The organism is Sinomonas atrocyanea, from assembly GCF_001577305.1.
Classification (GTDB): Bacteria; Actinomycetota; Actinomycetes; order Actinomycetales; family Micrococcaceae; genus Sinomonas; species Sinomonas atrocyanea.
The window spans coordinates 1,863,222-2,323,145 of sequence record NZ_CP014518.1; the positions used below are offsets into that span (position 1 = coordinate 1,863,222).

A 459,924-nucleotide genomic window follows, 5' to 3' on the forward strand; every position below is an offset into this window, starting at 1 on the left:
ACACGTTCGTGAAGATCCTCCTGCGCGAGCTCACCGAGCAGCTGCAGTCCAAGGTCGAGGCGAGCGGCTCCGGCAACACCACGGACCGCTCCTACCTCGCCGAGGACGTGCGGCAGTCGCGGGACGTGCGGGTGGCCGTGAACCTGTGCTGGATGCCGATGACCGCCGAGAAGCTCGTCGCCGAGCTCCTGGGCCGGCGGAGCATCCTCGACGCAGTCGCGCACGAGTTCACCGAGGAGGAACGCGACCTCCTGCACCGCCCCGAGGACGCCCCCTGGACGGAGGCGGACGTGCCCCTGCTGGACGAGGCCGCCGAGCTGCTCGGCGAGCTCGACGCGGCCACGGGACACGAGGCGGCGCGCCGCGAGGCCGAGCGCCGCCGCGACCTCGAGAACGCCCAGCAGACCCTCAGGAACATCGACGCCGCCCTGCGCGAGCAGGGGATCGACGGCGTCGTCGAGGCCGAGGACCTCGTCGCGTTCCAGCAGGAGCCCGAGGTGCGCCTCACCGCCGCGGAGCGCGCGGTGGGGGACAGGACCTGGGCCTACGGGCACATCATCGTCGACGAGGCGCAGGAGCTCTCCTACATGCAGTGGCGCCTGCTGGTGCGCCGCTGCCCGCTCAAGTCGTTCACGATCGTCGGGGACATCGCCCAGACCTCCTCCGCAGCCGGGGCGTCCTCGTGGGGCCGCGCGCTCCGCCCGTTCTTCGGCGACCGGTGGACGCTCGAGGAGCTCACGGTCAACTACCGCACCCCGGCGCAGATCGCCGAGGCGGCCGCGCGCATGGCGGCGGCCGCGGGACTCGTGGTCTCGGCCCCCAAGGCCGTCCGGGAGGGACGCTGGGACCCGATCGTCGAGCGTGTGGACGCCGGCGCCGTCGTGCCGCGCCTTCTCGAGGTGCTCCCGGAGGAGCTCGAGGCGGCCGACGGCGGTCTGGTCGCCGTCATCGCCGAGGCACCGCTGCTCGGGGCGGCGCGCGAGGCCCTGCGGGAGGTGTACGGACCGCGGGTCGGCGGGGGAGCGGGCAGCTTCGAGCAGGACATCGTGGTGCTCGATCCGCGCGAGGCCAAGGGCCTCGAGTTCGACGCCGTCGTGGTCCTCGAGCCCTCGGCCCTGCTCGACCACGAGTACGGCAAAGTGGGCGACCTCTACGTGGCCATGACCCGCCCGACACAGCGGCTCCGGCTCATCTCGGAGGGGCCCCTCCCGGCCGGCATCGAGCAGGGGAAGCGCGGGCGTGGCTGATACCGTAGAGGCCGTGCCGCAGACAGCAATCCTCGACTCCCAGAAGAACGATCCGAGCTTCCCGAACATCTGGCAGGAGCTCGTGTGGCGTGGCCTCATCCACGTCTCGACCGACGAGGGCGAGCTCGAAGAGCTCCTCGCCGGGGAGCCGATCACCTACTACTGCGGCTTCGACCCCACGGCGCCGAGCCTCCACCTGGGCAATCTGGTCCAGCTGCTCGTCCTGCGCCGGCTGCAGCTGGCCGGGCACAAGCCGCTCGGCCTCGTCGGCGGGTCCACGGGTCTCATCGGAGATCCCCGGCCCACCGCGGAGCGGACGCTCAACACCAAGGACACCGTCGCGGAATGGGTCGGCTACCTCAAGGCGCAGGTGAGCCGCTTCCTCTCCTTCGAGGGGGAGAACGCTGCCCGGATCGTGAACAACCTCGACTGGACGGCGCCGCTCTCGGCCATCGACTTCCTGCGCGAGATCGGCAAGCACTTCCGCGTCGGCACGATGCTGCGCAAGGACGCGGTCGCCTCGCGGCTCAGCTCGGACGAGGGCATCTCCTACACGGAGTTCAGCTACCAGATCCTGCAGGGCATGGACTACCTGGAGCTCTACCGGCAGTACGGCTGCGTCCTCGAGACGGGCGGGTCCGACCAGTGGGGCAACCTCACGAGCGGCACCGAGCTGATCCGCAAGGTCGAGGGCAAGACGGTCCACGCCCTTGGCACCCCGCTGATCACGAACGCCGATGGCACCAAGTTCGGCAAGAGCGAGGGCAACGCCATCTGGCTCGATCCGGTCATGTGCTCGCCGTACACGTTCTACCAGTTCTGGCTCAACACCTCGGATGCGGACGTGGTCGACCGCCTCAAGGTCTTCACGTTCCTCACCCGCGTCGAGATCGAGCAGTTCGAGGCGTCGGTCGCCGAGCGGCCGTTCGCCCGCGAGGCCCAGCGGCGCCTCGCCTTCGAGGTCACCTCCCTCGTGCACGGAGTCGACGCGGCGGAGAAGGTCATCGCCGCCTCCGCGGCGCTCTTCGGCAACGGCGACCTCGGGGTCCTCGACGAGGGCACCCTCTCCGCGGCCACCGCTGAGCTGACGACGGCGGCGGTGACGGCCGAGCAGCTCGGGATCGTCGAGCTGCTGGTCGCCACCGGGCTTGCCGAGAGCAAGTCGGCAGCCCGGCGGACGGTCGGAGAGGGCGGCGCCTACGTGAACAACACCAAGATCACCGACCCCGACGCGACGGTCACTGTGGAGGATGCCCTGCACGGGCGCTACTTCCTCGTGCGGCGGGGCAAGAAGAACCTGGCCACCGCGGTCCTCGAGGGCTGAATCGCTCCTCGGCCGGCCTTGCCGTGTGGTCAAGGCGACACGCCCGGGCGGCACCCACGAGTTGCACCCGGACCGGGCGGCGGGTAATGTATTCCGAGTCGCCAACGCAGAGCGGAGGCGGAAAACCTCGATCTTCCCTTCGGGAAATGCTCGGAGTCCTGGCCCTTTCGGGGCCAGAACAGCCTGCAGCGCCTCGAAAAGGAAAACGGAAAGCCGATTTGAAAACGGCGGTCCGGATCGGGTAGGATTGAATCTTGTTGCCGCGGGGATGTGGCCGGTCCGGTTGGGCTGGTCGGAGTACCTGCGGGGGCGTGTTGTTTGAGAACTCAATAGTGTGCCAAGTTTGTTGATGCCATTTTTTATGGTTGTCAAATGTGCCTGTTGCTGTGCACCCCCGTGCATGGCAGTGGGTGTTTGATGCCGGATCATTTTCTGCTGGCCGGGTGTGCCTCATTTTCCTGGGGTTCCTGGTTGGCGTGTTCTTTGACGGAGAGTTTGATCCTGGCTCAGGATGAACGCTGGCGGCGTGCTTAACACATGCAAGTCGGACGATGAAGCCCTTCGGGGTGGATTAGTGGCGAACGGGTGAGTAACACGTGAGCAACCTGCCCTTGACTCTGGGATAAGCCTGGGAAACTGGGTCTAATACCGGATACAACCTCCTGCCGCATGGTGGGGGGTGGAAAGCCTTGTGCGGTCTTGGATGGGCTCGCGGCCTATCAGCTTGTTGGTGGGGTGATGGCCTACCAAGGCGACGACGGGTAGCCGGCCTGAGAGGGTGACCGGCCACACTGGGACTGAGACACGGCCCAGACTCCTACGGGAGGCAGCAGTGGGGAATATTGCACAATGGGCGGAAGCCTGATGCAGCGACGCCGCGTGGGGGATGACGGCCTTCGGGTTGTAAACCCCTTTCGGCAGGGAACAAGCCCCTTGGGGTGAGGGTACCTGCGGAAGAAGCGCCGGCTAACTACGTGCCAGCAGCCGCGGTAATACGTAGGGCGCGAGCGTTATCCGGAATTATTGGGCGTAAAGAGCTCGTAGGCGGTTTGTCGCGTCTGCTGTGAAAGCCCGGGGCTCAACCCCGGGTCTGCAGTGGGTACGGGCAGGCTGGAGTGCAGTAGGGGAGACTGGAATTCCTGGTGTAGCGGTGAAATGCGCAGATATCAGGAGGAACACCGATGGCGAAGGCAGGTCTCTGGGCTGTAACTGACGCTGAGGAGCGAAAGCATGGGGAGCGAACAGGATTAGATACCCTGGTAGTCCATGCCGTAAACGTTGGGCACTAGGTGTGGGGGCCATTCCACGGTTTCCGCGCCGCAGCTAACGCATTAAGTGCCCCGCCTGGGGAGTACGGCCGCAAGGCTAAAACTCAAAGGAATTGACGGGGGCCCGCACAAGCGGCGGAGCATGCGGATTAATTCGATGCAACGCGAAGAACCTTACCAAGGCTTGACATGTGCCGGACCGTCCCAGAGATGGGGCTTCCCTTCGGGGCCGGTTCACAGGTGGTGCATGGTTGTCGTCAGCTCGTGTCGTGAGATGTTGGGTTAAGTCCCGCAACGAGCGCAACCCTCGTTCCATGTTGCCAGCACTTCGGGTGGGGACTCATGGGAGACTGCCGGGGTCAACTCGGAGGAAGGTGGGGACGACGTCAAATCATCATGCCCCTTATGTCTTGGGCTTCACGCATGCTACAATGGCCGGTACAAAGGGTTGCGATACTGTGAGGTGGAGCCAATCCCAGAAAGCCGGTCTCAGTTCGGATTGGGGTCTGCAACTCGACCCCATGAAGTCGGAGTCGCTAGTAATCGCAGATCAGCAACGCTGCGGTGAATACGTTCCCGGGCCTTGTACACACCGCCCGTCAAGTCACGAAAGTCGGTAACACCCGAAGCCGGTGGCCCAACCCCTTGTGGGAGGGAGCCGTCGAAGGTGGGACTGGCGATTGGGACTAAGTCGTAACAAGGTAGCCGTACCGGAAGGTGCGGCTGGATCACCTCCTTTCTAAGGAGCAGCGCCCCTGCCGGGGGCGGCCCGCATGGGCCGTGCCGGTGCGGGGGGAGCAGCGGCCCGCTGCGGGAGCGTTCGTCTCCCGGCGGGTGCTCATGGGTGGAACATCGACGGATTCGTGGCCCGTGCCCCTGGTACGGCCTGTGGCCCCAGTACGCCCCCGCACTCCGGTGCGGGCGGTTGGAAAGGGTTCCGGGCCGGATTGTCCGGGGGGTGGGGTCCTTGGCACACTGTTGGGTCCTGGGGCAACACGCCCTGCGCCCCCGTTTTGCTCCTGTGCCCCCTGTGTGGGGGTGCGGGGTGTGTGGGGGTGCTGGTTCCCGCCTTCCCGTGCCGTGCGGCCCTGCCGCATGGGTGCAGGTTGTGGGGGTTGTTGTTTGAGAACTGTATAGTGGACGCGAGCATCTAGCAATTTCTTCCTGCCGCGCTGTGCCCTGCCCTGTGGGGTGGTGGTGTGGTCGTGGCGGGTCGAGTTTTCTTGTAGGTGTGTGCACGCACGTTGCGTGTGTGTGCGCCCTTTGTGGTTTCTTCTGTGTTGAAGTTTCCAAGGGCGCACGGTGGATGCCTTGGCATCGGGAGCCGATGAAGGACGTGGGAATCTGCGATAAGCCTGGGGGAGTCGATAACCGGACTGTGAGCCCAGGGTCTCCGAATGGGGGAACCCCGCCGCACTTGATGCGGTGACCCGCCGTTGAACGCATAGACGGTGTGGAGGGAACGCGGGGAAGTGAAACATCTCAGTACCCGCAGGAAGAGAAAACAACAGTGATTCCGTCAGTAGTGGCGAGCGAACGCGGATGTGGCCAAACCGTGCGCGTGTGATACCCGGCAGGGGTTGCGCGCAGGGGGTTGTGGGGCCTGGCTTCGATCATCTGCCGGTGGTCGGGGGCGAGTGCAGCAGTGTAGGCGAACGGTCTTGAAGGGCCGGCCGTAGAGGGTGTGAGTCCCGTAGCCGTAACGCTGGTCTGCCGTCCTTGCCGGTGTCCCCAAGTAGCACGGGGCCCGAGAAATCCCGTGCGAATCTGTCAGGACCACCTGATAAGCCTGAATACTACCCGATGACCGATAGCGGACAAGTACCGTGAGGGAAAGGTGAAAAGTACCCCGGGAGGGGAGTGAAACAGTACCTGAAATCGTGCGCCTACAAACCGTCAGAGCCGGCCCCGTTGGGGGTGCGGTGATGGCGTGCCTTTTGAAGAATGAGCCTGCGAGTCAGTGCCACGTCGCGAGGTTAACCCGTGTGGGGGAGCCGTAGCGAAAGCGAGTCTGAACAGGGCGTTCAGTGGCGTGGTCTGGACCCGAAGCGGAGTGATCTACCCATGGCCAGGTTGAAGCGACGGTAAGACGTCGTGGAGGACCGAACCCACTTCAGTTGAAAATGGAGGGGATGAGCTGTGGGTAGGGGTGAAAGGCCAATCAAACTCCGTGATAGCTGGTTCTCCCCGAAATGCATTTAGGTGCAGCGTTGCGTGTTTCTTGCCGGAGGTAGAGCTACTGGATGGCCGATGGGCCCCACAAGGTTACTGACGTCAGCCAAACTCCGAATGCCGGCAAGTGAGAGCGCAGCAGTGAGACTGCGGGGGATAAGCTTCGTAGTCGAGAGGGAAACAGCCCGGACCACCGGCTAAGGCCCCCAAGCGTGTGCTAAGTGGGAAAGGATGTGGAGTTGCCCAGACAACCAGGAGGTTGGCTTAGAAGCAGCCACCCTTGAAAGAGTGCGTAATAGCTCACTGGTCAAGTGATTCCGCGCCGACAATGTAGCGGGGCTCAAGCACACCGCCGAAGCCGTGGCAGTCCCACGTGCACCCTAGCCTTCGTGGTTCAGGGGTGGGGCTGGGTAGGGGAGCGTCGTGCGGGCAGTGAAGCCCCCGGGTGACCGAGGGGTGGAGGCCGCACGAGTGAGAATGCAGGCATGAGTAGCGAAAGACGGGTGGGAAACCCGTCCGCCGGATGATCAAGGGTTCCAGGGTCAAGCTCATCTGCCCTGGGTAAGTCGGGACCTAAGGCGAGGCCGACAGGCGTAGTCGATGGACAACGGGTCGATATTCCCGTACCGGCGAAGGACCGCCCATGCCGGACAGCCGATGCTGACCGCCCGGACCCCACACCCCATGCCTTCGGGCATGGACCGTGGGGCGAGCGCGGGGACCAGAGCTGCGAGGCAAGCGTATTAACAGGTGTGACGCAGGAAGGCAGCCCGGCCAGGCGATGGTTGACCTGGTCCAAGGATGTAGGGCGCGCGGTCGGCAAATCCGCCGCGCACAGGGCCTGAGATCCGACGGGACCCCCTCACGGGGGGATCGGGTGATCCTATGCTGCCGAGAAAAGCATCGACGCGAGGTCCCAGCCGCCCGTACCCCAAACCGACACAGGTGATCAGGTAGAGAATACCAAGGCGATCGAGAGAATCACGGTCAAGGAACTCGGCAAAATGCCCCCGTAACTTCGGGAGAAGGGGGACCCTGACCTTGAACAGGCCGCGCGCCTGGGAGGGGATATGGGTCGCAGAGACCAGGGGGAAGCGACTGTTTACTAAAAACACAGGTCCGTGCGAAGTCGCAAGACGATGTATACGGACTGACTCCTGCCCGGTGCTGGAAGGTTAAGAGGACCCGTCAGCCAGCAATGGCGAAGCGGAGAATTCAAGCCCCAGTAAACGGCGGTGGTAACTATAACCATCCTAAGGTAGCGAAATTCCTTGTCGGGTAAGTTCCGACCTGCACGAATGGAGTAACGACTTCCCCGCTGTCTCGACCGTGAACTCGGCGAAATTGCACTACGAGTAAAGATGCTCGTTACGCGCAGCAGGACGGAAAGACCCCGAGACCTTCACTACAGTTTGGTATTGGTGTTCGGAGCGGCTTGTGTAGGATAGGTGGGAGACTGTGAAGCGGGCACGCCAGTGCCGGTGGAGTCATCGTTGAAATACCACTCTGGTCGCTTTGGACACCTGAACCTCGGCCCGTGATCCGGGTCAGGGACAGTGCCTGACGGGTAGTTTAACTGGGGCGGTTGCCTCCCAAAGAGTAACGGAGGCGCCCAAAGGTCCCCTCAGCCTGGTCGGCAACCAGGTGGCGAGTGCAAGTGCACAAGGGGGCTTGACTGTGAGAGAGACATCTCGAGCAGGGACGAAAGTCGGGACTAGTGATCCGGCGGCACCTCGTGGAAGGGCCGTCGCTCAACGGATAAAAGGTACCTCGGGGATAACAGGCTGATCTTGCCCAAGAGTCCATATCGACGGCATGGTTTGGCACCTCGATGTCGGCTCGTCGCATCCTGGGGCTGGAGTAGGTCCCAAGGGTTGGGCTGTTCGCCCATTAAAGCGGTACGCGAGCTGGGTTTAGAACGTCGTGAGACAGTTCGGTCCCTATCCGCTGCGCGCGCAGGAGATCTGAGAAGGGCTGTCCTCAGTACGAGAGGACCGGGACGGACGAACCTCTGGTGTGCCAGTTGTACCGCCAGGTGCACGGCTGGTTGGCTACGTTCGGATGGGATAACCGCTGAAAGCATCTAAGCGGGAAGCCCGCTTCAAGATGAGATCTCCACGCCCGTCAAGGGCGAGAGGCCCCCAGCAGACCACTGGGTTGATAGGCCGGACGTGGAAACGAGGACTGAAGACTCGTGAAGCCGACCGGTACTAATAGGCCGACAACCTCAACACACCACACCCCCCACCACCGCAAGGAAAAAAAGGGGTGCGGTGGAACCACACAATGCTCCGCGTCCACCATACGGTCCCCAGACAACAAACCCCGCCCCCCACCAGGGGACAGGGCAGACACGGGACCGCCACAACCGAATACACATCACGGAAACCCGTGACCACAGACCACCCACCCACCCCACACAGGGGCCGGGAAGGGTAGAAGGGTTACGGCGGCCATAGCGTGGGGGAAACGCCCGGACCCATCCCGAACCCGGAAGCTAAGACCCACAGCGCCGATGGTACTGCACCCGCGAGGGTGTGGGAGAGTAGGACACCGCCGGACAACACCACACGGTCGAGCCCCCCAACCACCCGGTTGGGGGGCTCCCGCACTTAAACACACAAAAGAAGCCCCGGGACCGCGTCCCGGCTGGCAGCACCGTAGACTTGTTGATGGTTGCCAGACGTCATCGCACAGGTGAGCACTGGGCCGTCAAACCAATAGTGACGAGACGCGGCCTACAGGCCGTCGATCCAAGGAATACACGGAAAGAGGAGCCATCATGGCAGAGCAGAACGGGCGCGGCCCGGGCAGGGGGACTACAACGGTCCTCGCAGGGGCCAAGGCGACGGCGGAAGCTCTGACAGGCGGGGTGGCCCCTTCCGTGGTACGAGCAACTCGGGCGGACGCCCGCGCGGCTTCCGGGACCGGAACCGCGACAATCAGTTCGGTGAGCGCCGCTCGTACGGCGACCGCGACGAGCGGCAGTTCGGCCAGCGGGACGCGGGTGACCACCCGCAGCGCGACGACCGTGAGCGTCGTCCGTTCCAGAGTGATGACCGTGGTGAGCGTCGTCCGTTCGGTGATCGCCCGCAGCGTGATGACCGTGGTCCGCGTCAGTTCAACCGTGATGACCGTGGTGAGCGTCGTCCGTTCGGTGATCGCCCGCAGCGTGATGACCGTGGTCCGCGTCAGTTCAACCGCGATGACCGTGGTGAGCGTCGTCCTTTCCAGCGTGACGATCGTGGTGAGCGTCGTCCGTTCGGTGATCGCCCGCAGCGTGATGACCGTGGTCCGCGTCAGTTCAACCGTGACGACCGTGGTGAGCGTCGTCCTTTCCAGCGTGACGATCGTGGTGAGCGTCGTCCGTTCGGTGATCGCCCGCAGCGTGATGACCGTGGTCCGCGTCAGTTCAACCGTGACGATCGTGGTGAGCGTCGTCCTTTCCAGCGTGACGATCGTGGTGAGCGTCGTCCGTTCGGTGATCGCCCGCAGCGTGATGACCGTGGTCCGCGTCAGTTCAACCGCGATGACCGTGGTGAGCGTCGTCCGTTCGGTGATCGCCCGCAGCGTGATGACCGTGGTCCGCGTCAGTTCAACCGTGACGACCGTGGTGAGCGTCGTCCTTTCCAGCGTGACGATCGTGGTGAGCGTCGTCCGTTCGGTGATCGCCCGCAGCGTGATGACCGTGGTCCGCGTCCTTTCCAGCGTGACGATCGTGGTGAGCGTCGTCCTTTCCAGCGTGACGATCGTGGTGAGCGTCGTCCGTTCGGTGATCGCCCGCAGCGTGATGACCGTGGTCCGCGTCAGTTCAACCGTGACGACCGCGGCGAGCGCCGAGAAGAGCGTCCCCGCCCGCACAATGCCGGGGACCTGCGCGTCTCGAACCGGGCGGACCGCGAGCGGTCCCCGGAGATCGATCCGGACGTCACCGGGCGCGAGCTGGATCGGGGAACGCTCGGGCAGCTCCGTACCCTCGAGGGCAACAACAGCGATTGGGTCGCGAAGCACCTGGTGATGGCGGGCCGCCTGATCGAGGATGACCCCGAGGCCGCCTTCCAGCATGCCCTCGCCGCGAGCCGGCGCGGGGGCCGCATCGGCGCCGTGCGGGAGGCCGTCGGCATGACTGCCTACGCCGCGGGCCGCTACGACGACGCACTCCGCGAATTCCGCACGTTCCGCCGGATCACCGGCTCGAGCATCCACCTGGCCCACATGGCGGACTGCGAGCGTGGCCTCGGCCGTCCCGAGAAGGCGCTCGAGCTCGCCCACTCGGACGAGCGGAACATGCTCGACAACGCCAACAAGGCCGAGCTGGCGATCGTGGCCTCCGGGGCGCGGTCGGACATGGGCGACCACGAGGGCGCCGTCGCGGAGCTCGAGATCCCCCAGCTGGACATCAACCGGGCGTTCTCCTTCAGCCCGCGCCTCTTCGAGGCCTATGCCGACGCGCTCTCCGCCGCCGGACGCTCGTCGGAGGCCTCCAAGTGGTACCGCCAGATCGGTGTCGCGGAGAAGGCGCTCGGCGTGGGCGAGTTCGAGGAGCCCGAGATCGTCGATCTCGGCTGGGACGAGGCCGAGGAGCGCCGCGAGGCCGAGGAGCGCCGCGCCAAGGCGGCTGCCGCGTCTCCGCGCGACGACGCCGGCGAGGAGCGCGACGGCGGGACGGCGGAGGACGCCGGCCACGCGCCGTCGGACGAGGACGACGACGAGGAGACGGGTCTGGCGGAGGACGAGATCGGCATCCACGAGACCGACGACGCAGTCGAGCCCACCGAGGGCGCCCCCCTCGAGGCCGACGCCGCGGACGAGCAGGCGCCGGGCGGCGAGGAGCACCAGGCGTAGCATGGCCGAGCTCATCGAGGCGTTCGACGCCGTCCTGTCCGACCTCGACGGCGTCGTCTACGCCGGCCCGCACGCCATCCCGGGCGCCGTCGAGGCACTGCAGTCGCTCGCCCCGCGCGGGGTCCGCCTGGGCTACGTGACGAACAACGCTTCCCGCTCCCCGGCCGAGGTCGCCGCCCATCTCCGGGAGCTCGGCGCCCCAGCCGGGGACGACGACGTGGTGAGCTCGGCCCAGGCGGGTGCATCGCTGCTGGCGCAGCAGGTGCCCGCCGGGGCCCGGGTCCTGGTGACGGGGAGCGCCGCCCTGGCCCACGAGGTCGAGCTGCGCGGGCTGACGCCGGTGTGGTCGGCCGAGGAGGACCCTGCCGCCGTGATCCAGGGCTTCAGCCCGGACCTCGGCTGGCGGGACCTCGCCGAGGCCGCCTACGCCGTGGCAGCGGGTGCGGTGTGGATCGCGACCAACACGGACATGTCCATCCCGCAGGCACGCGGCATCGCGCCCGGCAACGGGACACTCGTCGCCGCGGTGCGCGCAGCTACCGGCCGTGAGCCGCTCGTCGCGGGCAAGCCGGAGGCGCCCCTGTTCCTCGCGGCGGCGGAGCGGCTCGGCTCGCGGCGTCCCGTCGTGGTGGGTGACCGGCTCGACACCGACATCCTGGGAGGGAACCGCGCGGGCTTCGCGACCGCGGTGGTGCTCACCGGCGTCGACACCGAGCAGTCCATCCTCGGGGCGCGCCACGCCGAGCGGCCCACCTACATCCTGCGGACGCTGGACGACCTGTTCCGCCCATACCCCGAGACCGTTGCCTCCGGGGGCGCCTGGCACGTCGGCACCTCGTCGGCGCGCACCAACGGCGAGGTGGTCGAGGTCTCCGGGTCCCGCGAGGACCTGGACGCCTGGCGCGCGGCCTGCGCCGCGTGGTGGGCTGCCCTGCCCGAGGCAGAGGAGCGGACGGCCCCGGAGCTGCGCTGGGCACACTGACGGCGCGGGGCCTGAGCCGAGCGGCCTCCGAGTCTCGCTAAGCTGGGACGCATGAGCGAGGATCCGCACACGGCCGCGGCGGCGGCGCTGCCAGAGGCCCATGCCGCCCTCGCGGCGCTGGATGCCGCAGCGGGCCGCCCGCTCGCCGACCAGGCCGACGCGTTCGACGCGTTCCACGCGGCCCTGTCGGAGATCCTCGACACGGAGCCGGCGGAGTAGCGGTGGCCCGACTCGACCTCGAACTCGTGCACCGCGGCCTGGCCCGCTCGCGCACCCACGCCGCGAAGCTGATCGCCAGCGGTGCGGTGCGCGTCGCGGGCGCCGCGGCCGGTCGGGCCTCCCAGCCCGTCGACGAGCAGGCGGACATCAGTGTCGACGAGACCGAGCACGACCGCTACGTGAGCCGGGCGGGGCACAAGCTCGCCGGCGCCCTGGCCGCGTTCGGCGGCATCGACCCGCGGGGCAAGCGGTGCCTCGACGCGGGCGCCTCGACGGGCGGCTTCACGGACGTGCTCCTGCAGTCCGGCGCGGCCGAGGTCGTGGCGGTCGACGTCGGCCACGGCCAGCTCGTCGACGCGCTCCGCCACGACGCGCGCGTCCGCGTCCACGAGGGCCTCAATGTCCGCGACCTGGGCCCGGAGCAGATCGGCGGGGCCGCCGCGCTCACCGTGGCGGACCTCTCCTTCATCTCCCTCACCCTCGTCGTCGGCGCCCTCGCCGCGTGCACCGAGGCGGGCGGCGACCTCCTGCTCATGGTCAAGCCCCAGTTCGAGGTGGGCCGCGAGCGGCTGGCGCGGACCGGCGTCGTCAGCTCCGACGGCGAACGACGCCGCGCGGTCACCGCCGTCGCGGAGGCCGCAGCCCGCGAGGGGCTGGCCCTGTGCGGCCTCGCCCGCAGCCCGCTGCCGGGCCAGGACGGCAACGTCGAGTACTTCCTCTGGCTCGCGCACGACGGCGACGCGCCGGCTGCCGGCCACCCAGCACCGCCCGGGCAGGAGCCTGCAGAGTGGGTCGCCGCCCACTGGCCTGCCACCGACCCCCAGGAGGCGCCCGCGTGACCCGCCGTATTCTGCTCCTTGCCCACCTGGGCCGCGAGGACTCGATGCTCGCCGCCCGCGAGGCCTCGGCCCAGCTGTACGGCTCGGGCCTGTCCCCGGTCATGCCCGCCGGGCAGCAGGCGCACCTCGAGGCCCGCTTCGACGGCCTCGACCACCCCACCGAGGTCCTCGGCGAGGAGGTCCGGCTCGAGGACGTCGAACTCGTCATGGTGCTCGGCGGGGACGGGACCATCCTGCGGGCGGCCGAGCTCGTCCGCCACGTCGACGTCCCGCTGCTCGGGGTCAACCTCGGCCACGTCGGGTTCCTGGCGGAGAGCGAGCGGGCCGACCTGGCCCAGACCGTCCAGTGGATCGCGTCCAAGAGCTACTCCGTCGAGGAGCGCATGACCATCGACGTGACCGTCTGGCACCACGGCACGAAGGTCGCGCACACGTGGGCCCTCAACGAGGCCGCCATCGAGAAGGCCAACCGGGAGCGCATGATCGAGGTCGTCACGGAGGTCGACGGCAAGCCGCTCACCTCGTACGGCTGCGACGGGATCGTCCTCGCGACACCGACGGGCAGCACGGCCTACGCGTTCTCCGCCGGCGGCCCCGTGGTCTGGCCCGAGGTCGAGGCCCTGCTCATCGCCCCGATCAGCGCCCACGCACTGTTCGCCAAGCCGCTCGTCGTCTCCCCGCGCTCGACCCTCGCGGTCGAGATCCTGGGCCGCACCGACGCGGCCGCGGTGCTGTGGTGCGACGGGCGCCGCTCGGTCGACCTGCCGCCGGGTTCCCGCGTCGAGGTGACGAAGTCGCCGCTGCCGGTCCGGCTCGCGAGGATCAGCACGACGCCGTTCTCGGCGCGCCTCGTGCGCAAGTTCGAACTGCCCATCCACGGCTGGCGGGGGCCGGCCCCCGGCGCCCCGCTCGCCGAGCCCGGGCCCATGGTCCCGGAGGTTCCGCCCGTGGCCTGGGCCCAGCGCGCCGCCGGGGACGTCGGCGCCATCGATCCAGCCAATGAGGAGCACGCATGATCGAGGAACTGAGAATCCGCGACCTGGGTGTCATCACGGACGCCGCCCTGCCGCTCGGACCCGGCCTGAGCGTCGTGACGGGCGAGACCGGCGCGGGCAAGACGATGGTGGTCACCGCCCTCGGGCTGCTGCTCGGCGGCCGCTCGGACGCCGGCGCCGTGCGCACGGGGGCGAAGTCCGCACTCGCGGAGGCGACCGTGAAGCTCGAGCCGGGCCACGCCGCCGTCGTCCGCGCCGAAGAGGCGGGAGCGGACGTCGAGGAGCACGACGGCGCCGCCGAGCTCCTGCTGGCACGCACCGTCGGCTCGGACGGCCGCAGCAGGGCCCACCTCGGCGGGCGTTCGGCGCCCGTGGGGGCCCTCGCCGAGGTCGGCTCCCAGCTCGTGGTCATCCACGGCCAGTCCGAGCAGCTGCGCCTGAAGGGGCCCGCCGCGCAGCGGCACGCGCTGGACACCTTCGCCGGCGCTCCGCTGGCCGAGGAGCGGGCCGCCTACGGTGCGCTCTACGCCTCGTGGACCGCTGCGCGGCGGGAGCTCGAGGAGCTGACCTCCTCCTCGCGCGAGCGGATCCGCGAGGCCGAGTCGCTGGGCGCGGCCCTCGCCGAGATCAGCGAGGTGGATCCCCAGCCGGGGGAGGACGCCGCGCTCAAGGCCGAGTCCGAGCGCCTCTCCAACGCCGAAGCCCTGCGCCTGGCCGCGCAGGAGGCCCACGAGGCCATCGTCGCCGAGGACTTCAGCGAGGTGCCCGACGCGACGACCCTCGTCGACGGCGCCCGCCGCGCGCTCGAGCACGTCGCGGAGCACGACGCCGCCCTCGGGGCCTCCGCGCAGAGGCTCGCCGATGTGGGGTACGCCCTGGCGGACATCGCCCAGGAGCTCGCCAGCTACGCCGCGTCCCTCGACACCGAGGGGCCCGGTCGCCTCGCCGAGGTCGAGGAGCGCAGGGCCGCCCTCGGCGGGCTGACCCGCAAGTACGCCCCCACGCTCGAGGAGGTCATCGCCTGGGCCGAGACGGGCCAGGCCCGCCTGTTCGAGCTCCAGGACGACGACGGGCGGATCGAGACGCTCACGGCGCAGATCGCCGACGACGAGGCCCGTCTGGTGGAGCTCGCCGGCCAGATGACGGCCCTCCGCCGGGCCGCGGCGGTGGAGCTCGCCGAGCGGGTCAGCGAGGAGCTGACGGCCCTCGCGATGCCGGACGCGTCCCTGCGGGTCGAGGTCGAGGAGACCGGGGAGCTCGGGCCGGACGGCGCGGACACGGTGGCGATCCTCCTGCAGCCGCACGCGGGCGCCCCTGCGCGCCCGCTGGGCAAGGGCGCCTCGGGCGGCGAGCTCTCGCGCGTCATGCTCGCGATCGAGGTGGTCCTGGCGGCAGTGGACCCGGTGCCCACCTTCGTCTTCGACGAGGTCGATTCCGGGGTGGGCGGCCGCGCCGCGGTCGAGATCGGGCGCAGGCTCGCCATGCTCGCCCGCCACGTCCAGGTGCTCGTCGTGACCCACCTGCCCCAGGTCGCCGCCTTCGCCGACCGGCACATCACGGTGATCAAGACCTCGCTCGCCTCGGGCCGCTCGGCGGACGGCGTCGCGGGGGTCACCTCGAGCGACGTCCGGGTCCTCGACGAGTCCGAGCGCGTCGTCGAGCTCGCGCGCATGCTGGCGGGCCAGGAGGACTCCGCCAGCGCCCGAGCGCACGCCCTCGAGCTCCTCGAGGACGCCCAGTCCTCGCGGGCGGCCGCCGCCGGCTGAGCCGCCGGCCCCGGGGACACGCGGGAGACACGCCCGCGGGCGGGAGGCTGGCCGCGGAATCGGTGATAAGCTCGAACTCCGTGGTGCAGCGAACTCATTCCCGTTTCTCAGACTCCGCCAAGACGACCAAGCAGATCTTCGTCACCGGTGGCGTGGCCTCCTCGCTCGGGAAAGGCCTGACGGCATCCAGCCTCGGCCACCTGCTGCGCGGCCGCGGCCTCTCGGTCACGATGCAGAAGCTCGATCCCTATCTCAATGTGGACCCGGGCACGATGAACCCCTTCCAGCACGGAGAGGTCTTCGTCACCGAGGACGGCGCGGAGACCGACCTCGACATCGGCCACTACGAGCGCTTCCTCGACGAGTCCCTCGACGGCTCGGCCAACGTGACCACCGGCCAGGTGTACTCGACCGTGATCGCCAAGGAGCGCCGCGGCGAGTACCTCGGCGACACCGTCCAGGTCATCCCGCACATCACCGATGAGATCAAGCGGCGCATGCGGCTGCCCTCCGAGGGCGAGAACGCCCCGGACGTGATCATCACCGAGATCGGCGGCACGGTGGGCGATATCGAGTCCCAGCCGTTCCTCGAGGCGGCCCGCCAGGTCCGCCAGGACGTGGGCCGGACGAACGTCTTCTTCGTGCACGTGTCCCTCGTGCCATACATCGGCCCGTCGCAGGAGCTCAAGACCAAGCCGACCCAGCACTCGGTCGCGGCGCTCCGCTCGATCGGCATCCAGCCGGAGGCCATTGTCATCCGCTCGGACCGCGCGATCCCGGACGCGATGCGGGACAAGATCGGCCGGATGTGCGACGTCGACACCGACGCCGTGATCAGCTGCCCCGATGCCCCGAGCATCTACGACATCCCGAAGGTGCTGCACGCCCAGGGCCTCGACTCGTACATCGTGCGGGCCCTCGACCTGCCGTTCAAGGACGTCGACTGGGCCAAGTGGGACCGGCTGCTCGAGGTGGTCCACCACCCCGCGCACCAGGTCGAGATCGCGCTCGTCGGCAAGTACATCGACCTCCCGGACGCCTACCTGTCCGTCACCGAGGCCCTGCGCGCCGGCGGCTTCGCCAACGATGCCAAGGTCAACATCCGCTGGGTCGCCTCGGACGAGTGCCAGACCCCGGCCGGGGCCAAGAAGGCCCTCGCCGGAGTGGACGCGATCCTCGTGCCCGGCGGCTTCGGCATCCGCGGCCTCGAGGGCAAGCTCGGCGCCCTGACCCTCGCCCGCCAGACCGGCCTGCCCACCCTGGGCCTGTGCCTGGGGCTGCAGTGCATGGTCATCGAGTACGCGCGCAACGTCGTGGGCCTCGAGGGCGCCTCGTCGAGCGAGTTCGAGCCCGATTCGAAGTACCCCGTGATCGCCACCATGGCCGAGCAGCTCGACATCGTCGAGGGCAAGGGCGACCTGGGCGGCACCATGCGCCTCGGCCTCTACGACGCGGTCCTCGACGAGGGCTCGGTCGTCGCGGAGACCTACGGGACCACGAAGGTCGCCGAGCGCCACCGCCACCGCTACGAGGTGAACAACGCCTACCGGGAGCAGATCGCTGCCAAGGGCCTCGTCTTCTCCGGGACCTCCCCGGACGGGAAGCTCGTCGAGTTCGTCGAGCTGCCCAAGGACGTGCACCCGTACTACGTGGCCACCCAGGCCCACCCCGAGCTCGGCTCGCGCCCCACGCGCCCGCACCCGCTGTTCGTGGGCCTCGTCAAGGCCGCCCTCGAGCGCCAGGCCGGCACCGCGGCCCCAAAGGGCCGCACCCAGGCCACCGCCGAGGCCCCCGCGGCCGCTGCGGGCAAGGGCAAGTAACGCCATGGGCACGCACGCGCCGGGAGCGCACGGCGATCCGACGTCCGGCCACCGCGCCTCGGGAGTCGAGGACGCCCTGAGTCCTCGGCGCGTGCTGTCCTCGGAGACTGTCTACCGCGGGCGCATCTGGGACGTCCGCAGCGACGCCTTCGAGCTCGCGGATGGCGCCGGCACACTCCAGCGGGACTACATCGACCACCCCGGGGCCGTGGCGATCCTGCCCATGGACGCCGAGGGCCGCATCCTGCTGCTGCGCCAGTACCGACACCCCGTCGGCATGGACCTGTGGGAGATCCCGGCCGGCCTGCTCGACGTCGAGGGCGAGCACGCGCTCGACGCGGCCGCGCGGGAGCTCGCCGAGGAGGCGGACCTGACGGCCTCCGAGTGGCACATCCTCGCCGAGTTCTTCACCTCCCCGGGGTCCTCGAGCGAGGCCATCCGGATCTTCCTCGCCCGGGGGCTGACGGAGATCCCGCACGCCGACCGGCACGAGCGCACCGACGAGGAGGCGGAGATCGAGTTCGTCTGGGTGGAGCTCGAGGACGCCGTGCAGGCCGTCCTCTCCGGCCGGCTCCACAACCCCAGTGCCGTCGTCGCGGTGCTCGCCGCGGATGCCGCGCGGCGCAGCGGGTATGCCTCGCTGCGTCCCGGGGACAGCCCGTGGCCGGCCCACCCGGCCCAGCGCTGAGCGGCGTGGCCGTGCAGGCTCCCGATCCCGCGCCTGCCGTCGCGGCAGGCGCCGCCGCCCCCGTACCTGCGCCGGTGGCAGATGTCCCCGCGGCGCTCGCACGCGCCGTCGAGGACTACCTGCGCCACCTCGCGGTCGAGCGCGGCCTCGCCGCGAACACCCTCGCGGCCTACCGGCGGGACCTCGCGCGCTACGGCGCCTATCTCGCGGGCGAGGGCGTCGTCTCGCCCCGCGGCATCGAGCGGCGCCACGTGGGCGGCTTCGCCCAGGCGCTGCGTGACGGGGCCGACGGCGGCAGCCCGCTGACCGCCCGATCCGCGGCGAGGACCGTGGTCGCGGTGCGCGGCCTGCACCGGTTCTGGGCCCTCGAGGGCACCACCGCGGACGACCCCGCCGCGGACGTCCACCCTCCGCTCGCCGGGCAGCGCCTGCCCAAGGCCATCACCGTGCACGAGGTCACCCGGATCCTCGAAGCGGCCTCGGCGGACACACCCTCCGGCCTGCGCGACCGGGCGCTCCTGGAGTTCCTGTACGCGACCGGTGCCCGCATCAGCGAGGCCGTCGGCCTCGATGTGGACGACCTGCGGCTCGAAGCGGCCGACGGCGGCCCGGCCGTGGTCCGGCTCTTCGGCAAGGGCTCCAAGGAGCGCCTCGTCCCGATCGGCTCCTACGCGGCCCGCGCGCTCGACGCCTACATCGTCCGCGGCCGCCCCGCCCTCGTGGCCAAGGGACGGGGCACGCCCGGCCTCTTCCTCAACGCCCGCGGCGGCAGGCTGAGCCGGCAGAGCGCCTGGACCATCCTCAAGGATGTCGCGGAGAAGGCCCGGATCGACCGCGACGTCTCCCCGCACACCCTCCGGCACTCCTTCGCCACCCATCTCCTCGAGGGCGGTGCGGACGTCCGCGTCGTCCAGGAGCTGCTGGGGCATGCCTCGGTGACGACCACGCAGGTGTACACCCTCGTCACCGCTGACACCCTGCGCGAGGTCTACGCGGCGGCGCACCCGAGGGCCCGCGGATGAGCGCCGGTGCCGGAACGCGCGGAGGTGCGCCCTGATGGGCGCGCCGGTGGCGCTGTGCTTCCTGCTGCGCGAGACGGCGGCGGGGCGGGAGGTCCTGCTCGGACGCAAGAAGCGCGGCTTCGGCCGGGGCAAGATCGTCGGCCTGGGCGGCCACATCGAACCGGGGGAGACCCCCGCGGAGGCCGCCGTGCGGGAGCTCGAGGAGGAGGCCGGCGTCGTGCTCGACGCCGCCGTGCTGGTGCCCGCCGGCACCGTCGACTTCCGGTTCCCCGCCCGGCCCGCATGGGACATGGCGTGCACCATGTTCACCGCGACCGTCTGGGACGGAGAGATCGGCGAGAGCGAGGAGATCGAGCCCTCGTGGTACCCGGTCGAGGCCCTGCCGGTCGAGGGCATGTGGCAGGACGCCGACCACTGGCTTCCCCTCGTCCTGGCGGGCACGGTCGCGGACTTCTACGTGGAAATGGCCGAGGACAACGAGACGGTGTTCCGTTTCGCTGTCCTCGGCCAGTGAGTCCGCGAAGGCCCTCCGAGACGGGGCCGCCCGGGCGGGTCAGTCCAGGTGGCGCTCGTCGGGGCCGTTGTAGGCCGAGAGCGGGCGGATGAGCGAGTTGCTCTCGAGCTGCTCCATCACGTGGGCGGTCCAGCCGACGATCCGGCTGGCCACGAACAGCGGCGTGAACGTGGGGATGTCGAAGCCCATGAGGTGGTAGGCCGGGCCGGTCGGGTAGTCGAGGTTCGGCTTGATGCCCTTCGCCTCGTCCATCGACTGCTCGAGCCCGTCGTACAGGCCCAGGATCTCCGGGCGGCCGTAGAAGGCGATGAGGTCGTCGAGCGCGGCCTTCATGGTGGGCACCCGCGAGTCGCCGTGCTTGTAGACGCGGTGGCCGAAACCCATGACCTTCTTCTTGGCGGCGAGGGCCTCGTCCATCCAGGCCTTCGCGCGGGTCTTGGCCTGCTCGTGGGTCTCGTCCGTCCGGATGCCGATCTCCTCGAACGTCTCCATGACGGCCTCGTTGGCCCCGCCGTGGAGCGGGCCCTTGAGGGCTCCGATCGCGGCGGTCACGGCCGAGTGGAGGTCGGAGAGGGTCGAGGTCACGACACGGGCGGTGAACGTCGAGGCGTTGAACGAGTGCTCGGCGTACAGGATCATCGAGACCTCGAACGCCCGCACCACCTCGGGGGCGGCCTCCTCGCCGAAGGTCATCCACAGGAAGTTCGCGGAATAGCCGAGGTCCTCGCGCGGCTCGACCAGCTCCTGGCCGCGGCGCCGCCGCTGGTCGTAGGCCACCACCGCGGGCATGGCCGCGAACAGCTCGACGGCCTTGGTCAGGTTCGCCTCACGGGAGGAGTCGCCGGCCCTGGGGTGGCGTGCACCCTGGATGCTCGCCGCGGTGCGGCACACGTCCATCGGGTGGCACGTGGCCGGCAGGTCGTCGATGAGCCGCTTCAGGAGCGGGTCGAGCGCCCGGCCCGACCGCTCGTGCGCCTCGAACTCGGCCAGCTGCTCGGGGGTGGGCAGCTCGCCGTGCCACAGCAGGTAGGCCACCTCCTCGAAGCTGCACCGGGCGGCGAGCTCCTGCACCGGGTAGCCCCGGTAGAGGAGCGAGTTGGTCTCAGGGTTCACCTTCGAGATGGCGGTGTAGTCCACCACCACGCCGGCAAGGCCCTTCTTGATCTCTTCGGTGTTGGGCACCTGTGTCATCGCAGGACTCCTTCGTCAATGGCCCCGTGGCCTCAGTATCGGCCGGGAACCTGAAAGTTGAACACGCCGGTGTCGAAACGGTTGTACGCCTCGTAGTCAACCAGCTCGTAGAGGCGGGAGCGAGTCAGCATGTTCGCGACCTGGGCCTCCTGGGTCCCGTCCGCGCGGATGCTCTCGAGGGTGCGTTCCGCGGCGCCCATGGCCATGCGCAGGAGGGTCACCGGGTAGATCACGAGGTTGATCCCGACGCCGGCGAGCTCCTCGGCCGTGAACAGCCGGCTCTTGCCGAACTCGGTCATGTTCGCCAGCACCGGCACGTCCACGGCGTCGCGGATCGCCCGGAACTCCTCGAGGCTGGCCATGGCCTCGGGGAAGATCGCGTCGGCTCCCGCCTCGACGAGGGCCTTCGCGCGCTCGACGGCGGCCTCCAGGCCCGCCGCCCCCTCGCCGGTGGCCCGGACATCGGTGCGGGCCATGATGAGGAAGTTCGGATCGCGGCGGGCGTCGGCCGCCGCCCTGACGCGCTGGAGCGCCGTGTCGAGGTCCACCACAGCCTTGCCGTCGAGGTGGCCGCAGCGCTTGGGGTTGACCTGGTCCTCGATGTGCATCCCGGCCAGGCCGGCGTTCTCGAGCTCCTGGACCGTCCGGGCCACGTTCATGGCCTCGCCGAATCCGGTGTCGGCGTCGACGATGGCGGGCAGGTCGGTCATCCGCGCGATCTGCCCGGCGCGGGTGGCCACCTCCGTGAGGGTGGTCAGCCCGATGTCCGGCAGGCCGAGGTCGTTGGCGAGGACCGCCCCGGAGATGTACACCCCCGGGAAGCCCTTCTCCTCGATGAGGCGCGCGGAGAGGGGGCTGAAGGCTCCCGGGAACTGCTGCAGCGTTCCCGAGCCGAGGATCTCGCGCAGCCTGACGCGCTTCTGCTCGGGGGTGGTGGTCGAGTACAGCATCAGAAGAGTCCCTTCGGGGCGGAGGCGAGATCGATCACGCCCTCCTTGGCGACGATGTTGAGCGCGTCCAGCTCCCCGGCGCCGAGCTGGGGGAGCCGCTGCACGGCGTCGAGGAAGCGCTCGATCTCCTCGGGGGCCACGGACTCGGCGGCGAGGGTCCGGAACTTGGCGATGTACTGCTCGCGGCCGAAGGGCCGCGCTCCGAGTGGATGGGCGTCCGCCACGGCGATCTCGTCCTCGATCACGGTCCCGTCCGTGAGCGTGATGACCACGGAGCCGCCGAAGGCCTTCTCCGCGATGTCGAGGGAGTGGTAGCGGCGCGTCCATTCCGGGTCCTCCTCCGTGGTGACCTTGTGCCACAGGGCCACCGTGTCGGGCCGGCCGGCGCGCTCGGGGGAGTAGGAGTCGACGTGGTGCCACGTGCCGTCCTGGAGGGCCACGGCGAAGATGTAGGGGATCGAGTGGTCCAGGGTCTCGCGGGACGCGGTCGGATCGTACTTCTGCGGGTCGTTCGCTCCGGAGCCGATGACGTAGTGGGTGTGGTGGCTGGTCCTGATGAGGATGCTGGCCACGTTCTGCGGGTCGGTCACCTCGGGGTGCTCGCGGTGCAGCTTCCGGGCCAGGTCGATCCAGGCCTGGGCCTGGTACTCGGCGGAGTGCTCCTTCGTGTAGGTGTCGAGGATGGCCCGCTTCGCCTCGCCCGGCGCGGGCAGCGGGACCTCGTAGGCCGCGTCGGGGCCGTCGAGCATCCACGCGATGACCCCGTCCTCGCCTTCGTAGATCGGCACCGGGGAGGTCTGCCCGCGCATGGCGCGGTCGACGGCCTCGACCGCCATCTTGCCGGCGAACGCGGGGGCGTGGGCCTTCCACGTGGAGATCTCGCCCTTGCGGGACTGCCGGGTCGCCGTGGTGGTGTGCAGCGCCTGGCCGACGGCCTGGAAGATGGTCTCGACGTCGAGCCCGAGCATCGTGCCGATCCCTGCGGCCGCGGAGGGACCGAGGTGGGCGACGTGGTCGATCTTGTGCTTGTGGAGGCTGATGGCCTTCACGAGGTCCACCTGGATCTCGTACCCGGTGGCGATGCCGCGGATCAGGTCCCGGCCGGTCGAGCCGACGTGCTGGGCCACCGCGAGGATCGGCGGGATGTTGTCGCCCGGGTGGGAGTACTCGGCCGCGAGGAACGTGTCGTGGTAGTCGAGCTCGCGCACGGCCACGCCGTTGGCCCAGGCGGCCCACTCCGGGGAGACCCGGTCGGTGATGCCGTAGAGGAGCGCGCCCTTCCCGCCGGACGACGGCGCGTGGGCCAGCGCCTGCGCCCGCGCGGCGACGATGGGGCCGCGGTTGAGCGAGGCGATCGCGACCGAGGCGTTGTCGATGATCCGGTTGACGATCATCTCGGTGACCTCGTCGGAGACCTCGACGGGGTCGGCAGCGACCGTGGCGATCTTGTGCGCGAGCTGGTCCTCGCGGGGGAGGTTCTCCTCGCTCTTGTAGACGCGGACCTTGTGCATCTCGACCATGGCAGACCTTCCGGTGGGGCTCAGGGGAGCGGGTGGGTGTTCTTGATGTGCTGCAGGCTGTTGCTGAGGTGGACGGCGGTGGCCGCCGCCGCGAGGTGGGCGTTGCCGTCGGCGATCGCCCCGGCGATGGCAGCGTGCTCGGAGGCTGCCTGCCTCAGGCGTGCGGCATCGTCCTTGGCCAGGCGCCGCACACGGGTGAGGTGGACGCGCAGGCCCTCGAGCGACTGGGTGAGGTAGGCATTGGCGATCGAGTCGTCGATCGCTGCATCGAGCTCTGCCGCGAGCGCGTAGTACTGGTGGCGCTGCGGGTCGTCGTCGTGCAGGAGGGTGGAGGCGGCGGCGAAGCGGTCGCGCAGCCCGGCGAACCGTGCGCGGTCCCCGCGCAGTGCTGCGAGCGCGGCCGCCTTCGCCTCGAGCGCCTCGCGCAGCTCGAACAGCTCGTCGATGTGGGCCAGGGAGATGTCGCTGACCACCACACCGCGCCCGCGCTGGGCCGAGGCGAGGCCCTCCGCGGTGAGGCGGGCCAGGGCCTCGCGCAGCGGGGTGCGCGAGACGCCGAGCCGCTCCGACTGCTCGACCTCGCCCAGCACGGTCCCGGGAGGCAGCCGCCATTCCACGATGTCCTCGCGCAGTGACGCGTAGGCGCGGTCGCTGGCCTTCACGGCTCTCCTCTCCAGACTCGTTCCCTCGTCCCTCAGTCGTTCTCTGTATACATTCGCAGGCCAGCAGGCCGAAATCAAGGCCGCTGCCCCGGATCCCAGCAGACAATGTATACAGAACCCTTGTCGTCCGCCCGGCTGCTGCCCTACGCTGAACCCCATCACGAGGAAGTGAGGAGTGCTGCCATGACCCAAGGGACAGTGACACAGGGGACGGGACCGTACGCCGAGGTCTACCGCCGGAGCCTGGCGGACCGCGAGGCCTTCTGGCTCGACGCCGCCAAGGCCGTCGACTGGGTGGAAGAGCCCACAGCAGCACTGGACGGCTCCGAGCCGCCGCTCTACCGGTGGTTTCCGGGCGGCACCCTCAACACCGCCTACAACGCCCTGGACCGCCACGTGGCCGGCGGCCGCGGCGACGCGGCCGCCCTGGTCTACGACTCCGCCGTGACCGGCACGAGGGCCACCTTGACCTATGCGCAGCTGACCGACCTCGTGGCGCGATTCGCCGGCGCCCTGGCCGCCCGCGGCGTCGGGACCGGGGACCGCGTCGTCATCTACATGCCCATGGTCCCGGAGGCCGTCGTCGCCATGCTCGCGTGTGCGCGGCTCGGAGCCGTCCACTCCGTGGTGTTCGGGGGATTCGCCCCGCGCGAGCTCGCCGCCAGGATCAGGGACGCGCGCCCCAGGCTCATCGTGACGGCCAGCGGCGGCATCGAGCCGAACCGCCGCGTCGAATACCTCCCGGCCGTCGCCGAGGCCCTGGGGATTGCGGAGCTGCCGGAGCTCCCCGTCCTCGTCAAGGTGCGCCCGGGGTTCGCGCACCAGCTCGAGGACTACCCCGGCTGGGAGGACTACGACGCCGCCCTCCGCTCCGCCGCGCCGGCAGCATGCGTGCCCGTCGCGGCCTCCCATCCGCTCTACGTGCTCTACACCTCCGGCACCACCGGCACCCCGAAGGGCGTCCAGCGGGACAATGGCGGCCATGCGGTCGCGCTCGCCTGGACCCTGAAGAACCTCTACGGAGTGGGGCCCGGAGAGGTCATGTGGACGGCCTCGGACGTCGGCTGGGTCGTGGGCCACTCCTACATCGTCTACGGGCCCCTCCTGGCCGGGGCCACGACGGTGCTGTACGAGGGCAAGCCCGTGGGCACCCCGGATGCCGGGGCGTTCTGGCGCGTCGTCGCGGACCATCGGGTCAAGGTCCTCTTCACGGCGCCCACCGCCCTGAGGGCCATCCGCCGCGCGGACCCGGAGGCCGAGCTGCTCGCCGGCTACGACATCTCCTCGCTCGAGCGCCTCTACGCCGCCGGCGAGCGCCTGGACCCCGAGACGTACCGCTGGGCCGGGGAGAAGCTGGAGGTCCCGGTGATCGACCACTGGTGGCAGACGGAGACCGGCTGGGCGATCTGCGGCAGCCCGCGCGGGCTCGAGGACCTCCCGCTCAAGGCGGGGTCGCCGTCGGTGCCGATGCCCGGCTACGACCTGGACATCCTCGATGGCGCCGGGGAGCCCGTCGCGTCCGGCGAGGAGGGCAACATCGTCCTGCGGCTGCCGCTCCCGCCCGGCACCCTCACCACGCTCTGGCACAACGACGAGCGCTACATCTCCTCCTACCTGAGCGCCTTCCCCGGCTGCTACGCGACGGGCGATTCCGGCTACCGCGACGCGGACGGGTACGTGTTCGTCATGGGCCGCACCGACGACATCATCAATGTGGCCGGCCACCGCCTCTCGACGGGGGCCATCGAGGCGGTGCTCGCGGGCCACCCGGCGGTTGCCGAGTGCGCCGTGATCGGCCTCAAGGACACGCTCAAGGGCCAGCGCGCGGTGGGCTACGTGGTGCTCAAGGCAGGCGCAGAGGTGTCCGAGGAAGCGCTCGCCTCCGAGCTCGTGGCGCTCGTGCGCTCGCAGATCGGCGCGGTGGCGGACTTCAAGCAGGCGCTCGTCGTCGACGCCCTGCCCAAGACGCGCTCGGGGAAGATCCTGCGCAAGACCATGCGGCAGATCGCCGACGGCGAGGCGTACACGGTGCCCTCCACGATCGAGGACCCGGAGGTGATCGAGCGCCTCGTCCCCGTCCTGCGCGGCGCGTGACCCCCCACGGTTACCCACGGGTAACATAGCGGCATGCACCTGCTCCTGCGAACCCTGATGCTCCTGGTCACCTCGCGCCGGCGGCCTCCGCTGAGCCTCTGGGGGACCTCGTCCCTGAAGCTGCGCGTCCTTCCCACCGACATCGACATCGCCCTGCACGTCAACAACGGGATGTACTTCTCGCTCATGGACCTCGGCAGGTTCGACCTCATGGTGCGGGCCGGGATGTGGGACCGCATGCGCGCCCGCGGCTGGAGCCCCGTGGTGAACCTCGAGACCATCACGTTCCGCAGGTCGCTGACGCTCTGGCAGGCCTACACCATCGAGACCAGGATCATCGCGTTCGACGAGAAGGCCATCTTCTTCGAGCAGCGCATGGTGGCCGGCGGCGAGATCTACGCCCGCGCCTACCTCGCCACGCGCCTGGTCTCGAAGTCCGGGCCGGTGGCCAACGAGGAGATCTTCGCCGAGACCGGCCGGCCGCCCGCAGACCTCGTGCTGCCCGAGTTCCTCCACCGCTGGCGCGAGGAGAACGCGCTGCCCAGCACGCGCCGCCCCGCACCGCACCTCTGGTAGGGCTAGCGTGGGGTGATGGACTTCACGACCCGGCCCGAGCTCGCCGGCACCTTCGGCATGGTCTCGGCGACCCACTGGATCGGCGCCCAGGCGGGCATGGCGATGCTCGAACGCGGGGGCAACGCGTTCGACGCCGCCGCTGCCGCCGGCTTCGCGCTCCAGGCCGCCGAGCCGCAGCAGAACGGCCCCGGCGGCGACATGACCCTCATCGTCGCCGAGCCCGGGCGGCCGCCCCGCGTCCTGAGCGCCCAGGGTCCCGCGCCCGCCGCGGCAACGCCCGCCGCGTTCCGGGCGCTCGGCCTCGGGCACGTGCCGGGCACCGGGCTCCTCGCCGCGGCCATCCCCGGCTCGACCCTCGGCTGGCTCACGCTCCTGGCCGACCATGGCACGCTCGCCCTCGCGGACGTCCTCGGGCCGGCGCTGGCCGTGGCCGAGGACGGTCTGCCCGTCACGGCCAGGCTCGCAGCAGTCCTCGAGCGCATGGCGCCGCACTTCCGCCAGCACTGGCCCTCCTCGGCCGCGGTGTACGCCCCCGGCGGGCAGCCGCCGGCCGCCGGCACCCTGCTGAGGAACCCGGCGCTCGCCCGCACGTGGCGCCGGCTCCTCGAGGCCGAGGCCGGGGCGGCCGCCCGCGGTGAGGGCCGCGCGGACGCGATCGGCGCCGTCGTGCGCGAATGGACGGCCGGATTCGTCGCCGAGGCGATCGACGCGTTCTGCCGCGTGCCGCAGCGGGACTCGAGCGGCGACGCCCACGCGGGCCTCATCACGGCGGCGGACCTGACCGCCTGGCGCCCGCACTACGAGCCCACGGTCTCGCTCGACTTCCGGGGCTGGACCGTGCACAAGTGCGGCTTCTTCAGCCAGGGGCCCGCCTTCCTGCAGCAGCTCGCCATCCTGGATGCCGTCCCCGGCTTCGGCGAGGGCGCGCTCGCCCCGGGCACCGAGGGGTACCTCCACACCGTCCTCGAGGCGACCAAGCTCGCGCTCGCGGACCGGGACGCGTGGTACGGCGACGGACCGGATGTGCCGGCGGACGAGCTCCTCTCGCCCGCGTACGCGGCCGCCCGTGCGGCGCTCATCGGCGAGACGGCCTCGCTCGAGCTGGTCCCCGGCTCGCCCGCCGGGAGAACGCCGCGCCTGCCCGATCTCGTGGTGCGGGGCGGCTTCGACGCGGCCGGCGTGAACGGGCTGGGGGAGCCCAACGCGGTGCGCGCGCTGCAGGAGGCCACTGCCGCGGGCGGCCTGCCAGCAGCGGACGGGAGGGCCCGGACCGACACTGTCCACATCGACGTCGTGGACCGGTGGGGGAACATGGTGTCGGCGACGCCGAGCGGCGGCTGGCTCTCGAGCTCGCCGGTCATCCCCGAGCTGGGCTTCCCGCTCGGCACCCGGCTCCAGATGGCCTGGCTCGAGGAGGGGCTGCCCAACACCCTGGCGCCGGGGCGCAGGCCCCGCACCACGCTCTCGCCCTCCCTCGCTGTGCGCGGCGGGGACGCGGTGCTCGCCTTCGGCTCGCCCGGCGGCGACCAGCAGGACCAGTGGCAGCCGCACTTCTTCCTCGACGTCGCCCTGCGGGGAGCCGGGCTGCAGGAGGCGATCGACGCCCCCGGCTTCCACTCCGTCCACTCGCCGTCGAGCTTCTACCCACATGAGCACCAGCCCGGCGTTGCCCTGCTCGAGGGACGGTTCGGCGCGGACGTCGTGGAAGGGCTGCGGCGGCGCGGCCACCGGGTGGGCGTGGCCGGGAACTGGGAGATCGGGCGGCTGTGCGCCGTGGCCCGGGACCCGGCCTCCGGCATCCTGCGTGCGGGGGCGAACCCGCGGGGAATGGCTGGCTACGCCGTCGGGCGCTGACGGCGCCTTGGGCCCGCGCTAGGCACCCATCTCGCGGAAGGCCGCGGCGAGCTGGGGGTAGCGGAAATCGAAGCCGGCGTCCTTGAGCACGCCGGGGACGGCCCGGACGCTGTCCAGGGCGAGGTCGGGATTGGTGCGCAGGACCCCGGCGGCAGCCCGCAGGAGTCCGGCCGGGGCCGGGATGCCCACGGGGACTCCCACGAACTCCCGGATGTGCGCCATGAGCTCGCGGTTCTGCACCGGCTGCGGCGACGTGGCGTTCACCACCCCGTCGGGCAGCTCCACCGCGGCCTCGCCCGCCGACGGGACGAGGCCGAGGGCCGCGCGCGCGACCCGCAGCCAGTCCGCGGCGTGGATCCAGCTGAACCACTGCTCGCCCGTGCCGAGGTGGCCTCCCGCCCCCAGCCGCGCGGGCCCGGTGAGGCGCGACAGGACCGCGGCGTCGCGGTCCAGCACCACCGCCGTGCGCAGCACCGTCGCGCGGGCGGCGGCGGAGGGATCGAACGCGGCCTCCCAGTCGCGCACCACCGCCGCGAGGCCCGGGGCGTCGGTCGGGGGAGCGGCCCGCTCGTCCATCGGCTCCTGCGAGTCGCCGTAGATGCCGACGGCGCTGAGCTGCACCCAGCGCTCGACCGGCCGGGCCCGCGTCCGGCTCGCCTCGACGAGGGCGCGCGTGGGCGCGACCCGGCTGTCGCGGAGCAGCGCGAGGTTCGCCTCGGTCGCGGGCCTGTCGAGGCTTGCGCCGCTGAGGTTGACGAGGGCGAGCCGCTGCACCGCGCCCAGCTCGGCACTCCAGGGGCCCTGGCTTCGCCCGTCCCAGAGGATCTGCCGGAAGGGCCCGGGGCGGGGGGACCGGGCGAGCAGCGCCACCTCGTGGCCCGAGCAGAGCAGGTCCGCCGCGAGCAGGGTGCCGAGGTACCCGCTGCCGCCGGCGAGGACCGTGAGCGCCGGGCGTGCCGCGGCGTCGTCCGCAGGATTCCCCGCGGGCGCGGCGAGTTGGTACAGGCGTGCGCACTGGGCCGCGAAGCCGCGCACGAGGGGCTCTCCGGCCGTGAGGCCGAACTGCTGCGCGAGCGGGCCGTCGATCACGACGCGCTGGGTGAAGAGCGTGCCGCCGTCGCGCTCCGTGAGGGCCCATTCGATCTCCTGGGCGCCCCCGGGCTGGGGCTGGCGGAGCACGAGCCGGCGGCCCGGCTCGACCTGCGTGACGGTGAACGCGGGAGCCGTGCGCCGGTGGAGCGCCCCGAGAAGCCGCTGCGCGGGCGCGTAGTGCCCCCGGGTCCCCTCGGTGAGCGCCGAGCCCAGCCCGGCCTCACCGACCGCAGGATTCCATTCCGGCCACCGCCGCACCTCGGAGAGCACCTCCCAGAGGGCGCCTGCCGGGAGGTTGAACCACTGGGATGCCGTGCGATGCCAGGTCATGGCCGCAGTCTACTGGCCGGTGTCCCCGCATCCGGCGGGCCCGGCGGCCTCGCCCTCGGCCGCGGCGATCGCCTCCGCGATCCGGTGGCACGCCTGCCCGAACACCGCCTGCTGCTCCGGGGTGAGGGGGTCGAAGACGATGCGCCGGACGAAGTCGACGTGGCCGGGCGCCGCGTCGACGATCGCCGCCCGGCCGGCCTCGGTGAGGGTCACATCCTGGCCGCGGGCGTCGTCCGCGGAACAGCTGCGGCGGATCAGTCCCTTGGCCTCCATCCGCCTCAGGATGTGCGAGAGCCGGCTGCGCTCCCAGCCGAGCTCCTGGGCGGCGGTCCCGGAGCGCAGCACCCCGTCGGGGCACTCCGAGAGGGTCGCGAGTACCGAGTACTCGGGTCCGGACAGCTGCGAGTCCCTCGTGAGCTGCCGGTCCACCGCGGGGGTGAGGCCCCACACGAGGCGGCGCAGGGCGAGCCAGACGTCCTTCTCTCGGTCATCGAGCCAGCGCGGCTCGGCGGTCGTGCGGGTGCTCACGGCATCTCCTCGGGTCCCCTTGATGCTTGACACATCAATTATGCGCGTGCTGTAGTTGAACCATCAACTTTGATTGATGCGTCAACAAGGAGAGCACATGAGCAGGATCGCCGTCATCACCGGAAGCACGCGCCCGGGCCGGAACAACCGCCAGGTCGCCGAGTGGGTGCTGGCCCGCGCCCAGGAGCGCCAGCCCGAGGTCGAGTTCGAGCTCGTGGACATCGCCGACTTCAACCTCCCGCTCCTCAACGAGGCGGTCCCGGCCGGGTACCAGCAGTACAGCAACGAGGCCACCAAGGAATTCTCGGCCCGCATCGACGAGTTCGACGGCTTCATCTTCGTCACGCCCGAGTACAACCACTCGGTGGCCCCGGCCCTGGCGAACGCGCTGTCCTACCTCAATGCCGAGTGGGCGAACAAGGCCGCGGGCATCGTCTCCTACGGCTCGGCGTTCGGCGTCCGCGCGGTCGAGCACCTGCGCGGCATCCTCTCCGAGCTCCAGGTCGCGCATGTGCAGAAGGCCGGCATGTTCTCGCTCTTCGGCGACTTCGAGAACTTCTCGGTGTTCGCGCCGACGGAGATGCAGGCGGCCTCGGTCGATCCCATGCTGGACCAGCTCGTGGTGTGGACCAGGGCGCTCGAGTCCGTCCGCGCGGGGGCCACCGCCCTCTGACGGACGGGGGTGGCGCCCCGGGGCGAACCCGGCAAGGATGGTCGGCAGTGGCCACACGGGCTGCACGGGAAGGGGAGTCCATGGAGATCGTGCTCACCGGAGGAAGCGGGAAGCTCGGGCGGGTGGTCCTAGCGCACCTGCGCGAGGCGGGCCACCGCGTGTGGAGCCTGGACGTGGCGGGGGAGCGGGACCCCGGGTTCATCCGCACCGACCTCACCGACTACGGCCAGGTGGTGGACGCCTTCCTCGGGGTCGACGACCGCCATGACGGCATCGACGCCGTCGTCCACCTCGGCGCCATCCCGGCGCCCGGACTCGTTCCGGACGCCGCGACGTTCCGGAACAACATGCTGGCCACGTACAACGTGTTCCAGGCCGCCCGGCGCGCGGGCGTAAAGCGGATCGCCTACGCCTCGAGCGAGACCGTGCTCGGGCTGCCCTTCGACACCCCGCCGCCCTACATCCCCGTCGACGAGGAGTACGCCGCGCGGCCCGAGAGCACCTACTCGCTCGTGAAGCACCTCGAGGAGCAGATGGCGATCCAGCTGTGCCGCTGGGACCCGGAACTGAGCATCAGCGCGTTCAGGTTCTCCAACGTCATGGTGCCCGAGGACTACGCCGCCTTCCCGTCGTTCGACGCGGACCCGACGCAGCGGAAGTGGAACCTGTGGGGGTACATCGACGCCCGGGACGGCGCCCAGGCCGTCGAGCGGGCCCTGGAGTCGGCCCGGCCCGGCTTCGAGGCCTACATCATCGCTGCGGCCGACACAGTCATGTCGCGCAGCTCCGCCTCGCTCGCCGCCGAGGTCTTCCCCGGGGTCGAGGTGCGGGAGGGCCTGAGCGAGCACGAGACCCTGCTCGGGATCGACAAGGCGCGCAGGCTGCTCGGCTACGATCCGCGCCACTCCTGGCGCGACCACGTCTAGGCCGGAGGAGGGCCCGGGCGGCCTCCGCCGATCCGGGTCCTGAGACGCCGAGAGGGCCGGCAGCGAGTCGCTGCCGGCCCTCTTCAGGCTTCATCGATCACCGGCGCCCCGTGCGGGGCGCCCGGGAATCAGAGCGGGCGGACCTTGGCGGCCTGCAGGCCCTTGGGGCCCTGCTGGGTCTCGAACTCGACCTTCTGGCCCTCGAGGAGCTCGCGGTAGCCGTTCGATTCGATGGCGCTGAAGTGAACGAACACATCAGCCGAGTTGTCGTCGGGAGCGATGAAGCCGAAGCCCTTTTCGCTGTTGAACCACTTCACGGTGCCAGTTGTCATGACTGCCCTTTCGGGGTCGGTGCAGGCCCCGGCGGTCGGGACCTGATATGCAGCGGTGTTCGTAAAACCGCTAGCACGCACCGCACCCCGCCTCCGGCGGAGGCAGGAGCCGTACAGGCACAACGTGAAACACAACGACTACAGGTACAACGGTACAGGAGCGGGGCCCTTGGGGCGAGTGTCCACGCGTGCGCGCGATCCGCGCCGGCGAGTCTGCGCCGCACGCGCGTCAGTCGATCCCGAGCTCGATGTCCGGGTTCTCCTCTTCCTCCGCGTCGAGCTCGATCATCCGGCGCGGATCGTGCAGCGGGTCGAGCTCGTCCATGGTCTCCGGATTGTCGCTGGAGCCCTCCGGAGCCTGGCTGTCCCGGCCGTCGAGGGGCTCGGTGAGGTCATCGTCCTCGGTGTTGCCGAAGTCGAGGCTGTGGGTCATCATCTGTCCTCTCGCTGTTCCTGCATCAAATCTAGGCCGCCCGCGGCGGTCGCGACAGGGTCCCGGGAAGGCGCCTTAGCCGTTCCAGCGGTACTCGTTCTCGGGACGACCGGGCGCCCCGTACCGGGCCGAGCGGGTGACCTCCTTCGTCTCCGCGAGGTGCTCGAGGTACCGGCGCGCCGTCACCCGGGAGACCCCCACCGCCTCCGTGACCTCGGAGGCGGAGACGGGCGCCGCCTTTGCACGGAGGAAGTCCCGGACCGCCTCGAGCGTCCCCGCCGAGAGGCCCTTGGGCAGGGGCCGGGCCACCGGGGCGCGGAGGGCGGCCAGGGCCTCGTCCACGGCGGCCTGCGAGGCCGGGCCCGCGCCGTCCGCGAGCGCCTCCCGGTAGGCGCGGTAGTGCTCGAGCCGCTCGGCGAACGCGGCGAAGGTGAACGGCTTGATGAGGTACTGCACGACGCCGACAGAGATCGCCCGCCGCACGACCGGCAGCTCGCGCACCGCCGTGATCGCGATGATGTCCACCGGATGGCCCGCGGCCCGCATGCGCCGGCCCACGTCCAGCCCGTGCAGGTCCGGCAGGTTCATGTCCAGCAGGACCAGGTCCACGGGCTCCCCGGCGGCCGCGAGCTCGCCGGCCAGGCGCAGCGCCGACGCGCCGTCGCGCGCCGTCCCGGCATGGACGAATCCGGGGACGCGCTCCACGTACGCGGCGTGCGCCGCCGCCGCGATCGGCTCGTCCTCGACCACGAGCACCCGGATCCCGGAGGTGGCCGACCCCCGTCCCTTCGCCGCGCTCACGGGGTGTCCCCCTTCCTCGGGATCTCCACCGTGAACACCGCCCCGGCTCCGCCGGTGACGGCCAGGGTGCCGCCGAGGCGTTCGACGGACCGCTTCACGAGGGCGAGGCCGAGCCCGCGGCCCTGGCCGGCATGCGGCTTGGTCGAGTACCCGTAGCGCAGGATCTTCTCCGCCTCGCCTCCGGGCACGCCCGGCCCCGAATCGGCGACCTCGATCACGAGGGAGGCCCCGTGCTCGGCGATCTCGAGGGAGACCCAGCGGGGGGCGTCCCCCGCCGCTGCGGCGTCGATCGCGTTGTCCACGAGGTTGCCGACGATGGTCACCAGGTCTGCCGCCGCGAGGCCCGCCCCGGCGAGGGACGCGGTGGCCTCCGCGTCGAGCCGGACCCCCCGTTCGTTGGCCTGGGCCGCCTTGCCCATGATGAGGGCGGCGAGGACCGGCTCGTCGATCGAGACGACGAGCTCATCGGCGAGGGACTGGCTCAGCTGCAGGTCCTCGGTCGCGAAGGCCAGGGCCCGGTCCGTCTGGCCCAGCTCGAGGAGCGAGACGATGGTGTGCAGCCGGTTGGCGTGCTCGTGCGTCTGGCTCCTGAGCGCGTCGGAGAGGGTGCGCATCGTCTCGAGCTCGTTCCCGAGGGCCTCGATCTCCGTCTGGTCCCGCAGGGTCGCCACCGAACCGAGGACGCGGCTGCGCCGGCCCTCCTGGGAGATAGCCGGCTCCTGGTTCACCACGAGGACCCGCTCGTCGGTCACGTGGATCTCGTCGCGGGCCGTCCGGCCGCTCGCGAGCAGCTCGCGCAGGCTGCCCGGGATGCCGAGCCGGCTCAGGGCCGGAGGCGCGGGGAGCGCACGGCGCGGGGCGCGGGGCCAGCGCGAGGTGCGGGGGCCGGCGCCGTCCGCCTCCTGTTCCTCCGGGAGGCCGAGGAGCCGGGAGGCCTGGTCGTTCCGGATCACCACGCGGCCTCTGGCGTCGACGAGGAGGACCCCCTCGCGGACCGAGTGCAGCACCGACTCGTAGTAGGCGAAGAGCTGGCCGAGCTGCTCGGGCCCGTAGCCGCGCGTCACCCGCTTGAGGTACCGGCCCACGCCGAGGGAGCCGAGGGAACCGAGGGCGAGCACGACGGCGGCGATCGCCAGGAGCGCGGGCAGCCGGCCGGCGACGGCGACCTCGATGGCGCTCACGGTCACGCCCGCCGCGACCATCCCGATGACCCTGCCGCCGTCTGTGATCGGGGCGATCGTGCGCACGGAGGGCCCCAGGGTCCCCTCGACCTCCTCGGTGAACGGGTGCCCCGCGAGCGCCTGGTCGATGCTCCCGATGTACTTGCCGCCGATCTGGGACGGGTCCGGGTGCGTCCACCGCGTCCGGTCCGGGGCCATGATCGTGATGAAGTCCAGGCCGGCATCGGCCATGACCCTCTTCGCGTACGGCTGCAGGACGGAGGAGGGGTTGACCTGTGCGGCACCGCGGGCCGCGTCCACCACGAAGGGGCTGTCGGCAAGGGCCGAGGCCACGGCCAGGGTGCGGCGCCCGGCCTGGTCGTGCGTCTGGTCCCGCGCGTCGACGTACATGGCCGTCCCCATGAAGCCCGTGAGCACGATGACGGCGAGCACGAGGGTCCAGAGCATCCGGGCGGCCAGGCTCAGCGGGCGCATCGGATTCCTCTCATCCTCCAGTGACCAATATGACCGCAACGGTGAGGTCTGTCACAGCGTCATCCACAGTGGGATGTGAACCGGCCCACCCCGGGCCCGAAGTCAAGGTATCAACGAAGGAGCTCTCCGTGGCAATGTCGCCAACGGCACCCGATGCGGCGCCCGTGAAGAAGAAGGTCGACCGCACCCATTGGCTCTACATCGCCGTCGTCATCGCCGTGGTCCTCGGCGTGGCGGTCGGCCTGATGTTCCCCGGCAAGGACGGGTTCGCGGCCAACCTCAAGCCCCTCGGCGACGGGTTCGTGGCCCTGATCAAGATGATGATCTCCCCGGTCATCTTCTGCACGATCGTCCTCGGCATCGGCTCGATCGCGAAGGCCAAGACGGTCGGGAAGGTCGGCGGCCTCGCGCTGCTGTACTTCATGGTCATGAGCACGTTCGCGCTCGGCATCGGCCTCGTGGTGGGCAACCTCGTCCACCCGGGTCAGGGCCTCAACCTCAAGGACGCGACCTACAAGGCGACGCAGTCCGCGGACACGACCGACTTCCTCCTCGGCATCATCCCCAAGTCCCTGCTCTCCTCGCTCACGGCAGGCGACGTCCTCCAGACGCTCTTCGTGGCCCTGCTCGTGGGCTTCGCGCTCCAGCGCATGGGCCGCACCGGCCGGCTGCTGCTCGACTTCATCGCGCAGGCCCAGGCCCTCGTGTTCCGGATCCTGATCATGATCATGTGGGTCGCGCCCATCGGCGCGTTCGGCGCGATCGCCGCCGTGGTCGGCGCGACGGGCTGGAAGGCCGTCCTCAGCCTCGCGACGCTCATGATCGCCTTCTACATCACGTGCATCCTGTTCATCGTGGTGGTCCTCGGCACGATCCTCAAGGTCGTCTCCGGCGTGAACATCTTCAAGCTCATGAAGTACCTCGGCCGCGAGTACCTCATCATCGTCTCGACGTCCTCCTCCGAGGCCGCCCTGCCGCGCCTCATCGCCAAGATGGAGCACCTCGGCGTGTCCAAGCCGGTGGTCGGCGTCACCGTGCCCACGGGCTACTCCTTCAACCTCGACGGCACGGCGATCTACCTGACGATGGCCTCCCTGTTCATCGCCAGCGCGATGGGCCAGCCGCTCGCCCTCGGGGAGCAGATCGGGCTGCTCGTGTTCATGATCATCGCCTCCAAGGGCGCAGCGGGCGTCTCCGGCGCCGGCCTCGCCACCCTCGCCGGCGGCCTCCAGGCCCACGCCCCGCAGCTCGTGGGCGGCGTGTCCTTCATCGTCGGCATCGACCGCTTCATGTCCGAGGCCCGCGCCCTGACCAACTTCACCGGCAACGCGGTGGCCACGGTCCTCATGGGGACGTGGACCAAGGAGATCGACGCCGCGCAGGTGACCGAGGTGCTCTCCGGCCGCAGCCCGTTCGACGAGACCACCATGATCGCCGACCACGGCCACGGCGACGGCGGCGAGCTCTCGGTCGGGGCCACCGGCGCCGGCGCCGAGGAGGAGCTCGTCCGCGCCTGATCTGCCGCCGCCGGACCCCGCGCACGACGCCGGGCGGGTCGCCTCCGCGAGGGGCCCCGCCCGGCGTCGTGCCCGCCTTCCGCGAGGCGAACCTTGAAGTTCAAGTTGAGGGTGAGGCGCGCCCGGGGGCCGATTGTCAAGGTCCGCACAATGCATGTCGCCCGTGTGTAGGCTGGTGAGCCAAGGACGCCGTAGGTACGCGAATCGCCGCCAACGAATCGAAAGTGTGGATGGACACGTGAGCACAGAGCAGAGCGCAGCGACTCTGGACGGCATCTCCGGCTCCCTCGAGGGAACGGAGGGCACGGTGGAGCTCGGACCCACGGGCCGGCCCCTGCACACGTTCCAGGTCCCCGCGCCGCTGAGTTCGCACGGGCCGGCCCGGATCATCGCGATGGTCAACCAGAAGGGCGGCGTGGGCAAGACGACGTCGACCATCAACCTGGCCGCCGCGCTCGCGGAGTACGGCCGGAAGGTCCTGCTCGTCGACTTCGATCCCCAGGGCGCCCTCTCCGCCGGGCTCGGCATCAACCCTCACGAGCTCGACACCACGGTGTACAACGTGATGATGGACCGCCACGTGGACGTCCGGCAGGCCATCCGCAGCACGGAGGAGCCCAACGTGGACCTCCTTCCGGCCAACATCGACCTCTCCGCCGCCGAGGTCCAGCTCGTCACCGAGGTGGCCCGGGAGCAGGTCCTCGCGAGCGCGCTGCGCAAGGTCGAGGACGAGTACGACGTCATCCTCATCGACTGCCAGCCCTCCCTCGGCCTCCTCACCGTCAACGCGCTCACTGCCGCGCACGGCGTGGTCATCCCGCTCATCTGCGAGTTCTTCGCGCTGCGCGCCGTGGCCCTGCTCGTCGAGACCATCGAGAAGGTCCAGGACCGCCTCAACCCGCGCCTCGTCGTGGACGGCGTGCTCGCCACGATGTACGACGCCCGCACCCTGCACAGCCGCGAGGTGCTCGCGCGCCTCGTCGAGGCCTTCGGCGACAAGGTCTTCGAGACCGTCATCAAGAGGACCATCAAGTTCGCCGACGCCACGGTGGCCGCGGAGCCGATCACCCGGTACGCGTCCAACCACCCGGGCGCCGAGGCGTACCGCAGCCTGGCCCGCGAGCTCGTGGCCCGCGGTGGAGCTCCCTGATCCCGAGCCGGCCGACGCCGCACCGGGTGCGGGCGGCTTCGAGGTCCGCCTCGAGAACTTCACCGGACCGTTCGACCTGCTGCTCGGGCTCATCGCCAAGCACCGCCTCGACATCACCGAGGTGGCCCTGGCGACCGTCACCGACGACTTCATCGCCTACACCCGGGCGCTCCAGGCGAAGGGCGAGGACTGGGCGCTCGACGAGGCCAGCGAGTTCCTCGTCATCGCCGCGACGCTGCTCGACCTCAAGGCCGCCCGGCTCCTGCCCCAGGGCGCGGTCGAGGACGAGGAGGACGTGGCCCGGCTCGAGGCCCGCGACCTCCTCTTCGCCCGCCTCCTGCAGTACCGCGCCTTCAAGGAGATCGCAGGGATCTTCGCCGCAACCCTCGACGCCGAGGCGCGCCGCTTCCCGCGCTCGGTGACCCTCGAGCCGGCCTTCGCCGCCCTGCTCCCCGAGCTCGTGTGGCGGCACACGCCGGAGCAGTTCGCCGCCCTCGCGGCGAAGGCCTTCGCGCCCAAGGAGGCCCCGCCCAGCGAGGTCGGGACGGAGCACCTGCACGCCCCGCCGGTGAGCGTGCGCGAGCAGGCCGAGCTGATCGGCCTGCGGCTGCAGGGCTCCGGCCCGCTGAGCTTCCGCGCCCTGACGGCGGATGCCGAGTCCCGGCTCGTCGTGGTGGCGCGGTTCCTGGCCCTGCTGGAGCTGTTCCGCGACCGGGCCGTGGCCTTCGAGCAGGCGGCGCCGCTCGCCGAGCTGAGCGTGCGCTGGACCGCCGGCGGGGACTGGAGCGCCGAACGGGTGAGCGAGGAGTACGAGGATGCCTCAGACAGGGAGGGACAGCATGCAGCCGGCTGACCCGGCGGTCCGCGCGGCGCTCGAGGCCGTGCTCATGGTTGTCGACGAGCCGATCAGCGCGGCCGAGCTCGCGGCCACCCTCGAGGTGCCCCAGCAGGACGCCGAGGACGCGCTCGAGGAGCTCGCCGCCGAGTACGCCCGGCAGGGGAGGGGCTTCGAACTCCGCGCGGTCGCCGGCGGGTGGCGGTTCTACTCGCGCCCCGAGTACGCGGACATCGTCTCCCGGTATGTGCTCGAGGGCCAGACCGCCCGCCTGACCCAGGCGGCGCTCGAGACCCTCGCCGTGATCGCCTACCGGCAGCCCGTGGGCCGCTCCCGCGTCGCGGCGATCCGCGGCGTCAACGTGGACTCGGTGGTGAAGACGCTCGTGACCCGCGGCCTCGTCGAGGAGGCCGGCACCGACCCCGAGTCGGGAGCGATCCTGTACCGGACGACGTCGTACTTCCTGGAGCGGCTCGGCATCGGCTCCGTCGCGGAGCTGCCCAAGCTCTCGCCGCACCTGCCCGGGCTCGACGAGCTGGGCGGGATCGACGCCCCCTTCTGAGCCCGGGAGGGCCGGGAGGGCCGGGAGGGCCGATCCGGTATCCTTGACGGGGGCATTCGCCCACTTTCTACCACCAACGCAGCCCCGGACGGGCTGCTTCATACTGCAGAGGCATTGGTTATGGCACAGGCGGGACGCCAGGGTTCACCACGCAACGGGGACAACCCCCGCAGGAACAGCGCGCGCGGCAGCGCGGCGCGCGGAGGCGCCAAGGGCGCCCCGAAGGGCGCGGCGCGCAAGCGCGGCGAGCGCCCCACCCCCAAGGGGACGGGGGCGGCGCCCTTCGCCAACGAACGCTTCGGCAGGAGGCTCGGCCCGGTGGACCGCGCCGGCCAGGGCGCGCCGCGCAGGTCGCCCTCGCCGCTGCCCGCCCACGAGCCGCGCACCCGGGCCCAGATGGCCGAGGAGGGCGTGCGCCTGCAGAAGGTCATGGCCAACGCGGGCGTCGCCTCGCGCCGGGTGTGCGAGGAGCTCATCGCGGAGGGCCGCGTCGAGGTCAACGGGCAGATCGTGACGGAGCTCGGCACCCGGGTCAACCCGGAGACGGACGTCATCCACGTGGACGGGGTCCGCGTGCAGACCGACGAGCACCTCGTCTACATGGCGTTCAACAAGCCCCGCGGCGTGGTCTCCACGATGGACGACCCCGAGGGCCGCCCGTGCATCACGGACTACCTGCGCCCGGGCTCGCCCGAGCGCCTCTTCCACGTGGGCCGGCTCGACACGAACACCGAGGGCCTGCTGCTGCTGACCAACGACGGCGAGCTCGCCAACCGCCTCACCCACCCCTCCTACGAGGTCCCCAAGACCTACGTCGTGCAGGTCCGCGGCCCCATGCCCCAGGGCATCGGCGCCCAGCTGCGCCGCGGCGTCGAGCTCGAGGACGGCCTCGCGAAGGTCGACTCGTTCCGGCTCGTGGACTCCACGCCCGGGTTCGTGCTGGTCGAGGTGGTCCTGCACTCGGGCAAGAACCGGATCGTCCGCCGCATGTTCGACGCCGTGGGCTTCCCGGTCCAGCGGCTCGTCCGGGCCAAGATCGGTCCGATCGGGCTGGGCGACCAGAAGCAGGGCACGATCCGCCGGCTCGGCAAGCAGGAGATCGGGCACCTCATGGCCTCTGTGGGCCTGTAGGGGGAGAGCATGTCCGCAACACACCTCCACGGCCCGGTCGTGGTCATCGGCACCGGGCTGCTCGGAACGAGCATCGGCCTCGGGCTCGAGCACCGCGGCGTCCCGGTCTTCCTCGAGGACACCTCGCCCACCAACCAGGCCGTCGCCGTCGACATCGGCGCGGGGCGGCCCATCGCGGAGTTCGAGGCGGACCGCGGGGCCCAGCCGGAGCTCGTGGTGGTGGCCACGCCGCCGGACGTGGCCGTCGACGTCGCCGCGGGCGCCCTCCAGCGGTGGCCGCGCGCCGTCGTCGTCGACATCGCGAGCGTCAAGGGCGCCATCGTGCGCGGGCTGCGGGAGCGCGGCTCGGACCTGGGCCGCTACGTCGGGACGCACCCCATGGCGGGCCGCGAGAAGTCCGGGCCCGTCGCGGCCAGGGGCGAGCTCTTCACGTCCATGCCCTGGGTCGTGTGCACGGCCCCCGAGTCCGATCCCGGCGCGGTCCGCCTCGCCAAGGCCCTCGGCTCGGACCTCGGCGGCATCGTCGTCGAGCTGGACGCCGACGAGCACGATGAGGCGGTCGCGCTCGTGAGCCACCTGCCCCAGGTCATGTCCTCCCTGCTGGCCTCGCGCCTGCAGGGCACCGACCTGCGGCTGCTGGCCCTCGCGGGCAACGGGCTGCGCGACACGACGCGCATCGCCGCGAGCGATCCGGGCCTCTGGGTGCAGATCCTCGGGGCGAATGCGTCCAAGATCGTCCAGCACCTGTACGGTGTGCGCGAGGACGTCGAACGCCTCATCCGCACCCTCGAGGCCCCCACGGCCCCGGGGGCGCGGCTCGACCTGGCCCAGCTCATGACCGAGGGCAATGCGGGCCAGGCGCGGATCCCGGGCAAGCACGGCGGGCCGCCGCAGGCGTTCGCATGGCTCACGGTCCTGGTCGACGACAGGCCCGGGCAGATCGCCAGGCTCCTCACGGAGATCGGCGAGATCGGGGTCAACCTCGAAGACCTGCGCCTCGACCACTCGTCGGGGCGGAACGTGGGCATGGTGGAGATCTCGGTGCTGCCGAGCAAGCACGACGCCCTGGTGGCGGAACTGGAGGAGCGCGGATGGCGGGTACTGCAATGAGCGAGCAGGAGACGGGGCAGGACGTGGCACGGTCCACGGAGCTCCATTCCCTCAGCACGGCGCAGGGCACTTCCGTGCGCTATATGCCCGCGCCCGGCGCCGAGCCGCTGCGGCTGGGGCGGCCTCTCGTCGTGGCGATCGACGGCCCGAGCGGCTCGGGGAAGTCGAGCGTCTCGAAGGAGGTGGCGCGCCGGCTCCGGCTCGCCTACCTCGACACCGGCGCCATGTACCGCGCGGTCGCGTGGGACTGCCTCGAGCGGGGCCTGGACCTCTCCGACGGCGCGCTCGTGGAGGCCGCGGCCCGCAGCCTCAACCTCGAGCTGAGCACGAGCCCCGCCACCGAGCGGGTCCGCGTGCGCGGCGTGGACGTGACCGCGGCGATCCGCGAGCCCCGCATCTCGGCCTCGGTGAGCGCCGTCGCGACGAATCTCGGCGTGCGGGACGAGCTCATCCGCCGCCAGCGCGCGATCATCGCGGCCCACGGCCGGCGCATGGTCGTCGAGGGCCGGGACATCACCACCGTGGTCGCGCGCGACGCCGAGGTGCGGCTCCTGCTCACCGCCTCCGAGGAGGCCCGGATGCGCCGCCGCGGGGCCCAGCTCGGGGGCACCCAGAACGCCGAGGAGCTGCATGAGCAGGTCGTCGCCCGGGATGCCAAGGACTCGGCGGTGGCCAGCTTCACCCAGGCCGCCGACGGCGTCTTCACCGTCGACTCCTCCGACCTCGACTTCGACCAGACCGTCGACGCCGTCCTCGGCGTCGTGCACGCGGCCGTGAGCCGCCCGGCCGGCGCGTGAGCCCGGCCCCCTGACACCCTTCAAGGAGACCCCCATGACCGATTCCCTGGACACCGGGACCGCCGGCGCCGCCGGGAACGACGAGTACGTGCCCGAGGGCGCCGACCAGGTCGCCGAGCATCTCGCGGCGATGGACGACGCCGAGGCGGACCAGCGCGCAGCGACCCTGCGCGCGGGCCTGGACGACTACGACCTGGACGAGGAGGACGCGCGCCTCCTCGCGGACCAGGGCGAGGACTGGGACGCGGACACCCCGACCCGGATGGACCCCGTCCTGGCGATCATCGGCCGCCCCAACGTGGGCAAGTCCACGCTCGTCAACCGCATCCTGGGCCGCCGCGAGGCGGTCGTCGAGGACGTCCCCGGCGTCACGCGCGACCGCGTCTCCTACCCCGCGGAGTGGACGGGACGGAAGTTCACCCTCGTGGACACGGGCGGCTGGGAGCGCGACGCCAAGGGCCTGCACGCGATGGTCGCCGAGCAGGCCGAGGTCGCGGTGAGCATGGCGGACGCCGTCCTGTTCGTCGTCGACGCCACGGTCGGGGCGACGGCCACCGACGAGGCCGTCATGCGCATGCTGCGCAAGTCCAAGAAGCCCGTGCTGCTCGTGGCGAACAAGGTGGACGACTTCGCCCAGGAGGCCGACGCCTCCATGCTGTGGGGGCTCGGATTCGGCCAGCCGTATCCCGTCTCGGCCCTTCACGGCCGCGGCGTGGCGGACCTGCTCGACGCCGCGCTCGAGGTCCTGCCCGAGTTCTCGGCGATCGCGGGCGTCGAGCGTTCGGGCGGCCCCCGGCGCGTCGCGCTCATCGGCCGGCCCAACGTGGGCAAGTCTTCGCTCCTGAACAAGCTCGCCGGTTCCGAGCGGTCCGTGGTGAACGAGCTCGCCGGCACCACCCGGGACCCGGTCGACGAGTACATCGAACTCGGCGGCCGGACGTGGCGCTTCGTGGACACCGCGGGCATCCGCCGCCGGCAGCACATGGCCCAGGGCGCCGAGTACTACGCGTCCCTGCGGACGCAGGCCGCGCTCGAGAAGGCGGAGGTCGCCGTCGTGCTCCTCGCCTCGGACGAGGTGCTCTCCGAGCAGGACGTGCGCATCCTCTCGCTCGCGATCGAGTCCGGGCGGGCCCTCGTCATCGCGTTCAACAAGTGGGACCTCATGGACGACGAGCGCCGCCGCTGGCTCGAGCGCGAGATCGAGAAGGACCTCGCCCACGTGGAGTGGGCGCCCCGCGTCAACCTCTCCGCGAAGACCGGCTGGCACCGCGACCGCCTCGTGCCCGCGCTCGACAAGGCCCTCGCCGGCTGGGACACCCGCATCCCGACCGGCCGGCTCAATGCGTTCCTCGGCGAGCTCGTCGCTGCCCACCCGCACCCGGTGCGCGGGGGCAAGCAGCCGCGCATCCTCTTCGGCACCCAGGCCCAGAGCCGGCCGCCGAAGTTCGTCCTCTTCACCACCGGGTTCCTCGACCCGGGCTACCGCCGCTTCATCACGCGCCGCCTGCGCGAGACGTTCGGCTTCGAGGGCACTCCGATCGAGATCAGCATGCGCGTGCGCGAGCGCCGCTCGAAGAAGAAGTAGGCCCCGCACGACGCCGGTGGGTTGCCCCCAGAGGGCGGCCCACCGGCGTCGTGCTTTCTCCGCCCATACCGTGTCCCGTGGCAGCCGCGGCGGAGGCGCGCCGGGCGCCGCTCGATTCGCGCCGATCGCCCCGTTCGGATATGCTGGAGCGGTTGCTTCGCCGGGCGTGAGAGCGTCAGGCGCGGGCGATGTTCGGGCTGTAGCGCAGCTTGGTAGCGCACTTGACTGGGGGTCAAGGGGTCGCAGGTTCAAATCCTGTCAGCCCGACCGGCAGGGACCCGATCCGCGGAAGCGGATCGGGTCCCTTTCTCGTTGGGCGCCGTCGGATCCGCCCGGGAGCGCCACGTTTCCGACCGTGGACAACGATCCGATCGCCGTGGCGCACATCCAGATCAACCTCTTCTGCGACGATGTGCCGGCCTGCCTCGGCTTCTACCGGTCCCTGGGCCTTCCCGAGGTGTTCCGCTTCCCGGCGAGCGGTGCCGTCGAGCACGCGGAGGTGGACGCGGCCGGCACGCGGCTGGGGCTCACGTCCGCCGCGGCTGCCAACCGGATCGCCGGCCTCGGAGTGGGCACGGGCGGCGGACGGTCTTCCGAGGTGGTGCTCTGGTCGCAGGACGTCGACGGGCTGTTCGCGCGCGCCGTCTCTGCGGGCGCGGCCGCCGTCGCCGGCCCCATGGACTCGCCGGACGGCCGGCTCCGGTACGCCTGGGTCCTGGACCCGGCCGGGCACCAGGTCAAGCTCGTCCAGGCGCGCTGAGGCCGGCGGCAGCGCGAGGGCGAGGAATACGCCTGCACCGGCCGGCAGTTGTCGCCCGTGTGAAGGCCTTCGGATTCCTCTCGTTCGGACACTACGCGCAGGTGCGCGGCTCGCAGACCGGCAGCGCGGCGGACATGATCCGCCAGGCCGTCGACCTGGGCGTGGGCGCGGACGAGCTCGGCGTCAACGGCGCCTACTTCCGCGTCCACCACTTCGCGCCGCAGCAGGCCGCACCCGTGCCGCTCCTCAGCGCGATCGCCGCCAGGACCGCGCGCATCGAGGTCGGCACCGGCGTGATCGACATGCGCTACGAGAACCCCCTGTACCTCGCCGAGGAGCTGGCCGCCCTCGACATCATCAGCGCCGGCCGGATCGCGATCGGCGTCAGCCGGGGCTCGCCTGAACCCGCCCTGCGCGGCTACGAGGCGTTCGGCTACACGGGGGCGCAGGATCCGCGGGGCGCCGACCTCGCCCGGGCCCACTTCGAGCTGTTCCTCAAGGCGATCGACGGCGAGGGCATCGCGCCGGCGGACCCGCGGCAGGCGCCGCCCGGGACCCTGCTCCCCGTCGAGCCGCACTCGCCGGGCCTGCGCGAGCGGATCTGGTGGGGGAGCGGCACCCGTGCCACGGCGGAATGGACCGGGAGGCTGGGGCTGAACCTCATGAGCTCGACCCTGCTCACCGAGGCCACGGGCGTGCCCTTCCACGAGCTCCAGCGGGACCAGATCGATGCCTACCGGGCCGCCTACAGGGAGGCGGGGCACACGCGTCCGCCGCGCGTCTCGGTCAGCCGCAGCATCTTCCCGATCGTGAACTCGAAGGACGCGATGTACTTCGGCCGGCGCACGGACTCCGACCAGATCGGCATCATCGACGGCTTCCAGTCCACCTTCGGCAAGACCTACGCGGCCGAGCCGGACGAGCTCGTCGAGCAGCTGCGGGCGGACTCGGCCGTCATGGCCGCCGACACCGTGATGCTGACCATCCCGAACCAGCTCGGGGCCGAGTACAACCTCCACATCCTGGAGGCCTTCGCGGAGCACGTGGCCCCGGAGCTCGGCTGGAAGCCCAACACGGAAGGCCCCGTCGCCGGCGATCCGGTCGGCTGAGCGCGCGTTCCGGCGCGTGTCGGTCCCTCATCGCTGGCCGTCCGGGCGCGCCCGGGCTAGCGTGTGCGGCATGGCAGACATCCTCCTGTTCCACCACGCGCTCGGCCTCACTCCCGGGGTGGCGTCCCTCGCGGACACCCTGATCCGCAACGGCCACACCGTGACGACGCCGGACCTGTTCGAGGGCAGGATGTTCGCGACGATCGACGAGGGGGTCGCGCACGCGCGCGAGATCGGCTTCGACGAGATCATGGCCCGCGGGGAGCGCGCGGCCTCGTCCCTGCCGCAGGACCTCGTCTACATGGGCCTCTCGCTCGGCGTGCTGCCCGCGCAGAAGCTCGCCCAGACCCGCGCGGGAGCGCGCGGCGCCGTCTTCTTCTACTCGTGCGTGCCGGCCGAGGAGTTCGGCGGCCCGTGGCCCGCCGGCGTCCCGCTCCAGGTCCACGGCGCCGAGCAGGACCCGATCTTCATGGAGGAGGGCGACGTCGACGCCGCCCGCGCGATCGTCGCCGGGGCACCGGACGCGGAGCTCTTCCTCTATCCGTCCACCGCCCACTACTTCGCGGACTCGACCCAGACGGGCTTCGACGCAGCCTCGGCCTCGCTCGCGGTGGACCGCGTCCTCGCCTTCCTCGAGCGGATCTGAGCCCTCGACAGGATCGGGGCCGCTGTCGGCGGCGGCGCCCGGCTACTTGAGGAACTTGGAGGTGCGGCGGTCGGCGAGCGGCTTCCCGCCCGTCTGGCAGGTGGGGCAGTACTGCAGGGCGCTGTCCGCGAACGAGACCTCCAGGATCGTGTCCCCGCACACCGGGCACGGCTCGCCCGCCCGGCGGTGCACGCGCATGATCCGGCGCTTCTCGTCCTTGAGCTCGTCGGGCGGATGGCCGCGGTCCTCCTCGATCGCCTCGGTGAGGACCCGGCGCATCGTCGTGTAGAGCCGCGCAGTCGCGTCGTCGTCGAGGGTCGAGGCGATCGCGAACGGCGAGATCTTCGCGGCGTGCAGGATCTCGTCGCTGTAGGCGTTGCCGATGCCCGCGATGATCTTCTGGTCCCGGAGCAGCCCCTTGACCTGCTTGCGGTGATGCAGGAGCTTCCGGAAGGCCTCGAGGGTGAAGTCCTCCGCGAGCGGCTCGGGGCCGAGGTCGGCGAGGGCGGGCACGTCCTCGAGCCGGCGGACGATGTGCACGGAGAGCCGCTTCCACGTCCCCGCCTCGGTCAGGTCGATCCCGGTCTCCTGCCCGTCGCGCACGAACCCGAACCGCGCCGCGACGTAGCCCTTTCCGCGGGGTGGCGCCGCCTTCGGCACCTCGTCGGTCACCCGCACCCACCCGCCCAGGGCGAGATGGACGACGACGGCGAGCGGGCCGGCGTCGACCGCGCCGCCGCCGGACCCTGCGTCCTCGGCCGGGAGCGGCTCGGTGACCAGGACGAGGAACTTGCCGCGGCGGCCCACAGAGTCGACCCGTCGTCCCACGAGAGCGGTGTACGGGGGATCGGCGGTCTTGAGCGCGTTGATGGCCCCGATCCGGACCTGCTCGATGACCGCTCCGGCCAGGCGCTGGTCGAGGTACTCGGCCAGCGCGGTGACCTCCGGCAGTTCCGGCATGGGACCCCTCCTGACCTGGCATGGACTGCTCGTGCTCCATCGTGGCAGGAAACGGCCCCCGGCGCAGCGGGCCGTGGCGAATCGGCGCGGTGTGCTTGTGCCTATACTTTCAGCGATACCGCACCCAGAGGCCTGCCGGGCATGCCCGCCGGCCTCGACGTCGACGAAAGGCGAGCCCCATGAGCAAGGTCCCCGCGGAGCTGTCCTACACGGCCGAGCACGAGTGGGTCTCGACTGAGCCCGGAGACGGCGTGGTGCGCATCGGCATCACCGACTTCGCCCAGGATGCCCTCGGCGACGTGGTCTACGTCCAGATGCCGGAGGTCGGCACGGAAGTGAGCGCCAACGGCGTCGTCGGCGAGGTCGAGTCGACCAAGAGCGTCAGCGACATCTACGCCCCCGTCGGCGGGACCGTCGTCGCGCGGAACGAGGCCCTGGACTCCGATCCGGCGCTCGTGAACTCCGACCCCTACGGCGAAGGCTGGCTGTTCGAGGTCCGCCTCGCCGACGACGCGCAGACGGAGAGCCTCCTCAGTGCCGCCGAGTACGAGCAGCAGGTAGGGTAGAAGTCTGATTCCGGGACTGTTCAGGAGGAACTGATGGTGAGCCACGAGCGCCGGGACGTCGGCGCCGACGAGGTGACGCAGCGTCAGGAATCGGCGTCCGAGACGACGTCGATCCACATGCCGCCGATCCATGCCGACACGACGATCGCACCTGCGCTGAGCGCCGAGGAGGCCAAGGCAGTCGCCGCGCTGCCCTACGGTTCGGCGCTGCTCATCGCGCATGCCGGGCCCAACTCGGGCGCACGGTTCCTGCTCGACTCGGATGTCACGACCGCGGGACGCCATCCGAACGCGGACATCTTCCTCGACGACGTGACCGTCTCGCGCCGCCACGCCGAGTTCAGGAGGGTGGGCCGCGGCTTCGAGGTGGTCGACGCCGGGAGCCTCAACGGAACCTACGTCAACCACGACCGGGTCGACCAGGTCGCGCTGCGCAACGGTTCGGAGGTGCAGATCGGCAAGTTCCGGCTCACCTTCTACCTCAGCCCCGCACAGAGCCCGGTGCGGCCTACCGCCTGAGAGGCGGATCCATGGCAGCTGCTCAGCCTGAGCGCAAGGGGGCCACGGCCCTGAACATCGGTGAGGTCCTGGCCACCCTGGCCGAGGACTTTCCCTCGATGACGGCCTCCAAGATCCGCTTCCTGGAGGACAAGGGGCTCATTGCGCCGCACCGCACGCCCTCGGGCTACCGGCAGTACAGCGACGGCGACGTGGAGCGTCTCCGCTTCATCCTGGCCCTCCAGCGCGACCAGTACCTGCCGCTGAAGGTCATCAAGGACTATCTCGATGCCGTCGACCGCGGCGAGCGGCCCGAGGCGCTTCCCGGCGGGGTGAGCATCGCCCCGCGCGCCGTCTCGGACGAGCTCAGTGCCCAGCTGGGCGGCGCGCGTCCGCGCTCCCTCGGCGAGGCGCAGCTGCGGGCGGAATCAGGGGCGAGCGCGGACCTCGTGGAGGCCATGGCCACGTTCGGGCTCATCACCGCCGAGGATGGCCGGTACGACGAGCACGATCTCGCCGTGGCCCGCTCCTGCGTCGCGCTCGCGGACCACGGCCTCGAGCCCCGGCACCTGCGGCCCTTCCAGACGACCGCGGAGCGCGAGGTGGCGCTGATCGAGCGCGCCGTGGCGCCGAGCGCGTCGCGGCGGGACTCCGCCTCCCGCGTGCGGGCCGCCGAGGAGGCGCGCGAGCTGGGTGAGCTGTTCCTGACCCTGCACCGTGCACTGGTCCACGGGCTGATCTCGAGGATGGATGGCTGATGATCGAGGTAGAAGTCGTAGGTGTCCGCATCGAGCTGCCCTCGAACCAGCCCCTGGTGCTCCTGAAGGAGGCCCACGGCGAGCGGCACCTGCCGATCTGGATCGGCACCGCGGAGGCCAGCGCCATCGCTCTGGCCCAGCAGCACGTCGTGCCGCCCCGGCCGCTGACCCACGACCTCCTCGTGAGCGTCGTGCACAGCCTGGGCCGGCAGATCGTCAGCGCGACCATCGTGGCGGTCGAGGACAGCGTCTTCTACGCTCAGCTCGGGTTCGACGACGGCACCACGGTGGAGTCGAGGGCCTCAGACGCCCTCGCCGTGGCCCTGCGGGTCAACTGCCGCATCTGGTGCGCGGACGCGGTCCTCGAGGAGGCCGGCGTCCAGCTGGCCGAGGGCAGCGACGGCACCGAGGAGGGTGCCAGCGCCGAGGAGGAGGAGACCGAGATGCGCCGCTTCCGCGAGTTCCTCGCGGACGTGGAGCCGGAGGACTTCGACGAGTGAGCGGCTCCGCCGTGCGCCACTCGCGCGGCGGAGCCCGACACGCCCCCACCGCCGGAGGCGATGTCTTTGATTTCGTTCCCCGACGGTTCTAACGTCGTTAGAGACAAGCTCCCATTGCTTCCCCGATGGCCACAGGCGACACTGGAAGGTGGACCCGAGTGTAATTACACGAGGGGCACTTTCGAGGCAGGCTGGCGGGGACTGCGATTCCCCCAGGGGAGCTGTGAAGGAGGGTTTAGTGAGTCCCAAGCGCGAGCACGGAGATCTCAGGCATATTTCCGGCACGGGCACCGAGGCGCCGACCGGCACTCAGGGCCTCCTCTTCGATGACGACCTCCCCGCACTGGACGAGGAGGCCGGCTACCGCGGGCCCACCGCGTGCAAGGCCGCCGGGATCACGTACCGCCAGCTCGACTACTGGGCCCGCACAGGCCTCGTCGAGCCCACCGTGCGCGGGGCAGCCGGCAGCGGCTCCCAGCGCCTCTACGGCTTCCGCGACATCCTCGTCCTCAAGGTGGTCAAGAGACTGCTCGACACCGGCGTGTCGCTCCAGCAGATCCGCAGCGCCGTCGGGCACCTGCGGGAGCGCGGCGTCGAAGACCTCGCACAGATCACGCTGATGAGCGACGGCGCGTCCGTGTACGAGTGCACCTCGGCCGATGAGGTCATCGACCTCGTCCAAGGAGGACAGGGCGTGTTCGGCATTGCAGTGGGACGCGTGTGGCGCGAGGTGGAGGGGAGCCTCGCCGAGCTTCCGAGCGAGCACGCCGCCGACCAGACGTTTCCCGGGGATGAGCTGAGCAAGCGCCGCGCCGCGCGCAGGACGGGCTGAGTCACCTCCTCCCCGCATCCCGACGTCGAGGGGCCGCCACCTACGGGTGGCGGCCCCTCGACGTCTCTGAGCGGGTGTCCCTGCCGCGGGCGGTCCTACCGTGCGACGCGGGGACGGAGCTCGCGCCCCTGCTTGACGACCGAGCCGAGCAGCTCGTCATACAGCGCGGCGGTACCGCGGGCGGCCTCCCCGGGCCAGTGGTGCACCGCATGGGCGGCGCCCTGGATCTGCTGCCAGTTGGCCACCTCGGGAATCTGGGGGTTCAGCAGGAGCGTGCCGAACATCTGCTTCATCTCCTCGAGCCGGTAGCTGTGCTCGGTCGAGGAGGGGCGGACCCGATTGGCGACGATCCCGGCGGGGGCGAGCTTGGGGGCGTACTCCTGCTTGAAGAGCTGGATGGCGCGCAGCGTGCGCTCGGTGCCGGCCACGGAGAACAGGCCGGGCTCGGCGACGAGGAGCACGCGGTTGCTCGCGGCCCAGGCCATGCGCGTGAGGCCGTTGAGCGAGGGCGGGCAGTCGATGAGCACGAGGCCGTAGCCCTCGAGGCCGTGGAGCACCGTGGTCAGCCGGCGGAGGTCCCGGCGCCCCAGGTCCGGCCGGTCGTAGATGCCGCTCAGCGAACCGCCGTAGGCCACGTTGAGCACCCGGTTCTGCTGGCCGTTCAGGGCTGCGGCGCGCCGCACCCACGGGCTCGCCACGACGTTGTCCTCGAGGAAGACCCGCTTGGGGGCCTTGAGCAGCCGCCCCACCTCGAGCTCGCGGTCGGGGTTCACACCGAGCGCGGTCGAGGCGTCAGCATGCGGGTCGAGGTCGACCACGAGGGTGGGGATCCCGGCCGCGAGGGCGGCCGACGCCAGCCCCGTTGTCACCGAGGTCTTCCCGACCCCGCCCTTCAGGCTGCTGATACTGACTACTTGCACGTGAGATCCACTATCTATCCGCTGGCCGACCGTTCCATCCTAAAGGGAAGCGGGCAGCCGCCCCGGCCACGCCACGGCCGGCGACCGCCCGCGCTCGCGCCGCGTCCACGTGGCGGGACGTTACATCCGTGATTCAAGACACAGCACATTGCCCTGCTACTTTGCTGGCATAGACACTAGGCACCACCTAGACAATCCTGCGTTGCGACAACAGGAGTCCCATGTTCTCCAAGATTCTGGTAGCGAACCGCGGTGAAATCGCCATCCGCGCGTTCCGTGCGAGCTACGAGCTCGGTGCCAAGACGGTGGCCGTGTTCCCCCACGAAGACCGCAACTCGATCCACCGGCAGAAGGCAGACGAGGCCTACCTCATCGGCGAGGAGGGCCATCCGGTCCGGGCCTACCTCGATGTGGACGAGATCGTCCGCGTCGCCAAGGAAGCCGGTGCAGATGCCATCTACCCCGGCTACGGCTTCCTCTCGGAGAACCCGGAGCTGGCGCGCGCGGCCGCGGCGGCGGGCATCACCTTCGTGGGCCCTCCCGCCGATGTGCTCGAGCTGGCCGGCCACAAGGTCCACGCCCTCCAGGCTGCACGCAAGGCGGGCATCCCGGTGCTCAAGTCCTCCGCGCCCAGCTCTGACGCCGACGAGCTGATCGCGGCCGCGGACGAGATCGGGTTCCCGATCTTCGTCAAGGCCGTGGCGGGCGGCGGCGGGCGCGGCATGCGCCGCGTGGACACGCGCGAGGCCCTTCCCGAGTCCCTCAGCGCGGCAATGCGCGAGGCGGACGCCGCGTTCGGCGATCCGACCGTGTTCCTCGAGCAGGCCGTCCTGCGCCCGCGCCACATCGAGGTCCAGGTCCTGGCCGACGGCGAGGGCAACGTGGTCCACCTCTTCGAGCGCGACTGCTCCCTGCAGCGCCGGCACCAGAAGGTCATCGAGATCGCGCCTGCCCCGCAGCTCGACGACTCGATCCGCCAGGCCCTCTACGCGGACGCCATCAAGTTCGCCAAGGCCCTCGGCTACGTCAACGCGGGCACCGTCGAGTTCCTCGTCGACACCGTCGGCGAGCGGGCCGGCCAGCACGTGTTCATCGAAATGAACCCGCGCATCCAGGTCGAGCACACCGTCACGGAGGAGGTCACCGACGTCGACCTCGTCCAGGCGCAGCTGCGCATCGCCTCGGGGGAGACGCTCGAGGACCTCGGGCTCACCCAGGACCGCATCCACCTCAAGGGTGCCGCGCTCCAGTGCCGCATCACCACCGAGGACCCGGCCAACGGCTTCCGCCCCGACGTCGGGAAGATCACCGGCTACCGCTCGGCGGGCGGCGCCGGGGTGCGGCTCGACGGCGGCACGATCTACCAGGGCGCAGAGATCAGCCCGCACTTCGACTCGATGCTCGTCAAGCTCACGTGCCGCGGCCGCGACTACGCGACCGCCGTGAAGCGTGCGCGCCGGGCCCTGGCCGAGTTCCGCATCCGCGGGGTCTCCACGAACATCCCGTTCCTGCAGGCCGTGCTCGACGACGAGGACTTCGTGGCCGGCAACGTCGCGACGTCGTTCATCGACGAGCGGCCCGAACTGCTCAAGGCCCGCTCCTCCGCGGACCGCGGCACGAAGCTGCTCACGTGGCTCGCGGACGTCACCGTCAACAAGCCCAACGGCGAGCTGAAGGTCCACGCGGCCCCGCAGGAGAAGCTGCCGAAGGTCGACCTGGCGGACGCTCCGGCCGGGTCCCGGCAGAAGCTGCTCGAGCTCGGTCCCGAAGGCTTCGCCAAGGCCCTGCGCGAGCAGAACGCGGTGGCGGTCACGGACACGACCTTCCGTGACGCGCACCAGTCGCTCCTCGCAACCCGCGTGCGCACCCGCGACCTCGTCGCGGCCGGCCCCGCGGTCTCGGTGCTCACCCCCGAGCTGCTCTCGGTCGAGGCCTGGGGCGGGGCGACGTACGACGTCGCACTCCGCTTCCTCGGCGAGGACCCGTGGCAGCGCCTGGCCGCCCTGCGCGAGGCGATCCCGAACATCTGCCTCCAGATGCTCCTGCGCGGCCGCAACACCGTGGGCTACACGCCGTACCCCGAGGAGGTGACGGCCGCCTTCGTGAAGGAGGCGGCGGCCACCGGGATCGACATCTTCCGCATCTTCGACGCGCTCAACGACGTGAACCAGATGGCGCCCGCCATCAAGGCCGTCCGTGAGACGGGCACCGCGGTGGCCGAGGTGGTCCTGTGCTACACCGGCGACCTCCTCGACCCGGCCGAGGACCTCTACACGCTCGACTACTACCTCGGGCTCGCGCAGAAGATCGTCGACGCCGGCGCCCACATCCTCGCGATCAAGGACATGGCCGGACTCCTGCGCCCGGCCGCCGCGGCCAAGCTCGTGCGCGCCCTGCGGGAGCGCTTCGACCTGCCCGTGCACCTCCACACCCATGACACCGCGGGCGGCCAGCTCGCGACGCTGCTCGCGGCGGTGGAGGCCGGGGTCGACGCGGTCGACGTCGCCTCGGCGTCCCTGGCCGGCACCACGAGCCAGGTTCCGGCCTCCGCCCTCGTGGCCGCGCTCGCGCACACGCCCCGGGACACGGGCATCTCGCTGGAGAAGGTCAGCGCGCTCGAGCCGTACTGGGAGGCTGTGCGCCGCGTGTACGCCCCCTTCGAGTCGGGCCTCCCGGGTCCGACCGGGCGCGTGTACCGCCACGAGATCCCGGGCGGCCAGCTCTCCAACCTGCGCCAGCAGGCCATGGCCCTCGGCCTGGCCGAGCGGTTCGAGGCGATCGAGGACATGTACGCGGCCGCGGACCGCATCCTCGGCCGGCTGGTCAAGGTCACGCCGTCCTCCAAGGTCGTCGGCGACCTCGCCCTCCACCTGGTCGGACTCGGCGCGGATCCCGAGGAGTTCCGCGAGAACCCGCAGAAGTTCGACATCCCGGAGTCGGTCATCGGCTTCCTCAGCGGCGAACTCGGCGACCCGCCCGGCGGCTGGCCCGAGCCGTTCCGCACCAAGGCGCTCCAGGGGCGGACGGTCAAGGTGCGCGAGGAGAAGCTCTCCGCGGAGGACTCAGCGGCGCTGCAGGGCGATTCGGCGACGCGCCGTGCCACGCTCAACCGGCTCCTCTTCCCCGGCCCGACGAAGGACTACCTCGCGAACCGGGAAGCCTACGGCAACCTCTCGGTGCTCGACACGCGTGACTACCTCTACGGCCTCCAGCGCGGCCACGAGCACGTGATCGAGCTCGAGAGGGGCGTGCGGCTGATCGCGCAGCTCGAGGCCATCTCGGAGCCCGACGAGAAGGGCATGCGCACCGTCATCGCGACGCTGAACGGCCAGTCGCGGCCGGTCTCGGTCCGCGACCGTGCCGTGCAGAGCAACGTCAAGCAGGCGGAGAAGGCGGACGCGACCAATCCCGGCCACGTCGCCGCCCCGTTCGCCGGCGCGGTGACCGTCACGGCCAGGGAAGGTGACCTCGTCCAGGCTGGCGACTCCGTCGCGACGATCGAGGCCATGAAGATGGAGGCCGCCATCACCTCGCCGGTAGCCGGCAAGGTGGCCCGCGTGGTGGTCTCCGGAGTCGAGCAGGTCCAGGGCGGAGACCTCCTGCTGGTGGTCGGCGCCGAGTAGCCGCTGCGCGCCCCGCGCGCCCGGCCCCGTGTGCCGCCGCCCCGTCGCTGCCCGCAGGGCCGTGGCGGGGCGGCGGCTAGACTGGGCGCGATCCAGGACGGCGGCGGTCCGTGCCGCCGCCGTCCGCACCCACCCACGAGGCGAACGGGAGCCATGAGCGACAGCACGCCGAAGCCCGCACCGCGGCGCAGTCCATCCCAGGACGAGCCGGATTCCACCCAGGACGCCCCGGCGGCCGAGGACGGCGCGGGGGAGGCCGCCGCCGACTCGCAGGCCCCCAGGCCCAGCGCCGAGAATGCCGCCGCCCGCGGCCCGCTCGGGATCCTCTCCGTGCCGCTCGATCTGGGCTCCGTGCCGCCGGCACCCTCCGCGCCCCCAGCGGGGTGGCTCTCGGGCGGCGCGGCGACGGCCCCGGCGCCCGCGCCCGACGACCCCGCCGCGGTCCCGGGCCAGTCAGCGGCCTCGGCCGAGGTCGGCTACCAGCCCCGCGGATCCGAGCCGCACGGCCAGGACAGTGCGCAGGCCGCCGGCGGCGAGGCCCCGGCGGTGAGCGAGCGCCGCACGCGGGCCGAGGGACCGGAGTCCGCCACCTCCCTGACCTCCGACCGCCTCGTGGCGAAGAGCCCTGCGGCCCCGGTGGGCGGCTGGCGGCGCTGGCTGTACTTCGCGACGTTCGGCTACGTCAACGTCGGGGACTCGGACGCCGTCCGGTCGCAGCGCGCGCTCGAGCACCGCATTGCGGTGCGGCTGGGGGAGAAGACGCGCTACGTGCCCGTCCTGTCCCGCAAGGGCGGCGTCGGCAAGACGACGGTGACGACGCTGCTGGGCATGGCGCTGGCGGACCTGCGCGAGGACCGTGTGATCGCGATGGACGCCAACCCCGACCGGGGCACCCTCTCGGACCGGAACCCCGGGCGCGCCTCCCATACCGCCCGCCAGCTGGTCAAGGACCGCTTCGAGGTGAACTCCTTCGCCCAGCTGTCCAATTACACCGCCCGCGAGGGGTCACGGCTCGACGTCCTCGCCTCGGATGCGGACCCCATGGTCGCCCACGCCTTCAACGACGCGGACTACCGGGCCGTGACGGACATTCTCGGACGCTACTACTCGATTGTCCTCACCGACTCCGGCACAGGGATGGTCCACTCCGTCATGCAGGGGACGCTGGAGAAGGCCGACGCCGTCGTCCTCGTCTCCGGCGGAAGCGTCGACGAGGCGCGGCTCGCCTCCGAGACGCTGTCCTGGCTCGAGGCGCACGGACGTGACGACCTGGTGCGCAAGGCGATCGTGGTGGTCAACGTGTCCGCCGGCAACGGCACGCGGGTGAACGTGGACGAGATCGAGGACCACTTCCGCACGCGTGTGGGCCACGTGGTCCGCATTCCGCACGACCGGCATCTGGCCGAGGGCTCCCAGATCGAGTTCGCCAAGCTCGGCGCCGCGACGCGCGAGGCGGCGATCGAGCTCGCGGGCCTCGTCGTGGACCAGCTCACCGGCGACTGATCACAGCTCACCGGCGACTGATCACAGCGCGGCGGCCCCGGCCCTGGCCGGGACCGCCGTCCCCGGTGGCGGGTGCCGTCCTCAGACGACGCTCGGCTTGGGCGCCGAGTAGATGTCCTCGACGTAGCTGCCGAAATCGGCCAGCACCTGGGCCCGCTTGACCTTGAGCGAGGGCGTGAGGTGGCCGGAGGACTCGGTGAAGTCCGTCGGCACCACCCGGAAGGACTTGATGGCCTCTGCCTTCGACACGCTCGCGTTGGCGCGGTCGACGATCGACTGCACGTGAGCGAGGACCCCGGGGTGGGACGCGGCATCCTCGAGGGAGAGCCCGGCGGGAAGCCCCTGCCGCTCGAGCCAGCCCGGGAGGGCCTCCTCGTCGAGGGTCACGAGCGCGCCGATGAAGGGGCGGTTCTCGCCCACCACGACGACCTGCGACACGAGGGCGTCCGCGCGGATCTGGTCCTCGAGGTGGGCCGGCGCCACGTTCTTGCCGCCGGCCGTGACGATGATGTCCTTCTTGCGCCCGGTGATGCGCAGGTAGCCGTCGGCGTCGAGCTCGCCGATGTCCCCGGTGTGGAACCACCCGTCCGTGAACGTCTCGGTCTGCAGCTCGGGAAGCCGGTAGTAGCCGCGCATGACGCTGACGCCCTTGGCCAGGATCTCGCCGTCGTCCGCGATCCGGACCGCATTGCCGGGGATCGGGGCCCCGACCGTGCCGATCTTGACCAGCGAGGGCGTGTTGACGCAGATCGGCGCCGTGGTCTCGGTCAGGCCGTAGCCCTCGAGGACGCGGAGCCCGATGCCGTGGAAGAAGTGGCCGAGCCGCTCGCCGAGCGGTCCGCCGCCCGAGACTGCGTACTTCACGTGGCCGCCCATGGCCGCGCGCAGCTTCCGGTAGACGAGCGCGTCGTAGAGCGCGTGCTGCAGCCGCAGGCCGAGGGAGGGGCTCCCGCCGTCGGCGTGGGACTTCGACCAGGCGATCGCGGTGTCCGCGGCGCGGTGGAAGATCTTGCCCTTGCCGCCGTCCTCGGCCTTGGTCAGCGCAGAGTTGTAGACCTTCTCGAACACGCGCGGGACCACGAGGATGAAGTTCGGCTCGAAGCCCTGCAGGTCGGCCAGGAGGTTCTTGATGTCCGGGGTGTGGGCCACCTGGCACCCGGCGGCGACGGCGAGGACGGAGATGAAGCGGGCGAACACGTGGGCGAGCGGGAGGAACATGATCGTCTTCGCCCCAGGCACCACCACCTCTCCGAGTGCGGCCGCGGCGTTCTCGGACAGCGCGACGAAGTTCCCGTGGGTCAGCTCGCAGCCCTTCGGCCGGCCGAGCGTGCCGGAGGTGTAGATGATGGTGGCCAGCGACTCGAGGGTCGCGGCGGAGCGGCGCGCCTCGAGCTCTTCGTCGGAGACCTGCTCCCCGGCCGCGGCGAGCGCGCCGAGCCCGGCGGGGGAGAGCTGCCAGACGTGGCGCATGGCGGTGAGGTCGTCGGAGTCGATGGCCGCGCGGATGGCGTCCTCATGGTGGGCGGTCTCGCCGAAGGCGGCAACGGCGCCCGAGTTGCCGAGGTTCCACGCGATCTGGCTCGGAGAGGAGGTCTCGTAGATCGGCACCGACACCGCGCCGGCGAACCAGATGGCGAAGTCGACGAGGCTCCACTCGTAGCAGGTGCGTGCCATGATGGCCACGCGATCGCCAGCCGCGACGCCCTCCGCGATCAGGCCCTTCGCGATCCGCTCCACCTCGGCGCGGAACTCCTTGGCGGTCACGTCCTCCCACGCGCCCGAGGCCCCCCGCCGGGCGAAGAGGGCCGGGTTCGAGGGCTTCTCGGCCTGCTCGACCACGAAGTCGGCAATGTTCTTGGCAACGGGAGTGGGGACGAGGGGCGGAACGGTCTTTTCGCGCACGATATCTCCTTCGGTACCTCCCGGTGCGCGGGAGAGGGCTTAACCATATCCAAGGCCCCTGCACGGGATGTGCCTTGGATCACGGCACGATGCTACTGGTGAGTAACAATAGCGGCCCGGGGTCCCGGGCCGCCAGTAGAATGGCCAGCGTGCGCAGACCCCGCTTGGCTCCGACCTTCCGGCCCCGCGATCCGCGGCTGAGGAGGAGGGGCCTCGCGATCGGCATCGACATCGGCGGCACGAAGGTCGCCGCAGGCGTGGTCGACGCCGACGGGCACGTCCTCCAGCGGGCCCGGCGGGCGACCCCCGGCACGCGGCCCCGCGAAGTCGAGCGCGTCATCGCCGAGCTCGTCGACGAGCTCAGCGTCGAGCACCGCATCGCCTCCGTGGGGATCGGCGCCGCAGGCTGGATGGACCTCGACGGCGGGACCGTCCTCTTCAGCCCGCACCTCGCCTGGCGCAACGAGCCGCTCCGCGCCAACCTCGAATCGCTCCTGCGCCGCCGCGTGCACCTCGCCAACGACGCCGACGCCGCGGCGTGGGCCGAGTGGCGCTTCGGGGCCGGGCGCCAGGAGAGCCGGCTCGTGTGCATCACGCTCGGCACCGGGATCGGCGGCGCGATGGTGGTCTCCGGCCACCTCGAACGCGGCCGCTACGGAGTCGCGGGAGAGTTCGGCCACCAGATCATCATGCCCGGCGGCCACCGCTGCGAATGCGGCAACCGCGGCTGCTGGGAGCAGTACGCCTCGGGCAACGCCCTCGGACGCGAGGCGCGCGAGCTCGCCCGCGCCAATTCCCCGGTGGCACAGGAGCTCCTCCGCGCTGTCGACGGCGATCCCGAGCAGATCACCGGCGCGATCGTCACCGAGCTGGCCCGGGCCGGGGACGCGGCCTCGCGCGAGCTCATCGAGGACGTCGGCGAGTGGCTCGGGCTCGGGCTCGCGAACCTCGCCGCGGCGCTGGACCCTGGGACCTTCGTGATCGGGGGAGGTCTCTGCGACGCGGGGGAGCTGCTGCTGGCCCCGGCCCGCAGGGCGTTCGCCCGCAACCTGACCGGCCGCGGCTTCCGCCCGCCGGCCCGGATCGTGCGCGCGGCCCTCGGCCCCGAGGCGGGCCTCATCGGTGCCGCCGACCTCTCCCGCGTCCACCTGCGCTCCCACGGCGCGGTGCGCTGAGCCGCGCAGCTCAGATCCGGGCGCCGTCGTCCCCGTCGTCGTCCTTGCTGCGCGGCAGGCGCATGATGAGCGTGCCGACCCCTGCCACGAAGGCCGCGACGAGCAGGACGATCACGTAGCCGGGCACGGTGCGCCACACGAGCGCGCACAGCAGGAGGGCCACCGGGCCGCCGAGCGCGCTGCACCAGGCGAGCACCGCCACCGGGTCGGCGCCTGCCAGGACGGGGGCCGGCTCGTCGGGGACGAAGTCGCCCGGCAGCCCCTCCGGCTCCTCGCCGACCGGTCCGCGGCTGCGCGGAGCGGCGACCCCGAGGGGGTCGTACCGGGCGAAGCCGGCGGGGCCGGCGTCGTCCCCGGGGGAAGACGGGTCCTTTTCCCGGCCCTCCGGGTGGTCTGCCGCGGGCGCCGGCGGGAGCGGACCCGGGGCCGAGGACCGCTCCGCGGCGGAGAGCTCGGTCGGAGCGGGCCCAGCGTCGCGGTCGTCCACGGAGCCGCCCAGGCGCGCCACGAGGTCGCGCCAGACGTCGTCGTCCGCCGCAGGGTCGTGGCGGTCGGGGTCGGGACGCCCGTTCACGCCGCACCCCCAGCGTCGATGCGGCGGCAGGCGGCGGCCGACGGCGCGGCGTCGACCGCCTCCTTGATGAAGGCGACCGAGCCCCGGAAGATCGTCTCGGCGTCGTGGTCCAGAGTGGCCACATGGTAGCTGTTGGCGAGCCGGACGATGCGGATGTCCGTCCCGCCGTAGCGGGCGGCGATCGCGCCGACGCTGCGCTCGCTCGTGACGACCCTGTCGACCGTCGAGCGGAAGACCTGCAGCGGGGCGGTGGCGCGCGGCAGGGACGCGACGGTGTCCCGGAACAGGAGCTTGAGCTGGTGCGCGGCGGCCACGGGCACCGACTCGTAGGCGCCCTCGTCCTGGCCCGCGAGCTTGATGTCGTTGCGGATGCCCGGAACCGTCCGCATCACGTGCCGCAGCACGCCGGAGAGGTGCGAGCGCGGATCGTCGATCACGAGGCCGGGGTTGACCACGCTGACGGCGGCCACAGGGCGGTGCGCGGCAAGGCGCAGCGCCAGGGCCCCGCCCATCGACAGCCCCGCAGCGACGACGGCCGTGCATTCCTCGGCGAGCTCGACGTAGGCCGCCTCATAGGCGTCGTACCACTCGTGCCACGACCTGCGGGCGAGGTCCTCGATCGAAGTCCCGTGGCCGGGGAGGAGGGGCGTGGCCACGCGGAACCCGGCGCCGCGGAGCGCATCCGCCCACGGCGCGATCCCGCCGAGCCCGCCCGTGAAGCCGTGGCTCAGGGCGACACCGACGGTGGAAGGGTCCATGGCAAGAATTATGCACCGTGCAGCGGCCTGTTGCGCCGAGTCCGCAGAGCGGGACACTACAGTGAAGCCTGGAACGCGCTCGAACGGCGGAAGGACCTGCGTGGTCTACTGGATCCTCAAGCAGATCTTCATCGGCCCCCTCGTCAAACTGCTGTACCGGCCGTGGACCAAGGGGCTCGCGAATGTTCCGGCCCGCGGGGCGGCCATCCTCGCCTCGAACCACCTCTCGTTCTCCGACTCGATCTTCCTGCCCCTCATGGTCCGGCGGCCGGTGGTGTTCCTCGCGAAGCAGGAGTACTTCACGGGCCGGGGGCTCAAGGGCTGGCTGACCGCGGCCTTCTTCCGCTACACGAACCAGCTGCCGATGGACCGGTCCGGCGGGGAGGCATCCGCAGCCTCCCTCGAGGCCGGCGCGCAGATCCTCGCGAACGGCGGCCTGCTGGGCATCTACCCGGAGGGGACGCGCAGTCCCGACGGGCGCCTGTACCGGGGCAAGGTCGGCGTGGCCCGGCTCGCCCTGCTGAAGCAGGTGCCGGTGCTCCCGGTCGCGATGATCGGCACGGAGAAGGTCCAGCCGATCGGCCAGCGGATCCCCTCGATCCGCCGGGTCGGCATCATCATCGGCCAGCCGATGGACTTCTCCGAGTTCTACGGCAGGGCCGAGGACCGGGCCGTCCAGCGGGAGGTGACCACGCGGATCATGCGCCAGATCCAGCAGCTGTCCGCCCAGGAGTACGTCGACGCATATGCCGCGGACGTCAAGGCCAGGCTGGCGCAGGAGGCGGCGCAGAAGCGGACGGGAGAGCCGCCGGCCGACGCATAAGCACGGCGCCGTGCCGGTGGCTTAGCCTTGGATCGTGACTGATCTCTCCGTATCGCCCGCGGCCCGATTCACGAGCACTGCCCAGAGCGGTGCCGCCGACTACCCGGGCCTCGACAACTGGCGCTCCCTGCCGATCTCGCAGCAGCCTTCCTGGTCGGACCCGGACGTCTTCCGCGCGGCGATCGCGGAGCTGTCCATCCTCCCGCCGCTCGTCTTCGCCGGCGAGGTGGACGTCCTGCGCGAGCGGCTCGCCGCCGCGGCCCGCGGGGAGGCCTTCCTCCTCCAGGGCGGCGACTGCGCCGAGACCTTCGGGGCGGCGACCGCGGACCGGATCAGCGCCCGCGTGAAGACCATCCTGCAGATGGCGGTAGTGCTGACCTACGGGGCCCAGCTGCCCGTGATCAAGATGGGCCGCATGGCCGGCCAGTTCGCCAAGCCCCGTTCCTCCGACACGGAGACGCGGGACGGCGTCACCCTCCCGGCCTACCGCGGCGACATCGTCAACGGCTATGACTTCACGCCCGAGTCTCGCGCGCACGACGCCGCGCGGATGCTCCGCGCCTACCACACGTCGGCGTCGACCCTGAACCTCATCCGCGCCTTCACCCAGGGCGGCTTCGCAGACCTGCGCCTCGTGCACACGTGGAACAAGGGGTTCACGGAGAATCCGGCCCACGCCCGCTACGAGTCGCTCGCCCGCGAGATCGACCGCGCCATCAAGTTCATGGACTCGTGCGGGGCCGACTTCGAGGCGCTCAAGCGCGTCGAGTTCTTCGCGAGCCATGAGGCACTGCTGCTCGACTACGAGCGGGCGCTGACGCGCATCGACTCGCGCACGGGCCTGCCGTACGACACCTCCGCGCACTTCCTGTGGATCGGTGAGCGGACCCGCGAGCTCGACCACGCCCACGTGGACTACCTCTCCCGCGTGCGGAACCCGATCGGCGTCAAGCTCGGTCCGTCGACGACGGGCGACGACGCCCTGCGGCTCATCGACAGGCTCGACCCCGAGCGCGAGCCCGGCCGGCTGACGTTCATCACCAGGATGGGGGCGCAGAACATCCGCGAGAAGCTGCCCCCCGTGGTCGAGAAGGTCACCGCGTCCGGCGCCCAGGTCCTGTGGGTCACCGATCCGATGCACGGGAACACCGTCACGAGCCGCAACGGCTACAAGACCCGCCGCTTCGACGACGTCGTGGACGAGGTGCGCGGCTTCTTCGAGGTGCACAGGGCGCTGGGGACCGTTCCGGGCGGCCTGCACATGGAGATGACGGGCGACGACGTCGCCGAGTGCCTGGGCGGCTCCGACCCGATCGACGAGGCGGCGTTCGAAGACCGGTACGAGTCGGTGTGCGACCCGAGGCTGAACCACATGCAGTCCCTCGAGATGGCCTTCCTCGTGGCCGGATCGCTCTCGAAGCGCCACTGATCGGGAGGCCGGGAGCGGGTGGCCCTCACGGTCGTGTGAGGGCCACGGCCCTCACACGACCGTGAGGGTCACGACGCTGCCCTCGGGCACGTCCTTGTCCACCGGGTCCTGGGCGCGGACGGTGCCGAAGAACCCGCCGAGGATGTTCTCGACGCGCACGTCGAACCCGAGCCGCTTGAGCTCGTCCGTGGCCTGGCCGACCTGCTTGCCCACGAAGCTGGGCACGTGCACCATCTTGGGCCCCTTGGACATCGTCAGGGTGACCGCGCCGCCCTTGGTCAGCGTGGCGCCGGGAGCCGGGTCCTGGGCCGCGACGGCGCCCTTCGGAACGGTCCTGTCGTTGACCTCGTCGGAGGAGACCTGGGGATCGAGCCCGGCGGCGCGCAGCGCCGCGAGCGCCTGGGACTGCGGCATGCCCACCACGCGGGGCACCGGGATCGGCTGGGGACCCTTGGACACGGTCAGCGCCACGGTGGAGCCATGGCGCAGGGACGTACCAGGTCCCGGGTCCTGGGCGAGGATGATCCCCGCCGGCACGGTGTCGTCGTAGGCCTCCTTGACGGCACCGACGGTGTCCTTCGCCGCCGTGATGGCGGCCTTCGCGTCGTCGAGGGACTTGCCCCGCAGGTCCTCGAGCGGGAAGAGCTGCGGGCCCTTCGACACGAGGACGCTCACGCCCTGGAACTTCCGGATCTGGGTCCCGGGGGCCGGGGTGCTGTTGACGATCAGCCCGGCCGTGACGGCGTCGTCGAAGACGTCCTGGGTGGAGAAGGAGAGCCCCGCCTGGTCGAAGAGCGGCCGAGCCTGGTCGACCGTGAGGTCCTTGACCGGGGGGACGGTCGCGGCGGCGCCGGGGCCCACGCCGAAGAACCATCCGGCCAGCGCGGCCACGAGCGCGAGGACGACGATGACCGCGGCCCAGACCGCTCCGCGGCGGCGCGACCGTCCGGGTCCCAGAGTGCGCGTCGGGGTCGCGGCTGCGGCTGCTGACCGGCGTGCGGCCTCGCGGTCGCGCCGGCGCTGCTCGCGCGCCGTGGGGGCCGTTCCCGCCGGGATGACGCTCGTGTGCTGGGGGTGGGGGGCAGCGGCGATCACCTCCGTGCGCCCGGAAGGGAGCATCTCGGTGTGCCCGCGCTGGGGGTAGGGGATGTGCTGGGTCTGCGCCGAGTGCAGGTCGAGCTGGGCGTCGCTCAGGTGGGTGCGGATGTGCCGGATCTCGCCGAGGAGGGCCTCGGCATCGACGGGCCGGTCCTCGGGTTCCCGCGCGCAGGCCCACTGGACGAGCTCGTCGAGCTCCGGGGAGAGGCCGGGGACGAGGTCGGACGGCGGAGGGACGTCGCGGGTCGCGTGCTGCATGGCGACCTGCACGGGCAGGTCCCCCCGGTACGGCTGGTGTCCGGTGAGGAGCTCGTAGAGCATGATCCCGACCGAGTAGAGGTCGCTGCGCTCGTCGCCACCGCTGCGCTGGACGAGCTCGGGGGCGATGTACGCAACGGTGCCCATGGTGACGCCGCTGGTCGTCGAGGTGGTGACTGCCCTCGCAAGGCCGAAGTCTGCGACCTTGATCTGCCCCGAGTCCCCGAGGAGCACGTTCTCGGGCTTGATGTCGCGGTGGACGAGGCCGGCGGCGTGGGCGGCCGCGAGCCCGTCGACCACGGCGTCGATCAGCGCGAGGGCCTGGCGCGGCGCCAGCGGGCCGTGCTCGTCGAGCAGCTCGCGGAGGTTGCGGCCGGGCACGTACTCCATCACGAGGTAGAAGACATCCCCGTCGTGGCCGCGGTCGAGGACCGAGACGACGTGGGGGTGCGACAGCCGGGCCGCGGCCTTGGCCTCCTGCTCGAGGCGCTCGGCGAAGGAGGGGTCCTGGCTCAGATGCGGGTGGAGGACCTTGAGGGCGACGTCCCGGTCGAGGTTCGTGTCCGTTGCCAGGTAGACCGTGGCCATGCCCCCCATGGCGAGGCGCGCGGCAACGCGGTAGCGGCCGCCCACGAGCGATCCGACGAGCCCGTCGCTCAGCTTTCCGTTCACCCCACGATCCTATGCGCTCGCCCGCGGCAGGCGCCCGAGCCACCCCGTGCCGGAAGGGGCCACGGGGCGCCCGCGGTCAGCTGAACGTCTTCTGGTGCGCCCTGATGGCGGCCACGTACTGCTTGGTGTCCTTGTACATGCCGTGCTTCGCCACGGAGTACTGGCCCTGGTAGTAGCCGGCGATCGCGGTGTCCTCGTCCTTGCTCGTCCGCACGAGGGCGCGGATGATGGCGATCCCGGCCGTGGCGTTGTCATGGGGGTCCATGAGGTTGAGCTTGCGGCCGACGAGATCCGAGGCCCACTCTCCGGAGGTGGGCACGAGCTGCATCGTCCCGATGGCGTTGGCGGGGGAGACGGCGCGCTGGCTGAATCCCGACTCCTGGTAGGCGATGGCCAGGGCCAGCGCCGGGTCGACGCCCATCCGCCGCGCGGTGTCGGCGACGATCTGCTTCATCTCCGCCCGGCTCGGCACCGGCGCGGCATTGAGGAGGCGCTTGTTCTCGTTGGCGGAGGCGACGACGGCATCGGGGTACTTGAAGCCGAAGAAGGTGTCGCCCACGAGCGGCTTGGGTGCGCCGGACGAGGCCTGCGTGATGGCGGCGGCCGGCTCTGCCTTGGCGGCCGGAAGCTTGAGCGTCCGCCCCGCGTAGATGATGCTCGTGAGGCTGAGTCCGTTGGCGCTCAGCAGGCTCCCGAGCGGCACCTTCAGACGGGCGCTGATGCCGTAGAGGGTGTCACCCGGGCGGATGGTGTAGGTGCCGGAGCTGGCCGGCTGGGCCGACGTGTCGCCAGCGGAGGACGGCGCGGCGGCGTGCGGGGCCGTCCCGCCGGTGAGCGTGAGCTGCTGGCCCGGGTAGATGATGGTGGTCGGCGTGAGGTGGTTCAGGGACAGGACGTCCGCGACCTTCAGCCCGAACCGTCCGGCGATCGCCGTCACCGTGTCCCCGGCACGCACCGTGTACTTCTGCGGCGGCGCTGCCTTCGCAGGTGCGAGCCTGCTGGGAACCATCGCCGGCACCTCCGCGGCGGGCACGACGGCGGCCCGCGCGGCGGCGCTCGGGGCGCCGCCTGCGAGGGCGCCGGACTGGGCGACGGACGCGGCGGCCGCTGCCGATGCGGGCGCAGCGAGCGCGAGCGAGGACAGGGCCACGGCGGGGAGGACCGCCGTCGTCGCCGCGACGAGGGGAAGGCTGGGCTTGGCTGCAGCGCTTCCGCTGGTTCCGGACGTGCTCATCGGTCGACCTCCTTGAGCCGGGGTGGTGTCACTCGTGTGATGACGGCTGTAAATTCGGTGATGTTACGTGAGTGATTTATTTGACTGCTGTTACTTAAGTGACCGATGTGAATCTCTCATGATTCGGCGGAAGGTACAAGGCAGCGGGTGGACCGGCTGGCTCCCGCGCCCGGCGCCGGCACCGACTAGGTGGAGCGGCCCGGGGCGTGGCACGCTGGTGCCGTGAGTGATATCGAGAACCTGGTGTCTGAATGGCTGCCCCTCCCGGACGTCGCGGAGCGGCTCGGGCTGCCGGTCACCAAGGTGCATGGCCTGATCGACGAGCGCGCGCTCGTCGCCGCGCGCGTGGGCGAGCGCAAGATCCGCTCCGTCCCAGCGCTGTTCCTCGACGGGGACCACGTGGTGGACAGCCTCAAGGGCACGATCGCCGTCCTGGCGGATGCGGGCTTCAGCGACGAGGAGCTGATCGCCTGGCTCTTCACGCCGGACGAGTCGCTGCGCGGCCGCCCCATCGACGCCCTCCGCGAGGGCCGCAAGACCGAGATCCGGCGCCGCGCGCAGATCCTGGCCTGGTAGCCGCACCCCCCCCGCGTCCGGCGATGCGTCAGGCCCCGGGCCCGGTCCGCGCAGGCGGGCCGGACCCGGGGCCTGACGCCTTCCTCAGGACGCCCGCTGCACGGCGGCCCTGCCGAGGGCCTCGAGCGCAGTGCGGACCACGGGATCGACGTCGAGCCGCGCGAGCGCCGCGAAGGCCTCGTCGGCCAGCCTCCCGATGAGCCGCTCGGTGGCCTCGAGGGCGCCGGCCGAGGCGATGATGTCGCGCAGCCTGCCGACTTCGTCGAGATCGAGGTCGCCCCGCCCGAGGCCGCGTTCGAGCTCTGCCGCCGCCGCGCCGTCGGCCGTGTCCAGCGCGAGCGCCACGAGCATGGTCCGCTTCCCCTCGCGGAGGTCGTCCCCGGCGGGCTTGCCGGTGGTGCGGGGGTCCCCGAACACCCCGAGCACGTCGTCGCGGAGCTGGAACGCCTCGCCGAGCGGGAGCGAGAATGCGGAGTAGGCCTCCAACAGGGCCTCGTCCGCTCCGGCGAGCGCCCCCCCGATGCCGAGCGGGTGCTCGGTGGAGTACTTCGCCGACTTGTACCTGATCACCGTGCCCGCCCGGGCCACAGCCTCCGTCCGGGAACGGGACGGACCGGCGACCTCCTCGAGGATGTCGAGGTACTGCCCGGCCATGACCTCGGCCCGCATCGTGTTGAAGATCCGGCGCCCAGGAGTGCCGACCCCGGCCGCCGGCCCGACCGCGGTGAAGGCCTCCTCGCTGAAGGACAGGCACAGGTCGCCCGTGAGGATCGCGGCGGCGTGGCCGAAGCGGGTCGCATCGAGCGCCCACCCCGACCTGGCGTGCAGTGCCGTGAACCGCTCATGCACGCTCGGCGCACCGCGGCGGGTGGCCGAGCGGTCGATGATGTCGTCGTGGATGAGGGCCGCTGACTGGAAGAGCTCGAGGGCGGCGCCCGCGCGCACCGGTTCCTCGGCCAGCGCGGCCCCGCCGGCCCCGCGCCACCCCCAGTAGCCGAGCAGCGCGCGGAGGCGCTTGCCGCCCGAGACGAGGCCTGAGATGGCGTCCATGAGCGCATCGACGTCCGCCGAGACCCCGGCCATCACCGACCGCTGGCGGTCGAGGAAGGAGCGCAGCTCGGCCTCGAGGGCTTCCCGGTAGCGTGCCTGCTCCTCCTCGACGCCGGCGGCGGCCCCCGCTCGCTGCTCGTTCACCGTGTCCCCTGTCCGCTGACTACTTGAGCGACGACGGCGCCACCGAGACGCCCACGGTCGCGACCGCCTGCTTGTTCGCGGTGACGACGGTGACGGTGGCGGTCTCCGAACCGTTCGAGCGCACGAAGTCCCGCACAAGAGTCCCTGCCGCAGCCATCGATGCCGATGTGCTCGACGACGCGCTGGCGGCAGGCACCTCGGTGAACCCCTCGCCGGTGAGGGTCTTCGTGTAGTAGCCGAGCATCTCGGAGGCCGAGGACGTGCTGCTGCCCGCAACGAGGGACGCGACCGCGGGGGAGGCCGAGGCATCGAAGCTCGTGGCGAGCGCCGTGGCGCCGGGCATGAGGGGAAGCGTCTGGGATGGGAAGCCGGGCGCAATGGCGCTCACGGTGGCGTTCGCCGCAGAAGCCGACGCCGTGGCGCGTCCGCTCACCGTGGAGGACGGCGACGACGAGGCGGTGGCCGCGGAAGAGCTCGCCGGAGCCGGGCTCTGCGCCGCGCTCCCTGTCTGGCCTCCGCAGCCCGCCACTGCGAGTGCGGCGGCCATGAGCACGGTGGCTCCTGCGAGTCGTCGGATCCTGACGGTGATGTTCGCCATGCGCCTGGTGTCTGCCTTTCGTTCTCGCTGCAAGGTCCCGCCCAGTCTAGTGGGCGGTGCGGTGTCCCTCCCGCCTACGATGGACGGGTGGGAACGGACGGTGATGCCCCCGGGGAGGAGACGCTGGGGCAGATGCGGCGCCGCGGCGTCCTGCACGTGGACATGGACGCCTTCTTCGTCGCCGTCGAGCAGCGCGAGCGGCCGGAGCTGCGCGGACGGCGCGTCATCGTCGGTTTCCCCGCCGAGCGCTCCGTGGTCCTGTCCGCCAGCTATGAGGCGCGCGCCTTCGGCGTCAGCAGCGCAATGCCGATGGCCATCGCGCTGCGCCGCTGCCCCGACGCGATCGTGGTCGAGCCCAGGCACCACCTCTACTACGAGGTGTCACGGCAGCTCATGCGGCTCTTCGCCGACTTCACGGATCTCGTCGAACCGCTGAGCGTCGACGAGGCCTTCCTCGACGTTTCCGGCGCGGTGCGGCGCCTCGGCGCGGCGCCCGAGCAGATCGCCGCCCAGATCAAGGCCCGGATCCGCTCGGAACTCGGCATCACCGCGTCGGTCGGGGTCGCCTCGACGAAGTTCGTGGCCAAGATCGCCTCGACCAGGTCCAAGCCGGACGGCCTTCTCGTCATCCGCCCCGAGGATACGGTGCCGTTCCTGCACTCCTTGCCGGTCGGGGCGCTGTGGGGGATCGGGGGCAAGACGCGGGAGGTCCTCGGCCGCCTCGGAATCCACACGGTCGGTGACCTCGCCCAGACTCCCGATTCCACGCTGCGGCGGGCGCTCGGGGCCACCGGCCTGCAGGCCAAGCGCCTGAGCTGGGGGATCGACGAACGGGCCGTGACGCCCACGCGCGAGGAGAAGAGCATCGGCGCGGAGGAGACGTTCGCCGTGGATGTCTCGGACGACGCCGCGCTGCACGCCGAGCTCCTGCGGCTCGCCCACCGCGTCGCGGGGCGCCTGAGGGGCCAGGGGCTCGCCGCAGGCACCGTCGCGCTCAAGCTCCGGTACACCGACTTCTCCACCCTCGCGCGCTCCCACACCCTCACGGTGCCGACCGACGGCGCCCAGCACCTCTACAGCGCGGGGCGCCAGCTCCTCGCGGCCCTCGGCCCGCGCCCCCAGGCGGTCCGGCTCCTCGGGCTGCGGGGAGAACGGCTCTCGCGGTCGGCGGGGGCGCCCCGCCAGCTCAGTCTCGACCGGACGGAGGACAACTGGCGGACCGCCGAGGAGGCCCTCGACCGGGTGTCGGAGCGATTCGGCTCCGGTATGGTCCAGCCGGCGCGCCTCCTCGGGGAGCCTCGTCCCGGCCTCCAGCGGGACGGCCGGACCCCGCGGGAGTGAGCGGTGCCTGCGACGCTCCGGGCGTCCCTTTTGGAACCTACCCGGACGTCATATCCTTAAAGGACCTCGAAATATTGGGTGCACTGAGTCGGCTGGGAAGTCCATCTGGGGTCGGGTCGCAGCGGCTCGTCGGTCAGGGGAACCCGCGGCTGGTTCAATGCGTTGGTGCAGATGATGGAGGCCGTCCATCATCTGCATGCGTGAAGGAGTCGCCATGCCTCTCTCGGAGCACGAACAGAAGATGCTGGAGCAGCTTGAGAAGCAGCTCCATGAAGAGGACCCCAAGTTCGCCGATTCCATGGGCGCCGATGCCCTCAAGACGTTCTCGACCAAGCACATCGTGCTCGGGGTCCTCGGCGTCATCGCGGGCATCCTCGTCCTCCTGATCGGGGTGAGCATCCAGAACATCTTCGTGGGAGTCCTCGGCTTCCTGCTGATGGGCGGGAGCGTCTACTACGGGACCCTCCGGCGCCCCGGACGGCGTCTGCGCGCCGGCAGCTCGAAGCGGACGGGCGGCGGGTTCCTCCGCAAGCTCGAGGCCCAGTGGGAAGAGCGGCGCAGGGACGAAGGCTGACCCTCCCCGCCCGGACCGCGCGCCGGTCCCTGAGCCGACTCGCCTCAGCGACTCCAGAGCCACGCCCCGCCTGACGGCCTGACTGTGCCCCGGAACCACTCGGTTCCGGGGCACAGTCGTGTTCGCGGGCAGGCGTCCGCACCGGCCGCGCTCCGCTTCCCTCCCGGTCCTCCACTTCCCTCCCGGCGCCCCACTTCCCTCCCGGTCCTCCACTTTCCTCCCCGGGTGCCACCGGCAGCGGGCCGCCCCGCTGGCGGCGGGAGGCTGCGGCTGCCGCCGTGGCTCGCGTATGCCCTCAGGGCTCCACCCGGCACCCTTTTCCCTCCACCCGGCCCCCAGGGCCAGGATCCGCATGAATCCGCGGGAGTTCCTTGTACAGATGGTGCGACATGCGGGCCGTGTCGCATTGACGGGGGAGGGTCGTGGAGTAAAGTGGGGGATGTTGGAGGGAAGTGGCGGATAGGGCCGTTCAGCCTCGCACAGACGGGTGGTGGTGCCGGTGTTGCTCGGTACGTATTCGCCGCGTCTGGACGAGAAGGGGCGACTCATCCTCCCGGCGAAGTACCGAGACGAACTGGCCGAGGGGCTGGTTCTGACCCGGGGCCAGGAGCGCTGCATCTACGTCTTCAGCCAGAAGGAATTCGAGAGGGTCCACGAGCAGATGCGGGAAGCCCCTATCTCCTCGCGTCAGTCGCGTGACTATCTCCGAGTCTTTCTGTCCGGAGCCTCCGACGAGGTGCCTGACAAGCAGGGGCGCGTGACGATCCCCCAGAACCTGCGCAAGTACGCGGGCCTGGACCGGGACCTGGCCGTGATCGGCGTAGGGACCCGGGCGGAGATCTGGGACGCCCAGGCGTGGGAGGACTACCTGTCCGAGAAGGAATCCGCCTTCTCGGAGACCGACGACGACGCCATACCCGGGATCATCTGATCCCACTGGCTGGCCGAGATCTCCAGCCGCCCCGCAACGCTTCCTGGCTCACCTTCCCCGGAGCCAGGCGGCCGACCGGCGCGGAGGGGGATCTGGACCAGCCGGACACCACGGAGCATCCGCTCCAGACGAGACGCAAGCGCACGGGAGGAGTGGACCATGGCGAGTGACGACCAGCAGGACAGGCCGACGTCCGACCGCCATGTCCCCGTCCTGCTCGAGCGCTGCGTCACGCTGCTGTCCGGCGGCGTCGAGGCGGCGATCGCCGCCGGGCGCACCCCCGTGGTGGTCGACGCGACGCTCGGCATGGGCGGCCACAGCGAGGCGATCCTCACGCGGTTCCCGACGGCGACGCTCGTCGGGATCGACCGGGACGAGCAGGCGCTCGCGCTCGCCGGCGCCCGGCTCGCCCCGTTCGGGACGCGCGCCCGGCTCGTGCACGCCGTCTACGACGAGATCCCCGAAGTGCTCGAGGAGCTCGGCCTGCCGGGCGCCGACGGCGTGCTGATGGACCTCGGCGTCTCCTCGATGCAGCTCGACGAGCGCGAGCGCGGATTCGCCTACTCCTACGACGCCCCGCTCGACATGCGCATGGACACGAGCCGCGGCCTGACGGCCGCGGACGTGGTCAACACCTACAGCGTCGAGGACCTCACCCGGATCATCCGCTCGTGGGGCGAGGAGAAGTTCGCCGGCCGGATCGCGAAGAACATCGTCGCCGAGCGCGAGAAGCAGCCGTTCGCGACCACCGGCCAGCTCGTCGAGGCCATCCGCGCGGTGGTCCCCGCGGCGGCTGCCCGGACCGGCGGCCACCCCGCCAAGCGCACGTTCCAGGCGCTGCGGATCGAGGTCAACGAGGAGCTCGACGTGCTCGAGCGTGCCGTCCCGGCCGCCATCGGCACCCTGACGCTCGGCGGCCGGATCGTGGTCATGAGCTACCACTCGCTCGAGGACCGCATCGTCAAGGCCGCCCTCCAGTCGAGGAGCCGTTCGACGGCGCCTCCGGGGTTCCCGGTGGAGCTCGAAGAGCACCGCCCGGAGCTGAAGATCATCACCAAGGGAACAGAAGTGCCGACGGAAGCCGAGATCGCGGAGAACCCCCGCGCAGCCTCGGCTCGCCTCCGCGCGGCGGAACGCATCAGGGCAAGGAGTGGAGCATGAGCGCAGCAGCACAGCGGACGGCGGCGGTGGCCGGGACGTCCGCCCTCACGACGGCGGCACCCCGGCAGGAAGCCCCGTCCGCCGCGCCGCGCCGGACGCCCCTGTCAGTCGTCCGCTCCGCGCCCGCCCGCCGTCGTGCTCCGTTCGCCATCTTCTGCCTCGGCGTCCTCGCCGCGGCCCTCCTCGCCGTGCTCGTGCTCAACGTGTCCGTCTCCACCGGGCAGTACCAGCTCGTCCAGCTGCGCAATGACCAGCTGAGCCTCCAGAAGCAGAACCAGGAGCTGACACAGCAGGTCCAGAACTTCCAGGCTCCCCAGAATCTGGCCGCGCGGGCGGCACAATATGGAATGGTCGCCTCGACGTCCAACGGCCAGATCGACCTGAAGACGCTCGCAGTGACCGGCAACGCCAAGGCTGCGGAGAAGGGTGCCCCCCAGGGCGCCGTGCTCGCGACGCCCGCCGTTCCCGGCCAGCTCTCCGCTGCGCCGGCAGCGACGACCAAGGACGCGCCGACCGCCAAGCCGGCGGACAAGCCCGCCGCGAAGGTTGACCTCCACGGCGGCTCCATCCCGGCTCCCGCGCAGAAGACGCCGGGCCAGTAGCCCCACGGCCACCGGTCTGGCGCCAGCGGCGGACCGGCGCGGCCGAGCGCAGCAGCAGGGAGATCGGGAAGCGTAGGGACACACGTGGCAGCGAAGAGCACCGACCGACAGGGCAGGCAGGGCCGCGGCGGCCCCCGCACACCGGACGACGGGCCCGTCCGGCGCGCACGCCGGGCCACGAGCCGCCTGCGCCTGGGCCTCGCCGCGATGCTCGCCCTGCTCCTGCTCATCGGCGGCCGCCTCGTGCTCGTCCAGGGCATGGACGTGGGCGGCCTCGCGGAGGCGGCCCTGAGCAAGCGGCTGCAGAAGACCGTGCTCCCGGCCGAGCGCGGCCAGATCGTCGACTCGAAGGGCACCGTCCTCGCCTCGAGCGTGGTCCGCTACAACATCACCGTCGACCAGCGCATCGCGTCCTCCAAGGACTTCACGGAGCTCGAGCAGCGCGTCGACGCGGGCGACGGCACCAAGAAGATCGTCACGATCACCCGGGACCAGGCGATCCAGCAGCTCGCCGACGCCGTGGGCAAGCCCGCCACGGACGTGGCCGCCGCCATCACCGGCGACAAGCCCTTCAACTACGTGGCCCGCGACGTCACACCGGACACCGAGGCCCGCGTCATGGCCATCGGCTTCCCCGGCATCCTCTCGGAGGGCGTGACCCAGCGCGTCTACCCCAACGGCGCGGTGGGCGGGAACCTCGTCGGCTTCGTCGGCTCGGACGGCACCGCCCTCGCGGGCCTCGAGCAGACCCAGGACAGCCTGCTCAAGGGCCAGGACGGGTCCCGCGAGTACGAGATCGGGGCAGACGGCCTGCGGATCCCCGTGGCCACCGACAAGCTCACCCCGGCGCAGGACGGCAAGACGGTCAGGCTCACGATCGACTCCGACCTCCAGTACTTCACCCAGCAGGCCATCCAGACCCAGACGGACAAGTACAGCGCCGAGTGGGGCATCGCCATCGTCATGGACGCCAAGAGCGGCAACATCCTCGCGATGGCGGACTCCAACTCCGTCGACCCGAACGACCCGGGCAAGACCGCCGCGAAGGACCGCGGTGCGCGGGCCGTCACCGCGGCCTACGAGCCGGGGTCCGTCGAGAAGACGATCACCATGGCCGCCCTCATCCAGGAGGGCAAGGCCAACCCCCTCTCGCAGTACACGATCCCGCCCACCTACACCCTGGACGGCCAGACCTTCTCCGACGCGTTCACCCATGGCACGGAGCAGCGCACACTCGCGGGCATCCTCGGCTACTCGATGAATACGGGCACGGTCATGGCGGGCAAGGCCCTCTCGCCGCAGCAGCGCTACGACTGGTTCACCAAGTTCGGCATCGGCCAGCCGGTGGACATCGGCCTCCCGGGGGAGGCGCTGGGCGTCCTGCACACCCCTCAGGAATGGGACGGGCGCCAGCAGTACACGATCCTGTTCGGACAGGGCGTGACCCAGTCCACCCTGCAGACGGTGCGGGCGTACCAGGCGATCGCCAACGACGGCGTCATGCTCCAGCCCCGCCTCATCGACGCCTATGTCGACCAGAACGGGCACACCACGTCGCCGCAGACCGCCCCGCCGTCGCAGGTGGTCAGCAAGGACACGGCGCGGCAGGTCCAGCAGATGCTCGAGAGCGACGTGACCGAGGGCGAGGTCAAGCCGGCGGCCATCGACGGCTACCGGGTCGGCGCCAAGACCGGCACCTCGGAGGCCCCCGGGAGGACGGGGTGCCCGGCTACGACGGTGTGACCTCCTCGCTGATCGGCATGGCACCGATGGAGGACCCGCGCTACATCGTCGCCGTCGTGATCCAACGGCCCAAGGGCGACATCTTCGGCATCGGCAACGCGGACGTGTTCCGCTCCGTCATGAGCCAGACGCTCCACAAGTACGGCGTTCCGCCGTCCACCGGGACCCCCGCGAAACTGCCCCAGTACGCCAAGTGAGCACGTGAGGCCGGTCCATTCCGGGTGCTGCCCCACGGCGGCGCCCGGAAACGGCGTTATAGAGTTGGAATCCCGATCGATGAAGGTGAACGTGAGCGAGCAGCCCATGCCCACGGGCAGGAGGAGTGCCTCCCCGGGGGGCACACAGCAGGACAGGCAGCCGGCCATCCGCCCGGCACGCGTCGACCCGGTGCCCCTGGCCGAGATCGCCGCGCTCCTCGGCCTCCCCGAGGACGGGCTCGAGGACGCCCCTGCGGTGACCGGCGTGACCCTCGACTCCCGCTCGGTGGTCCCGGGCGACGTCTACTTCGCGCTCCCCGGCGCCTCGCGCCACGGCGCCGACTTCGCCCGCCAGGCAGTCGAGGCCGGCGCGGTGGCCATCGTCACCGACCCTGACGGCGCCCAGCAGCTCGCACTCTCGGAGACCTCGGCCGACGTGCCCGTCCTCGTCGTGGACGCCCCGCGCGCGGCCGTGGGCGGTGCCTCGGCGCTCGTCTACGGCACGCAGCGCGGCGGGGGCGGAGCGGGCGTGGCCCTGCTCGGCGTGACCGGGACGAACGGCAAGACGACCACGACCTACTTCGCCAACGCCCTCCTGCGCGCCCTGGGCCACCGCACCGGGCTCATCGGGACGATTGAGATCTCGGCCGGGGGAGAGCCGATCCCGAGCCGTCTCACCACGCCCGAGTCCCCGGAGGTCCACGCCCTGCTGGCCGTGATGCGCGAGAAGGGCGTGAGCGCCGCCTCCATGGAGGTCTCCTCGCACGCCATCGAGTTCGGCCGCGTCGACGGGGTCCGCTACGACGTCGTCGGCTTCACCAACCTCACCCAGGACCACCTCGACCTCCACGGCACGATGGGGGACTACTACGCGGCGAAGGCGCGGCTCTTCACGCCCGAGCGCGCCGACCGTGCAGTCGTCACGGTCGACGACGCGTGGGGCCGCCGCCTCGCGGCCGAGGCGCCGATCCCGGTCACCACCCTGCGTACCGAGGCCGCCGGCCCCGCGGACGGGACGGACACCGCGGACTGGACCGTGACGGACGCCCGGAGGTCCGGCGTGGGCACCGCCTTCGAGCTGCGCCACGCCGACGGCACCGCTCTGCGGGTGCGCTCGGGGCTGCCCGGCGGGTTCAACGTGGCCAACGCCGCGCTGGCGACGCTCCTCGTCCTCGCCTCCGGAGCCTCGGCCGAGGAGGTCCAGAAGGCCCTCGACACCGACCCCTTCACCGTCGAGGTCCCCGGCCGCATGCAGCTCGTCGGCACGGCCCCTGCCGCGGTCGTGGACTTCGCGCACAATCCGGACGCCCTCGAGCGCGCCCTCGACGCGGTCCGTCCGGAGGGCGCCGGCCGCCTGATCGTCGTCTTCGGCGCCACCGGCCAGCGCGACCAGGGCAAGCGCCCCATCATGGGCGCAGTGGCCGCACGCGGCGCCGACGTCGTCGTCGTCACCGACGACGACCCGCACGACGAGGACGCCGGCGCCATCCGGGCCGAGGTCATCGCCGGCGCGCGCGCCGAGGACGCCGGGCAGGGGCTCGGCCGCCGTATCGACGAGGTCGCGCCCCGCGCCGCGGCCATCCGCCACGCGGTCTCGCTCGCCGGAGCGGAGGACGTGATCCTCGTCGCCGGACGCGGGCACGAGTCCTTCCAGGAGGTCAAGGGCGTGAACCTCGCCCTCGACGACCGCCTCGAGCTGCGCGCCGCCCTCGCCGAGCACGGCCGCCCCTCGTGCAGGACGGGCCGGGATTCCCGTCTGCAGGCGCGGACGCACTAGAGTCCGATGCGCAATGATTGAGTTCACAGCGGCGCAGATCGCCGAGATCACGGGCGGGCGCCTCCTCGCAGACCCCGCCATCGTCCCCACCACCGTCGTGACCGACTCGCGCGAGGCGGCCCCCGGCTCCCTCTACGTGGCCAAGCCCGGCGAGCACGCCGACGGGCATGCCTTCGTCGGTGCGGCCTTCAGCGCCGGCGCGACCCTCGCCCTGTGCGAGCACGAGGTCGCCGATGACGACGGCGCGCCCTACCCGTGCGTCGTCGTGCCCGACGCGGTGCTCGCGATGGGCGCCCTGGCCGCCGCCGCGGTGGCCCGCATCCGCGCGGCCCGCGCCGAGCGCGGCGAGGAGTTCACCGTCGTCGGGATCACCGGGTCGGCCGGCAAGACCACGACCAAGGACCTGCTCGCCGGGATCTTCCGTTCCACCGCCGCCGGCTCGGCGACCCCCGCCGCGACGGTCGCCCCGCAGGGCTCGTACAACGGCGAGGTCGGCGTGCCGCTGACCGTCTTCCGCGCGGACTTCACCACCCGGTACCTCGTGGTCGAGATGGGCGCCACGGGCATCGGCCACATCCGCTACCTCGCCCAGATGGTCCGCCCCGACATCGGGGTCGTGCTGATCGTCGGCACAGCGCACGCGGGCGAGTTCGGCGGCGTCGAGAACATTGCGAAGGCCAAGGGCGAGATGGTCGAGGCCCTCGCTCCCGAGGGAACCGCCGTGATCAACCTCGACGACCCGCGCGTGCGGGCCATGGAGTCCCGCACCCAGGCGAAGCCGGTCTTCTTCACCGCCCACCCCGAGACGGCGGGGGCCTACGCCCAGCGCGGGACCGTGGTCGCGGCCCACGGCGCGACGGTCGACGCCGGGGGCTCCCCGGTGTTCGAGCTCTCCGTGGGCGCCCAGGCGCCCGTCCACGTGGCCAGCCGCCTCATCGGCGCCCACCACACGGGCAACCTGCTCGCGGCGGCCGCCGCGGCCCACGCCGCCGGCGTGCCCGTCGCCGAGATCGCCGAGTCCCTCTCGGCGCAGGGCCCGGGCAGCCGCTGGCGCATGCAGCGCACCGAGCGCGCCGACGGTGTCACCGTCATCAACGATGCCTACAACGCCAACCCCGAGTCCATGCGCGCGGCGCTGCAGACCCTTGCCGACCTCGGTCGCGGCCGGCGCACGTGGGCCGTCCTCGGCGCCATGCTCGAGCTCGGAGACGAGTCGATCGCCGCGCACACCGCCGTGGGCACCCTCGTGGTGCGCCTGAACATCGACCGGCTCGTGGTGGTCGGCCGTGAGGCCCGCCCGCTCTACGTCTCGGCCGTGAACGAGGGCTCGTGGGGCAACGAGACTAGCTTCGTCGAGGACGTCGACGCCGCGTACGCACTGCTCGACGAGGAGCTCGCGCCCGGCGACCTCGTCCTGGTCAAGTCCTCCAACGGCGTCGGCCTGGGGGCCCTGGGCGATCGGATAGCATTGCCGCAGCAGCCGGCCACCGCGGACATCCAGGAACGGAGCTGACGTGATCGCACTGCTGATCGGCGGCGGTCTCGCCCTCCTCTTCGGGCTTGTGGGGACCCCGCTCTTCATCCGTCTGCTCGTGCGGCGGGGATACGGCCAGTTCATCCGGGACGACGGCCCCACCACCCACCACACCAAGCGCGGAACGCCGACCATGGGCGGCGCGGTGTTCGTGCTGGCCTCGGTCGTGGCGTACTACCTCACCCACCTCATCACCTGGCTCATGAACCCGGCGGCCACCGGTCCGACGGTGTCTGCGGCCCTGCTCCTGTTCCTCATGGTCGGCATGGGCCTCGTCGGGTTCCTCGACGACTTCATCAAGATCACCAAGCAGCGGAGCCTGGGGCTGAGCGCGCGCGCCAAGCTCATCGGGCAGGGCCTCGTGGGCATCGCGTTCTCCCTCCTGGTCCTGCAGTTCCCGGACCACCGCGGCCTGACCCCGGCGTCCACGCACATCTCGTTCCTGCGGGACATCCCCTGGCTGGACCTGGCCTTCGGCGGCACGGTCCTGGGCGCAATCCTGTTCGTGATCTGGTCCAACCTGATCGTCACCGCCGCGAGCAACGGCGTGAACCTGACCGACGGCCTGGACGGGCTCGCCGCGGGCGCCTCGATCATGGTCTTCGGCGCGTACACGATCATGGGGATCTGGCAGAGCAACCAGGCCTGCGGCTCGGCCCGGGTCATCGGGTCCGTGTGCTACGGGACCCGCGACCCGCTCGACCTCGCGCTGCTCGCCGCCATCATGAGCGCGGCCCTGGTCGGATTCCTGTGGTGGAACACGTCGCCGGCCAAGATCTTCATGGGGGACACGGGCTCGCTCGCGATCGGCGCCGCGGTCGCCGGCTTCGCGATCCTCACCCGCACCGAGCTGCTCCTGATCATCATCGGCGGCCTGTTCATGCTCATCACGCTCTCGGTCATCCTGCAGGTGGGCTACTTCAAGGCCACCAAGGGCAAGCGGCTGTTCAAGATGGCGCCGCTGCAGCACCACTTCGAGCTCAAGGGCTGGGCCGAGGTGACCGTGGTGGTCAGGTTCTGGATCCTCGCCGGGCTCTGCGTCGCAGGTGGCCTGGCTGTCTTCTACGCAGAGTGGGTGGCTGGACTGTGACATCGTTCTCGAACTCGACCCCTGCCGCCCAGCGGCTCGCCTCCCTCACCTCATGGGACGCCGACTGGTCCGGGCTGCGCGTCGTCGTGGCCGGCATCGGCGTCTCGGGCTTTGCCGCCGCGGACACCCTCATCGAGCTCGGTGCGCGCGTCGTCGTCGTCGACGCCTCCGTGACCGAGCGGGCGGAGGCCCAGGCGGACACGCTGCGGATCGTCGGCGCCGAGGACGTCCTGCTGGAGCCGGACGCCGTGGCTCGCCTTCCGAAGGTCGACGGCGAGTGGCCCGAGCTCGTCGTGACCTCGCCGGGGTGGCGGCCTGACCAGGCGATGCTCGCCGAGGCGGAGCGCAGGGACATCCCGGTGTGGGGCGACGTCGAGCTCGCCTGGCGCGTGCGCACCCGTCGGGGCAAGAAGACGGCGGACTGGCTCGCGATCACCGGCACGAACGGCAAGACGACCACGGTCGGCATGACGGAGTCGATGCTGCGCGCGGCGGGCCTGACCGCCGTCGCCGTCGGCAACGTCGGCACCCCGATCCTCGACGCCATCCGCGAGCCGGTCGAGTACGACGTCTTCGCCGTGGAGCTCTCGAGCTTCCAGCTGCACTGGGCCAGCTCCCTCTCGCCAGTGGCCTCCGTGGTCCTGAACGTGGCCGAGGACCATGTCGACTGGCACGGCTCCTACGAGGCGTACCTCGCCGACAAGGCGAAGGTCTACGAGAACACCCAGAAGGCGTGCATCTACAACGCCGAGCAGATCGAGACCGAGCGCATGGTCGAGGAGGCCGACGTCGTCGAGGGGTGCCGGGCTGTCGGCTTCACGACGCGCACGCCCGCCGTGAGCATGCTCGGCGTCGTCGAGGGCCTGCTCGTCGACCGGGCCTTCATCGAGGAACGCCGCGACCACGCCGCCGAGCTGGGCTCGCTCACGGACCTCGGGCCCGTCGCGCCCAGGCACATGGTGGCCAATGCCCTCGCCGCCGCGGCCCTCGTGCGCGCCTACGGCGTGGAGCCCGCAGCGGTGAAGGCCGGCCTGCAGGCCTACCTCCCCGGCGACCACCGGATCCAGCCCGTGGCAGACATCGGAGGCGTGGCCTGGGTCAACGACTCCAAGGCCACCAATCCGCACGCCGCGGCGGCCTCGCTGTCCGCGTTCGAGCACGTGGTGTGGATCGCCGGGGGCCTCGCCAAGGGTGTGGCGTACGACCAGCTCGTCGCCGATCAGGCTTCCCGGCTGCGGGGCGTGGTGCTGATCGGGCGCGACAGCTCCGAGCTCGCCGGCGCCCTCGCGCGACACGCACAGAATGTCCCCGTGTACCGCGTCGACCCGGGCCAGACTGGTGGAGACCAGTCCGCCGGCGCCGCCGTGGCGGGGAGCGACGTGATGGCCTCGGCCGTCCGGCTCGCCGCCGAGCACGCGGAACCGGGCGACACCGTGCTGATGGCGCCCGCCGCGGCATCCATGGACCAGTTCGACTCGTACGCCCACCGCGGGACGGCCTTCGTCGAGGCGGTGCACGCACTCGCCCGGGACGAGGCCGGATCCGGCAGGGACCGGGGAGAGACGACCGAGGAGTAGCAGATGGCGAGCCCAGCCCAGGAGCAGCGGACCCCCGCACGGTTCCTGCGAGCACCCCTCGCCCTCTGGCAGCGGATCGCCCGGCCGGACTCGGCCAGCAGCGGCACGAGCTACTTCCTCATCCTCGGCGCCACCCTCGCGCTGACGGCGATCGGCATCATGATGGTGCTCTCGGCCTCGAGCGTCGAGAGCATCGCGGCGGGGGAGAGCCCCTACACGGCGGCGCTGAAGCAGGCGCTGTTCGGCCTCGTGGGCCTCGTCGGGATGTTCGTCCTCTCCCGCATCAACGTGCGGTGGCTCAAGCGGCTCGCCTGGCCGGGCATCGGCGCGACCATCGTGCTGCTCGTGCTGGTCCAGCTCATCGGCCGCCGCGTGCTCGGAAACCGCAACTGGATCGACATCGCCGGCTTCAGCCTCCAGCCCTCCGAGTTCGCCAAGCTCCTGCTCGCCCTCTGGATGGCCACGATCCTGAACAAGAAGGCGGACCTGCTCGATCACTGGGGCCACGCGCTCGTCCCGGTCGTCCCCGCGGGCCTCGGCGTCGCCGCCCTCGTCATCTGGGGCCACGACCTCGGTACGACCCTCGTGATCCTGCTGGTGGTGGTCGCGGCCCTCTTCTACGCCGGGGTGCCCACCAAGCTCTTCGTGACCTCCGGGGTCGTGCTGGCCGTCGGTGCGATCGGCTTCGCCGTCACAAGCCCCAACCGCATGTGCCGCATCTACAACTGGGTCGGGCAGGAGCCCGACTTCTGCAAGGCGGACGGCGGCGACTTCGGCTACCAGGTGCAGAACGGCCTCCAGGGCCTCGCCTCGGGCGGCTGGCTCGGTGTCGGCCTCGGACAGAGCCGGCAGAAGTACAGCTGGATTCCCGAGGCGCACAACGACTTCATCTTTGCGGTGCTCGGCGAGGAGCTCGGGCTCTTCGGCACCCTCCTCGTCCTTGCCCTCTTCGCCGTCCTCGCGGTCGCCGTCTTCCGCGTCGTCTCCCGCCAGAAGGAGCTGTTCCCGCGGATCCTCGGCGGCACGATCATGGCGTGGATCCTCGGCCAGGCCGCGGTCAACATGGCCATGGTCACGGGGATCGCCCCCGTGATCGGCGTCCCGCTGCCGTTCATCTCCTCGGGCGGTTCGGCCCTCGTGAGCTGCCTCTGCGCGATCGGCGTAGTGTTGTCCCTGGCCCGCGAGGACATGCGCCCCGTGCGGGCCCGGAGGCCCCGCCGTACCGCCGCACGGAACGGCGGCGCGGTGTCCGCGGCCGCCGCCACCCGGCGTCCGGCCCCGAAGCCGGCCAAGGTCCCCGCCGCGGCAGGGAGGGCGACGGCGAGGCGGACGGCCCCGCCGCAGGCTCCCCGGCCCGCACCGGCACGAGGCACCACGGCGCAGCACCAGACCCAGCGGAAGGCCAGCACCTAGTCATGCCCCATGAGGATCCCTCCGGGACCCCCGTCCCCGCGTCGGGACCGTCCGTCGTGCTCGCCGGCGGCGGAACCGCCGGACACATCAGCCCCCTCCTGGCGATCGCGCGGGCGGTCGTCGAAGCCGCTCCCGCGGCGAAGGTCCTGGCCGTCGGCACGGCGGCGGGCATGGAGAGCCGGATCGTCCCCGACGCGGGCTTCGAGCTTGCCGTGATCGACCGGGTGCCCTTTCCGCGCCGGCCGAGCGCCGACCTCCTCCGTCTCCCCGGACGGTTCGCCCGGGCCGTGCGCCAGTCCGAGGCCATCCTGCGCGGAGCGGGCGCCGACGTCCTCGTCGGCGTCGGCGGCTACGTGTGCACACCGATGTACCTCGCGGCGCGCCGCCTCGGCGTTCCGATCGTCGTGCACGAGGCGAATACGCGGGCGGGGCTGGCCAACCGCGTCGGCGCCCTGCTCACGCACCGCGTGGGCAAGGCGTTCCCCGACACCCGCCTGCGCCACGCGCGCACCGTGGGCATGCCGATGCGCCGGGAGGTCTCGGGGCTGGACCGCGCCGCAGCCCGGGCGTCCGCCCGCGCTGATCTGGGCCTCGACCCCGCCAGGACCACGCTCGTGGTCACGGGCGGGTCGCTCGGCGCGGCGAGCCTGAACCGGACAGTGGCCGCCTCCCTCGAGGCGCTGGACCGTGCCGGGGTGCAGACGCTGCACATCACCGGCCGCGGCAAGGCCGTCACCGATGCCTCGGGCGCCCCGCTCAGCGCCCCGGGCTACCACCAGGTCGAGTTCGTCGACGCCATGGAGGCCGCGTACGCCGCGGCGGACCTGATCGTGTGCCGGTCCGGCGCCGGCACCGTCTGCGAGGTCGCCGCGGTGGGGCTCCCGGCAGTCTTCGTCCCGCTGCCCATCGGCAACGGCGAGCAGGCCCTCAACGCCCGCGGCCTCGTCGGAGCAGGGGCCGCGCTCCTGGTCAAGGACGCCGAATTCACCCCCGAGTGGCTGGCGCGCGAGGTCCTGCCCCTCCTGGCCGATCCCGCACGGCGCGCCGACATGTCCCTCCGGGCCGCGCGGCTCGGGATCCGGGACGCGGACAGGACCATGGCCGCGATGGTGCTCGAAGCCGCCGCGGCACTGCAGGAAGGAGCGCACGCATGAGCGCTGCGGAGCAGACTGTACCGGAGCTCGGGTCGCTGGGCCGGGTCCACTTCGTGGGCATCGGCGGCGTCGGCATGTCCGCCGTCGCCCGCGTGATGCTCGGACGCGGGGTCGCCGTCAGCGGCTCGGACGCGAAGGACCTGCCCGTCATGGGCGACCTCGCCGCGCTCGGCGCGCGGGTCGCCGTCGGCTACGACGCGGGGAACCTGGGGGACGCGGACACGGTCGTGCGGGGGTCGGCGATCCGGCCCGACAACCCCGAGCTCGTCGAGGCCGCCGCCCGGGGGCTGCGCGTGCTGCACCGCTCCGAGGCGCTCGCCTCCGCCATGGGCTCGGACCGGGTCATCGCCATCGCCGGCACCCACGGGAAGACCACGACCACCTCGATGGCCACCTGGATGCTCCGCGGCGCCGGGCTCGACCCGAGCTTCGCGATCGGGGCCAACGTCCCCGCCCTCGGCGTCAACGGGGCGGCCGGCCGGGACGCTGTCTTCGTGGCCGAGGCCGACGAATCGGACGAGTCCTTCCTCAACTACCGGCCCGTGACCGAGATCATCACCAACGTCGAGGCCGACCACCTCGACCACTACGGCACGGCCGGGGCCGTCCACGCCGCCTTCGACTCCTTCGCCGCCCTCGTGCCCGCCCACGGGCTCGTCCTGGCCTGCGCGGACGACGCGGGCGCCCGCTCCGTCGCGGAGCGGCTGCGGGCCCGCGAGGGCGCTCCCCGGGTGCTCCTCTACGGCACGGGCGAGGACGCCGACGTGCGGCTGTCCTTCGACCCCGCGGGATCCGAGGTCCGCTGGGACGGCCGGGTGCACCCGCTGCCCCTGCGCGTCCCCGGACTCCACAACGCGCTCAACGCGACCGGCGCCTTCGCCGCCGCCGTCGACGCGGGCGCCGACCCGGCCCTGGCCTCGGCGTCGCTCGCCGACTTCGCCGGCGCGGCACGGCGCTTCGAGCTCAAGGGGGAGGCCGGGGGAGTGCGGGTCTTCGACGACTACGCCCATCACCCCACCGAGGTGCGCGCGGCCCTGGCCGCCGCCCGGGCGGTGGCCGGCGGCCACCGCGTCCACGTGCTCTTCCAGCCGCACCTGTTCTCCCGCACCCGCGAGTTCGGAGCGCAGTTCGCCGAGGCGCTCTCCGCTGCGGACACGGTGCGGGTCATGGACATCTACCCGGCCCGGGAGGACCCGGTCCCCGGCGTCACGAGCGAGCTCGTCACCGCGGGCCTGCCGGCGGGCGCGTACGCCCCCGACACCGCGGCAGCGGTCGCCGAGCTCGCCGCGGCCGCGGCGCCGGGGGACATCGTGCTCACCGTGGGCGCGGGGGACGTCACGGCCCAGGGCCAGGCGCTCCTCGCGGCCCTCGCCGCGCGCGCCCTCCCCTCCGTGCCCGAGGCGCGCCATGGCTCCTAGCGGACGCGTCCCGCGGGTCCCGCGCGTCCCGGGGCGGGAGGACGCCGGCGGCGGCCGCCCCCGCGGCGCCCCGCAGGTGCCCTCCCAGGAGCGCCCGGCTCCTGGCGCCTCGCCGGGCACCGCGCACGACGCCGGTCCCTCGCCGTCGTCGGCACGGGTCACCGTCCGCAGCGGGCCGAAGGTCACCCTGCTCGGCTCGGCCGAACCGAGCCCGGTCGCAGACAGCGGCGCGGGCCGGGACGCAGCACCTGCGCCGCAGGAGACGGCGGCGCCCGCCGGGACGGCCGCTGGCCCGGAACAGAAGGCGGCGAGCTCCCGGAAGCGCCCCAGGCCCAGGCTCGCCGACCTGCCCCAGCTCGCCGATCTGCGCCGCACCAAGGGCACCGACGGCCCGCAGGACGAGTCCGCAGATGTCCTCGCCTTCCCGGAGCCGCCGCGGAGGCGGCGCCGGCGGCGGCTCCTGCTCGGCACCGCGATCGCCGCAGCGCTCGTCGCAGGCCTGTTCGCCGTGCTGCTGTTCACCCCGCTCGTCGCGGTCCGCACGATCACCGTCCAGGGGACGCACCTGCTCACCGTGCAGCAGGTCGAGGACGCGCTCGGGCCGGTCCGCGGGAAGCCCCTCGCGACCGTGGGCACGGACGAGGTGGGCCGGCTGCTCGGTCAGTTCGTCCAGGTGAAGTCCGTGCGCGCCCGCGCCGTTCCTCCCGAGACCCTCGTGGTCGAGGTCACCGAACGGGTGCCGGTGGCCCTCGTCAAGCAGGGCCAGAAGCTCCTCGTCGTCGACGGCGACGGGGTGGTCCTGGGCGAGGCGCGGGACACCTCCCAGTACTCCGTGCCGGTCATCGACGGCTCGGCGATGCCGATGGGCCAGGCCGTGTTCAGGGCGGTGACGGCGGTCCTCGCCGCGCTGCCGGCCGACGTGCTGGCCCAGCTCGCGACGGCGTCGGCGCAGTCCCCCGACTCGGTCCAGCTCAAGCTCGCGGACGGCCGGAGCGTCGTGTGGGGCAACGCTGACGACCGGGAGCTCAAGGCGAAGGTGCTCGCCGCCCTCATGAAGACGAGCCCGCAGAAGGGCCAAGCGCCGGCTCAGGTCTTCGACGTGAGCACCCCGCGCCATCCGGTGACACGATGACGGATCCGATGGCCGGGCGCCCCCGGCACGTGTGGCACAGTGGAATGGGTCAGATGGACCGGCGTCCGCGAGGACGTGGCGCGACACGCCAAGGCGGTCGTTGCACGCCCTCAGGCGGCCCCCTACCGTCTTCCTAAGAGCTACTTGACATAACTATAACCTTCAAGTTGAGGGTTAAGGTTGTGGACTCCGGGCTTCTTGCAGAACCAGCAGGCTTTCGAACAAGGGACACTCAACGTGGCAGCACCGCAGAACTACTTGGCCGTCATCAAGGTCGTCGGCATTGGCGGCGGTGGCGTGAACGCAGTCAACCGCATGATCGAAGTCGGTCTGCGAGGCGTGGAATTCATCGCCATCAACACGGACGCCCAGGCGCTGCTGATGAGTGACGCGGACGTCAAGCTGGACGTCGGCCGCGAGCTCACCCGCGGGCTCGGCGCCGGCGCCAACCCCGAGGTCGGCCGCCAGGCCGCCGAGGACCACGCGGACGAGATCGAGGAGGTCCTCCGCGGGGCTGACATGGTCTTCGTCACGGCGGGCGAGGGCGGCGGCACCGGCACCGGCGGCGCACCCGTCGTGGCCCGGATCGCGCGCAGCCTCGGCGCGCTGACCATCGGCGTCGTCACCCGGCCCTTCACGTTCGAGGGCCGCCGCCGCGCCACGAGCGCCGAGAACGGCATCGAGGCCCTGCGCGACGAGGTCGACACCCTCATCGTCATCCCCAACGACCGCCTGCTCTCCATCAGCGACCGCAACGTCTCCGTCCTCGACGCCTTCCGCTCTGCCGACCAGGTGCTGCTCTCCGGTGTCCAGGGCATCACCGACCTCATCACGACTCCCGGCCTGATCAACCTCGACTTCGCCGACGTGAAGTCGGTCATGCAGGGCGCTGGTTCCGCCCTCATGGGCATCGGCTCGGCCCGCGGCGAGGACCGCGCGGTCAAGGCCGCCGAGCTCGCCATCGCCTCGCCCCTGCTCGAGGCGTCCATCGACGGCGCCCACGGCGTCCTGCTCTCGATCCAGGGCGGCAGCGACCTGGGCCTGTTCGAGATCAACGAGGCCGCCCGCCTCGTCCAGGAGGTCGCCCACCCGGAGGCGAACATCATCTTCGGCGCCGTGATCGACGATGCGCTCGGCGACGAGGCCCGCGTCACGGTCATCGCCGCCGGGTTCGACGACGTCCGCGCGACCTCGCCGTCGCTCGAGGACACCAAGGCGGCCGCTGCGCAGGCCTCTGCCGCTCCGTCCGTCCCGGCGGCGCCCGCGGGCCACGTCGGTGCATCGCAGCCCTCCGTCCCGCCGCGTCCGAGCCAGCCCGCGCCCGCCCACGCCGGCCTGAGCCAGTGGAGCCAGAGCCGTCCGGGGATGCCCACCGACGGCGGGTTCGACGTCGAGCTCCCCGCCGTCGTCGAGCCCGACCTCTCGGGCAACCGCAACGACGATCTCGACGTGCCCGACTTCCTCAAGTGAACCGCGGCGCTGCTGCGGCCGCGCCGGCCGAAGGCCCCTTCTGGTGGCGCCGGGACGTGCGTCCCGGCGTCACCGTCGCGTTCACGCATGCCGGGGCGGGGAACCTCGCCTTCCACGTCGGCGGCGATGACGACGGCGTGCGCCGCCACCGCGACGCCCTCGCCGCCGCAGCGGGGGTCCCGTCCTTCCAGTACATGAGCCAGGTCCACGGGTCCGAGACCGTGTGGGCCGGCGAGGACCCCGCACCCACCGCGGACGCGCTCCTCTCGCGCGGCGAGCCCCTCGCCGTCATGGTGGCCGACTGCGTCCCCGTGGTCCTCGTGGGCGAGTTCGACGACGGGCGCCCCGCCCTCGCGGCCGTCCACGCGGGCCGTCCCGGCCTCGTGGCCGGTGTGGTGCCCGAGGCCGTCGCCCGGCTGCGGGAGGCCGGCGCGCGCGGGCTCGAGGCCTGGCTCGGCCCCAGCATCTGCGGCCGGTGCTACGAGGTCCCCGCGCAGATGCGCGACGAGGTCGAGGCCGCGGTGCCCGGGACGGCGACCGCCACCGGCTGGGGCACCCCCGCCCTCGACCTGCCCGCCGGGGTACGCGACCAGCTCGCCCGGGCCGACGTCGCCGTCCACCGCGAGGCGGAGGCGTGCACGTACGAGCACGAGGAACTCTTCTCCCACCGGCGCGCACCCGGCGTCGGGCGCATCGCCGGCCTCGTCTGGACCCATGCCTGAGCAGGGGGAGCGCCGCGAGGAGCTCGCTGCCCGGCTGGCACGGGTCCGCGGCCGCATCCGTGCCGCCTGTGACGCGGCCGGCCGGACCGAGGAGCCGCGGCTCATCGTCGTCACCAAGTTCCACCCCGCCTCCGACGTGCGGCTCCTTGCCGAGCTCGGGGTGATCGACGTGGGCGAGAACAGGGACCAGGAGGCCGCGGCCAAGGCCGCAGACCTCGCCGACCTCGGCCTGCGCTGGCACTTCATCGGCCAGCTCCAGACCAACAAGGCCAAGAGCGTGGTCCGCTATGCGGACGCCGTCCACTCCGTGGACCGCGCCCAGCTCGTGGCCGCCCTCTCGAAGGCGGTCGTCGCTGCGGGGCGCGAGGACCCGCTCGCCTGCCTCATCCAGGTGAACCTCGACCCGGCGGCCGCGGGACGCGGGGGAGCGGTCCCCGCAGATGTCCCGGAGCTCGCCGCACTCATCGACGACGCGCCGGGGCTCCGCCTCGCCGGCGTCATGGCGGTCGCTCCGCTCGGGGCCGACCCGGCTGAGGCGTTCGCCACACTCGCGGACGTCGCGGGAGGGCTGAGGCAGCGCTACCCGGACGCGACGATGGTCTCTGCGGGCATGAGCCAGGACCTCGAGGCGGCCGTGGCCGCGGGTGCGACACACCTCAGGATTGGCACCGATGTCCTCGGCCCCCGGCCGCCGGTGGGGTAGCTTCGTCACTGTCGGGTCCTTCTGGGCCGAGTGGCCCGGCTTTGGCGTTTGCACCCAGAGCGGCCCGAGGACAGGAGTCGAGCATGGCTGGCGCTCTGCGCAAGACGATGATCTACCTCGGCCTGGCGGACGGCGAAGAGCAGTTCGAGACCGAGGCCCATGACGCACGGACGGAAGAGGAACAGCCAGTGCACACTGAGCGCGAGGACCGCCGCACGGCGTTGGCCACCCGCGAGGCGACTCCGGCCGAGGTCGAGGAGTATCGTGCTCCCGTGACTCCCATCAAGCGCGCCGCGGCCGTGCGCGAAGACGGCGGCCTCCGCCAGATCACCACCGTGCACCCGCGCTCGTACAACGACGCCAAGGTCATCGGCGAGAGCTTCCGCGAGGGCATCCCGGTCATCATGAACGTGACGGACATGGGCGAGGCAGACGCCAAGCGGCTCGTCGACTTCTCCGCCGGCCTCGTGTTCGGACTCCACGGCAGCATCGAGCGCGTCACCAACAAGGTGTTCCTGCTCTCGCCGTCGACCATCGAGGTCCTCGGTGAGGACAAGAAGGTCGCGGACAACCAGGCCTCGTTCTTCAACCAGAGCTGATCCACGCATCGCCATGGGCTTCCTGTTCGCCATCCTGTACCTTGTGCTGGAGCTGTTCTTCATCGCGCTCGTCGCCCGGCTCGTGTTCGACTGGGTGCAGTCGTTCGCCCGGTCCTGGCGGCCGCGCGGGGCGGCGCTCGTCGCGGCCAGCGCCGTGTACACGGTGACGGACCCGCCGATGAAGCTCTCGCGGCGATGGTTCCGGCCCCTGCGGCTCGGGGCGATGAGCCTGGACCTAGCGTTCATCGTCCTCGTCATCGCGGTGGTGATCGCGATGTCGATCGTGGCGGGCCTCGCCTAGGGGCGCCCAGCGCCCTCCCGGCTCGTGCCCGCCGCTGCTGCGCGGTGGCGTGCCGAGCACCCACCAGCAAATTCAAGATACGGTAGTCGTGGTGGCGGATGCTGCCTGACCGATTAGACCAATGAGGTGAGCAGATGGCTCTGACGCCAGAAGACGTTGTCAACAAGCGGTTCCAGCCGACCAAGTTCCGCGAAGGCTACGATCAGGACGAAGTCGACGACTTCCTTGATGAGATCGTCATCGAGCTTCGCCGCCTCAACCAGGAGAACGACGAGCTCCGCAAGAAGGTCGCCGAGCTCTCCGGCAAGCAGGGCGCGGCTCCGCAGGCCGCCGAGAAGCCCGCGCCGGTCGAGGTGCGCGAGGAGCCCAAGCCCGAGCCTGCCAAGGAGGTCGCCCCGGCCCCCGCCGCGCCGGCACCGCAGGCCCCGGCTCCCTCCGGGGACGGCCGCACGGCCGTCGCCGAATCTGCTGCAGGCCTTCTCGCCATGGCGCAGCAGATGCACGACAAGCACGTGCAGGACGGCCTCGACCAGCGGGACAAGATCATCGCCGAGGCCCAGATCGAGGCCAGCAGCCTCGTGAACGACGCCCAGGAGAAGTCCCGCAAGACCCTTGGGGCCCTCGAGCAGCAGCGCTCGGTGCTCGAGCGCAAGGTCGAGCAGCTCCGTGGCTTCGAGCGCGACTACCGCTCCCGGCTCAAGGCCTACATCGAGGGCCAGCTGCGCGACCTCGAGTCGCGCGGCTCAGTCGCCACGGCTGAGATCTCGGACAGCGCCGAGGTCTGATCCACCGCGTGAGCCATCGAGGCCGGCGGCCGCCTTCGGCGGGCGCCGGCTTCGCGCTGCCATCGGAAAGAAGCATGGACACTACTGAAGACGCTCCCGCCGTCCCGCTCCGGCGGCGACGGCGCGCCGTCGTGCTCCTGGCACTCATCGCCGCCCTTGCCTACACGGGCGACCAGCTCACCAAACTCTGGGTGACGAGCACGATGGTCGAGGGCCAGCGCATCCCCGTCCTCCCGCCGCTGCTGCAGTGGTACTACATCCGCAACTCGGGTGCGGCCTTCTCGATCGGCGAGGGCGTCACCTGGCTGTTCACGATCATCATGACCGTGGTCGCCGTCGGGATCATCGTCTACACCCGCAGGGTCCGCTCGCTGTGGTGGGGCACCGCGCTCGGGCTCGTCCTGGGAGGGGCGCTGGGCAACCTCACCGACCGCCTGTTCCGCGAGCCCTCCTTCGGGATGGGCCACGTGGTCGACTTCATCTCGCTGCCGCACTTCGCCATCTTCAACGTGGCGGACTCCGCGGTGGTGTGCGGGGTCATGCTGGTCTGCCTGCTCACGCTCACGGGCCTCTCGCCCGACGGCACGCGCCAGCGCTCCGGCAAGGGCCCCGCAACGGGTGCCGAGGGAACGGCAGCCGGCGAAGGAGCGGAGCCGGACCGTGGCTGAGCTCCTCGTGGTCCCCGAGGAGCTCGCGGGCGGCCGCGCCGATGCCGTGCTCGCCGCGCTCCTTGGCGTCTCGCGGTCCACGGCCGCCTCGCTCCTGGCCGGCGGACACGTCCTCTCGTCCGGCAGGCCCGTGGCCAAGTCGGCGAAGGTGGGCGTGGGCGAGGAACTCCTCGTCGAACGGCCCGAGACCCGGGATCCTCTGGAAGTGGTGGTGGAGAAGGTGGACGGACTCGAGATCCTCATCGACGACGAGGACTTCGTGGTCGTGGACAAGCCGGTGGGCGTCGCCGCGCACCCGTCGCCCGGCTGGGTGGGCCCGACCGTGGTCGGAGGCCTCGCCGGCGCCGGCTACAGGATCTCGACCTCGGGCGCGCCCGAGCGCGCCGGGATCGTGCACCGGCTCGACGTGGGCACCTCAGGGGCCATGGTGGTGGCCAAGACCGAGCTCGCGTACACCGCGCTCAAGCAGGCGTTCAAGGACCGTACCGTGGAGAAGGTGTACCACGCGGTGGTCCAGGGCATCCCCGATCCCCTCGAGGGCACCATCGATGCGCCCATCGGCCGCCACCCGGGGTACGACTGGCGCTTCGCGGTCATCGAGGACGGCCGCCCGTCGGTGACCCACTACGAGGTGATCGAGGCGTTCGGGCGGGCCAGCCTCGTCGAGGTCCACCTCGAGACCGGCCGCACGCACCAGATCCGCGTGCACTTCTCGGCGCTCCACCATCCCTGCGCCGGCGACCTGACCTACGGCGCGGACCCCCGGCTCGCCGCCGACCTCGGCCTCACGCGCCAGTGGCTGCACGCCTACCGGCTTGCGTTCGCGCACCCGAGGACCGGCGAGCGCGTCGAGGCCGTGAGCCCGTATCCCGCGGACCTGCAGTACGCGATCGACGTCCTGCGCGAGGGCCGCGTCTGAGCTGACGCCCGGCGCACGGCGAGGGCCGGGCGCGGGCGCGGAGACCGCCGTCGTGCCTCCGCCGGGGCGCCGCCGGCGGCGCCTAGACTGGACCGGTGACTTCCAGCGGTTCGTTCGTCCACCTCCACAACCACACCGAGTACTCGATGCTCGACGGCGCGGCTCGGCTCGGGGACCTGTTCAGCCACGCCGAGGAGCTCGGCATGAGCGCGCTCGCCACGACGGACCACGGGTTCGTGTTCGGCGCGTTCGACTTCTGGAAGAAGGCCACGGACGCCGGGATCAAGCCGGTCATCGGGGTCGAGGCGTACCTGACTCCCGGCACGGCCCGGCAGGACAAGACCCGTGTGCGGTGGGGCGAGGGCGGCCGCGACGACGTGTCCGGCGCCGGTGCGTACACGCACATGACGATGTGGGCCGAGGACACCCGGGGGATGCACAACCTGTTCCGCATGTCCTCGCTCGCCTCCCTCGAGGGCTACCTCTACAAGCCCCGCATGGACCGCGAGCTCCTGCAGACCTACGGCAAGGGCATCATCGCGACCACCGGGTGCCCGTCCGGCGAGGTCCAGACGAAGCTGCGGCTCGGCCTCTACAAGGAGGCCCGCGAGGCCGCCTCGGAGTTCCGGGACATCTTCGGCGCGGACAACTTCTTCTGCGAGGTCATGGACCATGGCCTCGACATCGAGCGCAACGTCCAGGCGGAGCTGTACCGGCTGGCCAAGGACCTCGGGCTGCCGCTCGTGGCCACCAACGACCTGCACTACACCCACGCCGAGGACGCCTCGAGCCACGCCGCACTCCTGTGCGTCCAGTCGGGCTCGACCCTCGCGGACCCCAAGCGCTTCAAGTTCGACGCGGACGAGTTCTACCTCAAGTCCCCGGACGAGATGCGCGCGATCTTCGGCGACCACCCCGAGGCCTGCGACAACACGCTGCTCATCGCCGAGCGGTGCAACGTCGAGTTCAACACCAAGGCCAGCTACATGCCCCGCTTCCCCTGCCCCGAGGGGGAGAACGAGGAGTCCTGGTTCGTCAAGGAGGTCGAGCGCGGCCTCCACTACCGCTTCCCCCAGGGCATCCCGGACGCGGTGCGCAAGCAGGCCGAGTACGAGATCGGCATCATCACCCAGATGGGCTTCCCGGGCTACTTCCTCGTCGTCGCGGACTTCATCAACTGGGCCAAGGACAACGGCATCCGCGTCGGCCCGGGCCGCGGCTCGGGTGCGGGCTCGATGGCCGCCTACGCGATGCGCATCACCGACCTCAACCCGCTGGACCACGGTCTGATCTTCGAGCGCTTCCTCAACCCGGACCGCGTCTCGATGCCCGACTTCGACGTCGACTTCGACGACCGCCGCCGCTCGGAGGTCATCAAGTACGTCACCGAGAAGTACGGAGACGACCGCGTTGCGATGATCGTCACGTACGGGACGATCAAGGCGAAGCAGGCCCTCAAGGACTCCTCCCGCGTGCTCGGGTACCCGTTCTCCGTGGGGGAGCGGCTCACCAAGGCCATGCCGCCGGACGTCATGGGCAAGGGCATGCCGCTCGCAGACATCCACAACCCCGAGGCCAAGCGCTACGGCGAGGCCGAGGAGATGCGCGAGCTGCTGCGCACCGACGCGGACGCGCAGCGCGTCTTCGAGACGGCCACGGGCCTCGAGGGGCTGAAGCGCCAGTGGGGCGTCCATGCCGCCGGCGTCATCATGTCCTCGCACCCGCTGATCGACATCGTGCCGATCATGCGCCGCGAGCAGGACGGCCAGGTCATCACCCAGTTCGACTACCCGACCTGCGAGGGCCTGGGCCTGATCAAGATGGACTTCCTCGGCCTGAGGAACCTGACGATCATCACGGACGCCCTGGACAACATCAAGCTCAACCAGGGCATCGACCTCGACCTCGAACGGCTCGAGCTCGACGACGCCGCCTCCTACGAGCTCCTCGCCCGCGGCGACACGCTCGGGGTGTTCCAGCTCGACGGCGGCCCCATGCGCTCGCTCCTGAAGCTCATGCGCCCGGACAACTTCGAGGACATCTCCGCCGTCCTCGCGCTCTACCGGCCCGGCCCCATGGGCGCCAACGCCCACACCAACTACGCGCTGCGCAAGAACGGGCTACAGGAGATCACCCCGATCCATCCCGAGCTCGAGGAGCCACTGCGGGAGATCCTGGACACGACCTTCGGCCTGATCGTCTATCAGGAGCAGGTCATGGCGATCGCGCAGAAGGTAGCCGGCTACTCGCTCGGACAGGCGGACATCCTCCGCCGCGCCATGGGCAAGAAGAAGAAGTCCGAGCTGGACAAGCAGTTCGCGGGATTCTCAGGGGGCATGCGGGAGCGCGGCTACTCCGACGCCGCGGTCAAGGCCCTCTGGGACATCCTCCTGCCGTTCTCCGACTATGCGTTCAACAAGGCCCACTCGGCCGCGTACGGAGTCGTCTCCTACTGGACGGCGTACCTCAAGGCGCACTACCCGGCGGAGTACATGGCGGCGCTGCTGACGAGCGTCGGCGACGACAAGGACAAGTGCGCCATGTACCTGAACGAGTGCCGCCACATGGGCATCACCGTGCTGCCGCCCGATGTGAACGAGTCCGCCCTGAACTTCACCCCGGTGGGCAAGGACATCCGCTTCGGCATGGGCGCCATCCGCAACGTCGGCGCGAACGTGGTCCACTCGATGGTCGCCGCGCGGGAGGAGAAGGGCGCCTTCACGGGGTTCTCGGACTTCCTCACCAAGGTCCCCGCCGTGGTGTGCAACAAGCGCACCATCGAATCCCTCGTCAAGGCCGGCGCGTTCGACTCGCTCGGCCACCCCCGCCGCTCCCTCGCGATGATCCACGAGGAGGCGGTGGACGCCGTCATCACCCTCAAGCGCAACGAGGCGAACAACCAGTTCGACCTCTTCAGCGCCTTCGGCGACGCCGAGGGCGGGGCTGCGGCGGGCCTCGCCGTCGAGATCCCCGACCTGCCGGAGTGGGAGAAGAAGGACAAGCTCGCCTTCGAGCGCGACATGCTCGGCCTCTACGTCTCCGACCACCCGCTCCAGGGGCTCGAGGGCGTGCTCGCGCAGCACGCCGAGACCGGCATCAGCGCGCTCATCGCGGACGAGGGCCCGGCGGACGGGTCGATCGTGACGATCGCGGGCATGATCACCTCCCTGTCCCGCCGCATCGCCAAGGCCAGCGGCAACGCCTACGCCCGCGCCGAGGTCGAGGACCTCGGGGCGTCGATCGAGGTCATGTTCTTCGGACAGGTCTACGGGCCGATCTCCGCGATCCTCGCCGAGGACCTCATCGTCGTGGTCAAGGGCAGGCTGCAGCGGCGGGACGACGGCAACGTGACGCTCAACGCCATGGAGCTCACCGTCCCGGACCTCTCGGACGCCGCCGGCGGCCCCGTGGTCATCAGCATGCCCACCCACAAGGCGACCGAACGGGTGGTGACGCAGCTCGGGGACGTCCTCAAGACGCATCCGGGCCACAACGAGGTCCAGCTCAGGCTCCAGGGGACGCGGAGCATCGAGGTGATGCGCCTCGGCGTGCACCTGCGGGTGAACCCGAACCCCGCGCTGTTCGGAGACCTCAAGGTCCTCCTCGGCCCGGCGTGCCTCGATGCCTGAGGCACCCCGGATGCCCGAAGCCCCCCAGACGCCGGAAGGCCCCCAGGCACCGGAAGGCCCCCAGACGCCCGAGGCGCCCGGGAGCCCCGGGGCGGCGGCGGAGGACGCGCAGCGCTCCGAGCGCCGGGAGCGGATGTCGCTCGTGCGCTGGTGCCTGTACCCGCTGCTCGGCGGCCTGGTGCTGGGCACCGTCTGGGTCGTCGCGGCGCCCGGCGGGCTCTTCTACGGCGCCGGGACGGACTACGAGACCTGGGACGAGCGGGACCTCCTGTTCGGCGCGCTGGGGCTCGCCGCGGGACTGGCGGTGACGGTGGCCCTCGCGGTGGGACGCCGCCGGAGCGGCCTGCCGAATCGGGGCCTGGCCGCCCTCGCGGGGAGCACGCTCGGCACGCTCGCCGCCTTGGGGACCGGCGTGGGCCTCGGACACGTGCTCGGGGCCCGCGGAGTCAGCCCCTCGGTCGCGGAGTCGGCCTTCGGGCTGCAGGCCCTCAGCGCGCTCGCGGTCTGGCCAGCCGTCGTCGCCCTCGCCGTGCTCGCCTTCACCACGCTGTGGTGGATCCCGCCCAGCGAGTGACCGGCACGCGGGGCGCAGGGGCGCCCCCGGTAGACTAGGGCGGTGACTTCCGCCGCCCCCACCCCCGCCTCGCCCGCCTTCCGCACCATCGACCTGCGGGGACACGCCCTCGGTCCCGCGGAGCTCCGGGCCGCGGTGCCGCGCCTCACGGCGGGAGACGGCACCGGCGTGGAGCAGGCGGTGCGCGGCATCATCGCCGACGTGCGGGCCCGCGGGTTCGCGGCGCTCTCCGAGCTCGCGGCGAAGTTCGACGGGGTCGAGCAGCGCCACCCGCGGGTGCCCGCCGAGGCCATCTCCGCCGCGCTCGACACGCTCGATCCCGCCGTCCGCGCCGCCCTCGAGGAGTCGATCGCGCGCGCCAGGGCGTTCGCGGCCGCGCAGGTCCCCGCCGACGTCACCGTGCACCCGGCCGACGGCGCCTCGGTCACCCAGCGGTGGGTGCCCGTGCGCCGCGTGGGCCTCTACGTCCCCGGCGGCCTCGCCGTCTACCCCTCGAGCGTGGTCATGAACGTGGTGCCGGCCCAGGCGGCCGGCGTCGGCTCGATCGCGCTCGCCTCCCCGCCGCAGAAGGAGAACGGGGGCCTGCCCCACCCCACGATCCTCGCCGCCGCGGCCCTCCTCGGCATCGACGAGGTCTACGCGATCGGCGGGGCGCAGGCCATCGTCTCCTTCGCCTACGGCATCCCCGCGGGGACGGAAGGCGAGCACGACGGCCGCGGCGCGCTTCCCGCGATCGAGCCGGCCGACGTCGTCACCGGCCCCGGGAACATCTTCGTCGCCACGGCGAAGCGGCTGGTCAAGGGCGTGGTGGGGATCGACGCCGAGGCCGGCCCCACCGAGATCGCGGTCCTCGCCGACGCCGGCGCGCGCCCGGAGCTCGTGGCCGCGGACCTCATCAGCCAGGCGGAACACGATCCCCGCGCGGGCAGCGTCCTCGTCACGGACTCCCCACAGCTCGCGGAGCGCGTCCGCGAGCAGCTCGCGGTCCTCGCCGAGCGCACCAAGCACCGCGACCGCGTCGTCGAGGCGCTCTCCGGTGAGCAGTCCGGCGTCGTGCTCGTCGACGACCTTGCGGCCGGCATCGCTGTGTGCGACGCGTACGCCGCCGAGCACCTCGAGATCATGACGGCGGACGCGCCCGCCGTCGCCGCCCGGATCCGCAATGCCGGGGCGGTGTTCGTGGGCGACTACAGCCCGGTGAGCCTGGGCGACTACTGCGCCGGCTCCAACCATGTCCTTCCGACGTCCGGCACCGCCGCCTTCTCCTCCGGCCTGAACGTCACGACGTTCCTGCGGGCCATCCAGGTGGTGGACTACTCCGAGGCGGCCCTCAGGGGCGTCTCGGCGCACATCCGCAGCCTCTCCGACGCCGAGGACCTCCCCGCCCACGGGGACGCCGTCGATGCGAGGTTCGCCGGCGCCTGAGCCCCTACACGTAGTGTCCCGGACACTACATGTTGTGGTCTTCCCTTGTGGCGCGGGGCCCGCGGTCAGTAGGATGGACTGCGTGTACTGCCCGTTCTGCCGCAACCCCGATTCCCGCGTCGTCGACAGCCGTCTCCAGGACGACGGCTCGGCCATCCGGCGCCGCCGGCAGTGCCCCGAGTGCGGCCGGCGGTTCACCACGCTCGAGACCACGAGCCTGACCGTCCTCAAGCGCTCCGGCGCCGGCGAGCCGTTCAGCCGCTCCAAGGTCATCAACGGCGTCCGCAAGGCGTGCCAGGGCCGCCCCGTGACGGACGACGACCTCGCCCTCCTCGCCCAGGAGGTCGAGGAGACGATCCGCGCGGCGGGCTCCGCCGAGATCCGGGCGCACGAGATCGGCCTGGCGATCCTCGGCCCGCTCAAGCGGCTCGACCAGGTCGCCTACCTGCGCTTCGCGAGCGTCTACCAGGACTTCGAGTCGCTCGCCGACTTCGAGGCCGCGATCAGCGTCCTCCGCTCCGAGCGGGAGGGCACGCCGGAGTCGGCCGCGAGCTGACGGCCGGCCGCCCGGCGGCGACCACGGCGAGGGGCCCCGGACACGCTGTCCGGGGCCCCTCGCCGTCGTCCGCCGAAGCGGGACCTGCCTACTTCGCGAGCTTGTGGTGGATCGCCACCTGGAGTGCCGCGCCCACAATGCCGGCCTCGTTCTTGAGCTTGGCGGGGATGATCGGCGTGCGCAGCTTCAGCAGCGGCAGGTACTCGTCCGCGCGCTTGGAGATGCCGCCGCCCACGATGAACAGCTCGGGCGAGAAGAGGAACTCGACGTGCTCGAAGTAGCGCTGGAGCCGCACGGAGTAGTCCTCCCAGCTGAGCCCGTCCCGCTCGCGCGCGACGGCCGAGGCCCTCGTCTCCGCGTCGTGGCCGTCGATCTCGAGGTGGCCGAGCTCCGCGTTGGGGACGAGGCGCCCGTCGAACACGAACGCGGACCCGATGCCCGTGCCGAGGGTGATGACGAGCACCGTCCCGTCCACGCCCTTGCCCGCGCCGAAGCGCACCTCAGCGAGCCCTGCGGCGTCCGCGTCGTTGACGACCTCGACGGGCCGGCCGAGCTTGTCGGTGAAGGCCTTGTCCACCTCGAAGTCGATCCACGACTTGTCCACGTTCGCGGCGGAGCGGGCCACGCCGTGCTGGATGATCGCGGGGAAGGCGACTCCCACCGGGCTGTCGGCGTCGGGCGCGCCCTCCCGGGCGCCGAGCTCGTCGACCATCTGCGCGACGACCGCGGCGATGGCCTCCGGCGTGGAGGGCTGCGGGGTGTCGACGCGGATGCGGTCCCCGACGAGCTTGCCCTTGGCCAGGTCGACGATGCCCCCCTTGATCCCCGTGCCGCCGATGTCGATACCGATCGCGGTTGCCCGGGACTTCTTCTTCTTCTCGCTCTTTGCCATGCGCGGCCTGCCTCTCGCGGGTCGTGTGGGGGAGGGGTGGTTCAGGGAACCGTGAGGACCTCGGCGCCGGAATCGGTGACGACGAGGGTGTGCTCGAACTGGGCGGTGCGCTTCCGGTCGCGGGTGACGACGGTCCAGTCGTCCTCCCACATGTCCCACTCGATGCCGCCGAGCGTCAGCATCGGCTCGATCGTGAACACCATCCCCGGCTCCATGATGGTGCCGTAGGCGGGGGCGGCGTCGTAGTGCGGGATGATGAGCCCGGAGTGGAAGGCCTCGCCCACGCCGTGGCCGGTGAAGTCCCGGACCACTCCGTAGCCGAAGCGCTTCGCATAGGCGCTGATGGCCCTGCCGATCACGTTGATCTCGCGGCCGGGGGCGACGGCCTTGATGCCTCGGCGGAGGGACTCCTGCGTCCGCTCCACGAGCAGCCTCGACTCCTGGTCCACGTCCCCGACGAGGAACGTGAAGTTCGTGTCCCCGTGGACGCCGTCCTTGAAGGCGGTGATGTCAATGTTGATGATGTCCCCGTCGACCAGGACGGTCGAATCCGGGATCCCGTGGCAGATGACCTCGTTGACCGAGGTGCACAGCGACTTGGGGAAGCCCCGGTAGCCGAGCGTCGACGGGTAGGCGCCGTGGTCGATGAGGAACTCGTGGCCCACCCGGTCGAGCTCGTCCGTCGTCACCCCGGGGCGGATGTGCGTGCCGACCTCCACGATGGCCTGCGCGGCGATCCGTCCTGCGGCCCGGACCTTCTCGATCTGCTCGGCCGTGAGCACGTTCGAGCCGGTGTACTTCTCGGGTGCCTCCTTCCACGCGTACTCCGGCCGCGGGATCGAGGCCGGGACGGGCCGGACCGGGCTCAGCGTGCCGCGCACAAGCGTGCCCAGAGGTGCCGCGGAAGGGGTAGAAGGCATAGGGTGAGTGTACTAGTCGAGCGCATCGTGGGGCTTCATCGACGGAGGCCCGGGAAGGGCCGGGAAATGGTCGAGTACTGGTACAACGTCCGCACGCACGAGGTCGAGGAAGACGCCCAGAGCGACTGGACGCAGCTGATCGGGCCCTACAAGACGCGCGCGGAGGCGGAGAAGGCCCTCGAGAAGGTCAAGGAGCGCAATCGCGCGTGGGATCCCTCGGACGCCGACGGCGACGGCTGGAGCGACAGGGACTGAGCGTCAGAAGGAGTGCTCGGGGCCCGGGAAGGACCCCGAACGCACGTCCTCGCGGTACGCGCGTGCCGCCTCCAGCAGGGTGCCCCGCAGGTCCGCGTACTGCTTGACGAACTTGGCGATGCGGGTGCCTGGGCCGCCGCGGAGACCGGCCATGTCCTGCCACACGAGGACCTGCCCCGTCGTGGCGCTGCCGGCTCCGATCCCGATGGTCGGGACGGTGACGGCGGCGTCGACCGCGGCCGCGGCGTCCGCCGGCACCATCTCCATGAGCACGCAGAAGGCCCCGGCCGCCTCGAGTGCCCGGGCGTCCTCGATGAGGCGGGCGGCGGCGTCGCCCCTGCCCTGGACCCGGTAGCCGCCGAGCGCGTGCTCGCTCTGGGGCGTGAAGCCGATGTGCGCCATGACCGGGATCCCCGCCTGGACCATGGCCCGCACCGTGTCCGCGTAGTAGGCGCCGCCCTCGAGCTTCACCGCATGCGCGAGCCCCTCCTTGAGGAAGCGGACCCCCGTCGCGACCGCCTGGGCGGGGGAGGCCTCGTAGCTCCCGAAGGGGACGTCGGCGACGACGAGGGCGTGCGGGGCGGAGACGGCGACGGCGCGCGCGAGCGGGATCAGCTCGTCCACGGTGACCGGCAGGGACGTCTCGTAGCCGTAGACGTTGTTCGCCGCGGAGTCGCCCACGAGCAGGACCTCGATGCCGGCCTCATCGAAGATGCGGGCCGTGTACTGGTCGTAGGCCGTGAGCATCGCGAAGCGCTCGCCGCGCTCCTTGGCCTGCGCCAGATGGTGGATGCGCGTCCGTCCCGTCCGGGGCGCTGGGGCCGACCCGCTCCCGTAGGGCGCCGGCAGCTCGTCGTGACGCGGTGCGTCGGAACTCATGGGGGCCATAGGCATGAGACTAGTCGATGCTTCAGTAGAGTGGAGGAAGCGTTGCAGGGCCCAACCGGTAAGGATGCGAAGATCCCATGAACCGTCAGCAGGAGTTCGTCCTCCGGACCATCGAGGAGCGCGACGTCCGATTCGTCCGCCTCTGGTTCACCGACGTCGTCGGGTCACTCAAGTCGGTGGCCCTCGCGCCCGCCGAGGTCGAAGGCGCCTTCGAGGAGGGCCTGGGCTTCGACGGCTCCTCGATCGAGGGGCTCGCGCGGGTCTCCGAGTCGGACATGCTGCTCCAGCCGGACCCGTCGACGTTCCAGATCCTCCCGTGGCGCGGCGAGACCGAGCCGACGTCGCGCATGTTCTGCGACATCCTCACCCCCGACGGCGAGCCGTCGCCGGCGGATCCCCGCAACGTGCTCAAGCGGACGCTCGCGCGGGCCGCCGAGATGGGCTTCACCTGCTACACCCACCCCGAGATCGAGTTCTACCTGCTCGAGTCCGACCGGCTCGGCCCGGACGGCGCCCCCATTCCCGTGGACCAGGGCGGCTACTTCGACCACGTGCCCGGTGGCGTGGCCCAGGACTTCCGCCGCACCGTGGTGAACATGCTCGAATCGGTGGGGATCTCGGTCGAGTTCTCGCACCACGAGAACGGCCCGGGGCAGAACGAGATCGACCTGCGGTACGCGGACGCGCTCCAGACCGCGGACAACATCATGACGTTCCGCACGGTCGTGAAGGAGGTCGCGCTCCAGCAGAACAGCTACGCGACCTTCATGCCCAAGCCGTTCTCGGCACACCCCGGCTCGGGCATGCACACGCACTTCTCGCTCTTCGAGGGCGACAGCAACGCGTTCCACGAGCCGGGCGCCGAATTCCAGCTCTCCAAGACGGCCCGCCACTTCATCGCGGGCATCCTGCGGCATGCGAGCGAGTTCACCGCGGTGACGAACCAGTTCGTGAACTCCTACAAGCGGCTCTGGGCGGGGGAGAGGCACCCAGCTACCTCAGCTGGGGGCACAACAACCGCTCGGCCCTCGTGCGGGTGCCGCTGTACAAGCCGGGGAAGGCCCAGAGCGGCCGCATCGAGTACCGCGGCATCGACTCGGCCACGAACCCCTACCTCTCCTACGCCGTGCTGCTCGGCGCGGGCCTCAAGGGCATCGAGGAGGAGTACGAGCTCCCGCCCGCCGCCGAGGACGACATCTCGGCCCTGACGACGGCCGAGCGCCGCGCGCTGGGCCACTCGCCCCTGCCGGCGAGCCTCCACGACGCCGTCAATGCGATGGAGGACTCCGAGCTCATGGCCGAGATCCTCGGAGAACAGGTCTTCGAGTACTTCCTGCGCAACAAGAGGCAGGACTGGAACGAGTACCGCCTCGAGGTGACCCCCTACGAGCTGCACCGCAACCTCGGCATCCTCTAGGCGCGCACCGTGGCCCCGTCCCTGACGCGCCGCCTCATCGCGCTGGGGTCCGCCGACCCCGAGCGCGCCGAGCGCTTCCTCGCGGCCCGCGAGCTGGAGGGGATCGACCCCGGCGCGGTGCTCGAGGGGCTGGCGCTGGCCGCGGACCCGGATGCCGCGCTCGTGGCCCTCGTCCGCCTGATCGAGCGCCGCCCGGAGGTGCGCCGCCTCGTGGAGGACGGTCCGGTCCGCAGCGAGCCCCTCTTCCGCCTGCTCGGCGCCTCTGAGGCGCTCGGGGAATTCCTCATCCGGCACCCCGAGCACCTCGATGTGCTCGAGCGGCCGCTCTCGGCGGAGCCCTCCGGGGCCGATCCCGGTGAACTCCGCGCGGCCATGCTGGCCTCCGTGGGCGCGGACCCGCGCTCCGGCCGCCCCGTCGCCGGGACCACCGGGCCGGAGGCCTATGCGGCCCTGCGGATCGCCTACCGGCGCCATCTGTGCGAGCTGGCCCTGCGGGACCTCGGCGCGGCGTCCCCGACCGACTTCATGCCCACAGCCGCCGCCGAGCTCTCCGACCTGGCCGGTGCCGCGCTCGAGGCGGGCCTGGCGGTGGCCCGGGCCGAGGCCGAGGCGAGCTTCGGCCGCGAGGACGTCGCCGCCGTCGCCCTCGCGGTGATCGGGATGGGCAAGTGCGGGGCGCGCGAGCTCAACTACATCTCCGACGTCGACGTCATCTACGTCATCGAGGCCGACGGCGCCGGCGGGGACGGGGGCCCCGACGGCGCCCGGGCCGCCAGGATCGGCACCGCGCTGGCCACCGGCATGGTCAAGGCCGTCTGGTCCTCAGGCCGCGAGCCGGCACTGTGGCAGGTGGACGCGAACCTCAGGCCCGAGGGCCGCGACGGGCCGCTCGTGCGGACGCTCGACTCGCACCTCGCCTACTACGCCCGATGGGCGGAGAGCTGGGAGTTCCAGGCCCTCCTCAAGGCACGCCGCATCGCGGGGGACGCCGGCCTCGGCGCCCGCTACGAGGCCGCCGTGGCCCCGCTCGTGTGGTCCTCCGCCGAACGCGACGGATTCGTCGAGTCCGTCCAGGCAATGCGCCGGCGCGTGACGGAGAACATCCCGCCGTCCGAGGCGGACCGGCAGATCAAGCTCGGCGCGGGCGGCCTGCGCGACGTCGAGTTCACGGTCCAGCTGCTCCAGCTCGTGCACGGGCGCACGGACGAGTCGCTCCGCGTCCGCGACACCACCTCGGCCATCGCGGCGCTCGCCGCGGGCGGCTACATCGGGCGCAGCGCGGCGACCGAGTTCGACTCCTCCTACCGCTACCTGCGCCTGCTCGAGCACCGCCTCCAGCTGGCCAAGCTGCGCCGCACGCACCTCATGCCCGTGTCCGAGGACGCCCTGCGCGCGCTCGCCCGCTCCACCCAGGGCGTGCTCGACCTCGGCCGCGCCTCCCCGGAGCAGCTCCTGGAGACGTGGCACCGCACCAAGCGCAGCGTCCGCGAGCTCCACGAGCGGATCTTCTACCGCCCCCTGCTGAACACCGTGGCCCACATGAGCGCGGAGGAGGCACGCCTGACGCCGGAGGCGGCCCAGGCGCGCCTGGCAGCCCTGGGCTACCGCGACCCGCAGGGCGCCATGCGGCACATCGAGGCGCTCACGGCAGGCGTGAGCCGCCGGGCCGCCCTGCAGCGGCAGCTGCTCCCCGTCCTGCTCGGCTGGATCGCCGAGGGCGTCGACCCCGACGGCGGCCTGCTCGCCTTCCGCCGCGTCAGCGAGGCGCTGGGCACCACCCACTGGTACCTGGGCCTCCTGCGCGACTCGGCGGCCGCCGCGGAGCGGCTCTCCCACGTCCTGGCCGACTCCCGGCTCATCGCCGACCTGCTCGAGGTCTCGCCCGAGTCCGTCAAGTGGCTCGGCGACGATTCCGACCTCGAACCGCTTCCCCTCGAGGCGCAGTGGCAGGAGATCCAGTCCAAGATCTCCCGGCACGCCGAACCGGCCGCCGCCATGCGGCTCGTGCGGCTCATCCGGCGCCGCGAGATCCTGCGCGTGGCCCTCGCGGACCGCGCCGGGATCCTCGACACCGAGGCGGTGGGCCACGCCCTCTCCGACGCGGACCAGGCGGCGGTGCTCGGCGCGCTGCGGGTCGCCGAGGGGGCGGCGGAGGCGGCCGACGGCGGGCTGCTCACCCGGGTGCTCGTCGTCGCCATGGGGCGCCAGGGCGGCCGCGAGATCGGCTACGGCTCCGACGCGGACGTCATGTACGTCCACCGGCCCGTCCCCGGCGCGGACCCCGACGCCGCGCAGCGCCAGGCGCTCGCCATCGTCGGAAGCGTCTCGGCCCTGCTGACCCAGCCGCTCAAGCCGCCGGTCCTCGCCGAGCGCATGCTCGCCCTGGACGCCGACCTCAGGCCCGAGGGGAAGAACGGCCCCCTCGTGCGCTCGCTCGACTCGTTCGCCGAGTACTACCGCCGCTGGGCCCTCGTCTGGGAGGCGCAGGCCCTCTTGCGGGCCCGCCCGCTCGCGGGCGATGACGCCCTGGCCGCCGACTTCATGGAGCTCGCCGACTCGGTGCGCTACCCCGAGCAGCTCTCGGCCGCCGATGTCCGCGAGATCAGGCGCATCAAGGCACGGGTCGAGGCGGAGAGGCTTCCCCGCGGCGCCGACCCGTCCCGGCACGTCAAGCTGGGGCGCGGGGGCCTCAGCGACGTCGAGTGGCTCGTGCAGCTGCTCCAGCTCCAGCACGCGCGCCGCCACCCGCAGCTGCGCACCACGGGCACGATGGAGGCGCTCACGGCTGCCTCGGACCTCGGCCTGATCCCGCCGGGGGAGGCCGAGCTCCTCGCGGAGGCCTGGCGGCTGGCCAGCCGGGTCCGCAGCGCGAACGTCGCCTGGAGCGGGCGTGCCTCGGATCTGCTGCCGACGTCGCGCCGGGACCTCGAGGCGGTGGCCCGATGGTGCGGGTACCCTCCCGGGCAGGCCACCGCGCTCGAGCAGCACTACCTCAACGTCACGCGCCGGGCCCGGCAGGTCTTCGAGCGGCGGTTCTACGCCCCCGAACACTGACCGCGGCCCGCGCGTGCCGGGCACCGAGGAAAGGAAGAGATGATGCACACTCTCGTCGACATCGCCGCCGCCGCAGCCGAGGAGCTCGAACGGGCCCGCACGAGCCCGCACGGGCGCAGCGCCCGCGCCCTGCTCCATGACGGGGCACTGCGGCACACCCTCCTGGCCATCCTGGACGGGCAGGTCCTCGGTGACCACGCCAAGCCCGCGGCGGCCACGCTCCACGTCCTCTCCGGCACCTTCGTGGTGCACTCCGGAGAGGCCGAACTGCGCCTCGGCCCAGGCCAGCTCGCCGTCCTGCCCGGCCCTCGGCACGACGTGACCGCGGAGGGCGACGCCGCCGGCATCCTCACCACCGTCGCGGGCTGACGCCCCGGAGGTCGGACCGGCGTCTGAGCCGGCGGCGGAACGGACGACGGCGCCCCCCGCCTGCCGCTGGCTACCAGCGGGAGGCGAGGGGCGCCGTCGTGCGCGGGAAGGCCCGCGAAGGGGCGATCAGACGCCGTAGTAGAGCTCGAACTCGTAGGGGTTCGGGCGCAGCGACAGCGGGGCGATCTCCTTCTCGCGCTTGTACGCGATCCAGGTGTCGATGAGGTCCTGGGTGAAGACCCCGCCTGCCTGGAGGAACTCGTTGTCCGCCTCGAGGGCCTCGAGGGCCTCCTCGAGCGAGCCCGGCGCCTTGGGGATGTCGCGGGCCTCCTCGACGGGGAGCTCGTAGAGGTCCTTGTCGATCGGGGCGGGCGGCTCGATCCGGTTGCGGATGCCGTCGATGCCCGCCATGAGCTGGGCCGCGAACGCGAGGTACGGGTTGGAGGAGGGATCCGGGGCGCGGAACTCGATGCGCTTGGCCTTCGGGTTCGAGCCCGTGATCGGGATGCGGATCCCGGCGGAGCGGTTGCCCTGCGAGTACACCATGTTGACCGGGGCCTCGAAGCCCTTCACGAGGCGCTTGTAGGAGTTCACGGTGGGGTTCGTGAAGGCCAGGACCGCGGAGGCGTGCTTGAGCAGGCCGCCGATGTACCAGCGGGCAAGGTCGGAGAGGTTGGCGTAGCCCTTCTCGTCGTAGAAGAGCGGCTCGCCGCCGTTCCACAGCGACTGGTGGCAGTGCATGCCCGAGCCGTTGTCGCCGAAGATCGGCTTCGGCATGAACGTGACCGACTTGCCCCACTCGAGCGCCGTGTTCTTGATGATGTACTTGAACTTCTGCAGGTCGTCGGCCGCGCGGACGAGGGTGTTGAAGCGGTAGTTGATCTCCGCCTGGCCTGCGGCGCCGACCTCGTGGTGCGAGCGCTCGACCTCGAGGCCGGCCGCGTCGAGGGCGAGGCACATGGCGTCGCGCAGGTCGGCCTGGTGGTCCACCGGCGCAACGGGGAAGTAGCCGCCCTTGAACGGGGTCTTGTTGCCGAGGTTGCCGCCCTCTTCCTCGCGGCCGTTGTTCCACGGCGCCTCGATCGAGTCGACCTTGTAGAAGGAGCCCTGCGGCGAGGACTCGAACTGGACGTTGTCGAAGACGTAGAACTCGGCCTCGGGCGCGAAGAACGCGGTGTCCGCGATGCCCGTCGAGGCGAGGTAGGCCTCGGCGCGCTCGGCCACGCCGCGCGGGTCGCGGTGGTAGGGCTCGCCGGTGCGGGGGTTGACGATCGAGAAGCTCAGGGCCAGGGTCTTCTCGACGCGGAACGGGTCCACGAAGGCGGTGGTCACGTCGGGGATGAGCTGCATGTCCGATTCGGCGATGCCCTGGAAGCCGCGGATCGAGGAGCCGTCGAAGAGCTGGCCGTTCTCGAAGAAGTCGGCGTCGACCGTCTTGGCCGGGATGTTGAAGTGCTGCTGGACGCCGGGCAGGTCGGTGAAGCGGATATCGACGAACTTGACGTCTTCGTCCTTGATGAATGCGAGGACTTCGTCCGCAGACTTGAACATCTGTACTCCTTTGGCAGGGTGGGGGCAGTCGGGCCGGCGCGGTCGGGGCACGCAGTCACTGCGCGTCCGCCGTGCGCCTCGTACGCAACTGGCACCCACAGTACGAACGGGGGATTTCCCGTCCGTGTCGGTATTGTTTCGGCGAGGTTACAGGGCCTTGTCCCGTGTAAACGCTAGCCGCAGCGGCGGCGCCGGGCCAGACCCCGCGCCGACGGGCCCCGGGCGGGGCACCCGTGCACCAGCCTAGAATGGACGGGTGATCGACCGCAGAGACCTCGGATCCTGGATCAGCGGGCCCCAGCTCGCCGAGGGCGACTTCCCCGGACGCCGCCTCGGAATGCCCCGCACCGGGCCGGGCTCGGTGGGACGTACCGGCCGGCGGGTGCTCGGACTGTGCATCGACTGGGCCGCCTCGTACGCCATTGCGGCCGCGTTCCTGGGCGGAAGCCAGCTCACCATCCTCGCCGTCTTCGCCGTGGAGCAGGTGCTCCTCGTCGGCCTGGTGGGCCACGGGCTCGGCCACCGCCTGGCCGGCCTGACGGTCCGCCGGCTCGATGGGGGCCCGGTCGGCGTCCCGCGCGCGGCCCTGCGCACCCTCCTGCTGTGCCTGGTGATCCCGGCCGTGGTCTTCGACCCCGACCAGCGCGGCGTGCATGACAAGGCGGCAGGGACCGTCGTCGTCCGCCTCTGACCCGCCCCGCCGGCGCAAGCCCGAACGGGTGCGACCGGCGCGGACAGCGCGAAGGCCCCGGCAGTGCTGCCGGGGCCTTCGCCGTGCTGCGGTGCGGCTCAGCGGCCGCGCATCGCGCGCCGGTCAGGGCGCATACGGGTGGGATCGATCCCCTTGGGGATGGGCAGGCGCGCGCCGAGCGAGGCGATGCGCTTGCTCACGGCAGCCACTTCGGTCTTGGTCAGCTGCGGCTTGAGCTTGTTCATCTTCCCGGCCACGTTGCGCAGCGGAGTCTGGCCCTCCTCGCGCCCGGTCTCGATGACGTGCACCGGCACGTTCGGGAGGATGCGGGCCAGGCGCTTGCGCTCGCCGTCGACGAGCACGCGGACGCGCGCACTCGGCCCCTCGGAGACGAGGACCACGCCCGGGCGACCGATGGCGCGGAACACCACGTCCTGGGTGCGGGGGTTCACGGCGACGGGCTGCTCCTCGACGATCCAGCCGCGGCGGAGGGAGTTCAGCGCCGCGCCCGCGGCACCGGGCTGGCCCTCGATCTGGGCGTAGGCGGCGCGCTCGGCCCGGCGGCTGAGGATGAACACGGCGCCGAGGACGCCGAGGAGGATGCCGATGATGAGACCGGTGATCCAGTTGTCGAGCAGGAACCCGATGAGCAGGCCCACGGCCGTCACCCCGAGGAACACGAGCAGCATGAGCCACACGGCGTTCGGGTCGGCCTTCCGTGTCATCTGGAAGACCTGGAGGAACTGCTGGAAGCCATTGGGCTTCTTCGCCTTCTTCGGAGATCCTCCCTGAGGGGACTTGTCCGAGGGCGTGCTGGAGGTGTCGGTGCGCTTCGCCATAGTGCCTCAATTCTAAGTCACGGCACGCCGGGATGACCGCGCGCGGTTCGCCCACCGGACTTCGGGCGTGGGGACGCCGCGGGGCGCCCACTGCAGTGAGTGGACGCCCCGGGCGCTGCGGCGATCAGCCCTGCCGGGCTGCGAGGAGGGTGGCGGCCTCCTGCCGGGTGGTGCCGGAGGACTCGATGTGGGCCAGGGCGGGAGGGATCTCACGCCCCTTCTTGCGCATGGCGGTGGCCCAGAGGCGGCCGGCGCGGTAGGAGGAGCGCACGAGGGGCCCGCTCATGACGCCGAGGAAGCCGATCTCCTCGGCCTCCTGGGACAGCTCGACGAACTCCTCGGGCTTGACCCAGCGCTCCACGGGGTGGTGGCGCTCGGAGGGGCGCAGGTACTGGGTGATGGTGATCAGGTCGCAGCCGGCCTGGTGCAGGTCGGCCAGGGCCTGGGAGATCTCCTGGCGGGTCTCGCCCATGCCCAGGATCAGGTTGGACTTGGTGACCATGCCGTGGTCGCGGCCCTGGGTGAGCACGTCCAGGGAGCGCTCGTAGCGGAAAGCGGGCCGGATGGCCTTGAACAGGCGCGGGACGGTCTCGACGTTGTGCGCGAAGACCTCCGGGGCGGCCTCGCAGATCGCGCCGATGTGCTCGGGCTTGCCGGAGAAGTCCGGGATGAGGATCTCCACCCCGGTGCCGGGGTTGAGCTCGTGGACCTTGCGGATGGTCTCGGCGTAGAGCCAGGTGCCCTCGTCCTCGAGGTCGTCGCGGGCCACGCCGGTCACGGTCGCGTAGCGCAGGCCCATGGACTGGACCGAGCGGGCGACCTTGGTCGGCTCGAAGCGGTCCAGCGGGGAGGGCCTGCCGGTGTCGATCTGGCAGAAGTCGCAGCGGCGGGTGCACTCGGAGCCGCCGATGAGGAAGGTGGCCTCCTTGTCCTCCCAGCACTCGAAGATGTTCGGGCAGCCGGCCTCCTCGCACACGGTGTGGAGGCCCTCCTTCTTCACCTGCTTCTTCAGCTGGACGAACTCCGGGCCCATCTGGACCTTGGCCTTGATCCAGTCCGGCTTGCGCTCGACCGGCACGGCCGCGTTGCGCTGCTCGATCCGCAGCATCCGCCGGCCCTCGGGGGCGATCGTCATGCCAGGACTCCTTCCGTGGTCGCGGCATCGAGGGCGACGAACTCGCCGGCGCGGCGGGAGAGCTCCTCGGTGATCCGGTCGACGATGTCCAGCGGGCCGACCTCGCGGCCGCACTCGGCCGAGATGGTGGTGGTGCCCGCGTCCGTGATGCCGCACGCGATGATCTGGGCGTACGGGTCGAGGCTGTTGCTGCAGTTGATCGCGAAACCGTGGCCCGTGACGCCGTCGTGCACACTGATGCCGATGGCGGCGATCTTGCGGTCGCCGCCGCGCTCGTCCGCACGCACCCACACGCCCGAGCGGCCGTCCACGTGCTCGGCCTTGATGCCGTATTCCGAGATGACGGTGATCATCACGTCCTCGAGCAGTTCCACGTAGGCGCGGATGCCGCGAGGCTCCGCGAGCCTCACGATGGGGTAGCCCACGAGCTGGCCGGGGCCGTGCCACGTGAGCTTCCCGCCGCGGTCGACCGGCACGACGGGGGTGCCGTCGAGCGGCCGCTCATGGTCCTCGGTGCGCTTCCCGGCCGTGTAGACCGGGGCGTGCTCGAGGAGGAGGACGGTGCTGGGGGCGGTACCCGCCGCCACGTCCTCGTGGAGCTTGCGCTGGGCGGCCAGGCCGTCGGTGTAGTCGACGTAGTCCGGCGCGAACCCCAGCCGGGTGAACGCAAGAGTCATGGAGACCAGCTTAGCCCTCGGGGGCGCCCCGGCGCCGGGCACTGTGACGAGGCTCGCACCGGCCTGTGGATAACTTCTGAGGCGCTCGTCCGATCTGCGGTAGACATGAGGCCATGGACGCACCCAGCCCCTCCGGGGCGGACCTCCCGTCCGCCGCCGACGCAGCGACGGCACCGTCCGCCGCCGAGCAGCCGCCGGCCCTGCCCGGCTACGAGGCCGTGCGGGCGATCGGCCGCGGCGCCTCCGGCACCGTCTGGCTCGTCCGCGAGGCCGGCACCGGGCGCCTGTTCGCGGCGAAGCTCGTCATCCCCTCAGTGGCCCTGCGCGCCGACGAGGTCCTCGCGCGGGCGCAGAGGGAGGCGCGGATCTCCCGGGCGCGGCCCCACGACCACGTCCTCGGCATCCACCGGGCCCTCGCCGCCGGCGGGGCGGAGGGCGGCGCGGTCGCGCTGCTGAGCGAGTACGCCGCCGGCGGCTCCCTGGGCCACCTCGTGCGCGTGCGGGGGCGCCTGCCGGTGGGGGAGTGCATCACCGTCGTCGTCCCCGTGGCCCGGGCGCTGGCCGCGCTCCATGCGGACGGTACCGCGCACAGCGACGTCTCGCCCGGGAACGTCCTCTTCACGGCCGAGGGCAGGCCGATGCTGGCGGACTTCGGGCTCAGCCGGATGGTCGGCGACGCGGGCGCCGGCCCGGGCGGCACGGCTGGCTTCGCTGCCCCGTCCGTGGCCCGGACTGAGGCAGACGGCGTCGGGGCGGAGGACGGACCCGGGGCGGCCTCGGTCCCGTTCGCCGCCGCGGCGGACGTCTTCGCCCTCGGGGCCCTCGCCTGGTACACCCTCACGGGCGAGCCGCCGGTCCCGACGGATCAGCGCCCGCCCCTGTCCCTGATCGTCGGCGACGTCCCGGCCGAGCTCGCGGCCGCGATCGAGGCCGCGCTGCGCGACGACCCGCGGCAGCGCCCCTCGGCCGAGGAACTCGCCCGCTCGGTGATGCGCAGCGCCCGGGCAGCGCCGGTCGACCTTGCTCCCGCCGTCGACTCCGCGGTGCTCCCCGAACTGCTCACCCGGCGCCAGGAGCCGCCGGCCCGGCGCCCGGTCCTGGGCCTCACTTCCCGCCGCCCTCCGCGGCCGCGGTCCTGGCGCTCCCGCGGATCCCACGCCGCGCCTGCCCGCAGCCGGCCCGGGCGGCCGCCCCGCGTGCCCCGGAGTCTGCCCGCGGGGTGGCGCCCTCGCGGGGCCACTGCACGGTGGGCTGCCGCCGGGCTTGTCGTCGCGGCCCTCGCCGCGGCCTGGTGGAGCGTCCCCCAGACATCGCAGACTCCGGGCCCGCCGATGGCCGACGCGGGCGGGGCTGCCGCGGAGGAGGGATGGGACTCCCTGCCCGAGCAGCTGCGGCGCGGCGCGGCCGCCGCCGACCCGGTGCAGGCCGTCCAGGCCCTCTCGGACATCCGGGCGCGGGCCATCGCCGGCCGCGACCGCGGCATGCTCTCCGCCGTCAACGCCGCCGGCTCCGAGGCGGCCGCAGCAGACCGGGACCTCCTCGACCGGCTCCTCGCCGACGGCCAGCGGCTCGAGGGCTTCAGCGCACGCGTCCTCGAAGCGTCGCTCGATCCCGGCGGCGGGGACCCGGCCGCAGGCTCCCGCACCGCCGTCGTGCGGGTCCGCGTGGTCACCACCGGGTACACCGTCAAGGACCGGGCCGGGGCGACGGTGGGGGAGCGGCCCACCGGGCGGGACGAAGAGCTGAAGGTGCTCGTGCAGCGGGAGGGCCAGCAGTGGAAGGTCGCGCGCATCGGCCCTGACTGATGCGGCGTGCGTCACACTCCCCGGCACCGGTGTGGCCGGCCCGGAAGGGGCCGCGGCCGGTGAATATGATCGGAGGATGACTGGCTCCAGCTACTTCCGCTATCCCCACGTGCACGGGGACCTCGTGGCGTTCGTCGCCGAGGACGACGTCTGGCTCGCCCCCGTCGCCGGAGGACGCGCCTGGCGTCTCTCCTCGCTCGGGCTGCCCGCACGCAACCCCCGCTTCGCCCCCGATGGGAGCAAGGTCGTGTGGACGGTCGTGCAGGGCAGCGCCCCCGAGGTCGTCTCGGCCGAGGTCGACGGCGGCGGCTTCCGGCAGCTGAGCTGGTTCGGCCACGCCACCACCAGGGTCAGGGGCTTCGAGCCCGGCGGCCGGGTCATCGTCACGAGCGCCCACAACCAGCCCGATTCGCGCCACACCCACGCCTACACGATGCCGCTCGACGGCGGCTGGCTCGAGGAGCTCCCCTACGGGCCCGTCGACTCGGTCGCGTTCGGCCCGCGGGTCGGCGACGACCGTCCCGTCGTCGTCGGGAGCGTCCTGACACGCGAGCCCGCCCACTGGAAGCGGTACCGCGGCGGGGCGGCCGGAAAGCTCTGGATCGATCCCGACGGCGGCGGGGAGTTCCGCCGCCTCCTCGCCGACCTCGACGGCAACCTCGCGGATCCGCTGTGGGTGGGGGAGCGCATCGCGTTCGTCTCCGACCACGAGGGCGTGGGCAACCTGTACTCGGTCGACCGGGCGGGCGCCGACCTGCGCCGGCACACCGACTCCGACCGCTTCTACGTCCGCCACGCGAGCACCGACGGACGCAGGATCGTCTTCGACAGCGCCGGCGAGCTGTGGATCCTCGACTCGCTCGACGCCGAGCCGCGACGGCTGGAGATCGCCCTCGCCTCGGCCTCGACCTCCCGCCGGAGCCGCCCGCTCGCCGTCGGGCGCCACCTCGGCGAGGTCGTGCCGGCCCCCGACGGGCGCGCCAGCGTCGTCGAGTCCCACGGCACGGTCCACTGGCTCACGCACCGCGACGGCCCCTCGCACGTCGTCGAGGCCACCCCAGGGGTGCGCGCTCGGCTCGCCCGCCCGCTGGGATCCGGCGCCGTCGTGTTCGTCGCTGACCACGAGGGCGAGGAGGGGCTGTTCGTCCGGCGCCTCGGAGGACTGGGCACGGCGGCAGCACCCGCCGAGGGCGGCGCCGCGCTCGTCGAGGACGCCGGCAGCGCCGGCGAGGGCGCCGACGCCCAGGCCTCCTCCGACGGCCTGCCGCGGCCGGTCTCCGCGCTCGCGGGGACGCCGACGGCCGCACCGGCCTCCGGCGCTCCCGCAGGTCCCCGGGCGCCGCGCTCCTACGCCGTCCCGGCCCAGCGCACGGCCTCGGCCGCGGCGGAGGACGGCGACACCCTGCCGCGCCTGGCCCGCATCCCCCTGCCCTCCGCGCACCGGCCGGTCGAAGTGGTGCCCAGCCCCGACGCGAAGTTCATCGCGGTCGGCACGGCGTTCGGCGATGTCCACCTCGTCGATGTCGCCCACGGCACAGCCACGACGCTCAGCAGCGTGGGGGAGGGCACGGTCGAGCAGCTGGCCTGGAGCCCCGACTCCCGGTGGCTCGCCTGGATCGAGCCCGTCACCGCGTTCGGATCGCGGTCCAAGGTCCGCCTCGCCGAGCGTGCGACCGGCCGCGTGGCCGACGTCACCGACGGCCGCTTCCAGGACGCGTCGCCGGCGTTCACGCCGGACGGGAAGTACCTCGCGTTCCTCTCCGGACGCAGCTTCGACCCGGTCTACGACGGCCACTCGTTCGACCTGTCGTTCCCGAGCCCGATCAAGCCGTACATCGTCCCCCTGTCGGCGGCCACGGCGAGCCCGTTCGGTCCCCGCGTGGCGGACTTCGCGGACAGCGCCCGCGCCGGTGCGGACGACGGCGCCGCCCCGCCGTCGTCCGAGGGTTCGCCCTCGGCGCCCGCCGAGGTCCGCGTCGACCTCGACGGCATCCGCCACCGCGTCACCGCGCTCCCGGTGCGGCAGGGCAACTACTCGCACCTCGCGGCGGCGAAGGACTCCCTGCTGTGGCTCTCCCGCGACCTCACGGGCGCCACCGGCGAGGGCAGGGCCAAGCCCGAGGACAAGGACGCTCCGCCGACGCTGCAGCGCTTCGACCTCCTCACCGGGAACGAGAGCACGCTCGTGGGGGCGCTGGAGTCGTACCGGCTCAGCGGCGACGGCACGAGGATCGTGTACGTGCGGGACCGGACCGTCCACAGCGTGCCGAGCGACAAGCCGGCCGAGGACGGCCACGCCGAGCACGTCACCGTGGACCTCGAGCGCATCCGGGTGCGGCTCGAGCCCGGTGCTGTCTGGTCCCAGGCGTTCGAGGAGGCCTGGCGGCTCCAGCGCGACTTCTTCTGGACCCCGGACATGGCCGGAGCGGACTGGGACGAGGTCCGGGACCGCTACCGCCCGATCGTGGACAGGCTCGGCTCGCACGACGACCTCGTCGACCTCATCTGGGAGCTCCACGGCGAGCTCGGCACCTCGCACGCGTACGTCACGCCCCCGGCGGTCAGCGAGCAGGGGCCGGGGGACAGGGGCGGCTCGGGGCGGAGTTCGACTTCGACGGCGGCTGGGTGGTCCGCCGCGTCCTCGCCAACGAGTCCTCCGACCCGCTCGCCGCCTCCCCCCTCGCCGCGCCCGGCGCGGGCGTCCGCCCCGGCGACCGCCTGCTCGAGGTCGACGGCGTCCGGCTCGGACCCGACTTCGGGCCGGCGACCGCGCTGGCCGGCGCGGCCGGCAAGGTCGTCGAGCTGACGATGCTCAACGGTGCGGCCCACGGCGACGCCTCGGGCCGCACCCGGCGGATCGCCGTCGTGCCCCTCCGCGACGAGGAGCGGCTGCGGTACCAGGACTGGGTCCAGGCGAACCGGCGGCTCGTCCGCGAGGCCTCCGAGGGCCGCTTCGGGTACCTCCACGTGCCGGACATGGGGGCGCGCGGCTGGGCGCAGCTGCACCGCGACCTCGACACCGAGACGGGGCTGGACGCCCTCGTGGTCGACGTGCGCCGCAACCGCGGCGGCCACACCTCCCAGCTCGTGGCCGAGCTGATCGGCCGGCGCGTGACCGGCTGGAGCGTCCCGCGCGGGGAGCAGCCCCGGACGTACCCGCGGCACGCGCCGCGGGGCCCGGTGGTGATCCTCGCGGACGAGTTCGCCGGCTCAGACGGCGACATCATCACGGCCGTGGGCAAGCTGCGCGGCATCGGTCCCGTGGTCGGGACGAGGACCTGGGGCGGGGTGATCGGCATCGACAACCGGTTCAAGCTCGCCGACGGGACGGCCGTGACCCAGCCGCGCTACGCGACCTGGTTCGAGGGCGGCATCGGATGGGGCGTCGAGAACTTCGGCGTCGAGCCGGACATCGAGGTCGCCTACCCGCCGCACGCGTACGCGGCCGGGATCGACCCCCAGCTCGAACACGGCATCGGCGTGCTCAAGGAGATGCTGGTCGAGATCCCCACCCAGCGGCCCCCGGCCCGGGAAGGCTACCGCTCGGTGCGCCCCGCGCCGCTGCCCCTGCGCCCGCAGGACCGCGAGGCGGCGTCGGTGCCGGCCTACCAGGGCTGAGCCGCCCGGATCCGGCGCGGACGCAGGAAGGGCCCCTCCCCGTGCGGGGAGGGGCCCTTTTGCAGTCCGGGGCGCGGGGCACTCCGCGTCCAGGACCAGGGTGGATCAGGACTCGAGGGTGGCCTTGAGGGTGATGGTGATCCCCGAGAGCGCCTGGCTCACGGGGCAGCCGACCTTGGCCTTCTCCGCGATCTGCTGGAACTGGTCCTCGGAGATCCCCGGGATCTTGGCGGTCACGGTGAGCTCGCTGCCCGTGACGCCCTTGCCGGGCTCGAAGCCGACCGCGGAGGAAGTCTCGATGCGCTCGGCCTTGAAGCCCGCGTCGTCGAGCTCGTTGCTGAAGGCCATGGAGTAGCAGGCCGAGTGCGCTGCCGCGAGGAGCTCCTCCGGGCTGGTCTTGCCGTTCGCGTCCTCGCTGCGGGCCTTCCACGTCACGTCGTACGTGCCGAGGCCCGAGGTGTCGAGGGTGGTCTGCCCCTTGCCCTCGAAGAGGTTGCCCTCCCAGACGGTGTGTGCGGTGCGGATCGTAGGCATGTGTGCTCCTTGCCATGGTCGGTGTGCCGCGGCGCAGCCGGTCGAGTGCGCCGTCCTCGCCCATCCTAGGCACAAGAGGGCCCCGCCTCCCGGGATGTGACCGGGGTGCGGGGCCGAGTGGAGCAGTGGAGGCTACTGCCAGATCGTGGCGATGGCGATGTTGAGCAGTGCGAGGCCGCCGACGCCGTGGGCGAGTCCCGGGGAGACCTTCTCGCCGGCCTTGCGGCGGCGGTTGCCCACGAAGGCCAGGGCGCCGACGACGACGGCGATGACGAACTTCACCGTCAGCTTGATGTACAGGTTCGTGTCGAGCGGCTGGACGCCGCTGTCGGCCTGCTTGGACAGGACCGTGATGAGCCCGACCAGGATGATGCCGGTGGCGAGCTGGGTCATTGCGCCGTCGAACTGCCGCGGGCCGACCGTGGGGTTCTTCATGTTGGCGATCCACGGGCCAACGATCATGGCTGCACCGACGACGTGCAGGAAGACGACAATGCTCAGGACGACAGTCATGGACTGAGTCTAGTGGCGCGCCCGGTGCCGCCTGCGCAGGATGATGCCCCGCTCGCGTCCCAAGTGGGTAACGAAACGCGGACGGCGCCCGTCCCCGGAAACGGGAGCGGGCGCCGTCGTGCGCTCTGCCTCAGAGGCGTCTCAGAGGCCGAGGTCGGCCTCGAACGAACCCTCCTCGAGCCGCGCGCGCAGCGTCTGGAGGAAGCGGCCCGCGTCCGCCCCGTCGACGAGGCGGTGGTCGTAGGTGAGCGAGAGGTACATCATCGAGCGGATCGAGATGACGTCGTCGCCCTCGGCGTTCTGGGACACCCACGGACGCTTGACGATCGCGCCCGTGCCGAGGATCGCGACCTGCGGCTGGTTGATGATCGGCGTATCGAACAGGGCACCGACGGAGCCGATGTTGGTGATGCTGAACGTACCGCCCGAGAGCTCGTCGGGGCCGATCTTGTTGTTGCGCGTGCGCGCAGCGACGTCGGCGATGCGCCCGGCCAGGCCCGCGAGGTTGAGGTCACCGGCGTTGTTGATCACCGGGACGAGGAGGCCCTTGTCCGTGTCCACCGCGATCGCGAGGTGCTCCGCGTTGTGGTACGTGATCTGCTGGGTCTCCTCGTTGTACTCCGCGTTGAGCTTGGGGTGCTGCTTGAGCGCCTCGGCCACGGCCTTCGCGATGAACGGGAGGAAGGTCAGCTTGACGCCGTTCTGGGCCTGGAACTGGGCCTTGGCGCGGTCGCGGAGCTTGGCGATCTTCGTCATGTCGACCTCGTGCACCTGCGTGAGCTGGGTCGAGGTGTCCAGGGACTCGCGCATGCGGCGGGCGATGACCTGGCGGATCCGCGGGGCCTTCTCCGTGGTCCCGCGCAGCGAGGACGCGGCACCGTTGGCTGCTGCGCCGCCGGCGGCCGGGGCCGCGGGGGCGCTCGGGGCCGCCGCGGGGGCGGGGGCAGCAGCGGCGTTCTTCGCCTCGACCGCGGCGAGGACGTCCTGCTTCCGGATGCGTCCGCCGACGCCCGTGCCGGTCAGGGAGGTCACGTCGATCCCGTGCTGGTTCGCGAGCTTGCGCACGAGCGGGGTCACGTAGCCCGACTCGCCGCCCTGGGCAGGGGCTGCGGGAGCGGCGGGGGCAGGAGCCGCTGCCGGAGCGGCGGCGGGAGCCGGTGCCGCGGCAGGAGCGGGTGCAGGCGCCGCGGCAGGAGCGGGTGCAGGCGCCGCGGGCGCCGCGGCTGCGGGAGCCTCGGCCGCCGGAGCAGCCGCGGGCTCGGGGGCTGCCTGCGGAGCGGGCGCGGCCTGGGCCGGGGCGCCGGAGCCGATGACCGCGAGCACGGCACCGACCTCGGCCGTCTCGTCCTCGGAGACGCGGATCTCGAGCAGGGTGCCGGCGACGGGGGATGGAACCTCGGTGTCGACCTTGTCGGTGGAGACCTCGAGCAGCGGCTCGTCGACCTCCACGGTCTCGCCGACGGCCTTGAGCCAGCGGGTCACCGTGCCTTCGGTGACGCTCTCGCCGAGGGCGGGGAGGGTCACCTCGTGCCCCTCGGCCGGTGCACCGCCGGACGCGGCAGCGGGCTCCGGGGCGGCGGCAGGCTCGGGCTCGGGGGCGGAGGCCTGCTCGGGCTCGGCGGCGGGTGCCGGAGCCTGCTCGGCCTCCTGGGCGGCGGGCGCACCGGAGTCGTCCGGCGAGGACGCGCCGTCGCCGATCACCGCCAGCGGGGAGCCGACCTCGGCGGTCTCGTCCTCGGCGACGAGGATCTGCTCGAGGATGCCAGCGACCGGCGAAGGGATCTCGGTGTCGACCTTGTCGGTGGACACCTCGACGAGGGGCTCGTCGATCTCGACGCGGTCGCCGACCTGCTTCAGCCAGCGGGTGACGGTGCCTTCGGTGACGCTCTCACCGAGGGCGGGAAGGTTGACGGATTCAGACATGGGTCCCCGTGCTCCTAAATTCTTCTGCGTGCGAATGGTGTCGGGGTCGGCTCAGCCGTGCAGCGGCTTGCCGGCCAGAGCCAGGTGGGCCTCGCCGAGCGCCTCGTTCTGCGTCGGGTGGGCGTGGATGAACTGGGCCACGTCCTCCGGGTAGGCCTCCCAGTTGACGATGAGCTGGGCCTCGCCGATCTGCTCGCCCATGCGGGCGCCGATCATGTGGACGCCGACGATCGGGCCTTCCTTCTGGCGGACGACCTTGATGATGCCGGACGTGCCCAGGATCGAGCTCTTGCCGTTGCCCGCGAGGTTGTACTCCTGGGTCTGGACCTGGTCCTCGCCGAACTTCTCCTTGGCGGCCTTCTCCGTGTAGCCGACGGTGGCGATCTCGGGGTCGCAGTAGGTGACCTTAGGGATGTTGACGTCCTCGACGACGACGGGGTTGAGGCCGGCGATCTCCTCGGCCACGAAGATGCCCTGCTGGAAGCCGCGGTGCGCGAGCTGGACGCCCGGGACGATGTCGCCGACCGCGTAGACGTTCCCGACACCGGTGTGCAGGCGCTCGTTGGTGATGACGAAGCCGCGGTCGATTGTGATGCCGGCCTCTTCGAAGCCCAGGTTCGCGGTTACGGGGCCCCGGCCCACCGCGACGAGGAGCAGGTCCGCCTCGAACGTCTTCCCGTCCACGAGCGTGACCTTGACGCCGTTCTCGTCCTGCTCGACGCCCTGGAAGAACGTGCCGGTGCTGAACTTGATGCCGCGCTTCTTGAAGGCACGCTCGAGCTGCTTGACGATTGCGGCGTCCTCGTTCGGGACGAGCGAGGGCAGGCCCTCCACGATCGTGACGTCGACGCCGAAGGACTTCCAGACCGAGGCGAACTCGACGCCGATGACGCCGCCGCCGAGGACGATCACGCTGTTGGGCACGTAGTCGAGCTCGAGCGCCTGGTCGGACGTGATGACCCGGCCGCCGATCTCGAGGCCCGGGAGGCTGCGGGAGTAGGAGCCCGTCGCGAGGATGATGTTCTTGCCCGTGTAGTCGGTGCCCGCCACGGTCACGGTGCTCGGGCCGGTCAGGCGGCCCTCGCCCTCGATGACGGTGATGCCCTTGGACTTGATGAGGCCCGTGAGGCCCTTGAACTTGCCGGCGATGATGCCGCCCTTGTAGGCGTTCACGGCGTTCATGTCGATGCTGTCCAGCGTCACGTTCACGCCGTACTTGGAGGCGTCGCGGGCGTGGTCGGCCAGCTCGGCCGAGTGCAGGAGGGCCTTGGTCGGGATGCAGCCGTTGTGCAGGCACGTGCCGCCCAGCTTGCCCTTCTCGACGAGTCCGACCGAGAAGCCGAGCTCCGAGGCCCGGAGCGCCGCGGCGTAGCCGCCACTTCCGCCGCCGAGGATCAAGATGTCGAATTCGTGCGCAGTTGCCGCTTCGGCCACGTGGACGCTCCCTCGCCTTGTGGACGGCGTGTTCCGCCGTCGAATGTGACAGTTGCCTGCGGCGGTCCGCGCAGGCCCGGTATCAGGGAAACCCTATATCCCCGACCGACTATGCTCCACCTTCGCGGAACGTTTGTCCCGGCCTTGTGTCAAGAGTCACGGGAACTCTAGCACTTTCGCAGCATGGACTTTCAATTCCACTTCATGAAATTTCGAGGGATGCGATGCGGCCGCCCGGAAGCCGCGCCCGGCTCCGGGCGGCCGCATCCTCACGGACGGCCGGCCGACTCGAGGTACCCCACGAGCGTGCGGACCGTGGATCCGGTGCCCTGCTTCGGGGTGTGCCCGTAGGGCGAGCCGGTGTTGAAGGCCGGCCCCGCGATGTCGAGGTGTGCCCACGGCACGGAGCTGCCGTCCGGGCGCTTGCCCACGAACTCCTTCAGGAAGATGGCGGCCGTCAGCATCCCGCCGGGCCGCTCGCCGACATTGGCGATGTCCGCCGTCGCGGAGTCCAGACCCGCCCGCAGCTCCTCGGGCAGCGGCATGGGCCACGCGGCCTCACCCGCCGCTGCGGCGGCGTCGAGCAGCGGCCGGGTCACCTCGTCGTCGCCCATCACGCCGGCGGTGCGCGTGCCGAGCGCCACGAGCGCCGCCCCGGTGAGCGTGGCGACGTCGATGACGGCGTCGGGGTTCTCCTCGCACGCTGCGACGAGGCCGTCGGCCATGACGAGCCGGCCCTCGGCGTCGGTGTTGAGCACCTCGACGGTGGTACCCCCGCGGATCGTGATGACGTCGGAGGGCCGCTGCGCGCTGCCCGAGGGCATGTTCTCCGCCACACACAGCCACGCGGTCACCTTCACGGGCAGGCCCAGGCGCGCCGCCGCGAGGGTCGCGTTCAGGACCGTGGCGGCCCCGGCCATGTCGCTCTTCATCTGGTCCATGTTGGCCGCGGGCTTGATCGAGATCCCGCCCGAGTCGAAGGTGATGCCCTTGCCGACGAGGTGGACGGCGCGCGCTCCGGAGGGGCGGGAGGGCACGTACTCGACCTTGACGAGGCGCGGCGGCCGGGCCGACCCCTGTCCGACGGCGAGGATGCCGCCGAACCCGTCCTTCGCGAGCCGCTTCTCATCGAAGACGGTGACCTTGACGGGCAGGCCCTTCGCGAGGTCCTTGGCCGCCTCCGCGAAGGCCTCGGGGTAGAGCTGGCTCGGGGGCATGTTGACGAGCGTGCGCGTGGCGTTGACGGAGGCCCCGAGCACCGCCGCGCGCGCCAGTGCGGCGTCCGCCTCTGCGGTCCCGGCAAGGGGGCTGTAGACGATCGCGGTGCGCACGTTGTCCTTGCCGGCGGCGGCAGGGGCCGACTTGTGCTCCGTGTAGGAGTAGGCACCGAGGGCAGCGCCCTCGGCGACGGCGGCGAGGTCGGCAGCGGTCGCCGCCGGCAGGGCCAGGACCACGGTCCCGTTGCCGGCGAGCTGGCGCACCGCCGAGCCGGCGGCCCGCCGCAGCTGCTCGGCGCTCGGGGCAGCCCCCGGCGCGACCTTGCCCACCCCGGCCAGGGCGAGCACGTGCGCACCGAGCTCCGGCAGCCCGGGGAGCCGGTGGAGCTGGTCCGCGGCGCCCGTGACGCCGAGGGCGGCAAGGGTGGAGGACACCGCCTCGGCGTTGCGCGCGCTCAGGGGGTTGTCGAGGAGGACCGGCCCGTCCGCGCCCTGCGCGACTCCCACCACCAGGACGTCGCTGGGGGTCTTGCGCAGGTCCTTGGACACGGCCCGGAGGGCGACTTCGCTGTTGCTGAACACTGTGGCTGCCTCGATTCTGCACGGCTCACGCTGCCGCGTGTCTGCGCCGGCGGGTGTGGTGCGGTTGCTTCACGTGCTCCCGATCGTAGTAGCGCGGCACCGTCCGGCCGATGCGGCACGGCGCAGGGGTCCACCCCGGCCCACGCCGAGGTGGAATGATGGAACGCCCCCGAGTGTTGGACCGATGAATGCCTAGGAAGGACTGCCACCGTGATCGACCCCGCGACTGGGCCCCTGCAGGACCCCGCAGGCCTGTACACCGCTGCCCTCGAGCTCAGCGGTGACGAGGGCATCCGGGGCCTGCCGCTCATCATGGGCTTCACCGGCTTCGCGGACGCGGGGCACGCCGTGCGCCAGATCATCGACGAGCTCATCAGCGTCCAGGGGGCCGGGGCGCTCGCGGCCTTCGACGTCGACCAGCTGCTCGACTACCGCTCGCGCCGCCCCCGCATCCGCTTCGTCGAGGACCACCTTGAGGACTACGACGCCCCGGCGCTCGCGCTCTACCGGCTCCAGGACGGCCTCGGGCGCCCCTACCTCCTCCTTGCCGGTCCCGAGCCGGACCTGCAGTGGGAGCGGTTCGCGCGCGCCGTCGTCGGCCTCGTCGAGCAGCTCGAGGTGTGCCAGACCCTCTGGGTCCACGCCATCCCGATGCCGGTGCCGCACACCCGTCCGCTCGGGGTGACGGTGCACGGCAACCGGCCGGAGCTCGTCGAGGGCATCTCGCGCTGGAAGCCGGTCGTCGAGTTCCCGGGGGCAGTCGGACACCTCGTGGAGATCCGGCTCATCGAGGCGGGGCACGATGTCACCGGGTTCGTCGTCCATGTGCCGCACTACCTCGCCGAGGCCGAGTACCCGGCCGCCGCCGTGACCGGCCTCGAGCACCTCGGCGCCGCTGCCTCGCTCATGCTCCCGAGCGACCGCCTCCGCGAGGCGTCACGGGAGGTCGAGCGGCAGGTGGCCGAACAGGTCGCGGCGTCCGCGGAGATCCGCGAGCTGGTGGCCGGGCTCGAGGAGCGCTTCGACGACCACACGGCCGACGTCCCGCGCCGTTCCCTCCTCGCGGGCCCTGCCGACGAACTGCCCACCGCCGAGGACCTCGGCGCCGCGGTCGAGGCCTACCTCGCCGCCCACGGCGAGGAGGACGCCGACGGCGGCGGCGCCTCCCGCGGTGATGGGGAAACGGACGACGGCGCGGAGCCGCCTGCCGCCGATGGGCCGCCGCAGACGCCGGATGACGCGCCGCGCGCGGAGGGGGAGGAGCCCCCGCACTAGGATCATGGGGTGAACAGCTGGCGCGCCTACGTGGTCTGGGGAATCGGAGTCTTCGGCTACCTGGTGGCGGTGCTCCAGCGCACCTCGTTCGGCGTCGTCGGCCTCGAGGCCGCAGAACGCTTCCACGTGGGCGGCGCGGTGCTCTCGGCCTTCACGGTGCTCCAGCTCGTGGTCTACGCCTCGCTCCAGATCCCCGTCGGGCTGCTCGTGGACCGCTTCGGCAGCCGCATCATGGTCTCGGCCGGGGCGGTCTTCATGGCGCTGGGCCAGCTGCAGATCGCCGTCGCCGAGACGACGGTCACAGGGATCATCGGCCGCATGCTCGTGGGCATGGGCGACGCCATGACCTTCGTCTCCGTGCTAAGACTCGTGCCGCTGTGGTTCGATGGGCGCCGCGCCCCGCTCATGAGCCAGCTCACGGGCGTGATCGGCCAGCTCGGCCAGCTCGTGAGCGTCATCCCGTTCCTCGCGCTCCTGCACGCCGCCGGCTGGTCCCAGGCCTTCATGACCCTGGCCGCGCTGTCCCTCGTGGTGATCGTGCTGGTACTCGCGCTCCTGCGCAACGCGCCTGCCGGCGCGCCGGCGGCGCAGAGCGAGAGCCCGGAGGGCACGCGCGCCCTGCTCGCCGCCGCGTGGCGCCAGCCGGGGACCCGCCTCGGGATGTGGAGCCACTTCACCGTCCAGTTCAGCGGGAACGTCTTCGCCCTCATGTGGGGCTTCCCGTTCATGGTCGCCGGCCAGGGATTCGACTCCACCGTCGCCGCCGGGCTCATGTCCTTCTTCGTGGCCGTGGCGATCCTCGCCGGGCCGCCCATGGGCCGGTTCGTCGCGCGGCACCCGCTGCGGAGGTCCACGCTCGTGCTCGGCATCTCCACGCTGACGGCGCTGGCGTGGACGGCGGTGCTCGTGGTTCCGGGCCGCGCGCCGCTGTGGCTCATGGCCGTCCTCGTCGCAGTCCTGGCCCTCGGCGGCCCCGCCTCGATGATCGGATTCGACTTCGCCAGGACGTTCAATCCGTCGCACCGGCTCGGCACGGCGACCGGGATCGTGAACATCGGCGGCTTCGTCGCGGCGCTGCTGACGATGTTCCTCGTGGGCTACCTGCTCGACCTCCAGCACGCTCTGGGCCTGTCGCCGCAGGGGGTGTACAGCCTCGACGCGTTCCGCGTCGCCCTGGCGGTCCAGCTCCTCGTGCTCGGAGCAGGCGCCTTTGCCCTGGTCCGGGTCCGCCGCAAGGTGCGTCGGGCGCTCGCCGCCCAGAACGTGCGCGTCCCGCTCCTGAGGGAGCTCTGGGCGGACTACAGGGCGCGCAGACGCCGCTGACTCCTCCTCCCCAGCGGCGCAGCCGGGCATTTCGTCCACATAGCGCACATCGGGGGTGCCCCCACCGGGCGGCGTCTGAAGAGACTGGCTGCATGGACGACATCCAGCACCCCGTTGGGCAGCCCGCGCGCCGCGACACCGAAGGCATCCGGGATGCCACCGGCGCGCCGGCGGATCCCATCACCATCCGTTCCGCCGAGGACATCCTCTCGTACGTCCCGCATGCGCTGGGCGAGTGGCCCGAGGAGAGCCTCGTCGCGGTGGGCCTCGGAGACGGCCGCCTCGGGCCCACCCTGCGCATCGACCTCCCGGCGCGGCCGAAGGGCGCGCCAGTCCGCCCTGCCGCGCTGCGCCGCTTCTCGGACACGGTGGCGGACTACCTCACGCACGATGCCCTGGTCGGCGCCGTCCTTGCCCTCTACACGCGGTCGGCGTGGACCGTTCCCCAGTCGCCCCCGCACCGCGAGGTCATGGATGCTGTGGCTGCGCGACTGGCCGAGGCCGGCGTCCCGGTGCTCGAGGCCTGGGTCGTGGGGCCCGAGCGCTGGCGCACAGTGACCTGCGCCGACACCGCCTGCTGCCCGTGGCCCGGGGAAAGCGTCGAGGCCCTCAGGACCGGCAGGATCGGGGCGGAGATGGTCTACCGCGGCAGCTCCTACGGGGCCGGGCTTCCCGAGGCCGCGCGCCCCGAGCCGCCCCCGGCAGCGGTGGCCGCTGCGCTGGAGGCCTACGTCGAGGACCCCGGCCGGTGGTGGGATCCTCTCGTGTTCACGGCGGCACTCGCGGCCTGGGACGAGGTCCTGTCCGAACCCCGCGTCCCGGACCCGGCGCGGGTCCGGCTCCTCGCGGCCACGCTCATGCGGCCCGCCCTCAGGGATGCCGTCCTTGTCGCCTCCGCGGCGGACGCTGGCACTGCCTGGCGGGGAACCGCCGCCACCCAGGGGCTCAGGGCGGAGCAGATACAGGCGGTACCGCCAGCGCTGCCCGGCGGCGTCCCGGCCGCCGAGGCCGCGGCGGCGCTGGACTCCTGGTCCGAGGGCCCTCGTGCGGGGGAGCGCGGGTCCGTGCCCTCCGCCGGGCCCGACGCAGAGGCGGTCCGGGGCGCCAGTGCGCTGCCGGGCTCGTCCCGCGAGTTCGGGCTGATCCTCATGGGCTGCACGTCAGCGGCGCCCGCCTGGGACCGGATCGCCCGGCTGGAGCGCGTCGCACTCGGAGTGGCCCAGATGGAGGAGCCCGAGCTGCGTGCCCCCGCACTCGCCGTCCTCGCCTGGGTGCAGTGGGCGAGGGGCCGCGGCGGTCGGTGCCTCGCGTTCCTCGAGCGGGCGCTGTCCACCGATCCTGGCTACCGCCTGGCACTCCTGCTGCGCGGCCTGGTCGAGCAGGGCGAACTCGCCGGCTGGGCGCGCAGCCGTGATACCGCCTGGCACCGCGAGGCTGCCTAGACCGCTCCGCCGCAGCCGGCGTGCCTGCGGCGGGTGCCGTGCGGCCCGGACGCCTGTGACCTTCGGCCGTGTCGGCGATGCATCCTCTTCGTGAGAGAATGGACGGCAGACCCGGTTGGGTCCGAGCTCCGTAGTATTGTTTTCATCTCGCCGATGTGGGAACGAATCCAGTGGCGGAAGGGTTGTAATCATAAGACCCTTCGGATCGGAGCGGCAGCCTCGGCTGTTCTTCGGACTTGACAGGGTCATAGTGGTGTTGCCCTCCAGGCAATCACTGGCACTGCGGCAGGAAGGTAATCGTGACGCCCCCCACGGAGAATGAGACCGTCGAGACGGCCATCGCGGAGAACGGCTCGGCCAAGAGCGCGCCCGCGCGCCCGGCCAAGCGGTCTTCGGCCAAGGCCGCCGCGTCCAAGGCGAAGGCACCCGCCCGGAAGACGGCGGCTGCGCCTGCAGCCAAGGGCAAGGCCAGCGCGAAGGCCGCCGACGCGCAGGCCACCGAAGCCGTCGCCGAGGACGAGGCTGTCGAGGAAGACCTCGATTCGGCCGCGCCCGACGAAGGCGAGATCGTCGCCGAGAGCGAGGCCGCCGAGGCCGAGGAGAAGACGACGGGCACCGCCATCGTCATCTCGGACGCCGACGAGGACGACGCTCCGGTCCAGCAGGTCACGAGTGCCGGCGCCACTGCCGACCCCGTGAAGGACTACCTCAAGCAGATCGGCAAGGTCGCGCTCCTCAACGCCGAGCAGGAGGTCGACCTGGCCCTGCGCATCGAGGCGGGCCTCTTCGCCAAGCACAAGCTGGCGGAGGAGGGCTCGGACTACGACGCCCAGTACCGCCACGACCTCGAGCGCATCGTGCACGACGGCGAGCGCGCCAAGAACCACCTGCTCGAGGCCAACCTCCGCCTCGTCGTCTCCCTCGCCAAGCGCTACACCGGCCGCGGCATGCTCTTCCTCGACCTGATCCAGGAAGGCAACCTCGGCCTCATCCGCGCCGTCGAGAAGTTCGACTACACCAAGGGCTTCAAGTTCTCGACCTATGCGACGTGGTGGATCCGCCAGGCCATCACCCGCGCCATGGCCGACCAGGCCCGCACGATCCGTATCCCGGTGCACATGGTCGAGGTCATCAACAAGCTCGCCCGTGTCCAGCGCCAGATGCTCCAGGACCTCGGACGGGAGCCCACTCCGGAAGAGCTCGCGAAGGAGCTCGACATGACCCCCGAGAAGGTCGTCGAGGTCCAGAAGTACGGCCGCGAGCCCATCTCGCTGCACACGCCTCTGGGCGAGGATGGCGACTCGGAGTTCGGCGACCTCATCGAGGACTCGGAGGCGGTGGTCCCCGCGGACGCCGTGAGCTTCACGCTCCTGCAGGAGCAGCTGCACTCCGTCCTCGACACGCTCTCCGAGCGGGAGGCCGGCGTCGTCGCGATGCGCTTCGGCCTGACCGATGGCCAGCCCAAGACCCTCGACGAGATCGGCAAGGTCTATGGCGTGACGCGCGAGCGCATCCGGCAGATCGAGTCGAAGACCATGTCGAAGCTGCGCCACCCGTCCCGCTCGCAGGTACTGCGCGACTACCTCGACTGACGCGACGTGGGCGGTCCCGGGGAACCGGGGCCGCCCACCGGCCTACGACGTGAGAGGGCCCGGACACCGATCGGTGTCCGGGCCCTCTCACGGTCTACCGGCCTTCGCCGTCCCGTCGCGGGGGACGGCTCAGTCTTCGGCCAGCGCCGCCTTGTCCGTCAGGCGGTTCGTCTCGTCGTGCCACACCGAGGCCAGCGGGCGAAGCGTCGGCTCCACGGCGCGCGCGTGGTGGGCGCAGAAGAGCAGTTCGCCGCCTGAGGTCTCGAGGACCACTCGCACATAGGCCTGGGCGCCGCAGCGGTCGCAGCGGTCGATGGCAGTCATGGTGGGATCCGCAAGTGCTGCAGTCATCTCAGCCTCCTTAGCATTCACCGGGTGGTCTTACGCGGTCACTACATCTAACACCCCGCCTGCGCCGGATGATGCCAAGAATGCGCAACTTTCGCTCGGGGCGTATTGCGGTTCGGCAACGCAGGGGCGGCTCCGGATACCCGTTAGACCACGCGCGGAGCGTCCCGGCGGCCCCATGGCGGCGCGGCCGCTAAGGTTGTCCTGTGCCGTGCCCTCCGGCGCGGCACCCCGGCGCCGTCCGGCACCATCCCCTGCGGCCCTACCGCCTTCCAGCACCACCGAAGGAGTCCCGCGCGCGTGACACCGAGTTCTGAATACACCGCCCGGCACCTGTCCGTCCTCGAGGGACTCGAGGCCGTGCGCAAGCGCCCGGGCATGTACATCGGCTCCACCGACTCCCGCGGCCTCATGCACTGCCTCTGGGAGATCATCGACAACTCGGTCGACGAGGCACTCGCCGGATTCGGACACGAGATCGCGGTCATCCTGCACGCGGACGGCTCGGTCGAGGTGCACGACGACGGCCGCGGCATCCCCGTGGACGTGGAGCCCAAGACGGGACTCTCCGGGGTCGAGGTCGTGTTCACCAAGCTGCACGCCGGCGGCAAGTTCGGCGGCGGCTCCTACACTGCCTCGGGCGGCCTGCACGGCGTGGGCGCCTCGGTGGTGAACGCCCTCTCGTCCCGCCTCGACGTCCAGGTGGACCGCGGCAGCAAGACGTACCAGATGTCCTTCCGGCGCGGCGAGCCCGGGCGCTTCCGCGACAGCGGGAAGCCGGGCCCGTCCGCACCCTTCGAGCCGTTCGTCGACGACTCGGTGCTCGACGTCGTGGGCAAGGCCAAGCGCGGCGTCACCGGCACCCGGATCCGCTACTGGGCCGACGCCCAGATCTTCACGCCTGATGCCCGGTTCTCCTATGACGAGCTGGCCAACCGCGCGCGGCAGACATCCTTCCTCGTCCCGGGGCTGCGGATCACTGTCCGCGACGAGCGCCGGCTTGCGGGGACTCCCGGGGCCGACGGCCCGCACGAGGAGGTCTTCCACCACGACGGGGGAATCTCCGAGTTCGTCGACTACCTCGCGATCGACGCCCCGGTCACGGACGTCTGGCGCCTCCACGGTGCGGGCAGCTTCTCCGAGACCGTTCCCGTCCTCGACGAGCACGGCCACTCCCGGATCGCCGAGGTCGAGCGCTCGTGCGAGGTCGATGTGGCCCTGCGCTGGGGAGTCGGCTACGAGACGACGCTGCGCACCTTCGTCAACATCATCGCCACCCCCAAGGGCGGAACGCACCAGGCCGGATTCGAGGCGGCGCTCCTGAAGGTGCTCCGCAAAGCCGTCGAGGCGAACGCGCGCAAGCTCAAGGCCGGCAACGACAAGCTCGAGAAGGACGACGTCCTCGCAGGAATGACGGCCGTCCTCACGGTCCGTCTCGCCGAGCCCCAGTTCGAAGGCCAGACCAAGGAGATCCTCGGCACCCCCGCGGTGCGCCAGATCGTGGCCAAGGTCGTCGAGAAGGAGCTCGGCGCCAAGCTCTCCTCCACGGCGCGGGGCGACAAGAACCAGAGCTCGGTGCTCCTGGAGAAGGTCGTCAACGAGATGAAGTCGCGCATCACCGCGCGCGTCCACAAGGAGACCCAGCGGCGCAAGACGGCGCTCGAGTCCTCGACCCTGCCGGCGAAGCTGATCGACTGCCGGACGGATGACACCGCCCGGTCAGAGCTCTTCATCGTCGAGGGCGACTCCGCGCTCGGCACGGCCAGGCATGCACGCTCCTCGGAGTTCCAGGCGCTGCTGCCGATCCGTGGCAAGATCCTCAACGTCCAGAAGGCCTCGGTGGGGGACATGCTCTCGAACGCCGAGTGTGCCGCCCTCATCCAGGTCATGGGCGCGGGCTCGGGCCGGAGCTTCGACATCGCCGCCGCCCGCTACGGCAGGGTGATCCTCATGACGGATGCCGACGTCGACGGCGCCCACATCCGCACGCTGCTGCTGACCCTGTTCTTCCGGTATATGCGGCCCATGGTCGAGGCGGGCCGCGTCTTCGCCGCGGTGCCCCCGCTGCACCGCGTCGAGGTGGTGAACCCGGGGTCGAAGGCCAACGAAATGGTCTACACCTACTCCGACGCCGAGCTGCACCGCGTCCTGGCCCGGCTGAACGCGGAGGGCCGCAAGTACAAGGAACCGCCGCAGCGCTACAAGGGGCTCGGGGAGATGGACGCAGACCAGCTCGCAGAGACCACCATGGATCCCCGCCACCGCAGCCTGCGCCGGGTCACGATCGAGAGCGCCCAGCGGGCCGAGGAGATCTTCGAACTGCTCATGGGCTCCGACGTCGCCCCCCGCAAGGACTTCATCGTCGCCGGGAGCGCCCAGCTCGACCGCGAGCAGATCGACGCCTGAGCAGGCCTACGCCTAGAACAGGCCGGGCACGATCAGCAGGACCGTCGGGACCGCGATCAGCAGCAGGCTCGCTGCGAGCACCAGAGCAGTGGCGCCCCGGCCCAGCGGCGGCCGCGGGGTGAGGAGGCGGCTGAGCCGCCCGGCGATGTCCACCCCGTCCGCGTCGAACGCGCCCGCCGCCGACGGCGCCGGCACCGAGCCGGGGCCAGCGGCGGCCGCTGCGCCTGCGGGCTCGCCGCCGACGGCCACGAGGGCGATCGCCCGGACCAGCACGTCGTCGCGGGCGGTGCGCCGCGCGACGTCGTCCGCGAGCATCTCCACGAGCGAGTTGACCGCCTGCCGGGCGAGTCTGGTGGTCGGCAGCCAGGGGAGCGCTGAGCGCCACGCCTCGAACGCCCACAGAAGGAGGTGGTGGCGCTGCGTGAGGTGCGCCCTCTCGTGGCTCACGACGGCGTCGAGCTCCTCGGGCGCGAGCGTCTCCATGAGCCCGTCCGAGAGCACGGTGACGGAGCGCGACCCGCCGGGGAGGCAGTAGGCGACCGGGGCCGGGTGGCTGATGACCCAGGTGCGCTCGAGGGCGCCGGACGGGGAGCTCAGGAGTGCCAGGAGCTCGCGGTGCCGGCGCCGCTGGCTCGCGATGCGGGCGTAGGTGAGGAGCAGGGTGAAGACGAGGTGCACGCTCAACAGCGCGGCGGCGCTGAGGGCGAACAGGTGCCAGAAGTGCAGCTCATTGGGCGCCTCATTGCCCAGCACGACCTTCACGGCCCGGCGCACCGCGGCCACGAGGCTGTCGCCGAGCGGGGAGAGGCCGTAGACGAGCATGGCGCCGATCATCGACAGGCCGCCGGCGAGGGCGATCGACTGCCACAGCACCATCGCGGCGAAGGGGGAGCGCGCGGGCCACTGGGCACGCGAGAGCGCCACCGGCACCGGCCACGCGAGCAGCAGTGCCAGCAGCGCCAGGAGGTAAGCGGTCACGAGCACGCGCGCGCCCCGGCGGCGTGGATCAGCCGCTGGCCAGGAGCTTGCGCAGCGTGGCGGCCTCGGCTTCCGTCACCGAGCCGATGAACCGCGCGAGCACGGCTTCGCGGTCCGTCGCGGTCCCGAGGGCCTCGTGCATCAGCCGGGCGGTGTGGTCCTCGCGGGTCGAGACCGCACGGTAGCGGTGCGGGCGCGTGCCGCGCTCGCGCTCGACCAGCCCCTTCTTCTCCAGCCGGGACAGCACCGTCAGGACGGTGGTGACGGCAAGGTCCTTGCCCTGCCCCTCGCTCAGGGCCAGGCGGTCCCGCAGGTCATTGGCGGTGGACGCCTCAGGGGCCGACCACAGAAGGTCCATCACCGAGCGCTCGAGCTCACCCAGGCTAGCCATCGTCTTCAAGTCCTCACATGCATCAGGCACGCCAACCCCTGGCGTGCTGCAACCATTCTACGCACGGTAGAACCCATCTGGTGAGATGCTGCGCACCCGCGTTCGCTCACAGCGGCATGGCGGCCCGCGGTCGCCAGGCCCGGGACGTCTGTTCTACACTCGGTAGAAGTCGAGTTTCTACAAAACGTAGAAATCGGGACGAGCAACCGGGAGCATGCGTGGACGCCTTGGAGATAGCGCGCTGGCAGTTCGGAATCACCACGGTCTACCACTTCATGATGGTGCCGCTGACGATCGGGCTCGGCCTGGTCGTCGCCGTCCTGCAGACCGTCTGGTACCGCACCGGCAAGGACGAGTTCCTGCGGATGACCAAGTTCTGGGGCAAGCTCTTCCTGATCAACTTCATCATGGGCGTGGCCACGGGCATCGTCCAGGAGTTCCAGTTCGGCATGGCGTGGAGCGAGTACAGCCGGTTCGTCGGCGACGTGTTCGGCGCGCCGCTGGCCATGGAGGCGCTGCTGGCATTCTTCGTCGAGTCGACCTTCCTCGGGCTGTGGATCTTCGGCTGGAAGCAGCTGCGACGCGGCCTGCACCTCGCGGCCCTCTGGTGCGCGGTCATCGGCTCCGCCGTCTCGGCCTACTTCATCATCGTCGCCAACAGCTGGATGCAGCACCCCGTCGGCGTGAAGATGGTCAACGGGCACCCCGTCATGACGGACGCGTGGGCCGTCTTCACCAACAACACGGCCCTCGTCGCGGTGCCGCACACCCTCATGGGCGCCCTCGGCGTTGCCGGGGCGTTCCTCCTCGGCATCTCCTGGTACCACCTCTGGCAGCGGCGCCACGACGGCATCGACACCGTCGAGGCCGTGCCGGGCACGGGGCGCAGGCGCCGCGAGCGCGTGGTGGTCGGCGAGGCGCCCGGCGTCCCTGGCCGCGACCGCACCGACCACGCCGTGTGGCTCAAGTCCCTGCGGATCGGCGCTGTGGTCGCCATGATCTCCTTCGCGGGCACCGCGGTCACCGGCGACCTCCAGGGCAAGCTCATGTTCGAGCAGCAGCCGATGAAGATGGCGGCGGCCGAGGCTGCCTGCCACGATGGCACCGGCTTCTCCGTCCTGTCCGTGGGCAACCTCGGCTCGCGAGACTGCAGCGACGTGGCCGCCGTCATCGAGGTGCCCGGCCTCCTCTCCTTCCTGGCCAAGGGCGACTTCACCACCGAGGTCAAGGGCGTCAACACCCTCATCCCGGAGTACGAGAAGGCCTACGGGACCAACCTGCCGGACAACCCCCTCTACGGCGACCGCGCCGGCGAGGCCATCCAGTACGTCCCCGTCATGGAGGTGACCTACTGGGGCTTCCGCGCCATGATCGGCTTCGGCGCCCTCGCGGCCCTCGCCGCCCTCGCGGCGCTCATCGCCACCCGCAAGGGCACCGTGCCGCAGGCGCGCTGGCTCATGCGCCTCGCCGTCGTCGGCATCCTCGCCCCGTTCGGGGCCAATGCGGCGGGCTGGATCTTCACGGAGATGGGCCGCCAACCGTTCGTCGTCGCCCCGAACCCCTCGATGGCAGGCAGCGTCGACCAGGTCTTCATGTTCACCGCCGCTGCCGTCTCGCCCGGGGTGAGCGCCGGCGAGATCCTGACCTCCCTCATCGTCCTGACCCTGCTCTACGCCGCGCTCATGGTCGTCGAGGTCCGGCTCCTGTGGACCTACACCCGCGGCGGGGTCGCCGCCGCCATGCCCGAGCTCGCCCACGCGGCACCCGCCGAGCCGCCGGCGGACGACGACAGCGGGCCGTCGGGCGGCGCCGCCAAGCCCGCGGACGACGTCCTGGCCTTCGCCTACTAGGAGCATCAGCATGGATACCCTCCCCACCGTCTGGTTCTGCGCGGTCGCCGTCCTCTGGGTCGGCTACCTCTTCCTCGAGGGCTTCGACCTCGGTGTCGGCATGCACATGAAGCTCTTCGCCCGAGGCGAGGGCGAGCGGCGCGTGCTGCTGAACACGATCGGCCCGGTCTGGGACGGCAACGAGGTGTGGCTGCTCACCGCCGGCGGCGCGACCTTCGCCGCCTTCCCCCGCTGGTACGCCTCCCTCTTCTCCGCCCTCTACCTCCCGCTCACCCTCGCCCTCGTCGCGCTCATCTTCCGCGCCGTCTCCATCGAGTACCGCGGGAAGGTCCACTCGGACCGCTGGCGCGCCGCCTGGGACTGGGCGCTGTCCCTCGGCTCCGCCGTCGCGGCCTTCTGCGTCGGGGCGATGCTCGCCCTGACCACGACCGGCCTGCCGCTGGACGCCAACGGCGACCGGGTCGGGGGGCCGTTCGCCTGGCTGACCTGGTACGCCGTCCTCGGCGGCGTGGCCGTGGTGGCGTTCTCCCTCGTGCACGGCCTGGCCTTCATCGCCCTCAAGACCGACGGCGGCATCCGCGCCCGCGCGCACCGCGCCTTCGTCCGCTGGCTCCCGCTCGCGATCCTGCCGCTCGTCGCGTGGGTGATCGCGGTCCAGCTCTGCACCGGGGCGTGGTGGAGCTGGCTCCTCGCCGTCGTCGCGGCAGTCGCCGCCCTCACGGCGTGGATGCTCGCCCGCCGCGGCTCCGAGGGCCGGGCCTTCATCGGCCTCGCCCTGACCCTGGCCGCGGGCGCCGCCGCCATCTTCTCCGCCGTCTATCCCGTGGTGCTGCCCTCGACGCTCGATCCGGCCAACAGCCTCACGGTGACCAGCGCGTCGTCGTCCGACTACACCCTCGGGCTCATGACCGTCGTCGCCCTGATCGGGCTCCCGCTCGTCCTCGCCTACCAGACCTGGACCTACTGGGTCTTCCGCCGCCGCCTCAGCGTGGACAGCATCCCCACCGCACACTCCGTGGTGCCGGCGACCTTGGTGCGCCTGGTCACCGGCAAGCAGGCCTAGCAGGAAGGAGCACCAGCATGAAGCCGGACATCCCCCTGGGGCCCACCAGCCGACGCGCCCTCGTCCTCCTCGGCGTGCTCGCGGCGGCGAAGGCCGTGGGCCTGGCCCTCGTCGCCCAGGGGGTCGCCTCCGGCCTCGCGGCCCTCGCCGCCGGCGCGGTGCGGCCCGGCGTGCTCTCGGCGGCCACCCTCGTCGCGGCGGCAGGCGTGCTCCTGCGCGCTGCTGCGGAGTGGGGCACGTCGACGGTGGGGCGCTGGGCCGCCGTCGGGGTCAAGGAGGAACTGCGCTCCCAGCTGCTCGAGGCCGCCCTGGAGGGCGGCGCGGCCCCCGCCTCCGCGGCGGGACCCGTGGACGACGGCGCAGCCCGGGTCGCGTCCTCGCCCGCCGCCACCGCCGTGCTCGCCGGCCGGGGGCTCGACGGCCTCGACGCGCTGTACACGCAGTACCTGCCCGCCCTGGTCCAGACCGCTGTCCTTCCCCTCCTCGTCGGCGCCCGCATCCTCGGCGCCGACTGGGTCAGTGCCCTCATCCTCGTGCTCACGCTCCCGCTGGTGCCCGTGTTCATGATCCTGATCGGGCGCCACACGCTCGAGGCAGTCGCCGAGGCGCAGCAGTCGCTCCTGCGGCTCGGCTCCCACCTCGTCGAGCTCGCCCAGGGCCTCCCCGTGCTCGTCGGGCTCGGGCGCGCGGCCGAGCAGCGCAGGGCCCTCGGCGAGCTCTCCCGGGCCTACAAGGGCCGGACGATGGCCACGCTCCGGGTCGCCTTCCTCTCGGCCCTCGCCCTCGAGCTCATCTCGACCATCTCGGTGGCGGTCGTCGCCGTGTTCATCGGCATCCGCCTCGTGCACGGCGACATGACCCTCGAGGCCGGCCTGCTCGCCCTCATCCTCGCCCCGGAATGCTTCCAGCCCCTCCGCGACCTCGGGACAGCGCACCATGCGAGCGAGGACGGCGCCGAGGCCCTGCGCCGCACGCGCGCCCGCATCGGCGCCCCCCGGGGCACTGTGCTCCTGGCCGCGGGCCACGGCAGGGTGCAGGACGCCGAGCGGCCCCCGGCCGGGCAGGCGGCACCGGCGGGGCTCCGCGTCGCGGGGCTCACGGTCTGGTACGACGGGGCCGCCGAGCCTGCCGTGGGACCACTGGACTTCACGGCGCCGGCCGGGCGGGTGACCGTGCTTGCCGGGCCCAGCGGCTCGGGCAAGACGACGGTCCTCGCCGCTCTCGCAGGCCTCGTCCGGGACGGCGTCGGCGCATCGGTGCGCGGCTCGGTCGACGGGCCCGACCCGCGCCGGATCGCCTGGGTCCCGCAGCATCCCCAGTTCAGTGAGCGCACCGTGGCCGCGGAGCTCGCGCTCTATGCCGGGGCAGCGGGGGAAGGCGCCGTGCCGGGGGAGCCCGGCGCGCTCGTCCGGGAGCTCCTCGACCAGCTCGGGCTCGGGGGGCTGGAAGCCGCCGACCCGGCCGAGCTGAGTCCTGGGCAGCAGCGTCGCGTCGCCGTCGCCCGCGGGCTCGCCCGCGTCGCCGACGGCGCCGGCCTGCTGCTGCTCGATGAGCCGACGGCGCACCTCGACGACGCCTCCGCGGCCCTCGTGGAGCGCGCCATCGCCGCGCTCGCCGGCCGGGTCACGGTCCTGCTCGTCTCGCACGAGCCGCGCACGGCGGCCCTCGCGGACCGCACCGTCGAGCTCGCCCCGTCGTCCTCTGCGGCCTCGGCGCGCTTCCGCGCGGACGTGCCGGACGCCCCCGCCGCCGACCGCGGCGTGCCGGCCCCCGCCGCCGTCCGGCGTGGGGCGTGGCTGCGCACCCTGGCCTCGCTCCTCGGTCCGGATGCCGGCACCTATGCCCGGGCGGCGCTGGCCGGACTGGGCGCGGCCGCGGCCGCCGTCGCCCTCTCCACCCTGTCCGGGTGGCTGATCGTGCGGGCGAGCGAGCAGCCCCCCATCCTCTACCTGCTCACCGCGATCACCGGGGTGCGGTTCTTCGGGATCGCCCGGGCCGTGCTGCGCTACCGCGAGCGCCTCGTGCTGCACTCGGCCGTGCTGTCGACCCTCACCGAGCTGCGCGAGCGGCTCTGGGCCCTCCTGTCCGTGCGCGGCCTCTCGGCGCGCCGGCTACTCGTGCCCGGAGCTGCCCTCGAGGCGCTCGTCGGGGACGCCGAGGCGGTGCGCGACCAGCTGCCGCGGGTGCTGGCGCCGATCACCACGGCGGTCCTGGTCGCGGCCGGCGCCCTCGTGGCGGTGCAGATCCTCCTGCCCGCCCAGACGCCCGTCCTGGCCGCGGCCGTCGTCGTCGCACTCGTGGCGGCCCCCGCCGTCGCGCGGGCGGCCGACCGGCGTGCCGCCGCCCGGAGCCAGGCAGGCCGTGCCTCCCTGCTCGCGCGGATGGGACAGGCGCTGGCCGCCGGCCCGGACCTGCGGGCGAACGGCCGCGCGGGGGCAGTGCTCCGGTCGATCCGTTCGGCGGATGCCGCGCTCACGCGCCTGGAGCGGCGCGGTGCCGCGGCGGAGGGGCTCGCGCACGCGATCGTCGTGGCGGCGACAGGGGCCGCCGCCGCCCTGACCCTGGGCGCCGCGCAGGCGGCGGGCGCCCCGGCGGCGACGGCCGCGGCCGTCCTCCTGCTCCAGCTCGCCCTCGCCGAGCCGCTCGCCGCGGCCAGCACCGCCGTCCAGCAGCTTCCCGCCCTCCGTTCGGCGCTCGTCCGCGTCGCTGCCGAGGAGCAGGCCGTGCGGGACGCCGCCGAGGAGCGGGACGACCTCCAGGACGCCCCAGGACGGGGCCCGGGCATCACCCTCCGCGGCGTCACCGTCGGCTGGACCGGAGGCCCCGACGTCCTCGCGGGACTGGACCTCGCGGCGCGGCCGGGGGACTGGATCGTGGTGGCGGGCCCCTCGGGGAGCGGCAAGTCGACGCTGCTCGCGCTGCTCACCGGGTTCCTCGCCCCGCGGGTGGGCTCGGCCGCCGTCGCCGGGCCTGTCGCGTGGTGCCCGCAGGAGTCCCACCTGTTCGACTCGACCGTGCGCGGGAACCTCGCCGTCGCCCGCGACCGGGACCACGCGCCGTCGGACGCCGAGCTCGAAGCGGTCCTCGCCCGGGTGGGGCTCCTCGAGCACGTGCGCTCGCTGCCCGGCGGCCTCGACGCGCGCATTGGCAGTCGCGGCGCCTTCCTCTCCGGGGGGCAGCGGCAGCGACTCGCGGTCGCGCGGACCCTCCTCGCCGGCGCGGAGGTGGTGCTCCTCGACGAGCCGACCGCGCACCTGGACCCGGAATCGGGGCTCGCCCTCGTGGCGGCGCTGCACGGCGCGCTCGCGGACAGGACCGTCGTCATGGTCACCCACCACGCCACCGAGCTGATGCCCGGGGACACCCTCGTGCGGCTCGGCGCCCGGGAGCGCGTTCTGCACCACGCCGCGCGGGCGGCTGCGCCGGTCGGCTGACTCAGCGCGCCGCCGGGCCCTCTGCGGCCGGGGCGCCGGCACGGGCTGCGAGGACCTGCTCGCGCAGGATGTCTGCGTGGCCGCAGTGCTGTGCGAGCTCGCGCAGCATGTGGAGGTACACCCAGCGCAGGGGGAGCGGCCCACGGCGGTTGCCGGACACGACGTCGTCGAGTCCGAGCGGTGCCGTGGCCCGCCGCGCCTCCTGGCATGCCGCGAGGTAGTCTGCGCGCACGGTGCCGATGGTGTCCGACGGGGCCAGGACGAACGATTCGTCCGGGGTGGCGGGGATGCCGATCTCGGCGCGGGTGCGGCCGGTCACAGCCTCGTCGAACCAGACGCGCTCGATGAACGTCCCGTGCTTCACGAGGCCGAGGAGCGTGGTGCGCGAGGGGACGAGGGACGCGCGTGCCTCGGCCTCGGTCAGCCCGTCGAGGCTCGCCGCCAGGCCGGCGCGGTGCTCGTCGAGGAAGGCCTCGAACTGTGACTTCAGCGGGGCGGTGAACAGGGCCGGGTCCATCGTCTCCACGCCGTCAGCCCGCCACGTCGTGGAGGTGGTGCTCGACGTCGTGCAGGAAGTACCGGGCCAGGGTCACCACCGTGAAGGCACTGCCGTTGCTGCGCAGGCCCCGCCGGCTGAAGGCGTCCTCGGGGACTGCCGCGAAGGCGTCGCGGGCGCGGGCGCCATGGTCCGCGAGCTGGGCCCGCACCGCCTCGGGGTCCGCCTGCGCGTAGTCCTTCTCGAGGGCGGTGGCGTCCTGGTCCCAGTCGTCGAAGCGTGCGTCGTCTTCCGCGAGCATGAGGCCGAGCCGGATGCTGAACAGTTCGAACACGTCCCGCACGTGGCAGGCGTACTCGAGCGGCGACCACGTCGACTCGTCGGGGCGCTCGCGCACGCCGTCGCGGCGGAGGACGGCGTCCCAGCGCGGCAGCGCCGCGTCGACACGCGCCGCGACCTCGTGCGGCGTGAGGGAGTCCGCGTCGAAGCCGCACTCGGGGCACGGCCGTTCGAGGACCCAGGTCCAGTCCTTCAGGTCAGGGGTGATCGCCATGGGCGCAGTCTAGCGGCGCGCGACGACGCCTCGCCTGTACCCGGAACCGCGGAAGGGCGACGAGATGCGTACCCGGAACCGCGGAACCGCGGAACGGCGACGAGATGCGTACCCGGAACCGGTGGTGGGGGAGGAGGGGCGGGGCGCAGCTAGGCGAAGCTGGGGCCGACCTCGTCCACCGCCTGCGCGAGCGTGACCCCCGAGCCGTCCCGGCGGCCGAACTCCGAGGGCAGCGATCGGGCCACCCCGGCCGAGGACGAGGCGCGCGCCGGGCCGCGGCCGACCCAGGCGAGCATGAGCCGGTCCTCGCCCCTGAGGAAGCGGTGCGCGCGCACCCCGGCCGTCGCCCGGCCCTTGGCCGGGTACTCGGCGAACGGGGTCACCTTGGCGCTGCCGGCGGAGGTGCCCGGCAGCGCGTCGGAGCCGGCGGCGATCGTCACGACCACGGCCTTCTCCTCGGCGTCCGCGGCGCCGACCACGCCGAAGAACACCGCGGCGTCGCCCGCGCCGAGCTTGATCCCGGCCATGCCTCCCGCGGTGCGCCCCTGCGGCCGCACGGCGGACGCCTCGTAGCGCAGCAGCTGCGCCTGGGCGGTCACGAAGACGAGCACATCGCCGTCCGCCGCCGGGGCCGCCCCGATGACCGTGTCGCCGGGCTTGAGCGCGATGGCGTCCCAGTCCTCGCGGTTGAGCGGGTAGTCGGGGGAGACCCGCTTGACCACGCCCTGGGCGGTGCCCATCGCGACGACGGTGTCCAGCGGCACGAGGGCCACGAGCGCCTCGCCCTTGGCCAGCGTGAGGAAGTCCTTCGCGGCGACGCCGCCGGCCATGGTGGGCCGTCCGGATGCGGGCGCGAGCTGGGGCAGGTCCACCACCTGCAGGCGCAGCATCCGCCCGGCCGAGGTCAGGGCGCCGACCTCGCCGCGCGCCGTCGTGCGCACCACGGAGCGGAAGACGTCGTGGCGCGCCCGCGGGCCCGCCTCGGTGAGCGGCTCGGCGTGCGCCGTGCGGGCCACGAGGCCGGTCGCCGAGAGGATGGCCCAGCACGGCTCGTCCGCGATCTCGAGCTGCAGGGGGGCGGCCTTGCCCTTGGCGGCGCCGGCCGCCCCGGCTGCAGCGGCGGAGGCCTTGCTGCCGAGGGCCGGCGCGTCGTCGTGCTCGAGGAGCACAGTGCGGCGCGGCGTGCCGTACTTCTCGGCCACGTCGCCGAGCTCACGCGAGACGAGCTGGCGCAGGAGCGAGTCCGAACCGAGGATGGCCTCGAGCTCGGCGATCTCGCGGCGCAGCTCGTCCTGCTCCTTCTCGAGCTCGATCCTGGAGTACTTGGTGAGCTGCCGCAGGCGCAGCTCGAGGATGTAGTTGGCCTGGATCTCGGTGAGGTCGTAGATCGACATGAGCCGCTCGCGGGCCGCGGCGGCCTCGTCCGAGGTCCGGATGATCTGGATGACCTCGTCGATGTCCATGATCGCGACCAGGAGGCCTTCGACGAGGTGCAGCCGGTCCTTGCGCTTGCCGAGGCGGAACGCGGTGCGGCGGCGGACCACGTCGATCCGGTGGCCCACGTACACGCGCAGGAGCTCTAGCAGGCCGAGGGTCTGCGGCTGCCCGTCCACGAGGGTGACGTTGTTGATGCCGAAGGAGTCCTCGAGCGGGGTGTAGCGGTAGAGCTGGGCCAGGACGGCCTGGGGATTGAAGCCGTTCTTGATCTCGATCACGAGCCGGAGCCCGTGCTGGCGGTCCGTGAGGTCGGTGACGTCGGAGATCCCCGCGAGCTTCTTCGCGTTGACGGCGTCCTTGATCTTCTCGATGACCTTCTCGGGGCCCACCATGTAGGGCAGCTCGGTGACCACGATGCCGGTGCGCCGCGCCGAGATCTGCTCGACCGAGACCTTCGCGCGGGTCTTGAACGAGCCGCGGCCCGTGCGGTAGGCGTCGCGGATCCCGTCGAGGCCCACGATCCGGCCGCCGGAGGGCAGGTCCGGGCCCGGCACGAGCTCCATGACCTCCTCGAGCGTGGCCTCGGGGTTGGCGATGACGAGCTGTGCCGCCGCGATGACCTCCACGAGGTTGTGCGGGGCCATGTTCGTGGCCATGCCCACCGCGATGCCGGTGGTGCCGTTGACCAGCAGGTTGGGGAACGCGGCCGGGAGGACCTCGGGCTGGGTGAGCTGGCCGTCGTAGTTGGGGATGAAGTCGACGACGTCCTCGTCCAGGTCGCCGGTGAGCGCCAGGGAGGCGGCGGCCATCCGGGCCTCCGTGTAGCGGGCGGCGGCCGGGCCGTCGTCGAGCGAGCCGAAGTTGCCGTGCCCGTCGATGAGCGGAAGGCGCAGCGCGAACCCCTGGGCCATGCGCACCATCGCGTCGTAGATGGCCGCGTCGCCGTGCGGGTGCAGCTTGCCCATGACCTCGCCCACCACGCGGGCGCTCTTGACGTGGGCGCGGTCCGGCCGCAGGCCCATGTCGCTCATCATGTAGAGGATGCGGCGCTGGACGGGCTTGAGGCCGTCGCGGGCGTCCGGGAGCGCGCGCGAGTAGATGACCGAGTAGGCGTACTCGAGGAAGGAGGTCTCCATCTCCTCGGACACGTCGATGTCGGTGATGTTCTCCGCGAAGTCGTCGGTGCCCGGGAGGGTGTCCGCCCCCGAGGAGGAGCGCGGGTTCTGTCGACGTGCCAAGAGAGCGTGGGTCCTTCGTGTGGTGGTGCGGGGGCTGATCTAGGCTAACCCTATGGCGGAATCGGCTTCGGACGGCGCATCCTCGACCCGCACATCGACCACGGGCGCGTCCTACCCGCACCACTGGGAGGCCGACGTCGTCCTGCGCGACGGCGGCACGGCGCACCTTCGCCCCATCCGCCCGGAGGACGCGCAGGCCCTCCAGGACTTCCACACGCACCAGTCCGAGGGGTCCATCTACCTCAGGTTCTTCAGCTACAAGGCGCGCCTGACCCCCGGCGAGCTCAAGCGCTTCACCGAGGTCGACTACCACGACCGCGTCGCGCTGGTCATCACCATGGGGGACGAGATCATCGGCGTGGGCCGCTACGACCGCCTCGCCGACCCCGCGGAGGCCGAAGTGGCCTTCAACATCTCCGACCGGCACCAGGGCCGCGGCATCGGCTCGATCCTGCTCGAGCACCTCGCCGCCGCGGCCCGCGAGAACCACATCCGCCGGTTCACCGCCGAGGTGCTGCCCGAGAACCGCAAGATGCTCACCGTCTTCGCCGAGGCCGGCTACGCCGTCGCCCGGCATTTCGACGACGGCGTCGTCTCCGTCGCCTTCGAGATCGACCCGACCGAGAAGTCGCGGGCCGTCATGGAGTCGCGCGAGCACCGCGCCGAGGCGCGCAGCATCATGGGGCTCCTCGCCCCCTCCTCGGTGGCCGTCATCGGGGCCAGCCGCACGTGGGGGACCCTCGGCTACCAGCTGCTCGAGCACATCGTCGAAGGCGGCTTCGGGGGCACGGTCTATGCCGTGAACCCCGAGGCGCTCGAGCTCGGGGGCATGATGGCCTACGGGCGGATCGGGGAGGTCCCCGAACCGGTCGACCTCGCCGTCGTGGCGGTGCCGTACGCCGAGGTCCAGGGCGTGGTGGCCGACTGTGCGGCGGCCGGGGTCAAGGGCGTGGTGATCGCCTCCGGCGGCTTCGCCGAGCGGGGCGAGGAGGGCCTGGCGCTCCAGCGGCAGATCGTCCGCCACGCCCGCGCGCACGGCATGCGCGTGGTCGGGCCCGAGTCCCTCGGCATCGCCAACACGGACCCGGACATCCGGCTCAACGCCTCCCTGGCCCCGGGGCTGCCCCGACAGGGGAGCCTGGGCCTGTTCAGCCAGTCCGCCTCGATCGGGGTGGCGCTCTACGCCGCGGCCGAGCGCCGCTACCTCGGCTTCTCCTCCGTCCTCTCGGCGGGCAACCGCGCCGACGTCTCCGGCAATGACCTCATGCAGTACTGGGAGGACGACGTCGCCACGAGCGCCGTGGGCCTGTACTTCGAATCGTTCGGCAACCCGCGCAAGTTCTCCCGGATCGCCCGCCGCCTCGCCCGCAGCAAGCCGGTCATCGTCGCCAAGAGCGAGGTCACCGGGCTGCGGCTCCCGCCGGGCCATTCGGTCCGCACCACCCAGGCCCCTCAGGGCGCGCTCGACGCGGTGCTGCGCCAGTCCGGCGTCATCCGCGTCGGGACGGTCGAGCAGCTCGTCGACGTGGCCCAGATCGCCGTCGGGACGCTCCCCGCCGGCCCGAGGATCGCCGTCCTGAGCAACTCCCTCGCCCTGGCCCGCGTCGTGGCGGACAGCGCGGAGGGGGAGGGGCTGACCGTGGCCGCAGCGGAGGGTGACCTCGACCTCGCGCAGGGGCAGTCCCTGGCGCTCCCCGAGCTGGCCCGGCGGCTGCGCGAGGCCGCAGCGCGCGGCGACGTGGACGCCGTCGTCGTCGCCCTCCTGCCGTCCGCGGGAGTCCGGGTGCCCGCGCTCGCCCGGACGCTCGCCGAGACCGCGGAACCGCTCGGCAAGGCCGTCATCGCGGCGTTCCCGGGGGTGCTGGACCGGCAGACGGACACGGAAGGCCTGCTTCCCGCCCCGCGGGCCGGAGAGCGGGCGGAGGAATGGCCGGCGGCCGTCCCGTGCTACACGAGCGCGGGCGACGCGGTGGCGGCGCTCGCCGCCGTCGCCCGGTACAGCGAGTGGCTCGCCCGGGACCAGGGCGCCCTGTTCGAGGCCGAGGTGGACGACGGCGCAGCGGCGGCGCTGATCGGCGCCCGGCTCGCCGGGGTGCAGGGCACCGAGCTCGTGCAGCTCGCGGGGGAGGACACCGCGCGGCTGCTCGGCTGCTACGGCATCCCGGTCCTGGCCTCCCGCGCCGCTGCCACGGCGGACGAAGCCGTCGCGGCAGCGGATGCGCTCGGCTGGCCCGTGGCCATCAAGTCCGCGGCGGACAACCTCCGCTCCCGGCTCGACCTCGGCGCCGTCCGCCTGGACATCCGGGACGCGGCCGACCTGCGCGCCGAATTCGAGCAGATGGGGCGCGCCCTCGCCCCCTACGGCGGCGGCCACGTCGAGGTGCAGCGCATGGCCCCGCTCGGGCAGGCCTGCGTCATCAGGGCGATCGAGGACCCCCTCCTCGGCCCGGTCCTTTCCTTCGGCCTCGCGGGCGACGCCGTCTCCCTCCTCGACGACTGGGCGCACCGGATCACCCCGCTCACCACGGGCGACGTGCACGACATCGTCCGCTCGCCGCGCACCTCGGTGAAGCTGTTCGGGCACGAGGGCCTGCCCGCCCTGGACGTGCCCGCTCTCGAGGACCTCATCGGGCGCGTCTCGCTGCTCAAGGACCGTCACCCGGAAGTGTCGCTGCTCGAGCTCAAGCCCGTGGTCGTGAGCTCCACGGGCCTGACCGTGCTGTCCGCGCAGGTCTGGATCGGCAACGCGGCCCAGCGCATGGACAGCGCCCGCCGGGCCCTCATCGCCCAGTGAACGCCGCCGTCCGGTTTTGGGGCGCCGGGCGCGGGTCTGGGAGAATGGCGCCCATGAGCCACAACGCGTCCGGGGCACCTTCAGGCGAGCACCGGGTCCCAGGCCCAGGCGAACCCCTGACCGCGGCCCTCGAGCGGACGGGCTTCTACCCGCTGCTGGTCGGCGACGTGGTGGCCGACGCCCTCGACGGCCGGACGGCGATCGCACACCTGACGCACCTCGAGACCCACTTCGAGCGGGCCGAGGTCCGCCGGCACGTGACCGTGCTCGTCCTGACCGAGGACATGCTGGTCATCACCCACGTGGACGAGTCCCCCCTCGACGACAGCGGGAGCCAGATGGGGGCGCAGGTGTCCACCGAGTCCGTCCCGGTCGACCAGATCGCCACGGTGGTGCTCTCCTACGTCTACGCCCAGCCGGCGGACTACGCCCCTGGCGACCCAGTCCGGGAGGTCACCCTCGCCATCTCGTGGAGCGGCGGCCAGAGGCTCGACCTCATGCCCGCCGGGTGCGGCGACCCGCAGTGCGATGCGGACCACGGCTATACGGGGACGGTGGCGCAGGAGGACATCGTGCTCAGGATCAGCGCCGACGCCGACGGCCCCCGTGCCGTCGACGCCGCCAAGCAGTTCGCGCGGCTCCTGCGCGCGGTGAACACCGGTTCGCGGCCGTTCCAGGCAGTGCAGCGTCCTCGGCTCTCAGCCTTCTCGCCGCGGACGTTCCGCGGCCACGGCAGCCGCTAGATGACGGCCGTTCCCGGCGCCGCCACCGGTGCCCCGCCCCTTCCGCCCCCACCCGCCTTCGGTTCGCGCTCGGTGGCCGATGTGCTGCCCTCCTGCGCGGCGGCCCTCGGGGCCGAGGGGTTCGAGAACACGCTCGGGCTCCCCGAGTCGGTGCGCATCTGCCTCGTCATGGTCGACGGCCTCGGCCGGACGCTGCTGTCCAAGCGCACCGCCCACACGCCCTTCCTCCGCGAGAAGCTCGCCGAGGGCCAGGGCGCCGTCCCCGGAACGCTCGACGCCGCGTTCCCCAGCACGACCGCCGCCTCGCTCGCGAGCCTGGGCACCGGTGTGCCGCCCGGCCAGCACGGCATGGTCGGCTACGACGTCTACGCCCCCCATCTGGACAGGGTGGTCAACCAGCTCAACGGCTGGGACCCCGACGTCGACCCCCAGCGGTGGCAGCCGTGCCCCACGGTCTTCGAGCGCATCCATCCGGCGATCCCCGTCGCCACGGTGAGCCTTCCCCAGTTCGAGGGCTCCGCGATGACGCGGGCCGCGCTGCGGGGCGGCGACTTCATCGGCGCCGTGAGCCTGCACGCCCGCACCACCGCGGCCGCCGAGGCCATGGCCGCGCACCCGCGCATGCTCGCCTACTTCTACCTCAATGAGCTCGACAAGGCCGGCCACCAGTTCGGCTGCGCCTCCGCCGAGTGGGAGGAGGCGCTCGAGGAGGTCGATGCGTGCCTCCGCCGCCTCGACGGCCAGCTGCCCCCGGGCACGCTCGTCCTCGTGCTCGGGGACCACGGCATGGTCGACGTGGCGCCCGCCCGCCGCATCGACATCTCCGCCGATCCGCAGCTGACGGAGGGCGTGCGGCACACCGCGGGCGAGCCGCGCATGGTGCACCTCCACGTGGAGGGCGCCGACGGGGCTCACGCACCCGACCCCGCCGCGGTGGCGGCCGTCGCCGCGCGGTGGCGCGAGCGCTTCGGGAACCAGGCCTGGATCCTCACCCGCGCCGAGGCGATCGGGCACGGCCTGTTCGGCCCGGTGGTCTCCGAGGCGGTGCACCCCAGGATCGGCGACCTCATCGTGGCAGTCCACGGTGACCTGGCCCTCTACGACGGCCGCCGGGCACGGCCGCAGGCGTTCGAGATGGTCGGCCAGCACGGGTCGTGGACCAAGGCCGAGCGCCAGGTCCCGCTCGTGGCCTTCACAGCGCGCGGACGCGTTCGCGGGAAGCGGCAGCGGCGTGGCTGAGCTCGTCTTCTTCACCGGCACCATGGACAGCGGCAAGTCCACGCTCGCGCTGCAGATGGACTACAACCACCGCGCAGGCGGCCGCAAGGGGCTCCTCTTCACGAGCCACGACAGGTCGGGGCGCGCGGTCATCACGAGCCGTCTCGGCCTGAACACCCCGGCGATCGAGGTGACGCCGGAGTCGAGCTTCTGGAACGAGGTCGTCGCCCGGCGCACCCGCGCCGAGGAGGTCGACTACCTCATCTGCGACGAGGCGCAGTTCTACCGGCACGAGCAGGTGGACGAGCTCGCCCGCGTGGTCGACGAGCTCGACGTGGACGTGTACGCGTTCGGGATCGGCACCGACTTCCGGGCGCGCCTGTTCGAGGGGTCCCGCCGCCTCGTGGAACTCGCCGACCGGATCGAGACGCTCCAGGTCCCCACGCTGTGCTGGTGCGGGCGGCGCGCCACGCACAACGCCCGCACGGTGGGCGGAGCGATGGTCCTGACGGGCGAGCAGGTGGTGGTGGCGGACGTCGCCGGCCGTGGCTCCGCCGAGGACGCGGGCCCCTGGCCCGAGGTGGAGTACGAGACCCTCTGCAGACGCCACTACATGGCCGGGAAGACCGCCGCCTCCGTGCCGGTGATGGGGGAGGGGGAGCAGCTGCTCCCGTTCGGCGACTAGGAGCCACGGCCGCGCGACCGGGGCACTGCACCCCGGGCGCCCAGAGCGGGCGCCCGGGGCCGGGTCAGTCGCCCTTGGTGCCGAAGACGATCTCGTCCCAGCTGGGGACCGAAGAGCGCTTGGGGCGGGAGGACCTCCGCGTGGGTTCGCCCTGGGCCGCCGGCTCCGGACGCGGCGGCTCCCGGTCCGCGGGCGTGCCCGGCCCGACGGCGCGCTCCGGCTCCCGCGGGCGCTCCGGCATCTCCGGCCGTTCCGGGGATTCCTCCCCGTGCGGCGCCTCTCCCTCCACGGACTCCCGCGGCCCCTGCACGGGGGCCTGCACGGGGGTGGCGGGCCCTGCGCCGCGGCCGTCGACGCCGCGGTGCGTCCGGTCGCCGTCGTCAGAGGAGCCGTCTGCGGACGGCCGGGCCGACGGCACGACCGTCATCTCGGTCGTGGCAGTGCTCACGCCGGGCCCGAGGTCGAGCCGCGAATCGGCGTCCTGGGCGGTGCGGACGTTGAGGCGGGAGAGCAGCGAGGTGATGCCGCCCCGCGGCGCCGGCCGCCCGTCGTCGTCCGCGGTGTCCTCGTCCTGGTCCATGGGCGGCGCGCCGTGGCGCTCCGGGTCGCGGTCCCGGTGGCCGCGCGCCCGGGGAGCGTCCCACGCACCGCGCTCCCACTCGCCGGCCCGACGGTGCTCGACGGGATCAGCTTCCGGATCGGCCTCATCGGCCTCCGGGGACCGCGGATGGGCCGCCGGGATGCCGTGGGTGAGGAGCAGCGCGAGGGCATCGTCGCCGTCCTCGTCGACGCCGAGCCGCTGGCCTCGGCGCGCGCGCAGCATGTCCAGCAGCTCGCCCTCGCGGTCCAGCTCGCCGCCGTGGTGCTCCTCGGGGGCCTCGACATCGAAGGGGCGGTCCGAGACGGCCGCGAGCCGGCGGCGGGGAGCCGGCCCGTCGAGCGGCTCGAGCTCGCTGAGCTGCTGTGCCCACCGGTTCGCGTTGGCCACCGTGCGGTGCCCGGGGTGGAAGGTCCACATCGCGGGGGGCTCCTCGCCGATGGACGACGGCGCGCCCTCCGGAAGGGCGAAGCGTGCGACGACGGTCCACTGTCCGTCGGGCCGGCGCCACGAGTCCCACTCGACGGCCCCTGCGGCGACACCGTGGAGCGAGAGCCGGTACGCGGCCATCTCGCCGAGCGTCACAGGCCGGTCCGCCGCCGGGCCGCGCAGCGCCTCCTGGGCGGGCAGCCGCCCGGGAACCTCCACGGCCTGTGCGCGGCGCGCCATGTGCTCGCGCTCGGCCAGGACGGGTCCCTCGAAGCGCTGCACCCTGGCGAGCGGGACGCCCGAGGACGCGGCGACCTCCTCCGCGGTGGCGCCCGCGCGGATTTCCGCCTGGATCTGGCGCGGAGTCATGCCTGCGCCGTCCGAGCCGGATGGCGCAGGGCGCTGGGGAGCCGGCCGCGACACCGCGCGGCGCAGGGCCTCGTCCAGCGGCAGCCGGAACACGTCCCCGTTCGCGGCGCTCACGATGAGGTGTGCACCGTCCTCGTGGACCCCGACGAGGCGCAGCTCTTCCGCCTGATCGTGCGCTCGCTCCCGCATGGACGCCCTCCAGCTTGCTCTAGGTCTGAGTAGAACTGTGCCATCCGCGGGCGCCGAAGGCCCGCAGGCCGTCGGTGTGCCGCGAAAATGGCGGCCCGGACGGGCCACGCGGCGGGACCGCCGCGGAGCCGGCGGGCGTCGCGTGTCGGGAATGTTCCGGGGCGAAGTGGCGTTTTGCCTGCTCATCGGGAACAATCTCCCCGTCACTGGGCACAAAATGGGGGCCGAGTGCGTTGGACTGGACTACGTGGGATGCCACGTGACATGGCTAGCTACCGGAGCGTGAACGAAGAACTATGGCGACCGATTACGATGCGCCGCGCAAGAACGAGGAAGAGCTCAACGAGGATTCGATCGAGGAGCTGAAGTCCCGCCGTACCGACAAGCAGTCTGCCGCGGTGGACGAGGACGAGGCGGAGGCCGCGGACAGCTACGAGCTCCCCGGTGCGGACCTCTCCGGCGAGGAACTCCTGGTCCGGGTGCTGCCCGCGCAGGCCGACGAATTCACGTGCGCCTCGTGCTTCCTCGTCCGTCACCGCTCCCAGATCGCCCGGGAGAAGAACGGCCTGCTCTACTGCAAGGAGTGCGAGGGCTGAGCGCTCTGGCTCCAGGCAGCCCACGCGAGAGGCGGCCCCGGCGCGTGCAGCGCCGGGGCCGCCGTCGTCTCAGCGGCGGGGAGCCTCGCCGAGGGCGGCGACAAGACGGTCCGGGTGGCGGCTCGAGACGAGCCAGTACGGTGTGCGGTCCTCGGGATCCGTGAGTTCGACGCGGACCACCGGACGGATCCACCCCCGGATGCACAGGTAGGCCAGCCCGTTCAGGCGCGGGCCGCGCTCGGCGGTGGCCTCGTCCCCGTCGAACGCCTCGACGGTCCCCGTGAAGGTCCGCGGGAGTGTGGCGCGGCCGGCCCGGAACGAAGACCTCGTCACCACGATGGCGGGCGTGGACGCCACGAGGATCGCCACGAGGATGACGAGCAGGACGGCGGCACCGGTGTAGCCGGCAGCCATGCTGATGGGCGCGAACACGAGGATCCCCGCACCGGAGACGCCCAGGACGACGATCCACACCCACCAGGCCGGCCAGAGCTTCTCGGAATAGACGATGGGGTCGGCGGTGCTCGCCCCGGAGGCGGGCGTCGTGGCGTCAGGCATAGGCCAAGCTTTCCACCCCGGCGCCCGCGAGGACAAAAGCTGGGAGCCCCGGGGGCACAGGGCGCCGCCGCCGGCCCGCTAGAGTTGACGGGTGAGCGCGCAGCAGACAGCCCCCGACCACGCGGCCCCGGACCAGTCCCCGGCGTGGGCGCCGACCCTCGACGTCCAGCTCAAGATGCTCGACGACGGCCTCGAGCCGCCCGCGTACGCCCATCCCGGCGACGCGGGCGCAGACCTGCGGGCCCGCGTGGACGTGACGCTCCGCCCGGGTGAGCGCGCGCTCGTGCCGACCGGCGTGAGCATCGCGCTCCCGTTCGGCTACGTTGCCCTCATCCATCCCCGGTCGGGCCTCGCGACCAAGCACGGGCTCACGGTCGTCAACGCGCCCGGCACGGTTGATGCCGGCTACCGCGGCGAGATCGCGGTGACCCTCCTCAACACGGACCGGTCCGAACCGATCGCCCTCCGCCGCGGCGATAGAATCGCTCAGATGGTGATCCAGCGCGTGGAACATGCGCGCTTCGTGCCCGTCGAGGACCTGTCCGACTCCGTGCGCGGCTCGGGGGGGTTCGGCTCGACGGGCGGATTCACCGCCCCCTAGCGCCCCGCCCGACCGGGCGTTCGGCGGAAGCGGGCTGCCGGAACCGCCGGCAAGACAAAGGAGTGTGTGTGGCACTGTTCGGACGCGGCAAGAACGCCAAGCTGACGTCCGAGGACCCCTCGGTCCTCGGACAGTCGACCCGGAAGCGTCCCGAGCCGGACAAGAGCGGCTACGGGCGCGCCCAGAAGGGCCCGTTCGATGCGAGCGAGGCCAGCACCGATACCGGCTACGTGGACCTGGGCTCGATCCTCGTCCGCCCCACCGAGGGCCTCCAGCTGCGCCTCGAGCTCGAGGAGGCCACGCAGCGCGTCGTGGCCGTGACGATGGACCTTGCCGGCTCGAGCCTCCAGCTCCAGGCGTTCGCCGCCCCCCGCTCCGAGGGGCTGTGGGGCGAGATCCGGGCCCAGATCGCCCAGTCCGTGGCGAGCCAGGGCGGCACCGTGGAGGAGACCGAAGGCAGCTTCGGTCCGGAGCTGCTCGCGCGCCTTCCTGCCGACGCGACGGGGGAGCGCCGCAGCTACCGCGCGGCCCGCTTCATGGGCGTCGACGGTCCGCGCTGGTTCCTGCGCGGCGTGATCGGCGGCCAGGCCGCGGAGAGCCGCGAGGCCTCCGCCGCGCTCGAGGACCTCTTCCGCCACGTGGTCGTGGACCGCGGCGAGTCCCCGCTCCCGCCCCGCGAGCTGCTCCCGCTGCGCATCCCCGTCGAGGCCGCGCCGCACGAGAACGGCCATGCGCAGCACGCGCCGCACGCGCCCGAACGCGGACCGGAGACCACGCATCTTGGCTGACGCCACGGCGCCCGTCCGGCTCGAGGGCTTCGGCGGGCTCCCCGAACGTGGCCTCGTCTCCGGCGAGGGCCTCGTGCGGTCGCTCACCTTCGTGCCCGTCGACGAGGCGCCGCGGCTCACCGCGGTGATCGAGGACGAGCGCGAACGCCCCGGGAGCGGGCCCGCCCTGTGCCTCGTCTGGCTCGGACGCCGGCGGATCAGCGGCGTCAATGCCGGGACCCGGCTGCGGTTCTCGGGCATGCTGGCGCACTTCCATGGCGTCCCCACCATCTACAACCCGCGCTACGAGATCCTGGCCCAGGAGGACTGACGTGAGCTCCGCCCCCGGACCCGCCGACCCCCGCGACGACGAGGGCGCCGGCCCGCGCCCCGGCCGCGTGCCCACGGGCGCCGACCTCGCCGGCGCCTACGCCGCACGGGCCGGACTCCACCGCCACGACGACGGCCGGATCGACGTGCTCCGCAGCGCCGGCGGCGTCCGCGGCCTCCTCGAGAGCGTCCTGCCGGGTCTGGTCTTCCTCGTCTGCTTCACGCTCGTGCAGGACCTCGTGCTCTCCGCCGTGCTCTCCCTCGCGGTGGCGGCAGTGTTCGTCGTGGTGCGCCTCGTGGGGCGCACGCCTCCCACCCAGGCCTTCGCGGGGATCATCGGCGTGGCCGTCTCGGCCGCGCTGGCCGTGTTCTCCGGCCGCGCCGAGAACTTCTACCTCTCCGGCTTCCTCACGAACGCGGGCTACATCGTGGCGCTCGTCGCCTCGATCCTCGTCAAGTGGCCGCTCATGGGCGTCATCTTCGGCTTCCTCCGCAACGAGGGCGTCCACTGGCGCAACGATGCCGTCAGGGCGCGGCAGTACCGGCTCGGCACGTGGGTCATGGTCGCGGTGCTCGGGCTGCGCCTGCTCGTCCAGGTTCCCCTCTACCTCATGGGCGACGCCGGCCTCGTCGCCCTGGGGGCCACGCGCCTCATCATGGGTGTGCCGCTGTACGCGCTCGGACTGTGGGTCGCTTGGCTCATCACCCGCCCCGTGGCCGGCGAACCGCCCGCGGGCAACGAGGTGCGGGACACAAGCCCCTAGGTCGGGCCCGCGCACCGGCGTAGCGTCGGAGCGTGGAGAACAAGGCACTGCGCATCGTCTTCCCGGTCTTCCTGGGAGTGCTGCTGGCACTGTTGATCGGGTTCGGCCTCCAGGCCGTCTACCCGCAGCCGGAGTCGCCGTCGCCCGGCTACGAGGCCCCGTATGAGGCCTATCTCGCCTCGCTCCAGGCCTATGAGCGCATCGCGGCGGCCGTGCTGTCCGGGCTCGCGGTGGTCCTGCTCGCGGCCGGCTCGCTCCTCCCGGCGCGCGCCGCGGCGCTGGCTGAAGGCCTCCTGCTGGGCGGGGTGTTCACGCTCATCTACGCGGCGGCGCGAGGCTCCGGGGCGGGGCCGGGCCTGCCTGCTGCACCCGCCGTCGGGGCTGTGGGTGTCGGCCTCGTCCTCGCCCTCGCCGCGCTCTTCCTGCGCCAGTCCGGCCGGCTGCCGCGCCTCCGGGAGCGCCGCGCGGAGGCCGCGGACGAGACCGCCCTTGCCGTCGTCTTCCCGCTCGCCGCGGCCCCTCTCGCGGCGACCGTCGTCTCGCTCGGCCTCCAGGCCTTCTACCCGCCTCCGGTGCTGTCCGGCTACAGCGGCCCGGGCTACCCGGGCGTCCTCGCCGTCTACGAGAGGAACGCCGGGCTCATCGGCACGGCCGCGGCAGCGGTCCTGATCCTCGTCGGCTTCGCGCTGCTGCGCCGGGCGTCCATCCCGGCCGACGCCCTGCTCCTCGGCGGCGTCGTCACCCTCGTCGTCGCCTCGGCCGGGGCGATCAGCCCGAAGACCACGCTGGTCTCCCTCGGTGTCGGCGTCCTCGGGCTCCTCGGTGCGCTCGCGACGGGACACCTGCGGCTCGGCGCCCCGCTGCGGCGCGGGACCGGCGCCGCGGCGACGGGTTCACGGGTGGGCTCGAGGGTGTTCTCGGTGCTGCATCCCGTCGCCGTCGGAGCGCTCAGCGTGGTGGTCTTCTTCGTGGGCGTCTTCGCGTTCTACCCCCCGCCCGAGGACGCCGAGCCGTCTTCGGAGTGGCTCCGGACGGTGAGCCTGAGCGCCACGGTCGTCGCGGTGGTGTTCCTTCTGGCGAGCCTCGTGCTCGAGCGCCGCGCGGCGGCGGTCGGCAACGCGCTCGTGGTCGGCGGACTCCTCACCCTCGTCGCCGGGGTGGCTCCGGCCGCGGTCGCGGGGGAGCAGGGGGTCGTGTTCGTCGCGCTCGCGGTGGCGGTCGCCGTCGTCCTCTTCGTCGGATACCGGCGCTTCGTCCGCGGCGTCCCCAGGGCACCGCGGGACACCCGGCCTCCCGGGACTCCTCCGGCGGTCCCGCCGGTGCCGCCCGCGCCCGCCGGGTAAGCCGGGCAAGCCCGGCGCGGGGCGGCAGACGGCAGGGGAGTTCCGCCGAGGGAGGCGGACGGACTCAGCCGTCGAACGCGTCGTCCTCGTCCTCGCCGGCCTCTGCCGGGCGCGCCTGGCCCTCGCCGCCCGACTCCGTCTGGGGAGCGAGGAGGCGGCGCAGCTCGTCCTCGGCGGCGATCGTCGAGATGAAGAACAGCTCGTCGCGGTGGTCGACCACGTCGTCGCGGCTCGGCGCCACCGGCTTCTGGTCGCGCAGGATCGCCACGAGCGTGCAGTCCTCCGGCCAGTCGATCTGCCCCACCGTCTTGCCCACCACGTGGGAGTCGGCGGGCACCGTGAACTCCACGAGGGAGGAGACGCCAGTCTGGAGCGTCAGGAGGCGCACGACGTCGCCGATCTCCACGGCCTCCTCGACCAGCGCCGTCATGAGGCGCGGCGTGTTGACTGCGACGTCGACGCCCCAGGAGCCGTCGAACATCCAGTCGTTCTTCGGGTTGTTGACCCGGCCGACGGTGCGGCCCACGCCGAACTCCGTCTTCGCCAGCAGGGAGACCACGAGGTTGACCTTGTCGTCGCCCGTGGCGGAGACGACCACGTCGGCCTCGTCGACGCGGGCCTCCTTGAGTGTCGAGAGCTCGCACGCGTCGCCGATGAGCCACTTCGCCCCGCGCAGGCCGCTGCGGCCAATCACCTCGGGCTTGGGGTCGACGAGGAGGACCTCGTGGCGGTGCGCCAGCAGTTCGCGGGCGATCGAGCTGCCCACGCTGCCGGCCCCGGCGATGATGACCTTCACTCGGACTCCTTCGCGGGCGGAGCGGACAGGATGCGGGAGACCTCGGCGGCGTCGGAGATGTCCATCATGGCGTGCACGGTGTCGCCCTCCTGGTACGCCGTGTTCGGCGTGGGCAGGACGCCCTCGCCGAAACGGGTGATGTAGGCCACCCGGACTCCCGCGGCGCGCTCGATCGCGCCCAGCGGGTGCCCGAGCCACGCGGGATCCAGCGTGACCTCGGAGAGCACGAGCCGGCCCGAGGGCTCCCGGAAGTCGCCGGCGACGCCCGATTCGGGCAGGATCCGGCGCAGCACCTGGTCCGCGCTCCAGCGCACGGCGGCAACGGTCGGGATGCCCAGACGCTGGTAGATCTCGGCGCGGCCGGGGTCGTAGATGCGCGCGACGACGTGCTGGACATGGAACGTCTCCCTCGCCACGCGGGTGGCGAGGATGTTCGAGTTGTCCCCGCTCGAGACGGCGGCGAAGGCGTAGGCCTCCTCGATCCCGGCCTGCTTCATCGTGTCCCGGTCGAAGCCGATGCCCGTGACCTTGCGTCCGGAGAACGTCCGGCGCAGGCGTCGGAAGGCGCGGTCGTCCTGGTCGATGATCGCGACCGAGTGGCCGGAGTCCTCGAGGGTGTGGGCCAGTGTCACGCCGACACGGCCGCACCCCATGATCACGTAGTGCGCCATGGCCCCCAATCTACCGCGCGATGACACCGCCCGCGGTTGTCGCATAACGTGTCAGGGTGCTGACGATTCTCAATGCGGTCAAGCGCGTGATTGTGGGCCGCGCTCTGCGCAACGATCGGCTCACGCACACGCTGCTGCCCAAGCGCATCGCGCTTCCGATCTTCGCCTCGGATGCGCTCTCGTCCGTCGCCTACGCGCCCGACGAGATCCTTCTGACCCTTGCCCTCGCCGGTGTCTCGGCGGTGTCCCTCTCGCCCTGGGTGGGACTCGCCGTCATGCTCGTGCTCGTCACGGTGGTGGCGTCGTACCGGCAGAACGTCCATGCGTACCCTTCGGGCGGCGGCGACTACGAGATCGCCACCGAGAACCTCGGCCGCTTCGCAGGGCTCACCGTCGCCAGCGCCCTCCTCGTCGACTACGTCCTCACCGTCGCCGTGTCGATCTCCTCCGCCGCGTCCTACCTGACCACCGCCGTGCCCTCGCTGCACGGGACGCAGGCCGTCATCGCGGTCGCCTCCGTGGTGGTGCTCGCCCTCGTGAACCTGAGGGGCATCCGCGAGGCCGGGACCGTGTTCGCGGTGCCGACCTACCTCTTCATGCTCTCGATCCTCGGCATGACTGCCGTGGGCCTCGTGCAGTGGTTCACCGGCACGCTCCGCCCCGCGCAGAGCGCCGCCTTCACCATCGTCGCGTCCCCGGAGTTCGACCAGGGACTCGTGGGGATCGCGGGCGGCTTCCTGCTCCTGAGGGCCTTCTCCTCTGGCGCCGCCGCCCTCACCGGCGTCGAGGCGATCAGCAACGGCGTGCCGAATTTCCGGGCGCCCAAGAGCAAGAACGCCGCCACCACGCTCCTGCTGCTCGGCGCCGTGGCCGCGTCGATGCTCGCCGGGATCATCTTCCTCGCCAACGCGACCCGCGTGCACCTCGTCCAGGACCCTGCGAGCGAGCTGCTCCTCAACGGCAAGCCGCTCTCCGGCGACTACATCCAGACCCCGGTCATCGGCCAGATCGCCGATTCCGTGTTCGGCGGCGGGAGCATCCCCTTCTACATCGTGGTGGCGGCCACCGGCGTCATCCTCGTCTTCGCCTCCAACACCGCCTTCAACGGCTTCCCCGTGCTCGGCTCGATCCTGGCCCAGGACGGCTACCTGCCCCGCCAGCTGCGCACCCGCGGCGACCGGCTCGCCTTCAGCAACGGAGTCCTCGCCCTCGCCGCCGGCGCGATCGTCCTCATCATCGCGTTCGACGCCGACGTGACCCGCCTCATCCAGCTGTACATCGTCGGCGTCTTCGTCTCGTTCACCCTGAGCCAGCTGGGCATGATCCGCCACTGGACGCGCGAGCTCAAGCGGGTCAAGGACCGCAGCGTGCGGGTGCGCATGCAGCGCTCGCGGATCATCAACGGCATCGGGTTCGCGATGACGGGCACCGTGCTCGTCATCGTCCTCATCACCAAGTTCGAGCACGGCGCCTGGATCGCGCTCCTGGCCATGTTCGTGATCTTCCTCGTCATGTGGAGCATCCACGCCCACTACACCAACGTCGCACGCGAGCTCGCGGTGGGCGACGACCCCTCGGCCCGCGCGCTGCCCAGCAGGGTCCACGCCGTCCTGCTCGTCTCCCACGTCCGCAAGCCTGTGCTGAGGGCGCTCGCCTACGCCCGCGCCTCGAGGCCGTCGAGGCTCGACGCCGTCACCGTGGACATCAGCCCCGAGGAGACGGCCCAGACCGTCGCGGACTGGGAGAAGCTCGGGATCCCCGTTCCCCTCACCGTGCTCGCAAGTCCCTACCGGGAGACGATCACCCCGCTCATGGACTACATCCGGGGCATGCGCCGGGACTCCCCGCGCGACTTGATCGTCGTCTACATCCCCGAGTACGTGGTGGGCAAGTGGTGGGAGCAGCTCGTGCACAACCAGACCGCCCTGCGGATCAAGACCCGGCTCCACTTCGAGCCAGGGGTCATGGTGGCCTCGGTGCCGTGGCAGCTGAAGTCGAGCGAGGAAGCCAGGAGGCTGCAGGAGCTGTGAGCATGTCCCCCGGAACCGAGCAGGAGAACGCCCCCGGCCGCACCCTCGAGCTGCGGCTCGGGCCCGTGGCCCACGGCGGCCACATGGTCGCCCGACACGAGGGCCGGGTCGTCTTCGTCCGCCACGGCCTCCCCGGCGAGCTCGTGCGGGCCGAGCTCACCGACGCCGCACCCGAGGCGACGTTCTGGCGCGCCGATGTCGTCGACGTCCTCGAACCCTCGACCCACCGGCGCGACCACGTGTGGGACCTCGCTGACTCCCTGAAGGCGCACCGCGCCGGCCGGCCGCCGGTCGGCGGGGCCGAGTTCGGCCACATCGCCCTGGACGAGCAGCGGCGGCTTAAGGCCGCAGTGGTCAGCGAGCAGCTCGAGCGCCTCGCCGGCCTCGAGCTGGACGTCGAGGTCGAGCCCGTCGCCCTCCGCGAGGACTCGGGCGACGACGCCGGCGGCCTCGCGTGGCGAACGCGCTGCAGCTTCTCGGTCACAGCCGAGGGCCGGCTCGCGATGCACGCCCACCGCTCCGAGACCCTCATCCCGGTCGGCCCGATGCCGCTCGCCACCGAGGAGATCAACCGGCTGCGCCTGTGGGAGCTGGACCTGGACGGCGTCGAGCGCCTCGAGGTCGCAGCCCCCGCCTGCGGCTCGGCGCCGCTGGTCGTGTTCACCCTTGCCGACGGGGTTGCCCCCTCGCGGCTCACGGATGTCCTCGCCCGGCTCTCGCCCGAGGTCTCGGCCAGCGCGGTCGGCCCCGACGCCGGCAGGGCCCCCCTCACCGTGCGGGGCCGGGGGTCCGTCTCCGAGCGGGTCCTCGGCCGCCACTACACGGTGACGGGGGAGGGCTTCTGGCAGATCCACCGGCGCGCGCCGGAGACCCTCGTGGCCGCGGCGCTCGAGGCGCTCGACGGCGCGCTCGCCCCGGGCGGGCAGGTCGCCGACCTCTATGCCGGGGCGGGCCTCTTCACCGCGCCCCTCGCCGACGCCGTCGGGCCCGCGGGCCACGTCCTCTCGGTCGAGGGCGCCCCCGGCACGAGCCGCGACGCGAGGCGGACCTTCAAGCGCCGGCCCGAGGTCGCGGTCGTGCAGGGACGGGTCGAGCGGGTGCTGCGCCGGCACGGCGGCGCGGGGGCGTTCGACGCCGTCGTGCTCGACCCGCCCCGGGCCGGCGCGGGGCGGGAGACGGTGCACCAGCTCGTCGAAGCGGCGCCCCGGGCCATCGCGTACGTGGCCTGCGACCCTGCCTCGTTCGCCCGCGACCTCGGCTGGTTCCGGAAGGCGGGATGGCAGCTCGAGGGCCTGCGCGCGTTCGACCTGTACCCGATGACGCACCACGTCGAGACCGTCGCCCGGCTCACGCCGCCGCGAGCGTAGGCGGCCGTCTCGCTGTGCGGGGACCGTCGCCCGGCGGCGCCGTGCGAACTAGGATGGGCGGAGATGGCCCCGACGCGCGGAGCCCCGCGGTTAGGCATGCCTAACTAGCACCGCCCGCGAGGCCGGGACAAAGATGGCAGTGTTGCGAGAGGAGTCCTGCATTGAGCACTGTGGACAGCTTCGGAGCCAAAGGCGTCCTGAACGTCGGCGGAACCGAGTACGAAATTTTCCGGCTGAATTCTGTGGAAGGCGCCGAAAGCCTCCCGTTCAGCCTCAAGGTCCTCCTGGAGAACCTGCTCCGCACCGAGGACGGTGCGAACATCACGGCGGACCACATCCGCGCCCTGGCCGGCTGGGACGAGAACGCCCAGCCGAGCACCGAGATCCAGTTCACCCCCGCCCGCGTCATCATGCAGGACTTCACGGGCGTGCCCTGCGTCGTCGACCTCGCCACGATGCGCGAGGCCGTCAAGGAGCTCGGCGGTGACCCCACGCGCGTCAACCCGCTGGCCCCGGCCGAGCTCGTGATCGACCACTCGGTCCAGATCGACGTGTTCGGCAACGCCGGCGCGATCGAGCGCAACATGGAGATCGAGTACCAGCGCAACGGCGAGCGGTACCAGTTCCTGCGGTGGGGCCAGAGTGCGTTCGAGGACTTCAAGGTCGTCCCCCCGGGCATGGGCATCGTGCACCAGGTCAACATCGAGTACCTGGCCCGCACCGTCATGACCCGTGAGGTTGAGGGCACGCTGCGCGCCTACCCCGACACCCTCGTCGGCACCGACTCCCACACCACCATGGTCAACGGCCTCGGTGTGCTCGGCTGGGGCGTCGGCGGCATCGAGGCCGAGGCCGCGATGCTCGGCCAGCCGGTCTCCATGCTCATCCCGCGCGTGGTCGGCTTCAGGCTCTCCGGCGAGATCCCCGCCGGGGCGACCGCGACCGACGTCGTGCTCACGATCACCGAGATGCTGCGCAAGCACGGCGTGGTCGGCAAGTTCGTCGAGTTCTACGGCGAGGGCGTCGCGGCGGTGCCGCTCGCCAACCGCGCGACCATCGGCAACATGAGCCCCGAGTTCGGCTCGACGGCGGCGATCTTCCCGATCGACGACGTCACCCTGGACTACCTCCGCCTCACCGGCCGCTCCGAGGAGAACGTGGCCCTCGTCGAGGCCTACGCCAAGGAGCAGGGCCTCTGGCACGACGCCTCCCGCGAGCCGCGCTTCTCCGAGTACCTCGAGCTCGACCTCTCGACGGTGGTTCCCTCGATCGCCGGCCCGAAGCGTCCCCAGGACCGCATCGTCCTCACGGAGGCGAAGGACGAGTTCCGCAACGACCTGCTGAACTACGTTGCGCACGAGGCGGACGCGGGTTCGCTCGACGAGTCGCTCGAGGAGAGCTTCCCGGCGTCGGACGCGCCGTCCTTCACGACGGGCGCTTCCCACGTGACGGACTCGGACCGCGTGCCCCCGGTGTACTCCGCGGCGCACGGTGCTGCCGGCCGGACGTCCAACCCGGTCTCCGTGTCGATGGAGGACGGACGCAAGTTCGATCTGGACCACGGCGCCGTCACGATCGCCTCGATCACCTCGTGCACCAACACCTCCAACCCGTCCGTCATGCTGGCCGCGGCCGTCCTGGCGCGCAACGCGGTCGAGAAGGGCCTGGTGTCCAAGCCGTGGGTGAAGACCTCGGTGGCGCCGGGCTCGAAGGTGGTCACTGACTACTACGAGAAGTCGGGTCTCGTGCCGTACCTGGAGAAGCTCGGCTTCTACACGGGCGGCTACGGCTGCACCACGTGCATCGGAAACTCGGGACCGCTCGAGGCCGAGATCTCCGAGGCGATCCAGTCCAACGACCTTGCCGTGACCGCGGTGCTCTCGGGCAACCGCAACTTCGAGGGCCGGATCAACCCGGACGTGAAGATGAACTACCTGGCCTCGCCGCCGCTCGTCATCGCCTACGCCCTGGCCGGGAGCATGGACTTCGACTTCGAGTCCGATCCCCTCGGCAAGGACCAGGACGGCAACGACGTCTTCCTCAAGGACATCTGGCCGAACCCCAACGAGGTCCAGCAGGTCATGGACGCCTCGATCGACCAGGACATGTTCACGAAGTCCTACGCGACGATCTTCGACGGCGACGAGCGCTGGCAGTCCCTGCCCACGCCCACCGGCGACACCTTCGAGTGGGCGGAGGACTCCACCTACGTCCGCAAGCCCCCGTACTTCGAGGGCATGAAGGCGCAGCCGGAGCCGGTCGCGGACATCGACGGCGCCCGGGTGCTGCTCAAGCTCGGCGACTCGGTCACGACCGACCACATCTCCCCGGCCGGCTCCTTCAAGTCGGACACCCCGGCGGGCCAGTACCTCCTCGCCCACGGCGTGGAGCGCAAGGACTTCAACTCCTACGGCTCCCGGCGTGGCAACCACGAGGTCATGATCCGCGGCACCTTCGCGAACATCCGCATCAAGAACCAGCTCCTCGACGGCGTCGAGGGCGGCTTCACGAAGGACTTCACGCAGGACGGCGCCCCGCAGGCCTACGTCTACGACGCCGCAATGAACTACCAGAAGGCCGGCACCCCGCTCGTGGTCATCGCGGGCAAGGAGTACGGCTCGGGCTCCTCGCGCGACTGGGCCGCGAAGGGCACCGCGCTGCTGGGCGTCAAGGCCGTCATCGCCGAGAGCTACGAGCGCATCCACCGCTCGAACCTCATCGGCATGGGCGTCCTGCCGCTGCAGTTCCCCGAGGGCGAGTCCGCCGCGAGCGTGGGCCTCACCGGCAACGAGGTGTTCTCGATCCAGGGCATCACGGCCCTCAACGACGGCACCACCCCGTCCACGGTGAAGGTGACCGCGACGGCAGAGGACGGTTCCGAGGTCTCGTTCGACGCCGTCGTGCGCATCGACACCCCCGGCGAGGCGGACTACTACCGCAACGGCGGCATCCTGCAGTACGTGCTGCGCCAGATCTCGGCGCGCTGACGCCGCACGGCGACGGCGCCAGCGCAGGCCGGCAGCAAGAGGGCCCCACCACCCGGTGGGGCCCTCCTTGCGTCTCCGGGACCACGCCGCATCGGCCCTACGCGCGGGTAGCCGGGACCACCGCCCGGGCCCGGAGGCGTTAGAGTGGTTCGTGCACGTTTCGAGCAAGGAGTCGCCCTTGGGCATCTTGGATTCCATCGAGGGGCCGAAGGACCTCGCCCAGCTCGGTCCCGCCGAGCTCGAGGACCTCGCCGGGGAGATCCGGAAGTTCCTGATCCGCAATGTCGCCCAGACCGGCGGCCACCTCGGGCCGAACCTCGGCGTCGTCGAGCTGACGCTGGCGATCCACCGCATCTTCGAGTCCCCGCGCGACAGCATCATCTTCGACACCGGGCACCAGTCCTACGTCCACAAGCTCCTGACCGGCCGCAAGGACTTCTCGACCCTCCGGCAGGAGGGCGGCCTCTCCGGCTACCCCTCCCGCGCCGAGAGCGAGCACGACATCGTCGAGTCCTCGCACGCCTCCTCCTCGCTGTCCTGGGCCGACGGGATCTCCCGCGCCCGCAAGCTCACGGGCGAGGGCGACCGCTACACCGTGGTCGTGGTGGGCGATGGCGCCCTCACCGGCGGCATGGCCTGGGAGGCGCTGAACAACATTGCCTCGGACAAGGACCGCCGGGTCGTGATCGTGGTCAACGACAACGGCCGCTCCTACGCCCCGACGGTCGGTGGCCTCGCCGACTACCTCGCGTCGCTGCGCACCGCGATCGACAAGGTCCGCACGGCCCCGGCCTACGAGGGCATGCTCGAGGTCGCCAAGAGGCGCCTGCAGAACGGCGGCCCCGTCGGCCAGTTCGTGTACAAGGGCCTGCACGCCACCAAGAAGGGCATCAAGGACTGGTGGGCGCCCCAGGGCATGTTCGAGGACCTGGGGCTCAAGTACGTCGGTCCGGTGGACGGCCACGACCAGCGCACCCTCGAGGAGGCGCTCGCGACCGCCAAGAACTTCGCCGGCCCCGTGATCGTCCACGCGATCACCGAGAAGGGGCACGGCTACGCCCCGGCCCGCAACCACGAGGCCGACCAGTTCCACGCCGTCGGCGTGATCGACCCCGAGACCGGGCAGCCCACCGGGCCCGGGGGCGGCACCTCGTGGACCTCGGTCTTCGCGGAGGAGATCGCGGCGATCGCCGACGAGCGCGAGGACGTCGTGGGCATCACCGGCGCCATGCTCATCCCGGTCGGCCTCGCCACGTTCGCCCAGCGCCACCCGGACCGGGTGATCGACGTCGGCATCGCCGAGCAGCACGCCGTCACGAGCGCCGCGGGCCTCGCCTTCGGCGGCCTCCACCCCGTCGTCGCGGTGTACGCGACCTTCCTGAACCGGGCCTACGACCAGCTCCTGATGGACGTCGCGCTGCACAAGGCCGGCGTGACCCTCGTGCTGGACCGCGCGGGGGTCACCGGCCCCGACGGTGCCAGCCACCACGGCCAGTGGGACATGGCGCTCGTCCAGAGCGTGCCCGGGCTGCACCTCGCCGCCCCGCGGGACGCGACCCGGCTGCGCGAGGAGCTCCGCGAGGCCATCGCGGTCGACGACGCCCCGACCGTCGTGCGGTTCTCGAAGGGGACCGTCGGGGCCGAGACCGAGGCGCTCGAGCGCCTCGACGACGGCGTCGACGTCCTGGCCCGCACGGGCACCGTGGCCGAGGCCGACGGCGAGACGGGCCCCGACGTCCTGCTCGTGGCGGTCGGCGCCATGAGCGACCTCGCCCTCGAGGTCGCGCAGCGGCTGGACCACCAGGGCATCAGCTCCACCGTCGTGGACCCGCGCTGGGTCCTGCCCGTGCCGCGGAGCATCATCAGCCTCGCGGCGCGCCACCGCATCGTGGTGTGCCTCGAGGACGGCGTCCGCGCGGGCGGGGTGGGTTCGCGGATCCGCCAGGAGATGCGCGCCGCCGGCGTGGACACCGCGCTGAACGAGGTCGGCCTCCCGGTGGAGTTCCTCGACCACGGCTCACGGAACCAGGTGCTCGCCCGCGTGGGCCTGACCGCCCAGCAGGTCGCGCACGACATCGTCGCCCAGGTCCTGGGGACCAAGGTCCCGTTCGCCCGGCCGCTGCCGGGCCAGGCTGCCCCGACCACGGGCACGCTCCCCAAGCTGTGACCGGCCGGGCGGCCGGGGCTGCCCCCGGTGCGTGGCGGATCCAGCCGCCCCCGCCGGCGGGTGCGCCGCGCCCCGGCGAGCTGGTGGTGGCCCGCAACCGCAAGTGGGACGGCACGGGCCACTGGGTGGTCCCGGGGTTCGGCCTGGGCGAGGACGAGCACGGCTGGTGGATCTACCAGGGGCGCGGCGAGTTCATCTCGCGCCCCGGTGCTGCGCTGCACACGCGCTCGGACGCGGTCCTGCTCATCCCGCGTGCCGGCGGGTACGCGGCCACGTTCTACGACGACACCAACCCCGGCGACTTCCGCGTGTACGTGGACCTCGCGTGGGACCTCGCCTGGCACCGCATCGGCGCTCCGGCGGGGGAGGGGCACCCCGGTGTGGTCGAGTTCCACATGGTCGACATGGACCTCGACGTGGTCCGCTCGGCCCGTCACGGCGTGTTCGTCGACGACGAGGACGAGTTCGCCGAGCACGCGGCCGCGATGGCCTACCCCGAGGGCCTGGTCGCGGCGGTCCGGTCCGAGTGCGCGCGGCTGCACGAGGCCGTGCTCGCGGGCACCGGCCCCTTTGACGGCATCTCCGACGCCTGGATGGCGTTGGGACGGAAGGAGAACCCATGAGCTACGCGCGCGTCTACCGGCGCAGGGACGACGGCACGCTCGAGTTCCGGGAGGCATGGCATGACGAGGAGGGCGCCCAGTTCGTGGTGAACCACGGCGTGGTCGGCCACCAGTCCGCGACGGAGGCCACGCACGACGTCGACGCTGCCGCCGCCGAGGGGCTCATGGCCGCCTTCGCTGCCCAGTGCGAGCAGGACGGCTACGCCCCGCTCGGCGACGAGGACCTGTGGCGGGTCGTGGCGCAGTTCGCGCTCAAGACGGCCGAGGGCACCGACCGGGACCGCGCGCTCGAGCGGCAGGCCGTCCAGGCCCTCTCGGCCCACCTCGCCTGGCGCGGGCTCGGGACGGTCGAGGGCAGCGCCATCGGCAACAGCCGGCTCAATGTGTTCGCGACGTGCGTCGACCCCGCCAAGGCCGTCGCCGCGGTCAAGACGTGCCTGCGCGAGGCCACGAGCGACTACACGAAGCTCTCGGTGGCCGTCGCGCCGCTGACCGACCCGGACGCGTTCAAGCTCAAGCACGCCCCCGCAGGGGTCCGCGGCTTCTCCCTCTGACCGCCGCGGCCGGCTCCGCGGCACGGGCAGGCGCGCCCCTGCGCAGGACCGCACGGGTAGTCTGGCCCCATGACTGACTACCGCCGCCTCGGCCGCTCCGGCCTGACCGTCTCGACCGTCGGCCTCGGCTGCAACAACCTCGGCCGCGCCAACACCCCGACCGAGACCCAGGAGGGCACCGACGCCGTCGTCCACGCCGCGATCGATGCGGGCATCACCCTCTTCGACGTCGCCGACGTGTACGGCCGCACCCCCGGGCTGAGCGAGGAGATGCTCGGCAAGGCGCTCAAGGGCCGCCGCGACGACGTCGTGGTCGCCACCAAGTTCGGCATGGACATGCACGGCGCGAACGGGAAGGACTTCGGCGCACGCGGCTCGCGGCGCTACATCCGCACCGCGGTCGAGGCCTCCCTCCGCCGCCTCGGCACCGACTGGATCGACCTGTACCAGTACCACACCCCGGACACCGAGACCCCGATCGAGGAGACGCTCTCGGCGCTCGACGACCTCGTCCGCGAGGGCAAGGTGCGCTACATCGGGCACTCGAACCGCACCGGCTGGCAGATCGCCGAGGCGGAGTTCACGGCGCGGATGGGCGGCTTCACCCCGTTCATCTCGAGCCAGAACCACTACAACCTCCTCGACCGGCGCGCCGAGCTGGAGGTCACGGAGGCCGCCGAGGCGTACGGCCTCGGGGTCCTGCCCTACTTCCCGCTGGCGAACGGGCTCCTCACCGGCAAGTACTCCCGCGGGAGCGCCCCCGAGGGCTCCCGGCTGTCCCACACCCGCACCAACCTCGTCCACGACGCCGACTGGGACCAGCTCGACAGGTTCTCCGCCTTCGCCGAGGAGCGGGGCCTGACCGAGCTCCAGGTCGCCTTCTCGTGGCTCGCCGCGCAGCCCTCGGTCGCGAGCGTCATCGCCGGCGCCACCAAGCCCGAGCAGATCCGCCAGAACGCCGAGGCGGCCTCGTGGGAGCCGAGCGCCGAGGACCTCGCCGAGCTCGACGAGATCTTCCCGAAGACGCCGCGCGTCGCACTCTTCTAGGGTCGGCGCGTGCACGAGAACTCCCGCCCGGTGTCCCACCAGCCGGGCCGTCCGCCCCGGGCGGTGCTGCTCGACTGCGACACCGGGATCGACGACGCGCTCGCCCTGCTCTACCTGTGCAGCCAGCCGCAGGTGGAGCTCGTCGCGGTCACGAGCACCCCGGGCAACGTCGACGCCGACCAGGTCGCCGCGAACAACCTCGCCCTCCTCGAACTGTGCGGGCGGCCCGAGGTGCCCGTGGCGATCGGGGCGCGGAAGCCGCTCGAGGTCCCCCTCGTCACGACCCCTGAGACGCACGGGCCCCAGGGGATCGGCTACGCCGAGCTGCCCGCGGCGCGCCGGGCGCCCGAGGCGCGCGACGCCGTCGACCTCTGGGTCGAGGCCGCCCGCGCGCGCCCGGGCGAGCTCACGGCGCTCATCACCGCCCCGCTGACCAACTTCGCGCTCGCCCTGCGCGCCGAACCGCGCCTCCCCGAGCTGCTCGCGGGCGTGGTGATCATGGGCGGCGCCTACTACTACCAGGGCAACACGACGCCCACGGCCGAGTGGAACACCCACGTGGACCCGCACGCTGCCGCCGAGGTGTTCGCGGCGTTCGCGGGCCAGCCCGAGGACCGGCTCCCGACCGTGTGCGCGCTCGAGACCACCGAGCGGATCGAGATGCACCCGGGGCACCTTGCGGCCCTCGCCGAAGCCGCCGGCTGCAGCGGGCCGGAGCTCGTGCTCCCGGACCAGCCGGAGGGGCAGCGCTCCACCGCCTCGAACCGGCTCGTCCGGCACGTGAGCGACATGCTGCGCTTCTACTTCGAGTTCCACCGGCACTACGACCAGGGCTACGTGGCGCACATCCACGACTACTTCGCCGCCACTGTGGCCGCCGGGACCGCACGCTATGCGGCGCGGACGGCTGCCGTCCATGTCGAGACCCGCGCCCCGCGCCTGATGGGCACCACGGTCGCGGACTACAGGGGCCTGTGGGAGGAGCCGCCCTCGGCGCGCATCGTGAGCGCCAACCACCCGGACGAGGCCTTCGCAGAGCTCGTCGCCTCCCTCGGCGCCCTCGCGCGCCTGGTGGGCTAGAATTTCTGTGCCCCGGCCCGGCCGGGGCGGCCGCCGAGGTGACATAGGCGGGCGCCGATCCACTATTCCGCATCCGCAGCATCCGTGAAGGACGTGCCTTGGCCATGTCGCACCCCCTGACAGAAGACGCCCCGCGCCGCTCCCCGCTCAGGACGGTCCTCATCGTCCTCGGGGCCGCTGCCATCGTCGCGACGTTCATCTACCTCGTGGCCACCTCTCCCGCAGAGCCGGTGGACACGCCCTCGGCCTCGGCCGCCCTCGTGGCGCTCACGGGCTACGGGATCGCCACGGTCCTCCTCTTCGCCGGCATCCTGCCCACCCTGCCCACCACGACCCTCGCCCTCATCCCGGTGGCCCTCGTGCTGAACATCGTGCTCGGCCAGTTCGTCGGCACCGTCATCGTGCCGATCTACCTCGATTCGATCGGCACCGTGCTCGTGGGCTTCCTCGCCGGGTCCGCGGCCGGCGCCGCGACGGGGCTGCTGAGCACCATCGTGTGGTCCTTCTTCAACCCGACCCTCATCCCGTTCGCCGCCGGGGCCGCCGCGATCGGCGCCCTCGCGGGCCTCGCCGCGCGGATCGGGGCCGTGCGGCGGTTCTGGTGGGTTCCCGTCGCCGGTCTCGTCACCGGCGCGGTCGCGGCGGTGATCGGCTCGACCGTCGCGATCGCGGTGTTCGGCGGGACCTCCACCGGGGCGACCGGGGCTGTCATCGCCGTCTTCCGGGCCGCGGGGGACAGCCTCGCCGAGTCCGTCGTCAAGGGTTCGATCGCGTCCGACCTGACGGACAAGCTCGTCACGTTCGTCGTGGCGGCCGCCCTGGCCTACGCCCTTCCGCAGCGGGCCACGGGCCGCTTCGAGTTCGTCCGGGCGCATCGCGTGCTCGCCCGGCGCCGCCGCGCCGAGGCGGCCCCCGCTGCCTGAGCATCCGCCGGCCCCCGCCGCCGCCCGCGCCCTCAACCCCCTGACGGGGCTCGCGCTGGCCGGGACGGGGGCCGTCGCGTGCCTCGCGGCCTCCCACTGGGCGGTGTGGACGGCGGCGATCCTCGCGGCGGCCGTCCTGTCCGCGCGCGCGGGGACGCTGCGGCGCGTCGCCGCCGCCGCGGCCCTCGTGGTCGCGCCGTTCGCCCTCTGGGCGTTCCTGATCCACGGGCTCTTCTTCCCCGAGGGGACGGCGGTGCTCGTGGCCTGGGGCCCGGCCCGCGTCACGGTCGAGGGACTCGCCTACGCTGCAGGGTTCGTGCTGCGCACCGCCGCGCTCGTCTGCACCATGCTCGCCTTCTCGGTCTGGGCCGACGTCGCCGTGCTGAGGGCGGCCCTCGTGCGGCGCGGCGTCCCTGCGCCGCTCGGCTACGTCCTCGCCTCGGCCCTGGGCCTCGTGGCCACGGTCGCCGACCGGATGCGCCGCATCCGCGAGGCCCAGGAGGCCCGCGGGCTCGTGGTCCGGCCCGGGCCGGGCGGGCGCATCCTCGCGGGCCGGCTCCAGGCCGTGCCGCTCGTGCTCGCCCTCGTGGACGAGGCCGGCGAGCGCGCCCTCGCGCTCGACGCGCGCGGACAGGCCCTTCCCGGCCCCCGCACCGCGTACGTCGACGAGCCCGACTCGGCCGCCCAGCGCGCCCTGCGCTGGGCGCTGGTCGTCGCCTCGGCCGCCATGGTGGCGGCCGCCGTCGTCCCCGGAGTGGCCCACGCTGTGGCCGTGGCGGGCGGCGGGCGATGAGCGCGGCCGCCCCGCCGGTCCTCTCGGCGCACGTGGAGCGCTTCGCGTACGACGCCGGGCCACCGGTCCTCGAGGACGTCCGCCTCGCGCTCGGGCCGGGCTCCCTCACCGCGGTGCTGGGGGCATCCGGCAGCGGGACGTCGACCCTGGCGAAGGTCCTCGCCGGCTGGGCCGTGGCCGGCGGCCAGAACACCCTCGTCGGGTCCCTCGAGCTCGGCCGGGGCCCAGGCTCGGAGGGACGGGCCGCCCGGCTGGCGTTTCGCGGGCTGCCCGAGGACCCGCGGCTGCGCCTCGGGGCCTGGGGGCAGCACGTCGCCTACGTCCCGCAGCGGCCGGGGGACCTGCTCACGGGGGCGTCCGCCTCGGTCGGCGAGGAGATCGCGTTCGCCCTCGAGCAGCGCGGGATGCCGCGCGCCGCGATGCACGAGCGCACCGCGCGGGCCGCCCACTCCCTCGGCCTCGGGGACCTGCTCGGGAGGAACCCGTCCCAGCTGTCCGGGGGCGAGCAGCGCCGCCTAGCCCTCGCCTGTGCGATCGTCGGCGAGCCCGCCGTGCTCATCCTCGATGACCCCACCGCCTCGCTCGACGCAGCGGGTGCCGAGGCCCTCTGGCGGCTCATCGCAGCGGAGCGGGCCCGGGGCGCCGCCGTCGTGGTCGTCGGCGCGTGCGCCGACCGCATTGCCCGCCGCGCCGACCACTGCATCCTCCTGGACGCCGGGTCGGCCGTGGCGGCCGGGAGGCCGGCCGAGGTGCTCGCCTCCGCCGCCTTCGCCCACTCGGGCGTCCTCGCCCGCGATCCGGGCGAGGAGGGACTGGCCACGCCCGGACCAGCTGGCCGCGGTGCCCACCCCGGCCCCCTCCCGCGCTCTGGAGCGGGAGGGCCGCTCGCGGCCCTCGAACGGGTCTGCTTCGCCTACCCGGGTTCGGGCAGGCGCGTCCTCGACGCGGCGGACCTCGCGGTGGCCCCGGGCGAGGTGGTGGCCCTCACCGGGCCCAACGGTGCCGGCAAGTCGACGGCGCTGCGGCACCTCGCGGGACTGCTGCGCCCGCAGGGGGCCGCGTCCGGGTCGCCGGGACCGACATCGCGCGGACCCCGGCGGGCCGGGTCGCCGACCACGTGGGCACCCTCTTCCAGGAGCCCCGCGACCAGCTGTTCGAGCGCACCGCCCTGCGTGAGGTGTCCTTCGGGCTGCGCCTGCGGGCGCCCGGCCGCCGCCGTCCCGAGCCCGAGGCAGCGCGCGCCCGCGCCCTCGAGGCCCTCGAGGCGGTGGGCCTCGCCGCCCACGCCGAGGCGCATCCGTACGACCTGCCCGCCGCCGCCCAGCGCCTGCTGGCACTCGCGACCGTCCTCGTGCGCCGGCCGGGCGTCCTCCTGCTCGACGAGCCGACCGTCGGGCTGGACGGGTCCTCGCTCGCGTGCCTCGAAGCGGTGGTGGCCCGGGCCGCGGAGGCGGGGGCCGGCGTCGTGCTCTCGACCCATGCCCTGCCGTGGGCGAGGCGCCACGCGCACCGCGTGCTGGCCCTCGAAGGAGGGCGCTTCGTGCCCTCCTGAGGAGCCGCACCCGGAAGCCGCCGTCCGGGTTCCGGTAGGGTCGATCCCGGGCCGCGCGGCGGCGGCCCGAGAGCAGGAGGAGGACGCGTGGGCGCAGCGTGGGAGCGCTGGGAGGGCTTCTGGGTGGCGGGCGTGCACCGCGGCGCCGTCTGCCGCACGTTCGACGGCGAGCTGCTCACCACCCGCGTCGCGTTCGAGGACGGTGCCGGAACCCTGTTCGCCTCCGAGTCCCTCCTGCGGCTGGCCCCGTCCGGGGAGACCTGGCACGCCTTCCGGTACCGGCAGGAACCGGGCGGCCTCGAGGGGGGCGCCCGCCGTGACGAGGCCGAGCTCGACGCCGACACGCTCCCTGCGAGCGGCGAGTACCTCCTCGTGTCGCAGCTGGCCGCGTCCGCCCGCGACGGCGCCGCGTACCGGCGGGTGGAGGAGGCGGCGCCGGACGGCCTGCCGGCGCCCGCGGAGATCCGCCGGCATCCGGCCGAGCCCATCGACCTCCCCGACGGCCGCTGTGTGGACGCCGAACGCTTCGAGGTGACGGCGGGCGGGCAGCGCGTCGCGTCCTACTGGACCCACGGCGGCGCCGTGGTCCGCAGCGCGTGGGCGGGCGCGCTCTGCTTCGCGGCCGGCTCGGCCCCGGACGCGCTCGTGGGCACCGACGAGCGCCTGGGGGCCTTCCTGGCCGAGGGCTTCCGCCGCGCCTGACCGGAGACCCCACCCGCAAGGCCAGAGACCCCACAGCGCACCGCCAGAGACCCCACAGCACGACGGTGGGGCTGCGGGGTCTCTGGCGGGCGGGGGCGCGGTACCCGAGTGGTCAGGATTCCGGGTGGAACGGCTTCCCGTTGACGCGCTCGGAGGCGCCCACCCGGTCCAGGTAGGGCGTGATGCCGCCGAGGTGCATCGGCCAGCCCGCGCCGAGGATCATGCACAGGTCCACGTCCTCGGGGCCGGCCACCACGCCTTCGGCGAGCAGGAGCCCGATCTCCTCGGCGAGGGCATCCTGGCAGCGCGCGAGGACCTGCTCGGACGTGGACGGCGCGTCCCCGAAGGACAGCACCGCGAGGGCCTCGGGCCGGATCTCGCGGCGGCCGTCCGGCCCCGTCCCCCAGAGGCCCTTCACCCCGGCGTCGATGAGTGCCTGCTGGTTGGCCGAGACGTGGAACCTGTCGCCGAACGCGGCGTGGAGGGACTCCGCGACGTGCTGGGCCACCGGCAGGCCCACCATCTCGGCGAGCACGAACGGCGTCATCGGCAGGCCCATGGGCGCCAGGGCGTTGTCGGCGACCTCGGCCGGCGTGCCCTCGTCGAACGCCGCCGTGACCTCGCCCATGAGCCGCAGCAGCACGCGGTTCACCACGAACGCCGCGGCGTCCTTGACGAGCACGGCCGTCTTCTTCAGTGCCTTGGCGAGGACGAAGGCGGTGGCGAGCACCGCGTCGTCAGTCGCGGGCGCGCGCACGATCTCGATGAGCGGCATGACCGCGACGGGGTTGAAGAAGTGAAACCCGACCACGCGCTCGGGGTGGGCGAGGTCCTCGGCCATGGCCGTGACGGAGAGCGAGGACGTGTTGGTCGCGAGGATGCACTCGGGCTTGACCACGGCCTCGACCTCGGCGAGGACCTGCTTCTTGACGGAGAGCTCCTCGAACACGGCCTCGATCACGAAGTCCGCGTCCGCGAATTCGGCCTTCGAGACGGAGCCGCTCACGAGGGCCTTGGTGCGGTTCGCGGCGTCGCGGGAGATCCGGCCCTTGTCCAGGAGCTTGTCCACCTCGGCATGGACGTGGCCCACGCCCTTGTCCACGCGTGCCTGGTCCACGTCCGTCATGACCACCGGGACCTTGAGCTGGCGCGCGAACAGGAGGGCGAGCTGGCTGGCCATGAGGCCCGCGCCCACCACGCCGACCTTCGTGACCTCTCGCGCGAGCTTGGCGTTGGGGGCGCCGGCGGGCCGCTTGCCGCGCTTCTGGACGAGGTCGAGGAACGCGTACACGGTGTCACGGAACTGCGGGGTCTGCATGAGCGCGGTGAGGGCTGCGACCTCGAGCTCCGCCGACTCCTGCTGGGTCGCGGTGGCGCCCGCCTCGAAGACGTCCAGGACCTTGCCCGGTGCGGGCGCGGCATTGGAAGTCCTGGCGGCGACGAAGTCCCGACCAGCCTTCGCCGCTGCGGCCCAGCGCTCGGCGACGGCCGCATCGGTGCGGGGCTCGACCGCGTTCGGCCGCTCGACCGAGGTCTCCCCGGCGAGGACGGACGCGGCCCAGGCGAGGGAGCGCTCGAGGAAGTCGGCCGGCTCGAAGAGCGCGTCCGCGACACCGAGCCGGTAGGCCTCCGGGCCGCGGATGGTGCGGTTGTTGCTCAGGGGGTTCTCGATCATGACCTTCAGGGCAGCCTCCGGGCCCGTGAGACGGGGGAGGCGCCAGACCCCGCCCCACCCCGGGACGAGTCCGATGAAGGCCTCGGGCAGGCCGATGCCCTGCGCTCCGGTCGAGACGGTGCGGTAGGTGCAGGCGAGCGCGATCTCGAGCCCGCCGCCGAGGGCCACGCCGTTGATGAACGCGAACGTCGGGACGCCGAGGTCGGCGAGCAGATCGTAGGCGGCGTGGCCGAGGCGGGCCATCTGCTCGCCGGCGGCCGGATCGCGCAGCGTCTTGACGGTCGTCAGGTCGGCGCCGGCCACGAGGAAGTAGGGCTTGCCCGTGACGGCGACGGCCTGGATCTCGCCGGCCGCGGCCCGGTCGCGGAGGCCCTCGAGGGTGCGGCCGAGCTCGATCAGCGTCCCCGGCCCGAGGGTGGTCGGCTTGGTGTGGTCCAGGCCGTTGTCGAGGGTGACGAGGGCGATCCGGAAGGACCGGCCGCCCGCAGGGACCTCGACCTCGTTGACGAGCGCGTGCGTGACGATCTCATCGGGCACCTGGGCGGCGAGCGTGGCGAACGCGTCGAAGGTGGACTGGGCAGTCATGGCGGTGTTCACTCGCCCTTTCCGTAGTCGGCATGGCGGGGGTTCTCCCAGATGACCGTGCCCCCCATGCCGAGGCCGATGCACATCGTGGTGATGCCGTAGCGCACGCCGGGATCCTCGGCGAACTGGCGCGCGAGCTGGGTCATGAGGCGAACGCCCGAGGAGGCGAGGGGATGCCCGACGGCGATCGCGCCGCCGTAGCGGTTGACGCGGGGATCGTCGTCGGCGATGCCGAAGTGGTCGAGGAAGCTCAGGACCTGCACGGCGAAGGCCTCGTTGATCTCGAACAGGCCGATGTCCTCGATCGTCAGGCCGGCCTTGGCGAGGGCCTTCTCGGTGGCCGGCACCGGGCCGATGCCCATGACCTCGGGCTCGACCCCGGCGAACGCGTAGGAGACGAGCCGCATCTTCGGGGCGAGGCCGAGTTCCTCGGCCGTCTCGGCAGAGGTGAGGAGGCACGCCGTCGCGCCGTCGTTCAGCCCTGCGGCGTTGCCGGCCGTCACCCGCCCGTGCGGCCGGAACGGGGTGCGCAGCGCTGCGAGGTCCTCGACCGTCGTGCCCGGGCGCGGCGGCTCGTCGGCGGTCGCGAGCCCGAACCCCTCGCCGGGGCGATGGGTTGCGACGGGGACGAGATCGGGCTGGATCCTGCCGTCGGCATAGGCGGCGGCGAGCTTCGCCTGGGAGGCGGCGGCGTAGGCGTCGGCGCGCTCCTTGGTGATGTCCGGGAAGCGGTCATGCAGGTTCTCTGCCGTATTGCCCATGTTCAGGGCCGCCGGGTCGACGAGGCGCTCGGACATGAAGCGCGGGTTGGGGTCGGCGCCCTGTCCCATGGGGTGGTTGCCCATGTGCTCGACGCCGCCGGCGATCACGACGTCGTACGCCCCGACGCCGATTCCGCTCGCCGTCGCGGTGACGGCCGTCATCGCGCCGGCGCACATGCGGTCCACCGCAAAGCCGGGGACCGAGCGGGGCAGGCCCGCAAGGAGCGCGGCGGTGCGGCCGATCGTGAGGCCCTGGTCGCCGGTCTGGGTCGTCGCGGCGATCGAGACCTCGTCCACGCGCTCTGCGGGGAGGGACGGGTTGCGGCGCAGCAGCTCGCGGATCGTCTTCACGACGAGGTCGTCGGCGCGCGTGCCGTGGTAGATCCCCTTCTCTCCGGCCTTGCCGAAGGGGGTGCGGACGCCGTCGACGAAGACGACGTCCCGGATGTGCCTGCTGGACATGGGCAGCTCCTCGGATGTCTGGTGGGCGGTGACCGCCCTCACAGCCATGTTACTGAGCAGTAACTTGGTCCGCAACGGCGGCGGCCCGCCGACCCAGAGGAGAACGCCTTCAGCCCCGCCCGGAGGCCCCTGCCCTGGCCTCGTCCGCCGCCTTGAGGGGGCGCGGGTGCAGGAACGCGTCCAGCAGGAGCGGCACGGTCTCGGTGATCTGCCACGGCCGTGCGCCCAGACCCCGCAGGGCATCGGCGAGCGTGTCCGGGGTGAGCGGCTCCGGCGGCCGCCAGGCGACGCGGCGCAGGTGGTCGGGCGTGAGGAGGTTCTCGGTCGGCATCCCGAGTTCCTCGGCGCGGGCGGCGATACGCGGCCGCGCCGTCTTGAGCCGTGCCGCGGCCTCGGGGTCGCGGTCGTCCCACACCCTGGGCGGGGGCGGGCCGGAGCTCGGCAGGTGCAGGGGAGGCAGCTCACTGGTCTCGAGGTGGCGCGCGGCCGCGACGGCGCGGAGCCAGCGCGGGGCCTCGCGCTGGGCGGCCCGGCCGTGGAAGCCCTTGGTCGCGAGCAGCTGCGGCACGGTGGCGGGCATCGCCCGGGCCACGGCGATGAGGGCCGAGTCCGGGATCAGCTTGCCGGGCGCGATGTCCCGCTTCTCGGCCAGCGAATCGCGCTCGAGCCAGAGTTCGCGCACCGCGGCGAGCTGGCGTCGGTCCCGGATCTGGTGCAGCCCCGAGGTGCGCCGCCACGGATCGGCCTTGGGCTCGGCCACCCCCGCGGCGAGGATCGCGGCGAACTCCTCGGCCGCGTACCCCAGCTTGCCCTGGGATTCGAGCAGGTCGGCGAGCTCGTCCCGCAGCTCGACCAGGACCTCGACGTCGAGGGCCGCGTAGCGCAGCCAGGGCTCGGGGAGGGGCCGCGTCGACCAGTCGGCCGCCGAGTGCTCCTTGGCGAGGCTGAAGCCGAGGAGCTGTTCGACGACGGCGGCGAGCCCCACGCGCGGCAGGCCCGCGAGTCGGGCCGCGAGCTCGGTGTCGAAGAGCCGGTCGGGCCACATGCCGAGCTCGGAGAGGCACGGGAGGTCCTGCGTGGAGGCGTGGATGATCCATTCGACCCCGGCCAGGGCGTCGTTGAGGATGGCGAGGTTGTCGAACGGCTCGGGGTCGATGAGCCAGGTCCCCGATCCCTCGCGCCGGATCTGGACCAGGAAGGCGCGCTGGCCGTAGCGGAATCCGGAGGCGCGCTCGGCATCGACTCCGGCCGGCCCGGTGCCCTGCGCGAGGGAGGCGGCTGCCCGTTCGAGGCCTTCCTTCGTGGAGATCACGAGGGGGACGCCGTCACGGGGCTCGTCAAGCTGGATGACCGCGGGGACCGGGACCCCGAAGCCTTCCACCAGGATGTTCTCCGGCGTCGTCGTGGCGGGCGGGGGGACCTGGGTCGCTTCCGGGCCCTGGTCGGGTCCGCTGCCCGATCCCGTCCCTGTGGCGTCGTGGGGCTGTGCGGTCATGATGGCGCCAGTCTATCGCTGCCGCCCCTTCGGGCCCGTCCCCCTGGGAATCGGCGGCCTGGGAAGCGGCCCCCTGCGAAACGGCTCAGCGGGGGTCCGCCTTGCGCCGGCGCCGCGGCAGCACCGCCACGCCCTCGGGGAGCGGCGGGATTCCGGCGAAGGTGGAGACCATGTCGCACCAGGCCTCGAGGTGGTCCCGCAGGTCCGGGCCGTCGGGGGTCCACGAGGCCCGCAGCTCGATGTCGATCGTGTCATGGCGGTCGGCGAGCGTTCCGTAGCTCTCCGAGAGCACGCGGGTGGCCGTCCCGCCGGCGGCGGTGTAGTGGGCATGGTGCTTCTCGAGGGCCTCGACCAGCCACGTCCACGCGACGGAGCCGAGGAGGGCGTCGTTGCCCATCTCGGGTTCGAGCTGGGCCCTGATATAGGTCACCACGCGGAAGGTTCCGTCCCAGACAGCCGGGGGCTCCGGGTCGTGGAGGAGGATGAAGCGGCCGGTGGCGAGTTCCTCGTCTCCGTCGCGTACGTCGGCCTCGAGGGCCACGGCATAGGGCGCAAGCCTCGCGGGTGCCGGGATCTCCTCGAGGCGGAAGTCTCCCTGGCGGAGCATGCCCGTGGCACTCCGCATGGAGCGGAGGGCTGTCAAGAAGTCCGCAGGCAGGTGTGCTAGTGCGGTCACGGTCCCAGAGTACGCTGGCGCCGTTTCCACGGCAGGAACGGCACGCCGGGAGGTCAGCGCGGCGGCAGCCCGAGGGAGGGGCGGACTCACCCCTCCGTCGCGGCCAGCTCGACCTTGATCCAGCCCGGCTCGCGCGGGTCGAAGGCCTCGTAGCCCCCCCAATGGCAGAGTCCAGCGGCCCGTGCTCGGTGGTGAGGGCGGTCGGATCGAACTGCCCCGCGGCGCGGCGTCGGGGGCAATCTGCCGCACTTCGGCGTCGAACCCCTCCGCCTGCTCCGAGGACGCCGCGGCCGGCCCGCGCTGGGGACGCTCGGCGTCGACCCCGATCAGGCCGGCCCCCATGGATCAGCGCCGGGACGCGGGTGGCCGGGCTAGCGGGCGAGCTCCTCCCGGAGCGCCTCGGCGAAGCGGTCGACGTCCTCTTCGGTGGTGTCGAAGGAGCACATCCAGCGCACCTCGCGCCGTGCCGCGTCCCAGTCGTAGAAGCGGAACCGCTCACGCAGGCGGTCGGCCACTCCTTCGGGAAGGATCGCGAACACCCCGTTCGACTCGGTCGCCTGGGTGAGCTCGACGCCGTCGAGCCCCTCGACCGCCGCACGGAGACGGGCTGCCATAGCGTTCGCGTGCGCGGCCGAGCGCAGCCACAGGCCGTCCTCGAGCAGGGCGAGGAACTGGGCGGAGACGAAGCGCATCTTCGAGGCGAGCTGCATGTCCATCTTGCGCAGATAGGTCAGCCCCTGGGCCGCCTCGGGGTCCAGCGCGACGACGCATTCGCCGAAGAGCATGCCGTTCTTCGTCCCGCCGAAGGAGAGGATGTCGATCCCGGCATCGGAGGTGAAGTCCCGCACCGGGACGCCGAGGCTGGCGGCCGCGTTCGCGAGCCGCGCCCCGTCCATGTGGACCTTCATCCCGCGGGAATGGGCGTGCTCGGTGATGGCGCGGAGCTCCTCGACCGAGTATCGCGTGCCCAGCTCGGTCGTCTGGGTGAGCGAGACGGCCAGCGGCTGGGCGCGGTGCTCGTCCCCCAGCCCCACGCCTCGCGGTCGATCAGCTCGGGGGTAAGCTTGCCGTCCGACGTCGGGACGCCGAGGAGCTTGAGGCCGCCGACCCGTTCTGGGGCGCCGTTCTCATCGACGTTGATGTGGGCCGTGGTCGCGCACACCACGGCGCCCCAGCGGGGCACGAGCGACTGCAGCGAGACGACGTTCGCGCCCGTGCCGTTGAACACCGGGTACGCCTGGACGCCCTCGCCGAACAGCGCCTCCATCTCGGCCTGCAGCCTCGCGGTGTACTCGTCCTGCCCATACGAGACCTGGTGGCCGCCGTTGGCCGAGGCCAGTGCGGCGAGCACCTCCGGGTGGGCCCCGGAATAGTTGTCGGACGCGAAGCCACGCACGGCGGAGTCATGGAGCGGCCAGCCCGCGGGGGCGGCGGGGGAGTGCAGGGAGGAAGAGGGGGATGTCACGGTCACAGTATTGCGCACTCGTTTCAGGTCTAGGTGGCGTTTCAGGTCTCGGCGGGTTCAGGTCTCGGTGGGGTCCGCTAGGGCTGCTCAGCCGGTCAGGTCGAGGCGGCCACCGTTGATCTCGGCGGCGTCCTCGGAGAAGAGGGCCACCGCCCGGGCGGCCAGGACGTCCACGTGGGTGTAGCCGGGGAACTTCCGGTCCGGCGCGGCGGCGCGCTGCGCGTCGTCGAGGAGGGCCTTCACGGCGAGCACGACGGCGGCGCTCGCCTGGGGGAGCGGATCCTCCTTGCGCGCGGACTGCTGCAGCGCGAGTCCCTGCGCCATCGACCGGGTCCACGCCTCCGCGGCGGCCTTGGCGGCCTGGTAGTTGGCGTTGGCAGCGCTCGGGCGGTCGAGGGTCGTGGAGGAGACCATCGCGAACCGGCCCCGCGGGGACGCCGCGATGTCCTCGAAGAAGGCCCGCGAGGTGTTCCGGAGGGTCGTGATCGCTCCCCGGGCCAGGAAGTCCCAGTCGGCGTCGCTCTGCTCGGCGAACGTTCCGCCGCCGCGCCAGCCGCCCACGAGGTGGATCACGCCGTCCACGCTGCCGAACCGGGCCCGCAGGTCCTCCGCGAGCCGCTGGGTGGCCGCGAAGTCGGCGAGGTCGCACGCGTGCTGGGGGACGGCGCCGTCGGCCGCGGCCGGCGGCCCGAAGGCCTCGGCGAGGCGGCCGGCGTCGGACCCCACGGCGATCGCGGTGGCGCCTGCCGCGCGCAGGGCGCGGACCGTGGCCCGTCCGGAGGCCGAGGTGGCCCCCGCGACGACCACGGCCGCGCCCTGCGCGCCGGATGCCGGCGGGAGCGTCACTCTGCGGCCCCCGGGCCGGCCGGCAGGGCGGTCTCGCCCGTGATGCCGGCCGTGGAGGCGATGACGGAGCGCATCTTCTTCTCCAGTGCCTCGTAGAACATGGACAGCGGGAACTCGTCGTCGAGGACCTGGTCTGTGATCTCGCGCGGCGTGCCGGCCAGGGGCAGGGCGTCGGGGCCCTTGGCCCACACCGAGGCCGGGTGAGGGGTCACGGTCCCGGCGACGAGCTCGTACGCTGCGAGCCAGTGTGCCACCTTCGGGCGGTCGATGGAACGCCAGTAGAGCTCGTCGATCGCATCCCCGAGCGCGCTGACCACCTCGGGCACCTGGTCCCAGTCGATGGCGAGCTTCGTGTCCGTCCAGTGCAGGACATGGTGCTGGTGCATCCACGCGAAGAGCAGCTGGCCCCCGAGCCCGTCGTAGTTGCGCACGCGGCCGCCGGTGATCGCGAACCGGAAGATCCGGTCGAAGATCACGGCATACTGGACGAGCTTCGCGTGCCGCCGCGCCTCGGGCGCCGCCTTCTCGTCGCGCTCGATCTTCACCGACTCGCGGAAGGCCGTGAGGTCGCACCGGAGCTCCTCGAGCGAGTAGAGGAAGAACGGCATGCGCTGCTTGATCATGAACGGGTCGAACGGGAGGTCGCCGCGCATGTGGGTGCGGTCGTGGATGAGGTCCCACATCACGAACGTCTCCTGGGCGAGCTTCTGGTCCGCGACGAGCTCGGCGGCGTCCTCGGGCAGCTCGAGGTTGGTCACCTTCGCCGCGGCGTCGAGCACCCGGCGGAAGCGGGCCGCTTCGCGGTCGGCGAAGATCGCGCCCCACGTGAAGGTGGGGACCTCGCGCATGGCGACGGTCTCGGGGAAGAGCACGGCGGAGTTGGTCGCGTAGCCGGGCGTGAAGTCCAGGAAGCGGATCGGCACGAAGAGGCGGTTGCTGTACTGGCCGGCCTCGAGCTCGGCGACGAACTCGGGCCACACGACCTCGACGAGGACGGCCTCGACGTACCGGTTGCGGCTCCCGTTCTGCGTGTACATGGGGAAGACCACGAGGTGCGCCAGCCCGTCCACGCGGTGCTGCTGCGGCTGGAAGGCCTCGAGCGAATCGAGGAAGTCTGGAACGCCGAAGCCGCCCGCGGCCCACGCGCGGAAGTCGGCGCCGAGCAGGCGCAGGTACTCGGCGTCGTGCGGGAAGCGCGGCGCGAGTGCCGCCACGGCGGCCGTGATGGTCTCGACGAGTGCGGCCGCCCGCTCGTGGTGCGCCGCGTCGGGCACCGAGCCGTCCTGCGCCTGCAGCCCCTGGAACTCGATGGCCGCGGCCTTCAGGGCGTGCCACGCGGGGTCGTCCTGGACGGGAAGGTTCGGGGTGGACGCGACGGCGGTCGCGGCGGCGGTGGCGGACATGTCACTCTCGCTCTCTCTGAAGGGGCCGGGTGTGATCCGAGCGTATCGAGGGACAGCGAAGCTGAGGTCTAAAAGCGGTGATGCATCAGAAACTCTTGGGCTCAGACTGATCGGTCAGGATATGAGGCGGGCCGGCTGCTGGTCCTCGCCAGCAGCCGGCCCGCCATCGCCGGCCCGCGTCAGTCCCCGTCGGGCACGAGGGTCAGGGAGATGGAGTTGATGCAGAAGCGCTGGTCGGTTGGCGTGCCGTAGCCCTCGCCCTCGAACACGTGGCCGAGGTGGGAGTTGCAGGAGGCGCACCGGACCTCGATGCGGTCCATGCCCAGAGTGCGGTCGTGCAGGTACACGACCGCGTCCTCGGCGAGGGGCGCCCAGAAGGAGGGCCAGCCGCAGTGGGAGTCGAACTTCGTCCTGCTGGTGAAGAGCTCGGCGCCGCAGGCCCGGCACCGGTACGACCCCTGCGTATGGGTGTCCCAGTACTCCCCGGTGTAGGCGCGCTCGGTGCCCGCCTGCCTCAGGACGCGGTACTCCTCGTCAGTGAGGCGGGCGCGCCACTCGTCCTCGGTGAGGGCAGCAGGCGCCCGGCCTGGATCAGGGGTGGGGGTGGAGGTGGTGTCCATATCCACTCCAACGCTCAGGAGTCCCCGATGAATCCCGTCCCGGCGTACAGGTGCAGGACGGGGATGCCGAGCTTGCGCTGGGCGAGGTTGGCCCAGTCGGTGTGGAACGTGTCCTCGATCGCGTGCGGGAGGGTCACCACGACGGCCTGCTCGGCGCCGGCCGCAGCGGCGCGCTCGGCGAGGGCGTGCACGGGGTCGCCCTCGATGATGCTCCCGGTGAGCTCGCCCCCGAGTCCTGCGAGCGCGGCGAGCGAGGCCTCCAGGGCGGCCTCCGCGGCGGACCTCTGCGCAGCAGGGTCGGCGGGCTGCTCGGAGAGCCCCTCGACGGCCTTGCTGAACTCGAGCATGGACAGATGGTCGAGGAAGTCCACCACGAGGCGGCGCTTGCGGCCTGCGGGGACGAGGACATCGATCGCCGCGGCCTCGCCGCTGAGGAGGCCCTCGACGGCCTTGCGCTCGCTCGGGCCCAGGGCGACTTCGGTCAGGATGAGGATCGGCGCGCTCATGGACCCAGAGTAGGGCAGCGGCTGCCGCGAGCGGGAGAGGCTCAGCGCGCGCCTGCGTCCGGGCGGCGGGGCAGGCCGCGGCGGCGTCCGCGCGGGCCTGCCTCACGGGTCCTCCCGGACCCTTTTGCGACAATGGGGACATGCCCGCCCGAGCCGCCCACGCGCCGTCGTCCGAGTCCGAGTCCGAGCCGCTGCCCCGCGCCGTGTGGGCCCTCGCAGGGGCCGGGGCGGCCCTGGGGCTCGCCTCGGCGGCCGCAGCGTCGAGCTCGGCGCTCGCGACGTACTTCGCCCGGCGCATCGTCACCCCGGAACGGACCAAGACCGAGGACCAGGAGGTCCTCGCCGTCCAGGGCGAGGGCTCCTCCCGGCGGGTGATCCTCCGGGCGACCTCCGAGACACGGGCCGAGGGGGAGTACAGCCTCTTCTTCGACGGCGGCGCCGGGCACGTGCGCCTGGGCGCGCCCATCGACTATGCGCCCGAGGAGACGACGGTGACGCGGCCGGTCCTGGCCGAATACTCCGGAGACATCACCAAGGCGGTCCGGGCGCGCTGGAGCGGCTACGTCTACGGCTCGCCCGCGGACCTCGGCCTCGCGTACGAGGACGTGATACTGCCGCTCGACGTCGGCCGCGGCCCCGCCTGGTACGTCCCCGCGCCGGGGGCGACGTGGGCGATCCTTGTCCATGGCCGGGGGGCGACTCGCGGCGAAGGGCTGCGTGCGCTCCCCACCGTCCAGGCACTGGGCATGCCGGCGCTGCTGATCTCCTACCGCAACGACGGGGAGGCGCCCGCCGCTCCGGACGGGCGCTACGGGCTCGGCATGACCGAGTGGCGCGACGTCGAGATTGCCATCCAGTACGCCCTCGACGCGGGCGCCCGCGACGTCGTCCTCTTCGGCTGGTCCATGGGCGGGGCGATCAGCCTGCTCGCCGCCGACTCATCCCTGCTGCGTGAGCACGTGCGCGCGCTCGTGCTCGACGCGCCCGTCGTCGACTGGGTGGACGTGCTCGCCTACCAGGCCCGGCTCAACCGCATCCCCTCCCGGGTGGGACGCCTGGGCCAGCTGCTCCTCGGACGCTCCTGGGGACGGCGCCTGACGGGCCTGGCCGCGCCGCTGGACTTCAAGGCGATGGACTGGGTGACCCGTGCCGTCGAGCTGCGCACCCCGACCCTGATCCTGCACAGCGTGGACGACGACTTCGTCCCGGTCGGGCCCTCGCTCGAGCTCGCGAAGCGCAACCCCGAGATGGTCACGCTCGAGACGTTCCGGCACGCGCGCCACACGAAGGAATGGAATGTCGATCCTGAGCGGTGGATGTCCGTGGTGAGCGCCTGGCTCTCCGATGTGCTCGCCCCCCGCCGGGCGCCGGGCGGCGCCGCCTGACGCCGTGCGGGACCGCGATCCCGGTCCGCTCCGGGGCGCCGGGCCTCAGTCTGCTGTGCGGAGGCGGGCGACCACCGCGCCCGTGAGGCGGACCAGGTCCGCGGGGGAGAGCTCGACGTCGAAGCCCCGCCGTCCGCCGGAGACGAGGACGGTGGCGTGGGCGAGGGCGGAATCGTCCACCGCCGTGGGGGAGGACTGCCGCTGGCCGAGGGGGGAGATGCCCCCGCGCACGTAGCCCGTGCGCCGCTCCGCCGCGGCGGGATCGGCCATGGCTGCCTTCTTGGCCCCGAAGGCCGCGGCAGCGGCCTTGAGGTCGAGGCTCCCCGTCACCGGCACGACGGCCACGCAGAGGGTGCTCCCGCGGCCCGCCGCGACCTCCACCATCAGGGTCTTGAACACGCGCCCGGGATCGACGCCAAGGGCCTCCGCCGCCTCCGCCCCGTAGCTCGACACCGCGGGGTCGTGGCTGTAGGCGCGCGCCGTGTACGGCACGCCGGCCGCATCGAGGGCCTTCGTGGCGGGGGTGCCGGGGCCGTCCTTCGCCTTCTTCGCCACGTCAGGCGCCCAGGGGGCACTCCCCGCGCACCTTGCGCTTGATCCGACCGAGCATGGCCGCCATGCCCCTCATCCGCAGCGGGCTCACCAGGCGGGTCAGGCCCAGCTCTTCGGGCATGTCGTCCGGCACCGCGAGGATCTCGGCGGCGGTCAGGCCGTCCAGGCCCTCGTGGAGCACGGAGGCGAAGCCCCGGGTGGTGGGAGCCTCGGGCGGAGCCGAGAAGAACAGCCGGACCACGGGCCCCGAGGCGGACGGCGTGCCCTCGGGCGCCTGTTCGGTCTCGATCGAGATGAACAGCGGCGACTGGCACTCGACGACCTGCTCCAGCAGCTCGGGGTGGTCGTGGTACCGCTCCGGCAGCTCGGGCAGCGACTGCGAGAACTCGAGCAGCAGCTGGAGCCGCTCGCGCTCCTCGACGGCCTGGAAGTCTTCGACGATCTCCGCCAGCGCGGCGGGCAAGGTGTTGGTGCTCATCTCCTCCAGAGTAAGCCCAAGGCCCCGCCGGACGGCGCGCGTTCGCCGTCGGCGGGGCCCTGTGTGACACCCGGTTGCGTCAGCTCAGCGGCCAGGTGCTGTCCGTCCGCGGGCGCCGCGCCTCAGCTGAGCGGCCAGGTGCCCCGGTCCTCGCCCTTCACGATCGGCACCCGCACCGCGTTGCCCCACTCGGTCCACGAGCCGTCGTAGTTGCGCACGCTGTCGAAGCCGAGCAGGTACTTCAGCGCGAACCAGGTGTGGCTCGAGCGCTCGCCGATCCGGCAGTAGGCCACGACCTCGTCGCCCGCCGTGAGCCCCGCCTCGCCGAGGTACAGCGCCTCGAGCTCCTGCCGGGACCGGTACGTCCCGTCCTCGGCGGCCGCGCGGGCCCACGGGATGGATGCCGCGGTCGGGATGTGGCCGCCGCGCAGCGCGCCCTCCTCCGGGTAGGCCGGCATGTGCGTGCGCTTCCCGGAGTACTCCTCGGGGGAGCGGACGTCGATGAGGGGCTTGCCGAGGTGGGCGAGCACGTCCTCCTTGAAGGCGCGGATCGGCGCGTCGTTGCGCTCGACGACGGGGTACTCGGCCCGCTCCGGGGAGGGGACCTCCGTGGTCAGCTCGCGGCCCTCCGCGATCCACTTGTCCCGACCGCCGTCGAGCAGCCGCACATCCTCGTGCCCGAACAGGGTGAAGACCCAGAGCGCGTACGCGGCCCACCAGTTCGACTTGTCGCCGTAGATGACCACCGTGGTGTCACGGGAGATCCCCTTGGCAGCGAGCAGCTCGGCGAAGCCCGCGCCGTCCACATAGTCGCGCGTGACCTCGTCATTGAGGTCCGTGTGCCAGTCGATCTTGACGGCCCCCGGGATGTGCCCGGTCTCGTAGAGCAGCACGTCCTCGTCCGACTCGACGACGGCGAGCCTGCCGGTCCCCACGGCACCGGCGGCCAGCTGCTCGGCGAGCCACTCGGTGGACACGAGGCGCTCGGGGTGGGCGTATGCGGCGAACTTCTCGCTGCTGTCGGCGGGGTAGCTCATGGTGTGCCTTTCGCTCGGCTGAGCCAGGGCGCGCGGCGGATGGCCGGACGGCGGACGCCGCGCCCCTGAAGTGGTCCCCACCAGCGTAGCCACGCACGCGGGGAAGCGTGTGGGCCCGGGTGGCATGAGTCACGCGGAGCAACATGTCCGCGGCGGGGCCCTCGCAGGCCGTCCTGTGCGGTTGGGCACACTGTGGCCCCCACGCCCGCGCGCGGCGGTAAGCTGGCCGGTGGCCCACCGACCCCATGACCACGGACGGAACCCTTGGCGACTGTCGAACACCTCACCACCCGCACGCCCAGAGTGTCCGTCGAGGAGCTCCTGACGGGCCTGCGGCCGTCCGCCCGGTTCGGGGAGGTGTCCTTCTCGAGCTACCGCCCTGACCCGGCGCAGCCCACCCAGGCCGCCGCGGTGAAGGAACTCGAGGCGTTCAGCGATGGGATCGGCGCCTCTGCCGGCGGGCTGCTCTCGCGGCTGTTCGGCTCCAAGCCGGCCACTCGCGCCGGGATCTACCTCGACGGCGGCTTCGGTGTCGGCAAGACCCACCTGCTCGCCTCCCTCTGGCACGCGGCCCCCGGTCCGAAGGCCTTCGGCACCTTCGTCGAGTACACGAACCTCGTCGGGGCGCTGTCCTTCCGCAAGACGGTCGATGCCCTGAGCTCGTACAAGCTCGTGTGCATCGACGAGTTCGAGCTCGACGACCCCGGCGACACCGTGCTCATGTCCCGGCTCATGCGCGAGCTGGCCGACGCCGGCGTGAAGCTCGCGGCCACGTCGAACACGCTTCCGGGCTCGCTCGGCGAGGGCAGGTTCGCTGCCGTCGACTTCCAGCGCGAGATCCAGGTGCTGGCCGACCAGTTCGACGTCGTGCGGATCGACGGCGAGGACTACCGCCACCGCGGACTCCCGGCGGCGCCGGCGCCGCTGGAGACCCACGAGCTCGATGCCCGGATGAACGCGGAGTTCGACGGCGGCCTGGTCGCCGTCGACGATTTCGGGGCCCTCCTGAAGCATCTCGCCGGGGTCCATCCCAGCCGGTACCGCCAGCTCATCGACGGGATCGACGGGGTCGTGTGGAAGGACGTCCACACGATCGAGTCGCAGGCGACCGCACTGCGCTTCGTGGTCCTCGCCGACCGGCTCTACGACAGGGACGTGCCCATCCTGGCCTCCGGCGTCCCGTTCGACCAGCTCTTCACCGAGGAGATGATGGCGGGCGGGTACATGAAGAAGTACTTCCGGGCCGTCTCCCGACTGACGGCCCTGGCCCGCGAGGGCCAGACGCACGAGCCGTCCTGACCCCAGAGACGCCAAGTGCCGGTCCCGCCTCGCGGCGGTACCGGCACCCAGTGACGATGATCGGGCTGATGAGGCTCAGGCCCTCAGCCGTAGGCCGATTGCTCGACCGGTGGACCAGCAGTGTTCCGGGACGAGGTCCCGATCCACGCCGTTCACAGGATCGAAAGCGGCCTACTGGACTCCGCAGACGCGGTCGGCGAGCCTGTCGCCGAGCCTGTCATGGGTGGGATCCTCAGCCTTGCCCTTCATCTCGTCGAGAAGAAACACGGCCACCTCCTTTCCTGCCTCCGGGGCCAGTTCGCCCCTGCTGTGCTCGATCGTAGCCACGGAGGAGTGGCTTTCCAACCGGTCGGTGCCGAAAGGGGTTCCGCTATCAGCGGACGGGAAGGCCGCGCCGCCGGCGGCACGGGGGAGAGACGCGAAAGGCGCCCCACGAGGGAGCGCCGAGAGTGGGCGATACTGGGATCGAACCAGTGACCTCTTCCGTGTCAGGGAAGCGCGCTACCGCTGCGCCAATCGCCCCGGGGGCTGTTCACGTCTGGTTCCCCAGGAGGGGAAGAGAGCGGACGACGAGACTCGAACTCGCGACATCCACCTTGGCAAGGTGGTGCTCTACCAACTGAGCTACGTCCGCGTGGGGAGCTGCTGCTCCTCCGTGGGCGATACTGGGATCGAACCAGTGACCTCTTCCGTGTCAGGGAAGCGCGCTACCGCTGCGCCAATCGCCCGGGTCCTTCAGGTGTCCTCCCGAGCCCAGGAGGGGCTTAACGGGAAGAGAGCGGACGACGAGACTCGAACTCGCGACATCCACCTTGGCAAGGTGGTGCTCTACCAACTGAGCTACGTCCGCGTGGGGGAGCTGCTGCTCCTCCGTGGGCGATACTGGGATCGAACCAGTGACCTCTTCCGTGTCAGGGAAGCGCGCTACCGCTGCGCCAATCGCCCTCACTCCCGTGCGGGAGCAGGTTGTGTCCACCGAGGTGGGGACGGGATTCGAACCCGCGTATACGGCTTTGCAGGCCGCTGCCTCGCCTCTCGGCCACCCCACCGTGTAGGCATCGAGATGATGCTTCGACAGTGTCCTGCGAGCGGACGACGAGACTCGAACTCGCGACATCCACCTTGGCAAGGTGGTGCTCTACCAACTGAGCTACGTCCGCGGGGGTTTTCCGCGAAGCCCATGCCCGGTGTGCCTTCCTCGCGGAGTGCAGTTCGCCGGTCTCGGGCCCGCTTCAACGAGTTACGACTCTATCGGACCGTGAGCTCATTGCACAAATCCGCCGGCGCCGTGTCCCGCCGGGCGGCTCGGGGGTGGATTTGGCAGTCGGGTGGCGTCTGGGCTAGAGTCGTAAAGCGCTCGGGCCGGGAAACCGGACGGGCAGGAACGGGCGATTGGCGCAGTGGTAGCGCGCTTCGTTCACACCGAAGAGGTCACTGGTTCGAACCCAGTATCGCCCACCATGAGGACCCCCGGACTGTGTCCGGGGGTCCTTTGTTCTGTGCAGGCTCACCCGTGGTGATCCGTGCGCCGAGACTGTCGGACCCCCGTGAAAGGCTTTCACCATGACAGCCCCTGAACTCGCAGCAGCGTCTCCTGACGGGTTCGGACGCATGTACCGGCGTTCGTTCCGGGAACCGCCGACCGTCCCCTCGATCACGACCGTCATCTCCCAGCAGCCGGTGGAGCTGGACGGCTGGCGGAGCTACATGGCGGCCAAGCACGTGGCCGACCATCCGGAGCTGGGGCAGGTGGCAGCCGACCCGTCCAAGATGCGCAGGCTCGTCCGCACCGCCGTGGATGCCTCCGAGGCCTACGCGCGCTCGGCGGCCGAGCGCGGCGACCGGGTCCACAGCTATGCAGAGCAGCTGGCGCTCCAGGCCCTCGGCAGGCCCCATCGGGTCCAGGAAACGCTCGAGGCCCTGCGGGAGCGCGGGGAAGAGGGCTTCGCCCGCAGCGTGGACCACTGGTGGCAGGCCTTCGGGGTCGAACCCGTCGCCGCCGAGCTCACCGTCTGGAACCACTCCCTCGGGTACGCCGGCACGCTCGACCTCGTGGCGAGGATCAACGGACGCATCTGCCTCGTCGACTACAAGACGAAGGGCACCTCGCGGGACGGCCGGGTCAAGTCCCTTGATGACAAGGTGGCGATGCAGCTCGTGGCCGGGATGAAGGCCGAGGAGAGCCTCGTCGACGCCGAAGCAGGCACGTGGGAACCCTGGGCCCACGGCGAGGACCCGCTGCTGATCGCCGTCGCGGTGGGAGAGACCGAGCACGCCGCCGTCCGCGTCAATCCTGAGGTGCGTCGGCACCACTGGTCCACGTTCTGCCAGCTGCGCCGTGTCTGGGGTGCCCGGGTGGAGGCCGCCTCAGCCGGCCGTACCCTCCTGCCCCTGGCCCCACCGCCTCCGGCCGCCCTCGCGCCCCAGCCCGCGGTCGGCCAGCCTCCTGTCGGCCAGCCCGCGGTCGGCGAGCCCATGGACCCTCAGCCCGCGGCCGCCCTTCCCGTCCCTGACCACGCCACGCCCGGCCACTAGACTTGAGGCGCCCCGCGCCGCGCCCCTTCCGGGTGTAAGAAACGCACCGGCTCTGACCAGAAAGGCCCGATCATGGCTGTCCTGCCCATCAGGATCATCGGCGACCCAGTGCTCCGCACGGTCGCCGAACCGGTGACGGACTTCGGTCCGGGCCTCAGGCGGCTCGTGGCGGACATGCTCGAGACGATGGAGGACGTCGACGGCGCAGGCCTCGCAGCACCGCAGGTCGGCGTCAGCCAGCGCGTCTTCACGTACCAGATGGACGGCGTACGCGGTCATGTCGTCAACCCCGTCCTGGAGCTATCGGACGACTTCCAGGAGGACATGGTCGAGGGCTGCCTGAGCATCCCCGGGGTCGCCTTCCCCGTGCGCCGGCGCGCTCGCGCGGTGGTGCGGGGGTACGACGCCGACGGCTCTCCCGTCGAGTTCGCGGCCGAGGGCCTCCTCGCGCGGATCGCCCAGCACGAGACGGACCACCTCGATGGGGTGCTGTTCCCCGACCGGCTCGAGGGCGAGGACCGCAAGGCCGCGCTGCGGGCCATCCGCTCGATCGACTACCGCTCGCAGGTCGACGCGACGGTGGGCAAGCGCGCGGCCCGGATCGGCTCGGCCTTCGGGACCGGCAATGCGGCACCGGGAGCGGCCTTCGGGGTGGGGCCGCGCCGATGAGGGTGCTCTTCGCAGGGACCCCGCAGGTCGCGGTCCCGTCGCTCGACCGGATCATGGGCGCCGGGTTCGACGTCGTCGGCGTCCTGACCCGCCCCGACGCGCCGCTCGGCCGGAAGCGGGTCCTCACCCCCTCGCCCGTGGCTGCCCGCGCCGAGGAGCTGGGGCTCCCGGTCATCAAGGCCGCCCGCATCACGGACGAGGTCGTCGCCCAGATCGCCGCCTGGTCTCCGGACGTGGCCGCCATCGTGGCCTACGGCGGGATCGTGCCTCCGCCGGCGCTCTCCGTCCCGGTCCACGGCTGGGTCAACCTGCACTTCTCGCTCCTGCCGGCCTGGCGCGGCGCCGCGCCGCTGCAGTACTCGGTCATCCACGGCGACGAGGTGGTCGGCGCCACCACGTTCCAGCTCGAGGAGGGCCTCGACACCGGACCCGTGTACGGGACGCTCGCGCTCACGCCGCCCCCGGAGGCCACGAGCGGAGACCTCTTCGCCGAGCTCGCCGCCAGCGGGGCCGAGCTGCTGTGCCAGACGCTCTCGGGCATCGACGCGGGCCGGCTCGAGCCGCGCCCGCAGGCCGGCGAACCGAGCTTCGCTCCCAAGCTCACCCTCGAGGACGGCCGGCTCGACTGGACCCTGCCCGCGCTCGCCCTGCACCGCAGGGCGCGGGGAGTCACTCCCGAGCCGGGGGCCTGGACGCTCCTCGACGGGCAGCGGCTCAAGCTCGACCCACCCCGCCTGCGTCCGGACGTGGAGGGCCTCGAACCGGGACGGCTGGGCTGGGCAGGCAAGGCCCTCGTGGTCGGCACGGGAACCCATGCGCTCGAACTGACGAGGGTCCAGCCCGCCGGGAAGAAGATGATGGCAGCCGCTGACTGGGCCCGCGGGGCCGGCGACATTGAAGGGACGGTGCTCGGATGAGCGACGGGCGAGGGCCGGGCGGATCCGGCCGCCGCGGAGAACCGGGGCGCCCCGAGCGCGAACCCGGCGGCCGCGGGCGCCCGGAGGGCGGGGGCCCAGGGCCCAGGCGTGACACCCATGGGCGCGAGCGCAACCGCGGCGGACGCGGCCCGCGGCAGTTCAGCGGCCAGGCACCGAGCCAGCGCTCCCGGGCCGCCGATCCTGCCCGGCTTGTGGCGTTCGAGGTCCTGCGCGCCGTCTCGCGCGACGACGCGTACGCGAACCTCGTCATGCCCCAGAGCATCCGCCGGCACCGGCTGGACCGCCGCGACGCGGCCTTCGCCACCGAGCTCGCGTACGGCGCGCTGCGGGGCCAGGGCACCTATGACGCGATCCTGGCCCTCAACGTCGACCGCCCCCTCTCCCAGCTCGATCCGGCGGTGCTCGACGTCCTCCGCCTCGGCGCCCACCAGCTGCTGGCCATGCGTGTCCCGCCGCACGCGGCGCTGAACCAGACTGTTGCCCTCACCCGCGCCGTCGTGGGCGCCGGGCCGTCCTCGCTCGTCAACGCCGTGCTGCGTCGGGTGAGCGCCAGGACCGCGGACGAGTGGCTCGCGGAGCTGACCGCCGCGCAGCCGGACGCCACGGAGCGCGACGCCCTGGCCTACGCCCACCCGTCGTGGATCGTGCGCGCCCTGCGGCAGTCGCTCGCCGCGCACGGGCGCCCGGTCGAGGAGATCACCGAGCTCCTCGACGCCGACAACGCCGCCCCCGTGGTGAACCTGGTCGCGCTGCCGGGCCTCGGCCGTCTGGAGGAGGCACTCGACGCGGGGGCCCAGCCCGGCGATCTCGTCGAGGATTCGGCCCTCTCAGGCGGCGGCGACCTCGGGCGCCTGCCCGCCGTCCGCGAAGGGACCCTCCGCGCCCAGGACGTGGGCTCGCAGCTCGTGGCCCGGGCCGTGGCCGCGGCACCCCTCCACCGCGCCGGGGACGTGCCCGCGGACGCCGCGGGCGCGGACCGGCGGCCCGAGCGGTGGCTCGATGTCTGCGCCGGTCCCGGAGGAAAGGCCGCGCTGCTGGGTGCCCTCGCCGCGGAGCAGGGGGCGACCCTCCTCGCCAACGAGGTCGCACCGCACCGCGCCGAGCTCGTCCGCAAGGCCCTGGCGCCGGTTCCCGATTCCGTGTGGGAGGTGCGGACGGGCGACGGACGAGACCTCGGCCGCGAGTACCCGGGCCGCTTCGACCGGGTGGTCGTGGACGCACCCTGCACCGGGCTCGGAGCCCTCCGGCGGCGCCCCGAGTCACGGTGGCGCCGCTCACCCAGTGATCTCGCGGAGCTGGGCCCGCTGCAGCGCGCGCTCCTCGACGCCGCGATCGACGCGGCGGCGCCCGGCGGCGTCGTGGGCTACATCACCTGCTCGCCGCACCCGGCCGAGACCACGGTGGTGGTCGCCGATGCCCTGAAGCGGCGCCATGACATCGAGCTGCTCGACGCCGGTGCCGCGCTCGACGCCGTCGCCCTGCGCCCACTGGGGGCCGGCCACGACGGCACGGCGCAGCTCTGGCCGCACGTCCACTCGACGGACGCCATGTTCCTGGCACTGTTCCGCAAGCTGCCGGCCGCCACGCCATCGAAGGAGACCTGAGTGACCTGCCGCATCCACCCGAGCATCCTGTCCGCCGACTTCGTGAACCTGGAGGCGGAACTGGGCCGGATCGCCACCGCCGATGCCGTCCACGTCGACGTCATGGACAACCACTTCGTGCCGAACCTGACGCTCGGGCTGCCGGTGGTGGAGAGGATCCAGGCCGTGAGCCCGGTCCCGCTCGACGCCCATCTCATGATCTCCGACGCCGACCGCTGGGCGCCCCTCTACGCGGACCTGGGCCTCGCGTCCGTCACCTTCCATGCGGAGGCCGCGATCGCCCCGATCAAGCTCGCCCGCGAGCTGAGGGCCCGAGGTTCGCGTGCCGGCATGGCCCTGCGTCCGGCGACGGCAGTGGAGCCTTACCTCGACATGCTGGCGGAGCTGGACATGCTGCTCATCATGACCGTGGAACCCGGCTTCGGCGGCCAGGCGTTCCTCGACGTCACGCTGCCCAAGATCCGCCGCGCCCGCGAGGCGGTGGACGGGGCGGGGACCAACCTGGCGATCCAGGTCGACGGAGGCATCTCCGTCTCCACCATCGAGCGCGCGGCCGAGGCCGGAGCGGATGTCTTCGTGGCGGGCTCCGCGGTCTACGGCGCGGACGACGCCGCCGCTGCCGTCGAGAAGCTCAGGGCCCTCGCCGACGGCGCGGCCCGCGCCTGATCCACCGGCCGCCAGGGCCGTGTGACGCGCGCCGCGCACCACGGCTGATCCATGTGGCACAATGGGCACTGGCCGTTTGGTTGAACTGTCATCAATGACCGGGTCCCCGTGGACCCGAGACGTCACTGAGGCAGCACCTCCGGCGGCCGAACCAACGAAAACGTGCTCCGGGGTCGGTGAAAGTCCGAACCGGCGGTGATAGTCCGCGACCCGGCGGTCCGCTCGCATCAGAGCGGAGTGCCGGTTGAGCCGGTGGAATTCCGGCACCGACAGTCAAAGTCTGGATGGGAGAAGCACGTACAGTTCCGCGGTGCGCTGCGCGCACCGCTTCTGTCGCAACCCCGGAGCCGCTGCGGTGAAGGGAAGGATGGTTGCGATGGACTTCATGCAGTGGCTCTTGTTGGCGCAGATCCCGGTGGCGGGATCCGCGCTCCTCCTCCGCGAGGTGGTCGGCAATGCGTTCGGCCTCGCGAGCGCCCTCGGCGGCATGGGCCGCCGGGTGTGGGCGTGGCCCGTGGGAATCGCGGGCAATCTCATTCTCCTGACGGTCTTCGCCGGGGCGGCCGTCGGGCTGGCCCCCGGATCCGCCGACGCGCCCGTGGCGGTGGCCGCATGAGCGCCCCCGGCACGGCCCGCGCAGCACGGCCGACCGACCTGGACATCATGGACGAGGCCCTCGCCCTGGCCGCCCGCGGCGTGCGCGGAGCCAACCCGCTCGTGGGCGCCATCGCCGTCGGACCGGACGGCGACGTCCTCGCCAGGGGCTGGCACCGCGGTGCGGGAACCGCCCACGCCGAGGGGGATGCCATCGTCCAGGCGGCCCAGCGCGGCGTCGACCTCACGGGGTCGACGATGTACGTCACGCTCGAGCCGTGCAACCACACCGGACGGACCGGGCCCTGCGCCCAGGCGCTCATCGCGGCCGGCGTCGCACGCGTCGTCTACGCGATCGACGACCCCCACGACGTGGCGAGCGGTGGAGCCGCCACCCTCAGGGCGGCGGGCATCGACGTCGTCTCCGGGGTCAGGGCCGCCCAGGCCGCACAGCTCAACCGCAGGTGGCTGACCGCGGTGGCGGCGCGGCGGCCCTTCGTGACGCTCCACATGGCCCAGACGCTCGACTCCCGCATCGCGGCCGAGGACGGAACAAGCCAGTGGATCACGTGCGCCGAGTCCCTCGCTGACAACCACGCCCTCCGGGCGCGGATCGACGCCATCCTCGTCGGGAGCCAGACCGTCGCCGTCGACAATCCGCGCCTCACCGCCCGGGGCGAGGACGGATCGCCCTTGGCGCACCAGCCCCTCCGCGCCGTCATGGGGCTGACCCCGGTCCCCGAGGACGCCGCGGTCCGCGGCACCGACGGGCGGTTCGTCCACCTGCCCACCCAGGACCCCGCCGAGGCGCTCTCCGCCCTGTTCGCCCGCGGAGTCCGCCATCTGATGGTGGAGGGCGGCGCGCGCATCATCGCGGCCTTCCTCGCCGCCGGCCTCGTCGACGAGCTCATCGTCTACCAGGCCCCGACCATCCTCGGCTCGGGGAAGAACGCGGTCGCGGACCTCGGAATCCGCACCCTCGCCGATGCCCAGCACTGGGACTGGGACGAGTCCGACGGCGGGGCTGTCCGGCGCCTCGGCGCCGACCTCAGGCTCCATCTGGTCCCCGCCGCCACCGCCCCCGCACCCGAGAAGGAGATCCACTGATGTTCACAGGAATCATCGCCGAACGCGGCACCGTCGAGGACGTCCGCCGCTCGGGCGACAGCGCGGTCCTGACTTTCACCGCGCCCACCCTGGCCCGGGACCTGCCCCTCGGCGGCTCGATCGCCGTCGACGGATGCTGCCTCACGGCGGTCACGAACGACGGCACCCGCTTCGCGGTCGACGTCATGGGGGAGTCCCTCGCCCGCACCACGATCGGCGCCCTCGCCCCCGGGGACACGGTCAACCTCGAACGCTGCGTCCCCGCCGGCGGACGGCTCGACGGCCACGTCGTGCAGGGCCACGTGGACGGCGTCGGAACACTGCTCGAGCGCGAGCCGCTCGAGAACTGGAACCGGTTGCGGTTCGCCGTCCCCGCCGACCTCGCGCGGTACATCGCCGAGAAGGGCTCCATCGCCGTCGACGGCGTCTCCCTCACCGTGACCGCGGTGAGCGGCCCAGCGGAGCCCGACCCCTGGTTCGAGGTCGGGCTCATCCCGGCGACCCTCGCCGAGACAGGCCTCGGCGACAAGGCGGTCGGGGCGTCCGTGAACCTCGAGGTCGACGTCCTCGCCAAGTACACCGCGCGGCTCCTCGCCTTCGGGCACGCCGCCGCGGAGCAGCCCCGCACTACCGCAGAGGAGGCGCGGCCGTGACCCGCACCGTCAACGAGATCAAGCTCGAGCCCGTCCAGGCCGCCGTCGACGCGCTCCGCGCCGGCCGGCCCGTGCTCGTGGTCGACGACGAGAGCCGGGAGAACGAGGGCGACATCGTCTTCGCCGCCGAGCTTGCCACACCGGCGCTCATGGGCTGGACCATCCGCCATTCCTCCGGGGTCATCTGCGTTCCGCTCCCGGGAGAGACCGCGGACCGGCTGGCCCTGCCGCCCATGGTGGAGGACAACCAGGACGCCAAGGGCACCGCCTACACCGTCTCGTGCGACGTCCGGGCCGGGGTCGCCACGGGGATCAGCGCCACGGACCGGGCCCGCACTGCCCTGGCACTTGCCGACCCGGCCGCCGGGCCGGCCGACTTCGCCCGCCCCGGGCATATATTCCCGCTCCGTGCAGTTGACGGTGGTGTACTGGTCCGTCCGGGCCACACGGAGGCGGCCGTCGACCTGTGCCGCCTCGCAGGCCTCGCCCCCGTCGGGGTGATCGCCGAGGTGGTCCACGACGATGGCGAGATGATGCGGCTGCCCGCCCTGCGGGCCTTCGCCGACGAACACGGGTGCCCGCTCATCTCGATCGAGGACCTTGCAGCCCACGTCGCCGCCCTCCGGGGCGCTCGAGGAGGAGACGGATGAGCAAGAACGCGTCGCACCACCCCGCGCAGCACGACGGCGCCCCTCCCGTCACCGTGTCCGGGGGGCCCATCGTGAATCTGCCGACCGCGTTCGGCGAGTTCATCGCCCAGGCCTGGATTGACGAGGCGACCGGCGCCGAGCACCTCGCCGTCAGCTCCCCCGAGCCGCCGGCCCACGGGTCGGCCCCGCTGGTGCGGCTCCACTCCGAGTGCCTCACGGGGGACGTCTTCGGGTCCTACCGCTGCGACTGCGGCGAGCAGCTGGCCTATGCCCTCGGCCTGATCAGGGCCCAGGGCGGCACGCTGCTCTACCTGCGTGGCCACGAGGGGCGTGGGATCGGCCTCGCCAACAAGATCAGGGCCTACGCGCTGCAGGAGGCCGGCTTCGACACTGTCGAGGCCAACGAGCAGCTCGGGCTGCCCGTGGACGCGCGTTCCTACACCGCGGCGGCGATGATCCTGGCCGAGATGGGCCTGACGAGCATTCGCCTGCTCAGCAACAACCCGGACAAGAAGAACCGCCTCGCCAAGGCGGGGGTGCACGTGGTGGAGATGGTGCCCACCGAGGTGCCCTCCCGTGCCGAGAACCTGCGCTACCTCAGGACCAAGAAGGAGCGCATGGACCACCTGCTCAGGCTCGACCTCGAGCACACGGGACTGCGCGTCAGCGGCGAGACCGACTGACCCGCGTCCGACCCCGCGGCCCCACGGGGCCACCACCGAACGCTTCGGCCACCGAAGCACCACCGACGAAGGAAGACCATCGCATGAGCGGCCACGGCGCCCCCACACTGTCCCTCGACAACCCCGACCTCGCCAGCCTCCGGCTCGCGGTCGTCGCTGCCAGCTGGCACACCCAGATCATGGACGGGCTCGTCGACGGCGCCCTGCGCGCCGCGGCCGAGGCGGGCATCACGGATCCCACCCTCGTGCGGGTTCCCGGAAGCTTCGAGCTCCCGGTCGCCGCGGCACGGCTCGCCGAGACGCACGACGCCGTCGTGGCCCTCGGCGTCGTGATCCGGGGCGGCACCCCGCACTTCGAGTACGTGTGCGAGGCGGCCACGGTCGGCCTGACGGACGTGAGCGTCCGCACCGGCGTCCCGGTCGGCTTCGGAGTGCTCACGTGCGACACCGAGGAGCAGGGCATCGCCCGCGCTGGCCTTCCGGGCTCGAGCGAGGACAAGGGCCACGAGGCCACGACCGCGGCGCTGCTGACCGCGGCCACGCTCCGCGCGCTCTAGGCGGATGCGCGGTCCTGCCGGCGTGTCGGGTTCGTCACAGGCCGGCAGTCACAGACCCGGTGCCGGTGCGGGCGTCCTCCAGCTCTCCAGTAGGCTTGAGGCCGTGAAGGATTTCGAGACACTGTTCGCCGAGCTCAGCGAGAAGGCCGAGAAGCGCCCGGCCGGATCGCGCACCGTCGCCGAACTGGAGTCCGGAGTGCACGGCATCGGCAAGAAGATCGTCGAAGAGGCCGCCGAGGTGTGGATGGCCGCCGAGTACGAGACGGACGAGGAAGCCGCCGAGGAGATCTCGCAGCTGCTCTACCACCTCCAGGTGCTCATGCTGGCCAAGGGCCTGTCGCTGCAGGACGTCTACCGTCATCTGTAGCCGCGGCGCCTGCCCCCACGGCAGGCCGCCGCGGCTCCGGCCGCCCCGACACAAGCCCCACCTCCAGAAAGCCCTCCCATGCTCCGTGTAGCCGTCCCGAACAAGGGATCACTGTCCGAAGCCGCCTCGTCGATGCTCGCCGAGGCCGGCTACCGCCAGCGCCGCGAAGGCCGCGAACTGGTCATGGTCGACCCCGACAACGACATCGAGTTCTTCTTCCTGCGCCCGCGGGACATCGCGGTGTACGTGGGCCATGGCACCCTCGATGTCGGCATCACCGGGCGCGACCTGCTGCTGGACGCCGAGGTGGAGGCCGAGGAGCTGCTCGCCCTCGGCTTCGCCGCCTCGACGTTCCGGTTCGCCGGCCCCGTGGGCACGTTCTCGAGCCTCGCGGACCTCGAGGGCAAGCGCATCGCCACCAGCTACGACGGCCTCGTCCGCCGCTACCTCGGTGAGCGCGGCATTGCCGCAGCCCACGTGGTCCGCCTCGACGGCGCCGTCGAGTCCTCCGTCCGCCTCGGCGTCGCCGACGCGATCGCGGATGTCGTGGAGACGGGCAACACGCTCAAGGCCGCCGGGATGGAGGTCTTCGGCGAGCCCCTGCTGCAGTCTGAGGCGGTCCTGATCGGCCGCCCGGGGCGCAGCCTGCCGGCGATCGACGTGCTCATCCGCCGCCTCCAGGGGGTCCTCGTGGCGCGCCAGTACGTGCTCATGGACTACGACATCCGCAAGGACCTCGTCGAGAAGGCCGCCGCGCTCACCCCGGGGCTCGAGTCGCCGACTGTCTCACCGCTGCGCGACTCCGAATGGGTGGCCGTCCGCTCGATGGTGCCCAAGCGCGAGACGAACCGGATCATGGACGAGCTGTACGACCTGGGCGCCCGTGCCATCCTGGTCAGCAGCATCCACGCCTGCCGCATCTAGGGGAGGGACCGCCATGAGTGTTGCCGTCCGCGTCATCCCGTGCCTCGACGTCGACGCCGGCCGCGTCGTCAAGGGCGTGAACTTCCTCAACCTGCGCGACGCCGGTGACCCGGTCGAGCTCGCCCACCGCTACGACACCGCCGGCGCCGACGAGCTCACGTTCCTCGACGTCACGGCCTCCTCCGCCGACCGCCAGACGACGTTCGACGTCGTGCGGCGCACCGCGGAGGAAGTCTTCATCCCGCTCACCGTCGGGGGCGGCGTCAGGGGAGTGGCCGACGTCGACCGCCTCCTCCGCGAGGGAGCGGACAAGGCATCGATCAACACCGCGGCGATTGCCCGCCCCGACGTGATCGACGAGATCACCCGCCACTTCGGCTCCCAGGTCCTCGTGCTCTCGGTGGACGCCCGGCGCGTCCAGGGCGGCACCGTGACCCCGTCCGGCTTCGAGGTCACCACCCACGGCGGCCGGCGTGGCACGGGCATCGACGCGGTCGCCTGGGCCAAGGAGGCCGCGGACCGGGGCGTGGGGGAGATCCTGCTGAACTCGATCGACGCCGACGGCACCAAGGAGGGCTTCGACCTCGAGCTCATCCGCCTCATCCGGGCGGCCGTCAGGGTCCCGATCATCGCCTCCGGCGGGGCCGGCGCCCCGGAGCACTTCCCGCCGGCCATCGCCGCGGGCGCCGACGCGGTCCTGGCCGCGTCGATGTTCCACTTCGGCCCCGCGGACATGATCGGCCAGGTCAAGGCCGCGATCCGCGAGGCCGGCTACCCGGTCCGCTAGGAGGCGCTGACCTTCGCGGCCTCGCGCCACCCCTCCGCGAGGTATGCGGGAACCTCGGCCGGGTCGCCGTCGACGAGGGTCACGAGCCACTCCGCGCCCTCCAGGAAGGCCTCCTCGGCGAGGGCCGAGACCACCGCCGCGCCGAGCGCGCCATCGGCGTCGCCGGCAGCGAACTCGAACCCGCCGATGGCCGCCACGCCCTCGCCGAAGGCGATCAGCCCCTTCGCCGCCGGCCGGCCCCAGATGGTGAGCTCGACGGCGTCGTACTCGCCCAGCGGCGCCTCGGAGAGGCCGCCTCCCTCCGGCAGCCTGGGCGGCTGCGGCACGTCTCCGGTGGCAATCGTCAGCAGCGTCGCGTCCGCGGGCCCGGCACCGCCGTGCGGCGCGAGCGCGCGGTCGTCGCCGAGCGCGGCAAACAGCGGTGCGACGGTGTCCCAGCGGAGCTCGAAGTCAGTCATGGCTCCATCCTGCCACCCAGCGGCGGCTCGCCGCCGAGGAGGGCCGGCGGAGGAGGATCAGTGGCCGATGTCGGCGCTGTCCAGCAGCGCGATCGCGTCCGGCTGGCCCTCGAAGGTCACCAGGGCCTGGGCGCGGCGCCCGAAGGCGTGCAGCAGCAGCTCGCCGGGGTCGCCGACGATCGCGACGGAGACGGGGGCACGCTTGGCCACGTGCCGCGGCCCCAGGGTGCTCACGAGCACGACCCCGAGGTCGACGCCGCGGTAGAGGAACGCGGCGCGCCGGACCACCTCGTCCCAGAGCGCGTCGGCGTACGCGCTGTCGAGCGAACGGGGCGCCCAGCGGTCCGTGGCGCGGCGCACGTCCTCGGTGTGCACGAAGAACTCGGCGAGGTTGGCGGCCTCGTCGAGCGGTGCGAGGCGCAGCGGCGAGAGGGCCGGGGGGCCGGCGCGGAAGTCCTCGACCAGGCGGGAGTAGGGGGCCGGGGAGGACAGGGTGGCGGCCAGCTTCTCCGTGGCCAGGTCGGAGGTCCTGGCCCGGGAGGTCAGGAGCAGGCCCAGGGCCACGCGGGGGCTGTGCTCCCGCAGGTACAGGTGGGCGGCGAGGTGGCGCGTCCTCCAGCCCTCGCAGAGCGTGGGCGCGTCGGGGCCGGCCGCGAGCAGTGTCTCGGCCAGGACTTCACGCGACGGGTCTACGAAGTGCATCACTGGCGAAACTAGCATGCGCGGGCGCGATGCGCCCGGCCGCGGGCGGGCGCGGGGCACCGCGGCGCCGGGCCGCCGTGCAGCCGACTAGACTTGAGAGGATGTCTGAAGAGAAGCCCCTGCCCGCCGACGCCCCTGCCAGCGCGCTTCCCGCGGCCGTCGCCGCCCGCCTGAAGAGGGACGACGCCGGCCTGGTCGCCGCCGTCATCCAGCAGCACGACACGCACGAGGTGCTCATGGTCGGCTGGATGGACGACGAGGCCCTGCACCGCACCCTCACCTCCGGCCGCGTGACCTTCTGGTCCCGTTCCCGGCAGGAATACTGGCGCAAGGGCGACACGTCCGGGCACGTCCAGTGGGTCAAGTCGGTCGACCTCGACTGCGACGGCGACGCACTCCTCGTCCGCGTCGACCAGGTGGGGGCGGCCTGCCACACGGGCACCCGCACCTGCTTCGACGGGCGGCGGCTCGACGCCGTCGTCGGCCCCGCCGCCTGACAGGCACCCCGGATCCCCTCGACCCCACGTTCCGAAAGCGAAGCCCGCACCCCATGAACGACCTCGGAGTGATCAGCCCCACGCTCGAAGAGTTCCGCGCCGTGGCGGCCCACCGCAGGGTGGTGCCCGTCCACCTGCGCGTCCTCGCCGACGCGGAGACCCCCATCAGCCTCTACCGCAAGCTCGCAGCCGGGCGTCCCGGGACGTTCCTGCTCGAGTCGGCGTCGGTGGGCGGCTCGTGGTCGCGCTACTCCTTCATCGGGGCGGCATCCCGGGCCACCCTCACGAGCCGGGGCGGCCAGGCGCACTGGATCGGTGAGCCCCCGGTCGGGGTCCCGACCACGGGGAATCCGCTCGAGGCCCTGCGCGAGACGGTCGCCGCGCTGCAGACCGAGCGCTTCGAGGGCCTGCCTCCGCTGACCTCCGGCATGGTCGGCTTCGTCGGCTGGGAGGCCGTGCGCCGCTGGGAGCGGCTCGTCTCCCCGCCCGAGGACGATCTCGACCTTCCCGAGCTCGCCATGAACCTCGTGACCGACCTCGTCGCGCACGACAACGTCGACGGGACCCTGACGATCGTGGCCAACGCGATCAACTTCGACAACAGCGACGAGCGCGTGGACGAGGCGTGGCACGACGCCGTCGCCCGGCTGCGGCGGATGCTCGCCGCCCTCGCCGAGCCGGCCGCTCCGGCCCTGAGCATCCTCGGCCCCAACGGCGACTACCAGGACAAGGTCATCCACCAGTGGGCCGAGCAGGGCTACCTGGACGCGATCGAGCGCGGCAAGCGGGCCATCTACGACGGCGAGGTCTTCCAGGTCGTCATCTCGCGCCGGTTCGAGCTCGAGTGCGACGCGGATCCCCTGGACGTCTACCGCGTGCTGCGCGCCACGAACCCGAGCCCGTACATGTACCTGCTCAGCCTCGAGGACGCCGAGGGTCGGGAGTACTCGATCGTCGGATCCTCGCCCGAGGCGCTCGTGACCGTCACGGGGGAGCAGGTCGTCACCCACCCGATCGCGGGATCCCGACCGCGCGGCGCCACGGTGGAGGCGGACAAGGCCCTCGCCGAGGAACTGCTCGCCGACGAGAAGGAGCGCGCCGAGCATCTCATGCTCGTCGACCTCGCGCGCAACGACCTCTCGAAGGTGTGCCGACCGGGGACCGTCGAGGTCAGCGAGTTCATGGAGGTCGAGCGGTTCAGCCACATCATGCACCTCGTCTCGACCGTGGACGGCAAGCTCCGCCCGGACGCCAGCGCGTACGACGTGCTGGCGGCGACCTTCCCTGCGGGAACCCTCTCCGGGGCGCCCAAGCCCCGCGCCCTGCGGCTCCTCGATGAGGTCGAGCCGGTGCGCCGCGGCGTCTACGGAGGGGTCGTGGGGTACTTCGACTTCGCGGGCGATCTGGACATGGCCATCGCGATCCGCACCGCGCTGCTGCGCGGCGGCCGGGCCTACGTGCAGTCCGGCGGCGGGATCGTGGCCGACTCCGACCCCGCCGCCGAGGCCCAGGAATCGGTGAACAAGGCGGCCGCCCCGCTGCGCGCCGTCCACACCGCCTCAGCCCTGCGCCCCGCCCAGACGGCGGCCGGCGTCCCGGACGCCCGCCAGGCCTCCGCAGCGGCCGCCCAGGCGGGTGCCGCCCGTGGCTGAGACACCGGCGGCACCGCCCACGTCAGCGCCCCGGTGGGCGAGGAAGCCCATCGTGGTCGTCGTGGCACTCGCCTTCGCGCTCCTCGCCTTCGGCGCGACCACCCAGACGTGGGTCGACGCCGAGGTGCAGGGCTCGGCGGTGCGCACCGCACACCTGAGCGTGCAGGGAAGCAAGGCGGCGACGTCGGTGTCCGCCCTGGCCCTCGTGGGCCTCGCGGGAACGCTCGCGGCCGCCGTTGCGGGGCGGGTCGGCCGCGCGGTGGCGAGCGTCGTCGTGGTGCTCGCGGGGGTGGGCGTCGCCGCGGCCTGCGCTGCGGTCCTCGCCGATCCGCGGGGCGCCGCCGAGGGCTCGATCGCCCAGGCCACGGGCCTGGCCGGGTCCCAGGCCTCCGTGGCGCTCACCCCGTACCCGGCCCTCGCCGCGGCCGCCGGGACGCTCCTGGCGCTGTCCGGGGTGCTGCTCATCGTCGCGTCCCGCCACTGGGCGCTGCGCACACGGTACGACGCCGGCCGGGCCGCCGCCGCGGGCACCGCGCCAGACGCCGGCGGCGCGGGCGCGGGACAGGCCGGGACCGACGGCGAAGGGCCGGCCGGAGCCGTCGACGGCATCGACGGATGGGACAGCCTCTCGCGCGGCGAGGACCCGACCGGCTGAGCCGCCCGTGGCGCCCGGGCGACGCCGAAGATGGCAGAATGGCCGTAGTACCGCAATGGAGGAGAAGAGATGAGCAACACGCACAGTTCGCAGGCCCGCGCCAACGAGGCCACGCCCAGCGAGGATCTCGGGCACGGCAACAGCCCCGCGGCCTGGACGTGCGTCTTCGTCATGATGATCGGGTCGATCATCTCGTGCATCGGCTTCGTCATCGCGAGCAACCCGGTGTTCTGGGGCGGCGTCGTGGTCATCGCGATCGGCCTCATCGTCGGCTGGGCCATGCGCAAGGCGGGCTACGGGGTCGGCGGCAGCAAGCTCAAGAACCAGCACTGATGCCCACGGTCCTCGACGACATCATCGTCGGCGTCCGCGAGGACCTCGCCGAGCGGGTCCGGCAGGTCCCGGGCGCGCAGATCGAGGCGGCCGCCGCCGCGCGCCCTGCGGCGCTCGACGCGTGGGCCGCGCTCGGCGGCGGGCTGCCGCCGGGGGAGCTGCGCGTCATCGCCGAGGTGAAGCGCAAGAGCCCGTCCAAGGGCGCCCTCGCGGAGATCGCCGACCCTGCGGCCCTCGCGGCCCAGTACGAGCACGGCGGCGCCTCGGTGATCAGCGTCCTGACCGAGCAGCGCCGTTTCAACGGCAGCCTCGCCGACCTCGACGCAGTCCGGGCCGCAGTCACGATCCCCGTGCTCCGCAAGGACTTCACGGTCGACGAGTACCAGGTCCACGAGGCCCGCGCCCACGGGGCCGACCTCGTGCTCCTCATCGTCGCGGCGCTCGACGACGCGCGGCTGCGCGGCCTGCTCGAGCTCACCCATGACCTCGGCATGAATGCCCTCGTGGAGACGCACACCGAAGAGGAGATCGACCGCGCGGCGGCCGTGGGCGCCCGCATCGTGGGCGTCAACGTCCGCAACCTCAAGACCCTCGACGTCGACCGGGCCGTCTTCGGACGGCTCGCCGGCCGGCTCCCGGAGGGCGCGATCGCGGTCGCCGAGTCCGGGGTGCAGGGTCCGGAGGACATCGCGTACTACGCCGGCCTGGGCGCCGGGGCCGTGCTCGTGGGCGAGGCCCTCGTGACGCACGGCGACCCCCTGACGCGGATCCGGGACTTCAAGCGGGCCGGGGCGGAGGCCATCGCCGGACGCCACGCGGCGCAGCAGGAGACAGCGCACTAGGAGACACGGCGCAGCCACGGCGGGCGCCGGAAGGAAGGTAGGACTGGTGGGCGAGACCATGCCAGCAGGCAGCCCCGGCAGCGGGGACCACACGACGAGTACCGGGGCCGAGGCGGCCGTGGCAGAGGAATTCCTCTCCGGCAGCCTGCGCCACGCCCCGGGGCCGTACTTCGGATCCTACGGCGGCCGATGGATGCCCGAATCGCTCATCGCCGCGCTCGACGAGCTGGACGACACGTTCGAGAAGGCGAAGGCGGACCCGGAGTTCCTGGCCCAGATCGCCGACCTGAACCGCAACTACTCGGGCCGCCCGTCGCTCCTGACGGAGGCCAAGCGGTTCTCCGAGCACGCCGGTGGGGTCCGGATCTTCCTCAAGCGGGAGGACCTGAACCACACCGGCTCGCACAAGATCAACAACGTCCTCGGGCAGGCCCTCCTGGCCAAGCGCATGGGCAAGACCCGCCTCATCGCCGAGACGGGCGCCGGCCAGCACGGCGTTGCGAGCGCCACCGCGGCGGCCCTGCTGGGCATGGAGTGCGTCGTGTACATGGGCGCAGAGGACTGCCGGCGCCAGGCCCTCAATGTGGCCAGGATGCAGCTCCTGGGTGCCGAGGTCGTGCCCGTCACGAACGGCTCGCAGACGCTCAAGGACGCCATCAATGACGCCCTGCGCGACTGGGTGGCCAACGTCCAGACCACCCACTACCTCCTCGGCACCGCCGCGGGCGCCCACCCGTTCCCGGCCATGGTGCGCTTCTTCCACGAGGTGATCGGCGAGGAGGCCCGCGAGCAGATCCTCGCGCAGACCGGACGGCTCCCGGACGCCGTCTGCGCGTGCGTGGGTGGCGGATCGAACGCGATCGGCATCTTCCATGGGTTCCTCGATGACCCCTCGGTGAGGCTGTACGGCCTCGAGGCCGGCGGCCGCGGCGTCCAGACCGGACACCACGCGGCCACCATCACGCTCGGCCGCCCGGGCGTGCTCCACGGCGCCCGCACCTACCTCATGCAGGACGAGGACGGCCAGACGGTCGAGTCGGAATCGATCTCGGCGGGCCTCGACTACCCCGGTGTCGGCCCCGAGCACTCCTACCTGCACGACATCGGACGGGTCACCTACGAGCCGATCACTGACGCCGAGGCGATGGACGCCTTCAGGCTCCTGTGCCGCACCGAGGGCATCATCCCCGCGATCGAGTCCTCCCACGCCCTCGCGGGGGCCATCAAGGTCGGACAGCGCCTGGCCGAGGAAGGCGGCGACCCGCACGAGCGGATCGTGATCGTCAACCTGTCCGGCCGCGGCGACAAGGACGTGCAGACGGCCGCCGAGTGGTTCGGCATGCTCGACGAGAACGGGCAGGTCAAGGGCACCACCCTGTCGACGCGTCGGCCCAAGGGGACCGTCGGGCACGCAGGAGAGGACGCCGTCGGCGACACCGACGACCAGGACGAGACCGAGGAGGGCATCGCGTGAGCAAGGTCGCCGACGCCATCGACAAGGCCAAGGCCGAGGGCCGCGCCGCGCTCGTCGGGTACCTCCCCGCCGGGTATCCGACCGTCCAGGGGAGCATCGACGCGGCGATCGCCCTCGCCCGCAACGGCGCGGACATCATCGAGATCGGCATCCCCTACTCGGATCCGGTCATGGACGGCAGCGTGATCCAGGCCGCCACCACCGAGGCGCTCGCCAATGGCTTCCACGTGTCCAGTGTCTTCGAGGTCGTGAAGGCCGTCACCGACGCCACCGCGGACCTGGGGACCGCCGTCCTCGTGATGACCTACTGGAACCCGGTCATGCGCCTGGGCGTCGCCGAGTTCGCCCGCCGGCTGGCCGAGGCCGGGGGATCTGGCCTCATCACGCCCGACCTCGTCCCCGACGAGGCCGCCGAGTGGTTCGAGGCCTCCGACGAGTACGGCCTCGACCGGGTCTTCCTCGTGGCGCCGTCCACGAGCCCCGAGCGCATGGCCAAGACCGTCGCCGCAACGCGCGGCTTCACCTACGCCGTCTCCCTCATGGGAGTCACGGGTGCCCGCACCGCCGTCGACTCGGCCGCGCGCGCCGTGGTCGACGCGGCCCGGGCCGCCGGGGCTCCCCGGGTGTGCGTCGGCCTGGGCGTCTCCACCGCGGAGCACGTGCGGGAGATCGGCGCGTACGCCGACGGCGTCATCGTCGGCACCGCGATCGTCAGCGCCCTGCGCGAGGGCGGCCCGGACGCCGTCGGCCGCCTCGCCGCAGAACTGAGCCAAGGCCTGGCCCGCACCCCGGCCCAGGCCTGAGCGGACGCGGCCGGCCCCGTAACGCGGGCCGGCCGCGCGCGTCATCTTCCGTCCGGCATCCGGACGATCCCGTCTCGGCATACGGCAGCGTGGTAGTCTTGCGGCTAGTCGAGACGGCTCCAACGCTCGGCGGCCCGCACCTGAGGCCGCCCGCGAGTCCTGCGGCAGCCGACCGGCCGACTGGCAGGGGGTGCCGCGGCCGCTCCATACCGGGCCACCGCCCGGGCGGCTCGTCCCCCACAATGACGTGGGCCAACCGATCTTCCCGCCACGCGCAGGGGGGACGCCAGCGTATTGCCGTGCGACCGGCGGGCCGTTTCGCCCCGTACGGGCCGGCCATACAATTCCAGTAATCAGCGCCTTGCTGTGCCCTCAACGCGGCCAGCATTGCGGGGCCAACGTTGTCCCCTGTCGCGAATCGACCAGGAGGAAGGACGTTACGTCATGACTCACCCGACCCACGGCGCCGCAGCGCAGGAGTCCGAGAGGGTTCTCTCGCCCTTCGAACGCTTCGCCGCACTGCCTCCCTCCTCGGGGCTCTACAGCGCCGATGCCGAGAAGGACGCCTGCGGCCTCGCGATCGTCGCGACGCTGCGCGGGGAGGCCGGCCATGACATCGTCGACGCCGCCCTGCACGCGCTGCGCGCGCTCGAGCACCGCGGCGCCGTCGGAGCCGACGAGGGCACGGGCGACGGCGCAGGCCTCCTGAGCCAGATTCCCGACGAGTTCTTCCGGGCCGTCGTCGACTTCGAGCTGCCGGCCGCCGGCCAGTACGCCGTCGGCATCGCCTTCCTCCCGACCGAGGACCGCGAGGCGGCGACCGCCCGCGCCGGCATCGAGTCGCTCGCGGAGGCCGAGGGCCTCACCGTCCTCGGCTGGCGCAGCGTCCCCGTGGTCGGCGAGCTGGTCGGCGCCATGGCCCGTGCGTGCATGCCGCGGTTCGAGCAGCCGTTCCTCGCCTCGGCCACCGGCGAGCAGCTCGGCCGCAACGACCTCGACGCCCGCGCCTGGCGCATCCGCAAGCGGGCCCAGAACAAGTACGGGGTGTACTTCCCTTCGCTGTCCTCGCGCACCATCGTGTACAAGGGCATGCTCACCACCGCGCAGCTCGAGCCGTTCTACCCGGACCTGTCCGACCAGCGCTTCGCGACCAAGCTCGCGATCGTGCACTCGCGGTTCTCCACCAACACGTTCCCCTCCTGGCCGCTCGCCCAGCCCTTCCGCACGATCGCGCACAACGGCGAGATCAACACGGTCAAGGGCAACCGGAACTGGATGCGCGCGCGCCAGTCCCAGCTCAGCAGCCCCCTGCTGGGCGACGTGCCCGAGGAGCTGTTCCCGATCTGCACCCCGGGAGCCTCCGACTCGGCGTCGTTCGACGAGGTCGCGGAGCTCCTGTGGCTCTCCGGCCGGCCGATCACGCACTCGATCATGATGATGATCCCCGAGGCGTGGGAGAACCACGTCTCCATGGATCCCGCCCGCCGCGCCTTCTACGAGTACCACTCGCTCCTCATGGAGCCGTGGGACGGACCCGCCGCGGTGTCCTTCACCGACGGCACCCTCGTGGGCGCCACCCTCGACCGCAACGGCCTGCGCCCGTGCCGCTACTGGGTCACCGAGGACGGCCTCGTCGTCTTCGCCTCGGAGGTCGGCGTGGTCGACGTCGAGCCTGCCAACGTGGTCAAGAAGGGCCGCGTCTCGCCGGGCAAGATGTTCGTGGTCGACACGGAGGCCGGGCGGATCATCGACGACGAGGAGGTCAAGGCCGAGATCGCCGGGACCAACCCGTGGGCGGAGTGGCTCAAGGGCAACGTGATCCGCCTCGACGAGCTCCCCGAGCGCGAGCACGTGGTCCACACCCCGCAGTCGGTCAACGTCCGCCAGCGCACCTTCGGCTACACCCAGGAGGAGCTGCGCATCCTCGTCGGGCCGATGGCCCGCACGGGCGCCGAGCCGATCGGCGCCATGGGCACCGACACCCCGGTGGCCGTCCTCTCGAAGCGGCCCCGCCTCCTGTTCGACTACTTCGTGCAGTCGTTCGCCCAGGTGACGAACCCGCCGCTGGACGCCATCCGCGAGGAACTCGTGACGAGCCTCAACGGGGCCATCGGCCCCAACGGCAACCTCCTGGGCACCGGCCGCGTCAAGGAGCGGCAGGTGGTCCTGCCGTTCCCCGTGATCAACAATGACCAGCTCGCGAAGATCGCCAACATGGTCTCCGAGACCGGCGAGAACGCGGGGGACCGCATCGCGATCAAGATCCGCGGGCTGTACCGGCCCGACGGCGGCGAGGCCGCCCTGCGCGCCCGCCTCACCGAGATCTGCGAGCAGGTCTCCGGCGCGATCAACCGCGGCGTGCAATACGTGGTCCTCTCGGACCGGGACTCGAACGCGCAGTGGGCCCCGATCCCGTCGCTCCTGCTCCTCTCCGCGGTCCACCATCACCTGCTCCGCAGCGCCAACCGCACCAAGACGGCCCTCGTGGTCGAGGCGGGCGACGTCCGCGAGGTGCACCACGTCGCGGTCCTCCTCGGCTACGGCGCGTCCGCGGTCAACCCCTACCTCGCGATGGAGAGCGTCGAGGAGCTCATCCGCTGCGGCGAGCTCCCGGGCGTGAGCGCCGAGGACGGCGTCTACAACCTCATCAAGGGCCTCGGCAAGGGCGTCCTGAAGATCATGTCCAAGATGGGCATCTCGACGGTCGCCTCGTACTGCGGCGCCCAGACGTTCGAGGCGCTGGGCCTGTCCCAGGACCTCGTCGACGAGTTCTTCGCGGGCACCCACAGCCAGCTGGGCGGCGTCGGCCTCGACGTCATCGCCGCCGAGGTCGCGGCGCGCCACGAGATGGCCTACCCGTCCTCCGGCATCGAGCAGCCGCACCGGCCGCTCCTGGGCGGCGGCGAGTACCAGTGGCGCCGCGACGGCGAGCCGCACCTGTTCAACCCCGAGACCGTCTTCCGGCTCCAGCACTCGACCCGCGAACGCCGCTACGACGTGTTCAAGGCCTACACCGAGGGCGTCGACGACCAGTCGCGCAACCTCATGACCCTGCGCGGCCTCATGCGGTTCAAGGAGGGCCTGCGCCCGCCGGTGCCGATCGAGGAGGTCGAGGCGGTCTCTTCGATCGTGAAGCGGTTCTCCACGGGCGCGATGAGCTACGGCTCGATCTCCAAGGAGGCCCACGAGACGCTCGCGATCGCGATGAACCGGCTGGGCGGCAAGTCCAACACCGGCGAGGGCGGCGAGGACGTCGACCGCCTGCTCGACCCCGAGCGCCGGTCGGCCATCAAGCAGGTCGCGTCGGGCCGCTTCGGCGTGACGAGCCTCTACCTCACCAACGCCGACGACATCCAGATCAAGATGGCCCAGGGCGCCAAGCCCGGCGAGGGTGGCCAGCTCATGGCGCAGAAGGTCTACCCGTGGGTGGCCCGCACGCGCCACTCGACCCCGGGCGTGGCCCTCATCTCGCCGCCGCCGCACCACGACATCTACTCGATCGAGGACCTCGCCCAGCTCATCTACGACTGCAAGCGCGCCAACCCGGGCGCCCGCGTGCACGTCAAGCTCGTCTCCGAGGTGGGCATCGGCACGGTTGCCGCGGGCGTGACCAAGGCGAAGGCCGACGTAGTGCTCGTCTCCGGGCACGACGGCGGGACCGGCGCGTCGCCGCTGAACTCGCTCAAGCACGCGGGCGTCCCGTGGGAGCTCGGCCTCGCCGAGACCCAGCAGACGCTCATGCTCAACGGGCTCCGGGACCGGGTCGTCGTCCAGGTCGACGGGCAGCTCAAGACCGGCCGCGACGTCGTCATCGCCGCCCTCCTGGGCGCCGAGGAGTTCGGCTTCGCGACCACCGCGCTGGTGGTCTCCGGCTGCGTCATGATGCGCGTCTGCCACCTGGACACCTGCCCGGTGGGCGTCGCGACCCAGAACCCCGAGCTGCGCGCGCGCTTCACCGGCAAGCCGGAGTTCGTGGTCAACTTCTTCGAGTTCATCGCCGAGGAGATCCGCGAGATCCTCGCCCGCCTGGGCTTCCGCTCGATCGAGGAGGCCATCGGCCACTCCGAGTTCCTCGAGGCGAAGGACGCGATCGACCACTGGAAGGCCGAGGGCCTCGACCTGACGCCGATCCTCGCCGGACTCGACTTCGACGAGGACGCGCCGCTGCGGAACACGACCGGCCAGAACCACGAGCTCGAGAAGCACTTCGACGTGAGGCTCATCGAGCTCGCGGGCGAGGCGCTCTCGGACCGGACTCCGGTCAAGATCAGCCTGCCCGTGGTCAACACGGACCGGTCGGTCGGGACCATGCTCGGCCACCGCGTCACGAAGACGTTCGGCATCGAGACCCTCGGTACCGACACGATCGACATCACGCTCACGGGCACGGCGGGCCAGTCCCTCGGCGCGTTCCTGCCGGCGGGCATCACGCTGCGCCTCTTCGGCGACTCGAACGACTACGTCGGCAAGGGCCTCTCCGGGGGCCGGATCATCGTCCGCCCCGATCGCACCAACGTGTTCCCCGCGGAGCACAACGTGATCGCGGGCAACGTGATCGGGTACGGCGCCACGGGCGGCGAGCTGTTCCTGCGCGGACAGGTCGGCGAGCGGTTCCTCGTGCGCAACTCGGGCGCGACGGCGGTCGTCGAGGGCATCGGCGACCACGGCTGCGAGTACATGACCGGAGGCCAGGCGCTCATCCTCGGCCGCACGGGGCGGAACTTCGGCGCCGGCATGTCCGGCGGCACGGCCTTCGTGCTCGACCTCAAGCCGAGCCGCGTGAACAAGCAGGCCCTGGACTCGGGCGACCTGCAGCTGATCGAGCTCGACGACGAGGACCGCGACATCGTGCGCAACCTGCTCGTCAAGCACATCGAGGAGACCGATTCCGCCCACGCCCAGCGGCTCCTCGACAATTTCGACGACACCGCGGCCAGGATCACCAAGGTCCTCCCGCGCGACTATGCAGCGGTGCTGCAGACCCGTCTGGCCGCCCTCGAAGAGGGCCTGGACCCGGACGGCGAAGAAGTTTGGTCTCGCATCCTGGAGGTGACCGGTGGCTGACCCACGCGGATTCATGAAAGTGCGCCAGCGTGAAACGCAGCAGCGGCGCCCCGTCCCGGTCCGCATCATGGACTGGAAGGAAGTGTACGAGGCCCGGCAGGAGGGCCCTGTCCTCCGCCGCCAGGCGTCGCGCTGCATGGACTGCGGCGTGCCGTTCTGCCACCACGGCTGCCCGCTCGGGAACCTCATCCCCGAGTGGAACGATCTCACCCGCCGCGGCGAGGGCCAGGACGCCTCGGAGCGGCTGCACGCGACGAACAACTTCCCCGAGTTCACCGGCAGGCTGTGCCCCGCCCCCTGCGAGAGCGCCTGCGTGCTCGGCATCAACCAGCCGGCGGTGACCATCAAGCAGATCGAGGTCTCGATCGCCGAGGAGGCGTTCGACGCCGGCTGGGTCGAGCCGCTCCCGCCGGCGCGCCTCACGGGCAAGACCGTCGCGGTCGTCGGCTCCGGGCCGGCCGGCCTCGCCGCCGCGCAGCAGCTCACCCGGATCGGCCACACGGTCGCCGTCTACGAGCGGGACGACCGGATCGGCGGCCTCCTGCGCTACGGCATCCCGGACTTCAAGATGGAGAAGGACGTGATCGACCGCCGCCTTGCACAGATGCAGGCGGAGGGGACCCGTTTCCGGACGGGCGTGGAAGTGGGCAAGGACGTCAGCTGGGACCAGCTGCGCAGGCGGTACGACGCGGTCGTCATCGCGACCGGCGCGACCGTGCCGCGCGACCTGCCGATCCCCGGGCGCCACCTCGACGGTGTCCACTACGCGATGGACTACCTCGTACAGTCCAACCGCGCTGTCGCCGGGGACACCCTGCCGGGCCAGATCGACGCGCGCGGGAAGCACGTGGTCATCCTCGGCGGCGGCGACACCGGCGCCGACTGCATCGGCACGGCCCACCGCCAGCAGGCCGCCTCGGTGACGACGCTCGCCATCGGCAAGCAGCCCCCGGCCGAGCGCCCCGCGCACCAGCCCTGGCCGATGTTCCCGACCCTTTTCGAGGTCGCCACGGCCCACGAGGAAGGCGGCGAGCGGACCTACCTCGCCTCGACCGTCGAGTTCGTGGGGGAGAACGGCCGGCTCGCCGGCATCAAGGTCGCTGAGACCGAGTACGTCGACGGCCGGCGCCTGCCCAAGGCCGGGACCGAGCGGATCATCCCCGCCGATCTCGTCCTCCTCGCGCTCGGCTTCACCGGCGCCGAGCCTGCCGGCATCGCCGAGCAGGTCGAGGCCGGCTTCGACGACCGTGGGAACGTCTCCCGTGACGCCGACTACATGACGGAGGTGCCCGGCATCTTCGTGGCGGGCGACGCCGGCCGCGGCCAGTCGCTCATCGTCTGGGCCATCGCGGAGGGCCGCGCCGCCGCGGCCGCCGTGGACCGCCACCTCATGGGCTCGACCATCCTGCCGGCGCCCGTCGCGCCGTCCGATCGGGCCATCACGGTCCTGTGAGGTGCGGGGCTCCCGGCCCCCGGCCGGGAACCCCGCACCTCCCCAGCTGTTCACATCCCCAGCAACCGCTGTCCACCGGACAAGACCTAGGGTAGGTATATGAGACGCGCGAAGATCGTGGCCACGTTCGGACCGGCCATCTCCAGCTACGAGAACACCGTCGCCGTGATCAGGGCGGGCGTGGACGTGGCCCGCATGAACATGAGCCACGGCGACCACTCGGTCCACGACAAGACCTACGAGACGGTGCGCAAGGCCGCGGCGGACCTCGGCAAGGCCGTGGGCATCATGGCGGACCTCCAGGGCCCCAAGATCCGACTGGGCCGCTTCGTGGACGGCCCGCACGAGCTGGCCGTGGGCGACGTCTTCACCATCACGACCGAGGACGTGCCGGGCACCAAGGACATCTGCTCGACGACGCTGAAGAGCCTGACGGAGGACGTGAAGGTCGGCGATGCCCTCCTGATCGACGACGGCAAGGTCGCCCTGCGCGCCACGGCGGTCGACGACGTCAAGGTCGTCACCGAGGTGACAGTCGGGGGGACGGTGTCCAACAACAAGGGCATCAACCTCCCCGGCGTGGCCGTGAACGTGCCGGCGCTGAGCGAGAAGGACGAGACCGACCTGCGGTGGGCGCTCAAGCGGGGCGTTGACTTCGTGGCGCTCTCGTTCGTGCGGGACGCCCGCGACGTCGAGCGCGTGCACGCGATCATGGACGAGGAGGGCCGCAGGGTCCCGGTCATCGCCAAGATCGAGAAGCCCCAGGCCGTCGAGCAGCTGCACGAGATCATCGACGCGTTCGACGCGATCATGGTGGCCCGCGGCGACCTGGGCGTCGAGCTCCCGCTCGAGCAGGTCCCGCTCGTGCAGAAGCGCGCGATCGAGCTGGCCCGCCGTTGGGCCAAGCCCGTCATCGTCGCGACCCAGGTCCTCGAGTCCATGATCGAGAACCCGCGCCCGACCCGGGCCGAGGCCTCGGACTGCGCCAACGCCGTCCTCGACGGTGCCGACGCGGTCATGCTCTCGGGCGAGACCAGCGTGGGCGCCTACCCGGTCGAGACCGTCCAGACGATGGCGAAGATCATCGAATCGACCGAGGAGCACGGCCTCGAGCGGGTTCCCCCGCTGGGCTCGCAGCCCAAGACGCGCGGCGGTGCGATCACGCGGGCCGCGGTGGCGATCGCCGACCAGCTGGACGCGAGGTACATCTGCACCTTCACGCAGACCGGCGACTCCGCCCGACGCCTCAGCCGCCTGCGCCCGCAGAAGCCCGTCTTCGCGTTCACGCCGCTGACCTCGACGCTGAACACCCTCAGCCTGTGCTGGGGCATCCAGCCCCGCATGGTCGACTTCGCCGCGCACACGGACCAGATGATCGCCCAGGTCGACGAGTACCTCCTCCGGGCGGGCCTCGCCGAGCTCAACGACATCGTGGTGGTGGCGGCCGGCTCCCCGCCCGGGGTGGCCGGCTCGACCAATATGCTCCGGGTGCACAAGGTGGGCGACGTCGCCGACGCCGGCCAGGCCTTCGACGGCACTCCGGCGCCTGTCCGGGAGCAGGTCGGCCCCTGGCCGCTGCCCACCGAGCCCCGCCGCGAGAAGCTCTAGGCGCGCAGGCTCCAGACGCCACGAGGGCGGCACCCGCAACGGGTGCCGCCCTCGTGCTGTGCCAGCCGCCGGTCGCCGGCGCTGCTCAGCTGACCTGGTTGATGATGGTCTCCGAGACCTCGCGCATGCTCAGGCGGCGGTCCATGGAGGTCTTCTGGATCCACCGGAACGCCTCGGGCTCCGTCAGGCCCATCTTCGTGATGAGGAGGCTCTTGGCCCGCTCCACGAGCTTGCGCGTGGCGAACTGCTCCTTGAGGTCGGTGACCTCGGACTCGAGCGCCTTGATCTCCTCGTGGCGCGAGAGGGCAATCTCCAGGGCCGGCACGAGGTCGTTGGGCGTGAACGGCTTGACGACGTAGGCCATGGCGCCCGCGTCCCGCGCGCGCTCCACGAGTTCCTTCTGGCTGAACGCCGTCAGCAGCACCACGGGGGCGATGCGGGCCTTCACGATCTTCTCCGCGGCGGTGATCCCGTCCATGACCGGCATCTTCACGTCCATGAGGACGAGGTCGGGCTTGAGCTCCTCGGCAAGCTCCACGGCGCGCTCCCCGTTGTCGGCCTCGGCGACCACGTCGTAGCCCTCCCCGCGGAGGATCTCGATGATGTCGAGGCGGATGAGCGTCTCATCCTCGGCCACGACGACACGGCGCGCGGGGGCTGCGGCGGTCGCCTTCTCGGCGGCCGGTGCCGGCTGGGGGGTCTTGTCTGACACGCTGGCTCCTTGGGGGCAGACGGATGTTCCTGCCTCAGATCCTACCGGGTACAGTGGACGGGCAGGCCATGGGGAGGCCTTGGGCCCGAGTGGCGGAATTGGCAGACGCGCCGCCCTCAAAATGCGGTATCGGAAGGTGTGTGGGTTCGAGTCCCACCTCGGGCACCCGGGCGCCGGGCGCCCCGGCACAGTCGGGGCGCCCGGCGCTGTATAGGATGGTCCGGAGCGATTCCCGCCGCCCGTCAACAGACCTGTGCCGAACTTCGGATGAACAGCTGGTGGCCGGGGGATCGCGCATCAGCCTCACCACAACCTGAGGGGACGACGGGTGGACATCACCACCATGATCGTGCTGGTCATCGCACTGGCGCTCTTCTTCGACTTCACGAACGGCTTCCACGACACCGCCAATGCGATGGCGACCCCCATTGCGACCGGGGCGATCACCCCGCGGAAGGCGGTTGCCCTCGCCGCGGTGCTGAACCTCGTGGGGGCCTTCCTGTCCACCGAGGTCGCCAAGACCATCTCCGGCGGCCTCATCCGCGAGGGCGCCGACGGCGTGCACATCACCCCGGAGATCATCTTCGCCGGCCTGATCGGCGCGGTGCTCTGGAACATGTTCACGTGGCTGCGCGGCCTGCCCTCGAGCTCGTCGCACGCGCTCTTCGGCGGCCTGATCGGCGCCGCCGTCGTGGGCATCGGGCTCTACTCCGTGAACTTCGGCACGGTGTTCTCCAAGGTGATCCTCCCCGCCGTCGCCGCGCCGCTGATCGCCGGCGCCTCGGCGTGGCTGTGCACCCGCATCGCCTACGCGGTGACGGCAAGACGGGACAGCGAGACGGGGGAGAAGCTCAAGCAGGGCCGGGGAGGCTTCCGCGTCGGCCAGGTCTTCACCTCGAGCCTCGTCGCCCTCTCGCACGGCACCAACGACGCCCAGAAGACCATGGGCATCCTCACGCTCGTCCTCATCGCCGGCGGGCTGCAGAAGCCGGGGACCGGCCCGCAGGCGTGGGTGATCGTGGCCTGCGCCGCGGCCATCGCCATCGGGACCTACGCGGGCGGCTGGCGCATTATCAGGACGGTCGGAACCGGCCTGACGGAGGTGCGCCCGGCCCAGGGGTTCTCGTCCGAGTCCAGCACGGCCGCCGCCATCATGGCCTCGTCGCACCTCGGATTCGCGCTGTCCACGACCCAGGTGACGAGCGGAGCGGTCATCGGGTCCGGGCTCGGGCGCCGGGGAACCTCCGTGAAGTGGGGCACCGCGGGCCGGATCGCCCTCGGCTGGGTCCTCACGCTCCCCGCCGCCGCCGTGGTCGGTGCAGCCGCCGCGCTGCTCATGGGCCTCGGGGCGCCCGGCGTGATCCTCGTCGTCGTGGTGGGCATCGCCGCGATCGCCTGGATGTTCTACCTCAACAACCGCCAGCGTGTGGGCCACCACAACGTCGTCGAGGTCGAGGAGGCGGGCGACGCCGTGAACTTCCCGCGCAAGCGCAAGCGCCGTCAGAAGGGGGAAGCCCGGTGATCGACTGGGGAGCCTTCATCGTGGTCGCGATCGCGACCATCCTCGGCGCGGGCAGCATCGTGCTGTTCTTCTCGCTCGCGATCCGCCTCGGGAGCGAGGCGCGGGACCCCGAGCGGCAGCGGATCAGGGCCCTGCTCCGGACCGGATCGGGCGTGAGCTACGCGCTGGCCGGAGCCGCGGTGGTCTACGGCGTGTACCTCGTCATCCCGTACTTCCACTAGGTCCCCTGGGGCGGCGGGCCCGCCCCAGGGTCACCCGTGGGGGCATCAGGCCGAGTCGCCGCCGTCGGGCAGGCCGGAGGCGTCCGCGTCGGACTCCGAGGAGAACGACTCGCGGTTCCCATGGTCCTCGGTGTTGCCCTCGTCGAGGTCGGCGTCCGTGGAGGGGGCCTCCTCCGGTTCCGCCAGGTCCGCCTGCGGCTGCTCGCGGGACTCGGAGCCGCCCTGATCCTGGGCGTCCCTGACTGCGGTGTCCTGCTCCTGCTCGTTCGGGGCCGACCCCTGCGTGGCGGCGCCCCCGGTCGGGGCTCCCTGGGGCATCTCCTCCTCGGCGGTCGGGCTGCCGTAGCCCCCCTCCTGCGGGGCGCGGTCGGCGGACGGGCTGCTGGCGTTCTGGTTCTCGGCATCCATGGCCCCGACGCTAGCGCCGCCCGCAGGCCACGTCCACGCGCCGCGGCGGGTTCTGGGAAAGCCGCCGCCCCGTGGCTAGGCTGGGCGCCATGGCTGACTTCGTCTACTTCGTGGGGAGCAGCCTCGACGGCTACATCGCCCAGGACAACGGCGGGCTCGACTGGCTCGAGAGGTTCAACGACGTCGAGGGCCTGGGGGAGTCGTACAAGGCGTTCGAGGCCGGCGTCGGCTGCGTCGTGATGGGCGGCGAGACGTACGAGTGGATCCGGGCGCACCAGCCGGGCGCGTGGCCGTACACCGTGCCCTGCTGGGTCTTCACGCACCACGAGCTCGGCACGGACGACGGCGCCGACGTGGTCCTCGTGCGCGGGGACGTGGTCACCTTCGAGGACGAGCTCCGCCGGGATGCCGGCGAGAAGGACGTCTACATCGTCGGCGGAGGCGCCCTCGCCGGGGAGTTCCTCGCGGCCGAGCTCATCGACCGGATCGTGCTCACGATCGTCCCCGTGGCCCTCGGCGGCGGAGTGCCCCTGTTCGGCGGCACCCCCCTCGGCGTGCCCGCAGGGTTCACGCTCGAGGGCCTGACCGAACGGAGCGGGACCGTCGAGCTGCGCTACGCGCGGGCCTGACGGACTGAGCTACGCGCGGGACCGTCGGGCTGCGCTACGCGCCGGCCTGGGCATCCTCGCCAGGCCCCGTCGGGTCGTCCCGGAGGAGGTTCGTGATGCGCGCGGTGCACAGCCGGCGGCCGTCCTCGCCGGTGATGACGATCTCGTGCGTCGCGAGCGTACGGCCGAGGTGGAGCGCGGTGCACGTGCCCCGCACCCTGCCGCTGACGGCTGCGCGGTGATGGGTGGCGTTGAGGTCCACCCCCACCGCATGCCGGCCCGCGCCGGCGTGGAGCGAGGCGGCGAACGATCCCAGCGTCTCGGCCAGCACCGCGTGGGCGCCGCCATGCAGGATCCCGGCGATCTGGGTGTTGCCCTCGACCGGCATGGTCGCGACCGCGCGCTCCGCCGTCAGCTCCTCGAACACGATCCCCATCTTGACCACGAGCGCGCCCACGCCGCGGGCGGCGAGCCAGGGCCGCAGCCGCTCGGGGATCCCGGCGGCCTCGAGCTCCGCCGCCGCGTCGCGCTCGGCAGCCGCCCCGGCTCCGCCCCCTGCGCCGGCATCCTCGCGGGCCGCGGGGCCCCCGTCCATCGCGGTGAAATTGTCCTGCATGCCCACTAGGCTGGCACCCGTGACTGAAACCAGCAAAACCCTCGCCCCTCCTGCACCCACGGCCGCCCCGACGGCAGCAGCCGGGGCCCCCGCGGGACGGCAGGGGCGGCTGCTGGTCCTGGACGGCCACTCAATGGCGTTCCGCGCCTTCTTCGCCCTGCCGGCGGACAGCTTCGTCAACGCCGCGGGCCAGCACACGAACGCCGTGCACGGCTTCACGTCGATGCTCATCAACCTCGTGCGCGACCAGCAGCCCACGCACGTCGCCGTCGCGTTCGACGTCAGCGACGAGACCACGCAGCGCAAGGTGATCTACAGCGAGTACAAGGGCGGCCGCAACGCGACGCCGCCCGAGTTCGCCGGCCAGATCGACTACATCAAGAAGGTCATGGGCGCCCTCGGCGTCCGCACGATGGAACTGCCCGGGCACGAGGCCGACGACATCCTCGCGACCCTTGCCGCCCAGGGCACGGCGGCGGGCTTCGAGGTGCTGCTCGTCTCCGGCGACCGCGACACGTTCCAGCTCGTCGACGACCACGTGGCCGTGCTCTACCCGCGCAAGGGCGTGAGCGACATCCCGCGCATGGACGCGGCGGCGATCGAGGAGAAGTACTTCGTCCCGCCGGCCCGCTATCCCGACCTCGCCGCCCTGGTGGGCGAGTCCGCGGACAACCTGCCCGGCGTCCCCGGCGTGGGCCCCAAGACGGCCGCGAAGTGGATCACCCAGTACGGCGGACTCGAGGGCGTGCTCGAGCACGCGGACGAGATCAAGGGCAAGGCAGGGGAGAGCCTGCGGGCCAACATCGAGGCAGTGCGGCGCAACCGGCAGCTGAACCGGCTCCTGACCGACCTCGAGCTGCCGCTCGCCCTCGACGACCTCGCCGACCCGCGCCCCGAGCGCGCGGCCGTTGAGGCACTCTTCGACGAGCTCGAGTTCAAGGCGCTGCGGGCGCGCGTCTACGACGTCTTCGGCACGGAGGGCCCCGAGGAGACCGCGGACGCCTTCCACGTGCCGCCGCATTCCGTTCCGGCGGACGACGCCGGGCTGGCCGCCGCCCTCGCGGACCTCACCGCGGGCGCGGGCGGGCGGCCCGTCGCGGTCGTGGTCCGGACCGACGGGGCAGGGCCCCGGCCCCGCGCCGAGGCGGTCGCGCTCGCGACGGCGGGAGCCGCCGTCGTGGTCCCGCTCGACGGCGGCGACGGCGGCGTCCCCGCGCCCCTCGCGGGCTGGCTCGAAGATGCCTCGGTGACGAAGGCCACGGCCGAGTTCAAGGAGACCGGGAAGGCCCTCCGAGGGCGCGGGACGGAGCTCGCCGGCGTCGTCGACGACGTCTCGATCTCGGGCTACCTCGCGGAGCCGGACCGCCGCTCCTACGCGCTCGGCGACCTCGCCCAGCACCATCTCGGGATCGAGCTCGCGGCCGGCGCTCCGGCCACCGGCCAGCTCGCGCTGGACCTCGACGGCGCAGAAGCCGCGGCCGCGGCGCTCGCCCGGAAGGCCGCCGTCGTGCACGCCCTCCACGAAGCCCTCGCCCCCAAACTCGAGGAGGTCGGGGCGAGCGGGCTCCTGCAGGACATGGAGCTGCCGCTCTCGCGGGTCCTGCTCGACATGGAGTGGGCCGGCATCACCGTGGACCAGCAGCAGATCGACGCGCTGATGGCGGAGCTGGGCACGGCGAGCGAGCAGGCCGCCGCCGCGGCCTACGAGGCGATCGGCCACCAGGTCAACCTCGGCTCGCCCAAGCAGCTGCAGACGGTGCTCTTCGAGGAGCTCGCGCTGCCCAAGACGAAGAAGATCAAGACGGGCTACACGACGGACGCCGCCTCGCTCAAGGAACTCCTCGACAAGACGGGGCATCCCTTCCTCGAGGCGCTCATGGCCCACCGCGAGTCGAGCAAGCTGCGGCAGATGGTCGAGACCCTCAAGAAGGCGGTCACGGCCGACGGCCGCATCCACACGACCTACGCCCAGACGATCGCCGCGACGGGCCGCCTGTCCTCGAACAACCCGAACCTGCAGAACATCCCGATCCGCTCCGAGGAGGGCCGGCGGGTGCGCGACGTGTTCGTCGCGGGGGAGGGCTACGAGTCCCTGCTGTCCGCCGACTACTCGCAGATCGAGATGCGCATCATGGCGCACCTGTCCGGCGACGAGGGCCTCATCGAGGCATACCGGCAGGGGGAGGACCTGCACCGCTTCGTCGGCTCGCGCATCTTCCACGTCGCCCCCGCGGACGTGACGAGCGAGATGCGCTCGAAGGTCAAGGCCATGAGCTACGGGCTCGCCTACGGGCTGTCCTCCTTCGGGCTGTCCAAGCAGCTCGAGATCTCCGTGGACGAGGCCCGCACCCTCATGAAGGACTACTTCGACCGCTTCGGGGCCGTGCGGGACTACCTCCGGGGCGTCGTGGAGCAGGCCCGGCAGGACGGCTACACCCAGACGATCTTCGGGCGTCGCCGCTACCTCCCGGACCTGACGAGCACCAACCGGGTGCACCGCGAGCTGGCCGAGCGGATTGCGCTGAACTCGCCGATCCAGGGCTCGGCGGCGGACATCATCAAGCGCGCGATGATCGGCGTCGAAGGGCGCCTGCGCGAGAGCGGCCTCGGATCCCGGCTCCTCCTGCAGATCCACGACGAGCTCGTGGTCGAGGTCGCGCCCGGCGAGGAGGCGGCCGTGCGGAGCATCGTCGAGCACGAGATGGGCTCGGCCGCCGAGCTGAGCGTCCCGCTCGACGTCCAGATCGGCGTGGGCCGCACCTGGAACGACGCCGGGCACTGACACGACGCGCTGGCCCCGGGCACTGGGACGCCACAGCACCGGCACGGCACAGCACCGACACGAGGGGGAATCGGGGAATGGGCGCGGACACGGGAACGCCGGGCGGCACCGACTACGAGATCCGCCGGTTCCGGCCGCGGCCGGCGTCGTCGCCCGACTACGCGGACACCAAGCGGTGGATCGAGGCAGTGCACTACGGCTTCTACCAGAAGCCCGGGCGGGACGAGCTCACCGCACGGATCGCCGAGTCGTCGGTGGCCGACGACCGTGAGCTCACCGGGGCGTATGCGACGGCTCCCGCCGCAGCCCCGGCGCTGGATGCCGGGCGCCCGGTGGCCACCTTCGCCACGTTCCGCAAGACCCTCAACGTGGGCCACGGGGTGCTCGTCCCCGCCCACATGGTCACGGCCGTCACCGTCCGGACGGACCACCGGCGCCGCGGACTCCTCCGCCGCCTCATGTCCGAGGACCTCGCCCGGGCGAAGGCCGACGGCGTGCCGGTCGCCGCGCTGACGGCCTCCGAGGCCTCGATCTACCGGCGCTTCGGCTACGGCGTCGCGACGCACGAGCGGAGCGTGAGCGTCGAGACGGGGCCGCGGTTCCGGCTCGCGGCACCCGTGCGCGGCCGGGTGGTCGCGGCCGAGCCGGCGGCGATGCTGGACCTCGCCCCGGAGATCTTCGCCCGTGCCCACCGCGCGATCCCCGGCTCACTGGGCCGGCAGGAGCGCTATCGACTGCGGGCGGCGGGCCAGTGGAACGAGGAGACCGGGGGAGAGGACCACGGCGTGCGCGTCGCGGTGCACCTCGACGAGCAGGGCACCCCCGACGGCTACGCCGCGTACGCATTCCGCGGCTGGGAGACGGAACCGCCCACCATGGAGCTGCGCGACGTCGTCGCGGCGACCCCGGAGGCTTACCTCGGGCTGTGGGACTTCCTCGGTTCGCTCGACCTGATCGAGCGCATCGAGTGGGAGGACGCCCCCGTGGACGACCCGCTCGTGTGGGCCCTCGAGGACCCGCGGGTGGTGCGCACCGGCTCGGTGCGGGACATGCTGTGGCTGCGGATCCTCGACGTCGAGGCCGCCCTGTCGGCGCGGAAGCTGGCGCACGACGGCGAGCTGGTCCTGCGCATCCAGGACCCGCTCGGGTTCACCGACGGCAGGTACCGCCTGTCCTCCTCGGCGGGCACCGCGCAGGTTTCCCGCCTCGCCCACGACGACCCCGCTCAGGACGACCTCGTCATGGACATCGCGGAGCTCTCCTCGGCCTACGTCGGCGGGGTGAGCCCGGTGACGCTCGCCGAGGCGGGCCGCATCCGCGTCGGCGCCGGGCGTCCGGCGGCGGCAACTGAGCTTGCCCGGATGCTCGCCGTGGAGCGCCCCGCCCACTGCCTCACGCACTTCTAGGCCGTCCTGGCCCCGACGGGCACAGCCTCGACGGCAGCGCAACGTCCGGCGGCACAGCATGCAGGTTTCCCCGAACGTCGCGCCGCGGCGGTATCCTCGCAATGGGTGTCCCGGTACTGCCCGGGACGCCCGTACCGACCGTTTCCCGTTCCCCCGTTCCCTGGAGCCTCCATGCTCGCGCGCCGACGTGTGCTCACCGCCCTGCCAGCACTGGCACTGGCCGCGTGCGCGCCCGCGCCGACCGCCTCGCTGTCCGCCGGCGCTCCCGACAGAGCGTCCGGTGCGGCCCCGGGCGGCGCGGCGCCGACCGGCCCCGCGGTCCGTCCGCGTCCCACCGCCGAGCAGATCGGCCGGCAGTTCGCCGGGCGCCTGCCGAAGGCGTGGGGGCTCCAGGTGCCCGGCGTCGTGACCCGCGGCGCCGTCGCGTCCGTCGCCCTCACCTTCGACGCCTGCGGAGGCCGCGGGGGCGGGGGATACGACGCCCGCCTCATCGCCGCCCTGAGGAAGCACCGCGTCCCTGCGACGCTGTTCCTCAACGCCCGCTGGATCGCCGCGAATCCCGGCCCTGCCGCCGAGCTGGCGGCCGACCCGCTGTTCGAGCTCGCAGACCACGGCACGGCGCACCGCCCGCTCTCGGTGACCGGGCGGGCGGCCTACGGCATCCCCGGCACGGCCTCCCTCGCCGCCGTCTATGAGGAGCTCCTCTCCAACAGGGCACATCTCGAGTCGCTCATGGGCACTCCCCGCCCTTGGTACCGGCCCGGCACCGCCTACTACGACGACGTGGCCGCGGATGTGGTCCGGGCCGTCGGCCTCGTCCCGGTCGGCTTCTCCCTCAATGGCGACGGCGGCGCGACCTTCTCGCCTGGGCAGGTGGCCACGGAGGTCGGGAAGGCGCGCGCCGGAGACATCGTGATCAGCCACATGAACCATCCCGAGGGCGGCACCGCGCGGGGCTACGAGGCGGCGCTGCCGCGGCTGACAGGGCAGGGGACCACCTTCACCACCCTCTCGAGGGCGGGCCTGCCCTGGGAATAGCGTCGGCCCGGAATCGGCTGCGCCATCTGCCCGGCACGTTTTGACCCCTGTTGGGACCGCCAATTAGACTGGTGGGGCGCGTAGTGCGCAGCACCACCACCAACACTTCAGCCGGACCGTGCGGCCGCACGCGTCTGGGTGACCGACCAACTATCCACATCGGAGCCCCTACTACATGACCATCACCTCCACGACCTCCTCCACGCCGCAGGTCGCCATCAACGACATCGGCACGCCCGAGGAGTTCCTCGCCGCCGTCGACGCCACCATCAAGTACTTCAACGACGGCGACCTTGTCGAGGGCACCGTTGTCAAGGTCGACCGCGACGAGGTCCTCCTTGACATCGGGTACAAGACGGAGGGTGTCATCCCCTCCCGCGAGCTCTCCATCAAGCACGACGTTGACCCGTCCGAGGTCGTCGCCGTCGGTGATCAGGTCGAGGCCCTCGTTCTCACCAAGGAGGACAAGGAAGGCCGCCTGATCCTGTCCAAGAAGCGCGCCCAGTACGAGCGCGCCTGGGGCGACATCGAGAAGATCAAGGAGGAGGACGGCGTCGTCACCGGCACCGTCATCGAGGTGGTCAAGGGTGGCCTCATCCTCGACATCGGCCTCCGTGGCTTCCTCCCGGCCTCGCTGGTCGAGATGCGCCGCGTCCGCGACCTGGCGCCGTACATCGGCCAGAAGCTCGAGGCGAAGATCATCGAGCTGGACAAGAACCGCAACAACGTGGTCCTGTCCCGCCGTGCGTGGCTCGAGCAGACCCAGTCCGAGGTCCGCTCCTCCTTCCTCAACAAGCTCGAGAAGGGCCAGGTCCGCACGGGCGTCGTGTCCTCGATCGTCAACTTCGGTGCGTTCGTGGACCTCGGCGGCGTCGACGGCCTCGTCCACGTCTCGGAGCTGTCCTGGAAGCACATCGACCACCCGTCCGAGGTCGTCGAGGTCGGCCAGGAGGTCACGGTCGAGGTGCTCGAGGTGGATCTGGACCGCGAGCGTGTCTCCCTGTCGCTCAAGGCGACGCAGGAGGATCCGTGGCAGACCTTCGCCCGCACGCATGCGCTGGGCCAGGTCGTCCCGGGCAAGGTCACGAAGCTCGTTCCGTTCGGCGCGTTCGTCCGCGTCGAGGACGGCATCGAGGGCCTCGTGCACATCTCGGAGCTGGCGGTCCGCCACGTGGACCTCGCCGAGCAGGTTGTCTCCGTCGGCGACGAGCTCTTCGTCAAGGTCATCGACATCGACCTCGAGCGTCGCCGCATCTCCCTGTCGCTCAAGCAGGCCAACGAGGGCGTGGACCCGGACTCGACCGAGTTCGACCCGGCGCTCTACGGCATGGCTGCCGAGTACGACGAGGAGGGCAACTACAAGTACCCGGAGGGCTTCGACCCGGAGTCCAACGAGTGGCTCGAGGGCTACGAGACGCAGCGCGCCGCGTGGGAGCAGCAGTACGCCGACGCCCAGGCCCGCTGGGAGGCGCACAAGAAGCAGGTCGCGCAGCACCTTGCCGACGACGCGGCCGCCGCGTCCGGCGGCCACGAGTCGGCGCCGACCACGTACTCCTCCGAGGCCCCGGCGTCCGAGCACGGCACGCTCGCCTCGGACGAGGCGCTTGCCGCGCTCCGCGAGAAGCTGACCGGCAACTGATCGTGACCGCGGCCCGCTAGGCCGCCGGTACCGACACCGCTGACGAGGGCGGGTCCTGCTCAGGCAGGGCCCGCCCTCGTCATGTCCGCACGTCCACCCACGAGGTCCCGAGCGCGACGGCCGCCGCGGTCCCGGCGGTCAGCCCCGCGAGCCTCGACGCGAACTCCGCGGCTCCCGCGTCGCTGTCCGCGAGCGCCACGCGCACCCTCGCCCCGGCGGCGCCGTAGTCGGTGCCGGCCACGAGCACGCCGCCGGCCCGCAGGTCGTTCTCGAGGCGGGGTGCGGCCGCGTGCGGCACATCGATCCCGACGAGCCGGAGTCTCTCGCGGCGCAGGAGCGGGGCGGTGTCCAGCGCCGCCGAGACCGACTCCGAGTACGCCCGCACGAGCCCACCCGCGCCCAGCAGGATGCCGCCGAAGTACCTCACCACCACCGCAGCGATGTCGCTGAGGTCGGCGACGCCGTCGTGCGTCTCACGCCGCAGGAGCGCCTCCAGCATCGGGATTCCCGCGGTGCCCGAGGGCTCGCCGTCGTCGCTGCTGCGCTGGGTCGTGCGGTCGGGGCCGAGGACGAACGCGCTGCAGTGGTGGCGGGCGTCGTGGAACTCCCGCCGCAGCCCGGCGACGAGGGCGCGGGCCTCCTCCTCGCTCGCCGCCCGGCGCAGCACCGTGATGAAGCGCGACCGCTTGACCTCGAGCTCGTGGCGGTGCTCCCCGTCCACGGTCGTATAGGTGGTGGCATGGCTGGGCGTCTCCGTCACCGGGCCCAGTCTAGGAGGTCCACTAGGCTGGTGCCGTGCTGAGAGTGGGCCTGACGGGCGGCATCGCCGCAGGGAAGTCGGAGGTGTCGCGGCGGCTCGCCGAGCGCGGCGCCGTGGTCGTGGACGCGGACGTCCTGGCGCGCGAGGCCGTGGCGCCCGGCAGCGACGGGCTCGCCGAGGTCGTCGAGGCCTTCGGCGAGGACGTGCTCGCACCGGACGGCACGCTCGACCGGGCCGCGCTGGGCGCCATCGTGTTCGCTGACCCCTCCCGCCGCGACATGCTCAACGCCATCATCCACCCCCGTGTGCGGGCCCGTGCCGCGCAGCTCGCCAGGGACGCCGTGGCCGCCGACCCGCACGCCGTCGTGGTCCAGGACATCCCCCTGCTCGTCGAGACGGGCCAGGCGGGCGCGTTCGACGTCGTCGTGGTCGTCGATGCGCCCGACGACGTGCGGCTGGCTCGGCTCCTCGCCCGCAACGGGATGGACGAGGCCGAGGCGAGGTCCCGCATGGCCGCCCAGGCCACCCGGGAACAGCGCCTCGCCGCCGCCGACCACGTGGTGGCGAACACCGGTTCCCTCTCCGCCCTGCACGCCGCCGTGGACCGGCTCTGGGACGATGTGCTCGCGCCCGCCGCCACACGCGAGGACTGAGCCCCGGCAGGCCGGCCCACCCTTGGGGACGCATGCCGACGCCGGCCTTGTCAGCCCGTGGCGATCGCGCCGCCCTGCGGACACCTGCTGTCCGCAGCCCGGCGTAGATTGGGAGCATGAGCCTTGCCCAGGAGATCAACCGCGTCGTCGCGCCCTTCGAGGTGATCAGCGAGTACCAGCCGGCGGGTGATCAGCCGACCGCGATCGCCGAGATCGCCGAACGCATCCAGAACGGCGAGAAGGACGTGGTGCTCCTCGGCGCCACCGGCACCGGCAAGAGCGCCACGACAGCCTGGGTGATCGAGAAGCTCCAGCGCCCGACCCTCGTGATGGTGCAGAACAAGACCCTCGCGGCGCAGCTCGCCAACGAATTCCGCGAGCTCCTGCCCAACAACGCCGTCGAGTACTTCGTCTCCTACTACGACTACTACCAGCCCGAGGCCTACGTGCCGCAGTCGGACACCTACATCGAGAAGGACTCCTCGATCAACGAGGAGGTCGAGCGGTTGCGCCACTCGGCGACGAACGCGCTGCTCACGCGCCGCGATGTGGTCGTCGTCGCGACCGTCTCGTGCATCTACGGCCTGGGCACGCCCGAGGAGTACGTCGCCGGGATGGTCACCCTGCGGCGCGGGATGGAGATGGACCGGGACGCGCTCCTGCGGCGGTTCGTCGCGATGCAGTACGTGCGCAACGACATGGACTTCCACCGCGGCACGTTCCGCGTGCGGGGCGACACTGTCGAGATCATCCCGATGTACGAGGAGCAGGCGCTGCGGATCGAGTTCTTCGGCGACGAGATCGAGTCGATCCACACCCTCCACCCTCTTACCGGCGAGGTGATCCGCGAGGAGACGGAGATGTATGTCTTCCCCGCGAGCCACTACGTCGCCGGACCCGAGCGGATGGCCAAGGCGATCCAGGGCATCGAGGACGAGCTCGCCGAGCGGCTGCAGCTGCTCGAGTCGCAGAACAAGCTCGTGGAAGCCCAGCGGCTGCGCATGCGCACCACCTACGACCTCGAGATGATGCAGCAGATGGGGTTCTGCAACGGCATCGAGAACTACTCCCGGCACATCGACGGCCGTGGCCCCGGCACCGCGCCGCACTGCCTCCTGGACTACTTCCCCGACGACTTCCTGCTCGTCATCGACGAGTCCCATGTGACCGTTCCGCAGATCGGAGCCATGTACGAGGGAGACATGTCGCGCAAGCGCACTCTGGTCGAGCATGGCTTCCGCCTGCCCTCCGCGATGGACAACCGTCCGCTGAAGTGGGACGAGTTCCTCGAGCGGATCGGCCAGACGATCTACCTTTCCGCCACCCCGGGCAAGTACGAGCTCGGTAAGGCGGACGGCGTGGTGCAGCAGATCATCCGGCCCACCGGCCTCGTGGACCCCGAGGTGGTGGTCAAGCCCACGAAGGGGCAGATCGACGACCTCCTCGGGGAGATCCGCGACAGGGTCGAGCGGGACGAGCGCGTGCTCGTCACGACCCTCACGAAGAGGATGGCCGAGGACCTCACGGAGTACCTGCTCGGCCACGGCGTCAAGGTCCAGTACCTCCATTCCGACGTCGACACGCTCCGGCGCGTCGAGCTCCTGCGGGAGCTGCGGCTCGGCACCTTCGACGTCCTCGTGGGCATCAACCTCCTCCGCGAGGGCCTGGACCTCCCGGAGGTCTCGCTCGTGAGCATCCTGGACGCCGACAAGGAGGGCTTCCTGCGCTCCGCGACGTCCCTCATCCAGACGATCGGCCGCGCGGCCCGCAACGTCTCCGGCCAGGTCCACATGTACGCGGACAGGATCACCGACTCCATGGCGCAGGCCATCGACGAGACGAACCGACGCCGGGAGATCCAGATGGCGTTCAACAAGGAGCGGGGCATCGATCCCCAGCCGCTGCGCAAGCGCATCGCCGACATCACCGATCAGCTCGCCCGGGAGGACCAGGACACCGAGAAGCTGATCAAGCAGTTCGACTACGGCAAGGGCAAGCGCGGGTACTCCGCCGCGAAGGCCGTCGCGACCGGGCAGGAGACCGTCCGCAAGGACGGGGTCGCGGCCGCCCCCGCCGAGGATCTGATCGGGCTCATCGAGCAGCTCACCGAGCAGATGCACGGGGCCGCCGCCGAACTCCAGTTCGAGCTCGCGGCCAGGCTCCGGGACGAGGTGGCGGACCTGAAGAAGGAACTGCGGCAGATGCAGGCCGCCGGCCATGCGTGAGGCACCCCTGCCTGAGGCCGGCGTGCTGGAACCCTCCACGGCGCAGCGCCGCATGCAGCGCAGGACGGTCGGCGTCCTGGCCAGCGCTCAGCTCCTGAGCGGTCTCGGAAACGGGGCCACGCTCGCGATCGGGTCGCTGCTCGCCGTCCAGTACGGCGGCTCCGACGCCTGGGCAGGCTCTGTCACCACCGTGCTCACCCTGACGGCGGCCGTCGCCGCCCTCCCGTTGGCTGGCCTGGCCGCGGCGAAGGGACGTCGGAGGGCGCTCGTCGTGGGGCTCGTCCTCGCCATGGCAGGCTCGCTCGCCGTGGTGCTCTCCACCGTCACCACGTCCCTGGCACTCCTGCTGGCCGGTGGGGCGCTGCTCGGGGTGGGGTCAGCCGTGAACCTCCAGTCGCGCTTCGCAGCGGTGGACCTCGCCGGCGCGGCCCACCGCGGCCGGGACCTCTCGCTCGTCGTGTGGTCCATCACCGTGGGCGCGGTCGCAGGCCCCAACCTCATCCGGCCGGGCGCCGCCCTCGGCAGGGCCCTCCACCTGCCCGAGACCGCCGGGCCGTTCGTCATCTCGGTCACGGGCATGGCACTGGCCGCAGTGATCCTGCTCGTCGGCCTGCGCCCCGATCCGCTGCTCGAAGCCCGCCGCCGCGCCGGGATCCAGGACGCTGCCCACGAACCCGCTGCCGCAGGGCGTGCAGGGGCCCCGTGGGGTGCGGCGTTCAGGGGCGGCGTGCATGCGATCCGCACGTCACCCGACGCCGTCCTCGGCGTCCTGGGCGTCGTGGCGGCGCACGCCGTCATGGTCTCCGTCATGTCGATGACACCGCTTCACCTCCAGCAGGTCACGGTGGGCCCGATGGCAGCCATGGGGCACGAGGGCCACGTGAGCACCGATTCGTTCGCGCTCATCGGCTTCACGATCTCGCTGCACATCGCCGGGATGTATGCGCTCTCGCCGCTCATGGGCTGGCTCTCGGACCGGTATGGGCGCCGTCGCGTGCTCGCCGGGGGCCACGTGGTGCTCGTGCTCGCTGTCGCTGTCGCGGCAGTTGGCGCGCCCAGCCCACCGGCCGTTGCCGTGGGCCTCGTGCTGCTCGGGCTCGGATGGTCGGCGGCGACGATCGCCGGCTCCGCGCTACTGGCGGAGAGCGTCGAGCCCGTGCACCGGGTCCAGGCCCAGGGTGTGAGCGACACCGCCATGGGCCTCGCCGGCGCCGCCGGCGGTGCGCTCTCCGGGGTGGCGATGGCACTCATCGGGTTCGAGGGGCTCGCCCTCGCAGCCGGTGTCCTCAGCGTCGCCGTGCTCGTACTTGCCGTGACGCGGTCCATGGCGGGGCGCCGACGCTTCGATCCGGCCTGACGGACTGGCTGGCTCATAGCCTGACGGACTGGCTCATGCCTTGACGGACCGGCTCGTGGGGACGGACCAGCTCATCGGGCGGGCCAGCTCATCGAGGGGCCTCCGGAGTGGGAACCGGCCAGCGCTCTCTCTGCCTCCTGCAGCTCAGAACCTCCTGCAGCTCAGAACGGGGGCGGTTGCGGAGGCCGGGGTGGTGGCGCCAGGGGCGTGCCGCGCGTGACATGGGTGCGGCCGAGGCGCGAGGTCCACACCGTGGTGCCCGCCGCGGCGTCGTGCTCCGCTCTCCAGTGCCCGAGCGTCTTGATGCGGTGGTGCTCGGGGCAGAGAAGGGCGAGGTTGTCCGAACCCGTGCTGCCGCCGCGTGACCACTCATGGATATGGTCTGCCTCTGTGCGGGGGTGCGGGGCGTCGCACCCGGGGAACGTGCAGCCAGTGTCTCTGAACGCGAGGTAGCGGCGCAGCGCGGCTGGGGGCGTGTAGCGGGTGTGGCCGAGCGCCAAGGGGACGCCGGAGTCCGGGTCGACGACAGCGCCCACCCAGGTGGCCGCGTGGGCCGCCAGCGACCGCGCCGTCTCGGCATCGACGAGCCCGTAGCCCTGGATCTCGGCGGGGGCTTCCGCGAGATTCAGCCCAGCGGCCGTGGAACCGAGCGCGTCGGGGCCGGGTGCGGCGGGACCGGGGGCGGGCAGCACGGTGCCGTACGGGATGGTCACGACGATCTCCGTGCGGACGCCGCCACGTGGCTCGCCCATGCCCCCCGGCCTCTCCGCCGCCGTATCCATGGACGCCCTGCCGCGTCCCGACACCGGCGCCAGGAGGAGGCCCGTGAACGCGTCCACGCGCTTCTGGGCCGTGGTGCGGGGGTCGTCGGCGGCCTGTGCACGGGCGATGGCCTGCAGCCGCGTGTCGATCATGGCGCCGTCGGCGAGCGGAAGATACGCGGTGAGGCAGCACATCCCGTCGTCGCAGGGATCGATCTCGACACGGCGATGGTCGCGTGCCGCACGCGACCGCACAGCGAGGGTGTCGGCGGAGTATTCCTCGGCGAGCCGCCGCAGGGAACGGCGGAGCGCGGGCACCGATGGCCGCACCGCACAGTGGGCCGCAGCCCCGCCCGGCGAGCGCTCCGCCGAGGCGAGGCGGACGGCCCGCCCGATGAACTCCGCGGCCGCTGCTTCGGGCACCGAGCCCGCCGCGCCCAGGACTGTCCGAGCCCGCTCCCGGTCGAGCCGGCCATCCTCGAGCCCGGCCAGCACAGGGGCAGCCATGGGCTCGGTCAGGGCGAGGCACTCGGCGACCAGTGCCCGGGCGGCGCGTGCGGGCAGGGACAGCTCGGCGGCGACCTCGGCCGCGGTGAGCGAAGGGGCCTCAAGCCGTTCCATCGGATCCGCCGATTCGGCGCCCAGCAGCACGGCGATCCGCCGGATGCCCTTGGCCCGGTCGGCGTGCAGCTGGGACTCCATCGCCCGGCACACCGAGAGCCCGCCCACGAGCGAGTCGACCCGGAAGAGCCGCTCGGCCGCCCGACGCGCGGGCTCGCTCAGGGGCTCCGCGTCGGCTGCAGCGGGGTCCCACGCCTCCACCCAGCTCAGCGGAGCGTCCCCGGCCTCCTCCGTGGGGACAGCCCACGGCGCGCCGTCCGCCGACGGCGACCACTCGCCGTCGTGCGCCGAACCGCGGTATTCCCCCATGCACTGATCCCATCACAGGGGTCCGACAGTTCTCGCACCCCCCCGTCAGCCGCCGGGCGCGCGGTCCGGGTCGGCCATCGCCAGGAGGCGCGCGAAGATGCCCTCGCCGTCGTCCGAGATCCCGTCGTGGTGGAAGTCGCCGGTCTCCCAGATGTTGAGCCCCCGCACCCGGCCGGCCGTCTCGAGGGAGAGGCCGCGGTCCACGAAGATGTCGTCGCGGTAGACGGCCGCGGCGACCGGCACCTCGTTCGCCGCGAGGCGGCCCGGATCGTACAGCGGCCCCCAGTCCGCCGTCTCGGCCAGGAGGCGCGCGGTCTCGGCGAGCGGCACGAGCGCGGGGTCCTGCTCGAAGTACCACGGCATGACCATCTCGCCGAGCAGCAGGGGCTCGGCGGCGTCGGGCCGGAACTCGGGGTGCTCGTCCAGGACCCGCCACGCGGCCCAGTCGGTGGCCTCGCCCTGGGCGTAGATGGCCTCGTGGAGCACGGCGTAGAGCTGGTTCGGGGCCCGCGTCACGAGGGTGTGCACCTGGGCCAGGAACCCGTCGGAGAGGTGCGGACCGTCCGTGCCGAGGGTGAAGGCGTCCTCGAGCAGGTAGTGCAGCTGGTCCACACGGGTGTTGCCGCCCAGCAGGCTCCCGACGAGCTGGAAGCGCTCCGGCGTGAGCCGCTCCCCGGACGGGAGGCGCTCGTCCGCCGCGTCCAGATGGGCCATCACCTCGGCCACCCGCGGCCGGTCGTCCGGATACCAGCCGAAGTACTCGGCATTGCGCGCGGCGACCCGTGCGTAGGTGGCGCGGTAGACGCGCTCCGCCGGGCCGTCGAGGGGCGCGAGTCCGCCGGTGATGATCGCGCGCCGGAGGCCCTGCGGGGCGAGGGACAGATAGCTGAGGGCACAGAACCCGCCGAAGCTCTGTCCGAACACGGTCCAGGGCCCGGACCCGAGCTCGCGCCGGATCACCTCGCAGTCGAGGACGATCGAGTCGGCCCTGAAGTGCGCGAGGTACGCGGCCTGCGCGGCCGGGCCTCCACGGCGGGGGAGGGTGGTCCGGTCCGCGGGGGTCGACAGGCCGGTGCCGCGCTGGTCGAGCATGAGGATGCGGAAGTCCTGGGCCGCGGCCTTCATCCAGCCGCTCAGGCTCGTCACCCGGCCGCCGCGGCCGCCGGGACCGCCCTGGAGGAAGACGAGCCAGGGCAGCCGCTCCACGGCGGAGGCGGGGTGGGCGGCGGCGACGTACTCCCGCGCGAACACCTCGATGAGCTCGCCGTCGGGGCGCCCGTGGTCGAGCGGCACCGCGAAGAGGTGCTCCACGGTGCGCATCCCGCGGAACTCGTGCGCTCCGACGATCCGGTGGGCGGACGACGGCGCCGCACCCGTCGTGCGCAACCGGCCGCCCGGCGTCGTGCTCACCCCGCCGACCCTGCCGCCGAGGCTCCGAACTCCGCGAGCGCCCCGCCGGTGAGGCGGAACGTGTCCCATTCCTCCATCGGCACCGCCCCGAGGCTGCGGTAGAAGCCGATCGAGGGCTCATTCCACTTCAGGACCGCCCACTCGACCCGTGCGTAGCCGCGCTCCACGGCGATGCGGGCGAGCTCGGCCAGCAGGGCCTTCCCGTAGCCGCGGCCGCGCGCGGCGGGGCGCACGTAGAGGTCCTCGAGGTAGATCCCGTGGGTGCCCTCCCACGTCGAGTAATTCAGGAACCACAGCGCGAAGCCCATGACCTCGCCGGCGCCGGCGCGGTCCTCCTCGATCACATGGGCGAAGATCGCCGGGTTCTCGCCGAACAGCTGGGCCGTGAGCGCCTCCACGGTGTTCTTCACCGCGTCCGGCTCCTTCTCGTAGACCGCGAGCTCGTGGATGAGGTCGAGGATCACGGGGACGTCGGCAGGCTCGGCGGCCCGGAGCAGTGCGGTGGTGGAAAGGCTCATGCCTTCCAACTTAGCCCCCGAGCCTGCCCACCGCGGTCAGACGGATCACGGCGCTGCCCGCGGCATCGCTCGCGGCGAGGTCGACGTCGGCGGAGAACCCCCAGTCGCGGTTCCCGGCAGGGTCGTCGAAGATCTGCCGCACGTGCCACACGCCCGGCTGCTCGTCGATGACGAGCAGCTGCGGCCCGCGCGCGTCGGGGCCGGTGCCGATGTCCTCGTGCTCCTCGAAGTAGGCATCGAGCGCGTCCTCCCACGCGGCGACCCCGAACCCTTCGTCGCCGTCCAGCGCGGCGAGCGCGTCGGAGTCCTCGTCCGCGAAGAGCTCGACCCGGCGGAACAGCTCGTTGCGGACCATGACCCGGAAGGCCCGCACGTTGGCGGTGAGCGCCGGCGGGGGAGGGGGTGGCGCGTCGTGGGCGTGCAGGTCCTTCCCGCTCGTGAGTTCCTCCCACTCGTCCAGCAGCGAGGAGTCGACCTGGCGCACCAGCTCGCCGAGCCACGCGACGAGGTCCTCGAGGTCCTCGCGCAGGGCGTCCTGCGGGACGGTCTGGCGCAGCGCCTTGAACGCGTCGGTCAGGTAGCGGAGCACGATCCCCTCGCTGCGGGCGAGGCCGTAGAACTGGACGAACTCGCCGAAGTCCATGGCCCGCTCGTACATGTCCCGGACCACGGACTTGGGGGCGAGCTCGAAGTCGCCCACCCAGGGTGCGTGCCGGCGGTACGTCTCGAAGGCGGCCTCGAGCAGTTCCTTGAGGGGCTCGGGGTAGGTGACGGCATCGAGCGCGTTCATCCGCTCGGTGTACTCCATCCCCTCGGCCTTCATGGCGGCGACCGCCTCGGTCTTGGCGCGCTTGAGCTGGGCCGAGAGGATCTGCCGCGGCTTCTCGAGGGTGGCCTCGATCACGGAGACGACGTCGAGGGCGTACGAGGGCGACTCCGGGTCCAGGAGGTCCAGGGCCGCGAGCGCGAAGGGGGAGAGCGGCTGGTTGAGCGCGAAGTTCTCCTGCAGGTCCACGGTCAGGCGCAGGGTGTGCCCGCTCGCGCGCTGCTCGGCGGTGAGCTCGGCGTCGGGAATCCGCTCGACCACGTCGGCGGCCATGAGTTCTCGCAGGATGCCGAGGGCCCGGCGCATGAGGCGCAGCTGGACGGGCCGGGGCTCGTGGTTCTCGGTGAGGAGCCGGTGTGCGGCGGTGAAGGGATTGCCGGGACGCGCCATGAGGTTCAGGAGCATCGCGTGCGTCACGGTGAAGCTCGAGCTCAGCGGCTCGGGGGAGGCCTCGACGAGCTTCTCGAACGTGGGCCGGCCCCAGGACACGAACCCCTCGGGCGGCTTCTTCTTCACGACCTGCCGCAGCTTGCGCGCGTCGTCGCCGAACTTGGCCCGTGCCTTCTCCATGGCCCGGTTGTTCTCCACGACATGCTCGGGTGCCTGCACGACGACGGTCCCCGCGGTGTCGTACCCGGCCCGCCCCGCGCGCCCGGCGATCTGGTGGAACTCCCGGGCGTTGAGGTGGCGGGTGCGCGTCCCGTCGAACTTGCTCAGGGCGGTGAGCAGGACGGTGCGGATGGGCACGTTGATCCCGACGCCGAGGGTGTCCGTGCCGCAGATGACCTTGAGCAGGCCCGCCTGCGCGAGCTGCTCGACGAGGCGGCGGTACTTGGGCAGCATGCCCGCATGGTGCACCCCGATGCCGTGCCGGACGAGGCGGTTGAGGGCCTTGCCGAACCCGGCGGCGAACCGGAACCCGGCGATCAGCTCGGCGATCCGGTCCTTCTCCTCCCGCGTGCACATGTTCACGCTCATGAGCTGCTGTGCCCGCTCGATCGCCTCGAGCTGGCTGAAGTGCACCACGTAGACGGGGACCTGCTTCGTCGCGAGCAGTTCCTCGAGGGTCTCGTGGACGGGCTTCTCCTCGTAGTAGTAGTGCAGCGGGATGGGCCGTTCCGCGTGGGCGACCACCGTCGTCGTCCGCCCCGTGCGCTCGGTGAGCTCGCGCTCGAACCGGCTCACGTCCCCGAGCGTGGCGCTCATGAGGAGGAACTGCGCCTGGGGGAGCTCGAGGAGCGGGACCTGCCACGCCCAGCCGCGCTGCGGGTCGGAGTAGAAGTGGAACTCGTCCATGATCACCGGCCCGAGCTCGGCGGCGTCGCCGAGGCGGAGGGCATGGTTGGCGAGGATCTCGGCGGTGCAGCAGATGATCGGCGCGTCGGGGTTCACCGAGGAGTCGCCCGTGACCATGCCGACGTTCTCGGCGCCGAAGATCTCGCACAGCGCGAAGAACTTCTCCGACACGAGCGCCTTGATCGGGGCGGTGTAGTAGCTGCGCTGGCCCGTCGCGAGGCCGTGGAAGTGCGCCGCGACCGCCACGAGGGACTTGCCCGAGCCGGTCGGCGTCGCCAGGATCACGTTCGAGCCGGAGACGATCTCGAGCACCGCCTCGTCCTGGGCGGGATAGAGGGAGAGTCCGCGGGCCTCGGCCCAGCCGACGAACGCGTCGTAGACCTCGTCCTGCAAGGACCCTCGGGAGTCGGAAGGGGAGGACGGCGCGGGGATCAGGGTGTCGAGTCGCATGGCGCCCCCAGACTATCCGGATTAGCGTGGTCCCATGAGTTCGCCCACGTGGGACCCGGCCCTCTACACCGCGTTCGGGGACCATCGGTCGCGGCCGTTCTACGACCTCACCGGACGCATCGCCGCCGAGGCGCCCCGCCGCGTCGTCGACCTCGGCTGCGGCCCGGGGGAGCTCACCGCCACGCTGGCCGAGCGCTGGCCGGGCGCCCTCGTGGAGGGGCTGGACAGCTCGGAGGAGATGCTCGACGCCGCCCGCTCGCGGTTCGCCGGTCGCGACCGGCTCTCGTTCCGGCACGGTGACATCCTCCATTGGGAGCCGGAGGACGACGTCGACGTGGTCGTCTCGAACGCTGCCCTCCAGTGGGTGCCCGGGCACCAGGGCCTCATGGGCCGCTGGCTCGAGCAGCTCGCCCCCGGGGCGTGGCTGGCGGTCCAGGTGCCGGGCAACTTCTCGGCCCCCTCCCATGCCCTCATGCGCGAGCTCGCCGAGTCCTCCCAGTGGGACCACCGGCTGCGCGGCGTCCTCCGCCACACCGACCCCGTGTCCGAGCCGCGCGCCTACCTCGAGCTCCTGCTCGACGCCGGCTGGGACGCCGATGTCTGGGAGACCACGTACTGCCAGGTCCTCACCGGGGAGGACGCCGTCCTCACCTGGGTGCGCGGAACGGGTCTGCGCCCCGTGCTCGACGCCCTCTCTCCCGCTGAGGCCGCCCAGTTCGAGGAGCAGTACAACCAGCTCCTCTACGACGCATACCCGTCCGCCGAACGGGACGGAGTCCTCACGACCGTCTACCCCTTCCGCCGGATCTTCTGCGTGGGGCGCAAGCCGGAGCGGGCCTAGCCCGCGGCCGGCTCCTCGAGGCCGAGGAGCCGGGCCCCGTTGTGCCACAGGACCTTGCGCATCCACTCGTCGCCGAGGCCGAGCCGCGCGAGCGCGGCGAGCTGGTGGGCGTAGGGGGGTACGGGATGTTCGGGAAGTCCGAGCCGAGGACCACGCGGTCCGCCAACTCCGCGAGGCGGCCAGGGAAGCCGTCCGGCAGGGGCGCGAACCGCTCGGTGAAGTCGGTCGCCGACATGGTGGTGTCGAGGTGCACGTTCGGGTACGCCGCGGCGAGGTCGGCGAACTCCCAGTACTCGGGCATGCCGAGGTGCGCGATCACCAGGGTGAGCCGGGGGTGGAGGTCCAGGAGGGCCCGGACCCGCTGCGGGCCGGTGAACTGCCCGGGGAGCGGCTTGGACCCGGCGTGCATGACCACGGGGACGGCGGCGTCCTCGAGCAGGGCCCACGCCGGCTCGAGCAGCGGATCGTCCGGGCCGAACCCGCCCACCTGCAGGTGGACCTTGAAGAGGCGTGCCCCCGAGGCCAGGGCGTGCCCGACGTAGTCGGCGGCGTCGGGTTCCGGGTACATCGTGCCGCAGTGGACCGCGTCGGGGACCCGCCGGGCGAACTCGGCGCACCAGGCGTTGAGCCAGGCGGCCATGCCCGGCTTGTGGGGATACGTGAGCGCGGGGATCGCCGCGAGGCCGAAGCTGCGCGCGAGCCGCAGCCGTTCCTCCTCGCTGACGCGGTAGGCGATGGGCCACGGCCAGCCGTACCGGTCCTCCGCCGCGTCGAAGTAGGCCCAGACCTTCTCCAGCATGGCCGACGGGAGGAAGTGCACGTGGATGTCCGCGAGCGCCGGGATGCCGAGGCGTTCCAGGTAGGCGGGGATCTCGGCGTCCGAGGCCGGGCCGGCAGTGGTCCGCACGTCGGCTACCAGCCCCGCTCCTTCCACTCGGCGAGGTGCGGGCGCTCTGCCCCGAGCGTGGTGGGCCTGCCGTGCCCGGGGTGGACCTCGGACTCGTCCGGGTAGGCGCCGAAGAGACGCTCGACGACGTCGCCGTAGAGCAGCGCGAAGCGGTCGCGGTCCTTCTGGGTGTTGCCGACGCCCCCGGGGAAGAGGGAGTCGCCGGAGAAGATGAGGGGCGCGGAATCGGGCTCGGACAGCACGTAGGCAATCGATCCGGGCGTGTGCCCGCGCAGGTGGACGGCGGTGAGCTCGAACCCGTCGAAGGTGCCCACGTCGCCGTGGTCGAGGACCATCCCCACGGGCGCCGGGATGCCGGAGACATCCTGCCGGCCCGCGGCGACCGGTGCGCCCGTCTCCTCGACGAGCCCCTCGAGCGCCCGGACGTGGTCCCAGTGCTGGTGCGTCGTCGCGATCAGGGCGAGCTTCGCCGGGGCGTGCGCGTCGGCCGCGCCCTCGGCGAGCAGCGCGCGGATGGCCGGAAGGTCGTCGGCGGCATCGATGAGGACCTGTGCCCCCGAGGACTTGGAGGTGATGAGGTAGACGTTGTTGTCCATGTCGCTCACGGAGATCCGGCGCACCGTGACGCGCCCGAGGTCTTTCACGAGGGTGCTCATGGACGCCACCCTAGGCGGCTTGGTTACGCTGGGCCAATGGCAGTGGGTGATTTCCCGGGGCGCTGGCGCCCGAACGCGGAGCTGGCAGTGCCGCTCTTCGAGCAGCTTCGGCGGCGCATCCTGGAGCTCGTTGAGAGCGGGAGCCTGGAAGTCGGCGCGAAGCTGCCGTCGGTGCGGGCGCTCGCGGAGGAGCTGGGGGTCGCGCCCCACACCGTGGCGCGCGCCTACCGCGAGCTCGAGGAGGCGGGCGTCCTCGCGACGGCCGGGCGCGCCGGCACCACGGTGGCCCCCAGGGACCAGCGCGACTCGGAGCTGGCGGCGGCTGCGGCGGCGTTCGCCGGCGCCGCGGCGGCCCGGGGGTGCTCGCTCGAGGAGGCCGTGGCCCTCGTGACCGCGGCGTACGCCCGGGAGCGTCCGCAGGCCGGGTGAGCCCAAGGTCACATCGAAGACATTTTCGAATTTCGATCCTGTCCACTAGCATAGACAGGTGCAGAGTCTGCCCACACTCAACGAGTCCACGTCCGAGCAGGAGAACGTCCTGGATGGCGAGCGGCCGGGGCCGGCCACGGCCGCAGCCGTGCTCCAGGACACCCTGATGCCGCACGACCAGTCCCGCCTCGTCGTCAAGGGGGCGCGCGAGCACAACCTCCGCAACGTCGACCTGGACCTGCCGCGCGACGCGATGATCGTCTTCACCGGGCTCTCGGGTTCGGGGAAGTCCTCGCTCGCGTTCGACACGATCTTCGCGGAGGGCCAGCGCCGGTACGTCGAGTCCCTCTCGGCCTACGCCCGCCAGTTCCTCGGCCAGGTGGACAAGCCCGATGTCGACTTCATCGAGGGCCTCTCCCCGGCCGTCTCGATCGACCAGAAGTCCACGAGCAAGAACCCGCGCTCGACCGTGGGCACAATCACCGAGATCTACGACTACATGCGCCTCCTCTGGGCGCGCGTGGGCCGCCCGCACTGCCCGATCTGCCATGAGCCGGTGACCCGCCAGACCCCGCAGCAGATCGTCGACCAGCTCCTCGAGATGCCGGAGGGCACCCGCTTCCAGCTGCTCGCCCCGGTGGTACGGGGCCGCAAGGGCGAGTTCGTGGACCTGTTCAAGGAGCTCGCCGCCAAGGGCTACTCCCGGGCCAGGGTCGACGGCTCGCTCGTACAGCTCTCCGAGCCGCCCAAGCTCGGCAAGCAGTTCAAGCACACCATCGAGGTCGTCGTCGACCGGCTCGTGGTGAAGGAGGGGATCCGCCAGCGCCTCGCCGATTCGGTGGAGACGGCGCTCGGCCTCGCCGAGGGGCGGGTCCTCGCGGACTTCGTGGACCTCGACGAGGACGACGACGTGCGGCTGCGGGCGTTCTCGGAGCACCTTGCGTGCCCGAACGAGCACCCCCTCGCGATCGACGAGATCGAGCCGCGGTCCTTCTCCTTCAACAACCCGTTCGGCGCGTGCCCGGCGTGCACCGGCATCGGCACGAAGCTCGAGGTGGACGTCGACCTCGTCGTGCCCGACACCCAGCTGAGCCTCTCCGAGGGCGTCATCGCCCCCTGGTCGCTCGGAACCGCGACCCAGGAGTACTGGACTCGGCTCCTCGCGGGCCTCGCCGACGACCTCGGGTTCTCGATGACCACCCCGTGGCACAGCCTCCCGGAGTACGCCCGGGACGCGGTGCTGTACGGCAAGGACCACAAGGTCGTCGTCCAGTACCGCAACCGGTTCGGCCGCGAGCGCAAGTACAGCACCGGGTTCGAGGGCGCGATCGCCTACATCCAGCGCAAGCACCTCGAGACCGAGTCGGACTCCGCCCGCGACCGGTACGAGGAGTACATGCGGGAGATCCCGTGCCCCGAGTGCGGCGGCGCGCGCCTGAACCCCGCCTCGCTCTCGGTCCTGGTCGGCGGCCGCTCCATCGCGGACGTCAGCAGGCTGCCGCTGCAGGAGGCGAGGACCTTCCTGGCCACGCTCGAGCTCACGCGCCGCGAGGAGCAGATCGCCGCGCAGGTCCTCAAGGAGATCGACGCGCGCCTGCGCTTCCTGCTCGATGTGGGCCTCGAGTACCTCAACCTCGAGCGGGCGGCCGGGACGCTCTCCGGTGGCGAGGCCCAGCGGATCAGGCTCGCGACCCAGATCGGCTCCGGCCTCGTCGGCGTCCTGTACGTCCTGGACGAGCCGAGCATCGGGCTGCACCAGCGCGACAACCGCCGCCTGATCGAGACCCTCACCCGCCTGCGCGACCTCGGCAACACGCTCATCGTCGTCGAGCACGACGAGGACACCATCCATGAGGCCGACTGGATCGTCGACATCGGTCCGGGCGCGGGCGAGCACGGGGGAGAGGTCGTCCACTCGGGCACGCTCGAGGACCTCAAGGCGAACACCGCCTCGCTCACGGGTGACTACCTGTCGGGGCGGCGTTCCATCGAGGTGCCCGCCAAGCGCCGCAAGGTGGACCGCAAGCGCCAGCTCAAGATCGTCGGGGCCCGCGAGCACAACCTGCAGGGCGTCGACGTGACCTTCCCCCTCGGGGTGCTCACCGCCGTGACCGGCGTGAGCGGCTCCGGGAAGTCCACGCTGGTCAACGACATCCTGTACAAGGTGCTCGCGAACCGCCTGAACGGTGCCAAGCAGGTGGCGGGCCGCCACACGCGCATCGAGGGCCTCGAGCACCTCGACAAGGTCATCCACGTCGACCAGAGCCCGATCGGACGCACTCCGCGGTCCAACCCGGCGACCTACACCGGGGTGTTCGACCACATCCGCAAGCTCTTCGCCGAGACGAACGAGGCGAAGGTCCGCGGCTACATGCCCGGCCGCTTCTCGTTCAACGTCAAGGGCGGCCGCTGCGAGGCGTGCAGCGGTGACGGCACGCTCAAGATCGAGATGAACTTCCTCCCGGACGTGTACGTCCCCTGCGAGGTGTGCCACGGGGCTCGCTACAACCGCGAGACCCTCGAGGTGCACTACAAGGGCAAGACGATCGCGGACGTGCTGAGCATGCCGATCGACGAGGCGGCCGAGTTCTTCGCCGCGTTCAGCCCGATCGCCCGGCACCTGAACACCCTCGTCGACGTGGGCCTCGGCTACGTCCGGCTCGGGCAGCCGGCCACCACCCTGTCCGGCGGGGAGGCCCAGCGCGTCAAGCTCGCCGCGGAGCTCCAGAAGCGCTCCAACGGCCGCAGTGCCTACGTCCTGGACGAGCCGACCACCGGCCTGCACTTCGAGGACATCCGCAAGCTGCTCCTCGTCCTGCAGTCCCTGGTCGAGAAGGGCAACACCGTGATCACCATCGAGCACAACCTCGACGTGATCAAGAGCGCGGACTGGATCATCGACCTCGGCCCGAACGGCGGCTCCGGCGGCGGCCGGATCGTGGCTACCGGAACGCCCGAGCAGGTCTCGCGGGCGGAGGGCAGCTACACGGGCATGTTCCTCGCAGAGATCCTCGGCAGCGAAGGGTAGCCCCACCCGCCCGAACATGAGCGCCGCGGCATGGATCGACCGATCCATGCCGCGGCGTTCATGCCCTGCCCGTGTCCGTTTCGGTCCCGCGCGGGCGATGTGCGAGACTGTCCCGGTGACTGACAGCCCCGCGCTCGCGATCTTCGATCTGGACGGAACCCTCATCGACCCGGCGGGGAGCATCACCGGCGGCATCGCGTTCGCCCTGCAGGCCCACGGACTGCCCGTCCCCGACGGCGAGACGCTCTCGAGCATGGTGGGACCACCGCTCCTCGAGTCGCTGCACCGGCTCGCAGACGTGCCCGAGGAGACGCTCTCGGCGGTCGTGCACACCTACCGCCAGCGCTACATCTCGCACGGGATGGCCGAGAGCCGGCCCTACCCGGGCATCCCCGAGCTGCTCGGCCGCCTCCGGGCCGAGGGGGTGCACCTCGCCGTCGCGACCCAGAAGCCGCAGAACCTCGCCGATCGCCTCCTGCGCACCCACGGACTCGACGTCCACTTCCACAGCATCCACGGCGCCCCCGACGACGAGACGCTGCCGCCTGCCCAGGACGGGAAGGCGGGGATCGTCCGCGCCGCCCTCATGACGAACCACGGCCGGGCCGAGCGCTCGGTCATGATCGGAGACCGGCGGCACGACGCCGCCGGTGCCGCGGCGAACGGGCTCCCCTGCATCGGCGTGCGGTGGGGCTTCGCGCCCGCGGGCGAGTTCGCGTCCCTCGACCTGGCCGCCGCCGTCGGCGACGCAGACGAGCTCGGGCGCGCCATCGACGTCGTGCTCCACCGCGCACCGGAGGCCGCAGCATGCTGATCTACTCCATGACCCGGCAGAGCATCCGCGGCCTGATCGGCGGCCTCTGCCGTCCCACCCTGACAGGGCTCGAGAACGTGCCCGAGAGCGGCCCCTTCATCGTCGCCTCGAACCACCTCTCGTTCCTCGACTCCGTGATCATCCAGGCGCTCATGCCCCGCGGCGTCGCGTTCTTCGCGAAGGCCGAGTACTTCACCGGCAAGGGCGTCAAGGGCAAGCTCATGAAGGCCTTCTTCGAAGGCGTAGGGTCCATCCCCGTGGAGCGCGGCGAGCAGGCCGCAAGCGTGGCAGCCCTCAAGACGCTGCTCGACATCCTCGATGAGGGCAAGGGGATCGGGATCTACCCTGAGGGGACCCGCTCCCGCGACGGCCTGCTCTACCGCGGCCGGACCGGCGTCGGCTGGCTGGCGCTCACCACCGGTGCCCCCGTGGTCCCCGTCGGGCTCGTCGGCACGGAGAACCTCCAGCCCGCCGACACGAACTCCATCAGGCCCCAGCACTTCGAGATGCGCGTGGGCGAGCCGCTGTGGTTCGAGAAGACCGGCCCGGACCACTCGCTCCCGCTCCGGCGCGAGGCCACCGACCGGATCATGGATGCCATCGCGGCCCTCACCGGGCAGGAGCGGGCGGCCGGCTACAACAAGCCGCCCTCGCACTAGCGCCGGCGGCGGGGCCCGAGGGCCGTCGCCGCGGACGGGAGGACGGACGGGAGGCCCCGCGGACTCTCCTAGACTGGAGCGGTGGCAGATCCAGCGAGCTACCGTCCCAGGACCGGGGACATTCCGACCGACCCTGGCGTCTACCGCTTCCGGGACCCGCACGGGAGGGTCATCTATGTCGGCAAGGCCAAGAACCTCCGCCAGCGCCTGACGTCCTACTTCGCGCGGCCGGCGACGCTCCTGCCCAAGACCTATGCGATGGTGCACACGGCCGCCAGCGTCGAGTGGACCGTGGTCGGGAGCGAGCTCGAGGCGCTCCAGCTCGAGTACACCTGGATCAAGGAGTTCAGGCCGCGGTACAACCTCGCCTTCCGCGACGACAAGACCTACCCGTACCTCGCCGTCACGATGGGGGAGAAGTACCCCAGGGTGATGGTGATGCGCGGCGAGCGGCGCAAGGGCACCCGCTACTTCGGGCCCTACACGGCCGGGGCCATCCGGGAGACCATGGACACCCTCCTGCGCGTCTTCCCGGTCCGTTCCTGCAGCGCGGGCGTGTTCCGGCGGGCCGAGCAGAGCGGACGGCCGTGCCTCCTCGGCTACATTGACAAGTGCTCCGCGCCCTGCGTGGGCCGCATCAGCGAGGAGGACCACCGCGCCCTCGCCGATGACTTCTGCGCCTTCATGGGCGGGGAGGCCAGGCGCTTCATCACGGGCCTCGAGCGGAAGATGGCGGACGCGGTCTCGGACCTCGACTATGAGAACGCCGCGCGGCTGCGGGACGACATCGTGGCCATGCGGAAGGTCTTCGAGCGCAACGCCGTGGTCCTCTCCGAAGAGACCGACGCGGACGTCTTCGCCGTCGAGGAGGACGAGCTCGAGGCCGCGGTGCAGGTGTTCCACGTCCGCGGCGGCCGCATCCGCGGCCAGCGCGGGTGGATCGTGGAGAAGGTCGAGGACACCACCCCCGAGGCCCTCGTGGGCCACCTGCTCCAGCAGGTCTACGGCGACCAGGAGGAGACCAACGGGAGGCTCCCGCGCGAGGTGCTCGTCCCGGTCCTGCCCGAGGACGCGGACGATCTCGGCATCTGGCTCACGGGCCTGCGCGGGGCGCGGGTCGAGCTCCGCGTGCCGCAGCGGGGCGACAAGGCGGCCCTGCTCAAGACCGTGCACGAGAACGCGGTCCAGGCCCTGCGGCTGCACAAGAGCCGCCGCGCGGGGGACATCACGACCCGCTCGCTCGCCCTGCAGGAGCTGCAGGAGGCGCTCGAACTGCCCGAACCGCCGCTGCGCATCGAGTCCTTCGACATCTCCCACGTCCAGGGCACCAACGTCGTGGCCTCGATGGTCGTGGTCGAGGACGGGCTCACCAAGAAGAGCGAGTACCGCAAGTTCACCATCACGGGCGAGGCCGCCCGCGACGACACGGCGGCGATGCACGACGTCCTCACCCGCCGCTTCCGCAACTACCTCGCCGAGCGCGAGCGCCCGGTCGAGGAGCGGGACAGCGGAAAGTTCGCCTACCCGCCGAACCTCGTGGTGGTGGACGGCGGCCAGCCCCAGGTGACGGCCGCGGTCCGGGCCCTCGCGGAGCTCGGCATCGGGGACGAGGTCCGCGTGGTGGGCCTCGCGAAGCGGCTCGAGGAGGTCTGGCTCCCGGAAGGCGACTTCCCGGTCATCCTGCCGCGCGCCTCGCAGGGCCTGTACCTGCTCCAGCGCATCCGCGACGAGGCGCACCGCTTCGCCATCACCTTCCACCGTCAGCGGCGCGCGAAGTCGATGACCGCCTCCATCCTCGACGAGGTCCCCGGGCTCGGCCCGGCACGGCAGAAGGCCGTCCTGGCCCACTTCGGCTCGCTCAAGCGGCTCCGCGCCGCGTCGGTGACGGAGATCACGGATGTCAGCGGGGTGGGCCCGTCCCTCGCGGCCGCCATCCACGCCCGCCTCCACGGGGTGGATCAGCCCGCCCCGGCCGTCAACTACGCCACCGGCGAAATCGTGGAGTCTTAGCTAGGCTGGCACCATGACCGAGACGAGCGCCGCCGAGACCGGCCACGAGACAGACCTGACCCCGGTCAGGCCGCCCGCCTCCGAGCTGCTCATCGTCACGGGCATGTCCGGCGCCGGCCGCAGCACCGCGGCGAACGCCCTCGAGGACCACGGGTGGTACGTCGTGGAGAACCTCCCCCCGCAGCTGCTCGGGACCCTCTCGGACCTCGTGCGCCACTCGCCGGACCGGATCCCCAAGCTCGCGGTCGTCATGGATGTGCGCGGCAAGGCGCTCTTCGCCGACATCCGCGATGCGCTCGCCCAGCTCACCTCGAGCGGCACCGAGTACCGCCTGCTGTTCCTCGACGCGAGCGACGACGTGCTCATCCGCCGGTTCGAGCAGGGCCGCCGGCCCCACCCCCTCCAGGAGGGCGGCCGCATCTCGGACGGCATCGCAGAGGAGCGGACCCTCCTGCGCGAGCTCAAGGACCACGCGACGATCGTGCTGGACACCTCGGACTTCAACGTGCACGGCCTCGCGACGGCCATCACGGAGCTCTTCTCCGAGAAGGGCCCGGTGACGGTGCGGCTGAACGTCATGAGCTTCGGCTTCAAGTACGGCCTCCCGGCCGACGCCAACTTCGTCGCCGACGTGCGCTTCCTCCCCAACCCGCACTGGGTGCCCCAGCTGCGGCCCCACACCGGCCTGGACCCGGACGTGCGGGACTACGTGCTCGTGGCCAACGGGGCGCAGGAGTTCGTGGAGCGGTACGTCAACGCGCTCGAGCCCGTCCTGGCGGGCTACCGCCGCGAGAACAAGCACTACGCGACGATCGCGATCGGCTGCACCGGCGGCAAGCACCGCTCGGTCGCGATCGCCGAGGAGATCTCCAAGCGCCTCGCCCAGCAGCCCCGGGTCACGGTCACCACCGCGCACCGGGACCTCGGCCGCGAGTGAGCACGCTGTTCACAGGGCCGCTGCCCCTCATCCGTCCGGGCGCGGGCACCGACGGCGGCAAGCCCAAGGGTCCCTCCGTCGTCGCCCTCGGCGGAGGCCACGGCCTCGCCGCGTCGCTGTCCGCCCTGCGCCTGCTCACGACCGAGCTCACCGCCGTGGTGACCGTCGCGGACGACGGCGGCTCCTCCGGCCGCCTCCGGGCCGACTTCGGCGTCCTCCCGCCCGGCGACCTCCGGATGGCCCTGGCCGCGCTGTGCGACGACACCGACTGGGGGAGGACCTGGCGGGACGTCATGCAGCACCGGTTCCGCTCGCCGGCCGGAACGAGCGGGCTCGACAACCACGCCATGGGCAATCTGCTCATCGTCACCCTGTGGGAGCTGCTCGGAGACGTCGTCGACGGCCTGCGCTGGGCCGGCGCCCTGCTCGGCGCGCGCGGCCAGGTGCTGCCGATGTCCAGGGTGCCCCTCACCATCGAGGGCGACGTCGTCGTCACCGGCGGGGGAGCCCACGGCGGCCCCGCGCGGGTGGAGACCATCCGCGGGCAGGCCGCGTGCGCGGTCGCCGGCCGCCTCGAGGACGTCCGGCTCGAGCCCGACGACGCCCCCGCGTGCCCCGAGACCCTCAGCGCGATCGAGCTCGCCGACTGGGTCGTGCTCGGCCCCGGCTCGTGGTACACCTCGGTGCTGCCGCACCTGCTCCTGCCGCAGCTGCGCCAGGCCCTCATCGACACCCCGGCCCGGCGCTGCCTGACGATGAACCTCGCGGTCGACACCAAGGAGACCACGGGCATGAGCGCGGCCGACCACCTCCGGGCCATCCAGCGGGTCGCACCCGGGTTCCGGGTGGACGCGGTGATCGCGGACCACGCCTCCGTGGCGGACCGGGCCGAGTTCGAGCGGGTGGCCGGTGAACTCGGGGCGCAGGTCCTCTTCGATAGAGTGAGGTCCTCCGGCCGACGGCCGGTACACGACGCGCTCCGGCTGGCCGGTGCGTACCATGAGGTCTTCACCGGGGGCGGAGCCCCCGCTGCGGGCCGTTGAGCGTGGGTCCGGTGCGGACGCCGCGGGAGCAGGAAGGACCGCCATGGCATTGACCCAGAGCGTCAAGGACGAGCTGTCGCGGCTGACGGTGAAGAAGTCCTCCGAGCGCAAGGCAGAGGTCTCGGCCATCCTGCGGTTCGCCGGCGGCCTCCACATCATCTCGGGCCGGATCGTCATCGAGGCCGAGGTCGACCTCGCCGCGACGGCCCGGAGGCTCCGGGCCGCCATCGCGGAGGTCTACGGGCACCCCAGCGAGATCATCGTCGTCTCCGGGGGCGGGATCCGGCGCGGGAGCCGGTACGTGGTGCGCGTGGTGCGCGACGGCGAGTCGCTCGCCCGCCAGACCGGGCTCCTCGACAACCGCGGGCGCCCGGTCCGGGGCCTGCCCTCCACGGTCGTCAACGGGTCCGCGGCGGACGCGGAGGCCGTCTGGCGCGGGGCCTTCCTCGCCCACGGCTCGCTCACCGAGCCCGGCCGTTCGAGCTCGCTCGAGGTGACCTGCCCCGGCCCGGAGGCCGCGCTCGCCCTCGTGGGTGCCGCACGCCGGCTGGGGATCGCCGCGAAGGCGCGCGAAGTGCGGGGGGTGGACCGCGTCGTCGTGCGCGACGGCGATGCCATCGCCGCGCTGCTGACGCGCATGGGCGCCCACGACGCGCTCATGGCGTGGGAGGAGCGGCGCATGCGCAAGGAGGTCCGTGCGACGGCGAACCGGCTGGCCAACTTCGACGACGCCAACCTCCGCCGGTCCGCGCAGGCCGCCGTGGCCGCGGGCGCCCGCGTGGAGCGTGCCCTCGAGATCCTCGGCACCGACGTCCCGGAGCACCTGCGCTATGCGGGCGAGCTGCGGGTCGCCCACAAGCAGGCCAGCCTCGACGAGCTGGGCCGGCTCGCCGACCCGCCCATGACCAAGGACGCGATCGCGGGACGGATCCGGCGCCTGCTGGCCATGGCCGACAAGAAGGCCGCCGAGGAGGGGGTCCCCGGAACAGAGGCCAATGTGACCCCGGAGATGCTCGACGGTTGACCGGCCCTGGACGCGGGTACCGCAATGATCGGTATCCCATCCGGCGCATCTGCTTAGGATGGAGCCGTCACCAGCCCGCGCGCCGCGACCAGCGCGTGCGGGGAGCCAACCGATGGAGGATGTTGTGACCTACGTACTGCCCGAGCTCCCGTACGACTACGCCGCCCTCGAGCCGCACATCTCGGCCCGGATCATGGAGCTCCACCACGACAAGCACCACGCTGCGTACGTCGCCGGCGCCAACACGGCCCTCGAGAAGATGGCCGAGGCGCGGTCCAACGGCGACGGCGCGGCCGCGGCCAAGCTCTCGAAGGACCTCCAGTTCAACCTCGGCGGCCACCTCAACCACTCGATCTTCTGGAACAACCTCTCCCCGGACGGCGGCGACAAGCCCGAGGGCGAGCTGGCCTCCGCGGTCGACGAGTTCTTCGGCTCGTTCGACGCCTTCCGCAGCCACTTCACGGCGGCGGCCACCACGATCCAGGGCTCGGGCTGGGCCCTCCTCGCGTACGAGCCCATCGGCGGGAACCTGGTCATCGAGCAGATGTACGACCAGCAGAACGGCGTGCCGGTCGCGACCACCCCGCTCCTCCAGCTGGACATGTGGGAGCACGCCTTCTACCTCGACTACCAGAACGTCAAGGCTGACTACGTCAAGGCCTTCTGGAACATCGTCAACTGGGCCGACGTGGCCCGCCGCTTCGAGGCCGCCCGCTCCGGCGCCAAGGGCCTCGTCACCTTCTCCTGATCGGAGACCTGCGTCACATTTTGTGACTTTCGGTGCGAAAGGGTCCGTCTGTTCCCGGACGGGCCCTTTCGCCGTAGGATGGGGGACGGAAAGGCCCGTGCGGCCTTTCAGCCATGACAATGGAGACTTGGGCTGTCGGCCTTTCCCTGTGCAAAATCTCTGCCCAACGGCGTGCGGGACCGTCTAACAGTTCGAGCAGTCCTCGCGGATGCTCGACTGAGCATCAAGGAGATCGACCAGAGTGACCACTCGAATTGGCATCAACGGCTTCGGCCGCATCGGGCGCAACTTCTTCCGCGCAGCTCTCTCCCAGGGCGCAGACCTCGAGATCGTGGCCGTCAACGACCTGACGAACCCCGAGACGCTCGCCCACCTGCTCAAGTACGACTCGATCACCGGCCGCCTGGCCGAGTCGGTCGAGGTCCGCGAGGGGATCATCGTCGTCGGCGGCAAGGAGATCAAGGTCCTGGCGGAGCGCGACCCGGCCAACCTCCCGTGGGGCGAGCTCGGCGTGGACATCGTCATCGAGTCCACCGGCTTCTTCACGAAGGCGGAGGGTGCCAAGAAGCACATCGCCGCGGGCGCCAAGAAGGTCATCATCTCCGCCCCGGCCACGGACGAGGACGTCACGATCGTCATGGGCGTGAACGACGGCCTCTACGACCCGGCCAACCACAACATCATCTCCAACGCCTCCTGCACCACCAACTGCCTCGGCCCGCTGGCCAAGGCGATCAACGACGCGTTCGGGATCGAGCGGGGCCTCATGACCACGGTCCACGCGTACACGGCCGACCAGAACCTCCAGGACGGCCCGCACCGCGACCTCCGCCGTGCCCGCGCCGCCGCCGTCAACATGGTCCCCACGTCCACCGGTGCCGCCAAGGCCATCGGCCTGGTCCTGCCGGAGCTCAAGGGCAAGCTCGACGGCTACGCGATCCGCGTGCCCGTCCCCACCGGCTCCGCCACCGACCTGACCGTCACGGTCTCCCGCGAGGTCACCAAGGACGAGGTCAACGCAGCCGTCAAGGCCGCGTCCGAGTCCGGCCCGCTCGCCGGCTTCCTCACCTACACCGAGGACCCGATCGTCTCCTCCGACATCGTCGGGGACCCGGCGTCGTCGATCTTCGACTCCGGCCTCACCAAGGTCATCGGCAACCAGGTCAAGGTCGTCTCCTGGTACGACAACGAGTGGGGCTACTCGAACCGCCTCGTCGACCTGACCGAGCTCGTCGCGTCCAAGCTCTGACCGGCGCCGTAACGCACGCAGAACTCGGATAGCCTGAGTCCATGACTGCACGCACTCTCGACGACCTGCTCGCCGATGGTGTCCGTGGGCGGCACGTTCTGGTCCGTTCGGATCTGAACGTGCCGCTCGACGGTTCCACCGTGACCGACGACGGACGCGTCCGCGCCTCCCTGCCCGTGATCCAGAAGCTCGCCGAAGCCGGCGCCCGCGTCCTGGTGATGGCCCACCTGGGCCGCCCCAAGGGTGCCCCGGACCCGAAGTACACGATCAAGCCAGCCGCCGACCGCCTGGCCGAGCTCGCCGCGGCCGCCGGCGTGACCGTGCTGCGCGCCGAGGACACCGTGGGGGAGCGCGCCAAGGCGCTCGCCGCCTCGCTCGAGGACGGACAGGTGCTCGTCCTCGAGAACGTCCGGTTCGACCCCCGCGAGACGAGCAAGGACGACGCCGAGCGCGCCGCCTTTGCCCGCGAGCTCGCCTCCCTCACGGGGGAGCGCGGCGCCTACGTGGACGACGCGTTCGGCGCCGTGCACCGCAAGCACGCCTCCGTGTACGACATCGCGGGCGTCCTGCCGGCCTACCTCGGCGAGCTCGTCCGGACCGAGGTCGAGGTGCTCCGGCGCCTCACCGACGGCGCCGAGCGTCCCTACGTCGTGGTCCTGGGCGGTTCCAAGGTCTCCGACAAGCTCGCCGTCATCGCCAACCTCATCGGCAAGGCGGACAAGCTCCTGGTCGGCGGCGGCATGCTCTTCACCTTCCTCGCGGCCCAGGGGCACAAGGTCGGTGCGAGCCTGCTCGAGCAGGACCAGATCGCCACGGTGCAGGACTACCTCGACCGCGCCACCGCCGCCGGGACGGAGTTCGTGCTCCCGACCGACGTGGTGGTCGCCTCGAAGTTCGCCGCCGATGCCGACCACGAGGTGGCCGCGGCCGACGCCATCGAGGACACGTCCTTCGGCGGGGCCGGCATCGGCCTCGACATCGGGCCCGACACCGCCGCGGCCTTCGCGAAGGAGATCGCCGGAGCGAAGACGGTGTTCTGGAACGGCCCGATGGGCGTCTTCGAGTTCCCGGCCTTCGCGGCGGGCACGAAGGCCGTCGCCCAGGGCCTCGTCGACGCGACCGCCGCGGGCGCCCTGACCGTCGTCGGCGGCGGAGACTCCGCGGCAGCGGTCCGCACCCTCGGCTTCGACGACGCCCAGTTCGGCCACATCTCGACCGGCGGCGGCGCAAGCCTCGAGTACCTCGAAGGCAAGGAGCTCCCCGGCCTCACGGCCCTCGGAGCCTGAGCCCCCGGCCCCGCCGCCCCCACAGGCGGCGGGGCCTCCCTGTGCCCACCACACCACCTCGTCAGGAGCCACCCACCGTGACCACCTCCGCGAACGGCGCCTTCGAGCGCACCCCCCTCATCGCCGGCAACTGGAAGATGAACATGGACCACGTCCAGGCCATCACCCTGCTCCAGAAGCTCGCCTGGACCCTCGACGACGCCAAGCACGACTACGCGCGCGTCGAGGTCGCGGTGTTCCCGCCCTTCACCGACCTCCGCGGCGTCCAGACCCTCGTGGCCGGCGACGACCTCGCCATCGCCTACGGCGGCCAGGACCTCTCCCAGTTCGACTCCGGCGCCTACACCGGCGACATCAGCGGCGCCTTCCTGGCCAAGCTCGGCTGCCGCTACGTCCTCGTGGGCCACTCCGAGCGGCGCACCGTCCACGGCGAGACGGACGAGACCCTCAACGCGAAGGTGAAGGCCGCCTACAAGCACGGGCTCGTACCGATCCTCTGCGTCGGCGAGGGGCTCGAGGTCCGGCAGGCGGGGACCCACGTCGAGCACACCCTGGCCCAGCTCAGGGCAGACGTCGAGGGCCTCACCGCCGACCAGGCCGCCCAGCTCGTCGTGGCCTACGAGCCCGTGTGGGCCATCGGCACCGGCGAGGTCGCCGGCCCCGGCGACGCGCAGGAGATGTGTGCCGCGCTGCGCGCCGAGCTCGCCGCGCTCTTCGGCGAGGAGTCCGCCCGCGCGACGCGCCTCCTCTACGGCGGCTCGGTCAAGGCGGCCAACGCCGCGGCGATCCTCGCCGAGCAGGACGTCGACGGCGTGCTCGTGGGCGGTGCGAGCCTCGACGTCGCCGAATTTGCTAGCATTGTCAGGTTCGAGAGCCACGCCGGCGCCTAGCAGCGCCAGCCGCGCCGCGACCACGCACGACAGCTGACGGAAGGCCACGAGGCAAACCTGTGCAAGTACTCCAGATCATCCTCCAGATCATCCTGGGCATCACGAGCCTTCTGCTCACCATGCTGATCCTCATGCACAAGGGCCGCGGCGGCGGCCTGTCGGACATGTTCGGCGGCGGAATGTCCTCCGGTCTGGCGTCCTCCGGCGTCGCGGAGAGGAACCTCAACCGCTTCACCATCATCCTGGGCGTCACCTGGGGCGTTGTCATCATCGCGCTCGGGCTCATCATGCGCTTCTCGAACGCCGGCGGTTCCTGACCGCCGCAGCGCGCTTTCGACCTCAGCAGAGAAGGAGGCCGGGACCAGCATCTGCTGGTCCCGGCCTCCTTCTCTGCGCTGCCGCGTCGGCGTCAGGCCGACGCGGGCTCCTTGCGGACCAGCTCCTGGGGCACCTTCGCGGCGGCGGCGGCGTCGATGAGCCAGAGCGTGCGGGTGCGGCCCCTCGCTCCCGCGGCCGGCACGTGCACGGCGCCGGCCCCGGCCAGGGCGAGACCGACGGCGCCCGCCTTGTCCTCGCCCGCCACGAGCATCCACACCTCGTCCGCGGACTTGATCGCCGGCAGCGTCAGCGAGATGCGGGCTGGAGGCGGCTTGGGCGCGTTCTCGACGCCGACCACGGTGCGCTCGGTCTCCCGGATTCCCGCCATCTCGGGGAACAGGGACGCGACGTGCGCGTCGGGCCCAACCCCGAGGAGCAGCACGTCGAACCGCGGCACGCCGCGCACGCCGCCGGGCAGCTCGGACTCGTGCTCGGCGGACGCGGCCTCGGCCAGCCTGCGCGCGTAGTCCGCCGCCGCGTCGTCGGCCGTCGCGAAGTCTCCCGCCGCACCGGGGCGGTGCACCCGCGCCGGGTCGAGCGGCAGCCGCCCCAGCAGCGCCTCCTCGGCCTGGACCGTGTTGCGGTCGGAGGAGTCGGCCTCGACGAAGCGCTCGTCGCCCCACCACACGTTGACCTTCGACCAGTCCACGGCACGGCACGCGGGCGAGTCCGCGACGGCGCGGAGGGTGCCGATGCCCATCGTCCCCCCGGTGAGCACGATCGTCGCCTCCCCGTACCGGTCCTGGGTGTCCACGAGCTTCGTGATGAGGCGGGCCGCGATCGCGGCGAGCAGCACGGACGAGTCGGGATGGATGCTCACACGGGGATCAGCGCTCACTCGGCTGCACACTCCTCAGGTTCGTGCGCGGCAGCCCGGCGGTGAGGACTTCGCCGAAGACCTCATCCGGGTCGAGCCTGCGCAGCTCTTCGGTGAGGCAGTCTTGCAGACTCCGCCGCGGCAGGGCAATCCGCTGCGCGGGCTGGTCCGGCTGGGTCAGCTCGGCCACCGTGAACCCGGGGCGGTGCAGCTGGATGTCTCCCGTGGACCGCTGGAGGCGGACGCGCCGGATCCCCGTGCCCGCAGGATCGGCCACGATCGTCACCGGAGCGTCGAGCGTGAGCCCGAGCCACGCCGCGAGCAGCACGGTGCTGGGGGAGTCCGAGGCACCTTCGACTGTGACGGCGGAGACCGGCTCGGGATCGACCTGGTCCAGGGCCGCCGCGAGCTGGATGCGCCAGTTCGTCAGCCGCGTCCACGCGAGGTCGGTGTCGCCGGGGCGGTACGTCTCGCGCAGGTGGAAGAGCGCCGCGGTGGGGTCGGGCTCGTTGCCCGAGTCCGTGATGCGCCGGTGCGCGATGCAGCCGATCGAGGTGGCGCTCGCGTTGTCCGGGGCGCCGTGGGGCCACCAGGCCACGATCGGCGCGTCCGGGAGGAGCAGCGCCGCGACGAGCGACTCGCTCTCCTCGGCCAGCCGGCCGTAGCCGCGCAGCACGATCACCTCCGAGGCGCCGGCGTCGCCGCCGACCCGGATCTGGCCGTCGATGCGGTCCGCCGCGTCGCGGCCCGAGTCGACGAGCACGATGATGCGGCAGGGATGCTCGCGGCTGGCCTGGTTGGCGGCCTCGATCGCCTCCTCCTCGAACCCGTGCTTGGTGATGACCACGAGGGTGAGGACCCGCCCGAGGGCGACGACGCCGCCCCGGTGGCGCAGGTTCGTGATCTCCTTGGAGATCCGCGAGGTCGTGGTGTTCGGCAGGTCGATGATCATGGTCGCCTCCAGGTGCGTCCGTCGCGGGCGAGGAGCTCGTCGGCGCTGCGGGGGCCCCAGCTGCCCGGCTCGTACGGTTCGGGCTGCTCGCCCGTGCTGGCCCAGTGCTCCTCGTACGGGTCGAGGATCTTCCAGGACAGCTCCACTTCCTCGTGCCGGGGGAAGAGCGGAGGCTCGCCGAGGAGCACATCGAGGATCAGGCGCTCGTACGCCTCGGGAGAGGACTCGGTGAAGGAGTGCCCGTAGCCGAAGTCCATGCTCACGTCGCGGACCTCCATCTGCGTCCCCGGGACCTTGGAGCCGAACCGGATCGTGGCGCCCTCATCGGGCTGGACGCGGATGACCACGGCGTTCTGGCCGAATTCGGCCTCCTCCTGGTCCTGGAACAGCAGGTTGGGGGCGCGCTTGAACACCACGGCGATCTCCGTCACGCGGCGGCCGAGGCGCTTGCCCGCCCGCAGGTAGAACGGGACGCCCGCCCAGCGGCGGGTATTGATGTCCACGCGGATCGCGGCATAGGTCTCCGTCGTCGAGTCGGCCGGGATGCCGTCCTCCTCGAGGTACCCCTTGACGAGCTCGCCGCCCTGCCACCCGCCGAGGTACTGGCCGCGGGCCGAATGGGTCGAGAGGTCCTCGGGCAGCCGCACTGCGGCCAGGACCTTCTCCTTCTCGGCCCGCAGGTCGTCGGCGTTGAAGGAGATCGGCTCCTCCATGGCCGTCAGGGCGAGGAGCTGGAGGAGGTGGTTCTGGATGACGTCGCGCGCCGCCCCGACCCCGTCGTAGTACCCTGCGCGGCCGCCGGTGCCGATGTCCTCCGCCATGGTGATCTGCACGTGGTCCACGTAGTTGGCGTTCCAGATCGGCTCGAACAGCATGTTCGCGAACCGCAGCGCAAGGATGTTCTGGACCGTCTCCTTGCCGAGGTAGTGGTCGATGCGGAAGACGGCATCGGGCGGGAAGACGGACTCCACGATGTCGTTCAGGGCGCGGGCCGAGGCGAGGTCATGGCCGAACGGCTTCTCGATGACGACCCTGCGCCACTTGCCCTGCTCGGGCTGGGCGAGGCCGTGGGCGGAGAGCTGCCGGCACACCTGCTCGAACGCCTTGGGCGGGATCGAGAGGTAGAACGCGTGGTTGCCGCGCGTGCCGCGCTTCGCGTCGAGTTCCTCGAGGGTGGCCTTGAGGTTCTCGAAGGCCTCGTCGTCGTCGAAGGAACCCTGGACGAAACGGACGCCCTCGTTGAGCTGGGCCCAGACGGTCTCGTCGAAGGGCGTGCGGGCGTACTGCTTGACGGAGGCCTTGACCTCCTCCGCGAAGTCCTCGTGCTCCCATTCGCGGCGGGCGAAGCCCACCAGGGCGAAGCTCGGCGGCAGGAGGCCCCGGTTGGCGAGGTCGTACACGGCGGGCATGAGCTTCTTGCGCGCGAGGTCGCCGGTCACCCCGAAGAGCACGAGGGACGAGGGTCCCGCAATACGGTTCAGGCGCCGGTCCCGCGGGTCGCGCAGCGGGTTCGAGCGCCGCTTGGTCCCGTTCGCGCCGTTGTCGTTCTCTGGCATGATGCCTTTCTAGTCCATCGGATGCGGTCCGCGCAGCGGACACGAGCGGCCGGCCCGGAGCGGTCCGGGCCGGCCGCTCGTGGGCGTCAGCGCGCCAGCGCCGAGATGAGACCGGTCAGCTGCGCGACGCCTGCCGCGCGGTCGGTGAGGTGGAGCTGCAGCACGGGGCGCCCGTGCTCGCGCAGCACCTGGGCGTCGCCGGCGGCCTGCGCGGCGATGAGCCGCCCGAAGGTGAACGGGCGCTCGGGGACGTCGACATCCTGCGCGGCGTCCGCCGTGACCTGGAGGAAGACGCCGACGGCGGGGCCCCCCTTGTGGAACTGCCCCGTGGAGTGCAGGAAGCGCGGGCCCCAGCCGAACGTCGTCGGGCGTCCCGTGGCCGCGGCGAGCTCATCGCGGACGGCCTCGAGCTTCGGGTACGCAAGCCGGTCAAGGTAGGCCTGCAGGCTCAGGTAGCCCCGTGGGCCGAGCTGGCCCAGGAGCGCCTTGAGGGCCTCCTCGACCGTCGAGGAGCCCTCGAGCCAGTCGCCGCCCCGCACCTCGATGGCACCCTCGGTGAAGAGCGCCGGGGTGGGCTCCGGCTGGGCATCTAGCAGGCCGCGTGCCGCCGCCTTGGCGGCCTCCACATCGGGCTGGTCGAACGGATTGATGCCGAGCAGGCGCCCGGCCACGGCCGTCGCGAACTCCCACACGAGCATCTGCGTCGCGAGCGAGCCGCCGACCGCCGCCTCGTTGGCGCCGAGGGAGGGCTCGCCGTCCGCGGAGACGAGCCGCACCACGAGCACGTCCTCCGCTCCCGAGGTGACCTCGGGGGCGCCGGCGCCGGCGACGACGGGGAGCACCCCGCGGCCGATCTTGCCGGTCGACTCGGCGATGAGCTGCTCGGCCCAGTCCGCGAAGCCGGCGATGCCGGAGCCGTCCTCGACGATGACGATCTTGTCCCGCAGCGGGGACGTGCCCCCGAGCGCCGCGCCCAGCTGCAGGCCGATGTTGTCCTCGGAGTCGTCCCGCAGGAGCTCCGCGGCCTCCTCGGCCTCGTCGAGGAGCGCCTGGAGGTCGACGCCGGCCAGCCCCGCCGGCACGAGCCCGAAGGCGGTCAGCGCCGAGTAGCGGCCGCCGACGGTCGGGTCGGCCTTGAACACGGCCCGGTACCCGGCCTCGCGGGAGGCGCTCTCGAGCGGGGATCCGGGATCAGTCACGACGACGATCCGCGACGCCGCGTCGATGCCGGCCTCGGTGAAGGCCGCCTCGAAGGCCCGTCGCTGCGAGTCGGTCTCGACCGTGGAGCCCGACTTGGAGGAGACGACGATGGCCGTGTTCGCCAGACGCTCGCCGAGGGCCGCGGCGACCTGCTCGGGGTCGGTCGAGTCGAGCACCACGAGGGGAACCCCGGCGGTGCCGGCGATCACCTCGGGGGCCAGGGAGGACCCGCCCATGCCGCACAGGACGATGCGGTCCACACCCTCGGAGCGGAACGCGTCGCGCAGCGCGGTGATCTCCGCGATGAGAGGCTGGGAGACGGTGGCCGCCTCCGTCCACCCCAGGCGCTTGGCCGACTCCTCCTCCGCGTCCGGCCCCCACAGGGTGGCGTCCTTGGCGAAGATGCGGCTGGCCACCGAGTCGGCCACGAGCTGCTTCACGTGCGCGTCGACGGCCGCTTGGGCGGCGCCGGTCGCCGCGAAGGTCAGGGCGCTCATGCGCGGGCCCCGTGCGCGGTCTCGGAGAGGGTGCGCTCGACGTCGGCGAGGAGGTCCTTCCAGGAGGCGACGAACTTGTCCAGGCCCTCGGATTCGAGGACGGCGACGACGTCGTTGTAGTCGATGCCGAGCTCGGCCAGGGCATCGAGGTGGGCGTTGGCCTCGGCGTAGGTGCCGGTCACCGTGTCGCCGGTGACCTCGGCGTGGTCGAAGGTTGCCTCGAGGGTCTTCTCCGGCATCGTGTTCACCACGCCGGGGGCGACGAGGCCCGTGACGTAGAGGGTGTCGGGGAGCGAGGGGTCCTTGACCCCGGTCGAGGCCCACAGCGGGCGCTGGGGCAGGGCCCCGGCGTCGGCGAGGAGCTTCCACCGCTCGGTGGTGAACTCCTCCTCGTAGATCTGGTAGGCGAGGCGGGCGTTGGCCAGGCCGGCCTTGCCCTTGAGGGCCGCAGCCTGCTCGGTGCCGATCTTCTCGAGGCGCTTGTCGATCTCGGTGTCCACGCGGGAGACGAAGAACGAGGCGACGGAGTGGATCTTCGACAGGTCGTGGCCCGCGGCCTTGGCCTTCTCGAGGCCGGTCATGAACGCGTTGATCACCGCGCGGTAGCGGGTGAGGGAGAAGATCAGGGTCACGTTGACGCTGATGCCCTCGGCGAGGGTCGCGGAGATCGCCTCGAGTCCCTCGAGCGTCGCGGGGATCTTGATGTGCACGTTCGGCTGCGCGACCTTGGCGTGCAGGCGCTTGGCCTCCGCGATCGTGCCGGCGGTGTCCCAGGCGAGGCGGGGGTCGACCTCGATGGAGACCCGGCCGTCCACGCCGCGGGTCGCCTCGGCGACGGGGGCGAAGAGCTGGCAGGCGTCGGCGACGTCCGCGGTGGTGATCTCGAAGACGGTCTTCTCGGCGTCGGCGCCCTCGGCGACGAGCTCGCGCAGCTGGCCGTCATAGCCGTGGCCCTTGGTGATCGCGGCCTGGAAGATGGTCGGGTTGGTGGTCACGCCGACGACGTTCTTCTCGGAGATGAGCGCGGCCAGGGAGCCGTCCTCGAGGCGCTGGCGGGAGAGGTCGTCGAGCCAGATGGACACGCCCGCGTCGGAGAGGGCCTGGGTGGGGGTAGTCATGGGAGGTGCTCCTCGTGGGGTCAGGCCGCGGCGGCGGCGATGGAGTCCTTGGCGGCGGCGGCGACCGCCTCGGCGGTGATGCCGAACTCGGTGAAGAGGGTCTTGTAGTCGGCGGAGGCGCCGTAGTGCTCGAGGCTGACCGAGCGGCCGGCGTCGCCGACGAAAAGGTGCCAGGTCAGCGCCAGGCCGGCCTCGACCGAGACGCGGGCCCTGACGGCCGCGGGCAGGACCGACTCGCGGTACTCCTCGTCCTGGGCGTCGAACCACTCGACGCACGGCATGGAGACCACGCGGGCCGCGACGCCCTCGCCGGCCAGCGCCTCGCGGGCGGCGACCGCGAGCTGGACCTCGGAGCCGGTGGCGATGAGGATGACGTCCGGGGCGACGTCGGCGCCGTCCCGCTGCGCCTCGGCCAGGACGTAGCCGCCCTTGGAGACGTTGGAGGCGGAGGCGAAGCCGCCCTCGCCGCGCTCCCAGGTGGGGAGGTTCTGCCGGGTCAGGACGATCCCTGCCGGGTGGGAGGTGTTCTCCAGGATGGCCTTCCACGCCTGGGCGGTCTCGTTGGCGTCGGCGGGGCGGACCACGTGCAGGCCGGGGATCGCGCGCAGGGAGGCGAGCTGCTCGACGGGCTGATGGGTGGGGCCGTCCTCGCCCAGGCCGATCGAGTCGTGCGTCCACACGTACGTGGACGGGATGCCCATGAGCGCGGAGAGGCGGATGGCCGGGCGCTGGTAGTCGGAGAAGATCAGGAACGTTCCGGAGAACGCGCGGGTCTTCCCGCCGAGGGTGATGCCGTTGACGATCGCGGCGGCGGCGTGCTCGCGGATGCCGAAGTGGAGCACGCGGCCGTAGGGGTTGCCCTCCCACGCGTGGGTCGAGCGCGAGGCCGGGATGAACGAGGGCGAGCCCTCGATCGTGGTGTTGTTCGACTCCGCGAGGTCCGCGGACCCGCCCCAGAGCTCGGGCAGGACCGGGCCGATCGCGTTGAGGACCTTGCCCGAGGCGGCGCGGGTGGAGACGTCCTTCCCGGCGGGGAACTCGGGCAAGGACTCGGCCCAGCCCTCGGGGAGGCGGCGGGCCTCGATGCGCTCGTGCAGCTTCGCCGCGTCGGGGTTGGCGGCCTTCCACGCGTCGAAGGACTCCTGCCAGGCGGCCTTGGCCTCCTCGCCGCGCTCGACGGCCTTGCGCGTGTGCTCGAGGACCTCGGGGTCGATGTCGAAGGACTTGGCGGGGTCGAAGCCCAGGATCTCCTTCAGGGCCGCGACCTCCTCGGCGCCCAGGGCCGAGCCGTGGATCTTGCCGGTGTTCTGCTTGGTCGGGGCGGGCCAGCCGATGACCGTGCGCAGGGAGATGATCGAGGGCCGGCCGGTCTCGGCCTTGGCGGCCAGGAGGGCGTCGTAGAGGGCGGGGACGTCCTCCTTGTATTCGCCCGTGGCGGTCCAGTCGACGCGCTGGGTGTGCCAGCCGTAGGCCTCGTAGCGCTTCAGGACGTCCTCGGTGAAGGCGACGTCGGTGTCGTCCTCGATCGAGATGTGGTTCTCGTCGTAGATCACCACGAGGTTGCCCAGCTCCTGGTGGCCGGCGAGGGAGGAGGCCTCGGCGGTCACGCCCTCCTGCAGGTCGCCGTCGGAGGCGATGACCCACACCGTGTGGTCGAACGGGGACTCGCCGGTGGCGGCCTGGGGGTCGTAGAGGCCCCGCTCGCGGCGGCCGGAGTAGGCGAACCCGACCGAGGAGGCCAGGCCCTGCCCGAGCGGGCCGGTAGTGATCTCCACGCCCTTGGTGTGCCCGTACTCCGGGTGGCCCGGGGTCAGGGACCCCCAGGTGCGCAGGGACTCGAGGTCCTCCAGCTCGAGCCCGTAGCCGGACAGGAACAGCTGGATGTACAGGGTCAGGGACGAGTGGCCGGGGGAGAGGATGAACCGGTCACGGCCGATCCACGTCGGGTCCGCCGGGTCGTGGCGCATGAGCTTCTGGAACAGCAGGTACGCGGCCGGGGCCAGGCTCATCGCGGTGCCCGGGTGTCCGTTGCCCACCTTCTGCACCGCGTCCGCCGCGAGCACGCGGATCGTGTCGACGGCCTTGCGATCCAGGTCGGTCCAGGTCAGTTCTTGCACATCCACAGCAGGCACGTACACGGCCCCTCTCCATTGCTGGCGGCAGGCAGCCTACGGGGCACGCGAATGGTGGGCCCTGCAATGCATCCTGCCAGCCGTTCACCATCGAAACGTTTGTCGGTGTCTGCCCACTGCCCTCATGCGCCTTTCCCCACACATCTCCGGCCACCGGTCTGGCTGGCCGTTCGTCCCGGGGGCGCGTCCCAGCAGCAGGTCATCCAACCTCATACTAGCCACGGCGCGCGGCCGGGGGTGAGGTGTTTCAGGAAATTGCCACTGATATTCCGCTCTGTGAACACGCCGGGGGCGGATGTCCGGGCGGCGCCGCCGGTGGTCCCGGCGAACCGGGTGGCGCACGGGCGGCGGGTATCATGGAGGCGGTCCCCGAGCACCCCTTGCGGGGACCGACGATCCCGAGTAGAAGAGTCGCGCATCCGTGAGCACAGCAGACGCCCCCGCCACAGCACCGTCCAGGCCAGCGAAGCTCGGCCTGCGACGCAAGATCAAGGCGTACGTCGCCCTCACCAAGCCCCGGGTCATCGAGCTGCTGCTCGTGAGCACGCTGCCGACCATGATCTACGCCGAGCGCGGCTTCCCGTCGATCGGGCTCATCCTCGCCACCCTCGTGGGCGGGGCGTTCGCGGCGGGCAGCGCCGGAGCCTTCAACTGCTACATCGACCGGGACATCGACCGGCTCATGCGGCGCACTGAGAACCGCCCGCTCGTGACGGGAGAGGTGACGCCGCGGGAGGCGCTCGTCTTCTCCTGGGTCCTGGGCATCGCATCGCTCGCCATCCTGTGGTTCGGCGCCAACCCGCTCTCGGCGGTGCTCGGCGCCGGTGCCATCTTCTTCTACGTGGTGGTCTACACCCTCGTCCTCAAGCGCAGGACCGCCCAGAACATCGTCTGGGGCGGTGCCGCCGGCTGCTTCCCCGTGCTCATCGCCTGGTCGGCGGTGACCAACACCATCGAGTGGCCCGCCGTCATCCTCTTCCTCGTGATCTTCCTGTGGACCCCGCCGCACTACTGGCCGCTGTCCATGCGGTACGGCGAGGACTACCGCAATGCGCAGGTGCCGATGCTCGGCGCGGTCGCCGGGGCGAAGATCGTGGCCGTGCAGGTGGTCCTGTACGCCTGGGCCATGGTGATGGCCTCGCTCCTGCTCGTCCCGCTCGGCCACGCCGGCTGGGTGTACACGCTCACCGCGCTCGCCTCGGGGGCATGGTTCCTGTACGAGTCGCACGCGCTCTACGCCCGCGCCCAGCGCGAGGAGATCCAGGACAAGAAGGCCATGAAGGTCTTCCACGGGTCCATCAGCTACCTGACGCTGCTCTTCCTCGCGCTCGCCGTCGACCCCTTCGTGGGAGGCCCGCTCCTGGGCTGAGCGGGGCGAGCACAGCCGCCAGACGCGAAGGAGGCCCGCAGCACGGATGCTGCGGGCCTCCTTCGCGTCTGGCGCGGGAGCGGACTACGCCTTGGTGGGGTACTACGCCTTGGGGCTGTACCGGGCGATGTCGGCCGCGTTGACCGCCGCCGCCATGAGGAGCGCCGAGACGAGCATGTGCGCCGCAACGAGGAGGGCGGGGATGCCGGTGTAGTACTGGGTGATCCCGAGGGCCGCCTGCAGGACCGTCAGGCCGAGGAGGGTGAGCACTCCGTTGCGGAAGGACCCGCGGATCCGGCGGGACAGGGTCGCGACGACGGCGAAGAGGGCGCCGAAGAGGACCAGGTACGCCGGAACCGCGTGGATGTGCGAGAACAGGTCCCAGTCCAGCCCGTTGCGCGGCGCGTTGGCGTCCCCGGCGTGCGGACCCGCGCCCGTCACGGTGACCCCCAGGACCACCGCCGCGGCTGTGGCCAGCGCCGTGGCGAGCGTGGCGGGCGCCATGGAGCCCGGCAGGGCCGGGTGCACCCGGTCCATGAAGCGCCCCGCGCGCCCGTAGGCCCGGTTGACGAGGAGCATCGACAGCACGACGAGGGCCATCGAGACGAGGAAGTGGAGGCCGACGATCCAGGGGTTCAGGTGCGTCAGCACCGTGATCCCGCCGATGACCGCCTGCGCGGGAACGCTCGCGAGCAGCCCGACGGCAAGCCAGAACAGGTCCTTGCGCTCCTTGCGCAGGTTCCAGAGCATCACCAGCATCACCACCGCGACGGCGGTGAGCGCGAAGGTCAGGAGCCGGTTGCCGAACTCGATGATCCCGTGCACCCCCATCTCCGGTGTGGTGGTGATCGACTGCGCGGTGCAGCGGGGCCACGTGGGGCAGCCGAGCCCGGACGAGGTCAGGCGCACCGCGCCGCCGGTGAGGATCAGCACGATCTGCCCGACCAGGGAGGCGATCGCCATGGCACGGATGCGGCCGTCCACCTTCCGGGGGAGCCAGGAGGTGAGGCGGGTCAGGGTGGTGTCTGTCATGGGTTTCAGCTCCATCGGAACCAGCGGGTGGCGGCGGCGCCGGCGAGCACGGTCCACGTCAGGAGCACGGCGGCGGCAGGGACATTCAGGGAGCCTTCGAGGAAGGCCGAGCGAACGGCATCGCCGAGCGCTCCGGAGGGCAGGAACCCCACCACGGGGGCCAGGGCGGCGGGCACCCGCTGCACGGGCATGACGATTCCGCCGAGGACGCCGAGGAGGATCCAGACGAGGTTCGTGACGGCGAGGGTGGCCTCGGGGCGGGCCGTGCCCGCGATGAGCAGGCCCAGGGCGGTGAACGCCGCGGCACCCAGCGCCAGCAGCGGCAGCCCGAGGAGGATCCCGACGGCTCCCGGCCGCCACCCGAGGGCGAGCGCGGCGCCGCCGATGACGACGACCTGGACGGCCAGGACCACCAGGACCGCGAGGACCTTGCCCGCGATGAGTCCGCCGCGGCCGAGTGGGGTGGTCGAGAGGAAGCGGAGCACGCCGTAGCGGCGGTCGAAGCCGGTGGCGATGCCCTGGCCGGTGAACCCGACGCTCATGGTGCACAGGGCGAGCACGCCGGGGGCGGCGACCGCGATCCTGCTCGGCCCCAGCCCGTCGAGGACGGGAGTGACGGTGAGCCCGATGAGCGCGAGGAGCGGGAGCACGATCATGAGCGTGAGCTGCTCGCCGTTGCGCAGCATCGCGGCCGTCTCGTACCGTCCCTGCTGCCAGACGCGGCGCGTGAGCCCTGCGGCGCCGCTCATGCGGCCCTCCCGTCGCGACGCGCGGCCTCGTCCTCGGCCGCCGACTCGGCGGCGATCGAGAGGAAGACGTCCTGGAGGTTGGCGGTGCCCAGCTCGAGCGAGTGCGGCATGATGTCGCGCGCGTGCAGCCACTGGGCCACGGCGAGGAGGTCCGCGGGGGTGAGCTCGCCGTCGACCGTGTAGTGGCCGGCAGAGGCCTCGGTGACCGTGACGCCCTCCGCGGCGCGGTCGGCGAACGCCGCCGCGAGGTCGAGGCCGGGCCGCGACCTCAGCGTGAGCCGCGACCGGGTGCCCTCGCGGCGGGCCAGGATCTCGCCGACGGTGCCGCTCGTGACCACACGGCCCCGGTCGAGGATGTGGACCACGTCGGCGAGCCGCTCGGCGTCGTCCAGGAGGTGGGTGGTGAGAATGACGCCGAGGCCGTCGCGGCGCAGTTCGTCGATCAGGTCCACGACGAGCTGGCGCGACTGGGGGTCGAGGCCGGCGCTGGGCTCGTCGAGGAAGACGACCTCGGGCCGCCCGATGAGCGCGGCGGCGAGGGCGACCCGCTGCTTCTGGCCGCCGGAGAGCCGCCGGATCGTGGTGGACGCGAACTCGTGGATCCCGAGCCGCTCGGCCAGCTCGCCGACGGGGCGCGGGTCCGCGTACATGCCGGCGACGTGCGCGAGCAGGGCCAGCGGCCGCGCGGCGGGGGGAAGGCCGCCCTCCTGGAGCATGATGCCGACGCGGGCGCGCAGCGCGGCGTCGGCCTTCTCAGGGTCCTCGCCGAGGAGACGGACGACGCCGGCGGTGCGCCTCTGCAGGCCCTGCGCGCACTCGAGCGTGGTCGTCTTCCCGGCGCCGTTGACGCCGAGGATCACGGTGATCTCGCCGGCGTTCGCCGTGAGGTCGACTCCTGCCAGCACCCTCTTCATGCGGCCCTCGAGAGAGGGGAGGGGGCCGACGTCCTTCACCAGGCCTTCTATCTCGAGGCAGGGGGTACCGGTCTGTAGCACCTGCCCATTCTACGCAAGGTAGTAGTGCGTTCCCTGGGGGCGCCGCACACCGGCCGCGGAGGCCCCGGATTCCGCGGAGGGCGTGATAAGCATCTCCTTACTGGAGACCGGGGGGATATTAGGCAATGATTGTCTTGTGTATTCCGTGACCTCTCCGAAGCCCGATGCCCGGGCCGATGCTGAGGACCGCACCCGGGACCGCGTCCTCAGCGCGGTCCTCGAGCACGGGCCGGTCAGCGCGGCCGAGCTGGGCGAGATGCTCAACGTCACGCCCGCCGCGGTCCGACGCCATCTCGACGCCCTCACTGCGGCAGGCGTCGTGGAGGTCAAGCGGGTCGCGACGTCCGGCGCCGGTGCGGGACGTCCCGCCCGGAGGTACGTGCTGACCTCGAGGGGCCAGTCCACGATCGGCGACGACTACCTCGCGATCGCCCGCAAGGCGCTCGAGCGGCTCGGTGAGCTCGGTGGCCCCGGCGCCGTGGAGGACTTCGCCCATGAGCGGTTCGCGGCCATGGAGAGGCGCTACCAGCCCCTCGTGGACGCGGCCGGCGAGGACATCGCCGCGCGGGCGCGGGCCCTCGCCGAGGCGCTCACGGCCGACGGCTTCGTCGCGTCCGCCGCCTCCGTCCAGGCCAAGGCCCCGCTGCCTGTCCACCTGGGCAGCATCCAGCTCTGCCAGGGGCACTGCCCCGTGCAGCAGCTCGCCGCGGAATTCCCCGTCTTCTGCGACAGCGAGACGGCAGCGTTCTCACGCCTGCTCGGCGTGGACGTCCGCCGGCTCTCGACCCTCGCGCAGGGCGGGCACGTGTGCACGACCCACATTCCTACCGGGCGGGGCCAGCTGAGGCTGCCCGGCGCGGAGACCGCAACCAACCAGCAAGAGAGGCCGTGATGACGGATCAATTAGCTGAGAACCGCGCCGCGACGGCCGGGGGCCAGGCCGGCGCCGGGTCCACGGTGATCGCGGAGATCCTGGAGAAGAACCCCGAGCTCCACGGGATCGGCACGTACGAGTACGGATGGGCCGACAAGGACGACGCCGGCGCGAACGCGCGCCGCGGCCTGGGCGAGGACGTGGTCCGGGACATCTCTGCCAAGAAGGGCGAGCCCGAGTGGATGCTCGAGACGCGCCTGAAGGGCCTGAAGTACTTCGACCGCAAGCCCATGCCGCTGTGGGGCGCGGACCTGTCGGGGATCGACTTCGACAACATCAAGTACTTCGTCCGCTCCACGGAGAAGCAGGCCGCCTCGTGGGAGGACCTGCCCGAGGACATCCGCAACACCTACGAGAAGCTCGGCATCCCGGAGGCCGAGCGCTCCCGCCTGGTCGCGGGCGTCGCGGCCCAGTACGAGTCCGAGGTGGTCTACCACCAGATCCGCGAGGACCTCGAGGCCCAGGGCGTGATCTTCCTCGACACGGACACCGCGCTCAAGGAGCACCCGGAGTTCTTCCAGGAGTACTTCGGCACCGTGATCCCGGTCGGCGACAACAAGTTCGCCTCCCTCAACACGGCCGTGTGGTCCGGCGGCTCGTTCGTGTACGTGCCCAAGGGCGTCCACGTCGAGATCCCGCTGCAGGCCTACTTCCGCATCAACACGGAGAACATGGGCCAGTTCGAGCGGACGCTCATCATCGCGGACGAGGACTCCTACGTCCACTACATCGAGGGCTGCACGGCCCCGATCTACACGTCCGACTCGCTGCACTCGGCCGTGGTGGAGATCGTCGTGAAGAAGGGCGCCCGCGTCCGCTACACGACCATCCAGAACTGGTCGAACAACGTCTACAACCTCGTCACCAAGCGCGCCATCTGCCATGAGGGCGCGACGATGGAGTGGATCGACGGCAACATCGGCTCCAAGGTCACGATGAAGTACCCGGCGGTCTACCTCGTGGGCGAGCACGCCAAGGGCGAGACCCTCTCGATCGCGTTCGCGGGCGAGGGCCAGCACCAGGACACCGGATCCAAGATGGTGCACATCGCGCCGAACACCAAGTCCTCGATCGTGTCGAAGTCCGTGGCCCGCGGCGGAGGCCGCGCGGCGTACCGCGGGCTCGTCCAGGTCCGCGAGGGCGCGAAGCACTCCGCCAACACGGTCCGCTGCGACGCGCTCCTCGTCGACACGATCTCGCGCTCCGACACCTACCCGTACATCGACATCCGCGAGGACGACGTCGTGCTCGGCCACGAGGCGACCGTATCGCGGGTGTCCGAGGAACAGCTCTTCTACCTCATGTCCCGCGGCCTGCCCGAGGACGAGGCCATGGCGATGATCGTGCGCGGCTTCATCGAGCCGATCGCCCGCGAGCTCCCCATGGAGTACGCCCTCGAGCTGAACCGCCTGATCGAACTGCAGATGGAAGGGTCCGTCGGCTGATGACTGAGATGACCGAAGAGAAGACCGCAGAGAAGGCCCGCATCGGCGCCCCGTCGATCCCCGGGCTCACGGAGGAGGGCGAGAGCCTCAGCCCGCTCGAGCCCGCCGGGCAGACCTCGCCGCTGGGCGGGGCCGCCTCGAAGGCGCACTCGCACGGCGGGGGCTACGGCATCCCGGACAGCTCGCGCGCCGGGCGCCTGACGTCCTACCGGCTCGAGGACTTCCCCGCGATCAGGGGCACCGAGGAGGAGTGGCGCTTCACGCCCGTCAAGCGCCTCGGCGGCCTGCAGACCGCGGCGCTCGACGGCGCCGCCCCGGCCGTCGCCGTCGAGGGGCCCGAGCAGGTCCGCGTCGAGACCGTGGGGCGCGACGACGCCCGCATCGGCTCGGCCGGCATCCCCGAGGACCGCGTCTCCGCCAACGCGTGGGCGCACTTCACCGAGGCCACGGTCGTCACGGTGCCCGCGGGCGCCGAGCTGGCGGACCGGGTCCTCGTGACCGTGACCGGAGCGGGCTCCGCGCCGGCCGCGCAGCACGTCGTGGTCGTCGCCGAGCAGGGCTCCCGGGCCGTCGTCGTGCTCAACCACGTCGGTGAGGCCGTCGTCGCCGAGAACGTCGAGATCGTGCTCGAGGACGGTGCGGACCTCACGGTCGTGAGCCTGCAGGAGTGGTCCGACACCTCGGTACACGCCTCGAGCCAGCAGGTCAAGGTGGGCCGCGACGCGCACCTGAAGCACATCGTCGTCAGCCTGGGCGGCTCGCTCGTCCGCGTGACCCCGACGGCCCGGTTCGCGGCCCCCGGCGGCGAGGTCGAGCTCTACGGCCTCTACTTCGCCGACGCCGGCCAGCACCTCGAGCACCGCACCTACGTGGACCACGCCCAGCCGAACTGCGTCTCCAACGTCCTGTACAAGGGCGCACTGCAGGGCAAGGACGCACGCACGGTGTGGGTCGGCGACGTGCTGATCCAGAAGCAGGCCGAGGGCACCGACAGCTACGAGAAGAACCAGAACCTGGTCCTCACCGACGGCTGCCGCGCCGACTCCGTGCCGAACCTCGAGATCGAGACCGGCCTCATCGAGGGCGCCGGCCACGCGAGCGCGACCGGCCGCTTCGACGACGAGCACCTGTTCTACCTCATGGCGCGCGGCATCCCCGAGGATGTGGCCCGCCGGCTCGTGGTGCGCGGCTTCCTGAACGAGATCATCCAGAAGATCGGCGTCCAGGGCATCGAGGACCACCTGACCGAAGCCGTCGAGCGCGAGCTCGAAGCCGGCGAGAACTGACAACGACCTTTAGGCCAGCCCGGTCCGCCGGGCAGTAGGAGAACACACATGTCCACACTGGAGATCAAGGACCTGCACGTCTCGATCGAGACGGAGCAGGGCGTCAAGGAGATCCTCAAGGGTGTCACCCTCACCGTGAAGACGGGGGAGACCCACGCGATCATGGGCCCCAACGGCTCCGGCAAGTCCACCCTCGCCTCGACGATCGCGGGCCACCCGCGGTACACCGTCACCTCGGGCTCGATCACGCTCGACGGCGAGGACGTCCTCGCGATGAGCGTGGACGAGCGCGCCCGCGCGGGCCTGTTCCTCGCCATGCAGTACCCCGTGGAGATCCCGGGCGTCACCATGACGAACTTCCTGCGCACCGCGAAGACCGCGATCGACGGCGAGGCCCCCGCGATCCGCCACTGGACCAAGGACGTCAAGGCGGCCATGGCGCAGCTGCGCATCGACGCGGACTTCGCCCAGCGCAACGTCAACGAGGGCTTCTCCGGCGGCGAGAAGAAGCGCGTCGAGATCCTCCAGCTCGAGCTGTTCAAGCCGAAGTTCGCGATCCTCGACGAGACCGACTCCGGCCTCGACGTCGACGCCCTCAAGATCGTCTCGGAGGGCGTGAACCGCGCCCACGCCGAGGGCAACATGGGCACGCTGCTCATCACCCACTACACGCGGATCCTGCGCTACATCAAGCCGCAGTTCGTGCACGTGTTCGTGGACGGCCGCATCGCGGAGCAGGGCGGCCCGGAGCTCGCCGACCGCCTCGAGGACGAGGGCTACGACCGCTACCTCACCGGCGCGGGCTCCGCGACGGCCACGGCCTGACACGGGCCACGGCCACCACTTCGACACTGGGAAGGCAGTGATGACAGAGATCCAGCCCGCACCGACATCGCTCGAGGACGTCGAGGAGCGTCTCAAGGACGTGATCGACCCCGAGCTCGGCGTCAACGTCGTGGACCTGGGGCTCGTCTATGGGCTCGAGTACGGCGAGGACGGGGCGCTGCTGATCAGCATGACGCTCACGACCGCCGCATGCCCGCTCACGGACATCCTCGAAGAACAGGTCGGCAACGTCCTCGACGGCGTTGTCGACGAATGGCGCCTCAACTGGGTGTGGATGCCGCCATGGGGTCCCGAGCGGATCACCGAGGACGGGCGCGACCAGATGCGCGCCCTCGGCTTCAACATCTAGAGCAGCGGGTCCTCGGGACCCGCGAGCGCACGACGGCGGCCGGTTGCCTTCCCCGCGGAAGGCGACCGGCCGCCGTCGTGCGTGCGGCAGGCGCGGCGAGCACGCTAGACGCGGCCGGCGAGGGTGTTGCACTGCTTGAGGTCCCCGCCGCTGAAGCCGCGCATGAACCACGTCTGGCGCTGCTGGCTCGTGCCGTGCGTGTAGCTCTCGGGATCCACGCGCCCGGTCGCGGACTTCTGGATCCGGTCGTCGCCCACGGAGGCCGCGGCAGAGAGCGCGTCCTGGACGTCCTTCTGGGTGATCGGCTGCAGGTACGGCTTCCCCGTGGCCGGGTCGTCGGTGGTGCTCGCATAGTGCGCCCACATGCCGGCGAGGCAGTCCGCCTGGAGCTCCACGCGCACGCTCCCGGACTCCGGGCCCTGCGGGTCCCTCTGGGCGTAGCCGAGGGTGCCGACGAGGTCCTGGACGTGGTGGCCGAACTCGTGGGCCACCACGTACTCCTGGGCCAGCGGCCCTCCCGAGGATCCGAACCGGGTCACGAGCTCGTCGAAGAAGCCCGGGTCGAAGTACGCGGTGACGTCCCCGGAGCAGTAGAACGGGCCGACGGCCGTCGTCGCGGGCCCGCACGCGGTCGAGGTCTGCCCGGTGAACACGACCGCCTTGGGCCGGGTGTAGCGGACGCCCTGCGACGGCAGGTAGCCCGCCCAGAAGGCGTTGACGCTGTTGACCGTCCCGACGATGCGGCAGTCGAGCCGCTGCGCGGCGTCGGCTCCGGTGCGGCACTGGCTCGCCCCGGCGCTGGCCTGGCCGGTGGCGGTCCCGGGCTGCCCGGAGCCGCCCGTGAGGTCGCCGAGGAGCCCAGGATTCACCCCGAGGAGCGTCAGCGCGAGCACGAGGAGGGCCCCGCCCACGCCGCCGCCGATCAGCGGCCCCCGGCCCAGCCCTCCGCCGCCGCGCCGGTCCTCGACCTGCGACGGGTCCAGCTGGCTGCCATCGTTGAAGCTCATGGACCCACGCTAGCCGTCGCGTCACGATCGCGGGCGCACCGGGGAGACACCGGCGGCGCGCCGATAGAATTCCCCCATGCCCTTTCTGGACCGGCTCGCGCGGTGGGCCGCCGAGAAGCCGCATGAGCCCGCGGTCGTCTGCGGGCGCGAACGGCTCTCGTGGGCGCAGCTGCACGACGCCGCCGCGGCGCTCGCCGCCTCGGGTGATCCCACCGGGGTGCTCCGGGCGCCCAACAGCGTGGACTTCGCCGTGCGCTGGGCGGCCGGGGTCGCCGGAGAGCGCGAGTGCGCCGTCCTCGACCCGGCCTGGCCCGACGAGCTGGCCCGGGACGTCGAGGAGCGCCTGGCCGCCCGCTGGGGTGCGCCCGCCGGGGGGCGCCTGGAGCCCGCCGAGCTCGCGGACGGCAGCGGCGCCTCGACCTTCCTCGTGGGCCTCACCTCGGGCACAACGAGCGTGCCGAAGGGCTTCAGCCGCTCCCGCGCCTCCTGGGCGCGCTCCTTCGCGGCGTCGGCCGCGGCGTTCGGACTCACTCCCGCCGATCGCGTCCTCGCCCCCGGCCCGCTCTCGGCGAGCCTGAACCTCTACACGCTCTCCGAATGCCTCTGGGCCGGAGCGGCGTTCCACACGCTGCCCGGGTTCGACGTGGGGGACGCGCACGCCGAGGTCACCCTGCGCGGCATCACGCGCCTGGTGCTCGTGCCGACCATGCTCCGCGTCCTCGCCGAACGCGGCCTGGCCGGGGACGTCGACGCGAGCGGGGTGAGCGCCGTGGTGTGCTCGGGCCAGAAGCTCGACCGCCGCACCCTCGAGGCGGTGCGGCGCTGGGCACCCCGGGCGGTCGTCTGGGAGTACTACGGCGCCTCCGAGCTCAGCTTCGTCGCCTCGAGCCGCCACGATCCGGGCACGGCCGGGACCGAGGTGGGGACCGGCGTCGGCCGCGCCTTCGAAGGCGTCGAGCTGGCCATCCTCGACGACGCGGGCGCGCCCGTCCCCGACGGGCAGACCGGCAACATCTGCGTGCGCAGCCCCCTCGTCTCCGACGGCTACGTGTGGGGCGACGACGGGAAGGCGTTCACCCGGCTCGGCGACTGGTGCACGGTGCGCGACCAGGGCTTCCTCGCCGACGGCGAGCTCCATGTCCTCGGCCGCACCCAGGACATGGTCAACACCGGCGGCCACAACGTGTACCCGCACGAGGTCGAGGCCGCTCTGGCCATGATCCCGGGCGTCGCGGAGGTCGTGGTCGCGGGGATCCCGGACGACGTGCGCGGCCAGCGCATCGTCGCGGGAATCGTGCCCGCCCACGCTGGCCTGTGCCAGCTCCAGCTCCGCGCAGGCCTCGAAGGACGGCTCGCGCCGGCGAAGCGGCCGCTCGAGTACGTCGAGCTCGACGAGCTGCCCGTCACCGAGCGCGGCAAGCTCTCCAGGACCGAGTTCCAGCGATGGGTGCTCGAGGGGGACCCGCGTGCCCGCCGCCTGGCCTAGCCCGGAGGGGGCGCCGCTCGTCCTCGAGGGCCTGCGGACCCCGCTGGCCCGCGCCGGGACGCTCTTCGCCGGGGTGCCGGTCCACGAGCTCCTTGCCCCCGTCCTGTCTACTCTCGTGGACAGGGCCGGCGGGTCCGCCGAGGACGTCGCCGACGTCGTGATCGGCAACGCCGCCGGCGGCGGGGGCAACCTGGCCCGCCTCGCCGCGCTCACGGCCGGCCTGCCCGAGCGGCTCCCCGGCATCACCGTGGACCGGCAGTGCGGCTCGGGCCTCGACGCGATCGTGCTCGCCTGCCGTCTCGTGCAGGCCGGTGCGGGCGCGGCGTACCTCGCCGGGGGAGCGGAGTCGGTCAGCACCGCCCCGGTGCGCGGGCGGCGGCGCCCGGACGGCTCCCTCGAGTTCTACCGCCGCGCCCAGCATGCCCCCTCGGTGGCGGGCGCCGCCGAGCCCACCGACCCCGACATGGGGTTCGCCGCGGAGACGGTGGCCCGCGAGGCCGGCGTCAGCCGCGAGCGCCAGGACGCCTTCGCGCTGCGCAGCCACGCCCGCGCGCTGGGGGCCGCGGCATCCGGCGCGTTCGACGGCGAACTGGTCGCCGTCCGCGCTCCCGGCGCCGAGGACTGGGTCACCGCGGACAACGGCCCGCGCGCCCGGCTCGACGCGCGGCTGCTCGCCCGGTTCCCGGCGGCGTTCGTGCCGGGCGGCACGGTGACGGCCGGCAACTCGTGCTCCGACGCCGACGGCGCCGCGGCCACGCTCGTGGCCGGCCCCGGTTCCGGACTTGCGCCCCGCCCGGGCTGCGCGGCCCTGGCCTTCCTCGGCGCCGAGACCGTGGGGGTGGATCCGCGCCGCCTCGGGCTCGGTGCGGCGGCAGCGGCCGAGCGGCTCCTGGCCCGGCACGGCGTGCCCGCCGGCGAGGTCTCCGCGATCGAGTTCAACGAGGCCTTCGCGGGACAGGTCCTCGCGTGCACGGACCGGCTCGGGCTGGCGGGGGAGGACCTGGACCGGGTGCTCAACACCGAGGGCGGCGCGCTCGCCCTCGGACACGCCTACGGGGCCTCGGGCGCGGTCTCGGTGGTCCGGCTCCTCGCCCGGGCCCAGCGGCTGCCCGCCGGGTCGCTCTGCCTCGCGATGATCAGCTCCGCCGGGGGCATCGGCACCGCCGCACTGTTCGCGACCGTGCGCACTCCCTGACCGGCCCGGTCGCCCCGGCCGATCCCCGGCGGCTCAGTCGTCGCCGAGTCCCCGGGCCGCCAGGGCGTCTCCGGTGCGCCGGGCGTAGGCCACGGCGGCCAGCACCACCGGCACGGTCCGCGCGCGCACGCTGCGCTCGAGGCCGCGGGCGCGGGCGGCGTCGCCCACCTCCGCGAACGATCCGGCGAGGACGGGGATGCTGCGCACCATGATGGCGATCGCGAGGGCGAACCTCTCGGGGTCGGCACCCAGGCGCCGGAACGGCCGCGCGAGGGAGGCGACGGCGTCGAGCAGGTCTTGGAGCGGCACCGTGGCGGTGAGCAGGCCCGCCGCCACGAAGCACAGGAGGAGGTTCGCCACGATCCGGCCGGCCGCCGCCGGACCCTGCTGCCACCACTGGAACGCGAAGAGCACGACGGCGAGGGGCAGCACGAGCCTCCAGGAGGCAGCGAGCCTGCGGACGCCGAGGCCGGCCGAGAGCCAGGCGAGCACCACGGCGCCCAGCGCGGCGCAGGAGGCGCGCCAGTCCAGCAGGACGAAGCTCGCCGCGCCGGCCGCCACCACGCCGGCGAACTTGGCCCACAGCGGGGTGCGGTGCAGCCACGAGTCGCCGTGGACGTAGCCGGCGAGCAGCCCGGCCGCGGGGCGGCGCATCAGGCGTGCCCCCGCGCGGGCCGGGCCGGTTGGTCGAGGCACAGCTGCCGGTAGAAGGCAACGGCGGCCGCCGGGTCGCCGTCGAACGCGATGCCCCCGTCCTCGACCACGAGCACGCGGTCGGCGTCCGCCGCCAGATCGAGGTCGTGGGTCGAAAGGATGACCTGCTCGCGGAGGGAGGCCAGGGTCCGCCGCAGCAGCTCGCGGTTGCGCAGGTCGAGCAGGGTCGAGGGCTCATCGAGCACGAGCACCTCGGGCCCGACCGCCAGCACCGCGGCGAGTGCCATCAGCTGGCGCTCGCCGCCGGAGAGCTCGTGCACGCTCTGGTCCGCGAGCGGACCCAGGCCGAACCGGTCCAGCACCGCCTGGGCGGCGCGGGCGCGCTCGGCCCGCCCGGGATGACGGCGCCGCAGCGAGAGTTCGACGTCCTCCCGCCCCGTGGGCATGACGAGCTGCGAGAGCGGGTCAGTGAACACGAACCCGACCCGCTGGCGCACGGCACGGACCTCGCGGACGGTGTCCAGGCCGTGCACCGCGACGGACCCCGAGCTGGGCGCGACGAGTCCGTTGAGCAGGCGCAGGAGGGTGGACTTGCCGGAGCCGTTGGCCCCGATCACGGCGATGCGCGGCTCGGTGAGCACCAGGTCGATGCCGTGGAGGAGGACCTTCTGGGCGGGAGCGCCGGGCTGCGGATCGTCGACGGGCACGACGACGCCCACGTCCGCGAGCCCGATCCCGCCGTGAGTGCCGTGGCCTGCGTGCTGGGTCGACATCGCGGTCACTTCACGCGCCGCACGAGGACATCGGGGAAGGCCCGGTGCACGGCGACCGCCGCCACCGCCGCCACGGCGTTCTTGAGGATGTCGCCGGGATAGTAGACGAGGTCGGCGGCGAACGCCGCCGGCCAGGACAGCTTGAGGTTGACCACCATGCCCAGCGCACCGAACGTGTGCACCGCCACCACCGAGACCACCGTGGCGGCGAGGAAGAACCACACCGCCCGGCGCCTGGCCGGCAGCCTTCGGATGATCAGCTGCGCGGCGATGCCCACAAGGAGGGCGGCGAGGAGGAACCCGATGATGTACCCGGCGGACCCGCCGGCGAGGACCTGCAGGCCGGCGCGGCCGCCGGAGAAGATCGGCAGGCCCGCGAAGGCGACCACGAGGTAGAGGGCCACCGCGGCGGCTGCCCGGGCGCCGCCCAGCACGAGGCCGGTGAGCATGACGGCGAGCGTCTGGAGCGTGATGGGCACGCCGAAGCTCCCGACGGGGATGCCCGGGACGATCGCTGAGGCGGCGATGAGGGCGGCGAACACGGCGACGAGGGCCAGCGACTGGGAGTCCCACAGCTTCTGCGGGACGCGGGGGCTGCCCTCTCCGGCCCGCTGCGGGTGCGGCGCCCGGGTCCTCTGATGGCTCATCGTTCCTCCTGGCAGTGACTGGCTCTGTCAGAAGGGTACGGAGCGGGCACCCGCCCCGTTTTGTAGGCGGCCCACGATGGCACGGCGCCGGGCGTTGGCGGGTGGCTACAAAGAGCCTCGGCCCGGACGGATCATCGTGATGCCCGCGACGTCCGCCGAGTCGAAGACGGGCAGCAGGGCGGCGGCCTCGTCGAAACCGATGACCCGCTCGATGAGCTCCTGCGGGCGCAGCGCTCCCGAGGCGATCAGGTCGAGCATCGCCGGGTAGTCGGCGGCGGCCATGCCGTGGCTGCCGAACACATCGAGCTCCCAGGCGATCACCCGCGCCATGGGCACGCGCGGGTCGCCTCCCACCGGGGGCAGGAGGCCGATCTGCACGTGCCGGCCCCGGCGGCGCAGGCTCAGGAGGGCATCCGCGCAGGTCTGCTCGCTGCCGACGGCGTCGACGGAGACCTGGCTCCCGCCGTGGGTGAGGGCCCGCCACCCTGGCCGGGACGTCGGAGCCGTCCGCGAGGAGGACGTGGTCCGCGCCGAGGGCCGTGGCCGCGGCGAGCGCTCCGGCGTTCCGGTCGACGGCGATGACGTGGGCGCCGAGGGCCTTCGCGATCATGACCGCGCTGAGGCCGACGCCGCCGGCCCCCACCACGGTCAGCCATTCGCCGGCGGCGAGGTGTGCCCGGCTGGTGAGCGCCCGGAACGCCGTCGCGAACCGGCAGCCGAGGCTCGCCGCCGCCTCGAAGTCCACGCCCTCGGGGATGGCGACGAGGTTGGTGTCCGCCGCGTGCACGACGACGCGCTCAGCGAAGGACCCCCAGTGCGTGAAGCCCGGCTGCTCCTGGTCGGGGCAGACCTGGGCGTTGCCGGACAGACACCATTCGCAGGTCCCGCAGCCCTCGACGAACGGGGCGGTGACGCGGTCGCCGACCGTCCACGTCGTGACGCCCGGGCCCACCGCGGCGATGACACCGGCGAACTCGTGCCCGGGGACGTGGGGGAGCGCGACGTCGTCGTGCCCGGCCCACGCGTGCCAGTCGCTGCGGCACAGCCCGGTGGCTGCCACCGCGACGACGACCCCGCCCTCCGGCACCTCGGGCTCTGCGACCTCGCGCACGGCGAGCGGTCCTGCGATGTCGTCCATGACGATGGCGAGCATGGTCCTCCTAAGCTGCAGTTGCGGGCGGCCCTCGTCCGGCCGCGTCCGCTCCTGCGGCATCGTCTCACGCCGGGCGCCGGCGTTTCCCCTGACCCCGCGTCGGGTAGGGCGGATGGATGGAAGACACGACCGGCGCGCTGCGGCGCATCGCCCGCGAAGCCTTCGGCATCGAGACGTGGCGGGAGGGCCAGTTCGAGGCCGTCCGGGCGGCGGCGGAGGGCCGCGACGTCCTGGCCGTGATGCCCACGGGGCACGGCAAGTCGGCGATCTACCAGGTGCCCGGAGCGGTGCTGCCGGGCGTGACCGTGGTGGTCAGCCCGCTGGTCGCGCTGCAGGCGGATCAGGCCCGGGCCCTCGACGCCGCGCTCGGCGACGGCACCGCCGTCGTGCTCAACTCGATGGTGCGGGCACCGGCTGAACGGGCCGCGTGGGAGGCCCTCGCCGCCGGCACGGCCCGCTTCGTGTTCCTGGCGCCGGAGCAGCTCGCGCGCGAGGAGACGGTCTCGCGCCTCGCCGAGCTGGAGCCGAGGCTGTTCGTGGTGGACGAGGCCCACTGCGTCTCGGCGTGGGGACACGACTTCCGTCCCGACTACCTCGTGCTCCAGGACGTGCGCCGCCGCCTGGGCAGCCCGCCCGCGATCGCCCTCACGGCCACGGCCTCGCCCCACACGCGCGCCGAGATCGTCGAGCGGCTCGGCCTGGCCGACCCGCTGGTCCTCGTCCAGAGCTTCGACCGGCCCGAGATCGAGCTGCGGGTCCAGCGGCACGAGAGCGAGGACGGCAAGCGCGCCGCCGTGCTCAGCCAGGTCGCCTCGCTCGACGGCCCCGGCCTCGTGTACGTCGCCACCCGGAGGGAGAGCGAGGAGCTCGCCGCAGCGCTCGCCGGCAAAGGGCTGGCCGCGGCCGCCTACCATTCCGGCCTCCGGGCCGCAGACCGCGCATCGGTCCATGCCCGGTTCCTCGAGGGGAGCCCGGGGGAGCAGCTCGACGTCGTCGTGGCCACGACCGCGTTCGGGATGGGGATCGACAAGCCCGACGTCCGGTTCGTGGTCCACGCCGACATCCCGGACTCCCTGGACAGCTACTACCAGGAGATCGGGCGCGCGGGCAGGGACGGCGGGGCTGCCCTCGCAGTCCTGCACTACCGGCCCGAAGACCTGGGGCTCAAGCGGTTCTTCGCCGGCGGCCACGTGCCCGAGGACCAGGTGGCGAGCGTGTTCGAGGCCGTCCGGGCTCTGGGTCCGGCCCGGGCGGCCACCCTCCGGGAGCGCACCGGCCTGTCGCCGCGCGCCCAGTCCCGCATCCTGAACCTGCTCGTGCACAGCGGGAGCGTGCACGCGGGGCGGTCCGGGTACCGCGCGTCGGGCGGCGTCGGCTCCGGGGACGCGGTCAGCCGGGCGCGCGCCGAGGAGGAGTCCCGGCAGCGCGTCGACGCCTCCCGCATCGAGATGGCCCGGGGCTACGCGGAGACGGACGGCTGCCGCCGCCACTGGCTCCTGAACTACTTCGGCGAGGATGCCCCGTCCTGGTGCGGGACCTGCGACCGCTGCGAAGAGGACGGGAGCAGGGAACAGGCCCGCGAGCACGAGGCCAACGTCCCGGAGGGCTGGTCGATGCAGGACCCCGTCCGCCACCGGGACTGGGGCGCCGGCCTGGTGATGGGGGTCGAGTCGGACAGGATCACGGTGCTCTTCGACTCCGTCGGATACAAGGAGCTCGCCCTCTCGGCCATCGACGGGGATGAGCGGCTGCTGGTCCACGCCGAACACGCCTGATTGACCTGGCCTCTGGCGGGGCATGGAGAGGGCGGGGCTAGTATGGCTCCCGTCCGCCGCGTGATGCCGGTCACGCAGCGATGGCACTGCGACCGGGAGGGGTTTCCCATGGCACGTCCGCTCGAGTGGCCCGTACTGCGCCAGTTCCTGGAGCACGACCCCACGGGGCGGCATGCCGCGGCGAAATCCCGTGCCACCGAGAATCTGCGGGCGCGCACCGACACGGCGGACCGGGTCGTGGACTCGGTCTGTCCCTTCTGTGCGGTGGGATGCGCCCAGAAGGTCTACGTCAAGGACGAGAAGGTCATCCAGATCGAGGGGAACCCGGACTCGCCGATCAGCCGCGGCCGGCTCTGCCCCAAGGGCTCGGCCTCGCTCCAGCTCACCACGGGCGACGCCCGCGAGAAGTACGTGCTCTACCGGCGCCCGCACGGGACGGAGTGGGAACGGCTGGATCTCGCGACGGCCATGGACATGGTCGCGCAGCGGGTGGTCGACACGCGCCGGGACACCTGGGAGTGGGAGTCCCAGGGACGCCGCACGCGCCGCACGCTGGGCATCGCGAGCCTCGGCGGCGCCACGCTGGACAATGAGGAGAACTACCTCATCAAGAAGCTCTTCACTGCCCTCGGCGTCGTCCAGGTCGAGAACCAGGCGCGCGTCTGCCACAGCTCGACCGTAGCCGCCCTCGGCACGAGCTTCGGCCGGGGCGGCTCGACCACCTACCTCCAGGACCTCGCGAACGCAGACTGCATCATCATCCAGGGCTCCAACTTCGCCGAGGCGCACCCGGTGGGCTTCCAGTGGGTCATGGAGGCCAAGGAGCGCGGGGCGAAGATCATCCATGTGGACCCCCGGTTCTCCCGCACCAGCGCCATGGCGGACACCTTCGTGCCCCTCCGGGCCGGCAGCGACATCGCGTTCCTCGGCGGGCTCATCAACTGGGTGCTCGAGCACGACGCCTACTTCCACGACTACGTCGTGGCCTACACCAACGCGGCCACCCTCCTCTCGGAGGACTTCCAGGACACCGAGGACCTCGACGGGCTCTTCTCGGGCTTCGACCCGGAGAACCGCGCCTACAACACCGATTCGTGGCAGTACCAGGGCGGATACGCCGCACCGTCCTCGGGCGAGCGCGACTCGGACTTCCAGGGCGGAAGCTCGGTGGGCGCGGCCTCGCACGCCCAGTCACACGGGTCCGGCGGCGCGTCGGTGACCGGCGAGTGGCGCAGCGACACGACCCTGCAGGATCCGCGCTGCGTCTTACAGGTCCTCAAGCGCCACTACTCCCGCTACACCCCGGAGATGGTGGAGCGGGTGTGCGGTGTGCCGCAGGACCTCTTCCGCGAGGTCGCCGAGGCGATCACCGCCAACTCCGGCCGCGAGCGCACCACCGCCTTCGCCTATGCCGTCGGCTGGACCCAGCACACCACGGGGACGCAGTACATCCGCACCGCCTCGGTGCTGCAGCTGCTGCTCGGGAACATCGGCCGTCCCGGGGGCGGGATCATGGCCCTGCGCGGCCACGCGAGCATCCAGGGCTCGAGCGACATCCCGACCCTCTACGACCTCCTCCCCGGCTACCTCCCCAGCCCGCACGCGGAGCACCACCTCGACCTCGACTCCTACATCGAGGCGGACTCGCCCAAAGCAGGCTTCTGGGGCAACTCGCGCTCCTACATGGTCAGCCTGCTGAAGGCGTGGTGGGGGGACGCCGCGACGGCGGAGAGCGACTTCTGCTTCGACTACCTGCCGCGGATCACGGGCAGCCACAGCACCTACGACACGGTCGACGCCCAGCTCGAGGGAACCTGCAAGGGCTACTTCCTCTTCGGCGAGAACCCCGCCGTGGGCTCGGCCAACACCCACCTCCAGCGGATGGGGATGTCGAAGCTCGACTGGCTCGTGGTGCGCGACTTCTCCCAGATCGAGAGCGCCACCTGGTGGAAGGACGGCCCCGAGATCGCCACCGGGGAGCTGCGCACGGAGGACATCGCCACGGAGGTCTTCTTCTTCCCTGCGGCCGCCCACACCGAGAAGGCCGGCAGCTTCACCAACACCAACCGCCTCCTCCAGTGGCGTGACCAGGCCGTTGAACCCGAGGCCGACCGCCGGAGCGACCTCTGGTTCGTCTGGCACCTGGGCAACCGCATCCGGGCGCTCCTCGCGGACTCGCCCGACGAGGCCGACCGCCCCGTCCTCGGCCTCACGTGGGACTATCCGCACGGCGGTCCCCAGGACGAGCCTGACGCGGAGGGCGTGCTCGCCGAGATCAACGGGGCCGGCCCCGACGGCTCCCCGCTCTCGGCCTACACCGAGCTCAAGGACGACGGCTCGACGACGTGCGGGTGCTGGATCTACTGCGGCGTCAGGGCCGACGGCGTCAATCAGGCAGCCCGGCGCAAGCCCCACCAGGAGCAGACCCTCGCGGGCCTCGAGTGGGGCTGGGCCTGGCCGGCGAACCGCCGCGAGCTGTACAACCGGGCGTCCGCGGACCCCGAGGGGCGCCCGTGGAGCGAGCGGAAGAAGCTCATCTGGTGGGACGAGGACGCCGGCAAGTGGACCGGCGGCGACGTCCCCGACTTCGAGCCCACCAAGCCGCCGAGCTACAGGCCGCCGGAGGGCGCCCGCGGGCCGGACGCCCTCTCCGGCACGGACCCGTTCATCATGCAGGCGGACGGGAAGGGGTGGCTGTATGCCCCGGCCGGACTGTCCGACGGTCCGATCCCCACCCACTACGAGCCGCAGGAATCGCCGTTCGAGAATGAGCTCTACGGCCAGGGCCGGAACCCGCTGAGGAAGCTTCTGCCGCGCGAGGGCAACCGCTACCACCCCAGCGGCCGCGAGCCCGGGGCCGAGGTCTACCCCTACGTGCTGACGACCTACCGGCTCACGGAACACTTCACGGCCGGCGCGATGACCCGCTGGCTGCCCTACCTCGCCGAACTGCAGCCCGAGAGCTTCTGCGAGGTCTCGCCCGCGCTCGCGGCCGAGCGCGGGCTCACCCACAAGGGCTGGGCCACGCTGGTCTCGGCCCGAGGGGCGATCGAGGCCAGGGTCCTCGTCACTGACCGCATGCGGCCGCTCGTCGTGGGCGGCCGCACCGCCCACCAGATCGGTATGCCGTACCACTGGGGCCCGAACGGGCTGAGCAAGGGCGATGCGATGAACGAGCTCTCCTCGATCGCGATGGACCCCAACGTGCACATCCAGGAGGTCAAGGCCCTCACGGTCGACATCCGCCCCGGCCGCCGCCCGCGCGGGAAGGATCTGCTGGCCCTGGTCGAGGAGTACCGGCGGCGCGCGGGAATTGACGAGAACACCGGGCTGGAGGGAATCAGGAAATGAGCGTGACATCGCTGGGCATGCCCACCGTCGGGGTTCCGCGCAAGGGCTTCTTCACGGACACGAGCCTGTGCATCGGGTGCAAGGCCTGCGAGGTCGCGTGCAAGGAGTGGAACAGCGTCCCGGCCGACTCGAACCTCGAGCTCACCGGGGAGTCGTTCGACAACACCTCCGCCCTCGGAGCCGACACGTGGCGCCACGTGGCCTTCATCGAGAAGCAGGTCCCGGCCACCGACCCGGGCGCCCACGACGGCGTCAAGTGGCTCATGTCCTCCGACGTGTGCAAGCACTGCACGCACGCGGCGTGCCTCGACGTCTGCCCCACCGGCGCGCTCTTCCGCACCGAGCCCGGCACCGTCGTCGTCCAGCAGGACATCTGCAACGGCTGCGGGTACTGCGTGTCCGCCTGCCCCTACGGGGTGATCGACCAGCGCAAGGACGACGGCCGGGCCTTCAAGTGCACCATGTGCTACGACCGGCTCGAGGTCGGCGAGGAGCCGGCGTGCGCCAAGGCGTGTCCCACCAAGTCCATCCAGTACGGCGAGCTGGACGAGCTGCGCGAGCGCGCGGACGCCCGCCTCGCCGAGCTGCACGAGCGCGGCGAGGCGGGCGCCCAGCTCTACGGCCGCGATCCCGAGAACGGAGTGGGCGGCGACGGCGCGTTCTTCCTCCTGCTCGACGAGCCCGAGACCTACGGCCTGCCGCCGGACCCGATCGTGACCACGCGGGACCTCCCCGCGATGTGGAAGCGTGCCGCCGGCGCCGCGGCAGGCCTCCTCGCCGGGGCTGCCCTCGTCTTCTGGGGAGGCCGCAAGTGAGCCCGCGCCGCCGCCGCACCGAGGAGTTCACCTCCTACTACGGGCGCCCCATCCTCAAGGAGCCGACCTGGGAGGCCCTGGACATCGCGGGCTACATCTTCGCCGGCGGCCTCGCGGGGGCGTCGTCGATCCTGGCCGCGGGCGCCCAGCACACCGGCCGGCCGCGCCTCGAGCGCGCCGCGAAGCTCACGGCCATCACCGCGATCTCCGCCTCGGTGGCCGCCCTCGTGCATGACCTGGGGCGTCCGGAGCGCTTCCTCAACATGCTGCGCGTCGCCAAGCCCACCTCGCCCATGAGCGTCGGCTCGTGGATCCTCTCCGTCTACGGGCCGCTGGCCGGCGCCAGCGCGGCGGCCGACGTCCTCGGCATCTTCCCGCGCGCCGGCAAGGCCGCGGGCATCGGCGCGGGGATCGCCGGCTCGGCAGTCGCGACCTACACCGCGGTGCTCGTCTCCGACACGGCGGTGCCCACGTGGCACGACGCCCACGCGGTGATGCCGTTCGTGTTCGCCGGATCCGCGGCCGCATCGGCGGGCGGCATCGGCGCGGCGCTCTCGCCCCTGGCCGAGGCCGGGCCGGCCCGCCGGATGGCGATCGGCGGCGCGGCCGTCGAGACCGCGATGAGCTTCGCCATGGAGCGCAGCGGCAGGCTCTCCGCGGAGACCTTCCACCAGGGCCGGGCAGGGACGCTGCTGCGGCTGTCGAAGGCCCTCACCGTGGGCGGCGCGGTCGGAATCGCCCTCGGCGGCCGGTCCTCGCGCGCGGTCAGTGCGGTGGGCGGCCTGGCCGTGGCTGCGGGGTCGGCGCTGCTCCGCTTCGGGATCTTCGAGGCCGGCCGCGCCTCGACCCTGGACCCCAAGTACGTCGTCGTGCCCCAGCGGGAGCGGCTCGCAGCGCGTCAGGAGGAGCCCGCCAAGGCCGATACCATGGGATGAGGCCCATGTCCGGGCCGGCTCCCCCCGAAAGGCCCGTCCCGAAGTGATCACTGTCTCCAATCTCGAACTGCGCGCCGGCGCACGCCTCCTCATGGACGAGGTGAGCTTCCGGATCGACAAGGGAGACAAGATCGGCCTCGTGGGGCGCAACGGCGCGGGCAAGACGACCCTCACCCGCGTGCTCGCGGGGGAGGGGCTGCCCGCGGCCGGCACCGTGACCCGAGCCGGTGAGATCGGGTACCTCCCGCAGGACCCCCGCACCCCGGACATGGAGCAGCTCGCCCGGGATCGCATCCTCTCGGCGCGCGGGCTCGATGTGGTGGTGCGCAAGCTGCGCGCCGCGCAGGCGGACATGGCGAGTGAGGATGCAGAGGTCCAGCGCAAGGCGATGGCCCGGTACGACCGGCTCGAAGCCGAGTTCCTCGCCGGCGGCGGCTACGCCGCGGAGGCCGAGGCGGCCGCCATCTCGGCGAACCTCGCCCTGCCGGACCGCATCCTCAACCAGCCGCTCCGGACGCTCTCCGGCGGCCAGCGCCGCCGCGTCGAGCTCGCCCGCATCCTCTACTCGGGCGCGGACACCCTGCTCCTCGACGAGCCCACCAACCACCTCGACGCCGACTCGATCACCTGGCTGCGGGACTTCCTCAAGGCGCACCAGGGCGGCCTCATCGTCATCTCCCACGACGTCGAGCTGCTCGAGGCCACGGTGAACAAGGTCTTCCACCTCGACGCGAACCGCGCCGTGATCGACATCTACAACATGGGCTGGAGGCGCTACCTCGCCCAGCGCGAGACCGATGAGCGCGCCCGCCGGCGCGAGCGCGCGAACGCGGAGAAGAAGGCCCAGGTGCTCCTCGACCAGGCCAACAAGATGCGGGCGAAGGCCACCAAGGCTGTCGCCGCCCAGAACATGGCCAAGCGGGCGGAGCGGCTGCTGGCAGGCGTCGCGGAGGAGCGGGTGGCGGACCGGGTGGCCGCGCTGCGCTTCCCGGAGCCCGCGCCGTGCGGCAAGACCCCGCTCACCGCGGAGGGCCTGTCCAAGTCCTACGGCTCGCTGGAGATCTTCACCGACGTGGACCTCGCGGTGGACCGCGGCTCGCGCGTCGTCATCCTTGGCCTCAACGGCGCGGGCAAGACCACGCTCCTGCGCATGCTCGCCGGCGTCGACACCCCGGACACCGGGGAGGTCAGGCAGGGCCACGGGCTCAAGGTCGGCTACTACGCCCAGGAGCACGAGACGCTCGACCACGACCGCACGGTCCTGGAGAACATGCGCCGCGCGGCGCCGGACCACCTGGGCGACGCGGATGTCCGCGGGATCCTCGGCTCGTTCCTGTTCACCGGCGACGACGTCGACAAGCCCGCGGGCGTCCTCTCCGGCGGGGAGAAGACCCGCCTCGCCCTGGCCACGATCGTCGCCTCGAGCGCCAACGTGCTGCTCCTCGACGAGCCGACCAACAACCTCGACCCGGCGAGCCGGCGCGAGATCCTCGGTGCGCTGAAGACGTACAAGGGCGCCGTGGTCATGGTCAGCCACGACGAGGGTGCGGTCGAGGCGCTCAACCCCGAGCGGGTGGTCCTCCTGCCCGACGGCGTCGAGGACCTGTGGAGCGCGGACTACCTGGACCTCATCACCCTCGCCTGAGAGGCCTGGGGGCTACCGCACCTCGAGCGGCCGGGCGCCCGTCACCCGGGCCAGGTCCTCGTAGGAGATCGACAGCATCGAGCGGTGGTCCCCGGCGCCGGCCCACAGGGTCGGATACGCCGCGAGGTGCGTGTCGAGGAGCGTGCGCAGCGGCTCGGGATGGCCCACGGGCGCCACGCCGCCCACGCGCTGGCCGGTGTGCGCGAGCACGAAGCCGGGCGAGGCGCGTCGGATCCGGCCCGAGCCGAGGCGATCGGCGACGAGCTTCGTGTCGACGCGCCCGGCCCCGCTCGCGAGGATGAGCAGCGGGGCGCCGTCGAGCTCGAACACGAGGCTGTTGGCGATCGCGCCGAGGTCGCAGCCGAGGACCCCGGCCGCTGCGGCGGCGGTGGGCACCTCGTCGTCGAACGTGCGCACGGTGTCCGGCAGGCCGGCGGCGGCCAGTGCCGCGCGGACACGGGCGACGGCGGGCCCGTCGCCGCCGGAGGCAGCGTCGTCGTGCGGCATCAGCGGAAGCCCTGCGCGTCGAGGATCGCGTCCTCTTCTTCCTCGGCCGTGGGCCGGCGCTTCCTGCGCGGGGCGAACCGTGCGGCGCGCGCGGCGGCCGCGTCGGCGGCGCGGCGGGCCTCGTCGCGGCGGTGCGAGTGCCCCCCGGCCCCGGCGCCCTCCGCGGCGTCCTCCGGCTGCTGGGCGTCGAGCTCGGCGAGTTCGGCGGCCTCGGCGGCATCGGCTGCCGCGTCGATGGCGTCGTTGCGGGCCTGCTGGCGTGCCGCGTAGCCGAAGCCGATGAACATCAGGACCGCGAAGGCGAGCCACTGGAGCGCGTAGGAGAGGTGCATGCCCTCGTCCGGCGCCGGCTTGGGCAGCGAGGCCGGGGCGGCCTGGCGCGGGGCGGGATTCTCGCTTGCGAGGAGGCCGTACGCGCCGGTGAGCACGGGGTAGGGCAGCTGCTGGGCGTAGGCGGGCAGGTCGATCGAGGCGAGCTGGCCGTCCGGCGCGCCGCGGTCCAGGGCGGGCTCGCTCGGGCGCAGCCGCACGACGACGGTCGCCTCGCCTGCGGGGGGCGCCGGGACAGAGTCCGGCCTCCCGGCCTCCTTGTTGCCGATCGGCAGCCAGCCGCGGTCCACGATCACCGTCTGGCCGGAGTCGACCCTGAACGGCACGACCACCTCGTAGCCGGGCTGGCCCGAATTGGGCCGGTTCCGCACCACCCGGGTCTGGGCCGTGTCGTACGAGCCGTGGAGCGAGACCTGCTTCCACTCGCTGTCCGAGGGGAGCGACGTGAAGTCGGGCGCAGCCTGGGCGAACGGAACGGGCGGGGCGTCATAGTTCCGGGTGACCAGATCCACGTTGGCCTTGGCCTCGTCGAGGCGCGCCATCTGCCAGCGGCTCAGGAGGACGCAGGCGATCGCGAACACGATGGCCAGCCCCAGATAGGTGAGCCATCGCCGGGAGATCAGGAATCGGTACATGGAGAAGATGCTTCCGTCAGCGGCAGGGTCTCGCGCCAGAGCAGGCGGGTGCGCAGGTAGTCCTCGAGCCAGCCTCGGTGCTCGGCGCACGCCAGCCAGGTCTTGCGGCGTTCGGGCGTGTGGATCTTGGGGTTGTTCCACAGCAGGCGCCAGAGCGCCGGCGCCCGGCAGCCCTTGCGGGAGCAGAGGGGTGCCTCGGGGAGCCCGGAGTCGCCGGGCAGGAGGCTGAACAGGCTCATGCGGCGCCGGCCTCCGGGGACTCGGAGCCGGTCCTGCGCGGGGCCGCGCTGCCGTCCTGGTCCTGTCCGGCTGGTTCCTCGCGGTCCGGATCGTCGTCGACCGTCTCCCCGAGGATCGTCTCGCCGTGCGGTGCCGGTGACGCGGCGGGGTCTGCGTCCCCGGGGCGGCCCGCGTCGAGCTCGCCGTAGGAGATGTGGTCCATGAGCTCGCTGTCGTACTCCTCGCCCTTGGTCTGGGCGTTGGCGATCACCACGGCGACCCAGGGCAGGAAGACGGCGCCGGCGACGGCGATGAGCTTGAACCAGCCGTCGAGGAAGAACAGGGCGACGATGCAGACCACGCGGATGCCCATGGCCACCGCATAGCGGACCATGCGCTGGTGCATGTCCACGCTGTGCCCGGGCGCGGCGGACGTGATGCTGTGGACCTCGGGGGCGCCCTCGGCACCGTCCACGGCGTACTCGCCGTACCTGTCGCTGGCCTCGCGGCCGTGTTGTTCTCTCGTCATCACACTCCCAGCAGGCCCATTCTCCCACCACGGCGGGCACCGGCCAATTTGGCTAGGATGCACCCTGAACCGGCGCCGACCAGCGGCGTCCTCCCTTCTTCCCTAGGAGCGTCAGTGAGCTCGGAAGCACCGTCCCCCCGCAGCGTCCTCGTCACCGGAGGCAACCGGGGCATCGGCCTCGCGATCGCCAAGGCGTTCCTCGCGAACGGCGACAAGGTCGCCGTGACCTACCGGACCGCGGGCGAGCTGCCCGAGGGCATCCTCGGCGTCCAGGCCGACGTGACGGACGAGGCCAGCATCGACGCCGCTTTCAAGGCGGTCGAAGAGGCCCACGGCCCCGTGGAGGTCCTCGTCGCCAACGCGGGCATCACCAAGGACACCCTCCTGCTGCGCATGAGCGAGGAGGACTTCACCTCCGTCCTCGACACGAACCTCACCGGCGCGTTCCGCGTCGTCAAGCGCGCATCCAAGGGCATGATCCGCCTGCGCAAGGGCCGCGTGGTCCTCATCTCCTCGGTCTCGGGCCTGTACGGGGCCCCCGGCCAGATCAACTACTCCGCCTCGAAGGCCGGCCTCGTGGGCCTCGCGCGGTCGCTGACCCGTGAGCTCGGCTCGCGGGGGATCACCGCGAACGTCGTGGCGCCGGGCTTCATCAAGACCGACATGACCGCCGAGCTGCCGGAGGAGACCCAGAAGGACTACCTCTCCCGGGTGCCCGCCGGCCGGTTCGCCGACGCCGACGAGGTCGCCAACGTGGTCCGCTGGGTCGCGAGCGACGAGGCCGCCTACATCTCGGGGGCGGTCATCCCCGTCGACGGCGGCCTCGGCATGGGCCACTAGCGGCTCCTCGCCGCGCGCGGCGCGCAGGCCGGGCCGTTGTTGGAGGGTTCCGACAACGGCCCGGCCGCTTCTGGGCTGGCATGATGGAGCGCAGTCACCGAAAACTTGGCGAGGTCACACAAAGTGGCCGGAGCAGACGAAGGGGAGCACGCATGGGAGTCCTGGACAACAAGGCCGCGATCGTCACGGGGTCGTCGCGAGGGATCGGCGCCGCGACGGCCAAGGTCCTCGCCGGCGAGGGGGCGGCCGTCGTCGTCAACTACCGCCAGAAGGCGCCGCGCGCCAACAAGGTGGTCGCCGAGATCGAGGCCGCGGGCGGCCGCGCGATCGCGGTCGGCGGGGATCTGACCAACGAGGCGGACGTCGACGCGCTCGCCCAGGCTGCCGTCGACGCCTTCGGCTCCCTCGACATCCTGGTCCTCAACGCCTCGGGCGGCATGGAGTCCGGCCTCGGCGAGGACTACGCGCTCCGGCTCAACCGGGACGCCCAGGTGTCGATGCTCAAGGCCGCCGCGGAGCGGATGAAGCCCGGCTCGCGCGTCGTGTTCGTCACGAGCCACCAGGCCCACTTCATCGACTCGGTCCAGACGATGGATGCCTACGAGCCCGTGGCCCGGTCCAAGCGCGCCGGCGAGACGGCCCTCCGCGAGCTCGTCCCGTGGCTCGAGGAGAAGGGCATCACGTTCGTGGTCGTCTCCGGCGACATGATCGAGGGCACCATCACCGCCACGCTCCTCGAGCGCGCCGCCCCCGGGGCGATCGAGTCCCGCCGCGAGGCCGCCGGCAAGCTGTACTCCGTCGAGGAGTTCGGGGCCGAGGTGGCCAAGATGGTCACCGCGGACGTGCCGACGGGCCACACCGAGTACGTGGGCGGGGCCGGGCACTTCCAGGCCTGACGCACTTCCGGGCCCGGCCGCTCAGCGGACCTGCCCCCCAACCACGCGGACGTGACTCCTCAATCCCGAGGAGCCACGTCCGCTGCGTTGAGGAGTCACGTCCGCTGCGTTGAGGAGTCACGTCCGCTGTGTTGAGGAGTCACGTCCGTGGCGTTCAGGAGCCACCTCCGTCGCGTTGAGGGGTCACACCCCCGCGAGGTGGCGCACCACGTCGAGGTAGGGGAGGTCGACGGCGGCGTCGGCCTCCGCGCGGACCTTCGGCTTGGCGTTGAACGCCACCCCGAGGCCGGCAGCGGCGAGCATGTCGAGGTCGTTCGCCCCGTCGCCCACGGCGATGCAGTGCTCGAGGGCGATCCCGTGCTGGGCGGCCCACTCGCGGAGCATGCGCTCCTTGACCGCGCGGTCCACGACCTCGCCGAGCACCCGGCCCGTGAGCTTGCCATCGGCCACCTCGAGCTCGTTGGCGCGCCAGTGGTCCAGTCCCAGGCGCTCGGCGAGCGGGGTGAGGATCTGCTCGAACCCGCCCGAGACCACGCACACGAGGTGGCCGCCGGCGTGGAACGCCTCGATCAGGTCCTCGGCGCCGAGGGAGAGCACGACGGCGTCGCGCACCTTCGCGATGACGTCCTCCGGAAGGCCCGCGAGGGTCGCGACGCGCGCGTGCAGGCTCTGCGCGAAGTCGAGCTCGCCGCGCATGGCGGCCTCGGTGACGGCGGTGACCTCCTCGCGCTTGCCCGCGTAGTCCGCGAGGAGCTCGATGACCTCCTGCTGGATGAGCGTCGAGTCGACATCCATGATGAGCAGCTTCCGCTCGGCCTCGCGGAGCCCGGCCGGGACGAGCGCCCCACCGATCCCGAGCCCCGCCAGCGCGGCCCGCGCGGCGGGCGCCTGGCCGGCGTCGAGCTTCACCTCCGCGGTGAGCACGGCGTAGCGGCCGTCCCCGTCCCCTCCTGCCGGGCGCTCGAACGGCCCGACGGCGGCCCCTGCCCCTCGAGGGCGCGGGCGGCCGCGGCCGCGTCGTCGTCGGTGAGCGTGACGGCATGGAGGACTGCGGCGAAGTGTGCTGGCATAAGCCCACATTCTACCGAGGGCCGCCGCGGTCCGGCCCCGGTGGGCCCGGGCGGGCGCGGTTCGCCGAGAGCGAAGCATCTGGACTAGTGTCAGAGGCCATGAGCAATGTTCTCCAGCTGTCTGGGGTCAGCGTCGTCCGCGGGACGAAGAAGCTGCTGGACGGCATCGACTGGCAGGTGAATGAGGGGGAGCGCTGGGTCGTCCTGGGCCCGAACGGCGCCGGCAAAACCACGCTCCTGTCGCTGGCGGCGGCGCGCCTGCACCCGAGCAGCGGCCGCGTCGACATCCTCGACGAGACGATGGGCAAGGTGGACGTCTTCGAGCTGCGCCCGCGCATCGGCCTGTCTTCCGCGGCCCTGGCCAACCAGATCCCCGAGGGCGAGAAGGTCCTCAACGTCGTCGTCACCGCGGCATACGGCGTGACCGGGCGGTGGCTCGAGCGCTACGAGAAGGACGACGAGCGCCGCGCCTTCCGCCTCCTGAACGAGTGGGGCATGGGCCCGCTCCTCGGACGGGTGTTCGCCTCGCTCTCGGAGGGGGAGCGCAAGCGGGTCCAGATCGCTCGCGCGCTCATGACCGACCCCGAGCTGCTCCTGCTCGACGAGCCCGGGGCCGGCCTCGACCTCGGTGGCCGCGAGGAGCTCGTGTACAAGCTCTCCGACCTCGCCCAGGACGACGCCGCGCCCGTCGTCGTGCTCGTCACACACCACCTCGAGGAGGTGCCGCCGGGCTTCACCCACGCGCTCCTGCTGCGCGAGGGCACCGTGGTGGCCGCCGGGCCGATCGCCTCCACGCTCACCGAGGAGAACCTGAGCGCGACCTTCGGTCTGCCGCTCGACGTGCGCGCCCAGGACGGCCGCTACACGGCCACGGCCAAGGACGGCGCTGCGGCGCAGGGCACCGCCACTGCCGGTGCTGCGGCCGCGCCGCGCGCGTGATGGGCTTCTGGGGGGACGTCCTCATCTTCCTCGCGGGCCTGTGGGCCGGCACGATCAACACGATCGTCGGCTCCGGCTCGCTCGTGACGTTCCCGGTCCTCGTCGCCCTCGGCTACAGCCCCGTCAACTCGATCATCTCGAACGCGATGGGCCTGGTGGCCGGGGGCTTCTCGGGCGCCTACGGGTACCGTCGGGAGGCCGTCAGCGCCAAGCGCACGCTCCTGAAGCTCCTGCCGGTCTCGCTCGTGGGCGGACTGCTCGGCGCGTTCCTGCTCCTGCACCTGCCCGAGAGCGTGTTCGGGTTCGTCGCCCCGGTGCTGATCGTGATCGCGATCCTGCTCGTGATCTTCCAGCCCCGCCTGTCCGCGTGGGCCAAGGCGCGCCAGGCGCTCGAGCACATCACGCCCGAGCAGGCGGACCTGCAGAAGGTCCCGTTCATCCTGTACCTGCTGGTGTTCCTGATCGGCGTGTACGGCGGCTACTTCACGGCCGCGCAGGGCGTGCTGCTCATGGGCGTGCTCGGCATCTTCTTCCACGGCACGCTCCAGCAGTCCAACGCGATCAAGGTCGTCCTGAGCCTCGTGGTGAACCTCGTCGCCGCCGTGGCCTACCTCCTGTTCGCGTTCGACCGCATCAACTGGCTCGCGGTGCTGCTCATCGCGGTCGGCTCGACGCTCGGCGGCTTCCTCGGCGCGGGCATCGGCCGGCGCATGAAGCCCGTGGTGCTGCGGACGGTGATCGTGATCCTCGGCGTCGTGGCGCTCGTGAACCTGCTCGCCAAGCTCTTCAATGCCTGACGCCCCAGCGGGGGAGGACCGGCAGATCATCCGCCTGGCCTCGGCCCAGGACCCGCGGATCGCCGACTACACGAGCCTGACGGACGTGCGCCTGCGCACCCTGCGCGAGCCTGCCGAGGGCCTCTACATCGCCGAGTCCTCCCGCGTGCTGCGCCGCGCGCTCGCGGCCGGGCACCGGCCGCGCTCCTTCTTCCTGGCCGAGAAGTGGCTCGACGGCCTCGCCGACGTGCTGGCCGCCTACCCGGACGTTCCCGCGTACGTGGGAACGCCGGCGCTGCTCGAGGAGATCACCGGCTTCCACCTGCACCGCGGCGCGATGGCCGCGATGCACCGGCCAGCCCCCGTGCCGGTCGACGAGCTCCTCGCCGGCGCCCGCCGGGTCGCCGTCCTCGAGGACATCGTTGACCACACCAACGTCGGCGCGATCTTCCGCTCCGCCGCCGCGCTCGGCATCGACGCCGTCCTCGTCACCCCGCGCTGCGGCGACCCCCTGTACCGCCGCAGCATCCGGGTGAGCATGGGCACCGTCTTCCAAGTCCCGTGGGCCAGGCTGGACTCCTGGCCCGGCGGCATCGGGGAGCTCAGGCGGCTCGGCTTCACCGTCGCCGCCCTCGAGCTCGCCGAGGACGCGGTCGACGTCGACGAGCTCGCCGCCCGCCGCATCGACCGGCTCGCGCTCGTGCTCGGGACCGAGGGCGCGGGGATCGCCCCCGAGACGCTCGAGGCCGCCGACCTAGCCGTGAAGATCCCCATGCGGCCCGGCGTGGACTCGCTCAACGTGGCGGCCGCGAGCGCCGTGGCGTTCTGGGAGCTGAGAGCCCGCTGAGCTGGTAACATTGACTGCTGGCCCTCCAACCGGGAGGGCGTTCACACCTGGCCTCTGGCAAAATCCAGGGGCGCTAGCAAAGGGCCCATTGTGAAGTCTGATATCCACCCGTCGTACGAGTTCGTCGTCTTCAACGACCTCGCCTCCGGCAAGAAGTTCCTCACCCGCTCCACGGTCTCCTCGGACAAGACGATCGAGTGGGAGGACGGCAACACCTACCCCGTCATCGACGTCGAGGTCTCCTCCGAGTCGCACCCGTTCTACACGGGCAAGCAGCGCATCATGGACTCGGCCGGCCGCGTCGAGCGCTTCAACGCGCGCTTCAAGAACTTCGGCAAGAAGGCCTGACCCGACTGGTTCACCAGCCGCAGGCCACTGCCACGACGAAGGCGCCGTCCCTCGGGACGGCGCCTTCGCCGTGTCCGGGCCCCTCTCGGGCTGTTCCAGGACGGGCCCTCGCAGAACGGGTCTACGCTGGAGCCGTGACGGACTATCACGGTGAATTCAAGGTTCCGGGCGGCAAGCTCGTGGTCGCCGACCTCGCGGTCGACGGCGACGTCATCACGTGGGCGAGCATCAATGGGGACTTCTTCCTCGAGCCGGACGAGGCCCTCGCGGACATCAACGAGGCCCTCCTCGGCCTGTCCACGCACGCACCCAACACGGCCATCAGCGAAGCCGTCGCCGAGGCCGTGGGCCCCTCGGCCGTGATGTTCGGGTTCGACCCCGATTCCGTGGCCGTGGCGGTCCGCCGCGCCCTCGGGCACGCGACCACCTGGGCCGACCACGACTGGGAGGTCATCCCGCCGAGCACCTTGTCGATCACCGAGAACGTCGCCCTGGACGAGGTCCTCACCCGGGAGGTCGGGGAGGGCCGGCGCAACCCGACCCTGCGCCTGTGGGACTGGGACGAACGCTCCGTGGTGATCGGGACCTTCCAGTCCTACCGCAATGAGGTGGACCCGGACGGGGTCGAGAAGCACGGCGTGACGGTGGTGCGCCGGATCTCCGGCGGCGGTGCCATGTTCATGGAGGCCGGCAACTGCGTCACGTACTCCCTCTACCTGCCGACCTCGCTCGTGGACGGGCTCTCCTTCGCCGAGTCCTACCCGTTCCTCGATGCCTGGGTCATGGAGGCCCTCGCGAAGGTGGGCGTCTCGGCCTTCTACAAGCCGCTCAATGACATCGCCACGGACGCCGGCAAGATCGGCGGCGCCGCCCAGAAGCGGCTCGGCAACGGCGCGATGCTCCACCACGTGACCATGAGCTACGACATCGACGCGGCCAAGATGACCGAGGTCCTGCGCATCGGGCGGGAGAAGATCTCGGACAAGGGCATCGCGAGCGCACAGAAGAGGGTCGACCCGCTCAAGCGGCAGACGGGCATGGAGCGCGCGGACATCTTCGAGGCGATGATGGGCACCTTCGAGTCCCGCTACGGCGCCCGCCGCGTGGCCCTGTCCGAGGAGTCGCTCGCGGACGCCCGGGCCCTCGCCGAGCGCAAGTTCGCCACGCACGCCTGGCTGCACCGCATCCCGTAGGCGCCCCCCGTCGTCTCACCCGCACGGGTGGGCGGGCGCACGACGGCGAGTGGTCGCCGTCGTGCACGCGGCCGGCAGAGCCGGCTATCCCGGTGCTGGGCCAGCTACCCCTTGCGGGAACGAGCCTGTGCCACGAGGGCACGCTGCAGATGGTCGCGGGCCTCGATGACGAGTCGACGCAGCGCCGCCGGCGCGTCGGCATGCTCCGCGAGCCACGCGTCCGTGCGGCCGAGCACGGGATGGTCCTGGGGGTCCTGGTGCGCACCGAGGGACGAGCCGGCAGGATAGAGGCCGGCCACGAGCCGAGTCGCGATCTCCTGCGACCGTTCGGCCCACACCCGCGTGAGCATCGAGAAGTAGCGGTCCTGGAACGGCAGCCGCAGCTCCTCGGGGCCGAGCATGAAGCCGGCCACGGTGGCCCCCAGGAGGTCGTTGGAGAGCCCGTCGCCGTCCACGACGGCGCGCCACGCGTCCTCCTTCACCTCTGGCACGGGCCGTGCCGCCATGGCCAGGGCATGCCCCACGCTGCCCTTCGCGGTACGGTCGCGGGCCAGCTCGGCGTCCAGCTCCTCGGCCGTGGCCCGGCCCTGGGCGGCGAGGGCCTGCCACAGGGACCAGCGCAGGTCCTGGTCCACGGCGAGCCCGGAGAGGGTCTCGGCGCCGTCCACGAGGCCCCGGAGCAGGGCGTGCTGGCCGCCGCCGTGCCTGCTGCCGGCTGCGAGGGCGCGGGCCCACGCGAGCTGCTGGTCGGAGTCGGGCTCGGCGGCCAGCAGGGCGCGGGCGACCGCGGCGAGGTAGGCCTCGCGCAGGGCGCCGCGCGCCTCCGGATGGGTGTACCGCTCGATGGCCGTGCGGGCGTTGTCGAGCACGGTCAGCTGGACGCCCACCGTGGTCTCGGCGGCTCCGAAGCGCTCCACGGCCCCCACGTAGTCCGCGGCGGGCGTCTCGCCATCGCGCGTCGCGTGCCACAGCGCCGTCCAAGCGAGGGCGCGCGCGAGCGGGTCGGCGATGTCCCCGAGGGCGTCGCGGACAGTCTCCTCGGACCGGGCGTCGAGGCGCACCTTCGCGTACGTCAGGTCCTCGTCGTTGACGAGGAGGAGGTCGGGGGCCGGGACGCCCTCGAGCTCCGGCACTTCCGTCACGCCGTCAGGCGCGTCGGCCGGCAGCTCCACCGGGATGCTCGCCGTGCGCTCGATCGCTCCCGAGTCCGTGCGCGAGTAGAGGCCGACCTTGAGCCGGTGCGGCCGCAGCGCCTCCATCCCCGTGACGGGATCGACGGCGCGCTGGCGGATGGCCACCCGGGCGAGCCGTTCGCCGTCGTGCCCTGAGGCGTGCTCGACGAGCGTCTCCAGGACCGGCAGCCCGGCCGTCTGGAGCCACGCCGCGGACCAGTCCTGCAGGGGCCGCCCCGAGGCCCGCTCGAGCGCTGCCAGGAGGTCTTCGAGCGTCGTGTTGCCATAGGCGTGCTGGGCGAAGTAGTCGCGGGCGGCGGCCAGGAAGGCGTCCTCGCCCACGTACGCCACGAGCTGCTTGAGCACCGAGGCGCCCTTGGCGTAGGTGATCCCGTCGAAGTTCTGCTCCGCCGCCTCCAGGTCGGCGATGTCGGCCACGATCGGGTGGGTCGTGGGCAGCTGGTCCTGGAGGTAGGCCCAGGCCTTGCGGCGGTTGGCGAAGTTGACCCAGGACGTCGTGAAGCCCGTGGCCCGGTCCAGGGCGAGGGTGCCCATGTACTCGGCGAACGACTCCTTGAGCCACAGGTCGTCCCACCAGCGCATGGTCACGAGGTCGCCGAACCACATGTGCGCCATCTCGTGCAGGAGGGTGTTGGCGCGTCCCTCGTACTGCGAGTCCGCGGCGCGGGAGGCGAACACGTACTGCTCCGTGAAGGTCACGAGCCCGGGGTTCTCCATGGCGCCGAGGTTGTACTCGGGCACGAAGGCCTGCTCGTACTTCCCCCACGGGTAGGCGGGGGAGAAGACCGAGTGGTAGAAGTCCAGCCCGCGCCGGGTGAGGTCGAAGATGCGCCCGGCGTCGAAGTGCTCGGCGAGGGACGCCCGGCAGTAGGCGGCGAGCGGGACGGTGAGAGTCGCGCCGTCGCGCGTCGTGCCGGTCCAGACGTCCGCCGTGCGGTGGTACGGTCCCGCGAGCACCGCCGCGAGGTAGGTGGGCATGGGCGGCGTCGGGGCGAAGTCCCAGCGTGCCGCGGCCGGGTCCTCCTCGAGCGGGACGGCCTGCGCCGTCGGCTCGCCGTTCGCGCTGACCACCCACGACGACGGCGCGAGCACCGTGAACGCGAACCGCGCCTTCAGGTCGGGCTGCTCGAAGTTGGCGAAGTACCGGCGCGCGTCCGCTGGCTCGCACTGGGTGTACATGTACGTCTCGCCGTCGGCCGGGTCCACGAAGCGGTGGAGGCCCTCGCCGCTGCGCGAGTACCGCGCGTGCCCGGTGACCTCGAGGCGGTTGCGCTCGGCGAGGTCCGTGAGCCGGATCCGGGCGCCGTCATAGGCGGCGGCCGGGTCGAGGGCACGGCCGTTGAGGACCAGGCGGTCCACGGACTCCCCGAGGAAGTCCGCGAAGGTCTCGGCGCCGGCCTCGGCCCGGAACTCGATGACGCTCGTCGTCGGGAAGGCTGCCGCTGCGGGATCGGCCGCACGGCGGAGGTCGAGGGTGACGTGGTAGGAGTCGATGCCGAGCAGGCGCGCCCGCCCGGCAGCCTCGTCGCGGCTCAGGTTGTGAGTTGGCACACGGCCCATTCAACCACGCTCCGACAGGCCCGGAAGGGGCGTGCGAGCCCGGGCGGCCGGGCGGACACGCCCCGTCCCGGGGCCCGATATGCGCCGGAGCCGGATTGGTGAAAAGCTGTCCCCTATGTCGGATCTCTTCGAGGACTACTCCGTCGCCGCCGAACGTACCGGCGCGTACGACGAGATGTTCGCCCCCCGCCAGACGGCGCGGCCCAGCTACGGCCATCTCGCGCAGGCGCTCGCCGGACTCGACCTCACCGACGTGACCTCCCGGGCCGATTCGATGGCCCGCACCTTCCTCGACAAGGGCGTCACATTCGACTACGCGGGGGAGGAGCGGCCGTTCCCGCTCGACCTGGTCCCGCGCATCATCTCCGCCGGAGACTGGGACGTCCTCGAGCGGGGCGTGGCCCAGCGGGTCCGGGCGCTCGAGGCCTTCCTCAACGACGTGTACTCGAAGATGGCCGTGGTCGCGGACGGCGTCGTCCCGCGGCGGCTGATCACCACGAGCAAGCACTTCCACCGCCAGGTGCACGGCTTCGAGCCGGCCGGCGGCGTCCGGGTGCACATCTCGGGCATCGACATCGTGCGCGACGCCGCCGGCACCTTCCGCGTCCTCGAGGACAACGTCCGCGTCCCCTCGGGCGTGAGCTACGTCCTCGAGAACCGCCGCGCCATGGCCAAGGGCCTGCCGGAGGCTTTCAGCCAGCAGCCCATCCGCCCGGTGGAGGAGTACCCGCGCCGGCTCCTCTCGACCCTGCGCAAGACCGCCCCCGCCGGCGTGGACGAGCCGACCGTGGTGGTCCTGACCCCCGGCGTGTACAACTCGGCGTACTTCGAGCACACCCTGCTCGCGGGCCTCATGGGCGTGGAGCTGGTGGAGGGCCGCGACCTGATCTGCCGCGGGAACCGCGTGTACATGCGCACCACGGCGGGCGAGCAGCGCGTAGACGTGATCTACAAGCGCATCGACGACGACTTCCTCGACCCGCTGCAGTTCCGCTCGGACTCGATGCTCGGCTGCCCGGGCCTCGTGAACGCGGCGCGCGCCGGCGGCGTGACGATCGCGAACGCGGTGGGCAACGGCGTCGCGGACGACAAACTCGTCTACTCCTACGTCCCGGACCTCATCCGCTACTACCTCGGCGAGGAGCCGATCGTGGCCAACGTGGACACGTACCGGCTCGAGGAGGACGACGCGCGCGAGGAGGTGCTCGACCGGCTCGATGAGCTCGTCGTCAAGCCCGTGGACGGCTCGGGCGGCAAGGGCCTCGTCATCGGCCCGAGTGCCACGCGTGAGGAGCTGGACACGCTCCGCAAGCGGGTCCTCGCGGACCCCCGTGGGTGGATCGCCCAGCCTGTCCTGCAGCTCTCGACCGTGCCGACGCTCTCCGGCGACCGCTTCGGCCCGCGCCACGTGGACCTGCGCCCGTTCGCGCTCAACGACGGCGACGACGTCTGGGTGCTCCCCGGCGGCCTCACCCGGGTGGCGCTCAAGGAGGGCTCCCTCATCGTCAACTCGAGCCAGGGCGGCGGCTCGAAGGACACGTGGGTCCTGGCCCAGTCCCCGGACGTTCCCGTGGAGGCGGAGCCGCGCCACTCGATCAGCATCCGGGAGCGCACGAGCGTGTGGCCGGTCGAGAGCAACTGGCGCGACCGCCAGGCCGAGCAGCAGCAGCAGTGACCACCCGCCGTCGTACGGCTGGCCCCGCCCGCCAGACCCCCGCCCGCACCACGACCCCTCGAGGAGGACGACGTGCTCAGCCGCATCGCTGAATCCCTGTTCTGGATCGGCCGCTATGTCGAGCGCGCGGACGGCACCGCGCGCATCCTGGACGTGCACCTCGAAAGGCTCAACCACCTGCCCGCCGCGGACCAGCGCAGCGTCGCCCAGGAACTCCTCGGCGTCATGGGATCGCGGGCCGACGCGGACGAGTTCGGGCTCACCGAGCTGCTCCAGTCGCTCGCCTTCGACCGCACGAACGCCACGAGCATCGCCGGCTCGCTCGCCGCGGCGCGCGAGAACGCCCGGCGCGCCCGGGAGACCGTGTCCTCGAGCCTGTGGGAGTGCCTCAACACCACGTACTACGGGCTCAGCCAGCACCGCAAGGACGTGGTGGGCACCTACCGCTTCTGCAACTGGGTGCTCGAGCGCACCGCCATGGTCCGCGGCCTCGCGGACACCACCATGAGCCACGACGAGGGCTGGCTGTTCCTCGTGCTCGGCCGCTCGCTCGAGCGGGCGGACATGACCGCGCGGATGCTCTCCACGCGCGAGGTGCACACCGCGGGGATGTCCTGGGTCAACATGCTCCGCTGCGCGGGCGCCTACGAGTCGTTCCTGCGCACCCGCCGCACGGCGTTCGACGAGGGCCACGCCGCCGAGTTCCTCCTCATGGACCGGCTGTTCCCGCGCTCGATCGTGTACGCCCTGCGCGACGCGGACGATGCGCTCGCGAAGCTCGACCCGTCGGACACCCGCGTGGGGTTCATCAACGACGCCCGGCGGATCGTCGGCCAGGCGCGGACGTTCCTCGAGTTCCACCGCACGGACGACCTGATGGTGGAGCTCCCCGAGCACATGGAGCGCGTCCAGAAGGCCGTCGCCCAGACATCTGACGCGGTCTCGCGCAAGTACTTCAACAGGGCCGACGAGCAGGCCTGGGTGGGAGAGGTTTCATGACCAGGCTGAGGATCCTGCACCACACGGCATACCGGTACAACCGGCGCGTGACCCTCTCGTACAACGAGGCGCGCATGACGCCGCTGACCGAGCCCCAGCAGGTGGTGCTCGAGTCGCAGGTCCGCGTCACTCCCACGCAGGCCGCGGTGAGCTCGTACAAGGACTACTGGGGCACCCGCGTGACGGCGTTCGACATGCAGATCCCGCACGAGTTCCTCGAGGTCGTCTCCTCGACCACGGTCGAGGTGCACCGGGTCGAGCGCGTGCCGGCCGAGGGGGACATCGTCTCGTGGGAGCGCCTGCGCAGCCCCGAGCTCGAGGACCAGTTCAGCGACTGGCTGCCGCAGTCGCGCCTGTCGGGACCGGGGAGCGAGGTGCTCGGGACCCTTCCCGGCGTCGTGGAGGGCCTCGACCCGCACCGCGCCGCCCATGCCGTGTTCGAGTGGCTGCGGGGCGAGATGCGCTACAGGCCCGGGTCGACGGCGGTGACGACGGATGCCGAGCAGGCCTGGAACCAGCGTGAGGGGGTCTGCCAGGACCTCGCGCACCTCGCGATCGGCTCGCTGCGCAGCCTCGGCATCCCGGCGCGGTACATCTCCGGCTACCTGCACCCGCGCTCGAGCGCGGACATCGGCGAGGTCGTCGCCGGCCAGTCCCACGCGTGGCTCGAGTGGTGGGACGGCGAGTGGCGGTCGTGGGACCCCACCAACCACAAGCCGGCAGGCGACTTCCACGTGACCGTGGCCCGCGGCCGCGACTACCGGGACGTGCCCCCGCTGAAGGGGATCCTCTCGGGCGGCGGCGGTTCCCACCTCGACGTCGGCGTGGAGATCACGCGCCTCGCCTGACGCCCTTACCACCCGGCCCCCATGCGTTGAGGAGTCACCTCCGTCGCGTTGGGGAGTCGGCTCCGTCGGGTTGGGGAGTCACTTCCGTCGGGTTGGGGAGTCACTTCCGTCGGCCCCTGTGGATAACCCAGAGCACGCGTTCGCGATGCGTGCCAGCATGTCCGCATGGACAGCACCGACCCGCTCGACCCCTTGATCCACCGCCCCTTCACGCTCGCGGAGGCGAGAGCCCGAGGCGTCGACTTCCGGGAGGTGCTGCGGTCCGACACGCGGCGCCTCAGCCGCGAGCTCTACCTCTCGGGTGCAGCAGTGCCGAGCCTGCGAGAGCGCGTGCTGGCCCACCTGCTCCTCGCGCCGGACGCATGGGCGTCACACACCACCGCGGCGGCGCTGCACGGCCTATGGCTCCCGGAGATGGCCAGGACCCAGGATGCGATCCACCTGAGCCGGTCGTCCTCGGCAACCCGGGTGCGGCGCGCCGGCGTCGTCGGACATCACGTGCGGGTGCTCCCGGGCGAAGTGCAGGTGCACGAGGAAGGAATCCGCCTCAGCTCACCTGCCCGGACATGGCTCGACCTCGGGCACCTGCTCGGCCACGCCGCGCTCGTGGCGGTCGGTGACCAGCTGATCCGTGAACCGAGGCCTGAATTCGAACGGCGCACCCGGCCCTACGCCACGAAGCGGCAGCTCGATCTGATGCTCCGAGGACACCGGCGCATGAAAGGCGTCGGGAAGTGCCGGGAGGCCCTCAGAGACATGCGCGTCGGTGCTGACTCCGTGCCGGAGTCACTCCTGCGCCTCAGCCTCCTCGCGTACAACTTTCCCGAGCCAGAGCTCCAGATCCGCCTGCATGACTATGATCCGGGGTCCTTCAGTGCCGATATGGGCTACCGTGCGTACCGGATCGCGATCCAGTACGACGGCGGCCATCACCGTTCAGAGGCACAGCGACTCAGCGATGCCCGGCGGGACGCCGCCTTCCGTGCGGCGGGATGGACCGTCATCGTGGTCACCGCGGAAGACCTGAGGGATGACTTCGCCCGCGTCCGAGGTGAACTCAGAAGACAGATGCGCGACCGCGCGGCGTAGTGGCTCCTCAACGGGACGGAGATGGCTCCTCAACCGTGAGGAGGTGGCTCCTCAACGGTGCGGAGGTGGCTCCTCAACCGTGCGGAGGTGGCTCCTCAGGGGCGTCACCAGGGGCTGGGGCGGTAGTCCTTGAGGAAGACCCCGTACAGGTCGGTCCCGGCCTCGCCCATGACGATCGGGTCGTACACGCGGGCGGCACCGTCCACGAGGTCCAGCGGCGCATGGAAGCCCTCGTCAGCGAGCCGCACCTTCGTGTAGTGCGGCCTCTCGTCGGTGATCCAGCCGGTGTCCACGGCCGTCATGAGGATCCGGTCGGTCTCGAACATCTCCCCGGCGCTCGTGCGCGTCATCATGTTCAGCGACGCCTTGGCCATGTTGGTGTGCGGGTGCCCGGGCCCCTTGTACTTGCGCCCGAACTGGCCTTCCATCGCCGAGACGTTGACCACGTACTTGCGCCGCGCCGTGGAACGCCGCATCGCATTCCGCAGGCGGGAGACGAGCAGGAACGGCGCGGTGACGTTGCACAGCTGGACCTCGAGCATCTCGAGCGGGTCCACCTGGTCCACGACTTGGGTCCACGAGTTCACGGCGGCCAGGTCGGGCACGAGCCCGCCGGCGTCGATGGCGGTCCCGGCCTCGATCCGCTCGAGCGAGGCGGAGCCGGTCGAGAGCGCGAGCGAGGTCACGGCGTCGCCGGCGAGTACGGGGTGCTCGGACATGGATCCGGCGATCGAGAGCGGGTGCCTGTCGTGCGCATGCCCGAAGGTCAGCAGCTGCGGGCCGCCGTTGGACGCCTGGAGGGCGGCGGGGAGCGGCTCGGACTCGGCGTCCACGAGCGGCTTGTACGCGTTTCCCGAGCGCCGCACCGTCTGGGCGGCGTTGTTGATGATGATGTCGAGCGGGCCCTTGGCGTCCAGCGTGTCGGCGAGCGAGATGACCTGGGACGGGTCGCGCAGGTCGATGCCCACGATGGTGAGCCGGTCGAGCCACTCGGCGGAGTCCTCCATCGCGGCGAACCGCCGGGCTGCGTCCTTCGGGAAGCGGGTCGTGATGGTTGTGTGCGCGCCGTCCCGGAGGAGCCGCAGCGCGATGTACATGCCGATCTTGGCCCGGCCGCCCGTGAGCAGCGCCCGTCGCCCGGTCAGGTCCGTACGCGCATCGCGCTTGGCGTGGCTCATCGCGGCGCACTCGGGGCAGAGCTGGTGGTAGAACGCGTCCACCTGCGTGTAGTGCTGCTTGCAGATGTAGCACGGCCGTGAGCGGAGGAGGTTCCCGGCGATCTCGCCGGTGGCCGAGGACGCGAGCTTGTTGCCCTTCGTCTCGTCATCGATCCGGTCGGGCGCGGCCGTCGCCGTCTGCGCGATGACAGCCCGGTCCGCCTCGGCGATCGCGTCCCGCTTCGCCGCCCGGGTGAAGCGGCGGTGGGCCTTGAACATCTTGCCGGTCGCGCGCCGCACCGCCACGTAGTCGGGGTGCTCCTCGTCGTACGTGTGGATGCTGCCGAGGACCTTGAGGGCGGCCTGGATCTCCTCAGGGGTCAGTTCGGCTGGCGTGTCAGGGGAGCTCATGGCTTCCCATTCTACGTCGCACGCGCGACGGCGCGGGGCCCGGCCGTGCGGGCCCCGCGCCGTCGCAGCGGGCAGTTCCGGTGCGGCGGTTCAGCCGGCGGAGCGGCGTGCCGCGGACGACGGCGAGGACGCGCCGTCGGCGGTGCCCTCACCGCCGGTGGCACGCGCCGCAGCGGTGGCGTGGCGCTCCTGGATCTTCTCTGCGACCTCAGGCATCTCCGCGGCCACGTCCTCGAGGGCGGCCGGCATCTTCGCCAGCCAGGCTGCGGCGAGCCGGCGCTCGTCGGCGTCGGGCTCGGGGACGAGCTGTCCCTTGGCGAGGACGGTGATGCCCGAGGCGGTCACCTCGAAGCCGCGGCGCCTGTCGAGCTTCTCGTCCACTCCGATCGTGGCGCCGGGCGGGACGATGACGTTCTTGTCGAGGATGGCCCGGTTCACAACAGCGCCGGCGCCGATCTCGACGCTGTCCATGACGACCGAGTCGAGGACCCGCGCGGCGGAGTTGACCCGGACGTCGTGCGAGATGACCGAGCCCTCGACGATCCCGCCGGTGATGACCACGCCGCTGGAGACGATGGAGTCGAGCGCGATGCCGACGGTGCCGCCCTCGCCGCGGACGAACTTCGCCGGCGGCGAGACGCTCTGGTGGGTGTAGATCGGCCACCGGGAGTTGTAGAGGTTGAACACCGGCAGCGGGGAGATGAGGTCCATGTGGGCCTCGTAGAACGAGTCGAGGGTGCCGACGTCGCGCCAGTACGTGCGGTCGCGTTCCGTGGCGCCCGGGATCTCGTTCGTCGTGAAGTCGTAGACGCCGGCCTCGCCGCGGTCCACGAAGTAGGGGATGATGTCGCCGCCCATGTCATGCTTCGTGTCGAGCCGCTCGGCGTCGCTCTTGAGCGCCTCGACGAGGGCGTCGGCGTCGAAGACGTAGTTGCCCATGGAGGCGAGGAACTGGTCAGGGTCGTCGGGGAGCCCGGGCGTCGTCGCCGGCTTCTCGACGAAGGCGGAGATCATCGACGGCTTGGCAGAATCCGTCTCGATGACGCCGAACTGGTTGGCCATGTCCAGCGGCTGCCGGACCGCGGCGACGGTCGCCTTCGCGCCGGAGGCCACGTGGGAGGCCACCATCTGCTCGAAGTCCATCCGGTACACGTGGTCGGCGCCGACCACGACCACGATCTCCGGCTGGGCGTCGTGGATCAGGTTCAGCGACTGGTAGATCGCGTTGGCGCTGCCCAGGAACCAGCTCTTCCCGACGCGCTGCTGGGCCGGCACGGAGGCCACGTAGTTGCCCAGCTGCGGGGAGAGCCGCCAGGTCTCCGAAATGTGCCGGTCCAGGGAGTGCGACTTGTACTGGGTCAGCACCACAATCTGCAGATAGCCGGAATTCACGAGATTCGACATCGCGAAATCGATCAGCCGGTACCCTCCGGCGAACGGCACGGCGGGCTTGGCCCGGTCAGCCGTCAGGGGCATCAGCCTCTTGCCCTCCCCACCTGCGAGGACGATCGCCAATACCTTCTTAGGTGCCACTGCGCAACCCCCGTCATCTCGTGTCCACGACCTGTTTTCCCGGCCTCCGCGGCTGCGAAACGCGGTCCCCTTCACACTAGTTCAGGTTCCAATGACCGACTACGTTGAAACCGTGCGAATCGACATTGTGACCAAGGAATTCCCCCCGGAGATCTACGGCGGCGCCGGGGTGCATGTGGCCGAGCTCAGCAGGGTCCTCGCCCGCGAGGTGGACCTGCATGTCCACGCCTTCGGAGCCCCCCGCGAAGCCGAGGTGAACGGGGCAGCGGTCACCTCGTACCAGGTCCCCGAGTACCTTTCCGGCGCCAACGCAGCCCTCCAGACCCTCGGGATCGACCTCGGCATCGTCCCGGACGTCGCCGGCGCGGACCTCGTCCATTCGCACACCTGGTACGCGAACATGGCAGGCCACCTCGCCTCGCTCATGCACGGGATCCCGCACGTGCTCTCCGCGCACAGCCTCGAGCCCCTGCGGCCGTGGAAGGCCGAGCAGCTCGGCGGCGGCTACCGCCTCTCGTCCTGGGTGGAGAAGACGGCGTACGAGGCCGCCGACGCCATCATCGCCGTCTCCCACGGCATGCGCGCCGACATCCTGCGCTGCTACCCGGAGGTGGACCCGGCGAAGGTCAAGGTGGTCCACAACGGCATCGACGTCTCGCTCTGGGGCCGCGACGAGGGCACCGAGCACCTCGCGGGGCTCGGGATCGACCCGGCGAAGCCCTCGGTCGTGTTCGTGGGCCGCAACACGCGCCAGAAGGGGGTGCCGTACCTGCTGCGGGCGGCGTCCAAGCTCCCCGCGGACGTCCAGCTCGTCCTCTGCCTCGGCGCCGCGGACACGCCGGAGCTCGCGGCCGAGACCGCGGCGCTGATCGACGGCCTGCGCGCCGAGCGGGAGGGCGTGGTCCTGATCGAGCGGATGCTCCCGCGCGCCGAGCTCATTCAGGTCCTCAGCCACGCGACGGCGTTCGCGTGCCCCAGCATCTACGAGCCGCTCGGGATCGTGAACCTCGAGGCGATGGCATGCGGCGCGGCGGTCGTGGCCACCGCCACCGGGGGCATCCCCGAGGTCGTCGACCACGGAACCACGGGGCTGCTCGTCCCGATCGAGCAGGTCAGCGACGGCACCGGCACGCCGCTGGATGCGGAGAAGTTCGTGGCGGACTTCGCGGCGGCCCTGACCGAGGTCGTCGCCGACCCGGACCGCGCCCGGGCGATGGGCCAGGCCGGCCGCGTCCGCGCCGAGGCGAACTTCTCGTGGGAGAGCATCGCGGAGACCACGCTCGAGGTCTACCGGTCGGTACTCGCGTAGGCTGGAGTCGAGAAGCGAGCGCACGACGGCGGCGACTCACCCGCGTGGGTGAGTCGCCGCCGTCGTGGTCTCAGCTGTCGTGACGCAGCGCCGATTCAGTCCCGGCTGACGTTGACCTTGGTGGGCCCAGGCCCCGCCTCCGGCGCAATGGGCACGCGGACTTCGAGCACGCCGTCGTGGTAGCTCGCCTTCACGTCCTCGCCGCGGGCGCCGCGCGGGAGCTCGACGGTGCGCGCATACGAGCCATAGCGGAACTCGCTGCGGTAGCCGCCCTTGGTCCGGTTGGCGGTGTCCTCGCGCCGCTCGGCCTTGATCGAGAGCGTCGAGTCCTGCACCGTCACTTCGACGTCCTTCTCGGGGTCGATCCCGGGAAGCTCGGCCCGGACCACGAGGGAATCTCCGTCGCGGAACTGCTCGGTGCGCAGCCACGCCGTCTCCCACTCGTCGACGAAGCGCTTGAACTGGTCGGGGAAGCCGAAGCGGCGCATCCCCTCCGGCATCATGTCCCACGGGCCTCTGCGGCCCCATCCATCGCCCATGGATATCCTCCTGACGTGCCCCGGGCACCGGTGCGGCCGGGTCCTGCCTTCAGGCTAGACCCGGCCGCGGGCACGGGGAAGGGGCCTACTTCTTGACGTTCTTCTCCTTCAGGGGCGCCTGGCCCGAGGCGCGCAGCGCGGCGTAGTAGGCCGCGGCCTCCTCCTGCCGCCGGGCCTCGACGCCGCTCGCCACGGTCGCCCGCAGGTGCTCCTGCGTGTAGCCGAACGCGTCGACGAGGTCGAGGGCGTGCGGGCGGAGCCTGGCGAGCAGGCGGTTGATGTACTCGCCGACCGTGCGTCCGCGTTGCATCGAGAGCCGCCCGTTCATGAGGTGCCACTCGAGGTGCTTCTCGATGAGCGTCAGCCCGAACAGGTCGCGCAGCCACGTCAGGACCTGCCGGGTGCCGGGGTCCTCGATCTTCTCGAGGGCCTCGGTGAACGCCTCCCACTGGAGGAGCTCGCCGTGGGCGCGAGCGGCCTCGATGAGCTCGTTCTGGTGCGCGTTGAACCGAGCGGCGGCCTCCGCCTGCGGCAGCTTGGTAGCGCCCTGGAGAGCCTGGGCCGCCTGGGCGACCATGGCCTGGACGCGCTCGGCGAGCAGGAGCCGCTGCGTGTCAGGGTCGCGGAGGGCGAGGGCGGAGCGCTGGGCCCGGCCGGAGTCCGCGATGAACTGGGCCACGGCGCCGAGGCCCGTCTTGAGCGCCACGCCGCGCGCCTGTCCGAGCGCGAACTTCGCCAGGGCCCCCACGTTCATGGTGCGGAACTCCTTGGCGTAGTCGTTCAGGAGGCGCTTGGCCACGAGCTGGAGCAGCACGTTGTTGTCGCCCTCGAACGTCACGTAGATGTCGAGGTCCGCTCGCAGGGACGCGAAGCGGTTCTCGATCATGAAGCCGGCGCCGCCGCACGCCTCACGGCACTCCTGGAGCGTCTCGAGCGCGTGCCACGTGGAGAGCGGCTTGAGCGCCGCGGCGAAGGTCTCGAGGTCCTGGCGGTCCTCATCCGTGTCCTGCGTGCCGGAGAACACGCCGTCGAACTTCGTCAGCAGCTCCTCGTGCGCGAAGCTCATGGCGTACGTGGCGGCGAGCAGCGGGAAGAGGCGGCGCTGGTGGCGCTGGTAGTCCAGCAGCATCTCCTCGGCGGTGTCCGAGGAGGCGTTGAACTGGCGGCGCTCGGCCGCGTAGCGGATCGCGGCCGTGAGCCCCACCTTGGAGGCGGCGACGGCGGCCCCGTCGAGGGAGACGCGGCCCTGCACGAGCGTGCCGAGCATCGTGAAGAAGCGGCGGCCCGGGCTCGCGATGGGGGAGGTGTAGGTGCCGTCCTCGTCCACGGCGCCGTAGCGGTCGAGCAGGTTGAACCGGGGGACGCGGACGTTGTCGAAGCAGAGCCGGCCGTTGTCGATGCCGTTGAGGCCGCCCTTGACGCCGTCGTCCTCGGTCTTGATGCCGGGCAGCGGCTCCTTGGTCAGGGGGTCGCGGATCGGCACATAGAAGGCGTGCACGCCGTGGTTGACGCCCTTGACGATGAGCTGGGCGAAGACGGTCGCGGCGATGCCGTCCTTTGCGGCGTTGCCGAGGTACTCCTTCCACGCGGCGCGGAAGGGGGTGTTGATGACGAACTCGTCCGTGGCATCGTCGTACGTGGCGGTGGTGCCGATGCTCGCGACGTCGGAGCCGTGCCCGATCTCGGTCATCGCGAAGGCGCCCGGCACGGTGAGGTCCATGATGTCCGGGAGCCACCTGCGGTGGTGCTCCGCGGTGCCGAGGTGCAGGACGGCGGCGCCGAAGAGGCCCCACTGGACGCCTGACTTGATCTGCAGCGACGGATCTGCGGTGACGAGTTCCTCGAAGCCGGCGATGTTGCCGCCGTGGTTCTCCTCGCCGCCGAGCTCCTTCGGGAAGGCCCGCTGGATGGCGCCCTCGTCCACGAGGATCTTCAGCTGGCCGAAGACGCGCTCGCGGTGCTCGGTGTAGGTCAGGCCCTCGAGCTTGTGCAGCTCGGGGCGGGCGGCGAGCTCGCGGGCCTGCCGGCGCACGTCGGCCCAGGTCCCGAGCAGCAGCTCGCCCAGCGCGGCGACGTCGATCTGCGGCGACTGCTCGAGGTCGGCCAGGTCGGCCTCGGCCTCGGCGGATGCAGAAGGGGCAGCGGTCTGGTGGGTCGTCATCGTGTCTCCTGTGGTGGAAGGGGTGCGGCTGGCGCCGGCCGGTGGTCGGACTCGGCGGAGGCTCCGACCGGGACGGTCGCCTGGGCGGCGATGCCCGCGAAGAGCCAGTCGGCGATCAGGCCAGCCATGTCGTCGAGGGATGGCTTGTTCTCGGACGGCGCCGCGGTGAGCCAGCGCTCGCCGGCGGTGCGGACGAGCCCGATCGCGGCCGGCGGCCAGTAGTCGAGCGTCGCGGAGGCGGTAGGACCGAGGTACCGGGCCATGGGGGCCTGGATCATGGACCCGACGGCGTCGAAGAAGCTGCCGAAGGCACGGTCCGGGTCCGCTGGCGCCCGCGTGACGAACTCGTACACGTGCGGCGAGCGCGCGGCCATGCCCAGGTAGGCGGCGACCATGGCCCGCAGTCCCTCGTACGGCGTCTGCGCGGCGGCGGCCGCGGCCGCGATGCGCTCCTGCATCTGGGCCAGGACGAGCGAGCCCATGGCGGCCTGCAGGCCCGCCTTGTCCCGGAAGTACCGGTAGAAGACGGACTTCGACGTGCCGGCGACGGCGGCGATGTCCTCCATGGGCACGTCCGGTCCGAGCCGGTGCACGGCCCTCCGGGCCGCGTGGACGAGCTCGGCGCGGCGTTCCTCGCGGTGGCTCGCCCAGCGCGCGGTGCGGCCGTCGACGCCGGGCGACGGCGCGGCGTCGTTCGCGGTGGCTTGGTTCACGGTACTCAGCGTATCAGGTACGCTAGGTATCGGTAATTCAGATCACAGCTCCCGACCGGAGGACCGCTATGCCCACCCCTTCCTCTCCTGGCATCCGCAAGGCCGTCGTCGTCGGCGGCAACCGCATCCCGTTCGCCCGGGCCAACGGCGCGTACGCGCGCACCTCGAACCAGGACATGCTCACCGCCGCGCTCGACGGGCTCGTGGCCCGCTTCGGCCTGCAGGACGAGCAGATCGGGGAGGTCGCCGCGGGCGCCGTCCTCAAGCACAGCCGTGACTTCAACCTCACCCGGGAGTCCGTCCTCGGGTCGGCCCTCCGCCCCGAGACCCCCGCCTACGACGTGCAGCAGGCCTGCGCGACCGGCCTCGAGACCGTGCTCCAGCTCTCCGACAAGATCAAGCTCGGCCGCCTCGACTCGGCGATCGCCGGCGGCGTCGACTCCGCCTCGGACGCCCCGATCGTGGTCAGCGAAGGACTGCGCGAGGTCATCCTCGAGCTCAGCCGCGCCAAGACCCTCCAGCAGAAGCTCAAGGCCGTCTCCAAGCTGCGCCCCAAGGACCTCGCGCCGATGGCGCCTGGCACCAACGAGCCCCGCACCGGCCTGTCCATGGGCGAGCACCAGGCGCTGACCACGAAGCAGTGGAACATCACGCGCGAGGCCCAGGACGAGCTGGCGCTCGCGTCCCACCGCAACCTCGCCGCGGCCTACGAGCGCGGCTTCTTCGACGACCTCGTGACCCCGTACCGCGGCCTCGCGAAGGACTCGAACCTCCGCGCCGACACCTCGATGGAGAAGCTCGGCAAGCTCTCGCCCGTCTTCGGCCGCCAGCTTGGCTCTGAGGCCAGCATGACCGCCGGCAACTCGACCCCGCTCACCGACGGGGCCTCCGCCGTGCTGCTCGCCTCCGAGGACTGGGCCGCCGAGCGCGACCTGCCCGTCCTCGCCGAGATCGTGGACGGCGAGGCCGCGGCCGTGGACTTCGTGCACGGCAAGGACGGACTGCTCATGGCGCCCGTGTTCGCGGTGCCCCGCCTGCTCGGCCGCCTCGGCCTGACCCTCGAGGACATCGACTACTTCGAGATCCACGAGGCCTTCGCCGGCACCGTGCTCGCGACCCTCGCCGCCTGGGAGGACGCCGACTTCTGCCGCGAGCGCCTCGGCCTCGACGGCGCCTTCGGGAAGGTGGACCGCGCCAAGCTCAACGTCAACGGCTCCTCGCTCGCCGCCGGCCACCCGTTCGCCGCGACCGGCGGGCGCATCGTCGCGACCCTCGCCAAGCAGCTCCACGAGCGCGGCCGCGCCGGAGACCTCGGCCGCCCGGCCCGCGGGCTCATCTCCGTCTGCGCGGCCGGCGGCATGGGCGTCGTCGCGGTCCTCGAGGGCCGCTGAGGGCCGGGGGAAGGGGAACAGGCATGGCTGACAAGTACACCGACTTCGTCTCGCGCGGCTGGGGCCGGGACCTGGCCAAGCGGCTTGGGCTCCCGCAGCCGGTGGCCCTGCGCCGCTACGAGCCCGGCGCGCCCCTCGTGGCGGGGCCCGTCCTGCTCGTCGGCGCCGGCGCCGGGGCGGATGCGCTCGAGACGGCGCTGAAGGGCTGGGATGTCGAGGTGCTCAGGGATCCCGGCGTCGCCCCGGCCGCCGGCGGGACGCACGACGCCGGTGCCTCGCCGTCGTCGTCCGCCCCGCCCGCCGCCCCGGCCGGCGCCGGAAGAAGCGGAGCGAAGCTCGGCGGGATCGTGCTCGCCCTCGACACGGTGGCGCGGCCCGAGGACCTCTCCGGGCCGATCCTCGCCGCCGGCCGTGCGCTGCGCTCGCTGGGCCCGAGCGCGCGGGTCGTCACCGTCTCGCGCCGGTCCTCGACCGCGGACGAGCCCGCGCTCGCCGCCGCCCGCGCCGGCGTGGACGGCATCCTGCGCTCGCTGGCCAAGGAACTGCACAGCGGGGCGACCGGCAACGGGATCCTGCTCGCCGAGGGCGTCGAGGCGGACGCCCCCAGCGCGCTCGGCGCGCTGCGGTTCCTGCTCTCGGGGCGGTCGGCGTTCGTGGACGGGCAGTTCCTCACCGTCGGCACGGCCAAGGGCGAGCTGCCCGCAGATCCTGAGAAGCCCCTCGCCGGGAAGGTCGCGGTGGTCACCGGGGCCGCCCGGGGGATCGGCGCGGCGATTGCCCGCACGCTGGCCCGCGACGGCGCCAAGGTGGTCGTCGTGGACGTGCCCGCGGCGGGAGACTCCCTCGCCAAGGTCGCCAACGAGGTCCGCGGCACCGCCCTCCAGCTCGACATCACCAAGCCCGAGGCCGGCGAGCGGATCCTCGAGCACGCCCTGGCCCGGCACGGCGCCCTCGATATCCTCGTGCACAATGCGGGCATCACCCGGGACAAGCTCCTGGCCAACATGGACCCGGCCCGGTGGGACTCCGTCATCGCCGTGAACATCGCGGCCCAGCTGCGCATCAACGAGGCGCTGCTCGGCTCCGGCAGGCTCGGCGACGGGTTCCGCCTCGTCTCGGTGGCCTCGACCTCGGGAATCGCGGGGAACCGCGGCCAGACCAACTATGCCGCCTCCAAGGCAGGGGTCATCGGGATGGTCCGGTCCACCGCCGCCCGGCTCGCCGCGTCCGGCGGGAGCGCGAACGCCGTGGCCCCGGGGTTCATCGAGACCGAGATGACGGCCAGGATCCCCTTCGCGACGCGCGAGGTGGCCCGGCGCCTCAACTCGCTGCAGCAGGGCGGCCTGCCCCTGGACGTGGCCGAGGCGATCGCGTTCCTGGCCTCCGACGCCGCTGGGGGCATCTCCGGCAACGTGCTGCGCGTGTGCGGGCAGAATCTGGTCGGGCAGTGAGCGCGCAGGGCGCGCGCCAGGGCAAGACCGGCACCGAGACGGTCGAGCTCACCGAAGTCCCGTCACTGTCCAAGCTCTATGTTGCCGCCGCGGCCGAGGCGGCCCGGGCGCTCGTCGCGCCGCGCAGGACCGCCCCGAAGCTGCCCGCCGCCCGGCACCATGCCGCCGTCGTGCGTCCGGACGTCGCCCGCCTCACCGAGTACCAGCACCTTCTCGGCGAGCCGGCGCGGGACGTGGTGCCCGCGGGCTACGTGCATGCACTCGCGTTCCCGGTGGCGATGAGCTTCATGGGGCGGGAGGACTTCCCGCTGCCGCTGCTCGGCATGGTGCACCTGCGCAACCGCATCGAGTACCGCGAGCCGATCACCTACACCGACGAGCTCGACGTCACGGCCTGGGCCGAGAACCTGGCCGGTCACCGCGCCGGGACGCAGGTGGACGTCGTGGCGGAGGTGCGCCGGGGCGGGACGGACGGCGGGGGAGGGGACCCGGTGTGGCGCGGGGTCTCGACCTACCTGGCCAAGGGCGTGTTCCTGCCGGGCGTGGACAAGCCGCTCGCCAACGGGGCCCGCGAGGACTTCCGCGCGCCGCTGCCCACGGCCCTGTGGCGGCTGGGCTCCGAGACCGGGCGCGAGTACGCGGCCGTGTCCGGGGACTTCAACCCGATCCACCTCAGCTCGATCTCGGCCCGGGCCCTCGGGATGCGCCGGTCCATCGCGCACGGGATGTACACGGCGTCGCGGGCGCTCGCCGAGATCGGGGCTGCGAAGGGCGACGCGTTCGTGTGGGACGTGTCCTTCGAGGCACCGGTGTTCCTGCCCGCGCGGGTGGCGCTGAACATCTCGGACTCGGTGGACGGGGAGGGTTCCTGGGAGCGGTCGGACTTCGTGGGGTGGCACGCGAAGTCGGGCCGGCGGCACTTCGTCGGGAGCGTGGCGCGGCTGGCCTGAGGCTGCCGGTCTGACGCGCGACGGCGCGTGGTCGCCACAGCGCCGTCCGTCCCCCTGCGGGGGCGGGCGGCGCCGTTGTCGTGTCAGGCGGGACTTGTCCTCCACAGGGCTGGGCGGGGAAGGGCCGGCTCGGTAGAATCGAAACTATGTTCGAATCATCGGCGATGCAGGTCACCGTGGGAGGGGCGCAGGATGCGGCCGACCTCTCGCGGCTCATCGCTGAGGTCCTCGTGGCCGTGGGGAACGGGTCGCCGAGCGCTGCGGCCATCGGGGCCTGGGCCACGGCGCTCGGGTCGGTCGGTGACGACGATCTGCAGCTGGACGAGGCGGAGCTGCTCGAGCGGATCGCCGCCCAGGAACGGCTGAAGGCCGCGGCCGCGGCGAGCCAGGCCCGCTACAGCGTCCTGCTCGAGACGCGCATCCGCGAGAGGCGTGCGGGTGGCGATGGGGCTGCGTCTTCGTCGGTGGAGTCCGGAGATGCCACGGGCACGCGACCGCGGGTCGTCGATCCGTCGACCGAGGCGGGGCAGGCGATCGCGTTGGCGCGCTGCGAGTCACCCTCGCGCGGCGGCCGGCTCCTGGGGCTCGCCAAAGCCCTGGTGCACGAGATGCCGCACACCCTCAACGCGCTCGCGGCCGGCCGCATCAACGAATGGCGCGCCACGCTGGTGGCCCGCGAGACAGCCTGCCTGGACGTCGGGGATCGGGCCTGCGTCGACGAGGCGCTCGTAGCTGCCTACGCCCGTGAGGGCGTCGGCGATCGCCAGCTCGCCGCCGAAGCGCGAGCCCACGCGCAGCGGCTCGATCCGGCGGCCGCAGTGAGGCGGGCCCGGCGGGGCGTGACGGAGCGGCGCGTCTGGCTGAAACCCGCCCCGGATTCCATGGCGGTCCTGTCCTGCCTGCTGCCGGCTGCCCAGGCCGTGGCCGCGTACAAGGCCCTGTGTGCCGCGGCTGATTCTGCCCGGATCTCTCGGGCGGAGGCGCCGGGCAGGGGACCGCGGGCCCCACAGGGCGGCGACGGCCGCACCAGGGACCAGACCATGGCGGACACGCTCGTCGAGCGGCTCACTGGGCAGGTCTGGGCCGGGGACGTCCGGATCGCCGTGAACGTCGTGATGTCGGACGCCGCCCTCATCGGCGGTTCGCCGGAACCCGCCGCGCTCGCGGGCTATGGAGTGCTGCCGGCCCAGATCGCCCGGGACCTCGTCCTCGCTTCGTCGGACGCGGCGCTCCGTCGCCTCTATACGTCGCCCACCACGGGATCGGTGACGGCCCTGGAGTCGAGGTCTCGGGCGTTCCCGCCGGGCCTCAGGGACTTCATCGCGCTGCGGGACCGGACCTGCCGGAATCCCTGGTGCGATGCCCCGACCCGCCATCACGACCACGTGGTTCCGGCGGCACGAGGTGGCCCCACCAGTGCGGTCAACGGCCAGGGCCTGTGCGAGCGCTGCAATCAGGCGAAGGAAGCGCCGGGCTGGAGACATGCGACCACGCCGGCGCTCCGGCACACCGTCACGGTCACCACACCGACCGGGCACCGGTACAGATCGACCGCGCCCCCATTGCCCGGCGTGCGGGAGGTGATCGGCCACAGGGTCGAGTTCCCCGGTGGAGAATGCGTCTTCCACACGGCCGCGTGAGTATGGCGTGTTCGCGCTACCGCAGGTTTGCGCGCCGGGGGCGGGGCGGGGCACACAAGAGGAGCCCCGGTCAGAAGACCGGGGCTCCGTCTGTGCGCGGAGGGGGACTTGAACCCCCACGCCCTATTCGGGCACTAGCACCTCAAGCTAGCGCGTCTGCCATTCCGCCACCCGCGCGGGCGGCTCTGAGGACCATCAAAACCAGCGTTTTCGGCCTCAGCAGCGGTACACAACCATACACCATTCCGGACCCTGCTGCGTGCGCTCCGGCCCGGGCGAGCCGGCCACCCGCCGTCGTGCGCGGAACCGTGGACTTCGTGCTGGGACCGGCCAGCGGGAACACCGTGCGTGGACTCCGGAACAGACAAAAGTCCAGAACAGACAAAAGTCCAGAACAGACAAAGGAGCCCCGGTCAGAAGACCGGGGCTCCGTCTGTGCGCGGAGGGGGACTTGAACCCCCACGCCCTATTCGGGCACTAGCACCTCAAGCTAGCGCGTCTGCCATTCCGCCACCCGCGCAGGCAGCAACCTCGGAAGCGAACCGATCACTCGTTTCCCTCCCGGGCAGCGAGAAAGACTCTACACGATCCGCGTCCCAAGCCGAAATCGGTCCCGGCGCCGCTGCCGGGGGAGACGCGCCCAGGCGCGGGACTAGGCTGGGGGCACCGGAGACGCTGAGGAGGACCCATGACCGACCACGCCGCCCAGGGCCAGGCCACCGCCGAGGACGAGGTGGTGGGCATCTGCCAGGACCTCGTCCGCTTCGACACCTCCAACTTCGGAGACGGGTCGGGACCGGGGGAGCGGGCCGCCGCCGAGTACACCGCCGGCCTCCTCGCCGACGTGGGGCTCGAGCCCGAGCTGTTCGAGTCTGCGCCAGGCCGGGCGAACGTGGTGGTGCGCCTCGAGGGCACTGACCCGAGTGCCGGGGCCCTGGTGGTCCACGGCCACCTCGACGTGGTCCCCGCCCAGAAGGAAGACTGGAGTGTCGACCCGTTCGCGGCAGAGCTCAAGGACGGGCTCATCTGGGGCCGCGGTGCCGTGGACATGAAGGACATGGACGCCATGATCCTGTCCGTGGTGCGCGAGATGCAGCACACGGGCAGCCGCCCGCGCCGGGACCTCGTCATCGCGATGTTCGCCGACGAGGAGGCCGGCGGGGCGTACGGCGCCCGCTGGGCCGTGGACAACCGGCGTGACCTGTTCGATGGCGCCACCGAGGCCATCAGCGAGGTGGGCGGCTTCTCTGCCCAGATCGGCGGGAAGCGCGCCTACCTGCTCCAGACGGCCGAGAAGGGCCTCGGCTGGCTGAGCCTCAAGGCCCAGGGCCGCGCCGGCCACGGATCCCAGGTCAACGACGACAACGCCGTGACGCGACTTGCCCGGGCGGTGTCCCGCATCGGCGACTACGCCTGGCCCATCGAGCTCACCGACACCACGCGGCGGTTCCTCGACGGCGTCACCGAGCTCACCGGCGTCGAATTCGATCCTGAGAACCCCGAGATCCTCCTCAAGGAGCTCGGCACTGTGGCCCGGTTCGTCGGCGCGACCCTCCAGAACACCTCCAACCCCACCGTCCTCAAGGCCGGCTACAAGGACAACGTCATCCCCGGCACCGCCGAGGCGCGCGTGGACACCCGTACCCTCCCCGGACAGGACGAGCTCGTCCTCGCCAAGCTCAGGGAACTCGCCGGCGACGGCGTCGACTTCAGCTACATCCACCACGACGTCTCCCTCGAGACGCCGTTCGAGGGCCCCCTCGTCGAGGCGATGGTCGGCGCGCTCGCCGCGGAGGATCCGGACGCCGTGGTGCTGCCGTACACGCTCTCCGGCGGCACCGACAACAAGTCCCTGAGCCGGCTCGGCATCACCGGCTACGGCTTCGCCCCGCTCCGACTCCCGGCCGAGCTGGACTTCCCCGCCATGTTCCACGGCGTGGACGAGCGGGTCCCCGCGGACTCGCTGCAGTTCGGCGCGCGCGTGCTGCGCCGCCTGCTGACCACGTACTGACCGCGCCGAAGACCCCGCAACTCTCTGCCAGAGACCCCACAACTCCCTGCCAGAGACCCCACAAGAAGAGGAGGGAAGCAGCGTGGCACTCGACCCCGCCGCCGTCCTGCCCGAGGCGCTGATGGAGGAGATCCGTTCGCGCGCCCCCGGCTACGACGAGCGCAACGAGTTCTTCCAGGAGGACCTCGACGCGCTCGTCGCGGCCGGGTACCTGAAGGCGTTCGTCGCCCCGGGCGACGGCGGGCTGGGAGCCGGCATGGCCGACGTCGTGCGCCTCCAGCGGCGCCTCGCCCAGGCCGCGCCCGCCACGGCGCTGGCCGTCAACATGCACCTCGTCTGGACGGGTGTGGCGCGGCTGCTGGCTGACCGGGGGGACGCGAGCCTTGCGTTCGTCCTCGAGGAGGCGGCGGCGGGGGAGGTGTTCGCCTTCGGCGTCTCGGAGGCCGGCAACGACGCCGTGCTCTTCGACTCCATCACGGAGGCCGTCCCGCAGTCCGACGGCGGCTACAGCTTCACGGGCACGAAGGTCTTCACGAGCCTCGCGCCCGCGTGGACCCGCATGGGGACGTTCGGCAAGGACACCACCGGCCAGGAACCGGCCCTCGTGTGGGGCTTCATCCGCCGGGACCGGCCGGGCTGGCGGCACCTCGACGACTGGAACACGCTCGGCATGCGCGCGAGCCAGTCGCGCACCACGGTCCTGGAGGGAGCCGTCGCTCCGGCGGACCGGATCGTGCGTCGGCTGCCCGTGGGCCCGCACCCCGACCTTCTCGTCTTCGGCATCTTCGCGGTGTTCGAGACGCTCCTCGCGGCCGTCTACACCGGCATCGCCGAGCGGGCCCTCGACCTCGCGGTCGCGGCGGCCCACCGCCGCCGCTCCCACCGCAGCGGCGGCCGGCCCTACTCCCAGGACCCGGACATCCGGTGGCAGATTGCGGAGCTCGCCATGGCGGTCGACGCGATCGTCCCGCAGCTCGACGCGGTCGCCGCGGACCTCGACGCCGGAGCGGACCGGGGGAGTGCCTGGTTCCGGCACCTGAGCGGGCTCAAGCACCGTGCCACCCAGACGGCCAAGGCGGTGGTGGACGGCGCGATGCGGGTGGCCGGAGGCGGCGGCTACTTCCGGGGCAGCGAGCTCGAGCGGCTGTACCGGGACGTCCTCGCCGGCCTCTACCACCCGTCGGACCCCGAGTCGGCGCACTCTACGGTCGCGACGAACGTGCTGGGGCCGCTCGAGGACTAGCGGGCCCGCCGTGCCGGGAGCCGGGTCATCCTGCGTTCAGGGGCTGACCGGACCGGGAACCGCCTGCGGCGCGTCGGCCTGGACGAGCGCGGACTGCCGGAGCTCGAGAATCCGGTCTCTGGCCTGCTCGGCCTTGAGGGGGATGCCCGCATACCTGAACTGCTCGTGGGCCTCCTCGAGGGCCCGCAGCGCCTCGACGTCCTGACCGAGGTCCTTCAGGCACCGCCCGTAGAGCAGGCACGCCTCGGCGGTGACATGGGGGCCAAGGAGGTTCCTCTCCCTGTTGATGCCCTGGAGGAGCCGGGCCGATTCCTCCAGGGCACCGGTCAGGTAGAGCCACCGGGCGCGGACGAGCGCGGTCTCGAGCTGGTCGGCGTCGCTCCCGCCGGCGATGACGAGCGCGAGCTCCGCGCGCTCGATCGCAGTGACGGTGTCCGGGCCGAGAATGCCTCCCTCGAGCCGCGCCGCAGCGGAACTCCGATTGAAGCGCGCCCACAGCTCGATGTCCTCGAGGGCGAGCAGGAACTGCGCGGCCCGCTCGTGGTGCAGCGACCCCTCGGCCTCGTCGGACCGCAGGAAGGCGACCTTCCCGATCACCCACTCCGCCCGGCAGACCAGGCGGTCCACCGGGGCCTTCGCCACGAGGGCTGTGAGGTTCGCGCACCACTCCCACGCCGCCTCTGTCCTGCCGCTGTCCGCGAGCGCATGGATGAGCGAGCAGAGGGAGGCGACGCGGACCGCGGAGCGGGCCGAGAAGCCCTCGGAGAGCTCCGTGGCACGGCGGGCATGCTCGACCGCAGCCTCGAGCCGTCCATGGCGGTGGCAGATCTCCCCGTAGAGCTGGTGGGCGCGGGCCTCGAGCTCGCGGTCCCCGGCGAGCGCGGAGTGCTCGAGCAGGTCCTGCGCGGTGCGCAGCGACCTCGTGAGCCTGCCTTCCCGCATGAGGCATTCGGCCTGGATGAACGTCATCTCCCACCAAGCGGAGGTGTCCGCGGCCTCCCGGGCAAGGCGCGCGGCAATGGCCGCGTGGGATGAGGCGCGCGCGTACTCCCGCACGTCGCAGGCCGCTTGGGCGCACAGGCTCGAGAAGACGTACTCGGCCTCCGCAGGCATAGGAGGTCCGCTCCACCACGGCATGGCATGGGGGGCGCTGGCCAGCCGGCCCGAGAGCTCCTGGATCGCCTGCGCCGAGGGCTCCAGGCGGCCGGTCTCGAGCATCGAGATGTAGCTCGGCTCGTAGGCCCCGTCGCCCAGCTGGGCCTGGGTGAGTCCGCGCCGGAGGCGTTCGGTCCTGAGCATCCTTCCGAAATCGATCCCCATCAGCTGTACCTCTTCTGAGACAGGGTGCTCCGAGGGCACCGGGCACGAGGGCGGGGCCGGCGGGTCTGCTTCCGCCCTGCCTCTGCGATGGCTCCCCTCGGAACGGCTCGACGACGGGCCAATCCAGGTCCCCCTGCCATCGCTGACGAGTGAATCCCAGCGCCCGTTGCGCCCGCGTTATCGGCCGCCGCGACAGCCGGCTGCGCCCGCGCTCCAGTGATAACGGCGACGCAACGGGCCGCCCGCTCTACTCCTTCTACAGAGCCACAAGCGACCGAGCCACAAGCTCACGACGCCACCAGACGGACCGGACAGCGAGTCCACTCCGACGCGTGCAATGCACGTCGCCGAAGGCCCCTCGCCGTCCATGCCGCTCACTTCTTTTGGGGGTTCCTCTATGAGACGTCCGCAATCCGGCGTAGGGAAGCCCGTCTTCTTCGACCCGAGCGGGAACAGGTGGTCACGGGTGCTCGGCACGTTGGTCGCGGTCTTCGTCGTCCTGACCGTCCCCCTGGTGTGGATCCTGCCCAGTGCCGCGGCTCCGCTGTGGGCGACCACCTTGAATACCTCGCCCGACTACCCCCGCCAGCTGCTGGCCCAGGGCGACCCCGAGGATGTCCCCGTCGTCGGCGACGAGAACGGCATCTTCCAGAGGGTCGCGGTCGCCGCGCGGCAGGGCAGGAACGTGTACCTCAAGGACCCGTTCAGCAACACCATCTTCCGGCAGGCCACGCCGGATGAGGCAAAGACGATCGGGGACCACCCCTACGTGGTCGACAACTATGGGGTTCCCGACGACCACCAACTGATCCTCACCTTCGACGATGGCCCGGACCCGCGCAACACTCCGGCGCTCCTGGACCTCCTGTCCAAGGAGAAGGTGCCTGCGACCTTCTTCGACGTGGGCTACGAGATGTCCGCCTACCCCGAGCTCGTCCAGCGGGAGGTCCGCGAGGGCCACATGGTCGGCAACCACACCCTCACGCACGCGAGCTTCACGGACAACCCCGACCTGGTCAACCGCGAGCAGCTGATCGGCAACGACCACCTCATCAGGGGCCTCACCGGCTATGCGTCGCGGCTCTTCCGCCTGCCTGAGGGCAACCCCCAGGGCAACCTCGTCGGTGTCCTCCAGGCCCAGCAGCTCGGCTACATCCACGTCGACCTCGATCTCGACACGCTGGACTGGTCCTACCCGCCCGGGGCGCCGATTCCCACGCCGCAGCTGGACGGCAAGGGCCACGTCGTGCTCATGCACGACGGCGGCGGAGACCGCCAGGCCACGATCCACATGCTCCAGGACTTCATCACCAAGGCGAAGGCGGAGGGCTACACCTTCACAACACTGGCACCGATGCTGGACCCGAAGGATCTGCCCCAGAAGATCACGCCCAACGCCGACGACCTTGCGACGGTGGCGGTCGGCGCGTCGCTGACCCTCGTCCCGGACATCGTGATCTCGTGGCTGTTCTGGTTCGGGATCGGATCGCTCAGCGTCATGTCCATCCTGTACGTGATCCTCGCCCTCATCTCCAATGGCCGGCAGCGCAGGAAGCGCTGGGAGGTGATCCCGGACGCCCAGCTTCCCTTTGTCAGCGTGGTCCTCCCGGTCTTCAACGAGGAAGCCGTGGTGACCAAGACTCTGGATGCGCTGATGGCCAGCGACTATCCGGCCTTCGAGGTCGTGGCCGTGAACGACGGATCAACGGACCGCACGCTGGCGATCCTGCGGGAGTATGCCCGCTCGTGGCCCCAGCTGCGGGTCGTGGACCAGCCGAACGGCGGGAAGTCCGCGGCGAGCAACAATGGGATCGCCCATTCCCGCGGCGAGATCGTCGTGACGCTGGACGGGGACACGATCTTCGAGCCGCAGACCATCAGGATGTTCGCCCGGCACTTCCTGGACACCTCGCACAAGAAGCCGCTCGGCGCCGTGGCCGGCCACGTGAAGGTCGGCAACCGGCACAACATCATCACGGCGTGGCAGGCCCTCGAGTACATCTCCGGCATCTGCGTCACGAGGATGGCAGAGGGCGCCGTAGGGGCGATCTCGATTGTCCCCGGTGCCTGCGCGGCCTGGCGGCGGGAGGCCCTGCTCCAGGCGGGCGGCTACTCCCACGACACCCTGGCGGAGGATTCGGACCTCACCCTGACCATTCAGGGCCTGGGGTACAGCATCGTCCAGGAGAACAAGGCGGTCGCTTGGACGGAGGCTCCGATGACCCTCAAGGGCCTCGCCAAGCAGCGCCTGCGGTGGACCTACGGCAACATCCAGGCGCTCTACAAGCACCGGAAGATGCTCTTCAACCCCAAGTACGGGGTGCTGGGCCTCGTGAGCATGCCCTACGCGCTGATCTCGGTGCTCATCCCCCTGGTCTTCATGCCGATGACCTTCATGGTGGCCGGTGTCATCCTCGCTCAGGGCCAGTGGGCGCCGATCGCGATCTTCGCCGCCTTCGTCGCCGGGGCCCACCTGATCATCTCTACTGTGGCCGTGATCATGGTCCGCGAGAGCCCGCGCCACCTCCTCATGGTGCCGCTCTACCGCCTCATCTACGAGCCGCTGCGGGCCTATGTGCTCTACGGCTCCCTGCTGCATGCAGCCCGCGGCCGCATGGTGGGCTGGTACCGGCCTGAGCGCACCAACAGCGTGCTGGTCCCGTCGGCGACCGCCGCGAGCCAGGGCGTGCAGGCACCCGCGCGCGAGAAGCCGCGCCCAGGCAAGCCCGCGGCCGTCCCCGTCATGTCCAGGGACTCCGCCCTGCCGATGCTGTCCAGCGACCCCCGGTGAGCGCGGCCTGAGCCATGGCCCGTCCGTCAGCACGGCGCAGAGCCCCCTTCCTGCTCCTCGGGCTCGGGCTCCTCGCCGCACTGGTCACGCTGGGCCTCACGATCGCCGTGTCCTCAACCAGCGGACCGGGAGGGGGCGGCCAGGCCTCGGGAGGCCGGGCGGCGTCCGGCCCGGGAGGGACACCGGCGACCTCCGACGCCGCAGCATCGGGACCGGCGTCCGGCTCCGCACCGGGGTCGGCCTCAGGCAGTGCTCCCTGGTTCGGCGGGTACGCGGACGTGACCCTGAAGCCCCTGTACCCCTTCGACGACAGCAGCCCCGACGGGAGGGCCGTCCTCGCCTTCGTCATCGCCGATCCGGCCAACCCGTGCGAGCCGTCCTGGGGCGGGCAGTACTCGTTGGACAAGGCGGCCACCGAGCTGGACCTCGACCACCGCGTCGCGCAGCTGCGCGCGAAGGGGCACGGGGTGGCCCTCTCCTTCGGCGGAGCGGCCGGCGACGAGCTCGCGAGGAAGTGCCCCGACGCGCAGGCGCTCGCGCAGGCCTACAGGAAGGTCATCGACCGCTACGCCCCCGACGTGCTCGACTTCGACATCGAGGCCCGGAACCTCTCGGACGTCGCAGCGACCGACCGGCGCGTCCAGGCCCTGCGACAGGTCCTCGGCGACCTGGGCGCGCCGCGCATGCCGCAGGTGTGGCTGACCCTGCCCGTGACCGCCCAGGGACTGTCCCCTGAAGCTTCGGCGGTGGTCCTGCAGACCGTGCGGGGAGGCGTCGACCTCGCCGGCGTGAACATCATGACGATGGACTACGAGGGACCCGCCTCGGGCCAGAAGATGCTCCAGACCTCGATCGAGGCCGCCACGAGCACCCACTGGCAGCTCGCCCAGATCTTCGGCCTCGGGCAGGGCCAGGAGGCCCAGGCCTGGAAGAAGCTCGGCCTCACCCCGATGATCGGGGCCAACGACGTGGTGGGGGAGACCTTCGACCTCCAGGCGGCCAGGGGACTGAACCAGTTCGTCCATGACCGCGGCATCGCCCGCCTGTCCATGTGGTCGCTCAACAGGGACCGCGCCTGCTCCCCGGGAGAGGGCCTGCGGCAGAACGACGCCAGGGAGCCCGAGGCCGCGGACACCTGCAGCGGCGTCGTCGGCCAGAACCGCGGCGCCTTCGCTGCGGCGCTGTCCTCCGGCCTGATGCCCTCGGCCTCGCCCAAGGCCTCCTGACCCTACGCGGCCTGACCCTGCGCGACCCAACCCTGAGCGACGCACGACGACGGCCGGCGCCTTCCGCTGCGAAGGCGCCGGCCGTCGTCGTGCTCAGCCCGACCTCACCGCTCGGGGCCGGCGGTCCCTGCGCGCGGAATCCACCCCGACTGCGGACGCGCCGCGGCGGGGCCCCGGTTGACGACCTGCCGCTCGGCCGGGGCAACCCCCATCTCCGTCCACAGCCTGCGCCGGAACTCGAGCAGGGTGCGCTGCGCGTCGGCGCGGCTGCCGCTGTCGGTCTGGGCGCGGCTGATGAGCTTGTGGGCCGACTCGCGCAGCGGCTCCAGCGAGGCGGCATACCGGGCGGCCGAGATGGCGGCCTCGTAGTTCCCCGTCGAGAGGTGGTTGCGCGCGATCGCCTCGAGTGCCAGCACCCGCAGCCCGCGGAGGCGCTCCTGCTCGTACATGACCCAGTCGTCGTACCACCCCGGCAGCAGCTCGGAGCCGAAGAGGAGGTCTTCTGCACCCGCGCCCGGCAGGGTGCCGGCGAGCGCCTTCTGGGCCACCCAGCGCAGCCGGTCGAGATCCACGGTGATCCCATCCGAGAGCCGGAGCGGATCGAGGCTGCGGTCCAGCAGGTCAGGCAGCTGGTGCCGGAGCTTGAAGACCGAGGACCGGAGGTTGCCGGCCGCCTGGTGCTCGCTGCTCTCCGGCCACAGCAGGCCGGCCAGATAGCTGCGCGGACGGCTGCCCATGAGGGCGAGCGAGGCGATGAGCCGCTGCTGGCGCCTGCCGATCGGCAGGGGAGCGCCGTCCCTGAGCAGCTCCCAGGACCCCAAGAGGTGCAGTTCCCAAGCCACCACGGATGCTCTACCCCCTTCGCCGACTAGCACGGGAGCCTGGTTGGGCGGCGCCTTCCCGGGCTCATCTGGCCCTCCGCTCCTGCGCCGCGTCCGCGTGCCGAACTGGGGGCCTCGGCTCCAGTAGACAACCCCCGCTCTGCTGCGGTCACGAGTGGTCTCCACGTGAATGGGCTGGGCCGTCCGGGCGGCCACTACTCGAACGGTACGCACCCGCACGCGGCCGACTACTCGGGGCGAATCTGCCCCCAGAAGTGCTGCGAAAGGCCCTTGACCTCCCCGCGAGAGGGCGCGCAGTATCTGTCCACCGGACGCCAGTTCCAGGGAGGTCTGCCATGGGGAAGCGTCTCTCCCGCGCGGTACCCAGCGACCCGCCGCACCCCGTGCGCGGTGGCCCGCTCGCGGCCGTGCTGGCAGCTGCCCTCGGCCTCGCTGCGTGCGGCACCCCGCAGCCCCTCCCCACGGGGCCGGGAGCGGAGGGCACGGCTCTGCCCGCGGCGCCGTCCACGGCTCCCGGGCCGCAGGGCACCGCATCTGCGCCGAGCGGAACGGCGACCACGGACTCCGCGACGACGGACCCAGCGGCCGCCGGCCCGCTGACGGATCCGTCCCAGTTCCAGAGCCCGCCGGCCCGTGCGGTGGCGATCCTGAAGACCAGCGCCAACTGGTACCGCGACCGGTTCGACCAGGGGCACCAGTACCTCGTGGCGGGGGACACGGACAGGTTCGAGCTGTGGTGGAACATCATGAACCAGGGCAGCCTGCTCGCCACCGCCCAGACCGCGTTCGGGGACGCGTCCGACGTCTACGGGGGGAACGAGCCCCAGCAGGTGGACGACTGGAGCGTGATCATGGGCGACCAGGGCGAGCTGCAGGCCGCGGCCAATGCCTGGCACGCAAGCCAGGCGGAGGCCGACTACGCGAAGGTGCTCGCAGCCCTGGACCATGCGGACCGCACGATCGATGCCCTCGCCCCGGGCATCACGATCCCGCGGTCCCACGGGAAGATCGCGGTGCCGATGCCCTACGTTGCCCCGCGCTCGTGACCGCCTGTCCCTGACAGCGGGGCCCGGGGACGGACGTTGGTTGCGGCTATGCCGTCCGCTCGACCAGCATCACTTTGCGGCGCAGCCAGTACTGGCGGCCCCCGCCCATGTACAGGCGGCTCCGCTCGAGCTCCCACCGGCCGTACTCGGAGTGCTCGCGCACCCGCTGGCGCGCATCGGCCAGCGAGTCCCCGGGGCCCACCGACAGGACCAGGTACTCGTACTGCCGCCCCGGCCCCGCGGGCCGGCCCCCCGCGGCGAGCGACTGCGTCGTGGAGAGGATCCGCTCCTTCATGGCCCTCGCTTCCTCGTGCTGCTGGGCGCCTGCGGGTGCCCGACCGGGTACCTAGGCGCGCCCGATGGTTTCAGACTACCGTTGCCTCCATGAGCATTGATCCGCGCGTCGCCCTCGGTTCGCTCACAGCTGCATTGGAGGAGCACCTCGTCGCGGCAGCCTCGCGGCGCGGCGACGACGACCCCGCCGTCGAGGCCGCCTTCTTCGCGGTCGCCGATGCCTTCGAGGCGTACTCCGATGCGCTCTACGACGCCTATGGCGAAGAGCTGCCGCTCGACCTGGTGGATTCGGACGACGACGAGGACGACGAGGACGAGGACCAGGACGACGAGGACGAGGACCAGGACGAGGACGACGACCGGGACGAGGAGTAGGACCGCGGAGGCGCCCACAGCCGGACACGGTCTCGGCTGAGGCCCCCGACACCACTGTCAGGGAATTCCCAGCCAGGCCCCGGCGTCCACGTAGAGTGGCACGCGTGAATTTCCTCGAAGCCGCCTTCCTCGGGCTCGTCCAGGGTCTGACGGAATTCCTCCCCGTGTCCTCCAGCGCGCACCTCCGGATCGTGGGGGAGTTCCTGCCGAACGCCCAGGACCCCGGCGCGGCCTTCACGGCGATCACCCAGCTGGGAACCGAGACCGCGGTCATCATCTACTTCTGGCGGGACATCGTCAGGATCATCGGGGCCTGGGCCCGCTCCCTCGTGGGGCGAGTCCCGCGGACCGACCCGGACGCGCGGATGGGCTGGTTCGTGATCCTCGGCAGCATCCCGATCGTGGTCCTCGGCCTGCTGTTCCAGGACCAGATCGAAACCGTGCTCCGCTCCCTCTGGATCACCGCGACCACGCTGATCGTGTTCGGCCTCATCCTCGCCGCGGCCGACGCCGCCGGCCGGCACGCGCGCAGCCTCGACCACCTCAGCACCCGCCACGGCATCGCCTACGGGTTCGCGCAGGCGCTCGCCCTCATCCCCGGCGTCTCGCGGTCGGGGGGCACCATCACGGCGGGCCTGTACATGGGGTACACCCGCGAGGCCGCGGCGCGGTACTCCTTCCTGCTCGCGATCCCTGCCGTGTTCGGCTCCGGCCTGTACCAGCTCTCCAAGTCCCTCAAGGGAGGGTTCGACGGCGGCCCGTACGGCCTCGGCGAGACCGCCGTCGCGACCGTGGTGGCCTTCGTCGTCGGCTACGTCATCATCGGCTGGTTCCTGAAGTACGTCTCGCACAATTCCTACCGGCTCTTCGTGTGGTACCGCATCGGCCTGGGCGCGGCGCTCTATGTCCTGCTCGGATTCGGGGTCATCACCGCCGGGCACTAGAGTGGTCGGGTGAAAACCTGGAGGCAGACACCCGTCCCACAGCTGCCCGGCTCGGCCGGCCCGGTCCGGCTCTTCGACACGCGGCTGCGGGACACCGTGGAGATCCCGACGGCCCCCGAGCAGTCGATGTACGTGTGCGGGATCACTCCCTACGACGCGACCCATCTAGGCCACGCGTCCACCTACCTCGCGTTCGACCTCCTCAACCGCGTCTGGCGCGACGCGGGCAGCACCGTGGCCTATGTGCAGAACACGACCGACGTCGACGATCCGCTCCTCGAGCGGGCCGACGCGACCGGCGTCGACTGGCGGACCCTCGCCCACCAGCAGATCGACCTCTTCCAGTCCGACATGGAGGCCCTGCGCGTCCTCGCCCCGGACCACTACGTCGGGGCGGTCGAGTCGATCCCGTGGATCGTCCCCGAAGTCGAGCGCCTCCTCGCGGAAGGCCTCGCCTACCAGCTCGCCGGCGCCGAGGGCGAGCCGGACAGCGACGTCTACTATGACGTCACCGAGGCGACCCGCCGCGCGGACGCCCCCGAGGCCTGGCGCCTCGGCGACGTCTCCCACCTGACCGTCGCCGAGATGATCGAGCTCTTCGGCGAGCGCGGCGGCGATCCGGACCGCCCCGGCAAGCACAGCCCCCTCGACCCGATCCTGTGGCGGGAGGCCAGGCTCGGCGAGCCCCACTGGGACGGCGGGACCCTCGGCCCCGGCCGCCCCGGCTGGCACATCGAGTGCACCGTCATCGCCCAGAAGTTCCTTCCGGCCCCGTTCACCGTGCAGGGCGGGGGCTCGGACCTCGCCTTCCCGCACCACGAGATGGGCGCCGGACACGCGTGGAGCCTCCACCACGTGCCGCTCGCGCGGCACTTCGCCCACACCGGCATGGTGGGCCTCGACGGCGAGAAGATGAGCAAGTCGCGCGGCAACCTCGTGATCGTCTCCACCCTGCGCGCCGCCGGCGTCGAGCCCGCGGCGATCCGCCTGGCCGTCCTCGCCAACCACTACCGCTCCGACTGGGAGTGGACGGGCGAGCTGCTCGACGCATCGGTGCAGCGCCTCGAGACCTGGCGGCACGCCGTCACCCGCGCCCTGCCGGGTTCGGCCGAGCCGCTCCTCGGCGAGATCCGCGGCGCCCTGACCGATGACCTCGACGCGCCGCGCGCACTGGCCGCCGTGGACAAGTGGGCCGAGGACGCGCTGGCGGGCAGCGCTGCGAGCGCGGACGACGGCGCCTTGGTCGCCGCTGCGGTCGACGCCCTCCTGGGCATCGACCTCGGGTAGCCGGACCGCGGCTGGGGGCGCCGGCCTCAGCCGCCGGCCGGCGGGTTGTCCTTGCCGCGCCGCTTGAGGTAGCGCTCGAACTCGCGGGCGATCGACTCGCCCGAGGCCTCGGGGAGGTCGGCGGTGTCCTTCGCCTCCTCGAGCTGGTGGATGTAGGCGGCGACCTCGGGGTCCTCGGTGGCGAGCTCGTTCACCCCGCGCTCCCACGCCTCGGCGTCCTCCGCCAGCTCGTTCGTGTCGAGCGGGATCTGGAGCAGTTCCTCGATCCGGTGCAGGATCGCGAGCTGGGCCTTGGGGGAGGGGGCCTGCGCCACGTAGTGGGGGACGGCCGCCCACACGGACACGGTCGGCGTCCCGTGGCGGTCCGCGGCGTCCGCGAAGACGCCCACGATTCCCGTCGGGCCCTCGTACTGGGAGGCCTCGAGGTTGAGCCGCTCGCGCACCTCGTCGTTCTCGCTCGTGGCAGTCACCGGGATCGGGCGGGAGTGCGGCACATCGGCCAGGAGCGCGCCGAGGACGATCAGGTAGTCCACCTCGAGGTCGTCGAGGTACTCGACCAGCTCGTCCGTGAACGCCCGCCAGCGGTAGGACGGCTCGGTGCCCTGGACGAACACCAGGTCCACGGGGTGGCCGTCCACGCGCGCCGTCGAGATCTTCGTGGTGGGCCACTTGATGCGCCGGCGCCCAGAGCCCGTCTGGCGCACGGTCGGGCGGGTGAACTGGAAGTCATAGAAGTCGTCCGCGTCGATCGACCCGACCCGCTGGGCCCCGAAGGCGCGACGCAGGTACCGCAGGGCATCGCTCGCGGCCTCGCCGGCGTCGTTCCAGCCCTCGAACGCGGCGAGCATCACCGTGACCCGCTCGCCCTCGGCTGGGACCGGGAAGAGGCCGGGATGGGGTGCCGGGGCATCGGCGTCGAACTCGTTCATCGGTCCAGACTAGCGCGCACGCCCGTGCGCGCCCGGCTGGCACCCTAGACTGGTGCATATGCGTTCCCCGGCCGAGAATCCCGCCACCAGCCCTGCCCTCAGCAGCGCCGCGCCGCTGCGAGCCGTCCTGTGGGACATGGACGGCACGCTCGTGGACACCGAGCCGTACTGGATCACCGCGGAGCGCGAGCTCGTCGAGCGCTTCGGCGGGGAGTGGACTCACGAGCAGGCCATGCGCCTCGTCGGCCAGGCCCTGACGACCTCCGCGCGCATGCTCCAGGAGGGCGGCGTCCGGATGGGCGTGCGCGAGATCATCGACGCCCTCACCGCCCGTGTCGTCGAGCAGCTCGGGGCAGCCGTGCCGTGGCGTCCCGGCGCGCGGGAGCTCCTCGCCGCCGTGAGGGCCGAGGGGGTCCACTGCGCGCTCGTGACGATGTCCGAGAAGCCCATGGCGCACCGCATCGTCGACCACCTCCCCGAGGGCACGTTCTCCGCCATCGTCACCGGCGACGTGGTGGGCCGCGGCAAGCCCGACCCCGAGCCCTACCTCCGCGGCGTCGAGCTGCTCGCCCAGGCCCTTCCTGGACTCGCGCTCACCGAGTGCCTCGCCGTCGAGGACTCCATCCCGGGGGCCACGTCCTCCAACGCCGCCGGGCTCGCCACCGTCGTGGTGCCGAACGCCCTCGCCGTCCCCGTGCACCTCGGCGTGGAGCACTGGGAGACGCTCGCCGGCAGGACGCCGGGCGACCTCGCCGCGGCCCTCGAGGCCTCGCTCGCGGGCACCACGGCCGGGGGCGCCGCGTGACCGGCAGCCACGAGTCCGAGAACCGACGCGAGGGAATCCCCTTGGGGCGGATCGCGGGCGTGCCCGTCGTCCTCGCCTACTCCTGGTTCGTCATCGCCGCGTTCACCGTCATCGTCTACGGGCCCACGCTCCAGCTCCGCCAGCCCCACCTCGGGGTCGCCGCCTATCTCGTGGCGTTCGCCTACGCGGTCCTGCTCCTGCTCTCCGTGCTCGTCCACGAACTCGCGCACGCCCTCACCGCCCGCGCCTTCGGCTGGCCGAGCCACAAGATCGTCCTCAACCTGTGGGGCGGCCACACGCAGTTCGAGGCCTTCACCGCGACCCCGGCGCGCTCAGTCGCCGTGGCCCTCGCCGGCCCCGCGGCGAACTTCGTGCTGGCCGGCGCCGCGTGGCTCGTCGTCTCGGGCGTCCACCTCACAGGCGTCGCGGACATCCTCGTGAACATCTTCATGTGGGCGAACTTCCTCATCGCCGTCTTCAATGTCCTGCCCGGCCTGCCGCTCGACGGCGGGCGGATCGTCGAGAGCGCCGTCTGGAAGGCGACGGGCTCGCAGGAGAAGGGCACCATCGCCGCGGGCTGGACCGGCCGGGCGATCGTGGCGGGCATCGTGCTCCTCGCCGTCGTGGTGCCCCTCGCCCAGGGGGAACAGCTCGACCTGCCCTTCACCATGGTCACCCTCCTCGTCGCCGCGTTCCTGTGGCAGGGCGCGTCCGCCTCGATCCGGCACGCCGGATTCCGCTCGCGGCTGCCCGAGGTCGTCGCGGGACGCCTCGCCCGCCCCGCCGTGGGCATCCCCAACTTCGCCAGCGTCGACGAGGCGGTGCGGGCCGGCGCGGAGGCGGGGGTCGCCGTCGTGCTCTGCTCGCCGGAGGGCAAGCCGCAGGGGGTCGTCGATCCGTCGGCGATCGAGCGTGTGCCGGCCCCCGCGCGGGCGACCACTCCCGTCACCGCCGTCGGCTACGCCCTCGCCCCCGGTGCCTACGTCCCGGACACCGCGGCGGGCCAGGAGCTCATCCAGTACCTCGCCCAGCTCGCCGGCACGGAGTACGCCGTGGTGGATGCCGCCGGTCGTGTGACGGGGCTCCTGAGCCAGCGTGACGTCGTCGCCGTCATCTCGGGCCGGCCCCTGCGGCCGGCCAGGTAGCAGCCCATTTTGACCGCCCCGTCGCCAGCCGACGGGGCCAAGAGAGGACACCCATGAGCTTGAGCGCCCAGCCCGCCGCGGCGGACGGACCCACCGGTGCGGCATACCGACGAGGCCCCTTCCGCGTCGGGGAGCGCGTGCAGCTGACCGACGAGCGCGGGCGGATGAACACCATCACGCTCGCCGACGGCGGCGCCTTCCACACGCACAAGGGCTTCCTCAACCACGCCGAGATCATCGGCAGGCCGGACGGCTCGGTCGTGACGAACACGGCGGGCCACCAGTACCAGGCCCTGCGTCCGCTCCTGTCCGACTTCGTGCTCTCGATGCCGCGCGGCGCCGCGGTGGTGTACCCCAAGGACGCGGGCCAGATCGTCACGATGGCGGACATCTTCCCCGGGGCGCGCGTGGTCGAGGCCGGAGTGGGGTCGGGGGCCCTGTCGATCTCGCTCCTGCGGGCGGTGGGAGACGGCGGCTACCTCCACTCCTTCGAGCGCCGCCAGGAGTTCGCGGACATCGCCCGCGGGAACGTCGAGACCATCTTCGGCGGCCCGCACCCGGCGTGGCGCATCTCGCTCGGCGACTTCCAGGACGAGGTCGTCGCCGCGGAAGAGCCCGGCAGCGTGGACCGGGTGGTCCTGGACATGCTCGCGCCGTGGGAGTGCCTCGAGGCCGTGGCCACGGTCCTGGCCCCTGGCGGCGTGTGGATCAACTACGTCGCGACGGCGACCCAGCTCTCCCGCACCGCCGAGGCGATCCGGGCCGATGGCCGCTTCACCGAGCCGGACGCGTGGGAGTCCATGGTGCGCGGATGGCACCTCGAGGGCCTGGCGGTGCGCCCCGAGCACCGCATGGTCGGCCACACCGGCTTCCTCCTGACCACGCGCCGCCTCGCCGAGGGTGTGGCTCCGCTCGTGCGCAAGAAGCGCAACAAGGCCGAGTTCAGCGAGGAGGACCTCAACGCCTGGACGCCCGAGTCGGTCGGCGAGCGCACGGTCTCGGACCGCAGGCTCCGGCGCGTTGCCCGGGACGCCCGCGCGGGCAGCCAAGAGGCCTGAACCCGCCATTTCCACGCTGCGGAAGGCGTGTAACTCTTCGGTTTCCAAGGCTCGTCGGTGGGGTACGTGAGCTGCATGCCGCGCTAGTGTCGATGCATGAGGGGAGTGGCTCCGGCGTCCGCGCCGGGCGCCCCGGCAGCCCGCAGGGGCGGCACGGATCGAAGAGGACGTGGTTGCGATGGTGGAGAACGGACAGTCGGGCACCGGCCCTGAGGCGGCGCCTCCGTCGGCCCAGGCAGAGCAGCTGAGCATCGCCGAGCGGCAGATCAATGTGCTGCGGGACAAGCTGCGCGCGGTCGACCGCCAGCTCGCCGCCGCCACGGGCAACAACACCCGCATGACGGAGATGCTCAAGACCGCCAAGGCAGAGATCGTGCGCCTCAAGGCCGCCCTCGAGCACGAGGGACAGCCGCCCTACTCCTTCGGCAGCATCGTCCAGCTCAACCGGCGGCGGCCCGCCGGCGGCGCCTCCGCGGCCGTAACGGACGAGAGCGTCGACGTCGTCACGAGCGGCCGGAAGATGCGCGTGGGGCTGAGCCCGCTCGTGAGCCTGTCTGAGCTCAGCGTGGGCCAGGAGGTGCTCCTCAATGAGGCCTTCGAGGTGGTCGCCGGCCTCGGCTACGAGCGCTCGGGCGAGCTCGTCACCATCAAGGAGCTCCTCGGCCAGGACCGCGTGCTCGTGATCGGACGCGGCGACGAGGAACGCGTGCTGCGGCTCGCCGGCCCCCTCCAGCTCGAGCGCCTCCGCGTCGGCGACGCGGTCTCGGTGGACAACCGGACCGGGTACGCGCTCGAGAAGGTGCCCCGGTCCGAAGTCGAGAACCTCGTCCTCGAAGAGGTCCCGGACATCAGCTACGCGGACATCGGCGGCCTCGCGTCGCAGATCGAGCAGATCCGCGACGCCGTCGAGCTGCCGTTCCTGCACCCGGACCTCTACCGGGAGCACGGGCTCAAGGCCCCGAAGGGGATCCTGCTCTACGGCCCCCCGGGGTGCGGCAAGACGCTCATCGCCAAGGCTGTGGCCAACTCGCTCGCGGTGCGGGCCATGGAGCGCGCCGGCAGCGCGGACGTCAAGAGCTACTTCCTGAACATCAAGGGCCCGGAACTGCTCGACAAGTATGTGGGCGAGACGGAGCGGCACATCCGGCTGATCTTCGCCAGGGCCCGGGAGAAGGCCTCGGACGGCAGCCCCGTGGTGGTGTTCTTCGACGAGATGGACTCGCTGTTCCGTACCCGCGGCACCGGCGTCTCCTCGGACGTCGAGACCACGATCGTGCCGCAGCTGCTCAGCGAGATCGACGGCGTGGAGCGGCTGGACAACGTGATCGTCATCGGCGCCTCCAACCGCGAGGACATGATCGACCCCGCAATCCTCCGCCCGGGGCGGCTCGACGTGAAGATCAAGATCCAGCGGCCGGACGCCGAGGCCGCCGCGGACATCTTCTCGAAGTACCTCACGGACGACCTGCCGATCCATGCCGCGGACCTCGCCGAGTGCGGCGGGGACCCGGCGGCCACGGTCGCCATGATGATCCAGCGCACCGTCGAGGCGATGTACGCGACGGACAAGTCCACCGAGTACCTCGAGGTCACCTACGCCAACGGCGACACCGAGATCCTCTACTTCAAGGACTTCAACTCCGGGGCGGTGATCCAGAACGTGGTCGACCGGGCCAAGAAGGCCGCGATCAAGGAACTCCTCATGACCGGTGCCAAGGGCCTGCGCATGGACCACCTGCTCCGGGCCGTCGCGGACGAGTTCCGCGAGCACGAGGACATGCCCAACACCACCAACCCCGACGACTGGGCGCGCATCTCGGGCAAGAAGGGCGAGCGGATCACCTACATCCGCACCATCGTCCAGGGCAAGGGCGGCGCCGAGCCCGGCAGGACCATCGAGACGACCCCCAGCACCGGCCAGTACCTGTAAGGGGGACCAGTGAGCAGTGACCCGAGCCCCGGCCTCGCGGCCGGGGGAACCCAGCGCGTCATGGGCTCCGAGACGGAGTTCGGCATCCACGCGCCGACTTCGCCTGGGGCCAATGCGACGTACCTCTCCTCCCAGGTGATCGCGGCCTATGCGCGGCTGACCCGCTCGGCCAGCCGGGCCGAGACGGGCTGGGACTACACCGACGAGACACCCCTGCGCGACGCGCGCGGCTGGTCCGTCGCGCGGTCCCAGGCGCACCCGGACCAGCTCACGGACGCGGAACCCGTGCTCACCGCGGAAGCGGTCGCGCTCGCCCACGGGCCGGCCGAGATCGAGCTCGACGGCGACCAGGAGCCCGCGCTGATGAACCTCGTGCTCGGCAACGGGGCGCGCCTGTACGTCGACCACGCCCACCCCGAGTACTCGAGCCCGGAGGTGACCAACCCCCGCGATGCGCTCCTGTGGGACGTCGCGGGCGATGCCGTGGCCCTCGCCACGGTGCGCGCCCTCGCGGGGGACGAGGCGCGCGGCCCCATCAACCTCTACAAGAACAACACCGACGGCAAGGGCGCCTCCTACGGCTCGCACGAGAACTACCTCGTGCCCCGTTCGGTGCCGTTCTCCGACCTCGTCAGGGGGCTGACCCCGTTCTTCGTCTCGCGCCAGCTGGTCTGCGGCTCCGGCCGGGTCGGCCTGGGGCAGGACGGCAAGGGCCCCGGATACCAGATCAGCCAGCGCGCCGACTACTTCGAGGCGGAGGTGGGCCTCGAGACCACCATGCGGCGCCCCATCATCAACACCCGCGACGAACCGCACGCCGTCGCGGACAAGTACCGGCGCCTCCACGTGATCATCGGCGACGCCAACGTGAGCCACGTGGCGAACTACCTCAAATTCGGCACGACCGCCCTCGTCCTGAGCCTCATCGAGGCCGGCAGGGCGCCCCAGGTCGAGGTCCATGAGCCCGTCTCGGCCATGCACCGGCTGAGCCACGACACCTCGCTCGGGGAGAAGGTCCGCCTGCTCGACGGCCGACAGGTCACCGGGCTCGAGCTGCAGTGGATGTACTTCGAGGCCGCGGCGAAGCTCGCCGCCGACTCCGGTGTCGCGTCGGCCGACGGCGGCGACGGGCACACTGCCGAGGTCCTCGGCCGCTGGGAGCGTGCGCTGACCGACCTGGGCGGAGACCGGGACGCGGCCGCCGGGTACGTGGAATGGCTCGCGAAGCTGCGGGTGCTCGAGGGCTACCGCAGCCGGGACGGCCTCGTTTGGGGCGACGCGCGGCTGGGCCTCGTGGACATCCAGTGGTCGGACGTGCGGCCCGAGCGGGGGATCGCGCTGCGGCTGGCGGCCCGGGGATCGCTGGAGACCATGGTCGATCCGGGCTCGGTGGCGGCCGCCGTCACCGAGCCGCCGCCCGACACCCGTGCCTGGTTCCGCGGCACGAGCATCAAGCGGTTCCCCGGCAGCGTCGTGAGCGCCAGCTGGGACTCGGTCGTCTTCGCGGCCCCCGGAAGCTACCGGCTCCAGCGGGTCCCGACCCGCGAGCCGCTGCGCGGGACGAAGGCTCTGACCCAGGGGCTCTTCGACGAGCACGCCCGCATCGAGGACTTCCTCGCGGCCCTCCTCGGCGAGCGCAGGACCTAGGGGGCGCCCCGGCCGTCCGACACCGCGGGCACAACCCGTGACACGCGGTCGAAAAGTGACAGTATAGGGATCAGAAGGATCCAGACCCGGCGCCCTCAAGGCGCCCGACGCAAGGAGGCGGCCATGGCCGGTCAGGAGCAGAAGAGCACCCAGCCGCGGGGCGAGGACGAGGCCGTCGAGGTCGATGTCCCGGCACCCGCCGCGCCGGAGGCCTCAGCGCAGGACACTGCCAGCACCCAGGGCGTCGACGATCTCCTCGACGAGATCGACAACGTCCTCGAGACCAACGCCGAGGAGTTCGTGCGCGGGTTCGTCCAGAAGGGCGGGCAGTAGGACCCAGATGAACGATTTCCTCGCCGAGCGTGTCGTGTCCGCCGCCACATCATCCTTCACCGAGCACGTGGCAGCGACCCGGCCGGACCTCCTCCCGTTCCATCGGAGCCTGCCGGCCGACGCCTCGGCGGTGGCCCCGCACGCCACCACCATCGTGGCCCTCGCCTTCGCGGGCGGCGTCATCATGGCGGGGGACCGCCGGGCCACCATGGGGAACATGATCGCCAGCCGCCACATCGAGAAGGTCTTCCCGGCGGACCGCTTTTCCGTGCTCGGCATCGCCGGGACGGCGGGGATCGCGATCGACATCGCCCGCCTGTTCCAGGTCGAGCTCGAGCACTACGAGAAGATCGAGGGCACCCTCCTGAGCCTCGAGGGCAAGGCGACGCGCCTCGGGGCCATGGTCAGGGGCAACCTTCCCCTGGCACTCCAGGGACTGGCGGCGATCCCGCTGTTCGCGGGCTTCGACCTCGAGACCGCCGTGGGGCGGCTGTTCTCCTATGACGTGACCGGCGGCCGCTACGAGGAACTGGAGCACCACTCGGTCGGCTCCGGCTCGGTCTTCGCCCGGGGCGCGCTGAAGAAGCTCTGGCGGCCCGGCCTCGCCGAGGAGGATGCCGTGCGCGTCGCGGTGGAGGCGCTCTACGACGCCGCCGACGACGACTCCGCCACGGGCGGTCCGGATCCGGTCCGGCAGCTCTGGCCCGTCGTGTACACGGTCACGCGCCTCGGGAGCCGGCGCGTGGCCGAGCGGGAGCTGGCGGCCATCGCTGGCGCGATCATCGCGGAGCGCAGTGTCGCAGGACGGGAGGCCTGAGCATGACCCAGCAGTTCTACGTCTCACCTGAACAGCTCATGAAGGACCGGGCGGACTTCGCCCGGAAGGGCATCGCCCGCGGCCGCTCCGTCGTCGTCCTGAGCTGCCGCGCCGGGATCGCCCTCGTGGCCGAGAACCCGTCCCCGTCGCTGCACAAGATCGGCGAGATCTACGACAAGATCGCGTTCGCGGCGGTCGGCAAGTACAACGAGTTCGAGAGCCTCCGCCAGGCTGGGGTCCGGTACGCCGACGTGCGCGGCTACTCCTACGACCGGGAGGACGTCACGGGCCGGGGACTGGCGAGCGTGTACGCCCAGAGCCTCGGCGCCGTCTTCACCGCCGAGCAGAAGCCCTTCGAGGTCGAGCTCATCGTCGCCGAGGTGGGCGGCGACGTCGAGGGCGACCACCTCTTCCGGCTCACGTTCGACGGCTCCATCGCCGACGAGCGGCGCTTCGTGGTCATGGGCGGCGCGGCCGAACGCGTGGCGGAGGCCGTGATGGACGGATGGACCTCCGAGGCGGACTTTCCGGAGGCGATCCGGCTCGCCGCCCGCGCCCTCCGCGAGGACCGCACCGAGCCGATCACGCTGGAGGTCGGGGTGCTGGACCGCGACTCCGAGACCACCCGCGGCACGCGGCGCGCCTTCCGCCGCATCGGCCCGGACGAGCTCGCCGGCATCCTCGACGGACTCGCGGAACGGCAGGGCTGAGCGATGGACCGGCGCATCTACGGAGTCGAGACCGAGTTCGGCATCGCCTACTCGAGCCCCCAGGGCCGGCCCCTCGCGCCGGAGGAAGTGGCCCGGTACCTCTTCCGCAAGGTCGTCAGCTGGGGCCGATCCTCGAATGTGTTCCTGGGCAACGGCTCGCGGCTGTACCTCGACGTCGGCTCGCACCCCGAGTACGCGACCGCGGAGTGCGACGACGTGGCCCAGCTGGTCGCCCACGACAAGGCGGGGGAGCGGATCCTCGTCGACCTGATCGCGGAGGCCGAGCACCGCCTCGCCGAGGAAGGGTTCGACGGCCGCGTCTACCTCTTCAAGAACAACACCGACACGGCCGGCAACTCGTACGGCAGCCACGAGAACTACCTCATTCCCCGTCGCACCGAGTTCTCCCGCCTGGCCGAGGTCCTGATCCCGTTCCTCGTCACCCGGCAGCTGCTCTGCGGCGCGGGGAAGGTGCTGCGCACCGCCCAGGGCCCCGTCTACGCCTTCTCCCAGCGCGCCGACCACATCTGGGAGGGCCTGTCCTCCGCCACGACCCGCTCCCGGCCGATCATCAACACGAGGGACGAGCCGCATGCGGATGCGGAGCACTACCGACGCCTGCACGTGATCGTCGGCGACTCGACGATGTCCGAGACGACGACCATGATGAAGCTCGGCACCGTGGACCTGGTGCTGCGGATGATCGAGGCCGGCACGATCATGCGCGACGCCCGGATGGAGAACCCGATCCGGAGCATCCGGGAGATCTCCCATGACCACACCGGCAAGGCCCCGGTGCGGCTTGCGAACGGCCAGCAGTCGAGCGCGCTCGCGCTGCAGCAGATGTACCTCGAGAAGGCCCAGGACTTCGTCGCGGCCAACGGTGCGCACACCCCCCATGTGGAGCGCATCCTGGACCTGTGGCAGCGCACCCTCGAGGCCGTCGAGTCGCAGGACACGCGGGCGATCGACACCGAGGTCGACTGGGCGATCAAGAAGAAGCTCATCGACCGCTACTGCAGCAGCCACGACGTCGACCTCGACTCGGCGCGGGTGGCCCAGATCGATCTGACCTACCACGACATCAGCCCCGACCGAGGACTGTTCTACCTCCTCCAGCGGCGGGGGGCCGCCGCCCGGGTCGTCGACGAGGCGGCCATCGCCGACGCGGTGGCGAATCCGCCGCAGAGCACGAGGGCGCGCCTGCGGGGCCGCTTCGTGAAGGCGGCCCAGGCAGCAGGCGTGGACTACACCGTGGACTGGGTGCACCTCAAGCTCAACGACCGGGCCCACCACACGATCCTGTGCAAGGACCCCTTCGCCAACGAGGACCCGCGGGTGGACGAACTGCTCGACAGCCTCAGGCCCTTCACAGGCTGACCGGGTAGTCTTGTCGAGGCCCGCGCGGCCCGTCCGCCGCCACAGACCTGTGGCGGGATCCCCCACAGGAAGTTGACCAGTGCGCCGTCTCATCGCCCTGCTGCTGCCGCTCGCCCTGTTCGTGGCCGGCTGCGGCAGCTCAGCCCCGTCCTCCTCGGACCCCACGCCCTCCAACGCCGGGCAGGTCGCGGCCCTCGACCAGCTCAAGGTCACCCCCGGCGACAAGGCGCCGAAGGTGGACTTCCCGAAGCCGCTCGCGGTCAAGGACGAGACGATCAAGATGGTCCAGGCCGGCGACGGCCCCGCAGCCAAGGCCGGGCAGACCGTCGAGATCGGCTACGTCGCCCTCAACGGCAGCGACGGATCGGTCCTCGAGGACACCTTCAGCAAGGGCACCTCCGAGAAGGTCGAGCTCTCCGACCAGCTCAAGCAGGGCAGCTCGGTCGTGTACAACGGCCTCGTCGGAGCCAAGGTCGGCTCCTACCTCGCCTACGCGACCCCCGCCCAGTCCGCCGGTGAGAACCCGGAGGGCGCGGCCTCGACCCTCCTGGTCATCAAGATCCTCTCGGTGAAGGACACGCCCACTCCGCTCAGCAAGCCCGAGGGCGACCCGGTGACCAACCTCCCCGCAGGGCTGCCCAAGGTCTCGGTGGACGGCAAGGGCGTCCCGCAGATCGACGTCAAGGGCGCGGACAAGCCCAAGGACGTCGTCGCCCAGGACCTCATCGTGGGCCACGGCGACAAGGTCAAGGCCAGCGACACCATCGTCGCGAACTACGTCGGCGTGAACCTCTCCGACGGCACCAAGTTCGATTCAAGCTACGACAAGGGCCAGCCCGCCACCTTCAGCCTCCAGGGCGTCATCCCCGGCTGGACGAAGGGCCTCACCGGCAAGACGGTCGGCTCGCGCGTGCTCCTCGTGATCCCCGCCGCCCAGGCCTACGGGGACCAGGGCCAGGGCCAGGCCAAGGGCGACCTCGTGTTCGTGGTCGACATCCTCGGCGTCAAGTAACCCATCACATCCACCTCAGGAGGCACCATGTCCTTCGGACAGCGCCAGTACGACCGCAGCAAGCCCGAGATCGAGTTCCCGGAGGGTGAGACCCCGACCGAGCTCAAGATCGTCGACCTCATCGAGGGCGACGGCCGCGAGGTCGTCGCGGGCGACACCGTCTCGACGCACTACGTCGGCGTCGCCTGGTCCACCGGCGAGGAGTTCGACGCCTCGTGGAACCGCGGCACGCCGCTCGACTTCCGCGTCGGCGTCGGCCAGGTCATCCAGGGCTGGGACCAGGGCCTCATCGGCATGAAGGTCGGCGGCCGCCGCCGGCTCGAGATCCCCTCCGACCTCGCCTACGGTTCCCGCGGCGCCGGAGGGCCATCAAGCCGAACGAGGCCCTCATCTTCGTCGTGGACCTCGTGGGAGTCCGCTGACCGGACCGCCTTCGGCACGCGCACTGCGGGCGGCGACCAGCCTCGGCTGGTCGCCGCCCGTTTCGGTCTAGGCTCTTCACTGTGTCTGAAGCCAAGACCTCGCGCCTGCTGAACCTCCTCATCGCCCTGCTCCACACCGAGCTGGGGATCTCCCGTGAGAGGATCCTGCGCGACGTCTACGGCCACACCGCCCCCGCCGGCGACGGCGGCGAGGCCGACTCCGAGACCGAGGCTGTCCTGCGCAAGTTCGAGCGCGACAAGGCCGATCTCCGCTCCATGGGCGCGGTCATCATCGAGGAACTCGGCTACGAGCGCATGGAGAGCGACGAGGAGGTCGCCAAGTACCGGATCGACCCGGCGGGCTTCCGACTGCCTCCCCAGCGCTTCAGCGCCGAGGAGTCCACATGGCTCGCCCTCGCAGCCCTCGCGTGCGACGACGCGGTGGCGGGCGCCGACGCGCAGCGCGCGCTGCGCCGGCTCGAGGCCGCAGGTGCCCTCCCCGAGACCCCACCGTCCCAGGTGCAGCCCCGAGTGCGGCTCGACACCCATTGGGTGACCCTGACCGACGCGGCGGCACGCGGCGCCGAGGTCACCTTCGACTACCACGCGACCAGCACCGGCGAGACCCGCCGGCGCCGGGTCCAGCCGTGGGGGCTCGGCCAGCGCTACGGGCAGTGGTACCTCGCCGGCAACGACGAGGACCGCGGCGGCCTGCGCGTCTTCCGGCTCTCCCGCATCCGCGGCACCGTGGCCGTGGGGGAGCCGGGCAGCTTCGAGCCTGCCGGTGAAGGAGCCGTGCGGGAGGCGCTCGACGGCTTCGATGCCCTCGCCGAGCGGCGCGCGAGCCTCCTCGTCGCCGAGGACCGCGCGCTCGACCTCCGGCGGCACTGGGAGCCGGCCGGAGCCGGGCCCCCCGGCTGGGACGCGGGCGAGTACGCCTTCCGTGATGCCTCCGTCGCCGCAGAGCGGCTCGCGGGCTTCGGCGACGCCGTGAAGGTCCTCGGCCCCGAGGACCTCGTCGCCGAGGTCCTCGGCCGTCTGCGCGGAGCCCGCGAGGCCATCGGGTCGGCGGGCGCTGCCGAGACCCCCGGGCAGAAGCCGGTCCGGCGGATGACCACCGGCCAGGAGCGCCTCGAACGGCTCATGGACCTCGTGCCGTTCCTCCTCTCGGGCCCGGTGACGGTGCAGGAGATCGCCGACGAGTTCGGCCTGACGAGGAAGGCCGTGCTGCGGGAGCTCGAGCTCCTGCGGGACGCCGGTCCCATCGACTCCGCCGGCTTCCAGAGCTACATCGAGATCTCGGTGGACGAGGATGTGGTGACGGTCGCGAATGCCGAGGAGCTCTCCCGCCCGCGCCGGCTCAGCCCCGGCGAGGCGGTCGCGCTCCAGCTGGGCCTCAAGGCCCTCCTGCCGCTCGCCGACACGGCGTCGGCGGAGGCCATCCTGCGGCTGGCCGACAGGGTGGGAGCGGCGGCGGTCGAGGGCGGACGGGCCCTGCCCGAGGTGGACCTGAGGTCCGAGCCCCAGCACAACGCAGAGCTCGTCCCGGTGCTCGCCGAGGCGGCCGTCGCCGGCCGCACGCTCCGGCTCCGCTACCTCAACCCGACCAAGGACGAGGTCACCGAGCGGCTCATCAACCCGCTCGGGGTCTTCTCCGACGCCGACCGCTGGTACGTCAACAGCTACTGCCACCGTGCCGGGGACCGCAGGGTCTTCCGCATCGACCGCATCGAAGCCGTGGAGGCGGCCGAGCCGCTGCCGCTGCCCGAGGGCTTCGAGCCCGGCGACGGGGCCCTGTTCATGCGCCGCGCCAGCGACCTCGAGGTCACGGTGCGCCTCGCCCCCGAGGCGCGCTGGGCCGAGGCGAGCTTCGACGCCCACGACGGCAGGGACCTGGAGGACGGGAGCCGCCGCGTCCTCCTGACCGTCCTCGACCTGGCGTGGCTGCCCTCCTTCCTCGCCCAGTTCGGGGGTGCCGCCGCCCTCGAGGGCCCCGCCGAGGCCGTCGAGGCGGCCCGTTCGTGGTTCGACCGCGCCCTGGCCCTGTACGGGGCCGCCGCGCCGACCCGATAGGCTGGACCCCGTGCCGTGGTGGTCGTGGATCCTCATCTGGGTGGCCCTGGTGGCCTGCACCCTCGTCGGCCTCCTGCTGGGCGGGATCTACCTGTTCCGCAAGGGCATGGCCGTCATGCGGGGCGCCGCCGAAGACCTCGAGCGGGTCACGGCGAGGCCCCCCGCCGCCCAGACGGCCGACGACGCCGGCCCGGCCGTCGTCGTGCGTGTTCCCGGCAGCGCCGTGTTCGCCGACCCGGAGCGCCTGCGCGAGGAGTACGAGCGGGGGCGCGAACAGCGGCGCCTCGCGCGCCGCGACCGGCGCGTCGCCCGACGGCGCGAGCGGGGCCAGATGCAGTCCCTGAGTGACCTCGGCCTCAACTAGACTTGTAGCAACGAAAGGATTCCCCGTGGGACGACTCTTCGATGGCCCCTGGCCCATCGTCATCATCATCATCGTGGCGCTGCTCCTGTTCGCCGCGCCGAAGCTGCCGGGCATGGCGCGGAGCCTCGGGCAGTCGATGCGCATCCTGCGTTCCGAGGTCAAGGAGATGAAGAACGACGGCAAGGACACCTCGGCCTCCGGCCAGTCGTCCTCCAGCGCAGCCGAGCAGCCCGTCGAGGGCAAGGTCATCCCGCCGAACGGCGCTGGCCGGGCCGACGGGGACGCCGGTCCTTCCTCGCGCGCCTGAGGTGGCCGCCGGGAAGGGGAGGAAGGCCAACCCGGAGGGGCGCATGCCCCTCCTCGAGCACCTCCGGGAGCTCAAGAACCGTCTGATCAAGGCGGCGATCGGGGTTGCCCTCGGCGCCGTCGCGGGCTGGTTCCTCTACGACCCCATCCTCCGCGAACTCGAGAAGCCCGTCGAGAACATCTCCCACCAGACTGGTGGCCTGTCCTCGGTGAACTTCTCCACCATTGCCTCGCCGTTCGACTTCAAGCTCCAGCTGGCCATCCAGATCGGCCTGGTCATCTCCAGCCCCATCTGGATCTACCAGGTCTGGGCGTTCATCATGCCCGGCCTGACGGCCAAGGAGCGCAAGTACACGCTGGGCTTCATGGTCGCGGCCGTGCCGCTGTTCCTCGCCGGTGTCTGGGTCGGGTGGAGTGTCGTGCCGCAGGTGGTGCGCGCGCTGACCCAGTTCACGCCCGCGGGTTTCTCCAACATGATCGACGGTCGTGAGTACATCGACTTCGTCACCCACATGCTCCTCTTCCTCGGGGTGGCGTTCCTCGTCCCGGTCATCCTGGTCGGGGTCAACATGGCCGGGATCCTGCCGGGCAGGACCATCCTCAAGGCCTGGCGCATCACCGTGTTCCTCGTGTTCGTCCTCGCGGCCGTGGCCGCCCCGGGCGCGGACGCGATCTCGATGTTCATGCTCGCGATCCCGCTTCTGGCGCTCTTCTTCGCGGCGATCGGCGTCTGCATGGCCAACGACCGGCGCCGGGCCCGGCGCCTCGAGAAGGTGGCGGCGGAGACCGACGCCATCGCGGACACCCCCACGTCCAGGGCGGACCTGGAGAACCTCTGACGTCCCGGCGGGACTAGGCTGGACCCATGTCCACCCCCGCCGAGAGCATGTCACCGGCCGAACGCTACGCCGCGGACGCGAGGCGGCGGGCGTTGGCCAAGACCGAACTGGGAGCGTTCGCCGCGACGGTGGCCTTCCCGCTCGATCCCTTCCAGGTCGAGGCATGCCGCGCGCTCGAGGCGGGGCACGGCGTCCTCGTCGCGGCGCCGACCGGCGCCGGCAAGACCATCGTCGGCGAGTTCGCGATCCACTTGGCCCTCAGGCAGGGCCTGAAGGCGTTCTACACGACGCCCATCAAGGCGCTGTCGAACCAGAAGTACGCGGAGCTGTGCGCCATCCACGGGGTGGGCCGGGTCGGCCTCCTCACCGGGGACACGACCATCAACGGCGAGGCGCCGGTCGTCGTCATGACCACCGAGGTCCTGCGGAACATGCTCTACGCGGACTCCGACACGCTGGCGGGGCTCGGCTACGTGGTGATGGACGAGGTCCACTACCTCGCTGACCGCTTCCGCGGGGCAGTGTGGGAAGAGGTCATCATCCATCTTCCGCGCGATGTCCGGGTCGTCTCCCTCAGCGCCACCGTCTCCAACGCCGAGGAGTTCGGCGCGTGGCTCGACACCGTCCGCGGCGAGACGGAGATCGTGGTCTCCGAGCACCGCCCCGTTCCCCTCTGGCAGCACGTCCTCGTCGGGCGCCAGCTCGTGGACCTGTTCGCGACCCGGCAGTCGTTCGAGGCCCTGGCCGACGTCCACGACCGCGACGCCGGGGGCGAGCGCGAGGCGACCGAACCGGCGTCGTCCGAACGCGCCGCGGTGCCGCACGCGGAGGCGAGCGTCTCGGAACTCACCGCGGTCAACCCGGAGCTGGTCGAGCTGGGCCGGCGCGAGTCGCAGCAGCTCTACCGCGGCCGGTTCGGCCACGGCGGCCGGGCACGGCGGCGCGAGGAGCGCCAGCGGGGCGAGAAGCAGTCCCCCCGGACCGGCCGTCCGGGCGACGCACCGCCCCTGCCCGGCACGCGGGCCAGCCGCCCCCAGATGGTCCAGGCGCTCGAGCGCCGCGGCCTGCTGCCAGCGATCGACTTCATCTTCTCGAGGGCCGGGTGCGACGCCGCCGTGCAGCAGTGCCTCGATGCGGGCCTCGACCTCACGACCCCTGCCGAGAAGGCCGAGATCACTGCGGCCGTCGAGGCTGCGGCCGTCGACATCCCGCCGGCCGACCTGGCGGTGCTGGGCTTCTGGGCGTGGCGCGAGGGCCTCCAGCGCGGTCTGGCCGCCCACCACGCCGGCCTCCTGCCGACCTTCAAGGAGACGGTCGAGAAGCTGTTCGCCGCCGGGCTCGTGAAGGTCGTGTTCGCGACCGAGACCCTCGCGCTCGGCATCAACATGCCAGCCAAGAGCGTGCTCATCGAGAAGCTCGAGAAGTTCAACGGCGAGGCCCACGTCGACATCACCGCGGGGGAGTACACCCAGCTCACCGGCAGGGCCGGCCGGCGCGGGATCGACGTCGAGGGACACGCAGTGGTGCAGTGGCGCCCCGGACTCGATCCCTCCGCCCTGGCGGGCCTCGCCTCGCGCCGCACGTACCCGCTGAACTCGAGCTTCCGCCCCACCTACAACATGAGCATCAACCTCGTGGCCCAGTTCGGCCGGGAGCGGGCGCGCGAGATCCTCGAGAGCTCCTTCGCCCAGTTCCAGGCGGACCGCTCGGTGGTCGGGCTCGCCCGGCAGGTGCGCAGCCGCGAGGAGTCGCTCGCGGGCTACGAGAAGGCCATGACCTGCCACCTGGGGGACTTCACCGAGTACTCCAGGCTCCGGCACGAGCTCTCGGAGGCCGAGAAGGCGGCCTCCCGGCAGGCGGGGCGCGCCCGGCGGTCCATGACGGTGGACTCGCTCGCACGCCTGGCGCCGGGGGACGTCGTCGAGATCGGGCAGGGACGGCTCGCCGGAAGCGCCGTGGTGCTCATGTCGGATCCGAACGGCCGGGAGCCGAGGCCGCAGGTCCTCACCTTCGACCGGAACATCCGCCGCATCGGCCTGCACGACGTCGACGGCCCCCTCGAGCCGATCGCACGGATCCGGATCCCGAAGCACTTCGACGCGAAGAGGCCCAAGGACCGACGCGACCTCGCCGCCTCGCTGCGGCACGCGACCGAGCGGGCACGCCTGGAAGGTCCCGATGCGGGCAGCCGGGGGCGCCGGTCGCGCAGGGACTTCGCCTTCGCCGGCGGCTACCAGGACACCGAGCAGCGCATCACCGACCTGCGCCGCCAGCTCCGCACGCATCCGTGCCACGGCTGCGCCGAGCGCGAGGACCATGCGCGGTGGGCCGAGCGCTGGATCAAGCTCCGCCGCGAGACGGACCGCCTCGTCGAACAGATCCAGGGCCGCACCAACACGATCGCGAAGACCTTCGACCGGGTGTGCGAGGTCCTCGAGTCCTACGGGGCGCTGGCCCAGGGCGCCGCGGGACCCGAGGTGACCGCCTTCGGGCAGCAGCTGCGCCGCATCTACGGCGACAAGGACATGCTCACCGCGCTCGCGCTGCGCGAGGGCGCCTTCGACGACGTGGACGCCGCCGAGCTCGCCGCGCTCGTGAGCGTCCTCGTGTACCAGGCCAAGCGCGAGGAGCGGGGCCTCACGCCCAAGATGCCCAGCATCTCCCTGGACGTCGCCGTGGACGTCGTGCTGCGCGAGTGGTCCCAGCTCGAGGACGCCGAGGAGCAGCACCGGCTGCCGCGCACCTCCGAGCCGGACTTCGGCCTCGTCTGGCCCATCTACAAGTGGGCCCGCGGCCGTGAGCTGCAGAACGTCCTCTCCGGCACCGAGCTGGCGGCCGGAGACTTCGTGCGCTGGGTCCGCCAGGTGATCGACCTGCTCGACCAGCTCGCCGACGTGCCGGCGATCGACCGGCGGCTCTCGCGGCTGTGCCACGAGGCGATCGGCCTCCTGCGCCGCGGCGTGGTCGCGTACTCGAGCCTTTCCGACTAGACCGCCTTCACGCCCAACGACACCGCGAACGATGCAAGGGGATCCATCCATGCCCGAGGAGCGCGCGCTCACCCTCTACCGCAACGGCTCGGTCTACTCTGCCGCCGACCCCTTCGCCTCGGCGATGCTGGTGGACGGCGGGACGGTCGCCTGGGTCGGCTCCGAGCAGGCGGCGGCCTCGCTCGCCGACGACCGGATGACGGTGGTGGACCTCGACGGCGCGCTCGTGGCGCCCGGCTTCGTGGACTCGCACGTGCACGTCACCGACACCGGCCTCGCGCTCTCCTCGCTGGACCTGTCCGCTGCGGCGTCGGCGGCGGACCTGCTCGACGCCGTGGCGCGGGCCGCGGAGGGGCTTCCCGACGATGCCGTGCTGCGAGGCCACGGCTGGGACGAATCGCGGTGGGCCGACCCCGCACTGCCGGGCGCAGGGCAGCTCGCGCGCGCCGCCGGTGGGCGGCGGATGTTCCTCACCCGGGTGGACGTCCACTCCGCACTCGTCTCCGCGGACCTCGCACGCAGTGCGGGCACCCCCGTCGGGCACGGGGAGGACTCGGCGCTCGTGGTCGGCAAGGCACTGCACGCGGCCCGCGCGCAGACGCGCCCGGCCAGCGCCGGGGAGCTGGAACGCCTGCACGGCCTGGCGCTGCGCCACGCCGCGTCCCGGGGCTACGTCGCGCTCGTGGAACAGGCCGCGCCCCAGCTCGGCGGCCTCGAGGACCTGCGGCTGCTCCTCGGCCGGGAGGCCTCCACGGAACCGGAGGTGATGGCCTACTGGGGCCAGGCCGTCTCCTCGGCGGACGAGGCCCGCGAGGTCCTCGACGGGCTCGGGGTACCGGTGCGCGGGCTCGCGGGCGATCTGAACATCGACGGCTCGATCGGCAGCCGGACCGCCCTCCTGAGCGCGGACTACGACGACGCCCCGGGCCACCGCGGCACGGCGTTCCTGTCCGCCGAGCAGATCGGCGCCCACCTCGCGGCGCTGTCGGAGATCGGCGCCCAGGGCGGCTTCCACGTGATCGGCGACGCCGGGCTGCAGCTCGCGCTCGAAGGCCTCCGCATCGCGTCCGACCGGGTCGGCCAGCACGCCGTGCGCGCCGCCGGACACCGGCTCGAGCACGTCGAGATGGCCGGTGACGCAGAGGCTGCGGCCCTCGCCGAGTACGCCGTCACCGTGAGCGCCCAGCCCCTCTTCGACGCGGCTTGGGGCCATCCCGGAGGGCTCTACGAGCAGCGCCTCGGCAGCCGCCGGGCGGGGATGAACCCGTTCATCCGCTTCTACTCCGCCGGCGTGCCCCTCGCCTTCGGGTCCGACTCGCCGGTCTGCGCGCTGTCCCCGTGGGAGAGCGTGCGTGCGTGCCTGAGGCACTCGGACCCCTCCCAGCGGATCTCCGCCCGCGCGGCCTTCCTCGGGCACACGCGCTCCGGGTGGAGGGCAGCGAGACACCCCAACCCGCTCATGGGCCAGCTCGCTCCGGGCGCCCCGGCGAGCTTCGCGGTGTGGAGCGCCGACGAGCTGATGGTGCAGGTCGCGGACGAGCGCGTGCAGGCGTGGAGCACCGATCCCCGGGCCCGCACGCCGCTCCTCCCCGCGCTGGACACCGAGCGGCTGCCCGAATGCCTCCTCACCGTGCACGAGGGGCGCGAGCTGTTCCGCAGCGGTGACTTCCCCTCCGGGCACCCTGGCTCGTGAGGGCCCGGAGGACCGGTCGCGCGGGCACGCCCCCGGCCGTCGTGGGCAACACGGCAAACCGCAGATGAATGGACGGTTGACACCTGAGTCTGACCCCGTAGGATCGAGGGCAACGGGTGTGAACTGCCCGGTAGGGCCCGGTTCACCGAGCATTCGGGGGATTAGGCGTCACGACAGGCCCGTGCGTCCGTAGAAAACAGTCCGGGGGACCGACCAGCTGCCGGCCCCGCGCGACTGGCCCGAAGACGCACGGGCCTGTCTGTTCCCCGGGTGGCCCGGGTCGGCTGGCTATAATGGGCTCTTGCGCCTTCGAGGCGCTCGACGACCCCGCCCCGAAAGGCCCACTTCGTGCGCATCCTGACGATCATTCCGACGTACAACGAGCTTGATTCGCTGCCCAAGACCTTGGGCCGGCTGCGGGCGGCTGTTCCGGCGTCGGACGTCCTCGTCGCGGACGACAACAGCCCCGATGGCACCGGCGCCCTCGCGGACCGGATCGCCGCGGAGGACCCGCAGGTCCACGTCATGCACCGCCGCGGCAAGGAAGGCCTCGGCGCAGCCTACATTGCCGGCTTCCGCTGGGCCCTCGAGCGGGACTACGACGTCGTGGTGGAGATGGACGCCGACGGCTCCCACCAGCCGGAGCAGCTGCCCGCGCTCCTCTCAGCCGTGGAGGACGGCGCCGACCTCGTGATCGGTTCCCGCTGGGTCCACGGCGGATCGGTGGTGAACTGGCCCTTCTACCGCCAGCTCATCTCCCGCACCGGCAGCACCTACGCCCGCCTCATGCTCGGGCTCGGGCTGCGCGACATCACCGCTGGCTACCGGGCGTTCCGGCGCACCACCCTCGAGAAGCTCGACTTCGACTCCATCGAGTCGAAGGGCTACGGCTTCCAGGTCGACCTCGCCTGGCGCGTAGCCAAGATGGGCCTCTCTGTCGTCGAGGTTCCCGTGACCTTCGTGGAGCGCGAGCTCGGCAGCTCCAAGATGAGCGGGAACATCGTCCTGGAGGCCATGGTCAACGTCACGCGGTGGGGCCTGAAGGAGCGGTGGTCCCAGCTCACCCGCCGCGGCAGGCAGCGCTAGGCGCGGCGGCGCCGCAGACACAGGAGAGGGCGGGAACCTGGAACGGTTCCCGCCCTCTTACACAGGCGCATGTGCCGATCGGGGTGCGGCCCCGTGGCGGACTGGCGTCAGGCGCCGCGCTTGCTCCGCAGGAGCTCGAGGCGGTCTGCCAGGATCTGCTCGAGCTCGGGAATCGAGCGGCGCTCGAGGAGCATGTCCCAGTGCGTCCGGACCGCCTTCTCGTTGGTGTCGGTGGGGCGCTCTCCGTCGACCAGGAACGCCTCCTTGCCGGTCTTGGAGGTCCAGACCGGGGGGATCTCCGCCTCGGAGGAGAACATGACAAAGACCTGTTCGCCGTCCTCGGTCCGGTACTCGACCCGCTGGCGGGGTGCCGGCTCGACGCCGGCCTCGGTCTCCATGGACTGTGCACCCAGGCGCATGCCGCGCAGGCTGCGGTCGCTCATCTATACTCCCTCACGTTGTGCCGGGCGTGCGCACCGACCCGATCACCATGCCAACGCATGCGGCGAGCGCGGTGTTCCCGCAGCCCGGTCGCCGATATCCGGTCAACCGACCTTCCATTATAGGCGTGCGCCGCGTCGCGCGTCAGGGCCGCCCCTGGCCCGACGCTGGATCCTCGTCCGCGGACTGACCGGGGAGCTGATCGGGGACGTCGGGAATCTCCAGGCCCGGAACCTCCAGATCGGGGATGCCCGCGGCCGGACCGCCCAAGTCGGTGACTCCCGCATGGTGCTGGAGGATCCGTTCCGCCTCGGTGTCGAGCTCGGAGCGCCGCGCCGCCTCTTCCTCGAAGGCCCGTGCATCGGCCTCAAGGCTGTCCCGCTCGGCCTCGGCCCCGGGTGCCGGGTGCGTCACGTCCTGAAGGGCCTGGTCTGCGGGAGCCCCGCCCCGAACGCCCTGGCCGAGGTTCCCGATCGCGCCGCCGACGCCCTTGAGGGCCTCGCCGATCTCGCTCGGGATGATCCACAGCTTGTTCGACGTTCCCTCGGCGATCTTGGGCAGCGTCTGGAGGTACTGGTATGCGAGGAGCTTCGGATCCGGGTCGCCGCGATGGATGGCCTCGAAGACCTTCTGGATGGCCTGGGACTCGCCGTCGGCCCGGAGCACCGCGGCCTTCGCCTGGCCCTCAGCCTTGAGGATCTGCGCCTGGCGCTCACCCTCGGCGGTCAGGATCGCGGACTGCTTCGTGCCCTCGGCCGTGAGGATCAGCGCACGCCGGTCCCGTTCGGCCCGCATCTGCTTCTCCATCGAGTCCTGGATCGAGTGCGGCGGCTCGATGGCCTTGAGCTCGACCCGCGAGACCCGCAGGCCCCAACGGCCGGTGGCCTCGTCGAGCACTCCGCGCAGCTGCCCGTTGATCTGGTCCCGGGAGGTGAGCGCCTCCTCGAGGTTCAGGCCGCCGACGACGTTGCGCAGCGTCGTGATGGTGAGCTGCTCGACCGCTTGGATGTAGTTGGCAATCTCGTAGGTAGCCGCGCGCGGGTCGGTCACCTGGAAGTAGACCACCGTGTCGATCGAGACGACGAGGTTGTCGGAGGTGATGACGGGCTGCGGGGGAAAGGACACGACCTGCTCGCGCAGGTCGAGCAGCGGCAGCAGCCTGTCGACGAACGGGATGAGCAGCGTCAGACCGGGATTGAGCGTGCGCTGGTACTTCCCCAGCCGTTCGACGACGCCGGCCCGCGCCTGCGGGATGATCCGCACGGAACGGCCGAGCGCCGTGCCCACGAACAGGATGACGACGATGACGACCACGAGCAGAAGGATGCTTCCGGCGTCCATGGTTTCCCCCTTCACTGGTAGTGGTGTGCCTAGCTTCGGTAGGGCGATGTCCTACCGCTGGGGGCCACGACGGCGGTGGCGCCGTCGATCGCGACGACCGTGACGACGTCGCCCGGGAGGAACTCGCCGCGCTCCGCGCGGGCGGTCCAGACGTCGCCGCCGATCTTGACCAGCCCGCGGGCGGAGTCCACGGGCTCGACGACGGTGGCCGGAGACCCGACCAGACGGTCGATGTTGGTGCGGACGTCCTCGACGGCGGGGCGCATGTGCCTGACGGCGACGGGACGGACAAAGGCGATCATCGCCACGGACACGGCCGCGAAGACCAGGCCCTGGAGCCACGCCGGCCCGCCGAGCAGCGCCGTGACGAGCGCCGCGAGCGCGCCGCCGGACAGCATGACGAACACGAGGCTCAGGCTGAGCATCTCGATGCCCCCCAGCACGAGCGCGAGCACGAGCCACACCATCCAGGCGTTGTGGTCGAACCAGTCCATCCGCCCCTCCTCACGCACGCCCCTGTGCTCCCACACTAGCCCAGCCCACGGCCCCCGGAGCCGCTCGGCCGGTTGCGGTTCGGCAACCCGTCCGGGCCTGACCGCCCGGGGCGGCTCACACCGCTATGAGGGGCGGCCGGGCGGGTCCCGAGGACGCATCGGAGGCGGCGTCCGCGATCGCGGCGACGGCCTGGCGCAGTTCGTCGGGAGACGCGGTGAAGGGGAGGCGGAGGCGGTGCTCGAAGGCGCCGTCCATGCCGAAGCGCGGCCCAGCGGTGAGGGCCACCCCGCGCGCACGGGCGGCCACGACCAGCTGCGACGACGACAGCGGCGCACAGTCCGCCCAGACGGACATGCCGCCGCCGGGCGCAGTCCAGGCCCAGCCCGGGAAGCGCTCGGCGAGCGCCCCGCCGAGCGCCGCGAGACCCTCTCCGAGGCGATGGCGCCGTTCGGCCACGAGGACGTCCTGGCGCTCGAGCAGCTCGGCGGCGACGAGCTGCTCGAGCACCGGGGTGCCGAGGTCGAGGCTCGTCCGGGCCTGGGCGAGCCGGCCCACCATGGCCCGGGGGGCGCGGATCCAGCCCACCCGCAGGCCGCCCCACGCGAGCTTTGCCAGGCCCCCCAGCGTCACCGAGCCCGGGGCGAACGCGGCGAGCGGCGGCAGCGGCCCGCGGCTGATGTCCAGCAGGGCTGTCGTCTCGTCGGCGACGAGGACCGTGCGGTGCCGCTCGGCGAGGCGGGCCAGCCGTTCGCGCCCCGCGGGATCGAGGCTCGCGCCAGTCGGGTTGTGGAAGTCCGGCATCGTGTAGGCGAGCGCCGGCGAGGTCGCCCGGAAGGCTGCGGCCGCGGCCTCGAGGTCCCACCCGGCGGGTGTGACGGGCAGCGCCACGAGCCGGGCCCGCGCGGCCTGGAGCGTGTCCATCGCGTGGGGATAGGTGGGCTGTTCGACGGCGGCACGGTCGCCGGGGGACAGGAGGGTGCGGGCCACGAGCGCGATCGCGTGCTGGACGCCAGTGGTGACCATGATCTGGTCCGGGTCGGTGGGGACCCCGCGGGCGGCATAGTGTTCGGCGACGGCGATGCGCAGGCGCGGCAGGCCGATGACCTCGTAGCCGGAGCGGGCCAGCTCCGGGCCGAGCGCGTCCGCGGCACGGCGCACGCAGTCCGCCACGGGGCTCGCCGCCGGCATGGCGGCCTTGGTGAGGTCGAGCACCCCGGCCTCATCGGGTGCGGCGCCGGCCGGGCGCTCGGGAAGGACGACGTAGCTTCCGGAGCCCCGGACGCTCTTCAGGCACCCGAGCTCGCGCAGGAGGGCGTACGCCCCCGCCACCGTGGTGCGGGACAGCCCCAGGGCCCCCGCCAGCTCGCGCTCGGCCGGCAGCCGGACGCCGTCGGGGAGCCGGCCGTCCACGGCGAGGAGCCGGAGCCTCTCGGCCAGCTCGGCGTAGAGGGGCCCGCGGCCCGGCAGGGGCCCCAGCATGCGGCCGAGGCGTTGGGAGGTGACGGCGACCATAGGGCCACGCTACCCGAATTGGCCCTGTCCAGTGATGCCAATGGTGCGCGAGGGTGGTTCCGTGAACGCCTTCCTCGACAGCCCCCACCTGGCAGTGCGCCTCGTCCGCCTCTACGTCGGCCTCGCGGCCTACGGCCTCGCGATCGCCCTCCTCCTGCGCTCGGGCCTCGGCTCCTCGCCCTGGGACGTCCTCTCCCAGGGCGTGGCACGCACCGTCGGCCTCAGCTTCGGGGCCACCACCGTCGCGGTGAGCGTCCTCGTGCTCGCGGCATGGATCCCGCTCAGGCAGAGGCCGGGGTGGGGAACGCTCTCGAACACACTGCTCATCGGCGTCTTCGCCGACCTCGGGCTGGCGTGGATCCCCGCGCCGCCCGAGGGGGCGCTCCACCTCCTCTGGCAGTGCTCTGTCCTTGCCGGCGGGCTGGTGCTGCTCGCCCTGGCCTCGGCCCTGTACATCGGCGCGAGGCTCGGCCCGGGGCCGCGCGACGGACTCATGACCGGGCTCGTGGCCCGGACCGGGCGCCCCGTGTGGATGGTGCGCTGCGCGATCGAGCTGACGGTCGTGCTGGCCGGATGGCTGCTGGGCGGGACGGTCGGGATCGGCACGGCGGTGTTCGCGTTCGGGATCGGGCCGCTCATCCAGGCCGCGATGCGCCTGATGCGGGTGGACCTCGGGCCGCGGGCGGACCGCAGCCCGGGGAACGCCCGCGCCTCCGAGGAGCCCGGCGTCAGCGGCGCCGCAGCACGCTGAGCTCGACGGCGGCCGTGGCGGCGAGCTCCTCGTCTCCGGCCAGCCGCTCGAGCTCGGTGCGGCCCGTGTGGTGCCCGGCGGGACCCATCTGGGCGAGGTCCGCGGCCGAGGCCGGGGTGAGGACGAGGGGGAAGGTCAGCTGGGCGCGGGAGAGGGGCTCGTAGTCGCCGGCAGCGGCCAGTTCGAGGGCCTCGGCCTTGCCCTCCGGCACGTCGAGGAGGGGCAGCTGGGCCCGGAGCTCGGCGAGGTGCTGGGGGAGGGGCGTCACGGCGACGAGGAGGCCCCCCGGCCGGGTGATGCGCGCGAATTCGGGGAGGTTGCGCGGGGCGAAGACGTCGAGCACGGCGTCGACGGTGCCCGCGGCCACGGGGAGCGGCTTCCACAGGTCCCAGACGAGCGCGGCCACCCGCTCCAGCCGGGCTGCGCGCCTCAGGGCCTGCGGGCTGAGATCGAGCGCGATGGCCCGGGCCCTGCGCGGACCGCCGCCGGCGAGCCGGTCGAGCACCGCAGCAAGGTAGTAGCCGGTCCCCGCTCCGGCGTCGAGGACCGCGGCGTCCGCCGGCAGCGCCGCGCAGGCGTCGGCGAGCGCAGCGGCGATCGGCGCGTAGTGGCCGGCGCCCAGGAACGCGTCCCTGGCGGCGACCATGTCCGCGGTGTCCGGCGTGGAGCGGCTGGGGCGCCCGGTCAGGAGGTTGACATAGCCGTGGCGCGAGGCGTCGTACCGGTGTCCCTCGGCGCAGACGAGCGCTCGGGCGCTGCTGGCCTCCGCGTCCCAGTCGGCCCCGCAGTGCGGGCAGATCAGCAGGTCCAGGGCGTCGGCGAGCATGGCTCCCATCGTATCGGGGCCGCCCTGCGTAGGATTCGGCGCATGCTCCCTGAACACCTTGACCTCGTCCGCTCCCTGTCCGCCCCCTCGGTGCATCCTGCCGCGGGCCGCTGCGCCGTCGCCGTCACCCGGCCCGACTTCCGGGCCGACGCGGCGGTCGGGCAGATCTGGGAGGTGCCCCTGCACAGCGGGCCCGCGCGGCTGCTCACGCGCGGCTTCCGGGACGCGGCGCCGCAGTACTCGCCGGACGGCTCCGTCCTCGCCTTCCTCCGCGCCGCCCCCACCGGCAGGCCGCAGCTCGCGATCGTCGACGCCCGCGGCGGCGAGCCGAGGATCCTCACCGACGCCCCGCTGGGGGTGGCCCAGTTCGCCTTCTCGCCGGACGGGGCCCGGATCGCCTACACGGCCCGCGTGCCCGAACCCGGGCGGTACGGCTCCACCGACGGCGTGGCAGCGGGCGCAGAGGACCCCCGGCTCATCCGGGACCTCAACTACCGGCTCAACGGCGTGGGGTACACGGGCGACCAGCGCACGCGGCTGTTCGTCCTCGACGTCCCGGCCCTGGACGCCGAGCCGTTCGTGGCCGCGCGCGGGCGCGCCGCGGCGGAGGAGGCCGCGGCGAAGGGGGACGCGGCGAAGGGGGACGCGGCGAAGGGGGACGGTGCACCGACCGGCCTGCCCGAGGCGCGGCAGCTCACGGACGGCAGCGTGGACCACACCGAGCCCCGCTTCAGCGCCGACGGCGCCTGGATCTACACGGTGTCCGGCTTCGACCCCACAGCCGTCGACACCCTGGGGAGCCGCGCCGTCCGCACCCCCGTCGCAGGCGGCCCGAGCGAGGCGCTCGACCTCGGCACCGAGGAGGCCGCCTCGGTGGACCTGGCCGCGGAGGCGCCCGACGGCTCCGGGGTGTTCGTCCTCGCCTCCTCGCTGGGCGAGACGGGCGCCGACTTCGTGGGGCGTGCGACCCACCTGTTCTGGCACACTCCGGCCGACGGCGCGACGCACCGGCTCACCGCCGACGGTGACGACCTCGGCGAGGCCGCCGGGGCGCTGCAGGTCACCGGCGACGGGCGGGCGCTCGTCCTCGCCCGCACGCGCGGGACCGTGCAGCTGATCGCCTTCGCGCCCGACGGCCGGCGCGAGCAGCTCACGTCCGGGCCCCTCGTGGTGACGGGGGCAGGGGAGGCGCGCGGCGCCGTCGTGCTCGCGGCGGCCGACGCCGACGGGCCGGGCGAGCTGTACCGGCTCGCCGACGACGGGGGGCTCGAGAAGCTGACCGACGTCAACGCGCCGCTGCGCCAGTCGGCACCGCCGCGCACCCCCCAGGAGTTCACCGGCACGAGCGCTGACGGCAGCGACGTGCACGGCTGGGTGGTGCTCCCGGAAGGCGACGGGCCGCACCCGACGCTGCTCATGATCCACGGCGGCCCCTTCGCCCAGTACACCGGCGCCTGGTTCGACGAGGCCCAGGTCTACGCGGGCGCCGGGTACGCGGTGGTGATGTGCAACCCGCGCGGCGCCGCCGGCTACGGCGAGGCGCACGCCCGCGCGATCCGCGGCCGCATGGGCACGGTGGACTTCGAGGACGTGCTCGGCTTCCTCGACGCTGCGCTCGCCGGCTACCCGCAGCTCGATCAGGGCAGGCTCGGCATCCTCGGCGGCTCCTACGGCGGGTACCTGACCGCCTGGACGATCGCGCACGACCACCGGTTCAAGGCCGCCGTGGTCGAGCGCGGGTTCCTCGATCCGGTCAGCTTCGTGGGCTCGAGCGACATCGGGTGGTTCTTCCCGGGCGAGTACACGGGGTGGGACCCGGCAGCGATGGCCGCCCAGAGCCCCATGGCCCGCGTGGGGGAGGTCCGCACGCCGACCCTCGTGGTGCATTCCGAGGAGGACTGGCGGTGCCCGATCGAGCAGGCCCAGCGGTACTACGCGGCGCTCCGCCTCGGCGGGGTCGATTCGGAGCTGCTCGTCTTCCCGGGGGAGAACCACGAGCTCTCCCGCGCCGGGACCCCCCACCACCGCCGGGCACGCTTCGAGCACATCCTGCGCTGGTTCGCGCAGTACCTCTAGCGGGCTAGGCCGAGAAGCCGAGGGCGCGGGCGGCCCGCTCAGGGGTCGGCTGCGCCCACCGGGCGGTGTACTCCTCGTTGGCGCACAGCGACCGCGGCTCCGCGCGGTCGAGGTAGAGGGTGCCGCCGAGGTGGTCGGTCTCGTGCTGGACGATGCGCGCCTGCCAGCCGCTGAACTCGGCCGAGCGGGCGCTGCCGTCCGGCGCGGTCCACTGCGCCCGGACGGCGGCCGCCCGGCGCACCACGGCGGTGTAGCCCCGCACCGAGAGGCAGCCCTCGTAGAAGCCCGCGCGGCCGTCTCCGAGCGGCGCGTAGGCCGGGTTGAGCATGGCCGTGAAGGACAGGGGCACCCGGTCCCGGGCGCGCGCCGACTCCTCGTCGGCGGCCCAGGTGTCCTCGAGCACCGCCAGGCTCAGCGGCAGGCCGATCTGGGGTGCGGCGAGGCCCACGCCGGGCGCGGCATGCATGGTCCGGCGCATGAGGAGGACCAGCGCATCCAGGAGCTCGGCGTCGAGCTGGCCGTCGAAGGGCACGGCGCGGGTCCGCAGGGCGGGGTGGCCCGCCTGCACGATCGGCGGGATGCCCTCCGTGGCCACGAGCTCGGCGGCGGCCTCGGCGATGCGGGCCGCGGTCCAGTCACTCTCCGGAGCCGTGGTGCGGTAGGGGGATGGGGTGCTCATGGGGCAAGCCTAGGCGGCGCCGGCGGCGCTAGCCCGCTGGCCAGCCGCACGCCCGTGCCACGAAGCGGTAGAGGGCGGCCCGGAGGGCCGGCGGGGCTGCGACCTTGACCACCCCCGTGGCGTCCCCGACCCCGAGCTCCACCGGGAGCAGGGTGCCGACCTTGTCCTCGGCGACGGCGTGCGGGTCGCAGCGGGCCGGGCGCACCGCGAGCGCGACCCTCGTTCCGGGCGCGAGGATGACGCCGTGCGGCCACGGCCGTCCCGGGTCCTCGCCGAGGAGGATGGTTCCCTCCACCGCCTCAAGGATGCCCTGCGGCGGGGTGCCGGTCGGTCCGGCTGAGGTGCCGGTCGGCTCGGCCGGGGCATCCGCGGCGAGGGTCAGGACGGCGGTCGACGGCGTGCTCCCCGCGCCGAGGGTGTCCTCGAGCCGCAGCCGCACGGCAAGGGCGGCCTGCTGGGCGAAGCACTGCTCGCCGTGGAGGCGGGGCAGCACCGCGTGCGGGTCGGCCGCCGCCACGGTGTGGTCCGTGCCGTCGGCGAGCCGGACGCGGAGGGAGGGCGCGGTGTCGGACGCCCCCAGGTTGCAGCGGGCGGCGGCGAGGGCTGCGGGGAGGCTCAGGGTCTGGCCTGCGGTCAAATCCGCCGATCCGGACCACACGGTCCCATCCTGGAACCGGGGGTCGTCCAGCTCGGCCCGGACCACCGTGAACGGCGCGCCGCCGGTGTCGGTGACCTGGAGGACCACGGAGCCGGAGGCGTACTCGTCACGGAACTGGTCGACGGCGGCGCCCACGGGCCCTGGAGAGCCCGGCGCGGACGGAGGCGCAGCGGGCGAGCAGCCGGCCGCGCAGGCGAGGGCCACGAGCGCACACAGCGCTCGGGCGGCCGCCGCTGACCGGACCATGCGCCCAGAGTACGTCGGCTAGTGCCGGTCCACGACGATGCGCAGGAAGTCGGCAGCGGCCGGATCGAGCGGCCCGCTCGCCCGCCACACCGCGCGCAGCACCCGGCCCAGCTGGAGCCCCGGCGTCGGCACCTCGACGAGGCGGCCGCCGCGCAGCGCGGCCTGCACGGCGAGCCTGCTGACCACCCCGGGGCCCAGGCCCGCCGCCACGCTCGCCGCCAGCGCCGCGTTGCTCCCGACCTCGAAGCGCTCACCGGAGCCGTGCGGGGCGAGGGCCAGGTCGGTGATCTGCCGCGTTCCCGAGCCGGGCTCCCGCACCACGAGCCCGGCCGCGGCGACAGCGGCGGCGGATACCCCGGCGTCGGCCGCCCAGGGATGGTCCGGTCGCACGACGACGACGAGCTCGTCCCTGCCCACGTCCAGGTAGCGGAATCCCGTCTGCACCGTGGGGCCCTCGACGAAGCCCAGGTCGGCGGCCCCCGAGCGGAGCCGGTCGAACACCTCATCCGAGTTCCCGACGTCGAGCGTGGTGCTCACACCGTCCAGGCGCTGCTGGGCCGCGGCGAGCCACCCCGGCATGAGGTGCTCGGCCACCGTGAGCGACGCGCACAGGTGCAGGGTCCCGCGGCCCCCTCGAGCGCGCCGACCGCCCGGCCCACGTTCTCGGCGGCGCCGACGACCTCCGCGGCGAGCCCCGCGATCACCCGGCCGCGGTCCGTGAGCCGCGTCCCCTGCGGGGTCCGCCGGGCCAGGGGGAACCCCGCCTGGCGCTCCATCTGCTCGAGCAGGCGCGAGGCATTGGGCTGGGCCATCCCGATGGCACGGGCCGCCCCGCCGATGCTGCCCTCGGCGGCGAGCGCCGCGAGGAACCGGTAGTGCCGCAGCTCCCAATCCTGCACAGACATATCGCCAGCATATGTTCTGCTGTCCCGCGCTCAGCGGGCGCACAGGTGGAAGCCCTGTGGCGCACAGGTGCCGATTCCTACACTGGAGGCATGATCAGGGTCAGCCGCCGCCACTTCCTCCAGGGCGCGGGGATCGCCGTCGTCGGGGCTGTCGCCGGCGCCGGGGTTGCCCGGTCGAGCATCTTCCCCCTCCCCCCGAGCGCGGCGGCCGCCACGCCCGCGCCCAGCCCGTCCGCCTCGGCGGCCGCCGGCCCTCCCGACCGGACCTTCGTCACCACCAAGCTGACCGCGGCGCGGGTGAGCGTCTGGACCGCGGGCACGACGGCGCCGGGCCTGCTCTTCACCGGCCCCATGGGGCACGGGACGAACGGGCTCATCATGGACAACTCCGGGGCGCCGGTATGGATGGAGCCGACCGGAGCCGGGGTCACGGACCTGCGCGTGCAGACGTACCGGGGAAAGCCCGTCCTCACCTATTGGTCCGGGACGGGGATCGGCGGCCACGGCGAAGGGGTCGGCGTCATCAAGGACACGGCCTACACGACCATCGCCCAGGTCTCCGCCGGGAACGGGCTCAAGGCCGACCTGCACGAGTTCACCCTCACCGCCGCCGGCACGGCGCTGCTGACCTCCTACCCCACGGTGCAGGCCGACCTCACCGCGCTCGGAGGCCCCACGGCGGGATACATGTACGACTGCCACGTGCAGGAGGTCGACGTCGCGAGCGGGGCCGTGCTCTTCGACTGGACGGCGTCCGCGCACATCGACCTGACCGAGTCCTTCGTCAGGCCCGCGGACGATGCCACGGCCAACGGGGCCACAGCCGCGACGGCCTTCGACCCGTTCCATGTCAACTCCGTGGACCGCCGCCCGGACGGGTACCTCGTCTCCGCGCGCCACACCCACGCCGCGTACCTCGTCGCCCCGGACGGCGCGGTGAGATGGCGCCTGGGCGGGGTACGGAACGAGTTCTCGATCCCGGACTCGGCGGCGTTCGCCTGGCAGCATGACGTCCGCCAGCGGCCGGGCGGTGTCATCAGCATGTTCGACAACCACTACAAGGACGGCACGACCGGGACCTCCCGCGGCCTGATCCTCGCGGTGGACGAGGGCGCCCGCCGGGTCACGCTCAAGCTCGCCCTCCAGCGGGGCGGCCACCGGGGCAACGCCATGGGCAACGTGCAGTTCCTCGACAACGGCCACTACCTCGTCGGCTGGGGATCGGACCCCGCCGCCACCGAGTTCACGGCGGACGGCACGCCCGTCGCCGAGGCCACCGGGATCGGCGGCGGCTGCTACCGGGCCTACCGCCACGTCTGGAGCGCGACGCCGACAACCCTGCCCGATGTCGCCGTCGTTCCCGGCAACGGCTCCACGATGCAGGCCTTCGCCAGCTGGAACGGCGCCACCGAAGTGGCGAGCTGGCGGTTCCTCACGGGAAGCAGCCCGCAGTCGCTCGCCGAGGCCGCCCACGTGAAGAAGCGGGGGTTCGAGACGAACGCCGCCGTGGCCACGGCCGCACACCTGGCGGCGCAGGCCCTCGACGCGAAGGGCTCCGTCCTCGCGACATCTGCGGTGATCGCGGCGTAGCGTAGGGGCCCATGGGCCGTCCGACCGGCGGGGCCCCACGAGGAAGAGGTCCGAGGTGAGCGCTGCCCGCGAGCACCGGCTGGGAGTCGTCTGCGTCATCGGCGCCTCCGTCCTGTGGGGGACCACGGGCACGGCCTCAGCGCTCGCCCCGGGGGTGACGCCCCTCGCCGTCGGCGCGGCGTCCATGGGCTTCGGCGGCCTCCTCCTCGCCGCGACGGCCGCCCGGCAGATGGGCCGCCACCGCGCGACCCTTGCGCGCTCGTGGCGGCTCGTCGGAACCGGCGGGGCCGCGGTGCTCGTCTACGCCCTCGCCTTCTACACCTCGATGCGGCTGGCCGGCGTGGCCATCGGCACGGCCGTGTCGATCGGGGGAGCGCCCGTCGCGGCCGCCCTCCTCGAGCGCCTCGTCGATGGCCGCCGGCTCTCCCGCAGATGGGCGGTCGGGGCCGCCTTGGGCATCGCCGGCGCCGTGGTCCTGTGCCTCGCACGGGGCGGCGCCGAGCCCGGACAGGTGACCCAGACGCTCGCCGGGGTCGCGCTGGGGGCCCTCGCCGCGGCGTCGTACGCGCTCTACTCCTTCACCAGCCACCGCCTCATCGGCGCCGGCGCGGCGTCCCGCGCCGCGGTGGGCGCGACCTTCGGCGCCGCTGCGCTCGGGCTCCTCGTGGTGCTCGGGTTCACGGGGAGGGCGTTCCTCGACTCAGGGCAGAACCTGGCCGTGGGCGCCTACTTGGCCGTGGTGCCCATGTTCGCGGGCTACATCCTGTTCGGCTGGGGCCTCAGCCGCGTCCCGGCCAGCACGGCGACCACGGTGTCCCTGGCCGAGCCGGTCGTCGCGGCCGCGCTCGCCGTCCTGGTGGTGGGGGAGCGGCTCCCCCTCGCGGGCTGGGCCGGGATGGGCCTCATCGTCGCGTGCCTTGCGGTGCTGACGGTGCCGCTTCCCGCCCGGTCGCGGCGCCGTGCGCGCCCGGAACCGCTCAGGGTGGAGGGATAGCGGTGGACCCCGTCGAGGCGCTCCGGGAGATCGCGTTCTGGCTGGAGCGGGAACAGGCGGAGACCTACCGCGTCAAGGCCTTCCGCACGGCGGCGGGAATCCTGGCCGCGATGCCGCCCGAGGACGTGGCGGCGCGGGCGCAGAACGGCAGCCTGCGCAGGGTCAAGGGCATCGGGGACCGCACCTTTGGCGTGGCCCGGGAGGCGGTCGACGGCGAGGTCCCCGCCTACCTGCGCGAGCTCCGCGACCGCGCGGCGACCCCCCTGGCCGAGGGCGGCGAGAGCATCCGCGGGCAGCTGCGCGGCGATCTGCACGCCCACTCCGACTGGTCCGACGGCGGTTCCCCGTTGGCCGAGATGGCCGAGGCCGCCCGCTGGCTGGGCAGGGAGTACCAGGCCCTCACCGACCATTCGCCGACCCTGACCATCGCGCGCGGGCTCGACGCCGAGCGGCTCCGCCGCCAGATCGATGCCGTCGCCGAGGTGAATGCCTCCCTCGGAGGCGACGGGTTCCGGATGCTGACGGGCATCGAGGTGGACATCCTCGAGGACGGCACCCTGGACCAGACGCCCGAACTGCTCGGCCGGCTCGACGTCGTGGTCGCGAGCGTGCACTCGAAGCTGCGCTCGGAGCCCGGTCCGATGACCCGGCGCATGCTCGCCGCGATCGACGACCCGCACACGAACGTGCTCGGCCACTGCACCGGGCGGCTCCTGCGCGGCTCCCGGGGCACGCGCCCCGAGTCGCAGTTCGACGCCGCGCGGGTGTTCGAGGCCTGCGCGGCCGCAGGGGTCGCCGTCGAGATCAACTCGCGGCCCGAGCGGCAGGACCCGCCCGACCGCCTCATCCAGACGGCGCTCGACGCCGGCTGCCTCTTCAGCATCGACACGGACGCCCATGCCCCCGGCCAGCTGGACTTCCTGCAGTACGGGGCCGCACGCGCCGAGGCCAACGGGGTCCCGGCCGAGAGGATCGTCACGACCTGGCCGCTGGCGAAGCTGCTCGAGTGGACGTCGCGGCGCCGCTGATTCCTCCCATCTGCTGTTTGCCGTGATCCGCGCGGGGGTAGCCGAGGGGCACCCACACCACCAGGAGGAACCATGGCCTTCGAGCCCCGCACCGCCATCGTCACAGGATCGGACTCCGGGATCGGGCGGGCCACCGCGGTCGCCCTCGCCGAAGCCGGGCTCGACGTCGGCATCACCTGGCACACCGACAGAGACGGCGCCGAGCGCACCGCCGACGCCGTGCGTGCCGCCGGACGGCGCGCCGTCGTCGAGCAGTTCGACGCCGCCGATGCGCCCCGCTGCGCCGACACCGTGGATGCGCTCGCCGACCAGCTCGGCCGGCTCGACGTGTTCGTCAACAACGCCGGCACCGGTGCCAACGTCCCGTTCCTCGAGATGGACTACGAGCGCTGGCGCGGCATCGTCGCGACGGACCTCGACGGGCCCTTCGTGTGCCTCCAGCGCGCCGCGCGGCGGATGGTCGCCCAAGGCTCCGGCGGCCGCCTGATCGCTGTCACGAGCGTGCACGAGCACCAGCCGCGGGTCGGGTCGTCCGCCTACGACGCCGCCAAGCACGGCCTCGGCGGCCTCATCAAGACGATGGCACTCGAGCTCGGGGCCGCGGGGATCACCGCAAATTCCGTGGCCCCCGGCGAGATCGCCACGCCGATGACCGGGCAGGAGGACGAGGACCCCCGTACCGTCCACCGGCCCGGAGTGCCCCTCGGCCGGCCGGGCGACGCGCGCGAGGTCGCCGCCGTCATCGCCTTCCTCGCCTCGCCGGCCTCCGCCTACGTGACGGGCGCCTCTTGGACCGTGGACGGCGGGATGCTGCAGATGGGCCCCCAGGCGGGGTCCCACCTCACCGACGACGCCTGGCGCGAGGGGTAGACCGGTCCAGATCCCGGCCTGTGGAGTCTGTCACAGAAGGCCCGCGTCCCCGTACCGGTCTAGCTATGATGGCGGGGCAGGCTCAACGAGGAGGCTGCCGGGGCCCGGCCCTGATACCAGAGAAGGCATTCAGCGCATGACTTTCGACTCTCACTCCGTGACCCTCAAGATCTGGGACCCCTCGACCGTCGACCACACGCTCGAGGAGGCCATCTCGCACGTGTCCACACTCGCCGGCGCGCACCGCGACCACGTCAAGGTCAGCCGCAGCGGCCCGGACGTCTTCACCGTCCACGTCGGGGACCTCGCCTGAGGGCAGCCTCCCGAAGGACGTGACCGGGCGCCGTGCCAGCAACGCTGGAACGGCGCCCTTCCTCTGTTCCGGGGCCAACGGCACTTCTGCTGCCGGCCCGCCCGGGGCGACGGTGGAGGCATGACGGAATCCGGCCCAGGCCGCGACCGCGGCGCACGACGGCGCCGGATCCGCTCGCGCCTGCTGCTCGCCGCCGCGGCACTCCTCGTGGTGATCGGCGCGGGCACCGCCTGGCTCGTCCTCGTCCGCCCGCCGGCACCCGGCCCCGCCGCGCCGGTGACGGCCTCCGCGGGCCCGACGGCCGGCCCCAGCCCGACCGCAGCGGCATCGTTGCCCGATCTGGGCTCCGGCCCGATGAACATCCTCCTGCTCGGCAGCGACATCCGGGGCAGCGCTCGGGACGCCCTCGCCCGCCAGGCCGCCTCGGGGGGTGCCGTGGACCAGCGGGCCGACATGATGATGCTCCTGCACGTCCAGGCCGACCACCGCCGGGTGTTCGGGATCTCGATCATGCGCGACACCTGGGTGACGATCCCGGGGCACGGAGAGTCGAAGATCAACGCGAGCCTTGCCCTCGGCGGCCCGCAGCTCGCGGCGGCCACCGTCGGCTCGATCCTCTCGGTCCACATCGACCACTGGATCCTGCTGGACTTCGACGGCTTCAAGGCAATCACGGACGCCCTCGGGGGAGTCGACGTGAACGTGCCCGTCGCGTTCACCGCGACGTTCGACACCCACCACCGCTTCGTCCGCGGCACCAACCACCTCGACGGCCAGGCTGCCCTCGAATTCGTGCGCGAACGCTACGCCTTCCCCGACGGCGACTACCAGCGGGTCCGCGACCAGCAGGCCTTCGTCCGATCCGTGATCGCCCAGATCCTCGCCCAGGGGCGGGTGGGGGATCCGGCCGGCACCCTCGCCCTGATCGGGGCGGCCGCCCCGCACCTGGTCACCGACGAGGGCCTCGGTGCCAAGGGGCTCGCCGTGCTCGCCTACGGACTGCGGCGCGTGGACCCGTCGTCGGACGTCTTCTTCACCCTGCCGACGTCCGGCACGGGCACCTCGCCGGACGGCCAGTCGATCGTGATCGCGGACCGTGCGGGGATCGCCTCGGTGGCGTCGGCGCTCGGCAGCGACAGCCTCGGCCAGTACGCCGCACTGCACCGCCTCTCCTAGGCGGATCCCGATCGGCCCCTGCCTACACTGGGCCCATGCACCCAGCCGACTCCCATGATGTGATCCGCGTCCAGGGCGCGCGGGAGAACAATCTCAAGGACGTCAGCCTCGAGCTCCCCAAGCGCCGGCTCACCGTCTTCACCGGGGTCTCGGGCTCCGGCAAGAGCTCGCTCGTGTTCGCGACCATCGCCGCGGAGTCGCAGCGCATGATCAACGAGACGTACTCCACCTTCGTCCAGGGCTTCATGCCGACCATGGCCCGCCCCGATGTCGACCTCCTCGAGGGCCTCACCACCGCCATCATCGTCGACCAGGAGCGCCTGGGCGCCAACGTGCGCTCCACGGTGGGCACCGTGACCGATGCGAACGCCATGCTGCGGATGCTCTTCAGCCGGCTGGGCGATCCGCACATCGGCTCTGCGCAGGCGTTCTCGTTCAACGTCCCCTCGGTGACCGGCGCCGGAGCGATCAGGACGGCCGCCGGCCGGACCGAGAAGCGCTCCTTCACCGTCGTCGGCGGGATGTGCCCCTGCTGCGAGGGCACGGGGCAGGTCAGCGACTTCGACCTCGACGCCCTGTACGACGCCTCGAAGTCCCTCGCTGGGGGCGCGCTCAAGGTTCCCGGCTACAGCATGGACGGCTGGTACGGGAGGATCTTCGCCGGGTCCGGGTACTTCGACATGGACAAGCCGATCGGGCAGTTCACCGAGAAGGAACTCGACGACCTGCTCCGCCGCGAGCCGACCAAGATCAAGGTCGAGGGCATCAACCTCACCTACGAGGGCCTCATCCCGAAGATCCAGAAGTCGATGCTGTCGAAGGACCGCGAGTCGATGCAGCCGCACATCCGGGCCTTCGTGGAGCGGGCGATCACCTTCCAGCCATGCCCCGAGTGCGGCGGCACGCGCCTCGCCGAGGGCGCGCGCTCGTCGAAGATCAGGGGCCTGAGCATCGCCGACGTGTGCGCCCTGCAGATCACCGACCTGGCCGAGTGGGTGCGCCGGCTCGAGGAGCCGTCCGTGGCGCCGCTGCTGAAGGGCCTGCAGCACCTGCTCGACTCCTTCGTGGGCATCGGGCTGGGCTACCTCTCGCTCGAGCGGGCCTCCGGCACGCTCTCGGGCGGGGAGGCGCAGCGCACCAAGATGATCCGCCACCTCGGCTCGTCCCTCACCGACGTCACGTACGTCTTCGACGAGCCGACCATCGGCCTGCACCCGCATGACATCCAGCGCATGAACGAGCTCCTCCTCCAGCTGAGGGACAAGGGGAACACGGTGCTCGTCGTCGAGCACAAGCCCGAGGCGATCGAGATCGCGGACCACGTGGTCGACCTCGGCCCGGGCGCAGGCTCCGCCGGCGGTGAGGTCTGCTTCGAGGGCACCGTCGAGGCGCTGCGGGGGAGCGGGACCCGCACCGGGCGGCACCTGGACGACAGGGCCCGTCCCAAGGGCACCGTGCGAGCCCCGAAGGGCCATCTCGCAGTGCGCGGCGCCTCGACGAACAACCTCAAGGACGTCGACGTCGATGTCCCGCTCGGTGTGCTGACCGTGGTCACCGGCGTGGCAGGCTCCGGGAAGAGTTCGCTCATCCACGGCTCGGTCGCACCCGCCGAGGGGGTCGTCACCATCGACCAGGGCGCGATCAAGGGATCCCGGCGCAGCAACCCGGCGACGTACACGGGCCTGCTCGAGCCGATCCGGAAGGCCTTCGCAAAGGCCAACGGCGTCAAGCCGGCGCTGTTCAGTGCCAACTCCGAGGGCGCGTGCCCGGTGTGCAACGGCGCCGGGGTGATCTACACCGAGCTGGGCTTCATGGACACCGTCACCACGCCCTGCGAGGAGTGCGAGGGCAGGCGCTACCAGCCGGCGGTGCTCGAGTTCACGCTGGGAGGCCGGAACATCGCCGAGGTGCTGGAAATGGCTGTCGAGGACGCCGAGCGCTTCTTCTCCGAGCCCGAGGCCGCGATCCCCGCCGCGCACAGGATCCTGAGGCGGCTGGCCGACGTGGGGCTGGGGTACCTCTCGCTCGGGCAGCCGCTCACCACGCTCTCGGGCGGAGAACGGCAGCGGCTCAAGCTCGCCGCGCAGATGGGGGAGAGGGGCACCGTCTACGTCCTCGACGAGCCGACCACGGGCCTGCACCTGGCCGACGTCGAGCAGCTGCTCGGCCTGCTCGACCGCCTCGTGGACGCCGGCAGGTCCGTGATCGTGATCGAGCACCATCAGGCGGTCATGGCCCACGCCGACTGGATCATCGACCTCGGGCCGGGGGCGGGGCACGACGGCGGCCGGGTCGTCTTCGAGGGGACTCCCGCCGACCTCGTGGCGGCCCGGTCGACCCTGACGGGGGAGTACCTCGCCCGATACGTCGGAGCTTAAGGGCCAAGGGCGAGCGGGAGATCAGGCGCTAGGCCGTCGCGTACCGTCCCGAGCGCTCTGCCCGGGCGCGCGCCTTCGCCGCTTCCTCTTCGCGGTTCTTCGGCGGCGTCGTCGCCACCAGATCGTCGAGCAGGTGCGCAGTGATGTGGGCGATCTCAGCGACGGCGTGGTCGAACGCGTCCTGGTTCGCCTTCGAGGGCTTCGTGGTGCCCGCGATCTTGCGCACGTACTGCAGGGCGGCCGCCTGGATCTCCTCTGACGTGGCCGAGGGCTCGAAGTTATGGAGGGTGTGGATGTTCCGGCACATGCCTCGACGATACGCGCCGTGGTGACCTGGGTCACCGGTGCGCCTCAGGGCTGCGGCGGGGCCAGCGGGGGACGAACGGCTCTAAGGCTCGTGCCTCCGGCCGTGCCAGAGTGGAACCGGGACGCTGGTCCGCCGTTGCTGAAGCGGCCGCCAGCAGAGTGAGGGAGGCATACCCCGAGATGTGGAAGCCCAACGATCTCGTCCCCACGCCCGGGTCCTGAGCGATGCACGGCAGCAGCGGCCCGCAGGATCCTCAGGGCCCGGCGGCGGCCGGCAGGCACCTGGAGCGGTACCGGCAGATCGCCGAGACCCTCGCGCGCCACGGCCTCGGCTTCGCTATCGGCGCCGCCGGGCTGCAGCGGTGGGTCCCGCTGCAGCACGGGCTCCTCGGCCACGAGGCCCGCCAGGAGCCCTATTCCAATCCCGAGCACCTGCGGCTGGCCCTCGAACAGCTCGGCCCCACCTTCATCAAGCTCGGCCAGGCCCTCTCCACCCGGCACGATCTCCTTCCGGGCCCCTACCGGCAGGAACTGGCCCGCCTCCAGGACCAGGCTCCGCCCGTCCCGGCGGCCGCCGTGGTGGAGGCCATCGAACGGGAGCTTGGGGGAGCCCCGCAGGAAGTGTTCGCCTCCTTCGATCCCTCCCCGCTGGCCAGCGCCTCCCTGGGCCAGGCCCACGCGGCCACCCTGGCCGACGGGACGGAGGTGGTGGTCAAGGTCCGCCGGCCCGGGGTGGTGGAGCAGGTCGAGCTCGACCTGGAGATCATCGCCAACCTCGCCGCCCAGGCCGCGCGGCATTGGGATGCCGCCGCGGACTACGACGTGCCCGGCATTGCCGAGGAGTTCGCCCAGACGTTGCGGGCCGAGCTGGACTACCTGGCCGAGGCCCGCAACGCGGAGCGCTTCCGCGCCGCCTTCTCCGCAGACCCGGGGATCCACGTGCCCCGGGTCCATTGGGACACCACCACCTCCCGTGTCCTGACCCTCGAGAGGATCCGGGGCATCAAGATCAGCGACCTGGCGGCGCTCGACGCCGCGGGGATCGACCGCCCGGCCTTGGCGGCCCGCTACGCAGATGCCGTGGCGAAGATGGTCTTCGAGGACTCCTTCTTCCACGCCGATCCACATCCGGGGAACCTGTTCGTCGAGCCCGACCCTGCGCGCCCGGGCGGCCGGATCGGGCTGATCGACTTCGGCATGGTCGGCACGGTGGATCCTCAGCTCCGCGCCCACCTCTCTGCGCTGCTGATCGCGCTGGCGCGCCGGGATCCTCGCGCCGCGGCGCGAGCCCTCTCGGACGCCTCCACCGGCAGGAAGCGCCCGGACCTGGGGCGCCTGAGCGAAGACCTGGCCCCGGTCATGCGCCTGTATGCCGAGCGGCCACTGTCTGAGGTGCCGCTCGGGGCGTTCGTCCGGGAGCTCCTCGGCGTCGTGCGCCGGTATCGCCTCCAACTGCCCCGAGAACTGGCCCTGCTGCTGCGGATGCTCGTGATGGTCGAGTCTCTGGCCGTCACCCTGGATCCGGGGTTCCAGTTCGCCGCCGTGATCGGGCCCTGGGCCGAATCCCTCGCCCTGGAGCGGCTCGCTCCGCCCGCTGTCCTCCGTCGCCTGGGCCACGCCGGAAGCGAGTTGCTGGACGCAGCCGAACGCCTGCCCCGCCAGCTCCGCTCCCTGGAAGATGCTCTGGAGCGCGGGGGAGCCCAGGTCAGCCTCCGCCCCGGCGAGCTGGAAGAACTGATCTCGCACCTGGACTCGGCCGCCCGTCTGGTGGCCGCCGCCACCCTTGCCGCGGCGTTCGTCCGGGGCGTCGGGGAGATCCTCGTCTCCCAGCCCCCAGGGCACCCTCGGGGCCTGCGGACGGTCCTCACAGGGGCCGGCATCGCCGCCTCCGGCTCGCTGGCGGCCTACCTCGCGTGGACCGGGCGCCGGCGGTCCTGATGGTCGGACTTCGATCGTTGCCCTGCCGCCTTGTCGCCTCAGACCGCGCTCGTCGTCGCTTCAGACTGCGGTCGTCTTGGGCGCCGCGGAGTGCGAGGGATGCGCTGGCGACTGGCGATCAGACGGCACAGGGCGTGACGCCGCGGCTCTCCTCGGCAACCCAACATGCTTGGCCGATAATCGACATTATGTCAATTAAAGGACCGGAGCGCGCCCCTGGGACTTTCGGCCGCCTCCCCGGCGCCTGCTGCTGCACCTCCGCGCCCCCGGGCGGCCCAGGCGCATTCCGCCGCACAGGCCGAAAACCCAGAAATCGACGAGAGGTACCTTTCACGGTTTTCGGGCTCTTCTGGGACCGGCGCTGCGCACGGCGTCCGTCGATTATGTCAACTGGGCGGGAAACGGGCGGTGGTAGTTCCTGTGCGTTTCGGCCCCGAGAATCCCGTTCACGGGCCGCATGGTCACGTCCCCGACAGCCGGCGGGCGCGCCCCTCGAGATAGGACCTCTCCCCTGCGGCCGGTGCCAGCCGCGAGGCCTCCGCGTACTCGGCGGCGGCCTCAGCAGCACGGCCCGTCCTCGCGAGGAGGTCGGCCCGCACCGCGTGGAATACGTGGTAGCCCGTGAGGTCGAGCGCGTCCACGAGTGCCAGCGCGGCCCCGGGTCCCTCGGCTTCGGCCACCGCGACCGCCCGGTTGAGCGCCACCACCGGCCCGGGCGCCAGCTCGGCGAGCAGGTCGTAGAGCCGCACGATCCGGCGCCAGTCGGTGGCCTCGGCCGACGCCGCTGCGGCGTGCACCGCCTGGATGGCGGCCTGGAGCTGGTACTGGCCGAGCCGTCCGCGCGCGAGGCACTCGTGCACGAGGGCGGTGCCCTCGGCGATGAGGTCCGCGTCCCAGAGCGATCGGTCCTGCTCCGCGAGCGGCACGAGGACCCCGCCGGGACCGGAGCGCGCAGTCCGCCGCGACTCGGAGAGCAGCAGCAGGGCGAGCAGTCCCCTGGCCTCCGGCTCTCCCGGGAGGAGCTGGACCAGCACGCGCGCGAGCCGCACGGCCTCGGCGCACAGGCCGGCCCGTGCCGGCGGCTCCCCCAGCCCCGCGGAGTAGCCCTCGTTGTAGATGAGGTAGACCACCGCCAGGACCCCGGCGAGCCGCTCGGGCAGTTCCTCGGCCGCCGGCACCCGGTACGGGATGCGCGCGTCGCGGATCTTGGCCTTCGCGCGCGAGATCCGCTGGGCCAGGGTCGGCTCTGGGACGAGGAAGGCGGCGGCGACCTGCGCCGTCGTGAGTCCGCCGATGATCCGCAGGGCGAGGGCCACCCTGGCCGGCATGGCCAGCGCCGGGTGGCAGCAGACGAACAGGAGCGCGAGCCGGTCATCGCCCAGCGGCTCGTGCCGCGGCTCCTCGTCGGCGAGGGCTGCGGCGGCCGCCTCCTTGCTCCCCCGGACCGCCTCGCGGCGGAAGCGGTCGACGGCGCGGCGGCGCGCCGTCGTGATGATCCAGGCGCCGGGGTGGTCGGGGATGCCGTCCGCGGGCCAGCGCTCGGCCGCGGCCGCGAAGGCCTCCTGCACCGCGTCCTCGGCGAGGCCGAGGTCCCCGGTGGTGCGCACGAGGACCGAGACCGCCCTGCCGTACTCCTCGCGGAACACGGCAGCAACGGTCCCGGCCTCCCGTTCCTCAGCCACCCGTGCTCGGCGCGGGGACGCCCGCGAAGGGCCGGACCTCGATCGGAAGGCCGGTGATCTGGGCGAACCTGCGTCCCCACACCAGCGCCGCATCGAGGTCCGGGGCCTCGATGATGTCGAAGCCGCCCATGTGCTCCTTGCCCTCGAGGTAGGGCCCGTCGGTGACGAGCACCTCTCCCCCGTCCGCCCGCAGCACCGTCGCGGAGGATGCGTCCGCGAGCCCGTTGCCGTACACGTAGGCTCCCGCGGCCTTGAGGTCAGCTGTCAGCTCGGCCAGCTTCGCCATGATCGGCGCGAGGAACTCGGGCGGCGGCACGACGCCGTCGGGCTGGTACATGCTGATCAGGTACTGGGTCATGGCTCTCGCCTCCTGTCGTCGGGGCCCCTGCGGCCCCTCACCTACTGGACGAACGGACGGCGCTGATTTCGACACGGCCCGCGGAAGGAGCACGAGGAGAGCCGCCGCGCCCGCTGCTCACCCGGCGTCGGCCGCCGCCTCGAGGTCCGCGATCACGATCTTGCGCATCGAGAGCATCGCGGCGAAGGCCCGCTGCGCGCGGGCAGAGTCGGGATCGGTGCGCAATTCCTCGAGCCGCGTCGGAATGACCTGCCAGGAGAACCCGAAGCGGTCCTTGAGCCAGCCGCACTGGCTCTCGACGCCGCCGTCGGCCGTGAGCGCAGTCCAGTAGTAGTCCACCTCGTCCTGGTCGCGGCAGAAGACCTGGAGGGACACCGCCTCGGTGAACGTGAACTCCGGGCCGCCGTTGAGGGCCAGGAACGGGCGCCCGTCGAGCTCGAAGGCGGCAGTCATCACGCTCCCCTGCTCGCGCGGGCCCGCCTCGCCGTACCGCTCGATCCCCGTGATGCGGGAATGGGGGAAGATGCCCGTGTAGAACCGGGCGGCCTCCTCGGCCTGGGTGTCGAACCACAGGCAGGTCCTCATCTCGGGCATGGCTCCTCCGGGGGTCCTGGCATCCTCGCTGCCCGCATTCTTCCGCGCACCGCGCTGCGGCGGAAGGGCACGAGGACCGCCGGCGCCGGTGACGGCACGCACGACGCCGGCCGGGGCGCCTTCCGCGCGTAGGCTTGAGGCATGCGTCCTTCCCCTTCAGCCTCCGCGCCCTCGGCGGCCCGGGCAGCCCGCCCCGCCGCCGGCCCCGCCATTGCCGCCGCCGTCGCAGACCTGGTCATCGTCCTCGCCTTCGCGGCGACGGGACGCGCGAGCCACGGCGAGGCCGATGCAGTGGCCGGCGTGCTGGCCACGGCATGGCCGTTCGCCGTGGGGCTCGCGCTCGCGTGGGCCCTGCCCCTCCTCCACCGCAGGCCCCTGGCCGTCTGGCCCGCCGGCGTCCTCGCGTGGCTCGGCACCTTTGCCGTCGGGATGCTGCTGCGCGCCGCAACCGGCCAGGGGACGGCGGTGCCGTTCCTCATCGTGGCCGCGAGCGTCCTCGGCATCGCACTCGTCGGGTGGCGCGCTGCCGCCCTCGGGGTGCGCGCTGCCCGGCACCGGCGGGCAGCGCACTAGGCTGAAGGCAGGGAACGCCCCTTCTTCGAACGGAGGACCATGATCACGGCATTCGTCTTCATCCAGACGGACTCAAAGAAGATCCCCGAGGTGGCCGAGCAGATCTCCGCCATCCCGGGCATCAGTGAGGTGTACTCGGTCACCGGCGACTGGGACCTCATCGCGATTGCGCGCGTGCGGGAGCACGAGGAGCTCGCCGACGTGGTCGCGGATCGGCTGTCGAAGGTCGACGGCGTCATCGAGACGACGACCCACATCGCGTTCCGCGCCTACTCGCGTCACGACCTCGACGCGGCGTTCTCCCTCGGACTGTCCTGACGCACGGACTGTCCTGACGCCCCGCAGGGCGAAACGGCAGGGGCCGGGCCGCGTGGCCCGGCCCCTGCTCTGCCCCACGGGGCAGCGATCAGGATCGGGTGAAGTCCACCCAGGCCTGCAGGACCCGGGCCGCGGCGCCGGAGTCGATCGATTCCTCGGCGCGCCGCTTGGCGGCCGCGAGCCTTTCGAGCAGCGGGCCCTCCGCCGAGAGGTCGTAGGCCACGAGGCCCGCGGCGGCGTTGAGCACCACCGCGTCGCGCACCGGGCCGCGGTCGCCGGCGAGGGTGCGCCGCACGACCTCGGCGTTGTGGGCGGCATCGCCGCCGCGCAGGTCGTCCAGCGTGGCCCTCGGAATGCCGAGGTCGAGAGGATCGAGGACGGACTCCGTGAGCTTCCCGTCCCTGACCTCCCAGAGGCGCGACGTGGTGGTGATCGTGAGCTCGTCCAGCCCGTCGTCGCCGCGGAACACGAGCCCGCGGCTGCCGCGCTCCGCGAGGACGCCGGCGATGAGCGGTGCCATCCGGGCATCGGCCGCTCCCACTGCCGAGGCCTGGACGTGTGCGGGGTTCGTGAGCGGGCCGAGGATGTTGAACGCCGTGGGTATCGCCAGCTCCTTGCGCGGCACCGCGGTGAACCGGAAGGACGGGTGGAAGACCTGGGCGAAGCAGAAGGTGATGCCCACCTGCTCGGCGGCTGCTGCCACGCGGTCGACGCCCATGTCGAGCCGCACCCCGAGGGCCTCGAGCACATCGGCCGAGCCTGAGGACGAGGACGCCGCCCGGTTGCCGTGCTTGACGACCTTGGCACCGGCTCCGGCCATGACGAGCGCCGCCGTGCTCGAGATGTTCACCGTGTTCTGCTGGTCCCCGCCCGTGCCGACGATGTCGAGCTTCTCCCCCGAGATGCTGATGGGGGTCGCCCGCGCGACCATGCCCTTCACGAGGCCCGCGAGCTCGTCCACGGTCTCGCCCTTGGCGCGCAGGCCCACGAGGAACCCCGCGATCTGGGAGTCAGTGGCGTCACCGGACATGATCGTGTCCATGGCCCAGGCCGTCTCGGCCTGGGTCAGGTCGCGCCCGGCGACGAGCGCGCCGATGAGGGACCGCCACGTGGGCGCGGTCACATTGGCAGAATCCCCATGGGCAGATCCACTGCCGGAAGCCTCGGTGTTCACGCCTCCGATGCTATCGACCCCGCGCGAGTGGCGCCCAAACGTCCCCGGATGAGACGGGCCGCACCCGCCCACGGCCGCGGATCCGCATGTTTTCGAGGGTTTGTAGAAAAAGTTCCCAGAAGGTGCGGTTCGCGTTGGGCGAACCCGAGGTTTGTAGACATAATGTCCTTGTGACGACAGCGACTCATGCCCCGACAACCCCGGCACATCCCACGCTGAATCGCCCCAACATGGTCTCGGTCGGGACCGTGGTGTGGCTGTCCAGTGAGCTGATGTTCTTCGCCGGCCTCTTCGCCATGTACTTCACCCTGCGTGCCGCCTCGGGCGGCCTGTGGGCTGAGGAGACGGCCAAGCTCGACTTCCCCTACGCGCTTGTGAACACGATCGTCCTCGTGGCGAGCTCGTTCACGTGCCAGATGGGCGTCTTCGCGGCGGAGAGGCTCCAGCCGCGCCGCAGCGGCGGCCTCTTCGCGTTCGCCAAGTGGGGCATGGTCGAGTGGTTCATCCTCACGTTCTTCATGGGCGCCTGGTTCGTCGCCGGCCAGTCCACCGAGTATGCGAACCTCACCGCGGAGCACGTGACTCTGAGTGCCAATGCCTACGGTTCTGCGTTCTACATGACGACCGGCTTCCACGGCCTCCACGTGATGGGCGGCCTCGTGGCCTTCCTGTTCATCATCGGCCGGGCCTTCGCAGCCAAGCGCTTCGGCCACTACGAGGCCACCTCGGCCATCGTCACCTCGTACTACTGGCACTTCGTGGACGTCGTGTGGATCGGGCTCTTCCTGGTCATCTACGTCCTCAAGTAGTCCCAGGAGCACAGCAGCAGATTTCGGACCGCGCCCGGACGGCGGCGGCAGCAAACGGATAGGAACGGATTCGTGAAGGCACTCTCGCAGAAGCGGCGTCACCCGATGGCAGTCATCGCACTGTTGGTCATGGGGCTGCTGCTGACCGGCGGAATGTACGCAATGTTCAGCACTGCCAACCAGGCCAAGGCCGACACCAGCTTCTCGGCGTCGGACGTCAGCGAGGGGCAGAAGCTCTTCGTGGCGAACTGCGCCACGTGCCACGGGATGGGCGCCTCCGGCACGGCCGCCGGTCCGTCGCTCGTCGGCGTCGGCGCGGCAGCGGTGGACTTCCAGGTCGGCACCGGCCGCATGCCCATGCAGATGAACGGCCCGCAGGCCCAGAAGAAGCCGGTGCAGTTCAACGACGATCAGACCAAGCAGCTGGCCGCGTACGTCGCGTCGCTCGGCCCCGGCCCGGCCCTGCCGGATGCGGCCATGCTCGACGACAAGGGCGATGCCACCCACGGCGGCGAGCTCTTCCGCGTCAACTGCGCGATGTGCCACAACGCCGCTGCGGCCGGCGGTGCGCTGACCCAGGGCAAGTTCGCTCCGTCCCTGGCCGGCGTGACCGAGAAGCACATCTACGAGGCCATGGCCACGGGCCCGCAGAACATGCCGGTGTTCTCCGATGCCAACATCTCCCCCGAGAGCAAGCGGGACATCATCACGTTCCTCAAGACGATCGAGACCCAGGGCTCGCCCGGCGGCGCCACCCTCGGCTCGCTCGGTCCGGTGTCCGAGGGCCTCTTCGTGTGGGTTGCCGGCCTCGGCGTCATCATCGGCTTCACGATCTGGCTCACGTCCCGCACGTCCTGACGCGCCAGCGCATCGCAGTAGGGGCCGCCCGACAGTGGCGGCATAGATTTGAACATCGTCCCCGGACCGCCGGGGGCCAGGAAGGATGAGGGGAAATATGGGCAACCATAGTGACGGTTCTCCCCAGACCGGGGGCGCTGTAGCTACGGCTGGTCAGACAGAGAAGTTCGCGGATCCGGGACTCCCGCCGCATCGTCTCCGCCTGGCTGACACCGACCCCAGGGCTGCGAAGCGCGCTGAGCGCCAGGTCACGATTCTGTTCATCATCTCGGTGATCGGCACGATCGTGTTCCTCGTCGCGTACTTCGCCATCGACTTGGGCAGTGACTCGACGATCCCGACGATCCGCCTGCAGAACATCCTGCTCGGCCTCGGCACCACGTTCGCGATGCTCGGCATCGGCACGGGGATCGTCCACTGGGCCAAGGCGCTCATGCCGGACCACGAGGTCTCGGAGTCCCGCCACGCGATCAGCTCCGAGGAGGACCGCGTCGCGGCGGTCAAGATCGTCGACGACATCATCGAGGAGACGGGCATCAAGCGCCGCCCCCTCATCCGGAACACCCTCATCGGCGCGCTCGCGCTGGCGCCGCTGCCGGCCCTGGCCGTCTTCGGCGATCTCGGGCCGAACGCGAACGACAAGCTGCGCCACACGATGTGGGCCCCCAAGGACGGCAAGAAGGTCCGCCTCACGCGTGACCCGGACGGTACGCCGATCAAGGCGTCGGATGTCACCATCGGCTCGGCGTTCCACGTCATTCCCGAGGGCCTCAACGACCTCACCGAAGGCAAGCTGAACGAGAAGGCCAAGGCCGTCGTCCTTCTCATGCGCCTCAACCCCGAGGACCTGCACGTCTCGCCCGGCCGCGAGAGCTGGAACTACAACGGCATCGTCGCGTATTCCAAGATCTGCACGCATGTCGGCTGCCCGGTGGCGCTCTACGAACAGCAGACCCACCACCTGCTGTGCCCGTGCCACCAGTCGACCTTCGACCTCACCCACGAGTGCGAGGTCATCTTCGGTCCTGCGAGCCGTCCGCTTCCGCAGCTCCCGATCGAGGTCGACGCCGACGGCTACCTTGTGGCCACGTCGGACTTCCACGAACCTGTTGGACCTAGCTACTGGGAGCGTGAGTACTCGTGAGCGGCACTACCGCCTCCACCTATCAGCCGCCGACCAAGGTCGGCCGGATCGCCAGCTTCGTCGACCAGCGCACCGGCGCGTCGAGCGTGGTGCGGGAGTTCGGCCGCAAGGTCTTCCCCGACCACTGGTCGTTCATGTTCGGCGAGGTTGCCCTCTACAGCTTCGTCATCCTTCTGCTGTCGGGCACCTTCCTGACGTTCTTCTTCGATCCGTCGATGGCGGAGACGCACTACGCCGGCGCCTACGTGCCCCTGCGCGGCATGGAGATGTCGGTTGCGTACCAGTCCTCGCTGCACATTTCCTTCGAGGTGCGCGGCGGACTGTTCATGCGCCAGGTCCACCACTGGGCCGCCCTGCTGTTCGTGGCCTCGATGAGCGTGCACATGCTGCGCGTCTTCTTCACCGGCGCGTTCCGCAAGCCGCGTGAGATGAACTGGGTCATCGGCGGCGTGCTCCTCATCCTGGGCATGGCGGCCGGCTTCACCGGCTACTCCCTCCCGGACGACCTGCTCTCGGGCAACGGCCTGCGCATCATCGACGGCGTCATCAAGTCCATCCCGATCATCGGCACCTGGATCTCGATGTTCCTGTTCGGCGGCGAGTTCCCGGGCTCGGCCATCATCGGGCGTCTGTACGTGCTGCACATCCTGCTCATCCCCGCGATGATCCTGCTGTTCGTCGCGCTGCACCTCATGTTCGTCGTGGTGCACAAGCACACGCAGTACCCCGGCCCCGGCCGCAACGACGGCAACGTCGTCGGCTACCCCCTCGGCCCGGTCTACGCGGCCAAGGCCGGCGGCTTCTTCTTCATCGTGTTCGGGGTCATCGCCGCGATGGCTTCGGCGTTCACGATCAACCCGATCTGGAACTACGGTCCCTACGACCCCTCCCCCGTCTCGGCCGGCACCCAGCCGGACTGGTACATCGGCTGGGTCGACGGTGCGCTGCGTCTCATGCCGGGTGTCCTCGGCCCGATCGGTGGCTACCGGCAGCACTTCGAGTTCATGATCTTCAACCAGACGCTCACGCTCAATGTGCTCCTGCCGGCGCTCGTCCCGGCGGGCATCGTCTTCACCGTGCTGTTCACGTACCCGTGGATCGAGCGCTGGATCACCAAGGACGAGCGTGAGCACCACGTCCTGGACCGTCCGCGCAACGCCCCGACGCGCACCGCGATCGGCATGGCCGGATTCACGTTCTACTGCGTGATGTGGGCTGCAGCCAGCTCCGACCTCATCGCGACCCACTTCCACGTGGCGCTCAACGATGTGACCTACTGGCTCCGCGCGCTGTTCTTCGCAGGCCCGATCATCGCCTTCGTCATCACGAAGCGGATCGCCCTGGCGCTGCAGCGCAAGGACCGCGAGATTGCCCTCCATGGCCGGGAGACGGGCCGCATCGTCCGGCTCCCCCACGGCGAGTTCATCGAGGTCCACGCCCCGGTCGACGAGTACAAGCGCTATCGCCTGGTCGGCTTCGAGTCCCCGCAGGTCCTTCCGGCGCAGCCGAACGCGAAGGGCGTCGTGGACCGCACGGAGAAGCGCCGCGCGAAGCTCTCCCAGTGGTTCTTCGAGGACCGCATCGCTCCGGTCACCCCGGCCGAGCTCGAGGCGGCCCACGCCCACGGGCACCACGAGGCGATCGAGTCGCACGACGAGGCCAAGAGCATCACCCACTGACGCCGGCAGCCTCGCCGACAGAAGGACCCCGCACCTGCCGGTGCGGGGTCCTTCCCGTATGAGCACCTGCGAGCGGCGCCCAGGGGGTCCTCAGAGGGCCCCGAAGCGCTTGGGCGAGTAGCTGCGGGGCGTGCGGACTCCCGGGCGCTGGAGCGGCACCCAGAGCTTGTAGCGGTCGGCCCGGTAGTAGGACACCGAGTAGTCCACGATCGACTTCGACACGTACGCATGGCGCTGGATCTTGAGCAGGGGCGAGCCCATCTCCACGTTGAGCAGGCGGGCCGTGGACGGCGACGCCGCGGTGGCCTCGATCGTGTCCTCTCCCCATTCCATGACGAGGCCGTACTTCTCGTTGAGCACCTGGTAGAGGGAGTTCGGGGGCGGCCCCTCCGTGAACCCGGGCACCCGGCTGGCCACGATGTAGTTCTCGTCGACGCTCATCGGCTCCTTGTCGGCGAGCAGGAGGCGCCGGAAGCGGACCACAGGAGTCCCCTCGTCCACCTTGAGCTCCCGGGCCAGGTAGGCGGAGGCGCCGATCTGCTCGAAGCTGAGCACCTTGGCATCCGGGACCATTCCCCGGCGCTGCATCTCCTCCGAGTAGGAGGTGAGCTTCATCTGCAGGTCGAGCTTCGGGCGGCTGACGAAGGTCCCCAGCCCGACGACGCGGTCCAGGACGCCCTCGGCCACGAGGGCGTCGATCGCCTGGCGCACCGTCATCCGGGCCACGCCGAACCGGAGGGAGAGGTCCCGTTCGGACGGCAGGGGCGCGCCGGGGGCCAGCTTGACGGCGATGTGGGACCGGAGGATCTCCCGCAGCTGGATGTACATGGCGGTCTTCGACGAGCGATCGAGTTCGCCGTCGATGCCCTCGGCGTTGTGCACAGTCCTCCTCGTGAGCCGTGGCGCGTCCCGGCAGAGGCACGCGGCAGGTGTCGCTTCAATCCTGACACACCCCACACCGTCTGCGTGCCGCGATCCGCTGCCCGGGGGCACAGCAGATAGGCCGGTGGCCGGCACCCTTCACAAGGGTGCCGGCCACCGGCCTATGTGCTGTGAGCAGCTCAGTGGGCGTGGTCTCCGCGGCTGTACTCGAAGACCCAGCCGACGAGGGCCACGATGGCGATGCCCGCGCCGATGAACAGGATCCACCAGCCGACTGCGACGCCGAGGAAGCTGATCGCGGCGGAGGCGCCGAGGATGAGCGGCCACCAGCTCCAGGGGCTGAAGTGCCCCTGCTCGCCGGCACCCTCATGGATCTCGGCGTCCTCGCGGTCCTCCGGGCGGAGTCCGACCCGGCGCCCCGTCACCATGATGTACGAGCTGATCATGATGCCCAGCCCGAAGGCCAGCAGCAGCCCGATGACGCCGACCCATTCGGTCCACTGGGTCATGAATCCGTACACGATCGCGACCGGGAGGAAGAACAGCCCCACGATCCCGAAGATCATCGTCTCGATTTTCACTTGGCGGTGTCCTTACGGTCGGCGGCCGCGACGGCAGCCGTGGCCCCCGCGTGCTGGACGGCTCCAACGCTGGAGAGCTCCGGGTGGTGGAGGTCAAGCGCGGGACGCTCGGAACGGATGCGCGGCAGCGACGTGAAGTTGTGCCGCGGCGGCGGGCAGGAGGTGGCCCACTCGAGGGATCCGCCGAAGCCCCAGGGATCGTCCACGAGGACCTTCTTGCCGTGGCGGGCGGTGATGTACACGTTCCAGAAGAACGGGATCAGCGACGCGCCCAGCACGAACGAGAAGATCGTGGAGAACTGGTTCATCCAGGTGAAGTTGTCCTGGGGAAGGTAGTCGGCGTAGCGGCGCGGCATGCCCATGACGCCCAGCCAGTGCTGGATGAGGAAGGTGCCGTGGAAGCCGATGAGCAGCAGCCAGAAGTGGATCTTCCCGAGCCGCTCGTTGAGCATCTTGCCCGTGAACTTGGGCCACCAGAAGTAGAACCCTGCGAACATCGCGAAGACGACGGTGCCGAACACGACGTAGTGGAAGTGCGCCACCACGAAGTAGGTGTCCGAGACGTGGAAGTCCAGCGGCGGCGACGCCAGGATGATGCCCGTGAGGCCACCGAAGAGGAAGGTGATGAGGAAGCCGAGGCTCCAGAGCATCGGGGTCTCGAAGGTCAGCGAGCCCCGCCACATCGTGCCGATCCAGTTGAAGAACTTCACGCCGGTGGGGACCGCGATCAGCATGGTCATGAACGAGAAGAACGGGAGCAGCACAGCGCCGGTGACGTACATGTGGTGTGCCCACACGCTCACGGAGAGGGCCGCGATGGCGATGGTCGCGAAGACGAGGCCCTTGTAGCCGAAGATCGGCTTGCGGCTGAAGACGGGGAAGATCTCCGAGACGATGCCGAAGAACGGCAGCGCGATGATGTACACCTCGGGGTGGCCGAAGAACCAGAACAGGTGCTGCCAGAGGATGGCGCCGCCGTTCTCCGGGTCGAAGATGTGGGCGCCGAAGCGGCGGTCGGCACCGAGGCCGAACAGGGCGGCGGCCAGCGGGGGGAACGCCATCAGCACGAGGATCGAGGTGATGAAGACGTTCCAGGTGAAGATCGGCATGCGCCACATCGTCATGCCGGGCGCGCGCATGCAGATCACGGTGGTGATGAAGTTGACCGCGCCGAGGATGGTGCCGAAGCCCGAGAGCGCTAGCCCGAAGACCCAGAGGTCACCGCCGACGCCGGGGGTGAAGGTCGTGTTCGACAGCGGGGCGTAGGCGAACCAGCCGAACGAGGCCGCGCCCTGGGGCGTGATGAAGCCGGCGACCGCGATGGTGGAGCCGAAGAGGAAGAACCAGAGCGCGAGGGCGTTCAGGCGGGGGAACGCGACATCCGGGGCACCGATCTGCAGCGGCATGATCACGTTCGTGAAGCCCGCGAAGAGCGGGGTCGCGAACATGAGCAGCATGATCGTGCCGTGCATCGTGAACAGCTGGTTGTACTGCTCCTTGGTCTGCAGGATCTGCATGCCCGGCTCGAAGAGCTCGGCGCGGATGAGCAGTGCCATCACGCCGCCGAGGCAGAAGAACACGAACGACGCGATCAGGTACATGTACCCGATGGTCTTGTGGTCGGTCGAGGTGATCCAGTTGACGACGATGCGCCCCTTGGACGTCGGCACCACCGGTGCGCTTACAGCACCGGCAGAAGGCGACTGGGTATAGGTAGCCATGGTCCCTACTTCTGGTTCTGGTTAGGGTTGCGGTCGTACTTCGTGTCCAGGAGGCCCTTGTCGAGGCCCGCCAGATGCGCCTGGAACTCCGCCTCGGAGACGACCTTCACGCGGAACAGCATCTCGGAGTGGTACTCGCCGCAGAGCTCGGCGCACTTGCCGTCGTAGGTGCCCTCCTTCTGCGGGGTGAAGTACATGTAGTTGGGCTTGCCCGGGATCATGTCGCGCTTCTGGAGGAAGGCGGGGACCCAGAACGAGTGGATGACGTCGCGGGACGTGAGCTCCACGGTCACCGACTTGCCCACCGGGAGGTAGAGGGTCGGGAGCGTGTTGAGGTCGATCGGCTGGCCCGTCAGCTGCGCCTGCGTGCCGGCCTCGTGCACATCGTCCTTGACGACGCCGCCCTGCTTGTAGTTGAAGTCCCAGGACCACTGCTTGCCGACCACATTGACGGTCACGTCCGGGTTCGCGTTCGGGGTATCGATCGCGCGCTGGTCGCGGTCGGTGAAGTAGAAGAACGTGAAGACGAGGAACAGCGGGATGGCCGTGTAGAAGATCTCGAGCGGCAGGTTGTAGCTCGTCTGGCGGGGGAAGCCCCTGGTGCCCTTGCGCCGGCGGTAGGCCACGATGCACCAGAGGATGAGGGCCCACGTGATCATGCCGATGACCATGGCCGCGATCCAGGAATTCACCCAGAGGTCCGTGATGATCGGCGTATTGCTCGTGGTATCCCGATCAGTGGGTAGCCAGCCACGCTGGACCTCGGGTGAACATCCAGACAGTGCGAGCGCGCCGGCCGCGGCAACTGCCGAGACCGTGATGATACGTGCGCGCTGCCTGCTGGTTCGGTTCTGCGACCTCACAGACGGCCCTTCCTCTTGGTGCTTCTCTCCGGTGGCAGCACGGCAGACGAGCTCCCGTGCACGCGACCGGGCGACATAGTTTTACTACTCGGTGTAGAGCTTACAGCGAACACCGGCCAATCTCCCACATGTCCCGCAGACGCGTCGGCCGCGCCTCAACGGGACCGTTGGCGGTCCCGTCGAGGCGCGGCCGATGCCGTGCCCGAGGCGGCTCAGTGGAAGGAGTCGCCGCATGCGCACGAACCCTGCGCATTGGGGTTGTCGATCGTGAAGCCCTGCTTCGAGATGGAGTCCTCGAAGTCGATGGTGGCGCCCGCGAGGTACGGCACGCTCATCTTGTCCACGACCACCTCGACGCCGTCGAAGTCCCGCACGGCGTCGCCGTCCAGGAGGCGCTCGTCGAAGTACAGCTGGTAGATGAGGCCGGAGCAGCCTCCGGGCTGGACGGACACGCGCAGGCGCAGGTCGGTGCGGCCCTCCTGCTCCAGCAGGCTGCGGACCTTACCCGCGGCAACCTCGGTCAGCTGCACCTCGTGCGAGGCAAGGGCCTCGGCCGGCTCATTGATTGCAGTGCTCATTCCATACCTTCTCTCGTGCCGTCTCTCGTGGCCGGCGGAGTGCCCGACCGGCCTCGTAGGGCCTTCCATCCATGCTACGACCGAGGCGGCAGGCCCTGCCAACCCCCTGAGGGCGAGTTCACACTCCGTCGCGGCGGAGCCCGGCCAGGAGGAGGGCCTCGGCCACGATGCACTTCTCGAAATCGCCGAGGTGCAGCGACTCGTTGGCGCTGTGGGCCCGCGAATCGGGGTCCTCGACGCCGGTGATGAGCACCTCGGCGGCCGGGAAGACCTCCTTGAGGTCGGCGATGAACGGAATCGAGCCGCCCATGCCGGTGTGCACGGCCGGGGTCTTCCACGCTTCGCCGAGCGCCCACATCACGGTGCGCGCAGCCTCCGAGTCCGTGTCCGCCTGGTAGGCACTCCCCTTCTCCTTGGGGGTGAAGGTGAGGTGGGCGCCGAACGGCACGTGGGCCTCGAGGTGTTCGCGCACGCACTCCATGGCGGCGTCCGGGTCCTGCCCCGGGGCGAGGCGGAGGCTGAACTTGGCGCGTGCCCGGGCCTGGATGGTGTTGGAGGCGACGTCCACTGCGGGCACGTCGATGCCGATGATCGACAGCGCGGGGCGGCGCCACAGCCGGGCGGCGATGCTGCCGGTGCCCGCGAGGCGGACGCCGTCCAGCACCGAGGCGTCCCGGCGGTACTGCTCCTCCGGGTAGTCGAGGTCGGCGTCGTCGTGGGCCACCAGCCCCGCGACGGCGACGTTGCCGGCGTCGTCGTGGAGCGTGGCGATGAGCCGGGCGAGGATCGTGGGGGCGTCGAGCACGGGGCCGCCGAACACGCCGGAGTGGACGGAGTGGCCGAGCACGGCCACCTCGAACGTCCCGTCGACGAGGCCGCGCAGGCTGGCCGTGAGCGCGGGCTGGCCGACCGCCCAGTTGCTCGAGTCGGCGACGACGATCACGTCGGCCGCGAGACGTTCGCGGTGCGCCTCGAGGAAGGCGCGGAAGGACGGGGAGCCGAATTCCTCCTCGCCTTCGATGAAGAGGGTGACGCCGAGGCCGAACCTGTCGGCGAAGACCTCGGTGACGGCGCGGAAGGCCGCGAGGTGGACGAGGATCCCGGCCTTGTCGTCGGCGCTCCCCCGGCCGTACAGCCGGCCGTCGCGTTCCGTGGCCGTGAACGGCTCGGTCTCCCACAGGGCGAGGTCCCCCGGCGGCTGGACGTCGTGGTGGGCGTAGAGCAGGACCGTGGGCTGGCCCGGCTTCGCGGGATGGCGTGCCACCACGGCAGGGCCGCCCTCGGTGCCGTCAGGGCGGGGAGCGCGCAGGATCTCGGCGTCCTCGATGCCCGCGGCGCGGACGAGCTCCAGGACGGCCTCCGCGCTGCGCTCGATCTCGGCGGGCGGGAAGGACGGCCAGGCGATGCCGGGGATCGCGACGAGGTGGGACAGCTCGGCGACCGTGTCGGCGAATCGCCCGGCGACGGCGGCCCGCAGCGCCGCGACGTCGGAGGCGGGCACGTGCTGGGGTAGATGTGAAGGCATGGCTTGACATTACAAGGCAGGACCTGCCCCATCAATGCCCCCTGCACGCCCCGCCGGCCGCGGCGGCCGCGGCGGCCGCACGCGGCACCGGCCGGTATCCTTGAAGGGTGTTTGGACGCAAGAACGAGCCGGCTGCCGACAGCCCCCCGCAGCCCGCCGAGCCCCAGGTCCCGATCGTGGGCAAGGGGACCCCGACCCCGAGGCGCAAAGACCAGGAGGCGGCGCGCCGGCGCCCCCTCGTCCCCACGGACCGCAAGGCGTCCCGGGCCGCCGAGCGGCAGGCCGCAGTGGAGGACCGCCAGCGCGTGCGCCGGGCCCTCGAGACCGGCGACGAGAGGAACATGCCGTTCCGCGACCGGGGACCGCAGAAGCGGTTCGCGCGCGACTTCGTCGATGCGCGCTTCAACCTCGGCGAGTACCTCATGTTCGCGGCCCTGGCCTTCGTGGTCATCTCGTTCATCGTCCCCCAGGCGGCCGCGGCCCAGGTGTTCATCCTGGGGGCCTTCTGGATCGTCTTCCTGCTGGTGTTCGCGGACACCTTCTGGCTCTCGCGCAGGCTCAAGCGCGCGCTCCAGAACAAGTTCGGCGAGGTCGAGCGCGGCACCGTCTGGTACGGCAGCATGCGGGCCCTGCAGTTCCGTCCTCTACGGCTGCCCAAGCCGCTCGTGAAGCGCGGCCAGAACCCGGGCTGACGGCCCGCGGCAGCCGGGGCGCTCCCCTGGCTGCCCCTCACGACGACGGCGGCGCGGCACCCACCCGGGTGCCGCGCCGCCGTCGTCCGTCCCCCCTCCCCGACGGCAGGGCCGACGGCCGGGCCGGGTCAGGGCCGCGGGGCCGGCGCCACGGCGGGCGTGCGGGCGAGGCCGCGGTTGACGGCGGCCGCCCAGAAGGGGCCCTCGTAGAGGAACGCGGTGTAGCCCTGGACGAGCGTGGCGCCCGCCTCGAGGCGTGCGCGGACGTCGTCGGCCGTCTCCACGCCCCCCACGGCGACGAGGGCGAGCCGGTCCCCCACCACGGCCTTGAGCCGGCGCAGCACCTCGAGTGAGCGGTGCTTGAGCGGTGCTCCCGAGAGGCCGCCCGCGCCGGCGGCCTCGACCGCCTCAGCGGGGCTGACGAGGTCGTCCCGGGAGATCGTGGTGTTGGTGGCGATGATGCCGTCGAGCCCCATGTCGAGGGCGAGCCGCGCGACGTCGTCGACGTCCGCGTCCGAGAGGTCGGGGGCGATCTTCACCAGCAGCGGCACGCGGCGCCCGGCGGCAGCCTCGGACTCCTCGCGCACCGCGGCCAGGAGCGGCCGGAGGGTCTCGACACTCTGCAGGAGGCGCAGCCCCGGCGTGTTCGGCGAGCTGACGTTCACCACCAGGTAGTCGGCCACGGGCGCCAGTTCGCGCGCGCTCACCCGGTAGTCGTCGACGGCGTCCTCGAGCTCCACGGCCTTGGTCTTGCCGATGTTGACGCCGATGACCGGCCGGCCTGCGCCGTAGCGTGCCTCGAGCGCGGCCCGGGCGGAGGCGATGCGAGGGGCGACGGCGCCGGCGCCGTCGTTGTTGAAGCCCATCCTGTTCACGACCGCCCGGTCCTCGATGAGCCGGAAGAGGCGCGGCCGCGGGTTCCCGGGCTGCGCCTGCCCGGTGATGGTGCCGACCTCGATGTGCCCGAAGCCGAGCTCGGCCAGCGCCTCGATCCCCCGGCCCTCCTTGTCGAAGCCGGCGGCCAGCCCGAAGGGCGACGGGAACGTGAGGCCGAGGGCCTCGGTCCGCAGCGACGGAGCGGGCGCCGTGTACCGGCCGAGGGCCCGGCCCAGACCGCAGGCGTGCACGGCCCGGATCGCGCCGAACCCGATCCGGTGGGCCCGCTCGGCGTCCATCCAGGAGAAGGCAGCACGGAAGAACAGGGGGTAGAAGCGCATGGGTCTAGTCTCCCATGCCCGCCGCTCTCTACTCTCGTTCTTGACGCCGAGACCAGGAGGCCCCATGCCGCTCCACTGGACCCAGGACTTCCTGGGCCACGGCGTCGAATCGGCTCCGCTCGGGCGCGGGCGGCACGGCGAGCTCGGCACGCTCATCCGGTTCGATCCGGCGGAGGAGCACTCAGGTGACGGCGGGCCCGCGGCCCCGCGGCGGGCGGAGGGAGCGCTGCTGTACGTCCACGGCTGGAGCGACTACTTCTTCAACCTCGAGCTCGCCCACTTCGCCGACACCCACGGCTACCGGTTCTACGCCCTCGACCTCCCCGAACACGGACGCAGCCTCGCCGCCGGCGAACTGCCCGGGTTCGTCGGCTCGGCAGAGCACTACCTCGAGAGCGTCGCAGCGGCCGTCGCCGCCGCCCACACCGACTCGGGGGCCCGTCCGGTGCTCATGGGACATTCGACCGGGGGCCTCGCGGCCGCGCTCTACGCCCAGCGGTCGGCGGGCGAGCTCGCCGGGCTCGTCCTCAGCAGCCCGTGGCTCGTGGCCCACGGCGGCACGGCTGCCGGGCGCGTGCTCGAGGCCGCCCTGCGCCCGGCGTCGGTGCGCTGGCCGCGCCAGCAGATACCTCTGCCCTCCCGGGGCTACTTCTGGCGGGCCGTCGCCAAGGAGGCCGGGGGCGAGTGGGACCTGCGCGAGGACCTGCGCCCGCGCAACGCGTTCCCCGTGCGGCTGGGCTGGCTCCACGGGGTCCTCCAGGGGCAGCGGCTCCTGAGGTCCGGGCCCAGGATCGGGCTGCCGTCCCTGCTGCTCGCGTCCACGACCTCGGACATGGGGCCCGTGTGGCGCGAGCGGATGCGCGAGCGCGACGCGGTGCTGCCGATCGCCCCGATGCGCCGCGCTGCGGCGGAGCTGTGCGTGGACCTGGAGGAGGCCCTCGTGGAGGGAGGGCTGCACGATGTGCTGCTCTCCCCGGCCCCCGTCCGGAACGAGGCCTACGGCCGGCTGGGGCGCTGGCTCGAGGAGCTCAGCCGGCGGGAGTGCTAGCCCGCGGGGGCGCGGTCGACCGCGCCCCCGTACCGGCGGTCCCGGCGCGCGTAGATCTCCACGGCCTCCCAGAGGGTGCGGCGGTCGACGTCCGGCCACAGCGTGTCGAGGAACACCATCTCCGCGTACGCCGACTGCCACAGCAGGAAGTTGCTCAGGCGCTGCTCGCCCGAGCTGCGCAGGAAGAGGTCCACGTCCGGCAGGTCCGGCTCGTCGAGGTAGCGCTGGATGGTCCTCTCCCCCACGCTGCTCGCGCGCAGCCGGCCGGCCTCGACGTCGCGGGCGATGGCGGCGACGGCGTCGGCGATCTCCGCACGGCCCCCGTAGTTGACGCACATCGTGAGGTGGCACACCGTGTTCTGGCGCGTGTAGGCCTCAGCCTCCTCGAGCTCCTTGATCACCGAGCCCCAGAGGCGCGGCCGGCGCCCGGCCCAGCGGATGCGCACGCCCCACGAGTCCAGGGTGTCGCGCTGGCGCCGCAGGACGTCCTTGTTGAAGCCCATGAGGAACCGGACCTCCTCGGGCGAGCGCTTCCAGTTCTCCGTGGAGAACGCGTACACCGAGACGTACTCGATGCCGAGCTCGATCGCGCCGGCCATGACGTCCAGGAGTGCGGGCTCCCCGGCCTTGTGGCCCTCGATGCGCGGCAGGCCCCGCTGGTTGGCCCAGCGGCCGTTGCCGTCCATGACGATGGCGACGTGCCGCGGCACGAACTCGCGCGGGATGTCGGGCGGGGTGGCCCCCGAGGGATGCGGGAAGGGCGGGGTCGGAGCGGGGCGGCCAGTGCGGGCGCGGCGCGGGGAGAGGGGGGTCACGAGGGCGGTCACCGTCCGGGTCGGGTTGGGGGTCTTCTCGGCCGCGGACGACGCCGCGCGGCCGGCTGTCAGGGGTCGGCGGGCTCCCGCTCGACGAGCTTGAGGGATCCCACCGCGCGTTCGAGGTGCCACTGCGCATAGGCGGCGACGAGGCCGGCGGCCTCGCGCCGGTGGAGGGCCTCCGACGCATCGGCTGACTCCCAGTCACCGGCCAGCAGCGCGGCGAGCAGCCGGACGGTCTCCTTGGCCGGGGCCGGAGACCCGGGCGGCCGGCACGCCGCGCAGACGATGCCGCCGAGGGCCGCGCTGAAGGCCCCGTGCGGTCCCGGCTCGCCGCAGCGGGCGCAGTCGGTGAAGCTCGGCGCCCATCCGGCGGTCGCGAGGGCCCGCAGGAGGTAGGAGTCGAGGATGAGCCCCGGCGGGTGCGCTCCCCTGCTCAGCGCGGCGAGGGCGCCGACGAGGAGCAGGTACTGCGCAGTGGCCGCGTCGGCCTCCGAGGCCGTCAGGCGCTCGGCCGTCTCGGCCATCGCGGCCGCCACCGTGTAGCGGGAGTAGTCGGCGGCGATGGGGGCGCCGTAGCTGGCCCGGGCGGCGGCCTGGCTCACGATCTCGAGCGAGCGGCCGTGCACGAGCTGGAGCTCGGCGACCATGAACGGCTCGAGGCTCGCTCCGAAGCGGCTGCGGGTGCGGCGCACGCCGCGCGCCACGGCGCGGACCTGTCCGTGGGAGCGCGTCAGCAGGACCACGATCCGGTCCGCCTCGCCGAGCTTGTGGGTGCGCAGCACCACGCCGTCGTCCCGGTAGCTCCGGGATGCGAACGTCGTCTCAGCCATGGGCCCCATTCTCCCACCGCGAGTGCCGCGCGGGCGGCACGACGGCGCCGGACCGGCCCGGCGCCGTCGTGCGCGCTGCCTGCGGGTGCCTCAGGCGGCAGCCTCGGCGTCGCGCAGCGCGCGGTTCACGGCCGAGATGACGGCCTTGAGCGAGGACATCGAGGTGTTCGGGTCGATGCCCACGCCCCACAGGACCCGCTCCCCCACCGCGCACTCGACGTAGGCGGCGGCGCGGGCGTTGCCGCCCTCGCTCAGCGCGTGCTCGCTGTAGTCCAGGACCCGGACGTCGATGCCCTCTTGGGCGAAGATGTCCAGCAGCGCGGCGATGGGGCCGTTGCCGGTGCCGGTGCGCTCCACGCGCTGGCCGTCGATCCGGAGCGTGGCGTTGAGCGTCATCGTGCCGTCCTCGTCGGACTCGGCGGTGACGTGGCTGAGCGCGTACTTGCCCCACGCCCTGCCGTCCTCGGTGGAGGGCAGGTACTCGTCGCTGAAGATGGCCCACAGCTGGGCGGCGCTGACCTCGCCGCCGGCCGTGTCGGTGTGCCGCTGGATCACACCGGAGAACTCGATCTGCGCCCGGCGCGGAAGGTCCAGGCTGTGCTCGTTCTTGAGCAGGTACGCCACGCCGCCCTTGCCGGACTGGGAGTTGACCCGGATGACCGCCTCGTAGCTGCGGCCGAGGTCCTTGGGGTCGATGGGCAGGTACGGAACCTGCCAGGTGAACTGGTCCACCGGGGTGCCGGCGGCGGCGGCGTCGCGCTCGAGCGCCTCGAAGCCCTTCTTGATGGCGTCCTGGTGGGACCCCGAGAACGCCGTGAACACGAGATCGCCGCCGTAGGGGACCCGCTCGCCCACCGGCAGCTGGTTGCAGTACTCGACCGTGCGGCGGATCTCGTCGATGTTGGAGAAGTCGATCATCGGATCGACGCCCTGGACGAACATATTCAGGCCGAGCGTGACGAGGTCGACGTTGCCGGTGCGCTCGCCGTTGCCGAAGAGGCAGCCCTCGATGCGGTCGGCGCCGGCCATGTAGCCCAGCTCGGCGGCTGCGACCCCGGTCCCCCGGTCGTTGTGCGGGTGCAGGGAGAGGATGATGCCCTCGCGCGGATGCAGGTTGCGGCTCATCCACTCGATCGAGTCGGCGTAGACGTTCGGGGTGGCCATCTCGACCGTGGCCGGCAGGTTCACGATCACCTGGTTGTCCGCGCTGGCCTCGAAGACCTCGGCGACGGCGTTGCAGACGCGGGCCGCGTACTCGAGCTCCGTGCCCGTGAACGACTCCGGGGAGTACTCGTACGTGATGTGCGTGTCCGGGATCATCTCCTGGTACTTCTTGCACAGCAGTGCCCCCTGCACCGCGATGTCGAGGATGCCGTCCTCGTCCTGGTTGAACACCACCCGCCGCTGCAGCACCGAGGTCGAGTTGTAGAGGTGCACGATCGCCTGCTTGGAACCGGCGAGGGCCTCGTAGGTCCTCTCGATGAGGTGCTCGCGCGCCTGGGTCAGGACCTGGATGGTGACGTCGTCCGGGATGTGGTTGCCGTCGATGAGCTGGCGGACGAAGTCGAAGTCCGTCTGCGACGCCGAGGGGAAGCCGACCTCGATCTCCTTGTAGCCCATGTCGACGAGGAGCTTGAACATCTTCAGCTTGCGGGCGGGGCTCATGGGGTCGATGAGTGCCTGGTTGCCGTCCCGCAGGTCGACCGCGCACCAGCGCGGCGCCTTCTCGATCCGCCGGTCCGGCCACGTCCGGTCGGGCAGCTCCACGGTGATCTGCTCGTGGAAGGGCAGGTAGCGGTGGACGGGCATGCCCGAGGGCTTCTGAGCGTTGCGCATGATTTTACTGTAGGCCTTTCATAGCTGCTGTGATCCGCGGCGGCCGTGCACGAGGGAACTCCGCGGCGGGGATCGGCCTGCGGCGGATCACCAGAGGATCAGCGGCTAGAAGGCCCCGCCACGGCAGCTAAGAAGAAGCAGCGCGGTTGGCACAGGCCCACGATAGCATCCGCTCATGGCGCGCCCGCCCGGGTGACGCCGCGGCGCCTAAGATGAAGCGTCCGCAGACAGGAGGCACCATGACCAGCCCAGCCGCGCCGTCCGGCGTCGACCGCCAGTACTTCGATGACCGGGTCAGGGCGCAGGACGACCTGTACCGCCACGTCAACGGAGGGTGGCTGAGCTCGACCGAGATCCCCGCGGACCGGGCGCTCGTCGGGACCTTCGTGCAGCTGCGGGACCTCTCCGAGGAGAACGTCCGGGCGCTCATCGAGGACCTCGCCGGCGGCGACCACCCGGAGGGCTCGGACGAGGCGAAGATCGGGGCGTTCTTCCGTTCGTTCATGGATGTGGGACGCGTCGAGGAACTCGGCGCCGCCCCCCTGCAGCCGCTGCTCGCCGAGATCGCGGCGGTGGACGACGTCGACTCCCTCGTCACGACGTCGGCGCGCCTCGGGCGCGGGGGCACCGAGGGCCTGTTCAGCTTCTACGCCGCGCCCGACGCCGGCAACCCCGAGCGCGTGGTCCTGTACGCGAGCCAGGGCGGCCTCGGCCTCCCCGACGAGTCCTACTACCGCGACGAGAAGTTCGCCGAGACGGTCAGCGCCTACGAGGACTACCTCCGCGACGTCTTCGCCCTGCTGGGCTCGGCCACCGCGGCCGAGGACGCCGCCGCGGTGCTCGGCCTGGAGCGGCGGATCGCGGCCCTCCACTGGGACAGGGTGGCCCTCCGCGACCCGCAGCGGACCTACAACCTGCGCACCGAGGCCGAGGCGACCGAGGCGTTCGGGCACTTCCCGGCCTGGGCCGAGGCCACGGGCATCCGCGCCGACGCGCGGGCCGAGCTCGTGGTGGGCAACCCCGACTTCCTCGCGGGGATCGCCGGGCTCCTGGACGAAGTTCCGCTGCAGACCTGGAAGCTCTGGCTCACCGCCCACCTGGTGGGCTCCGCCGCACCGTTCCTCTCGGCGGTGTTCGTGGACCGCCACTTCGCGTTCTACGGCACGGTCCTCTCGGGCACCCCCCAGAACAAGGAGCGGTGGAAGCGGGGCGTCGGCGCGGTCGAGGCCGGGCTGGGGATGGCTGTGGGCCGCCTCTACGTGGCCCGCCATTTCCCCGAGGGCCACAAGGCGGCCATGCAGGAGCTCGTGGCCAACATCGTCGAGGCGTACCGCGAGAGCATCTCCGTCCTGCCGTGGATGGGCGGCCAGACGCGGGAGCGCGCGCTCGAGAAGCTCGCGGCCTTCCGGCCCAAGATCGGCTACCCGGACGAGTGGATCGACTTCTCCGATGTCGTGGTCGAGGAGGCGGACCTGCTCGGCAACGTCTGGCGCGCCCACGCCGCGGAGCTCGACCGCCTGCTGGACGAGATCGGCAAGCCGGTGGACCGTGTGAAGTGGCTCATGACGCCGCAGACGGTCAACGCGTACTACCACCCGCTCATGAACGAGATCGTCTTCCCGGCGGCCATCCTGCAGGAGCCCTTCTTCCACCCGGACGCGGACCCGGCCGTGAACTACGGCGGGATCGCGGCCGTGATCGGACACGAGATCGGGCATGGCTTCGACGACCAGGGCTCGCAGTTCGACGGGACCGGCGCCCTGCGGAACTGGTGGACGGACGCGGACCGCAGCTCGTTCGAGGGGCTCACGGGCCGCCTCGTGGACCAGTTCAATGCCCTTGCTCCGGCGGAGACGCCCGGCCACACGGTCAACGGGCGGCTGACGCTCGGCGAGAACATCGGCGACCTGGGGGGCCTCGGCATCGCCTACAAGGCCTACCGGCTCAGCCTGAAGGGGCAGGAGGCCCCGGTGATCGACGGCCTCACCGGCGCGCAGCGGTTCTTCGTCTCGTGGGCCACCGTGTGGCGGCAGGTGTGCCGGCCGGAGGAGACGCTGCGCCGCCTCTCGATCGACCCGCACTCCCCCAACGAGTTCCGCACCAATGCGATCGTGAAGAACCTCGATGCCTTCCACGAGGCGTTCGGCGTCGCCGAGGGCGACGCGATGTGGCTCGCGCCCGAGGAGCGCGTGACCATCTGGTAGGCCCCCCGGCACAGACACGGCGGCCCCGGAATCCGTCAAGGGATTCCGGGGCCGCCGTCGTCGTGCGGGCCTCGGGGCCGGGCGGCCCTACAGGTCGAAGCCCTGCCGAACGCCTACTGGCCGAAGGCCGCCTGGCAGGTGCTCTGCGCTGCGGTCTGGGCCACGAGGTTGTCCGGCATCTTCGGCGTGTAGTGGGTGCCGGTCGTGAAGTCCTGCCCGACGTAGACCTGCACGCCGTAGACATTCGGTGCCTGCTGGACCTGGGACGAGGGGATCCCCAGGCTGGAGGCGACGTCGGCCGCGACGTCCGCGAAGTTCGCCCCGTAGTAGACATTGGTGGCGCCTACGGGCGGGGCCGTGAACTGGGTCGTCTTGGTGAAGCCCTGCCCGGCGAGGAACTTCACGAGTTCGGCGGACCGGCCGGCGACCCCCGAACCGTCGGCGACGGTCACGGGCTGGATCGACTTGTCATAGGCGGGCGGGGCGGGGGTGGACGGGGACGACGTCGACGGCGCGGCGCTCGCGGGCTGGGTCGGCGCGGGCGCCGTGAGGTCGCGGTTCTCCCGGAGGGCCTGGAAGAGCGCTCCCGCGTCCGGCTGCTTGATCTGGACGCGGTTGGGGTCGCCCGTGTAGGGCTCCCACGGCACGGTCACGAACGAGACCTTGGCGAGGTCCACGGCCTTGAGCCGGCCGGCGATGGTCAGCATCGTCTGGGGGCTGCCGAGCCCCTGGTCCACCGTGAGGTTCTTGGTGATCGTGTCGGCGATGGAGAGGAGCTTCGAGACATCGCTGAGGGTGCCGTCCGACTTCACCTTCCGGGCCAGCGACGCGAGGAACTCCTGCTGCGACTTGATGCGGGACAGGTCGCTGCCGTCGCCCACGCCGTGGCGGCTGCGCAGGAAGGCCAGCGCCTGCTCGCCCTGGACCATGTTGTTCCCCGCGTTCAGCTTCAGCCCCGACGCCGGGTCGTCGATCGGGGCGTTGACGCACACCTGCACGCCGCCGATCGTGTTGGAGAGATCCTTGACGGCGTTGAAGTCGGCGACCATGAAGTGGTCGATCTTCAGGCCCGTGAGCTGGTTGACCGTGTCGACCGCGCAGCCCGGACCGGCCTCCGCCATGGCGGAGTTGATCTGGCCCACGGCCTGCGCCGGGAAGTCCCGGTTCGTCTTCGGATCGTGGCACTTCGGGATCGGCACCATGAGGTCGCGCGGGAAGCTCGTCATCGAGACGACCTTGTTGTCCCCCGAGATGTCCATGAGGATCATCACGTCGGAGTTGCCGTACCCGGAGCTGTCCGCCTGGGAGCCATAGGCCGCGTCGGCGCCGGAGCGGGTGTCCGTGCCGATGATGAGGATCTGCAGCGGGTCGGTCGCGTCGTTCGTCGCGTCGGCCGTCGCGTTGCCGGCGCTCAGTGGGGCCTGGTGCAGATTGGACCCGAGCCGGATGAACCAGTACCCGGCGAAGGCGATGACTCCTACGAGGACCAGCGCGACCACGCCGCCGATGATCTTGAGTGCGAGGTGCCGCCTCCCGAGGGGACGCGCATGGCGCAGCGGGGCGGATCCGTTCGGGCGTGCATGGTGCACGCCGCTGCGTCGGGCGCTGCTGGGAGCAGCCGGCGCGGCGTCGGCGCGTCGAGCCAAGGAGAGGCCTTCCTGCGAGGGGCTGGGTCGGTATATGGTAACCGGCCGCCCTGTGTGGGCCCTGTAGGCACAGCGGGGGCGGCACGCCGGGCTAGAACCCGAGCCGGCCCAGCTGCTTGGGGTCCCGCTGCCAGTCCTTGGCGACCTTGACGTGCAGGTCCAGGTAGATCCGCGTCCCGAGGAGGGCCTCGATGCCGCGGCGCGCCGCGGTCCCGACCTCGCGCAGCCGCGCGCCGCCCTTGCCGATGATGATCGCCTTCTGCGAGGGACGTTCGACGAACAGGTTCACCCGGACATCGAGGAGGGGATTGTCCTCGCTGCGCCCCTCCCGCGGCACGATCTCCTCCACCACGACGGCGAGGGAGTGCGGGAGCTCGTCGCGCACCCCCTCGAGGGCCGCCTCGCGGATGAGCTCGGCGACCATGACCGCCTCGGGCTCGTCCGTGAGCTCACCGTCCGGGTACAGCGGCGGCGAGGGCGGCATGTGGCCGATCAGCACGTCTGCCACGGTGGAGACCTGGTACCCGTCCTGCCCGGACACGGGAACGACGTCGGCCCAGCCCTCGCCGCCGAGGACCTCGCGGCCGAGGGCGTCGACGGCGAGGAGCTGCTCGGTCAGCTGGGCGCGGTCGACGAGGTCGGCCTTGGTGACGAGGGCGACGATCGGCTTGCGCGGGACGGCGGCGAGCTGGTTGGCGATGTACTTGTCGCCCGGGCCGATCCGCTCGTTCGCGGGGATGCAGAACCCGATCGCGTCGACCTCCGAGAGGGTCTCGGCCACGAGGTCGTTCAGCCGCTGGCCCAGCAGGGTCCGCGGGCGGTGGAGCCCGGGGGTGTCCACGAGGATCAGCTGGCCGTCCTCGCGGTGGACGATGCCGCGGATCGTGTGCCGCGTCGTCTGGGGCTTCGCCGAGGTGATCGCCACCTTCTGGCCCACGAGCGCGTTGGTCAGTGTCGACTTGCCCGCATTGGGGCGCCCCACGAGCACGGCGAATCCGGCGCGGTAGTCGGGGGCGCCGTGCCCCTCGGTCTTCTCAGCCATGGGTGTTCCCTGCCTCGTCGTTGTTCTCAGTTGTCGTGGTCGGTTCGGCGCGCTCGGCCAGGATGTGGCTGATCCTGTTCCGGCGCCCGATCCTCCGCTCCGCGGTCAGCCGGATTCCGTGGATCTCGGCGGTGCTGCCCACGATCGGCACGCGGCCCAGGCCCTTGGCGAGGAGTCCGCCTACCGTCTCCACCTCGTCGTCCTCGAGGTCGGCGTCGAACAGCTCGCCGAGGTCGTCGAGGCCCATGCGGGCGGTGACACGGAACCGCCCGTCGCCCAGGTCGAGGACCTCGGGCTCGTCGTCGTCGTACTCGTCGACGATCTCGCCCACGAGTTCCTCGATGAGGTCCTCGAGCGTGACCAGGCCCGCGGTGCCGCCGTATTCGTCGACGACGATGGCCAGATGCGTCGACTCGCGCTGCAGTTCCTTCAGCAGCTCGTCGACGGGCTTGGACTCGGGCACGAACCGCGGCGCTCGCGCCAGCGAGTCGACAGCCTCGCGCTCCGCGCCGGGGGCCTCGTGGAGCCGCGCAGCGACGTCCTTGAGGTAGAGGATCCCGCTGACGTCGTCGAGGCTCTCCCGGAACACCGGCACCCGCGAGCAGCCGGACCTCAGGAAGAGCGACATCGACTGGCGCAGGGTCGAGCCGGACTCGATCGCGACGATGTCGGTCCGCGGCACCATGACGGCCCGCACGAGGGTCTCGCCCAGTTCGAACACCGACTGGAGCAGCTCGGCCTGCTCGTCCTCGAGGTCCTCGGTGTCACTGGAGCGTTCGACGAATTCGCGCAGCTCGGTAGCGGTGTAGGTGGCCTCCTCGTGGCCCGGGTCGGTGCCGGTGGCGGCGCTGCCGAGCCGGACGAGCCACCCCGGGACAGGCCCGAGGACCGCCCGGAGGCCGCTCAGGAGCGGCGCGGACGCCGCGGCGATCGGCAGCGCGTGCTGGCGCCCGAGCTGGCGCGGCGACACGCCGACGAGCAGGAAGCCGATGAGCGCCATGACGACGGTGGCCGCGAGGCCTGCGAGCCAGACATTGTCCAGCCAGCTGTGGACGAGGACGGCGACGGCCACCGCCGCGGCCGTCTCGAACCAGATGCGCCAGAACCGCAGGGCGTGCAGGTGCGGCACCGGATCGGCCAGGACCCGCGCGAGGGCGGCGGCGTGGCCTTCCTCGATCCGCTCCTCCGCGTCATGGCGCGGGAGGAACGCGAGCGCTGCCTCAGCGGCGGCGAGGAATCCCGCGAGGACGACGAAGACGAGGGCGAGGACGAGGAGGAAGGCGGGCGTCACGCCACCGTCTCGCTCGGTGCCGGCCGCCCGAGGAATTCGGTGAGCAGCTCGCGCTGGAGCGTGAACATCTCCTCCCGCTCCTCCGGCTCCGCGTGGTCGAAGCCGAGCAGGTGAAGGATGCCGTGGGTCGCGAGCAGGAGCAGCTCGTCGTCGGCCGCGTGCCCCCCGCGCTCGGCCTGCTGGGCCGCGACCTGGGGGCAGATCGCGATGTCCCCGAGCATGCCCTGGGGGGTGGGCCGTCCCGGGGCGCCGGGCGTGAGCTCATCCATGGGCACCGAGAGCACGTCCGTGGGGCCGGGCTCGTCCATGAGCTCCAGGTGCAGCCGCTCCATCGCCTCCTCGTCGACGAGAAGGATCGAGAGTTCGGTCTGCGGATGGAGCCACAGGCGGTCGAACACGAACCGGGCGAGGCGGACGAGGGCTTCGGCGTCGACCTCGAGGCCGGACTCGTTGTTGACTTCGATGCTCACGGTTCCAGCTTAGACTCAGGCGCGCCGCCAGCCGACGAGGAGGCTCCCTGCGCACGGGCCTGGTCCCGCCGGCGCTGCGCACGGGCGCGCTCCTTGGCGTCCCACCGCCCGTAGGCGTCGACGATGTCCCCCACGAGCCGGTGCCGGACCACGTCGGAGGCATCGAGCACCGAGAAGTTCACGTCCTCGACCCCCTGGAGGATCTGCTGGACGATCCGCAGCCCGGAAGCCGCGCCCGTCGGCAGGTCCACCTGCGTCACATCCCCCGTCACGACCATCTTCGAGCCGAAGCCCAGGCGCGTGAGGAACATCTTCATCTGCTCGGGGGTGGTGTTCTGCGCCTCGTCGAGGATGATGAAGGCATCGTTGAGGGTGCGCCCCCGCATGTAGGCGAGCGGGGCGACTTCGATAGTGCCGGCGGCCATGAGCCGCGGGATCGACTCGGGGTCCATCATGTCGTGCAGCGCATCGTACAGGGGGCGCAGGTACGGGTCGATCTTGTCGCTGAGGGTGCCCGGGAGGAACCCGAGCCGCTCCCCCGCCTCCACTGCCGGCCGCGTCAGGATGATCCGGCTGACGTCCTTGTGCTGGAGTGCCTGCACCGCCTTGGCCATCGCGAGATAGGTCTTGCCCGTGCCGGCCGGACCGATCCCGAAGATCACGGTGTTGGCGTCGATCGCGTCGACGTACTCCTTCTGGTTGGCCGTCTTGGGCCGGATGGTCCGGCCCCGGCTCGAGAGGATGTTGTGCGTGAGGACATCGGACGGGCTCGCGACGGTCTGGGTGCGGAGCATCGCGACGAGCTGCTCGAGCGACGCCGTGGTCACCGTGGCGCCGCTGGCGGCGATGGCCGAGATCTCCTCGAAGAGGCGCCGGATGTGCGGGACTTCGGCGGCCGGGCCCACGATCGTGAGCTCGTTGCCCCGCGCGTGGATCGACACTGCCGGGAACTGCTCCTCGACGTACCGCAGGGCTTCGTCGTGGGGGCCGAGGATACGCACCATCTCGTCGCTCGAACCGAAGCGCAGCACCTCGGTGCGGGCCGCAGGGGTGGTGTGCGGGAACTCCGCGGTCACAGGCGTGTCTCTCCTCCTCGGTGCGGCCGTCCGCCGCTCGTGGCCGCCCCGGTGGCCGACCGTCCAGTCCATCCTACTGCCGCGCCCGCCGAGGGGTCCGTCGGGTGCGGGGCCGCGGCGGCCCAATCCGTTGGAAATATCAATCGTGCATCACTTGGGACTCTATTGGCCTCCTGCCCGGGACCGTGGACAGATGCTGTGCCAAGCTGGACGGTGGCCCCGCGGAGGGGCACGGACTGATCTGCAAGGGAACCGATGGCACTTCGAGCTGGGCTGGGGAGCCGGCGCCGACGCGGCGCCCTGGCGCTTGCTGCCGCGCTCCTCGCCGCGGGCCTGCCGCTGACGGGCTGCACGGCCGCCGGCACTCCGCAGCCGAGCATCGCGGCCGGCTCGACGGCGGGTCCCACCAGCGGGATGACCCCGGCCTCTGCCCCGCTCGAGACGTCCCAGACCTCGGCGAAGGCGCCGGTGTACTGGCTGGGCCGGGCCCGGGACGGCGTCTACCTCTACCGGGAGTTCCGCGACGCCGATTCCCGGGACAACCCCATCGCGACCGCGCTGCGGATCATGATGTCGCAGAAGCCGCTCGACCCCCACTACTTCAGCCCCTGGCAGTCGCCGAAGAAGCTTGCCGCGTCCGTCTCCGGGCGGAACTACATCACGGTCGACGTCTCGGACGACGCCTTCAACACCGGAGTCGACGAGCCGACGGCCCAGCTCGCGGTCCAGCAGCTGGTCTACACCGCGACAGCGGCGGCTGCCAGCTCGGGGCTCGTCGACGCCGGCCAGCCGATCTCGGTCATGCTCCTGGTCGACGGCCGGACCTCCCAGCTCGCGTTCCAGCGCGTCCAGCTGGGGCAGCTCATGCAGCGGGACCCCTCGATGATCGCCCCGGTGTGGATCATCGATCCGCAGGAGGGCAGCAGGCTCAAGGGTTCGCTCAAGGTCTTCGGCAGGGCCACCCAGCCGGACAAGCCGTTCGCGTGGCAGGTCCTGCGGCACGACGCGCAGGGGAACCGGTCGGTGTACGTCAGCGGGACGGTGACCTCGGGCCATGACGCCGGGCACGTGGGCGAATTCACCTTCGCGGTGAACCTTCCGCCCGGGGACTACGAGGTCCGGATCCTGCCGGCCGAGGACGCCTCGCCCTCGGCGACCTCGAGCACCTCGGCCTGGGACTCGAAGTCGTTCACCATCACCGGCTAGCTAGCGGCCGTCCCGGCTCCCCCACCGGCCGAGGTGCTCGCCCGCGAGGGCCAGCGCCGCCGGCCCGGCCGTCGAGGAGCGCAGCACGTGCGGTCCCAGCAGCGCAAGGCGCGCGCCGGCCTGGACGAAGCGCTCGAGTTCGGCCGGACTGATGCCGCCCTCCGGGCCGACGATGAACAGGATCTCGCCCTCGCCGTCCCCAGAGGCCACGCCCCGCAGGATGCCGGTGAGCGACTCGCTCGCCTCCTCATGGAGCACCACCGCGAGCCGCGCCTGCGCGATCCGCTCGGCGAGGCGGCCGCCGTCGACCGCCGGCTCGACGTCCGGCACCCAGGCCCTGCGGGCCTGCTTGGCTGCCGCGAGGACCACCGAGCGCCACTTCGCGAGCGCCTTCTGGGCCCGCTCGCCCTTCCACCGCACGATCGACCGCTCGGCCTGCCACGGCACGACCGCGTCCACACCGAGCTCTGTCGCCGTCTCCGCGGCCAGCTCGTCCCGGTCTCCCTTCGCCAGCGCCTGGACGAGCACGAGCCGGAAGGGAGGGCGCTCCTCGTGCACCACGGTGTCGACGACCGCCTCGAGCACGGAGCCCTCGGCCCTGCTGACGGTGCCGACGGCGCGGGTTCCGGCGCCGTCCGAGACATCGACGCCCTCCCCCACGCCCAGGCGCCGGACCGCGACGGCGTGACGGCCCTCGGCGCCGTCCACGGTCATGGTGCCTCCCGGGGCCGCGCCGTCGAGCGCGCCGGGGGCGACGTAGAAGAGCGGCCGGGACATCGTCAGAGGTTGCCGAGCTTGTCGCGGAGCTTGGCGAACATGCCGCCGCTGCCCACGAGCTTGCCCTCGCCGACCTGCTCGCCGCGGAGCTTGGCGAACTGGCGCAGGAGTTCCTCCTGCTCGGCGTCGAGCTTGGTCGGGGTCTCGACCCGCACGTGCACGAGGAGGTCCCCGCGGCCCGAGCCGCGCAGCCGGGCCACGCCGAGGTCATGCAGGGTGACCACGTCACCCGACTGGCTCCCGGGACGCAGGGTGATGCTGTGCTCGCCGTCGAACGTCTCGAGGGTCATCTCGGACCCGAGCGCGGCCGCGGTCATGGGGACGCTGAGGGTCGCGTGCAGGTCGTCGCCTTCGCGCGTGAACGTCGGGTGCGCGGCCACCCGGATCTCGACGTAGAGGTCCCCGGACGGACCGCCGGCCGTGCCGGCCTCGCCCTGGCCCGCGAGCTGGATGCGGGTGCCCGTGGAGACCCCGGCAGGGATCTTGACCGTGAGCGAGCGCCGGCTCCGTACGCGCCCCTCCCCGCCGCACTCGTTGCACGGGCTGGGGATCTCCGTGCCGAACCCCTGGCAGGTGGGGCACGTGGCCATGGTCATGACCTGGCCGAGGATCGAGCGCACGGGGCGCTGGATGTGACCGGAGCCGCCGCACACGCCGCAGCGGACCGGCTCGGTGCCCGGCTCGCAGCACGATCCGTCGCAGCGGCCGCAGACGACCGCGGTGTCGACCTCGAGCTTCTTGTTGACGCCGAAGACGGCGTCCTTGAGCTCGATCCGGACGGCGATGAGCGCATCCTGCCCCCGCCGCACCCGGGACGCCGGGCCCGACTGCCCCGCCCCGCCGCCGAAGAAGGTCTCGAAGATGTCCTGGAACGCGAAGCCCGCTCCGTTGTAGCCGCCGGAGAAGCCGTTGTCGGTGCCGTTCTCGTTGCCCGTCGTGTCATAGACACGGCGCTTCTGCGGGTCCGAGAGGACTTCGTAGGCGTGGGTGACGGCCTTGAAGCGGTCCGCGGCGTCCTCGCCCGGGTTCATGTCCGGGTGGAGCTTGCGGGCCAGCTTCTTGTAGGCCTTCTTGATCTCCTCGGGGGTCGCGTCGGTCTGCACGCCGAGGGTTTCGTAGTGGCTGCTCACAGTTCTCTTTCTTCTCAGCTTCCGGCGATGATCTTCGACAGGTAGCGGGCGACCGCCCGCACTGCGGCCATCGTGGCCGGATAGTCCATGCGTGTGGGGCCGAGGATGCCGAGCTTCGGTCCGTCGTCCTGCCCGTAGCCGGTCGCGACGACCGAGGTCTCGGCCAGGCCGACATACGGGTTCTCCCGGCCGATCGTCACGGTGACGCCGCGGGGATCGGCCGCCATCTCCGAGAGGAGCCGCAGCAGGACCACCTGTTCCTCGAGCGCTTCGAGCACGGGTGAGATGCTCTGGAGGAAGTCGCTGTTGGACCTCGCGAGGTAGGCGGTGCCCGCCATCACCATGCGGTCCTCGCGGCTCGCCTCTGCGAGGGTGCCGAGGCCGTGGGCCAGTTCGGCGCCGAGCCGCTGGTCCTGCGGAGCGAGCGAGGCGACGACCTCCGCCGCCCCGGCCGCGAGCCGTCCCACGGCCGTCCCGGCCAGCCCCTCGAGGAACCGCTGCCTCAGGTACGCGAGCCTGTCGCGGTCAACGTCCTCGCTGACGGTGTGCACCCGCTGCTCGACGGTGCCGGTGTCGGCGATGAGGACGAGCAGGACCTGGCGCGGGGCCATGGACACCGCTTCGACGTGTCGCACCTTGGCGCGGCCCAGCTGGGGGTACTGCACGACGGCGACCTGGTTGGTCAGCTGGGACAGGAGCCTGACGGTGCGCTCGAGCACGTCGTCCAGGTCGTCCGCACCGCCCAGGAGCGTCTGGATCGCCTGCTTCTCCGCGGCGGACAGCGGCCGCACCGCAGCGAGGTGGTCCACGAAGACCCGGTAGCCCTTGTCGGTCGGCACGCGGCCGGCGCTCGTGTGGGGGGCCGTGATGAGGCCGTCGTCCTCGAGGGCGGCCATGTCATTGCGGATGGTGGCGCTCGAGACGCCGAGCCGGTGGCGTTCCACGAGCGCCTTGGACCCGACGGGCTCGCGGTAGTGGACGTAGTCCTCCACGATCGCCCGCAGGACCTCCAGCTTGCGGGGCTCGTTCATCACACCTCCTGCTGCGACGGCGGGCGGCACACCCGCGGCTTAGCACTCTCTGGGATCAAGTGCTAAGTCTAGTACGCCCACCGGGTCCGGCGGGAACCCCCGTGCTGTGCACTAGGCCACGGCGCGTCCCCGGGGCCCTCCGGGGCGAGCCGCCGTAGGATGCGGCGGGTGGACCGACTCAGCTATGACTCCTGGGGGCCGGCCGACCTCGCTGCCCCCTCCCGTGCCGAACTGCCCCTCGTCCCCGCCGAGCCCGGGCTCGTCCTCGAGGACGCCGAGAGCGGGTGGGTGGGTGCCGTGGTCCGCGTGGAGAAGTCCGGGGGCATGCACGTGATGAGCCTCGAAGACCGGCGCGGGCGGACGCGCTCGTTCCAGCTCGGGTTCGGGTTCCTCCTCGACGGCCATCCCGTCCGTGTCGGACCGCCGGCCCCGAGGACCCAGCCCGCGCCCCCGGCCCGCACCGCGTCCGGCTCCGTCCGCGTCGAGGGGATGCGCGCGCAGGTGGCCAAGGCGAGCCGGGTCTGGGTCGAGGGCAAGCATGACGCCGAGCTCGTGGAGAAGGTGTGGGGCGACGACCTCCGCGTCGAGGGGATCGTCGTCGAACCCCTGCACGGGGTCGACGACCTCGCCGGGGCCGTCGAGGCGTTCGGCCCAGGACCGGGCCGGAAGCTCGGGATCATCGTCGACCACCTGGTCGAGGGCTCGAAGGAGTCGCGCATCGTGGCCGAGGCGATGGCGGTGCCCGGGGCCGCCGGGAACGTGCTCGTCGTCGGCCACCCCTATGTGGACGTCTGGCAGGCCATCAAGCCCTCGGTGCTCGGCATCCCCGCCTGGCCCACCGTCCCGCGGGGCGTGGACTGGAAGACCGGGATCCTCAAGGCCTTCGGGTGGCCGCACAGCACCGCGGAGGACGTCGGGCTCGGCTGGCAGAAGCTCCTGGGAGCGGTGCGCACCTACGCCGACCTCGAGCCTTCCCTGCTGGGCCGCGTCGAGGAGGTCATCGACTTCCTGACCGCCTGAGCGGGCAACCTTGGATATCCTTGGACTGCTCCCGGCGGCCGTGCGGCCGGCGTGGGCGCCAAGACCGCAAGGAACCACAGGCAAGGATTCATCAGTGGCCGAGTACCCGAAGGACCCCCGCAGCACCGCCGGACAGGACAACGGTGCCACGGTCCCCGCGCCGCTGACGGCGTCCGAGGACCGGCAATGGGCGACCCTCGCGCATTTCGGCGGCATCCTCGGCTTCGTCCCGTCGCTGCTGATCTACCTCGTCTTCAAGGACCGCGGCCCCTTCACCGCGCAGGAATCGAAGGAAGCGCTGAACTTCACGCTGCCGCCCACGGTCGCGGCGGTCGTGCTCAACCTGCTCGGGTACATTCCCTTCGTCGGGAGCGTGTTCTCCGTCCTCGCGACGCTGCTCTGGATCGCGCTCACCGTGTTCTCGGTTACGGCGGGCATCCAGGTCAACCGCGGGCAGCCGTACCAGTACCGCTACAACCTGCACCTCATCAAGTGATGCCTGCTGCCCGGGTCAGGGCAGCAGCGCCCGCACGACCGCATCGGCGAGGAGCCGGCCCCGCAGCGTGAGGACCAGGCGGCCCCGGAGGGCTGTGGGCCCGTCCACGAGGCCATCGGCGATCAGGCCGGCCACGGCCGCGCGGCCCCCGGCATCGAGGTCGGACGTGGGCAGGCCGGAGGCGAGCCGGACCTTCAGGAGGACGCGCTCCACGCGGCGCGTGCCGTCGTCGAGCGTCTCCCGGGCCGCGGCCGGCGAGACGCCCTGGGAGAGGCGCCCGGCGTACGCGGTGGGGTGCTTGACGTTCCACCAGCGGACGCCGCCCACATGGGAGTGGGCGCCCGGCCCGATGCCCCACCAGTCGCCGCCGTTCCAGTAGGCGAGGTTGTGCCGGCATTCGAAGCGCGCGCTCTGCGGACCCGGGCCCGCGGCGCCGCGGGCCCAGTTGCTGACCTCGTACCAGTGGAAGCCCGCGCTGCCCAGCACCGCGTCGGCCAGCTCGTACTTCTCGGCGTGGTCGTCGTCGTCCACCTCGGGGACCTCGCCCCGGCGGATCTGGGCCGCGAGCTTCGTGCCGTCCTCGACGATGAGCGCGTAGGCGCTGACGTGGTCCGGTTCGCACGCGAGCGCCGCGTCGAGCGAGGCGCGCCAGTCGTCGCGCGACTCGCCCGGGGTGCCGTAGATCAGGTCGAGGCTCACGTCGAGTCCCGCGTCGCGCGCCCACCGGACCGCCTCGGGCACCCGGGACGGGGTGTGGGTCCGGTCGAGGACCTTGAGCACGTGCGGCACCGCCGACTGCAGGCCGAAGGAGACCCGGGTGAATCCGGCCTCGGCGAGGGCCTGGAGGGACGCGGGCGTCACCGAGTCGGGGTTCGCCTCCGTGGTCACCTCGGCTCCCGGCTCGAGCCCCCATTCCGCGACCGCCGCAGAGAGGATCGCGGTGAGGTCCTGGGCGGACAGGAGGGTCGGCGTGCCGCCGCCGAAGAACACCGTGGACAGACGACGGCGAGGCACGCCGGAGGCGTCCAGCGCGGCTGCCGCGAAGCGCACCTCGGAGACGGCCGTCGCGGCGTAGTTCGCCTGCGAGGCGCCGCCGCCGAGCTCGATGGCCGTGTAGGTGTTGAAGTCGCAGTACCCGCAGCGGACGGCGCAGAACGGGATGTGGGCGTACAGCGAGAAGCCCCGCTCCCCCGCCGCGACGGCCGCCTGGGGCGGAAGGGCGCCGTCGGCCGGAGCCGGGTCGCCCAGAGGAAGGCTGCTGGGCACTACTTCTTCGCCTTGTCCTTCGACTCGTCCGTGGTGAGCGCCGCGATGAAGGCCTCCTGGGGCACCTCGACGCGGCCGACCATCTTCATGCGCTTCTTGCCCTCCTTCTGCTTCTCGAGGAGCTTGCGCTTGCGGGTGATGTCGCCGCCGTAGCACTTGGCGAGGACGTCCTTGCGGATGGCCCGGATGTTCTCGCGGGCGATGATGCGGGAGCCGATGGCCGCCTGGATGGGCACCTCGAACTGCTGGCGCGGGATGAGCTCGCGCAGCTTCGCGGTCATCATCGTGCCGTACGCATAGGCCTTGTCGCGGTGGGTGATCGCGCTGAAGGCGTCGACCTGCTCGCCCTGGAGCAGGATGTCCACCTTGACGAGGTCGGCGACCTGGTCGCCGTCGGCCTTCCAGTCGAGCGAGGCGTAGCCGCGGGTCTTGGACTTGAGCTGGTCGAAGAAGTCGAACACGATCTCGGCCAGCGGGATCCAGTAGCGCAGCTCCACGCGGTCCTCGGAGAGGTAGTCCATGCCCTTCATCTGGCCGCGGCGGCCCTGGCAGAGCTCCATGATGGCGCCCACGAACTCGTTCGGGGCGAGGATCGTCGCTGAGACCATGGGCTCGCGGACCTCGTTGACCTTGCCCGTGGGGAACTCGCTCGGGTTGGTCACTGTCACCACGGACTTGTCCTCGAGGGTGACCTCGTAGATGACGTTGGGCGCGGTGGAGATGAGGTCGAGGTTGAATTCGCGCTCGAGGCGCTCGCGCACGATCTCGAGGTGGAGGAGGCCGAGGAAGCCGACGCGGAAGCCGAAGCCGAGCGCGGCGGACGTCTCGGGCTCGTAGACGAGCGCCGCGTCGTTGAGCTTGAGCTTGTCCAGGGCGTCGCGCAGGTCCGGGTAGTCCGAGCCGTCCAGCGGGTAGAGGCCGGAGAAGACCATGGGCTTGGGGTCCTGGTAGCCGCCGAGGGACTCCGACGCCGGCTTGGAGAGGTTCGTGATCGTGTCGCCGACCTTGGACTGGCGCACGTCCTTGACGCCGGTGATGAGGTAGCCCACCTCGCCGACGCCGAGGCCCTTGGACGGGATCGGCTCCGGGGAGATGACGCCGATCTCGAGCAGTTCGTGGCTGGCCTTCGTCGACATCATCTGGATCCGCTCGCGCGGGCTCAGCGAGCCGTCGACGACGCGCACGTAGGTCACGACTCCGCGGTACGTGTCGTACACGGAGTCGAAGATCATGGCACGGGCGGGGGCCTTGGCGTCGCCCACCGGTGCCGGGATGTCGCGCACGATCCGGTCGAGGAGGCCCTCGACGCCCACGCCGGTCTTGCCGGAGACCTTCAGGACGTCGTCGGGGTCGCCGCCGATGAGGTTGGCGAGCTCCTCCGCGTACTTCTCGGGCTGGGCCGCGGGCAGGTCGATCTTGTTCAGCACCGGGATGATGGTGAGGTCGTTCTCCATCGCGAGGTACAGGTTCGCGAGCGTCTGCGCCTCGATCCCCTGGGCCGCGTCGACGAGGAGCACCGCGCCCTCGCAGGCCGCGAGCGAGCGCGAGACCTCGTAGGTGAAGTCGACGTGCCCGGGGGTGTCGATCATGTTCAGGGCGAAGGCCGTGCCGTCGACCTCCCACGGCATGCGGACCGCCTGGGACTTGATGGTGATGCCGCGCTCGCGCTCGATGTCCATCCGGTCGAGGTACTGCGCCTTCATGTCCCGCGGCTGCACGACTCCCGTGAACTGCAGCATCCTGTCGGCGAGGGTCGACTTTCCGTGGTCGATGTGCGCGATGATGCAGAAGTTGCGGATGATCGACGGATCGGTCGCGGCGGGCACGGGCGCTGTGCGGGCCATGGGAGACACGGTGAACGGTCCTCACTGTCAATACGGTCGAGGCGTGGTTGCCCACGGTGGTTTGCTGACTTCCTAGTCTCCCATAGGCTGTGCTCACGCCGCTCCCGCGGGCGCGAGGAGCGTGCGCCCGGAAGTCTGCTAGCATTGTCTGCTGTGTGTCCGTGCAGGTCGGCGGGCACTGACGACCGGCTGCCATAGGCATCCCCACGCCGCTCAGTCGATGGTCGGTCCGAACGCCCTCTAGACCCTGTTGGCATCAACAAGAGAGTTCCATACGTGGCAAACATCAAGTCCCAGAAGAAGCGCATTCTCACCAACGAGAAGGCCCGCCAGCGCAACATGGCGGTCAAGTCGGAGCTGAAGACGGCCATCCGCGCCGTCAACACCGCCGTCGCTTCCGCTGACAAGGATGCCGCTGTCTCCGCTCTGGCCTACGCGAGCAAGAAGCTCGACAAGGCCGTGAGCAAGGGCGTCATCCACAAGAACCAGGCCGCGAACCGCAAGTCGGGCATCGCGAAGAAGGTCGGCAAGGTCGGCTGACCCAGCAGCTCTTCTCGGCAGGGGCCGGCATCCGCGACGGATGCCGGCCCCTGCTGTTTCCGGCCTCCGTGGCGCCAGCGGGCCCTGGTCTCGGCGGCCCGGGCCGGGGCTCAGCGGGCCGGGGCTCAGCGGGCCCGGGCCGGGGCTCAGCGGGCCCGGGCCGCCGAGCTCACAGCCGAGAGGGCCCGCTCTACGGCGTACGCGGGATCGCGGGCGAGGCCCTTGACCTCGGCGTCCGCCTCGGCGACGGCCCGGATCGCCAGGGCGAGGCTCTGCGGGGTCCAGCCCCGGATGTCCCGCTGGGCCTGTTCGACGAGCCAGGGCTGCATGCCCAGCTCCCGGGCGATGCTCTGGGCGGAGCCGCGCGCCCCGGCGACCTTCGCGAGGGTCCGGAGCTTGGCGGCGATGGCCGCGACCATCGGCACCGGGTCGACGCCCGTCTCGAGGGCATGCCGGAAGGCCGAGAGGGCCTTTGCCTTCTGGCCGGCGAGTGCGGCATCTGCGACCTTGAAGGCCGTGGCCTCGACCCGTCCGCCGTAGTACTTCTCCACGGTCGCCGCGTCCACCGTGGACGACGCGTCGAGGATGAGCTGGCTGCACGCCGCCGCGAGCTCTGCGAGGCTGCTGCCCACGGCGGCGACGAGGGCGTCCACCGCCTCGCGCTCGATCCGCCGGCCGGAACCACGGAACTCTGCCAGGACGAACGCTGCCTTGTCGGCGTCCTTCTTCAGCGCCTGGCAGTCGACGACGGGCGCCCCTGAGGCTTTGACCGCGTCGAGGAGCTTCTTGCCCCGGGTCCCGCCGCCGTGCCGGAGCACGAGGACGACGTCGGGCTCGGGGGCCGAAGTGTAGGCGAGGGCGTCGCGGAGGAACTCCTCGCTCATGGACTCCAGCCCGTGCACCTCGATGAGTTTGCTCTCGCCGAAGAGGGAGGGCGAGGCTGCCATCAGCAGCTCGCCGCCCGCGTACGTGCCCGCCTCGAGGCGGGTCACCTCGAGCTCGCCCGCGGCCTCCCTGGCCTTGGCCCGCACGGCATCCATGGCCCGCGCCGCAAGGTAGTCCTCTGGGCCGGTGACCAGGACCACGGGCGCGGGGGCGGCGTCGCGCCAGTCGACTGTCCCGGCGCTCCTGGCGCCTGCCGAGCCCTTGGGCGCCTGGGATCTGCCAGTCCGGGCCGGCGGCGTCACGGGCGGCCCCCTGCGGCGGTGTTGCTGCACTTCACCTGTCCACTCTCCCACGTCGTGCACCCGGGCCCAATCCGGACGTGGAGGCCGCGGCCCCGCGCGAGCGCGGGTTCGTCAACGCCTCATGCTAGTCCTCGCTGTCGGCCTCAACCTCCGCACCGCTGAAACTGAGCAGGACCTTGCCCGAGGTGGACGCGTCGCTGGCAACGTGAAACGCCTCGAGGGCCCTGTCGACGTCGAACACGTGGGTGACGACAGCTGAGGGATCGATCTCGCCGGCGCTCAGAGCTGCGATCACCTCGTCGATCTCGTCGTTGAACCGGAACGATCCGACAAGTTCGAGCTCTCGAGCGATCGCCAGCGCGATCAGGACAGGCTGGTCCCCCGGTGGGAGGAGGCCGAGCATGACTACACGGCCGCCACGAGTGGCCGCGCGGATCGCCGTCCGGAGCCCGGGCACACTTCCGGAAGACTCGACGACCACGTCCGCATCGAGGCCTTCCACCACGTCCCGCTCCGACGCGAAGACGGTCCGGTCCGCCCCGAGCCCGGCGGCGCGCTGGAGGGGCTCCTCGAACAGGTCCGTGGCGATGACCTCACCCGCGCCGTGGTGCCTCAGGGTCGCCACCACGAGGGCGCCGATCGGACCAGCGCCGACAACGAGGACGCGCTTGCCGGCCACGTCGCCCGCCCGCCGGACCGCATGCCACGCGACGCTCAGGGGCTCGATCAGCGCCGCAGCGCGCGGATCCAGCTCATCCGGAATGGGCCGCAGCATCCGTGCGGGCAGGCCAACGAGGTCGGCGAACGCACCGTCGCGGTGCGGGTGCGTGGCGGCGCTTCCGAGGTACGTGCCGCCGGGCGAGAGGTGAGGGCGGTCGGAGGGGAACCTGCCGGCACCCGCCGGGCCCGGAGTTGCAGGGTGGACTGCCACACGTACCCCTTCCCCAGGCCCGCTGCCGTCCGCCGCGGGGCGCACCACCCTGCCGATGACCTCATGGCCCAGCACCAGCGGATCCCGCAGGATGGATTCGCCCGCCGCGCCGTGCAGCCAGTAGTGGAGGTCGGAACCGCAGATCCCTCCAAGCTCGATCGCCACGAGGGACTCATCCTGCGCGAGGGCTGGCTCCTCGAGGAGATCGACTCTGAGGTCGCCGCGTCCATGGGCGACGACGGCGCGGACGCCTGCTGCTGTCTGCATTCTCTGTGTTCCCTTGGATAGACATGGTGTGCCGTGCCGGCCCGTGGAATTGCTCGGCAAATGAGGGGCGCTGGAAAACAGGATAAGCGTGCCCGGCCGAATTCCCGTCATAAGAGGTACTTATCCGCCCACGCAATTTAGGTCTTATCCACCACACCGCCTGTCTCTATAGGGTCGAAAGAAGACCCGCATACCGCGCACTCATTGGAGGAGACATGCCCGACTATCAGCCGGCCTCGCGGGTGACCCGCATCAAGGAATCGGCGAGCGTCCAGGCCGCGGCACGCGTCCGCGAACTCAAGGCGGAGGGGCGCTCGATCATCGACCTCACCGTGGGCGAGCCGGACTTCGACACCCCCGAGCACGTGAAGCAGGCCGCTGTGGCCGCCATCGCCGCCGGCGAGACGAAGTACACCTCGGTCACCGGGACCCCCCAGCTGCGCTCGGCCATCCTCGACCACGTCGAGCGGCGCACCGGCATCCGGTACAGCCCCTCGGAGATCACCATCGCGGGCGGCGCGAAGCAGGTCATCTTCACCGCGCTCACGGCCTCGCTCGATGAGGGAGACGAGGTCATCGTCCCGGCGCCCTACTGGGTTTCCTACCCGGACATGGTGCTGGCCAATGAGGGCACCCCGGTGGTCGTCCCCTGTGGCGACGACGTGGGGTTCAAGCTCACCCCCAAGGCCCTGGCCGCCGCCATCACCCCCGCCACCAAGTGGCTCATCCTCAACACACCCTCCAATCCGACCGGCGTCGTCTACTCCCGTTCCGAACTCGAAGCCCTCGCCGCCGTCCTGGCCGAACATCCCCAGGTCTACGTCCTGACCGACGAGATCTACGACGAGATCTACTTCGGCGAGGGGCAGATCACGAGCCTCGTTGCCGCCGCCCCGCAGCTCCGCGACCGCGTGCTGCTCGTGAACGGGGTGTCGAAGGCGTACGCGATGACTGGCTGGCGGCTGGGCTATGCCGTGGGCCCCGCCCCGCTCGTTGCCTCCGTCAACAAGCTGCAGTCCCAGATCTCCTCCTGCCCCTCCTCGATCAGCCAGGCGGCCGCCGCCGCGGCACTCACCGGCGACCAGTCCTTCGTGGCCGAATGCGTCGAGGCCTACCGCGAGCGGCGCGATGCCGCCGTGGCCGGGCTGAACGCCGTCCCGGGCCTGTCGTGCCGAACTCCTGAGGGCGCCTTCTACGCCTACGTGAACTGCGCGGGCGCCGTCGGAAAGACGACGCCGGACGGCGCCACAATCGGCAATGACCAGGATTTCGTCCTGTACCTGCTCGATGCGGCGTCGGTGGCCGTCATTCCCGGTTCCGCTTACGGCCTGGGACCGTATTTCCGCATTTCTTTCGCGACGTCTCTGGAAACCATCAACGCCGGCGTCGAAGCCATCGACAAGGCCATTCGGGCACTCAGCTAATCAAGCCAATCCATTAACGAGAGAACCATGGAAAAGATGATCCACGTCAAGACCAGATTCGAGCGCCCGGACGCGGACGTCGTCGAACGCCTCGCCGCCTTCTCCTCCGCGACAATCCACGAGGCCCAGGGCCGTCGGGGCGCGCTCAGCTCGCGCATCAAGCCGATCGACCGCTCCATGTCCTTCTGCGGGCCTGCCGTCACGGTGCGCTGCGCCCCGCGGGACAACCTGATGCTCCAGGTCGCCATCCACTACGCCCGCAGCGGCGACGTGGTGCTCGTGGGCGCCGGCGAATTCACCGAGGCCGGCACGTTCGGCGACGTCCTCGGCAACGCCATGAAGGCCAAGGGCATCGCCGCCATGGTCACGGACTCGGGCGTCCGCGACACCGCTGACCTGATCGAGCTCGGGCTGCCCGTCTTCTCCGGCAGCATCTCCATCAAGGGCACCGTGAAGGAGACGCTCGGCCCGATCAACCACCCGCTCGTGTTCGGCGACGAGGTCGTCTACCCCGGGGACATCCTCCGCGGGGACGCCGACGGCGTCGTCGTGGTTCGGCGCGAGGAGGCCGAGGAGGTCATCGCGCTGTCCCAGGCGCGCGTGGACGCGGAGAACGACCTGATCAAGGCCTACCATGCGGGCGGCACCACCATCGAGCTGTGCCGCCTCACGGACGTGCTCAAGGCCAAGGGACTCCTCGTCGAGGACTGAGCGCAACAGAGGAGGGAGGCGCCCCGTCCGGGGCGCCTCCCTCCTCTCACTGTGCCTCTTCTCGCCCAGCCTGCTCGCCGCGGTGCGGCTACAGCACCAGATCGGCCCTCCTGCGGTGGACCTCGACGAGCTGCCACTCCACGGTTGCTCCCCCGAACGTCGGCATGACGCTTCCCTCGAACACGAACACCGGATCGGCCGAGGACCCGAGGGGCTCCCAGAGGCCGTTCACCGGGCAATGCACCCCGGTGGGAGCGATCGTCGGAATCGCCGGGTTCTTCGAATTCCAGCCGACCTTGCTGATCTTCTTCATTTCAGGCTTCCTTGCGCTTGAAGAACTGGACCGCGGGGCAGCGGATTCAGCTGCTGAAACCATCGTAGGAAATTCCGGGGAGCCTGAATAAGACCTAAGTCGGGTGCCGCGATAAGGCGGGGCTATGGATGGGGGACCAAAGTCTGGTCCCCCATCATGCCGTACCGCGTGAGCAGCTGGGCCTTGATCATTTCGCGCAGGAGAATGAGCACGGCCGCGGCGGCCTCCGACATCGGCTCGTGGTCCGCCGTGCACAGTCCGAGCTTCACCTGGAGGGCGGGGTCGACGATCCGCAGCACGGTGAAGCCCTGGTCCGGGAAGAGGGCATCAGCGGCGGACCTCGGGAGGACGGTCGCTCCGAGGTTGGCCTGGAGCAGCCGGTAGAGCGAGGGGACCGACTCGATCTCGCCCGCAAGGCGCAGGGCAAGGCCCTGGTCTCCACAGGCCTTGTCGACGAGCCTCCGAATGGTGTGGTTGTCCTCCGGAAGGAACAGCGGCAGCTGCAAAGCCTCCCGCAGTGTCACGCTTCCCTTCCCCTCCGGATCCGCGCCGGCCTCGGCGTTCGCCACGAGGTAGAGGTCCTCGACGATCATGGGGGTGAACCTGATGCCGCGGTTCTCGCGGGGCTCGTAGATCAGTGCCATGTCGAGCCTGCCGTTCTTGATGGCCTCGCTCAGCACGCCGCCGAAGATCTCGGTCAGATGCAGCGTGATATCGGGGTACCGCTGCCCCACTTCCCGCACTATTGTCGGCGCGAGGCTCGACGCCATGCAGTAGGGCGCCATGGCGATGGATACCCGGCCGGCCGGGGCGTCGCCCGAGGTCGCCACGTCCTGCCTCGCCTCCTCGACGAGTCGGAGGATGGTCTGGGCATGCCGGTACAGCGCCGTGCCGGCCGCCGTCGGCTCGACGCCCTGCTTGCTCCGGATCAGGAGCCGCTGCTTGAGGTCCTTCTCGAGCGCGGAGACCTGCTGGCTGAGCGCGGGCTGGGCGACGTGCAGTGCCGAGGCGGCCCGCGTGATGCTGCCCGCGTCCACGATCCTCACGAAGTACTCGAGCTTCCGTGTGTCCACGTGTCCTGCCTCCTAGCAGTTCCCTGTCCGAGTGTGCCTCCGGCGCTCGGCCCATGACACAAAGGCTATGTCGGCGCCGGGGCCCTGTCGTCGTGCGAGTGCCGGTCCTAGGTCATAACGCAGGCCTATCCCGTGATAGTCGATAGGTCTTTGTCGCGCCGGTCCCCGCGATGAGACGATCCCATAAGAAAAGCACGGGGAGCCTGGAATCTGAAATCCCTTCCCCTCCCGAAAGAGCAGCCGAGAACCGCGAAAAGAGCAGCACGTGAATCCCATGATCGATCTCGTGGCCGACCTCGGCGAAGGATTCGGCGCGTACCGGATCGGAAATGATACGGAGTTGCTGGATATCGTCTCCAGTGCGAATATCGCGTGCGGATTCCATGCTGGAGACCCGGACATCATGAACTCGACCGTCGCGGAATGCGTCAGCCGAGGCGTGGGCATCGGCGCCCACCCGAGCTTCCCGGACCTGCGCGGCTTCGGCCGGCGCGCCATGGACCTCAGCGCGGACGAAGTCCGCAACGACGTCCTCTACCAGCTCGGGGCCCTCTCGGCCTTCGCAGCAGCACACGGCCGTCGCGTGGCGCACCTCGCCCCCCACGGCCGCCTGGGGAACCTCGTGGCCGTGCGCCCGGACTATGCCTCGGCCGTCGCCGATGCGGCCTCACGCTTCGACGAGGACCTCATCATCGTCGCCCAGGAGGGCGAACTGGCCCGCGCAGCGCGCGCCCGGGGGCTGCGGGTCGCCGTCGTCGGCATTGTCGACCGCGCCTACCAGGAGGACGGCACGCTCGTGCCGCGCGGCACCGACGGGGCCGTGCTGCATGATGCCCGGGCCATCGTCGACCGCACCGTGCGCATGGTCTGCGAAGGGAAGCTCCGCACCGTCACCGGCGTCGACATCGACGTCGAGGCCGATACGGTCCTGCTGCACGGCGACAACGAGGGCGCCGTCGAGCTCGCGCGGCTCATCCGCTCCGAACTGACCTCCGCCGGCGTCAGCATCGCCCCGCTGGGCGAAGTGCTCGCCGCGAAGCACCCGGTGGCCTGACATGGGCGCGCTCGTCCCCTCCCCGGTAGAGGTCTTCGAATCAGGCGATGCGGCGCTGCGTGTCGTGGCCACCTCCGGCGACGTGGAGCGCGACTGGAGCACGGTGCACAGGCTCGCCGGATGGCTCGAGACGTGCGGCGCCGAAGGCCTGCACGGGGCGGTCCCCACCTATGACTCCGTCCTGGTGGAATTCGATGTGCTCGTCGTGTCTGCCGCCCAGATGCGGGCCTTCGTCGGGCTGGGAATGCGGCAGCTCGCGCTCTCTGCAGCCGGAGGGGCCCCTCGCACCTTCGACGTCCCCGTCGTGTACGGGGGAGACTACGGGCCGGACCTGGACGACGTCGCCGAGCAGCAGGGGATCACGGCCGACGAGGTCGTGCGCCTCCACTCCTCGAAGGCGTACACCATCCGCTGCCTCGGCGCCCCGGCCGGATCCCCCATGATGGACGGTCCCGACTTCCCGCACCCCGTGCCCCGTCTCAAGGACCCGCGCCTGAGCGTGCCCGCCGGAGCGGTCGCGGTCGCGGGGCGCCAGGCTGTCATCGCGCCCGCCGTGGCCCCGGGCGGATGGCGCGTCATCGGACAGACGCCCCTCACGCTGCTCGACGCCGGTCGGGACCCCCTCGTCCCCTACCGTCCGGGCGACACGATCCGCTTCCGGCCCGTCGCCGAACGCGACTTCGATGCGCTGGCCGGCACGCTCATGGAGGCTCAGCCATGAGCAGCGAGCTCCTCGTCCAGCAGCCGGGGAACTCGGTGGTCACCGACCTCGGAAGGTTCCGCGGCCCGCACTTCGGGCTCCCCGTGAACGGCGCCCTCGACCAGTACTCAGCTCGGGCCGCGAACATCCTCGTGGGCAACGAGGACAACGCACCGCTCATCGAGCTCACTGCGCTGGACTTCAGGATGACGACGACGGCGGACCTCCTGATCTCGGTCACGGGCGCCTCCGCCGATCTGTCCGTCGGCGGGCGCACGTACCCGCAGTGGGAACCCGTCTCTGTCGCGGCTGGCGAGACCGTCGCGGTGCGGGGCATCCGCGGCGGCCTGCGCGCCTACCTTGCAGTCCACGGTTCCGTGGATGTGCCACGCCTTCTCGGAAGCTGCGCACCGGACAGCGTCGTCGGCTTCGGAGTGCGGCTCGCGAAGGGGACGGCCCTGAAGGTGCAGCGTCCCGTGGCGCCACTCCGGCAGCCGTACTTCGACCTGCCGCTCTTCCGCCTCGGCGTGGAGCGCCCCCGTGCGGGACGGGAGGTGCTCGTCGACGTCACCGACGGGCCCGACATCACTGAATTCGGTGCCTCGGCGGACCTGCTGTTCGACTCCGAGTACACCGTGAGCCCGAGAAGCAACCACATCGGCCTGCGACTGGGCGGAAGGCTGCCGGAGAGGATCTCCTCGGGCGAGGTGCTCTCGCGGGGGGTCCCGGTCGGCGCGATCGAGGTGCCCTCGCGCGAGGAACTCCTCGTGCTCCACCGTGGCCGCGGGGTGACGGCAGGCTACCCAGTGCTCGCCGTCGCCACGAGCCTCGGGCTCGACGTCCTGGCCCAAGCCCGGCCCGGCGACAGGGTCCGCTTCAGAGCGACGACGGTGGCCGAGGCAACGGCGGCCTACCGGCGCTCGATGCTCCAGCTCGAATCCCTTCGGCACTCAGTCAACACCGTCTTTAGCCTCCTGGGCCTCCACGGCTCGGCCGGCTGGCACGATCTGCCATCCGCCGCCTGTGGCTGAACCAGTGCCATCCACCCCGAGCATCGCCACGCTCAGGTAGCTCCGCCGCCCGCCGTGCCCCACCCCGGGGCGCTGCCCCGTCCTTCTCAGGAGAATCCATGACCTTCGCCGACTACAAGACCGCCCTCGTCACCGGGGCCTCGACCGGCATGGGGGCAGCCATCACCGAGCTCCTCACCAAGCGCGGCCTCGAGGTCCACGCGACGGCCCGCAACGAAGAGCGCCTCAAGGAGCTCGCAGACCGCACCGGCGCCCTCCCCCACGTCCTCGACCTCACCGACACCCCAGCGGTGGCCCGCGAACTCGGCGGCCTCGAGATCGATGTCCTCGTCAACTGCGCCGGCGTCTCACGGCCGGGCAACATCCTCGACTCCTCCGAGGAGGACCTCGACGAGATCATCGACGTGAACCTGCGCGGCCTGCTCCAGCTCACCCGCCTGCTCCTGCCCGGGATGGTCGAGCGCGACCGGGGCCACATCGTCAACATCAGCTCCATCGCCGGCGTCTACAACTTCTACGGGCACACCGCCTACCACGCGACCAAGGCCGCCGTGCACCAGATCTCCCGGCAGCTGCGCAACGACACCGTCGGCAAGCGGATCCGCGTCACCGAGATCTGCCCAGGACGGGTGGAGACCGAGATCTTCGGCCGGAACCTGGGCGGATCCCCCGAGGCCATGGAAGAGGCATGGAAGACGTACTACGAGGGCTACGAGTCCCTCACGACCGACGACATCGTCAGCGCCATCGACTACGCCCTCGAGACCCCGCGCCACGTCAACATCGGCATGCTCGAGATCACGCCGACCTTCCAAGTCCCCGGCGGCCTCACCTTCGACCGCCACTGACCCGCACCCACCGCCGCGGCCGACCGTCCCCACCGGGCGGCAGCCCCGCCGCCGCCCACACGAGCACCCGAGGATGGAAGGTGCGCCATGCGCGAAAAGACCGAGGCGCCCCGCCCCCGCAACGCGCCCGAGAGCGCGGGCAGGTACCGCTACCGGAGCGGGCCCGCTCAACGGGGCCAGGGCTGCAGCAGCGCGCCGACTGAACGGCTCCTCCGGGCCCTCGCTGCCCACAAGCAGCGCCTCGTGCACGTCCGCGCACGGATCCGTGCGCTGACGGCGCAGAGGAACGTGTCGCTCGCTCAGGCTGTCGCGAGCGGCCTGCGGATCTCCGCCGCAGCCGGCATCCTCGGCGAGAGCGTTCCGGGCATCCGCCGCATAGCCCTCGCCGTTGACGATCCACCGTCGGCCGTGCTGTCGCGGGACGAGCACGTCCACGCGCTCCAGGCCGTGAGGACCCAGCTCGAAGCGGCGGCCTCGGCGAAGGAGACCGTCGAACGCGAACTCCGCCTCCTCGTCGCGCAGGCGTATGCCCTCGGGTTCACCGACGAGGCGCAGCTCGCGGCCCTGGCCGGCCTTCCCGCCGAGAGTGTCCGCCGCAGCCTGCGGTGCCGGCGGCGCGCGGGTGATGACATGGCCTCGGGCGGTCCAGACCGTGCCTCAGATTCAGGACAGGAAGGATCATGATCCACTCCGCGCTGCCCATCATCGTGATGGGCGTCTCCGGCAGCGGCAAGAGTACCGTCGGCAGCCTTCTCGCCCACGCGGTCGGGGGCCGGTTCATCGACGGCGATGAGCTCCATCCCGGATCCAACGTGGCCAAGATGGCGGCCGGGACCGCGTTGACCGACCGCGATCGGGAGCCGTGGCTGCACGAGGTCGGCCAGCGCCTCCGTTCCTCGCAGGGGCCGCTGGTGATCGCGTGCAGTGCGCTCAGGCGGACCTACCGCGACATCATCCGGGATGCTGCTCCGCGCACCCGCTTCGTGCATCTCGACGGCACGCGCGATCTGCTGGCCGAGCGCATGTCGGCACGCCCCGGCCATTTCATGCCGCGTTCCCTCCTCGAGTCCCAGATTGAGACCCTTGAGCCCTTGGGGCCCGACGAACTCGGCATCGTGCTCGACATCGCCGAAGCGCCGACGGTCCTCGCAGCAGAAGCCTCAAGGTGGGTGTCGGCGGACATCACAGCGCAGCGCTCCGCATACCCTGCCGACGACCAGCAGAAAGTGAGACCTTGATGAGCACCTCCCCTTTCGACCTGACCGGCGCCCTCGCGCTGGTCACCGGCTCGAGCCGCGGCATCGGCAATGCCCTCGCCGCCGGGCTGGCCCAGGCCGGAGCCACAGTGGTCCTGCACGGCCGGGACCCCTATGCGCTGGAGGCCCAGAGGGAGGACTTCGCGGGCCGTTACGGTGAGGACAGGATCTGGGCAGTCCCCTTCGACATCACTGACGAGTCCTCGGTCGTGGACGCCATGGACTCGATCGAATCCCGCATCGGGCCTCTGGACATCCTCGTGAACAACGCCGGCGTCCAGCACCGCGTCCCGCTCGTCGACCTCGCCCTCGAGGACTGGAGCCGCGTGCTGGCGACCAATCTGACCGCGGCGTTCCTCGTGGGCCGCGAGGCCGCCAGGCACATGGTGCAGCGCGGCCACGGCAAGATCGTCAACATCGGCTCTGTCCAGTGCGATCTCGCCAGGCCCACCATCGGCGCCTACACCGCCGCCAAGGGAGGCCTGCGCAACCTGACCCGGGCGATGGCCGCCGAATGGGCCCAGCACGGTCTCCAGGTCAATGCGGTCGCCCCGGGCTACATCCACACCGAGATGACGCAACCGCTCGTCGACGATGAGGCGTTCAACGCCTGGATCTGCGGAAGGACCCCCGCCGCCCGGTGGGGGACCGTCGAGGACCTCACCGGCCCCGTCACCTGGCTCGCCTCCCCCGCCTCCGCCTTCGTCAACGGCCAGACGATCTTCGTCGACGGCGGCATGACGGCTGTGGTCTGAGCCCAGAGCGGACCCCACCAGAAGACACCCACGACCAGCCACCCAAGAACGAGGCCACCCATGCAGATTGTCCGCACCGTCTCCTTCCCCGACCAGGAGCTCCTGGCCGACCTCTCCCCCCTCCCTCCCCAGCTCGAAGGGGTTGTCTGGGACATGCGCTCCGCGCCGGCGTCCGGCAGCCTCGACGACGTCGAGGCCGTCATCCTCCCCTACCTGAACGCGGGCGAGGTGCTCCCCGAGCTCGCCGAGGTCCCACGGCTGAAGTTCGTCCAGTCGCAGTCCACGGGATTCGACGGCATCCGTGAGGCCGCCGGACCCGCCGCAGGGGTCGCGAATGCCTCCGGCGTCCACGAAGCGGCGACCGCGGAACTCGCCGTCGGGCTGGTCCTGGCCAAGCTCCGCGGGATCGACGACGCCGTCCGCGCCCAACAGGAGCGGATCTGGCGGCCCAGCCGCCGTTCGTCCCTCGCAGATCGGCGCGTCCTCCTCATCGGGGTGGGGGGCATCGGGACCGAAATCGCCCGGAGGCTCGAGCCCTTCGAGGTGGAACTCACCCGGGTCGGCAGCGCGCCCCGGAAGGACGGCGTGGGGACCGTGCACGGCATCGCGGAACTTCCCTCGCTGGCGCCGCACCACGACGTCGTCATCACCGTCACCCCGCTCAACGACGCCACCCGGCACCTCATCGACGCCACCATCCTGGCAGCCCTGCCGGACGGAGCCCTCGTAGTGAACGTCGGCCGCGGGCCGGTCGTGGACACCGACGCGCTCACGGCCGAGGTCCTCTCGGGCCGGCTGCACTGCGCCCTCGACGTGGTCGACCCCGAACCGCTGCCCGGTGACCATCCTCTCTGGGGCGCACCGAACGCCCTCATCACACCGCATGTGGGCGGGAACGCCTCCGCCTTCGAACCGCGCATCCGCCGGCTCCTCTCGAGCCAGCTCGCGGCCCTGGCCGAAGGGAGGACCCCCGCCAACCTCGTCCAGCAGGGCCCCTTCTGACCAGTGGACCCATTCACGTCCGATTCACCGACGCGAACACCTCTGTCGACGATCCTTGCACTGCATTCTTCCGCAGAGGAATTCCTATAAACAGTTGGAATTCTCAGTTCCTGAGGATGCGCCCATCGTTGGGCTGCCAGCCAGATAAGAACATACACACCTCATTTCCATGAGAGCGCACGCCATGTCTTCTTCGCACATACTGTGAGCCGACGTTCACATGCCCAGCAAGGACCGCGGCATGCGGCATATGGTTCATTGAAATCATGACTGCTCGCACCGACCTCTGCTGGAAAGGCGGTTCAGGCTCCTCGGGGCAGCTGGGCGGACCGCCGCTCCATAGGGGCGTCCTCGCCCAGGGAGGCGAACCAGAAGGCTGAGCGGCCGGCATGGCCGTCCACACGGCGTCAGGGAATCCGGTGTTCAGCAAGATCTCGTGAGGAGAGGATCATAACCGGATCGTATGCAGGGATATGGATTAGGTCTTGGAGTGACGGGGGTCTCATCATCTAATGTGGAGTCAGCCGCTTTAGCGCGGTATTTCAAGTGCACTTCAGCCTGAATCCGTTCGAGCTCGGAGAAAGAGCAGCTTACGTATGAGGAGGCTTCCGCAAAATGGCATCGCATAGTGTGCCGTTCCCGCTGCTTCGGCACTCCTCGAGTTCTCTTTCCGCAGCCCATGTGTGCCGGTAGGCCGCTGTTCACCCATCGCCAATGGAGACGAAATGACTGAAACCATACTTCCCAGGAAGACCCCGGTCAGAGCGGCGGTCGCGGCCTGGATCGGCACGACGCTCGAGTACTACGACTTCGCGGTGTACGGCACCTCGTCGGCGTTGGTCCTGAACGTCCTCTTCTTCTCGCCGCAGCTGCCCACGGGCATCAGCGTGCTGCTGTCCCTCATCACCTTCGCGGTCGGCTACGCGGTGCGGCCTCTCGGCTCCCTCATCCTCGGTCCGATGGGCGACCGCTTCGGCCGCAAATTCGTCATGATGCTCACTCTGTTCGGCATCGGCGGCTGCACCTTCCTGGTCGGCTGTCTGCCGACGTTCGCCCAGATCGGTTCGCTTGCTCCGATCCTGCTCGTGGCGATCCGTGTCATCCAGGGACTGTGCCTCTCCGGGGAGCAGCCGAGCGCGATCACGATGAGCCTGGAGCACTCTTCCGAGCGTCGTCGCGGGTTCATCACGAGCTTCACGACCCTGGGCTCCGCCACCGGCACGCTGCTCACGCTGCTGTTCTTCATTCCGATCGCCGCGATGCCCTCGGCGCAGCTGCTGTCCTGGGGCTGGCGGGTTCCGTTCTGGTTCTCGGCCGTCGTGGTGGTCGTCGCCTACCTGATCCGCCGCCACGTCCAGGAGCCGCCGGAGTTCATCGAGGCCAGGGCCACGAAGGTGAACGTCGCCCCGCTCAGGCACGTCGTGCGCTTCCACTGGCGAGCCGTGGTCCGGATCGTCTTCTGCGCGCTCATCGCGGGCACGAGCTATATGATGCAGACGTTCTCGGTGGCGTTCGGAACTTCGGGGTACAAGCTGGACAAGCCGACCATGCTCTTGACGACGACGGTCTCTGCCGTGATCGCCCTGGCCATCACCCCCGTGGCAGGCTACCTGGTGGATAAGATCGGCCGCAAGACGATGTTCCTCATGGGAACTGTCGGCGTCGGCATCACGATGGCGCCATACCTCTGGTCGATCACGACCGGCAACTGGGCCCTGATCTTCCTGTTCGGCATCATCAACTACTCGTTCTTCTACTCGATGGTGAACGCGTCCTGGCCCTCGTTCTTCGCGGAGATGTTCCCCGGCCGGCTGCGCGTCTCCGGGCTCGCCCTTGGAACGCAGATCGGCTTCGCCCTCTCGGGGGTCATCGGCCCCGTACTCGCGACAGCACTCGCGGGCGCCAACCTCAAGGATTGGGTCGGGCCGTCCATGGTCGCGATCGGGTTCATGGTCTTCGCGGGAGTGGCAGCCCTCACCGCCAAGGAGACCGGCAAGTACACGCTGAAGGAGCTCGACGAGGTGCAGCAGAGCGAACGGGAGAAGGACGTCATCACCGCCGCCATCGACCTCCCGGCCCCGACCCCACGACGCCTCGCCGCCAAGCCCGGCCTCGAGTGACAGCCTGCCACCCAGGCTTGGGAAGGGCCTGAACTGAGTCCAACCCCACAGACGGTCAGCAGGGTCGACGTCGGCGTCTCGAGCCGGCGTCGACCCTGCGCGTCTCCCAGACGCTCTCTGCAGGGCGATGCCCAACCCGATTCCACCACTGACCACACCACCCCGCATGGCCGTGCCGTTAGCGTCCCGCCCCGTCCTTCTCAGGAGAATCCATGACCTTCGCCGACTACAAGACCGCCCTCGTCACCGGGGCCTCGACCGGCATGGGGGCAGCCATCACCGAGCTCCTCACCAAGCGCGGCCTCGAGGTCCACGCGACGGCCCGCAACGAAGAGCGCCTCAAGGAGCTCGCAGACCGCACCGGCGCCCTCCCCCACGTCCTCGACCTCACCGACACCCCAGCGGTGGCCCGCGAACTCGGCGGCCTCGAGATCGATGTCCTCGTCAACTGCGCCGGCGTCTCACGGCCGGGCAACATCCTCGACTCCTCCGAGGAGGACCTCGACGAGATCATCGACGTGAACCTGCGCGGCCTGCTCCAGCTCACCCGCCTGCTTCTGCCCGGGATGGTCGAGCGCGACCGGGGCCACATCGTCAACATCAGCTCCATCGCCGGCGTCTACAACTTCTACGGGCACACCGCCTACCACGCGACCAAGGCCGCCGTGCACCAGATCTCCCGGCAGCTGCGCAACGACACCGTCGGCAAGCGGATCCGCGTCACCGAGATCTGCCCAGGACGGGTGGAGACCGAGATCTTCGGCCGGAACCTGGGCGGATCCCCCGAGGCCATGGAAGAGGCATGGAAGACGTACTACGAGGGCTACGAGTCCCTCACGACCGACGACATCGTCAGCGCCATCGACTACGCCCTCGAGACCCCGCGCCACGTCAACATCGGCATGCTCGAGATCACGCCGACCTTCCAAGTCCCCGGCGGCCTCACCTTCGACCGCCACTGACCCGCACCCACCGCCGCGGCCGACCGTCCCCACCGGGCGGCAGCCCCGCCGTCGACCGCCCGAGCACCGAGGATGGAAGAAGCGCCACCATGCGCGAAAAGACCGGCCCGGGCTCGAGGTTCTAGCCGCCTCCCCCGCGGAGACGATGCGTTGTACACCTCCTCGAGCCGCTCCTCGGACGTTTCGCCGCTCTTCATAGAGTCCAATGGGCGCACTGAGCCCTGTACCACCGCCCTCTCCTTCAGATGTTCCGGACACACGCTTCTGACGTTCTGGACAAGAACGACACACGTCAGGATCGTCATCGGCTAGGTGTCTTAGTCCGGGTGCCCTTCTGCTCTAGCGGCCCGTTGCGAGGCCGCTGGAGACTCGTCAGAAGGATTGGATCCCTCGAGGGAAGGAGGGATGATGGCACGCGCTCACGGGCACTCCCGGCCGTCAGCCGCGGTGGGTCCCGGCTCCACCCTTCCGCTTGTGCACGGGCTGGGGCCAGCAACCGTCGCATCCGCTGTCGCCGCAGCAGCCGTCGTCCTGGCCTCGGCAATGGGGCTGGCGGCCGGGTCGGACAGGTACCTCCAATCACAGTCCGTCCTGGTCTCCCAGGGCGCGGACGCAGCGAACCTCATCGCCGTCCTGCTCGTGCTGGTTGCCCTCTGGCTCGCGCACCGTGGGTCGATCAATGCGCTTCTGTTGTGGCCCGGGGCCCTCTTCTACATGGCCTACGCAGACGTCCCCTACCTCATCGGCGCTCCCTTCACGCCACTGCTGTTCGTCGACGTCGTAGCATTCCTAGCGGCCGCCTACGCCCTGGCATCGCTCGCCACGGGGACGGACGGGACCGTCCTCGCCGAGCGGTTCGCCCACGCACCGGCGAAGGCGGTCGGCACCATTCTGACGGTGATCGGCGTGCTCGCATACGCCGGCCTCGTGTCCACCGCCGTCGGCGCATTTGGCAACAGCGCGACAGAGGAAGCGTGGCGCGGGCACTGGGTTGCCGACTGGATCCTCGGCACCCCCGTTCTGATCATGGGCGGGGTGCTGCTGTGGGCCAAGCGCCCCTTCGGCTACACCGCCGCTCCCGGCGTGCTGCTGGTGTCCGCACTCGGCGGAGTGATCTTCGCCGTCGCTGCCGTCGCCGACAACCTCTCCGGAGGAATACGCACAGACCCCGCCGTGGTCGTCGTGCACCTGATCATTGGCGCGGCCAGCGCCGCCGTGATGATCTGGTTCCTTATAGCGCCCACTCGAGCAGAGAGAGGGCAAAGGCTCCGCCTGCGCCCCGGCGCCGCATCCGGAGCGGCTTGAACGAGACGTCCTACGGCGGTTCGAGCCGATTGCATTGGACGGCAAAGGCCTGCACCCCGATCATGAGGAAAGATTCGGCCGCGCACGGACCGAAGCTCGAGTCGGCGACGCCGCCTTCTCGAACGACATCAGCGACACCATCCCACTGATCCGCCTCAAGGTCAGTGTGAACCGGTCAGATCCCGCGGACCGCTCGGCTGGTTCATCCGTCCGCGGACTTGGGCCACGAGGACGTGAAGACTGTCTGCCCCGCCATGAGTTGGCTCTTCAGCTGGCAGCGGGAGGTGCACGTCATCCCCCATTCGCCGCGCGGCGCGCGTTCGCAGTTCTACCCCTTAGACCCCATCGAAGCCGTCCTCGAACCCTCGGATGCGTGCGGCTACCCGGCGCACTGGCGGCAACACGACCGGAGGGGCAAGCCCATCTGAGCCTCGACTCACCGTGTTGCCCCGTCTCCAGGTCTGCTCCTCCCACCCCTTCTCCCGTGCGCGGCTCCGGGAACAGGCTCCCCGCTGGGGAGCGACCGCGCCCAGGGTGAGCGGAGGCTGGAGTCTCACGGCACTCGCGATAGCGGCCGCGCTGTTCACCGGCGGCGCCACGGCCTGGGCCAGCATGGCGGAGGACGAGCTCTACGATCTGAAGACCGACCTCTTCTTCGTCCACCTACCGCCGGGGTCGACAAGGACCGCGGGGGGCAACGACCTATAGCAATGGCGGCCATCCGCACGTGACGGTGACCCCGCCAGCCGCAGCAGACGTCCCCTCCCTCTTCCAATGAGCTCGCAGGTTCCGTCTGAACAGCGCTTGGTCGGTGAGCGTCCCCGCTGTCGGAGGGCCGACATAGCATCGGGGCCACGGACTCTTCCCCGCTTCCCCGGTCCCGCTCGTACGTCGTCACCCACTGCCCCGTGGGCCACGACCCGTAGGGCGTCGTGGCCCACGGGGCGCCCCCGGGCCCAATCCGTACGCGGAGGCCGCGGCCCCGCGGGCGCAGTCCGCGGGGCCTCGCACGAGCCGGAGGGCCGCGCGCCGGCCTGCCGGTGAGAAGGCCGCCCACAGGAAGGCGGCGTTGGCCGCGGACATGACCGCCATCGCTCCGGCCCCGACCAGGCCTTCCGGCCAGGCCAGGGCGGCGCCCGGAAGCGAGGCGAGGAGGCGCGCGATGGCGGCGATCGACTGGGCTGCCGCACCGCCGATCGCCGTGCACACGAGCGCGAGGGGCTGGCACCAGGTGCACGTGGCCAGGGCCAGCGTTCCGGCCACGGTCACGATCGGGACGAAGGGCGACACGGCGATGTTGGCAGCGAGGGACAGGGTCAGGAACGAGGGCTGGATGAGCACGATGAGCGGCCCGCACATCAGCTGGGCTGACAGGGGCACGGCGACGGCCACGGCGAGCCACGCGGGCATGCGCGCGGCGAGCATGCTGGTGAGGGGCGCACCGAACAGCGCGATCCCGAGGGTGGCCGAGACCGAGAGCAGGAAGCCCATGCTCAGGGCGAGGTCCGGTTGGAGCAGGACGAGGACGAGGATGGCCCCGGACAGCGCGGAGCAGCTCCTCCCGGCCCTGCCACTGATGAGGGCTACGAGGCCGACGGCGCCCATGGCGGCCGCCCGCAGGACGCTCGGCTCGGGCCCGACCACGAACGCGATGGCCGCGAGGACCAGGCAGCTGGCGCACGACGCCGCCGCCCGCGGTGCACGGGCGGCACGCAGGGCCAGGAGCACACTGGCCGAGAGAAGAGTGAAGTTTGCTCCGCTCACGGCGGTGAGGTGTCCCAGCCCCACCTGGCGCATGGCGTCCTCGAGCTCCTGCGGCAGGTCCGCCGTGTCCCCGACGGCCATGCCAGGCAGGAGGCCCGCGGCGTCCTGCCAGAGCCACCCGCTCGAGGCACGCAGTGCACCCTTGACGTCCCCCACCAGCAGGCCAGCGGGATTCCCGCCGACGACGCGCGGGCGGGACGCGGCACTCAGCAGGGCCGGGCTTCCCGGCCGCGCTGCGGGGACGACTCGGCCAGCCACCTCGACGGTCGTGCCCGGGCGGAGTCGGCCGACCTCGTTGCCGCCGACGAGGCGGACCGCGGAGGATGCCGCGAAGCTGCGCCCGGCGTCGGTGGCGCGCAGGATTCTCCCCTCCGCGGTGAAGCGCGGCTCCGCCCCGAACCTGCTCGGACCCCGCAGCGGGGTCGGTGCGGCCACGACCTCGACGGTCGCCACCGTGCTGCCGCCGTGGGCCAGCAGCTCGCCCACGGGTCCCGCGCGCTCTGCTGCCCCGTGGCCGGCGGCCGCGGCGAGGCCCGCGGCGGCCGCCAGGCAGGAGCAGGCAGCGAGGACCGCGACCCCTGCCGCGCCGGCCTGAGTCGGGCAGGCGCCACGGTGCGGGCTTGAGCGACGCCCTGCCAGCCTGCGCAGGGCGAGCGCCAGGGTCGCCGCCGCGGCGGCCCCGGCCAGGCAGCACGCGAGGAGGACCGCCAGGAGACCCGGCGCCACTGCGAACGGGCCCACCGCGGCCCCGAGCCACGCCGCCGCGCCCAGCGGGACGAGCCTGAGGTCCCTCCAGCGGCCGGCGGCCGCGACGGGAGGGGCCGGATCCACGCTCCACCAGTCAGAGGCGAGCGCCCGGAGGCGCCCCGCCCGGACGTCGGGTCCTGCTGGCCGCTCCCCTGACGGTCCCTCCACGGCGGCAGCGCGGTAGCGGTCCCAGGCGCCGCGACGGGAGCTCATCCGACCGTCACCAGCGGGAGCAGGGATTCGAGCATCTTCGGTCCGATCCCGCTCACCGCGTCGAGGTCCTCGGGAGCTGTGAAGCGGCCGTGTGCCGTGCGGTAGTCGACGATGCGCTGGGCGAGGACCGGGCCGACGCGGGGAAGCGCTCCGAGGTCCTCGGCCGTCGCGGTGTTGAGGTCTACCTTGCCTGCCAGGCCGGAACCGCCGGCCGCGGCGCCACCAGTCTGGCGCGGCGCCGCCGCGCCCGGCGCGGCGGCGCCGCCGCCGCTGGCCTGCGCGTCCTCGGGGTCGCCGCGGAGGGGAACCTTGAGGCGCGTTCCGTCCTCCACCGGGGCGGCGAGATTGAGCCGGTCCAGGTCGGCCCCCGGCTTCGCGCCACCGGCCGCGGCGATGGCCTCGTGGACGCGCGCCCCCGGGGCGAGGCGGTAGACGCCCGGGGCAAGGACGGCCCCGGCGACGTGCACCGTCGGGCCATCATTCGCCGGCACCGGAGATCCCGACGGCGTCTGGGGTCCTGGAGCCCGCGGGTCCGCGCTCCCTGTGCGCGGGGGCGGCGCGTCGACCGGGACGGCGGTGGGCGCGGCCCCGTGGGCGATCCCCCACCAGCTGGCGCACGCTGCGGCGAGGAGCAGTGTCAGCACCGCGCCGAGCCGCACCGAGACGGCCAGCCTCGGACGGTCCTCCCGCCGCCGGGTCGGCGCATCGGCAGCCTGTCCGCGGGCGCTCCCGTGGGCGCCGCCAGGGTCTCCCGGCTCGGCGCCTGCTTCAGGGTCGGCCGCGGGGTCCGCCGCAGGGTCCGCGGGCTCGGCGGAGGCGGCCGCGTCGTCGGAGGCCCCCAGGTCGAGGAGGCCGGGCGGGGCGTCGTCCGGCGGGAAGAGCGCGTCCCAGCGGTGGGCAGCCGCCCGCCGCCTGCTGGTTCCCCTCCCCCATCCGCGCACGGTCTCCACGCTGCCACCGCTCGTGGCCAGCCCGCGGCGGCGGACGCGCTATGTGCACGACTCGCGGAGGGCGGCCCTGTGGAGGGCCAGTGACCGCCCGCGGCCGAGCGCCGCGACGGCGGGCTAGGGTGGGGCCCCATCGGGCGGGAGGGACCGGCCCGCGGGTCCCGACACGACGACGGCCAGCACCCCGAGCCCCGTGTGCGCGGCGAGGACTGCCGGCATGGCGGAGACCACCACGGCGTCCGGGGCCATGCCCACGTCCGTTGCGAGGGCCTGAGCGAACGATTCCGCCTCAGGCCGGTTCCCGAAGTAGTGCACGGCGAGGACTGCGGGCTCGTGGGCGGCCGCGCTGGTCACCGCGAGCTCCCGGAGCCGGGACACGGCTCGGGGCGCCGTGCGGACGCGCTCGAGCGGCGCGATCAGCCCGTCGCGCAGGGTCAGGATCGGCTTGATCGAGAGGACCGTCCCCACGAGCGATGCCGCGGCCCCGATCCGGCCGCCGCGGCGCAGCTGCTCGAGGCTGGGCACATAGAAGAGGACCTCCGCACCGGCCAGTCGCTCCTCGGCGGCCCGCCGCACCTCGGCGGGACCGGCAGCGGCCGCCGCGGAGAGCACCGCCGCCTGGACCGCGAAGCCGAGCGCCATGCCCGCGGTCTGCGAATCGACCACCTCGACGGGGATGCCCACGCGCGCCGAGGCGATCCGCGCGGCGTCGGCGGTCCCGGACAGCTTCCCGGAGAGGTGCAGCGAGAGGACCGCCTCGAAGCCTGCCTGCTCGAAGGCACGGTAGGCCCGCTCGAACTGGCCCGGCGCGGGGCGCGAGGTGCGCACCTGCCGGCCCGCGGCGAGGGCGAGGCCCAGGGCCGTGTCAACGTCCTCGCCCTCGGTGAAGATCTCCTCGCCGGCCATGACTGGAAGGACGATGCAGGCGAAGCACCCCGCCCGCTCGAACGCCTCGGTCCAGGCGGGCGGCAGCGCGGCGGAGGAATCGGTGACGATCGCGACGCGGGGCCGCGGCGCCGGCGGGGCGGCCGGGGCAGGCCCCGGGCGGAGCCTGCCCCACCGGCGCCGCAGCCAGGCGATCGCCGGAAGCTCCTGTGCCTGCCCCTCAGCCACGCGGAGTCATCCGTCAGGCGGGGACGACGTTGACCAGCTTGGGCGCCCGGACGACCACCGTCCGGATCCCGCGGCCGTCGAGGACCCGCTGGACGTTCGGCGAGGCGAGCGCGAGCTCGCGCAGGTCCTCCTCCGAGATGTCCACGGCGACCTCGAGGCGGTCCCGCACCTTGCCCTGGACCTGGACGACGGCGGTCACGGTGTCCTCGACGAGGAGCGACGGGTCGTGCTGGGGCCAGGACGCGTTCGAGACCGACGGCTCGTGGCCCAGGGCCGCCCAGAGGTCCTCGGCGGTGTACGGGGCAAAGAGGCTGAGCATGATCGCCACGGTCTCGACCGCCTCGCGCACGGCGGGGTCGGCGCCTCCGGGGCCGGAGTCGATCGCCTTGCGCGTGGCGTTGACGAGCTCCATGGCCTTGGCGACCACCACGTTGAACTTGTGTGCATCGAGCAGCTCGGTGGCGTCGGCGATCGTCCGGTGCGTCACGGCGCGCAGGGCACGGTCCCCGGTGGCCGGGTCCGATCCGGGGGCGCTCGTGACGTCCTGGCCGAGGCGCCAGGCACGGGCGAGGAACTTCGCCGAGCCGGACGGGGAGACGTCGGCCCAGTCGACGTCATCCTCCGGCGGGGACGCGAACACCATGGTGAGGCGGACGGCGTCGACCCCGAAGGTGTTCAGCTGCTCGCCGAGGTCCACGCCGTTGCCGAGGGACTTGCTCATGGCCTTGCCGCCGTTGAGCACCTGGCCCTGGTTCATCAGGGCCGCGAACGGCTCGTCCGCGTCGAGCAGGCCCATGTCCTTCATGACCTTGGTGAAGAAGCGGCTGTACAGCAGGTGCAGGATGGCGTGCTCGACCCCGCCCACGTACTGCGCCACCGGCATCCAGCGCCGCGCGGCCTCGGGGTCGAACGGCCCCTCGGCGTAGTCGGGCGAGAGGTACCGCAGGTAGTACCAGGACGAGTCCACGAAGGTGTCCATCGTGTCCGTGTCGCGCAGGGCAGCGCCGCCGCACGCGGGGCACGTGACGTTGACCCAGTCCTCGGCGGACGCGAGCGGAGAGGTGCCCTTGGGCGCGAGCTGCTCGCCGCGCAGGTTGTCCGGGAGCCGCACGGGCAGCTGGTCGTCCGGGACCGGGACCTCGCCGCACGCCGGGCAGTGGATGATCGGGATCGGTGCGCCCCAGAACCGCTGGCGGGACAGGAGCCAGTCGCGCAGCCGGTAGTTGACCGTGCCCTCGCCCGTGCCGGCCGCCTCGACCACCTCGATGGCCTTGGCGATGCCCTCGGCCTTCGACAGGCCGTCCAGCGGACCGGAGTTGACGATCGTGCCCTCGCCGCTCGTCGCGACGCCGGTGGCCGCCGGATCCTCCTCGCCGGTGTCGAGCACGGCCCGGACCGGCAGGCCGAAGGCCTTGGCGAAATCGAGGTCGCGCTGGTCGTGCGCCGGCACGGCCATGATCGCGCCCGTGCCGTAGTCGGCGAGGACGTAGTCGGCGGCCCACACGGGCAGCTTCTCGCCGCTGAGGGGGTTCACGGCGTAGCGGCCGAGGAAGACGCCGGTCTTCTCGCGGTCGGTGTTCTGCCGCTCGATCTCGCTCAGGGCCTTGACCCGGTCCTGGTAGTCCGCGAGCGCCTGCGCCTGCTCCGGCGCCACGATCTCGCCGGCGAGCTCGGCGTCCGCCGCGACGACGAAGAACGTGGCCCCGTAGAGCGTGTCGGGGCGGGTCGTGAAGACGGTGACCTCGCGCTCGGGGCGTGCGTCGGTCGCCTCGATGGCGAAACGCACGTGCGCGCCCTCGGACCGGCCGATCCAGTTCCGCTGCATGGCCAGGACGCGCTCGGGCCAGTGGCCCTCGAGCTCGGCCATGTCCTCGAGCAGGCGGTCGGCGTAGTCGGTGATCTTGAAGTACCACTGGTTGAGGGACTTCTTCGTCACGGGGGTGCCGCAGCGCTCGCAGGCGCCGTTGACGACCTGCTCGTTCGCCAGGACGGTCTGGTCCTTGGGGCACCAGTTCACCGGGTGGTTCTTGCGGTAGGCGAGGCCGCGCTCGTAGAAGCGCAGGAACAGCCACTGCGTCCACCGGTAGTACTCCGGGTCCGAGGTGTGCAGGCGGCGCGACCAGTCGAGGCTCAGCGCGTACCGCTTGAACGAGGCGGCCTGCGTCTCGATGTTCCGGTACGTCCACTCGGCCGGGTGGGTGTTGCGCTTGATCGCGGCGTTCTCGGCGGGCAGGCCGAAGGAGTCCCAGCCGATCGGGTGCAGCACGTCGTAGCCCTTGAGGCGCCAGTAGCGCGCCACGACGTCGCCCATCGCGAAGGCCTCGGCGTGGCCCATGTGGAGGTCGCCGGACGGGTACGGGAACATGTCGAGCACGTAGCGGCGCTCGCGGCTGCCGTCGTCCTTGGGGGTGAACACCCCCAGCTCGTCCCACACCGCGGGCCACTTGGCCTCGATCGCGGCGAAGCTGTATGCCGCCCCTGCCGACTGTTCAGCGACCTGCTCTTCGCTCACCGTATCTCTCTCCACGTCTCTCTTCGTCCAGGCGTCCGCCTGCATCCTTCCCCTGACACACAAAAGCCCCTCGCACAGGGAGGGGCGGCCGCTTGCTGCTGGGGGGCCCCGGGGGCCCGCGCTGCAAGCGGCTATCGAAGCAGGAGGACGCCGCGCATGGAAGCCATGCTACCGCAGGCGCGGCGCACGACGGCGGGTGGCCGCCGTGCGCCGCGCGCAGGGTGCCGCTGGGCTACTTCACGTCGGCATCCACCCAGTCCATCGACTTGGACACGGCCTTCTTCCACAGCCGCATCTGGCGGTCGCGCTCGGCCGAGTCCATCTGCGGGCTCCAGCGCTTGTCCTCGCCCCAGTTGGCCGAGCACTCGCCGAGGTCCTTCCAGTACCCGACGGCGAGGCCGGCGGCGTACGCGGCGCCGAGGGCGGTGGTCTCGATGACCTTGGGCCGCACCACGTCCACGCCGAGGATGTCCGCCTGGAACTGCATGAGCGCGTCGTTGGCGACCATGCCGCCGTCGACCTTGAGCTCGGCCAGGGGGACGCCGGAGTCCGCGTTGACGGCGTCGAGCACCTCGCGCGTCTGGAAGGCGGTCGCCTCGAGCGCCGCGCGGGCGATGTGGCCCTTGTTGACGTACCGGGTCAGGCCCACGATCGCGCCGCGGGCGTCCGGGCGCCAGTACGGCGCGAAGAGGCCCGAGAACGCGGGCACGATGTACACCCCGCCGTTGTCCTCGACCGTCTTGGCCAGCGTCTCGACCTCGGGCGCGCTGCCGATCATCCCGAGGTTGTCGCGCAGCCACTGGATGAGCGAGCCGGTGACCGCGATCGAGCCCTCGAGGGCGTAGTGCGGGGCCGCGTCGCCGAGCTTGTAGCCGACCGTGGTGAGCAGGCCGTTCTTCGAGTGGACGATCTCCTCGCCCGTGTTGAAGATCAGGAAGCTGCCCGTGCCGTAGGTGCTCTTGGCCTCGCCGGTGTCGAACGCCGCCTGGCCGAACGTGGCCGCCTGCTGGTCGCCCAGGATGCCCGCGACCGGCGTCTCCCGCAGCAGCTGCGAGCCGTGCACCGTGCCGTAGGTCTCGGAGGAGGACTTGATCGCCGGCATCATCGACGCCGGGACGCCGAACGCGTCGAGGATCTCCTGGTCCCAGGAGAGGGTCTCGAGGTCCATGAACATCGTCCGGGAGGCGTTCGTGACGTCGGTGGCGTGCACGCCGCCGTCGGTGCCGCCCGTGAGGTTCCACAGGACCCAGGCGTCCGTGTTGCCGAAGAGGAGATCGCCGGCCTCGGCCTTGGCGCGGGCTCCGTCGACGTTGTCGAGGATCCACTTGATCTTCGTGCCCGAGAAGTAGGTGGCCAGGGGAAGGCCGACCTTCTGCTTGAACCGCTCGACGCCGCCGTCCTTGGCGAGCTCATCGACGATGCCCTGGGTGCGGGTGTCCTGCCACACGATCGCGTTGTAGACGGGCTCGCCCGTGTTCTTGTCCCAGACCACCGCGGTCTCGCGCTGGTTGGTGATGCCGACGGCGACGATGTCGTGGCGGGTGAGGTTTGCCTTCGAGAGCGCCTGGCCGATCACCTCGCGGGTGTTGCCCCAGATCTCCTTCGGGTTGTGCTCGACCCAGCCCGCCTGGGGGAAGATCTGCTCGTGCTCGAGCTGGCCGGTCGAGACGATCGAGCCCGAGTGGTCGAAGATGATGGCCCGGGTGCTCGTGGTCCCCTGGTCGATCGCGATGACGAACTGCTGTGCGCTCTGCGCCTGATCAGACATTCATGGCTCCTTTGGATGAGTCTGCAGTGACGGGTGCTGGGGGCTTGCTACTTCGCGACGACCGCGAAGATGTCAGGGAGGATGCGGGCGAAGAGCCCGGCGAGGGCACCCCCGATCAGGGGTCCGGCCACCGGGACCCACGCGTAGGCCCAGTCGCTTGAGCCCTTGCCCTTGATCGGCAGGACGGCGTGGGCGATGCGGGGGCCCAGGTCGCGGGCCGGGTTGATGGCGTACCCGGTCGGGCCGCCGAGCGAGACGCCGATGCCGACCACGAGGAGGGCGACGGCGAGGGGGCCGAGCCCGGAGGGGGTCCCTCCGAAAGCGAGGATCACCTCGACGAGCACGAACGTGCCGATGATCTCGGTGATGAGGTTCCAGCTGTTGCTGCGGATGGCCGGCCCGGTGGAGAAGGTTCCGAGCTTGTTGGCAGGGTCTTGCTCGTGGTCGAAGTGCTGCTTGTAGGCGAGCCAGCATACGACGGCGCCGAGGAACGCGCCGAGCAGCTCGCCGCCGAAGTAGGTCAGGGTCGAGGCGACGTCGACCTTGACGCCCGGGGCGTACTCGCCCTTGCCGTTGAGCAGCAGGCCGAGGGTGACGGCGGGGTTGAGGTGTGCGCCGGACTTCGCAGCGATGTATACGCCGGAGAACACGGCGATTCCCCATCCCCACGTCACCATCAGGAAGCCGGCGGCGTTCCCCTTCGTGCCCCGCAGCGCGACGTTCGCGACGACGCCGCACCCGAGGAGGGTGAGCATCCCGGTACCGAGCACTTCGGACAAGAAGACGATCCCTAGAGACATCTTTGACTCCTTGCGGTATTCAGGTGTTGCCCCGGGCCGGCCGGCCCGGGGCATGGTGCGATGCGCCTCAGGCGACCAGGTGGTCGACCTCCACGCGGTGGCGGTCGGCCAGCGTGGCCACGGCCCGCTCGACCTCCCGCTGGGTGTGCTGCGCGTCCCAGCCGAGGAACCGGGCGCAGTGTCCGGCCACCTCGTCAATGAGCTCGGCCGTCACCAGGCCCCGGAAGGCCAGGGAGGTCCGGCGGATGAGGATGTCGATGGCGTGCCCCACCTGCTCGTGCAGCGCCATCCACTCGAGCTCGCGGACGCTCAGCTCCTTGGTGCTCTGAAGCAGACTGTCCTCCCCAGCGCGGAGGAATTCAATGACTTCCGAAGCACGCGTTCCGTACCGGGCGAGGAGGACCTCGGCGCGGGCCGCGTCGATCTCCCCGCCGGTGTGGGCCTTGAGCCAGCGCTCTGTCGCCTCGGGCGTCGACGGGAAGCCCTGCCCGCCGCCGATCGGCAGCTCGCCCGTGCTGACCTTCCGGGTGCGCCCGATCAGGCCGAGGACCTCGTTCGCGAGGTGCTCGGAGAGCGCGCGGAAGGTGGTCCACTTCCCGCCCACGAGGCTCAGCATCGTCTGTCCGGAGCCGCCCGGCAGGGGTGCTCGCTCGATCCGGTAGTCGCGCGAGACGAACCCCGGGGCGGTGTCGTCGTGCCGCGGGAGCGGGCGGACGCCGGAGAACGTGTAGACGATGCTATTCCTGCCCACCTCGATGGTGGGGAAGACATGGTGGATGAGGTCGAAGAAGTAGGCGATCTCCTCGTCGGTGCACGTGGGGGTGAGGTCGTCGCCCGCGTCGATGTCGGTGGTGCCCACGAGGACGCGGTCCCCCATCGGGTAGATCAGGACGATGCGGCCATCGCTGTGCTCGAAGAAGATCTCGCGCCCCGCGCAGGCCGCCAGGAGCTCGGGATGGTCGAGGACGATGTGCGAGCCCTTCGTACCGCCCATGAACTTCGTCGGGGCGCCGAAGGAGCCGTTGGTTGCGTCGACCCAGGCGCCGGTGGTGTTGACCACCACGTCTGCGGTGAAGTCGAACTCCTCGCCGGTGAGCTCGTCGCGGAGCCGCACCGCCGCGCCGTCGTGCGCCGAACCGGCCGAGCGCCCGGTGAGGCCGACCGCCGAGACGTAGTTGGTGGCGCGCGCGTGGGCGCCGGCGGCGAGGCCGTCGCGCAGGACGTCGAGGGTGAGCCGCTCGGGGTTGTGCACCGAGGCGTCGAAGTAGGTGGCCGTGTACTTCAGATCCGGCCGCAGGCGCGGGAGCTCCGCGAGGGCCTTCTTCCGGCCGAGGAACCGGTGGCGCGGCACCGTGCCGCCGTTGCGCGAGAAGGCGTCGTAGAGGCTCAGCCCGAGCTTGATCAGGACGGCGCCGCGCTCCTGCGGCTTCCCCGAGCGGTGGGTGAGGAAGCGCAGCGGGGCGTTCAGGATGCCCGAGAAGGTGGAGAAGATCGGGATCGTGGTCTGCAGCGGCTTGACGTAGTGCGGGGCGATCCGCAGGAGCCGGTTGCGCTCGACCACGGACTCGTTGACGAGCCGGAACTCGCCATTCTCGAGGTAGCGGATGCCGCCGTGGATCATGTGCGAGGACGCACCGGAGGCGCCGTCGCAGTAGTCGCCGCGCTCCACCAGCGCCACGTCGACGCCCTGGAGGGCGAGATCGCGGAAAGTGCCGACGCCGTTGATGCCGCCGCCGATGATCAGGACCTTCGCGTGGGGCGCGGCCTTGAGCGATGCGACGCCTGCTCGGGGGTGGGCTGGGCGTGGTGGGGATTCTGGGGCACGTGGACCTCCTTGGCCTAGGTTGTGCGTGGCGCTCCCGCTATTCTTGGAAGGGCTGCGAAAGAAGTTCAAGCAGTCTGCACGAACGTGCAGAAAGGACCGCCGTGGGACCCTCCGAGACCGATCCGCACCGGGCGCCTGTGAGACAAAGCTCACCCGGGACCATTTCCCGCCGGCACCAGGACGCCCTCCTCGCTGCCCGCCTGTACTACCTGCAGGACCTGACGATGGACGGGATCGCGCGCCAGCTGCGCACCTCGCGCTCGACCGTGTCGCGCCTGCTCACTCTGGCCCGGGAGTCAGGGCTCGTCCAGATCCAGATCCACAGCCCGATCGATTCGGCCGTGGAGCTCGAGACGGCGGTGGCCGAGCAGTTCGGCATGGCGCCGTCCTCGGTCCACGTGGTCCCGCAGGTCGAGAACCTCAACGAGGCGGAGACCTTGGACCGCGTCGCGATGTACGCGGCCCGGACGCTGACCCCCTTCGTCTCGTCGAGGACCGTCATCGGGATCGCCTGGGGCTCGACGCTGAGCGCCATGAGCCGCTACCTCAACCGCAAGCCCACCCACGGGACGACCGTGGTCCAGCTCAACGGCGCCGCCAACACCCAGACGATGGGACTCGGCTACGCGAGCGAGATCATGCGGCGCTTCGGGAGGGCCTTCGACGCCGATGTCGAGGAGTTCCCGGTCCCCGCGTTCTTCGACCGGCCCGAGACCAAGGACTGGATGTGGCGCGAGCGCAGCGTCCGCCGCGTCCTCGCCGTCCAGGAGCGCATGTCGCTCGCGGTCTTCGGCGTCGGCTCGGTCGGCGCCGAAGTGCCCAGCCACGTGTACTCCGGCGGCTACCTCGACCGCGACGACCTCGAGTCCCTCGCCGCTGAGGGCGTGGTGGGAGACGTGGCCACGGTCTTCTTCCGGGCGGACGGCTCCTCCGACGGGATCGGCCTCAACGCCCGCGCCACAGGCCCGGACTTCGCGGCACTGCGCAGGGTCCCCCGGCGGCTGTGCATCGTCTCCGGGCCGTCGAAGGCGGAGGCGCTGCGCGGTGCCCTCAACGCGCGCCTGGTCACCGACCTCATCGTCGACGAGGCGACCGGCAGGGCCCTGCTGACCGAGCACGCCTAGTGCGGCTGCCGGACGGTCGGCTGATCCGGCCGGGCACGCCGGTAGGGTGGAGACCATGATCGCCTCCCCCACGGTCCCCCTTGCCCGCGGCGTGGCCATCCCCCAGCTCGGGTTCGGCCTGTACAAGGTGCCGCCCGAGGACGCGGAGCGGCTCGCGGGCGACGCCATCGCGGCCGGGTACCGGAGCCTCGACACGGCGGCGATGTACGGCAACGAGGCGGGCGTGGGCCGCGCCGTCCGCCGGGCGATGTCCGACGACGCCCCCTCCGGCCGCCTCGACCGCACCGAGCTGTTCGTCACCACGAAGATCTGGAACACGGACCAGGGGTACGACGCCGCCCTGCGGGCCTTCGACCGCAGCCAGGCCGAACTCGGGCTGGATGTGGTGGACCTGTGCCTCATCCACTGGCCGTGCCCGCGCCGGGACCTGTACGTCGACACGTATCGCGCGCTGATCCGGCTGCGCGAGGACGGAAGGGTCCGCGCCGTCGGCGTGAGCAACTTCCAGCCCGAGCACCTGCGCCGCCTCGTCGACGCGACCGGCGAGGTGCCTGCCGTGAACCAGGTCGAGCTCCACCCGTGGCTCCAGCAGCGCGAGCTGCGCGCGCTCCACGCTGAGCTCGGCGTTGCCACCGAGGCCTGGTCCCCGCTCGCGCGCGGGCACATCCTCGAGGACCCGGTGCTGCGCGGGATCGCCGAGGCGCACGGCGTGAGCGTGGCCCAGGCGGTGATCCGCTGGCATCTCGAGGAGGGGACGATCGTGATCCCGAAGGCGAGCAGCCCGCAGCGGATCCGCGAGAACGCGGACGTCTTCGGCTTCGCGCTCACCGACGGCGAACGGGAGCGGATCGCCGGCCTCGACCGGGGCTTCCGGAGCGGCTCCCACCCCGATGACGTCAACTGAGAAGGACATGACCCCCATGACGCTGGCCGCAGAGCCGTTCCTGTCCGAGCAGCTGGCCGCGCGGGAGCGCCTCGATACCGTCGACGTCGCGGGCGCGCCCACGGCTGTCTTCACCTATGAGCCGGTCAGCCGGCCGGGGACACCGCCGAGCGCCGACGCACCGACCGTCCTCGCGGTCCATGGCTTCCGCGGCACGCATCACGGACTGCTGCGGATCGTCGATGCCCTCCCCGACGTGCGGTTCGTCATGCCGGACCTGCCCGGCTTCGGCGCCTCCGGCGTCCTGGCCGGCGAGCATTCGATCGACGGCTACGTCCGCTGGCTCGCCTTCCTCGCTGACGGGCTCGCCCTCGGGCGGGACACGGTGCTGCTGGGGCACTCCTTCGGGTCCATCGTCGCGGCGCACTTCATGGCGCGGCACCCGGGCCGCTTCGAGCGGCTCGTCCTGGTCAATCCGATCTCGGCACCGGCCCTCGAGGGGCCCCAGGCCGTCCTCAGCCGGCTCGCCGAGTTCTACTACTGGGGCGCCGCCGCCCTCCCGTCCCGTCCGGGCACCGCCCTGCTGCGCAGCCGCGCTGTGGTGCGCCTCATGAGCGAGGCCATGGCGAAGACCCATGACGCCGGCCTGCGGGCCTTCGTCCACGGGCAGCACCGCGAGCACTTCAGCGAGTTTGCCGCGCGGTCCTCGCTGCTGGAGTCGTTCCGGGCCTCGATCTCCCACGACGCGGCGGAGGTCGCGGACCAGCTGCACCTTCCGGTGCTGCTCGTGGCGGGCGAGCGGGACGAGATCGCCGCACTGCCGGATGTGCGGCGCTTCCACGCGCGTCTGGCCGATTCGCGCCTGACCGTGGTTCCCGGGGTCGGACATCTGATCCACTACGAGACGCCCGGTCCGGCGGCGGCCGCGATCGCCGACTTCATCTCCGAGAGGACGGCATGAGGATCCTCATCGACGCCCGCTTCACGCGCACGGACCAGCACGACGGCATCAGCCGGTTCGGCGCGAGCCTCATCGAGGCAGTGGCGCGCCGGGCCGACGTTGCCATGCTGATCAGCGACGACCGGCAGCTCGCACTCCTGCCGCCCGTGCCCCACGTCAAGGTGACGAGCCCGCTGTCTCCGCGCGAGCTGTTCATCGCCGCCCAGGTCAACCGGCTCCGGCCCGACGTCATGTTCTGCCCCATGCAGACGATGGGCTCGTGGGGGCGGCGGTACCCGCTCATCCTCACCCTGCACGACCTCATCTACTACGAGCATCCCGAGCCGCCCGGGTTCCTCCCCGCGCCCGTGCGCGTGCTGTGGCGCCTGTACCACCGCGCGTACTGGCCCCAGCGGGTCCTGCTGAACCGGGCCGACGTGGTCGCCACCGTGAGCCACACGACCCGCTGGCTCATGTCCGAGAAGCGTCTCACCCGCCGCCCCGTCCGGATCGTCGGCAACGCCCCCCAGGGCGGCCGCGAGCCGAGGCCTGCGGCGGCCGGCGCCGAGAAGACCCTGCTGTACATGGGGTCCTTCATGCCGTACAAGAACGTCGAGACGGTGATCGCGGGCATGGGGCACCTCGCGGACTACGAGCTGCACCTCCTCTCGCGGATCTCGCCGGCCCGGCGCGCCGAGCTCGAGTCCCTCGTCCCGGCCGGGGCCCGCGTCGTGTTCCACGGCGGCGTGTCGGAGGAGGACTACGAGTCGCTCCTGAGGCGCACCACCGCGCTGGTGAGCCTGTCCCGCTCCGAGGGCTACGGGCTGCCCCTCGTCGAGGCGATGAGCCTGGGGACGCCCGTGGTCGCGAGCGACATCCCGATCTTCCGCGAGGTCGGCGGCGCAGGGGCGTCCTACGTGGACCCTGACTCGCCTGCCGACTTCGCCGCCGCCGTCCGCGCGCTCGAGGCCCCCGGCGCCTGGGAGGCGGCGTCCGCCGAGGCCCGTGCCCAGGCCGCGACGTTCAGCTGGGACGCCTCCGCCGAGGCGCTGCTCGCCGCCGCCCGCGAGGCCATCGACTCCCACGCGCGGCGCAGCCGGCGCCGCTGATCCCCTGCGGCACGTCCGCGCCCTGCAGGGCGTGGGCCGGCCCGCTCACAGCACGCTGCTCACAGCAGGTCGCTCACAGCAGGTCGGGGGCGTCGATGCGGAGGGTCACCGGGCCGCCGGAGCGCCGGACGGCGAGGGAGATCCGTGCCGCGTGCAGGCCGCGGGCCACGGCCGGACCCGCGGCAATCGGGAAGAAGGCGAGGGCCTGTGCCGGCTCGCCCGGGACGGGGCCCACGAGGCGCACGCCCGGCAGCGACGTCACGTCCCGCGCGACGTCGAGGAACGCCTCGACGTCGCCCATGGCACCGGTGACCGCCGCGGTGCGTACCGCCGGCGGCAGCGACAGCTCGCGCCGCAGGGCGAGCTCCCGTGAGGCGAACCCCGCCGGATCCCAGCGCACGAGGGCGGCCAGCGCCTCGCTCTCCCCTGCGGTGATGACCACCCGGCCGCCGGCCGACGCCGGGCGCACGAGGGCGGCGGCGTTGAGCCACCGGCGGAGGGCCTCCTCGGGCGCGCGCAGGCTCTCCCGGCGCAGGAGCGCCTCCCCGTCGAGGAGGAGCGCGGCGGCATAGCCCTCGGGCGCCAGGGGCTCGGCCCCCACCGTGGCCACGACGAGGGCCGGCGACCCCGGGACCTCGGACTTGACTGAGTCGCCGGCCGAGGTGACCACGACCGCTCCGGGGAAGGCTCGGCCGAGCTCCTCGGCCGTGCGCAGGGCGCCGATCGCGGTGCGCCTCAGGGCGTGGGCTCCGCAGACGCGGCAGGAGAAGGCGAGCTCGGGTGTCCCGCACCACCGGCAGGCCACGAGGCGCTCGCGGCCCGAGGGCTGCTCGGCGAGCGGCCCGGAACAGTGCCGGCACCGCGCCGGCTCGCGGCAGCGCTCGCAGGCGAGCGACGGGGCGTAGCCCGCCCGGGCCACCTGCACGAGCACCGGGCCCTCGGCGAGGGCCTCGCGGGCCGCCTGCCAGGCCGCGTGGGGCAGCCGCGCGACGCGGGCGAGCGGGTCGCGCGCGGATTCGATGCTGTCCGCCGTGCTCGTGATCCGGGGCGTGGAGGCGCGCAGCGCCGCCCTGCCCGGAGCGATGCGCTGCAGCCAGCCCGACTCGACCAGTCTCTGGGCCTCGACCGAGACGGCGTGGCCCGCGAGCAGCGCCGCGCAGCCGGCCTGGTCGGCGCGCAGGAGCAGGACCTCGCGGGCGTGGAAGTAGGGCGCCCGCGGCTCGAGGTACAGGTCGTCGCCGTCGTCCCAGCAGACCACGAGCCCGAGGTCCTGCACGGGGGCGAACACGGCCCCGCGGGTCCCCACCGCGATCCGCGCCCTGCCGGTGAGGAGCTCGAGGAAGGCCCGGGAACGGGCGCTGGGGCCGTCCTCCGCCGAGAGCCTCACGGCCGGTTCGCCGGGGAGCGCAGCCTGGAGCGCCGCGTGCATCCGGTCGAGGTCCCGCCGGTCGGGGACCACTACGAGGGCTCCCCGCCCCGAGGAGCGTGCGGCCGCCACGGCAGCGGCGATGGTGTGCGGCCACGCGTCGGGCCCGTAGCCGTGGGCGGTCTGCAGGACGGCCCGCGGGCTCCCGCCGGCCGCCACGTGGCGCAGGAACGCGCTGCCGGGGTTCAGCTCGCTCCAGCCGGCGTCGGCGCGCGGCGCGGCCGGCGGCTCGGGTGCGGGCCCGGCGGCCTCCCCGGCCCGCGCGGCGAACTCGGCCTCGACCTTGACGGCCCGCGGCGGGACGGCGAAGCGCAGGACATCGCCGAGGGCGCCGCCCCACCGCTCGGCGACGGCGGAGGCGAGCTCGGCGATCTCGGGAGCCAGGACGGGCAGCGGCGAGAGCACGGCGCCCAGCGGCGAGAGCCGCACTCCGGCGTCGGACGAATCGCGCCGTTCGAGCAGGAACCCGACATGCTCGCGGCCGGCGATGCGGACCTTGACGCGCACGCCCGGCGTGGCCGCGTTGTCCAGCTCCTCCGTCACGAGGTAGTCGAAGAGCCGGTCCAGCTGGGGCAGCGGGGACTCGACGCACACGCGCGCCACCGGCAGCTCACGCGCCGGCCGCGGACCGGGCTGGGCCTGCTCGGGCAGCGGGAAGCCGGTCAGCAGCGACGGCTGGACGGGCTCGGCGGGCTGCTGGCTCGCGCTCATCGCCCGCGCCTGACGCGGCTCACGCCCCGAAGAAGTCCTTCAGATCCTGGACGCGGTCCAGCCGCTCCCAGGTGAAGTCCGGCTCCTCGCGGCCGAAGTGACCATGGGCGGCGGTCTTGGCGTAGATGGGGCGCTTGAGGTCGAGCGCCTCGATGATGGCCCGTGGTCGCAGGTCGAAGACCTCGCTCACGGCCGCGCTGATGCGCAGCGGGTCCACGCTCTCGGTGCCGAACGTCTCGACATAGATCCCCACGGGGCGGGCCTGCCCGATCGCGTAGGCCACCTGGATCTCGGCGCGCCGCGCGAGGCCCGCGGCGACGACGTTCTTCGCGACCCAGCGCATCGCGTAGGCGGCGGAGCGGTCCACCTTCGACGGGTCCTTGCCGGAGAAGGCCCCGCCGCCGTGGCGCGCGAACCCGCCGTAGGTGTCGACGATGATCTTGCGGCCGGTCAGGCCGGCGTCTCCGACGGGGCCGCCGATGATGAAGGCGCCGGCGGGGTTGAGGATGCTGCGAACATGGTCCGATTCCAGCTCGGCCAGGGCCAGGACAGGCTTGACCACGTGGTCCGCGAGGTCGGCGCGCAGGGTGGCAAGGTCGGTGCCCTCGGCGTGCTGGCTCGAGATGACGATGGTCTCGACGCTCACGGGGCGGTCGCCGTCGTAGCCCACGGTCGCCTGGGTCTTGCCGTCGGGCCGCAGGTACGCGAGCTCGCCGTTCTTGCGCACCTCGGTCAGGCGCTCGGAGAGGCGGTGGGCGAGCCAGATCGGCGTGGGCATGTAAGTGGCCGTCTCATCCGAGGCATAGCCGAACATGATGCCCTGGTCGCCGGCGCCCTGGAGGTCGTACTCGTCCTCCATCGTGCCCTCGCGGGACTCGAGGGAGTTGAACACGCCGTCGAAGATGTCGGAGGACTGCTGGCCGATCGAGACCGAAACGCCGCACCGCGCGCCGTCGAAGCCGTTGGCCGAGGAGTCGTAGCCGATCCCGAGGATGGTGTTGCGCACGATCTGCGGAATCTCGACGTACGCGTCCGTGGTGACCTCGCCCGCGACGTGGACCAGGCCGGTGGTGGCCATCGTCTCCACCGCGACCTTGGACTCCGGGTCGGCCGCGAGGAGCGCGTCGAGGATGGAGTCGCTGATCTGGTCGCAGATCTTGTCGGGATGCCCCTCGGTCACGGATTCGGAGGTGAAGAGGCGCAGGGCAGTGGTGCCGGAATCGGGAGCGTGGGTCACTGGTCCACTCTACTGGGTCGTGCGGGCGGCGAGCTCACAGGTGATCCGGCGCACGACGGCGGCCGCCACCTCGTCCTTGCTGCCCGCCGCGTGCTCGGGCTCGCCATCGCGGGCGAGGATGAGCACGGAATTGCTGTCCCGGCCGAAGACGCGCTCCGACCCCGTCGCGTCGTCGCCGACCTCGTTGAGGACGAGCAGCTCGCACCCCTTGCGGGCGAGCTTCGCCCTGCCGTAGTCGAGGGCGCTCGAGGCGTCGTCGCCGGTCTCTGCGGCGAAGCCCACGATCAGCTGGCCGGGCTCGGCGTCGTTCCGCCGCTGCACGAGCTCCACCAGGACGTCGGGGTTGCGGACGAGGGTGATGACGGGATCGGCGGCGTCGTCGCGCTTCTTGATCTTGCTGGCCTGCGGCTCGGAGGGGCGGAAGTCGGCCACCGCGGCGGCCATGATGACGACGTCGGCGCCCGGGGCCTCGGCGAGCATGGCCTCGCGCAGGTCGAGCGCAGACCCCACGCTGACGACCCGGGCGCCTTCGGGCGCCGGGACGTCCATGTGGGCGGCGACCAGGGTGACGTCGGCGCCCGCGTCCGCGGCCGCGCGCGCGAGGGCGGCGCCCTGCTTGCCGGAGGAGCGGTTGCCGAGGAAGCGCACGGGGTCGAGGGGTTCGCGGGTGCCGCCCGCGGAGACCAGGACGCGGCGGCCTGCCAGCGGCCCGGCGGGGCGGCCGGCGTCGTCCTCCGAGGGTCCGCCCACGAGGGCGAGGGCGGCGCCGAAGATCTCCTCCGGCTCCGGGAGCCGGCCGGGGCCCGAGTCCGCGCCCGTGAGGCGCCCGGAGGCGGGCTCGAGGACGTTCACCCCCCGCTCGCGCAGGAGCGCCACGTTGGCCCGGGTGGCAGGATGCTGCCACATCTCGGTGTGCATGGCCGGCGCGAGCAGCACCGGGCAGTGGGCCATGAGGAGCGTGGTGGTCAGGAGGTCGTCGGCGTGGCCGCCCGCGGCGCGGGCGAGCAGGTCAGCGGTCGCGGGGGCCACGACCACCAGATCGGCCTCGTGGCCGAGGCGCACATGGTTGACGGTCTCGACTGCCTCGAAGACGTCGGTGCGGACCGGCTTGCCCGAGAGGGCCTCCCACGTCGCCTTGCCGACGAAGCTGAGCGCGGCCTCGGTGGGCACCGCGGTGACGTCGTGCCCGGCCTCGGTGAACAGCCGCAGCAGCAGGGCCGCCTTGTACGCGGCGATCCCGCCGCCGACCCCCAGGACCACGCGCACGCAGCCGACCTCCTCCTGGCTCCCGGCCCCTACTGGTCCTCGGACTCCGCGGGGGCCTCTTCCTCGGCGGCGGGGGTTGCGACGAGGAGACCCTCGTTGATCTCGCGCAGGGCGATGGAGAGCGGCTTCTCATTCAGGCGGGTGTCGACGAGCGGGCCGACGTACTCGAACAGGCCCTCGTGCAGCTGGGCGTAGTAGGCGTTGATCTGCCGGGCACGCTTCGCGCCGAAGATCACGAGGCCGTACTTGGAGTCGGACTTCGTGAGGAGGTCGTCGATCGGCGGGTTGATGATGCCTTCGGGGGTCGAGGACACAGTTGGTCTCCAATGCTCTTTCGTAGCGGATGGCCGGCGCGCTAGCGCGACGCGGGCCGGGCGTGCGGCGTCAGTCCCATGAGTGACACAAGCTCATCTGCCGCGCGCTTCACGTCGTCATTGACGACGGTGACGTCGAACTCGGGCTCGGCAGCGAGCTCTATTTTAGCCGTTTCGAGCCGGCGCTGCTGTTCCTCGGCCGTTTCGGTGCCGCGCCCGCGCAGCCGGCGCACCATTTCGTCCCAGCTCGGAGGGGCCAGGAACACGAACTGCGCGTCCGGCATCGCTGCCTTCACCTGCCGCGCGCCCTGGAGGTCGATCTCGAGCAGGACGTGCTTCCCGGCGGCGATCGCCTCCTGGACGGTGCGGCGCAGCGTGCCGTAGCGGTTCTGCCCGTGGACCACGGCCCACTCAAGGAATGCACCCTCGGCGACGAGCCGCTCGAACTCGGTGGGGCCCACGAAGTAGTAGTGCACCCCGTCGACCTCGCCCTCGCGCGGGGCGCGGGTCGTGGCCGACACCGAGAGCCACACCTCCGGATAGGTGTCCCGGATGTAGGTCGAGACCGTGCCCTTGCCCACAGCGGTGGGTCCCGCGAGGACGGTCAGCCCGCCGTGCCCGGCCTCGGTTGCGGCCCTCTGGCCCTGTGCGTGCTCCACGCTGTCCCTTCGTCTCAGCCCGGGGCGCCCCGGGCATGCTTCAGCCTGCCAGAAAATCTACCAGCGCCCGCCGCTGGTGGACGCCGAGGCCCCTGAGCCGGCGGCTCGGAGCGATGCCGAGTGTGGCGAGGATCGCCCGGGCGCGCACCGGTCCGATGCCGCGGAGGGACTCGAGCATCTCGGTGACCCTCAGCCGTGCGAGCGCCTCGTCGAGGTCCGCCTGGGCGAGGAGCTCCTCCACTGTCAGCTCACCCGACTGGAGCGCTGCCTTGGCGCGCGAACGGGTCCCGCGCGCCTCGACCGCCTTCCCCAGTGCCGCGCGCCTCTCCTCGGGTGTCAGGGGTTCCAAGGCCACTGCGCCGCCTCCGTGCTCGCCCGGATCGCTCGGGAGCCCGCGGCCACAGCGGCACGCGGACTCCCCTAGAACGTAGACCGGCGCGACTCAGCCCCGCAAGCCCTCGAGGGTCCGCTCCGCACGGGCCCGCACCCCCTGCGGCCCGGGGCCGCCCGCGAGGATGTCCCGGCTGGACGTCCCCAGCACCCGCGTGTAGGCGGCCCCGAACGTCTCCTTCAGGACTGCGGGGGTGGCTCCCTGGGCGCCGAGGCCCGGGGCGAGGATCGGGCCGCCCATCGCGGCCAGGTCGAGGCCGAGGCGGCCGATGGCGTCCCCGACCGTAGCGCCCACCACGAGGCCCACGGAGCCGTGGCCCCGTTCAGCTCCCGCGTACCGGCGGTTCTCCGCGGCCGCGGCGTCCACGATGCGGCGGGCCACGGAGGCCTCGCCGCCCACGTGCTGGACCGAGGCGCCCTCGGGGTTGGAGGTCAGCGCGAGCACGAACACGCCGCGGCCGGTCTCCGCGGCGGTGTCGAGCGCGGGACGCAGCGACTCGAACCCGAGATACGGGCTGAGGGTGACGGCATCCGCCGCGAGCGGGGACCCCTCCCCCAGCCAGGCCTCGGCGTACGCCGCCATGGTGGAGCCGATGTCCCCGCGCTTCGCGTCGGCGATCGTGAGCAGTCCGGCGTCGGCCGAGGCCGCGAGGAGCTCCTCGAGCGCCGCGATCCCGGCCGAGCCGTGGCGCTCGTAGAGGGCGACCTGCGGCTTGAGCGCCGCAGCGACGTCGGCGACCCCCTCCAGGACCGCAGCCGAGAAGCGGCGGAGGCCCTCGGCGTCGTCCGTCAGCCCCCAGGCGGCCAGCAGCGACGGGTGCGGGTCGACCCCGACGCACAGCGGGCCCCTGGCGGCCATGGCCCCGGCGAGCCGCTCGCCGAAGGGCGAGCGGCCCACCGGGAGGCCGGCGGGCTCAGGCACGGGCCGGCTCCGCGGCCAGCTCGGCCGGCGCAGCCGATGCGCCGCGGACCGAGGCGGCGTGCTCCTGCAGGCTCGTCACGTCCCACTCGAAGCTGCGCATGGCCTCGATCGCGAGGACCGCGAAGTTGAACTCCGCGACCGTCGTGATGCAGGGCTTCCCCACCGACGTGGCGGCGGCCCGGATCTCGTAGCCGTCGCCGCGCGCGGCGCCGCCCGAGGGCGTGTTGAAGACCATGTCGACCTTGCCGTCGTTGATCAGGTCCACGATCGTGCCCTCGCCGCCGTCGCTGACCTTGCGCACCACCGTGGCGCTGATGCCGTTGCGGTTGAGCACGGCGGCGGTGCCGCCCGTGGAGAGGATCTCGAAGCCGAGGTCGGAGAGCTTCTTCACCGCCATGATGATCGAGCGCTTGTCCCGGTTGGCCACCGAGACGAACACCCGGCCAGAGGTCGGCAGCGAGCTGTTTGCCGCGGCCTGGCTCTTGGCGAACGCCGTGTCGAAGTGCTTGTCGATGCCCATGACCTCGCCGGTGGAGCGCATCTCCGGACCGAGCAGGCTGTCCACGACCGTGCCCTCGGGCGTGCGGAAGCGGCTGAACGGGAGCACGGCCTCCTTCACGGCCACGGGCGCGCTCTCGGGCAGCACCGCGCCGTCGCCGGTCTCGGGCAGCATGCGGTACGCGCTGCGCAGCTGCTTGATCGTCACGCCCGTGCCGATGAGGGCGGCGGCCTTGGCGAGCTGGACGCCGGTGGCCTTCGAGACGAACGGCACGGTGCGGGAGGCGCGCGGGTTGGCCTCGAGCACGTAGAGGACGTCCGCGGCGAGGGCGAACTGGATGTTGATGAGCCCGCGGACGCCGACGCCCTCGGCGATCGCCTCGGTGGCGGCCCGGACGCGCTCGGCCACGTCGGTGCCGAGGGTGACCGGCGGCAGCACGCACGCGGAGTCGCCGGAGTGGATGCCGGCCTCCTCGATGTGCTCCATGATCCCGCCCAGGTACAGGTCGGTGCCGTCGTAGAGGGCGTCGACGTCGATCTCGATCGCGTCCTCGAGGAAGCGGTCGATCAGGACCGGGTGGTCCGGGGTGATCTCGGTCGCGTTGTCGATGTAGCGGCGCAGGTTGGGCTCGTCGTAGACGATCTCCATGCCGCGGCCGCCGAGCACGTACGAGGGCCGCACGAGGACCGGGTAGCCGATCTCGTCCGCGATGCGCCGCGCCTCCTCGAAGGAGACGGCGGTGCCGTTCTTCGGCGCGACGAGGCCGGCGTCGTCGAGCACCTTGGCGAAGGCGCCGCGGTGCTCGGCGAGGTCGATCGCCTCGGGCGAGGTGCCGAGGATCGGCACGCCCGCGTCGGCGAGCTGCTGGGCCAGCTTGAGGGGCGTCTGGCCGCCGAGCTGGACGAACACCCCGATGACGCCGCCCGTGCGCTCCTCCGCGGCGATGACCTCGAGCACGTCCTCGAGCGTGAGCGGCTCGAAGTACAGGCGCGTGGAGATGTCGTAGTCGGTGGAGACGGTCTCGGGGTTGCAGTTGACCATGACGGTTTCGTAGCCGGCCTTGCGCAGCGCCATGGTGGCGTGGACGCACGAGTAGTCGAACTCGATGCCCTGGCCGATCCGGTTGGGGCCGGAGCCGAGGATGATGATGGAGGGCTTCTTGTGGAGCTCGACCTCGTCCTCCTCGTCGTAGGACGAGTAGTGGTACGGGGTGTACGCGGCGAACTCGGCCGCGCACGTGTCCACGGTCTTGTACACCGGGCGGACCCCGAGCGCCTGGCGCACGCCGCGGACCACGGCCTCCGAGGAGTGGGTCAGCGCCGCGATCTGCTCGTCCGAGAAGCCGTGGCGCTTGGCGAGCCGGAGCACCTCCTCGGTGAGCGCCGGGGCGGCCTTGATCTCCGCCGCGATCTCGTTCAGGAGGACGAGCTGGTCGAGGAACCAGGGATCGATCTTCGTCGCCTCGAACAGCTCCTCGACGGTCGCGCCGCCGAGGAGGGCACGCTGCACCTGGGCGAGGCGCTGCGTGGTGGGGCGCTTGGCCTGCTCGACGAGTTCGGCGACCTCGTAGTCCGGGACCGGCGAGAAGTCGAGCTGGGCGCCCTTCTGCTCGAGGGAACGGAGCGCCTTCTGCAGGGCCTCGGTGAAGTTGCGGCCGAGGGCCATCGCCTCGCCGACGCTCTTCATGGTCGTGGTGAGGGTCGGGTCGGCGGCGGGGAACTTCTCGAACGCGAAGCGCGGAACCTTGACGACCACGTAGTCGAGCGTCGGCTCGAAGCTGGCCGGCGTCTTCTGGGTGATGTCGTTCGGGATCTCGTCGAGCGTGTACCCGAGGGAGAGCTTCGTGGCGATCTTGGCGATCGCGAAGCCGGTGGCCTTGGAGGCCAGGGCGGAGGAGCGGGAGACGCGCGGGTTCATCTCGATCACGACGACGCGCCCGGTGGCGGGGTCGACCGCGAACTGGATGTTGCACCCGCCCGTGTCCACGCCGACCTCGCGGATGACGGCGATCGCGACGTCGCGCAGCTTCTGGTACTCGCGGTCGGTGAGCGTCAGTGCCGGCGCGACGGTGATCGAGTCTCCGGTGTGCACGCCGACGGGGTCGAAGTTCTCGATCGAGCACACGACCACGACGTTGTCGTTCTTGTCGCGCATCATCTCGAGCTCGTACTCCTTCCAGCCGAGGATGCTCTCCTCGAGGAGCACCTCGGTGGTCGGGCTGTACTGGAGGCCGGCGCCGGCGATGCGGTGCAGGTCCTCCTCGTTGTAGGCCATGCCGGAGCCGAGGCCGCCCATCGTGAAGGAGGGGCGGACCACGACGGGGTAGCCGAGGTCCTCGACGGCCGTGAGCGCCTCGTCCATGGTGTGGACGATGTGGCTGCGGGCGCTCTCCGCGCCGCAGCGCTCGACGACGCCCTTGAACTTCTCGCGGTCCTCGCCGAGCTCGATCGCGTCGACGTTCGCGCCGATGAGCTCGACGCCGTACTTCTCGAGCACGCCGTTCTTGTCGAGCGCGATCGCCGTGTTGAGGGCGGTCTGTCCGCCGAGGGTCGGCAGGACCGCGTCCGGGCGCTCCTTGGCGATGATCTTCTCCACGACGTCCGGGGTGATGGGCTCGACGTAGGTCGCGTCCGCGAGCTCCGGGTCGGTCATGATCGTGGCGGGGTTCGAGTTGACGAGGATGACCCGCAGGCCCTCCTCCTTGAGCACCCGGATGGCCTGCGTGCCGGAGTAGTCGAACTCTGCGGCCTGGCCGATCACGATCGGGCCGGAGCCGATGACCAGGACGCTCTTCAGGTCTGTGCGCTTGGGCATTACTTCTTCGCTTCCTCGGTCTCAGGGGTCTTGGTGCTCGCGGACGACGACTCCATCAGGTCGATGAAGCGGTCGAACAGGTACGCGGCGTCGTGCGGGCCGGCCGCGGCCTCGGGGTGGTACTGGACGGAGAACGCCGGGATGTCGAGGCACGCGAGGCCCTCGACGACCTGGTCGTTGAGGCTGATGTGGGAGACCTCGACGCGGCCGTAGCGCTCCTCCGGCGCCGTCGTCGCGCCCTCGAGCGGGGCGTCGACGGCGAAGCCGTGGTTCTGGCTCGTGATCTCGACCTTGCCGGTGCGGCGGTCCATGACGGGCTGGTTGATCCCGCGGTGGCCGTAGCGCAGCTTGTACGTCCCGAAGCCGAGGGCCCGGCCGAGGATCTGGTTGCCGAAGCAGATGCCGAAGTAGGGCAGCTTCTCATCGAGCACCGAGCGCAGCAGGCGCACCTGGGCGTCCGCCGTGGCCGGGTCGCCCGGGCCGTTGGACATGAAGAAGCCGTCGGGGCCGACGGCCCGCACGTCCTCGATGGTCGCGGTGGCGGGGAGCACATGCACCCGGACGCCCCGCTCGGCGAAGCGGTGGGGGGTCATGGCCTTGATGCCGAGGTCGATGGCCGCGATCGTGAAGCGGGGCTCGCCCTCCCAGCCGTGCTCGGCCGGCTCGACCGTGTAGGCGGTGTCCACGCTGACCTCCTCGGCCAGGCGGGCTCCCTCCATGGGCGCGCTCGCGCGCACGTCCTCGAGCAGCTCCTGGTCGGGGCGGCGCGCGGCGTCGCCTGAGAAGATGGCGGCGCGCATCGTCTTGTGCTCGCGCAGGTGGCGGGTGATCGCGCGCGTGTCGACACCCTGGATGCCGACGATCCCCTGGGCCTCGAGCTCCTCGTCCAGGCTGCGCTCGCTGCGCCAGTTGGACGGTCGGCGCGCGGGGTCGCGGACCACGTAGCCGGCGACCCAGATGCGGCGGGACTCGGCGTCCTCGCTGTTCACTCCGGTGTTGCCGATGTGCGGCGCGGTCTGGACGACGATCTGCCGCGCGTAGGACGGATCGGTGATCGTCTCCTGGTACCCGGTCATGCCGGTCGCGAAGACGGCCTCGCCGAAGGTGGTTCCCACGACGCCGTAGCTGTGGCCGCGGAACGTCGTCCCGTCCTCGAGCACGAGGACGGCGGGCTGCCGCGTCCTGGTGCCCTGCGCCGGGCCGCCTGCGGCTGCCGCTGTCCCTGCCTCTGGCACGCTGGTGGCGTTCTCAGTCACTGCTCACTCTTTCCCTGACCCGCGGCGCGTCCGGCCGCGGAACCCATCACATTCTCGATTGCTGCCACGAGGGCGTTCTTCTCTTCGGCGTAGCGGGGTCGGAACCCCGTCTCGACGGCGGTCTCCCCGAGGAGCCAGCCGACGACGACAAGGCCGTCCTTCTCGACGAACTTCCCGGCCATCCCGGAGGCGAGGCCTACATCCTGCAGGTCCTCACGCGGGATGAAGACGGCACTGGCGCCCGACCGGTCGAAGGCCACGCCGTCGTCGAGGACCACGGCGTCCGCCCCTGTCCGCACTCCGAGGCCGTGGGCGGCCACGCGGTCCAGCCAGTCCCCCGCCGTGGTCGTGACGACGTACTGGCCGCTGCATCGGTAGCGCTCGGCGCCGGCGTCCGCCGGGACCGGACGGGGCGCCGGGATCCCGGACTGCCGTCTGAGCCGCCCGCGCCATCCACGCCACATGAGGCCGGCGAGGACCACGGCCAGGGCGAGCATCGCCAGGCCCGGTCCGAGGCGGTCCATCAGCGCTCCCCTGCGTGCGCGCCGGCGAACGCGGGGTGCGGGGCGTTGAGCGCGCCGTCGAGCACCGTCGGATGGCCGGCGTAGAAGGTCGCGATGACCCGTCCGGGCAGCTCGCGGCCCGCGAAGGGCGAGTTGCGGCCCTTGGTGGCCTGGGCAGCCGGGTCCACCGTCCACCGGGCGGCCGGGTCCACGAGGACCAGGTGCGCGGGCTCGCCCTCGGCGAGCGGACGGCCGTGGTCGCTGTCCCGGCCGATCTTTGCGGGTGCCTCGGACATCGCGCGGGCCACGTCCCGCCAGCCCATGAGGCCGGTCTCGACCATCGCCAGCTGGACCACCGAGAGCGCCGTCTCGAGGCCCGTCATCCCCATCGCGGCCTGCACCCACTCGCACTCCTTGTGCTCGCTCGGGTGGGGGGCGTGGTCGGTCCCCACGACGTCGATGGTGCCGTCGGCGAGGGCCGCGCGGAGCGCCTCGACGTCGTCGTGCGTCCGCAGCGGCGGATTGACCTTGTACACCGGATCGTAGGTGCGCACGAGCTCGTCGGTGAGCACCAGGTGGTGCGGGGTGACCTCCGCCGTCACGTCGATGCCGCGGGCCTTGGCCCAGCGGATGATCTCGACCGACCCGGCGGTCGAGACGTGGCACACGTGCAGGCGCGATCCCACGTGCTGGGCGAGGAGGACGTCGCGGGCGATGATGCTCTCCTCCGCGACCGCGGGCCAGCCCGGGAGGCCGAGGACCGAGGACACGGCGCCCTCGTTCATCTGCGCGCCCGCGGTGAGCCGCGGTTCCTGCGCGTGCTGGGCGACGACGCCGTCGAGGGCCTTGACGTACTCGAGGGCACGGCGCATGAGGACCGGGTCGTGGACGCACATGCCGTCGTCGGAGAACATCCGCACGGCCGCGGCGGACTCGGCCATGGCGCCGAGCTCCGCGAGCCGCTCGCCCTTCAGGCCCACGGTCACGGCCCCGACGGGACGCACGTCCGCCCAGCCGGCGCGGCGTCCGAGGTGTGCGACCTGCTCGACCACGCCCGCGGTGTCGGCGACCGGATTCGAGTTGGCCATCGCGTGCACGGCCGTGTAGCCGCCCAGGGCGGCGGCCTTCGATCCCGTCTCGACGGTCTCGGCGTCCTCACGGCCCGGCTCGCGCAGGTGCGTGTGGACGTCGACGAGCCCGGGCAGCGCGACCAGGCCGTCGGCGTCGACCACGGTGGCGCCGGAGGCGTCGAGTCCGGACCCGACCCCGGCGATCACGCCGTCGGCGATGAGGAGGTCGGCGGAGGTCTCGCCGTACAGGGAGGCGCCCCGGACGAGGTAGCGCGGCGAAGCCGTCATGAGGCTGTCTCCTTCAGCTCGGGGGCGGCCGCGGGGTAGCCCGCGGATCCGCCGGACATCAGCAGGTAGAGCACGGCCATGCGCACGGAGACACCGTTCGCGACCTGCTTGAGGACCTGGGACCGCTCGGAGTCCGCGGCGGCCGAGGAGATCTCGAGCCCTCGGACCATCGGCCCCGGGTGCAGGATGACGGTGTCCTTCAGGCCCAGCTCCGACAGGCGGGCGAACCGCTCGTCGCCGAGGCCCCAGCGGCGGGAGTACTCGCCCGTGGAGGGGAAGTAGGAGGCGTTCATCCGTTCGGCCTGGACGCGCAGCATCATGATGGCGTCCGGGCGCGAGGCGATGGCCTCGTCGAGGTCGTAGGTGACCTCGCACGGCCACCCGTCGAGACCGATCGGCAGGAGCGTGGGCGGGGCGACGAGCGTCACGTGGGCCCCGAGGGTGGCCAGCAGCCACACGTCCGAGCGGGCCACGCGGGAGTGCAGGATGTCGCCGACGATCAGGACGCGCGCGCCTGCGAGGTCGGCCCCCGCGGACGGCGTGCCCGAGAGGCGGGAGAGGTGGCGCCGCAGCGTGAACGCGTCGAGGAGTGCCTGGGTCGGGTGCTCGTGGGTCCCGTCGCCCGCGTTGACCACCGCCGCGCTGATCCAGTCGGTCACGGCGAGCCGGTGGGCGGCGCCGGAGGCGGAGTGGCGGAGGACGACCGCGTCGGCGCCGATGGCCTCGAGCGTCTGGGCGGTGTCCTTGAGGGACTCCCCCTTCGAGACGGACGAGCCCTTCGCGGCGAAGTTGATCACGTCTGCGGAGAGCCGCTTGGCCGCGGCCTCGAAGGAGATGCGCGTGCGGGTCGAGTCCTCGAAGAACAGGTTCACCACGGTGCGTCCGCGCAGGGCGGGCAGCTTCTTGACCTCGCGGGAGTTGACCGCGCTCATCTCCTCGGCGGTGTCGAGGATGCGGATCGCGTCCTCGGCCGAGAGGTCCTTCGTCGAGAGCAGGTGCTTCATCCGTGTGCCGCCTCCTCGGGGCCCTCGATGGCCACGAGGTCCTCGGGGAAGCCGGAGCCGGCGTCGACCTCGGCGAGGCGCACGCGCACCTTCTCGGCGCGGGAGGTGGGAAGGTTCTTGCCGACATGGTCGGCGCGGATCGGCAGCTCGCGGTGGCCGCGGTCGACGAGTACCGCCAGGCGCACCGAGCGGGGCCGGCCGAGGTCGACGAGGGCGTCGAGGGCGGCGCGGATGGTGCGGCCGGAGAACAGCACGTCGTCGACGAGCACGACCACCTTGTCGTCGATCCCCCCGGGCGGAAGGATCGTGCGGGCCGGCGGGCGGGTGGGCTGCCGCGAGAGGTCGTCGCGGAACATCGTGATGTCGAGCTGGCCGACGACGGCGGACGGGTCCACCGCGGGATCGGCGGCGGCGAGCTTCGCCGCGAGCCGGACGGCGAGAGGATAGCCCCGGCGCGGGATGCCGAGGAGGACGATCCCTTCGGGGCCGCGGTTGGCTTCGAGGATCTCGTGCGCTATGCGCGTCAGCGCGCGGTCGATGTCGCCCCCTGAGAGGACAACCCGGCCGGCACTCACGCTGCGCTCTTCTGCAGAGGCAGGTGCCACAGCAGACCCCTTTCCCCGCCTCACAGGACGGAATTAAATGAGGAAAACTGTCGATCCACGCTATCACAGGCCCGCCGCCCCGGACGCCCGGTGTGGGCGCCGTCACGCGCCCTCCCGCGCCGCCGGGCCGGAAGCATCGAGGCGGCGCTAGCCTTGGGCCATGACGAGCAACGAGCCGCCGCGGTGGGAGCAGCCCGAGCCCGGAAGCTACGTCCCGCCGCCCCGCCCGTGGCAGCCGCCTGCAGCGCCCGCGGGTCCCGCGGCGCCCGCACCGGGCACTCCCCCGGCGTCCGCGCCGGCGGCTGGGCCGGGCGGCGCGTGGCCGCCGCTCGCGCTGCCGCCCGCGCGCGGGCCGCGGATGCGCCCGGGGGCGCTCGCGCTGCTGCTGGGCGGTGCCGCGGCGCTGCTCGCGGGGCTGGCCGTGGTGGTTCCCTTCCTGCTGCGGGCCACGGGGAGCTCCGGGCTGCTGGTCGGCTTCGTGCTCTCCCTGTTCCCGCTGGCGATCGTGCTGCTTGCGGTCTTCGCCGTAGACCGCTGGGAGCCCGAGCCGCGGGGACTGATCGTCCTGGCGCTCGTCTGGGGCGCCGTCATGTCGGTCGCGGCGACGGCGTTGATC

Annotated in this window: 394 protein-coding genes, 13 tRNA genes, 3 rRNA genes, 10 pseudogenes and 1 riboswitch (2 of these 421 running past the window's edge); of the genes and pseudogenes, 255 read left to right on the forward strand and 165 right to left on the reverse strand. The window is 71.8% G+C overall.

Annotation, left to right across the window (positions count from 1 at the left end):
* The 5 genes from SA2016_RS08595 to rrf all read left to right on the forward strand — a co-directional run.
* Positions 1-1,247, forward strand: the 3' portion of a protein-coding gene (locus SA2016_RS08595) for a HelD family protein (RefSeq protein WP_066497331.1). The gene continues 1,015 nt to the left of window position 1, outside the view; only the last 1,247 of its 2,262 coding nucleotides appear in the window; its start codon lies beyond the left edge, outside the window; its stop codon occupies positions 1,245-1,247.
* 13 nt (positions 1,248-1,260) lie between these two features.
* A complete protein-coding gene (tyrS, locus tag SA2016_RS08600; protein WP_066497333.1) occupies positions 1,261-2,571 on the forward strand; it encodes a tyrosine--tRNA ligase in 1,311 nt (436 codons plus the stop codon).
* A gap of 483 nt (positions 2,572-3,054) precedes the next feature.
* A 16S ribosomal RNA gene (locus SA2016_RS08605) occupies positions 3,055-4,578 on the forward strand.
* A 540-nt stretch (positions 4,579-5,118) separates the two neighbouring features.
* Positions 5,119-8,245 (forward strand): 23S ribosomal RNA (locus tag SA2016_RS08610).
* Positions 8,246-8,456: 211 nt separating this feature from the next.
* Positions 8,457-8,573 (forward strand): 5S ribosomal RNA (gene rrf, locus SA2016_RS08615).
* Together the 16S, 23S and 5S rRNA genes form the textbook arrangement of a ribosomal RNA operon.
* 150 nt (positions 8,574-8,723) lie before the next feature.
* Here the strand turns inward: rrf and SA2016_RS22200 are convergent.
* Complete coding sequence (locus SA2016_RS22200; protein ID WP_257125858.1) at positions 8,724-10,076, reverse strand: hypothetical protein; 1,353 nt, start codon at positions 10,074-10,076, stop codon at positions 8,724-8,726.
* Here SA2016_RS22200 and SA2016_RS22205 point away from each other — a divergent pair.
* The 10 genes from SA2016_RS22205 (at position 10,029) to SA2016_RS08660 (ending at position 19,701) form a co-directional block, all read left to right on the forward strand.
* A complete protein-coding gene (locus tag SA2016_RS22205; RefSeq protein ID WP_229710763.1) occupies positions 10,029-10,856 on the forward strand; it encodes a hypothetical protein in 828 nt (275 codons plus the stop codon). The two genes, SA2016_RS22200 and SA2016_RS22205, sit on opposite strands and share 48 nt — an antisense overlap.
* 1 nt (position 10,857) lies before the next feature.
* The gene (locus tag SA2016_RS08625; protein WP_066497335.1) at positions 10,858-11,838 is read left to right on the forward strand and encodes an HAD-IIA family hydrolase; all 981 of its coding nucleotides are present in this window, start codon (positions 10,858-10,860) and stop codon (positions 11,836-11,838) included.
* A 51-nt stretch (positions 11,839-11,889) separates the two neighbouring features.
* Positions 11,890-12,057: a hypothetical protein gene (locus SA2016_RS21415; RefSeq protein WP_157089122.1), complete on the forward strand. Its 168-nt coding sequence runs from the start codon at positions 11,890-11,892 to the stop codon at positions 12,055-12,057.
* Positions 12,058-12,059: 2 nt separating this feature from the next.
* Positions 12,060-12,896, forward strand: a complete 837-nt coding sequence (locus SA2016_RS08630) for a TlyA family RNA methyltransferase (protein ID WP_084249420.1) — start codon at positions 12,060-12,062, stop codon at positions 12,894-12,896.
* The gene (locus SA2016_RS08635) at positions 12,893-13,912 is read left to right on the forward strand and encodes an NAD kinase (protein WP_066497336.1); all 1,020 of its coding nucleotides are present in this window, start codon (positions 12,893-12,895) and stop codon (positions 13,910-13,912) included. Before SA2016_RS08630 ends, SA2016_RS08635 begins: the two co-directional genes overlap by 4 nt.
* Complete coding sequence (recN, locus tag SA2016_RS08640; RefSeq protein ID WP_066497337.1) at positions 13,909-15,657, forward strand: DNA repair protein RecN; 1,749 nt, start codon at positions 13,909-13,911, stop codon at positions 15,655-15,657. The genes SA2016_RS08635 and recN overlap by 4 nt, the downstream gene beginning before the upstream one ends.
* Positions 15,658-15,719: 62 nt before the next feature.
* A complete protein-coding gene (pyrG, locus tag SA2016_RS08645) occupies positions 15,720-17,477 on the forward strand; it encodes a CTP synthase (protein WP_066497342.1) in 1,758 nt (585 codons plus the stop codon).
* A 4-nt stretch (positions 17,478-17,481) separates the two neighbouring features.
* Entirely contained in the window at positions 17,482-18,165 is a 684-nt protein-coding gene (locus SA2016_RS08650) for an NUDIX domain-containing protein (protein WP_066497343.1), read from the forward strand.
* A gap of 74 nt (positions 18,166-18,239) precedes the next feature.
* On the forward strand, positions 18,240-19,187 hold the full coding sequence (gene xerD, locus SA2016_RS08655; protein ID WP_066502267.1) for a site-specific tyrosine recombinase XerD: 948 nt from the start codon (positions 18,240-18,242) through the stop codon (positions 19,185-19,187).
* 31 nt (positions 19,188-19,218) lie between these two features.
* Complete coding sequence (locus SA2016_RS08660) at positions 19,219-19,701, forward strand: 8-oxo-dGTP diphosphatase (RefSeq protein ID WP_141305433.1); 483 nt, start codon at positions 19,219-19,221, stop codon at positions 19,699-19,701.
* Between the two features lie 39 nt (positions 19,702-19,740).
* On the opposite strand, the gene SA2016_RS08665 is transcribed toward SA2016_RS08660, so the two are convergent.
* Genes SA2016_RS08665 through SA2016_RS08680 form a run of 4 tightly spaced genes read right to left on the reverse strand, consistent with a single transcriptional unit; the run spans position 19,741 to position 24,024 of the window.
* Positions 19,741-20,892, reverse strand: coding sequence for a bifunctional 2-methylcitrate synthase/citrate synthase (locus tag SA2016_RS08665; RefSeq protein ID WP_066497345.1), 1,152 nt, complete (start codon positions 20,890-20,892; stop codon positions 19,741-19,743).
* 32 nt (positions 20,893-20,924) lie between these two features.
* Positions 20,925-21,842, reverse strand: a complete 918-nt coding sequence (gene prpB / locus SA2016_RS08670; RefSeq protein WP_066497347.1) for a methylisocitrate lyase — start codon at positions 21,840-21,842, stop codon at positions 20,925-20,927.
* A complete protein-coding gene (locus SA2016_RS08675) occupies positions 21,842-23,362 on the reverse strand; it encodes an MmgE/PrpD family protein (RefSeq protein ID WP_066497349.1) in 1,521 nt (506 codons plus the stop codon). Before SA2016_RS08675 ends, prpB begins: the two co-directional genes overlap by 1 nt.
* A gap of 20 nt (positions 23,363-23,382) precedes the next feature.
* A complete protein-coding gene (locus SA2016_RS08680) occupies positions 23,383-24,024 on the reverse strand; it encodes a GntR family transcriptional regulator (RefSeq protein ID WP_066497350.1) in 642 nt (213 codons plus the stop codon).
* A 183-nt stretch (positions 24,025-24,207) separates the two neighbouring features.
* Between SA2016_RS08680 and SA2016_RS08685 the strand changes: the two genes are divergently transcribed.
* From SA2016_RS08685 to SA2016_RS08695, 3 genes are read left to right on the forward strand one after another with little or no spacing between them, the layout of a single operon-like run.
* Entirely contained in the window at positions 24,208-26,118 is a 1,911-nt protein-coding gene (locus tag SA2016_RS08685; protein ID WP_066497352.1) for an AMP-binding protein, read from the forward strand.
* Positions 26,119-26,151: 33 nt separating this feature from the next.
* Positions 26,152-26,694, forward strand: coding sequence for an acyl-CoA thioesterase (locus SA2016_RS08690; RefSeq protein WP_066497353.1), 543 nt, complete (start codon positions 26,152-26,154; stop codon positions 26,692-26,694).
* Positions 26,695-26,709: 15 nt separating this feature from the next.
* Positions 26,710-28,548 carry a gamma-glutamyltransferase family protein gene (locus SA2016_RS08695; protein WP_066497354.1) on the forward strand — a complete coding sequence of 613 codons (1,839 nt, stop codon included), beginning with the start codon at positions 26,710-26,712 and terminating at the stop codon, positions 28,546-28,548.
* Between the two features lie 18 nt (positions 28,549-28,566).
* On the opposite strand, the gene SA2016_RS08700 is transcribed toward SA2016_RS08695, so the two are convergent.
* Both SA2016_RS08700 and SA2016_RS08705 read right to left on the reverse strand, forming a co-directional pair.
* The gene (locus SA2016_RS08700; protein WP_066497356.1) at positions 28,567-29,970 is read right to left on the reverse strand and encodes a DUF1731 domain-containing protein; all 1,404 of its coding nucleotides are present in this window, start codon (positions 29,968-29,970) and stop codon (positions 28,567-28,569) included.
* Positions 29,971-29,979: 9 nt separating this feature from the next.
* Positions 29,980-30,498: a MarR family winged helix-turn-helix transcriptional regulator gene (locus SA2016_RS08705; protein WP_066497358.1), complete on the reverse strand. Its 519-nt coding sequence runs from the start codon at positions 30,496-30,498 to the stop codon at positions 29,980-29,982.
* A gap of 97 nt (positions 30,499-30,595) precedes the next feature.
* Between SA2016_RS08705 and SA2016_RS08710 the strand changes: the two genes are divergently transcribed.
* Both SA2016_RS08710 and SA2016_RS08715 read left to right on the forward strand, forming a co-directional pair.
* Positions 30,596-31,171 carry an NADPH-dependent FMN reductase gene (locus SA2016_RS08710; protein WP_066497360.1) on the forward strand — a complete coding sequence of 192 codons (576 nt, stop codon included), beginning with the start codon at positions 30,596-30,598 and terminating at the stop codon, positions 31,169-31,171.
* Positions 31,172-31,251: 80 nt separating this feature from the next.
* Complete coding sequence (locus SA2016_RS08715) at positions 31,252-32,097, forward strand: NAD-dependent epimerase/dehydratase family protein (RefSeq protein WP_066497362.1); 846 nt, start codon at positions 31,252-31,254, stop codon at positions 32,095-32,097.
* A gap of 128 nt (positions 32,098-32,225) precedes the next feature.
* Here SA2016_RS08715 and SA2016_RS08720 read toward each other — a convergent pair whose 3' ends face one another.
* The 4 genes from SA2016_RS08720 to SA2016_RS08735 all read right to left on the reverse strand — a co-directional run bounded on the left by SA2016_RS08720 (position 32,226) and on the right by SA2016_RS08735 (position 35,318).
* A complete protein-coding gene (locus SA2016_RS08720; RefSeq protein WP_066497363.1) occupies positions 32,226-32,429 on the reverse strand; it encodes a cold-shock protein in 204 nt (67 codons plus the stop codon).
* A gap of 229 nt (positions 32,430-32,658) precedes the next feature.
* On the reverse strand, positions 32,659-32,865 hold the full coding sequence (locus tag SA2016_RS08725; RefSeq protein WP_066497365.1) for a hypothetical protein: 207 nt from the start codon (positions 32,863-32,865) through the stop codon (positions 32,659-32,661).
* A 72-nt stretch (positions 32,866-32,937) separates the two neighbouring features.
* On the reverse strand, positions 32,938-33,663 hold the full coding sequence (locus tag SA2016_RS08730) for a response regulator (protein WP_066497366.1): 726 nt from the start codon (positions 33,661-33,663) through the stop codon (positions 32,938-32,940).
* Positions 33,660-35,318: a sensor histidine kinase gene (locus tag SA2016_RS08735; protein ID WP_066497368.1), complete on the reverse strand. Its 1,659-nt coding sequence runs from the start codon at positions 35,316-35,318 to the stop codon at positions 33,660-33,662. The genes SA2016_RS08730 and SA2016_RS08735 overlap by 4 nt, the downstream gene beginning before the upstream one ends.
* A 134-nt stretch (positions 35,319-35,452) precedes the next feature.
* Here SA2016_RS08735 and SA2016_RS08740 point away from each other — a divergent pair, with 134 nt between their 5' ends.
* The 12 genes from SA2016_RS08740 (at position 35,453) to SA2016_RS08795 (ending at position 46,520) form a co-directional block, all read left to right on the forward strand.
* Positions 35,453-36,835 carry a cation:dicarboxylate symporter family transporter gene (locus tag SA2016_RS08740; protein WP_066497369.1) on the forward strand — a complete coding sequence of 461 codons (1,383 nt, stop codon included), beginning with the start codon at positions 35,453-35,455 and terminating at the stop codon, positions 36,833-36,835.
* Positions 36,836-37,073: 238 nt separating this feature from the next.
* A complete protein-coding gene (locus SA2016_RS08745) occupies positions 37,074-37,985 on the forward strand; it encodes a ParA family protein (protein WP_066497371.1) in 912 nt (303 codons plus the stop codon).
* Entirely contained in the window at positions 37,972-38,838 is an 867-nt protein-coding gene (locus SA2016_RS08750; RefSeq protein ID WP_066497373.1) for a segregation and condensation protein A, read from the forward strand. Before SA2016_RS08745 ends, SA2016_RS08750 begins: the two co-directional genes overlap by 14 nt.
* The gene (gene scpB / locus SA2016_RS08755; RefSeq protein ID WP_066497374.1) at positions 38,825-39,382 is read left to right on the forward strand and encodes an SMC-Scp complex subunit ScpB; all 558 of its coding nucleotides are present in this window, start codon (positions 38,825-38,827) and stop codon (positions 39,380-39,382) included. The genes SA2016_RS08750 and scpB overlap by 14 nt, the downstream gene beginning before the upstream one ends.
* Before the next feature lie 120 nt (positions 39,383-39,502).
* The gene (locus tag SA2016_RS08760) at positions 39,503-40,513 is read left to right on the forward strand and encodes a pseudouridine synthase (RefSeq protein ID WP_066497375.1); all 1,011 of its coding nucleotides are present in this window, start codon (positions 39,503-39,505) and stop codon (positions 40,511-40,513) included.
* Positions 40,514-40,522: 9 nt separating this feature from the next.
* Complete coding sequence (locus SA2016_RS08765) at positions 40,523-41,623, forward strand: prephenate dehydrogenase (RefSeq protein WP_066497377.1); 1,101 nt, start codon at positions 40,523-40,525, stop codon at positions 41,621-41,623.
* A gap of 83 nt (positions 41,624-41,706) precedes the next feature.
* Positions 41,707-42,420: a (d)CMP kinase gene (cmk, locus tag SA2016_RS08770; protein ID WP_066502270.1), complete on the forward strand. Its 714-nt coding sequence runs from the start codon at positions 41,707-41,709 to the stop codon at positions 42,418-42,420.
* Between the two features lie 34 nt (positions 42,421-42,454).
* Positions 42,455-44,005 (forward strand): ribosome biogenesis GTPase Der, encoded by a 1,551-nt coding sequence (gene der, locus SA2016_RS08775; RefSeq protein ID WP_066497380.1) that lies wholly within the window; start codon positions 42,455-42,457, stop codon positions 44,003-44,005.
* Between the two features lie 193 nt (positions 44,006-44,198).
* Positions 44,199-44,272: transfer RNA gene (locus tag SA2016_RS08780), tRNA-Pro, on the forward strand.
* 88 nt (positions 44,273-44,360) lie between these two features.
* The gene (locus tag SA2016_RS08785; RefSeq protein WP_066497381.1) at positions 44,361-44,765 is read left to right on the forward strand and encodes a VOC family protein; all 405 of its coding nucleotides are present in this window, start codon (positions 44,361-44,363) and stop codon (positions 44,763-44,765) included.
* A 59-nt stretch (positions 44,766-44,824) separates the two neighbouring features.
* Positions 44,825-45,874 carry an LLM class flavin-dependent oxidoreductase gene (locus tag SA2016_RS08790; RefSeq protein WP_066497383.1) on the forward strand — a complete coding sequence of 350 codons (1,050 nt, stop codon included), beginning with the start codon at positions 44,825-44,827 and terminating at the stop codon, positions 45,872-45,874.
* Between the two features lie 70 nt (positions 45,875-45,944).
* Positions 45,945-46,520, forward strand: coding sequence for a dienelactone hydrolase family protein (locus tag SA2016_RS08795; RefSeq protein WP_066497384.1), 576 nt, complete (start codon positions 45,945-45,947; stop codon positions 46,518-46,520).
* A gap of 42 nt (positions 46,521-46,562) precedes the next feature.
* On the opposite strand, the gene SA2016_RS08800 is transcribed toward SA2016_RS08795, so the two are convergent.
* Entirely contained in the window at positions 46,563-47,480 is a 918-nt protein-coding gene (locus tag SA2016_RS08800) for an Fpg/Nei family DNA glycosylase (protein ID WP_066497386.1), read from the reverse strand.
* Positions 47,481-47,659: 179 nt separating this feature from the next.
* Here SA2016_RS08800 and gcvH point away from each other — a divergent pair, with 179 nt between their 5' ends.
* The 5 genes from gcvH (at position 47,660) to SA2016_RS08825 (ending at position 50,634) form a co-directional block, all read left to right on the forward strand.
* Positions 47,660-48,046, forward strand: a complete 387-nt coding sequence (gcvH, locus tag SA2016_RS08805; RefSeq protein ID WP_066497387.1) for a glycine cleavage system protein GcvH — start codon at positions 47,660-47,662, stop codon at positions 48,044-48,046.
* A 33-nt stretch (positions 48,047-48,079) separates the two neighbouring features.
* Positions 48,080-48,565, forward strand: coding sequence for an FHA domain-containing protein (locus SA2016_RS08810; protein WP_066497388.1), 486 nt, complete (start codon positions 48,080-48,082; stop codon positions 48,563-48,565).
* A gap of 11 nt (positions 48,566-48,576) precedes the next feature.
* Positions 48,577-49,302 (forward strand): transcriptional regulator FtsR, encoded by a 726-nt coding sequence (gene ftsR, locus SA2016_RS08815; protein WP_066497390.1) that lies wholly within the window; start codon positions 48,577-48,579, stop codon positions 49,300-49,302.
* Positions 49,302-49,802, forward strand: coding sequence for a bifunctional nuclease family protein (locus SA2016_RS08820; protein WP_066497392.1), 501 nt, complete (start codon positions 49,302-49,304; stop codon positions 49,800-49,802). Before ftsR ends, SA2016_RS08820 begins: the two co-directional genes overlap by 1 nt.
* 238 nt (positions 49,803-50,040) lie before the next feature.
* Positions 50,041-50,634 carry a MerR family transcriptional regulator gene (locus SA2016_RS08825; RefSeq protein WP_066497393.1) on the forward strand — a complete coding sequence of 198 codons (594 nt, stop codon included), beginning with the start codon at positions 50,041-50,043 and terminating at the stop codon, positions 50,632-50,634.
* Positions 50,635-50,729: 95 nt separating this feature from the next.
* Here the strand turns inward: SA2016_RS08825 and SA2016_RS08830 are convergent, their stop codons facing one another.
* Entirely contained in the window at positions 50,730-51,554 is an 825-nt protein-coding gene (locus SA2016_RS08830) for a ParA family protein (RefSeq protein ID WP_066497394.1), read from the reverse strand.
* A 221-nt stretch (positions 51,555-51,775) separates the two neighbouring features.
* Between SA2016_RS08830 and SA2016_RS08835 the strand changes: the two genes are divergently transcribed.
* Positions 51,776-55,177: a pyruvate carboxylase gene (locus tag SA2016_RS08835; protein ID WP_066497397.1), complete on the forward strand. Its 3,402-nt coding sequence runs from the start codon at positions 51,776-51,778 to the stop codon at positions 55,175-55,177.
* 153 nt (positions 55,178-55,330) lie between these two features.
* Positions 55,331-56,680 carry a MinD/ParA family ATP-binding protein gene (locus SA2016_RS08840; RefSeq protein WP_066497399.1) on the forward strand — a complete coding sequence of 450 codons (1,350 nt, stop codon included), beginning with the start codon at positions 55,331-55,333 and terminating at the stop codon, positions 56,678-56,680.
* An 81-nt stretch (positions 56,681-56,761) separates the two neighbouring features.
* Here the strand turns inward: SA2016_RS08840 and SA2016_RS08845 are convergent, their stop codons facing one another.
* The gene (locus tag SA2016_RS08845; RefSeq protein WP_066497400.1) at positions 56,762-58,582 is read right to left on the reverse strand and encodes an AMP-dependent synthetase/ligase; all 1,821 of its coding nucleotides are present in this window, start codon (positions 58,580-58,582) and stop codon (positions 56,762-56,764) included.
* 140 nt (positions 58,583-58,722) lie between these two features.
* Between SA2016_RS08845 and SA2016_RS08850 the strand changes: the two genes are divergently transcribed.
* Positions 58,723-59,757 carry an ROK family glucokinase gene (locus SA2016_RS08850; protein ID WP_066497402.1) on the forward strand — a complete coding sequence of 345 codons (1,035 nt, stop codon included), beginning with the start codon at positions 58,723-58,725 and terminating at the stop codon, positions 59,755-59,757.
* A gap of 10 nt (positions 59,758-59,767) precedes the next feature.
* Here SA2016_RS08850 and SA2016_RS08855 read toward each other — a convergent pair whose 3' ends face one another.
* Both SA2016_RS08855 and SA2016_RS08860 read right to left on the reverse strand, forming a co-directional pair.
* The gene (locus SA2016_RS08855; RefSeq protein ID WP_066497403.1) at positions 59,768-60,331 is read right to left on the reverse strand and encodes a hypothetical protein; all 564 of its coding nucleotides are present in this window, start codon (positions 60,329-60,331) and stop codon (positions 59,768-59,770) included.
* Entirely contained in the window at positions 60,328-61,089 is a 762-nt protein-coding gene (locus tag SA2016_RS08860) for an alpha/beta hydrolase (protein ID WP_066497404.1), read from the reverse strand. The genes SA2016_RS08855 and SA2016_RS08860 overlap by 4 nt, the downstream gene beginning before the upstream one ends.
* Positions 61,090-61,189: 100 nt before the next feature.
* On the opposite strand from SA2016_RS08860, the gene SA2016_RS08865 reads away from it, so the two are divergent.
* Positions 61,190-61,912: a lysophospholipid acyltransferase family protein gene (locus tag SA2016_RS08865; RefSeq protein ID WP_066497405.1), complete on the forward strand. Its 723-nt coding sequence runs from the start codon at positions 61,190-61,192 to the stop codon at positions 61,910-61,912.
* Positions 61,913-61,943: 31 nt separating this feature from the next.
* Positions 61,944-63,341 (forward strand): class II 3-deoxy-7-phosphoheptulonate synthase, encoded by a 1,398-nt coding sequence (locus SA2016_RS08870; RefSeq protein ID WP_066497406.1) that lies wholly within the window; start codon positions 61,944-61,946, stop codon positions 63,339-63,341.
* Positions 63,342-63,392: 51 nt separating this feature from the next.
* Here SA2016_RS08870 and pknB read toward each other — a convergent pair whose 3' ends face one another.
* Positions 63,393-65,369 (reverse strand): Stk1 family PASTA domain-containing Ser/Thr kinase, encoded by a 1,977-nt coding sequence (pknB, locus tag SA2016_RS08875; RefSeq protein ID WP_066497407.1) that lies wholly within the window; start codon positions 65,367-65,369, stop codon positions 63,393-63,395.
* Between the two features lie 76 nt (positions 65,370-65,445).
* Positions 65,446-66,603 carry a lytic transglycosylase domain-containing protein gene (locus SA2016_RS08880; protein WP_066497408.1) on the reverse strand — a complete coding sequence of 386 codons (1,158 nt, stop codon included), beginning with the start codon at positions 66,601-66,603 and terminating at the stop codon, positions 65,446-65,448.
* Between the two features lie 222 nt (positions 66,604-66,825).
* Between SA2016_RS08880 and SA2016_RS08885 the strand changes: the two genes are divergently transcribed.
* Entirely contained in the window at positions 66,826-67,179 is a 354-nt protein-coding gene (locus SA2016_RS08885) for an Rv2175c family DNA-binding protein (RefSeq protein ID WP_066497409.1), read from the forward strand.
* 84 nt (positions 67,180-67,263) lie between these two features.
* Here the strand turns inward: SA2016_RS08885 and SA2016_RS08890 are convergent, their stop codons facing one another.
* Together SA2016_RS08890 and SA2016_RS08895 are read right to left on the reverse strand one after the other, a co-directional pair.
* Positions 67,264-68,373 carry a polyprenyl synthetase family protein gene (locus SA2016_RS08890; protein ID WP_066497410.1) on the reverse strand — a complete coding sequence of 370 codons (1,110 nt, stop codon included), beginning with the start codon at positions 68,371-68,373 and terminating at the stop codon, positions 67,264-67,266.
* Positions 68,374-68,392: 19 nt separating this feature from the next.
* On the reverse strand, positions 68,393-68,971 hold the full coding sequence (locus SA2016_RS08895) for a hypothetical protein (RefSeq protein WP_066497412.1): 579 nt from the start codon (positions 68,969-68,971) through the stop codon (positions 68,393-68,395).
* 87 nt (positions 68,972-69,058) lie between these two features.
* Between SA2016_RS08895 and dinB the strand changes: the two genes are divergently transcribed.
* From dinB to nrdR, 26 genes and pseudogenes are all read left to right on the forward strand, one after another.
* Complete coding sequence (gene dinB / locus SA2016_RS08900) at positions 69,059-70,312, forward strand: DNA polymerase IV (RefSeq protein ID WP_371326654.1); 1,254 nt, start codon at positions 69,059-69,061, stop codon at positions 70,310-70,312.
* A 214-nt stretch (positions 70,313-70,526) separates the two neighbouring features.
* Entirely contained in the window at positions 70,527-70,886 is a 360-nt protein-coding gene (locus SA2016_RS08905; RefSeq protein WP_066497415.1) for a DUF3040 domain-containing protein, read from the forward strand.
* Between the two features lie 499 nt (positions 70,887-71,385).
* Positions 71,386-71,817 carry a division/cell wall cluster transcriptional repressor MraZ gene (gene mraZ / locus SA2016_RS08910; RefSeq protein ID WP_066502272.1) on the forward strand — a complete coding sequence of 144 codons (432 nt, stop codon included), beginning with the start codon at positions 71,386-71,388 and terminating at the stop codon, positions 71,815-71,817.
* Positions 71,818-71,976: 159 nt separating this feature from the next.
* Positions 71,977-72,978, forward strand: coding sequence for a 16S rRNA (cytosine(1402)-N(4))-methyltransferase RsmH (gene rsmH, locus SA2016_RS08915; protein WP_066497417.1), 1,002 nt, complete (start codon positions 71,977-71,979; stop codon positions 72,976-72,978).
* Positions 72,975-73,580, forward strand: a complete 606-nt coding sequence (gene ftsL / locus SA2016_RS08920) for a cell division protein FtsL (RefSeq protein WP_066497418.1) — start codon at positions 72,975-72,977, stop codon at positions 73,578-73,580. Before rsmH ends, ftsL begins: the two co-directional genes overlap by 4 nt.
* A gap of 186 nt (positions 73,581-73,766) precedes the next feature.
* Positions 73,767-75,520, forward strand: a pseudogene (locus SA2016_RS08925) (peptidoglycan D,D-transpeptidase FtsI family protein).
* 106 nt (positions 75,521-75,626) lie between these two features.
* The gene (locus SA2016_RS08930) at positions 75,627-77,297 is read left to right on the forward strand and encodes a UDP-N-acetylmuramoyl-L-alanyl-D-glutamate--2,6-diaminopimelate ligase (RefSeq protein ID WP_066502279.1); all 1,671 of its coding nucleotides are present in this window, start codon (positions 75,627-75,629) and stop codon (positions 77,295-77,297) included.
* A gap of 13 nt (positions 77,298-77,310) precedes the next feature.
* Entirely contained in the window at positions 77,311-78,810 is a 1,500-nt protein-coding gene (locus tag SA2016_RS08935; protein WP_066497419.1) for a UDP-N-acetylmuramoyl-tripeptide--D-alanyl-D-alanine ligase, read from the forward strand.
* A 1-nt stretch (position 78,811) separates the two neighbouring features.
* Positions 78,812-79,921: a phospho-N-acetylmuramoyl-pentapeptide-transferase gene (gene mraY / locus SA2016_RS08940; RefSeq protein WP_066497420.1), complete on the forward strand. Its 1,110-nt coding sequence runs from the start codon at positions 78,812-78,814 to the stop codon at positions 79,919-79,921.
* Positions 79,918-81,498 carry a UDP-N-acetylmuramoyl-L-alanine--D-glutamate ligase gene (gene murD, locus SA2016_RS08945; protein ID WP_141305434.1) on the forward strand — a complete coding sequence of 527 codons (1,581 nt, stop codon included), beginning with the start codon at positions 79,918-79,920 and terminating at the stop codon, positions 81,496-81,498. Before mraY ends, murD begins: the two co-directional genes overlap by 4 nt.
* A gap of 3 nt (positions 81,499-81,501) precedes the next feature.
* Positions 81,502-82,911, forward strand: a complete 1,410-nt coding sequence (gene ftsW, locus SA2016_RS08950) for a putative lipid II flippase FtsW (RefSeq protein ID WP_141305432.1) — start codon at positions 81,502-81,504, stop codon at positions 82,909-82,911.
* A 2-nt stretch (positions 82,912-82,913) separates the two neighbouring features.
* Entirely contained in the window at positions 82,914-84,065 is a 1,152-nt protein-coding gene (murG, locus tag SA2016_RS08955) for an undecaprenyldiphospho-muramoylpentapeptide beta-N-acetylglucosaminyltransferase (protein ID WP_066497423.1), read from the forward strand.
* Positions 84,062-85,483: a UDP-N-acetylmuramate--L-alanine ligase gene (gene murC / locus SA2016_RS08960; protein ID WP_066497425.1), complete on the forward strand. Its 1,422-nt coding sequence runs from the start codon at positions 84,062-84,064 to the stop codon at positions 85,481-85,483. Before murG ends, murC begins: the two co-directional genes overlap by 4 nt.
* Entirely contained in the window at positions 85,473-86,615 is a 1,143-nt protein-coding gene (locus SA2016_RS08965) for a cell division protein FtsQ/DivIB (RefSeq protein WP_084249425.1), read from the forward strand. Before murC ends, SA2016_RS08965 begins: the two co-directional genes overlap by 11 nt.
* A 237-nt stretch (positions 86,616-86,852) precedes the next feature.
* Positions 86,853-88,085, forward strand: coding sequence for a cell division protein FtsZ (ftsZ, locus tag SA2016_RS08970; RefSeq protein ID WP_066497427.1), 1,233 nt, complete (start codon positions 86,853-86,855; stop codon positions 88,083-88,085).
* On the forward strand, positions 88,082-88,807 hold the full coding sequence (locus SA2016_RS08975) for a purine nucleoside phosphorylase YfiH/LACC1 family protein (RefSeq protein ID WP_066497429.1): 726 nt from the start codon (positions 88,082-88,084) through the stop codon (positions 88,805-88,807). Before ftsZ ends, SA2016_RS08975 begins: the two co-directional genes overlap by 4 nt.
* Positions 88,800-89,510: a YggS family pyridoxal phosphate-dependent enzyme gene (locus tag SA2016_RS08980; protein ID WP_066497431.1), complete on the forward strand. Its 711-nt coding sequence runs from the start codon at positions 88,800-88,802 to the stop codon at positions 89,508-89,510. The genes SA2016_RS08975 and SA2016_RS08980 overlap by 8 nt, the downstream gene beginning before the upstream one ends.
* 83 nt (positions 89,511-89,593) lie before the next feature.
* Positions 89,594-90,109: a cell division protein SepF gene (locus SA2016_RS08985; protein ID WP_066497432.1), complete on the forward strand. Its 516-nt coding sequence runs from the start codon at positions 89,594-89,596 to the stop codon at positions 90,107-90,109.
* A 13-nt stretch (positions 90,110-90,122) separates the two neighbouring features.
* On the forward strand, positions 90,123-90,410 hold the full coding sequence (locus SA2016_RS08990) for a YggT family protein (protein ID WP_066497434.1): 288 nt from the start codon (positions 90,123-90,125) through the stop codon (positions 90,408-90,410).
* A 134-nt stretch (positions 90,411-90,544) separates the two neighbouring features.
* Entirely contained in the window at positions 90,545-91,195 is a 651-nt protein-coding gene (locus SA2016_RS08995; RefSeq protein WP_066497436.1) for a DivIVA domain-containing protein, read from the forward strand.
* 74 nt (positions 91,196-91,269) lie between these two features.
* A complete protein-coding gene (gene lspA, locus SA2016_RS09000) occupies positions 91,270-91,863 on the forward strand; it encodes a signal peptidase II (RefSeq protein WP_066497437.1) in 594 nt (197 codons plus the stop codon).
* Entirely contained in the window at positions 91,856-92,782 is a 927-nt protein-coding gene (locus SA2016_RS09005; RefSeq protein ID WP_066497438.1) for an RluA family pseudouridine synthase, read from the forward strand. The genes lspA and SA2016_RS09005 overlap by 8 nt, the downstream gene beginning before the upstream one ends.
* Before the next feature lie 95 nt (positions 92,783-92,877).
* Positions 92,878-96,411, forward strand: a complete 3,534-nt coding sequence (dnaE, locus tag SA2016_RS09010) for a DNA polymerase III subunit alpha (RefSeq protein ID WP_084249426.1) — start codon at positions 92,878-92,880, stop codon at positions 96,409-96,411.
* A 10-nt stretch (positions 96,412-96,421) separates the two neighbouring features.
* A complete protein-coding gene (locus tag SA2016_RS09015) occupies positions 96,422-96,985 on the forward strand; it encodes a hypothetical protein (RefSeq protein WP_066497439.1) in 564 nt (187 codons plus the stop codon).
* Between the two features lie 42 nt (positions 96,986-97,027).
* A complete protein-coding gene (gene hisD, locus SA2016_RS09020; protein ID WP_066497444.1) occupies positions 97,028-98,410 on the forward strand; it encodes a histidinol dehydrogenase in 1,383 nt (460 codons plus the stop codon).
* An 82-nt stretch (positions 98,411-98,492) separates the two neighbouring features.
* Positions 98,493-98,966 (forward strand): transcriptional regulator NrdR, encoded by a 474-nt coding sequence (gene nrdR, locus SA2016_RS09025; RefSeq protein WP_066497446.1) that lies wholly within the window; start codon positions 98,493-98,495, stop codon positions 98,964-98,966.
* An 88-nt stretch (positions 98,967-99,054) separates the two neighbouring features.
* Here the strand turns inward: nrdR and ppgK are convergent, their stop codons facing one another.
* Entirely contained in the window at positions 99,055-99,858 is an 804-nt protein-coding gene (ppgK, locus tag SA2016_RS09030; RefSeq protein ID WP_066497447.1) for a polyphosphate--glucose phosphotransferase, read from the reverse strand.
* Positions 99,859-99,899: 41 nt separating this feature from the next.
* The gene (map, locus tag SA2016_RS09035; RefSeq protein ID WP_066497449.1) at positions 99,900-100,778 is read right to left on the reverse strand and encodes a type I methionyl aminopeptidase; all 879 of its coding nucleotides are present in this window, start codon (positions 100,776-100,778) and stop codon (positions 99,900-99,902) included.
* A 66-nt stretch (positions 100,779-100,844) separates the two neighbouring features.
* On the opposite strand from map, the gene SA2016_RS09040 reads away from it, so the two are divergent.
* Complete coding sequence (locus SA2016_RS09040) at positions 100,845-101,033, forward strand: SPOR domain-containing protein (protein ID WP_066497450.1); 189 nt, start codon at positions 100,845-100,847, stop codon at positions 101,031-101,033.
* Positions 101,034-101,036: 3 nt separating this feature from the next.
* Here the strand turns inward: SA2016_RS09040 and panB are convergent, their stop codons facing one another.
* A complete protein-coding gene (gene panB, locus SA2016_RS09045; RefSeq protein ID WP_066497451.1) occupies positions 101,037-101,921 on the reverse strand; it encodes a 3-methyl-2-oxobutanoate hydroxymethyltransferase in 885 nt (294 codons plus the stop codon).
* 77 nt (positions 101,922-101,998) lie between these two features.
* On the opposite strand from panB, the pseudogene glnA (SA2016_RS09050) reads away from it, so the two are divergent.
* The 3 genes and pseudogenes from glnA (SA2016_RS09050) (at position 101,999) to SA2016_RS09060 (ending at position 106,761) form a co-directional block, all read left to right on the forward strand.
* Positions 101,999-103,338, forward strand: a pseudogene (gene glnA, locus SA2016_RS09050) (type I glutamate--ammonia ligase).
* A gap of 9 nt (positions 103,339-103,347) precedes the next feature.
* Positions 103,348-106,392, forward strand: coding sequence for a bifunctional [glutamine synthetase] adenylyltransferase/[glutamine synthetase]-adenylyl-L-tyrosine phosphorylase (locus tag SA2016_RS09055; protein ID WP_066497453.1), 3,045 nt, complete (start codon positions 103,348-103,350; stop codon positions 106,390-106,392).
* Positions 106,393-106,431: 39 nt separating this feature from the next.
* On the forward strand, positions 106,432-106,761 hold the full coding sequence (locus tag SA2016_RS09060; RefSeq protein WP_084249427.1) for a cupin domain-containing protein: 330 nt from the start codon (positions 106,432-106,434) through the stop codon (positions 106,759-106,761).
* A gap of 126 nt (positions 106,762-106,887) precedes the next feature.
* Here SA2016_RS09060 and glnA (SA2016_RS09065) read toward each other — a convergent pair whose 3' ends face one another.
* A complete protein-coding gene (gene glnA / locus SA2016_RS09065; RefSeq protein ID WP_066497455.1) occupies positions 106,888-108,312 on the reverse strand; it encodes a type I glutamate--ammonia ligase in 1,425 nt (474 codons plus the stop codon).
* Between the two features lie 256 nt (positions 108,313-108,568).
* On the opposite strand from glnA (SA2016_RS09065), the gene SA2016_RS09070 reads away from it, so the two are divergent.
* On the forward strand, positions 108,569-109,003 hold the full coding sequence (locus tag SA2016_RS09070; RefSeq protein ID WP_066497456.1) for an RDD family protein: 435 nt from the start codon (positions 108,569-108,571) through the stop codon (positions 109,001-109,003).
* Between the two features lie 98 nt (positions 109,004-109,101).
* Here SA2016_RS09070 and SA2016_RS09075 read toward each other — a convergent pair whose 3' ends face one another.
* The 3 genes from SA2016_RS09075 to lipB form a co-directional block, all read right to left on the reverse strand.
* Positions 109,102-109,842, reverse strand: a complete 741-nt coding sequence (locus SA2016_RS09075) for a DUF4191 domain-containing protein (protein ID WP_066497457.1) — start codon at positions 109,840-109,842, stop codon at positions 109,102-109,104.
* A gap of 124 nt (positions 109,843-109,966) precedes the next feature.
* Complete coding sequence (gene lipA / locus SA2016_RS09080) at positions 109,967-110,977, reverse strand: lipoyl synthase (protein ID WP_066497458.1); 1,011 nt, start codon at positions 110,975-110,977, stop codon at positions 109,967-109,969.
* Positions 110,974-111,654, reverse strand: coding sequence for a lipoyl(octanoyl) transferase LipB (lipB, locus tag SA2016_RS09085; RefSeq protein WP_066497459.1), 681 nt, complete (start codon positions 111,652-111,654; stop codon positions 110,974-110,976). Before lipB ends, lipA begins: the two co-directional genes overlap by 4 nt.
* 113 nt (positions 111,655-111,767) lie before the next feature.
* Here lipB and SA2016_RS09090 point away from each other — a divergent pair, with 113 nt between their 5' ends.
* On the forward strand, positions 111,768-113,459 hold the full coding sequence (locus tag SA2016_RS09090) for a protein kinase domain-containing protein (RefSeq protein ID WP_066497461.1): 1,692 nt from the start codon (positions 111,768-111,770) through the stop codon (positions 113,457-113,459).
* Positions 113,460-113,535: 76 nt separating this feature from the next.
* A pseudogene (locus SA2016_RS09095) lies at positions 113,536-117,077 on the forward strand (S41 family peptidase).
* Between the two features lie 105 nt (positions 117,078-117,182).
* Here SA2016_RS09095 and SA2016_RS09100 read toward each other — a convergent pair.
* From SA2016_RS09100 to SA2016_RS09120, 5 genes are all read right to left on the reverse strand, one after another.
* Positions 117,183-117,611 (reverse strand): OsmC family protein, encoded by a 429-nt coding sequence (locus SA2016_RS09100; protein WP_066497463.1) that lies wholly within the window; start codon positions 117,609-117,611, stop codon positions 117,183-117,185.
* 132 nt (positions 117,612-117,743) lie between these two features.
* A complete protein-coding gene (locus SA2016_RS09105) occupies positions 117,744-118,124 on the reverse strand; it encodes a hypothetical protein (RefSeq protein WP_066497465.1) in 381 nt (126 codons plus the stop codon).
* Between the two features lie 141 nt (positions 118,125-118,265).
* Positions 118,266-120,047, reverse strand: a complete 1,782-nt coding sequence (sucB, locus tag SA2016_RS09110) for a 2-oxoglutarate dehydrogenase, E2 component, dihydrolipoamide succinyltransferase (protein ID WP_066497467.1) — start codon at positions 120,045-120,047, stop codon at positions 118,266-118,268.
* Between the two features lie 51 nt (positions 120,048-120,098).
* The gene (lpdA, locus tag SA2016_RS09115; protein WP_066497472.1) at positions 120,099-121,481 is read right to left on the reverse strand and encodes a dihydrolipoyl dehydrogenase; all 1,383 of its coding nucleotides are present in this window, start codon (positions 121,479-121,481) and stop codon (positions 120,099-120,101) included.
* A 269-nt stretch (positions 121,482-121,750) separates the two neighbouring features.
* Complete coding sequence (locus SA2016_RS09120) at positions 121,751-123,280, reverse strand: leucyl aminopeptidase (protein ID WP_066497473.1); 1,530 nt, start codon at positions 123,278-123,280, stop codon at positions 121,751-121,753.
* 210 nt (positions 123,281-123,490) lie between these two features.
* Between SA2016_RS09120 and SA2016_RS09125 the strand changes: the two genes are divergently transcribed.
* The 4 genes from SA2016_RS09125 to SA2016_RS09140 all read left to right on the forward strand — a co-directional run bounded on the left by SA2016_RS09125 (position 123,491) and on the right by SA2016_RS09140 (position 128,912).
* Positions 123,491-124,555, forward strand: coding sequence for a proteasome assembly chaperone family protein (locus SA2016_RS09125; RefSeq protein WP_084249428.1), 1,065 nt, complete (start codon positions 123,491-123,493; stop codon positions 124,553-124,555).
* Positions 124,556-124,564: 9 nt separating this feature from the next.
* Positions 124,565-125,878: an MFS transporter gene (locus SA2016_RS09130; RefSeq protein ID WP_066497475.1), complete on the forward strand. Its 1,314-nt coding sequence runs from the start codon at positions 124,565-124,567 to the stop codon at positions 125,876-125,878.
* A 92-nt stretch (positions 125,879-125,970) separates the two neighbouring features.
* A complete protein-coding gene (locus SA2016_RS09135) occupies positions 125,971-127,320 on the forward strand; it encodes a DUF4192 domain-containing protein (RefSeq protein ID WP_066497477.1) in 1,350 nt (449 codons plus the stop codon).
* A 299-nt stretch (positions 127,321-127,619) separates the two neighbouring features.
* On the forward strand, positions 127,620-128,912 hold the full coding sequence (locus SA2016_RS09140; RefSeq protein WP_066497479.1) for an RNA polymerase sigma factor: 1,293 nt from the start codon (positions 127,620-127,622) through the stop codon (positions 128,910-128,912).
* Between the two features lie 129 nt (positions 128,913-129,041).
* Here SA2016_RS09140 and SA2016_RS09145 read toward each other — a convergent pair whose 3' ends face one another.
* On the reverse strand, positions 129,042-129,263 hold the full coding sequence (locus SA2016_RS09145) for a DUF7455 domain-containing protein (protein ID WP_066497481.1): 222 nt from the start codon (positions 129,261-129,263) through the stop codon (positions 129,042-129,044).
* Positions 129,264-129,560: 297 nt separating this feature from the next.
* On the opposite strand from SA2016_RS09145, the gene SA2016_RS09150 reads away from it, so the two are divergent.
* Entirely contained in the window at positions 129,561-131,666 is a 2,106-nt protein-coding gene (locus SA2016_RS09150; RefSeq protein ID WP_066497483.1) for a DNA gyrase/topoisomerase IV subunit B, read from the forward strand.
* A gap of 12 nt (positions 131,667-131,678) precedes the next feature.
* Here the strand turns inward: SA2016_RS09150 and SA2016_RS09155 are convergent, their stop codons facing one another.
* Positions 131,679-132,650 (reverse strand): M56 family metallopeptidase, encoded by a 972-nt coding sequence (locus SA2016_RS09155; protein ID WP_066497485.1) that lies wholly within the window; start codon positions 132,648-132,650, stop codon positions 131,679-131,681.
* A 22-nt stretch (positions 132,651-132,672) separates the two neighbouring features.
* On the reverse strand, positions 132,673-133,035 hold the full coding sequence (locus SA2016_RS09160; protein WP_066497486.1) for a BlaI/MecI/CopY family transcriptional regulator: 363 nt from the start codon (positions 133,033-133,035) through the stop codon (positions 132,673-132,675).
* A gap of 218 nt (positions 133,036-133,253) precedes the next feature.
* Between SA2016_RS09160 and SA2016_RS09165 the strand changes: the two genes are divergently transcribed.
* From SA2016_RS09165 to cydD, 3 genes are read left to right on the forward strand one after another with little or no spacing between them, the layout of a single operon-like run.
* A complete protein-coding gene (locus SA2016_RS09165) occupies positions 133,254-134,885 on the forward strand; it encodes a cytochrome ubiquinol oxidase subunit I (RefSeq protein ID WP_066497488.1) in 1,632 nt (543 codons plus the stop codon).
* A 10-nt stretch (positions 134,886-134,895) separates the two neighbouring features.
* A complete protein-coding gene (gene cydB / locus SA2016_RS09170; protein ID WP_066497489.1) occupies positions 134,896-135,948 on the forward strand; it encodes a cytochrome d ubiquinol oxidase subunit II in 1,053 nt (350 codons plus the stop codon).
* Between the two features lie 17 nt (positions 135,949-135,965).
* Positions 135,966-139,382: a thiol reductant ABC exporter subunit CydD gene (gene cydD, locus SA2016_RS09175; RefSeq protein ID WP_066497491.1), complete on the forward strand. Its 3,417-nt coding sequence runs from the start codon at positions 135,966-135,968 to the stop codon at positions 139,380-139,382.
* Between the two features lies 1 nt (position 139,383).
* Here cydD and SA2016_RS09180 read toward each other — a convergent pair whose 3' ends face one another.
* From SA2016_RS09180 to SA2016_RS09190, 3 genes are all read right to left on the reverse strand, one after another.
* Positions 139,384-139,899, reverse strand: a complete 516-nt coding sequence (locus SA2016_RS09180; RefSeq protein WP_066497494.1) for a DinB family protein — start codon at positions 139,897-139,899, stop codon at positions 139,384-139,386.
* A gap of 13 nt (positions 139,900-139,912) precedes the next feature.
* Positions 139,913-140,431 (reverse strand): DinB family protein, encoded by a 519-nt coding sequence (locus SA2016_RS09185; protein ID WP_066497495.1) that lies wholly within the window; start codon positions 140,429-140,431, stop codon positions 139,913-139,915.
* Between the two features lie 149 nt (positions 140,432-140,580).
* Positions 140,581-143,106, reverse strand: a complete 2,526-nt coding sequence (locus tag SA2016_RS09190) for a DNA gyrase/topoisomerase IV subunit A (RefSeq protein WP_066497499.1) — start codon at positions 143,104-143,106, stop codon at positions 140,581-140,583.
* A 52-nt stretch (positions 143,107-143,158) separates the two neighbouring features.
* Between SA2016_RS09190 and SA2016_RS09195 the strand changes: the two genes are divergently transcribed.
* Genes SA2016_RS09195 through SA2016_RS09210 form a run of 4 tightly spaced genes read left to right on the forward strand, consistent with a single transcriptional unit; the run spans position 143,159 to position 148,546 of the window.
* Positions 143,159-145,900: a bifunctional acetate--CoA ligase family protein/GNAT family N-acetyltransferase gene (locus SA2016_RS09195; RefSeq protein ID WP_066497500.1), complete on the forward strand. Its 2,742-nt coding sequence runs from the start codon at positions 143,159-143,161 to the stop codon at positions 145,898-145,900.
* A 53-nt stretch (positions 145,901-145,953) separates the two neighbouring features.
* Positions 145,954-146,643 (forward strand): DUF5998 family protein, encoded by a 690-nt coding sequence (locus SA2016_RS09200; protein WP_084249429.1) that lies wholly within the window; start codon positions 145,954-145,956, stop codon positions 146,641-146,643.
* The gene (locus SA2016_RS09205) at positions 146,644-147,882 is read left to right on the forward strand and encodes an alkaline phosphatase family protein (protein ID WP_066497501.1); all 1,239 of its coding nucleotides are present in this window, start codon (positions 146,644-146,646) and stop codon (positions 147,880-147,882) included. It begins immediately after the preceding gene.
* On the forward strand, positions 147,875-148,546 hold the full coding sequence (locus SA2016_RS09210; RefSeq protein ID WP_066497502.1) for a thymidine kinase: 672 nt from the start codon (positions 147,875-147,877) through the stop codon (positions 148,544-148,546). The genes SA2016_RS09205 and SA2016_RS09210 overlap by 8 nt, the downstream gene beginning before the upstream one ends.
* A 64-nt stretch (positions 148,547-148,610) precedes the next feature.
* On the opposite strand, the gene sepH is transcribed toward SA2016_RS09210, so the two are convergent.
* Positions 148,611-150,131 (reverse strand): septation protein SepH, encoded by a 1,521-nt coding sequence (gene sepH, locus SA2016_RS09215; protein WP_066497503.1) that lies wholly within the window; start codon positions 150,129-150,131, stop codon positions 148,611-148,613.
* 296 nt (positions 150,132-150,427) lie between these two features.
* Here sepH and SA2016_RS09220 point away from each other — a divergent pair, with 296 nt between their 5' ends.
* Entirely contained in the window at positions 150,428-150,727 is a 300-nt protein-coding gene (locus SA2016_RS09220; protein ID WP_066497506.1) for a DUF4193 domain-containing protein, read from the forward strand.
* A 69-nt stretch (positions 150,728-150,796) separates the two neighbouring features.
* Here the strand turns inward: SA2016_RS09220 and SA2016_RS09225 are convergent, their stop codons facing one another.
* Positions 150,797-151,285 carry a DUF3093 domain-containing protein gene (locus SA2016_RS09225; RefSeq protein WP_066497508.1) on the reverse strand — a complete coding sequence of 163 codons (489 nt, stop codon included), beginning with the start codon at positions 151,283-151,285 and terminating at the stop codon, positions 150,797-150,799.
* 91 nt (positions 151,286-151,376) lie between these two features.
* Here SA2016_RS09225 and dut point away from each other — a divergent pair, with 91 nt between their 5' ends.
* The 5 genes from dut (at position 151,377) to SA2016_RS09250 (ending at position 155,090) form a co-directional block, all read left to right on the forward strand.
* Positions 151,377-151,886, forward strand: coding sequence for a dUTP diphosphatase (dut, locus tag SA2016_RS09230; RefSeq protein ID WP_066497510.1), 510 nt, complete (start codon positions 151,377-151,379; stop codon positions 151,884-151,886).
* Positions 151,887-151,954: 68 nt separating this feature from the next.
* Positions 151,955-152,674 carry a DUF3710 domain-containing protein gene (locus SA2016_RS09235; protein ID WP_229710902.1) on the forward strand — a complete coding sequence of 240 codons (720 nt, stop codon included), beginning with the start codon at positions 151,955-151,957 and terminating at the stop codon, positions 152,672-152,674.
* On the forward strand, positions 152,667-152,984 hold the full coding sequence (locus SA2016_RS09240; RefSeq protein ID WP_066497512.1) for a single stranded DNA-binding domain-containing protein: 318 nt from the start codon (positions 152,667-152,669) through the stop codon (positions 152,982-152,984). The genes SA2016_RS09235 and SA2016_RS09240 overlap by 8 nt, the downstream gene beginning before the upstream one ends.
* A gap of 1 nt (position 152,985) precedes the next feature.
* Entirely contained in the window at positions 152,986-153,747 is a 762-nt protein-coding gene (locus SA2016_RS09245; protein WP_066497515.1) for a DUF3159 domain-containing protein, read from the forward strand.
* Between the two features lie 32 nt (positions 153,748-153,779).
* Positions 153,780-155,090 carry a hypothetical protein gene (locus SA2016_RS09250; RefSeq protein WP_066497516.1) on the forward strand — a complete coding sequence of 437 codons (1,311 nt, stop codon included), beginning with the start codon at positions 153,780-153,782 and terminating at the stop codon, positions 155,088-155,090.
* A 64-nt stretch (positions 155,091-155,154) separates the two neighbouring features.
* On the opposite strand, the gene SA2016_RS09255 is transcribed toward SA2016_RS09250, so the two are convergent.
* Together SA2016_RS09255 and SA2016_RS09260 are read right to left on the reverse strand one after the other, a co-directional pair.
* Positions 155,155-155,886, reverse strand: a complete 732-nt coding sequence (locus tag SA2016_RS09255; protein ID WP_066497519.1) for a potassium channel family protein — start codon at positions 155,884-155,886, stop codon at positions 155,155-155,157.
* A complete protein-coding gene (locus SA2016_RS09260) occupies positions 155,883-156,557 on the reverse strand; it encodes a potassium channel family protein (RefSeq protein ID WP_066497521.1) in 675 nt (224 codons plus the stop codon). The genes SA2016_RS09255 and SA2016_RS09260 overlap by 4 nt, the downstream gene beginning before the upstream one ends.
* Before the next feature lie 56 nt (positions 156,558-156,613).
* On the opposite strand from SA2016_RS09260, the gene SA2016_RS09265 reads away from it, so the two are divergent.
* The 12 genes and pseudogenes from SA2016_RS09265 to SA2016_RS21900 all read left to right on the forward strand — a co-directional run bounded on the left by SA2016_RS09265 (position 156,614) and on the right by SA2016_RS21900 (position 172,382).
* Positions 156,614-158,587, forward strand: coding sequence for an APC family permease (locus SA2016_RS09265; protein WP_066497523.1), 1,974 nt, complete (start codon positions 156,614-156,616; stop codon positions 158,585-158,587).
* Between the two features lie 2 nt (positions 158,588-158,589).
* Entirely contained in the window at positions 158,590-159,954 is a 1,365-nt protein-coding gene (locus SA2016_RS09270) for a class I SAM-dependent RNA methyltransferase (protein WP_066497526.1), read from the forward strand.
* Positions 159,955-160,115: 161 nt separating this feature from the next.
* Positions 160,116-162,941, forward strand: coding sequence for an aconitate hydratase (locus SA2016_RS09275; protein ID WP_066497528.1), 2,826 nt, complete (start codon positions 160,116-160,118; stop codon positions 162,939-162,941).
* Between the two features lie 178 nt (positions 162,942-163,119).
* Positions 163,120-165,108, forward strand: coding sequence for a 1-deoxy-D-xylulose-5-phosphate synthase (gene dxs, locus SA2016_RS09280; protein WP_066497530.1), 1,989 nt, complete (start codon positions 163,120-163,122; stop codon positions 165,106-165,108).
* A gap of 38 nt (positions 165,109-165,146) precedes the next feature.
* Positions 165,147-165,731: a DUF402 domain-containing protein gene (locus SA2016_RS09285; protein WP_066502290.1), complete on the forward strand. Its 585-nt coding sequence runs from the start codon at positions 165,147-165,149 to the stop codon at positions 165,729-165,731.
* Positions 165,728-166,285: a hypothetical protein gene (locus SA2016_RS09290; RefSeq protein ID WP_066497531.1), complete on the forward strand. Its 558-nt coding sequence runs from the start codon at positions 165,728-165,730 to the stop codon at positions 166,283-166,285. Before SA2016_RS09285 ends, SA2016_RS09290 begins: the two co-directional genes overlap by 4 nt.
* A 69-nt stretch (positions 166,286-166,354) precedes the next feature.
* The gene (locus SA2016_RS09295; protein ID WP_066497532.1) at positions 166,355-167,332 is read left to right on the forward strand and encodes an aldo/keto reductase; all 978 of its coding nucleotides are present in this window, start codon (positions 166,355-166,357) and stop codon (positions 167,330-167,332) included.
* A 9-nt stretch (positions 167,333-167,341) separates the two neighbouring features.
* Positions 167,342-168,412: a nucleoside hydrolase gene (locus SA2016_RS09300; protein WP_244932788.1), complete on the forward strand. Its 1,071-nt coding sequence runs from the start codon at positions 167,342-167,344 to the stop codon at positions 168,410-168,412.
* A 104-nt stretch (positions 168,413-168,516) separates the two neighbouring features.
* Positions 168,517-169,335: a glycosyl transferase family 9 gene (locus SA2016_RS09305; protein WP_066497533.1), complete on the forward strand. Its 819-nt coding sequence runs from the start codon at positions 168,517-168,519 to the stop codon at positions 169,333-169,335.
* A gap of 103 nt (positions 169,336-169,438) precedes the next feature.
* Entirely contained in the window at positions 169,439-170,128 is a 690-nt protein-coding gene (locus tag SA2016_RS09310) for an energy-coupling factor transporter transmembrane component T (protein WP_244932789.1), read from the forward strand.
* Positions 170,125-171,680 (forward strand): annotated as a pseudogene (locus SA2016_RS20870) (ATP-binding cassette domain-containing protein). The gene SA2016_RS09310 and the pseudogene SA2016_RS20870 overlap by 4 nt, the downstream one beginning before the upstream one ends.
* Before the next feature lie 87 nt (positions 171,681-171,767).
* The gene (locus SA2016_RS21900; RefSeq protein WP_066497538.1) at positions 171,768-172,382 is read left to right on the forward strand and encodes a hypothetical protein; all 615 of its coding nucleotides are present in this window, start codon (positions 171,768-171,770) and stop codon (positions 172,380-172,382) included.
* 112 nt (positions 172,383-172,494) lie between these two features.
* Here SA2016_RS21900 and SA2016_RS09330 read toward each other — a convergent pair whose 3' ends face one another.
* The 9 genes and pseudogenes from SA2016_RS09330 to SA2016_RS09370 form a co-directional block, all read right to left on the reverse strand.
* Complete coding sequence (locus SA2016_RS09330; protein ID WP_066502297.1) at positions 172,495-174,642, reverse strand: 3-hydroxyacyl-CoA dehydrogenase NAD-binding domain-containing protein; 2,148 nt, start codon at positions 174,640-174,642, stop codon at positions 172,495-172,497.
* Between the two features lie 8 nt (positions 174,643-174,650).
* Positions 174,651-175,865 (reverse strand): thiolase family protein, encoded by a 1,215-nt coding sequence (locus SA2016_RS09335; protein ID WP_066497543.1) that lies wholly within the window; start codon positions 175,863-175,865, stop codon positions 174,651-174,653.
* A gap of 109 nt (positions 175,866-175,974) precedes the next feature.
* Complete coding sequence (locus SA2016_RS09340; protein ID WP_066497545.1) at positions 175,975-177,360, reverse strand: ribonuclease D; 1,386 nt, start codon at positions 177,358-177,360, stop codon at positions 175,975-175,977.
* 85 nt (positions 177,361-177,445) lie between these two features.
* On the reverse strand, positions 177,446-178,036 hold the full coding sequence (locus tag SA2016_RS22210; RefSeq protein ID WP_066497548.1) for a DUF3000 domain-containing protein: 591 nt from the start codon (positions 178,034-178,036) through the stop codon (positions 177,446-177,448).
* 371 nt (positions 178,037-178,407) lie between these two features.
* Positions 178,408-179,507, reverse strand: a pseudogene (locus SA2016_RS09350) (threonine aldolase family protein).
* An 81-nt stretch (positions 179,508-179,588) separates the two neighbouring features.
* A complete protein-coding gene (locus SA2016_RS09355; protein ID WP_066497549.1) occupies positions 179,589-180,347 on the reverse strand; it encodes an SDR family oxidoreductase in 759 nt (252 codons plus the stop codon).
* Positions 180,344-181,750: a DUF6421 family protein gene (locus SA2016_RS09360; protein WP_066497550.1), complete on the reverse strand. Its 1,407-nt coding sequence runs from the start codon at positions 181,748-181,750 to the stop codon at positions 180,344-180,346. Before SA2016_RS09360 ends, SA2016_RS09355 begins: the two co-directional genes overlap by 4 nt.
* A 179-nt stretch (positions 181,751-181,929) precedes the next feature.
* Positions 181,930-182,370 carry a peptide-methionine (R)-S-oxide reductase MsrB gene (msrB, locus tag SA2016_RS09365; protein WP_066497553.1) on the reverse strand — a complete coding sequence of 147 codons (441 nt, stop codon included), beginning with the start codon at positions 182,368-182,370 and terminating at the stop codon, positions 181,930-181,932.
* Positions 182,371-182,384: 14 nt separating this feature from the next.
* Positions 182,385-182,876: a hypothetical protein gene (locus SA2016_RS09370; protein ID WP_066497554.1), complete on the reverse strand. Its 492-nt coding sequence runs from the start codon at positions 182,874-182,876 to the stop codon at positions 182,385-182,387.
* A 140-nt stretch (positions 182,877-183,016) separates the two neighbouring features.
* On the opposite strand from SA2016_RS09370, the gene SA2016_RS09375 reads away from it, so the two are divergent.
* Entirely contained in the window at positions 183,017-184,261 is a 1,245-nt protein-coding gene (locus SA2016_RS09375) for an alpha/beta hydrolase family protein (RefSeq protein ID WP_066497556.1), read from the forward strand.
* Positions 184,262-184,306: 45 nt separating this feature from the next.
* Here SA2016_RS09375 and ybaK read toward each other — a convergent pair whose 3' ends face one another.
* The 3 genes from ybaK to SA2016_RS09390 form a co-directional block, all read right to left on the reverse strand.
* Entirely contained in the window at positions 184,307-184,816 is a 510-nt protein-coding gene (ybaK, locus tag SA2016_RS09380) for a Cys-tRNA(Pro) deacylase (RefSeq protein ID WP_066497558.1), read from the reverse strand.
* A 1-nt stretch (position 184,817) separates the two neighbouring features.
* Positions 184,818-185,291, reverse strand: a complete 474-nt coding sequence (locus SA2016_RS09385) for a SufE family protein (RefSeq protein WP_066497559.1) — start codon at positions 185,289-185,291, stop codon at positions 184,818-184,820.
* Positions 185,292-185,413: 122 nt separating this feature from the next.
* Positions 185,414-186,328, reverse strand: a complete 915-nt coding sequence (locus tag SA2016_RS09390) for a sulfurtransferase (RefSeq protein WP_066497560.1) — start codon at positions 186,326-186,328, stop codon at positions 185,414-185,416.
* 264 nt (positions 186,329-186,592) lie between these two features.
* Here SA2016_RS09390 and zapE point away from each other — a divergent pair, with 264 nt between their 5' ends.
* Positions 186,593-187,627: a cell division protein ZapE gene (zapE, locus tag SA2016_RS09395; protein WP_066497562.1), complete on the forward strand. Its 1,035-nt coding sequence runs from the start codon at positions 186,593-186,595 to the stop codon at positions 187,625-187,627.
* Positions 187,628-187,798: 171 nt separating this feature from the next.
* Here zapE and SA2016_RS21420 read toward each other — a convergent pair whose 3' ends face one another.
* From SA2016_RS21420 to SA2016_RS09430, 8 genes are all read right to left on the reverse strand, one after another.
* Entirely contained in the window at positions 187,799-187,954 is a 156-nt protein-coding gene (locus SA2016_RS21420; RefSeq protein WP_157089123.1) for a hypothetical protein, read from the reverse strand.
* A 123-nt stretch (positions 187,955-188,077) separates the two neighbouring features.
* Positions 188,078-188,149 (reverse strand) — tRNA-Val (locus tag SA2016_RS09400).
* Positions 188,150-188,188: 39 nt separating this feature from the next.
* Positions 188,189-188,261, reverse strand: a tRNA-Gly gene (locus SA2016_RS09405).
* A 22-nt stretch (positions 188,262-188,283) separates the two neighbouring features.
* Positions 188,284-188,355, reverse strand: a tRNA-Val gene (locus SA2016_RS09410).
* 49 nt (positions 188,356-188,404) lie between these two features.
* A tRNA-Gly gene (locus tag SA2016_RS09415) sits at positions 188,405-188,477 on the reverse strand.
* A gap of 23 nt (positions 188,478-188,500) precedes the next feature.
* Positions 188,501-188,572 (reverse strand) — tRNA-Val (locus tag SA2016_RS09420).
* 33 nt (positions 188,573-188,605) lie between these two features.
* Positions 188,606-188,676 (reverse strand) — tRNA-Cys (locus tag SA2016_RS09425).
* Positions 188,677-188,714: 38 nt separating this feature from the next.
* Positions 188,715-188,787 (reverse strand) — tRNA-Gly (locus tag SA2016_RS09430).
* A gap of 226 nt (positions 188,788-189,013) precedes the next feature.
* On the opposite strand from SA2016_RS09430, the gene SA2016_RS09435 reads away from it, so the two are divergent.
* The 15 genes and pseudogenes from SA2016_RS09435 (at position 189,014) to hisF (ending at position 200,361) form a co-directional block, all read left to right on the forward strand.
* Positions 189,014-189,088 (forward strand) — tRNA-Val (locus SA2016_RS09435).
* A gap of 102 nt (positions 189,089-189,190) precedes the next feature.
* Positions 189,191-190,162, forward strand: coding sequence for a PD-(D/E)XK nuclease family protein (locus SA2016_RS09440; protein WP_229710948.1), 972 nt, complete (start codon positions 189,191-189,193; stop codon positions 190,160-190,162).
* Positions 190,163-190,234: 72 nt separating this feature from the next.
* Positions 190,235-190,831: a peptide deformylase gene (def, locus tag SA2016_RS09445; RefSeq protein WP_066497566.1), complete on the forward strand. Its 597-nt coding sequence runs from the start codon at positions 190,235-190,237 to the stop codon at positions 190,829-190,831.
* Positions 190,828-191,748, forward strand: a complete 921-nt coding sequence (fmt, locus tag SA2016_RS09450; RefSeq protein ID WP_066497568.1) for a methionyl-tRNA formyltransferase — start codon at positions 190,828-190,830, stop codon at positions 191,746-191,748. Before def ends, fmt begins: the two co-directional genes overlap by 4 nt.
* A complete protein-coding gene (locus tag SA2016_RS09455) occupies positions 191,745-193,373 on the forward strand; it encodes an RsmB/NOP family class I SAM-dependent RNA methyltransferase (protein WP_066497570.1) in 1,629 nt (542 codons plus the stop codon). Before fmt ends, SA2016_RS09455 begins: the two co-directional genes overlap by 4 nt.
* Positions 193,374-194,039, forward strand: a complete 666-nt coding sequence (gene rpe, locus SA2016_RS09460) for a ribulose-phosphate 3-epimerase (RefSeq protein ID WP_066497571.1) — start codon at positions 193,374-193,376, stop codon at positions 194,037-194,039.
* 158 nt (positions 194,040-194,197) lie between these two features.
* Positions 194,198-194,340, forward strand: a riboswitch (FMN riboswitch).
* Positions 194,341-194,415: 75 nt separating this feature from the next.
* Positions 194,416-194,616 (forward strand): annotated as a pseudogene (locus SA2016_RS09465) (nicotinamide mononucleotide transporter); the annotation flags it as partial.
* A gap of 35 nt (positions 194,617-194,651) precedes the next feature.
* The gene (ribD, locus tag SA2016_RS09470) at positions 194,652-195,740 is read left to right on the forward strand and encodes a bifunctional diaminohydroxyphosphoribosylaminopyrimidine deaminase/5-amino-6-(5-phosphoribosylamino)uracil reductase RibD (RefSeq protein ID WP_066497573.1); all 1,089 of its coding nucleotides are present in this window, start codon (positions 194,652-194,654) and stop codon (positions 195,738-195,740) included.
* Positions 195,740-196,393: a riboflavin synthase gene (locus tag SA2016_RS09475; protein ID WP_066497574.1), complete on the forward strand. Its 654-nt coding sequence runs from the start codon at positions 195,740-195,742 to the stop codon at positions 196,391-196,393. The genes ribD and SA2016_RS09475 overlap by 1 nt, the downstream gene beginning before the upstream one ends.
* Positions 196,390-197,043: a 3,4-dihydroxy-2-butanone-4-phosphate synthase gene (gene ribB / locus SA2016_RS09480; protein WP_066497575.1), complete on the forward strand. Its 654-nt coding sequence runs from the start codon at positions 196,390-196,392 to the stop codon at positions 197,041-197,043. Before SA2016_RS09475 ends, ribB begins: the two co-directional genes overlap by 4 nt.
* Entirely contained in the window at positions 197,040-197,726 is a 687-nt protein-coding gene (gene ribA / locus SA2016_RS09485; protein ID WP_066497576.1) for a GTP cyclohydrolase II, read from the forward strand. The genes ribB and ribA overlap by 4 nt, the downstream gene beginning before the upstream one ends.
* 83 nt (positions 197,727-197,809) lie before the next feature.
* A complete protein-coding gene (ribH, locus tag SA2016_RS09490; RefSeq protein WP_066497577.1) occupies positions 197,810-198,283 on the forward strand; it encodes a 6,7-dimethyl-8-ribityllumazine synthase in 474 nt (157 codons plus the stop codon).
* A 103-nt stretch (positions 198,284-198,386) separates the two neighbouring features.
* On the forward strand, positions 198,387-198,650 hold the full coding sequence (locus SA2016_RS09495) for a phosphoribosyl-ATP diphosphatase (protein ID WP_066497578.1): 264 nt from the start codon (positions 198,387-198,389) through the stop codon (positions 198,648-198,650).
* Between the two features lie 78 nt (positions 198,651-198,728).
* Positions 198,729-199,574, forward strand: a complete 846-nt coding sequence (gene hisG, locus SA2016_RS09500) for an ATP phosphoribosyltransferase (RefSeq protein ID WP_066497585.1) — start codon at positions 198,729-198,731, stop codon at positions 199,572-199,574.
* Between the two features lie 13 nt (positions 199,575-199,587).
* Positions 199,588-200,361, forward strand: a complete 774-nt coding sequence (gene hisF / locus SA2016_RS09505; protein WP_066497588.1) for an imidazole glycerol phosphate synthase subunit HisF — start codon at positions 199,588-199,590, stop codon at positions 200,359-200,361.
* On the opposite strand, the gene SA2016_RS09510 is transcribed toward hisF, so the two are convergent.
* Together SA2016_RS09510 and SA2016_RS09515 are read right to left on the reverse strand one after the other, a co-directional pair.
* Entirely contained in the window at positions 200,358-200,819 is a 462-nt protein-coding gene (locus SA2016_RS09510; RefSeq protein ID WP_066497589.1) for a hypothetical protein, read from the reverse strand. The two genes, hisF and SA2016_RS09510, sit on opposite strands and share 4 nt — an antisense overlap.
* 57 nt (positions 200,820-200,876) lie before the next feature.
* A complete protein-coding gene (locus SA2016_RS09515) occupies positions 200,877-201,521 on the reverse strand; it encodes a TIGR03085 family metal-binding protein (protein WP_066502299.1) in 645 nt (214 codons plus the stop codon).
* A gap of 101 nt (positions 201,522-201,622) precedes the next feature.
* Between SA2016_RS09515 and hisI the strand changes: the two genes are divergently transcribed.
* The 10 genes from hisI to pyk all read left to right on the forward strand — a co-directional run bounded on the left by hisI (position 201,623) and on the right by pyk (position 215,902).
* Positions 201,623-202,018: a phosphoribosyl-AMP cyclohydrolase gene (gene hisI, locus SA2016_RS09520; RefSeq protein WP_066497590.1), complete on the forward strand. Its 396-nt coding sequence runs from the start codon at positions 201,623-201,625 to the stop codon at positions 202,016-202,018.
* Positions 202,019-202,071: 53 nt separating this feature from the next.
* Positions 202,072-203,670, forward strand: coding sequence for an anthranilate synthase component I (locus SA2016_RS09525; protein ID WP_066497591.1), 1,599 nt, complete (start codon positions 202,072-202,074; stop codon positions 203,668-203,670).
* A 52-nt stretch (positions 203,671-203,722) separates the two neighbouring features.
* The gene (locus SA2016_RS09530; RefSeq protein ID WP_244932790.1) at positions 203,723-204,325 is read left to right on the forward strand and encodes a Trp biosynthesis-associated membrane protein; all 603 of its coding nucleotides are present in this window, start codon (positions 203,723-203,725) and stop codon (positions 204,323-204,325) included.
* A gap of 69 nt (positions 204,326-204,394) precedes the next feature.
* Positions 204,395-204,658 (forward strand): HGxxPAAW family protein, encoded by a 264-nt coding sequence (locus SA2016_RS09535; RefSeq protein WP_066497593.1) that lies wholly within the window; start codon positions 204,395-204,397, stop codon positions 204,656-204,658.
* Positions 204,658-205,500, forward strand: coding sequence for an indole-3-glycerol phosphate synthase TrpC (trpC, locus tag SA2016_RS09540; RefSeq protein WP_066497595.1), 843 nt, complete (start codon positions 204,658-204,660; stop codon positions 205,498-205,500). The genes SA2016_RS09535 and trpC overlap by 1 nt, the downstream gene beginning before the upstream one ends.
* Positions 205,501-205,558: 58 nt before the next feature.
* On the forward strand, positions 205,559-206,974 hold the full coding sequence (trpB, locus tag SA2016_RS09545; RefSeq protein ID WP_066502301.1) for a tryptophan synthase subunit beta: 1,416 nt from the start codon (positions 205,559-205,561) through the stop codon (positions 206,972-206,974).
* A complete protein-coding gene (gene trpA / locus SA2016_RS09550; RefSeq protein WP_066497596.1) occupies positions 206,971-207,777 on the forward strand; it encodes a tryptophan synthase subunit alpha in 807 nt (268 codons plus the stop codon). Before trpB ends, trpA begins: the two co-directional genes overlap by 4 nt.
* A 444-nt stretch (positions 207,778-208,221) precedes the next feature.
* Complete coding sequence (gene gltB / locus SA2016_RS09555; RefSeq protein WP_066497597.1) at positions 208,222-212,841, forward strand: glutamate synthase large subunit; 4,620 nt, start codon at positions 208,222-208,224, stop codon at positions 212,839-212,841.
* A complete protein-coding gene (locus SA2016_RS09560; protein ID WP_066497598.1) occupies positions 212,834-214,294 on the forward strand; it encodes a glutamate synthase subunit beta in 1,461 nt (486 codons plus the stop codon). Before gltB ends, SA2016_RS09560 begins: the two co-directional genes overlap by 8 nt.
* Positions 214,295-214,393: 99 nt before the next feature.
* Complete coding sequence (gene pyk, locus SA2016_RS09565) at positions 214,394-215,902, forward strand: pyruvate kinase (protein WP_066497599.1); 1,509 nt, start codon at positions 214,394-214,396, stop codon at positions 215,900-215,902.
* Between the two features lie 85 nt (positions 215,903-215,987).
* Here pyk and SA2016_RS09570 read toward each other — a convergent pair whose 3' ends face one another.
* Positions 215,988-216,614: an ANTAR domain-containing response regulator gene (locus SA2016_RS09570; protein ID WP_066497600.1), complete on the reverse strand. Its 627-nt coding sequence runs from the start codon at positions 216,612-216,614 to the stop codon at positions 215,988-215,990.
* A gap of 83 nt (positions 216,615-216,697) precedes the next feature.
* Here SA2016_RS09570 and SA2016_RS09575 point away from each other — a divergent pair.
* From SA2016_RS09575 to SA2016_RS09585, 3 genes are all read left to right on the forward strand, one after another.
* Positions 216,698-216,779 (forward strand) — tRNA-Leu (locus SA2016_RS09575).
* A 163-nt stretch (positions 216,780-216,942) separates the two neighbouring features.
* A complete protein-coding gene (locus SA2016_RS09580; protein ID WP_066497602.1) occupies positions 216,943-218,136 on the forward strand; it encodes an inorganic phosphate transporter in 1,194 nt (397 codons plus the stop codon).
* A complete protein-coding gene (locus SA2016_RS09585) occupies positions 218,133-218,357 on the forward strand; it encodes a hypothetical protein (RefSeq protein ID WP_066497603.1) in 225 nt (74 codons plus the stop codon). The genes SA2016_RS09580 and SA2016_RS09585 overlap by 4 nt, the downstream gene beginning before the upstream one ends.
* A 45-nt stretch (positions 218,358-218,402) precedes the next feature.
* Here the strand turns inward: SA2016_RS09585 and SA2016_RS09590 are convergent, their stop codons facing one another.
* Positions 218,403-218,765, reverse strand: coding sequence for a hypothetical protein (locus tag SA2016_RS09590; RefSeq protein ID WP_066497604.1), 363 nt, complete (start codon positions 218,763-218,765; stop codon positions 218,403-218,405).
* A gap of 89 nt (positions 218,766-218,854) precedes the next feature.
* Between SA2016_RS09590 and SA2016_RS09595 the strand changes: the two genes are divergently transcribed.
* Positions 218,855-219,394, forward strand: a complete 540-nt coding sequence (locus tag SA2016_RS09595) for a dihydrofolate reductase family protein (RefSeq protein WP_066497605.1) — start codon at positions 218,855-218,857, stop codon at positions 219,392-219,394.
* A gap of 34 nt (positions 219,395-219,428) precedes the next feature.
* Here the strand turns inward: SA2016_RS09595 and SA2016_RS09600 are convergent, their stop codons facing one another.
* Positions 219,429-219,989 carry a hotdog fold thioesterase gene (locus SA2016_RS09600; RefSeq protein ID WP_229710678.1) on the reverse strand — a complete coding sequence of 187 codons (561 nt, stop codon included), beginning with the start codon at positions 219,987-219,989 and terminating at the stop codon, positions 219,429-219,431.
* A 133-nt stretch (positions 219,990-220,122) separates the two neighbouring features.
* On the opposite strand from SA2016_RS09600, the gene polA reads away from it, so the two are divergent.
* The 4 genes from polA (at position 220,123) to rpsA (ending at position 226,854) form a co-directional block, all read left to right on the forward strand.
* A complete protein-coding gene (polA, locus tag SA2016_RS09605) occupies positions 220,123-222,771 on the forward strand; it encodes a DNA polymerase I (RefSeq protein ID WP_066497606.1) in 2,649 nt (882 codons plus the stop codon).
* A gap of 77 nt (positions 222,772-222,848) precedes the next feature.
* A complete protein-coding gene (locus SA2016_RS09610) occupies positions 222,849-224,177 on the forward strand; it encodes a GNAT family N-acetyltransferase (protein WP_066497608.1) in 1,329 nt (442 codons plus the stop codon).
* A 171-nt stretch (positions 224,178-224,348) separates the two neighbouring features.
* A complete protein-coding gene (locus tag SA2016_RS09615; protein ID WP_066497609.1) occupies positions 224,349-225,215 on the forward strand; it encodes a polysaccharide deacetylase family protein in 867 nt (288 codons plus the stop codon).
* Positions 225,216-225,390: 175 nt separating this feature from the next.
* Positions 225,391-226,854, forward strand: a complete 1,464-nt coding sequence (rpsA, locus tag SA2016_RS09620; RefSeq protein WP_066497610.1) for a 30S ribosomal protein S1 — start codon at positions 225,391-225,393, stop codon at positions 226,852-226,854.
* Between the two features lie 79 nt (positions 226,855-226,933).
* Here rpsA and SA2016_RS09625 read toward each other — a convergent pair whose 3' ends face one another.
* Complete coding sequence (locus SA2016_RS09625) at positions 226,934-227,614, reverse strand: IMPACT family protein (protein ID WP_066497611.1); 681 nt, start codon at positions 227,612-227,614, stop codon at positions 226,934-226,936.
* Between the two features lie 35 nt (positions 227,615-227,649).
* Between SA2016_RS09625 and coaE the strand changes: the two genes are divergently transcribed.
* The 3 genes from coaE (at position 227,650) to SA2016_RS09640 (ending at position 231,849) form a co-directional block, all read left to right on the forward strand.
* The gene (coaE, locus tag SA2016_RS09630) at positions 227,650-228,267 is read left to right on the forward strand and encodes a dephospho-CoA kinase (protein WP_066497613.1); all 618 of its coding nucleotides are present in this window, start codon (positions 227,650-227,652) and stop codon (positions 228,265-228,267) included.
* A 116-nt stretch (positions 228,268-228,383) separates the two neighbouring features.
* A complete protein-coding gene (gene uvrB / locus SA2016_RS09635; protein ID WP_066497618.1) occupies positions 228,384-230,492 on the forward strand; it encodes an excinuclease ABC subunit UvrB in 2,109 nt (702 codons plus the stop codon).
* A complete protein-coding gene (locus SA2016_RS09640) occupies positions 230,485-231,849 on the forward strand; it encodes an MFS transporter (RefSeq protein WP_066497620.1) in 1,365 nt (454 codons plus the stop codon). Before uvrB ends, SA2016_RS09640 begins: the two co-directional genes overlap by 8 nt.
* Before the next feature lie 161 nt (positions 231,850-232,010).
* Here SA2016_RS09640 and SA2016_RS09645 read toward each other — a convergent pair whose 3' ends face one another.
* The 4 genes from SA2016_RS09645 to SA2016_RS09660 all read right to left on the reverse strand — a co-directional run bounded on the left by SA2016_RS09645 (position 232,011) and on the right by SA2016_RS09660 (position 238,040).
* A complete protein-coding gene (locus tag SA2016_RS09645) occupies positions 232,011-233,540 on the reverse strand; it encodes an HNH endonuclease signature motif containing protein (RefSeq protein ID WP_066497621.1) in 1,530 nt (509 codons plus the stop codon).
* 45 nt (positions 233,541-233,585) lie between these two features.
* Complete coding sequence (locus tag SA2016_RS09650; RefSeq protein ID WP_229710680.1) at positions 233,586-234,860, reverse strand: alpha/beta fold hydrolase; 1,275 nt, start codon at positions 234,858-234,860, stop codon at positions 233,586-233,588.
* 86 nt (positions 234,861-234,946) lie between these two features.
* Positions 234,947-235,468: a GNAT family N-acetyltransferase gene (locus SA2016_RS09655; protein WP_066497622.1), complete on the reverse strand. Its 522-nt coding sequence runs from the start codon at positions 235,466-235,468 to the stop codon at positions 234,947-234,949.
* A 10-nt stretch (positions 235,469-235,478) separates the two neighbouring features.
* The gene (locus SA2016_RS09660) at positions 235,479-238,040 is read right to left on the reverse strand and encodes a DEAD/DEAH box helicase (protein ID WP_066497623.1); all 2,562 of its coding nucleotides are present in this window, start codon (positions 238,038-238,040) and stop codon (positions 235,479-235,481) included.
* Between the two features lie 34 nt (positions 238,041-238,074).
* Here SA2016_RS09660 and SA2016_RS09665 point away from each other — a divergent pair, with 34 nt between their 5' ends.
* Positions 238,075-238,881 carry a trans-aconitate 2-methyltransferase gene (locus SA2016_RS09665; RefSeq protein ID WP_066497624.1) on the forward strand — a complete coding sequence of 269 codons (807 nt, stop codon included), beginning with the start codon at positions 238,075-238,077 and terminating at the stop codon, positions 238,879-238,881.
* Here SA2016_RS09665 and SA2016_RS09670 read toward each other — a convergent pair.
* Together SA2016_RS09670 and SA2016_RS09675 are read right to left on the reverse strand one after the other, a co-directional pair.
* Positions 238,820-239,788, reverse strand: a complete 969-nt coding sequence (locus SA2016_RS09670) for an amidohydrolase family protein (protein ID WP_306505430.1) — start codon at positions 239,786-239,788, stop codon at positions 238,820-238,822. The two genes, SA2016_RS09665 and SA2016_RS09670, sit on opposite strands and share 62 nt — an antisense overlap.
* Positions 239,789-239,793: 5 nt before the next feature.
* Positions 239,794-240,444, reverse strand: a complete 651-nt coding sequence (locus SA2016_RS09675) for an MBL fold metallo-hydrolase (RefSeq protein WP_066497625.1) — start codon at positions 240,442-240,444, stop codon at positions 239,794-239,796.
* Between the two features lie 36 nt (positions 240,445-240,480).
* Here SA2016_RS09675 and SA2016_RS09680 point away from each other — a divergent pair, with 36 nt between their 5' ends.
* From SA2016_RS09680 to secG, 13 genes are all read left to right on the forward strand, one after another.
* Complete coding sequence (locus tag SA2016_RS09680; RefSeq protein ID WP_066497626.1) at positions 240,481-240,873, forward strand: GntR family transcriptional regulator; 393 nt, start codon at positions 240,481-240,483, stop codon at positions 240,871-240,873.
* Between the two features lie 166 nt (positions 240,874-241,039).
* Positions 241,040-243,901, forward strand: a complete 2,862-nt coding sequence (uvrA, locus tag SA2016_RS09685; protein ID WP_084249753.1) for an excinuclease ABC subunit UvrA — start codon at positions 241,040-241,042, stop codon at positions 243,899-243,901.
* Positions 243,902-244,016: 115 nt separating this feature from the next.
* Positions 244,017-244,715, forward strand: a complete 699-nt coding sequence (locus SA2016_RS09690; protein WP_229710677.1) for an HAD hydrolase-like protein — start codon at positions 244,017-244,019, stop codon at positions 244,713-244,715.
* Positions 244,709-245,374, forward strand: a complete 666-nt coding sequence (locus SA2016_RS09695) for a lysophospholipid acyltransferase family protein (protein WP_066497628.1) — start codon at positions 244,709-244,711, stop codon at positions 245,372-245,374. Before SA2016_RS09690 ends, SA2016_RS09695 begins: the two co-directional genes overlap by 7 nt.
* A gap of 81 nt (positions 245,375-245,455) precedes the next feature.
* Positions 245,456-247,384: an excinuclease ABC subunit UvrC gene (gene uvrC, locus SA2016_RS09700; protein WP_066497630.1), complete on the forward strand. Its 1,929-nt coding sequence runs from the start codon at positions 245,456-245,458 to the stop codon at positions 247,382-247,384.
* Positions 247,385-247,397: 13 nt separating this feature from the next.
* On the forward strand, positions 247,398-248,321 hold the full coding sequence (rapZ, locus tag SA2016_RS09705; protein WP_066497631.1) for an RNase adapter RapZ: 924 nt from the start codon (positions 247,398-247,400) through the stop codon (positions 248,319-248,321).
* Positions 248,318-249,364 (forward strand): gluconeogenesis factor YvcK family protein, encoded by a 1,047-nt coding sequence (locus SA2016_RS09710; RefSeq protein ID WP_229710676.1) that lies wholly within the window; start codon positions 248,318-248,320, stop codon positions 249,362-249,364. The genes rapZ and SA2016_RS09710 overlap by 4 nt, the downstream gene beginning before the upstream one ends.
* A 43-nt stretch (positions 249,365-249,407) precedes the next feature.
* Positions 249,408-250,388 (forward strand): DNA-binding protein WhiA, encoded by a 981-nt coding sequence (whiA, locus tag SA2016_RS09715; protein ID WP_066497632.1) that lies wholly within the window; start codon positions 249,408-249,410, stop codon positions 250,386-250,388.
* 124 nt (positions 250,389-250,512) lie between these two features.
* Complete coding sequence (locus tag SA2016_RS09720) at positions 250,513-251,136, forward strand: superoxide dismutase (protein ID WP_371326655.1); 624 nt, start codon at positions 250,513-250,515, stop codon at positions 251,134-251,136.
* Positions 251,137-251,377: 241 nt separating this feature from the next.
* Positions 251,378-252,385, forward strand: a complete 1,008-nt coding sequence (gap, locus tag SA2016_RS09725; RefSeq protein WP_066497635.1) for a type I glyceraldehyde-3-phosphate dehydrogenase — start codon at positions 251,378-251,380, stop codon at positions 252,383-252,385.
* A gap of 41 nt (positions 252,386-252,426) precedes the next feature.
* Complete coding sequence (locus SA2016_RS09730; protein WP_066497636.1) at positions 252,427-253,671, forward strand: phosphoglycerate kinase; 1,245 nt, start codon at positions 252,427-252,429, stop codon at positions 253,669-253,671.
* Between the two features lie 77 nt (positions 253,672-253,748).
* Entirely contained in the window at positions 253,749-254,561 is an 813-nt protein-coding gene (gene tpiA, locus SA2016_RS09735; RefSeq protein ID WP_066497638.1) for a triose-phosphate isomerase, read from the forward strand.
* Positions 254,562-254,620: 59 nt separating this feature from the next.
* Entirely contained in the window at positions 254,621-254,878 is a 258-nt protein-coding gene (gene secG / locus SA2016_RS09740) for a preprotein translocase subunit SecG (RefSeq protein ID WP_066497639.1), read from the forward strand.
* Between the two features lie 92 nt (positions 254,879-254,970).
* On the opposite strand, the gene pgl is transcribed toward secG, so the two are convergent.
* The 6 genes from pgl to tkt form a co-directional block, all read right to left on the reverse strand.
* Positions 254,971-255,777: a 6-phosphogluconolactonase gene (gene pgl, locus SA2016_RS09745; RefSeq protein ID WP_066497640.1), complete on the reverse strand. Its 807-nt coding sequence runs from the start codon at positions 255,775-255,777 to the stop codon at positions 254,971-254,973.
* A complete protein-coding gene (locus tag SA2016_RS09750) occupies positions 255,767-256,708 on the reverse strand; it encodes a glucose-6-phosphate dehydrogenase assembly protein OpcA (protein WP_066497642.1) in 942 nt (313 codons plus the stop codon). Before SA2016_RS09750 ends, pgl begins: the two co-directional genes overlap by 11 nt.
* The gene (zwf, locus tag SA2016_RS09755) at positions 256,705-258,264 is read right to left on the reverse strand and encodes a glucose-6-phosphate dehydrogenase (protein ID WP_066497643.1); all 1,560 of its coding nucleotides are present in this window, start codon (positions 258,262-258,264) and stop codon (positions 256,705-256,707) included. The genes SA2016_RS09750 and zwf overlap by 4 nt, the downstream gene beginning before the upstream one ends.
* An 86-nt stretch (positions 258,265-258,350) precedes the next feature.
* Complete coding sequence (locus tag SA2016_RS09760) at positions 258,351-259,961, reverse strand: phosphoglucose isomerase-related protein (RefSeq protein WP_066497645.1); 1,611 nt, start codon at positions 259,959-259,961, stop codon at positions 258,351-258,353.
* Positions 259,958-261,079: a transaldolase gene (gene tal, locus SA2016_RS09765; RefSeq protein WP_066497647.1), complete on the reverse strand. Its 1,122-nt coding sequence runs from the start codon at positions 261,077-261,079 to the stop codon at positions 259,958-259,960. The genes SA2016_RS09760 and tal overlap by 4 nt, the downstream gene beginning before the upstream one ends.
* 20 nt (positions 261,080-261,099) lie before the next feature.
* Positions 261,100-263,202: a transketolase gene (gene tkt / locus SA2016_RS09770; RefSeq protein ID WP_066502311.1), complete on the reverse strand. Its 2,103-nt coding sequence runs from the start codon at positions 263,200-263,202 to the stop codon at positions 261,100-261,102.
* 430 nt (positions 263,203-263,632) lie between these two features.
* Here tkt and SA2016_RS09775 point away from each other — a divergent pair, with 430 nt between their 5' ends.
* Positions 263,633-264,580 (forward strand): heme o synthase, encoded by a 948-nt coding sequence (locus tag SA2016_RS09775; protein WP_066497648.1) that lies wholly within the window; start codon positions 263,633-263,635, stop codon positions 264,578-264,580.
* 102 nt (positions 264,581-264,682) lie between these two features.
* Here SA2016_RS09775 and SA2016_RS09780 read toward each other — a convergent pair whose 3' ends face one another.
* From SA2016_RS09780 to SA2016_RS09790, 3 genes are read right to left on the reverse strand one after another with little or no spacing between them, the layout of a single operon-like run.
* Positions 264,683-265,612: a COX15/CtaA family protein gene (locus SA2016_RS09780; protein WP_084249434.1), complete on the reverse strand. Its 930-nt coding sequence runs from the start codon at positions 265,610-265,612 to the stop codon at positions 264,683-264,685.
* A gap of 5 nt (positions 265,613-265,617) precedes the next feature.
* On the reverse strand, positions 265,618-266,361 hold the full coding sequence (locus SA2016_RS09785) for an ABC transporter permease (protein ID WP_066497650.1): 744 nt from the start codon (positions 266,359-266,361) through the stop codon (positions 265,618-265,620).
* Positions 266,358-267,356 carry an ABC transporter ATP-binding protein gene (locus SA2016_RS09790; RefSeq protein WP_066497651.1) on the reverse strand — a complete coding sequence of 333 codons (999 nt, stop codon included), beginning with the start codon at positions 267,354-267,356 and terminating at the stop codon, positions 266,358-266,360. Before SA2016_RS09790 ends, SA2016_RS09785 begins: the two co-directional genes overlap by 4 nt.
* A 136-nt stretch (positions 267,357-267,492) precedes the next feature.
* Between SA2016_RS09790 and SA2016_RS09795 the strand changes: the two genes are divergently transcribed.
* From SA2016_RS09795 to SA2016_RS09815, 5 genes are read left to right on the forward strand one after another with little or no spacing between them, the layout of a single operon-like run.
* Complete coding sequence (locus SA2016_RS09795) at positions 267,493-268,248, forward strand: helix-turn-helix transcriptional regulator (protein ID WP_084249435.1); 756 nt, start codon at positions 267,493-267,495, stop codon at positions 268,246-268,248.
* The gene (gene sufB, locus SA2016_RS09800; RefSeq protein WP_066497655.1) at positions 268,248-269,735 is read left to right on the forward strand and encodes a Fe-S cluster assembly protein SufB; all 1,488 of its coding nucleotides are present in this window, start codon (positions 268,248-268,250) and stop codon (positions 269,733-269,735) included. Before SA2016_RS09795 ends, sufB begins: the two co-directional genes overlap by 1 nt.
* Positions 269,735-271,021, forward strand: a complete 1,287-nt coding sequence (gene sufD / locus SA2016_RS09805; RefSeq protein ID WP_066497657.1) for a Fe-S cluster assembly protein SufD — start codon at positions 269,735-269,737, stop codon at positions 271,019-271,021. Before sufB ends, sufD begins: the two co-directional genes overlap by 1 nt.
* Positions 271,022-271,069: 48 nt before the next feature.
* Positions 271,070-271,846 carry a Fe-S cluster assembly ATPase SufC gene (gene sufC, locus SA2016_RS09810; protein WP_066497659.1) on the forward strand — a complete coding sequence of 259 codons (777 nt, stop codon included), beginning with the start codon at positions 271,070-271,072 and terminating at the stop codon, positions 271,844-271,846.
* Positions 271,847-271,886: 40 nt separating this feature from the next.
* Entirely contained in the window at positions 271,887-272,216 is a 330-nt protein-coding gene (locus tag SA2016_RS09815; RefSeq protein ID WP_066497662.1) for a metal-sulfur cluster assembly factor, read from the forward strand.
* Between the two features lie 104 nt (positions 272,217-272,320).
* On the opposite strand, the gene ypfJ is transcribed toward SA2016_RS09815, so the two are convergent.
* Complete coding sequence (ypfJ, locus tag SA2016_RS09820) at positions 272,321-273,223, reverse strand: KPN_02809 family neutral zinc metallopeptidase (protein WP_066497664.1); 903 nt, start codon at positions 273,221-273,223, stop codon at positions 272,321-272,323.
* A gap of 76 nt (positions 273,224-273,299) precedes the next feature.
* Here ypfJ and SA2016_RS09825 point away from each other — a divergent pair, with 76 nt between their 5' ends.
* Together SA2016_RS09825 and SA2016_RS09830 are read left to right on the forward strand one after the other, a co-directional pair.
* Positions 273,300-274,709, forward strand: coding sequence for a class I adenylate-forming enzyme family protein (locus SA2016_RS09825; protein ID WP_066497665.1), 1,410 nt, complete (start codon positions 273,300-273,302; stop codon positions 274,707-274,709).
* Positions 274,690-275,904, forward strand: coding sequence for a thiolase family protein (locus SA2016_RS09830; protein ID WP_066497666.1), 1,215 nt, complete (start codon positions 274,690-274,692; stop codon positions 275,902-275,904). Before SA2016_RS09825 ends, SA2016_RS09830 begins: the two co-directional genes overlap by 20 nt.
* A gap of 33 nt (positions 275,905-275,937) precedes the next feature.
* On the opposite strand, the gene SA2016_RS09835 is transcribed toward SA2016_RS09830, so the two are convergent.
* The 4 genes and pseudogenes from SA2016_RS09835 to SA2016_RS09850 form a co-directional block, all read right to left on the reverse strand.
* A complete protein-coding gene (locus tag SA2016_RS09835) occupies positions 275,938-276,558 on the reverse strand; it encodes an energy-coupling factor transporter transmembrane component T family protein (protein ID WP_066497667.1) in 621 nt (206 codons plus the stop codon).
* Positions 276,558-277,331 carry an energy-coupling factor ABC transporter ATP-binding protein gene (locus SA2016_RS09840; protein WP_066497668.1) on the reverse strand — a complete coding sequence of 258 codons (774 nt, stop codon included), beginning with the start codon at positions 277,329-277,331 and terminating at the stop codon, positions 276,558-276,560. The genes SA2016_RS09835 and SA2016_RS09840 overlap by 1 nt, the downstream gene beginning before the upstream one ends.
* A gap of 5 nt (positions 277,332-277,336) precedes the next feature.
* Positions 277,337-277,978: a biotin transporter BioY gene (locus tag SA2016_RS09845; RefSeq protein ID WP_066497669.1), complete on the reverse strand. Its 642-nt coding sequence runs from the start codon at positions 277,976-277,978 to the stop codon at positions 277,337-277,339.
* Positions 277,979-278,083: 105 nt separating this feature from the next.
* Positions 278,084-279,131, reverse strand: a pseudogene (locus tag SA2016_RS09850) (zinc-binding dehydrogenase).
* Positions 279,132-279,247: 116 nt separating this feature from the next.
* Between SA2016_RS09850 and SA2016_RS09855 the strand changes: the two are divergent.
* From SA2016_RS09855 to SA2016_RS09875, 5 genes are all read left to right on the forward strand, one after another.
* Positions 279,248-280,906 carry a RecQ family ATP-dependent DNA helicase gene (locus SA2016_RS09855; protein WP_066497670.1) on the forward strand — a complete coding sequence of 553 codons (1,659 nt, stop codon included), beginning with the start codon at positions 279,248-279,250 and terminating at the stop codon, positions 280,904-280,906.
* Between the two features lie 108 nt (positions 280,907-281,014).
* Positions 281,015-284,257: a formate dehydrogenase gene (gene fdh / locus SA2016_RS09860; RefSeq protein WP_066497672.1), complete on the forward strand. Its 3,243-nt coding sequence runs from the start codon at positions 281,015-281,017 to the stop codon at positions 284,255-284,257.
* A complete protein-coding gene (locus SA2016_RS09865; protein ID WP_066497673.1) occupies positions 284,254-285,072 on the forward strand; it encodes a 4Fe-4S dicluster domain-containing protein in 819 nt (272 codons plus the stop codon). The genes fdh and SA2016_RS09865 overlap by 4 nt, the downstream gene beginning before the upstream one ends.
* Positions 285,069-286,007 carry an NrfD/PsrC family molybdoenzyme membrane anchor subunit gene (gene nrfD, locus SA2016_RS09870; protein ID WP_066497675.1) on the forward strand — a complete coding sequence of 313 codons (939 nt, stop codon included), beginning with the start codon at positions 285,069-285,071 and terminating at the stop codon, positions 286,005-286,007. Before SA2016_RS09865 ends, nrfD begins: the two co-directional genes overlap by 4 nt.
* A gap of 43 nt (positions 286,008-286,050) precedes the next feature.
* On the forward strand, positions 286,051-287,652 hold the full coding sequence (locus SA2016_RS09875; RefSeq protein ID WP_066497676.1) for an ABC-F family ATP-binding cassette domain-containing protein: 1,602 nt from the start codon (positions 286,051-286,053) through the stop codon (positions 287,650-287,652).
* A 12-nt stretch (positions 287,653-287,664) separates the two neighbouring features.
* Here SA2016_RS09875 and SA2016_RS09880 read toward each other — a convergent pair whose 3' ends face one another.
* Genes SA2016_RS09880 through SA2016_RS09895 form a run of 4 tightly spaced genes read right to left on the reverse strand, consistent with a single transcriptional unit; the run spans position 287,665 to position 289,872 of the window.
* Positions 287,665-288,159 carry a YbaK/EbsC family protein gene (locus tag SA2016_RS09880; RefSeq protein ID WP_066497677.1) on the reverse strand — a complete coding sequence of 165 codons (495 nt, stop codon included), beginning with the start codon at positions 288,157-288,159 and terminating at the stop codon, positions 287,665-287,667.
* Positions 288,159-289,124 (reverse strand): SURF1 family cytochrome oxidase biogenesis protein, encoded by a 966-nt coding sequence (locus tag SA2016_RS09885; RefSeq protein ID WP_066497679.1) that lies wholly within the window; start codon positions 289,122-289,124, stop codon positions 288,159-288,161. Before SA2016_RS09885 ends, SA2016_RS09880 begins: the two co-directional genes overlap by 1 nt.
* The gene (locus SA2016_RS09890; protein WP_066497680.1) at positions 289,109-289,363 is read right to left on the reverse strand and encodes a hypothetical protein; all 255 of its coding nucleotides are present in this window, start codon (positions 289,361-289,363) and stop codon (positions 289,109-289,111) included. The genes SA2016_RS09885 and SA2016_RS09890 overlap by 16 nt, the downstream gene beginning before the upstream one ends.
* Positions 289,360-289,872, reverse strand: coding sequence for a DUF3099 domain-containing protein (locus tag SA2016_RS09895; RefSeq protein WP_066497686.1), 513 nt, complete (start codon positions 289,870-289,872; stop codon positions 289,360-289,362). Before SA2016_RS09895 ends, SA2016_RS09890 begins: the two co-directional genes overlap by 4 nt.
* Before the next feature lie 114 nt (positions 289,873-289,986).
* Here SA2016_RS09895 and SA2016_RS09900 point away from each other — a divergent pair, with 114 nt between their 5' ends.
* Together SA2016_RS09900 and SA2016_RS09905 are read left to right on the forward strand one after the other, a co-directional pair.
* On the forward strand, positions 289,987-290,712 hold the full coding sequence (locus SA2016_RS09900) for a beta-ketoacyl-ACP reductase (RefSeq protein ID WP_066497687.1): 726 nt from the start codon (positions 289,987-289,989) through the stop codon (positions 290,710-290,712).
* A 152-nt stretch (positions 290,713-290,864) separates the two neighbouring features.
* The gene (locus SA2016_RS09905; RefSeq protein WP_066497689.1) at positions 290,865-291,608 is read left to right on the forward strand and encodes an SDR family oxidoreductase; all 744 of its coding nucleotides are present in this window, start codon (positions 290,865-290,867) and stop codon (positions 291,606-291,608) included.
* A 183-nt stretch (positions 291,609-291,791) separates the two neighbouring features.
* Here SA2016_RS09905 and serB read toward each other — a convergent pair whose 3' ends face one another.
* The gene (serB, locus tag SA2016_RS09910) at positions 291,792-292,532 is read right to left on the reverse strand and encodes a phosphoserine phosphatase SerB (RefSeq protein WP_066497691.1); all 741 of its coding nucleotides are present in this window, start codon (positions 292,530-292,532) and stop codon (positions 291,792-291,794) included.
* A complete protein-coding gene (locus tag SA2016_RS22215; RefSeq protein ID WP_257125859.1) occupies positions 292,514-292,678 on the reverse strand; it encodes a hypothetical protein in 165 nt (54 codons plus the stop codon). Before SA2016_RS22215 ends, serB begins: the two co-directional genes overlap by 19 nt.
* Before the next feature lie 99 nt (positions 292,679-292,777).
* Between SA2016_RS22215 and SA2016_RS09915 the strand changes: the two genes are divergently transcribed.
* The 5 genes from SA2016_RS09915 to lplAB all read left to right on the forward strand — a co-directional run bounded on the left by SA2016_RS09915 (position 292,778) and on the right by lplAB (position 296,781).
* Positions 292,778-293,617, forward strand: a complete 840-nt coding sequence (locus tag SA2016_RS09915) for an ABC transporter ATP-binding protein (protein WP_066497695.1) — start codon at positions 292,778-292,780, stop codon at positions 293,615-293,617.
* The gene (locus tag SA2016_RS09920; RefSeq protein WP_066497696.1) at positions 293,617-294,414 is read left to right on the forward strand and encodes a sulfite exporter TauE/SafE family protein; all 798 of its coding nucleotides are present in this window, start codon (positions 293,617-293,619) and stop codon (positions 294,412-294,414) included. The genes SA2016_RS09915 and SA2016_RS09920 overlap by 1 nt, the downstream gene beginning before the upstream one ends.
* Complete coding sequence (locus SA2016_RS09925; protein WP_066497697.1) at positions 294,407-295,240, forward strand: TrmH family RNA methyltransferase; 834 nt, start codon at positions 294,407-294,409, stop codon at positions 295,238-295,240. The genes SA2016_RS09920 and SA2016_RS09925 overlap by 8 nt, the downstream gene beginning before the upstream one ends.
* Before the next feature lie 90 nt (positions 295,241-295,330).
* Positions 295,331-295,588 (forward strand): type B 50S ribosomal protein L31, encoded by a 258-nt coding sequence (locus SA2016_RS09930; RefSeq protein WP_066497698.1) that lies wholly within the window; start codon positions 295,331-295,333, stop codon positions 295,586-295,588.
* 134 nt (positions 295,589-295,722) lie between these two features.
* Entirely contained in the window at positions 295,723-296,781 is a 1,059-nt protein-coding gene (gene lplAB, locus SA2016_RS09935) for a lipoate-protein ligase LplAB (protein WP_066497699.1), read from the forward strand.
* A 104-nt stretch (positions 296,782-296,885) separates the two neighbouring features.
* Here the strand turns inward: lplAB and pepN are convergent, their stop codons facing one another.
* On the reverse strand, positions 296,886-299,525 hold the full coding sequence (gene pepN, locus SA2016_RS09940; protein ID WP_141305369.1) for an aminopeptidase N: 2,640 nt from the start codon (positions 299,523-299,525) through the stop codon (positions 296,886-296,888).
* Between the two features lie 124 nt (positions 299,526-299,649).
* On the opposite strand from pepN, the gene SA2016_RS09945 reads away from it, so the two are divergent.
* The 4 genes from SA2016_RS09945 (at position 299,650) to SA2016_RS09960 (ending at position 304,145) form a co-directional block, all read left to right on the forward strand.
* Positions 299,650-301,209, forward strand: a complete 1,560-nt coding sequence (locus tag SA2016_RS09945) for a circularly permuted type 2 ATP-grasp protein (protein WP_066497704.1) — start codon at positions 299,650-299,652, stop codon at positions 301,207-301,209.
* A gap of 72 nt (positions 301,210-301,281) precedes the next feature.
* Positions 301,282-302,208: an alpha-E domain-containing protein gene (locus tag SA2016_RS09950; RefSeq protein WP_066497706.1), complete on the forward strand. Its 927-nt coding sequence runs from the start codon at positions 301,282-301,284 to the stop codon at positions 302,206-302,208.
* Positions 302,205-303,056 (forward strand): transglutaminase family protein, encoded by an 852-nt coding sequence (locus SA2016_RS09955; RefSeq protein ID WP_066497708.1) that lies wholly within the window; start codon positions 302,205-302,207, stop codon positions 303,054-303,056. Before SA2016_RS09950 ends, SA2016_RS09955 begins: the two co-directional genes overlap by 4 nt.
* A 165-nt stretch (positions 303,057-303,221) precedes the next feature.
* Positions 303,222-304,145 (forward strand): DUF559 domain-containing protein, encoded by a 924-nt coding sequence (locus SA2016_RS09960; RefSeq protein WP_066497710.1) that lies wholly within the window; start codon positions 303,222-303,224, stop codon positions 304,143-304,145.
* A 104-nt stretch (positions 304,146-304,249) separates the two neighbouring features.
* On the opposite strand, the gene SA2016_RS09965 is transcribed toward SA2016_RS09960, so the two are convergent.
* Together SA2016_RS09965 and SA2016_RS09970 are read right to left on the reverse strand one after the other, a co-directional pair.
* Complete coding sequence (locus SA2016_RS09965; RefSeq protein WP_066497712.1) at positions 304,250-305,713, reverse strand: SDR family NAD(P)-dependent oxidoreductase; 1,464 nt, start codon at positions 305,711-305,713, stop codon at positions 304,250-304,252.
* Positions 305,714-305,803: 90 nt separating this feature from the next.
* Positions 305,804-307,189: a glucose-1-phosphate adenylyltransferase gene (locus SA2016_RS09970; RefSeq protein WP_066502314.1), complete on the reverse strand. Its 1,386-nt coding sequence runs from the start codon at positions 307,187-307,189 to the stop codon at positions 305,804-305,806.
* Between the two features lie 169 nt (positions 307,190-307,358).
* Here SA2016_RS09970 and glgA point away from each other — a divergent pair, with 169 nt between their 5' ends.
* On the forward strand, positions 307,359-308,555 hold the full coding sequence (glgA, locus tag SA2016_RS09975; RefSeq protein ID WP_066502316.1) for a glycogen synthase: 1,197 nt from the start codon (positions 307,359-307,361) through the stop codon (positions 308,553-308,555).
* A gap of 95 nt (positions 308,556-308,650) precedes the next feature.
* Here the strand turns inward: glgA and SA2016_RS09980 are convergent, their stop codons facing one another.
* The 3 genes from SA2016_RS09980 to SA2016_RS09990 all read right to left on the reverse strand — a co-directional run bounded on the left by SA2016_RS09980 (position 308,651) and on the right by SA2016_RS09990 (position 311,968).
* Positions 308,651-309,094, reverse strand: a complete 444-nt coding sequence (locus tag SA2016_RS09980; protein WP_229710674.1) for an Hsp20/alpha crystallin family protein — start codon at positions 309,092-309,094, stop codon at positions 308,651-308,653.
* Between the two features lie 85 nt (positions 309,095-309,179).
* Positions 309,180-311,255 carry an acyl-CoA dehydrogenase family protein gene (locus tag SA2016_RS09985; protein WP_066497714.1) on the reverse strand — a complete coding sequence of 692 codons (2,076 nt, stop codon included), beginning with the start codon at positions 311,253-311,255 and terminating at the stop codon, positions 309,180-309,182.
* A complete protein-coding gene (locus tag SA2016_RS09990; RefSeq protein WP_084249438.1) occupies positions 311,252-311,968 on the reverse strand; it encodes a TetR/AcrR family transcriptional regulator in 717 nt (238 codons plus the stop codon). The genes SA2016_RS09985 and SA2016_RS09990 overlap by 4 nt, the downstream gene beginning before the upstream one ends.
* Before the next feature lie 176 nt (positions 311,969-312,144).
* On the opposite strand from SA2016_RS09990, the pseudogene SA2016_RS22635 reads away from it, so the two are divergent.
* Positions 312,145-312,357, forward strand: a pseudogene (locus SA2016_RS22635) (thiolase family protein); the annotation flags it as partial.
* Between the two features lie 359 nt (positions 312,358-312,716).
* On the opposite strand, the gene SA2016_RS21430 reads toward SA2016_RS22635, so the two are convergent.
* Positions 312,717-312,813: transfer RNA gene (locus SA2016_RS21430), tRNA-Gly, on the reverse strand.
* Between the two features lie 3 nt (positions 312,814-312,816).
* Here SA2016_RS21430 and SA2016_RS21435 point away from each other — a divergent pair.
* The 4 genes from SA2016_RS21435 (at position 312,817) to SA2016_RS10010 (ending at position 317,400) form a co-directional block, all read left to right on the forward strand.
* A complete protein-coding gene (locus SA2016_RS21435) occupies positions 312,817-313,359 on the forward strand; it encodes a hypothetical protein (protein ID WP_157089156.1) in 543 nt (180 codons plus the stop codon).
* A gap of 23 nt (positions 313,360-313,382) precedes the next feature.
* On the forward strand, positions 313,383-314,810 hold the full coding sequence (locus tag SA2016_RS10000) for a 3-oxoacyl-ACP reductase (protein ID WP_066497716.1): 1,428 nt from the start codon (positions 313,383-313,385) through the stop codon (positions 314,808-314,810).
* Positions 314,807-315,760 carry a MaoC family dehydratase gene (locus SA2016_RS10005; RefSeq protein ID WP_066497717.1) on the forward strand — a complete coding sequence of 318 codons (954 nt, stop codon included), beginning with the start codon at positions 314,807-314,809 and terminating at the stop codon, positions 315,758-315,760. Before SA2016_RS10000 ends, SA2016_RS10005 begins: the two co-directional genes overlap by 4 nt.
* 146 nt (positions 315,761-315,906) lie before the next feature.
* Positions 315,907-317,400, forward strand: coding sequence for an HNH endonuclease (locus tag SA2016_RS10010; RefSeq protein ID WP_218030550.1), 1,494 nt, complete (start codon positions 315,907-315,909; stop codon positions 317,398-317,400).
* Positions 317,401-317,493: 93 nt separating this feature from the next.
* Here SA2016_RS10010 and SA2016_RS10015 read toward each other — a convergent pair.
* Positions 317,494-317,577, reverse strand: a tRNA-Leu gene (locus tag SA2016_RS10015).
* Positions 317,578-317,836: 259 nt separating this feature from the next.
* Positions 317,837-317,920: transfer RNA gene (locus tag SA2016_RS10020), tRNA-Leu, on the reverse strand.
* A 168-nt stretch (positions 317,921-318,088) separates the two neighbouring features.
* Here SA2016_RS10020 and SA2016_RS10025 point away from each other — a divergent pair.
* Together SA2016_RS10025 and SA2016_RS10030 are read left to right on the forward strand one after the other, a co-directional pair.
* Positions 318,089-319,411 carry a M20/M25/M40 family metallo-hydrolase gene (locus tag SA2016_RS10025; RefSeq protein WP_066497718.1) on the forward strand — a complete coding sequence of 441 codons (1,323 nt, stop codon included), beginning with the start codon at positions 318,089-318,091 and terminating at the stop codon, positions 319,409-319,411.
* Between the two features lie 121 nt (positions 319,412-319,532).
* The gene (locus SA2016_RS10030) at positions 319,533-320,654 is read left to right on the forward strand and encodes an acyl-CoA dehydrogenase family protein (protein WP_066502323.1); all 1,122 of its coding nucleotides are present in this window, start codon (positions 319,533-319,535) and stop codon (positions 320,652-320,654) included.
* A gap of 36 nt (positions 320,655-320,690) precedes the next feature.
* On the opposite strand, the gene SA2016_RS10035 is transcribed toward SA2016_RS10030, so the two are convergent.
* Positions 320,691-321,974 carry a helix-turn-helix domain-containing protein gene (locus SA2016_RS10035; RefSeq protein WP_066497719.1) on the reverse strand — a complete coding sequence of 428 codons (1,284 nt, stop codon included), beginning with the start codon at positions 321,972-321,974 and terminating at the stop codon, positions 320,691-320,693.
* A gap of 466 nt (positions 321,975-322,440) precedes the next feature.
* Between SA2016_RS10035 and SA2016_RS10040 the strand changes: the two genes are divergently transcribed.
* Both SA2016_RS10040 and SA2016_RS10045 read left to right on the forward strand, forming a co-directional pair.
* Positions 322,441-324,765, forward strand: a complete 2,325-nt coding sequence (locus SA2016_RS10040) for a bifunctional polysaccharide deacetylase/glycosyltransferase family 2 protein (protein WP_229711001.1) — start codon at positions 322,441-322,443, stop codon at positions 324,763-324,765.
* 14 nt (positions 324,766-324,779) lie between these two features.
* Positions 324,780-325,991, forward strand: a complete 1,212-nt coding sequence (locus tag SA2016_RS10045; RefSeq protein WP_066497720.1) for a chitinase — start codon at positions 324,780-324,782, stop codon at positions 325,989-325,991.
* Positions 325,992-326,095: 104 nt separating this feature from the next.
* Here SA2016_RS10045 and SA2016_RS21765 read toward each other — a convergent pair whose 3' ends face one another.
* The gene (locus SA2016_RS21765) at positions 326,096-326,833 is read right to left on the reverse strand and encodes an AfsR/SARP family transcriptional regulator (RefSeq protein ID WP_169803065.1); all 738 of its coding nucleotides are present in this window, start codon (positions 326,831-326,833) and stop codon (positions 326,096-326,098) included.
* A 335-nt stretch (positions 326,834-327,168) separates the two neighbouring features.
* Here SA2016_RS21765 and SA2016_RS21770 point away from each other — a divergent pair, with 335 nt between their 5' ends.
* Positions 327,169-327,879 (forward strand): hypothetical protein, encoded by a 711-nt coding sequence (locus SA2016_RS21770; protein WP_066497725.1) that lies wholly within the window; start codon positions 327,169-327,171, stop codon positions 327,877-327,879.
* Between the two features lie 46 nt (positions 327,880-327,925).
* Here SA2016_RS21770 and SA2016_RS10060 read toward each other — a convergent pair whose 3' ends face one another.
* Positions 327,926-328,174 carry a DUF5703 family protein gene (locus tag SA2016_RS10060; protein ID WP_066497726.1) on the reverse strand — a complete coding sequence of 83 codons (249 nt, stop codon included), beginning with the start codon at positions 328,172-328,174 and terminating at the stop codon, positions 327,926-327,928.
* A gap of 89 nt (positions 328,175-328,263) precedes the next feature.
* Between SA2016_RS10060 and SA2016_RS10065 the strand changes: the two genes are divergently transcribed.
* The 3 genes from SA2016_RS10065 to mshC all read left to right on the forward strand — a co-directional run bounded on the left by SA2016_RS10065 (position 328,264) and on the right by mshC (position 330,779).
* Positions 328,264-328,548, forward strand: coding sequence for a hypothetical protein (locus tag SA2016_RS10065; protein ID WP_066497728.1), 285 nt, complete (start codon positions 328,264-328,266; stop codon positions 328,546-328,548).
* 104 nt (positions 328,549-328,652) lie between these two features.
* Positions 328,653-329,492: an undecaprenyl-diphosphate phosphatase gene (locus SA2016_RS10070; RefSeq protein WP_066497730.1), complete on the forward strand. Its 840-nt coding sequence runs from the start codon at positions 328,653-328,655 to the stop codon at positions 329,490-329,492.
* A gap of 9 nt (positions 329,493-329,501) precedes the next feature.
* Positions 329,502-330,779, forward strand: coding sequence for a cysteine--1-D-myo-inosityl 2-amino-2-deoxy-alpha-D-glucopyranoside ligase (mshC, locus tag SA2016_RS10075; protein ID WP_066497732.1), 1,278 nt, complete (start codon positions 329,502-329,504; stop codon positions 330,777-330,779).
* 26 nt (positions 330,780-330,805) lie between these two features.
* On the opposite strand, the gene SA2016_RS10080 is transcribed toward mshC, so the two are convergent.
* Positions 330,806-331,708 (reverse strand): PAC2 family protein, encoded by a 903-nt coding sequence (locus tag SA2016_RS10080; RefSeq protein ID WP_066497734.1) that lies wholly within the window; start codon positions 331,706-331,708, stop codon positions 330,806-330,808.
* Positions 331,709-331,766: 58 nt separating this feature from the next.
* Between SA2016_RS10080 and SA2016_RS10085 the strand changes: the two genes are divergently transcribed.
* From SA2016_RS10085 to SA2016_RS10170, 18 genes and pseudogenes are all read left to right on the forward strand, one after another.
* Positions 331,767-332,513, forward strand: a complete 747-nt coding sequence (locus tag SA2016_RS10085) for an HAD family hydrolase (protein ID WP_066497739.1) — start codon at positions 331,767-331,769, stop codon at positions 332,511-332,513.
* On the forward strand, positions 332,510-333,658 hold the full coding sequence (locus SA2016_RS10090) for a site-2 protease family protein (RefSeq protein WP_066497740.1): 1,149 nt from the start codon (positions 332,510-332,512) through the stop codon (positions 333,656-333,658). Before SA2016_RS10085 ends, SA2016_RS10090 begins: the two co-directional genes overlap by 4 nt.
* Positions 333,659-333,711: 53 nt before the next feature.
* Positions 333,712-334,716 (forward strand): tRNA (adenine-N1)-methyltransferase, encoded by a 1,005-nt coding sequence (locus SA2016_RS10095; protein ID WP_066497742.1) that lies wholly within the window; start codon positions 333,712-333,714, stop codon positions 334,714-334,716.
* A gap of 178 nt (positions 334,717-334,894) precedes the next feature.
* Positions 334,895-336,646: a proteasome ATPase gene (arc, locus tag SA2016_RS10100; RefSeq protein ID WP_066497743.1), complete on the forward strand. Its 1,752-nt coding sequence runs from the start codon at positions 334,895-334,897 to the stop codon at positions 336,644-336,646.
* A gap of 60 nt (positions 336,647-336,706) precedes the next feature.
* Complete coding sequence (dop, locus tag SA2016_RS10105) at positions 336,707-338,293, forward strand: depupylase/deamidase Dop (protein ID WP_084249757.1); 1,587 nt, start codon at positions 336,707-336,709, stop codon at positions 338,291-338,293.
* 123 nt (positions 338,294-338,416) lie between these two features.
* Positions 338,417-338,626: a ubiquitin-like protein Pup gene (locus SA2016_RS10110; protein WP_066497746.1), complete on the forward strand. Its 210-nt coding sequence runs from the start codon at positions 338,417-338,419 to the stop codon at positions 338,624-338,626.
* Positions 338,627-338,633: 7 nt separating this feature from the next.
* Positions 338,634-339,443 carry a proteasome subunit beta gene (gene prcB, locus SA2016_RS10115; RefSeq protein ID WP_066497747.1) on the forward strand — a complete coding sequence of 270 codons (810 nt, stop codon included), beginning with the start codon at positions 338,634-338,636 and terminating at the stop codon, positions 339,441-339,443.
* A gap of 2 nt (positions 339,444-339,445) precedes the next feature.
* Positions 339,446-340,153: a proteasome subunit alpha gene (gene prcA / locus SA2016_RS10120; protein ID WP_066497748.1), complete on the forward strand. Its 708-nt coding sequence runs from the start codon at positions 339,446-339,448 to the stop codon at positions 340,151-340,153.
* Between the two features lie 3 nt (positions 340,154-340,156).
* Entirely contained in the window at positions 340,157-341,533 is a 1,377-nt protein-coding gene (gene pafA, locus SA2016_RS10125) for a Pup--protein ligase (protein ID WP_066497750.1), read from the forward strand.
* Between the two features lie 79 nt (positions 341,534-341,612).
* On the forward strand, positions 341,613-342,545 hold the full coding sequence (locus SA2016_RS10130; protein WP_066497751.1) for an FKBP-type peptidyl-prolyl cis-trans isomerase: 933 nt from the start codon (positions 341,613-341,615) through the stop codon (positions 342,543-342,545).
* 27 nt (positions 342,546-342,572) lie between these two features.
* Positions 342,573-342,967, forward strand: a pseudogene (locus SA2016_RS10135) (FKBP-type peptidyl-prolyl cis-trans isomerase).
* An 81-nt stretch (positions 342,968-343,048) separates the two neighbouring features.
* Complete coding sequence (locus SA2016_RS10140) at positions 343,049-345,040, forward strand: helix-turn-helix transcriptional regulator (RefSeq protein WP_066497752.1); 1,992 nt, start codon at positions 343,049-343,051, stop codon at positions 345,038-345,040.
* 10 nt (positions 345,041-345,050) lie between these two features.
* Complete coding sequence (locus tag SA2016_RS10145) at positions 345,051-345,404, forward strand: hypothetical protein (RefSeq protein WP_066497753.1); 354 nt, start codon at positions 345,051-345,053, stop codon at positions 345,402-345,404.
* Positions 345,405-345,429: 25 nt separating this feature from the next.
* Complete coding sequence (gene tatA, locus SA2016_RS10150; RefSeq protein WP_066497754.1) at positions 345,430-345,711, forward strand: Sec-independent protein translocase subunit TatA; 282 nt, start codon at positions 345,430-345,432, stop codon at positions 345,709-345,711.
* 43 nt (positions 345,712-345,754) lie between these two features.
* Positions 345,755-346,549, forward strand: a complete 795-nt coding sequence (gene tatC, locus SA2016_RS10155; RefSeq protein WP_066497755.1) for a twin-arginine translocase subunit TatC — start codon at positions 345,755-345,757, stop codon at positions 346,547-346,549.
* 26 nt (positions 346,550-346,575) lie between these two features.
* Positions 346,576-349,539: a DEAD/DEAH box helicase gene (locus tag SA2016_RS10160; protein WP_066497757.1), complete on the forward strand. Its 2,964-nt coding sequence runs from the start codon at positions 346,576-346,578 to the stop codon at positions 349,537-349,539.
* A 49-nt stretch (positions 349,540-349,588) separates the two neighbouring features.
* Entirely contained in the window at positions 349,589-351,232 is a 1,644-nt protein-coding gene (locus tag SA2016_RS10165; protein WP_229710785.1) for an amidohydrolase, read from the forward strand.
* A 348-nt stretch (positions 351,233-351,580) separates the two neighbouring features.
* Positions 351,581-352,318, forward strand: a complete 738-nt coding sequence (locus tag SA2016_RS10170; protein ID WP_066497760.1) for a polyprenol monophosphomannose synthase — start codon at positions 351,581-351,583, stop codon at positions 352,316-352,318.
* Positions 352,319-352,425: 107 nt separating this feature from the next.
* Here SA2016_RS10170 and SA2016_RS10175 read toward each other — a convergent pair whose 3' ends face one another.
* The 4 genes from SA2016_RS10175 to yczR all read right to left on the reverse strand — a co-directional run bounded on the left by SA2016_RS10175 (position 352,426) and on the right by yczR (position 356,107).
* Positions 352,426-352,761: an RNA polymerase-binding protein RbpA gene (locus SA2016_RS10175; protein ID WP_066497761.1), complete on the reverse strand. Its 336-nt coding sequence runs from the start codon at positions 352,759-352,761 to the stop codon at positions 352,426-352,428.
* Positions 352,762-352,903: 142 nt separating this feature from the next.
* Positions 352,904-354,100: an SPFH domain-containing protein gene (locus SA2016_RS10180; protein ID WP_084249441.1), complete on the reverse strand. Its 1,197-nt coding sequence runs from the start codon at positions 354,098-354,100 to the stop codon at positions 352,904-352,906.
* A 29-nt stretch (positions 354,101-354,129) separates the two neighbouring features.
* The gene (locus tag SA2016_RS10185) at positions 354,130-354,594 is read right to left on the reverse strand and encodes an NfeD family protein (protein WP_066497763.1); all 465 of its coding nucleotides are present in this window, start codon (positions 354,592-354,594) and stop codon (positions 354,130-354,132) included.
* A gap of 115 nt (positions 354,595-354,709) precedes the next feature.
* On the reverse strand, positions 354,710-356,107 hold the full coding sequence (gene yczR / locus SA2016_RS10190; protein ID WP_066497764.1) for a MocR-like transcription factor YczR: 1,398 nt from the start codon (positions 356,105-356,107) through the stop codon (positions 354,710-354,712).
* A 61-nt stretch (positions 356,108-356,168) separates the two neighbouring features.
* On the opposite strand from yczR, the gene yczE reads away from it, so the two are divergent.
* Positions 356,169-356,858 carry a membrane protein YczE gene (gene yczE, locus SA2016_RS10195; protein ID WP_141305372.1) on the forward strand — a complete coding sequence of 230 codons (690 nt, stop codon included), beginning with the start codon at positions 356,169-356,171 and terminating at the stop codon, positions 356,856-356,858.
* Here yczE and SA2016_RS10200 read toward each other — a convergent pair.
* The gene (locus SA2016_RS10200; RefSeq protein ID WP_066497765.1) at positions 356,836-357,684 is read right to left on the reverse strand and encodes a methyltransferase domain-containing protein; all 849 of its coding nucleotides are present in this window, start codon (positions 357,682-357,684) and stop codon (positions 356,836-356,838) included. The genes yczE and SA2016_RS10200 overlap by 23 nt on opposite strands.
* A 42-nt stretch (positions 357,685-357,726) precedes the next feature.
* Here SA2016_RS10200 and SA2016_RS10205 point away from each other — a divergent pair, with 42 nt between their 5' ends.
* Positions 357,727-359,760, forward strand: coding sequence for a S9 family peptidase (locus SA2016_RS10205; protein ID WP_066497768.1), 2,034 nt, complete (start codon positions 357,727-357,729; stop codon positions 359,758-359,760).
* Positions 359,761-359,764: 4 nt separating this feature from the next.
* Here SA2016_RS10205 and SA2016_RS10210 read toward each other — a convergent pair whose 3' ends face one another.
* The 4 genes from SA2016_RS10210 to SA2016_RS21985 are packed head-to-tail and all read right to left on the reverse strand — an operon-like array spanning position 359,765 to position 362,248.
* Positions 359,765-360,439, reverse strand: coding sequence for a peptide deformylase (locus tag SA2016_RS10210; RefSeq protein WP_066497769.1), 675 nt, complete (start codon positions 360,437-360,439; stop codon positions 359,765-359,767).
* Between the two features lie 28 nt (positions 360,440-360,467).
* Positions 360,468-361,343, reverse strand: coding sequence for a hypothetical protein (locus SA2016_RS10215; RefSeq protein WP_141305373.1), 876 nt, complete (start codon positions 361,341-361,343; stop codon positions 360,468-360,470).
* Positions 361,344-361,361: 18 nt separating this feature from the next.
* Positions 361,362-361,937 carry a LysR substrate-binding domain-containing protein gene (locus SA2016_RS21440; protein WP_218918326.1) on the reverse strand — a complete coding sequence of 192 codons (576 nt, stop codon included), beginning with the start codon at positions 361,935-361,937 and terminating at the stop codon, positions 361,362-361,364.
* A complete protein-coding gene (locus SA2016_RS21985; RefSeq protein ID WP_066497775.1) occupies positions 361,877-362,248 on the reverse strand; it encodes a LysR family transcriptional regulator in 372 nt (123 codons plus the stop codon). Before SA2016_RS21985 ends, SA2016_RS21440 begins: the two co-directional genes overlap by 61 nt.
* A 90-nt stretch (positions 362,249-362,338) precedes the next feature.
* Between SA2016_RS21985 and SA2016_RS10230 the strand changes: the two genes are divergently transcribed.
* The 7 genes from SA2016_RS10230 (at position 362,339) to SA2016_RS10255 (ending at position 370,597) form a co-directional block, all read left to right on the forward strand.
* Entirely contained in the window at positions 362,339-363,838 is a 1,500-nt protein-coding gene (locus SA2016_RS10230) for an arylsulfotransferase family protein (protein WP_066497777.1), read from the forward strand.
* A 55-nt stretch (positions 363,839-363,893) separates the two neighbouring features.
* Positions 363,894-364,832: a DMT family transporter gene (locus SA2016_RS10235; RefSeq protein ID WP_066497778.1), complete on the forward strand. Its 939-nt coding sequence runs from the start codon at positions 363,894-363,896 to the stop codon at positions 364,830-364,832.
* A 2-nt stretch (positions 364,833-364,834) separates the two neighbouring features.
* On the forward strand, positions 364,835-365,860 hold the full coding sequence (locus SA2016_RS10240; RefSeq protein ID WP_066497783.1) for a PHP domain-containing protein: 1,026 nt from the start codon (positions 364,835-364,837) through the stop codon (positions 365,858-365,860).
* A 72-nt stretch (positions 365,861-365,932) separates the two neighbouring features.
* Entirely contained in the window at positions 365,933-366,730 is a 798-nt protein-coding gene (locus SA2016_RS10245; RefSeq protein ID WP_066497784.1) for an SDR family oxidoreductase, read from the forward strand.
* Positions 366,731-366,866: 136 nt separating this feature from the next.
* Positions 366,867-367,043, forward strand: a complete 177-nt coding sequence (locus SA2016_RS21775) for a hypothetical protein (protein ID WP_169803067.1) — start codon at positions 366,867-366,869, stop codon at positions 367,041-367,043.
* Between the two features lie 120 nt (positions 367,044-367,163).
* The gene (locus tag SA2016_RS10250) at positions 367,164-368,219 is read left to right on the forward strand and encodes an LCP family protein (RefSeq protein ID WP_066497786.1); all 1,056 of its coding nucleotides are present in this window, start codon (positions 367,164-367,166) and stop codon (positions 368,217-368,219) included.
* A 35-nt stretch (positions 368,220-368,254) separates the two neighbouring features.
* Positions 368,255-370,597, forward strand: coding sequence for an ATP-binding cassette domain-containing protein (locus SA2016_RS10255; protein WP_066497789.1), 2,343 nt, complete (start codon positions 368,255-368,257; stop codon positions 370,595-370,597).
* Positions 370,598-370,625: 28 nt separating this feature from the next.
* On the opposite strand, the gene SA2016_RS10260 is transcribed toward SA2016_RS10255, so the two are convergent.
* Positions 370,626-370,904: a DUF2277 domain-containing protein gene (locus tag SA2016_RS10260; protein WP_066497791.1), complete on the reverse strand. Its 279-nt coding sequence runs from the start codon at positions 370,902-370,904 to the stop codon at positions 370,626-370,628.
* A gap of 224 nt (positions 370,905-371,128) precedes the next feature.
* Here SA2016_RS10260 and SA2016_RS10265 point away from each other — a divergent pair, with 224 nt between their 5' ends.
* Positions 371,129-372,841, forward strand: a complete 1,713-nt coding sequence (locus SA2016_RS10265; RefSeq protein WP_066497792.1) for an ABC1 kinase family protein — start codon at positions 371,129-371,131, stop codon at positions 372,839-372,841.
* A 461-nt stretch (positions 372,842-373,302) separates the two neighbouring features.
* Here SA2016_RS10265 and SA2016_RS10270 read toward each other — a convergent pair whose 3' ends face one another.
* The 3 genes from SA2016_RS10270 to SA2016_RS10280 form a co-directional block, all read right to left on the reverse strand.
* Positions 373,303-374,523 carry an RNA polymerase sigma factor gene (locus tag SA2016_RS10270; RefSeq protein WP_066497794.1) on the reverse strand — a complete coding sequence of 407 codons (1,221 nt, stop codon included), beginning with the start codon at positions 374,521-374,523 and terminating at the stop codon, positions 373,303-373,305.
* A complete protein-coding gene (locus SA2016_RS10275; RefSeq protein WP_066497795.1) occupies positions 374,516-374,881 on the reverse strand; it encodes a YciI family protein in 366 nt (121 codons plus the stop codon). The genes SA2016_RS10270 and SA2016_RS10275 overlap by 8 nt, the downstream gene beginning before the upstream one ends.
* Before the next feature lie 117 nt (positions 374,882-374,998).
* Positions 374,999-375,475: a VOC family protein gene (locus SA2016_RS10280; protein ID WP_066497796.1), complete on the reverse strand. Its 477-nt coding sequence runs from the start codon at positions 375,473-375,475 to the stop codon at positions 374,999-375,001.
* A 141-nt stretch (positions 375,476-375,616) separates the two neighbouring features.
* On the opposite strand from SA2016_RS10280, the gene SA2016_RS10285 reads away from it, so the two are divergent.
* Both SA2016_RS10285 and SA2016_RS10290 read left to right on the forward strand, forming a co-directional pair.
* Positions 375,617-376,048, forward strand: a complete 432-nt coding sequence (locus tag SA2016_RS10285) for a DUF3054 domain-containing protein (protein WP_066497797.1) — start codon at positions 375,617-375,619, stop codon at positions 376,046-376,048.
* Between the two features lie 39 nt (positions 376,049-376,087).
* Positions 376,088-376,366, forward strand: a complete 279-nt coding sequence (locus SA2016_RS10290) for an Lrp/AsnC family transcriptional regulator (protein WP_066497802.1) — start codon at positions 376,088-376,090, stop codon at positions 376,364-376,366.
* Between the two features lie 88 nt (positions 376,367-376,454).
* On the opposite strand, the gene trpD is transcribed toward SA2016_RS10290, so the two are convergent.
* A complete protein-coding gene (trpD, locus tag SA2016_RS10295) occupies positions 376,455-377,489 on the reverse strand; it encodes an anthranilate phosphoribosyltransferase (RefSeq protein ID WP_141305375.1) in 1,035 nt (344 codons plus the stop codon).
* 221 nt (positions 377,490-377,710) lie between these two features.
* Here trpD and ctaE point away from each other — a divergent pair, with 221 nt between their 5' ends.
* The 4 genes from ctaE to qcrB all read left to right on the forward strand — a co-directional run bounded on the left by ctaE (position 377,711) and on the right by qcrB (position 382,030).
* The gene (ctaE, locus tag SA2016_RS10300) at positions 377,711-378,349 is read left to right on the forward strand and encodes an aa3-type cytochrome oxidase subunit III (RefSeq protein ID WP_229710786.1); all 639 of its coding nucleotides are present in this window, start codon (positions 377,711-377,713) and stop codon (positions 378,347-378,349) included.
* A 72-nt stretch (positions 378,350-378,421) separates the two neighbouring features.
* Positions 378,422-379,207 carry a cytochrome bc1 complex diheme cytochrome c subunit gene (qcrC, locus tag SA2016_RS10305; RefSeq protein WP_066497806.1) on the forward strand — a complete coding sequence of 262 codons (786 nt, stop codon included), beginning with the start codon at positions 378,422-378,424 and terminating at the stop codon, positions 379,205-379,207.
* Between the two features lie 97 nt (positions 379,208-379,304).
* On the forward strand, positions 379,305-380,351 hold the full coding sequence (gene qcrA, locus SA2016_RS10310) for a cytochrome bc1 complex Rieske iron-sulfur subunit (RefSeq protein ID WP_066497809.1): 1,047 nt from the start codon (positions 379,305-379,307) through the stop codon (positions 380,349-380,351).
* Positions 380,348-382,030 (forward strand): cytochrome bc1 complex cytochrome b subunit, encoded by a 1,683-nt coding sequence (qcrB, locus tag SA2016_RS10315; protein ID WP_066497811.1) that lies wholly within the window; start codon positions 380,348-380,350, stop codon positions 382,028-382,030. The genes qcrA and qcrB overlap by 4 nt, the downstream gene beginning before the upstream one ends.
* A 90-nt stretch (positions 382,031-382,120) precedes the next feature.
* Here the strand turns inward: qcrB and SA2016_RS10320 are convergent, their stop codons facing one another.
* The 6 genes from SA2016_RS10320 to SA2016_RS10345 all read right to left on the reverse strand — a co-directional run bounded on the left by SA2016_RS10320 (position 382,121) and on the right by SA2016_RS10345 (position 388,180).
* Entirely contained in the window at positions 382,121-382,858 is a 738-nt protein-coding gene (locus SA2016_RS10320; RefSeq protein ID WP_066502328.1) for a GntR family transcriptional regulator, read from the reverse strand.
* A 233-nt stretch (positions 382,859-383,091) separates the two neighbouring features.
* Positions 383,092-383,493: a cytochrome c oxidase subunit 4 gene (locus SA2016_RS10325; protein ID WP_066497812.1), complete on the reverse strand. Its 402-nt coding sequence runs from the start codon at positions 383,491-383,493 to the stop codon at positions 383,092-383,094.
* Positions 383,490-385,214, reverse strand: coding sequence for an aa3-type cytochrome oxidase subunit I (gene ctaD / locus SA2016_RS10330; protein ID WP_066497813.1), 1,725 nt, complete (start codon positions 385,212-385,214; stop codon positions 383,490-383,492). Before ctaD ends, SA2016_RS10325 begins: the two co-directional genes overlap by 4 nt.
* 5 nt (positions 385,215-385,219) lie before the next feature.
* A complete protein-coding gene (gene ctaC, locus SA2016_RS10335) occupies positions 385,220-386,077 on the reverse strand; it encodes an aa3-type cytochrome oxidase subunit II (RefSeq protein WP_066497817.1) in 858 nt (285 codons plus the stop codon).
* Between the two features lie 212 nt (positions 386,078-386,289).
* A complete protein-coding gene (gene erpA / locus SA2016_RS10340) occupies positions 386,290-386,655 on the reverse strand; it encodes an iron-sulfur cluster insertion protein ErpA (RefSeq protein WP_066497818.1) in 366 nt (121 codons plus the stop codon).
* Positions 386,656-386,773: 118 nt separating this feature from the next.
* On the reverse strand, positions 386,774-388,180 hold the full coding sequence (locus tag SA2016_RS10345; protein ID WP_066497822.1) for a dipeptidase: 1,407 nt from the start codon (positions 388,178-388,180) through the stop codon (positions 386,774-386,776).
* A gap of 107 nt (positions 388,181-388,287) precedes the next feature.
* Between SA2016_RS10345 and SA2016_RS10350 the strand changes: the two genes are divergently transcribed.
* Positions 388,288-388,872: a DUF3043 domain-containing protein gene (locus SA2016_RS10350; RefSeq protein ID WP_066497823.1), complete on the forward strand. Its 585-nt coding sequence runs from the start codon at positions 388,288-388,290 to the stop codon at positions 388,870-388,872.
* 128 nt (positions 388,873-389,000) lie between these two features.
* Here SA2016_RS10350 and SA2016_RS10355 read toward each other — a convergent pair whose 3' ends face one another.
* Positions 389,001-390,089 (reverse strand): quinone-dependent dihydroorotate dehydrogenase, encoded by a 1,089-nt coding sequence (locus SA2016_RS10355; RefSeq protein ID WP_066497824.1) that lies wholly within the window; start codon positions 390,087-390,089, stop codon positions 389,001-389,003.
* Between the two features lie 64 nt (positions 390,090-390,153).
* Here SA2016_RS10355 and SA2016_RS10360 point away from each other — a divergent pair, with 64 nt between their 5' ends.
* Positions 390,154-391,137 (forward strand): alpha/beta hydrolase, encoded by a 984-nt coding sequence (locus tag SA2016_RS10360; RefSeq protein ID WP_066497825.1) that lies wholly within the window; start codon positions 390,154-390,156, stop codon positions 391,135-391,137.
* On the opposite strand, the gene SA2016_RS10365 is transcribed toward SA2016_RS10360, so the two are convergent.
* The 3 genes from SA2016_RS10365 to leuA all read right to left on the reverse strand — a co-directional run bounded on the left by SA2016_RS10365 (position 391,134) and on the right by leuA (position 394,621).
* The gene (locus SA2016_RS10365) at positions 391,134-391,952 is read right to left on the reverse strand and encodes an isoprenyl transferase (RefSeq protein WP_066502330.1); all 819 of its coding nucleotides are present in this window, start codon (positions 391,950-391,952) and stop codon (positions 391,134-391,136) included. The genes SA2016_RS10360 and SA2016_RS10365 overlap by 4 nt on opposite strands.
* A 68-nt stretch (positions 391,953-392,020) precedes the next feature.
* Positions 392,021-392,785, reverse strand: coding sequence for a DNA repair protein RecO (recO, locus tag SA2016_RS10370; protein WP_066497827.1), 765 nt, complete (start codon positions 392,783-392,785; stop codon positions 392,021-392,023).
* 90 nt (positions 392,786-392,875) lie between these two features.
* Positions 392,876-394,621 (reverse strand): 2-isopropylmalate synthase, encoded by a 1,746-nt coding sequence (leuA, locus tag SA2016_RS10375; RefSeq protein WP_066497829.1) that lies wholly within the window; start codon positions 394,619-394,621, stop codon positions 392,876-392,878.
* A 239-nt stretch (positions 394,622-394,860) separates the two neighbouring features.
* On the opposite strand from leuA, the gene SA2016_RS10380 reads away from it, so the two are divergent.
* Positions 394,861-396,825: a M13 family metallopeptidase gene (locus SA2016_RS10380; protein ID WP_066497830.1), complete on the forward strand. Its 1,965-nt coding sequence runs from the start codon at positions 394,861-394,863 to the stop codon at positions 396,823-396,825.
* Positions 396,826-396,938: 113 nt separating this feature from the next.
* On the opposite strand, the gene SA2016_RS10385 is transcribed toward SA2016_RS10380, so the two are convergent.
* The 5 genes from SA2016_RS10385 to SA2016_RS10405 all read right to left on the reverse strand — a co-directional run bounded on the left by SA2016_RS10385 (position 396,939) and on the right by SA2016_RS10405 (position 402,350).
* Entirely contained in the window at positions 396,939-398,471 is a 1,533-nt protein-coding gene (locus tag SA2016_RS10385; protein ID WP_229710904.1) for an LCP family protein, read from the reverse strand.
* Between the two features lie 91 nt (positions 398,472-398,562).
* Positions 398,563-399,513 carry a GTPase Era gene (era, locus tag SA2016_RS10390; RefSeq protein ID WP_066497831.1) on the reverse strand — a complete coding sequence of 317 codons (951 nt, stop codon included), beginning with the start codon at positions 399,511-399,513 and terminating at the stop codon, positions 398,563-398,565.
* Complete coding sequence (locus SA2016_RS10395; protein WP_066497832.1) at positions 399,506-400,804, reverse strand: hemolysin family protein; 1,299 nt, start codon at positions 400,802-400,804, stop codon at positions 399,506-399,508. The genes era and SA2016_RS10395 overlap by 8 nt, the downstream gene beginning before the upstream one ends.
* Positions 400,801-401,274, reverse strand: a complete 474-nt coding sequence (gene ybeY, locus SA2016_RS10400) for an rRNA maturation RNase YbeY (RefSeq protein ID WP_066497835.1) — start codon at positions 401,272-401,274, stop codon at positions 400,801-400,803. Before ybeY ends, SA2016_RS10395 begins: the two co-directional genes overlap by 4 nt.
* Positions 401,271-402,350: a PhoH family protein gene (locus SA2016_RS10405; RefSeq protein ID WP_066497836.1), complete on the reverse strand. Its 1,080-nt coding sequence runs from the start codon at positions 402,348-402,350 to the stop codon at positions 401,271-401,273. The genes ybeY and SA2016_RS10405 overlap by 4 nt, the downstream gene beginning before the upstream one ends.
* Before the next feature lie 255 nt (positions 402,351-402,605).
* Here SA2016_RS10405 and SA2016_RS10410 point away from each other — a divergent pair, with 255 nt between their 5' ends.
* Positions 402,606-403,556, forward strand: coding sequence for a GerMN domain-containing protein (locus SA2016_RS10410; protein WP_066497837.1), 951 nt, complete (start codon positions 402,606-402,608; stop codon positions 403,554-403,556).
* On the opposite strand, the gene SA2016_RS10415 is transcribed toward SA2016_RS10410, so the two are convergent.
* The 3 genes from SA2016_RS10415 to hrcA are packed head-to-tail and all read right to left on the reverse strand — an operon-like array spanning position 403,557 to position 406,494.
* Positions 403,557-404,333, reverse strand: coding sequence for a 16S rRNA (uracil(1498)-N(3))-methyltransferase (locus SA2016_RS10415; RefSeq protein ID WP_066497838.1), 777 nt, complete (start codon positions 404,331-404,333; stop codon positions 403,557-403,559).
* Positions 404,334-404,335: 2 nt separating this feature from the next.
* Positions 404,336-405,463: a molecular chaperone DnaJ gene (dnaJ, locus tag SA2016_RS10420; protein WP_066497839.1), complete on the reverse strand. Its 1,128-nt coding sequence runs from the start codon at positions 405,461-405,463 to the stop codon at positions 404,336-404,338.
* A gap of 14 nt (positions 405,464-405,477) precedes the next feature.
* Positions 405,478-406,494, reverse strand: coding sequence for a heat-inducible transcriptional repressor HrcA (gene hrcA, locus SA2016_RS10425; RefSeq protein WP_066497841.1), 1,017 nt, complete (start codon positions 406,492-406,494; stop codon positions 405,478-405,480).
* Between the two features lie 168 nt (positions 406,495-406,662).
* Between hrcA and SA2016_RS10430 the strand changes: the two genes are divergently transcribed.
* Both SA2016_RS10430 and SA2016_RS10435 read left to right on the forward strand, forming a co-directional pair.
* Complete coding sequence (locus SA2016_RS10430) at positions 406,663-407,514, forward strand: DUF3097 domain-containing protein (protein ID WP_229710905.1); 852 nt, start codon at positions 406,663-406,665, stop codon at positions 407,512-407,514.
* Between the two features lie 94 nt (positions 407,515-407,608).
* A complete protein-coding gene (locus SA2016_RS10435) occupies positions 407,609-408,010 on the forward strand; it encodes a DUF4870 domain-containing protein (RefSeq protein ID WP_066497843.1) in 402 nt (133 codons plus the stop codon).
* Between the two features lie 15 nt (positions 408,011-408,025).
* Here the strand turns inward: SA2016_RS10435 and hemW are convergent, their stop codons facing one another.
* Complete coding sequence (hemW, locus tag SA2016_RS10440) at positions 408,026-409,276, reverse strand: radical SAM family heme chaperone HemW (protein ID WP_066497845.1); 1,251 nt, start codon at positions 409,274-409,276, stop codon at positions 408,026-408,028.
* On the reverse strand, positions 409,276-411,129 hold the full coding sequence (gene lepA / locus SA2016_RS10445) for a translation elongation factor 4 (RefSeq protein ID WP_174835474.1): 1,854 nt from the start codon (positions 411,127-411,129) through the stop codon (positions 409,276-409,278). The genes hemW and lepA overlap by 1 nt, the downstream gene beginning before the upstream one ends.
* Positions 411,130-411,396: 267 nt before the next feature.
* On the opposite strand from lepA, the gene rpsT reads away from it, so the two are divergent.
* Complete coding sequence (rpsT, locus tag SA2016_RS10450) at positions 411,397-411,660, forward strand: 30S ribosomal protein S20 (RefSeq protein WP_066497849.1); 264 nt, start codon at positions 411,397-411,399, stop codon at positions 411,658-411,660.
* A gap of 146 nt (positions 411,661-411,806) precedes the next feature.
* On the opposite strand, the gene holA is transcribed toward rpsT, so the two are convergent.
* The gene (holA, locus tag SA2016_RS10455; protein ID WP_066497851.1) at positions 411,807-412,847 is read right to left on the reverse strand and encodes a DNA polymerase III subunit delta; all 1,041 of its coding nucleotides are present in this window, start codon (positions 412,845-412,847) and stop codon (positions 411,807-411,809) included.
* Between the two features lie 124 nt (positions 412,848-412,971).
* Positions 412,972-414,045 carry an L-idonate 5-dehydrogenase gene (locus SA2016_RS10460; protein WP_066497853.1) on the reverse strand — a complete coding sequence of 358 codons (1,074 nt, stop codon included), beginning with the start codon at positions 414,043-414,045 and terminating at the stop codon, positions 412,972-412,974.
* A 215-nt stretch (positions 414,046-414,260) separates the two neighbouring features.
* Here SA2016_RS10460 and SA2016_RS10465 point away from each other — a divergent pair, with 215 nt between their 5' ends.
* Together SA2016_RS10465 and SA2016_RS10470 are read left to right on the forward strand one after the other, a co-directional pair.
* Positions 414,261-415,469, forward strand: coding sequence for an aspartate transaminase (locus tag SA2016_RS10465; RefSeq protein WP_066497855.1), 1,209 nt, complete (start codon positions 414,261-414,263; stop codon positions 415,467-415,469).
* 27 nt (positions 415,470-415,496) lie between these two features.
* Complete coding sequence (locus SA2016_RS10470; protein WP_229710906.1) at positions 415,497-416,180, forward strand: 4-carboxy-4-hydroxy-2-oxoadipate aldolase/oxaloacetate decarboxylase; 684 nt, start codon at positions 415,497-415,499, stop codon at positions 416,178-416,180.
* Between the two features lie 88 nt (positions 416,181-416,268).
* Here SA2016_RS10470 and SA2016_RS10475 read toward each other — a convergent pair whose 3' ends face one another.
* A complete protein-coding gene (locus tag SA2016_RS10475; protein WP_066497859.1) occupies positions 416,269-416,493 on the reverse strand; it encodes a hypothetical protein in 225 nt (74 codons plus the stop codon).
* 122 nt (positions 416,494-416,615) lie between these two features.
* The gene (locus SA2016_RS10480; RefSeq protein WP_066497861.1) at positions 416,616-417,566 is read right to left on the reverse strand and encodes a LysR substrate-binding domain-containing protein; all 951 of its coding nucleotides are present in this window, start codon (positions 417,564-417,566) and stop codon (positions 416,616-416,618) included.
* Between the two features lie 265 nt (positions 417,567-417,831).
* Here SA2016_RS10480 and SA2016_RS10485 point away from each other — a divergent pair, with 265 nt between their 5' ends.
* The 11 genes from SA2016_RS10485 (at position 417,832) to SA2016_RS10535 (ending at position 428,599) form a co-directional block, all read left to right on the forward strand.
* Positions 417,832-418,620: a LamB/YcsF family protein gene (locus tag SA2016_RS10485; protein WP_371326625.1), complete on the forward strand. Its 789-nt coding sequence runs from the start codon at positions 417,832-417,834 to the stop codon at positions 418,618-418,620.
* Between the two features lies 1 nt (position 418,621).
* Complete coding sequence (locus SA2016_RS10490; RefSeq protein WP_066497863.1) at positions 418,622-419,341, forward strand: 5-oxoprolinase subunit B family protein; 720 nt, start codon at positions 418,622-418,624, stop codon at positions 419,339-419,341.
* A complete protein-coding gene (locus SA2016_RS10495) occupies positions 419,338-420,351 on the forward strand; it encodes a 5-oxoprolinase subunit C family protein (protein WP_066497864.1) in 1,014 nt (337 codons plus the stop codon). The genes SA2016_RS10490 and SA2016_RS10495 overlap by 4 nt, the downstream gene beginning before the upstream one ends.
* 98 nt (positions 420,352-420,449) lie before the next feature.
* Positions 420,450-421,199 (forward strand): SDR family oxidoreductase, encoded by a 750-nt coding sequence (locus SA2016_RS10500; protein WP_066497865.1) that lies wholly within the window; start codon positions 420,450-420,452, stop codon positions 421,197-421,199.
* An 87-nt stretch (positions 421,200-421,286) separates the two neighbouring features.
* Positions 421,287-421,883 carry a hypothetical protein gene (locus SA2016_RS10505; protein ID WP_066497867.1) on the forward strand — a complete coding sequence of 199 codons (597 nt, stop codon included), beginning with the start codon at positions 421,287-421,289 and terminating at the stop codon, positions 421,881-421,883.
* Positions 421,880-422,437: a gluconokinase gene (locus tag SA2016_RS10510; RefSeq protein WP_066497868.1), complete on the forward strand. Its 558-nt coding sequence runs from the start codon at positions 421,880-421,882 to the stop codon at positions 422,435-422,437. Before SA2016_RS10505 ends, SA2016_RS10510 begins: the two co-directional genes overlap by 4 nt.
* Positions 422,437-423,210 carry an SDR family oxidoreductase gene (locus SA2016_RS10515; protein ID WP_066497871.1) on the forward strand — a complete coding sequence of 258 codons (774 nt, stop codon included), beginning with the start codon at positions 422,437-422,439 and terminating at the stop codon, positions 423,208-423,210. Before SA2016_RS10510 ends, SA2016_RS10515 begins: the two co-directional genes overlap by 1 nt.
* 60 nt (positions 423,211-423,270) lie before the next feature.
* Positions 423,271-424,212 carry a 2-hydroxyacid dehydrogenase gene (locus tag SA2016_RS10520; protein ID WP_066497873.1) on the forward strand — a complete coding sequence of 314 codons (942 nt, stop codon included), beginning with the start codon at positions 423,271-423,273 and terminating at the stop codon, positions 424,210-424,212.
* A gap of 725 nt (positions 424,213-424,937) precedes the next feature.
* Positions 424,938-426,332 (forward strand): MFS transporter, encoded by a 1,395-nt coding sequence (locus SA2016_RS10525; RefSeq protein WP_066497875.1) that lies wholly within the window; start codon positions 424,938-424,940, stop codon positions 426,330-426,332.
* Positions 426,333-426,544: 212 nt separating this feature from the next.
* On the forward strand, positions 426,545-427,294 hold the full coding sequence (locus SA2016_RS10530; RefSeq protein WP_066497865.1) for an SDR family oxidoreductase: 750 nt from the start codon (positions 426,545-426,547) through the stop codon (positions 427,292-427,294).
* A gap of 405 nt (positions 427,295-427,699) precedes the next feature.
* A complete protein-coding gene (locus tag SA2016_RS10535; RefSeq protein ID WP_157089125.1) occupies positions 427,700-428,599 on the forward strand; it encodes a hypothetical protein in 900 nt (299 codons plus the stop codon).
* Positions 428,600-429,493: 894 nt separating this feature from the next.
* On the opposite strand, the gene SA2016_RS10545 is transcribed toward SA2016_RS10535, so the two are convergent.
* The 7 genes and pseudogenes from SA2016_RS10545 to SA2016_RS10575 form a co-directional block, all read right to left on the reverse strand.
* Positions 429,494-431,323, reverse strand: coding sequence for a ComEC/Rec2 family competence protein (locus SA2016_RS10545; RefSeq protein WP_141305642.1), 1,830 nt, complete (start codon positions 431,321-431,323; stop codon positions 429,494-429,496).
* Positions 431,320-432,264 carry a ComEA family DNA-binding protein gene (locus tag SA2016_RS10550; protein ID WP_066497882.1) on the reverse strand — a complete coding sequence of 315 codons (945 nt, stop codon included), beginning with the start codon at positions 432,262-432,264 and terminating at the stop codon, positions 431,320-431,322. Before SA2016_RS10550 ends, SA2016_RS10545 begins: the two co-directional genes overlap by 4 nt.
* A 123-nt stretch (positions 432,265-432,387) precedes the next feature.
* Positions 432,388-433,383, reverse strand: coding sequence for a DegV family protein (locus tag SA2016_RS10555; protein ID WP_066497883.1), 996 nt, complete (start codon positions 433,381-433,383; stop codon positions 432,388-432,390).
* Between the two features lie 13 nt (positions 433,384-433,396).
* Positions 433,397-435,910: a leucine--tRNA ligase gene (gene leuS / locus SA2016_RS10560; RefSeq protein WP_066502334.1), complete on the reverse strand. Its 2,514-nt coding sequence runs from the start codon at positions 435,908-435,910 to the stop codon at positions 433,397-433,399.
* 217 nt (positions 435,911-436,127) lie between these two features.
* Complete coding sequence (gene glpK, locus SA2016_RS10565) at positions 436,128-437,663, reverse strand: glycerol kinase GlpK (protein WP_066497884.1); 1,536 nt, start codon at positions 437,661-437,663, stop codon at positions 436,128-436,130.
* A gap of 47 nt (positions 437,664-437,710) precedes the next feature.
* A complete protein-coding gene (locus SA2016_RS10570; RefSeq protein ID WP_066497886.1) occupies positions 437,711-438,463 on the reverse strand; it encodes an MIP/aquaporin family protein in 753 nt (250 codons plus the stop codon).
* Between the two features lie 67 nt (positions 438,464-438,530).
* A pseudogene (locus SA2016_RS10575) lies at positions 438,531-440,252 on the reverse strand (glycerol-3-phosphate dehydrogenase/oxidase); the annotation flags it as partial.
* 173 nt (positions 440,253-440,425) lie between these two features.
* On the opposite strand from SA2016_RS10575, the gene SA2016_RS10580 reads away from it, so the two are divergent.
* Genes SA2016_RS10580 through SA2016_RS10595 form a run of 4 tightly spaced genes read left to right on the forward strand, consistent with a single transcriptional unit; the run spans position 440,426 to position 444,344 of the window.
* Entirely contained in the window at positions 440,426-441,412 is a 987-nt protein-coding gene (locus SA2016_RS10580) for a sugar-binding transcriptional regulator (RefSeq protein ID WP_229710928.1), read from the forward strand.
* 55 nt (positions 441,413-441,467) lie between these two features.
* On the forward strand, positions 441,468-442,316 hold the full coding sequence (locus tag SA2016_RS10585; protein ID WP_066497891.1) for an aldo/keto reductase: 849 nt from the start codon (positions 441,468-441,470) through the stop codon (positions 442,314-442,316).
* 16 nt (positions 442,317-442,332) lie between these two features.
* The gene (locus tag SA2016_RS10590) at positions 442,333-443,256 is read left to right on the forward strand and encodes an alpha/beta fold hydrolase (protein WP_244932818.1); all 924 of its coding nucleotides are present in this window, start codon (positions 442,333-442,335) and stop codon (positions 443,254-443,256) included.
* The gene (locus tag SA2016_RS10595; RefSeq protein WP_066497894.1) at positions 443,253-444,344 is read left to right on the forward strand and encodes a glycosyltransferase family 4 protein; all 1,092 of its coding nucleotides are present in this window, start codon (positions 443,253-443,255) and stop codon (positions 444,342-444,344) included. Before SA2016_RS10590 ends, SA2016_RS10595 begins: the two co-directional genes overlap by 4 nt.
* 73 nt (positions 444,345-444,417) lie before the next feature.
* On the opposite strand, the gene SA2016_RS10600 is transcribed toward SA2016_RS10595, so the two are convergent.
* From SA2016_RS10600 to pyrR, 13 genes are all read right to left on the reverse strand, one after another.
* Entirely contained in the window at positions 444,418-446,481 is a 2,064-nt protein-coding gene (locus SA2016_RS10600) for a primosomal protein N' (RefSeq protein WP_066497896.1), read from the reverse strand.
* 19 nt (positions 446,482-446,500) lie between these two features.
* Entirely contained in the window at positions 446,501-447,718 is a 1,218-nt protein-coding gene (metK, locus tag SA2016_RS10605; RefSeq protein ID WP_066497898.1) for a methionine adenosyltransferase, read from the reverse strand.
* A 9-nt stretch (positions 447,719-447,727) separates the two neighbouring features.
* Positions 447,728-448,984 (reverse strand): bifunctional phosphopantothenoylcysteine decarboxylase/phosphopantothenate--cysteine ligase CoaBC, encoded by a 1,257-nt coding sequence (gene coaBC, locus SA2016_RS10610; RefSeq protein ID WP_066497901.1) that lies wholly within the window; start codon positions 448,982-448,984, stop codon positions 447,728-447,730.
* 29 nt (positions 448,985-449,013) lie between these two features.
* Complete coding sequence (rpoZ, locus tag SA2016_RS10615; protein ID WP_066497902.1) at positions 449,014-449,298, reverse strand: DNA-directed RNA polymerase subunit omega; 285 nt, start codon at positions 449,296-449,298, stop codon at positions 449,014-449,016.
* Positions 449,299-449,339: 41 nt separating this feature from the next.
* Positions 449,340-449,957, reverse strand: coding sequence for a guanylate kinase (gene gmk, locus SA2016_RS10620; RefSeq protein WP_066497903.1), 618 nt, complete (start codon positions 449,955-449,957; stop codon positions 449,340-449,342).
* Between the two features lie 40 nt (positions 449,958-449,997).
* Entirely contained in the window at positions 449,998-450,312 is a 315-nt protein-coding gene (mihF, locus tag SA2016_RS10625) for an integration host factor, actinobacterial type (RefSeq protein ID WP_066497904.1), read from the reverse strand.
* A gap of 87 nt (positions 450,313-450,399) precedes the next feature.
* Complete coding sequence (pyrF, locus tag SA2016_RS10630) at positions 450,400-451,269, reverse strand: orotidine-5'-phosphate decarboxylase (protein WP_066497906.1); 870 nt, start codon at positions 451,267-451,269, stop codon at positions 450,400-450,402.
* Positions 451,262-454,582 carry a carbamoyl-phosphate synthase large subunit gene (gene carB, locus SA2016_RS10635; protein ID WP_066497909.1) on the reverse strand — a complete coding sequence of 1,107 codons (3,321 nt, stop codon included), beginning with the start codon at positions 454,580-454,582 and terminating at the stop codon, positions 451,262-451,264. Before carB ends, pyrF begins: the two co-directional genes overlap by 8 nt.
* Complete coding sequence (gene carA / locus SA2016_RS10640) at positions 454,582-455,817, reverse strand: glutamine-hydrolyzing carbamoyl-phosphate synthase small subunit (RefSeq protein WP_084249762.1); 1,236 nt, start codon at positions 455,815-455,817, stop codon at positions 454,582-454,584. Before carA ends, carB begins: the two co-directional genes overlap by 1 nt.
* Before the next feature lie 17 nt (positions 455,818-455,834).
* Positions 455,835-456,362, reverse strand: coding sequence for a PH-like domain-containing protein (locus tag SA2016_RS10645; protein ID WP_066497912.1), 528 nt, complete (start codon positions 456,360-456,362; stop codon positions 455,835-455,837).
* The gene (locus SA2016_RS10650; RefSeq protein ID WP_066497913.1) at positions 456,362-457,699 is read right to left on the reverse strand and encodes a dihydroorotase; all 1,338 of its coding nucleotides are present in this window, start codon (positions 457,697-457,699) and stop codon (positions 456,362-456,364) included. The genes SA2016_RS10645 and SA2016_RS10650 overlap by 1 nt, the downstream gene beginning before the upstream one ends.
* Positions 457,696-458,703 (reverse strand): aspartate carbamoyltransferase catalytic subunit, encoded by a 1,008-nt coding sequence (locus SA2016_RS10655; RefSeq protein ID WP_066497915.1) that lies wholly within the window; start codon positions 458,701-458,703, stop codon positions 457,696-457,698. The genes SA2016_RS10650 and SA2016_RS10655 overlap by 4 nt, the downstream gene beginning before the upstream one ends.
* On the reverse strand, positions 458,700-459,308 hold the full coding sequence (gene pyrR / locus SA2016_RS10660) for a bifunctional pyr operon transcriptional regulator/uracil phosphoribosyltransferase PyrR (protein ID WP_276508653.1): 609 nt from the start codon (positions 459,306-459,308) through the stop codon (positions 458,700-458,702). The genes SA2016_RS10655 and pyrR overlap by 4 nt, the downstream gene beginning before the upstream one ends.
* A gap of 160 nt (positions 459,309-459,468) precedes the next feature.
* Here pyrR and SA2016_RS10665 point away from each other — a divergent pair, with 160 nt between their 5' ends.
* A protein-coding gene (locus SA2016_RS10665) for a PrsW family intramembrane metalloprotease (protein ID WP_066497919.1) crosses the window boundary here: on the forward strand, positions 459,469-459,924 show its 5' portion. Its footprint extends 840 nt past the window's final position; the window shows 456 of its 1,296 coding nt (coding positions 1-456); it begins with the start codon at positions 459,469-459,471; its stop codon lies beyond the right edge, outside the window.

Excerpts from the sequence above, each read along its gene's own strand:
- recO (WP_066497827.1), bottom strand. The coding sequence starts at position 392,785 with ATGGCTGAGACGACGTTCGCATCCCGGAGCTACCGGGACGACGGCGTG.
- SA2016_RS08700 (WP_066497356.1), bottom strand. The coding sequence starts at position 29,970 with ATGACCTGGCATCGCACGGCATCCCAGTGGTTCAACCTCCCGGCAGGC.
- SA2016_RS21435 (WP_157089156.1), top strand. The coding sequence starts at position 312,817 with ATGACCGCCGGCAACTCGACCCCGCTCACCGACGGGGCCTCCGCCGTG.
- leuA (WP_066497829.1), bottom strand. The coding sequence starts at position 394,621 with ATGCGCAACGCTCAGAAGCCCTCGGGCATGCCCGTCCACCGCTACCTG.
- SA2016_RS09840 (WP_066497668.1), bottom strand. The coding sequence starts at position 277,331 with ATGTCGACCCAGCACGCAGGCCACGGCACTCACGGCGGGATCGGGCTC.
- SA2016_RS10080 (WP_066497734.1), bottom strand. The coding sequence starts at position 331,708 with ATGAACGAGTTCGACGCCGATGCCCCGGCACCCCATCCCGGCCTCTTC.
- gltB (WP_066497597.1), top strand. The coding sequence starts at position 208,222 with ATGACTCACCCGACCCACGGCGCCGCAGCGCAGGAGTCCGAGAGGGTT.
- zwf (WP_066497643.1), bottom strand. The coding sequence starts at position 258,264 with ATGCCAGAGAACGACAACGGCGCGAACGGGACCAAGCGGCGCTCGAAC.
- SA2016_RS10495 (WP_066497864.1), top strand. The coding sequence starts at position 419,338 with ATGAGCAGCGAGCTCCTCGTCCAGCAGCCGGGGAACTCGGTGGTCACC.
- SA2016_RS09835 (WP_066497667.1), bottom strand. The coding sequence starts at position 276,558 with ATGCGCCGCCCCGCGGCCGGGCTGCTCGCCGGCTACGTCCACGGCGAC.
- SA2016_RS09385 (WP_066497559.1), bottom strand. The coding sequence starts at position 185,291 with ATGAGCACCAACACCTTGCCCGCCGCGCTGGCGGAGATCGTCGAAGAC.
- SA2016_RS08625 (WP_066497335.1), top strand. The coding sequence starts at position 10,858 with ATGGCCGAGCTCATCGAGGCGTTCGACGCCGTCCTGTCCGACCTCGAC.
- SA2016_RS09100 (WP_066497463.1), bottom strand. The coding sequence starts at position 117,611 with ATGCCTACGATCCGCACCGCACACACCGTCTGGGAGGGCAACCTCTTC.
- der (WP_066497380.1), top strand. The coding sequence starts at position 42,455 with ATGACCGATTCCCTGGACACCGGGACCGCCGGCGCCGCCGGGAACGAC.
- SA2016_RS08980 (WP_066497431.1), top strand. The coding sequence starts at position 88,800 with ATGCCTGAGCAGGGGGAGCGCCGCGAGGAGCTCGCTGCCCGGCTGGCA.
- SA2016_RS10045 (WP_066497720.1), top strand. The coding sequence starts at position 324,780 with ATGGCCCGTCCGTCAGCACGGCGCAGAGCCCCCTTCCTGCTCCTCGGG.
- lipA (WP_066497458.1), bottom strand. The coding sequence starts at position 110,977 with ATGACGATCGCCCCCGAGGGCCGGCGGATGCTGCGGATCGAGCAGCGC.
- SA2016_RS09825 (WP_066497665.1), top strand. The coding sequence starts at position 273,300 with ATGCCCTTTCTGGACCGGCTCGCGCGGTGGGCCGCCGAGAAGCCGCAT.
- SA2016_RS10265 (WP_066497792.1), top strand. The coding sequence starts at position 371,129 with ATGCACGGCAGCAGCGGCCCGCAGGATCCTCAGGGCCCGGCGGCGGCC.
- SA2016_RS09270 (WP_066497526.1), top strand. The coding sequence starts at position 158,590 with ATGTCCCCCGGAACCGAGCAGGAGAACGCCCCCGGCCGCACCCTCGAG.
- def (WP_066497566.1), top strand. The coding sequence starts at position 190,235 with ATGGCTGTCCTGCCCATCAGGATCATCGGCGACCCAGTGCTCCGCACG.
- SA2016_RS09040 (WP_066497450.1), top strand. The coding sequence starts at position 100,845 with ATGGTCGAGTACTGGTACAACGTCCGCACGCACGAGGTCGAGGAAGAC.
- SA2016_RS10175 (WP_066497761.1), bottom strand. The coding sequence starts at position 352,761 with ATGAGCGACCGCAGCCTGCGCGGCATGCGCCTGGGTGCACAGTCCATG.
- SA2016_RS09205 (WP_066497501.1), top strand. The coding sequence starts at position 146,644 with ATGACGGCCGTTCCCGGCGCCGCCACCGGTGCCCCGCCCCTTCCGCCC.
- SA2016_RS09650 (WP_229710680.1), bottom strand. The coding sequence starts at position 234,860 with ATGCGCACCGTGGAGCACCTCTTCGCGGTGCCGCTCGACCACGGGCGC.
- SA2016_RS21985 (WP_066497775.1), bottom strand. The coding sequence starts at position 362,248 with ATGTCTGTGCAGGATTGGGAGCTGCGGCACTACCGGTTCCTCGCGGCG.
- SA2016_RS09960 (WP_066497710.1), top strand. The coding sequence starts at position 303,222 with ATGGACAGCACCGACCCGCTCGACCCCTTGATCCACCGCCCCTTCACG.
- murG (WP_066497423.1), top strand. The coding sequence starts at position 82,914 with ATGCCCCATGAGGATCCCTCCGGGACCCCCGTCCCCGCGTCGGGACCG.
- SA2016_RS21770 (WP_066497725.1), top strand. The coding sequence starts at position 327,169 with ATGGGGAAGCGTCTCTCCCGCGCGGTACCCAGCGACCCGCCGCACCCC.
- SA2016_RS09135 (WP_066497477.1), top strand. The coding sequence starts at position 125,971 with ATGGACGACATCCAGCACCCCGTTGGGCAGCCCGCGCGCCGCGACACC.
- SA2016_RS10205 (WP_066497768.1), top strand. The coding sequence starts at position 357,727 with ATGCTCCCTGAACACCTTGACCTCGTCCGCTCCCTGTCCGCCCCCTCG.
- SA2016_RS09865 (WP_066497673.1), top strand. The coding sequence starts at position 284,254 with ATGAGCGTGACATCGCTGGGCATGCCCACCGTCGGGGTTCCGCGCAAG.
- SA2016_RS08995 (WP_066497436.1), top strand. The coding sequence starts at position 90,545 with ATGGCTCTGACGCCAGAAGACGTTGTCAACAAGCGGTTCCAGCCGACC.
- SA2016_RS10275 (WP_066497795.1), bottom strand. The coding sequence starts at position 374,881 with ATGACCCAGTACCTGATCAGCATGTACCAGCCCGACGGCGTCGTGCCG.
- SA2016_RS10595 (WP_066497894.1), top strand. The coding sequence starts at position 443,253 with ATGAGGATCCTCATCGACGCCCGCTTCACGCGCACGGACCAGCACGAC.
- era (WP_066497831.1), bottom strand. The coding sequence starts at position 399,513 with ATGGCTGAGAAGACCGAGGGGCACGGCGCCCCCGACTACCGCGCCGGA.
- SA2016_RS10210 (WP_066497769.1), bottom strand. The coding sequence starts at position 360,439 with ATGAGCACCCCATCCCCCTACCGCACCACGGCTCCGGAGAGTGACTGG.
- SA2016_RS10600 (WP_066497896.1), bottom strand. The coding sequence starts at position 446,481 with ATGAGCGCGAGCCAGCAGCCCGCCGAGCCCGTCCAGCCGTCGCTGCTG.
- SA2016_RS10475 (WP_066497859.1), bottom strand. The coding sequence starts at position 416,493 with ATGAAGAAGATCAGCAAGGTCGGCTGGAATTCGAAGAACCCGGCGATT.
- SA2016_RS09290 (WP_066497531.1), top strand. The coding sequence starts at position 165,728 with ATGAGCTACGCGCGCGTCTACCGGCGCAGGGACGACGGCACGCTCGAG.
- SA2016_RS10645 (WP_066497912.1), bottom strand. The coding sequence starts at position 456,362 with ATGGACCGCCTCGGACCGGGCCTGGCGATGCTCGCCCTGGCCGTGGTC.
- arc (WP_066497743.1), top strand. The coding sequence starts at position 334,895 with ATGGTGGAGAACGGACAGTCGGGCACCGGCCCTGAGGCGGCGCCTCCG.
- carB (WP_066497909.1), bottom strand. The coding sequence starts at position 454,582 with ATGCCCAAGCGCACAGACCTGAAGAGCGTCCTGGTCATCGGCTCCGGC.
- ctaD (WP_066497813.1), bottom strand. The coding sequence starts at position 385,214 with ATGGCTACCTATACCCAGTCGCCTTCTGCCGGTGCTGTAAGCGCACCG.
- SA2016_RS09160 (WP_066497486.1), bottom strand. The coding sequence starts at position 133,035 with ATGGCTAGCCTGGGTGAGCTCGAGCGCTCGGTGATGGACCTTCTGTGG.
- SA2016_RS09510 (WP_066497589.1), bottom strand. The coding sequence starts at position 200,819 with ATGACTGACTTCGAGCTCCGCTGGGACACCGTCGCACCGCTGTTTGCC.
- trpB (WP_066502301.1), top strand. The coding sequence starts at position 205,559 with ATGCCAGCAGGCAGCCCCGGCAGCGGGGACCACACGACGAGTACCGGG.
- SA2016_RS09665 (WP_066497624.1), top strand. The coding sequence starts at position 238,075 with ATGAGTTCGCCCACGTGGGACCCGGCCCTCTACACCGCGTTCGGGGAC.
- SA2016_RS10230 (WP_066497777.1), top strand. The coding sequence starts at position 362,339 with ATGATCAGGGTCAGCCGCCGCCACTTCCTCCAGGGCGCGGGGATCGCC.
- tatC (WP_066497755.1), top strand. The coding sequence starts at position 345,755 with ATGCCCCTCCTCGAGCACCTCCGGGAGCTCAAGAACCGTCTGATCAAG.
- pyk (WP_066497599.1), top strand. The coding sequence starts at position 214,394 with ATGAGACGCGCGAAGATCGTGGCCACGTTCGGACCGGCCATCTCCAGC.
- glpK (WP_066497884.1), bottom strand. The coding sequence starts at position 437,663 with ATGTCTGATCAGGCGCAGAGCGCACAGCAGTTCGTCATCGCGATCGAC.
- SA2016_RS09980 (WP_229710674.1), bottom strand. The coding sequence starts at position 309,094 with ATGGGCGATGGATGGGGCCGCAGAGGCCCGTGGGACATGATGCCGGAG.
- rsmH (WP_066497417.1), top strand. The coding sequence starts at position 71,977 with ATGGCGAGTGACGACCAGCAGGACAGGCCGACGTCCGACCGCCATGTC.
- SA2016_RS10500 (WP_066497865.1), top strand. The coding sequence starts at position 420,450 with ATGACCTTCGCCGACTACAAGACCGCCCTCGTCACCGGGGCCTCGACC.
- SA2016_RS10000 (WP_066497716.1), top strand. The coding sequence starts at position 313,383 with ATGGCTGACAAGTACACCGACTTCGTCTCGCGCGGCTGGGGCCGGGAC.
- cydB (WP_066497489.1), top strand. The coding sequence starts at position 134,896 with ATGGATACCCTCCCCACCGTCTGGTTCTGCGCGGTCGCCGTCCTCTGG.
- SA2016_RS08835 (WP_066497397.1), top strand. The coding sequence starts at position 51,776 with ATGTTCTCCAAGATTCTGGTAGCGAACCGCGGTGAAATCGCCATCCGC.
- SA2016_RS08675 (WP_066497349.1), bottom strand. The coding sequence starts at position 23,362 with ATGGTCGAGATGCACAAGGTCCGCGTCTACAAGAGCGAGGAGAACCTC.
- SA2016_RS09970 (WP_066502314.1), bottom strand. The coding sequence starts at position 307,189 with ATGCCCCTGACGGCTGACCGGGCCAAGCCCGCCGTGCCGTTCGCCGGA.
- prpB (WP_066497347.1), bottom strand. The coding sequence starts at position 21,842 with ATGCTGTACTCGACCACCACCCCCGAGCAGAAGCGCGTCAGGCTGCGC.
- SA2016_RS09675 (WP_066497625.1), bottom strand. The coding sequence starts at position 240,444 with ATGAGCACCCTCGTGAAAGACCTCGGGCGCGTCACGGTGCGCCGGATC.
- SA2016_RS08840 (WP_066497399.1), top strand. The coding sequence starts at position 55,331 with ATGAGCGACAGCACGCCGAAGCCCGCACCGCGGCGCAGTCCATCCCAG.
- SA2016_RS08760 (WP_066497375.1), top strand. The coding sequence starts at position 39,503 with ATGGCACAGGCGGGACGCCAGGGTTCACCACGCAACGGGGACAACCCC.
- SA2016_RS10245 (WP_066497784.1), top strand. The coding sequence starts at position 365,933 with ATGGCCTTCGAGCCCCGCACCGCCATCGTCACAGGATCGGACTCCGGG.
- SA2016_RS10110 (WP_066497746.1), top strand. The coding sequence starts at position 338,417 with ATGGCCGGTCAGGAGCAGAAGAGCACCCAGCCGCGGGGCGAGGACGAG.
- sufC (WP_066497659.1), top strand. The coding sequence starts at position 271,070 with ATGTCCACACTGGAGATCAAGGACCTGCACGTCTCGATCGAGACGGAG.
- rpsA (WP_066497610.1), top strand. The coding sequence starts at position 225,391 with ATGACCATCACCTCCACGACCTCCTCCACGCCGCAGGTCGCCATCAAC.
- erpA (WP_066497818.1), bottom strand. The coding sequence starts at position 386,655 with ATGAGCACTGCAATCAATGAGCCGGCCGAGGCCCTTGCCTCGCACGAG.
- SA2016_RS08795 (WP_066497384.1), top strand. The coding sequence starts at position 45,945 with ATGGCAGACATCCTCCTGTTCCACCACGCGCTCGGCCTCACTCCCGGG.
- SA2016_RS08985 (WP_066497432.1), top strand. The coding sequence starts at position 89,594 with ATGGCTGGCGCTCTGCGCAAGACGATGATCTACCTCGGCCTGGCGGAC.
- fmt (WP_066497568.1), top strand. The coding sequence starts at position 190,828 with ATGAGGGTGCTCTTCGCAGGGACCCCGCAGGTCGCGGTCCCGTCGCTC.
- SA2016_RS09855 (WP_066497670.1), top strand. The coding sequence starts at position 279,248 with ATGGAAGACACGACCGGCGCGCTGCGGCGCATCGCCCGCGAAGCCTTC.
- uvrB (WP_066497618.1), top strand. The coding sequence starts at position 228,384 with ATGAGCCTTGCCCAGGAGATCAACCGCGTCGTCGCGCCCTTCGAGGTG.
- SA2016_RS09145 (WP_066497481.1), bottom strand. The coding sequence starts at position 129,263 with ATGACTGCAGCACTTGCGGATCCCACCATGACTGCCATCGACCGCTGC.
- SA2016_RS09640 (WP_066497620.1), top strand. The coding sequence starts at position 230,485 with ATGCGTGAGGCACCCCTGCCTGAGGCCGGCGTGCTGGAACCCTCCACG.
- sufB (WP_066497655.1), top strand. The coding sequence starts at position 268,248 with ATGACGGATCAATTAGCTGAGAACCGCGCCGCGACGGCCGGGGGCCAG.
- SA2016_RS09015 (WP_066497439.1), top strand. The coding sequence starts at position 96,422 with ATGCCCGAAGCCCCCCAGACGCCGGAAGGCCCCCAGGCACCGGAAGGC.
- SA2016_RS09305 (WP_066497533.1), top strand. The coding sequence starts at position 168,517 with ATGTCGCACCCCCTGACAGAAGACGCCCCGCGCCGCTCCCCGCTCAGG.
- SA2016_RS08695 (WP_066497354.1), top strand. The coding sequence starts at position 26,710 with ATGGACTTCACGACCCGGCCCGAGCTCGCCGGCACCTTCGGCATGGTC.
- SA2016_RS10345 (WP_066497822.1), bottom strand. The coding sequence starts at position 388,180 with ATGCCTTCACATCTACCCCAGCACGTGCCCGCCTCCGACGTCGCGGCG.
- SA2016_RS08935 (WP_066497419.1), top strand. The coding sequence starts at position 77,311 with ATGATTGAGTTCACAGCGGCGCAGATCGCCGAGATCACGGGCGGGCGC.
- SA2016_RS10065 (WP_066497728.1), top strand. The coding sequence starts at position 328,264 with ATGAGCATTGATCCGCGCGTCGCCCTCGGTTCGCTCACAGCTGCATTG.
- tal (WP_066497647.1), bottom strand. The coding sequence starts at position 261,079 with ATGACTACCCCCACCCAGGCCCTCTCCGACGCGGGCGTGTCCATCTGG.
- SA2016_RS09180 (WP_066497494.1), bottom strand. The coding sequence starts at position 139,899 with ATGGACCCGGCCCTGTTCACCGCCCCGCTGAAGTCACAGTTCGAGGCC.
- SA2016_RS09440 (WP_229710948.1), top strand. The coding sequence starts at position 189,191 with ATGACAGCCCCTGAACTCGCAGCAGCGTCTCCTGACGGGTTCGGACGC.
- SA2016_RS10095 (WP_066497742.1), top strand. The coding sequence starts at position 333,712 with ATGAGCTTGAGCGCCCAGCCCGCCGCGGCGGACGGACCCACCGGTGCG.
- SA2016_RS09105 (WP_066497465.1), bottom strand. The coding sequence starts at position 118,124 with ATGACTGTCGTCCTGAGCATTGTCGTCTTCCTGCACGTCGTCGGTGCA.
- SA2016_RS10025 (WP_066497718.1), top strand. The coding sequence starts at position 318,089 with ATGACCGACCACGCCGCCCAGGGCCAGGCCACCGCCGAGGACGAGGTG.
- lipB (WP_066497459.1), bottom strand. The coding sequence starts at position 111,654 with ATGACTCTTGCGTTCACCCGGCTGGGGTTCGCGCCGGACTACGTCGAC.
- SA2016_RS09370 (WP_066497554.1), bottom strand. The coding sequence starts at position 182,876 with ATGAGCGCGCCGATCCTCATCCTGACCGAAGTCGCCCTGGGCCCGAGC.
- msrB (WP_066497553.1), bottom strand. The coding sequence starts at position 182,370 with ATGGACACCACCTCCACCCCCACCCCTGATCCAGGCCGGGCGCCTGCT.
- cydD (WP_066497491.1), top strand. The coding sequence starts at position 135,966 with ATGAAGCCGGACATCCCCCTGGGGCCCACCAGCCGACGCGCCCTCGTC.
- rapZ (WP_066497631.1), top strand. The coding sequence starts at position 247,398 with ATGACCGAGACGAGCGCCGCCGAGACCGGCCACGAGACAGACCTGACC.
- SA2016_RS09695 (WP_066497628.1), top strand. The coding sequence starts at position 244,709 with ATGCTGATCTACTCCATGACCCGGCAGAGCATCCGCGGCCTGATCGGC.
- SA2016_RS08690 (WP_066497353.1), top strand. The coding sequence starts at position 26,152 with ATGCACCTGCTCCTGCGAACCCTGATGCTCCTGGTCACCTCGCGCCGG.
- SA2016_RS08850 (WP_066497402.1), top strand. The coding sequence starts at position 58,723 with ATGGCCAGCGTGCGCAGACCCCGCTTGGCTCCGACCTTCCGGCCCCGC.
- ribH (WP_066497577.1), top strand. The coding sequence starts at position 197,810 with ATGAGCGGCCACGGCGCCCCCACACTGTCCCTCGACAACCCCGACCTC.
- SA2016_RS09525 (WP_066497591.1), top strand. The coding sequence starts at position 202,072 with ATGAACGACCTCGGAGTGATCAGCCCCACGCTCGAAGAGTTCCGCGCC.
- SA2016_RS09185 (WP_066497495.1), bottom strand. The coding sequence starts at position 140,431 with ATGGCGATCACCCCTGACCTGAAGGACTGGACCTGGGTCCTCGAACGG.
- SA2016_RS10255 (WP_066497789.1), top strand. The coding sequence starts at position 368,255 with ATGCACCCAGCCGACTCCCATGATGTGATCCGCGTCCAGGGCGCGCGG.
- prcA (WP_066497748.1), top strand. The coding sequence starts at position 339,446 with ATGACCCAGCAGTTCTACGTCTCACCTGAACAGCTCATGAAGGACCGG.
- ribA (WP_066497576.1), top strand. The coding sequence starts at position 197,040 with ATGAGCAAGAACGCGTCGCACCACCCCGCGCAGCACGACGGCGCCCCT.
- cmk (WP_066502270.1), top strand. The coding sequence starts at position 41,707 with ATGCCCGCGCCCGGCGCCGAGCCGCTGCGGCTGGGGCGGCCTCTCGTC.
- SA2016_RS10160 (WP_066497757.1), top strand. The coding sequence starts at position 346,576 with ATGTCCACCCCCGCCGAGAGCATGTCACCGGCCGAACGCTACGCCGCG.
- SA2016_RS10360 (WP_066497825.1), top strand. The coding sequence starts at position 390,154 with ATGCCGCTCCACTGGACCCAGGACTTCCTGGGCCACGGCGTCGAATCG.
- dop (WP_084249757.1), top strand. The coding sequence starts at position 336,707 with ATGGGCTCCGAGACGGAGTTCGGCATCCACGCGCCGACTTCGCCTGGG.
- SA2016_RS09295 (WP_066497532.1), top strand. The coding sequence starts at position 166,355 with ATGACTGACTACCGCCGCCTCGGCCGCTCCGGCCTGACCGTCTCGACC.
- SA2016_RS10520 (WP_066497873.1), top strand. The coding sequence starts at position 423,271 with ATGCAGATTGTCCGCACCGTCTCCTTCCCCGACCAGGAGCTCCTGGCC.
- SA2016_RS08740 (WP_066497369.1), top strand. The coding sequence starts at position 35,453 with ATGTCGCCAACGGCACCCGATGCGGCGCCCGTGAAGAAGAAGGTCGAC.
- SA2016_RS09390 (WP_066497560.1), bottom strand. The coding sequence starts at position 186,328 with ATGAGCTACCCCGCCGACAGCAGCGAGAAGTTCGCCGCATACGCCCAC.
- SA2016_RS10460 (WP_066497853.1), bottom strand. The coding sequence starts at position 414,045 with ATGCAGACAGCAGCAGGCGTCCGCGCCGTCGTCGCCCATGGACGCGGC.
- SA2016_RS09890 (WP_066497680.1), bottom strand. The coding sequence starts at position 289,363 with ATGAGCCTGTTCAGCCTCCTGCCCGGCGACTCCGGGCTCCCCGAGGCA.
- SA2016_RS09260 (WP_066497521.1), bottom strand. The coding sequence starts at position 156,557 with ATGGCGCACTACGTGATCATGGGGTGCGGCCGTGTCGGCGTGACACTG.
- glnA (WP_066497455.1), bottom strand. The coding sequence starts at position 108,312 with ATGTTCAAGTCTGCGGACGAAGTCCTCGCATTCATCAAGGACGAAGAC.
- SA2016_RS09595 (WP_066497605.1), top strand. The coding sequence starts at position 218,855 with ATGGCTGACTTCGTCTACTTCGTGGGGAGCAGCCTCGACGGCTACATC.
- SA2016_RS08965 (WP_084249425.1), top strand. The coding sequence starts at position 85,473 with ATGGCTCCTAGCGGACGCGTCCCGCGGGTCCCGCGCGTCCCGGGGCGG.
- hisF (WP_066497588.1), top strand. The coding sequence starts at position 199,588 with ATGAGTGTTGCCGTCCGCGTCATCCCGTGCCTCGACGTCGACGCCGGC.
- SA2016_RS10180 (WP_084249441.1), bottom strand. The coding sequence starts at position 354,100 with ATGGACGCCGGAAGCATCCTTCTGCTCGTGGTCGTCATCGTCGTCATC.
- SA2016_RS09920 (WP_066497696.1), top strand. The coding sequence starts at position 293,617 with ATGGGCTTCTGGGGGGACGTCCTCATCTTCCTCGCGGGCCTGTGGGCC.
- sepH (WP_066497503.1), bottom strand. The coding sequence starts at position 150,131 with ATGCGGGAGCGAGCGCACGATCAGGCGGAAGAGCTGCGCCTCGTCGGG.
- SA2016_RS09075 (WP_066497457.1), bottom strand. The coding sequence starts at position 109,842 with ATGGCGAAGCGCACCGACACCTCCAGCACGCCCTCGGACAAGTCCCCT.
- SA2016_RS09785 (WP_066497650.1), bottom strand. The coding sequence starts at position 266,361 with ATGAGCGGCGCCGCAGGGCTCACGCGCCGCGTCTGGCAGCAGGGACGG.
- SA2016_RS09880 (WP_066497677.1), bottom strand. The coding sequence starts at position 288,159 with ATGCCGCACGACGACGCTGCCTCCGGCGGCGACGGGCCCGCCGTCGCC.
- SA2016_RS10165 (WP_229710785.1), top strand. The coding sequence starts at position 349,589 with ATGCCCGAGGAGCGCGCGCTCACCCTCTACCGCAACGGCTCGGTCTAC.
- SA2016_RS09340 (WP_066497545.1), bottom strand. The coding sequence starts at position 177,360 with ATGACCGCACAGCCCCACGACGCCACAGGGACGGGATCGGGCAGCGGA.
- SA2016_RS09750 (WP_066497642.1), bottom strand. The coding sequence starts at position 256,708 with ATGATCATCGACCTGCCGAACACCACGACCTCGCGGATCTCCAAGGAG.
- SA2016_RS09985 (WP_066497714.1), bottom strand. The coding sequence starts at position 311,255 with ATGACGACCCACCAGACCGCTGCCCCTTCTGCATCCGCCGAGGCCGAG.
- gcvH (WP_066497387.1), top strand. The coding sequence starts at position 47,660 with ATGAGCAAGGTCCCCGCGGAGCTGTCCTACACGGCCGAGCACGAGTGG.
- SA2016_RS09780 (WP_084249434.1), bottom strand. The coding sequence starts at position 265,612 with ATGACAGACACCACCCTGACCCGCCTCACCTCCTGGCTCCCCCGGAAG.
- SA2016_RS10505 (WP_066497867.1), top strand. The coding sequence starts at position 421,287 with ATGCGCGAAAAGACCGAGGCGCCCCGCCCCCGCAACGCGCCCGAGAGC.
- SA2016_RS09645 (WP_066497621.1), bottom strand. The coding sequence starts at position 233,540 with ATGGGGGAATACCGCGGTTCGGCGCACGACGGCGAGTGGTCGCCGTCG.
- SA2016_RS10290 (WP_066497802.1), top strand. The coding sequence starts at position 376,088 with ATGATCACGGCATTCGTCTTCATCCAGACGGACTCAAAGAAGATCCCC.
- SA2016_RS22215 (WP_257125859.1), bottom strand. The coding sequence starts at position 292,678 with ATGCCAGCACACTTCGCCGCAGTCCTCCATGCCGTCACGCTCACCGAC.
- SA2016_RS08860 (WP_066497404.1), bottom strand. The coding sequence starts at position 61,089 with ATGGACCCTTCCACCGTCGGTGTCGCCCTGAGCCACGGCTTCACGGGC.
- SA2016_RS08800 (WP_066497386.1), bottom strand. The coding sequence starts at position 47,480 with ATGCCGGAACTGCCGGAGGTCACCGCGCTGGCCGAGTACCTCGACCAG.
- SA2016_RS09965 (WP_066497712.1), bottom strand. The coding sequence starts at position 305,713 with ATGAGCTCCCCTGACACGCCAGCCGAACTGACCCCTGAGGAGATCCAG.
- SA2016_RS08710 (WP_066497360.1), top strand. The coding sequence starts at position 30,596 with ATGAGCAGGATCGCCGTCATCACCGGAAGCACGCGCCCGGGCCGGAAC.
- SA2016_RS09515 (WP_066502299.1), bottom strand. The coding sequence starts at position 201,521 with ATGCACTTCGTAGACCCGTCGCGTGAAGTCCTGGCCGAGACACTGCTC.
- SA2016_RS10285 (WP_066497797.1), top strand. The coding sequence starts at position 375,617 with ATGCGTCCTTCCCCTTCAGCCTCCGCGCCCTCGGCGGCCCGGGCAGCC.
- murC (WP_066497425.1), top strand. The coding sequence starts at position 84,062 with ATGAGCGCTGCGGAGCAGACTGTACCGGAGCTCGGGTCGCTGGGCCGG.
- whiA (WP_066497632.1), top strand. The coding sequence starts at position 249,408 with ATGGCATTGACCCAGAGCGTCAAGGACGAGCTGTCGCGGCTGACGGTG.
- SA2016_RS09330 (WP_066502297.1), bottom strand. The coding sequence starts at position 174,642 with ATGACTGCCCAGTCCACCTTCGACGCGTTCGCCACGCTCGCCGCCCAG.
- SA2016_RS08725 (WP_066497365.1), bottom strand. The coding sequence starts at position 32,865 with ATGATGACCCACAGCCTCGACTTCGGCAACACCGAGGACGATGACCTC.
- SA2016_RS08720 (WP_066497363.1), bottom strand. The coding sequence starts at position 32,429 with ATGACAACTGGCACCGTGAAGTGGTTCAACAGCGAAAAGGGCTTCGGC.
- SA2016_RS10355 (WP_066497824.1), bottom strand. The coding sequence starts at position 390,089 with ATGCGCTTCTACCCCCTGTTCTTCCGTGCTGCCTTCTCCTGGATGGAC.
- uvrA (WP_084249753.1), top strand. The coding sequence starts at position 241,040 with ATGCCGCACGACCAGTCCCGCCTCGTCGTCAAGGGGGCGCGCGAGCAC.
- scpB (WP_066497374.1), top strand. The coding sequence starts at position 38,825 with ATGCAGCCGGCTGACCCGGCGGTCCGCGCGGCGCTCGAGGCCGTGCTC.
- SA2016_RS09895 (WP_066497686.1), bottom strand. The coding sequence starts at position 289,872 with ATGACGAGAGAACAACACGGCCGCGAGGCCAGCGACAGGTACGGCGAG.
- SA2016_RS10085 (WP_066497739.1), top strand. The coding sequence starts at position 331,767 with ATGCGTTCCCCGGCCGAGAATCCCGCCACCAGCCCTGCCCTCAGCAGC.
- SA2016_RS10490 (WP_066497863.1), top strand. The coding sequence starts at position 418,622 with ATGGGCGCGCTCGTCCCCTCCCCGGTAGAGGTCTTCGAATCAGGCGAT.
- SA2016_RS09590 (WP_066497604.1), bottom strand. The coding sequence starts at position 218,765 with ATGGATGCCGAGAACCAGAACGCCAGCAGCCCGTCCGCCGACCGCGCC.
- SA2016_RS10280 (WP_066497796.1), bottom strand. The coding sequence starts at position 375,475 with ATGCCCGAGATGAGGACCTGCCTGTGGTTCGACACCCAGGCCGAGGAG.
- SA2016_RS09610 (WP_066497608.1), top strand. The coding sequence starts at position 222,849 with ATGGGCGCGGACACGGGAACGCCGGGCGGCACCGACTACGAGATCCGC.
- SA2016_RS09225 (WP_066497508.1), bottom strand. The coding sequence starts at position 151,285 with ATGCCTGACGCCACGACGCCCGCCTCCGGGGCGAGCACCGCCGACCCC.
- SA2016_RS09915 (WP_066497695.1), top strand. The coding sequence starts at position 292,778 with ATGAGCAATGTTCTCCAGCTGTCTGGGGTCAGCGTCGTCCGCGGGACG.
- sufD (WP_066497657.1), top strand. The coding sequence starts at position 269,735 with ATGACTGAGATGACCGAAGAGAAGACCGCAGAGAAGGCCCGCATCGGC.
- SA2016_RS09220 (WP_066497506.1), top strand. The coding sequence starts at position 150,428 with ATGGCGACCGATTACGATGCGCCGCGCAAGAACGAGGAAGAGCTCAAC.
- SA2016_RS09845 (WP_066497669.1), bottom strand. The coding sequence starts at position 277,978 with ATGAGCCATCAGAGGACCCGGGCGCCGCACCCGCAGCGGGCCGGAGAG.
- SA2016_RS08735 (WP_066497368.1), bottom strand. The coding sequence starts at position 35,318 with ATGCGCCCGCTGAGCCTGGCCGCCCGGATGCTCTGGACCCTCGTGCTC.
- SA2016_RS08665 (WP_066497345.1), bottom strand. The coding sequence starts at position 20,892 with ATGACACAGGTGCCCAACACCGAAGAGATCAAGAAGGGCCTTGCCGGC.
- recN (WP_066497337.1), top strand. The coding sequence starts at position 13,909 with ATGATCGAGGAACTGAGAATCCGCGACCTGGGTGTCATCACGGACGCC.
- SA2016_RS08650 (WP_066497343.1), top strand. The coding sequence starts at position 17,482 with ATGGGCACGCACGCGCCGGGAGCGCACGGCGATCCGACGTCCGGCCAC.
- ftsW (WP_141305432.1), top strand. The coding sequence starts at position 81,502 with ATGGCGAGCCCAGCCCAGGAGCAGCGGACCCCCGCACGGTTCCTGCGA.
- SA2016_RS08905 (WP_066497415.1), top strand. The coding sequence starts at position 70,527 with ATGCCTCTCTCGGAGCACGAACAGAAGATGCTGGAGCAGCTTGAGAAG.
- lspA (WP_066497437.1), top strand. The coding sequence starts at position 91,270 with ATGGACACTACTGAAGACGCTCCCGCCGTCCCGCTCCGGCGGCGACGG.
- SA2016_RS10415 (WP_066497838.1), bottom strand. The coding sequence starts at position 404,333 with ATGTCCCGGCCGCTCTTCTACGTCGCCCCCGGCGCGCTCGACGGCGCG.
- ppgK (WP_066497447.1), bottom strand. The coding sequence starts at position 99,858 with ATGGCAAAGAGCGAGAAGAAGAAGAAGTCCCGGGCAACCGCGATCGGT.
- SA2016_RS09615 (WP_066497609.1), top strand. The coding sequence starts at position 224,349 with ATGCTCGCGCGCCGACGTGTGCTCACCGCCCTGCCAGCACTGGCACTG.
- SA2016_RS09360 (WP_066497550.1), bottom strand. The coding sequence starts at position 181,750 with ATGTCCGCCACCGCCGCCGCGACCGCCGTCGCGTCCACCCCGAACCTT.
- SA2016_RS22200 (WP_257125858.1), bottom strand. The coding sequence starts at position 10,076 with ATGCTGGAAGGCGGCCTCGGGGTCATCCTCGATCAGGCGGCCCGCCAT.
- ribD (WP_066497573.1), top strand. The coding sequence starts at position 194,652 with ATGAGCGCCCCCGGCACGGCCCGCGCAGCACGGCCGACCGACCTGGAC.
- SA2016_RS09195 (WP_066497500.1), top strand. The coding sequence starts at position 143,159 with ATGGCGGAATCGGCTTCGGACGGCGCATCCTCGACCCGCACATCGACC.
- SA2016_RS08880 (WP_066497408.1), bottom strand. The coding sequence starts at position 66,603 with ATGAGCACGTCCGGAACCAGCGGAAGCGCTGCAGCCAAGCCCAGCCTT.
- SA2016_RS10650 (WP_066497913.1), bottom strand. The coding sequence starts at position 457,699 with ATGACGGCTTCGCCGCGCTACCTCGTCCGGGGCGCCTCCCTGTACGGC.
- SA2016_RS09655 (WP_066497622.1), bottom strand. The coding sequence starts at position 235,468 with ATGAGCCTTTCCACCACCGCACTGCTCCGGGCCGCCGAGCCTGCCGAC.
- SA2016_RS08765 (WP_066497377.1), top strand. The coding sequence starts at position 40,523 with ATGTCCGCAACACACCTCCACGGCCCGGTCGTGGTCATCGGCACCGGG.
- SA2016_RS10380 (WP_066497830.1), top strand. The coding sequence starts at position 394,861 with ATGACCAGCCCAGCCGCGCCGTCCGGCGTCGACCGCCAGTACTTCGAT.
- SA2016_RS10200 (WP_066497765.1), bottom strand. The coding sequence starts at position 357,684 with ATGCTCGCCGACGCCCTGGACCTGCTGATCTGCCCGCACTGCGGGGCC.
- SA2016_RS08990 (WP_066497434.1), top strand. The coding sequence starts at position 90,123 with ATGGGCTTCCTGTTCGCCATCCTGTACCTTGTGCTGGAGCTGTTCTTC.
- SA2016_RS10260 (WP_066497791.1), bottom strand. The coding sequence starts at position 370,904 with ATGTGCCGGAACATCCACACCCTCCATAACTTCGAGCCCTCGGCCACG.
- SA2016_RS10410 (WP_066497837.1), top strand. The coding sequence starts at position 402,606 with ATGGCACTTCGAGCTGGGCTGGGGAGCCGGCGCCGACGCGGCGCCCTG.
- SA2016_RS21415 (WP_157089122.1), top strand. The coding sequence starts at position 11,890 with ATGAGCGAGGATCCGCACACGGCCGCGGCGGCGGCGCTGCCAGAGGCC.
- SA2016_RS10655 (WP_066497915.1), bottom strand. The coding sequence starts at position 458,703 with ATGAAGCACCTGCTCTCGACGAAGGACCTCTCGGCCGAGGACGCGATC.
- yczR (WP_066497764.1), bottom strand. The coding sequence starts at position 356,107 with ATGGTCGCCGTCACCTCCCAACGCCTCGGCCGCATGCTGGGGCCCCTG.
- fdh (WP_066497672.1), top strand. The coding sequence starts at position 281,015 with ATGGCACGTCCGCTCGAGTGGCCCGTACTGCGCCAGTTCCTGGAGCAC.
- SA2016_RS09090 (WP_066497461.1), top strand. The coding sequence starts at position 111,768 with ATGGACGCACCCAGCCCCTCCGGGGCGGACCTCCCGTCCGCCGCCGAC.
- map (WP_066497449.1), bottom strand. The coding sequence starts at position 100,778 with ATGCCTTCTACCCCTTCCGCGGCACCTCTGGGCACGCTTGTGCGCGGC.
- SA2016_RS09760 (WP_066497645.1), bottom strand. The coding sequence starts at position 259,961 with ATGAGCGCCCTGACCTTCGCGGCGACCGGCGCCGCCCAAGCGGCCGTC.
- SA2016_RS08810 (WP_066497388.1), top strand. The coding sequence starts at position 48,080 with ATGGTGAGCCACGAGCGCCGGGACGTCGGCGCCGACGAGGTGACGCAG.
- SA2016_RS08895 (WP_066497412.1), bottom strand. The coding sequence starts at position 68,971 with ATGGCGAACATCACCGTCAGGATCCGACGACTCGCAGGAGCCACCGTG.
- ftsR (WP_066497390.1), top strand. The coding sequence starts at position 48,577 with ATGGCAGCTGCTCAGCCTGAGCGCAAGGGGGCCACGGCCCTGAACATC.
- SA2016_RS09600 (WP_229710678.1), bottom strand. The coding sequence starts at position 219,989 with ATGCAGGACAATTTCACCGCGATGGACGGGGGCCCCGCGGCCCGCGAG.
- hisI (WP_066497590.1), top strand. The coding sequence starts at position 201,623 with ATGTCTGAAGAGAAGCCCCTGCCCGCCGACGCCCCTGCCAGCGCGCTT.
- SA2016_RS10525 (WP_066497875.1), top strand. The coding sequence starts at position 424,938 with ATGACTGAAACCATACTTCCCAGGAAGACCCCGGTCAGAGCGGCGGTC.
- hisG (WP_066497585.1), top strand. The coding sequence starts at position 198,729 with ATGCTCCGTGTAGCCGTCCCGAACAAGGGATCACTGTCCGAAGCCGCC.
- prcB (WP_066497747.1), top strand. The coding sequence starts at position 338,634 with ATGAACGATTTCCTCGCCGAGCGTGTCGTGTCCGCCGCCACATCATCC.
- SA2016_RS09905 (WP_066497689.1), top strand. The coding sequence starts at position 290,865 with ATGGGAGTCCTGGACAACAAGGCCGCGATCGTCACGGGGTCGTCGCGA.
- SA2016_RS09955 (WP_066497708.1), top strand. The coding sequence starts at position 302,205 with ATGACCAGGCTGAGGATCCTGCACCACACGGCATACCGGTACAACCGG.
- SA2016_RS21775 (WP_169803067.1), top strand. The coding sequence starts at position 366,867 with ATGACTTTCGACTCTCACTCCGTGACCCTCAAGATCTGGGACCCCTCG.
- qcrA (WP_066497809.1), top strand. The coding sequence starts at position 379,305 with ATGGGCAACCATAGTGACGGTTCTCCCCAGACCGGGGGCGCTGTAGCT.
- SA2016_RS09815 (WP_066497662.1), top strand. The coding sequence starts at position 271,887 with ATGACAGAGATCCAGCCCGCACCGACATCGCTCGAGGACGTCGAGGAG.
- SA2016_RS09060 (WP_084249427.1), top strand. The coding sequence starts at position 106,432 with ATGATGCACACTCTCGTCGACATCGCCGCCGCCGCAGCCGAGGAGCTC.
- SA2016_RS10010 (WP_218030550.1), top strand. The coding sequence starts at position 315,907 with ATGTTCGAATCATCGGCGATGCAGGTCACCGTGGGAGGGGCGCAGGAT.
- SA2016_RS09335 (WP_066497543.1), bottom strand. The coding sequence starts at position 175,865 with ATGTCCAGCAGGCACATCCGGGACGTCGTCTTCGTCGACGGCGTCCGC.
- SA2016_RS08715 (WP_066497362.1), top strand. The coding sequence starts at position 31,252 with ATGGAGATCGTGCTCACCGGAGGAAGCGGGAAGCTCGGGCGGGTGGTC.
- SA2016_RS10030 (WP_066502323.1), top strand. The coding sequence starts at position 319,533 with ATGGAGGAGATCCGTTCGCGCGCCCCCGGCTACGACGAGCGCAACGAG.
- polA (WP_066497606.1), top strand. The coding sequence starts at position 220,123 with ATGGCGTTCCGCGCCTTCTTCGCCCTGCCGGCGGACAGCTTCGTCAAC.
- SA2016_RS09200 (WP_084249429.1), top strand. The coding sequence starts at position 145,954 with ATGAGCCACAACGCGTCCGGGGCACCTTCAGGCGAGCACCGGGTCCCA.
- SA2016_RS10060 (WP_066497726.1), bottom strand. The coding sequence starts at position 328,174 with ATGAAGGAGCGGATCCTCTCCACGACGCAGTCGCTCGCCGCGGGGGGC.
- pafA (WP_066497750.1), top strand. The coding sequence starts at position 340,157 with ATGGACCGGCGCATCTACGGAGTCGAGACCGAGTTCGGCATCGCCTAC.
- SA2016_RS09455 (WP_066497570.1), top strand. The coding sequence starts at position 191,745 with ATGAGCGACGGGCGAGGGCCGGGCGGATCCGGCCGCCGCGGAGAACCG.
- SA2016_RS09375 (WP_066497556.1), top strand. The coding sequence starts at position 183,017 with ATGCCCGCCCGAGCCGCCCACGCGCCGTCGTCCGAGTCCGAGTCCGAG.
- hrcA (WP_066497841.1), bottom strand. The coding sequence starts at position 406,494 with ATGAACGAGCCCCGCAAGCTGGAGGTCCTGCGGGCGATCGTGGAGGAC.
- ypfJ (WP_066497664.1), bottom strand. The coding sequence starts at position 273,223 with ATGAGCTTCAACGATGGCAGCCAGCTGGACCCGTCGCAGGTCGAGGAC.
- SA2016_RS09885 (WP_066497679.1), bottom strand. The coding sequence starts at position 289,124 with ATGTACCGATTCCTGATCTCCCGGCGATGGCTCACCTATCTGGGGCTG.
- SA2016_RS09730 (WP_066497636.1), top strand. The coding sequence starts at position 252,427 with ATGACTGCACGCACTCTCGACGACCTGCTCGCCGATGGTGTCCGTGGG.
- SA2016_RS10470 (WP_229710906.1), top strand. The coding sequence starts at position 415,497 with ATGGAAAAGATGATCCACGTCAAGACCAGATTCGAGCGCCCGGACGCG.
- SA2016_RS10035 (WP_066497719.1), bottom strand. The coding sequence starts at position 321,974 with ATGGGGATCGATTTCGGAAGGATGCTCAGGACCGAACGCCTCCGGCGC.
- SA2016_RS08820 (WP_066497392.1), top strand. The coding sequence starts at position 49,302 with ATGATCGAGGTAGAAGTCGTAGGTGTCCGCATCGAGCTGCCCTCGAAC.
- SA2016_RS10545 (WP_141305642.1), bottom strand. The coding sequence starts at position 431,323 with ATGAGCTCCCGTCGCGGCGCCTGGGACCGCTACCGCGCTGCCGCCGTG.
- SA2016_RS10535 (WP_157089125.1), top strand. The coding sequence starts at position 427,700 with ATGATGGCACGCGCTCACGGGCACTCCCGGCCGTCAGCCGCGGTGGGT.
- SA2016_RS09475 (WP_066497574.1), top strand. The coding sequence starts at position 195,740 with ATGTTCACAGGAATCATCGCCGAACGCGGCACCGTCGAGGACGTCCGC.
- SA2016_RS09660 (WP_066497623.1), bottom strand. The coding sequence starts at position 238,040 with ATGCGACTCGACACCCTGATCCCCGCGCCGTCCTCCCCTTCCGACTCC.
- SA2016_RS10320 (WP_066502328.1), bottom strand. The coding sequence starts at position 382,858 with ATGTACATCCAGCTGCGGGAGATCCTCCGGTCCCACATCGCCGTCAAG.
- SA2016_RS10585 (WP_066497891.1), top strand. The coding sequence starts at position 441,468 with ATGATCGCCTCCCCCACGGTCCCCCTTGCCCGCGGCGTGGCCATCCCC.
- SA2016_RS22205 (WP_229710763.1), top strand. The coding sequence starts at position 10,029 with ATGGCGGGCCGCCTGATCGAGGATGACCCCGAGGCCGCCTTCCAGCAT.
- SA2016_RS09945 (WP_066497704.1), top strand. The coding sequence starts at position 299,650 with ATGTCGGATCTCTTCGAGGACTACTCCGTCGCCGCCGAACGTACCGGC.
- SA2016_RS10215 (WP_141305373.1), bottom strand. The coding sequence starts at position 361,343 with ATGGTCCGGTCAGCGGCGGCCGCCCGAGCGCTGTGTGCGCTCGTGGCC.
- trpC (WP_066497595.1), top strand. The coding sequence starts at position 204,658 with ATGCCCACGGTCCTCGACGACATCATCGTCGGCGTCCGCGAGGACCTC.
- SA2016_RS10465 (WP_066497855.1), top strand. The coding sequence starts at position 414,261 with ATGCCCGACTATCAGCCGGCCTCGCGGGTGACCCGCATCAAGGAATCG.
- SA2016_RS08685 (WP_066497352.1), top strand. The coding sequence starts at position 24,208 with ATGACCCAAGGGACAGTGACACAGGGGACGGGACCGTACGCCGAGGTC.
- SA2016_RS10590 (WP_244932818.1), top strand. The coding sequence starts at position 442,333 with ATGACGCTGGCCGCAGAGCCGTTCCTGTCCGAGCAGCTGGCCGCGCGG.
- SA2016_RS08930 (WP_066502279.1), top strand. The coding sequence starts at position 75,627 with ATGCCCACGGGCAGGAGGAGTGCCTCCCCGGGGGGCACACAGCAGGAC.
- SA2016_RS10570 (WP_066497886.1), bottom strand. The coding sequence starts at position 438,463 with ATGTCTCTAGGGATCGTCTTCTTGTCCGAAGTGCTCGGTACCGGGATG.
- SA2016_RS09925 (WP_066497697.1), top strand. The coding sequence starts at position 294,407 with ATGCCTGACGCCCCAGCGGGGGAGGACCGGCAGATCATCCGCCTGGCC.
- SA2016_RS10515 (WP_066497871.1), top strand. The coding sequence starts at position 422,437 with ATGAGCACCTCCCCTTTCGACCTGACCGGCGCCCTCGCGCTGGTCACC.
- SA2016_RS09535 (WP_066497593.1), top strand. The coding sequence starts at position 204,395 with ATGAGCAACACGCACAGTTCGCAGGCCCGCGCCAACGAGGCCACGCCC.
- panB (WP_066497451.1), bottom strand. The coding sequence starts at position 101,921 with ATGGCCCCCATGAGTTCCGACGCACCGCGTCACGACGAGCTGCCGGCG.
- SA2016_RS09680 (WP_066497626.1), top strand. The coding sequence starts at position 240,481 with ATGGCAGTGGGTGATTTCCCGGGGCGCTGGCGCCCGAACGCGGAGCTG.
- SA2016_RS10510 (WP_066497868.1), top strand. The coding sequence starts at position 421,880 with ATGATCCACTCCGCGCTGCCCATCATCGTGATGGGCGTCTCCGGCAGC.
- SA2016_RS10530 (WP_066497865.1), top strand. The coding sequence starts at position 426,545 with ATGACCTTCGCCGACTACAAGACCGCCCTCGTCACCGGGGCCTCGACC.
- SA2016_RS10250 (WP_066497786.1), top strand. The coding sequence starts at position 367,164 with ATGACGGAATCCGGCCCAGGCCGCGACCGCGGCGCACGACGGCGCCGG.
- ftsL (WP_066497418.1), top strand. The coding sequence starts at position 72,975 with ATGAGCGCAGCAGCACAGCGGACGGCGGCGGTGGCCGGGACGTCCGCC.
- SA2016_RS10185 (WP_066497763.1), bottom strand. The coding sequence starts at position 354,594 with ATGGACTGGTTCGACCACAACGCCTGGATGGTGTGGCTCGTGCTCGCG.
- sucB (WP_066497467.1), bottom strand. The coding sequence starts at position 120,047 with ATGTCTGAATCCGTCAACCTTCCCGCCCTCGGTGAGAGCGTCACCGAA.